General features: G+C 72.5%; 338 protein-coding genes, 2 tRNA genes and 8 pseudogenes (2 of these 348 running past the window's edge). 162 read left to right on the top strand and 186 right to left on the bottom strand.

Annotated features, from left to right (window positions below):
- The 3 genes from coaBC to NAEX_RS02125 all read left to right on the top strand — a co-directional run.
- Positions 1 to 856 carry the 3' portion of a bifunctional phosphopantothenoylcysteine decarboxylase/phosphopantothenate--cysteine ligase CoaBC gene (gene coaBC, locus NAEX_RS02135; RefSeq protein WP_096325856.1) on the top strand. The gene continues 428 nt to the left of window position 1, outside the view, so only the last 856 of its 1,284 coding nucleotides appear in the window; the start codon falls outside the window, past its left edge; the stop codon is at positions 854 to 856.
- A 914-nt stretch (positions 857 to 1,770) separates the two neighbouring features.
- A complete protein-coding gene (locus NAEX_RS49455) occupies positions 1,771 to 2,472 on the top strand; it encodes a uracil-DNA glycosylase (RefSeq protein ID WP_170135384.1) in 702 nt (233 codons plus the stop codon).
- A gap of 213 nt (positions 2,473 to 2,685) precedes the next feature.
- On the top strand, positions 2,686 to 3,333 hold the full coding sequence (locus NAEX_RS02125; RefSeq protein ID WP_096325855.1) for an HU family DNA-binding protein: 648 nt from the start codon (positions 2,686 to 2,688) through the stop codon (positions 3,331 to 3,333).
- Positions 3,334 to 3,470: 137 nt separating this feature from the next.
- Here NAEX_RS02125 and NAEX_RS49450 read toward each other — a convergent pair whose 3' ends face one another.
- Complete coding sequence (locus NAEX_RS49450; RefSeq protein ID WP_096325854.1) at positions 3,471 to 4,061, bottom strand: hypothetical protein; 591 nt, start codon at positions 4,059 to 4,061, stop codon at positions 3,471 to 3,473.
- A 324-nt stretch (positions 4,062 to 4,385) separates the two neighbouring features.
- On the opposite strand from NAEX_RS49450, the gene NAEX_RS02115 reads away from it, so the two are divergent.
- The gene (locus tag NAEX_RS02115; RefSeq protein ID WP_096325853.1) at positions 4,386 to 4,979 is read left to right on the top strand and encodes a TetR/AcrR family transcriptional regulator; all 594 of its coding nucleotides are present in this window, start codon (positions 4,386 to 4,388) and stop codon (positions 4,977 to 4,979) included.
- On the opposite strand, the gene amrB is transcribed toward NAEX_RS02115, so the two are convergent.
- The 3 genes from amrB to NAEX_RS02100 form a co-directional block, all read right to left on the bottom strand.
- Positions 4,951 to 6,231: an AmmeMemoRadiSam system protein B gene (amrB, locus tag NAEX_RS02110; protein WP_096325852.1), complete on the bottom strand. Its 1,281-nt coding sequence runs from the start codon at positions 6,229 to 6,231 to the stop codon at positions 4,951 to 4,953. The two genes, NAEX_RS02115 and amrB, sit on opposite strands and share 29 nt — an antisense overlap.
- Positions 6,228 to 7,667: a hypothetical protein gene (locus NAEX_RS02105; protein ID WP_096325851.1), complete on the bottom strand. Its 1,440-nt coding sequence runs from the start codon at positions 7,665 to 7,667 to the stop codon at positions 6,228 to 6,230. The genes amrB and NAEX_RS02105 overlap by 4 nt, the downstream gene beginning before the upstream one ends.
- A gap of 282 nt (positions 7,668 to 7,949) precedes the next feature.
- Positions 7,950 to 9,314 (bottom strand): hypothetical protein, encoded by a 1,365-nt coding sequence (locus tag NAEX_RS02100; protein ID WP_096325850.1) that lies wholly within the window; start codon positions 9,312 to 9,314, stop codon positions 7,950 to 7,952.
- Between the two features lie 79 nt (positions 9,315 to 9,393).
- On the opposite strand from NAEX_RS02100, the gene queA reads away from it, so the two are divergent.
- A complete protein-coding gene (gene queA / locus NAEX_RS02095) occupies positions 9,394 to 10,437 on the top strand; it encodes a tRNA preQ1(34) S-adenosylmethionine ribosyltransferase-isomerase QueA (RefSeq protein ID WP_096333487.1) in 1,044 nt (347 codons plus the stop codon).
- A gap of 79 nt (positions 10,438 to 10,516) precedes the next feature.
- Here the strand turns inward: queA and NAEX_RS02090 are convergent, their stop codons facing one another.
- From NAEX_RS02090 to NAEX_RS02060, 6 genes and pseudogenes are all read right to left on the bottom strand, one after another.
- Positions 10,517 to 11,416 carry an undecaprenyl-diphosphate phosphatase gene (locus NAEX_RS02090; protein ID WP_096325849.1) on the bottom strand — a complete coding sequence of 300 codons (900 nt, stop codon included), beginning with the start codon at positions 11,414 to 11,416 and terminating at the stop codon, positions 10,517 to 10,519.
- A gap of 403 nt (positions 11,417 to 11,819) precedes the next feature.
- Positions 11,820 to 13,565: a GTPase HflX gene (gene hflX / locus NAEX_RS02080; protein ID WP_096325847.1), complete on the bottom strand. Its 1,746-nt coding sequence runs from the start codon at positions 13,563 to 13,565 to the stop codon at positions 11,820 to 11,822.
- Positions 13,566 to 13,599: 34 nt separating this feature from the next.
- The gene (locus NAEX_RS02075) at positions 13,600 to 14,736 is read right to left on the bottom strand and encodes a coiled-coil domain-containing protein (RefSeq protein ID WP_143825499.1); all 1,137 of its coding nucleotides are present in this window, start codon (positions 14,734 to 14,736) and stop codon (positions 13,600 to 13,602) included.
- Positions 14,737 to 15,067: 331 nt separating this feature from the next.
- Positions 15,068 to 15,361 (bottom strand): annotated as a pseudogene (locus NAEX_RS54325) (response regulator); the annotation flags it as partial.
- A 156-nt stretch (positions 15,362 to 15,517) separates the two neighbouring features.
- Positions 15,518 to 15,895 (bottom strand): response regulator, encoded by a 378-nt coding sequence (locus tag NAEX_RS49445; RefSeq protein ID WP_170135383.1) that lies wholly within the window; start codon positions 15,893 to 15,895, stop codon positions 15,518 to 15,520.
- A gap of 86 nt (positions 15,896 to 15,981) precedes the next feature.
- Positions 15,982 to 18,642, bottom strand: coding sequence for an AAA family ATPase (locus NAEX_RS02060; protein ID WP_143141200.1), 2,661 nt, complete (start codon positions 18,640 to 18,642; stop codon positions 15,982 to 15,984).
- A gap of 96 nt (positions 18,643 to 18,738) precedes the next feature.
- Between NAEX_RS02060 and NAEX_RS02055 the strand changes: the two genes are divergently transcribed.
- Positions 18,739 to 19,074 carry a (2Fe-2S) ferredoxin domain-containing protein gene (locus tag NAEX_RS02055; protein ID WP_096325843.1) on the top strand — a complete coding sequence of 112 codons (336 nt, stop codon included), beginning with the start codon at positions 18,739 to 18,741 and terminating at the stop codon, positions 19,072 to 19,074.
- A gap of 263 nt (positions 19,075 to 19,337) precedes the next feature.
- Here the strand turns inward: NAEX_RS02055 and NAEX_RS02050 are convergent, their stop codons facing one another.
- From NAEX_RS02050 to NAEX_RS02005, 10 genes are all read right to left on the bottom strand, one after another.
- On the bottom strand, positions 19,338 to 19,850 hold the full coding sequence (locus tag NAEX_RS02050; protein ID WP_170135382.1) for a biopolymer transporter ExbD: 513 nt from the start codon (positions 19,848 to 19,850) through the stop codon (positions 19,338 to 19,340).
- Positions 19,851 to 20,021: 171 nt separating this feature from the next.
- On the bottom strand, positions 20,022 to 20,501 hold the full coding sequence (locus NAEX_RS02045) for a cupin domain-containing protein (RefSeq protein ID WP_096325841.1): 480 nt from the start codon (positions 20,499 to 20,501) through the stop codon (positions 20,022 to 20,024).
- 179 nt (positions 20,502 to 20,680) lie between these two features.
- On the bottom strand, positions 20,681 to 22,918 hold the full coding sequence (locus tag NAEX_RS02040; RefSeq protein WP_096325840.1) for a chloride channel protein: 2,238 nt from the start codon (positions 22,916 to 22,918) through the stop codon (positions 20,681 to 20,683).
- Between the two features lie 541 nt (positions 22,919 to 23,459).
- Complete coding sequence (locus NAEX_RS02035; protein WP_096325839.1) at positions 23,460 to 25,565, bottom strand: S9 family peptidase; 2,106 nt, start codon at positions 25,563 to 25,565, stop codon at positions 23,460 to 23,462.
- A gap of 243 nt (positions 25,566 to 25,808) precedes the next feature.
- On the bottom strand, positions 25,809 to 26,687 hold the full coding sequence (locus tag NAEX_RS02030; protein ID WP_096325838.1) for a sugar ABC transporter permease: 879 nt from the start codon (positions 26,685 to 26,687) through the stop codon (positions 25,809 to 25,811).
- Positions 26,684 to 28,939 (bottom strand): extracellular solute-binding protein, encoded by a 2,256-nt coding sequence (locus NAEX_RS02025; protein ID WP_096325837.1) that lies wholly within the window; start codon positions 28,937 to 28,939, stop codon positions 26,684 to 26,686. The genes NAEX_RS02030 and NAEX_RS02025 overlap by 4 nt, the downstream gene beginning before the upstream one ends.
- 16 nt (positions 28,940 to 28,955) lie before the next feature.
- On the bottom strand, positions 28,956 to 30,029 hold the full coding sequence (locus NAEX_RS02020; protein ID WP_096325836.1) for an ABC transporter ATP-binding protein: 1,074 nt from the start codon (positions 30,027 to 30,029) through the stop codon (positions 28,956 to 28,958).
- A gap of 7 nt (positions 30,030 to 30,036) precedes the next feature.
- The gene (locus NAEX_RS02015; RefSeq protein WP_096325835.1) at positions 30,037 to 31,998 is read right to left on the bottom strand and encodes an alpha-amylase family glycosyl hydrolase; all 1,962 of its coding nucleotides are present in this window, start codon (positions 31,996 to 31,998) and stop codon (positions 30,037 to 30,039) included.
- Positions 31,999 to 32,019: 21 nt separating this feature from the next.
- Positions 32,020 to 33,672: a carbohydrate porin gene (locus NAEX_RS02010; protein ID WP_096325834.1), complete on the bottom strand. Its 1,653-nt coding sequence runs from the start codon at positions 33,670 to 33,672 to the stop codon at positions 32,020 to 32,022.
- Positions 33,673 to 33,730: 58 nt separating this feature from the next.
- Positions 33,731 to 34,039, bottom strand: a complete 309-nt coding sequence (locus NAEX_RS02005) for a hypothetical protein (RefSeq protein ID WP_143141199.1) — start codon at positions 34,037 to 34,039, stop codon at positions 33,731 to 33,733.
- A gap of 96 nt (positions 34,040 to 34,135) precedes the next feature.
- Here NAEX_RS02005 and NAEX_RS02000 point away from each other — a divergent pair, with 96 nt between their 5' ends.
- The 3 genes from NAEX_RS02000 to NAEX_RS01990 all read left to right on the top strand — a co-directional run bounded on the left by NAEX_RS02000 (position 34,136) and on the right by NAEX_RS01990 (position 38,606).
- Positions 34,136 to 36,274 carry an alpha-amylase family glycosyl hydrolase gene (locus NAEX_RS02000; RefSeq protein WP_096325832.1) on the top strand — a complete coding sequence of 713 codons (2,139 nt, stop codon included), beginning with the start codon at positions 34,136 to 34,138 and terminating at the stop codon, positions 36,272 to 36,274.
- Positions 36,275 to 36,588: 314 nt separating this feature from the next.
- Complete coding sequence (locus NAEX_RS01995) at positions 36,589 to 37,968, top strand: cytochrome P450 (RefSeq protein WP_170135381.1); 1,380 nt, start codon at positions 36,589 to 36,591, stop codon at positions 37,966 to 37,968.
- Positions 37,969 to 38,000: 32 nt separating this feature from the next.
- Positions 38,001 to 38,606: a TetR/AcrR family transcriptional regulator gene (locus tag NAEX_RS01990; protein WP_096325830.1), complete on the top strand. Its 606-nt coding sequence runs from the start codon at positions 38,001 to 38,003 to the stop codon at positions 38,604 to 38,606.
- Positions 38,607 to 38,991: 385 nt separating this feature from the next.
- Here NAEX_RS01990 and NAEX_RS01985 read toward each other — a convergent pair whose 3' ends face one another.
- Positions 38,992 to 39,876, bottom strand: a complete 885-nt coding sequence (locus NAEX_RS01985) for a LysR family transcriptional regulator (protein WP_245913574.1) — start codon at positions 39,874 to 39,876, stop codon at positions 38,992 to 38,994.
- Between the two features lie 91 nt (positions 39,877 to 39,967).
- On the opposite strand from NAEX_RS01985, the gene NAEX_RS01980 reads away from it, so the two are divergent.
- The 3 genes from NAEX_RS01980 to NAEX_RS01970 all read left to right on the top strand — a co-directional run bounded on the left by NAEX_RS01980 (position 39,968) and on the right by NAEX_RS01970 (position 45,472).
- The gene (locus NAEX_RS01980; protein ID WP_096325829.1) at positions 39,968 to 40,885 is read left to right on the top strand and encodes an NAD-dependent epimerase/dehydratase family protein; all 918 of its coding nucleotides are present in this window, start codon (positions 39,968 to 39,970) and stop codon (positions 40,883 to 40,885) included.
- Between the two features lie 210 nt (positions 40,886 to 41,095).
- Entirely contained in the window at positions 41,096 to 43,138 is a 2,043-nt protein-coding gene (locus NAEX_RS01975; protein ID WP_170135380.1) for an alpha-amylase family glycosyl hydrolase, read from the top strand.
- Positions 43,139 to 43,471: 333 nt separating this feature from the next.
- The gene (locus NAEX_RS01970; RefSeq protein WP_096325827.1) at positions 43,472 to 45,472 is read left to right on the top strand and encodes an alkyl/aryl-sulfatase; all 2,001 of its coding nucleotides are present in this window, start codon (positions 43,472 to 43,474) and stop codon (positions 45,470 to 45,472) included.
- A 64-nt stretch (positions 45,473 to 45,536) separates the two neighbouring features.
- On the opposite strand, the gene NAEX_RS01965 is transcribed toward NAEX_RS01970, so the two are convergent.
- From NAEX_RS01965 to NAEX_RS49440, 5 genes are all read right to left on the bottom strand, one after another.
- Complete coding sequence (locus NAEX_RS01965) at positions 45,537 to 46,514, bottom strand: lysylphosphatidylglycerol synthase transmembrane domain-containing protein (RefSeq protein WP_170135379.1); 978 nt, start codon at positions 46,512 to 46,514, stop codon at positions 45,537 to 45,539.
- 75 nt (positions 46,515 to 46,589) lie between these two features.
- On the bottom strand, positions 46,590 to 47,645 hold the full coding sequence (locus NAEX_RS01960; protein WP_170135378.1) for a lysylphosphatidylglycerol synthase transmembrane domain-containing protein: 1,056 nt from the start codon (positions 47,643 to 47,645) through the stop codon (positions 46,590 to 46,592).
- Positions 47,646 to 47,943: 298 nt separating this feature from the next.
- Positions 47,944 to 48,258, bottom strand: a complete 315-nt coding sequence (locus NAEX_RS01955) for a YfhL family 4Fe-4S dicluster ferredoxin (RefSeq protein WP_096325824.1) — start codon at positions 48,256 to 48,258, stop codon at positions 47,944 to 47,946.
- Between the two features lie 138 nt (positions 48,259 to 48,396).
- The gene (locus NAEX_RS01950; RefSeq protein WP_096325823.1) at positions 48,397 to 48,813 is read right to left on the bottom strand and encodes a hypothetical protein; all 417 of its coding nucleotides are present in this window, start codon (positions 48,811 to 48,813) and stop codon (positions 48,397 to 48,399) included.
- A 28-nt stretch (positions 48,814 to 48,841) separates the two neighbouring features.
- Positions 48,842 to 50,101 (bottom strand): hypothetical protein, encoded by a 1,260-nt coding sequence (locus tag NAEX_RS49440; RefSeq protein ID WP_096325822.1) that lies wholly within the window; start codon positions 50,099 to 50,101, stop codon positions 48,842 to 48,844.
- Positions 50,102 to 50,247: 146 nt separating this feature from the next.
- Between NAEX_RS49440 and NAEX_RS01940 the strand changes: the two genes are divergently transcribed.
- The 8 genes from NAEX_RS01940 to NAEX_RS01905 all read left to right on the top strand — a co-directional run bounded on the left by NAEX_RS01940 (position 50,248) and on the right by NAEX_RS01905 (position 60,431).
- Positions 50,248 to 51,423, top strand: coding sequence for a hypothetical protein (locus tag NAEX_RS01940; protein ID WP_143141198.1), 1,176 nt, complete (start codon positions 50,248 to 50,250; stop codon positions 51,421 to 51,423).
- Positions 51,424 to 51,429: 6 nt separating this feature from the next.
- Positions 51,430 to 53,919 carry a TonB-dependent receptor family protein gene (locus NAEX_RS01935; protein ID WP_096325820.1) on the top strand — a complete coding sequence of 830 codons (2,490 nt, stop codon included), beginning with the start codon at positions 51,430 to 51,432 and terminating at the stop codon, positions 53,917 to 53,919.
- A 40-nt stretch (positions 53,920 to 53,959) separates the two neighbouring features.
- Positions 53,960 to 54,442: a PepSY domain-containing protein gene (locus tag NAEX_RS01930; RefSeq protein ID WP_096325819.1), complete on the top strand. Its 483-nt coding sequence runs from the start codon at positions 53,960 to 53,962 to the stop codon at positions 54,440 to 54,442.
- Between the two features lie 18 nt (positions 54,443 to 54,460).
- On the top strand, positions 54,461 to 55,381 hold the full coding sequence (locus NAEX_RS01925; RefSeq protein ID WP_096325818.1) for a spermine/spermidine synthase domain-containing protein: 921 nt from the start codon (positions 54,461 to 54,463) through the stop codon (positions 55,379 to 55,381).
- A gap of 25 nt (positions 55,382 to 55,406) precedes the next feature.
- Positions 55,407 to 56,429 (top strand): hypothetical protein, encoded by a 1,023-nt coding sequence (locus tag NAEX_RS01920; RefSeq protein ID WP_096325817.1) that lies wholly within the window; start codon positions 55,407 to 55,409, stop codon positions 56,427 to 56,429.
- 127 nt (positions 56,430 to 56,556) lie between these two features.
- A complete protein-coding gene (locus tag NAEX_RS01915; protein WP_096325816.1) occupies positions 56,557 to 57,432 on the top strand; it encodes a hypothetical protein in 876 nt (291 codons plus the stop codon).
- A 661-nt stretch (positions 57,433 to 58,093) separates the two neighbouring features.
- Positions 58,094 to 58,735: a hypothetical protein gene (locus tag NAEX_RS01910; RefSeq protein ID WP_143141197.1), complete on the top strand. Its 642-nt coding sequence runs from the start codon at positions 58,094 to 58,096 to the stop codon at positions 58,733 to 58,735.
- A gap of 457 nt (positions 58,736 to 59,192) precedes the next feature.
- Positions 59,193 to 60,431 carry an aminotransferase class V-fold PLP-dependent enzyme gene (locus NAEX_RS01905; protein ID WP_096325814.1) on the top strand — a complete coding sequence of 413 codons (1,239 nt, stop codon included), beginning with the start codon at positions 59,193 to 59,195 and terminating at the stop codon, positions 60,429 to 60,431.
- 258 nt (positions 60,432 to 60,689) lie between these two features.
- Here the strand turns inward: NAEX_RS01905 and NAEX_RS01895 are convergent, their stop codons facing one another.
- Together NAEX_RS01895 and NAEX_RS49435 are read right to left on the bottom strand one after the other, a co-directional pair.
- Positions 60,690 to 61,283 carry a hypothetical protein gene (locus NAEX_RS01895; RefSeq protein ID WP_096325812.1) on the bottom strand — a complete coding sequence of 198 codons (594 nt, stop codon included), beginning with the start codon at positions 61,281 to 61,283 and terminating at the stop codon, positions 60,690 to 60,692.
- Between the two features lie 97 nt (positions 61,284 to 61,380).
- Complete coding sequence (locus tag NAEX_RS49435) at positions 61,381 to 61,737, bottom strand: arsenate reductase family protein (protein ID WP_170135377.1); 357 nt, start codon at positions 61,735 to 61,737, stop codon at positions 61,381 to 61,383.
- Positions 61,738 to 61,939: 202 nt separating this feature from the next.
- Here NAEX_RS49435 and NAEX_RS54215 point away from each other — a divergent pair, with 202 nt between their 5' ends.
- From NAEX_RS54215 to NAEX_RS01875, 3 genes are all read left to right on the top strand, one after another.
- Positions 61,940 to 63,403: an OmpA family protein gene (locus NAEX_RS54215; RefSeq protein ID WP_170135376.1), complete on the top strand. Its 1,464-nt coding sequence runs from the start codon at positions 61,940 to 61,942 to the stop codon at positions 63,401 to 63,403.
- Positions 63,404 to 63,483: 80 nt separating this feature from the next.
- Positions 63,484 to 66,375: an AMP-binding protein gene (locus NAEX_RS01880; RefSeq protein ID WP_096325809.1), complete on the top strand. Its 2,892-nt coding sequence runs from the start codon at positions 63,484 to 63,486 to the stop codon at positions 66,373 to 66,375.
- Between the two features lie 668 nt (positions 66,376 to 67,043).
- Positions 67,044 to 67,988, top strand: coding sequence for a pirin family protein (locus NAEX_RS01875; RefSeq protein ID WP_211302339.1), 945 nt, complete (start codon positions 67,044 to 67,046; stop codon positions 67,986 to 67,988).
- 194 nt (positions 67,989 to 68,182) lie between these two features.
- On the opposite strand, the gene NAEX_RS01870 is transcribed toward NAEX_RS01875, so the two are convergent.
- Together NAEX_RS01870 and NAEX_RS01865 are read right to left on the bottom strand one after the other, a co-directional pair.
- Positions 68,183 to 70,135, bottom strand: coding sequence for an ATP-binding protein (locus NAEX_RS01870; protein WP_096325808.1), 1,953 nt, complete (start codon positions 70,133 to 70,135; stop codon positions 68,183 to 68,185).
- 104 nt (positions 70,136 to 70,239) lie between these two features.
- Positions 70,240 to 71,193 carry a serine/threonine-protein kinase gene (locus NAEX_RS01865; RefSeq protein ID WP_096325807.1) on the bottom strand — a complete coding sequence of 318 codons (954 nt, stop codon included), beginning with the start codon at positions 71,191 to 71,193 and terminating at the stop codon, positions 70,240 to 70,242.
- Between the two features lie 367 nt (positions 71,194 to 71,560).
- On the opposite strand from NAEX_RS01865, the gene NAEX_RS01860 reads away from it, so the two are divergent.
- Complete coding sequence (locus NAEX_RS01860) at positions 71,561 to 75,742, top strand: serine/threonine-protein kinase (protein WP_096325806.1); 4,182 nt, start codon at positions 71,561 to 71,563, stop codon at positions 75,740 to 75,742.
- 600 nt (positions 75,743 to 76,342) lie between these two features.
- On the opposite strand, the gene NAEX_RS01855 is transcribed toward NAEX_RS01860, so the two are convergent.
- Positions 76,343 to 76,416, bottom strand: a tRNA-Met gene (locus NAEX_RS01855).
- Positions 76,417 to 76,691: 275 nt separating this feature from the next.
- Here NAEX_RS01855 and NAEX_RS01850 point away from each other — a divergent pair.
- The 10 genes from NAEX_RS01850 (at position 76,692) to NAEX_RS01805 (ending at position 86,625) form a co-directional block, all read left to right on the top strand.
- Complete coding sequence (locus tag NAEX_RS01850) at positions 76,692 to 77,870, top strand: thiolase family protein (protein ID WP_096325805.1); 1,179 nt, start codon at positions 76,692 to 76,694, stop codon at positions 77,868 to 77,870.
- Between the two features lie 38 nt (positions 77,871 to 77,908).
- Positions 77,909 to 78,805 carry a 3-hydroxybutyryl-CoA dehydrogenase gene (locus tag NAEX_RS01845; RefSeq protein WP_096325804.1) on the top strand — a complete coding sequence of 299 codons (897 nt, stop codon included), beginning with the start codon at positions 77,909 to 77,911 and terminating at the stop codon, positions 78,803 to 78,805.
- 4 nt (positions 78,806 to 78,809) lie between these two features.
- On the top strand, positions 78,810 to 79,604 hold the full coding sequence (locus tag NAEX_RS01840; protein WP_096325803.1) for an enoyl-CoA hydratase/isomerase family protein: 795 nt from the start codon (positions 78,810 to 78,812) through the stop codon (positions 79,602 to 79,604).
- Positions 79,605 to 79,623: 19 nt separating this feature from the next.
- On the top strand, positions 79,624 to 80,769 hold the full coding sequence (locus tag NAEX_RS01835) for an acyl-CoA dehydrogenase family protein (protein ID WP_096325802.1): 1,146 nt from the start codon (positions 79,624 to 79,626) through the stop codon (positions 80,767 to 80,769).
- An 85-nt stretch (positions 80,770 to 80,854) separates the two neighbouring features.
- Positions 80,855 to 81,400 carry a hypothetical protein gene (locus NAEX_RS01830; RefSeq protein WP_096325801.1) on the top strand — a complete coding sequence of 182 codons (546 nt, stop codon included), beginning with the start codon at positions 80,855 to 80,857 and terminating at the stop codon, positions 81,398 to 81,400.
- Between the two features lie 93 nt (positions 81,401 to 81,493).
- The gene (locus NAEX_RS01825) at positions 81,494 to 82,660 is read left to right on the top strand and encodes an acyl-CoA dehydrogenase family protein (protein WP_096325800.1); all 1,167 of its coding nucleotides are present in this window, start codon (positions 81,494 to 81,496) and stop codon (positions 82,658 to 82,660) included.
- A gap of 82 nt (positions 82,661 to 82,742) precedes the next feature.
- A complete protein-coding gene (locus tag NAEX_RS01820; protein WP_143141195.1) occupies positions 82,743 to 83,336 on the top strand; it encodes a hypothetical protein in 594 nt (197 codons plus the stop codon).
- On the top strand, positions 83,336 to 84,709 hold the full coding sequence (locus tag NAEX_RS01815; protein ID WP_096325798.1) for a class I SAM-dependent RNA methyltransferase: 1,374 nt from the start codon (positions 83,336 to 83,338) through the stop codon (positions 84,707 to 84,709). Before NAEX_RS01820 ends, NAEX_RS01815 begins: the two co-directional genes overlap by 1 nt.
- A 49-nt stretch (positions 84,710 to 84,758) precedes the next feature.
- Positions 84,759 to 85,835 (top strand): DNA polymerase III subunit delta, encoded by a 1,077-nt coding sequence (holA, locus tag NAEX_RS01810; protein WP_096325797.1) that lies wholly within the window; start codon positions 84,759 to 84,761, stop codon positions 85,833 to 85,835.
- A 169-nt stretch (positions 85,836 to 86,004) separates the two neighbouring features.
- Positions 86,005 to 86,625, top strand: coding sequence for a hypothetical protein (locus tag NAEX_RS01805; protein WP_096325796.1), 621 nt, complete (start codon positions 86,005 to 86,007; stop codon positions 86,623 to 86,625).
- 122 nt (positions 86,626 to 86,747) lie between these two features.
- On the opposite strand, the gene NAEX_RS01800 is transcribed toward NAEX_RS01805, so the two are convergent.
- Entirely contained in the window at positions 86,748 to 87,257 is a 510-nt protein-coding gene (locus NAEX_RS01800; protein WP_143141194.1) for a hypothetical protein, read from the bottom strand.
- Positions 87,258 to 87,506: 249 nt separating this feature from the next.
- On the opposite strand from NAEX_RS01800, the gene NAEX_RS01795 reads away from it, so the two are divergent.
- The 6 genes from NAEX_RS01795 (at position 87,507) to NAEX_RS01770 (ending at position 94,000) form a co-directional block, all read left to right on the top strand.
- Complete coding sequence (locus tag NAEX_RS01795) at positions 87,507 to 87,827, top strand: PilZ domain-containing protein (RefSeq protein ID WP_170135375.1); 321 nt, start codon at positions 87,507 to 87,509, stop codon at positions 87,825 to 87,827.
- Between the two features lie 51 nt (positions 87,828 to 87,878).
- Positions 87,879 to 88,580 carry a sigma-70 family RNA polymerase sigma factor gene (locus tag NAEX_RS01790; protein ID WP_170135374.1) on the top strand — a complete coding sequence of 234 codons (702 nt, stop codon included), beginning with the start codon at positions 87,879 to 87,881 and terminating at the stop codon, positions 88,578 to 88,580.
- Positions 88,581 to 88,893: 313 nt separating this feature from the next.
- Positions 88,894 to 89,376, top strand: a complete 483-nt coding sequence (locus NAEX_RS01785) for a hypothetical protein (RefSeq protein ID WP_096325792.1) — start codon at positions 88,894 to 88,896, stop codon at positions 89,374 to 89,376.
- A gap of 25 nt (positions 89,377 to 89,401) precedes the next feature.
- Positions 89,402 to 91,861, top strand: a complete 2,460-nt coding sequence (locus tag NAEX_RS01780) for an Hsp70 family protein (protein ID WP_096325791.1) — start codon at positions 89,402 to 89,404, stop codon at positions 91,859 to 91,861.
- Positions 91,862 to 91,907: 46 nt separating this feature from the next.
- Complete coding sequence (locus NAEX_RS01775) at positions 91,908 to 92,276, top strand: hypothetical protein (RefSeq protein ID WP_096325790.1); 369 nt, start codon at positions 91,908 to 91,910, stop codon at positions 92,274 to 92,276.
- A 239-nt stretch (positions 92,277 to 92,515) separates the two neighbouring features.
- Positions 92,516 to 94,000, top strand: coding sequence for a hypothetical protein (locus NAEX_RS01770; protein ID WP_143141193.1), 1,485 nt, complete (start codon positions 92,516 to 92,518; stop codon positions 93,998 to 94,000).
- A 146-nt stretch (positions 94,001 to 94,146) separates the two neighbouring features.
- On the opposite strand, the gene NAEX_RS01765 is transcribed toward NAEX_RS01770, so the two are convergent.
- The 3 genes from NAEX_RS01765 to NAEX_RS01755 form a co-directional block, all read right to left on the bottom strand.
- Positions 94,147 to 95,124 (bottom strand): terpene synthase family protein, encoded by a 978-nt coding sequence (locus NAEX_RS01765; protein ID WP_143141192.1) that lies wholly within the window; start codon positions 95,122 to 95,124, stop codon positions 94,147 to 94,149.
- A 491-nt stretch (positions 95,125 to 95,615) separates the two neighbouring features.
- Positions 95,616 to 96,752 (bottom strand): mechanosensitive ion channel family protein, encoded by a 1,137-nt coding sequence (locus NAEX_RS01760; RefSeq protein WP_211302338.1) that lies wholly within the window; start codon positions 96,750 to 96,752, stop codon positions 95,616 to 95,618.
- The gene (locus tag NAEX_RS01755) at positions 96,749 to 97,714 is read right to left on the bottom strand and encodes a prepilin peptidase (RefSeq protein ID WP_096325786.1); all 966 of its coding nucleotides are present in this window, start codon (positions 97,712 to 97,714) and stop codon (positions 96,749 to 96,751) included. Before NAEX_RS01755 ends, NAEX_RS01760 begins: the two co-directional genes overlap by 4 nt.
- A gap of 57 nt (positions 97,715 to 97,771) precedes the next feature.
- Between NAEX_RS01755 and NAEX_RS01750 the strand changes: the two genes are divergently transcribed.
- The 6 genes from NAEX_RS01750 to NAEX_RS01725 all read left to right on the top strand — a co-directional run bounded on the left by NAEX_RS01750 (position 97,772) and on the right by NAEX_RS01725 (position 103,567).
- Positions 97,772 to 98,755: a hypothetical protein gene (locus NAEX_RS01750; protein ID WP_143141190.1), complete on the top strand. Its 984-nt coding sequence runs from the start codon at positions 97,772 to 97,774 to the stop codon at positions 98,753 to 98,755.
- 237 nt (positions 98,756 to 98,992) lie between these two features.
- Entirely contained in the window at positions 98,993 to 99,712 is a 720-nt protein-coding gene (rsfS, locus tag NAEX_RS01745; RefSeq protein WP_096325784.1) for a ribosome silencing factor, read from the top strand.
- A gap of 10 nt (positions 99,713 to 99,722) precedes the next feature.
- Positions 99,723 to 100,148: a 23S rRNA (pseudouridine(1915)-N(3))-methyltransferase RlmH gene (locus NAEX_RS01740; protein WP_096325783.1), complete on the top strand. Its 426-nt coding sequence runs from the start codon at positions 99,723 to 99,725 to the stop codon at positions 100,146 to 100,148.
- Positions 100,149 to 100,305: 157 nt separating this feature from the next.
- Entirely contained in the window at positions 100,306 to 101,229 is a 924-nt protein-coding gene (locus NAEX_RS01735) for an AraC family transcriptional regulator (RefSeq protein ID WP_170135373.1), read from the top strand.
- Positions 101,230 to 101,330: 101 nt separating this feature from the next.
- Positions 101,331 to 102,317, top strand: coding sequence for an aldo/keto reductase (locus NAEX_RS01730; protein WP_096325781.1), 987 nt, complete (start codon positions 101,331 to 101,333; stop codon positions 102,315 to 102,317).
- A gap of 368 nt (positions 102,318 to 102,685) precedes the next feature.
- Positions 102,686 to 103,567, top strand: a complete 882-nt coding sequence (locus NAEX_RS01725) for a nuclease A inhibitor family protein (RefSeq protein WP_143141189.1) — start codon at positions 102,686 to 102,688, stop codon at positions 103,565 to 103,567.
- Between the two features lie 387 nt (positions 103,568 to 103,954).
- Here the strand turns inward: NAEX_RS01725 and NAEX_RS01720 are convergent, their stop codons facing one another.
- The 5 genes from NAEX_RS01720 to NAEX_RS01695 all read right to left on the bottom strand — a co-directional run bounded on the left by NAEX_RS01720 (position 103,955) and on the right by NAEX_RS01695 (position 108,327).
- A complete protein-coding gene (locus NAEX_RS01720) occupies positions 103,955 to 104,395 on the bottom strand; it encodes a hypothetical protein (protein WP_096325779.1) in 441 nt (146 codons plus the stop codon).
- Positions 104,396 to 104,430: 35 nt separating this feature from the next.
- The gene (locus tag NAEX_RS01715; RefSeq protein ID WP_096325778.1) at positions 104,431 to 105,027 is read right to left on the bottom strand and encodes a hypothetical protein; all 597 of its coding nucleotides are present in this window, start codon (positions 105,025 to 105,027) and stop codon (positions 104,431 to 104,433) included.
- A gap of 582 nt (positions 105,028 to 105,609) precedes the next feature.
- Positions 105,610 to 106,389, bottom strand: a complete 780-nt coding sequence (locus NAEX_RS01705; protein WP_143141188.1) for a hypothetical protein — start codon at positions 106,387 to 106,389, stop codon at positions 105,610 to 105,612.
- Between the two features lie 191 nt (positions 106,390 to 106,580).
- The gene (locus tag NAEX_RS01700) at positions 106,581 to 107,684 is read right to left on the bottom strand and encodes a hypothetical protein (protein ID WP_096325775.1); all 1,104 of its coding nucleotides are present in this window, start codon (positions 107,682 to 107,684) and stop codon (positions 106,581 to 106,583) included.
- A complete protein-coding gene (locus NAEX_RS01695; protein WP_170135372.1) occupies positions 107,671 to 108,327 on the bottom strand; it encodes an RNA polymerase sigma factor in 657 nt (218 codons plus the stop codon). Before NAEX_RS01695 ends, NAEX_RS01700 begins: the two co-directional genes overlap by 14 nt.
- A 144-nt stretch (positions 108,328 to 108,471) precedes the next feature.
- Between NAEX_RS01695 and NAEX_RS49430 the strand changes: the two genes are divergently transcribed.
- The gene (locus NAEX_RS49430; RefSeq protein ID WP_170135371.1) at positions 108,472 to 109,224 is read left to right on the top strand and encodes a hypothetical protein; all 753 of its coding nucleotides are present in this window, start codon (positions 108,472 to 108,474) and stop codon (positions 109,222 to 109,224) included.
- A gap of 316 nt (positions 109,225 to 109,540) precedes the next feature.
- Here the strand turns inward: NAEX_RS49430 and NAEX_RS01685 are convergent, their stop codons facing one another.
- The 3 genes from NAEX_RS01685 to NAEX_RS47185 form a co-directional block, all read right to left on the bottom strand.
- A complete protein-coding gene (locus NAEX_RS01685; RefSeq protein ID WP_096325773.1) occupies positions 109,541 to 109,792 on the bottom strand; it encodes a hypothetical protein in 252 nt (83 codons plus the stop codon).
- Between the two features lie 294 nt (positions 109,793 to 110,086).
- Complete coding sequence (locus tag NAEX_RS01680) at positions 110,087 to 110,944, bottom strand: MBOAT family protein (protein ID WP_096325772.1); 858 nt, start codon at positions 110,942 to 110,944, stop codon at positions 110,087 to 110,089.
- Positions 110,945 to 111,352: 408 nt separating this feature from the next.
- Positions 111,353 to 112,438: a M23 family metallopeptidase gene (locus NAEX_RS47185; RefSeq protein WP_100793382.1), complete on the bottom strand. Its 1,086-nt coding sequence runs from the start codon at positions 112,436 to 112,438 to the stop codon at positions 111,353 to 111,355.
- Between the two features lie 27 nt (positions 112,439 to 112,465).
- On the opposite strand from NAEX_RS47185, the gene NAEX_RS49425 reads away from it, so the two are divergent.
- The 3 genes from NAEX_RS49425 (at position 112,466) to NAEX_RS54320 (ending at position 115,985) form a co-directional block, all read left to right on the top strand.
- On the top strand, positions 112,466 to 112,612 hold the full coding sequence (locus NAEX_RS49425) for a hypothetical protein (RefSeq protein WP_170135370.1): 147 nt from the start codon (positions 112,466 to 112,468) through the stop codon (positions 112,610 to 112,612).
- Positions 112,613 to 112,763: 151 nt separating this feature from the next.
- Positions 112,764 to 114,122, top strand: a complete 1,359-nt coding sequence (locus tag NAEX_RS01670) for a choice-of-anchor L domain-containing protein (RefSeq protein ID WP_100793383.1) — start codon at positions 112,764 to 112,766, stop codon at positions 114,120 to 114,122.
- A gap of 447 nt (positions 114,123 to 114,569) precedes the next feature.
- Entirely contained in the window at positions 114,570 to 115,985 is a 1,416-nt protein-coding gene (locus NAEX_RS54320) for a thrombospondin type 3 repeat-containing protein (protein ID WP_096325769.1), read from the top strand.
- Here NAEX_RS54320 and NAEX_RS01660 read toward each other — a convergent pair.
- The 10 genes from NAEX_RS01660 to NAEX_RS01615 all read right to left on the bottom strand — a co-directional run bounded on the left by NAEX_RS01660 (position 115,942) and on the right by NAEX_RS01615 (position 132,290).
- Positions 115,942 to 116,295 carry an MYXO-CTERM sorting domain-containing protein gene (locus NAEX_RS01660; RefSeq protein WP_096325768.1) on the bottom strand — a complete coding sequence of 118 codons (354 nt, stop codon included), beginning with the start codon at positions 116,293 to 116,295 and terminating at the stop codon, positions 115,942 to 115,944. The genes NAEX_RS54320 and NAEX_RS01660 overlap by 44 nt on opposite strands.
- Before the next feature lie 220 nt (positions 116,296 to 116,515).
- On the bottom strand, positions 116,516 to 117,448 hold the full coding sequence (locus NAEX_RS49420; RefSeq protein WP_170135369.1) for a hypothetical protein: 933 nt from the start codon (positions 117,446 to 117,448) through the stop codon (positions 116,516 to 116,518).
- 181 nt (positions 117,449 to 117,629) lie between these two features.
- Positions 117,630 to 118,553 (bottom strand): DUF1684 domain-containing protein, encoded by a 924-nt coding sequence (locus NAEX_RS01650; RefSeq protein ID WP_096325766.1) that lies wholly within the window; start codon positions 118,551 to 118,553, stop codon positions 117,630 to 117,632.
- A gap of 236 nt (positions 118,554 to 118,789) precedes the next feature.
- Positions 118,790 to 122,881 (bottom strand): BamA/TamA family outer membrane protein, encoded by a 4,092-nt coding sequence (locus tag NAEX_RS01645; protein WP_096325765.1) that lies wholly within the window; start codon positions 122,879 to 122,881, stop codon positions 118,790 to 118,792.
- Positions 122,853 to 128,759, bottom strand: a complete 5,907-nt coding sequence (locus tag NAEX_RS01640; protein WP_143141180.1) for a translocation/assembly module TamB domain-containing protein — start codon at positions 128,757 to 128,759, stop codon at positions 122,853 to 122,855. The genes NAEX_RS01645 and NAEX_RS01640 overlap by 29 nt, the downstream gene beginning before the upstream one ends.
- Before the next feature lie 3 nt (positions 128,760 to 128,762).
- Positions 128,763 to 129,287 carry a 2Fe-2S iron-sulfur cluster binding domain-containing protein gene (locus tag NAEX_RS54315; protein ID WP_096325763.1) on the bottom strand — a complete coding sequence of 175 codons (525 nt, stop codon included), beginning with the start codon at positions 129,285 to 129,287 and terminating at the stop codon, positions 128,763 to 128,765.
- A gap of 267 nt (positions 129,288 to 129,554) precedes the next feature.
- A tRNA-Met gene (locus tag NAEX_RS01630) sits at positions 129,555 to 129,628 on the bottom strand.
- 143 nt (positions 129,629 to 129,771) lie between these two features.
- Positions 129,772 to 130,335, bottom strand: a complete 564-nt coding sequence (locus tag NAEX_RS01625) for a YkgJ family cysteine cluster protein (RefSeq protein ID WP_096325762.1) — start codon at positions 130,333 to 130,335, stop codon at positions 129,772 to 129,774.
- Between the two features lie 30 nt (positions 130,336 to 130,365).
- Positions 130,366 to 131,370, bottom strand: coding sequence for a DHH family phosphoesterase (locus tag NAEX_RS01620; RefSeq protein ID WP_096325761.1), 1,005 nt, complete (start codon positions 131,368 to 131,370; stop codon positions 130,366 to 130,368).
- Positions 131,371 to 131,417: 47 nt separating this feature from the next.
- The gene (locus tag NAEX_RS01615) at positions 131,418 to 132,290 is read right to left on the bottom strand and encodes a hypothetical protein (protein ID WP_143141181.1); all 873 of its coding nucleotides are present in this window, start codon (positions 132,288 to 132,290) and stop codon (positions 131,418 to 131,420) included.
- A 415-nt stretch (positions 132,291 to 132,705) separates the two neighbouring features.
- Here NAEX_RS01615 and NAEX_RS49415 point away from each other — a divergent pair, with 415 nt between their 5' ends.
- From NAEX_RS49415 to NAEX_RS01585, 6 genes are all read left to right on the top strand, one after another.
- A complete protein-coding gene (locus tag NAEX_RS49415) occupies positions 132,706 to 133,386 on the top strand; it encodes a helix-turn-helix domain-containing protein (RefSeq protein WP_170135367.1) in 681 nt (226 codons plus the stop codon).
- A gap of 195 nt (positions 133,387 to 133,581) precedes the next feature.
- Positions 133,582 to 134,940: a magnesium transporter gene (mgtE, locus tag NAEX_RS01605; protein ID WP_096325758.1), complete on the top strand. Its 1,359-nt coding sequence runs from the start codon at positions 133,582 to 133,584 to the stop codon at positions 134,938 to 134,940.
- Positions 134,941 to 134,971: 31 nt separating this feature from the next.
- Positions 134,972 to 135,733 carry a DNA repair protein RecO gene (gene recO / locus NAEX_RS01600; RefSeq protein ID WP_096325757.1) on the top strand — a complete coding sequence of 254 codons (762 nt, stop codon included), beginning with the start codon at positions 134,972 to 134,974 and terminating at the stop codon, positions 135,731 to 135,733.
- A 30-nt stretch (positions 135,734 to 135,763) separates the two neighbouring features.
- Entirely contained in the window at positions 135,764 to 137,725 is a 1,962-nt protein-coding gene (locus NAEX_RS49410; RefSeq protein WP_170135366.1) for a YncE family protein, read from the top strand.
- A 4-nt stretch (positions 137,726 to 137,729) separates the two neighbouring features.
- Positions 137,730 to 141,314, top strand: coding sequence for a hypothetical protein (locus NAEX_RS01590; protein ID WP_096325756.1), 3,585 nt, complete (start codon positions 137,730 to 137,732; stop codon positions 141,312 to 141,314).
- 123 nt (positions 141,315 to 141,437) lie between these two features.
- Entirely contained in the window at positions 141,438 to 142,217 is a 780-nt protein-coding gene (locus NAEX_RS01585; RefSeq protein ID WP_096325755.1) for an FHA domain-containing protein, read from the top strand.
- An 834-nt stretch (positions 142,218 to 143,051) separates the two neighbouring features.
- Here the strand turns inward: NAEX_RS01585 and NAEX_RS47170 are convergent.
- The gene (locus tag NAEX_RS47170) at positions 143,052 to 144,527 is read right to left on the bottom strand and encodes a tetratricopeptide repeat protein (RefSeq protein ID WP_100793385.1); all 1,476 of its coding nucleotides are present in this window, start codon (positions 144,525 to 144,527) and stop codon (positions 143,052 to 143,054) included.
- Positions 144,528 to 144,647: 120 nt separating this feature from the next.
- Here NAEX_RS47170 and NAEX_RS01575 point away from each other — a divergent pair, with 120 nt between their 5' ends.
- The 7 genes from NAEX_RS01575 to NAEX_RS01545 all read left to right on the top strand — a co-directional run bounded on the left by NAEX_RS01575 (position 144,648) and on the right by NAEX_RS01545 (position 166,004).
- Positions 144,648 to 146,468: an ABC transporter substrate-binding protein gene (locus NAEX_RS01575; RefSeq protein ID WP_143141182.1), complete on the top strand. Its 1,821-nt coding sequence runs from the start codon at positions 144,648 to 144,650 to the stop codon at positions 146,466 to 146,468.
- Positions 146,469 to 146,904: 436 nt separating this feature from the next.
- Complete coding sequence (gene rlmB, locus NAEX_RS49405; RefSeq protein WP_170135365.1) at positions 146,905 to 147,537, top strand: 23S rRNA (guanosine(2251)-2'-O)-methyltransferase RlmB; 633 nt, start codon at positions 146,905 to 146,907, stop codon at positions 147,535 to 147,537.
- A 151-nt stretch (positions 147,538 to 147,688) separates the two neighbouring features.
- Complete coding sequence (locus NAEX_RS49400; RefSeq protein WP_096325752.1) at positions 147,689 to 158,380, top strand: tetratricopeptide repeat protein; 10,692 nt, start codon at positions 147,689 to 147,691, stop codon at positions 158,378 to 158,380.
- Positions 158,381 to 158,457: 77 nt separating this feature from the next.
- Entirely contained in the window at positions 158,458 to 159,693 is a 1,236-nt protein-coding gene (locus NAEX_RS01560) for a YcaO-like family protein (RefSeq protein ID WP_096325751.1), read from the top strand.
- A 373-nt stretch (positions 159,694 to 160,066) separates the two neighbouring features.
- Positions 160,067 to 160,699, top strand: coding sequence for an RNA polymerase sigma factor (locus NAEX_RS01555; RefSeq protein WP_096325750.1), 633 nt, complete (start codon positions 160,067 to 160,069; stop codon positions 160,697 to 160,699).
- 61 nt (positions 160,700 to 160,760) lie between these two features.
- Positions 160,761 to 164,165 carry a serine/threonine-protein kinase gene (locus NAEX_RS53620; RefSeq protein WP_096325749.1) on the top strand — a complete coding sequence of 1,135 codons (3,405 nt, stop codon included), beginning with the start codon at positions 160,761 to 160,763 and terminating at the stop codon, positions 164,163 to 164,165.
- A gap of 531 nt (positions 164,166 to 164,696) precedes the next feature.
- On the top strand, positions 164,697 to 166,004 hold the full coding sequence (locus NAEX_RS01545; RefSeq protein WP_170135363.1) for a TfuA-like protein: 1,308 nt from the start codon (positions 164,697 to 164,699) through the stop codon (positions 166,002 to 166,004).
- Between the two features lie 694 nt (positions 166,005 to 166,698).
- Here the strand turns inward: NAEX_RS01545 and NAEX_RS01540 are convergent.
- From NAEX_RS01540 to NAEX_RS49395, 3 genes are all read right to left on the bottom strand, one after another.
- On the bottom strand, positions 166,699 to 167,157 hold the full coding sequence (locus NAEX_RS01540) for a GatB/YqeY domain-containing protein (protein ID WP_096325747.1): 459 nt from the start codon (positions 167,155 to 167,157) through the stop codon (positions 166,699 to 166,701).
- 39 nt (positions 167,158 to 167,196) lie between these two features.
- Positions 167,197 to 167,982: an enoyl-CoA hydratase/isomerase family protein gene (locus NAEX_RS01535; protein WP_096325746.1), complete on the bottom strand. Its 786-nt coding sequence runs from the start codon at positions 167,980 to 167,982 to the stop codon at positions 167,197 to 167,199.
- Positions 167,983 to 168,148: 166 nt separating this feature from the next.
- The gene (locus tag NAEX_RS49395) at positions 168,149 to 168,319 is read right to left on the bottom strand and encodes a hypothetical protein (protein WP_170135362.1); all 171 of its coding nucleotides are present in this window, start codon (positions 168,317 to 168,319) and stop codon (positions 168,149 to 168,151) included.
- Between the two features lie 605 nt (positions 168,320 to 168,924).
- Here NAEX_RS49395 and NAEX_RS01530 point away from each other — a divergent pair.
- Positions 168,925 to 169,890 (top strand): ABC transporter ATP-binding protein, encoded by a 966-nt coding sequence (locus tag NAEX_RS01530; RefSeq protein WP_096325745.1) that lies wholly within the window; start codon positions 168,925 to 168,927, stop codon positions 169,888 to 169,890.
- A 13-nt stretch (positions 169,891 to 169,903) separates the two neighbouring features.
- Positions 169,904 to 171,748, top strand: coding sequence for a hypothetical protein (locus NAEX_RS01525; protein WP_096325744.1), 1,845 nt, complete (start codon positions 169,904 to 169,906; stop codon positions 171,746 to 171,748).
- A 226-nt stretch (positions 171,749 to 171,974) separates the two neighbouring features.
- Here NAEX_RS01525 and NAEX_RS01520 read toward each other — a convergent pair whose 3' ends face one another.
- Both NAEX_RS01520 and NAEX_RS01515 read right to left on the bottom strand, forming a co-directional pair.
- Positions 171,975 to 172,913, bottom strand: coding sequence for a ferredoxin reductase domain-containing protein (locus NAEX_RS01520; protein WP_096325743.1), 939 nt, complete (start codon positions 172,911 to 172,913; stop codon positions 171,975 to 171,977).
- 105 nt (positions 172,914 to 173,018) lie between these two features.
- Positions 173,019 to 174,464 (bottom strand): DUF4215 domain-containing protein, encoded by a 1,446-nt coding sequence (locus tag NAEX_RS01515; protein ID WP_170135361.1) that lies wholly within the window; start codon positions 174,462 to 174,464, stop codon positions 173,019 to 173,021.
- A gap of 376 nt (positions 174,465 to 174,840) precedes the next feature.
- Between NAEX_RS01515 and NAEX_RS01510 the strand changes: the two genes are divergently transcribed.
- Positions 174,841 to 176,976 (top strand): OmpA family protein, encoded by a 2,136-nt coding sequence (locus NAEX_RS01510; RefSeq protein WP_170135360.1) that lies wholly within the window; start codon positions 174,841 to 174,843, stop codon positions 176,974 to 176,976.
- A gap of 91 nt (positions 176,977 to 177,067) precedes the next feature.
- Here the strand turns inward: NAEX_RS01510 and NAEX_RS01505 are convergent, their stop codons facing one another.
- From NAEX_RS01505 to NAEX_RS01460, 10 genes are all read right to left on the bottom strand, one after another.
- Entirely contained in the window at positions 177,068 to 177,622 is a 555-nt protein-coding gene (locus NAEX_RS01505; RefSeq protein ID WP_096325740.1) for a hypothetical protein, read from the bottom strand.
- Positions 177,623 to 177,726: 104 nt separating this feature from the next.
- A complete protein-coding gene (locus tag NAEX_RS01500; RefSeq protein WP_096325739.1) occupies positions 177,727 to 178,305 on the bottom strand; it encodes a hypothetical protein in 579 nt (192 codons plus the stop codon).
- 54 nt (positions 178,306 to 178,359) lie between these two features.
- Entirely contained in the window at positions 178,360 to 179,052 is a 693-nt protein-coding gene (locus NAEX_RS54310) for an HPP family protein (protein WP_420814107.1), read from the bottom strand.
- A gap of 218 nt (positions 179,053 to 179,270) precedes the next feature.
- The gene (locus NAEX_RS01490; protein WP_096325737.1) at positions 179,271 to 180,086 is read right to left on the bottom strand and encodes a hypothetical protein; all 816 of its coding nucleotides are present in this window, start codon (positions 180,084 to 180,086) and stop codon (positions 179,271 to 179,273) included.
- Complete coding sequence (locus NAEX_RS01485; RefSeq protein ID WP_096325736.1) at positions 180,083 to 180,757, bottom strand: winged helix-turn-helix transcriptional regulator; 675 nt, start codon at positions 180,755 to 180,757, stop codon at positions 180,083 to 180,085. The genes NAEX_RS01490 and NAEX_RS01485 overlap by 4 nt, the downstream gene beginning before the upstream one ends.
- Before the next feature lie 300 nt (positions 180,758 to 181,057).
- Positions 181,058 to 181,789, bottom strand: coding sequence for a hypothetical protein (locus NAEX_RS01480; RefSeq protein WP_096325735.1), 732 nt, complete (start codon positions 181,787 to 181,789; stop codon positions 181,058 to 181,060).
- 117 nt (positions 181,790 to 181,906) lie between these two features.
- Positions 181,907 to 183,241 carry an HTTM domain-containing protein gene (locus tag NAEX_RS01475; RefSeq protein WP_275937591.1) on the bottom strand — a complete coding sequence of 445 codons (1,335 nt, stop codon included), beginning with the start codon at positions 183,239 to 183,241 and terminating at the stop codon, positions 181,907 to 181,909.
- A 229-nt stretch (positions 183,242 to 183,470) separates the two neighbouring features.
- Positions 183,471 to 184,538, bottom strand: coding sequence for an imelysin family protein (locus NAEX_RS01470; protein WP_096325734.1), 1,068 nt, complete (start codon positions 184,536 to 184,538; stop codon positions 183,471 to 183,473).
- Between the two features lie 29 nt (positions 184,539 to 184,567).
- On the bottom strand, positions 184,568 to 185,944 hold the full coding sequence (locus NAEX_RS01465) for a di-heme oxidoreductase family protein (RefSeq protein ID WP_096325733.1): 1,377 nt from the start codon (positions 185,942 to 185,944) through the stop codon (positions 184,568 to 184,570).
- Between the two features lie 8 nt (positions 185,945 to 185,952).
- Complete coding sequence (locus NAEX_RS01460; protein ID WP_096325732.1) at positions 185,953 to 187,116, bottom strand: imelysin family protein; 1,164 nt, start codon at positions 187,114 to 187,116, stop codon at positions 185,953 to 185,955.
- Between the two features lie 139 nt (positions 187,117 to 187,255).
- Between NAEX_RS01460 and NAEX_RS01455 the strand changes: the two genes are divergently transcribed.
- The 4 genes from NAEX_RS01455 (at position 187,256) to NAEX_RS01440 (ending at position 191,950) form a co-directional block, all read left to right on the top strand.
- Positions 187,256 to 187,981, top strand: coding sequence for a class I SAM-dependent methyltransferase (locus NAEX_RS01455; protein ID WP_096333484.1), 726 nt, complete (start codon positions 187,256 to 187,258; stop codon positions 187,979 to 187,981).
- Positions 187,978 to 189,066: a glycosyltransferase gene (locus tag NAEX_RS01450; RefSeq protein WP_096325731.1), complete on the top strand. Its 1,089-nt coding sequence runs from the start codon at positions 187,978 to 187,980 to the stop codon at positions 189,064 to 189,066. Before NAEX_RS01455 ends, NAEX_RS01450 begins: the two co-directional genes overlap by 4 nt.
- Before the next feature lie 203 nt (positions 189,067 to 189,269).
- On the top strand, positions 189,270 to 190,565 hold the full coding sequence (locus NAEX_RS01445) for a hypothetical protein (RefSeq protein ID WP_096325730.1): 1,296 nt from the start codon (positions 189,270 to 189,272) through the stop codon (positions 190,563 to 190,565).
- A 278-nt stretch (positions 190,566 to 190,843) separates the two neighbouring features.
- Entirely contained in the window at positions 190,844 to 191,950 is a 1,107-nt protein-coding gene (locus NAEX_RS01440; protein WP_096325729.1) for a DUF3089 domain-containing protein, read from the top strand.
- A 113-nt stretch (positions 191,951 to 192,063) separates the two neighbouring features.
- Here the strand turns inward: NAEX_RS01440 and lspA are convergent, their stop codons facing one another.
- The gene (lspA, locus tag NAEX_RS01435; protein ID WP_096325728.1) at positions 192,064 to 192,591 is read right to left on the bottom strand and encodes a signal peptidase II; all 528 of its coding nucleotides are present in this window, start codon (positions 192,589 to 192,591) and stop codon (positions 192,064 to 192,066) included.
- Between the two features lie 24 nt (positions 192,592 to 192,615).
- Between lspA and NAEX_RS01430 the strand changes: the two genes are divergently transcribed.
- From NAEX_RS01430 to NAEX_RS01420, 3 genes are all read left to right on the top strand, one after another.
- A complete protein-coding gene (locus NAEX_RS01430) occupies positions 192,616 to 193,011 on the top strand; it encodes a BlaI/MecI/CopY family transcriptional regulator (protein WP_096325727.1) in 396 nt (131 codons plus the stop codon).
- A 1-nt stretch (position 193,012) separates the two neighbouring features.
- Entirely contained in the window at positions 193,013 to 193,957 is a 945-nt protein-coding gene (locus NAEX_RS01425; protein WP_096325726.1) for a M56 family metallopeptidase, read from the top strand.
- A 344-nt stretch (positions 193,958 to 194,301) separates the two neighbouring features.
- Positions 194,302 to 194,880, top strand: a complete 579-nt coding sequence (locus NAEX_RS01420) for a hypothetical protein (RefSeq protein WP_143141184.1) — start codon at positions 194,302 to 194,304, stop codon at positions 194,878 to 194,880.
- Positions 194,881 to 195,064: 184 nt separating this feature from the next.
- Here NAEX_RS01420 and NAEX_RS01415 read toward each other — a convergent pair whose 3' ends face one another.
- From NAEX_RS01415 to NAEX_RS01390, 6 genes are all read right to left on the bottom strand, one after another.
- The gene (locus NAEX_RS01415) at positions 195,065 to 196,078 is read right to left on the bottom strand and encodes a WD40 repeat domain-containing protein (protein ID WP_143141185.1); all 1,014 of its coding nucleotides are present in this window, start codon (positions 196,076 to 196,078) and stop codon (positions 195,065 to 195,067) included.
- A 489-nt stretch (positions 196,079 to 196,567) separates the two neighbouring features.
- Positions 196,568 to 197,545 (bottom strand): zinc-dependent alcohol dehydrogenase family protein, encoded by a 978-nt coding sequence (locus NAEX_RS01410; protein WP_096325723.1) that lies wholly within the window; start codon positions 197,543 to 197,545, stop codon positions 196,568 to 196,570.
- Positions 197,546 to 197,715: 170 nt separating this feature from the next.
- Positions 197,716 to 198,555: a hypothetical protein gene (locus NAEX_RS01405; protein WP_096325722.1), complete on the bottom strand. Its 840-nt coding sequence runs from the start codon at positions 198,553 to 198,555 to the stop codon at positions 197,716 to 197,718.
- A 256-nt stretch (positions 198,556 to 198,811) separates the two neighbouring features.
- Positions 198,812 to 200,038, bottom strand: coding sequence for an aminotransferase family protein (locus NAEX_RS01400; protein ID WP_096325721.1), 1,227 nt, complete (start codon positions 200,036 to 200,038; stop codon positions 198,812 to 198,814).
- Positions 200,035 to 201,198, bottom strand: a complete 1,164-nt coding sequence (locus tag NAEX_RS01395; RefSeq protein ID WP_096325720.1) for a C45 family autoproteolytic acyltransferase/hydrolase — start codon at positions 201,196 to 201,198, stop codon at positions 200,035 to 200,037. Before NAEX_RS01395 ends, NAEX_RS01400 begins: the two co-directional genes overlap by 4 nt.
- Positions 201,195 to 204,215, bottom strand: a complete 3,021-nt coding sequence (locus NAEX_RS01390; protein WP_096325719.1) for an aminotransferase class III-fold pyridoxal phosphate-dependent enzyme — start codon at positions 204,213 to 204,215, stop codon at positions 201,195 to 201,197. Before NAEX_RS01390 ends, NAEX_RS01395 begins: the two co-directional genes overlap by 4 nt.
- A gap of 155 nt (positions 204,216 to 204,370) precedes the next feature.
- Between NAEX_RS01390 and NAEX_RS01385 the strand changes: the two genes are divergently transcribed.
- Entirely contained in the window at positions 204,371 to 205,228 is an 858-nt protein-coding gene (locus NAEX_RS01385; RefSeq protein WP_096325718.1) for an AraC family transcriptional regulator, read from the top strand.
- Here NAEX_RS01385 and NAEX_RS47150 read toward each other — a convergent pair.
- Positions 205,113 to 206,471 carry a tetratricopeptide repeat protein gene (locus tag NAEX_RS47150; protein ID WP_143141186.1) on the bottom strand — a complete coding sequence of 453 codons (1,359 nt, stop codon included), beginning with the start codon at positions 206,469 to 206,471 and terminating at the stop codon, positions 205,113 to 205,115. The two genes, NAEX_RS01385 and NAEX_RS47150, sit on opposite strands and share 116 nt — an antisense overlap.
- A 388-nt stretch (positions 206,472 to 206,859) precedes the next feature.
- Here NAEX_RS47150 and NAEX_RS01380 point away from each other — a divergent pair, with 388 nt between their 5' ends.
- Entirely contained in the window at positions 206,860 to 207,933 is a 1,074-nt protein-coding gene (locus tag NAEX_RS01380; protein ID WP_170135358.1) for an alpha/beta hydrolase family protein, read from the top strand.
- A 175-nt stretch (positions 207,934 to 208,108) separates the two neighbouring features.
- Here NAEX_RS01380 and NAEX_RS01375 read toward each other — a convergent pair whose 3' ends face one another.
- The 4 genes from NAEX_RS01375 to NAEX_RS01360 form a co-directional block, all read right to left on the bottom strand.
- The gene (locus NAEX_RS01375) at positions 208,109 to 209,452 is read right to left on the bottom strand and encodes a hypothetical protein (RefSeq protein ID WP_096325716.1); all 1,344 of its coding nucleotides are present in this window, start codon (positions 209,450 to 209,452) and stop codon (positions 208,109 to 208,111) included.
- Entirely contained in the window at positions 209,449 to 210,474 is a 1,026-nt protein-coding gene (locus NAEX_RS01370) for a multiheme c-type cytochrome (RefSeq protein ID WP_096325715.1), read from the bottom strand. The genes NAEX_RS01375 and NAEX_RS01370 overlap by 4 nt, the downstream gene beginning before the upstream one ends.
- Before the next feature lie 370 nt (positions 210,475 to 210,844).
- Positions 210,845 to 211,684, bottom strand: a complete 840-nt coding sequence (locus NAEX_RS01365) for a DUF429 domain-containing protein (RefSeq protein ID WP_096325714.1) — start codon at positions 211,682 to 211,684, stop codon at positions 210,845 to 210,847.
- A 33-nt stretch (positions 211,685 to 211,717) separates the two neighbouring features.
- Positions 211,718 to 212,689 carry a CE1 family esterase gene (locus NAEX_RS01360; protein WP_096325713.1) on the bottom strand — a complete coding sequence of 324 codons (972 nt, stop codon included), beginning with the start codon at positions 212,687 to 212,689 and terminating at the stop codon, positions 211,718 to 211,720.
- 507 nt (positions 212,690 to 213,196) lie between these two features.
- Between NAEX_RS01360 and NAEX_RS01355 the strand changes: the two genes are divergently transcribed.
- The 3 genes from NAEX_RS01355 (at position 213,197) to NAEX_RS01345 (ending at position 215,567) form a co-directional block, all read left to right on the top strand.
- A complete protein-coding gene (locus NAEX_RS01355) occupies positions 213,197 to 213,907 on the top strand; it encodes a siderophore-interacting protein (protein ID WP_096325712.1) in 711 nt (236 codons plus the stop codon).
- A 31-nt stretch (positions 213,908 to 213,938) separates the two neighbouring features.
- A complete protein-coding gene (locus tag NAEX_RS01350; RefSeq protein WP_096333483.1) occupies positions 213,939 to 215,180 on the top strand; it encodes a cytochrome P450 family protein in 1,242 nt (413 codons plus the stop codon).
- Positions 215,181 to 215,354: 174 nt separating this feature from the next.
- Positions 215,355 to 215,567: an amphi-Trp domain-containing protein gene (locus NAEX_RS01345; RefSeq protein WP_096333482.1), complete on the top strand. Its 213-nt coding sequence runs from the start codon at positions 215,355 to 215,357 to the stop codon at positions 215,565 to 215,567.
- A gap of 96 nt (positions 215,568 to 215,663) precedes the next feature.
- Here NAEX_RS01345 and NAEX_RS01340 read toward each other — a convergent pair whose 3' ends face one another.
- The 3 genes from NAEX_RS01340 to NAEX_RS01330 all read right to left on the bottom strand — a co-directional run bounded on the left by NAEX_RS01340 (position 215,664) and on the right by NAEX_RS01330 (position 217,962).
- On the bottom strand, positions 215,664 to 216,395 hold the full coding sequence (locus NAEX_RS01340; RefSeq protein ID WP_211302336.1) for a TylF/MycF/NovP-related O-methyltransferase: 732 nt from the start codon (positions 216,393 to 216,395) through the stop codon (positions 215,664 to 215,666).
- A 230-nt stretch (positions 216,396 to 216,625) separates the two neighbouring features.
- A complete protein-coding gene (locus tag NAEX_RS01335) occupies positions 216,626 to 217,039 on the bottom strand; it encodes a hypothetical protein (RefSeq protein WP_096325711.1) in 414 nt (137 codons plus the stop codon).
- An 83-nt stretch (positions 217,040 to 217,122) separates the two neighbouring features.
- Positions 217,123 to 217,962: a metallophosphoesterase family protein gene (locus NAEX_RS01330; RefSeq protein WP_096325710.1), complete on the bottom strand. Its 840-nt coding sequence runs from the start codon at positions 217,960 to 217,962 to the stop codon at positions 217,123 to 217,125.
- Between the two features lie 198 nt (positions 217,963 to 218,160).
- On the opposite strand from NAEX_RS01330, the gene NAEX_RS01325 reads away from it, so the two are divergent.
- A complete protein-coding gene (locus NAEX_RS01325; protein WP_096325709.1) occupies positions 218,161 to 219,831 on the top strand; it encodes an FAD-dependent oxidoreductase in 1,671 nt (556 codons plus the stop codon).
- A gap of 20 nt (positions 219,832 to 219,851) precedes the next feature.
- On the top strand, positions 219,852 to 220,121 hold the full coding sequence (locus tag NAEX_RS01320) for a UBP-type zinc finger domain-containing protein (protein ID WP_096325708.1): 270 nt from the start codon (positions 219,852 to 219,854) through the stop codon (positions 220,119 to 220,121).
- 290 nt (positions 220,122 to 220,411) lie between these two features.
- Here the strand turns inward: NAEX_RS01320 and NAEX_RS01315 are convergent, their stop codons facing one another.
- The 3 genes from NAEX_RS01315 to NAEX_RS01305 form a co-directional block, all read right to left on the bottom strand.
- A complete protein-coding gene (locus tag NAEX_RS01315) occupies positions 220,412 to 221,041 on the bottom strand; it encodes a DUF6250 domain-containing protein (protein WP_096325707.1) in 630 nt (209 codons plus the stop codon).
- A gap of 57 nt (positions 221,042 to 221,098) precedes the next feature.
- Positions 221,099 to 222,448: a serine/threonine-protein kinase gene (locus NAEX_RS01310; protein ID WP_170135357.1), complete on the bottom strand. Its 1,350-nt coding sequence runs from the start codon at positions 222,446 to 222,448 to the stop codon at positions 221,099 to 221,101.
- Between the two features lie 252 nt (positions 222,449 to 222,700).
- Positions 222,701 to 224,041, bottom strand: coding sequence for an FHA domain-containing protein (locus NAEX_RS01305; protein ID WP_096325705.1), 1,341 nt, complete (start codon positions 224,039 to 224,041; stop codon positions 222,701 to 222,703).
- Positions 224,042 to 224,517: 476 nt separating this feature from the next.
- Between NAEX_RS01305 and NAEX_RS01300 the strand changes: the two genes are divergently transcribed.
- The 6 genes from NAEX_RS01300 to NAEX_RS01275 all read left to right on the top strand — a co-directional run bounded on the left by NAEX_RS01300 (position 224,518) and on the right by NAEX_RS01275 (position 232,941).
- Entirely contained in the window at positions 224,518 to 226,125 is a 1,608-nt protein-coding gene (locus tag NAEX_RS01300) for a hypothetical protein (RefSeq protein WP_096325704.1), read from the top strand.
- Positions 226,122 to 227,318 carry a hypothetical protein gene (locus NAEX_RS01295; protein ID WP_096325703.1) on the top strand — a complete coding sequence of 399 codons (1,197 nt, stop codon included), beginning with the start codon at positions 226,122 to 226,124 and terminating at the stop codon, positions 227,316 to 227,318. Before NAEX_RS01300 ends, NAEX_RS01295 begins: the two co-directional genes overlap by 4 nt.
- 2 nt (positions 227,319 to 227,320) lie before the next feature.
- Complete coding sequence (locus NAEX_RS01290; protein WP_096325702.1) at positions 227,321 to 228,508, top strand: AAA family ATPase; 1,188 nt, start codon at positions 227,321 to 227,323, stop codon at positions 228,506 to 228,508.
- A 16-nt stretch (positions 228,509 to 228,524) separates the two neighbouring features.
- Positions 228,525 to 230,126 (top strand): hypothetical protein, encoded by a 1,602-nt coding sequence (locus NAEX_RS01285; RefSeq protein WP_096325480.1) that lies wholly within the window; start codon positions 228,525 to 228,527, stop codon positions 230,124 to 230,126.
- A complete protein-coding gene (locus tag NAEX_RS01280; RefSeq protein WP_096325479.1) occupies positions 230,123 to 231,955 on the top strand; it encodes a HEAT repeat domain-containing protein in 1,833 nt (610 codons plus the stop codon). Before NAEX_RS01285 ends, NAEX_RS01280 begins: the two co-directional genes overlap by 4 nt.
- 389 nt (positions 231,956 to 232,344) lie before the next feature.
- Positions 232,345 to 232,941 (top strand): hypothetical protein, encoded by a 597-nt coding sequence (locus NAEX_RS01275; RefSeq protein ID WP_096325701.1) that lies wholly within the window; start codon positions 232,345 to 232,347, stop codon positions 232,939 to 232,941.
- Positions 232,942 to 232,983: 42 nt separating this feature from the next.
- On the opposite strand, the gene NAEX_RS01270 is transcribed toward NAEX_RS01275, so the two are convergent.
- Positions 232,984 to 233,841, bottom strand: a complete 858-nt coding sequence (locus NAEX_RS01270; RefSeq protein ID WP_096325700.1) for a class I SAM-dependent methyltransferase — start codon at positions 233,839 to 233,841, stop codon at positions 232,984 to 232,986.
- Positions 233,838 to 235,943 (bottom strand): S9 family peptidase, encoded by a 2,106-nt coding sequence (locus NAEX_RS01265; protein ID WP_211302335.1) that lies wholly within the window; start codon positions 235,941 to 235,943, stop codon positions 233,838 to 233,840. The genes NAEX_RS01270 and NAEX_RS01265 overlap by 4 nt, the downstream gene beginning before the upstream one ends.
- A 511-nt stretch (positions 235,944 to 236,454) precedes the next feature.
- Here NAEX_RS01265 and NAEX_RS01260 point away from each other — a divergent pair.
- Entirely contained in the window at positions 236,455 to 237,042 is a 588-nt protein-coding gene (locus NAEX_RS01260; RefSeq protein ID WP_143825498.1) for a hypothetical protein, read from the top strand.
- Positions 237,043 to 237,634: 592 nt separating this feature from the next.
- Positions 237,635 to 239,080, top strand: coding sequence for a phospholipase D-like domain-containing protein (locus NAEX_RS01250; RefSeq protein ID WP_245913571.1), 1,446 nt, complete (start codon positions 237,635 to 237,637; stop codon positions 239,078 to 239,080).
- Positions 239,081 to 239,193: 113 nt separating this feature from the next.
- Here NAEX_RS01250 and NAEX_RS01245 read toward each other — a convergent pair whose 3' ends face one another.
- On the bottom strand, positions 239,194 to 239,898 hold the full coding sequence (locus NAEX_RS01245; protein ID WP_143825497.1) for an IS66 family transposase: 705 nt from the start codon (positions 239,896 to 239,898) through the stop codon (positions 239,194 to 239,196).
- Positions 239,899 to 240,425: 527 nt separating this feature from the next.
- Between NAEX_RS01245 and ltrA the strand changes: the two genes are divergently transcribed.
- Positions 240,426 to 241,778, top strand: a complete 1,353-nt coding sequence (ltrA, locus tag NAEX_RS01240; protein WP_245913570.1) for a group II intron reverse transcriptase/maturase — start codon at positions 240,426 to 240,428, stop codon at positions 241,776 to 241,778.
- Here ltrA and NAEX_RS01235 read toward each other — a convergent pair.
- The 7 genes from NAEX_RS01235 to NAEX_RS01200 form a co-directional block, all read right to left on the bottom strand.
- Positions 241,703 to 242,902 carry an IS66 family transposase gene (locus tag NAEX_RS01235; protein ID WP_096325696.1) on the bottom strand — a complete coding sequence of 400 codons (1,200 nt, stop codon included), beginning with the start codon at positions 242,900 to 242,902 and terminating at the stop codon, positions 241,703 to 241,705. The two genes, ltrA and NAEX_RS01235, sit on opposite strands and share 76 nt — an antisense overlap.
- Positions 242,899 to 243,273, bottom strand: a complete 375-nt coding sequence (tnpB, locus tag NAEX_RS01230; RefSeq protein WP_096325695.1) for an IS66 family insertion sequence element accessory protein TnpB — start codon at positions 243,271 to 243,273, stop codon at positions 242,899 to 242,901. The genes NAEX_RS01235 and tnpB (NAEX_RS01230) overlap by 4 nt, the downstream gene beginning before the upstream one ends.
- Positions 243,270 to 243,629 carry an IS66 family insertion sequence element accessory protein TnpA gene (gene tnpA, locus NAEX_RS01225; RefSeq protein ID WP_096325694.1) on the bottom strand — a complete coding sequence of 120 codons (360 nt, stop codon included), beginning with the start codon at positions 243,627 to 243,629 and terminating at the stop codon, positions 243,270 to 243,272. Before tnpA ends, tnpB (NAEX_RS01230) begins: the two co-directional genes overlap by 4 nt.
- The gene (locus NAEX_RS49385; protein WP_096325693.1) at positions 243,626 to 243,832 is read right to left on the bottom strand and encodes a hypothetical protein; all 207 of its coding nucleotides are present in this window, start codon (positions 243,830 to 243,832) and stop codon (positions 243,626 to 243,628) included. The genes tnpA and NAEX_RS49385 overlap by 4 nt, the downstream gene beginning before the upstream one ends.
- A 210-nt stretch (positions 243,833 to 244,042) precedes the next feature.
- Positions 244,043 to 248,395, bottom strand: a complete 4,353-nt coding sequence (locus tag NAEX_RS01215; protein WP_143825495.1) for a chemotaxis protein CheB — start codon at positions 248,393 to 248,395, stop codon at positions 244,043 to 244,045.
- Positions 248,396 to 248,537: 142 nt separating this feature from the next.
- Positions 248,538 to 250,634, bottom strand: a complete 2,097-nt coding sequence (locus NAEX_RS01205; protein WP_096325690.1) for a cation:proton antiporter domain-containing protein — start codon at positions 250,632 to 250,634, stop codon at positions 248,538 to 248,540.
- A gap of 178 nt (positions 250,635 to 250,812) precedes the next feature.
- Positions 250,813 to 251,892, bottom strand: coding sequence for an AI-2E family transporter (locus NAEX_RS01200; protein WP_256254134.1), 1,080 nt, complete (start codon positions 251,890 to 251,892; stop codon positions 250,813 to 250,815).
- A gap of 103 nt (positions 251,893 to 251,995) precedes the next feature.
- Between NAEX_RS01200 and NAEX_RS01195 the strand changes: the two genes are divergently transcribed.
- Positions 251,996 to 253,933, top strand: a complete 1,938-nt coding sequence (locus tag NAEX_RS01195; RefSeq protein ID WP_245913569.1) for a B12-binding domain-containing radical SAM protein — start codon at positions 251,996 to 251,998, stop codon at positions 253,931 to 253,933.
- A gap of 56 nt (positions 253,934 to 253,989) precedes the next feature.
- Here the strand turns inward: NAEX_RS01195 and NAEX_RS01190 are convergent, their stop codons facing one another.
- On the bottom strand, positions 253,990 to 254,514 hold the full coding sequence (locus tag NAEX_RS01190) for a hemerythrin domain-containing protein (protein WP_170135355.1): 525 nt from the start codon (positions 254,512 to 254,514) through the stop codon (positions 253,990 to 253,992).
- A 1,195-nt stretch (positions 254,515 to 255,709) separates the two neighbouring features.
- Here NAEX_RS01190 and NAEX_RS49380 point away from each other — a divergent pair.
- The gene (locus NAEX_RS49380; RefSeq protein ID WP_170135354.1) at positions 255,710 to 256,297 is read left to right on the top strand and encodes a hypothetical protein; all 588 of its coding nucleotides are present in this window, start codon (positions 255,710 to 255,712) and stop codon (positions 256,295 to 256,297) included.
- A 244-nt stretch (positions 256,298 to 256,541) separates the two neighbouring features.
- On the opposite strand, the pseudogene NAEX_RS01180 reads toward NAEX_RS49380, so the two are convergent.
- A pseudogene (locus tag NAEX_RS01180) lies at positions 256,542 to 257,054 on the bottom strand (transposase); the annotation flags it as partial.
- A 64-nt stretch (positions 257,055 to 257,118) separates the two neighbouring features.
- Between NAEX_RS01180 and NAEX_RS01175 the strand changes: the two are divergent.
- A complete protein-coding gene (locus NAEX_RS01175) occupies positions 257,119 to 258,360 on the top strand; it encodes an ISL3 family transposase (protein WP_096325684.1) in 1,242 nt (413 codons plus the stop codon).
- On the opposite strand, the gene NAEX_RS01170 is transcribed toward NAEX_RS01175, so the two are convergent.
- From NAEX_RS01170 to NAEX_RS01160, 3 genes and pseudogenes are all read right to left on the bottom strand, one after another.
- Positions 258,336 to 259,343 (bottom strand): IS1380 family transposase, encoded by a 1,008-nt coding sequence (locus tag NAEX_RS01170; protein ID WP_096325683.1) that lies wholly within the window; start codon positions 259,341 to 259,343, stop codon positions 258,336 to 258,338. The genes NAEX_RS01175 and NAEX_RS01170 overlap by 25 nt on opposite strands.
- 306 nt (positions 259,344 to 259,649) lie before the next feature.
- Positions 259,650 to 261,092 (bottom strand): IS1380 family transposase, encoded by a 1,443-nt coding sequence (locus NAEX_RS01165; protein WP_143825749.1) that lies wholly within the window; start codon positions 261,090 to 261,092, stop codon positions 259,650 to 259,652.
- Between the two features lie 431 nt (positions 261,093 to 261,523).
- Positions 261,524 to 261,865 (bottom strand): annotated as a pseudogene (locus NAEX_RS01160) (ATP-binding protein); the annotation flags it as partial.
- A 47-nt stretch (positions 261,866 to 261,912) separates the two neighbouring features.
- Between NAEX_RS01160 and NAEX_RS01155 the strand changes: the two are divergent.
- Both NAEX_RS01155 and NAEX_RS01150 read left to right on the top strand, forming a co-directional pair.
- On the top strand, positions 261,913 to 262,236 hold the full coding sequence (locus NAEX_RS01155) for a transposase (RefSeq protein WP_096325681.1): 324 nt from the start codon (positions 261,913 to 261,915) through the stop codon (positions 262,234 to 262,236).
- An 11-nt stretch (positions 262,237 to 262,247) separates the two neighbouring features.
- On the top strand, positions 262,248 to 263,243 hold the full coding sequence (locus NAEX_RS01150; RefSeq protein WP_211302334.1) for an IS3 family transposase: 996 nt from the start codon (positions 262,248 to 262,250) through the stop codon (positions 263,241 to 263,243).
- Between the two features lie 273 nt (positions 263,244 to 263,516).
- Here the strand turns inward: NAEX_RS01150 and NAEX_RS01145 are convergent, their stop codons facing one another.
- Positions 263,517 to 263,966 carry an IS5 family transposase gene (locus tag NAEX_RS01145; RefSeq protein WP_143825494.1) on the bottom strand — a complete coding sequence of 150 codons (450 nt, stop codon included), beginning with the start codon at positions 263,964 to 263,966 and terminating at the stop codon, positions 263,517 to 263,519.
- Between the two features lie 141 nt (positions 263,967 to 264,107).
- Here NAEX_RS01145 and NAEX_RS01140 point away from each other — a divergent pair, with 141 nt between their 5' ends.
- Positions 264,108 to 265,550 (top strand): IS1380 family transposase, encoded by a 1,443-nt coding sequence (locus NAEX_RS01140; protein ID WP_143825748.1) that lies wholly within the window; start codon positions 264,108 to 264,110, stop codon positions 265,548 to 265,550.
- A 1,151-nt stretch (positions 265,551 to 266,701) separates the two neighbouring features.
- Here NAEX_RS01140 and NAEX_RS01135 read toward each other — a convergent pair.
- Complete coding sequence (locus NAEX_RS01135; protein ID WP_100793588.1) at positions 266,702 to 266,938, bottom strand: hypothetical protein; 237 nt, start codon at positions 266,936 to 266,938, stop codon at positions 266,702 to 266,704.
- 182 nt (positions 266,939 to 267,120) lie between these two features.
- Here NAEX_RS01135 and NAEX_RS01130 point away from each other — a divergent pair, with 182 nt between their 5' ends.
- The gene (locus tag NAEX_RS01130; protein WP_096325678.1) at positions 267,121 to 268,233 is read left to right on the top strand and encodes a spore photoproduct lyase family protein; all 1,113 of its coding nucleotides are present in this window, start codon (positions 267,121 to 267,123) and stop codon (positions 268,231 to 268,233) included.
- Positions 268,234 to 268,839: 606 nt separating this feature from the next.
- Here the strand turns inward: NAEX_RS01130 and NAEX_RS01125 are convergent.
- Both NAEX_RS01125 and NAEX_RS49375 read right to left on the bottom strand, forming a co-directional pair.
- Positions 268,840 to 270,585: a DUF1554 domain-containing protein gene (locus NAEX_RS01125; RefSeq protein WP_096325677.1), complete on the bottom strand. Its 1,746-nt coding sequence runs from the start codon at positions 270,583 to 270,585 to the stop codon at positions 268,840 to 268,842.
- A gap of 1,250 nt (positions 270,586 to 271,835) precedes the next feature.
- Positions 271,836 to 272,306: a hypothetical protein gene (locus tag NAEX_RS49375; RefSeq protein ID WP_170135353.1), complete on the bottom strand. Its 471-nt coding sequence runs from the start codon at positions 272,304 to 272,306 to the stop codon at positions 271,836 to 271,838.
- A gap of 634 nt (positions 272,307 to 272,940) precedes the next feature.
- Between NAEX_RS49375 and NAEX_RS01115 the strand changes: the two genes are divergently transcribed.
- Complete coding sequence (locus NAEX_RS01115; protein ID WP_170135352.1) at positions 272,941 to 273,447, top strand: ATP-binding protein; 507 nt, start codon at positions 272,941 to 272,943, stop codon at positions 273,445 to 273,447.
- A 969-nt stretch (positions 273,448 to 274,416) separates the two neighbouring features.
- On the opposite strand, the gene NAEX_RS53615 is transcribed toward NAEX_RS01115, so the two are convergent.
- Together NAEX_RS53615 and NAEX_RS01110 are read right to left on the bottom strand one after the other, a co-directional pair.
- Positions 274,417 to 274,548, bottom strand: a complete 132-nt coding sequence (locus NAEX_RS53615; RefSeq protein ID WP_256254133.1) for a hypothetical protein — start codon at positions 274,546 to 274,548, stop codon at positions 274,417 to 274,419.
- Positions 274,549 to 274,805: 257 nt separating this feature from the next.
- Positions 274,806 to 275,636: an alpha/beta fold hydrolase gene (locus NAEX_RS01110; RefSeq protein WP_096325675.1), complete on the bottom strand. Its 831-nt coding sequence runs from the start codon at positions 275,634 to 275,636 to the stop codon at positions 274,806 to 274,808.
- A 443-nt stretch (positions 275,637 to 276,079) separates the two neighbouring features.
- Here NAEX_RS01110 and NAEX_RS01105 point away from each other — a divergent pair, with 443 nt between their 5' ends.
- Complete coding sequence (locus tag NAEX_RS01105) at positions 276,080 to 277,462, top strand: transposase (protein WP_096325674.1); 1,383 nt, start codon at positions 276,080 to 276,082, stop codon at positions 277,460 to 277,462.
- A gap of 416 nt (positions 277,463 to 277,878) precedes the next feature.
- Here NAEX_RS01105 and NAEX_RS47140 read toward each other — a convergent pair whose 3' ends face one another.
- On the bottom strand, positions 277,879 to 278,322 hold the full coding sequence (locus NAEX_RS47140) for an NAD(P)-binding domain-containing protein (protein ID WP_143825493.1): 444 nt from the start codon (positions 278,320 to 278,322) through the stop codon (positions 277,879 to 277,881).
- Positions 278,323 to 278,911: 589 nt separating this feature from the next.
- Between NAEX_RS47140 and NAEX_RS01095 the strand changes: the two genes are divergently transcribed.
- Genes NAEX_RS01095 through istB form a run of 3 tightly spaced genes read left to right on the top strand, consistent with a single transcriptional unit; the run spans position 278,912 to position 281,518 of the window.
- Positions 278,912 to 279,286 (top strand): hypothetical protein, encoded by a 375-nt coding sequence (locus NAEX_RS01095; protein ID WP_096327535.1) that lies wholly within the window; start codon positions 278,912 to 278,914, stop codon positions 279,284 to 279,286.
- A complete protein-coding gene (gene istA, locus NAEX_RS01090) occupies positions 279,283 to 280,773 on the top strand; it encodes an IS21 family transposase (RefSeq protein ID WP_096325671.1) in 1,491 nt (496 codons plus the stop codon). Before NAEX_RS01095 ends, istA begins: the two co-directional genes overlap by 4 nt.
- Positions 280,754 to 281,518 (top strand): IS21-like element helper ATPase IstB, encoded by a 765-nt coding sequence (istB, locus tag NAEX_RS01085; protein WP_096325670.1) that lies wholly within the window; start codon positions 280,754 to 280,756, stop codon positions 281,516 to 281,518. Before istA ends, istB begins: the two co-directional genes overlap by 20 nt.
- A gap of 116 nt (positions 281,519 to 281,634) precedes the next feature.
- Here the strand turns inward: istB and NAEX_RS01080 are convergent.
- The 3 genes and pseudogenes from NAEX_RS01080 to NAEX_RS01070 form a co-directional block, all read right to left on the bottom strand.
- Positions 281,635 to 282,078, bottom strand: a pseudogene (locus NAEX_RS01080) (NADPH-dependent F420 reductase); the annotation flags it as partial.
- 42 nt (positions 282,079 to 282,120) lie between these two features.
- A complete protein-coding gene (locus NAEX_RS01075) occupies positions 282,121 to 282,867 on the bottom strand; it encodes an NADPH-dependent F420 reductase (protein WP_096325668.1) in 747 nt (248 codons plus the stop codon).
- A gap of 292 nt (positions 282,868 to 283,159) precedes the next feature.
- Entirely contained in the window at positions 283,160 to 283,849 is a 690-nt protein-coding gene (locus NAEX_RS01070) for a nitroreductase (protein WP_245913566.1), read from the bottom strand.
- A 202-nt stretch (positions 283,850 to 284,051) separates the two neighbouring features.
- On the opposite strand from NAEX_RS01070, the gene NAEX_RS01065 reads away from it, so the two are divergent.
- From NAEX_RS01065 to NAEX_RS01055, 4 genes are all read left to right on the top strand, one after another.
- Positions 284,052 to 284,957 carry a LysR family transcriptional regulator gene (locus tag NAEX_RS01065; RefSeq protein WP_096325667.1) on the top strand — a complete coding sequence of 302 codons (906 nt, stop codon included), beginning with the start codon at positions 284,052 to 284,054 and terminating at the stop codon, positions 284,955 to 284,957.
- 652 nt (positions 284,958 to 285,609) lie between these two features.
- A complete protein-coding gene (locus tag NAEX_RS01060) occupies positions 285,610 to 287,091 on the top strand; it encodes a PQQ-binding-like beta-propeller repeat protein (protein ID WP_143141580.1) in 1,482 nt (493 codons plus the stop codon).
- A gap of 48 nt (positions 287,092 to 287,139) precedes the next feature.
- Complete coding sequence (locus NAEX_RS47130) at positions 287,140 to 287,466, top strand: hypothetical protein (protein WP_143141579.1); 327 nt, start codon at positions 287,140 to 287,142, stop codon at positions 287,464 to 287,466.
- Between the two features lie 257 nt (positions 287,467 to 287,723).
- Entirely contained in the window at positions 287,724 to 290,690 is a 2,967-nt protein-coding gene (locus NAEX_RS01055; RefSeq protein ID WP_096325665.1) for an AgmX/PglI C-terminal domain-containing protein, read from the top strand.
- 549 nt (positions 290,691 to 291,239) lie between these two features.
- On the opposite strand, the gene NAEX_RS01050 is transcribed toward NAEX_RS01055, so the two are convergent.
- The 3 genes from NAEX_RS01050 to NAEX_RS51910 all read right to left on the bottom strand — a co-directional run bounded on the left by NAEX_RS01050 (position 291,240) and on the right by NAEX_RS51910 (position 298,430).
- Complete coding sequence (locus tag NAEX_RS01050; protein ID WP_143141578.1) at positions 291,240 to 293,498, bottom strand: TlpA disulfide reductase family protein; 2,259 nt, start codon at positions 293,496 to 293,498, stop codon at positions 291,240 to 291,242.
- A 493-nt stretch (positions 293,499 to 293,991) separates the two neighbouring features.
- Entirely contained in the window at positions 293,992 to 296,046 is a 2,055-nt protein-coding gene (locus tag NAEX_RS01045; RefSeq protein WP_096325663.1) for a tetratricopeptide repeat protein, read from the bottom strand.
- 68 nt (positions 296,047 to 296,114) lie between these two features.
- Positions 296,115 to 298,430, bottom strand: a complete 2,316-nt coding sequence (locus NAEX_RS51910; RefSeq protein ID WP_211302332.1) for a radical SAM protein — start codon at positions 298,428 to 298,430, stop codon at positions 296,115 to 296,117.
- A gap of 59 nt (positions 298,431 to 298,489) precedes the next feature.
- Here NAEX_RS51910 and NAEX_RS01035 point away from each other — a divergent pair, with 59 nt between their 5' ends.
- From NAEX_RS01035 to NAEX_RS47110, 7 genes are all read left to right on the top strand, one after another.
- Positions 298,490 to 300,943 carry a radical SAM protein gene (locus NAEX_RS01035; protein WP_245913564.1) on the top strand — a complete coding sequence of 818 codons (2,454 nt, stop codon included), beginning with the start codon at positions 298,490 to 298,492 and terminating at the stop codon, positions 300,941 to 300,943.
- Between the two features lie 109 nt (positions 300,944 to 301,052).
- Positions 301,053 to 301,253, top strand: a complete 201-nt coding sequence (locus tag NAEX_RS01030; RefSeq protein WP_096325662.1) for a hypothetical protein — start codon at positions 301,053 to 301,055, stop codon at positions 301,251 to 301,253.
- Positions 301,254 to 301,683: 430 nt separating this feature from the next.
- Entirely contained in the window at positions 301,684 to 303,549 is a 1,866-nt protein-coding gene (locus NAEX_RS01025; RefSeq protein WP_096325661.1) for an outer membrane protein assembly factor BamB family protein, read from the top strand.
- Between the two features lie 662 nt (positions 303,550 to 304,211).
- Positions 304,212 to 304,457: a hypothetical protein gene (locus NAEX_RS47120; protein ID WP_143141593.1), complete on the top strand. Its 246-nt coding sequence runs from the start codon at positions 304,212 to 304,214 to the stop codon at positions 304,455 to 304,457.
- Positions 304,458 to 304,621: 164 nt separating this feature from the next.
- Positions 304,622 to 305,881: a hypothetical protein gene (locus NAEX_RS52680; protein WP_245913563.1), complete on the top strand. Its 1,260-nt coding sequence runs from the start codon at positions 304,622 to 304,624 to the stop codon at positions 305,879 to 305,881.
- A 606-nt stretch (positions 305,882 to 306,487) separates the two neighbouring features.
- Positions 306,488 to 307,747 (top strand): hypothetical protein, encoded by a 1,260-nt coding sequence (locus NAEX_RS01015; RefSeq protein ID WP_096325659.1) that lies wholly within the window; start codon positions 306,488 to 306,490, stop codon positions 307,745 to 307,747.
- A gap of 365 nt (positions 307,748 to 308,112) precedes the next feature.
- Positions 308,113 to 309,237 carry a hypothetical protein gene (locus NAEX_RS47110; RefSeq protein ID WP_143141487.1) on the top strand — a complete coding sequence of 375 codons (1,125 nt, stop codon included), beginning with the start codon at positions 308,113 to 308,115 and terminating at the stop codon, positions 309,235 to 309,237.
- 282 nt (positions 309,238 to 309,519) lie between these two features.
- Here NAEX_RS47110 and NAEX_RS01000 read toward each other — a convergent pair whose 3' ends face one another.
- Positions 309,520 to 309,939, bottom strand: a complete 420-nt coding sequence (locus NAEX_RS01000) for a hypothetical protein (RefSeq protein ID WP_143141486.1) — start codon at positions 309,937 to 309,939, stop codon at positions 309,520 to 309,522.
- Between the two features lie 173 nt (positions 309,940 to 310,112).
- On the opposite strand from NAEX_RS01000, the gene NAEX_RS00995 reads away from it, so the two are divergent.
- Positions 310,113 to 310,757 (top strand): class I SAM-dependent methyltransferase, encoded by a 645-nt coding sequence (locus tag NAEX_RS00995; protein WP_096325655.1) that lies wholly within the window; start codon positions 310,113 to 310,115, stop codon positions 310,755 to 310,757.
- Positions 310,758 to 310,904: 147 nt separating this feature from the next.
- Here the strand turns inward: NAEX_RS00995 and NAEX_RS00990 are convergent, their stop codons facing one another.
- Complete coding sequence (locus NAEX_RS00990) at positions 310,905 to 311,579, bottom strand: TetR/AcrR family transcriptional regulator (RefSeq protein WP_096325654.1); 675 nt, start codon at positions 311,577 to 311,579, stop codon at positions 310,905 to 310,907.
- 134 nt (positions 311,580 to 311,713) lie between these two features.
- Between NAEX_RS00990 and NAEX_RS00985 the strand changes: the two genes are divergently transcribed.
- Positions 311,714 to 312,391 (top strand): Coq4 family protein, encoded by a 678-nt coding sequence (locus tag NAEX_RS00985; protein WP_096325653.1) that lies wholly within the window; start codon positions 311,714 to 311,716, stop codon positions 312,389 to 312,391.
- Between the two features lie 180 nt (positions 312,392 to 312,571).
- On the opposite strand, the gene NAEX_RS00980 is transcribed toward NAEX_RS00985, so the two are convergent.
- Positions 312,572 to 313,261, bottom strand: a complete 690-nt coding sequence (locus NAEX_RS00980) for a Dph6-related ATP pyrophosphatase (protein ID WP_096325652.1) — start codon at positions 313,259 to 313,261, stop codon at positions 312,572 to 312,574.
- Between the two features lie 170 nt (positions 313,262 to 313,431).
- Here NAEX_RS00980 and NAEX_RS00975 point away from each other — a divergent pair, with 170 nt between their 5' ends.
- Positions 313,432 to 316,041, top strand: coding sequence for an MXAN_6230/SCO0854 family RING domain-containing protein (locus tag NAEX_RS00975; RefSeq protein ID WP_096325651.1), 2,610 nt, complete (start codon positions 313,432 to 313,434; stop codon positions 316,039 to 316,041).
- 74 nt (positions 316,042 to 316,115) lie between these two features.
- Positions 316,116 to 316,829: a hypothetical protein gene (locus tag NAEX_RS00970; protein WP_096325650.1), complete on the top strand. Its 714-nt coding sequence runs from the start codon at positions 316,116 to 316,118 to the stop codon at positions 316,827 to 316,829.
- On the opposite strand, the gene NAEX_RS00965 is transcribed toward NAEX_RS00970, so the two are convergent.
- Positions 316,777 to 317,868, bottom strand: coding sequence for an NAD-dependent epimerase/dehydratase family protein (locus NAEX_RS00965; protein WP_170135350.1), 1,092 nt, complete (start codon positions 317,866 to 317,868; stop codon positions 316,777 to 316,779). The two genes, NAEX_RS00970 and NAEX_RS00965, sit on opposite strands and share 53 nt — an antisense overlap.
- Positions 317,869 to 318,148: 280 nt before the next feature.
- Here NAEX_RS00965 and NAEX_RS47105 point away from each other — a divergent pair, with 280 nt between their 5' ends.
- Together NAEX_RS47105 and NAEX_RS00955 are read left to right on the top strand one after the other, a co-directional pair.
- Complete coding sequence (locus NAEX_RS47105; RefSeq protein ID WP_143141484.1) at positions 318,149 to 318,883, top strand: hypothetical protein; 735 nt, start codon at positions 318,149 to 318,151, stop codon at positions 318,881 to 318,883.
- Between the two features lie 221 nt (positions 318,884 to 319,104).
- Entirely contained in the window at positions 319,105 to 320,556 is a 1,452-nt protein-coding gene (locus NAEX_RS00955) for a hypothetical protein (RefSeq protein WP_143141483.1), read from the top strand.
- Positions 320,557 to 320,605: 49 nt separating this feature from the next.
- Here NAEX_RS00955 and NAEX_RS00950 read toward each other — a convergent pair whose 3' ends face one another.
- Together NAEX_RS00950 and NAEX_RS00945 are read right to left on the bottom strand one after the other, a co-directional pair.
- Positions 320,606 to 321,352: a glutathione S-transferase gene (locus NAEX_RS00950; RefSeq protein WP_096325646.1), complete on the bottom strand. Its 747-nt coding sequence runs from the start codon at positions 321,350 to 321,352 to the stop codon at positions 320,606 to 320,608.
- 5 nt (positions 321,353 to 321,357) lie between these two features.
- Positions 321,358 to 322,362, bottom strand: a complete 1,005-nt coding sequence (locus NAEX_RS00945; RefSeq protein WP_096325645.1) for an LLM class flavin-dependent oxidoreductase — start codon at positions 322,360 to 322,362, stop codon at positions 321,358 to 321,360.
- A gap of 111 nt (positions 322,363 to 322,473) precedes the next feature.
- Here NAEX_RS00945 and NAEX_RS00940 point away from each other — a divergent pair, with 111 nt between their 5' ends.
- The 3 genes from NAEX_RS00940 (at position 322,474) to NAEX_RS00930 (ending at position 325,457) form a co-directional block, all read left to right on the top strand.
- Positions 322,474 to 323,514, top strand: a complete 1,041-nt coding sequence (locus tag NAEX_RS00940) for an NAD(P)H-dependent flavin oxidoreductase (RefSeq protein ID WP_096325644.1) — start codon at positions 322,474 to 322,476, stop codon at positions 323,512 to 323,514.
- A gap of 523 nt (positions 323,515 to 324,037) precedes the next feature.
- On the top strand, positions 324,038 to 324,556 hold the full coding sequence (locus NAEX_RS00935; RefSeq protein WP_096325643.1) for a hypothetical protein: 519 nt from the start codon (positions 324,038 to 324,040) through the stop codon (positions 324,554 to 324,556).
- A 19-nt stretch (positions 324,557 to 324,575) separates the two neighbouring features.
- A complete protein-coding gene (locus NAEX_RS00930) occupies positions 324,576 to 325,457 on the top strand; it encodes an STAS domain-containing protein (protein WP_096325642.1) in 882 nt (293 codons plus the stop codon).
- 42 nt (positions 325,458 to 325,499) lie between these two features.
- Here NAEX_RS00930 and NAEX_RS00925 read toward each other — a convergent pair whose 3' ends face one another.
- The 3 genes from NAEX_RS00925 to NAEX_RS47100 all read right to left on the bottom strand — a co-directional run bounded on the left by NAEX_RS00925 (position 325,500) and on the right by NAEX_RS47100 (position 328,083).
- Positions 325,500 to 326,780, bottom strand: coding sequence for an RNA polymerase sigma factor (locus NAEX_RS00925; protein ID WP_096325641.1), 1,281 nt, complete (start codon positions 326,778 to 326,780; stop codon positions 325,500 to 325,502).
- A gap of 163 nt (positions 326,781 to 326,943) precedes the next feature.
- Complete coding sequence (locus NAEX_RS00920) at positions 326,944 to 327,873, bottom strand: hypothetical protein (protein ID WP_096325640.1); 930 nt, start codon at positions 327,871 to 327,873, stop codon at positions 326,944 to 326,946.
- Between the two features lie 30 nt (positions 327,874 to 327,903).
- A complete protein-coding gene (locus NAEX_RS47100) occupies positions 327,904 to 328,083 on the bottom strand; it encodes a hypothetical protein (protein ID WP_143141482.1) in 180 nt (59 codons plus the stop codon).
- A gap of 196 nt (positions 328,084 to 328,279) precedes the next feature.
- Between NAEX_RS47100 and NAEX_RS00915 the strand changes: the two genes are divergently transcribed.
- From NAEX_RS00915 to NAEX_RS00895, 5 genes are all read left to right on the top strand, one after another.
- A complete protein-coding gene (locus tag NAEX_RS00915) occupies positions 328,280 to 329,386 on the top strand; it encodes a M20/M25/M40 family metallo-hydrolase (protein WP_100793549.1) in 1,107 nt (368 codons plus the stop codon).
- Positions 329,387 to 329,783: 397 nt separating this feature from the next.
- A complete protein-coding gene (locus tag NAEX_RS00910) occupies positions 329,784 to 331,295 on the top strand; it encodes a hypothetical protein (protein WP_143825492.1) in 1,512 nt (503 codons plus the stop codon).
- A gap of 273 nt (positions 331,296 to 331,568) precedes the next feature.
- The gene (locus tag NAEX_RS00905; protein ID WP_096325637.1) at positions 331,569 to 332,411 is read left to right on the top strand and encodes a dienelactone hydrolase family protein; all 843 of its coding nucleotides are present in this window, start codon (positions 331,569 to 331,571) and stop codon (positions 332,409 to 332,411) included.
- Positions 332,412 to 332,904: 493 nt separating this feature from the next.
- A complete protein-coding gene (locus tag NAEX_RS00900; RefSeq protein ID WP_143141568.1) occupies positions 332,905 to 333,441 on the top strand; it encodes a hypothetical protein in 537 nt (178 codons plus the stop codon).
- Between the two features lie 64 nt (positions 333,442 to 333,505).
- Positions 333,506 to 334,807: an amidohydrolase family protein gene (locus NAEX_RS00895; protein ID WP_096325635.1), complete on the top strand. Its 1,302-nt coding sequence runs from the start codon at positions 333,506 to 333,508 to the stop codon at positions 334,805 to 334,807.
- Positions 334,808 to 334,949: 142 nt separating this feature from the next.
- Here the strand turns inward: NAEX_RS00895 and NAEX_RS49370 are convergent, their stop codons facing one another.
- Positions 334,950 to 336,800 carry an NHL repeat-containing protein gene (locus NAEX_RS49370; protein ID WP_170135349.1) on the bottom strand — a complete coding sequence of 617 codons (1,851 nt, stop codon included), beginning with the start codon at positions 336,798 to 336,800 and terminating at the stop codon, positions 334,950 to 334,952.
- Between the two features lie 136 nt (positions 336,801 to 336,936).
- Between NAEX_RS49370 and NAEX_RS00885 the strand changes: the two genes are divergently transcribed.
- Positions 336,937 to 337,269, top strand: coding sequence for a hypothetical protein (locus NAEX_RS00885; RefSeq protein WP_096325634.1), 333 nt, complete (start codon positions 336,937 to 336,939; stop codon positions 337,267 to 337,269).
- 181 nt (positions 337,270 to 337,450) lie between these two features.
- On the opposite strand, the gene NAEX_RS00880 is transcribed toward NAEX_RS00885, so the two are convergent.
- The 4 genes from NAEX_RS00880 to NAEX_RS00865 all read right to left on the bottom strand — a co-directional run bounded on the left by NAEX_RS00880 (position 337,451) and on the right by NAEX_RS00865 (position 340,636).
- Positions 337,451 to 337,966, bottom strand: a complete 516-nt coding sequence (locus tag NAEX_RS00880; RefSeq protein ID WP_096325633.1) for a hemerythrin domain-containing protein — start codon at positions 337,964 to 337,966, stop codon at positions 337,451 to 337,453.
- Between the two features lie 27 nt (positions 337,967 to 337,993).
- Positions 337,994 to 338,500, bottom strand: coding sequence for a hemerythrin domain-containing protein (locus tag NAEX_RS00875; RefSeq protein WP_096325632.1), 507 nt, complete (start codon positions 338,498 to 338,500; stop codon positions 337,994 to 337,996).
- Positions 338,501 to 339,432: 932 nt separating this feature from the next.
- Positions 339,433 to 339,837 carry a hypothetical protein gene (locus NAEX_RS00870; protein WP_096325631.1) on the bottom strand — a complete coding sequence of 135 codons (405 nt, stop codon included), beginning with the start codon at positions 339,835 to 339,837 and terminating at the stop codon, positions 339,433 to 339,435.
- Complete coding sequence (locus tag NAEX_RS00865) at positions 339,824 to 340,636, bottom strand: sigma factor (RefSeq protein WP_096325630.1); 813 nt, start codon at positions 340,634 to 340,636, stop codon at positions 339,824 to 339,826. Before NAEX_RS00865 ends, NAEX_RS00870 begins: the two co-directional genes overlap by 14 nt.
- 1,200 nt (positions 340,637 to 341,836) lie before the next feature.
- On the opposite strand from NAEX_RS00865, the gene NAEX_RS49365 reads away from it, so the two are divergent.
- The 3 genes from NAEX_RS49365 (at position 341,837) to NAEX_RS00850 (ending at position 343,861) form a co-directional block, all read left to right on the top strand.
- A complete protein-coding gene (locus NAEX_RS49365) occupies positions 341,837 to 342,364 on the top strand; it encodes a superoxide dismutase family protein (RefSeq protein ID WP_096325629.1) in 528 nt (175 codons plus the stop codon).
- 82 nt (positions 342,365 to 342,446) lie between these two features.
- Positions 342,447 to 343,136, top strand: coding sequence for a response regulator (locus tag NAEX_RS00855; protein WP_211302331.1), 690 nt, complete (start codon positions 342,447 to 342,449; stop codon positions 343,134 to 343,136).
- A gap of 83 nt (positions 343,137 to 343,219) precedes the next feature.
- Positions 343,220 to 343,861, top strand: a complete 642-nt coding sequence (locus NAEX_RS00850; protein ID WP_096325628.1) for a response regulator — start codon at positions 343,220 to 343,222, stop codon at positions 343,859 to 343,861.
- A gap of 551 nt (positions 343,862 to 344,412) precedes the next feature.
- On the opposite strand, the gene NAEX_RS00845 is transcribed toward NAEX_RS00850, so the two are convergent.
- The 5 genes from NAEX_RS00845 to NAEX_RS00825 all read right to left on the bottom strand — a co-directional run bounded on the left by NAEX_RS00845 (position 344,413) and on the right by NAEX_RS00825 (position 352,357).
- Positions 344,413 to 346,011: a PAS domain-containing sensor histidine kinase gene (locus NAEX_RS00845; protein ID WP_143141566.1), complete on the bottom strand. Its 1,599-nt coding sequence runs from the start codon at positions 346,009 to 346,011 to the stop codon at positions 344,413 to 344,415.
- Positions 346,008 to 349,028 (bottom strand): CheR family methyltransferase, encoded by a 3,021-nt coding sequence (locus NAEX_RS00840; RefSeq protein ID WP_096325626.1) that lies wholly within the window; start codon positions 349,026 to 349,028, stop codon positions 346,008 to 346,010. The genes NAEX_RS00845 and NAEX_RS00840 overlap by 4 nt, the downstream gene beginning before the upstream one ends.
- Positions 349,029 to 349,077: 49 nt before the next feature.
- Positions 349,078 to 350,094, bottom strand: coding sequence for a chemotaxis protein CheB (locus NAEX_RS00835; RefSeq protein WP_143141565.1), 1,017 nt, complete (start codon positions 350,092 to 350,094; stop codon positions 349,078 to 349,080).
- 236 nt (positions 350,095 to 350,330) lie between these two features.
- A complete protein-coding gene (locus NAEX_RS00830) occupies positions 350,331 to 350,852 on the bottom strand; it encodes a hypothetical protein (protein WP_096325624.1) in 522 nt (173 codons plus the stop codon).
- 368 nt (positions 350,853 to 351,220) lie between these two features.
- A complete protein-coding gene (locus NAEX_RS00825) occupies positions 351,221 to 352,357 on the bottom strand; it encodes a glycosyltransferase (RefSeq protein ID WP_170135347.1) in 1,137 nt (378 codons plus the stop codon).
- A gap of 391 nt (positions 352,358 to 352,748) precedes the next feature.
- Between NAEX_RS00825 and NAEX_RS00820 the strand changes: the two genes are divergently transcribed.
- The 3 genes from NAEX_RS00820 to NAEX_RS00810 all read left to right on the top strand — a co-directional run bounded on the left by NAEX_RS00820 (position 352,749) and on the right by NAEX_RS00810 (position 354,841).
- Positions 352,749 to 353,045 carry a KGG domain-containing protein gene (locus tag NAEX_RS00820; protein WP_211302574.1) on the top strand — a complete coding sequence of 99 codons (297 nt, stop codon included), beginning with the start codon at positions 352,749 to 352,751 and terminating at the stop codon, positions 353,043 to 353,045.
- 655 nt (positions 353,046 to 353,700) lie between these two features.
- Positions 353,701 to 354,273, top strand: a complete 573-nt coding sequence (locus NAEX_RS54300; RefSeq protein ID WP_096325622.1) for a helix-turn-helix domain-containing protein — start codon at positions 353,701 to 353,703, stop codon at positions 354,271 to 354,273.
- Positions 354,164 to 354,841 carry an IS630 family transposase gene (locus NAEX_RS00810; RefSeq protein ID WP_096325621.1) on the top strand — a complete coding sequence of 226 codons (678 nt, stop codon included), beginning with the start codon at positions 354,164 to 354,166 and terminating at the stop codon, positions 354,839 to 354,841. Before NAEX_RS54300 ends, NAEX_RS00810 begins: the two co-directional genes overlap by 110 nt.
- Here NAEX_RS00810 and NAEX_RS00805 read toward each other — a convergent pair.
- Positions 354,838 to 355,023, bottom strand: coding sequence for a hypothetical protein (locus tag NAEX_RS00805; protein WP_096325620.1), 186 nt, complete (start codon positions 355,021 to 355,023; stop codon positions 354,838 to 354,840). The two genes, NAEX_RS00810 and NAEX_RS00805, sit on opposite strands and share 4 nt — an antisense overlap.
- 1,085 nt (positions 355,024 to 356,108) lie before the next feature.
- Here NAEX_RS00805 and NAEX_RS00800 point away from each other — a divergent pair.
- Together NAEX_RS00800 and NAEX_RS00795 are read left to right on the top strand one after the other, a co-directional pair.
- Positions 356,109 to 357,938 (top strand): ABC transporter ATP-binding protein, encoded by a 1,830-nt coding sequence (locus tag NAEX_RS00800; protein ID WP_143141469.1) that lies wholly within the window; start codon positions 356,109 to 356,111, stop codon positions 357,936 to 357,938.
- A gap of 99 nt (positions 357,939 to 358,037) precedes the next feature.
- Entirely contained in the window at positions 358,038 to 358,622 is a 585-nt protein-coding gene (locus NAEX_RS00795) for a hypothetical protein (protein WP_143141468.1), read from the top strand.
- A 138-nt stretch (positions 358,623 to 358,760) separates the two neighbouring features.
- Here the strand turns inward: NAEX_RS00795 and NAEX_RS47095 are convergent, their stop codons facing one another.
- The 14 genes from NAEX_RS47095 to NAEX_RS00725 form a co-directional block, all read right to left on the bottom strand.
- A complete protein-coding gene (locus NAEX_RS47095; protein ID WP_143141467.1) occupies positions 358,761 to 358,943 on the bottom strand; it encodes a hypothetical protein in 183 nt (60 codons plus the stop codon).
- Between the two features lie 335 nt (positions 358,944 to 359,278).
- Entirely contained in the window at positions 359,279 to 360,433 is a 1,155-nt protein-coding gene (locus NAEX_RS00785; protein WP_096325616.1) for a glycosyltransferase family 9 protein, read from the bottom strand.
- A 166-nt stretch (positions 360,434 to 360,599) separates the two neighbouring features.
- Complete coding sequence (locus NAEX_RS00780) at positions 360,600 to 361,706, bottom strand: glycosyltransferase family 9 protein (RefSeq protein ID WP_096325615.1); 1,107 nt, start codon at positions 361,704 to 361,706, stop codon at positions 360,600 to 360,602.
- Positions 361,703 to 363,169 (bottom strand): D-glycero-beta-D-manno-heptose 1-phosphate adenylyltransferase, encoded by a 1,467-nt coding sequence (gene rfaE2, locus NAEX_RS00775; protein WP_096325614.1) that lies wholly within the window; start codon positions 363,167 to 363,169, stop codon positions 361,703 to 361,705. The genes NAEX_RS00780 and rfaE2 overlap by 4 nt, the downstream gene beginning before the upstream one ends.
- A gap of 406 nt (positions 363,170 to 363,575) precedes the next feature.
- Positions 363,576 to 364,163, bottom strand: a complete 588-nt coding sequence (locus tag NAEX_RS00770; protein WP_096325613.1) for a D-glycero-alpha-D-manno-heptose-1,7-bisphosphate 7-phosphatase — start codon at positions 364,161 to 364,163, stop codon at positions 363,576 to 363,578.
- The gene (locus NAEX_RS00765) at positions 364,160 to 364,900 is read right to left on the bottom strand and encodes an SDR family oxidoreductase (RefSeq protein WP_096325612.1); all 741 of its coding nucleotides are present in this window, start codon (positions 364,898 to 364,900) and stop codon (positions 364,160 to 364,162) included. The genes NAEX_RS00770 and NAEX_RS00765 overlap by 4 nt, the downstream gene beginning before the upstream one ends.
- Positions 364,901 to 364,921: 21 nt before the next feature.
- Positions 364,922 to 366,793 (bottom strand): glycosyltransferase, encoded by a 1,872-nt coding sequence (locus tag NAEX_RS00760; protein WP_211302330.1) that lies wholly within the window; start codon positions 366,791 to 366,793, stop codon positions 364,922 to 364,924.
- Positions 366,790 to 367,776, bottom strand: a complete 987-nt coding sequence (locus tag NAEX_RS00755; RefSeq protein WP_096325610.1) for a glycosyltransferase — start codon at positions 367,774 to 367,776, stop codon at positions 366,790 to 366,792. Before NAEX_RS00755 ends, NAEX_RS00760 begins: the two co-directional genes overlap by 4 nt.
- Positions 367,755 to 368,276 carry a glycosyltransferase family 9 protein gene (locus NAEX_RS49360; protein ID WP_096325609.1) on the bottom strand — a complete coding sequence of 174 codons (522 nt, stop codon included), beginning with the start codon at positions 368,274 to 368,276 and terminating at the stop codon, positions 367,755 to 367,757. Before NAEX_RS49360 ends, NAEX_RS00755 begins: the two co-directional genes overlap by 22 nt.
- Positions 368,269 to 369,354, bottom strand: coding sequence for a glycosyltransferase family 9 protein (locus NAEX_RS00745; RefSeq protein WP_096325608.1), 1,086 nt, complete (start codon positions 369,352 to 369,354; stop codon positions 368,269 to 368,271). Before NAEX_RS00745 ends, NAEX_RS49360 begins: the two co-directional genes overlap by 8 nt.
- 51 nt (positions 369,355 to 369,405) lie before the next feature.
- The gene (locus NAEX_RS00740; protein WP_096325607.1) at positions 369,406 to 369,876 is read right to left on the bottom strand and encodes a hemerythrin domain-containing protein; all 471 of its coding nucleotides are present in this window, start codon (positions 369,874 to 369,876) and stop codon (positions 369,406 to 369,408) included.
- A gap of 103 nt (positions 369,877 to 369,979) precedes the next feature.
- A complete protein-coding gene (locus tag NAEX_RS00735) occupies positions 369,980 to 370,783 on the bottom strand; it encodes an endonuclease/exonuclease/phosphatase family protein (RefSeq protein ID WP_096325606.1) in 804 nt (267 codons plus the stop codon).
- Positions 370,784 to 370,801: 18 nt separating this feature from the next.
- The gene (locus NAEX_RS00730; protein WP_096325605.1) at positions 370,802 to 372,226 is read right to left on the bottom strand and encodes a phytoene desaturase family protein; all 1,425 of its coding nucleotides are present in this window, start codon (positions 372,224 to 372,226) and stop codon (positions 370,802 to 370,804) included.
- A complete protein-coding gene (locus tag NAEX_RS00725; RefSeq protein WP_170135344.1) occupies positions 372,199 to 373,182 on the bottom strand; it encodes an SDR family NAD(P)-dependent oxidoreductase in 984 nt (327 codons plus the stop codon). The genes NAEX_RS00730 and NAEX_RS00725 overlap by 28 nt, the downstream gene beginning before the upstream one ends.
- 326 nt (positions 373,183 to 373,508) lie before the next feature.
- On the opposite strand from NAEX_RS00725, the gene NAEX_RS00720 reads away from it, so the two are divergent.
- Positions 373,509 to 374,849: a sensor histidine kinase gene (locus NAEX_RS00720; protein ID WP_170135343.1), complete on the top strand. Its 1,341-nt coding sequence runs from the start codon at positions 373,509 to 373,511 to the stop codon at positions 374,847 to 374,849.
- A 67-nt stretch (positions 374,850 to 374,916) separates the two neighbouring features.
- Here the strand turns inward: NAEX_RS00720 and NAEX_RS00715 are convergent, their stop codons facing one another.
- Positions 374,917 to 376,086 (bottom strand): zinc-dependent alcohol dehydrogenase, encoded by a 1,170-nt coding sequence (locus tag NAEX_RS00715; RefSeq protein WP_096325602.1) that lies wholly within the window; start codon positions 376,084 to 376,086, stop codon positions 374,917 to 374,919.
- Between the two features lie 142 nt (positions 376,087 to 376,228).
- Here NAEX_RS00715 and NAEX_RS00710 point away from each other — a divergent pair, with 142 nt between their 5' ends.
- On the top strand, positions 376,229 to 376,750 hold the full coding sequence (locus NAEX_RS00710) for an inorganic diphosphatase (RefSeq protein WP_170135342.1): 522 nt from the start codon (positions 376,229 to 376,231) through the stop codon (positions 376,748 to 376,750).
- Between the two features lie 9 nt (positions 376,751 to 376,759).
- Here the strand turns inward: NAEX_RS00710 and NAEX_RS00705 are convergent, their stop codons facing one another.
- From NAEX_RS00705 to NAEX_RS53610, 3 genes and pseudogenes are all read right to left on the bottom strand, one after another.
- Entirely contained in the window at positions 376,760 to 378,025 is a 1,266-nt protein-coding gene (locus NAEX_RS00705; RefSeq protein ID WP_170135341.1) for a lipase family protein, read from the bottom strand.
- A 164-nt stretch (positions 378,026 to 378,189) separates the two neighbouring features.
- Entirely contained in the window at positions 378,190 to 379,659 is a 1,470-nt protein-coding gene (locus tag NAEX_RS00700) for a hybrid sensor histidine kinase/response regulator (RefSeq protein WP_170135340.1), read from the bottom strand.
- A 170-nt stretch (positions 379,660 to 379,829) separates the two neighbouring features.
- Positions 379,830 to 381,108, bottom strand: a pseudogene (locus NAEX_RS53610) (ATP-binding response regulator); the annotation flags it as partial.
- A gap of 388 nt (positions 381,109 to 381,496) precedes the next feature.
- Between NAEX_RS53610 and NAEX_RS00690 the strand changes: the two are divergent.
- On the top strand, positions 381,497 to 381,703 hold the full coding sequence (locus NAEX_RS00690) for a CsbD family protein (protein WP_096325599.1): 207 nt from the start codon (positions 381,497 to 381,499) through the stop codon (positions 381,701 to 381,703).
- Between the two features lie 108 nt (positions 381,704 to 381,811).
- Here the strand turns inward: NAEX_RS00690 and NAEX_RS00685 are convergent, their stop codons facing one another.
- Positions 381,812 to 383,287 (bottom strand): thrombospondin type 3 repeat-containing protein, encoded by a 1,476-nt coding sequence (locus NAEX_RS00685; RefSeq protein WP_096325598.1) that lies wholly within the window; start codon positions 383,285 to 383,287, stop codon positions 381,812 to 381,814.
- A gap of 544 nt (positions 383,288 to 383,831) precedes the next feature.
- On the opposite strand from NAEX_RS00685, the gene NAEX_RS49355 reads away from it, so the two are divergent.
- Positions 383,832 to 384,392, top strand: coding sequence for a hypothetical protein (locus tag NAEX_RS49355; protein WP_096325597.1), 561 nt, complete (start codon positions 383,832 to 383,834; stop codon positions 384,390 to 384,392).
- Positions 384,393 to 384,510: 118 nt separating this feature from the next.
- Here the strand turns inward: NAEX_RS49355 and NAEX_RS00675 are convergent, their stop codons facing one another.
- Positions 384,511 to 385,377 (bottom strand): oxidoreductase, encoded by an 867-nt coding sequence (locus tag NAEX_RS00675; protein WP_096325596.1) that lies wholly within the window; start codon positions 385,375 to 385,377, stop codon positions 384,511 to 384,513.
- 97 nt (positions 385,378 to 385,474) lie between these two features.
- On the opposite strand from NAEX_RS00675, the gene NAEX_RS00670 reads away from it, so the two are divergent.
- From NAEX_RS00670 to NAEX_RS52665, 3 genes and pseudogenes are all read left to right on the top strand, one after another.
- A complete protein-coding gene (locus tag NAEX_RS00670; RefSeq protein WP_096333471.1) occupies positions 385,475 to 386,377 on the top strand; it encodes a LysR family transcriptional regulator in 903 nt (300 codons plus the stop codon).
- A 198-nt stretch (positions 386,378 to 386,575) separates the two neighbouring features.
- Positions 386,576 to 387,049, top strand: a pseudogene (locus NAEX_RS54295) (SRPBCC family protein); the annotation flags it as partial.
- Between the two features lie 167 nt (positions 387,050 to 387,216).
- Positions 387,217 to 387,942 carry a DUF2071 domain-containing protein gene (locus NAEX_RS52665; protein ID WP_245913561.1) on the top strand — a complete coding sequence of 242 codons (726 nt, stop codon included), beginning with the start codon at positions 387,217 to 387,219 and terminating at the stop codon, positions 387,940 to 387,942.
- A 71-nt stretch (positions 387,943 to 388,013) separates the two neighbouring features.
- Here NAEX_RS52665 and NAEX_RS00655 read toward each other — a convergent pair whose 3' ends face one another.
- Both NAEX_RS00655 and NAEX_RS00650 read right to left on the bottom strand, forming a co-directional pair.
- Positions 388,014 to 389,492 (bottom strand): NHL repeat-containing protein, encoded by a 1,479-nt coding sequence (locus NAEX_RS00655; protein WP_211302329.1) that lies wholly within the window; start codon positions 389,490 to 389,492, stop codon positions 388,014 to 388,016.
- A 194-nt stretch (positions 389,493 to 389,686) separates the two neighbouring features.
- Positions 389,687 to 390,658, bottom strand: a complete 972-nt coding sequence (locus NAEX_RS00650; protein ID WP_096325592.1) for a LysR family transcriptional regulator — start codon at positions 390,656 to 390,658, stop codon at positions 389,687 to 389,689.
- Between the two features lie 102 nt (positions 390,659 to 390,760).
- Between NAEX_RS00650 and NAEX_RS00645 the strand changes: the two genes are divergently transcribed.
- Together NAEX_RS00645 and NAEX_RS00640 are read left to right on the top strand one after the other, a co-directional pair.
- Entirely contained in the window at positions 390,761 to 391,492 is a 732-nt protein-coding gene (locus NAEX_RS00645) for an SDR family NAD(P)-dependent oxidoreductase (RefSeq protein ID WP_096325591.1), read from the top strand.
- Between the two features lie 16 nt (positions 391,493 to 391,508).
- A complete protein-coding gene (locus NAEX_RS00640) occupies positions 391,509 to 391,808 on the top strand; it encodes a DUF1330 domain-containing protein (protein WP_245913560.1) in 300 nt (99 codons plus the stop codon).
- Positions 391,809 to 391,889: 81 nt separating this feature from the next.
- Here NAEX_RS00640 and NAEX_RS00635 read toward each other — a convergent pair whose 3' ends face one another.
- Entirely contained in the window at positions 391,890 to 392,822 is a 933-nt protein-coding gene (locus NAEX_RS00635; protein ID WP_096325589.1) for a DUF808 domain-containing protein, read from the bottom strand.
- Between the two features lie 956 nt (positions 392,823 to 393,778).
- On the opposite strand from NAEX_RS00635, the gene NAEX_RS00630 reads away from it, so the two are divergent.
- Positions 393,779 to 395,059, top strand: a complete 1,281-nt coding sequence (locus tag NAEX_RS00630; protein WP_143141544.1) for a pectate lyase family protein — start codon at positions 393,779 to 393,781, stop codon at positions 395,057 to 395,059.
- On the opposite strand, the gene tnpB (NAEX_RS54290) is transcribed toward NAEX_RS00630, so the two are convergent.
- Positions 394,984 to 395,223, bottom strand: a complete 240-nt coding sequence (gene tnpB, locus NAEX_RS54290) for an IS66 family insertion sequence element accessory protein TnpB (RefSeq protein ID WP_170135339.1) — start codon at positions 395,221 to 395,223, stop codon at positions 394,984 to 394,986. The two genes, NAEX_RS00630 and tnpB (NAEX_RS54290), sit on opposite strands and share 76 nt — an antisense overlap.
- A gap of 291 nt (positions 395,224 to 395,514) precedes the next feature.
- On the opposite strand from tnpB (NAEX_RS54290), the pseudogene NAEX_RS49345 reads away from it, so the two are divergent.
- Positions 395,515 to 395,631: pseudogene (locus NAEX_RS49345) on the top strand (choline/carnitine O-acyltransferase); the annotation flags it as partial.
- Positions 395,632 to 395,795: 164 nt separating this feature from the next.
- On the opposite strand, the gene NAEX_RS00620 reads toward NAEX_RS49345, so the two are convergent.
- Together NAEX_RS00620 and NAEX_RS00615 are read right to left on the bottom strand one after the other, a co-directional pair.
- The gene (locus NAEX_RS00620) at positions 395,796 to 397,223 is read right to left on the bottom strand and encodes an OmpA family protein (protein ID WP_170135338.1); all 1,428 of its coding nucleotides are present in this window, start codon (positions 397,221 to 397,223) and stop codon (positions 395,796 to 395,798) included.
- Positions 397,224 to 397,377: 154 nt separating this feature from the next.
- Positions 397,378 to 398,931 carry an NHL repeat-containing protein gene (locus NAEX_RS00615; protein ID WP_143825489.1) on the bottom strand — a complete coding sequence of 518 codons (1,554 nt, stop codon included), beginning with the start codon at positions 398,929 to 398,931 and terminating at the stop codon, positions 397,378 to 397,380.
- 921 nt (positions 398,932 to 399,852) lie between these two features.
- Between NAEX_RS00615 and NAEX_RS00610 the strand changes: the two genes are divergently transcribed.
- Positions 399,853 to 404,313 carry a protein kinase domain-containing protein gene (locus NAEX_RS00610; protein ID WP_170135337.1) on the top strand — a complete coding sequence of 1,487 codons (4,461 nt, stop codon included), beginning with the start codon at positions 399,853 to 399,855 and terminating at the stop codon, positions 404,311 to 404,313.
- A 536-nt stretch (positions 404,314 to 404,849) separates the two neighbouring features.
- Here the strand turns inward: NAEX_RS00610 and NAEX_RS00605 are convergent.
- Positions 404,850 to 405,485, bottom strand: coding sequence for an IS630 family transposase (locus NAEX_RS00605; RefSeq protein ID WP_170135336.1), 636 nt, complete (start codon positions 405,483 to 405,485; stop codon positions 404,850 to 404,852).
- A complete protein-coding gene (locus NAEX_RS00600; protein WP_096325583.1) occupies positions 405,418 to 405,990 on the bottom strand; it encodes a helix-turn-helix domain-containing protein in 573 nt (190 codons plus the stop codon). Before NAEX_RS00600 ends, NAEX_RS00605 begins: the two co-directional genes overlap by 68 nt.
- A 150-nt stretch (positions 405,991 to 406,140) precedes the next feature.
- Between NAEX_RS00600 and NAEX_RS00595 the strand changes: the two genes are divergently transcribed.
- A complete protein-coding gene (locus NAEX_RS00595; protein ID WP_143825747.1) occupies positions 406,141 to 407,583 on the top strand; it encodes an IS1380 family transposase in 1,443 nt (480 codons plus the stop codon).
- A gap of 244 nt (positions 407,584 to 407,827) precedes the next feature.
- On the opposite strand, the gene NAEX_RS00590 is transcribed toward NAEX_RS00595, so the two are convergent.
- From NAEX_RS00590 to NAEX_RS54285, 4 genes and pseudogenes are all read right to left on the bottom strand, one after another.
- Positions 407,828 to 408,391 (bottom strand): TetR/AcrR family transcriptional regulator, encoded by a 564-nt coding sequence (locus tag NAEX_RS00590; RefSeq protein ID WP_096325582.1) that lies wholly within the window; start codon positions 408,389 to 408,391, stop codon positions 407,828 to 407,830.
- Positions 408,388 to 409,359 (bottom strand): SDR family NAD(P)-dependent oxidoreductase, encoded by a 972-nt coding sequence (locus tag NAEX_RS00585; protein ID WP_170135335.1) that lies wholly within the window; start codon positions 409,357 to 409,359, stop codon positions 408,388 to 408,390. The genes NAEX_RS00590 and NAEX_RS00585 overlap by 4 nt, the downstream gene beginning before the upstream one ends.
- A 647-nt stretch (positions 409,360 to 410,006) precedes the next feature.
- Positions 410,007 to 411,005 (bottom strand): glycoside hydrolase family 16 protein, encoded by a 999-nt coding sequence (locus tag NAEX_RS52660; RefSeq protein ID WP_245913559.1) that lies wholly within the window; start codon positions 411,003 to 411,005, stop codon positions 410,007 to 410,009.
- 625 nt (positions 411,006 to 411,630) lie between these two features.
- Positions 411,631 to 411,960, bottom strand: a pseudogene (locus NAEX_RS54285) (sigma factor-like helix-turn-helix DNA-binding protein); the annotation flags it as partial.
- A gap of 1 nt (position 411,961) precedes the next feature.
- On the opposite strand from NAEX_RS54285, the gene NAEX_RS00570 reads away from it, so the two are divergent.
- From NAEX_RS00570 to NAEX_RS00560, 3 genes are all read left to right on the top strand, one after another.
- The gene (locus NAEX_RS00570) at positions 411,962 to 412,369 is read left to right on the top strand and encodes a serine hydrolase domain-containing protein (RefSeq protein ID WP_211302328.1); all 408 of its coding nucleotides are present in this window, start codon (positions 411,962 to 411,964) and stop codon (positions 412,367 to 412,369) included.
- Between the two features lie 370 nt (positions 412,370 to 412,739).
- Entirely contained in the window at positions 412,740 to 412,955 is a 216-nt protein-coding gene (locus NAEX_RS00565) for a hypothetical protein (RefSeq protein ID WP_096325578.1), read from the top strand.
- Positions 412,956 to 414,499: 1,544 nt separating this feature from the next.
- Positions 414,500 to 415,756 (top strand): hypothetical protein, encoded by a 1,257-nt coding sequence (locus NAEX_RS00560; protein ID WP_096325577.1) that lies wholly within the window; start codon positions 414,500 to 414,502, stop codon positions 415,754 to 415,756.
- A 1,059-nt stretch (positions 415,757 to 416,815) separates the two neighbouring features.
- Here NAEX_RS00560 and NAEX_RS00555 read toward each other — a convergent pair.
- From NAEX_RS00555 to NAEX_RS49340, 10 genes are all read right to left on the bottom strand, one after another.
- The gene (locus NAEX_RS00555; protein WP_096325576.1) at positions 416,816 to 418,738 is read right to left on the bottom strand and encodes a DUF4215 domain-containing protein; all 1,923 of its coding nucleotides are present in this window, start codon (positions 418,736 to 418,738) and stop codon (positions 416,816 to 416,818) included.
- A gap of 478 nt (positions 418,739 to 419,216) precedes the next feature.
- On the bottom strand, positions 419,217 to 419,462 hold the full coding sequence (locus NAEX_RS00550; RefSeq protein ID WP_096325575.1) for a galactosyldiacylglycerol synthase: 246 nt from the start codon (positions 419,460 to 419,462) through the stop codon (positions 419,217 to 419,219).
- 159 nt (positions 419,463 to 419,621) lie between these two features.
- Positions 419,622 to 420,698 carry a hypothetical protein gene (locus NAEX_RS00545; protein ID WP_143825488.1) on the bottom strand — a complete coding sequence of 359 codons (1,077 nt, stop codon included), beginning with the start codon at positions 420,696 to 420,698 and terminating at the stop codon, positions 419,622 to 419,624.
- Between the two features lie 555 nt (positions 420,699 to 421,253).
- Positions 421,254 to 422,120, bottom strand: a complete 867-nt coding sequence (locus NAEX_RS51905) for a hypothetical protein (RefSeq protein ID WP_096325573.1) — start codon at positions 422,118 to 422,120, stop codon at positions 421,254 to 421,256.
- Positions 422,121 to 422,152: 32 nt separating this feature from the next.
- Positions 422,153 to 423,361, bottom strand: a complete 1,209-nt coding sequence (locus tag NAEX_RS00535) for a fibrinogen-like YCDxxxxGGGW domain-containing protein (protein WP_096325572.1) — start codon at positions 423,359 to 423,361, stop codon at positions 422,153 to 422,155.
- Positions 423,362 to 423,662: 301 nt separating this feature from the next.
- Positions 423,663 to 433,283: a tetratricopeptide repeat protein gene (locus NAEX_RS00530; RefSeq protein ID WP_096325571.1), complete on the bottom strand. Its 9,621-nt coding sequence runs from the start codon at positions 433,281 to 433,283 to the stop codon at positions 423,663 to 423,665.
- A 594-nt stretch (positions 433,284 to 433,877) separates the two neighbouring features.
- Positions 433,878 to 435,335 (bottom strand): hypothetical protein, encoded by a 1,458-nt coding sequence (locus tag NAEX_RS00525; RefSeq protein ID WP_143141278.1) that lies wholly within the window; start codon positions 435,333 to 435,335, stop codon positions 433,878 to 433,880.
- Positions 435,336 to 435,770: 435 nt separating this feature from the next.
- Entirely contained in the window at positions 435,771 to 436,844 is a 1,074-nt protein-coding gene (locus tag NAEX_RS00520; RefSeq protein WP_096325569.1) for a ferritin-like domain-containing protein, read from the bottom strand.
- 174 nt (positions 436,845 to 437,018) lie between these two features.
- Positions 437,019 to 437,984, bottom strand: a complete 966-nt coding sequence (locus NAEX_RS52655; protein ID WP_100793436.1) for a myxococcus cysteine-rich repeat containing protein — start codon at positions 437,982 to 437,984, stop codon at positions 437,019 to 437,021.
- A 181-nt stretch (positions 437,985 to 438,165) separates the two neighbouring features.
- A complete protein-coding gene (locus NAEX_RS49340) occupies positions 438,166 to 439,416 on the bottom strand; it encodes a phosphatase PAP2 family protein (RefSeq protein ID WP_170135333.1) in 1,251 nt (416 codons plus the stop codon).
- Positions 439,417 to 439,988: 572 nt separating this feature from the next.
- Between NAEX_RS49340 and NAEX_RS49335 the strand changes: the two genes are divergently transcribed.
- Both NAEX_RS49335 and NAEX_RS00500 read left to right on the top strand, forming a co-directional pair.
- Positions 439,989 to 440,978 (top strand): TetR/AcrR family transcriptional regulator, encoded by a 990-nt coding sequence (locus NAEX_RS49335; RefSeq protein WP_170135332.1) that lies wholly within the window; start codon positions 439,989 to 439,991, stop codon positions 440,976 to 440,978.
- Between the two features lie 2 nt (positions 440,979 to 440,980).
- Entirely contained in the window at positions 440,981 to 442,114 is a 1,134-nt protein-coding gene (locus tag NAEX_RS00500; protein WP_170135331.1) for a S41 family peptidase, read from the top strand.
- A gap of 183 nt (positions 442,115 to 442,297) precedes the next feature.
- Here the strand turns inward: NAEX_RS00500 and NAEX_RS00495 are convergent, their stop codons facing one another.
- From NAEX_RS00495 to NAEX_RS00485, 3 genes are all read right to left on the bottom strand, one after another.
- Positions 442,298 to 443,062 carry an SDR family NAD(P)-dependent oxidoreductase gene (locus NAEX_RS00495; RefSeq protein ID WP_096325565.1) on the bottom strand — a complete coding sequence of 255 codons (765 nt, stop codon included), beginning with the start codon at positions 443,060 to 443,062 and terminating at the stop codon, positions 442,298 to 442,300.
- A gap of 251 nt (positions 443,063 to 443,313) precedes the next feature.
- Positions 443,314 to 443,679, bottom strand: coding sequence for a hypothetical protein (locus NAEX_RS00490; RefSeq protein WP_096325564.1), 366 nt, complete (start codon positions 443,677 to 443,679; stop codon positions 443,314 to 443,316).
- Between the two features lie 65 nt (positions 443,680 to 443,744).
- Positions 443,745 to 445,616, bottom strand: coding sequence for a hypothetical protein (locus tag NAEX_RS00485; RefSeq protein WP_096325563.1), 1,872 nt, complete (start codon positions 445,614 to 445,616; stop codon positions 443,745 to 443,747).
- A 363-nt stretch (positions 445,617 to 445,979) separates the two neighbouring features.
- On the opposite strand from NAEX_RS00485, the gene NAEX_RS00480 reads away from it, so the two are divergent.
- A complete protein-coding gene (locus NAEX_RS00480; RefSeq protein WP_096325562.1) occupies positions 445,980 to 448,691 on the top strand; it encodes a M16 family metallopeptidase in 2,712 nt (903 codons plus the stop codon).
- 133 nt (positions 448,692 to 448,824) lie between these two features.
- Here NAEX_RS00480 and NAEX_RS47070 read toward each other — a convergent pair whose 3' ends face one another.
- From NAEX_RS47070 to NAEX_RS00460, 4 genes are all read right to left on the bottom strand, one after another.
- Positions 448,825 to 449,412 (bottom strand): hypothetical protein, encoded by a 588-nt coding sequence (locus tag NAEX_RS47070; protein WP_143141277.1) that lies wholly within the window; start codon positions 449,410 to 449,412, stop codon positions 448,825 to 448,827.
- An 82-nt stretch (positions 449,413 to 449,494) separates the two neighbouring features.
- The gene (locus tag NAEX_RS49330) at positions 449,495 to 449,671 is read right to left on the bottom strand and encodes a hypothetical protein (RefSeq protein ID WP_170135330.1); all 177 of its coding nucleotides are present in this window, start codon (positions 449,669 to 449,671) and stop codon (positions 449,495 to 449,497) included.
- Positions 449,671 to 449,925 (bottom strand): hypothetical protein, encoded by a 255-nt coding sequence (locus tag NAEX_RS00465; RefSeq protein WP_096325559.1) that lies wholly within the window; start codon positions 449,923 to 449,925, stop codon positions 449,671 to 449,673. The genes NAEX_RS49330 and NAEX_RS00465 overlap by 1 nt, the downstream gene beginning before the upstream one ends.
- Before the next feature lie 355 nt (positions 449,926 to 450,280).
- On the bottom strand, positions 450,281 to 450,496 hold the full coding sequence (locus NAEX_RS00460; protein ID WP_096325558.1) for a hypothetical protein: 216 nt from the start codon (positions 450,494 to 450,496) through the stop codon (positions 450,281 to 450,283).
- Between the two features lie 56 nt (positions 450,497 to 450,552).
- Between NAEX_RS00460 and NAEX_RS00455 the strand changes: the two genes are divergently transcribed.
- Entirely contained in the window at positions 450,553 to 451,179 is a 627-nt protein-coding gene (locus NAEX_RS00455; protein WP_143141276.1) for a hypothetical protein, read from the top strand.
- Positions 451,180 to 451,780: 601 nt separating this feature from the next.
- On the opposite strand, the gene NAEX_RS00450 is transcribed toward NAEX_RS00455, so the two are convergent.
- Positions 451,781 to 453,556 carry a hypothetical protein gene (locus NAEX_RS00450; protein WP_096325556.1) on the bottom strand — a complete coding sequence of 592 codons (1,776 nt, stop codon included), beginning with the start codon at positions 453,554 to 453,556 and terminating at the stop codon, positions 451,781 to 451,783.
- Positions 453,557 to 453,737: 181 nt separating this feature from the next.
- Entirely contained in the window at positions 453,738 to 454,517 is a 780-nt protein-coding gene (gene fabG, locus NAEX_RS00445) for a 3-oxoacyl-ACP reductase FabG (protein ID WP_096325555.1), read from the bottom strand.
- Between the two features lie 168 nt (positions 454,518 to 454,685).
- Here fabG and NAEX_RS00440 point away from each other — a divergent pair, with 168 nt between their 5' ends.
- The 7 genes from NAEX_RS00440 to NAEX_RS00410 all read left to right on the top strand — a co-directional run.
- Complete coding sequence (locus tag NAEX_RS00440) at positions 454,686 to 454,973, top strand: phosphopantetheine-binding protein (protein WP_096325554.1); 288 nt, start codon at positions 454,686 to 454,688, stop codon at positions 454,971 to 454,973.
- Positions 454,974 to 454,996: 23 nt separating this feature from the next.
- Entirely contained in the window at positions 454,997 to 455,647 is a 651-nt protein-coding gene (locus NAEX_RS00435) for a COG4648 family protein (RefSeq protein ID WP_177326041.1), read from the top strand.
- Positions 455,644 to 457,671 carry an AMP-binding protein gene (locus NAEX_RS00430; RefSeq protein WP_096325553.1) on the top strand — a complete coding sequence of 676 codons (2,028 nt, stop codon included), beginning with the start codon at positions 455,644 to 455,646 and terminating at the stop codon, positions 457,669 to 457,671. Before NAEX_RS00435 ends, NAEX_RS00430 begins: the two co-directional genes overlap by 4 nt.
- Complete coding sequence (locus NAEX_RS00425) at positions 457,664 to 458,506, top strand: glycosyltransferase family 2 protein (protein WP_211302327.1); 843 nt, start codon at positions 457,664 to 457,666, stop codon at positions 458,504 to 458,506. Before NAEX_RS00430 ends, NAEX_RS00425 begins: the two co-directional genes overlap by 8 nt.
- Positions 458,507 to 458,792: 286 nt before the next feature.
- Positions 458,793 to 459,671 (top strand): LpxL/LpxP family acyltransferase, encoded by an 879-nt coding sequence (locus NAEX_RS00420; protein WP_096325551.1) that lies wholly within the window; start codon positions 458,793 to 458,795, stop codon positions 459,669 to 459,671.
- A complete protein-coding gene (locus NAEX_RS00415) occupies positions 459,668 to 461,197 on the top strand; it encodes an HAL/PAL/TAL family ammonia-lyase (RefSeq protein ID WP_211302326.1) in 1,530 nt (509 codons plus the stop codon). The genes NAEX_RS00420 and NAEX_RS00415 overlap by 4 nt, the downstream gene beginning before the upstream one ends.
- On the top strand, positions 461,194 to 461,373 hold the 5' portion of the coding sequence (locus tag NAEX_RS00410) for an acyl-CoA thioesterase (RefSeq protein ID WP_100793433.1). 225 nt of this gene lie beyond the right edge of the window; only the first 180 of its 405 coding nucleotides appear in the window; its start codon is at positions 461,194 to 461,196; its stop codon lies off the right edge, out of view. The genes NAEX_RS00415 and NAEX_RS00410 overlap by 4 nt, the downstream gene beginning before the upstream one ends.

Below are 461,373 nucleotides of genomic sequence, written 5' to 3'. Positions count from 1 at the left end.
GACGCTGCGCACCCGCGGGGCCGAGTTCGTCGGGCCCGACCGCGGGCAGCTGGCGTGCGGGTGGATCGGCGAGGGCCGCATGATCGACCCGCCGCTGATCGTCGCGGCCGCGCTGGCGAAGCTCGAGGCGCGCGGCCCGTGGGCCGGCAAGCGGGTGCTGGTGTCGGCCGGGCCGACGCGCACGTACATCGACCCGGTCCGCTTCGTCACCAACGCGTCCACCGGGGCGATGGGGTTCGCGCTGGCCGAGGCGGCCCGGCGCGCCGGCGCCGAGGTGACGCTGGTCGCGGGCCCGGTCGAGCTGGCGACGCCGCAGGGCGTGCGCCGCGTCGACGTCGAGACCGCGGAGCAGATGTTCGCGGCGCTGGAGGGCGAGCTGTCCCAAAGGCCATATGATTGGGTGGCCATGGTCGCGGCGGTGCAGGACCTCGAGATCGACGGCGGGGCCGGGCACAAGCTCGAGAAGGCCGAGCTGCTGACGAAGCTGCCGACGCTCGGCTGGCGAGCGGCGCGCGACATCCTCGCCGCGTTGACGGCCCGCTTCGGCCGCGGCGCGCCGGCCGGGGCCCCGCGCTCGCGCTTCCTCGGGTTCGCCGCGCAGACGGTCGAAGATGGCCCCGAGGACAGGTTGCAGCAGGAGCTGATCCGCCTCGGCGAGGCCAAGCTGCGGGCCAAGGGCGCCGACGCGATCTTCGTCAACCGCGTCGGCGCGCCCGGGGTCGGCTTCGCCTCGGCGACCAACGCCGGCCTGTTGCTCGCGCGCGACGGCGACGCGATCGCCGTGCGCGCCTCGGGGCCGCCGATCGCCAAGGCGGCGCTGGCGACCTGGTTGCTCGACGCGCTGGCGACGACGTGAGACCGGAGGATCTCGTGGAGGGCGATCGACGCGACGCGACGCGACGGCTGGCGGTCCAGTTCGCCGCGCACCTGCGCCACCTCCGGGAGTTCCGGGGTCTGGCGTACGTGTCGGCCGCGCCGTCGCCACGTCGCGCGCCCGAGCCCGCGACGCAGGCGCCCGCCGAGGCCGCCTGGCCGCACGGACAGGTGACCGCCGAACGCCCCGCGGGCGCGCGCGCACCGACCTGGCCCGAAGGCCAGGCCGGATCCGCCCCGGCGCCGCGCGGACCGCAAGAGCCGTCGTCACCGCGCACGCAGCCGAGCCCGCCGGCGCGCGAAGGGGCCCAGCCGCGCGCGGGGAGCCGCGAGGGGGCGCCCGGGGCAGAGAGGTCGCGCGAGTCGCAGCCGCGCGCGGCCAGTCGCGACGAGTGGCCGCGCGAGTCGCAGCCGCGCGCCGCGAGCCGCGACGAGGGGCCGCGCGAGTCGCAGCCGCGCGCGGCCAGTAGCGACGAGTGGTCGCGCGAGTCGCAGCCGCGCGCCGCGAGCCGCGACGAGGGGCCGCGCGAGTCGCAGCCCCGCGCGACGAACAGCGACGGCGCAGCGGAGTGGTCGCGCGAGTCGCAGCCGCGCGTTGCGAGCCGCGACGGCGCGCCGGAGCGCTCGCGCGAGGCGCAGCCGCGCGCGGCGAGCCGCGACGGCGCGCCGGAGTGGTCGCGGGAGTCGCAGCGGCGTGCCGCGAGCGCGCCGGAGGACGACGAGCCGCCGCCGATCGAGTGGGGGGACGAGACGCCGTCGTCGCGGGCCGCGAGTGCGTCGCAGCGTCCGCTCGCCGACCGCCCGCAGGCTCGCCCGCCGAGCGCGCCTGCACCGGCGCGCATCGGCAGCCCGCCCTCGGAAGGTCCGCCGCGCCCGCGTGGCGCCAGCCTGCCGCTGGTGGATCCGTCAGGGCCGCCGCGCGCGGCCGAGGTTGGGAGTCCGCCGCGCGCGGCCGCCGACCCGGGGCTGCGCGCGCAGGCTCAGGCGTGGACGCCGGCGCAGAAGCTCGAGTACCTGCGGAGCCGCAACATCGGCGACTGCACCCGCTGCAAGCTCGCCAAGACCCGCACGAACATTGTATTCGGGGTCGGCGACCCGAACGCCCGCGTGATGTTCATCGGCGAGGCGCCCGGCGCGGACGAAGATCGGCGCGGCGAGCCGTTCGTCGGCGCGGCCGGTCGGCGGCTCACGCAGTGGATCGAGCGCCTCGGCATGAAGCGGGAGCAGGTTTACATCGCCAACGTGCTCAAGTGCCGCCCGCCCGGCAACCGCGACCCGGCCGCCGACGAGATCGAGAAGTGCTCGCCGTTCCTGCGGGCCCAGGTGCGGGCGATCCGTCCGGCGGTGATCGTTGCGCTCGGCAGGTACGCAGGGATGTTGCTGATCGGCACCGATCAGGATCTGAAGTTGGCACAGATGCGCAACCGTCGTTGGACCTACGATGACGCCGGTGCGGGCCTGCAGATCCCACTTCACGTCACGTATCATCCATCGTACGTGATCCGACGCGAGGGTGAACTTCCTCCGGGTCAGCGAAACCCGGCCGACGACACGGTGATGGCGGACCTCGAGCGAGCGCTGCGCGTGCTGCGAAGTTGATCTCCTCATGCACATGCAATGCCCGGATGAACGACGATATTTTCCGTGCGAAGCGCTGTGGAGAAGTACGTCACACGCCGCTCGTGGTGCCGCGCCGCGAAATTCCCGGCGTCCAAATTTTCGGCGCGCGTCGTGTCAGCGGCTGATGCTGTTCGGCAGTACAGTTGACGGGTCGCGTCCCCACTTCTACAGTCACGGTTCTGTGGCGACGCGATGACGAAGGCTGAACTCATCGAAAAAATCGCACGTAATCGTGACCTGCCGCCCGACATCACGAAGAAGTGTGTGCAGCAGATCCTCGAGATCGCCTTCGGGGAACTCTCCGCGTACTTCGTCAAGGCGCGGGTCACCCGGGCCCAGAGCCCGCGCTTCACGTTCCCCGGCTTCGGCACCTTCACCAAGAAGAAGCGCTCGGCTCGCAAGGGCGTCAACCCGCGGACGCTCGAGCCGATGACGATCGACGCCGCGTTCACGATCGACTTCCGCCCGGGCGTCGAGCTGCGCGCCAGCCTCAACGCCCCGGCCGGCAAGGCCCCCGCGGCTCGCAAGCGGCGCGCGATCCCGGCGCAGCTCGAGCTGCAGCCGCCGAGCGTCGATCCGACCGAGCTCGACGAGGTCGACGAGGACGAGGTCGGCGACGAGGCCGACGAGGCCGACGAGGCGCTGATCCTCCGCCGCCGCTTCACGGCGCGCGAGGACCTCGAGGAGGACGACGCCGACGACGAGTTCGACGAGGTCTCGCTCGAGGTGCTGCGCCGCCAGGAGCCGGCCGACCCCCGGCTCGAGCTGCCGCCCGCGCCGATGCAGCGCGCCGACCCGCCCGGCCGCCGCGCTCACGTGCGCACCGGCTCGCGCTCGTAACGCATGTCCCTGCGGACATGCCGGAAGGGCCATGGCCTTCGGGTCATGGCCCTTCGGGCTTGTCGTCCCGGACATGAAAGAAGGGCCATGACCTCGCGGTCATGGCCCTGGTTTTCACTGCGGGACGGACGGAGGGATCACTGCGGCGCCGCCAGCTTGGTGTCGTTCTTCGGCGGCTCGGTGGTCTTCGGGGCGGCGGTCAGCCCGGCGGGGCTGGTCTTGCCCTTGGGCTTGCTGGTGCCGCTGGAGATGGTGCCGGGGCCGGTCTTGGGCTTGCCGTCGCCGGCGCTGATCGTGCCGACGCCGGGCTTCGGCGCCTCGCCCTCGCGGGTGCTCACGAACGACGCGGTCTTCGGCTCGGTCGGCTGGCTGCCCGGCGCGGCGAGCCGCGCCGAGGTGGTGACGTTGGTCGGGGTGCCGTCGTCGCGACCGGTGCGGGTCGGCTTCGGATCTTCCGTGTCGGCGCGCGGCGTGGCGGGCTCGGGCGTGGCAGCGGGCTCGGGCGTGGCGGCGGGGGCCGGAGCGGGTGCGGGGGCAGGCTCAGCCGCGGGCTTCGGAGCAGGTGTGCTCGACGACTCGACCGCGGCCTGGCGCGCCGGCTTGCCCTTGCCCTTCTGCGTCCCGGTGGAGGTTCCCGGCGCCCCTGAGCCGCGAGACGACGAATACGAGAAGGAGCAGGCGGGCAGGGTGAAGGCGAGGGCCATGAAGACCGGAAGCAGCTTGCGCATAAAACCTCGGCGTCCAGGACGCGCGACTTAGTGTCTTATTCAGGAGGGGGTCGGGCCAAGGGGTAGCGCCGCGCAGGGCGGCATCGCCCTCCGGCAGCGAGCTCACGACGGCGGAGATCGACGCGTGCGAGGGCCGATACCGCCCGCCGCGCGCGACCTGGCCGATCCGCGGGCCTGGCAGCGCCTGCGCGGCCATCCGCGGCGAGAGGGCCGATATCACCCGTCGCCCGTGAGGCTGCGAGGCGGCTTTACAGACCGGTGGGGGTCTCCGTTAGCGTGGAGACCAGGGGGCGCCGCCAGGCGCCGGGAGGGTGGGGAGCAGCGATGACACGGCAGAAGATCGACGACCAGCGCAAGCAGCAGATCCGGGCTGCGGCGACGCGGTGCTTCGTGCGCCGCGGCTACTCCTCGACGCGGCTCCTGGACATCGCCCGCGACGCCGGTCTGAGCAAGGGCGGCGTTTATTTCCACTACAAGGCCAAGGAGTCGCTGTTCCACGACATCCTCGACGCGCAGCTGCTGGCCTTGCAGGAGCGCTGGGCGGCCGACGTGCCGCCGGACCTGCCGGCCGACCGGGCGCTGGCGCAGGTGGCGACGAACCACCTCCGCCTGTTCGTCGAGCACGGCGACGAGGCCAAGCTGTGCAACCTGCTGGTGACGATGTCGGGCCAGATCCAGGAGTACCGCGAGAAGCTCGAGCGCACCTTCACCGAGATGCGGACCGCCTACGCCGAGATCGTCCGCCGCGGGGTCGAGCAGGGCGTGCTGAGCGGCGACCCGCAGGTGGTGGCCCGCGGCATCATCGCCGTGATCTACGGGCTCGCGGCCCAGGCCTCGGTCGACCCGCAGGGCCGGATCCCGCTGACGGTCGAGCAGGCCGTCGAGCAGATCATGCGACTCGCAGGCTCGAAGGCGTGAAGTCGTCGTCGGCGTCGCCGAGCGGCCGGGTGAAGCGGACGCCGCCGAGGCCGATCCAGCCCTCGTCGGCGCCGACCGGTCGGCCGGCCGCGTAGGTGACGAGGTCGGCCCCGTAGCCGACAGGGAACAGCCGCGCGGCGGTCAGCAGCGCCGCGGTGCCGCTCGGCGGATCGAGGCCCGGGACGTCCTTGCAGCAGCGGCCGAGCTGGTCGGGCCGGCCGTCGGCCAGGGCGGCGAGGGCGGCCCGGTCGCGGGCCATCAGCGCCGCGACCCGCTCCTTCGTCAGCGCCGGCCGGCCGTACGCCGGGCCCTCGTGTCCGAGCTCGGCGGTCACCCACCACAGCACGCGCCTGTCCTCGAGGACATGTTCCATGGTGGCGAGGAAGGCCTCGACCGGGCCGCCCTCGTCGAGCTCGATCGCCCCCGGGCCGCACAGCACCGGGAGTACCGGAGGACATGCCCCATCGTACAGGTGCTGAAGGACAGCCGCGGCGAGCTCGAGGCTCATCGCCTCGCGGTGGCGGATCTCCTCGCGGCGGATCCACGGCAGCCGGCGGTCGAGCGCCCGCACCAGCGCGGGGTCGGACGGCAGCTCGCCGCGCGGGGTGGCGTAGCGCTTGTCGGTGACGACGAACGGCTGCAGGCCGGGGTGGTAGTCGGTGCCGAGGACGACGACGAGGTCGATGTCGCGGGCGCGGGGGAGCTTGCGCAGGACCTCGTCGCACAGGCCGGCGGCGGCGCGGGTGGCCGCGCCGACCGCGGCGCCCGCGGCGGGCAGCGGCTGGTGCGGCAGCAGCACGCCGAGCGCGGCGTCGGCGTCGGTGAACCTGGTCGAAGGGTCAGGTATGCTGGCGGCGAGCAGCTCGGCGAGCGCGGCCGGGTCGTCGGGGTAGAGCAGGCCGGCCCAGCGCGGGCGGCGGACCGGGCTGGCCAGGAATTCGCGGTGGATGGCCTCCCAGCGGGCGCGGAAGGCGGCGTCGTCGAGGTAGCCGGCGGCCTCGAGGTCGCGCACCAGCGCCTCGAGGTCGGCGAGCTCGATGTCGAGGATCCCGCGCATCGCCAGCGACTGGCGGATCTGCGGGACCGTGCGCTGGCCGTCGAGCGCGTCGAGCACGACCGAGGCCTCCTGCGGAAAGGCGACCTGTTCGCTGAGGCCGGTCGGATCGCGCAGGACGATCAGGGCCTCGTCGCCGCGCTGCAGCGTGAGGCGCTCGACCTTGCGGAGCCTGGGCTTGTCGCGGCCGGTGCTCATCGTCCGTCGCTCGCGCAGGGGTCGTCGAGATCGGGGAACAGGCCGCGGAGGGCCCGCTGGGCGCTGGTGGCCAGCTCCTGGCGCTTGCCCGCGGCGCACAGGGCCTGGCGGACGTCGTCGGTGCCGGGGCCCTCGAGCCGCTGCAGCGCGCGCACCAGGCGGAGCGCGACCGCGAGCTCGTCGGCGCTGCGCAGCACCGCGGCGACGACGTCGGCGCCGGCAGAGCCGTGGCGATCGACGAGCTGACGCGCGGCCTCGGCCCGGCGGTCGACGTGCTGCGCGGCGTCGACGACCACGGCCTGCAGGGCCGTGAACGCGTCGGGTCCGCCGCAGCGGCCGAGCGCGGCCAGGACCTCGCGGGCCACGGTGGCGTCGGCCTCGAAGGTGGCGCCACCGGTGGCGGTGCCGTCACGCAGGCGGCGGAGGATCGCGGTGGAGCACGGGCCGTCGACGCGCGCGAGCGCGGCGGCGCGGACCTCGGGCCAGGCGTGGCGCTGGCTGGCGTCGAGCCAGGCGCCGTCCTGGGGCAGCGCGGCGACGGCGAAGGCCGCGGTGGCGACGCGCGGGGCCTCGGCGGTGAGGAGCTGCAGGCGCTCGACCAGCGCGGCGGCGCGGGTCGCGTCGAGGCCGGCGAGGGCGAGGCTGCCGAGGATCTCGTTGCGCAGCGCGAGGCGCTTGTCGGCCGGGAGGTGCTGCTCGGCGAGTCGCGCGAGCACGTCCTGGGCGGCGGGGTCGCTGCGGCGGGCGGCGAGCACGCGGATCGCGGCGACGCGGGCGGCGAACTCGCTCGCGGCGTCCTCGGCGAGGGCGGCGGCGCGGGTCGTGAAGGCGCTGTCGCCGGCGTCGCCGAGGGCGGCGCGCAGGAGCACGAGGCCGGGCAGGCGCGCGGGATCGCGGGCGTCGAGCGCGGCGTCGACGACCTGAATCAGCTGCGCCCGCTCGCCGGCGGAGGTGTGCGCGCGGCGGGCGATCGCCTGGCGCAGCGCGGCGCGCAGCGTGGGCGCGCCGAGGCCGACCAGCGCGACCAGCTCGGGCAGCTTGTCGGCCGGGGTGACGGCGACGAGGTCGGCGATCAAGAGGCCGCGCAGCTCCTCGCTGAACGTCTTCTCGGCCACGAGCCCCGTCAGCGCGGGCGCGGCCGCGGGCCCCTGCGCGCGCAAGATCTCGCGCCAAGGTTCGGCCGCGGGCAGCTCGATGCCCTGCTCCTGCGATTGCTTGACCGCGGCGGCGACGTCGCGGCGCATGGCGTCGGCGAACAGCGGGATGTCCTCGGGGCGGGCGATGCCGCCGAGCAGGGCGAGCAGGCGGCGCTGCTCGGCGGGGGTCGGCGCGGGCGTGGCGGCCATGCGCGCGGTGACCAGCGGCGCGGCGACGGCAGGGTTCTGCTCGAGCCGCGCGCGGGCCTGCAGGTAGTCCTTGCCGCGGCCGGTCAGCACCAGCTCGATGTCGGCGGCGGCCTGCTCGGGGCCGTAGGCCGGCGCGGCGGCGACCGGCTCGGGGGCGGGGCCGCGGGCTTGGCCTTGCCGCCGCGGGCGGGCGCGAGGGCGGCGAGCACGACGGATCGATCGGACATGTCCGAACGGACCGGGCCCTCGGGACCTGCGCTCAGGGACATGCTCGAAGCACCAGACGCCTCGCCGGCGAGCGCGAGCCAGGCGAGGAGCGGGACGGCGGACAGGGGGGTCGCCACGGGGGACAAGACTGCCACGCCTCGGCGCTCAGCGCAGCACGATCGTCTCGATCTGCCGGCGCGACAGGACGTACGAGAGGAGCAGCGCGCGCTTGTCCGTGGCTTGAGTCACGTCGAGCAGGCGCAGGAACTCCGCGCTGTCGGAGTCGGCCTCGGCTTGGTTGGCGATCATCCGCTGGACCACCTCGACCAGCGCGCCGGCCTTGAGCGGGGTGTCGGTCGGCATGCGGAGGAAGAAGCCGAAGTACTCGTGGGCGACGCCGGCCATCTGCAGGCCCTCGGGGCGCGGCAAGAGCAGCTGGAGCAGGCCGCGGCGGCCCTTCGACATGTTGCCGAAGCCGAGCTCCTGCACCGCGGCCTCGGTGGCGACGGCGAAGAAGCCGGCGTCGACCGGCGTGCCGACGACGAGGCGGTCGACCTCGCGGGGCAGCGTGCGCTTGCCGCGGGCGAAGTTGGCGGCGATCTCCGTCATCACCGCGGGCGGGGCGACGACCAGGTCGTCGCCGTCGAGCACGCGCACCAGCACCTCCTGGCCCTGGTAGCGCAGCGGGGTGAGCGCCCAGGTGTCGTCGCCGCGGGCGACGAGCCGGCCGGCGGCGGCCGCGGCGGCGAGCTTGGCGGCGAGGTCGGGGATCTCGAGGATCGCGGCCGAGCGGCGGAAGTCGCGGTGCGCGAGGGCGAACGCGCCGCGGGTCCAGGCCGCCGCGGTGTCGTCGCCGAGGGCGCGGGCGACCTGGCAGGTGGCGTCGGCGAACACCGGCTCGTGGCGGCGCGGGCGGCCCTCGGCCTCGGCCTGGGCGCGCCGCTTGCGGTACGCCTCGGCCCGCTTCTTCTCCTCGGCGACGATGTCCGACATGGCCTTTTGGACAGTCACACCTGTCTCTTTGGCCTTGCGCTGGGCCTTGCGGAGGAGCCGCAGGTCGTCGAGCTGGGCCCGCGCGTGCGGGTCGCAGGTCAGGACGTACTCGGCGATCTCGTCGAGCTGCTTGGCCAGCGGCGAGGCCATGAGCCGCTGGATGTGGGCGTGGAAGACGACGTCGAAGTCCTTGGGCAGAAACCGGGCGGTGTAGGGCAGGTGGCCGCGGCGGGTGTCGGTCTTGCCGGCGTCCCAGAAGCGGCGCAGGGCGGCCTTGAGGTCCTCGGGGCGGTCCTCCTTCTCGTACAGCTTGACCAGGCGGAGCAGGCCGTCGGTGACGAGCTCGCGGCGATCGGTGCGCTCCTCGAGCAGCGCCTCGAAGTGCTCGATCGCGCAGTCGCGGCGCTCGATCTCCTCCATGCAGTGGACGCCCTTGCGGTGCAGGCGCTCGGCGCCCGACTCGCCGCCGCGGGCGGGCGCGGGCGCCAGGGCGAGCAGGGCGAGGGATGCGGCGGCGACGAGCGTGCGGGGAGACACTGCGGCGAGCATGCACGCTCGCCGCGGCCCGGACCACTTGTGCGCCGCGGCGCGGGTGTGTCAAAACCCGCGCGTCTTCATGGGTCCCGACGCCTACGACTACGTGTTGCCGCCGGAGCAGATCGCCCAGACGCCGGCGGCGCGGCGCGGCGACGCCCGGCTGCTGGTGCAGCGCGACGCGGGGCCGCCGGTCCACGCCCGCGCGCGTGAGCTGCCGCGCTTCCTCGACCCGCGGGCGCTGGTGGTCGTCAACGACTCGCGCGTGGTGCCGGCGCGGCTGCGGGTGCTGCACGGCGCGCGCGAGCTGGAACTGCTGGTGTGTGACCCGCGGCCCGGGCTCGGGCCGGGGCAGACGTTCCGCGCGTGGGTCCGCGGGGCCAAGCGGCTGCGGCCCGGCGACATCGTGTCGTGCGGCGACCAGATCGCGCGGTACCTCGAGCCCGACGTGATCGATCCGCGGGCGCGCGTGTTCGTGGTCGAGGCCGGCGAGTGGATGGGCGCGCTGCAGCGCCGCGGCGAGGTCCCGCTGCCGCCGTACATCCGCCGGCCCGAGGGGCCCACCGCCGACGACGCGAGCCGGTATCAGACGATCTACGCCGCGCAGCCGGGCTCGGTCGCCGCGCCGACGGCCGGGCTGCACTGGGAGCCCGAGGTGCTGGCGCAGCTCGACGTCGTGCGCGTCACCCTGCACGTCGGGCCGGGCACGTTCTTGCCGCTCGAGGCCGAGGACGTGCGCGAGCACAAGGTCGGCGCCGAGCGGATCGAGGTCGACGCCGCGGCGGCCGGCCGGATCGCGGCGGCCAAGGCGGAGGGGCGGCCGGTGGTCGCCATCGGCACCACGGCCACGCGCGCGCTCGAGGCGGTGGCCCGCGCCGGCGGCGGGACGGTGGTGCCGTTCTCCGGCTCGACCGACCTGGTGATCGCGCCCGGCTTCGAGTTCCGGGTCGTCGACGCGATCGTCACCAACTTCCACCTGCCGCGCAGCTCGCTGCTGATGCTGGTCTGCTGCCTCGGCGGGCGTGAGCGGGTGCTGGCGGCCTACGCCGAGGCGGTCGCGGCCGGCTACCGCTTCTACTCGTACGGCGACTGCATGCTGCTGACGCGCATGGACGGGGCGCGGTGAGGCCTGTCCGAACGGCATGCGTTGAAGGGCATGTCCTTTGACGCATGCCCTTCCGGCCATGTTCTTTCAGCTCTCGACGCTAGCCGAGGGCGAGGACGGCCAGGCCGAGGACGACCAGGTAGGGCACGAAGGGCAGCACGCCGACGCGGACGAGCAGGACCAGCAGGACGCGCAGGGTGGCGACGCCGACGACGAAGCTGACGAGGAAGCCGACGAGGAAGGCGAGCGGGTCGGCGGCGGGGAGGCCGTGCTTCATCAGGCCGATGGCCTCCTTGAGCGAGGCGCCGAGGATGGCGGGGATCGCCAGCAGGAAGGAGAACCGGGCGGCGGGCAGGCGCCCGAGGCCGAGGGCCATGGCGGCGGCGATGGTCGAGCCGCTGCGCGAGATGCCGGGCAGGATGGCGAGGAGCTGCGCGAGGCCGATCAGCAGCGCCTGCAGCGGCCGCGGCACCTCCTGCGGCCGGTGCTGCCGCCGCGTGCGCCACTCGGCGAAGCCGAGCATGGCCGCGGTGACGAGGAAGCAGACGCCGATCGCCCTCGGGTGGTGCTCGGCGGCGATGACGAGGTCCTCGACCGGCGGCGCCAGGGCGGCCGCCAGCGGCAAGGTGCCGAGCACGAGCGCGAACAGCAGGGCCCGCGCGTCGGTCGGGGCGCTGCCGGAGACGGCGTGGCCCTGGCTGTCCGATCGAGCATGCCCGCTGAGGCCTGTCGCATCGGGCATGCTCTTGGGAACATGTCCCGGGCGCAGGACGCCGCGGGCGATCGCCAGCAGGTCGTCGCGGTAATGGATCAGGACGGCCAGCAGGGTGCCGGCGTGGACGACGATGTTGAAGGAGTGGCCGCCCGCGCCCGCTTCGAGGCCGGCGACGCGCTCGGCCAGGGCGAGGTGGCCGGACGAGGAGATCGGCAGGAATTCGGCGACGCCCTGGAGGGCGCCGAGGAGGGCGGCGAGGCCGAGGCTGAGGTCAGGGGCGGACATGGCGATCAGGCGACCCGCGCGGCCACCGGGGCTGCGGCTGGAGCGGGTACGTCGCGCGGCGCTTCGACATTCCCGGCGCGCCGAGACGACGGGCGGGATGCAGCGAACGGCGAACGCTTCGGCGCTGGCTCGGCGCTCCGCTCGCAGCGAGGTTCGAGCGACGCCGCGAACGGGAAGCGCTTCGGCGTCGGCTCGGGGCTCCGCTCGCAGCGAGGTTCGCGCGACGCCGCGAACGGGAAGCGCTTCGGGGTCGGCTCGGCGCTCCGCTCACAGCGAGGCTCGCGCGACGCCGCGAACGGGAAGCGCTTCGGGGTCGGCTCGACGCTCCGCTCGCAGCGAGGCTCGAGCGACGCGACGAACGGGGAGCGCTCGCCGCCGGAGGACTCGCGGTGCAGGGCGCGCGTCACGACTCGTCGTCGTCCGGGAGCGCGGGGGGCCGCTCGATCATGCCGCGCTCCCACAGGTGATTTTCGATCGCCTGCATCAAGGGGAAGGTGCTGCGGCGGTCGAGCGCGGTGATGAAGAAGGTGTCGGGGCCGGCCTCGGCGCGGCGCACCGCCAGCTCCTCGGGCTCGAGGAGGTCGCACTTGTTGAAGACGAGCAGGCGCGGGACCTTGCCGGCGCCGAGGTCGCCGAGGATCGCCTCGACGGCGGCGCGCTGCTGGTCGCGGTCGGGGTCGCTGGCGTCGACCACGAGCAGCAGGAGGTCGGCGTCGGCGACCTCCTCGAGGGTGGCGCTGAACGCCTGCAGCAGCGCGGGGGGGAGGTCGCGGATGAAGCCGACGGTGTCGAGCAGGACGACCTCGCGGTCCTCGGGGAAGCGGATCCGCCGGACCGTGGGGTCGAGGGTGGCGAACAGCTTGTTCTCGGCCAGGACCTCGCTCTGGGTGACGGTGTTGAGCAGGCTCGACTTGCCGGCGTTGGTGTAGCCGACGATCGCGACCACCGGGACGTTGGTGCTGCGGCGCAGCGCGCGGCGCTGGTCGCGACGCTGGCGCAGCTCGTCGAGCCGGCGCGTGAGGGCGCCAATCCGCTCCTTGGCGCGGCGGCGATCGATCTCGAGCTTGGTCTCGCCGGGGCCGCGCCCGCCGATCCCGCCGGCCAGCCGCGACATCGCGGTGCCCTTGCCGACCATGCGCGGCAGCATGTAGCGCAGCTGGGCCAGCTCGACCTGCAGCTTGCCGTCGGCGCTGCGGGCGTGCTGGGCGAAGATGTCGAGGATCAGGGTGGTGCGGTCGATGACCTTGAGCTCGGTCTCCTCGGCGATCGCGTGCGCCTGCGACGGGGTGAGGTCGGGGTCGCAGATCAGGAGCTCGCAGTCCTGCTCGAGCGCGCGGACGATGACCTCGCGCAGCTTGCCCTGGCCGAAGAAGGTCCGCGGGTCGGGCTGCGGGCGCCGCTGGGTCACGAGGTCCATGAGCTGGATGCCGGCGGTGCGGCACAGCTCGCGCAGCTCGGCGATCCGCGCCGGGACCTCGGGGCCGCCGCCGTGGACCACCAGCGCGGTGGCCTTGGTGCCGCGCGCCTCGGCCCGCGCGTCGGTGGTAGCGGCGACCAGCCGGGCCTCGAGCTCGCGGATGAAGCCGGTAAAGTCGATCGGGAGGTCGGGCGCGCCGGGGGGCGGCGGGGTCTGCTCGTCCGGTCGCGTCGAGAGGTCGGGGCTGAGCGTCGAGACCGGGACGCGCGGCCAGGTCCGGATCGTGAACACCTCGGCGGCAGCGGGCGGGGCCGGGGTGAGGCTGGCGAGGTCGAGCTGGATGCCGGCGGGGCCGCGGTGGACGGCGGCGACGAGGTCGAGGCGCAGCTTGGCGAGGTCGGCCAGCTCTTCGCGCGAGAGCGGGTCGGGCACCAGGTGGGTGACGATCAGGCGGATGCCGCGGAGGCGGCCGAGCGCGCCGCGGACGCGGGCGAACTCCGGCAGGCTGAGGCTGTGCGCGTCGCCGAGGATGACGGCCTCGACCTGGCCGCGGCGGTCGATGAAGAGGCCGAGCTGGCGGTTCAGCTGGTGCGAGAGGTCGAGCAGGTCGCGGGCGAGCGCGGCCGAGACGACGCGATCGGCAGGCACGCGGCGCTCGCCGAGGCGTTGGAGCGCGCGCGACTGGCTGCTCTTGAGGTTGGCGGTGTCGCCGTGGAGACGGTCGGCGCTCAAGCGGTCGTTCCTCGAAGATGGCCCTCAGAACAGGTCATGTCGGGTCGTCGTCCTCGAGCAACTTGAGGCCGACGGCGAGGGCCTGCTGGGCCCGCTGGGCGGCGTCGCGGCGGCGGGCGAGCAGGCTCTCGGCGCGGTCGAGCTGGGCGCCGAGCTCGTCGACCTGGTGCTCGAGGCCGGCGATCCGGCGGGCGTTGTCGGCGGCGGCGTCGTCGGCCTGCGACCGGGTCTCGGCCAGCGCCGCCTGCAGCGAGGCGATCTCGCCGCGGGCGGTCTCCTCGGCCTGCGCGAGCGTCTGTTGCAGCTGCTGGATCTCCCGCCGCGCAGCCTCCTCGGTGGCGGCCAGCGTCTGGGTCAGCTGGCTGACCTGCAGGCGGGCGTTCTCCTCGGCCTCGATCAGCGCCTGCGACATGCGCTCGCGCTCCTGCTGGGCCTGGTCGCGCAGGCTGTTGAGCTGGCTCTGCAGCTGGGCGACGGCGGCGCGGTGGTCCTGCTCGCGCTCGTCGAGCTCGGCCTGGTGCTGGCGCGCGAGCGACTCGAGCGCGGCGACCCGCTCGGTCTCGGCGTCGGCGAGGGCGCGCTCCATCTCCTGGCGGTGGTGCTCGAGCTGCGACTCGAGGCCGGCGACGCTCTTGCGCGCGCCCTCGAAGCCGTCGACGAGGCTCGAGACCTGGCCGTTCGACTCGATGAGCTGGGCGGTGAGCCGGTCGCGCTCGCTCTCGAGCTCGGTGATCACGCCGGCCTGTATCTCGAGGCGCTGCTGAACCTCGGCGAGGGCGATGGCGGACTTGTCGCGGTCCTGCGCGGTCTGGGCGCGGAAAGCGGCGAACTCGGTCTCGGTCTCCTTGAGCTTCTTCTGCAGGACCTCGAGGCGGGTCTTGACGCCCTCCTCGCGCTTGAGCGCGGTCTGCTTGTCGCGCACCGCGGCCTCGATGTTCTCGCGCGACGACAGGATCTGCTCCTGGGCGGCGAGGACCTGGTTCTCGAGCTCGCTGATCTGGGCCTGCAGCTCGCGCTGGAGCTTCTTGGCGTCGACGATGGTGCGCTCGCGCGACTCGAGCTCGTCCTTGAGCGTGAGGATCTCGCGGCTGCGCGCGTTGAGCTGGCTCTTCAGCTGCAAGACCTCGCGCTGGGCCTTGAAGCCGCCGACGGCCATGGAGGCGTCGGACATCTCCCCGTCGGGCGGCGGCACGGCGCCGGAGCCCTCGCGCGGGATGGCCGAGGAGGGCTCGTCCTGGAGGGCGTTGAAGCCGTCGGCGAACTCCTGCTCGAAGGCCTGGCGGTTGTCGCCGGCGCGCGCGGGCGCGTCGCGCAGCTCGATCTCGAGGCGCTCTTTCGACCGGCCCGAGCGGGCCGGCTTGGCCGCCGGGGCCCGCCCCGCCGGCGCTGGGGGCCGCCTCGCCGCCCGGGGCGGCCTTGGCCTCGCCGATCGGCAGGACGGGGCGGATGGCGGCGACCAGGCGGCCCTCGTCGAGCGGCAGGCGCAGGTAGTCGTCGGCGTGGGTCTTGAGGTTGCGGTGCTGCTCGAACACGTCCTCGCTGACGTTCGAGGAGTACATGATGAGCGGGATCCGCTTGGTGTCCTCGTGGCGCCGCAGGCGGTTGCACACCGAGAAGCCGGAGGTCAGCGGCAGCTCGGCGCGCAAAAAGATGATGTCCGGCGCGGCCTGACGCGCGACGTTGACAGCCTCGGGCCCGTTCTCCGTGATCGTGAACTCGAAGCCGTAGGGGGCCAGGATGTTCTTGAGGGTTGCCGGGGTCTTGCCGTCCGCGTCGATGATCAGCGCTGAGTGCACGTGGGCCAAAATATCCGGCCTTGCTCGCTTCCACCAGGGGCGACGGGCCGGTCGCTGGCGGCCCGCATAACAATGTTCTACGGGGCGTCGCGGGATCCGCGGCGGACGCTTTCCGCGGCCTCGTCGCGCGGTCACCGCGAGCGCCGCGCGGCCGCTTCACGCGCTCGCAGGCAGGCAGGCGGCCACGGCGGCCAGGACGCGGGCGGGGTCGAAGGGCACGTGCAAGTAGGCGCTGGCGCGGGTCCGCAGCTTGCTGTGACCATCGAACACTTCGGGCGCGACGTCGCTGGCGTAGAGAATCAGGGGGATCGCGCGGGTGTCGTCGTCGCGTCGCAGGCGGTTGCACACCGCGAAGCCGGAGGTGCCCGGCAGCTCGACGCGCAGCAGCACCAGCGCCGGCGGCTCGGCCCGCACGCGCGCGACGGCCCGCTCGGGGTCGGCGAGCACGGCCGCCGGCAGCGAGCGGGCGGCGAGGATGGTCGCCAGCCGGATCGCCAGCCGCGGGTCGGCCTCGATGATCAGCGCGGACGACACCGCGCCGCACGGTAGCACGCGCCCCGGGGCGCCGACGAGGTCCGCGGGCGCTCGCTCGCCGGCGCCGCGGGGCCCGGCCGGCGCGCTCAGCCGCGCGAGGCCAGCAGCACCAGCGCGCCGGCGTGGTCGAGATCGACCTCGACCTGCATGCCGGCGCGGATCTGGCCGCGCAGGATCGCGTCGGCGAGCAGCGCCTCGACGCTGCGCGTAAGGACATGTCGCAAGGGACGTGCCCCAAGGGACATGTCTTTTCCGCACAGGCCGACGACGTGGCAAGTGGCGGCGTCGGTGAGGCGGTAGCGGATGCCGCGCTCGCGCAGCAGGCGGTCGGACGAGGCGCGGACCAGGCGGGCGCAGATCCGGGCCAGCTGGGCCTCGCCGAGCGGGTGGAGCACCAGCGGGGCCTCGATGCGGTTCCACAGCTCGACCGGGAAGGCGGCGCGGGCGGCCTCGAGCACGCGGGCCTCGTCGAGGCGGGCGTCGCCGGTGGCGTCGAGGCAGGTGGCGCCGAGGTTCGAGGTCATGACGATCGCGGCGTGGCGGAAGTCGATCGTGCGGCCGCGGCCGTCGGTCAGCCGGCCCTCGTCGAACACCTGCAGCAGCAGCTGGTGGACGTCGCGGTGGGCCTTCTCGATCTCGTCGAGCAGGACGACGCAGTGCGGCTGCTTGAGCAGCGGGTCGGTCAGCGCGCCGCCCTGCTCGTGGCCGACGTAGCCGGGCGGGGCGCCGACGATCCGCGCGACCGCGTGGGCCTCGGCGTACTCGCTCATGTCGAGGCGGACGAACGCGTCGGGGCGGTCGAACAGGGCCCCGCACAGGGCCTTGGCGATCTCGGTCTTGCCGACGCCGCTGGGGCCGAGCAGGAGGACGGTGGCGATCGGCCGCTGCGAGCCGAAGCCGGCGCGGTTCCTGCGGATCAGCTGGGAGATGGCCGACAGCGCGTGCTCGTGGCCGACGACCTTGCGCGCGAGCTCGGCCTCGAGCTCGAGCATGTCCTGGTGGCCCTGGCCCTCGAGGCGCTCGCGCGGGACGCCGCTGCGCTCGCAGACGATGTCGATCCAGGTGTCGCGCTGGACGGCGCCGCGGCCCTCGCGGGCGGTGCGGGCGCAGGCGAGGTCGAGCAGGTCGAGGCTGCGGCCGGGCTGGGCCAGGCCGGCGAGGAAGCGGTCGGCCAGGCGCACGAGCTCGGCCAGGCGGCTGCCTGACCCGAGAGACAGGCCGTGCTGGGCCAGCACCGCGGGCGCGCCGGCGGCCACGGCGGCGCGCAGGTCGTCGCCCTCGAGCGGGGCGAGGGTGACGAGGTCGAGCGCGGCGGTCAGGCCGGGCGCCCAGGCGCCGAGGCGGGCCTGACCCTCGGGCGAGGCGACGGCGACGATCGGCGGCTGTCCCGAAGACCAGGCCTTGGCGAGGGCGCCGAGCAGCGCCGGCGGGCCGTCGCCGCCGAGGCGATCGAGGTCGTCGAGGATGGCGACGCCGCCCTGCTTGGCGACGGCGGCGAGGTCGGCGCGCAGGCCGTCCTCGTCCTCGTAGCGGGTCGCGGACAGGTAGAAGACCGGCTGGTGCAGCAGGCCGGCCAGGTGCTTGGCGACCAGCGTGCGGCCGCTGCCGGCCGGGCCGACGAGCAGCGGCGGGCGCGGGGAGCGGCGCAGGACGGCGTCGGCCAGGCGCGCCAGCTCGCCCTCGCGGCCGTGCAGCGGCGGCAGGGCGGACGGATCGATCGGGACCAGGCGGTGATTGCGAGCCTCGGGCTGCGGGGCCGGAGCCGGGCGCGGCTCGGGTTCGACGGCGGTGGCGGCCTGCGGGCTCGTACCTGTCCGCGGGGACAGGGCCGCGGCGCGCCCGGGCCGCGGCTCCGGGCGCGCCAGCAGGCGCGGCTGCTCGCGCGTCGGCCGAAGGGCGCCGCGGGCGTCGGGCTGGTCTTCGGGCCAGGTGCGAGCGCGGGCGGGCTGGTCTTCGGGCCAGGTGCGGGCGCGGGCGGGCTGGTCTTCGGGCCAGGTGCGGTCGGCCGGGCGGGCGCGGGCGTCGTCGCCGGCGGGGCGGGCGGCGTCGAGGCGCAGCCGGGCGGGGTGGTCTTCGGGCCAGGTGCGGACGTCGGTCGGGCGGGCGGGCTCGAGGCGGACCCGCGGCTGGTCTTCGGGCCAGGGGCGAGCGCCGCCGCGGGTCGGCCGCGGGGCGTCGTCGGCGCGGGCGTTCGGGGTACGGACGGCCGGCTCGGTGGGCCGGCCGTCGGCGAGCGAGCGGCGCAGCGGGCGCTCGCCGCGGGCGGTCGACATGCGCTGCACGACCGGGCGGCGCGGTGTGGCTGTCTCTCCGGCCATGGCCGATGAGACATGGCGCACGGGACCTGTCCCGTTGAGCGCGGCCGCCTCGAGCGCGCGCAGGCGGTCGATCAGGAGCTTGCGCAGGGCGCCGCAGGCGGCGCCGGCCCGCTCGAGCAGCTGGTAGGCGTGCGAGTCGGCGGAGCGGACGAGGGCGAGCAGGAGATCGAGGTCGGGGTCGGCCGCGCGGCCGCCGCGCTGGGTGATCCGCAGACGCCAGTCGGCGGGCTCGGTCTCGACCTCGGCGTGCAGCTCGTCGACGAGGGCGCGCAGGCGGGCGACGTCGAGCCCGTGCGCGGCCAGGACGCCCTGGACGGACTCGGCGGCGCACAGCGAGAGCAGGAGCTCGCACGAGCAGCCGGCCCGCGGCCCGGCAGGCGAGGTTCGGCGCGAGCTGGTGCGCACGCCAGGCTCCGGGGGTCCGATCATGGAGCGACGCTACTCGCCGGGCGCCGGACCGCCAAAAAACCGGCAGACGGTCGACTTGCGAGGGCTGGCCGTTGTTCGCTACAAGGCCCGGGCGCCATGCGTAGGTTTCAGATCCTCGTCTGCGACGGGCCGAGCTGCGGCATCACCCACGAGAGCGACCGCCTGGTGACGCTGCTCAAGGCGGGGATCGCGGCCGACCCGGAGCTCAAGACCCGCTGCCACGTGGCGGCCTTCAACTGCTTCGGGCGCTGCAGCGAGGGCCCCAACGTGTTCGTGCGGCCGCTGGCCCCCAACGAGAAGGGCGAAGACGAGCCGCGTGAGGTGAGCGGGCTCGGCTTTTATCCGGGTATGACCGAGGAGAAGGTCGCGACGATCCTCGAGCGCCACGCCGGCGAGGGCACGCCGGTCGCCGAGTGGGTCGAGGAGTACTGAGGCGGGCGGCGCGGTCGCCGGTCTTCATGTCGCCGGCGCCGGGGGCGTCGCGGTGCAGGCGCGCCCGCTGCTCAGGCCCGGGCCCGCGGGCGCGGCTGCCTCGTACCGCTCGGCTGCGCACTCACCTGTCCTCGGGGACATGCTCAGGCATCCCGAGGCGGGATGCCCTCGGGGACATGTGATGCGCGCGGGCCCGCGGGCCCATGGAGGGCGCCCGCGCGAGCGGACAGAGCTGCCCTGACGCGCGGGCGCGGAGGCGGCGATCAGCCGACGCTCTCGATCACCGGCGACCAGAACAGGCACTCGTCGCCGGGCTGCTCGCCGCGGGCGTACGCGCCGAGCTTGCAGCGGTCGCCGCGCAGGACGTCGATGGTGCGGACCAGGACGTCCATCGGCACGTCGCCCTCGGCGGTGATCGTCACGGTCGACTCGGCCGGGAACAGGTGCTTGAGATCGCGGGCGGCGGCGGCGAGGGCGGCGTAGTCGTAGTCGCCGCCGTTCAGGGGGATCGCGCCGGGGCCGGCGTCGGCGCCGCCGGAGCGGGTGCGGAAGCCGTCGCGGCCGATGGCGACCTTGAAGCCGAGCTCGGGCTGGGTCGGGTTCTGCGGCTGCGAGACGGGGTGGCTGACGGTGCGGGGCACGGCGACCGTGATCTGGGCCATGCTGGCGAACTCCATCGCCAGGAGCAGGGCGGGGATCAGCAAGAACATCACGTTCATGACGGGCAGGAGGTCGGCGTTGACGGTCTCTTCCTCGGTCGGCTTGCGGGTGGGCACGGCGGGATCCTCCACGGACATGCGGCTGTCGAATAGGACATGTCGCGACGGACAGCGCGGCCGCACACCGACCGCACGCGTCGCTTCGGACAGGCAGACAGCGCCGCCCCGAAGAGGTTCCCGAGGAATATTCACCGGCCCTCGCGCGTGACCGCGATCTTCGGCTGCAGGTCAGGTGAGGCGGGTGACGACGTCGGCGTGGGCCGGGAAGGCGCGGACGAGCGCGTCGCGGTCGGCGAACTCGAGGTCGGCGAATTCGAAGCCCGGCGCGACGGTGCAGCTGACCAGCGCCCACCCGCCCGGTCGCTCGACCTCGGCGCCGAACCACGCGCCCGCGGCGACCCACTGCTGCGGAGCTTCGCCCGCCGCCAGGTCGAGCCCCAGGCGCAGGACGCTGTGCCCGCCTGCGGCGAAGACGTGGACCTGGAGCCCGTCGCCGGCGTGGAAGTGCCACAGCTCGTCGCTGCGGATCCGGTGCAGGCGCGAGCGCTCGCCGTGGCGCAGCAAGTAGTAGATCGCCGTCGAGGCCGACCGCGATGCGCCCTCGCGCGTGACGGCGAGCGCGGCCCGGTAGGTCTCGCGGTAGTGCCCGCCCTCCGGGTGCGGGACGAGGTGAAGCGCGTCGATCCAGCCCTGAGCGTCGTGCGGCACGCCGGGAGCGTAGCGCGTCCGCGCGCCGAGCGGGGCCTCCTTTCCAGGCGAAGGACGCGAGCAAGACCCGATGTTTTGCGCTGGCCGCTGGTCTCCGCGAAAACGCGACCATCCCAAGGATGTCTCGAAGGACAGCCCCGCGCCGAGCCCCCGAGATCCAAGTGTCCCGAAGGACAGATTCAAAGCTGCGGCGCAGCCACCCCGGGTCGCGTCGGGCCCATGCGGCGGGCCGCGAGGATCTGCTCGCGCGTGCCGACCACCGCGAGGACGTCGTTGTGCTGCAGCGGCGCGTTGGGATCGATCGCCAGCGGCGCCTCGCCGCGCAGCCACTCGACCACCGTCGCGCCGGTCTGCGAGCGCAGCGCCAGGTCGGCGAGCGTGCGGCCGGCCCAGCGGCGGCCGACGACGATGTGGTCCAGGATCATGCCCTTGCCGAGCCCGACCTCGTGGCCGTGGACCGCGCCGCCGGTCGTGTGCATGTGGACCGCCTCTTCCTGCTGGCCGAGCACCTTGTCGCTGTAGTGGGCGAGCAGGTCGCCGCGCCGGAGCACGCCGACGAGGCGGCGCTCGTGATCGACGACCGGCAGGACCTCCGCGCTCGAGCGGGCCGAGGCCAGCATCGCGCCGGCGAGGGTGTCGGTCGGGTAGAGCAGCGCGAGCTGGACGTCGGTCATCAGGTCGCGAGCCGCGGCGTCGGCCGGGACGTCGCCGTGCAGGACCCGCTTGGCCAGCAGGTCGGCGTCGATCCAGCCGACCACCGCGCCGGTGTCGTCGACCACGAACGGCGAGCGGCCCTCGTCGAGGGCGACGCGCCGGACCTCGGCGGCGCCTGTCCCTTCAGACAGGGTGCGCGGCGGCGGTTGCATGAGGTCGGCGACGTGGCCGCGCTTCATGACCTCGACCTCGGCCTCGTGGCCGAGCACCACGCCCTGCTGGTGGAGGATCTCCTGGAACAGGCTGCGCGGCGACATCCGGCGGGCGACGAACACCGCGAGGATGCAGCCGAGCATCAGCGGGAGGATGAGCTCGTAGTCCCGGGTGAGCTCGAAGATCATCACGATCGGCGTCAGCGGGGCCTGCATGGTGGCGGCGAAGATCGCCCCCATGCCGACGAGCGCGTAGGCGGCGGTCGACTCGGCGCCCGGGCCGAGCGCGAAGTGGGCGACCGCGCCGACCACGGTGCCGAGGCAGGCGCCGATGTACAGGGAGGGCGTGAACACGCCGCCGAAGCCGCCGCTGCCGACGGTCAGCGCGGTGGCGACGAGCTTGAGGCCGAGCAGCGCCAGCGCGAGCTGCCAGCCGAGGCGGCCCTGCAGCGCCTCGTTGATGGTGGGGAGACCGCCGCCGAGGACGTCGTTGGAGACGACGGCGGCGAGCAGGCCGACGCCGAAGGCGCCGAGCGCCGGCTTGAGCAGGACGGGGGCCTTCAGGTTCTGAAACCACTTGGTGGTGCCGATCACCGCGCGGCCCATCAGCGTGCCGAGCACGCCGGCCAGCGCGGCGAGGGCGATGAACAGGCCCATCTCGACGAGCATGGCGTCGCCGTGCTGGACTGTCGTAAAGGTCAGGTGCTCGCCGCGGATCGCGTGCGAGGTGAAGGTGCCCGCCACCGCGGCGACGATCAGCGGCACGAACACCGACATGGTGCCGATGTTGCCGCCGATGGCGCCGCCGAACACGATCTCGACGGTGAACACGACGCCCGCCAGCGGGGCGTTGAAGGCCGCCGCGAGGCCGCCGGCGCACCCGGCCCCGACCATCGCCAGGTGCCAGCGCATGCGCAGGCCGAAGAAGCGGGCGAGGACGCTGCCGACGGCCGCGCCGATCGCCACGCTCGGACCCTCGTGCCCGCACGAGCCGCCGCTGCCGATCGTGATGCCGGTGCCGACGCCGGCGATCACGGCCTGGCGCCCGCGGATCGTGCCCTGCCGGCGCGTGATGGCCTCGATGACGGCGGGGATGCCCATCACCAGCGGCTGCTGGATGATCCGCCGCAGCACGAAGTGCAGGCCGCCGGCCGCGAGCCCGCCGAGCACCGGGACGCCGATGACCGCGGCCCAGCGGACGAGGGCGCTGCTCTCCTCCGGCCGCGGGAACAGGCGGAAGGCGTACTCGATCCACGCCAGCAAGGCGCCGGCCGCGACGCCGCTGGTGGTGCCGACCACCGCGGCCATGACGATGAGGAAGACGTGGTCGTCGCGGACCACCCGCGCGAGCTGCTGGCCCATGAGCAGGCCGAGGCGGGCCCACAGGCGCATCAGCACGGTGCCGTGCGGCAGCGCGTCGAAGAAGCCGGTCGTCTCGGCGCTGGCGAGCCGGTGCGCGCCGGTGAGGCGCGTCGCGTTCGCATGGCCGGGGGCCGCGGCGGGGTCGGGGGGCGAACCTCGCGCGGGCGCTGGGGGCTCCGTCTCGGGCACGGGGATCCGACAATAACAAAATCGCCGCGGCGGGCGCGAGCCGGCGCAAGCTGTCCTGCAGGACAGGTGCAATGGACGGATGGTCTTGGGGACAGGTCGAGACCGCGCGGCCGCGCTCGGACGGCTGGCAACGGCCGTGTGGCTCGCCGGCGACGCGGAGGTCGCTTGGCAAGGAGCCGCTTAACACCCGGAGGGAGGACACCTGCCAGGCCGCAGGCAGCGCAGGATCTCGCGCGACCGTCGCCCGGCGGACACCCGGCGTGACGACGTCCCGCGAACGGTCGCAGCCAGAGGAGGATCGATCGCAGCGGCGGGCTCAGGCCCGGCGAGCGGCGCTCGCGGCGGTGCGGAGCTCATGCAGGCGCGGCGAACGGGCGCAGCGCTCATGGCGAGGCGGAGCCGATGCCGGCAGCAGCGGCTCAGGCGCGGCGAGCGGCCCACGCGGCCGCCGCCCCGGCTTCGGCCGCGAGTCGAGCGTTGCGACGGCAGTCGAAGCGCGACGCGACGATCGCGGCGGTCTCGCGATCGTCGCGTCGCCGCGCTAGTTCTTGATCGCCTGGGTGTGCGAGGCGAGCGCCTCGGCGAGGCCGGGGACGATGTCGGCGCCGACCGGGACGGTGATGCTCGAGCCGGTCAGGTCCTTGCCGATCGGCTCGACGCGGCCGCCGAGGCAGGTGCCGAGGAAGCCCTCGGCCGCGGCGGTGTAGGCCTTGCTGTTCTCCGAGCGGGCGAAGCCGTGGCCCTCGTCGGGGAACAGCAGGTAGGTGACGGGGATCTTCTTGGTCTTCATGGCCTCGACGATCTGGTCGCTCTCGGCCTGCTTCACCCGCGGGTCGTTGGCGCCCTGGGCGATGAGCAGCGGCTTCTTGATCTTGTCGACGTGGGTGATCGGCGAGCGGTCGAGCAGCTTCTGCTTGCCCTCCTCGGTGCGCGGGTCGCCGACGCGGAGGTACCACTGCTGCATGAAGCTGGCCCAGTAGGCGGGGAAGGTGTTGAACAGGGTGATCAGGTTGGAGGGGCCGACGACGTCGACGCCGCACTTGAACGTGTCGGGCGTGAAGGTCAGGCCGACCAGGGTCGCGTAGCCGCCGTAGCTGCCGCCCATGATCGCGACCTGGTCGGCGGTGGTGACGCCCTGCTTGACCGCCCAGTTCACGGCGTCGACCAGGTCCTCGTGCATCTTGCCGGCCCACTCGAAGTTGGACTTGTTGACGAATTCCTTGCCGAAGCCGGTCGAGCCGCGATAGTTGACCTGCAGCACCGCGTAGCCGCGGTTGGCCAGCCATTGCGGCGTGGACGAGTAGCCGTAGGTGTCGCGCGCCCACGGGCCGCCGTGGACGTAGAGGACCAGCGGCGCGGGCTTGTTCGGCTTGCCGTCCTGCTCGGGGTCGGACTGGTGCGGCAGGGTCAGGTAGCTGACGAGCGTGAGGCCGTCGCGCGCGGGGACCTCCTGCGGCCACTGCTTGACCAGCGGCTTGCCGTCGAGCGCCGGGCGGGCCGAGAACAGCTTCGTCAGCTCGCCGCTGCCGCGGGCGTAGCGGTAGTAGACCGCCGGCGCCTCGGCGGCCGAGTAGGCGACGATCCAGGTCTGGTCGTCGAGGGTGCTGGAGGTGACGCCGATGACGCCGGGCCCGATCGCCTTGAGCTTCTCGAGGTCGCGGGTGATGCCGTCGTCGAGCGCCTTCCACTCCTCGCGCAGGTAGTTGGTGGCGACCGCCCGCACCGCGCCGGTGCGCGGGTCGGTCAGCGCCCCGCTGATGTCGGCGCGCGGGTCCTCGAGCAGCAGCTTCTTCTCGCCGCTCGCGAGGTCGACGGCGTACAGGGCGACGGTGTCGCGGTTGCGAGAGTCTCGCAGGTGCAGGGTCTTGCCGTCGGTCGTGATGTTGCCGAAATGGGTGCTCAGCGCGTCGTCGAACGGGATCTGCTCGAACGGCTTCCAGCCGCCCTTGCCGTCGGGTTGCAGGACGTCGATGCCGCCGTCGTCGCGCGCGCGCGTGGCCAGGCGCACCTTGAGCTCGGGGTCGGTGATGTAGCCGGCGATCTTCTGATCGTTGCGCTCGACCAGGGTCCGCTTGCCGGTCGCCAGGTCGACGCGGTAGAGGTCGTGCCACTGTTGATCGCGGTCGTTCATGCCGACGAGCACGACGTCGGGATGGAGGTGGCTGACGCCGTTGACGCTGGCGCGCGTCTTCGGGTAGGGCGTGAGGTCGCGGCTCTCGCCGGTCTTGAGGTCGAGCGCGTGGAGATGGAAGTCCTCGTCGCCGCCGGTGTCGCGCAGGTAGAGCAGCGTGTCGGGGCGGTAGGACCAGAAGTACTGGGTGATGCCGCGCGCCTTGTCGGCGGTGACGGCCCGACCCTTGGCCGCGTCGTCGGCCGGCGCGACGTGGACGTTGAGCACGCCGTCGACCGGCGCGACCCAGCTGAGGTGCTTGCCGTCGGGGCTGATCTGGACGTTGACGCGCTCGGGGTTGCCGAACAGAAGCTCGCGCGGGATGAGCTCGGGCTCCGGGGCCGCGGGCGCGCTGGTCGGCGGCGGCGTGGCGGCCTTGGGCGCCGGCGGAGCGGCCTTCCCGTGGTCGGAGGGCCCGGGCGGGCTACAGGCGGGAGCGACGGCGAGGCCGAGGGACAGGAGCAGGAATCGACGCATTCGGGTCCTCCAAAAGGGTTCGTTCGGGCGACGCTTTGGAATCCCATCGTCGCAGGTTGGATTCACGGCCTGGATGAAATGTGACGGAATCGGAGGGGCGGAAACGCGCGCGAATGGGGCGGGTCCGGCGACCTCAGCCGCTCCGATGCGACGATCGCCGCTGCCCCGCCGCGAATGCGCATTGTGTTTCGTCGGCCGGCGATCGCCCGCGGTCGATCACACTGTCGACAATCGCCGTCCGCCTCAGCCCTTCACGCCGCCGGCGGTGAGGCCGGCGATGAGGTGGCGCTGGGCGATGTAGAAGAGGATCATCACCGGGATCGAGACGATCAGCGAGCCGGCGGCGAACTTGGGCCAGTCGGCGCTGAACTCGGAGATGTAGCGCTGCAGGACCACGGGGACGGTGTACATCTCCTCGCGCCCGAGCATGGTGTGCGCCAGCACGAACTCGTTGTAGGCGCTCATGAAGGCGAACAGGGCGGTGACGGCGATCGCCGGGCGAGCGGCAGGCAGGACGACCTTGCGGAAGGCCTCGAAGCGGGTGGCGCCGTCGACCATGGCGGCCTCCTCGAGGTCGCGCGGGATGGTCTCGAAGGCGCCGCGCAATTGGAAGATGGCGAACGGCACGGCGGTGGTGGCGTAGCAGAGGACCAGGCCCGAGCGGGTGCCGAGCAGACCGAGGCCGTCGAGGATGATGTAGAGGGGGATCGCGCTGGCGACCGCCGGGAACATCTGCGTGGCCAAAAGGGCCCGCACGCCGCCCTCCTTGCCGACGAAGTCGAAGCGGGCCAGGGCGTAGGCGGTCGGCACGGCGATGACGACGCCGACCAGGGCGGTGGCGAGGCTGATGACGATCGAGTTGGCGAGCTGCAGGCCGAACAGCCAGCGGTCGGGCTCGCCCGGGACCTCGAGGGTCGAGAAGGCGACGCCGCGCAGGTGCTCGAGGGTCGGCTCGAGCGGGACCGGCAAGACCCGCGGGGTCGGCTCGACCGCGCCGGAGAAGGCCAGCGAGACGACCCACAGCAGCGGATAGAGCGCGAACGCGACGGCGACGACGAGCAGCAGGTGGGCGCCGATCGACTCGGCGAGGCTGACCTTTCGACCCTGTCCCGAAGGACTCATCGCCCGGCCTCCTTGCGCGCCAGCCAGGCGGGCAGGCGGGTGGTGACGAGCAGGAGCAGGAAGATCAGGACGGCGTAGGCGGCGGCGTAGCCGTACTGGGCCTCGCGGGTGAAGGCCCAGCGGTACGCCTCGCTGACGAGGATGTCGGTCGAGCCGTCGGGGTCGCCGCCCGAGACGAGGAAGACGACGTTGAACATGTTGAAGGTCCAGATCGCGCCGAGCGTGACGGCCGGGGCGAGGGCCGGGCGGATCATCGGCAGGGTGACGCGCGTCAGCCGTTGCCAGCGGGTGGCGCCGTCGACCTCGGCGGCCTCGAGCACGTCGGCGGGCACGGCCGTGAGCGCGCCGAGCGTGACGACCATCATGAAGGGGAAGCCGAGCCACACGTTGGTGGCGACGTTGGCGGCGAAGGCGGTGGCGAAGCGCGAGAACCAGGCGATCGGCTCGATGCTGGTGCCGAACCAGTCGTTGACCGCGTGGATCAGGCCGGTGACGGCGCCGAACTGCTGGTGGAACATGCCCTTCCACGCCAGGGCGGTGACGTAGCTCGGCACGGCCCAGGGGAGGATCAGGAGCACGCGGTAGAGCGCGCGCAGGCGCAGGGTCGGGCGCGACAGGACGAGGCCGAGCGCGAGGCCGATGCCGAGGTGGAGGACGACGTTGACGGCCGTCCACAGGAAGGTGACGAGGAGGACGAACCAGAACGAGCCGGTGGCGAGCAGCGGGCCGCCGCGGGCGGTGAGGATCTCGACGAAGTTGGCGAGGCCGACGTAGTAGCCCTCGCCCGGGCGGCCGGCGAACAGCGAGGTGGCGGCGCCGACGATCAGCGGGACGAACACCAAAAGGCCGACGACGACGACGCTGTGCGCGACGTAGCGGTAGGCCGGCAACGAGGCGCGGAGGGCCCGGCGGGCCTCGGGGTCGCGGGCGCGGCGGACCAGGTGGAAGGCGACGAGCAGCATGCCGAGGCCGAGCACCAGCAGGGCGGGGGTCGGCGAGGCGGCGGCGGGCGGCGGGCGGCGGACGTCGGCGAAGCGACGGGCGGCCTCGGCGAGCGCGTCGTCGGGCCCCGCCTGGCCGCGCAGGACCTTGCGGATCGCGCGGAAGGCCGGCTCCCAGGTCGAGCGCATGGCCGGGTCGGCGGACATCGGCTCGGCCAGCTCGGCCTGGGCGCGGAAGCCGGCGAGGACCGGGTTGTCCTCGGGGACAGGTACGTCTGTCCTGACGGACAGGGTGCCGGCGAGGCGCTGGCGCAGCGCGGCCGCCTCGGCGCTGCCGAGCGCGCGGGCCAGCGCGAGCGCGGCCGGGGAGGCGGCCCCCTGCGGCGACAGCATGGCGGCCTCGACGGTCAGCGGCGGGCGCATCGGCAGGCCGGTCTCGCCGACTTTCGGCAGCGGCACGACGCGCCAGGGGAACTCGACGCCGGCGAGCTGACCGACGAGCCACGGGCCGCTGATGGCGAAGGCGGCGCGACCGGAGCGGAACAGGTCGCTGACGAGGGCGCCGTCGGCGTCGCGCGGGACGGCGCCGCGATCGACGAGCTCTTTCGCGAACGCGAGCGAGCGCGCGGCGGCGGGGCCGACGAAGCCGAAGCGGGCGTCGCCTTCGAGCATGCGCCCGCCGAAGGCGGCCAGCAGCGGCATGTGGCCGTAGGCGCTCTGGGCCTCGTAGGCCAGCGGGTAGACGCCGGCGGGCAGCTTCAGGGCGGCGATGTCCTCGAGGGTGCCCGGGACGCGGTCGACGAGGCTGGCGTTGACGAACAGCGCGACCGACTTGGCGCTCAGCGGGACGCCCCAGCGCGCGCCGTCCTGGGTGACCGCGGCCAGCGACTGCGCGGTGTAGACGGCGTCGGGCTCGAGCGCGGGCCCGGCGTCGCCGACGAGGGCGCGCTGGCGGTAGTCGCCGAGGCGCTCGTGCGAGTCGATGAAGACGTGCGGGCCCTGACCGCGCGGGATGGTGGCCGCGAGCTTGCTGCCGAAGCTCTCGTGGGCGACCGCCAGCAGCTCGACGCGGTGGCCGGTGCGGGCGGAGAATTCTTCGACGATCGCCACCAGCGCGGCCGCCTCGGCGTCGCGGTAGGCGTGCCACAGCCGCAGCTCGCCGGCCCGCGCGAGCGCGGGCGCGAGGGCGGCGAGGAGCGCGAACAGGGCGCCGAAGACCCGCGCGCCGGCGCGAGCCGACAGGCGAGCCGCAGCGCGCCTCAGCACGCGGACCTCACGGACATGTCGCTTGAGACATGTGCGAGTGGACATGCCTTTGAGAACATGCTCATGCGCGCAGGCTCAGGCCGGTGGCGGGGTCGAACAGGTGGAGGGCGCGGACGGCCAGGGGGAGGCGGTCGCCGCGGGCGACGCCGCTCTGGCTGTCGAGGCAGACGGTCAGCGGGGCGCCGCCGAGGCGGGCGTGGATCTGCAGCTCCGGGCCGAGCAGCTCGACCAGCTCGACGTCGACCACGAGGTCGGGGGCGTCGGCGCGGACCACGAAGTCGTGCGGGCGCACGCCGAGGCTGACCGGTCGGCCAGGTTGGAAGGCGGGCCCGAACGGGGCCGGGTCGCGCACGGCCAGCGTCTGGCCGCCGGGCAGCGCGAGGCCGCCGGCCTCGACCCGGACGCCGTCGAGGAAGTTCATGGCCGGGCTGCCGAGGAAGCCGGCGACGAAGCGGGTCCGCGGGTGCTCGTAGACCTCGCGCGGCGGGCCGACCTGCTCGACGACGCCGCGGTTGAGGACGAAGATCTGGTCGGCCAGCGTCATCGCCTCGACCTGGTCGTGGGTGACGTACACGCTGGTCGCGCCGAGCTGGTCGTGGAGCTTGCGGATCTCGACGCGCACCTGGGCCCGCAGCGCGGCGTCGAGGTTGGACAGCGGCTCGTCGAACAGGAACAGCTGCGGGCGGCGGACGATCGCGCGGCCCATGGCGACGCGCTGGCGCTGGCCGCCGGACAGCGCCCGCGGCAGGCGATCGAGCAGGTGATCGAGGCCGAGCATCGCGCTGACCTCGGCGACGCGGCCGGCGATCGTGGCCGCGTCGGTCTTGCGCAGGTTGAGGCCGAACGCGAGGTTGTCGCGCACCGTGAGGTGCGGGTAGAGGGCGTACGACTGGAACACCATGGCGATGTCGCGGTCGCGCGGGGCGAGCCGGGTGACGTCGCGCTCGCCGAAGCGGATCTCGCCGGAGGTGACCTCCTCGAGGCCGGCCAGGAGGCGCAGCAGCGTGCTCTTGCCGCAGCCGCTGGGGCCGACGAGGACGGCGAAGCCGCCGTCAGGGACGTGGACGTCGACGCCGCGCAGGACCTCGGTGGCCCCGAACCGCTTGACGATCGTGCGCGCAGTGACGGCGACCATCGAGGCGTCAGACGTCCTGCTGCGGGACCAGGAGCATGCCGGAGACCGGCGGGAGGGTGAGGTCGAGGGAACCGCCGGCGCCGACGGTGTACTTCTTGTTGCCGCCGAGGACGTCGACCAGCACCGCGCCCGCGGGCGCCGAGACGGTCATGGTGGTGCCCTCGAACTGGGTGCGGCTGTCGTGGTTCTGGTTGGTGTTGAACACGACCAGCACGTAGTTGTTGCCGGCCTCGCCGCCGGCGCGCTCGAAGGCGAAGATGCCGGCGTCCGACTCGTCGCCGGTGCGCGCGGTCGACCACACGACCTTGGTGTCGCCGCGGCGCAGCGCCGCGAGCTTCTTGCGGTACTCGATCAGCTTCTTGGTGAAGACGAAGGTCGGCCCGGTGGTGTCGAACGCCGGCGGCGCGACGGTGTCACCGAGGTAGGGGTAGGGCCGCCACATGTCCTCGCGGTTGCTCGGGTCGTTGCCGCCGCGGTACTCGAGCTCGGTGCCGTAGTAGAGGCAGGGCACGCCCTCGGCGGTCATGAGCATGAGCAGGGCGTTCTGCAGCATGGCGCGCAGCCGCAGCTCCTTGTCGCGCACCGACTTGCCGGCGAACGCGGGGTGCGCGTCGACGCGCTCGCGGGCGAAGTAGAGGAAGCGCGCGACGTCGTGGTTGTCGATGAAGTTGACGAGGACCTTGTGCGGCGGGATGCCGGCGCTGTCCTTGGGCGCGACGGTGCCGTAGTTGACGGTCTTGTTGGCCCACAGGTTGGCGATCCGGTCGGTCGAGGCGCCGTCCTGGAACACGTCGCGGAACACCTGGTAGTGCTGCGGGAAGTAGAAGGCGCTGTCGAGCTGGTCGCCGGTGATCTTCGGGCCGTCGTCGCACGAGTTCTCGCGCGCGAGCTCCTCGTCGCTCGGCAGGTCGTTCTTGGTGAACGAGCCGACCAGCTCGTCGCGGCCGTCGAAGGCCTCGCCGAACATGAAGAACTTGGTCTTGCCCTGGGCCGCCAGCCGCTGGCGCACCCGCTGGCTGAAGTAGCGCCAGAACTCGCGCTCGACGTGCTTGACCGTGTCGATGCGGAAGCCGTCGGCGTCGGTCAGCTCGATCCACCGCGCGTACGAGTCGACGAACGCCTGCTTGACGTCGCAGCGGGTGGTGTTGACGTCCTTGAGGCCGCCGGGGAAGTCGCCGGTGAGGAGCTGCTGCGGGTCGTCGTAATTGAAGGTGCGGCCCTTGCGGTTGTAGACCTCGGGGTTCTGGAAGATCGGCGGCATCGGCGTGACGTGGCCGCTCTTCGGGTCGAACGGGAACACGATCGGCGCCGGGCCGGCCGGGCCCAGCGAGGTGAAGGCCTGGATCCCCAGCGGGTTGAAGTCGGGGTCGTACTCGGTGATGTGGGTGAAGCCCGACTGGTCGAAGCCGCCCGGCACCGGGGTGCCCTGCGGCCGCGTGCCCGTGCCCTGCAGCAGGATGTCGGGCACGCCGTTGAGGTTCATGTCGTAGAAGAAGAGCTGGCCCATGTGGTTGGCGACGATGTCGATCACCACCAGCATGTCGCGCTCGTGCGCGGCCTGGACGAGGCTGCGCAGGTCGTCGAGGTTGCCGAAGTGGGCGTTCGGCTGGGTCAGGTCGACGGCCCAGTAGCCGTGATAACCGTCGACGTTGGCGTCGGTCTCGATGTTCTTGATGACCGGCGAGATCCACAGGGTGTTGACGCCGAGCTCCTGAATGTAGTCGAGCCGGTTCTCGAGCCCGATCCAGTCGCCGCCGTGGTAGCGGGCCATGTTCTCGCGGTCGAGCAGGTAGTTGTTGCCGTCGTCGCCGTCGTCGAAGCGGTCGATCAGCACCTGGTAGATGACGGCCTCGCGCCAGTCCTCGGCGTGGGTCGAGATCTTGACCGGCTCTTCGAGGGTGTCGAAGTGCAGGCAGCCGGCGGCGGCCAGCAGGGTCGGGGCGAGGGCGAGGAGGCGGCGAGCGGGCATGGTCAGGTCTCCGAGACCGCGTCAGCGGAAGTAGCTGGTGCTCCCGAACCACCACTCGGCGCCGACGCCGATGAAGTGGTCGATGCCTCGCCGGGCGAACACGTCCTCGGCGGGGTAGAACGAGCGCGCGGCGGCGTCGCGCACGGTGAGGAGGTAGATCAGGCGGATGTGCGGGCGCTGGAACGCTCCCGGGCCGCCGGGCGTGATGAACGGGATCAGGCCGAAGCGGCCCATCTGCGCGAACACGGGCTTGAACAGGTTGGGCTCGGCCTCGGTGGCGACGCCGCGCTGCTGGGCCTGATACGAGGCCTCGAGCGCGACGCCGGCGATCTTGGCGAACCACACCTGCGGGCGGGCGATGACGATGCCCTCGTTGAGGTCGTCCCAATCGAGCGAGCGGCTGGCGTTGCGGAACTGGCGATAATAGGAGCCCATCAGCAGGCCGAACGGGCCGCGCTCCCAGTTGCCGCTGAGGGTGACGAGCAACTCGTAGGCGCCGGTGGTCAGGCGATCGGGCCGGAGCTGCCGCGGCGCGTTGAGCTCGCCGTAGGCCGCGAGGCCGCTGGCGAACCGCGCGGTGAGGTTGACGTAGGTGCTGCGCTTGCCGGTGAAGGCGCCGACCTGGGCGCCGCCGACGAAGCCCTTGTCCTTGGGGACGTTCTCGTAGACCTTGCTCTCGACCTCGCGCTGGCCCTCGGGCACGTAGTGCAGCTCGCCGTAGAGGATGCCCTTGACGCCGCCGCTCTCGCCGACCGGCCACACGTGCGTCAGCTTGACGCTGCTGACCAGCTTCTGGCGATCGAGGATCGCGACCTCGGCGGCGCCGAATTGATTGTAGGCCGGCGGGCGCAGGATGGTCTGGCGATAGTACGGATCGGTCGGCTGATTGAGGCCGGCGTGGAACTTGAGCTCGGTGCCGGTCTTGAAGGTGTAGCCGACGCCGCCGCCGATGGTGTTGAGGTTGTCGAGCGGCCAGAAGTCGAGCAGGTAGATGTCGTCGCCGCGGTACATGCGAGAACCTGCCCAAAAGGACAGGCCCTTGACGCCGGCGTTGCGGACCTCGAGGTAGAGGTTGCGGATCGCCAGCGAGGCGGCAAACTGGCCGTTATAGTGGAAGATCGGGTTGGCGAACGCGGTGGTGGCGACGATCCGCGTGTAGGCGCCGGTCGACTTCCAGTAGTCCTCGCGCCGCAGCTCGAGCTCGGCGTAGTTGGCCTCGTCGAGCCGCGAGCCGCGAGCGACGATGTCGCCGTTGCGCCCGGCCCGACCGCCGGCGTCGCCGCCGGCGATGACGCGGCCGTACGAGCCGAAGTGGAAGCCGTCGGCGAGGCCGGGCGGGCTGTTCGGATCGTGCGGGTGCGGGCCGCGGGACGACGGCTTGGCCGGCTTGGGCTCGGGCACCGGCGCCTCCGGCGGCTTCTCGGCGGTGGGCGCCGGCCCGGCGGCGGTCGCCGGGACCGACTCGGGCCGCGGCTCGACGGGGACCGAGCTGTCCTCAGGGCCAGGTTCGGTAGGGCCGGGCTCGGCCGGGGCCGGGGTCACCGGCGGCGTCGAGGCCGTGGGCTGCGAGGTGGTGGGCGGGGCGGCCGGGCTCTGGGCGGCCGCCGCCGGCGAGACGGCGACGCCGAGGAACGCGACGGCGAGGGGCAGGAGAGGACGTAGATCGCGGCGCACGGCGTCGTCGCATTGGTACTCCGAAGCGACGACGGTTGTCGAGCGTGGATCGCGGGCGTCAGCCGAGGCGCTGCTTCAGGGTCTTCAGCAGCTCGCGGTCGCCGGGATCGTCGCTCTCGGCGATCAGGGCCTGCAGCGGCCCGACCGCGGCGTCGTGGGCGACCCGCATGGTCCGGGTCAACTCGGTCGGGGCCCCCTGAGTGTGGACGAACTGCCGCAGCGCATGTCGCCGAGCCTCGGCGCTGCCCTGGGCGAACGCAGGGTTGCTGAACAGGTCGCGATAGCCCTGGTAGGCGGCGTCGAGGTCGCCGCGGCGAAAGTCCGAGGTGATCTGCGCGAGGGCCTGGATCATCTGTTGTGACTGCATGAGTGGCTCCGTGAAACCCGTAGCACCACAAGGCAGACGCGCACGGGGCTGCACGGAGCGGCCGGCCGCGGGTCGCGTCGTGATACGCTGGCGCCGATGCGGAGCCGAGGCACGTCCGCCCGAGTCGCCGCCGCGGCGATCGCGGCCGGGCTCGCTGCATGCGAGGACGCGGCGCCTCCGCGGCGCGACTGCGCGGCGACGGTGTGGGCCCAGCCGCAGCGCCCGGGGGCGACGCTCGAGCTCGTGGGCTCGTGGAACTCGTGGTACGTGCCCGGGATCCCGCTGCGCGCGAGCCGGGAGGACCCGGAGTGGCAGGTGGCCCGCGTGGAGCTGCCGCCGGGCGAATACGGCTACCTGATCGTCGAGGACGGGGTCGACCGCGTCGACGCCCACAACCCGCTGACGACCTTCTGGCAGGAGCAGGACGACCTCGAGGTGTCGCTGCTGCGGATCGCCGACTGTGCGCAGCCGGAGCTGGTGGTCGACGGGGTGACGGCGACGCCGACGGGCGATCTCACGGCGTCGGCGCGGCTGCTGGCGGCCAGCGACGGATCGCCGCTGCAGCGCGCGGAGGCCCGCACGAGCGATGGGTCGGTGGTGCCGGCGACGATCGACGCGGCGAGCGGGGCGATCACGATCGCCCGCGCCGGGCTGCCGCGGGGCAAGCACTCGCTCGAGCTGGTGGCGGTCGACGAGGCCGGCCGCGAGGCGCGGGCGCGGGCGGTCGGATGGGTCGAGCCGGCGGCGGAGCGGCCGCACGAGGGGCTGCTGTATCAGATCATGATCGATCGCTTCCGCGGGCCGGGCGGGGCGCCGCTCGCTCCGCCGGCGAGCCCGGGCGGGCGCGCGGGCGGGACCTTGGCGGGGATCGAGGCGGAGCTCGACGCGATCGAGGCGCTCGGGGCGACGGCGCTGTGGCTGTCGCCGGTGTACGTCAACCCGGTCGAGGCCCGCGAGGGCCGCGGCGACGGGCATCTTTACGAGGGGTACCACGGCTACTGGCCGCTCGACTCGCGCGGGGTGGAGCCGCGGATCGGCGGCGAGGCGGCGCTGCGATCGCTGGTGACGGCCGCGCACGCGCGGGGGCTGCGGGTGCTGCTCGACCTGGTGCCCAACCACGTGTACGAGGACAACCCGCGCTACCGCGAGTCGCAGGCGCAGGACCTCTGGAACATGTCCGATCCGCCATGCGTGTGCGGGCTCGGCGGCTGCGACTGGGGGCGCTACATCCAGACCTGCTGGTTCACGCCGTACCTACCCGATCTGCGGCTCGAGCGGCCGGATGCCCTGCGCTGGGCCTACGAGGACGCGGTGTGGTGGACGGAGACGTTCGACCTCGACGGGCTGCGGGTCGACGCGGTGCCGATGATGCCGCGGGCGGCGACCCGGCGGATCGCGGCGGAGGTGCGCGAGCGGCTGGCGCCGCGCGAGGCGAGCTTCTTCGTCGGCGAGGTGTTCACGGGGCCGGGCGCGTGGGGGATCGAGGTGATCCGCTACTACCTCGGGCCGGACGGGCTCGACAGCGTGTTCGACTTCCCGCTGATGTGGGCGCTGCGCGACGCGATCGCCCACGAGTCGGCCGGGTTCGCGGCGGTCGAGGCGTCGCTCGCGGAGGTCGAGGCCAAGACGGCCGGCAGCGGCGGGACGCTGGCGCGGATGATCGGCAACCACGACGTCACGCGGTTCTTGTCGGAGGCGGCGGGGGGGACGGCATCGGACCCCTGGGCCAGCCCGGAGCCGCAGCCGGAGGCGGCGCTGCCGTTCGAGCGGCAGGCGCTGGCGCTCGGGCTGGTGCTGACGCTGCCCGGGCTGCCGGTGGTGTATTACGGCGACGAGGTCGGGCTGGCCGGCGGGCAGGATCCCGACTGCCGCCGGGTGATGCCGGCGTGGGACGAGCTGTCGCCGCCGCAGGCGAAGCTGCTGGCGACCGCGCGCAAGCTCGGGACGCTGCGGCGCTGCTCGCCGGCGCTGCTCCGCGGGTCGCGGCGGGCGGTGACGGTGACCGCCGACGCGTACGCGTTCGAGCGGGCGACGCCGGCGGGCGAGCGCGCGCTGGTGCTGGTGTCGCGGGCGGGGGAGGGGCGAGCGGTGGCGCTGGCGGACTTCTCCCTCGAGCCAGGCGAGTACGTCGATGCGCTCAGCGGGGAGGCCTTCGCGCTCGGCCCCGGCGCGGCGGTGCCGATGGCGCCGCGCTCGCAGCGGGTGCTGCTGCCCGCCGGCGACCCGTGCCTGTGACGGTGGGCGGAAGGACCTGCTCGGACGGGCATGTTCTCCTGAGCATGGATGAAGGGACATGCTCGCTCGGACATGTCTTCACAGACATGTTCGCACGAGCATCCGCCGCTCGGAGGGGCCCGAACGAGCGGTCGACGTTGCGCGGCGCGAATGCGCGCGGCGAGACGAGGGGGCCTGCGGGATTGCCGATCACCGCCAGCGCGGCAGATTCGGCTCCCTGTGCGAGAATGCGCGGAGTCGCGCGGAGGCGGCGCTTGCGGCGAAATGAAACGTGTTCTAGTGATGTGGAACGCGTTTCAAAGAGGACGACCTCCGTGCTGCAAGCCTTGCTCGACCGTGTCTCGCCGCCCATCGACTCGATCCCGACGCCGCCGCGTTGGCCGGTGTTCGGCCACTTGCCGATGCTGACGCGGCACGGGCTGCTCCCGCTGGTCGAGGAGGCGCGGAAGAAGCACGGCGACTTCTTTCGTCTGGTCGTCGGCAAGCACTCGCTGTTCGTGGCGCTGCACCCCGACGCGGTCGAGCAGATCCTGCTCACCGACAAGGACTCGTACGGCAAGCGCGACACGTATGATTCGATCCGCATGCTGGTGGGCGACGGGATCCTGACCAGCGAGGGCGAGCGGTGGCGGCGCGAGCGGCGGATCGCCCAGCCGTCGTTCAACAAGGGCAGCGTGGCGGCGCTGGCCGGCAAGATGACGCGGCTGACCGAGCGCACGCTCGAGGAGTGGTCCCGGCGCTACCGCGTCGGCGACGAGTTCGACGTGTACTCGGAGCTGCTCGCGCTGGCGATGGAGATCATCGGCGAGACGCTCTTCAGCCTCGACCTGCGCGCCCGGGTGGGCGAGTCGGCGGCGGCGTTCACGGTGGCGCTCGAGCAGGTGTCGGGGCGCGGCAACCAGATGTTGCAGCTGCCGCTGCACTGGCCGACGCCGGGCAACCTGCGCCTGCGCAAGGCGCTGAAGACGCTCGACGAGGTGACGTTCGACATCATCGCGCGCCGGCGGGCGGCCGGCGCGCTCGGCGACGATCTGCTGGCGGCGTACCTCAACGCGCGCGACGAGAACGGCGCGCCGCTCGACCCGCGGCTCGTACGCGACGAGATCGCCACGTTCTTCCTGGCCGGCCACGAGACCACCGCGATCGCGCTGGCGTGGACGTTCTACCTGCTCGGCACGCACCCGGCGGTGTGGGACAAGCTGATCGAGGAGGTCGACCAGCTCGCGGGGCGCGTGCCGACCGCCGAGGACGTGCAGTCGACGCTCGTCTACACCAGGGCGGTGCTGCAGGAGTCGCTGCGGCTGTATCCGCCCACCTGGAGCGGGGGGCGCGACATCGTCGCCGAGACCGAGCTGGCCGGCCACCGGGTGTACCCGGGCGATCGCGTGCTCTACCTGCCGTACCTGATGCACCGCGACGCGCGCTTCTGGGACGACCCGGAGCGGTTCGAGCCGGCGCGGTTCATGCCCGGCCAGCAGCAAGGCCGGCACAAGCTGGCGTACATCCCGTTCAGCGCCGGGCCGCGGATGTGCATCGGCAACCACTTCACGCTGCTCGAGGGCACGCTGGTGCTGGCGATGATCGCCCAGCGGTTCCGCCTGACGCTGAGCGCGCGGGCCCGAATCGCGCAGGAGTTCCAGATCACGATGCGCCCGCGCCACGGGGTCCTCGTTCGCGTCGAGGCCAAGCGTTGACGCCGTCCGCGGGGTTACGTACACCCAGGGGGATGACCGCAGTCCCGCTCCCCGGTGAGCTCACCCTGGTCGACGACCGCGCCCGGAGGATCCTCGACGCCGCGGTCCGTCTCGCCGAGACCGGCGGGTTCTCGGCGGTGCGCCTGCGCGACGTGGCCCAGGCGTCCGGCGTGGCCCTCGGCACGGTCTACAAGCGCTTCCGCAGCAAGGAGGACCTGCTCGTCGGGGTCCTGTCGCTCGAGCTGGTGGGGCTGCGCGAGCGCTTCGCCAGCGAGCCGCTGCAGGGCGAGACCCGGCTCGAGCGGCTGGTCCAGTGCTTCGCCGCGCTGACCGAGACGCTGTGCGCCCGGCCGCACCTCGGCCGCGCGGTGATCCGCTCGGCCGCGACCGGCGAGAACGCGCTGGCCGAGCGGCTGCAGCGGTTCCACACCGCGCTGATGGAGCTGATCGTCGGCGCCATCCGCGGGCGCGACGACGGCCCGGTCAGCGCGCTCGAGCTCGACCGCCTGGCCGTGCTCGAGGACGTGTGGTTCTCGCGCCTGGTCGGCTGGACCGGCGGGCTCCTCAGCCCGGAGATGGTGGTCGATCAGGTGGCCCGCGCGGCCCGGCTGCTGTACCGCGACGACGGCGACGCCTGAGGCCGCGGGCGGCGACCTCGGTCGGCCCTTCGAGCCGCGCGTGCGGGCCGAGCGCACGGACATGACCTTCCGGGCGTGTGCCGATGGACCTGTCCCGGCGAGCATGGGATTGGAGGCATGTCTGAAAGGTCATGTCCCGCGGGACATGCCCACGGTTGCGCGAGTCGGCGGCCTCGGCGAGGGCGCACAGGGCGGAGTCGCAGTGCTGGCCGGCGATCGGGCTGCGGTCGGCGGGCAGGCCGTCGACGCCGGGGAGCCGGGCCCGCTGGGCGGGCGAGCGCAGCAGGTAGACAGGAGCCCCGGCGGTCGCCGCTCGGCGTGCGCGGCGTGATTCAAGACATGCTCGAAAGGACCTTCTCGAAAGGGCATGCCCCTTTAAACATGTTCAGGCGGCCATGCTGGTGCGGGCGGCGTCGGCGAGGAAGTCGACCACCGCGCGCACGCGCGGGGCGAGCAGGCGGCCCTGCGGGAACACGAGGTGGATCGGCAGGCCGGGCTCGGGCTCGTCGGCGAACAGCAGGCGCAGGGCGCCGCGCTTGACGTCGGCGGCGATCGTGACGTCGGGCAGCCAGGCGATGCCCACGCCGGCGAGGGCGAGCTGGCGCAGGGCCTCGTTGCTGTCGGCGGCGAGGGGGCCCTGCGGGACCAGGCGGGCGCCGCCGGGCAGCTCCCACGGGACGCGCCGGCCGCCGCGGAGGATGGCGAGGAGGACGTGGCGGGTCAGCGCCTCGGGCGTGCGCGGGACCCCGTGCGACTTGAGGTAGCCCGGCGTGGCGCAGACGCAGCGGCGCAGGCGGCCGATCCGCCGCTGGACCAGGCGGCCGTCGCCCTCGCCGCCGACGCGCAGGGCGAGGTCGAATTGCTCGGCCTGCAGGTCGACGAAGCGGTCGGCGAGGCCGAGCTCGACGGCGATCTGCGGGTGGGCGCGGTGCAGCGCGGGCAGCCGCGGGACCAGCCAGGCGTGGCCGAGCTCGACCGGCGCGCTGATCCGCACGACCCCGCGCGGCCCGGTCGCGCGCGAGGCCTCCTCGCAGGCGTCGGTGATGTCGTCGAGCGCCCGCTGGACCCGCTCGAACAGGGCCTCGCCCTCGGGCGTGGGCTGCAGGCCCTGACCCGTGCGCACCACCAGCGGCACGCCGAGCTTCTGCTCGAGCCGCGCGACCTGCTTGCTGAAGGCCGAGGGGGTGGTGCCGGCCTCGCGCGCCGCGGCGCTGAAGCTGCCGGCCCGGACGCTGCGCACGAACGCCTGGAGTTGCGGGGTCAGATCCACGAGCTTTGCCTCGAAGGCACAGGGCGTGTGCCAGGAATCGTCCTACCATGCTGCGACGGAACAGACCAGACTCGCGGCACGAGGAGTCGAGATGAAGCGTGCATTCGTGACAGGTGTTTCCGGTTATATCGGCGGCTCGGTGGCGCGGCGGCTGGCGCAGGACGGCTTCGCGGTGGTCGGCCTGGTCCGCGATCCGGCCGCGGCGGCGCGGATCGAGGCGACCGGCGTGCGGCCGGTGCTCGGCGGGCTCGACGACGCGGCGCTGCTGCAGCGGCTGGCCGGCGAGGCCGACGTGGTGATCAACACGGCGGACTCCGATCACCGGCCGGCGATCGAGGCGCTCGTCGCCGGGCTGCGCGGGACCGGCAAGACGCTGATCCACACCAGCGGGTCGTCGATCGTGGCCGACGAGGGCACGGGCGAGTTCTCGGCACGGGTGTTCACCGACGACACGCCGAACACGCCGATCCCCGCCAAGGTCGCGCGCGTGGCGATCGACCGCCGCGTGCGCGAGGCGGCGGGCGAGGGGCTGCGCACCGCGGTGATCTGCCCGACGATGATCTACGGCCGCGGCACCGGCATCAAGCGCGACTCGATCCAGGTGCCGATGCTGATCCGCGCGGCCAAGGAGCGCGGCGCCGGGGTCCACATCGGGCCGGGTCGCAACATTTGGTCGAATGTCCACATCGACGACCTGGTCGACCTGTACGCGCTGGTGCTCGAGAAGGCCGAGCCGGGCAGCTTCTTCTTCGCCGAGAACGGCGAGGCGGCGCTGGCCGACGTCGCGCGATCGATCGGGCGCATGCTCGGGTTCGGCGACCGCACGGTCGAGTGGCCGCTGGTGGACGCGATCGCCGCGCTCGGCGTCGAGGCGGCGAGCCTCGGCCTGGCCTCGAACAGCCGCGTGCGGGCCACCCACGCGCGCGCGCTCGGCTGGCAGCCGCGCCGGATCGGGCTGCTCGAGGACATCGAGCGCGGGAGCTATCGCCAGGACTTCGGGCCGCAGTGAGGCGCGTCGCCTCGGGCCCGGCGGCGCCGGCTGTCCGATCGGCCATGTCCTGAAATGCAGATGATGACGGACGCGCGGGAGGACCCGGGGGTCGCAGCGAGCCCGGCCTTGACGCTCGGGCCGCGATCGGGCCTGCCGGGCCTGCGAGGGCGGGTAGGAGGGGGCCGGAGGCTTGACCCCGGGCGGGCAACGGCGCCATCCTGGGCCCGCGTGGCCCGCTCGCTCCGGATCTTACCTGTCCTTTCGACCCTGTTCGTCGGCTGCACCGATCCGCCGCTGGAGTCGGAGACGACCGCGACGGCGACGATGCCGCCGAGCACGATGCCGTACGACCCGTCGATGGGCGGCGGCGTGACCGGCTACGCGACCGGCGGACAGGAGGAGCCGACCACCGGCCCCGATCCGACGACCGGCGAGCCGCCGCCGCCGATGTGCGACGACGCCCTCAAGCGCTGCGCCTACGAGTTCACGTACCCCGACATGGGCGAGACTTCGGTCGAGGTGATGGGGAGCTTCGCGCCCGACGGCTGGACGAAGGGCGCGGCGATGACGAGCGACGGCAACACCTGGCGGGTGACGGTGCCGATCCCGTGGGACACCGCGGTGCAGTACAAGCTGCGCATCGACGGGTCGATGACGTGGATCCCCGACCCGAACAACCCCGACCAGGTCGACGACGGCTTCGGCGGCTACAACTCGGTGCTGCAGCCGATGACCTGCGAGGAGTTCACCTGCGAGGCGGGCTCGTGCGCGGTCGACCAGGAGGGCGCGTTCGACTGGCGCGACGCGATCATCTACTTCGTGTTCGTCGACCGCTTCAACAACGGCGACCCGGGCAACGACGCGCTGACGGGGGTCGAGACGGCGGCCGACTGGCAGGGCGGCGACTGGGCCGGGGTGACGGCGAAGATCGAGGAGGGCTACTTCAACGAGCTCGGCGTCAACACGCTGTGGCTGACGGTGCCGATGAACAACACGTCGGACGACGGCCTCGGCACCGACGGGCACCTGTACAGCGCGTACCACGGCTACTGGCCGACCGACCTGACGCAGACCGAGGAGCACTTCGGCACGCTGGCCGAGCTGCAGGCGCTGGTGGCGGCGGCCCACGCGGCCGACCTCAAGGTGATCCTCGACTACGCGATGAACCACGTCCACGTCACCGCGCCGGTCTACGCCGACAACCCCGACTGGTTCAACCCGAACGACAACGGCAACGGCGGCGACTGCGTGTGCGGGGCCGGCTGCTCGTGGGACGGGGCCGACGGCGAGCGCTGCTGGTTCACCGACTACCTGCCCGACTTCAACTTCAGCAACCAGGCGGCCCGCGACTACTCGGTGAACAACGCGATCCAGTGGATCAAGGACACCGGCGCCGACGGGTTCCGCCTCGACGCGGTCAAGCACATCAAGATCGAGTGGCTGACCGACCTGCGCGCGCGCGTGAAGGCCGACATCGAGCCGATGTCGGGCCAGCACTTCTACATGGTCGGCGAGACGTTCACGGGCGACAAGCCGACGATCAACAAGTACGTCGGCTGCGACAAGCTCGACGGCCAGTTCGACTTCCCGCTGCGCATGCAGATGGCCTACAACGTGCTGATGCGCCAGGGCACGATGACGGAGCTGGCCGACTTCTTCGACGGCAACAACAACTATTACAACGGCGGCGCGGCGGTGATGAGCACGTTCATCGGCAATCACGACATCCCGCGCGCGATCCACCTGGCCGAGGACACGCCGGTGTGGAACAACCAGTGGGCCGACGGCAAGGACAAGGCGTGGAACGACAAGCCCGGCCTGCCCGGCGGCGCGGCGGCGTTCGAGCGGCTCGGCCTGTCGTTCACGATCCTGTACACGACCCTCGGCGCGCCGCTCGTCTACTACGGCGACGAGGTCGGGATGCCCGGCGCCGGCGACCCCGACAACCGCCGCTTCATGCAATGGACCAATTACTCGAGCGGGCAGAGCTGGCTCCTGGGCCATATCCAGGATCTCGGGGCCAGCCGCGCCGCTCACCCGGCGCTCCGCCGCGGCTCGTACACCCGCCTCGGCGCCGACGCCGACACGATGGCCTACTCGATGGCCGGCGAGGGCGAGACGGTGTGGGTCGCCCTCAACCGCAGCGACGCCGCCAAGTCGGTCGGCGGGCTGCCGGCGATGGCGCTCAAGGACGAGCTCTCCGGCGAGACGATCGACGGGCCGACGGTGATGGTGCCGGCCCGCTCGGCGCGGATCCTCGTCGCCCCGTGATGATGGGACATGTCCCTCGGGACATGTCTCGAAGTGCCGCCCGGTCTCGAGCGGCGCGCGAAGATCGTCGGCGTCGCGGCCGCCGCCCGCGGCGAGCCTGGCGCCGCGCGGCGGCGCGAGCGAGGCTCCACGCCGCTCGCCGTGCGTGATCGCAGCGACGCGTCGCGGGCCCGCACGGGCAGGCGGCGGGGAGCGCGGCCGGGTTTGCAATAGCTGGCTCGAAGGACAGGTATCGACATTGCCGGGCCGCCGGCCGCAGCGGGGTCCGGCGGGCGCAGACGGGCGGGCGGGCGGTCACTGGCGCGGGCGCGGTCCTCGGCCATACGCCTTACCATGCCGCTCCGCCGACCCCGAATCCTGCTGATCTCGCTGGGCGCCCTGGCCCTGCTGCTGGCCGGGGCCAAGGTCGCGGTGTTGGCCGCAGGGCCTTCGGGGCCGAAGCCCGCGACGGAGGCGACGCGGCGGGTCCATGCGGCGCTGCTGCAGCAATTGCCGTTCGCCGACCGCTCGGACTTCGAGGACGCCGAGCGCGGGCTGATCGCGCGCCCGCACACGCTGACGATCACCGACGCCGACGGCAACGTGGTGTGGGACCTCGAGCCCTTCAAGAAGTTCATCCGCCGCGACGCGCCGGCGCCCGAGACGGTCAACCCGAGCCTGTGGCGGCAGGCCCAGCTCAACCTGATCTACGGGCTGTTCAAGGTGACGGAGCGGATCTACCAGGTCCGCGGGTTCGACCTGGCGAACATCACGTACATCAAGGGCGACCGCGGGTGGATCGTGCTCGACCCACTGCTGACGATCGAGTCGGCGAAGGCCGCGCACGCGCTGGTGAAGCAGCACCTCGGCGACCGGCCGATCGTCGCTGTGATCTACAGCCATTCGCACCCCGATCACTACGGCGGGGTGCGCGGGCTGGTCGACGAGGCCGACGTGCGCTCCGGTCGGGTGCGGATCATCGCCCCGGAGGGCTTCATGGCCCACGCGGTCAGCGAAATGGTGCTCGCCGGCGCGGCGATGAGCCGGCGCGCGGCGTACATGTACGGGATGTTCCTCCCGCGTGACGCCCAGGGCAACGTGGGCAGCGGCCTCGGGATCGCCAACGCGTCGGGGACGGTGTCGCTCCTCGCGCCGACGCAGACGATCGACAAGACCGGCCAGGAGCTGACGATCGACGGGGTGAAGATGGTGTTCCAGCTGACGCCCGGCACCGAGGCGCCGGCCGAGATGAACACCTACTTCCCGCAGTTCAAGGCGATGTGGATGGCGGAGAACGCGACCCACACCCTGCACAACATCCAGACGCTGCGCGGGGCGCCGGTCCGCGACGCGCTGGCGTGGTCCAAGTACCTCCAGCAGACGATCGAGCTGTACGGCGACGGGATCGAGGTCAAGTTCCAGTCCCACCACTGGCCGATGTGGGGCCAGAAGAAGGTGCGCGACTACCTCGAGCGGCAGCGCGACCTCTACAAGTACATCCACGATCAATCGCTGCACATGCTCAACTTCGGCTACATCGGCACCGAGATCGCCGAGTACCTGCAATTGCCGCCGGCGCTGGCGCAGTACTGGCCGAACCGCGGCTATTACGGGACGGTCCGCCACAACGCGCGGGCGGTGTACGACCGCTACATGGGTTTTTACACGGGCAACCCGTCGGACCTCGACGAGCTGCCGCAGGAGCCGGCGGCCCGCCGGTACGTCGAGTACATGGGCGGCGAGGCGGCGGTGATCGAGCGCGCCCGCGCCGACTTCGCGCGCGGCGAGTACCGCTGGGTGGCGCAGGTGCTGCGGCACGTGGTGTTCGCCAACCCCGACAGCGCGGCCGGCAAGGAGCTGCTGGCGGACGCGTACGAGCAGCTCGGCTACCAGGCCGAGTCGGGGCCGTGGCGCTCGGAGTACCTGCAGGGCGCCTACGAGCTGCGCCACGGCGTGCCCGAGGCCCAGCCGCCCGACCCGAGCGGCCGCGACACGCTGCGCGCGCTGCCGCCGTCGCTGCTGTTCGACTACCTGGCGGTCCGCCTCAACGGGGCGCGCGCGGCCGCGAAGACGCTGAAGCTCGACGTCGAGCTCACGGACGTGAAGGAGCGCTACGAGCTGACGATCGACCGCGGGGTGATGAACTACGCCCGCCGCGCGGCCGAGGTCCCGGGCGCCGACGCGGCCCTGACCCTGCAGAAGCTGACCCTGATCGAGCTGCAGCTCGGGCAGACGACGATCGAGCAGGCGATCGCGGCCCGGTCGCTCAAGCTGCGCGGCGACCGGGCGGCCGTCGAGGAGTTCTTCGGCCTGCTCGACCGCTTCCCGCCGACGTTCAACATCGTCACGCCGTGAGGGACATGTCGTCCAGGGCATGACCTTGAGGACATGCTCGCCGGGGCATGTTCGTGCGGCCAGGTCACGCCTGCGCGGCCCGGCTGCGCCGCAGCAGCGGCCAGCTGACGAGCACGAGCACGGCGAACGAGGCGGTCATGACGAGGCGCGAGCTGAGGACGAACAGCGCGATCGCGGCGTCGTCGGCCCCGACCCACTTGAAGCCGCCGACCCATCCGGCCTCCTGGATCCCCAGCGCCCCCGGCGTGAAGCCGAGCATGCCCGCGAGCTGCCCGACCGGGGTGGCGGCGGCGATCTGGAAGAAGCTGAAGTCGACGCCGATCCCGGCCGCGGTCGACCAAAACAGCAGCATGGCCGAGAGGTAGCGCAGCAGGCTGTAGACGCCGATCTGCACGGCCAGGCGGCGGTCCACCACGGGCGGGTCGAGCTCGGGGTCGTCGACGGCGACGCGGCGCAGGCGGGCCCGCAGGGCGCGGGCGGCCGCGTAGGTCCGCAGGGCCAGGCGCGTCAGCGGGGCCAGGCACACCGCGGCGAGCGCGGCGAACACCAGGCACACGCCGGCGAACGAGCCGGCCGCCTCGGCGGGCGTGAAGCCGCCGCGCCAGGCGACCAGGGCCCAGGCGAGCAGCATGACCGGCAGCACGAGGTCGAACACGCGCTCGAGCACGGCCTGGGTGATCGCGTGGCCGAGGCCGCGCTGCGAGCCGGCGGCCCGCAGGGCGACGCCGCGGCCGACGATGTCCATGACGAACGCGGAGCTGACCTGGCCGAGGATCTTGGTCAGCGCGAGGCTGTGGAAGTAGGCGACGAGCGGCAGGCGGTTGCCGCCCATCGCCTCGGCCATCAGCCGCCAGCGCGCGCTGGTGACGAGGGTGGCGGCGAAGGTCGCCAGCAGGCACACGCCGAGCCAGCCCGGCCGCAGCTCGGCCCGCGCGAACGCGGCCCGCAGCTCGTCGCCGCCCGGCACCAGCCACCACACCAGCCCGGCGAGCAGGCCGAGGCCGAGCAGCAGCTTGAGCGCGGCGCGCACCCGCGGGCTCACGCGCGGCCTCTCCTCGGGGACATGTCCGAATGGACCTGGTGGAACGGGCAGAGAGGAAGGGACATGTGCGAAGGGCTAGACGCCGGCGGGGCCGGCCGCGGGCGGGCGGAGGTCGAGGGCGGCGCGCCAGCCGAGGCGCAGGCGCAGGCTGGCGGCGATGCCGAGCGCGGCGATCATGGCGAGCTGGCAGGTGTAGAGGAAGAAGGCGTAGGTCGAGCCGCCGGCGCGGACGACGTCGGGCGGGAGGAACAGGCCGAGGCCGGCGGCGACGCCGAGCTGGAAGGTGCCGACGTGCGCGGGGGGGCCCGGCACGAGCAGGGTGAGGTTGAGGACGGCGAGCACGGCGAGCGCCTCGAGCAGGCCGAGGTCGAGGCCGCAGGCGCGCGCGAGCAGGGCCATGCCGAACACGTTGGTGGCCCAGTAGGCGAGGGTGCCGATCAGGAACAGCAGCAGCGGCCGCAGGGAGGGCAGGGCGCGCAGACCGTCGGCGAGGCCGCGGGCGACGTCGGCGAGGACGGCGGCCGGCCGCGCGGCGATCCGCCCGAGCCCGCGGCGCAGCAGCAGCTCGAGCGCGGCCGGCCAGCGGGCGAGCACGACGAGGACGGCGAGGGCGGTCGCAAACAGGGCGAAGGCGCCGGTGCAGGCGGCGTAGAGGCCGGTCAGGGCCGGGACGTCGGGGGCGCCGGCGGCGGCGACGAAGAAGGCCGCGCACACGCACAGGCCGTCGACGACGCGCTCGATGGCGACGGTGCCGAGCAGCTGACTGGCCGGGATGCCGCTGCGCCGCGCGAGCAGGGCCGGGCGCACCAGCTCGCCGAGCCGCCACGGCAAGGCGACGATCCACAGCGCGCCCGCGAGCCCGACGAGCATGACGTCGCCGAAGCGAACCTGTCCCAAAGGTCTGACGAGGAACCACCACCGGGCCGAGCGCAAGAAGGCGTACAGCAGCAGGGTGGCGAGGTAGGCCGGCAAGCCCCAGGCGGCGATCTCGAGCTCGTCCGGCACGGGGTCGAGCTGTCGCTGGACCAGCCACAGCGCGAGGCCGGTGATCACCAGCGACAGGCCGACGCGCAGCCACGCGCGCGCGGGCGCAGGCGCGGCGGTCGGCGCTGGGGCGGGCGAGGCGGTCACGCCGGCGAGAGTGCCCCGGGCGGCCGCGAATGTCAGGACCCTGGTTCGGACCCGCCGACGATCGCCGGCCGGCGCCGTGGAGACGGCTCACGCGGCGCGCCGGGGCGGCGATCCGGCTCGCTTCGGCCGGGCCGCACCCACGCGGCGGCACGAGGGAGGCGCCGCGCTCGCCGGCGAGGTGATGCACTCGCCCGGGCCGGTCGTGGAACGTCGGCCGACCCAACGCGAAGAGCGGCGCAGGGCGCCGCTCCGGAGTGATGCAGGTTGTCGATACCGGGCGGCCGGCGGCCGCGACGGCTCACTTCTTCTTCGCGCTGCGGAAGCGGCTCAGGTCGCTGGGCAGATCGGCGACCGAGGGGAAGCTCTTCTCGGGGTGCAGCTTGCGGGCGCGCTCGAGCAGGGTCTCCTCGCTCTCGCGGCGCTCGGGGTCGGGGACGCAGCACTCGACCGGGCACACGGCCTGGCAGGCCTCGTAATCGTGGAACCCGACGCACTCGGTGCAGAGGTTGGGGTCGATGACATACCGGTCGTCGCCCTCCGAGATCGCCTCGTTGGGGCACTCCGGCTCGCACGCGCCGCAGTTGATGCACTCTTCAGTGATGTGGGTCGCCATGGGTAAAATTGGGCTCCTTCCGGGCCGGGGCCACGCGCCCGCAGTGTGCCACGCCTGGACGGCGGCGGCGCAGGGGGTGTGGGGCGCGACATGTGACCTTGCGTCAAGATCGCGCGCGGCCCCGCGGGGCCGCCGCCGTCAGGCCTGAAGGAGCGCCTCGATGTCACGGCGCAGGTCCCGGAAGCCCGCGAGCACGCGTTCGGCCTCGGCGGTGCGGGCCTCGTCGTCCCCCTGCGCGGGCTCGGAGACGACCGCCAGCACGTAGGCGCCGCCGACGAACGCGCAGCAGAGGCGCCCGTGACTTGCCTCAATCAAGATCTCACAGGGCCCCCGGCTGCGATCTTGGAACCAAGAACTCAGCCGCTCGGCGGCCCGGTCGAGCTGGGCGCCGAGGATCTGGACCTCCAGGGCGGTGGTGCGGGCCTCGTCGAAGGCGAGGTCGACGGCGTCGCCCTGGTCGTCGCTGAGCACCGCCCCGCGCGCGGCGGCCTCTCGCGTGATGTAGTCGGCCAACACGCGGCCGAACTCGCTGAACCCGGAAAAAATCTCGGCCATGCAGGTGCGGCCATATTGCGCTGACGGGCTACATCTCGTCATCGCTGCCGGTGCAGGCGGCGATTCCGAGCGCGGTCTGGTACGCGCAGGTGGCGTCGACCAGGCGCTGGCTGACCTCCATGGCGGCCGCCTCGTCCTCGCCGGTGCGCACCAGCTCGGCGTACTCCTCCCAGTCGGAGAGGTAGGCCTCGGTGTTCATCATCGCCGAACCCATCCCGGCGACGATGAGCTTGGCATAGGTGCGCCCCTCGACGGCGCCCTTGTAGCTGGCGGGGATCCCGAGGCCCTCCATGAAGGCCTGGTCGGCGTAGTTGCGGGTCCGCTTGGCGAACGCCTTGTCCATCTCGATGGCGATCAGCGTGCCGCTGATCATCGCCGGGTCGCCGGCCAGCATGCCCTCGATGACGGCGATGCCGGGGGTGTTGCGGCCCTCCAGGCGGTCGCGCACGATCCCGAACACGCCGAGCGCGCGCGCGGCCGGGGTGGCGTCCATCGCCATCGAGGCGCCGATCGCCTGGCCGACGATGTCGCGGTGGGCCGCCCGGTACAGCGTTTTCTCGATGATCTGCTTCGACGGGGGGATCCGCCAGTCGTCGATCGCGGTGGCGGGGGCCTCGCCGCTGATGCCGTCGTGGCCGGCGGCGAAGGCGGCGTCGATGTCGGCGGCCATCGGGTCGCCGGCGCCCTCCCAGCCCTGGGCCTGGGCCCGCTCGACGAGGCTCCGCAGGCCGCCGTCCCACACGCAGTGGGCCTCGTCCCAGGCGGCGTACTTGTCCTCGGCGCCGGTCTCGACGGCCGAGAGGTTGGCCCGCAGGTGGAACATCAGGCTGGTGTACAGGTGGCCCTCGGCGAGCGCGGCTCCGGGGCCGTCGGCGTCGGCGAGCGCGGCCGTGATGGCGCTGTCGTCGTCGCGCATGTTCGCGGTGTCGAGCGACTGCACGTAGACCTTGAGCGCGTCGGTGTAGGCGGCCGTGGCGCCGGCGGCGTCGGCGTCGGCGGTGGCGGCGAAGAACGCCGCGGCGCCCGCCATCGCGTCCTGGCAGGCCTGGCTGGCGTGGTCGCCGAGGGTGTGCGGGTTCAGGTCCCCGCCGGGCTCACCGGTGGTGCCGGCGGTCGGCTCGTCCTCGGTGGTCGTCGGCCCCGCCGTCTCGGTGCCCTCGGTCGCCGGCTCGTCGGTGGTCGGCCCGGCCGTCGAGGCGTCGGTGGTGCTGTCGGTCTCCGCTTCGTTGCCGGGACAGGCGGCGAGACCGAGCGAGAGGGCGAGGAGGGGAAGGCTGCGCAGACGCATGAAAGTCTCCTGATGGGCCGCTTTGGGCCGAACGGCGCCGGTCATAATGAAAAGGAAAATCATTTGCAAGGTCATTTCTTTCCTGTCTCTTGGGGAGAGTTCCTCGCTTGACCCCCGGGGGACTGCGGTGCTACAGAACCCGCAAAATGAAAACGATTTTCAATATTGCCCTCGCCGGCATGGCGACGGTCGCGTGGGGCTGCGTGGGCTTCGAGCCGATGCAGCCGGACACGTTCGAGGGCGACGGGCTGCCGCCGGAGGTCGACCTCTGCGAGGGCTGTCCCGAAGACCAGCCGCTCCGCGGCGAGCTGATGCTGATCGTCAATACCAAGCCGACCGACGGCGGGGCGAACTTCCAGTCCAACTTCCCGCTCGACGACAAGGGCCGGTTCGTCGGCAACGCGCTGTACCTGTACGACCCGTCGAAGCGCTGCGACGGCGAGGGCGGCTGCCTGGCCAAGCTCGGCAACCTGTGGCTCGACGAGAAGATGGGCCCGATCTCGATGGCCGACACGTCGCTGATGCGGTTCACCGTGCGCGACCTGGCCTGGCACGCCGACCAGGGGCTGTGGGGCCTCAGCTACGACCCGCTCAACGACGAGTGGGGCCTGATGACCCTCGGCGTGCCCGACTGGACCCGCGCCGACAACCGCATCGAGAGCGTCCGCTACGCCTTTAAGTACGGCGACGTGCAGGACCCGGCGACCGACGCCTGCTACTGGCGCCAGAGCATGACCGGGCTCGAGTTCGTCGGCGACTCGCTGTTCGCCGCCTCGGCCGGCAAGCCCGGCAACGGCCTCGACGCCCGCGGGGCGCTGTTCCTGCTCGACCCCGGGTTCCTGGCCGCGCCCAAGCACTGCGTGCTGCCGAGCGACATCAGCCAGGACCCGGCCTACTACGCCTGCGACCCGATCTGCTCGGTCCACGCCCAGTTCGACGAGAAGGTGGGTGTCTCCGGGGACATGGCCCCCGGGCCAGACGGTGACGTGCTCGCGCTGGTCCGCGGCGAGATGTCCGAGACGTTCCCCGAGGGGCGTCACGAGCTGCTGCGGGTCGCGGCGACCGGCGAGCTGCCGGAGCCGCGCGCGTACGGGCCGTTCATCGACGACATCCCGGCCGGCTTCGAGATCGAGGGGCTGGCGCGGGTCCAGGGCGCGCTCTACGGCGTCGGCATCGGCGGCACGGTCTACAAGATCACCGAGCCGACGGCCGAGGCGCCCGGGTCGTGGAAGTTCGCGGTCCACGACGAGCTCGGGCCGCTGTTCACCGATCCCGATCGCAGCCTGCGGATCCGCGGGGCCACGGCCGTCGTCGTGCCCTGAGCCGTCGTGTCGTCGCTCGCGCTCCACCTCGCCCTGCTGCTGGCGGCCGACCCGCGCGCGTACGACGGGCCGGACGCGGCGCCGGACGTAGCTGCCCCGGAGGACAGGCCCGATTGGACATTCTCCAAGGGACCTGTCCCGAAGAGCATGCCCGAAGAGCCAGGCGCGGCGGGCGACGGCGCCGGCGAGCAGGCGAGCCCGGGGGCGCCGGTCGCGAGCGCGCCCGCGAGCGCGCCCGCGAGCGCGCCCGCGGCGACCGGCGGCGAGCTGCTGCCGGGCGAGTCGCGCGACATCGAGGTGACGACCGACCTGCTCGGCCGCTCGACCCGGGTCGACGCCCACCGCCACGCGGGCGGGCGGCAGGTGGTCGACGTCGACCAGTCGAAGGCCCAGGGCGCGAGCGGGGTGGCGGAGCTGCTCGACAAGGTCCCGGGCGTGCGCGCGGTCGAGGGCGCGTCGGGGCTCGGGACGTCGGCGACCAAGCTGAACCTGGCGGTCCGCGGCGCCGACCCGCGGCTGTCGGAGCAGGCGACGGTGCTGCTCGACGAGGTGCCGGTGGCGCCGGCGCCGTACGGCGCGCCGTCGATGGTGCTGTTCCCGCTGTCGCTGTTCCAGATCGCCCGCGTCGACACGGTGCGCGGCGGCTCGTCGGTGCGCTTCGGGCCGTGGACGTCCGGCGGCGTGTTCAACATGGTCTCGCACCCGATCCCGAAGAACCCGACGGTGGCGGTGTTCGCCCAGTCGGACCAGTTCGGCGACGCCGGCGCGGCGGCCTCGTACGGCGGCACGCACAGGGGCATCGGCGTCTACGTCGAGTACGCGCCGCGGTTCGGCAAGACGTACCGCGAGCACAGCGAGTTCCAGAGCCACGGCGGGATCCTCAAGTTCGCGGTGCCGGTGACGAAGCGGCTCGAGCTGCTGTCGAGCACGCACCTGTTCTGGGAGAAGACCAACCTCCCCGGCGGCGTCGACTCCGAGACCTACGAGAAGGACCGGTTCGCCAGCATCCGCCCGTACGACAGCTTCAACGGCCACCGCGAGGGCACGAGCCTCAAGCTGCACTGGCGGCCCAGGGCCGAGCACGAGCTGCAGGTGATCGCGTTCTACAGCCACACGCTGCGGCGCGTGGTCCAGGCGACCAACGAGGACCGCAACCTCGGCGCGGCGCCGACGTTCCTGCTCGTGCAACCGCGGGCGTTCGACGTGGTCGGCATCGAGCCGCGCTACGCGTTCCGCGTGCGCCACCGCGGCGGCTTCCACGACCTCTCGATCGGCACCCGCGGGGTGTTCGAGACGGCGCGGATCCGCGGCTTCCGCGTCGAGTTCCCCGAGCGCCCGGGCGACAAGCTCGAGGCCGACGGCGACTCGCGCGTGTGCCCGCGCGGGACGATCCTGCCGGAGGGCTCGCCCAACGCGCTGCGCTGCTTCGACGGCCGGATCGGCGGCTACTCGCTGTACCTCGAGGACAAGATCTACCTGCTCGACACCAAGCTCGTGCTGACCGGCGGCGTGCGCCTCGAGCTGACCAAGCAGAGCTTTTACAACGTGCTCGAGGGCCTGAGCTACCCGCGGCCGCTGTACGGCGGGCCGCTGCCGGCCGCGTCGCTGTGGTACGGCGGCGACCACGTCGGGCTCTACCTCGGCTACGGGCGCTCGTTCGGGGCCCCGAGCTACCTGTCGGGGGCGATCCAGCCGATCAACCCCGGGGAGGCGATGGGCCGGGCGCTGCGCTTCATCAAGCCCGAGCTGGCCGACACCGTCGAGGCCGGCGTGAAGCTGATGGAGCTCGGCGGGGTGTACGCGACCGTCGACGGCTGGTACCGCTACTTCAACAACCTGCGCGACGAGGGCGAGAACGCGATCGACATCATCCCGGCGGCCCACACCTACGGCGCCGAGGTCGACCTCGAGTGGCTGCCCGGCGAGGTGTGGGAGAAGGTCGACGGGCTCGAGCTCAACGTCGGCTACGCGTACAACGGCAGCCGCGTGCTGCGCGACCTCTACACCGGCAACCGCATGCCGTGGTACCCGGCGCACGAGGTGTGGGGCTCGGCCAGCTACGAGGCGCCGTTCGGCCTGCGCGTCGGCACCAAGGTCGAGTTCGTCGACAAGCAGTACACCGACTACGCCAACTGGGACGCCCCGCGCGCGACCGGCGAGGTCGGGACGATGCCGGCCTACACGCTGATGGGCGCGTGGCTCGGCTACCGCGCCGGCCTGCCCGCAGGCTGGCGGCTCGAGGCGACCGTCGGCGTCAAGAACCTGCTGAACGAGCAGTGGTTCACCCGCTCCGACGACATCAACGGCGGCATCCTGGCCATGCGCCCGCGGACGTTCTACTTCAACCTGGGCTTCGCCCACGAGTGGATCCGCGGCAAGGCCGGCGAGCAGGCCCGCGCGAGCTGGAGGCGCGGCAAGGTCGACCGCCGGGTCTGGACCGCCGGGGTGCGCCGGATCGAGCGGTGGTTCTGGCGCACGTGGGGGGCCATGCTTTGAGGACATGCTTTGAAGAGCATGTCCGGAGGGACATGCCCCTATGAGCACGCGGAGAAGGCTGTTCAAGCTGCACCAGGCGGTCGGCGCGACGCTGTCGGCGGTGTTCGCGGTGATCGCGTTGACGGGGGCGATCCTGGTGTTCCGCGGCTGCATGAAGACGCCGCCACCGTCGGCCCCGGTGATCGAGCAGCCTCTGCCGCTGATGGAGCTGCTGGCGCGCGCCCAGCGCGAGGCCGGCGACGAGGTGATCACCGACATCGGCCTGGCCACCGAGCCCGACGAGCCGTGGGTGTTCTGGGTCGACGACGACGACGAGACGGTGCTCTACTTCGCCGGCGACGGGGCGCTGATCGAGCGCCGGCGCACCGCGGGCGGGCTGACGCAGCTGCTGTTCAAGCTGCACACCGGCGAGATCGTCGGTCTGCCGGGGCAGGCCGCCGCGCTGGCCGCGGGCCTCGGGATGCTCGCGCTGGTCGTCACCGGCCTCGGTATGATCGTCAGCCGCCGCCGCTCGCGCGGCTGAGCGAAAGGACAGACGCGAATGCACCTGGTGCTGCAAGAGCCCGAGATCGAGGGCGTGTCGATCCTCTACAGCGTCGAGCGCCTGGTCGCGCACATCAAGACGCGGTACCAGGAGGCGATCGTCGCCGACACGAGCGCGTACGGGCGGATCTTGTTCCTCGACGGGCTGGTCCAGTCGGCCGAGGCCGACGAGGCGCTCTACCACGAGGCGCTGGTCCACCCGGCGCTGGTGCTGCACGGCCGGCCGCGGCGGGTGCTGGTCGGCGGGACGGGCGAGGGCGCGGCGCTGCGGGAGATCCTCCGTCACCGCTCGGTCGAAAAGGTCGTGTCGGTCGACCTCGACGCGGAGGTGGTGGCGCTGTGCAAGGAGCACCTGCCGTCGTGGCACGCCGGCAGCCTCGACGACCCGCGGGTCGAGCTGCGCACCGAGGACATCTTCGACACGCTGCGTCGGGCCGAGCCGGGCAGCTTCGACGCGATCGTCCTCGACGTCACCGACCCGACCGACGAGGGGCCGTCGGCGGCGCTGTTCTCGACCCGGTTCTTCGAGCTGGTGCTGCGCGCGCTGGCCGGGGACGGGGTGTGCGTGCTGCAGGCCGGCGAGCTCGACCCGCTCGACCTCAAGCTGGCCCGCACGGTCCGCAGCACGCTGCAGGCGGTGTTCCCCCACGTCCGCTTCGCCCACGGCTTCGTGCCGTCGTTCCACTGCCTGTGGGGCTTCGCCCTGATGTCGCGCCGGCCGCTCGAGGCCGAACCGCCCGACCTCGCCGCCCGGATCGCCGCGCTCGGCGAGCTGCAGTGGTACACGCCGGTCAGCCACCGCGCCGCGCTCGAGCTGCCGCCGATCCTGCGCCGCCGCATCGAGCAGCCGGGCGCGGTGATCACCGGCGACGGCGAGCTGCTGTCCTATACGACAGGTCCCCGAGGACAGGGCGATTAGGCCAGGTTTAAAGGGACATGTCCGTATGGTCTGGAGCAGGACGAACCAGCTGATCGTCGCGGCGGCGGAGGGCCTCGGGGCCCGCGCCGAGCCGCTCGGGCGCGAGCACACCGACTACTTCATGCGCCTGTCGCTCGGCGAGCGGCGGGCGATCGTCAGCAAGACGCGCTCGCCGTTCCTGACGCAGGTGGCCCAGGGCCTGGCGAACAACAAGCACCTGAGCCGCGAGCTGCTGCGGGCGCGCGGGCTGCCGTGCGCCGAGGGGGTGCTGGTCGACGAGGCCGGCGACATCCACGGGCCGGCGGTGCGCGATCTGCTGGCGCGCCACGGGCGGCTGGTCGTAAAGCCCAACTGGGGGAACCGCGGGGTCGGGGTGGCGACCGACGTGCGCGACCTGGCGACGCTGGCGCGCGCGCGCGACCGAGCCCGCGCGATCGACCTCGACGAGGAGGTGCTGGTCGAGCCGTTCATCGCCGGGACGAACCTGCGGGTGGCGGTGATCGGCGGGCAGGCGATCGCGGCGGCCGAAGTGGTGCGGCCGAGGCTCGAGGCCGGCCGCAGCGCCGAGGCGCAGGTGGCGGCGCTGAACCGCGACCCGCGGCGCGGCACGTGGGCGGCGCCGAGCCTCTGTCCCATGGACCAGATCGAGGCGGAGGAGGATCTCGAGGGCCACCTCGAGGTCTACGGGCTGGAGCTCGACGCGCCGATTCCGGCCGGGCGCGAGGTCGAGATCACGGGCGAGGAGCTGGCGGTGATCGATCGAACCGACGAGGTCCACCCCGAGTGGCTGGCGGTCGCGGCGTCGGCGTGTGATCTGCTGGGGGTCGACGTCGGCGGGGTCGACCTTCGCGGGCCGATGGTTGCGTTCACGCGCCCGCCCGCCGAGGCCGCCGGCGCGGCGCTGTTGCTCGAGGTCAACGTGGTGCCTGCGCTGCACCTGCACGCGCTGCCGACCGAGGGGCGCGCGCGGCCGGTGTTCGCGGCGTTCGTCGCCTATTGCCTGCAGCTGCCGGGCGCGCCGCCGCCCTGCGCCGTGGTGCGGGTGTAGACCCGCCGGATGCGCCCGCGTGGGCCCGGGGCTGCAGGACGGCGGCGATGCGGTGAGAGGCGCCGTGCGTCGCTTGTCGGGTCCGGCGGGGTCGGCTATGCCGGCGATGAAGGAGTTTAAATTAGCGATGACGAGCAAGCACGATGGATGGGCGCGCGCAGCGAGCTGTGCAGCGCTGTGGCTGGGGCTCGGCTGCGGCCAGAGCGGCGGCACCACCGAGGCCGGCGAGACCGGCGAGACCGCCGCGAGCACGGCGGCGACCGCCGACACGAGCTCGGGCAGCGCCGCGACGACGACCGGGTCGGGCGGGCCGACGGAGGGCGGGAACACCGGCGGGGAGACCGAGGGGACGACCACGAGCGGCGGCCCGCAGACCACGGGCGAGACGACGACGACCAGCACGACGACCACCGGCGAGACGACCACCGGTGAGACGACGACCACGAGCACGACCGGCGAGACGACGGCGGAGACGACCACGACCGGCGAGACGACGTCGACGACGGGGGAGACGAGCACCGGCGGCAACGTGTGCGACGGGTTCGAGCAGCCGGGGTGCATCGACAAGGGCTGTCCCGAAGGACAGGAGTGCAACTTCGAGGTCGATTGCGTGCCGTCGGCGTGCATCTGCGACGAGGAGACGCAGCAGATCACCTGCACGGCCGACTGCGGCGGCGGCACCTGCGTCGACGCGGCGTTGTGCGACCCGGTGGCGTGCGACCTGTTCTGCGAGTTCGGGTTCAAGAAGGACGAGATGGGTTGCGAGATCTGCGCCTGCAACGAGCCGCCGGCCTGCGGCTGCCAGAGCGACGCCGACTGCGTCAAGGCCAGCCCGGGCTGCTGCTCGTGCAACATGGGCGGCACCGAGGTCGCCGTCGCCGCGGCCTGCGTCGACCAGCTCGAGCCGTGCCCGCTGCCGCCCGACCAGGTGCTGTGCCCGGCGGTCTACCTCTGCACCGACGCGCAGGCGGTGTGCGTGCAGGGGCAGTGCGCGCTGCAGTAGGGCGGGGCCGAGGGGGCGTCGCCGGGGGCGCCGGCGGGTGGTGCGTCGCTGAAGCTGTCGTGCCCGGGGTCCACCTCTGCACTGCCGTCGCGGCGATGTGCGTGCGGAGGCAAGCCTGCTTTTTCGTCGCGATGCCTCAGCGCTGGCCGGGTCCGGTGGTGCCGCTCGCGGAGGCGGCCACCCGACACCGGCGACGACCTCACCGGCACGGGCAACGCCGGAACCGAGCTCCGTCGCCCGACCATGGCGGCCGCCCGGCTCGAGCAGGCGGCCGCGCGATTCGAGCGCCGCCGCGCGACGCACGCGAGCCGGTGCCGCGGCGAGCGGGGGCTGGCTGGCGAGTGAGAATTCGGGAGGGCCGCATTGGGGTGCGGGTGGACAGCTGCGCCGCGCGCGACGCCTCTGCCCGGGCCGCGCGCGTACAGTCGATGCTCCTGGACATGCCTTGAAGAGCATGTCTTCCCAGACATGGTGTCATAGACATGCCCTGGAGGACGAGCGGCTCGGGCCGCGGGGCGGGCGGGCCGCCGCGGCTCGGGCGCTGGGAGGGGCAGCGGGCCGAGCGGAGGCTCGCGGGCGCCGGGCGGGCGGCGGACGGCGGGCGGCTCGCGGGTTTGCGCGCGCGGGCGGCCGGGCCACGCTGCGTCGAAGGAGTTCGATCATGCGATCTCTGCTCTTGTCGGCGGTCCTGTCGGTGGCGGCGCTGGCGTGCGACATCCTGCCGCCCGGCGTGGCGGTGCGGGCGGCCCGGGCGGTGCCGGTGGCGGCGGAGGTGACGGCGGAGACGACCGGGGCCGACACGGCGACCACGGGAGGGTTGTGCGAGGGGTTCAGGCAGCCGGGGTGCGTGCAGTCCGGGTGTCCCGAAGGACAGGTGTGCCAGAAGGGCCCGCAGTGCGTGCCGTCGCTGTGCACCTGCGACCCGCAGACGGGGCAGACGATCTGCAGCCTCGACTGCGGCGGCGGGGTCTGCGTCGACGCGGCCGCGCAGTGCCAGCCGGTGGTGTGCAAGCTGCTGTGCCCGTTCGGGTTCGAGGTCGACGAACGCGGCTGCGAGGTGTGCCGGTGCAAGCAGGAGCCGCGCTGCGGCTGCGTCAGCGACGAGGACTGCACCAAGGTGGTCGGCGGTTGCTGTCCCTGCGAGCTCGGGGGGCGCGAGCTGGCGATCGCGGGCGACTGCCTCGAGGCGCTGGCGCAGTGCCCGGTGCCGCCCGACGAGGTGCCGTGCGTGGCGATCGACCAGTGTACGGCCAAGGTCGCGCGCTGCGTCGCGGGCGAGTGCGTGCTGCAAAACTCGCTGTGAAGGCTGCCGGCCGTGCGAGGCGCTCGTTCCGGCCGCTCGCCGGCGGAATACAAGGCGGCGAGGCTCGGCGTGAGGGCAGGCCGGGCTCGGCGCTCGGCCCGGTCGGTCGCTGACGGTGACAGGAGCGGTGAGGCTCGGTGTGCGGGCAGGTCGGGCGTCCGGCGTCAAGGCGCGCGGGTCGTCGGCTCCTGGGGGCGGCGCGACCCTCTCTTCCGCGGACGGCTCGCCCGGCGCGGCCGAAGCGGCGGGGACCAGAATCGGGGCCGCGGGTGACCATTTCGTAATGTCCGAAAGGGCATGTTTGAAAAGACATGTTCCGGGCAGCTCGATCGGGGGCTGATTCGCGGGCGCGAGGGCGCGCAGGTGCGCGGAGCCGGAGGCGCGGTTCGGCGCGGCGGATCGAGCCCCCGCGGGCGCGCGCGGCGGTCTACTCTGCGGGCGTGGCGGAGGGCGTCCGGTGACGGAGGCGAGCGCGCGGCGGTCGGCCGGCGAGTCGGTGCTCGGCGCGCTGCGTGAGCGGCCCGAAGACCAGGACCTCTGGGACAGGTTGCGGGTGCGCCAATTCCCCGGGGCGCGCATCAACCTCGACCCCGGGTCGATCGCCACTCCGGCGCAGGCGGTGCGCGCGGCGATGCAGGGGTTCTGGGACGACGAGCTGTTCGCCTATCCCGAAGGACAGGTGCAGCGCGGGCGGGCGGAGCGTCGGCGGGCCCGCGCGCTGGCGGCCGCGCTGTGGGGCGGAGACCCGCCGGCGCTGACGGCCGGCACCAGCGAGGCGCTGCGGACGATCGGTCACGCGCTGCGCGAGCGGCTCGGCGGCGGAGAGGCGCCGCTGGTGCTGACGAGCGAGCACGAGCACCCGTCGGCGACGGCGGCGTTCGAGGCGGGGTTTCGCGCCGCGACGCTGCCCGATTCGGCGCTGCGCGACCCGGCGGCCGCGGGCGCGATCGCGGCGGTGCAGCGGCCGGCGATCGTGTTGCTGTCGCAGGTGACCTGTACGATCGGGCAGGTCGTGCCGGTGCGGGAGATCGCGGCGGCGGTGCGGGCGGCGGCGCCCGAGGTGTTCGTCATCGTCGACGCGGCGCAGGCGCTCGGGCTGGTGCCGCCGGCGCTGCCGGGGGCCGACTTCGTGGTCGCCAGCGGGCACAAGTGGCTGTTCGGGCCGCCCGGCACGGGCTTCGCCTGGACTTCCCCGCGGGCGCGGGCCGAACTGCCGCTGCTGGCCCCAGGCGGCGAGGAGAGCGGCGCGGCGGGGCTCGAGCGGCGTGGGACGCACGACTTCTCGATCTACGCGGGCCTGGCCGCGGCGCTGGATCTGCACGCGGCGCTCGGGCACGTCGCGCTCAAGCGGAGCCGCACCCTCGCGGCCTGGTCGGCGCGCGAGCTCCACGAGCGACTGGTCGCGGCCGGCGTGGCGCACCGGTTCTTCGACCCGATCACGGGCGAGGAGCGCGAGGCGCCGCCGACGGCCGAGCAACTGCTGGCGACGGTCAGCGTGGCGCTGCCGGGGGTCGACGTCGAGGCGGTGTGCACGGCGCTGCATCGGGCGGGGATCCACCTGCGCTGCGTGGTCGATCGCCGAGCGGGCAAGCGCACGCCGCTGCTGCGGCTGGGCGCCCCCTGCTACGAGAGCACGGCGCGGGTGCGGCGAGCGATCGAGGCGCTGGCGACCGCGGTGGTGGCGAGCCGGACGTGACGCGGCTGCGCGAGCGAGTTGCGAGCGATCGAGGCGATGAGGGACCACGGGGTAGCGAGGCGGACGTGATGCGTGGGGCCGCGGCTCGAGTTGCCGGAGGCGCGGGCGATCGAGCTGAAGCATCGCCAGCGGGAGACCATCCACGTTGCGCGGCGCGGGTGAGCGAGGATGCGGGAGCGCGGGGTCGCGGAGGGACGGGCCATGACTCGCGGCTGCGAGCGAACGTGATGGCTCCGCGGCCGGTCGACGAACGCGGCCTCAGCCGAACATGAAGGAGAGGCCGAGGACGAGGATGCCCCGGCGGCGCTTGTCGGGGAGGATCCGCAGGTCGTAGTCGGCGCCGAGAGCGAGCGCGGCGCCGGGGCCCTTGCCCTTGTCCTTGCCGAGGCGGAAGGCGTAGCCGAGGCCGACTTGACCGCCGTAGCCGGGGGTGCGCGTCGTGATCTCGCGGGCGACCGGGACGTGGCTGATCGCGCCGGCGCCGGCGCGGAGATAAAAGCCGCGGGTGACGTTGACCTGGATCATCGCGTCGAGGCCGGCGCCGACCTTCTGGTCCTTGTCGAAATAGATCGTCATGTGGGCCATGGTGCCGAGCGCGATTGCGGGGGACAGGCGGGCGCCCAGGGTCATGTGGGTGCGCGCGGCCGGCATGGCGTCGTTGCGCAGCGGCACGAGGGCGGGGCGCCAGGCGAACTCGGCGAACACGCCGCGCTTGAAGTCGGTCGCGACCTCGCCCTCGCTCGCGCGCGCGGGCCGGGGGGCGATCACGGCGAGGGCGGCGAGGAGGGCGAGGAGGACGAGCTTGGCGGAGGCCGGCAGGCGGACGGGGCGGGGATAGGCGAGGGCGGTCATGGCGTACCTGTGGACCCGGCGAACCGCGAACCGATTTCCTCGCGGTGCGTGCCGGCGGTCCCCCAACGACCGGCCTGCGCGGGCTCTTACAGGCCGCTCAGGCGAGCGCGCGCGCGTAGGCGTCCGCAGAGAAGCCGACCAGGGCGAGCGCGCCGCGGGTGAAGATCGGGCGCTTGACGAGCAGACCGTCGGCCGCCAGCGCGGCGATCATGGCGTCGTCGTCCATGGCCTTGAGCCGCTCGCCGAAGCCGCCGGCGCGGTAGGCCTGGCCGGAGGTGTTGAACAGCTTGCGCGCGGGCAGACCGGAGTTCTGCTGGATCGCGCGCAGCTCGGCGGAGGTCGGGGCGCGGACGGTGAGGTCGACGACGTCGTAGGCGACGTGGTGCGCGTCGAGCCAGCGCCGCGCGTTGCGGCAGGTGTCGCAGCGAGGATGGGCGAAGAGGACGGCCGTCATGGCGCGCGGGACCGTACCACAGGGGCGCTGGCGCGCGCGGTCGCGAGGGTCGTCTGCACCTGTCCGTAGAACCATGCGCGGCGGCCCGGGCCGGGTCTTCGCGGCCGCACGGGGGCTGGCGCTGCCTAGGCAACGCCGACGAACGCATGTACAAGGGTTTGCCGCGCATCGCCGGCGCGGCGCCTCCCCACGAGTCCGCGCCATGTCCAAGCTCTCGCTCCCCGTCGCTGCTGCTGTGGTCCTCTCGTCACTCTCGCTGCCGGCGGCGGCGCAGGAGCCGGAGGGCGCGAAGGCGGAGGGGTCGATCTCGCTGGCGCCGGCCGGCGCCGAGGCCAAGGGCGACGCCAAGGCCGGCAAGAAGAAGCGCGAGAAGAAGGCGAAGGATCGCAGCGGGGTGCCGTGGATCAAGCGCTACCGGCCGACGGCGATGTCGGGCGAGTTCGGGATCTTCGCCGGCCTGATGTTCCCGGCCCGCGACCACGAGCTGTACCTGCCGCCGCAGCCGGGCGAGCCGCCCAACTGGCAGCCGTACAAGACGGTCGCGCCCGACATCGGCCTGCGCGCGGGCTTCTATCCGCTGTCGTTCCTCGGGCTCGAGCTCGAGGGCGCGATCATGCCGACGAAGACCGAGAACGACGGCAAGGGCGCGGTGCTCGGCGGCTTCCGCGGTTACGCGCTGGCGCAGCTGCCGTACCGGATCTCGCCGTTCGTGCTGATCGGCGCCGGGCTGCTCGGCACGTCGGGGCTCGGCGGCGACGTCGACCCGGCGATCCACTTCGGCGGCGGCGTGAAGTTCTACATCAACGACTACCTGGCGCTGCGCCTCGACGTCCGCGACAACGCGACCGCCCAGTACGCGATCGACGGCGGCCGCACGCACCACCTCGAGGTGCTGCTCGGCCTGTCGTTCGTGCTGCGCAAGAAGCAGCCGGCCGCGAAGGACGATCCGGACAGCGACGGCGACGGGTTCAAGGACTCGGTCGACAAGTGCCCGACGACCCCGGGCGTGGCGCCCGACGGCTGCCCGGTGGCGGTCGAGGGCGACGCCGACGGCGACGGCTTCCTCGACTCGGTCGACGCCTGCCCGCAGGAGCCGGGCATCGCGCCCGACGGCTGCCCGGAGAAGGACCGCGACGGCGACGGCTTCGTCGACAGCAAGGACAAGTGCCCCGACGACAAGGGCATCGCGCCCGACGGCTGCCCGCTGCCCGACAAGGACAAGGACGGGATCCCCGACCGCGACGACAAGTGCCCGGCGATCCCGGAGACCCGCAACAACTACCAGGACGACGACGGCTGCGCCGACGAGGTCCCGCGCGCGGTCACCAAGTTCACCGGCGTCATCAAGGGCATCTACTTCGACGTCGACAAGGACACGATCAAGAAGACGTCGCGCGGGACGCTCGACAACGCGGTCAGGGTGCTGAAGGACTTCCCGTCGGTGAAGGTCGAGATCAGCGGCCACACCGACAGCTCGGGCGACCGCGACCACAACGTCGACCTGTCGAAGCGGCGCGCCGACGCGGTCAAGAAGTACCTGACCGACAAGGGGATCGACTCCGCGCGGATCACGACCCGCGGCGCCGGCCCCGACGAGCCGATCGCCGACAACAACACCAAGGCCGGCAAGGCCAAGAACCGCCGCATCGAGTTCAAGCTGCAGTGAGCCGCGGCCGCCGGCGCGCGCGCCTGGGCCCGCCGCGCCGGTGACGGCGAGGGCGGCGCGGATCGGGTATCGTGCCCGCCATGTCAGCCACGCCCTCCGCCCCGGGCCCGATCGAGGAGGCCACGGTCCTCGCCGTCGTCGGCGAGCTCATCTTTGCCGTCGGCGACGGACGCGGCCTCGGCCACCTCAACCTCGACGCGTCGCTCGAGCGCGAGCTCGGCCTCGGCAGCCTCGAGCGCGTCGAGCTGCTCGGCCGCCTCGAAGCCCGCCTCGGCGTGGTGTTCCCCGAGGAGGCGCTCAGCGTCGCCGACACGCCGCGCCAGCTGGTCGCGCTGGCCCGCAAGGCGCGCGGGGATGGCGCCTCGGACATGCCCGAGAGCACAGGTCCGAAAGCGCATGTCCCCGAGGACCTGTCCCTTCCGACCGAGCCGCCGGCGCCGGCGCCCGCCGCCGCGCAGACGCTGATCGAGGCGCTCGAGCACCACGTGGCGCACGCGCCGGGGCGGGTCCACATCATGCTCCTGCGCGAGGACGGGCGCGAGGAGGCGATCACCTACGCGGCGCTGCGGCGCGACGCGGGCCGGGTGGCGGCGGCGCTGCGGCGGCGCGGGCTGAGGCCGGGGGGCAAGGTGGCGATCATGCTGCCGACGTCGCGCGGGTACTTCGCGGCGTTCATGGGCGCGCTGCTGGCCGGCGGGGTGCCGGTGCCGCTGTACCCGCCGTTCCGCCTCGACCGGATCGCCGAGTACATCCAGCGCGAGGCGAAGATCCTGGCCAACGCCGAGGCCGAGGTGCTGATCACGTTCGCCCGCGCGGCCAGGGTCGCCGAGCTGGTGCGTGACCAGGTGCCGGCGCTCGGGCAGGTGGTCGACGTCGACGAGGCGCTGGCCGACGCCAGCCTCGACACCGCGGTGGCGGCCGACCTGCGCGGGGACGACACGGCGCTGCTGCAGTACACGTCGGGCAGCACCGGCGACCCCAAGGGCGTCGAGCTGACGCACGCCAACGTGCTCGCCAACATCCGCGCGGCGGCCGAGGGCTGCGCGCTGCGGGCCGGCGACGTGATGGTCAGCTGGCTGCCGCTCTACCACGACATGGGGCTGGTCGGCGGGTGGCTGATGAACCTGTACTTCGGGACACCCACGGTGATCCTGTCGCCGGTGACGTTCCTGGCCCGGCCGGAGCGGTGGCTGCAGGCGTTCTCGCGCTACAAGGGCACGATCGCCTGCGCGCCGAACTTCGCGTTCGACCTGTGCGTCAAGCGGGTGCCGCCCGAGACGATCGCGCCGCTGCAGCTCGGCCAGATCCGGGCGCTGCTCAACGGCTCCGAGCCGATCCTGCCGGCCACGCTCGATCGCTTCGCCGACCACCTCGCGCCCGCGGGCTTCCGCCGCGAGGCGCTGTTCTGCGCCTACGGCCTGGCCGAGAACATGGTCGCGGTGACGTTCCCGCCGCCGGGCCGCGGGCCGCTCGTCGACCGGGTCGAGCGCGCGACGTTCGAGGCGACGGGCGAGGCGCGACCGGCCGCCGGAGGCGCGCCCGAGAGCGAGGTGCTGCACTTCGTCGGCTGCGGCTCGGCGGTGCCGAACCACGAGGTGCGGATCGCCGACGAGGCCGGCGCGACGCTGCCCGACCGCCGCCAGGGCCGGATCCTGTTCCGCGGGCCGTCGGCGTTCAAGGGCTACTACCGCAACCCGGAGGCGACCGCGAAGGTCAAGCTGGAGGGCGGCTGGGTCGACTCGGGCGACCTCGGCTACCTCGTCGACGGCGAGCTGTTCATCTCCGGCCGCGTGAAGGACCTGATCATCAAGGGCGGCCGCAACTACTACCCGCACGAGCTCGAGGCCGCGGCCGGGGCGGTGCCCGGGGTGCGCCAGGGCTGCGTGGCGGCGTTCGCCGTGCGCGACGACGGCAGCGGCACCGAGTCGATCGTGGTGGTCGCGGAGACGAAGGAGGAGCGACCCGAGGCCCGCGCGGCGCTGCAGCAGAAGATCGGCGAGGCGATCGCGGGCACGGTCGGGATCCCGCCCGACCGCGTGGTGCTGACGGGGCCCGGCGCGGTGCCGAAGACGTCGAGCGGGAAGATCCGCCGCGGCGACACGCGCCGGCTGTACCTCGCCGGCGAGCTCGGCCGCGGGCACGGGTCGTTCGCCCGCCAGGCCGCGGGGCTGTACCTGCGCGGGCTGCCGCGCCGCGCGAGGGCGCTGGCCGGCCGCGCCGGCGAGGTCGCGTACGGCAGCTTCGCCCTCGGCACGTTCGGCGGCATGCTGGCGGCCTCGACCGCGGCCGGGCGCCTGATCCCGTCCGGCGCGCCGCTGCGCAAGTTCTCGCGCAACGTGGCGCGCGCGACGCTGACGACGATCGGCCTGCGCCCGAACGTGACTGGCCTCGAGAACATGCCCGAAGGGCCATGTATCCTGGCGCCCAACCACTGCAGCTACCTCGACCCGTTCGTGCTGCTGGCGGCGCTGCCCGACACGATCCGCTTCGTGGTCAAGGGCGAGTGCCGCGACAACCGGGCCTTCGGGCCGCTGATCCGCCGGGCCGGCCACGTGCTGATCGAGCGCCTGCAGGCGGAGCGCGCGCTGGCCGGGCTCGAGGCGGTGGCGGAGGTGCTGCGCGCGGGCGCGCCGGTGGTCGTGTTCCCGGAGGGCACGTTCAGCCGCGAGGCCGGGCTGCGTCCGTTCAAGCTCGGGGCGTTCCGCCTGGCCAGCGAGCTCGGCGTGCCGGTGGTGCCGATCGCGCTGCGCGGCACTCGCAGCGCCCTGCACGATGGGACATGGCTCCCGCGACATGTCCCGATCGACGTGCAGGTGCTGCCGGCCCTCGCGCCCGAGGGCAAGACGCTGGTCGACATCGTACGCCTGCGCGACCGCACCGCCGACGCGATCGCGGCGCACATCGACGAGCCTCGCCTGCACGCGGTGATGGTGGCGGGGATCCAGGGGCTCGATCCGAGCGAGCGCAGCTGAGGCCGACGAGGTCGCTCGACTCGCTCCGGTGACGGCGCAGGCGAACAAGCCTGGCGTCGGGCATCCGCGCCGCAGCGTCCGGTTCACGCGAGCGGGAGCTCGCGAAGTCGTGATGAGCGGCCCGGCGCTCGAGCGGGCAGAAGAGCGGCCGACGCAGCGGTTAGGGCCCGAGGCGAGGCGCGCGGGGGGGATCGATCCGCGATCCGCGGGCTGGGAGCGAAGGATCGGCGGCCAGGGGGTGCGCGGGGATCGGACCGGCTGCCGCGGTCGCCGGGCCGCGACGGAGCGGACAGTTCGCCGCCGGCGTCCCGTGAGCCTCGCTTGCGCAGGCCCTTTCACGCGACGAAGAGCGTCGCCGGCGCTGTCGACTCCGCAAGCGAGCGAGCCGAACTCGGCCGCCTCCGACGTCCGCTGCGCCGACGCGAAATGCACGGAGGAGCGCATGTCCTTGTGGTCGAACGGCGCTGGCTCGCCTCTTGCTGTTGCAGTGATCACGGTGCCGGGCACCCTCGGCTCGGGCCACGGGGCTGGCGGGTGGATCCACGGACGACGCGTCCGGCGGCCTCGCCGCCGGCGGACACATGACCGTTCGGCCATGCCGCGGCACGTGACATGAGGCGCATCGCCGGGTTGTTGAAACGCTGTGCGGGCGGGCTTAGCGTGAGGGCGTGTCCGTCACGACGCGCCGCTCGCTCTTGAAGGCCGCTCCCGCGCTGCTGTTCACCGGCTGTACACCGCCGGCCATCACCACGCCGCTGGTGAAGAAGAGCGCGACGGTGCGGGACGTGACGGCGGTGCACGAGTTTCAGCCGTCGCGCGACGGGGCCGGAGTGACGATCCGGCGCGCGCTCGGGCACCGCGGGTTGCCGGCGCTGGACCCGTTCCTGTTGCTCGACGAGATCCGCAGCGATCGGCCCGACGAGTACCAGGCCGGCTTCCCCGAGCACCCGCACCGCGGGTTCGAGACCGTGTCGTACGTGCTCGCGGGGGCGTTCGAGCACCGCGACAGCGTCGGCAACCACGGGCGGATCGGGGCCGGGGCGGCGCAGTGGATGACGGCGGGCCGCGGGATCGTCCACGAGGAGATGCCGCGCCAGCAGGGCGACGGGCAGCTGTGGGCCTTCCAGCTGTGGGTCAACTTGCCGGCGGCGGAGAAGATGACGAAGCCCCGCTACCAGGAGCTCGGGCCGGAGACGATCCCGACGCTGACCGTCGACGACGCGCAGGTGCGGCTGGTCGCCGGTGAGCTGGCCGGCAAGCGCGGGCCGGTCGACGGGGTGACGGTGCGGCCGCTGCTGATGGACGTGAGCCTCGCGGCCGGGGCGGCCCTGCGCCAGCACATCGCCTGCGACCTGACCTCGTCGTTCGCCTACGTGCTCGAGGGCGCGGCGCGGCTCGGCAGCGACGGCCGCAAATTGCTCAAGGGACAGGTCGGCGTGCTCGGCCACGGCGACACGCTGGCGGTCTCGAGCGACGAGGGGGCGCGCCTCTTGCTGCTCGCCGGCCGGCCGCTGGGCGAGCCGGTGGCCCGCCGCGGGCCGTTCGTGATGAACACCGACGAGGAGCTGCGGCAGGCGTTCGCCGACTACCGCGCCGGCCGCCTCATCGGCTGAGGCGGCCGGGCGCGCGCGGATGCGGGGGCCGACGTGCGGGGAGCCCGGCGCCCTCGCGGTGCAATGTCTTCAAGACGAGGCCGGCAGGCCGTCGTCGCGGCGAGCGACGAGCATGGCGCGGAGGACATGCGCCGAGGTACATGTCTTCATGCCCATGCCTTTAGGGACATGCCTCGAGGGGCATGTCCTCGGGTTCACTCGGCGGCCTCGACGCTGTGGACGGCGATCGGCAGGGTCACGGTGAAGGTCGAGCCCTGGCCGGGGGCGCTGCGGGCCTCGATGCGCCCGTGCATCATCTCGGCGTAGTGGCGGCTGATCGACAGGCCGAGGCCGGTGCCGCCGTACTTGCGGGTGGTCGACTCGTCGGCCTGGCGGAACGGCTGGAACAGCTCCTCGAGGCGGGCGGGGTCGATGCCGATGCCGGTGTCCTGGACGGCGACGACGAGCTGCTCGCCGCGCGGCCCGGCCTCGCGCGAGACCCGGAGGCCGACGACGCCGCGGTGGGTGAACTTGCAGGCGTTGCTGAGCAGGTTGATGATGATCTGCTTGACCTTGGTGCGGTCGAGGGCGACGGCGCCGAGGCCGGGGCAGGCGGCGATCTCGAGCCGGTTGTCGTTCTTGCGGGCGAGCGGCTCGATGGTGGCGACGACCTCCTCGACCAGCTCGTCGACCGCGAAGTCCTCGACGAACAGGTCCATCTTGCCGGCCTCGATCTTGGAGACGTCGAGGATGTCGTTGATCAGGTCGAGGAGGTGGCGGGCGGCGCCGCGGATCTTGCCGAGATCGCCGAGGTCGAGCCGGCGCCCGCCGTCGCTGCTCTCGTCCTCGAGCAGCTCGCTGTAGCCGATGATGGCGTTGAGCGGGGTCCGCAGCTCGTGGCTCATGTTGGCCAAAAAGGCGCTCTTGGCCCGACTGGCGTCGATCGCCGAGTCGCGCGCCGAGACGAGCTGCTTGTTCAGGAGGTGGAGCTGCTGGTTCAGCCGCTCGAGCTCGGCGGTGCGCTCGCGGACCCGCTGCTCGAGCTCGTCGTGGGCCTGGCGCAGCGCGAGCTGGGCCCGCTTCTGCTCGGTGATGTCGGTGAGGACGGCCAGCAGATGGTCGCGGTTCTGCAGGCGGAAGCGGGCGCCCCGCAGCTCGACGATGTAGGTCCGGCCGTCGTGCGTCACGGCTGTCCCTTCGGATAGGAAGTGACCGTGGTCGTGGACGGCCGCCCGCATGCGGGCGAACAGGTCGGCGCCGCCCGAGGCCGCCAGCAGGTCGGCGAAGCGCCGGCCGGCGAGGTCGTCGCGCGAGCAGCGGAACAGCCGCGAGGCGGCCGGGTTGGCCTGCACGACCACGCCGGCGTCGTCGAGGATCAGCAGCGCGTTGGTGCCGGCCTCGAAGATCCCGCGGTACTGCTCCTCGCGGCTGCGCAGCTCGTCCTCCTGCTGCTTGCGGGAGAAGAAGCCGGGGATCTCGTAGCGCGTGACGTGCCGGGCGAGGTGCGGCTGGCCGTGGAGATAGGCGTCGATGTAGCCCTCGATCCGCGAGGGATGAGCCATGATGAAGCGGCAGTGCTCGTCACCCTTGGCCCGGCAGAGGATCTCCGTCGCCACCAGCGGGACGCCGAAGCTGGCCTCGCACCAGCCCGAGGAGTAGCCCGCGTTCATCACGCACACCGGAAAATCGGTGCGCTTGCCGGCGTCGATCCACGAGTCCGACTCGAACGAGTAGGGGTGATCGTAGAGGAGGTAGAAGCTCTCGTCCGGGGCCGGACGACTGTCTGGCGAGATGTCCACGAAGGCCCAGCCGGAGTGCGAGAAGTGGATCGGCCCCGCGGACAGCCGGGCGATCGGATCTTGCAACTGCATGCGCTCCGCAAAATCGTTGGCGTCGGCCAGGCCCATGGCGTGAGCGATGTCGAACAAGAGGCTACGGGCGACCCCCAGGGCCTCGTCCTGGCCCTTGTCGCGGTACAGCCGCTGGACCATCTCGAAGAACTCGACCGACATGGCCCGCGCCCGCACCAGCATGTAGCGCTGGCCGAACACCTCGATGGTCGCCCTGTCAGGGACGTCACGCCGCTCGGCGAAGATCCGGCCCACGTACTCCTGCGCCTGCTCGAACAGCGGCTCGAAGCGAGGCGGGACGCGAACGGTCTTCAGCACGCTGCGCGATCATACGCATCGGCGATCGACGTCGGCAAGCGAGGCTCCCAGGCCGCACCGGATCTGCGATCGGGGGCAATGAACCGCGAGCAGGGTTCGCCCGATCACTCGGCGTTCAGCGCAGCCTGCATCGCCCGCGCGCTCGGATAGCGGCGCGCAGGATCCTTCGCGCAGGCGCGGCTGAAGATCCAGTCGAGCCTGTCCGCGAGTTCAGGCGGCGTGCCGGCCGGCAAGCGCGAGCTCGGCGGCGGGGGCGTCCGGTCGCGCTGGGCCAGCAGCAGCTCGTGCAGCGGGGCGCTCGTCAGCTCCTCGAACGGGAGCACGCCGGTGGCCAGCTCGTAGAGGCTGACGCCGACGGCGTAGATGTCGGTGCGCGGATCGATGACGCCGCCGTGCATGGTCTGCTCGGGGGCGATGTAGTTGGGGTCGCCACAGAGCGGCTCGGTCGGCCCGGGCCGCGGGCCGTCGAGGTCGTAGGCGATGCCGAGGTCGAGCAGCTTGGTCGTAAGGAAGCGCGTGTTCGGATCGCGGGTCACGAACATGTTGGCCGGCTTCACATCGCAGTGAACCACCCGGCAGTCGTGCAGGTACTGCAGGCCCATCAGCACCTGCGTCAGGCCCCGCACCAGGGCCGGCCACGGCAGGGCCCGGCCGCGCGCGCGGGTGGCGTCGAGCAGCCGCAGCATGTCGGTGCCCGGCAGGTACTCCATCGCCATCCACTCGGTCTGGCCGCGCTCGTCGACGCCCATGTCGTAGACCCGCACGAGGCAGGGGTGCAGGAGGCGCGCGCCGAGGATGGCCTCGCGGCGGAAGCGTCGCTGCTCGCGCGGCGGGATGTCGGCGTGCATGACCTTGAGCGCCACGTTGCGCTCGAGCAGGCGGTCGTAGGCCTGGTAGATCTTGCCCATCCCGCCGGCGCCGATCAGGCGCATCACGGTGTAGCGCTCGAGGTGCTCGAGCGGGCTCTCGATCTCGACCGGCAGCTCGATGACCTCGCCCCCCGGCAAGTGGTCGCCGAGATCGGAGAGGGTCGGGCGCTGCGCGGTTGCGAGTTCCACGGTGTGGGAGCGTAGACCGGTCGCGGAGGCCGACCAAAAAACCGACGAAAGCGCGCCGCGGGCCGGGTGCGGTCCTTGGCCGCAGGGCGCCCCGCATGGTCCTGCGGGCAGGGTCCGCTGCGATCGCTGCGGGCTCGGGCGGAACCGCCCGGTGCGCAGCGCAGGTGGCAGGCGAGCGTCGTTCGGCCGCGCATGAGGCCGGTGGCGCGGGCCGGACGCGGCGGCGAACGCGGCTCGGCGGCGGACAGCGGCCGAACTGCGGCGCGTACACCCCAGCGTGCTTGACACCTCACGCCCTCAGTCGTGATCCTGGGCCCGCTTGGTCGGGGGCAGCAGCACGAGATTCTTGTCGGAGGCCCAAAGTCGTGTGGGCCGGTGGCTGCGAAACAAGTGGCACCTGGACAACCTGATCGCCATCGGCGGGATGGCGTCGGTGTACGCGGCCACGCATCGCAACGGCAACCGCGCCGCGCTCAAGGTGCTGCACACGCTCTTCCTCCGCAACGAGCAGGCGCGCCGCCGCTTCCTGCGCGAAGGTTACGCGGCCAACAGCGTCGGCCACCGCAACGCGGTCCACGTCCTCGACGACGACATCACCGAAGAGGGCGACGTGTACCTGGTGATGGAGCTGCTCGACGGCGAGTCGCTCGAGGCGCGCCTGGAGCGATTGGGCCAGCTGCCCCCGGTCGCCGTGCTCGAGATGACGGACGCGCTGCTCGAGGTGCTCGCGGCCGCCCACTCGAAGGGCATCCTCCACCGCGACATCAAGCCGGCCAACATCTTCCTGTGCCGCGACGGCAGCGTGAAGCTGCTGGACTTCGGCCTCGCTCGCGTGCGCGAGCTGTCGGCCGAGGCGCTCGACCAGAGCGACGGCATCGTGTTCGGCACGGTCTCGTACATCGCGCCCGAGCAGGCCCGCGCCGACAACGACAACCTCGACGCGCGCAGCGACCTGTGGTCGATCGCGGCGACGATGTTCCGGGCGATGTCGGGCGAGACGGTCTTCCCGGCCACGGGCCCCGTGATCGAGCGCCTGCTCGCGGTGGCCCGCACGCCGGCGCGCTCGCTGGGGACGCTGCGGCCGGACCTGCCGCGCCCGCTGATCGAGCTGGTCGACCGGGCGCTGGCGTTCGAGCCGATGGCGCGCTGGCCGAGCGCCAACGTGATGCGCGTGGTGGTCCAGGATGTCCTCAACCAGCTGTGCGAGGAGGACGACTGGGAGGAGCCGCAGCGTCCGCCGCAGCGCCCGGCGGCGCCGGCGGCGGTGCCCACCGGCGGCGTCGGGCCGCGGCCGAAGACCGACCCGATGGCCGGCTCGATCCGCCCGCGCAGCCTGCCGGCCGCGCCGGCGCCGCAGAAGCCGCCGCCGCGGGTCAGCGGGCCGTTCGCCAACCTGTCCGATGGGCCAGCCGCGGAGGACTTCGAGATCAACGTCGACGAGACGCTGCGGACGCAGGCGCTCGCGGCCGGCAGCGGCGCCGGGGCGAGCGTCGGCGAGGCGCCCAAGGCGCGCTCGCGCACGCTTTTGACCCGCGAGGGGCGGGCCGAGCTGCGCCGGATCCTGGAGGAGCGGCGCGCTTCGCTCGGGATCCCGGCGCGCCTCGACGGGCGCCCGGACTCGAAGCCGGTCAAGGCCGCCGGGCCGAGTTCGCAGTCGGTGGAGATCGCCGTCGACGCCGACGAGCCCGCCGCGAGCGCGCCGGCGCCCGAGGCCGAGCTCGACGAGGCGGCCCAGGCCGAGCAGGACGCGACCGCGGCGGAGACGATCGCCGCGGCGGCGGCCGAGGAAGAGCCGCTGAGCGAGAGCGGGGCGTACGAGGGCCGCTACGGCGAGGGCGAGTACGGCGAGGGCGAGGCGGGCGCGAGCGACGGCGAGGGCGAGCAGGGCTACGCGGACGCCGGCGACGAGGAGGTCGCCGAGGTCGACGCCGACGAGGTCGACGAGCTCGAGGACGGCGAGCCCGATCCCAACGAAGACACGGTCCAGATGATGATGCCGGCCGAGCTGCCGGTGCCGGAGAGCGTGCGCGCGGCCCAGGCGCAAGGGACAGGCGCGCCGGGACAGGTCGCGGGGGACATGTCGCAAGGGGCAGGCGCTTCGGGACCTGTCGCTTCGAGCATGCGCCCGGGGACAGGCGTGTCGGGGCCGGTGCCGGCCGCCGGCAAGTCGCAGACGGTCGTCGGGCCCGCGCCGACGCGGCCGGCCTCGCTCGCGGCGGCGCCGCCGGCCGGGCCGCCGGTGTTCGGCGGCCGGCCGACGCCCGTGCTGGGGCAGCCTGCGGTGGCGCCGCCGCCGGGGCTGGTGAGCCGGCCGACGCCGATCCTGGGGCAGCCCGCGGTGGCGCCTCCGCCCGGCCTGACGGGGCTGGGCAGCAAGCCCGGGGCGCCGGCGCAAGCGCAGCCGGGGGTGGGGACAGGTGCCTCGGGACCTGTGCCTGCGGCCAGGCCGGCGCAAGGGCAGGGGGCCGCGCCCCCGCCGAGCGGGGGGCTGCCGAGCCGGCCGACGCCCGTGTTCGGGCAGCCTGCGGCGACGCCGGGGGTAGGTTTGTCGGGACCTGTCCCGACGAGCAGGCCGGCGACGCCGGCGCTCGGGCAGCCTGCGGCGACGCCGGGGGTAGGTTTGTCGGGACCTGTCCCGACGAGCAGGCCGGCGACGCCGGCGCACGGGCAGCCGGCGGTGTCTCCGGGGACAGGTGCTTCGGGACCTGTCCCGACGAGCAGGCCGGCGACGCCGGCGCACGGGCAGCCGGCGGTGTCCCCGGGGACAGGTGCTTCGGGACCTGTCCCGACGAGCAGGCCGGCGACGCCGGCGCACGGGCAGCCGGCGGTGTCCCCGGGGGCAGGTGCTTCGGGACCTGTCCCGACGAGCAGTCCGGCGACGCCGGCGCACGGGCAGCCGGCGGTGACTCCAGGGGCAGGTGCTTTGGGGCCTGTCCCGACGAGCAGGCCGGCGACGCCGGCGCTCGGGCAGCCGGCGGTGACTCCCGCGGCTGCGTCGGGCCCCGCGGCGGGGCGGACGTTCGCGCCGCCGGGCGGGGCGCTGCCGACGCGACCGGCCACGACCTCGGAGACGAGCGTGGGCAAGGCGCCCGAGGCTCCGCGGTGGTCGTCGCCCTCGCCGGGGCGCGCGCCCGCGGGGGTCGGCGCGACGGTGTCGGCCGCGACGGGTCGCGCGGGCTCCGGGCCCGCGCCGGCCGCGACGAGCGAGCCGAACGCCGCCAGCGGGGCCGGGGCGCCGCCGGCCGCTGCCGCGACGATGTCGGCGGGTCTCGCCAGCGGACCGGCGAAGGCCGCCGCCGCCGTGACGGGCCCCGCGAGCGCGAGCGGGGCCGTGAAGGCGAGCAGCGTCGAGCCGGGGAAGCCGGCTGCCGGGGTCGGGAAGATCGGCGGGGCGAGCGAGCCGGCCAAGGCGGCGAGCAGCCCGGCCGCGCCCGCCTTGAGCGGCCCGGCGAAGGCGGCGGGTGGTGCGACGAGCGCGACGCAGAGTCGACCGGCGAGTGGTCCGGCGAAGGCGGCGAGCGCCGCGACGCCCGGAACTGGCGCGCCGGCGAAGCCCTCGGTCTCGCCGAGCCTGAGCGGGCCGGCCACGGCCGCGAGCGCGACGAGCGGTCGCCCGGCCAGCGGCCCGGCGAAGGCGGCGAGCGCCGTGACGCCCGGAACGAGCGCGCCGGCGAAGTCCGCGACCACGCCGGGCCCGAGCGCGCCGGCCGCGGCCGCGAGCGCGACGAGCGGCGCCAAGACCTCGGGCGACACCGGCGCAGCGGCGAGGAGCGGGAGCACGACGGGGCCCGCGGGGACGGTCAGGACGGGCGCGGCCGAGGGGCTGGCGACCGGGCCGGCGAAGGCTGCAAGCGCGACGCCGGCCGCGACGTCGCCGGGTCTGGCTGGCGGATCGGACAGGACTGTCGGGACAGCTGCGGCGACGCCCTCCGGCGCCGCGACGAGCGGCGTAGCGAAGGCCGCGACGGACGCGGCCAAGTCGGCGGGCGGGGCCTCCGCGGCTGCGACCCCGGCGAAGCCGGCGAGCAGCCCGGGCGCGGCGAGCGGGGCCAAGCCGGCGGCGGCGGAGACCGCGAAGCCGGCGGAGACGGCCGCGAAGCCCGCCGCCGCGGCCAACCCGGGCGAGCCGGCGCGTCCGGGCGCGACGACGGCTGGCGCCACGAGCATGTCCCCGGGGTCAGGTGCGAAGGCGGCCCAGCCGGCGGGGCCGGGAGCGGCTGGCACTTCGGCCATGTCCCCTGGAGCAGGTTCGAAGCCGGCCGGCGAGCAGCCGGCCGCCGCGGAGCCGGCACCGACGCCCGCGGCGCAGGAGCCCCCGGCGCCCGCGGCCGCAGAGCCGACGCCCGCGCCGAAGCCGTTCCAACCGCTCGGCGGGGTCGGCCTCGGCAGCTCGCGGTCGCAGGGCAAGTCGGGCCTGTTCGACATCCCGGGGCCGGGCGGCGGCCTGGGCGGCCTGCTGCCCCGCGCGCCCCTCGGCCCGAAGAGCGCCGAACCCGACGAGGCCGCAAAGCCCGGCGCCAAGCCCGATCCGCGCGACAAGAAGGCGTGAGCTGTCCAACTGGTCGCCTCGTGAGCGGGGCGACCGGGGGCGGCCTGGGTGACCCGACGCATCCGGGCGAAGCTGGCGAGCGGGCGCCGCCGGCCGCTCGCTTGCGACCTGTCCGCATGGACATGTCGGCGCCGGCGCTCGCCAGGGAGGGACATGCCCGGGCGTCACGCGGGGCCGCGCTTGCGACCTGTCCCAACAGACAGATTGGCGCCGGGGCCTCGCGCAGGGAGTGACATGTCCGGAAGGACATGTCCGCTTCCGGTCGCCGGAGCAGACCCTCGCCTGGTCATCCGGACAGCGCGCGCGAGCAACCTGTCCGAATGGACATGTGGCCGCAGGCGCTCGCGGAGGAGCCTCTGGCACGCTCCGAAGGACTCGTCCCGGGCTCCAGACTCGGCGCAGGCCCCTGGATCGGCGCGGTTACGGCGCGGGCCGGCACGAGCACTGCGGAGCCCCGCACCGCGATCGAGCGGCGGCGCCTCGGTCGTCGCGGGTCGCGGCGCGTGACGCAGTCGGCGGCAGCGAGCTGTCCCTCGGGCCAGGCCGCGGGGAGCCCCCGTGTTTTAAAAGAAACAAGCCCGCCGGTGGGGCGGGCTTGGGTGCCGAAGGGCGGAATCGAACCGCCGACCTAGGGGTTATGAATCCCTCGCTCTAACCATCTGAGCTACCCCGGCATCGAGGGCGCACGTGGGTACCCGATCTGTGCGGTCATCGTCAACCGTAAACCTCGAGCCCCCCGCGCCGCTGCCGAAATTTCCCCGAACTGTCGCGGATGCGCCAGCGCAGTGAGTCAGCGCAAAGGTCGCGTCGCGGGCGCGGCCGGCTCCAGGGCTTCAGATCTTGCGTCCCCGCGTGCTAAGCCGACCTGGCGAACCATCGGGCGCCGCGACGACGAACCTGCCGCCGCGCGCCCCGCCAGGTTCACAGGCTGCGCAAAAGGAGTTTCGTGATGGCCCGGGAAGTCGTGATCGCCAGCGCTGCTCGCACCCCCATCGGCGCGTTTCAGGGGGCGCTCGCGCCGCTCGCCGCCCACCAGCTCGGCAGCGTCGCCGTCCGCGCGGCGCTCCAGCGGGCCGGCGTCGACGGCAAGGACGTCGAGGACGTGATCCTCGGTTGCGTGCTGCCGGCCGGCCAGGGCCAGGCGCCCGCCCGCCAGGCCAGCCGCGGCGCCGGGGTGCCCGACCACGTCGGCTGCCTCACCATCAACAAGGTCTGCGGCTCCGGCCTCAAGGCCGTCATGCTCGCGGCCCAGGCGATCCGCGCCGGCGACGCCGAGATCGTGGTCGCCGGCGGCATCGAGAGCATGTCCAACGTGCCGTACCTGTTGCCGCAGGCGCGCGCCGGCTACCGCATGGGCAACGGCACGCTCGTCGACGGCATGATCCACGACGGCCTGTGGGACCCGTACAAGAACTTCCACATGGGCATGGCCGGCGAGCTGTGCGCCCGCGAGTGCGGGATCCCGCGCGAGCGCCAGGACGGCTACGCCGCCGAGAGCTTCCGCCGGGCCCAGGCGGCCGTGAAGGCCGGCCTGTTCCGCGAGGAGATCGCGCCGGTCGAGGTGCCCGGCAAGAAGGGCTCCGTCACCGTCAGCGAGGACGAGCAGCCGTTCAAGGGCGACATCGAGAAGCTGCCCGGCCTGCGCCCCGCGTTCGACAAGAGCGGCACGATCACGGCCGGCAACGCCTCGACGATCAACGACGGCGCGGCCGCCCTGGTCGTCATGTCGCGCGCCGAGGCCGACAAGCGCGGCATCACCCCGCTCGCCACCATCGTCGGCGACGCCGGCTTCGCCCAGGCGCCCGAGTGGTTCACCACGGCCCCCGCCGGCGCCATCGAGCGGCTGCTCGCCCGCACCGGCAAGACCGTCGGCGACGTTGACCTGTGGGAGATCAACGAGGCCTTCGCGGTGGTCGCCCTCGCCAACGGCGACAAGCTCGGCATCCCGCACGACCGCCTCAACGTCCGCGGCGGCGCCATCGCCCTCGGCCACCCGATCGGCTGCTCCGGCGCCCGCGTGCTCGTCACCCTGGTCCACGCCCTCAAGCAGGAGGGCAAGCGCCGCGGCGTCGCGTCGCTGTGCCTCGGCGGCGGCGAGGCGGTGGCGCTGATGGTGGAGCGCGCCTGAACTTTCGTACTTGAACCAAGGCACACCGGAGATCGGACATGACCCAAGGGACTAGCGCAGACGAGATCCTCGCGAGCGTCCGCACGATCGGCGTGCTGGGCGCGGGGCAGATGGGGGCCGGGATCGCCCAGGTGGCGGCCCAGGCCGGCTACCGGGTGCTCCTGGCCGACGTCGACCAGGCCCGCGCCGACGCCGGCAAGGCCGGGATCGCCAAGCAGCTCGGGCGCCTGGTCGAGAAGGGCAAGCTGGCCGAGGCCGAGCGGGCGGCGATCGTCGAGCGGATCACCGCGGTGGTCGGCGCGGCCGGCCTCGGCCCGGCCGAGTTCGCGGTCGAGGCGGCGACCGAGAACATCGAGCTCAAGAAGAAGCTGTTCCGCGAGCTCGACGCGGCGCTCGGCGACGGCGCGGTGCTGGCGACCAATACCAGCTCGATCAGCATCACCCTGCTGGCGGCGCAGACGAAGCGGCCCGACCGCGTGGTCGGCATGCACTTCATGAACCCGGTCCCGCTGATGAAGCTGGTCGAGATCATCCGCGGCCTGCAGACCGCCGACGCCGTCTACGGCGCGACGGTGGCGCTGGCGCAGAAGCTCGGCAAGACGACGATCACCAGCAAGGACTGCCCGGGCTTCCTCGTCAACCGCGTGCTGATCCCGCTGATCAACGAGGCCTGCTTCGCCCTGCAGGAAGGCCTCGGCACGCCGGAGGACATCGACACCGGCGCCAAGCTCGGCCTCAACCACCCGATGGGCCCGCTCGAGCTGGCCGACCTGATCGGCCTCGACACCTGCCTGGCGATCGCCGACGTGCTCCACCGCGAGCTCGGCGACGACAAGTACCGCGCGGCCAACATCCTGCGCATGCACGTGGCGGCGGGCTGGCACGGGCGCAAGACCGGGCGCGGCTTCTACGACTACGCGAACAAGGGGAAGTAGGCCGATGCTCGGCACCGACACGCTGCTCGTCAGCGACGACGCCCGCGTCCGCGTCGTCACCATCAGCCGGCCCAAGGCGCTCAACGCCCTCAACCCCGAGGTCATCGCCGGGCTTTCGCAGGTGCTCGACGACACCGCCGCGGCCGCCCGCGCGGGCGACGTGCGGGCGCTGGTGCTGACCGGCGCCGGCGAGAAGTCGTTCGTCGCCGGGGCGGACATCGCGGCGATGGCCGACATGTCCGTCGGGACAGCCCGCGAGTTCGCCCGCGCCGGCCACGGCGTCGGCGAGGCGCTGGCGGGCCTGCCGATCCCGACGATCGCGGCCGTCCACGGCTTCGCGCTCGGCGGCGGCTGCGAGCTGGCGCTCGCCTGCGACTTCATCTACGCGGCCGAGAACGCCAAGTTCGGCCAGCCCGAGGTCAAGCTCGGCGTGATCCCGGGCTTCGGCGGGACCCAGCGGCTGGCGCGGCGCGTCGGCCTGGCCCGCGCGCTCGAGCTGTGCCTCACCGGCGACACCATCGACGCCGCCGAGGCGGCCCGGATCGGCCTCGTCAACCGCGTGCTGCCGGCCGCCGAGCTGCTGCCTGCCGCGCTCGCCACCGCCAGGAAGATCGCCGAGATGGGCCCCGTGGCGGTCGCCGAGGCCAAGCGGGTGCTGCACGCCGGCGCCGGCCTGCCGCTCGCGCAGGCCAACGCGCTCGAGATCGAGGCGTTCGCCGGCCTGTTCGACACCGCCGACCAGAAGGAGGGCATGGCGGCCTTCCTCGGCAAGCGCAAGCCCGAGTTCAGGGGCCAGTGAGAAGCAAGCGGAGACCGCGATGGACCTGTCGTTGACCGAAGACCAAGAAGCGCTGCAGAAGATGGTCCGCGAGTTCGCGGCCCGCGAGGTGAAGCCGCTGGCCGCCGAGCTCGACCGCGAGGCCCGGTTCCCCAAGGAGCTGGTGCGGCGCATGGCCGAGCTCGGGCTGCTCGGCATCGAGGTCCCCGAGGCCTACGGCGGCTCCGGCCTCGACCCGATCTCGTACGTGATCGCGATGGAGGAGGTCTCGGCCGCCTGCGCGTCGACCGGCGTGATCATGAGCGTCAACAACTCGCTCGTGTGCGACCCGCTGCTCAAGTTCGCGACCGAGGCGCAGAAGCAGCGGTGGCTCGTGCCGCTGGCGCGCGGCGACAAGCTCGGCTGCTTCATGCTGTCCGAGCCGAACGCCGGCAGCGACGCCGCGGCGCAGAAGACCACCGCGGTGCGCGACGGCGACGGCTGGGTGATAAGCGGCGTGAAGAACTGGATCACCAACGGCCCGCAGGCCGACACCGGGATCCTGTTCACCATGACCGATCCGGAGCGCGGCAACGGGGGCATCACCGCGTTCGTGGTCGACATGCACGGCGAGGGCGTGTCGCGCGGGCCGAAGGACGACAAGCTCGGGATCCGGGCCAGCCACTCGTGCCAGATCTTCTTCACCGACCACCGCGTGTCCGACGACCAGATCCTCGGCCAGGTCGGCGGCGGCTTCAAGGTGGCGATGGCCACCCTCGACTGCGGGCGGATCGGCATCGCCGCCCAGGCCCTCGGGATCGCCCGCGCCGCCTTCGAGGCCGCGGCCGAGTACGCGCTCGACCGCAAGACCTTCGGCCGCCGGATCATCGACCACCAGGCGATCGCGTTCATGCTCGCGGACATGCAGGTCGGCATCGACGCCGCCCGCCTGCTGACCTATCGGGCGGCGAGCCTCAAGGCGCGGGGGCAGCGGCACTCGGTCGAGAGCTCGATGGCCAAGCTGTTCGCCTCCGAGACCGCCAACAAGGTCGCCAAGGACGCCATTCAGGTGTTCGGCGGCAACGGCTACGTGACCGAGTACCCGGTCGAGCGCCACTTCCGCGACGCCAAGATCACCGAGATTTACGAGGGGACGAGCGAGATCCAGCGCGTCGTCATCTCCGCCGGCCTGCTCCGCCGCAAGTGACCGCCGGCCGCGGGGGCGGTATCATGCCCCGGATGCCCAGGCTGGCCGGGCGCAGCGCCGGCGCCAGCCTCCACGAGGAACCATCATGCGAACCACGACCGTGATCCTGCTCGCCGCCGCCCTCGCCGGCCCGGGGTGCGCCAAGCGCCACCTCAACAAGATGGACAACAACGAGGACGCCATGTACGCGGAGTACACCAAGACGGAGTACGACAAGGACATGGTGAAGTCCGAGGAGGGCCTCGACGAGTACGACCGCAGCGCGCAGGCGTCGGTCTCGCCGAAGACCCTGGCGTCGATCCAGGACACCATGGAGAGCGTGTACGAGCGCGACTTCGGCCGCTGCCTGCAGAAGGACATGGAGGCCTACGAGAACCGCTGGATCGCCGGCACCTTCTCGGTCGAGGTCACCATCGCCACCAGCGGCAAGGTCACCAAGGTCGACATCCCGGCGATCGACATCAAGGAGCGCCGGCCGCCCAAGGGCGTGCCGAAGGACAAGTTCCAGCCGCGCGAGGCCAAGCTGTTCGCCTCCTGCGTCGAGGAATCGGCCTTCAAGTGGGAGTTCGACCCGGCGCCCGAGGTCGAGTACGTCTACACGTACACCGGCAAGGTCGGCGAGGCCTACTGATCGCGTCTGCCTGAAGGGGCAGGCCCGCCGGGACATGTACGATCAGCAATGTCCTCCAGGCCATGCCCCTGGGGACATGTTCTTTCCGACACCATGTACGACTTCACCCCGACCGAGAACCAGGAGCTCATCGTCAGCACCGCGCGGCAGTTCGCGGCGCGCACGCTGGCGCCGCGGGCGGCCGAGCTCGACGTCGCCGGCGGGTTCCCGCGCGAGAGCCTGGCCGAGGCGGCGGAGCTGGGCCTCTTGGGCATCAACGTGCCGGAGCGGCTGGGCGGGGTCGAGGCCGGGGCGGTGGCCTACGCGCTGGCGGTGATCGAGCTGGCCAAGGCGTGCGCCGGCACGACGGTGGCGATGACCGTCAGCAACATGGTCGCCGAGGTCGTCACCAAGTTCGGCACCCCGGAGCAGCAGCAGGAGCACGTGCCGCGGCTGTGCTCCGGCGAGTACGTGGTCGGCGGCTTCGCCCTGTCGGAGGCGGGCGCCGGCAGCGACCCGGCCGGCATGCGCACGCGGGCGACGCCGAACGGCCGCGGCGGGTGGGTCCTCTCCGGGCAGAAGCTGTGGATCACGAGCGGCACCGACGCCGGGCTGTTCGTGGTGTGGGCCCGCACCAGCGACGCCCCGGGCTCGCAGGGCATCTCGGCGTTCCTGGTCCGCGGCGACGCGCCGGGCCTCGTGCGCGGCAAGCCGGAGCACAAGACCGGGCAGCACGCGAGCACCACCACGCCGCTCGAGTTCAACGACATCGAGCTCGGCCCCGAGGCGCTGCTCGGCGAGGAGGGCAAGGGCTTCCGCGTGGCGATGATGGCGCTCGACGGCGGGCGGATCGGCATCGCCGGCCTGGCGCTCGGCTGCGGTCTGGCCGCCACCGAGTTCGCCCGCGGCTACGCGCTCGAGCGCCAGCAGTTCGGCCACGCGATCGCCGACTACCAGGCGATCCAGTGGATGCTCGCCGACAGCGCCACCGAGCTCGAGGCGGCCCGGCTGCTCACCCTGCGGGCCGCCTGGCTCAAAGAGCAGGGCAAGCCGTTCACGCAGGAGGCGTCGATGGCCAAGCTGGCGGCCAGCGAGCGCGGCTGGGCCGCGTGCGACCGGGCCGTCCAGGTGCTCGGCGGGTTCGGCTACACCCGCGAGTTCCCGGTCGAGCGCTACCTCCGCGACGTCCGGGTGACCCGCATCTTCGAGGGCACCAGCGAGATCCAGCGCATCGTCATCAGCCGTGAGATCGCTCGCCGCTTCGCTCGCGCCACCGGCTAGCGCTGCTAGGCTGAGGACGCAGCCCGAAGGCCGCCGCAACCCGCCGCCGTGAGCGGCCGCCGCAACCCCCCCGCACACGACCATGGCTCAAGTCCCGCCCCAGATGCCCTTCGACCTCAGCAAGCTCCCGCCCGACGCGATGAGCCTGATGAAGAAGGAGATGCAGCGGCGCTTCTCGCTGTTCCTCGTCGGCGCGGTGGTCACCATCGTCGGCCTGTTCCTGAACGGCCCGCCGCCGTACCTGCCGACGCTGGTGATGGTCGGCGGCGGCGCGGTGGCGATCCTCGGCCTGTTCGGCCTGGCCCGCGGGTCCGGCTGCTTCGCCATCGTGCTGTTCTTCTTCTGGCTCGGCGCGGTCGCCTGCGGCGTGTCCCGCGGGTCCGACCCGACGGTCTACATCCTCGGCCTCGGGGCCCTCGGCTTCGCGCTGCTGGCCCAGTTCGCGCCCAAGCCGAAAGCGACCGGACCGCTCGCGAACCTGCAGGCGGCGATGCAGGCGATGCAGCAGGCGCAGCAGGCGGCGCAGCAGCAGGGCCGCGGCGGCCCGGGCGGGCCGGCCGGCGGGAGCCCGGGCTTCGGCAGCTTCCCGTTCGCGCAGGTGAGCGACGGCAAGCAGCGACCGGCGCGCGACCGCGTCATCGACGTCAACGCCGAAGAGACCAAGAAGAAGAAGTGATGAAGACGGGAGCCACCGAGGCCACGGAGGCCGCGGCCGGCGAGCGCGTCGAGGTCCGCGGGATCGCCCACGGCGGCGAGGGCGTCGGCCGGGCCGTCGGCGACGGCGCCGACACGCGCACCTGGCTGGTCGAAGGGGCATTGCCCGGAGAACAGGTCCTCGCGGTCAGGTCGGAGGAGCGCCGGCGGATGATCCGCGGGCGGACCTTGCAGGTGCTGACCGCCAGCGCCGACCGCGTCGCCCCGCCGTGCCCGGTCGAGGGCGTGTGCGGCGGCTGCGGCCTGCAGCACGCGCGGGCGGGCGCGCAGGCCGAGCTGAAGCGTCAGATCGCCGAGGGTGCGCTGCGCCGGCTCGGGATCGCCGTGCCGGACGCGCTGGCCAGCCCGCGCGCGCTCGGCTACCGCCGGCGGGCCCGCCTGCACGTCGAGCGGGTCGGCGACGCGCTGCGGCTCGGGCTGCACCGCCGGCAGTCGCACGAGGTGCTGGCGCTGACGCACTGCCCGGTGTTCGACGCCCCGCTGAACCACGCGCTGGCGCGGCTGTCCGCGCTGGCGGCCGGGGGCGGGGGGTTCTCGCAGGTGCTGCGGCAGCTGCGGCGCGGCGAGGTCCACCTGCTGTCCGACGGGGCCGCGGTGGTGGTCGGGATCCCCGGGCTCGCGCCGCGCGAGGGCGACGCCGACGAGGCCGGCCTGCGCGCGGCGCTCGGCGAGGTGCTCGACAACGTGGTCGTCGGCGTGGTCGCGCGCGGCGGCCGGCGCGAGCTGGTGATCGGGCGCGGGCGCCTGGCCCTGGCCGATGCTGGCCCGGAGGACATGGCCATTGCGACAGGTCCCTTCGAGTTCGCGCAGGCCCAGGCGGCCCAGAACCGGGCCCTGGTCGAGCGCGTGGTCGCGCTGGCCGACGCGCGCGGCGGCCAGGTGCTCGAGCTGTTCGCCGGCGGCGGCAACTTCACCCGCGCGCTGGCCCGCGAGGCCGCCGAGGTGGTCGCGGTCGAGGAGGACCGCGGCTCGGCGGCGGCGCTGCTGCGCCTGGCCAAGAAGACCGCGGCGAGCCGGCAGGCCCGCATCGAGGTGCGCCGGTTCGACGCCACGCGGGCGCTGACCCGCTACGCCGCCGAGGGCCGCAGCTTCGACCGGGTGGTGCTCGACCCGCCGCGCGCCGGCCTCGGCCTGCACGGGGCGCGGGCGCTGGCGCGGGTGGCCAGCGGGCGCACGGTGTTCGTCGCCTGCGACCCGGCCACGCTGGCCCGCGACCTCGAGCCGATGCTCGAGGCGGGCCACCGCGCCGCCTCGGCGCTGGCGATCGACATGATGCCGATGACCCCGGAGGTCGAGGTGATCGTCGCGCTGGACGCCCCGCGGGAGCGGTCATGAGCCGGATGTCCGCAGGGACAGGTCACGCTGTCCGAAAGGGCAGGTCGGCGTGAGCGACGAGGTCCGCGCGCTCGAGCGGGCGATCGCCGCCGGCAAGCTCGACCCGGTGTACGTGCTCTACGGCGACGAGCCGGCGGCGATCCGGGCCGTCATCACGGCGCTGCGCAAGGTCGTGGTCCCGCCCGACGACCCCACCGCGCAGGCGATGGCGGCCTTCAACCACGAGCGCTTCGACGGCGTCGACCTCAGCGGGGCCGGGCCGGTGCTGTCGGCCTGCGCGCAGATCCCGATGATGAGCAAGTGGCGGCTGGTCGAGCTCGCCAACCCCGACGACCTCGGCAAGGGGCCCGAGGCCGAGAGCACCAATGCGGCGGCCATGGACGCGCTCGCGGCCTACATCAAGGCGCCGAGCCCGACGACCGTGCTGGTGATCAGCGGCGGCGGCATCGACGGCCGCTCGAAGCTCGTCACCGCCTGCAAGGCGGGCGGCTGGGCCCACAAGTTCGAGGCCTACAAGCGCGACGACGACGCCGTCGGGTTCGTCGTCGGCGAGGCGCAGGCGCAGGGCCGCAAGATCTCCCGCGACGCCGCCGCGGCGCTGGTCGCCAGCGTCGGCACCGGGCGCAGCGAGCTGCTCGGCGCGCTCGACCAGGCGCTGCTGCACGCCGGCGACGGTCCGGTCGGGCTCGCCGACGTCGAGGCGATCGTCGCCCACACCCGCGAGGCCAAGATCTTCGACCTCACCGACGCCGTCGGCCGCGGCGAGGCCGACACCGCCCTCGCCGTGCTCGCGCGCATGTTCGCCGCCGGCGAGAAGGACGCCGGCGTGTCGATGCAGGTGCTGGCGATGCTGACCCGCCAGATCCGCCTGATCTTCACCGCCAAGGTCAACCCGGGCCGCGTCGCCGAGGCGACCAAGTTGCCGCCGTTCCTCGTGCGCGGGCTCGAGGCGCAGGCGCGTGGGTTCAGCGAGTCGCGCCTGCGCTCGGCCTACGCCGCGCTGGTCCGCCTCGATCAGGACCTCAAGGGCGGCTCGCACGTCGCCTACGCGTCGCCGTACCTGGCGCTGCAGCGGTGGATCCTCGACACCTGCCGCGCGCTGCCGGGCGTCGACGCGCGCACCTGACTTGCGGGCGGACGTCACGCTGCGGTCCAGGGTGCTCGCGGATCTGCGCTCGGGGAAGCGGAGCGCCGCGGTCGAGCCCGCTGCGACGAGCTGTCCCGAGGGGCAGGAAGCTCGTCACCCGCGAGCCCTGCGGCCGACGTGCTACGGTCGCGCGCCAGGAGAGCTCGTGATGCGCGCATTTTCGTTCCTCGCCGCGATCGCGGCGGTGTCCTCGATCGGCTGCACCTCGAAGCCCGCCGCCCAGCCCGAGCAGAAGGCGGCGGCGCCGGCCACCGCGCCGGCGACCGACGTGTCCGTCAAGACAGGTGCGGGCGGGGTCGAGGTCAAGGCCGGGCCGGTCGGCGTCGAGGTCAAGCCCGGCGAGGTCAAGGTCAGCGGCACCGAGGTCGGCGACGTCCAGGTGTCGGCCGCGGGGGTGAAGGCGGGGGAGGTCGAGGTCGGCGCCGACGGGAAGATCAAGCTGCCCGGCGGCGGGGTGATCGTCGCCCCGAGCAACCTCGGCGACGACGCCGAGCCCGCGGCGGCCGGCGGCAAGGACTGCGACGACGGCGGCTGCCGCCAGACCTGCAGCAGCGGCGCCTGCGAGTACACCTGCGGCGGCGGCGGCTGCACGCAGGCCTGCGAGGAGGGCGCGACCTGCAAGTTCACCTGCAGCGGCGGCAGCTGCACGCAGACCTGCAAGGCCGGCTCCGACTGCGACCTGACCTGCTCGGGTGGCACGTGCGCGCGCGGCTGCGAGGGCGACGCGAAGTGCAAGAAGAGCTGCTCGGGCGGCAGCTGCAGCGGCTGACGGCAGGCGCCCGTCGCGGGGGCGTCAACGACGGGTCGTCACGGCCTGTCCTTCAGGGCAGGCCCCTTCGAGCATGCGCGAGCGGGCAGGTCCCGAAGGACCTGCCCGAGAGGCCAGCCGGCTCAGATGCCCTTGGTGATCAGCCAGGAGTCGCCCTCGCGGATCAGCTCGAACTTGGCGTAGTCCTGCTTGGGGACGACGCGCGGGGGGAAGCGCGGCATGCCGTCGTCGCCGAGGATCGGCTTGAGGCGGAAGGTCGCGTCGATCCACACGTTCACGGTGGCGCGGTCGCGGCGCATGTAGACGTCGAGGTACTCGATCGTGAAGCGGACCGACTCGAGCTGGGCGATCCGGCGGCGGAGGATCGGGCCGAGCTCCTCGTAGACGATGTCGTCGCTGGGGTCGTCGGTGCCCGACTCGTCGTAGTAGGTCGGGTGCGCGGTGGCGAGGATGCCGGCCGGGTCCTGGCGGACGAAGCTGGTCCGGAAGCGCTCGATGACCTGCAGGATCTCGCGGTTGTCGGGGGTGTCCGGGATCTCGGTCCCGGGGATGATCGCGGTGTTCTTGCAGCCGGCGACGGAGGGCGCGGCGAGCACCGCAGCGAGTGCGAGGGCGAGGGAACGTCCGGGCATGGGTCGAGCGAGGTCGCATTGTGCAAGCACGCGGCCACGGGCGCCAGTTCGTAAACTCGCTTCTTTGAACAAGGACTTAGCGCACGCGTCGGGGGCGCGGCCGGGGGGCCTCCAGTGCCAATTTGGCAAAGGGCGCCGGACCGGCGTGCCAGCGCGTCGCGTGGCGGTGACGGGCCGCCTTCGCGGCGTGTCGGCGTGTCCCGGCGCGCCGCGAGGTGGCTCGCGCGAGCGCGCGGCTATCATCGCAGGGTGACCGATGCCCGCTTCCACCCCCGCCTGCGGATCCACGCCCACGCCGACATCATCGGCTCCGAGGTCGTGCTGGCCCGCCCCCTCGACGACCTCAGCCTCGGCGGCTGCAAGTTCGTCGGCCCGGCGTGGGAGGAGGCGGGGCAGCAGGTCGCGCTGGTGCTGAGCTTCCCGGCCCTCTCGGCCAGCCTGCCGCTCACCGGCATGGTCGTGCGCGGCGGCGACGAGGACATGGCGATCCGCTTCGTCCACATCACCGACGAGCAGAAGGGCGCGCTGCGCAAGCACATCCTCGACAGCCAGGAGGCCGCCGGCGCCTGAGCCGGCCCCTGTCCGCGAGGACATGTCATAAACCAGCCTCACGACGAGGTCTTGCACGTCACGGACGACGGCGAGCCGGCCGCCCGCGAGCCCGCGCGCGGGCCCGGGCTGACCCCTGAGCAGCGGGCGCGGGTGGAGGCGTTCGCGCCGCGGGTGCCCGGCATCGCGCGCAGCCTGCGGCGGGTCGTCGGGATCGCGCCCGACGAGTGCGAGAGCGCCGGCTACGAGGCGCTGGCGCGCGCGGCCCTGCGCTACGACCCGGCCTCGGGCGTGCCGTTCGCGGCGTTCGCGTTCTACCGGGTCCGCGGGGCGATGATCGACGCCGCCCGCAACGCCTTCCCCGACCACAAGCGGGCGCGGCGGATCCTCAACACGCTCGAGGTGACGCAGGAGCTGGCGGAGATCCGCCTGCGCCCCGGCGACGACCCGCGGCGGATCGGCGAGCGCTTCGGCGACGCCGCCGAGCTGGTCCGCGAGGTCACCGCCGCCGCGGTGCTGTCGCGCCTGTTCGCCGGCGACGACGACGCGTTCGGCCTCGAGGTCCGGCTGTCGCTGCGCGCGCTGGTCGAGCGCTGCGACGCCGACGAGCAGGCGCTGATCGACGCGGTCTACGTGCGCGGGCTGACCCTCACCGAGGTCGCGGCCGATCTCGCCACCAGCGTCAGCACGATCTCCCGCCGCCACCAGCGGCTGCTGCGGCGCCTCGCCGACCTGCTGGCCGCCGAGGCGCGGCCGCCGGAGGCGGGGCCGTGAGCGGGCGGGACGGGCAAGCGCTGCGGCGCGGGCGAGCCGTCGAAGGCGGTGCTCGGGTTCGGCGTGACGCGCCTGAATGGCAGAGGAGGCGGGTCGTGAGCGGACGGGGCGACGGGGCTGGGCGGCGGCAGGCGCGAGCGGTCGGCGCTCGACGCCGTGCATTGGTGCGGCACGAGGCGCGGCGGCCGGAGGCGGGGCCGTGAGCGGGGGCGAGCGGGAGATCGCCCGCGAGCGCGTCGCCAGGCGGCGCAACAGACATGGCCTCGCAGGCATGTGGAAAAGGACAGGTCTTTCGAGACATGTCGTTTGGAGCATGCTCTTCGGGGCGGCCCTGGCCGCGTGCGAGCCGGCGCGGGCGCCCGAGGTCCGCGGGGTCCGCGGCAAGCGCGAGCTGTTCGGCGATCCGGCGCTCGTGCCCACGCGCGCGGGCGAGCGCGCGCGCGAGGAGCTGGCGCTGTCGGACGCGGTGGTCGCGGCCCTGCGGGCGCTCGGGGCCGAGGGGCTGGCCGTCGAGGTGCGTTTGCCGCGGGCCGACGATCCGGGCGCGGTGGTCGTGACCGGGCTCGGCCCTCCGGGCTGGGACGAGCCGGCCGCCGCGGCGCTGGTCGGCGAGCTCTGCGGGCCGTGGAGCGCCGGGCGGGTGCGCGTGGCCTGGCGCGGCGCGGCCCCGAGCCGGCCGGAGGGGGGGCCGGGCGATCTGCCGCTGCTGTTCGCGCTGGTCGGGCTGGGCGCAGCCGGCGGCGTGACGGTCGACCGAGCCCTGCGCCGGCGCGCTCGCTCGCCGCTGCGAGGCTGAGAGCGCCCGGGTACACTTGCCCGCGATGACCAGCGCGCCCCTCTACGTCGGGATCGATCTCGGGACCACGAACTCCACCGCGGCCGTGTTCGACGGCGAGAAGGTGACGCTGGTCCGCAACGCCCAGGGCTCGCCGATCACCCCCTCGGTGGTCCGCATCGACGCCCGCGGCAACGTGACCGTCGGCGCCCGCGCGCGCCGCTTCCTCGACACCGACGCCGACAACACCCGCAGCGAGTTCAAGCGGTTGATGGGCACGGCGCAGGGGATCCGCTTCCAGGCGGCGGGCGTCGAGCGGCGGCCGGAGGAGCTGGCGGCCGAGGTGCTGCGCTCGCTGCGGGCCGACGTGCGCGACCAGATCGGCGTGCTGCCGGCGCGGGCGGTGATCTCGGTGCCGGCGCTGTTCGAGCTGCCGCAGACCAGCGCGACCTCGGAGGCGGCGCGGCTGGCCGGGTTCGAGCGGGTCGAGCTGCTGCAGGAGCCGATCGCGTCGGCGCTGGCGGCCGGCTGGACGGTCGAGGACCAGGGCGGCGCGTGGCTGGTCTACGACCTCGGCGGCGGCACCTTCGACGTGTCGCTGCTCGAGACCCGCGACGGCCTCTTGCGGGTGGTCGGCCACGACGGCGACAACTTCCTCGGCGGCCGCGACTTCGACTGGGCGATCGTCGACTGGGCGATCGCCCAGGCCGCGCGCGACGGCGTCGTCATCCGCCGCGGCGACCCGGCCCACGCGGCCGCGGTGCGCAAGATCAAGCTCGCGGCCGAGGAGGCGAAGATCGAGCTGTCGCGGGTCGAGTCGGCCAGCATCACCGTGCCCGGGCTCGACCTCGGGGGCAGCAGCCACGATATCGACGTCACGCTCGACCGCGACACGCTCGAGCGCCTGTGCGCGCCGGCGATCGACCGCTCGATCGCGGTGTGCCGGAGGCTGCTGCAGGCCCACGGCGTGGCCGAGGGCGGGCTGACGCGGGTGGTGCTGGTCGGCGGCCCGTCGGTGATGCCGGTGGTGCGGCGCCTGGTCAGCCAGCAGCTCGCGGTGCCGCCGGCGGAGGGCCTCGACCCGATGACGCTGGTCGCCCAGGGCGCGGCGATCTTCGCCGCGACGGCCGGGCTCGAGGCGCGGCCGAGCGCGATCGAGCCGGTCCGCGGGGCCAAGGTGTGGCTGCAGTACCCGGCGATGTCGTCCGACCTGACGCCGCACGTGGTCGGCCGCCTGGTCGAACGGACAGGTCCGGTCAATTCGGTGCCGACCGAGGTCCAGCTCGGCCGCTCGGACGGCCTGTGGGACAGCCCGTGGACGCCGCTCGACGAGGAGGGGGCGTTCGTGCTGCCGGTCTCGCTGGTGCCGCGCAAGCCCAACGTGTTCCGCCTGACCGGCAAGAACATCCAGGGCAACACGGTGACGATCGACCCGCCGACGCTGACGATCGTCCAGGGCCTGACGATCAGCGACCCGCCGCTGTCGCGCACGATCGGGGTGGCGCTGGCGAGCAACGACGTCCGCGTCTACTTCGAGCGCGGGGCGCCGCTGCCGGCCCGGCGCACGTTCACGCTGCACACCGTCGACAGCGTGGCCCGCGGGGCCGAGAAGGCGGTGATCAAGATCCCGATCGTGCAGGGCGAGTACGAGCAGGCCCACCTGTGCCGCCTGGTCGGCGCGCTCGAGATCGGCGGCAAGGAGCTCAAGCAGACGCTGGCGTCCGGGGCCGAGGTCGAGCTGACGATCGAGCTCGACCGCGGCGGGCGGATGTCGGCGCGCGCGCTGATCCCGGCGATCGGCCAGGTGTTCGAGCACGTGGCGCACCTGCTCGTGCCGGAGGCCGACCCCGAGGTGCTCGCGTCGACGGTGACGGCGACGCGGGCGCGGCTCGGCGAGCTGCGCACCGACGCGTTCCGCCGCCAGGCCCGCGACTCGATCGAGCGCCTGGCCAAGGTGGAGAGCGCGCTCGACGACGTCGGCCGCGACATCGAGGCGGCCCGCGGCGGCGACACCGACGCGGCGCAGAAGGCCCGGCGCACGCTGATCGAGGTCGACGCGCAGATCGAGGCGGTCGAGCTCGACCGCCGCTGGCCGGAGCTCGACCGCGAGGCCCGCGAGGCGCTGATCTGGACCACCGGGTGGGTCCAGGACTACGGCCAGCCGCACGAGCAGACGCTGTACCAGGAGACCGCCAAGGCGGTCGACAAGGCCCGCCAGGCCCGCGACCCGCTCGAGCTGCAGCGCCAGCTGCGGCTGCTCCGCCGCCTCGGCTCGTCGGCCTACGGCCGCCACCCCGACGCGTGGAAGCACCGCTTCGAGGACGCGGCCGCCGACGCCGGCAACGCGACCGACGTCGCCCGCGCCCAGGCGCTGGTCAAGGAGGGCCGCGAGGCCCTGGCCAAGGGCGACAACGAGGCGCTGCGGCGGGTGACGCAGAAGCTGTGGCAGCTGCTGCCGAGCGCGGCCGAGGACCGGCGCAAGGGCCACGAGTCGGGGGTGCGCTGAGCACCTGGCCTGTCGACCCTGTCTTGAAGGACCTGTCGGGATCACCATGTCGCAAAAGCCAGACGACTTCCAGGCCTTGGCCGACAACCCGTTCTACGTGCTCGGGCTGCGGCCCGACTGCAGCCGGGTCGACGTCGAGCGCGAGGGCCAGAAGCTGCTCGGGATGCTCGGGCTCAAGCTGAAGTCGGCCGCGACCTACATGAGCCCGCTCGGGCCGCGCCCGCGCACCGAGGACAAGGTCCGCGCGGCCATGGCGGCCCTGCGCGACCACGAGAAGCGGCTGGCGCACGAGTTCTGGGCCAGCCTGCCGCCGCCCGCGGCGCCGCCGAGACCGCCGCCCGCCCCCGAGACGAAGGGCCCCGGGCCGGCCCCGTTCGCCGAGGCGTTCGCGGCGCTCGGGTGGAGGCGGTCATGAGGACGCGCGCGACGAGAGAGCCGGGGGCGCGGCGCGACGCCGCGACGGTGCGCGACCGGTCGCGCCGCGAGCACGCGAACGGCGAGGCGGGAGCCGAGCGACCGCGCGACCCGCTGCTGGCTGGCGGGCCGGATCCTCGGCGCGGGGCGCTCGCGCGGGGCAGCGCCGGCGGACCGCGGGGTCGCGACGGTCGTGGCGCCGGCGCTCGGTTCGTGTGCCGGCGGCTCGGGCCGTGGCCGGTGTTCGCTCTGCTCGGGCTGTGGGTCGTGCTCGGCGGCCCCGACTTCGTCGCCCAGGCCTACGCGATCGGCAGCGTGCTCGGCGCCCTCATCCTCCTGATCGCGCTCGGCGGCTGGCTCATGGCGCTGCTCGATCTGGTCGGCGGCCTGGTGTGGCCGGTCCTGCGGCGCACCGTGATCGCCGCGGGCCTCGTGCGGACCAGCTACTGGCTGGCGCTGCTGGCCCGCTCGAGCTGGGAGCGCGAGCGCGAGGGCGGGCAGGTCGTCGCCGCCGCGCTGGCGCTGCTGCACCGCTCGCACGACGCCGCGCTGGCGACCTGGCTCGAAGGCAAGATCCAGGCGCGGGCCCGATCGGGGCTCGGCGGCATCGTCGCGACCGGGCTGCTCGCGGCCAGCCGCGGCGATCGCGACGGCGCGCGCGACATCCTCGCCGGCGTCGACGGCTTCGACCCCGACTTCGCGCCCAGGGCCGCGCGACGGGCCGCCAACGACTGGCTGGTGGCCGATGCGGCCGCCCGCGGCGACTGGATCAGCGTCATGCGTCGCGGCGTGCAGCCGGGCCAGGCGACCGCGTACACCCGCTTCCTCGCCCGCGCGGCCGCGCGGATCCGCGGCGAGGCGCTGGCCGGCGAGCCCAACCCGACCGACGTCGGCCTGTGGGTGTCGTGGCTGCTCGCGCCTGGCCGAAAGGCCATGCGACCGCTGCTCGACCAGGCCCGCGCGGCGCCGCGGGTGCTGCACCAGCGCAAGCCGCCGCCGCCCGCGCCGCCGCCGGCGACGGTGCCGCTCATCGATCCCGCCGTCCACGCCGACGACCCCGTGGCCCACGCGCAGGCGCTGCACGCCACCTGGCTGGCGCTGCGGCCGAAGACCGCCGGGCAGCCGGCGACGGAGCTCGAGCAGCGGCTGTCGGCCACGCGCATGCAGGAGCTCTGCCGCGCGTGGGAGGCCGCGTGGGCGCCCGCCGAGCGGCGCATGCGGCAGCGGGCCGCCGTGTTGACCGCCCAGACGCGCGCCGAGGAGGCGCTGGCGGCGATCCGCCGCGTGGTCGCGCGCGAGCTGGCCGAGCTGGCGCGGGCGGCCAAGCTGCCGCTCGACAGCTTCGAGATGGACGTGCCGACGGCGGCCCAGGCCGCGGCCGAGCTGCGCGCCGAGCTGCTCGGCGGGGTCGAAGAGGGCTCCGAGGAGCTGCGCGCGCGCACGGCCGCCGACCGCCGCCTGCCGCCGGCCGAGGAGTCGCGCGCGTGGAACCAGTTCCGCCGCCGCTACGAGGAGGCGGTCCTGCTCGGCGGCATGGCGCTGCGCTACCTGATGTTCCCGCAGGTCCATCGCGACGTGTGCGGCTACGCGGTGTGGCTGTGGAACGACCGCAAGGAGTACGGCCTGTCGGGGCCGATGTTCCAGTGGCTGCTGGCCGAGGCCGAGGCCGTCGGCGACGTCGAGGCGATCGAGCTCCAGCGCAAGAACGTCGGCGCGAAGAAGTGAGCGGGCTGTCTCTCGGGACAGCTCGCGGCTGGCGTTGCGGCCGTCCCCGCGGCTGCGCCGCGGTGTGGGACATGCTCCGAAAGACATGCTCGTTCGAACATGCCCTGATGAGCATGTTCGAGCGGCCCTGCCCGAAAGCCCAGGCTCTACACGTACTCGATCTCGATCGCCAGCCCTGGCCCCGAGGGCAGGCGGGTCGTGCGGTGGTCGTGCGGGGTCGTCGAGTGCCAGCGGGCGAACCCGTGGCAGAGGGTCTGGACCGCGCGCAGCCAGCGGGTCACGGCCTCGACGCGGGGGAACTCGGCGCGCAACAATTGCGAGGCGCCGGTCAGACCGCACAGGCTCTCGTCGTGCAGCGCCTCGACCTCGGCGGCGGCGGCGGCGGGGCTGAGGCCCTCGTTGCGCAGCATGCAGCCGAGCAGGTTGGGGCGGTGCGAGACGAGGTCCTCGGCCACGCCGACGAGGTCGTCCTGGACGGCGACCAGGCGGGCGGCGTAGCGGCGGACCGCGGCGTGGGCAGGGTGGCTGCGCACGGCCAGCGGCAGCGGACAGTCGCCGACGTACTCGAGGAAGTCGATCGCCGGGGCCACGCCGACGCTGGCGACGCGGATCGGCAGCAAGTCTTGCCGCGCGGGGTAGGGCGCCTCGGCCTCGATCTTGGCGCGCCAGTGCGCCTCGCAGCGGTTGGCGTCGAGCCAGTCGGCGAAGTCCTCGGCCAGGCGGCCGCACCAGGCCGGGCCCATCGCCGCGCGACAGCGCCGGGCCACCTCCCACCACGCGCGCAGGGCCGGAGGGACGTTCTCCGGCAGGCCGTCGCTGCCGCGTACGGCCGCCAGCAGCTCGGCCTCGGGGAAGCCGCCGTCTTCGCCCAGCAGCGCCCAGAACGTCAGAAATCGCAGGGCCGTGGCGGCGCGCTGCGGGTCGGCTGCGAGCGTGGGCCAGCCGCCGAGGCGGGCCACCGCCAGGCCGCGGAAACCAGCGCCCCCGAGCAGGCGCGGGCCCGGGCTCAGGACCTCCTGCAGCCCGAGGTCTCCCGGTGAGAACCAGGGCAGCGGATAACGCAGCGTCACCTCGATCGCCAGCTCGGCCGTCATCCGTGATCGATCGTCGCGTGGGAACTTCATGCGAGGAGGAGGGAGGAGAGAGGTCCGCCCCGGGCGTCGGACCGGCGGTCTACGGCCCGACGCCCGAGACCGGCGACTCCGGGCCCGGAGTACCGGCGACTTGTCTACGGTTGGTCGATGGCCAGGAGGCGTCGATCCCGTGACCGAGCTGGGGTCTCGGCACGCGCAATCCTCCCGGTCGTCCAGTGAGCGGCGCCACTGGGTCGATCGGATCATGACGATCATGCGTCCGCGACACAAAGAAGTGGACGAACGAAAATGTCGCTCCACGCCCCCATTCAGGTGCAGAGGGGCTGTGCGTCCCATTGTGACTCGAAGGTGTAGCGACGCAAGTTGGGCCGCCACCCGCCGTGTCGCAGATCAGAGTCGAGTCCCCGAGCAGCGGCTCGCCGCACCGGCGCACCCGGGCGCCTTCGACGGGTGCGAATCGGCTGTGCTGCAGCGGACGGCTGTCCCCCGTCCGAGGCCGACGGGCGGCCCTGCGCCGGCGCTCAGGGGGCCGGCGGCTGAGCTCTCGTAGACGCGGCGGAGGTGTCGGCGCTCGCGGAGGGGGCGTGGATCACCCGCTGCGGCAGCGGGATCACCAGGCCTTCACGACGCAGGCGGATCAGCAGGCGCTTCAGCATCGCCGTGGTCAGGGGATTGCGGTCGACGAAGTTCTGGATCTGCACGAACACGCGGACCTCGAGCGCCCACTCGCCGACGCGCATGCGCACCGCGGGGGCCGTGTCACGCACGCCGGGCAGGGTCTCGCGCGCCCGCCGGACCTCGTCGACGAGGATCGCCTCGAGCGCCTCGGGGTCGACGTCGAGGCTGACGCGGATCGGGACCTCGATCCACATGGTCGGGTCGGGCCGGCTGAAGTTGGTCATGATCGCCTCGCCGAGGCGCTTGTTCGGGATGTAGATCAGGAGGTCGTCGAGCGTGCGCAGAGTGGTGGTGCGCCAGCCGATGTCGGTGACGAAGCCCTCGAGCTTGGTGTCGACGTTGACGAAGTCGCCGACGCGGATCTGCCGTGACGCGCTGAGGTTGACGCCGGCGAACACGTTGGCCAGCGTGTCCTGGAAGGCGAGGGCGACCGCGAGGCCGCCGACGCCGAGGGCGGTCAGGGCCGGGAACACCGACACCCCGAACAGGCCGAGGATCGCGCCGACCCCGAGCAGCAGCAGCAGCCCGTTGATGATGTACTTGATGAGGGTCGTGCCGCCGCCCGCCGGCGACTGGTTGCGGCCGACGATCTCCGACACGATCCGCATCAGCGTCAGCGTCACCGACAGCGCCAGCACCGAGGCCGAGACCTTCTCGGCGACGCCGATCGAACGGGCCTTCCACGGCAAATCCGAAACCGCCGCGACCACGCCGGCGAGCACCGCCCAGAGCAGGGCCCGGTCGCGCAGGCGGGCGGTGATGATGTCGTCGATCACCCAGTCGTTGCGGGCGCTGGCGCGGACCATCAGCGGCAAGACCACGAACCGCAGCAAGAGCCCGAGCAGCAGCGCGAACACCAGCTCGGCGGCCACGTCGGCGTAGCCGCGCGCGGCGCGGGGCAAGATCTCGAGCGCCAACCATTGCAGCTGCGGCAACGGGAAGACGGCGTCGTCCATCGGGGCTGACAGGATCTCGATCACGGCGAAACGAGCGCGGCCCACAGGGCCTCGATGTGCTCGCGCAGGAACATATACTCGAAGGCCGCGAGCGCCAGGAAGGGCCCGAACGGGACGCGGGCTCCCATCACGCCGGCGTCCGGGTCTTCCTCGCCGAGCTCCGGGTCGTCGCCGTGGACCTCCGCGAGCGCGGTGTTGGCGACGCGGCGGCCGAGGAGCAGCATCGGCACCGCGACGAGCAGGCCCTGGATCGCGCCGGCCGCGAGGGTCCACATCAGGCCGCGCGCGCCGCCGAAGGCGCCGATCATGCACAGCAACTTGCCGTCGCCGAGGCCGAGCGCCTCGATGCCGCGGTAGCGCAGGTAGACCCAGCGCAGCCCGGCGATCAGCAAGTAACCGCACGCGGCCGCGAGCGCCGCCTCGACCACGCCGACGCCGAGCGTCGCCGGGCTGACCGCCGCGACCACGAGCCCGAGGCCCGCGATCGGCAGCACGACCTCGTCGGGGATCAGCCACAGATCGAGGTCGGTGTAGGTCGCGATCAAGAGGCCGAGGCCGAAGCAGAACCACAGCAACCACTCGACCAGGCCGGGCGGCCCGCCCTGGACCATCGGCCGCAGCACGAACTGCAGGTAGAGCGTGAAGCTCAGCACGCCGCCGAGCAGCTCGACGACGAGGTAGCGCAGGGCGAACGGCTCGCCGCAGCGGCGGCAACGGCCGCGCAGCAGCAGGTACGAGAGGACCGGGATGTTGTCGTACCAGGCGATCGGCGTCTCGCACGCGGGGCACGCCGAGCCCGGACGGACGACCGACAGCCCGCGCGGCAGGCGCCAGATGGCGACGTTGGCGAAGCTGCCCCACAGCGTGCCGAAGAGGAAGGCCAGCCAGGGGGCCCAGGGGGCCATCAGGGCCTTCACCAGGACCGGATTGGTCTCGACCAATTCGAGGGCCTCGGGGCCCTGGAGCGTCAGCAGCGGCTCGAGCATCGGGTCGCGGAGATCCTACGCGATCCGGCCCGCGCTTGTTCCTGTTATCCTCCGCGCGTGCCAGCGCCCCCGATCCGGCCGGTCCGACTGCAGGTAGGCGGCCTCGCCCTCGCGCTCGTGCTCGCGGGCGGACCCGCCTGCGGCGGCGACGACGACGCCAACCTGCCGGTCGCCGAGGCGGCCAGCCTGCCGCCGCGCCCCGGGGCCGCGCGCCAGAGCCAGGAGGAGCTGGCGCGCGCCGCCGTCGACGCGCTGCTCGCGTCGCCGAGCCCCGCGACCTTGCTGGCGGTGCTCGGCCAGAGCCACCTCGTCGCCCGCGCGCTGCTCGGCCGCCACACCCTCAAGTACACCGCCGAGTTCAGCCTCACGCCGGTCGAGCCGGTGCGGCCGGCGGTCGACACGCCGGTGCTCTTGACGCAGAAGGTGGTCGACGAGCTCGAGCTGCAGTGGGCCGCCGGTCCCGAAGAACCTGTCCGTTTCTACCTGTCTCAACGTACCGATCAGCACCGCGGCCGCGAGGTGATGGTCCTCGACGAGAAGGCCTACACGCGGATGCTCCACCGCGGCTGGCACGTGCGCCCGCTCGACGCCGACCTCCACCAGCGCTGGCTCGACGAGGCCCAGCGCAGCGTCCACGACGTGGTCGAGCTGGCCGCCCCGGCGCTGGCGGTGGCCGCCGCAGAGGAGGGCGACACGGTGCGCGTGACGCTGTCGCTGGCCGAGCCCGGGGCGCGCGTGCCGGTGCCCCGGAGCGCGGCCCCGGGGCGAGAGTGGCGCGAGAAGGCCGAGATCACGGCCGTCGAGGGCACGCTGACCCTGGAGCGCGCCACGGGCCTGTGGCAGACCGCGGAGATCCGCATCGGCTACGGCCTGCGCGACGAGCTCGAGCGAGCGCTGGTCGGCGAGACCCACCTCACCGGCACGGCCGCGCGGACCCCCGATCTCCAGATCCACGCGCCGGAGCACGTGCAGCCGCTGCCCGAGCGGGTCCGCTACGAGAGCGAGCGGCGGCGCCTGCTCGACGGCCTCGCGGGCACCTGAGCCGGACGCCGCGGCGAGGTCCAGTCCTTCGGGCCCCCCGGCGATCGCAGCCCGGCGAGGCCCACGGCGCGGCCCCTCGCGGGTGGGCGAGCGGACTCAGGCGGTCGCGCGGGCGCGTGCGCGGGCGTCCTCTTCGGGTCCGGGAGCGGGCGTACGGGCGCCTCCGCGTGAGCTGACGCGCCCTGGCGGGGCCCGGGGGCCTTTGCGTCGCCGCTCGCCCGCGCTAAAAGGCCACGCGTGACGAAGCCTGCCCTTACGCGCGCGGCCCTGCCGCCCGCCCTCCAGCGCGCCCTCGACCTCGCGGTCGACGCCAAGGCCGCTGCGCCCGTCGTCCTCCAGCTCACCGACGTGGCCGGTTACACCGACTGGGCGCTGGTCGTGTCCGGCCGCTCCGACCGCCACGTCGGCGGCATCACCGAGGCGATCATGGCTGGTCTGAAGGACATGCAGACCACCCCGATCGGCACCGACGGCCTCGAGGAGCACCTGTGGGACCTCCTCGATTACGACGACTTCCTGATCCACGTGTTCTACCACCCGGTGCGCAAGCACTACGATCTCGAGAGCATGTGGCGCGACGCCCCGCGCGCGGAGCTCGGGCTGCCGCCCGAGGTCATGGACACCTCGACGCTCGAGGGCCTGGCCCCGCCGGTCGACATGCCCCCGTTCCGCGGCGGCAGCTTCGGCGCCTTCCCCGGCGAGCTCGAGGACGAGGAGGAGCTCGCGGGCGCGCCGGGTGAGCTGCCCGAGGGCGGCGACGACGAGGGCGAGGACCTCGACGAGGGCGAGGAGGGCGACGTCGCCGAGTACGACGAGCCGGACGACTTCGCCGACGACGAGGAGGGCGACTACGCCTACGGCGACGAGGACGACGAGGACGACGAGGACCTCGCGGCCGACGACGACGCCGGCGAGGCGGTCCCCGCCGAGGCGCCGCCGCCCGCGCGGCGCAAGTGAGCCTTCGCCCGTGAAGATCAGCGTCGTCGCCGCCGGCAAGCTCAAGGACACCGCGCTCGTCGCGTTGTGCGCCGACTATTTGCGGCGCGTCCAGCCGTTCGTCACCGTCGAGATGCTCGAGGTGCGCGACCTCGCGGCGATCCGCGCCCACTGGACCCGCCACGAGGGCGCCCGCGTGCTCCTCGACGAGCGCGGCGAACAGCTCGCCACCCGCGAGCTCGCGCAGTGGATCGACCGCTGGCGCCGCGACGCCCGCGACGTCGCGCTCTACATCGGCGACGCCGACGGCTTCACCGTCACCGACCGCACCCAGGCCGACCGCCTGCTGGCCGTGTCCCGCCTGACCCTGCCGCACCGCCTGGTCCGCCTGATCCTGCTCGAGCAGCTCTACCGCGCCGGCAGCCTGCTCGCCGGGCACCCGTATCACCACGGGTGAGCCTGTCCGAGCGGGCATGTCCGAGCGGGCATGTCCGTTCGGGCATGTCCGAGCGAGCGCATCTCCGGCGAGGCGGCTCGCCGGCCGCCTCGGCCCGCCGGTTCTCCGTCCGCGGACCGTCGTCCGGACCGCCCGCGGCTGGGTTATCCTCGGCCCCGTGGACCAGCCGCCGCGCGGACACGCCGACCTGCTCGCCCTCGTCGCCCGGTACGCGACGGCCGAGGGTCAGACGTACTCGCCGTACCCGGGCGTGTGGTTCTGGCGGGCCGATCGGCCGACGACGAAGCGCAAGTCGCAGGCGTTGACGCTGTCGCTGGTGACGGTGGTGCAGGGGCGCAAGGAGGCGAGCTTCGGCGCGCACGCGCTGACCTACGATCCGCTCCACTACCTCTTGCTGACCGGCGAGTCCGAGTTCGAGAGCACCGTGCTCGAGGCCAGCCCCGAGCGGCCCTACCTCTCGGTGTGCGTCGCCATGCCGCCCGACGTGGTCGCCCGCACCCTGATCGCGCTGGCCGACAGCGACGCGGGTCCGGTCGACGAGCCGGTGCCCGCGTTCGTCTCGCGGCTCGACCCGGCGATCCTCGGCGCGCTGTGCCGCCTGCTCGACACGGTCGGCGATCCGGCCGAGCGGGCCGTGCTGGCGCCGCTGATCGTCGAGGAGATCGTGTTCCGCCTGCTGCGTTCGGAGGCCGCGGCGGTGCTGCGCCGCGCGGTCCGTCGCGGCGACGAGGCGCGGATCCAGGAGGCGATGGCGTTCATCCGCACCCACGCCGCCGCCCGCCTGACGGTCGAGGGCCTGGCGCGGCGGGTCGCGATGAGCCCCTCGCACTTCGCCCACCGCTTCCGCGCGGTCGCCCGCGTCAGCCCGATGCGCTACGTCAAGCACGTCCGCCTGCACGAGGCGCGCACCCTGCTGCTCCGCGGCGCGCGAGCCAGCGAGGTCGCGGGCCAGGTCGGCTACGCCAGCGCGTCGCACTTCACCCGCGACTTCAAGAGTTACTTCGGCGTCCCGCCGGCCGAGTACGCCCGCCGCCTGGCCGCCGCCGGCGACGGGCCGCGCGAGCTGCAGCGGACGGCCTGACGGGCCCGCAGGGCGGGCGTTCGGCGGTCTCGCAGGATCGGGCAAGAGAAGCGCAGCGCCCGGCGTGGCGCGCGCGCGCGGCCTCGCTTACAGATGAGGGCATGAAGACACGCAAGCTTGGCACCTCCGGCATCGACCTGTCCGCCATCGGCCTCGGCTGCATGGGCATGTCCGACTTCTACGGCCCCGCCGACGAGCAGCGCTCGATCGCCGTCCTCCACCGCGCGCTCGCCGAGGGCGTCAACTTCCTCGACACCGCCGACATGTACGGCACCGGCCGCAACGAGGAGTTGGTCGGCAGGGCGATCCGCGACCGCCGCGACGCCGTCGTCCTGGCCACCAAGTTCGCCATCCGCCGCGGCCCGAACGGCGAGTTCCTCGGCGTCTCCGGCAAGCCCGAGTACGTCAAGCAGGCCTGCGACGCCAGCCTCAAGCGCCTCGGCGTCGACGTCATCGACCTCTACTACCAGCACCGCGTCGACCCCGAGGTCCCGATCGAGGACACCGTCGGGGCGATGGCCGACCTGGTCAAGGCGGGCAAGGTGCGTCACCTCGGCCTCAGCGAGGCCGCGCCGGCGACGATCCGCCGCGCCTCCAAGGTCCACCCGATCGCCGCGCTGCAGACCGAGTACTCGCTGTGGAGCCGCGACCCCGAGGACGAGCTGCTCGGCCTGTGCGCCGAGCTCGGGATCACCTTCGTCGCCTACAGCCCGCTCGGGCGCGGCTTCCTCACCGGCCAGATCAAGTCGATCGACGACCTCGCGGCCGACGACTACCGCCGCCACTCGCCGCGGTTCCAGGGCGAGAACTTCCAGCGCAACCTCGACCTCGTCCGCCAGGTCGAGCAGCTCGCCGCCGCCCGCAACGTCACCGCGGCCCAGCTCGCGCTGGCCTGGCTGCTGGCCCGCGCGCCCCACATCGTCCCGATCCCCGGCACCCGCAGCGAGGCGCGCCTGGCCGAGAACATCGCCGCCGTCGACCTCGTGCTGACCGCCGAGGAGCTGCAGGCGATCGACGCCGTGGCGCCCCGCGGCGCCGCGGCCGGCGAGCGCTACCCGGAGGCCAGCATGCGCCAGATCAACGGCTGAGCGGCTCGCTCGCGGGCGGCCCGGCGGCGCTGCCGTGACGGGTCTTCGAGACATGTCCAGGAGACCATGATCAAGCGGGCATGTCCGATGGAGCATGTCTCGAAGCATCTACGGCGCTCCTCGGGCTTGAGCTCCTCCGGACCCGGACGGCGAGCGGCGCGGCGCTCCCGCAGAGTGACGGCAGCGTCACGGCGCCGCGGCCCGAGCGACGGAGCGTGCGCGAGCGACTCGAGCGTCGCGCGCACGCGCTCGAGCGAACGGGCGGACGCGACCGGCGCGTGATCGAAGGGGCGCGAGGCGGGCGCGCGTGGCTGCGGCAAATGCGACGCGGCCTTCCCGGGCGACGACGGACGCGCTAGACGACGCCCATGTCCGCAGGTCTTCGCTCTCCCGCGCACCTCCTGATGTCCTTCGCCGTCCTCCTCGCCTGCAGTCCCAGCGACCCCGGCACCACCGACGGCGCGACGGACGGCACGAGCACCGGCGAGACCGACGCGACGACGACGACCACGAGCGAGCCGACCACCGGCGAGGCGCCCACGGGCAGCACCGGCGACGCGACCACGAGCGACCCGACGACGGGCGACCCGACCACCGACGCGACGACGACCGACGACACCACGACCGACTCGACCACCTCGCCGGTCGACACGACGACGGGCGACGAGACGACGACGACGGGCGACGAGACGACGACGACGACGGGTGACGAGACGACGACGACGACGGGCGACGAGACGACCGGCGACACGACCACCGGCTCGACCACCGACGAGACGACGGGCGGGGAGGGCCTCGGCCCCGACGCGCAGGCGGCGATCGACGCGCTGGAGCCGGTCGTCGACGGCGTGTGGTGGCCCAGCGAGTCGGACTACCCGTGGACCGTGTTCGGCCTGCCCGGCGCGGCCCCGGTCACGGTCGACAACCTCAAGGAGCTGGTCGGCCCGCTGATCGTGGTCGACGACGGCGAGGCGCCGCTCGCGGAGCAGGCGATCGAGGAGAAGCCGTGGGAGGAGATCTTCCTCGACATGACGACGCCGCAGGACTGGTGGACCGACTACGAGATCATGCGCGCGGAGCAGTACCAGGCGATCCGCGACACCCTCGACGCCCACCTCGTCAACCTCAAGATGTTCCGGATCGGCGAGAAGCCGGGCAACTGGCTGTCGGGGGCGATCGACATGTTCGTGATCGGCGAGACCGCCGACGGCGACCTGGTCGGGATCCAGACCGTCTCCGTCGAGACCTGAAGCGCGAGCGCATCGGCGCTCGCGTCTCGCGGCGGGACCGACGGGCCCGCACTCGCGGAGCCTCGCGTCGAGGGCGGTCCGACCGCGGCCGGGTGGGCCCGCCACCCGGAACGCGCTGCTCTTGCCGGCCTCCACGCTCCGGGGGCGCCGTCCGGCCAAGCCCTCGCATGCGCGAGAGCCCGGCACCGGAGGCCCCTCGCCCGAACGGCCTCGCCGGAGCGAGGCCTCATTCCAGCGATGCACCGGTGCGTGCATCGGGCCGCCCGCTCCGATCGGGGCCCGCGGGAGCAGGCGAGCCCGAGGGCATGTCCGACAGGGCATGTCTTTTCACGCATGGCATCAAGGACATGCCACTCAGGACATGCTTGAAACATCATGTCACGCGGCTCACTGCTTGTGGACCACGCCCTGGTCGTCGACGGTGAACGTCAGCTCCTCGCGCAGCAGCTGGTTGCTGTCTTGCGAGCGCGACAGCATCACGGTGGCGGTGGCCTCGTCGAAGCCCTCGGCGACCGACAGCAGCACGCGGAAGGTCTGGGGCGTGCGGGGCGGGACGAAGCCGTCCCAGCGGGTCGCGCCGCCCTCGACGTTGAAGCCCTTGATGTAGACCTCGGCGACCAGCTTGTTGGTCTCGACGATGCCGGCGACGCGCATCTTGAGCACGATCTCGACCTGGCGCGGGCCCTTGGGCTCGTAGGTGAGGTCGAGCTGGAGGTCGGCGGCGTCTTCCTTGACCGACTCGCTGCGCAGCGAGATCGGGCCGCCGGCGGGTTTGTGGGCGCAACCGAGGAGGACCGCCGCGAGGGCCACGGAGACGAGGGGGCGCATGGCACCGCCGGTTTTACACCCGCGCCGCCGCGGCGTCAGCGGGACGGCAGCCCGAACTGCAGCGCCAGCTCCACCCCGAGCGACAGCTCGAGGCCGCCGACGCGGAAGCGCGGGGTGCCGGTCGTGTCGGCCAGGCCGATCACCCGCGCGCCGTCGTCGTGGTCGATCGCGAAGCCGCCTCCGAGCTCGATCCGCGGGCCCACGCGCAGGCCGAGCCGCGGCGACGGCTGGGCTCGCCAGCCGGGCGACAGCCGGAGGAAGCCGCCCAGCAGCGGCGGGCGGGTCAGGACGTCGTCGTCGCCGGCGGCCAGGAGCGGGGCCTGCTCGCCCGCGCGCGTGATCCACCACGGCTCGATCGCCAGGCCGACCAGGATCGGCAGCTCGAAGCTCTTGCGGCGCAGGGCATAGCCGGCCGCGATCGCCACGCGCAGGCGCCCGAGGCCGGCGCCCGCCTCGCTCTGGCCGATCGCGCGGGTCTCGAGCGCCGCGGCGAAGCCCCGGGGGCTGCGCACCTCGACGCCCAGCCCGCCGCCGCCGCCCGCCAGCGGCCCGCCGTAGGTCGGCGGGCCGAGGCCGAGGACGGTCGCCGCGTGCAGGCCGAGGCCGAGCTCCCAGCGTGGTTTTTGAGACATGTCCTCGCGGACCGGCTCTTTGAGACCTGTCGTTTCGGACCGGGTGGGCGGCGACTCGACGTGCGGGGGCGCGGGCTCGGGCGCGGGGGGCCCGGCTCGGGGGCGGTCGCGGCCGCGGGCGGCGGGATCGCCACGTCCTCCGCGTCGGGGGTGACCGCGCCCTGCTCGACGGCGAAGATCAGGTTCGCGGCGGTGCTGGCGGCGACGCGGACCTCTTGCCCGATCTCGATGATGAAGCTGCGCTCGTAGGCGCGGCCGTCGGAGGTGATCACGCGGATCGTCCCGCGGTCGTCGGCGGCCCGGGACAGCTGGAGATAGAGGTGGGGCGACGCGGTCGGGGCCGCGCCGCCGTGGCGCTCGATCGGCAGCCGCGGCAGGCGCAGGCGCAGGGCCGCCAGCACGGCGGCCTCGTCGAAGCCGGTGATGTCGGCGCGCGCGGCCCGGAACTCCTGCGGCTCGTCGGCGGGGTCGCCTGTCCCTGGGGACATGCCCGAAGCGACACCCGGCGCGGCCGCGGGGGCGACCAGCAGGGCGACGAGCGCGCATGTCGAGGCGAGGAGCACGGGGCCAGCCTAGCGCGTTTCAATCGCAGCCGTTGTCGACGCACACCGCCGCGCCGAGGTAGGCCGAGTCGCAGCAGACGGCGAGGTCGCCGGTGCAGGCCGACGGGCAGGGGCAGGTCAGGCACTCGCCGGCGTAGGTGTAGGGGCGGCAGTCGCCGGCCAGGCACACCTCGTCGCCGGCGCAGGGGCTGCCGCAGGCGTCGCAGTGCAGCGGGTCGTCGCCGAGCACCACGCAGGCGCCGTCGCAGTCGGTGCGGCCGTCGCCGCAGCCCTCGACGCACTTGCTGTTGTTGCACAGGCCCTGGTCGCCGCAGTCTTGATCGCACTCGCCGCAGTGGTTCGGGTCGCTGCGGGTGTCGGCGCAGGCGCCGCCGCAGCGGACCAGGCCGTCGCGGCAGCGGCATTCGCCGGCGTCGCAGCGCTCCCGCACCGGGTCGCAGGCGGGGTCGCAGCAGGCTTCCGGAGCGACGCAGTCGCTGCCGCACGGGACCTGGCCATCGGGACATGTCGGGTCGCCGCACGCGGTGGCGCAGGTGGTGCCGCTGTCACAGCTTTCCTGTCCCTCCGGACATGTCTCCGAGTCGTGGGAGGTGTCTTCGCTGGCGTGGCTGTCCTCGCTGGCGTGGCTGTCCTCGCTGGCGTGGCTGTCCTCGCTGGCGTGCGAGCTGTCGCCGCTGTCGCTGCTGCCGTCGTCGGTCGAGCCCGCGCCGCCGATCGTGTACTCCTTCAAGCAGGCGGAGGCGCTCGCCAGCGCCAGCGCGGCGGCCAGGCCGAGCAGGCGCGCGAGAGGCCGACCCATCGAAGAGGACCGCCCGGCGAGGGCCGCAGGTGCGACTTCGGCGGCCGCGAGCTCGGCGGCTGTAAAGCGGTTGGACCGCCGCGCGGCCGTCGTCGAGCCGGCGCCGCCCGCGGCCATGGGAGCGCCCGGGCGCACTGCGAGGGCAGGACCGACCCACCTGCCCAGCCGCACGCGAGTCGCCGCCGCGCGCGTCACGGCGCCTCTCCGCCGGCGGCCCCGGCGAGGGCAGCCTCGGCTTGCTTGCGATGGGCGCCCGCCGGGTGGTGCTCGAGGTAGTCCTGCCAGCAGGCCGCGCGGCTGACGGCCGGGCTGCGGCGGCACAGGCCGGCGCGGGCGTCGTCGGCGAAGCGGCCGCTCGGGAAGCGCCGCAGGTACTCGCGCCACACGGCCGCCTGGCCGTCGCCGCCGCGGAGCTGGCGGGCCAGCGCGAACAGGTCGCCGTAGGCCAGCTCGGCGCGCGCGCCGGCGCCGGGGAGGGCGAGGATCTCCCGGTACTTGCGCTCGGCGGCCGCGAGCTCGCCCTTCTGCCACAAGAGCTGCGCCTCGTCCTCGAGCGAGGGGCCGGCCGGCGCGGGCGCGAGGTCCTCGACCGGCTTGCGCCGGCGCGGGCCGTCCTTGGCGACCGGCTTGCGCGGCTTCTCGTCGGTCGGGTCGTCGGCCGCGGGGCTCGCCGGGACTGGCGAGGATGACTTTTCAGGCATGTCCTCGAGGACATCCTCCGAGGATGTCTTCCAGGGCATGTCCTCGGGGACAGCCGCACGCGGCTCGGCGACGCCGTCGACGTGGACCTCGGTGGTGCCGCCGACCCGCGTCTCGCCGTGGCGGCCGCCTGCGCCCTCGAGGGCCGCCGCGGTGCCGCGCTGGTCGGCTCGCCGGGCGACGAGGTCGGGGCCGACGACCGCCAGCAAGACGGCCGCGGCGAGGGCCGCGGCCACGCCGAGGGCGACGCCGATCCGGCGGCGCCGGGACACCTGCGGCGGCGGGATGCTGGCCAGGCGGCGCTCGGCGAGCTTGCCGTCGAGCTCGGCCTTCAGCGCGCCGGTGAACGGGGCCAGCGCCTCGGCGTCGCCCTTGCCCTCGCCGGGCGCGAGCGGGACCACCGGCGGCAGGGCCTCGGCGCGCGCGACCGCGTCGGCCGACACGGCGGCGGGGTCGAGCTCGCGGGCGCGAGCCAACATGGCCGCAAAGTCAGGTGTGGGCCGGGCCCGGGCGACCAGGCGATCGAGGTGATCGGCGGTGTCGCGGGTGAACGGCGCGAGCTCGGGCGGGAGGCGGTCGTCCTCATGCGTCGCCATGGTCGCGCTCCTTGTCGTGAGAGTCTTCGGCGAGCCACCCGAGCCGCACGAGCTCGCTGCGGATCCGGGCGCGGGCCCGGGTGGCGCGCACGCGCAGGTTGCCGGGCGAAATGCCGAGCTCGGCCGCGGCCGCGGGCACCGGCATGTCCTGCAGGTCGCACAGCACGAAGGCCTCGCGCAGATGCGGAGGCAGGGTCTCGAGCACCGCCATCAAGACCTCGGCGCGGCGCTGGCGGAGGTGCGCGCTCTCGGGGTCGGCGTCGGTGCCGACGCTGCGCTGGGCGCTGACGACCTCGAGACGATCCATGGCCTGGTCACCACGGTAGCGCGAGCGCCAGTGCTTGCGCACGATGTTGACGGCGATCCCCCGCAGCCACCCGGCGAACGAGCCCCGACCCTCGAACTGCGCCAGGCCGACGAAGGCCCGCGCGAACGTCTCCTGGACCAGATCCTCGGCCGCGGCGGTGTCGCCGGTGAGATAGGCGATGTGCCGGAACACGCGGTCGAAGTGCTCTTGATAGAGGCGCGACCAGGCCTCGATGTCGCCGCCGCGCGCGCGATGAAGGAGCTCGGCCTCGCGGTCCTCCGCTTCGGAGGCGCTCGGCGTCGAGCCCGGACGTAGTAGCTGCAGGAGCGAACCCACTCGACCCCCAGGTACCCGATCGCGCCGCGGTGTTACAGGCATTCACGTCGCGCGAAAACGCGCGACGCAGACGGCGAAGAAATTTTCCCCACACCCTGTAACAACCTCGCAGGTCCGGGGACTCGGGGGCGGAGACCAAGACTCATGCGCATCTTCGGCACCTCGATCTTTTCCCTGTCCACGACCCTGTTCCTGTTCGGCTGTGACATCGAGCTCAACGGCAAGAACGCCGACGACCAGGCCGACAACGAGAAGGACGGCGAGGGCGACGGCGGCGGCGACTCGCAAGGGGACGGCGACGGCGGCGGCGAGGGCGACGGCGAATCGCAAGGCGAGGGCGACGGCGAGAGCCAGGGCGACGGCGGCGAGGGCGACACGCAGGGCGACACGCAAGGCGACGGCGGCGAGGGCGACACGCAAGGCGACACGCAAGGCGACGGCGGCGAGGGCGACACGCAAGGCGACACGCAAGGCGACGGCGGCGAGGGCGACACGCAGGGCGACACGCAAGGCGACGGCGGCGAGGGCGACACGCAGGGCGACACGCAAGGCGACGGCGGCGAGGGCGACACGCAAGGCGACGGCGGCGAGGGCGACACGCAAGGCGACGGCGGCGAGGGCGACACGCAAGGCGACGGCGGCGAGGGCGACACGCAAGGCGACGGCGGCGAGGGCGACACACAAGGCGACGGCGGCGAGGGCGACACGCAAGGCGACGGCGGCGAAGGCGACACGCAAGGCGACGGCGGCGAGGGCGACACGCAGGGCGACGGCGGCGAGGGCGATACGCAGGGTGACACGCAGGGCGACGGCGGCGGCGAGGGCGACACGCAGGGCGACACGGGCGAGGGCGACACGCAGGGCGACACGGGCGAGGGCGAGGGCGACACGCTCTGATCGAGCCTCACTGGTGGCCACCTGGATGCCGATGCCGATGCGTGCGTCTCGTGCCCGCTGACGGCATGGCGAGGCCATCGTCCGCGAGGGCGATGGCCGTGGAAAATTCGAGCGACTGCGAGCGCGAGGAGCGTCCCCGATCGACGATCGGTGCGGAGTCATGCGCGCTCTGCCGGGTGCCCGGTGTGCTCCGGGCGTCGAGAATCACTCGTGCGTCGGACGGGCGCGCCGAGCCGCGCCGGCGATCGCGAAGAAGCGCCGCGGCCGACCTCGCAGAGGTCGACGCGGCGCGAGCACCGTCACGCGACTGCAGGGCTCAGCGGTTCTGCTGGCCCTTGTCGGTCTCGACGTCCGTGCCGACGTCGGTGCGATTGCGCTGCTGGTTGTCCTGCTGCTGGACATCACGGTCGGTGCGCGGCGTGCTGGCCGGCATGTCGGTCTGTTGACGGCCGCCCTGCTGCTGCTGCTGCTGCTGCTGCGGGTTGCGCTGACGCTCGTCCTGGGTCTGGCCGGTGCCGCGGTCGAGACGTGTGCCCTGCTGCTGGTTCTTCTGATTGGGGGTGGTCATGACTGTGTCTCCTGATCTGGTCTTCGGGACAGGGCGGTCATCCGCCCCGTCCGAAGCTCGGCGTCGGGAGCATGTTCGGCGCAGCGGGTCGGGCAAGTGACAAGTACGATCGCCGAGTCGACGCGACGAAGCGGCGGCGCGACGTCACAGCGGTTCGCTCGCACGACTCGTGCGTGAGACTGGCAGGGCTCGCTCGTCGATTTCACCGGTGACCCGCGACGTCGACGTCGTGCGGCGCCGCGGCAGCGTGCGGCCGCGCGGGCCGCGTGGCGTGCTCGACGGAGACGAGCGGGCTCAAGTCACCAGCTCGGCGAACATCCGCAGCATCGGCTCGGTGAACAGCGGCGACGGCAGGATCGTGCCGCCGAGCGCCCACGCGCGCGCCAGCGGCAGCGGCCAGCGACGCACGCGCAGCGGGCCCTCGACCGCGAGCAGGACGCCCTGCAGCGAGAAGAACGCGGCTGTCCGCAAGACCATGTCGAGGTCGAGCGAGGCGGCGACGATCCAGGTGTGCAGGGCGACGCTGACGGCGAACGCCAGCGCGAGGCCGGCGCCGGCGTGGCCGCGGCGGGCCAGCGGGACGAAGCAGTGCTGCCGCAACCACCGGTTGACGACCAGGTTCCAGCGCTCGCCCCAGAAGTCGCGCAGGCTGCGGGCGAGGATCGGGTGGCGCTGGACCGGCGGCACGCGGGCGCCGAGCAGCCGGCCGATGCCCTCGAGCAGGCCGGCGGCGGTCTCGGCGAAGGCGTAGACGAAGGCGCAGCCGGCCAGCCAGCGCAGCGGGAGCCCGCCGTAGTGCGGCGCCAGGACCACACCTGTCCACAAGGACATGTACATGCAGGCAGCCGCGACGAGGGTCCGCGACCACACCCCGACGTCGAAGCGCGGGGGGACCCACTCGCAGCGGCGGCTGTCGACGATCGCCAGCACGTGGATGACCCGGCGCAGGGGCCCGAACTCGCGCGGCTCGCGGGCGAGATCGATCAGGCGGGCGAAGCCCCAGAACGCCGCGGCGGCCAGGACCGCGCGCAGGAACGGGGAGCCGGCGTCGAACGGGACGAGGAACGCCGGCAGGGCGACGACCAGCCCGAGCGCGCGCCGCAGCGGGGAGCCGGCGGTCACGAGGGCGGCGAGGACGAGGAGCGCGAGCATCGTCGCGCGCAGTGTACCCGGCCGGCGCCGCGCTCGACCAGCTGGCTCGTGGGACAGGTCACAAGTCGGGCGCGACGCCGCGCCGCGGCGACGATCCCGCGGCGCGCAGGGGCGAGCGCACCCTGCGGACGGCAGGTCGCGTGCTCGTCGGGCTCATGGATGGGAGAGCGCAGCGCCCTGCGACCGCGAGGCTCGGGGCAGGGCGCAGCGGACATCTGCCGACGTGGTGCGACGCGATGGGGGGGGGCGGCCTGAAGTGGCTCCGCGAGACGAGACGCCTCGCCGACGTGGTGCGACGCGATGATCGTGGCGAGCTGAAGCGGCTCGCGGGACCCGACGACTCGGCCGCGACGCGATGTTCGTGACGCTCGTGAACCTCGAGCGCCGCGCGGAGAACGAGGCCCGCGCTCACGGGCAGAAGTCGCCGGCCGGGTTCTCGGAGCTGCAGGTGTTGAGGCTCGCGTTCTGGCCCTTGGGCACGCTGACCGTCTCGAGGTGGATGTGCGGCCCCGACGAGCAGCCGGAGTTGCCGCTGTGGGCGACGAGCTGGCCCTGGTCGACGTGGCTGCCGTTCTCGATCCCGGGGCCCAGGCCGTCGATGTGGAGGTAGTAGACGAACAGGTCGTTGGCCGGGTTGTTCGGGTCGCCGCAGTCGGACTTCAGCTCGACGTAGTTGAACGCGTTCCAGCACTGCATGCTGCAGCCGTTGCCGTAGCAGTTGGGCAGGCCGGTCTGCTGGCCGACCACGGTGCCGGCGATGCCGGCGTAGATCGGGGTGCCGAGCGCGACGCCGTAGTCGATGCCGTAGTGCGAGCCGCCGTTGCCGCAGGCGGAGAACGCCTGCGTCACCACGCCCGGCGGGACGTGCAGGCAGCACTCGCCGCCGTTCGGCACCGCCTTGCACGCGTCGGGCTCGCCCGGCGGATGGACCTGGCAGCCTTCGGGGCACACCGTCTTGCCACCTGTACAATCGTACAGGTCGTTCGGGTCACCTGCGGGCAGGCTCTGGCCGCAGTAGAGACCGTCGCCGCTCATCGCTCCCTGGCACGGATCGCCCGCGGGGTTGCAGGCGTCGGCGACCCCGGGCGGATTGACCTCGCAGCCGGCGATGCACACCGTCTGGCCCGCGGTCGCGCCGTTCTGACAATTGTAGAGGACCATCGCGTCGCCGCCCATCCGCGTGCCGCCGCAGTAGAGGCCGTTGCCGCTCATCGCCGACGGGCACGAATCCTGCGCGATCGGCTTGCACGCGCCGGCCTCGCAGCCGGCCGGGCACGGCGTGGCCGACTGCGTCAGGCCGCCGCCGCATTGGTAGAGGCTGCCGTGGTCGGCGAGACCGCCGAGCTCGCTGCCGCAGTGCGGACCGTCGCCGATGCCGTCGCACGGATCGGCAGGGGTGTTCGGATCCGTGGTGCTCGTGGTCAGCGGTCCCTGCGTCGTGCTCTCGCCGGTGCTCGGCTCGTCGGTAGGTCGGGCGCGGTCGTCGTCGGACACAGCGTGAGCTGCTCGCACGGCGCAGCGGTGCTCGCGCTGTCGCTGCCGGTGGGACCGCCCGTGCTGCCGGAATCGCTCGCGTCGGTGGCGGTTCCGGCGGTCACCGCGGACGCGCTCGTGATCGTCCCCGCCGACAGCCCGACGGTCCTGCGGACTCGCCGCAAGCCTGCGTGATCGCGACAGCGACGACAGCGGACAGGAGCGCGTGCGAGCGAGCCATCGCCCTCGACGATACTCGCGCGCTGCGCCGGGCGAAAGCAGGGCTGGGCGAGCCTCGGTGAATTCGCGAAGCTTGGCCATGCGCCTAACGTTATCGCTCGCTCGCATGTTCGCCGTCTCGCTCGTCGCCGCCGGGTCGGGTGCGTGCGGCGACGACGAGAAAGACAGCGCCTCGGGGTTCGCGACGGGCAGCGGCGCGACGATGACGACGACCGACGACTCGACGACGGCGCCGACGACCGGCGAGCCGCCGACGTCGACCTCGACCACGTCGACCACGACGTCGACGTCGACGTCGACCACGACGCCGACGACGACCGAGCCGGTGCTGCCGACCGACGGCACGAGCACCAGCACGTCGACCACCGACGCGACCACCGACGAGACGACGTCGACCACGACGGCGACCACCGACGACAGCACGGGCACGACCGGGATCGAGGAGTGCGGGGCGCCGGGGATCCTGCTGGTGTGCGACAAGGACGACGACACCGATCCGTTCCACGCGATCGGGGTCGGCTGTCTGGGGGCCAAGGAGAACACGATCCCGATCGCCGACCCGGTGTTCATGTCGCAGCCGATCGCGTGGCGGGCCGCGCGGGGCTTCGGCACCGCCGAAGATCCGAACGCGCCCGGCGAGCTGCTGTTCCGCCCGCGCGAGGGCGAGAAGTTCCTGGTCCTCAGTACAGGTCGCGTCGCCAACCTCGACGGCGAGGGCGTCCTGGTCGAGACGATGTCGCAGTTCGAGAACGACAACAACTTCAACCCGGACATGCCCGACGCCCTGCCGGCGCCGATGAGCCCGCTGATCGGGTCGAACGGGGGCCAGGGCGGGACGCCGTTCGCGGGGTGCGACGGGGTCAACGACTGCTCGGACAGCATCGAGCCCAACTGGACGCTCGGCAACGGCGACCCGAACGATTTGCTGTTCGGCTCGTTCACCGTCGAGGTCCCGCCCGGGGTCGACGGCTTTTTGTTCGACGCGGTGTTCTTCTCGTCGGAGTACCCCGACTTCGTCGGCGACACCTACAACGACATGTTCATCGGCTGGTCGACCAGCGAGGCGTACACCGGCAACGTGACCTTCATCGCCGGTCAGCCGTTCACCGTCACGTCGCTGGCCGAGGCGATGATGAACGCCGGCTACGTCGACGACGCGCCCGAGCTGGCCGGGACCGGGTTCGAGTCGCACGGCACCACCGGCTGGGTGACGATCCAGGCCCAGGTCGTCCCCGGCGAGACGTTCACGTTCGCGTTCGCGTTGATGGACATGGGCGACAGCAGCAAGGCCACGGTGACCCTGGTCGACCACTGGCGCTGGGACTGCAAGGGCTGCGTGCCGCTCGAGGTCGACCCGCAGTGCGGCACCGAGGGGCACCCGAAGTGCTGCGGCCTGTGCGTCGACCCGCTCGACGATCCGATGTGCGGGACCGAGGGCCACCCGGCCTGCTGCACGGCGGGCTGAGCGTCGAGATCGTCGTCGGCGTCGCCGGGCGGCACCCGGACCGCGACTGCCCAGGACTGCGACGGCGCGGGCGAGGACGGCGGCCCGGGCGGCGACCCGCGACGGGTGGCGAAGGCCGAGCGGCTCGCGGTCGGCCCGTTGCCGCGGGCGCCCGGGCCGGACGCGCCGGGCGAATCACCCGGGTCGCCGTCTCGCTCGGCCGGACTCCCCGCCCGCGAGGCTCGTGGCTCGCCCTAGCTTCGAGAGACATGTCTTTCAGGACATGTCATCAGGCAGCCGGTCCCGGCGGCCGGCGAGCGCGGGCGTCGGGACGCGGAGATCTACCCAGTCGCCGGGGACGGGCCCGAGGGCGGGTCTCGGCCGGGAGCGCGCCCGCGCGGAGGTCTTCACGGTCCGGCGAGCGCGGCGACAGTGGTTCTCACGCGCGCGATGGGATAGGGTGGCGCCATGGCGCTTCGTTCTGGCTTTCGTCACGTGTCTCTTGGTACATGTTCCATCGTGTTCGCGCTGGCCGGCTGTTCGACGGCCGCGAGCGGCACCGGCGGGTCGACCGACGGCCTCACCGACAACGGTTCGACGGGCGTGGGCTCGACGGGCCTGCCCAGCTCCGACACCGAGGCCCAGCCGACGACGCCGGGCACCAACGAGACGTTCCCGGACACGTCGACGGGCGACGGCACCACGTTCACCAGCGGCGAGCCGACGACCACGATGGGCGTGGACACGACCACCGGCTCCAACGAGACCACCGGGCCGGGGATGACCACGAACGACTCGCTCGACACCACCGCCGGCCCCGATACGGGCACCGACACCGTCGACGGGACGACCGAGGGGGAGACCAGCGAGGGGACGTCGACGACCGACCCGGTCGACGACGACGACGACGACAACGACCTGGTGCTCGACCCGGACGACAACTGCCCGGCCGACGCCAACCCGATGCAGGAGGACACCGACGGCGACGGCCAGGGCGACGCCTGCGACGAGGACGACGACGACGACACGATCCCGGACGACATGGACAACTGCCCGCTCGTCCCCAACCAGGATCAGAAGAACACCGACGGCGACGTGCTCGGCGACGTCTGCGACGACGACCTCGACGGCGACGGGATCCCGAACGGCGACGACCCGTTCGCCAACGACGGCAACCTGCCCGGCGTGACGACGCCGTTCAAGATCTACGCCCACTCGTCCGGCAACCTCTACACCGTCGACGTCACCGACCCGTACGCGGTGTCGATGGTCAGCAACTTCAAGTTCTCCAACGACGGCTGCGACCACTCGGTGACCGACGTGGCGATCGACCGCTGGGGCGTGCTGTACGCGATCACGTTCGGCTGCGGCTACGTGGTCAACCCGCAGACCGCCCAGGCGTACAAGCTCGGCACGCTGCCGCAGAGCTTCAACGGCCTGACGCTGGTCCCGAAGGGCGTCCTCGACCCGAACAAGGACTCGCTGGTCGGCATCGCCAACTCGGGCCAGTGGTACAAGCTGACGCTGCAGAACGGGATGTTCAACATCCAGCAGATCGGCCAGTACGGCGCGGGCTACACGTCGGCCGGCGACGCGTTCTCGATCGAGGGCGTCGGCACCTACGGCGCGGTCAACAAGCAGGGCGTCGGCGGCACGGTGATCGTGCAGGTCGACCCGGCCACCGGCGCGGTCCAGAGCGAGCTGGCGACGCTGGGTCAGTACCCGAACGTCTACGGCCTGGCCGGCTGGGAGGGCCTGATCCTGGCGTTCGACTCGAGCGGGGAGATGATCCGCATCGACCCGCAGACCAAGGTCGTCACGGCGCTGGGCGACAAGAACGTCACGTGGTGGGGCGCCGGCGTCGGCACCGTGATCCCGCAGTGAGCAGCAGGGCGAGGGCGGCCCACCCGCCGGCCTCGCCCCCGCTGCTGCAGCCGCACGGCTCGTAGACCGGCGGCATCGTGGCGGTGTCGCCGGTGTCGCCGGCGGTGTCGTTCGCGGTGTCGTTCGCGGTGGCGCCGGCGGTGGTGCCGGCCGTGGTGCCGGCGTCCGTCGTGCTCGACGGGACGGTGTCACTCACCGGGCCCATCGTCGGCGAGGTGCCCCAGGCCGGCTCGTCCTCGGCCTGAAAGGCCCCGGTGGTGGTGGCGGCGGGGGCGAGGAGGGCGAGGACGAGGGCGAGCGCGTGGACCATGCCGGGAGGATAGGCGGGCCCGCGCCCGCCTGTCCACTCGTAGGCGCGCGCAAGCGGGCCCCTGCGCGCCGGCCTGAATGTCCTTCAGGACATGTGGCGCCGGGGCGAGCGAATCGCGGCCGGGGAGCTGGTGCGAGGCGGAGCGACGAGGCGATGGAATGTCTCCTGAGACATGTCTGCGAGGGAATGTCCGGAAGGAAATGTCCTCGAGGACAGGTCGTCAGGCGGGCTTGCGGATCGCCCAGTGGACGTCGAGCGGGGCGTCGCACAGGCCGATGTGGTGCGACTCGAAGTTGATGGCGTTGCGCGGGCCGAGCGGGGCGCTCTCGCCCTCGCCGAGGGTGACGTCGGCGCCGTCGAGGCTGAACTGCAGGTCCCACCGCTCGGCGGGCTGGCAGCAGCCCATGCAGTCGCAGGTCTCGACGCTGTGCGGGGTGATCGTGAGCTCGGCGGCGCCGGCCTGGGTCGGGGCGAGGCCGTGGCCGGCGTGGTAGACGGCGGGCTCGCCGGGCGCCTGGAGGTCCCACACCGAGATGGCGGCGAACTGACAGCCATTGAAGCCCTCGACGCGGTCGACGACGATCCGCGGGCAGGCCGGGAGCAGCGGCAACCAGGCGGCCGGGGCCGAGACGCTGAGGGTCCAGGGGTCGGGGATCAGGCAGCTGTCGCCGCAGGCGCAGCCGTCGAGCTGCCACACGGGGCCCTTCTGGTCGCTGATCCGCGTGCCGGTGAACTCGAGCGGGCCGCACGGGGCGGGCTTGCCCATGTGCGCCAGGTCGGCGCTGATCATGTCGCCCTCGACGCCGCACAGGCCGCCGCCGGTGGTGGTCTCGGGGTCGGTGGTGCCGACGGTCGCCGGCTCGGTGGTGCTCGCGGTGGTCGGATCGGTGGTGGTGGCCGTGTCCGTCGTGGTGACGGGGCCGGTGGTGCTGTCGGTCGCGGTCGTGGTGGTGACGCCGGTGATCGTGCTCGGGCCGGTCGGCTCGGACGTGGTGGTCTGCGCGTCGGCGGTGGTGGGCCCGGTGGTGGTGTCGGGACCGGTGGTGGGGGCCGTGGTGGAGGCTTCGCTGCCGGTCGTCACGGCGGTGGTGTCGTCGGCGCAGGCCACCGCCGCCGCGGCGAAGATGGATAGGGCGAGTTCAAGGCGAGGCATGCCCCAAGGGTAGCGAGTCCGGACGAAGATCGCCCGTGACGTCCGCGGCCTGCCCGGCGCGCAGCAGAGGCCGGCGAGGACGTCGCACGGCCGCGAGCTCCGCGTTCGCGCCGCGATGGCCAGCGCATTGCGGTTCCGTCGCGGCGATCGCCGTGAACTCGAGCGAGGCGCGGCCGAGTCGCTAGGGCGTCTTCTCGCCGGCCGGGATGGCGAAGGGCAGGCGGTTCTCGGCCAGCGGGACGGGGCAGGTCGCGTAGGCCGTGAAGGCGCAGGGGGGGTTGTGGGCGCGGTTGAAGTCGAGCAGGACGGTGCCGTCCTGCGGCAGCTCGGCGAGCAGGAAGCGGCCGCCGTGGTAGGTCTCGCGGCCGCTGGTGCGATCGCTGAAGACGAACAGCAAGGCGTCGCCGGCGGGGCCGTGCTCGAGGATCGGGGTCAGGCGGTGCTCCTGGCCGTCGACGGTGAAGACGGCGGTGCCAGGCACCCGGGCCGGCTGGACGGTGCCGAGCACGGTGGGATGGTCGATGGTCCGCGGGGTCGGCAGCGGCTCGAAGCGGGCGCGGATCACCCACGCCGGATCGAGGGGGAAGGTGGCGATGCCGGCGAACTCGCGCCGCTCCTCGGAGCGAGCGTCGTAGAGGCGCAGGCCGAGGCGCTCGCCGCGGGCGATGACGAGGAAGGTGAAGCGGTCGCCGAGCTCGACGCGATCGGCCGGCTGCGCGGGGTCGACGTCGGAGCGCAGCTCGACGTCCTGGATCGCTTCGCCGCGGATCTTCGCGTCCACGCCGGGCGCGAGGCGCAGGCGGACGCGCCCGTCCGCGAGCGCGAGCACGCCGACGTCGGCCGGCGCGCCCGCGGGGAAGACGATGTCGGCGCCCGAGCCGGCGCCGAGCCGGTACTCGCCCTCCTGCAGCCAGTAGAGCCCGGCGAGCGCGAGCCAGCCCTGCGGGGCCTTCAGCGCCTCAATCCGCGTCGCGTGCCAGCGGGCGTGATCGGCGGCGTAGGCCGGATCGACGGCCGGGGGCGGCGGCGCTTGGGGGTGGCAGGCGGGCAAGGTCGCGGCGAGCAGGAGCGCGGCTCCGAAGGCCTCGGGAAGCAGGTGACGCATGGGGCAGGGGAAGGGCGCGGACCGGGCGGAACGTGGCGCGCGTGTCCCGGGGGGACAGGTGAAAGATCGTGCCGGATGTCCCGTGGGACAGGTGAAAGATCGTGCCGGATGTACCGGAGGACAGGTGGCGAGAGGTCGCGGCAAATGTCCCGAGGGACAGGTGAGAGGTCGCGGCGGATGTCCCGAGAGACAGATGAGAGGTCGCGGCGGATGTCCCGTGGGACAGGTCGTTCCGCTCAGAAGGTGATGCCGACGTCGAAGATGAAGCGGCCGTTGCGGTCGTCGATCGGCTTGACGTTGCCGGGGGCGATCGAGTTGGGCAGCAGGATCGCGTAGCCGAGGGCGAGGGTGACCAGCTTGATGTCCCACTTGATGAAGTTGATGCCGACGCTGCGGCGGAAGTCGCGGGCGAGCTGCACCTGCGACCAGCGCTGGGTCAGGATCCCGAGGTCGAAGAACAACGAGTGGTGGATCTTGCCGCCGAGGAAGTCGTTGAGCGAGGTGACCTGGAGGGCGATGCTGGCGAGGGCGCGGATATGGCCGCCCTGGGCGGTGTAGTGCAGGCGCTTGAAGCCGTCGCCGGTGTCGATCTCCTCGATGTCGACGAGCATCGTCTCGGGGAAGATGCCGCGCAGGCCGAGGTCGGCCGTGCCGCCGCCCCAGTAGCGCCAGATCTCCGGCACGCCGGCCGCGCCCGAGCTGCCCGGGAGGTTGGGCAGCGGGATCGCGTGGCCGTAGCGCAGGGCGTAGCGGAAGTTGAGGCGGTTGTTCGTGCGCGGGATCGGGATGAAGTGCTGGAAGGCGAGGTCGGTGCGGACGAACCAGTCCTGGCCGCCGAGGTAGGGCGAGGCGAAGCGCAGGTCGCCCTGGACGATGATGCCCTTCTCCGGGTTCGAGGGGTTCTCGGTGTTGTTGTAGGTGAAGCCGGCCGTGAGCGCGCCGGTGCGGTCGGAGACGATGGCGTCGCGCCGGTTGACGACCGCGGCCTGGCCGAGCCCGGTGTCGGGGGTGAAGGCCGGCTTGGCGACGTCCTGCGAGATGTTGCTCTTCTGGATCAGGTAGCCGACGTAGAGCTGGAGCGCGCGGCTGCGGCTGTAGCTGAGGGTGATGTTGCCGACGGCGAGCTCGATCGGGCCGCGCGCCGGGGTGACGCGCCGCTGGTACTGGCCGTTGATCTCGAGCGTCAGCGGGGTGGCGAAGATCCGCGGGCGGGCCAGGCGGCCGCGGACGCTGCGCTCGTAGCAGGGCTGGCCGGCGCAGTCGCCGAGGAACGGCACGTTTCTCGAGAACTGGCGGGTGTTGAAGCCGTAGTGGCCGAGGACGTCGAGGTCCCAGGCGGTGCCGAACAGGTTGGGGAAGATCGGGTGGAGGAACACGTAGAACGGGTCGAGCGTGGCCAGGCCGACGCCGCCCTGCAGCTTGACCGAGACGTCCTTCGACTCGCGCATCTCGAGCACCTGGTGGACGGTGCAGCGCTCCTTGGGGTCGTCCTCGAGGTCGCAGCCGGTCGGGTAGGCGGTGAGCTCGGTGCTCTCGGCGACGTCGAGGCCGTCGACGTTGGCGCGCGACTCGTCGGCCTTGGCCCGCGAGTAGACGCCGCCCGGCTTGTGGGCGAACTGCCGCCGCAAGATCCAGCTGCGGGTCTTGAAGTTGCCGCGGATGACGGTGTCGCCGAACACGCCCGGGCGACCCTCGTAGACGCTGACCTCGGTGTCGACCTCGACGGCGCTGCCGCTCTTGTAGGCCTGGCACAGGCCGATCTCGGGGTCGACGAGGCGCCTGGCGTTCGGGACAGGTTTGACCTCCTTGGTGCGCGGGTCGGTGTACAGCCAGCGCAGCTCGGCGTCGGCGACCGGGAAGCCGTCGTTGCGGTAGTTGTCGACGATGCCCTGCTCGGCGTCGCGGTCGAGCGAGGTGGTCAGCGGGATGTTGCCGGGGCGGTCGTCGCCCTTGTGGCGCAGGGCGGTGCCGCGCAGCATGCGGGTCGCGCCCCACTCGCCGCGCTCGTGGTGCGGCTGGCCCTCGATCTCGCGGTCGCCGGGGACCGGGCCGTCGAGGTAGCGGATGACCTCGGGCTTGCGCGAGGTGAACACGCGCGGGCCCGGCTCGACGGTGACGCGGACGTAGAGCTCGGCCCGCGACTGCTTGCGCAGGGCGGCGAGGCCCCGCGGGTCGAGGTCGCGGACGGCCCAGGCCGGGAAGGAGTCGCGGCGCAGGATGGTGTCGACGTCGACGTCGGCGTACTCGCCCTTCTTGTCGAGGCCGTCGGGCCAGAAGGCGACGCGCACGCCGGCCTGGGCGCACAGGTAGCCGGCGTCGGCGAACTTGGCGAGGAGGGCCGAGAGGTGGTCGACGACGGCGGCCTCGGTGAAGGTGCCGGGGGCCCGCAGCACGCGCTCGTCGGCGAAGTCGCGCTCGAGCCGCTCGCGCACGCCGCGAGGGACGCCGCGGCCGACCACGAGGTCGAGCTTCTTCATGCGCACGACCGGGCCCTCCTTGATCTGGAAGGTGAGGGCGCCGGGGGCGTTGCCGTAGTCGTCGTAGCGGCCGTCGACCTGCGCCAGCAAGAAGCCCTTGCTCTGGTAGAACGAGCGCAGGTTGGCGGCCTCGCGCTGGGCGGTCTGCTCGCTCGGGGCCTCGCGGCGCGAGAACAGCTGCAGCTCGTTGCGCAGGCGCTGCTCGGAGTAGCTGCGGCGGCCGATGAAGGCGGTCTTGACGCCCGGGCCGAGGTCGACGTTGACGGTCAGCGGGAGCTTGCCGGTCTTCGGGATGTCCTCGGGCTTGAGGTCGTCGTAGCTGGTCTCGACCCGGACCTGCGGGTAGGGCAGGGCGAGCCGCGAGGTGGCGGTGCGGCGGATGAGGGCGTCGCGCGGCTCGGCGAACTGCCGCTCGACGCGCTCGCGGCTCTCCTCGACGCGCTCGCGGGTGATCCGCGCCGGGAACGGGGTGGCCTTGACGCGCGGCCAGAAGGCGCGCCGGATCCACCCCTTGTCGTCCTCGGAGACCTTGCCGACGACCTTCACCTGCCGCATCGGCACGCGGTACGCGGGGCCCTTGTCGAGGAACACCCACAGGTCGACCTCGTCGCCGGCGCGGCCGCAGGTGAGCCCGAGCGAGGCGGTGCCGCGCAGGTAGCCCTTGTCGTAGAGGTAGCGCTTGAGGCGATCGACCTCGTCGGCCTCCCACTTGGTGCAGGCGGCGTCGCCGGGCTCGCACACCGGCGGTCGCTCCTTGCGCAGCTTCCTCGGCGAGACGCACACGCCCCGCGACAGCGAGCCGGGGCGCGAGTTGATGCTGAGCTCGCGCTGGACCTCGGTCTTCGACAGCGGCAGGTGGCCGCGGATCCGCACCCGGCGGATGCTCTGGCCGGGCTCGACGCGGATCGTCAATTCGTTGGCGCCGGCGGGCTCGAACTGGGCGCGGTAGCCGAGCTGCTGCAGCTGGGCGGAGATGGCGGCCGGGATCAGGTAGCCGGTGCCGAGGTTCAGGATCTTGCGCAGGCGGACGCCGTCGTCGCCGGGCAGGAACTTGTCGCCGACGACGCGGGCGCGCTCGATGCGGGCGAACACGACGCCGGGGTCCTCGCCCTCGAGCACGGGGCGCACGCTGAGCTCGACCTCGCCGGCGCCCTTGGGCTCGAGGGCGATGACGTAGCCGCCCTCCTCGGCGGTGAGGTCGAGCTGGTAGTAGAGGAGGGCGTAGTCCTTGCCGCTGAGGCTGACGACGCAGGCGGTGCCGCGCAGGGTGGTGCCGCGCTCGCGCGCGCCCACCTGGAAGCCGCCGCGGTCGCGCAGGCTGTCGAGCGCGCGGTCGATGAGGCCGAACGGGTCGGCCCCGGCGTCGACGCGGGCGCAGGTCGGGCCGCTGGTGACGGCGCTCGGCGGCGGGACGTCCGGGCCCTGGTCGGTGGTGGTCGGGGCGGCCAGCTCGCTGCCCTCGCCCGGCGGCGCTTCGGTCGGGGGGTCGGCCTCCGCGGCGGGCACGTCGGTGATGCCGGCGGGCGCGGGCGGCGGGGCCGGCTGGTCGGGCTTCGCCGGCGGCCCCGCGCCCGGCTCGGGCGGCTTGCCGGCCGGGGTCTGGATGTCCGTCGGGGCAGGTTCCTTGCGACCTGGCGCTTCATTACTGGTCTGAGGGGCAGGTTCTTCGGGACCTGTCCCCTGGGCGCTGCCCTTCGAGGTCGGTTGAACGGGGAGCGGCGCCTGCGACCCGGGCGGCGGCCCGGGCGGGGCGGCGGCCCACGCCGGCGCGGCGCTCGCCCACGCGAGCGCGACGACGGCGAGCAGCCGCGCGAGGCGGCGATCAGCGCAGGCTGGGAAGCTGGTATTCAAGGCGCAGCTCGAGCGAACGCTGGCGGAGAGGGTCGAAGATGATGCGCTCGTTGAAGTAAGAGCGGCGGTTGTCGCGGAACTCGAGGACGGCGGAGTCGAGCAGGCGGAAGCGGACGCGCCAGTCGTAGCTGTTGCGGAGGAGCAGGCCGGGGTAGCCGCGGGTGTAGCCGGCGCCGATGGTCAGGTTGCCCCAGTCGGTGCGGAACCACGGGCGCGGGGTCTCGGCGTTGACCTCGACGCCGAGCTGGCCGAGCTGGGCGCCGACCTGCGGCAGGTAGGGGGCGAGCCGCGGGACCGACTTCTCGACGTAGCGGTTGAGGTTGATCTCGGTGAGGTTGCCGACCAGGCCGAGCGGGCGCCCGAGCAGGCCGCCGGAGCCGTAGCGGCGCACGTTGGCGTCGGCGACCTCGCGGTTGCCGCTGCCGAGGATGGCGTAGTCGACGCACTCGCGCTGGGTCCGGCTGCGCGCGCGCGTGTCGCCGAGGACGCTGCAGCGGAAGGTGATGGCGTCGAGGGTGCCGCCGAGGATCAGCGACATCTGCCGCGGCTGGTTGTCGATGTAGACCGGCTCCTGCCGCTGGGCGCGGACGTCGACCTTGCTCGACGACAGGTTGTTCTCGAGCAGGACGCGGCCGTAGGTGATGTCGTAGGCGCCGTTGAGGATCGCGACGTCGAGCACGCCGGCGGTGACGTCGACGCGGCCCGACATCTCGAGGTCGGCGATCGTGCCGCCGATCGCCAGCGAGACCGAACCCTCGACGCCCTTCATGATGTTGTTGTCGACCCGGAAGGGCGTGGTCGTGCGGAGCCGGAGGTCGAGGTTCATGTCGCGCAAGATCTCGGGCGGCGGGGCGGACGGCGCGGAGGTCGGATCGGCGAAGGATAGCACCTTGACGCCCTGCTGCGCGTCGCGCACCCAGCGGCCGCGCGCGACCTGCACGTCGCCGCGCAGGGTCTGGACGTCGCGGCCCTCGAGGACGATGCCCTTGCCCGAGATCGCGGCGTAGAGCTGCGGCCGGCCCGAGTTGTCGAACATCTTGTACTGCACGTCGTCGACGTCGACCCGCAGGTTGCTGCTCTCGAAGCGCGAGAAGTCGGGCGCGAGCACGACGTTGCCCCACAGCGCGAGCGAGCCGCGGTCGCCGACGCGAGCCCGCAGGCTGCCCTCGGGCGCGGCGAGGTCGCTGATCGCGGCCGCGCGGCCGCCGACGAACACGCCGAAGCCCTCTTTGTTGGCGGGGCACGGGTCGGCCTCGCTGCAGCGCTGGATCTCGATGACGCCCTGGTCGACGTCGATCGCCTCGAGGCCGAGGCCGTCGAGCTCGACCATCAGGCCGCCGGGCGCGGGCGTGACGCGGGCGCGCACGGTCTTGAGCTCGAGGCTGTCGCCCATGCGCCCGGCGACGTGAGCGTCGGCGATCTGCAGGCCGCCCGAGCTGGCGGAGAAGGTGTCGGGCAAGAACTCGCGGAACAGCCGGCCGTCGAGGCGGCCGCGCGCGGCGGCGGAGAAGCTGCCGCCGCACTCGCCCCCGAGCACGTAGAAGGTGCGGTGGCCGTTGAGGTCGCCGAACTGGACGGTCTGGCCGCGCACCGACAGCTCGCCGGAGGCGAGGAGGGCGTCCTGGGCCCACTGCAGCGACAGCTTGGGCACGGCGAAGCTGGTGCCCGCGGCCCTGGCGGTGGCGGGCTGGCGCGGGTCGGGGACGCTGAAGGTGCCGGTGATGATCGGGTCGCCGACGTGGCCGTCGAGCTTGACGTCGAGGCCGATCTTGCCGGCGATGCCGGACACCGCGGTGCCGGCGACGAACGGGTGCAGGCCGGCGAGATCGAGCTCGCCGGCGACGCGGGCGCTGGCGCCGGTGGGCGGGGGCGTGCGCGCGGCGGACGGTGGCTCGCTGCAGTCGCGGGTGGTGTCCTTCTTCGGCGCCTCGGGCGAGCTCGACAGCTCGACGTCGCCGGACACGCTGAGGGTCTTGCCGGTGGCGGTGCCGCCCGAGCGCAGGTCCCAGCCGTCGCGCAGGCTGAGGCGCGTGCCCTGCAAGGTGGCGACCAGGCGGTTGGCGGTGCACAGCGAGTCGGACTCGCGGCACGGGTCGCCCGGCAGGTTGCTGCCGGCGGCGACGCCCGAGCTGGGGGCCCGCCCGGCGGCCCACAGGCGATCGAGCTCGACGAGGATCTTGAGGTCGCGGTCGCCCTGGCCGTCGCGCCACAGGCAGGAGGTGCTCATCGGCTGTCCCGGAGGACAGGTGCGCGCGCTGACGGTGAGGCCCTCGGCCTGGCCGTGCAGGCCCTCGCCCGGCTCGATGCCGGCGGCGCCGAGGAGGTTGCGCAGCGGGAGGTTGGCGAAGCGGACCGCGAGGTCGGCGGCGTACGACGGGCTCTTGCTGCCGCGCGGCTTCTCGCCGATGGCGACGATGGCGTCGACGTCCCACTCGTAGGGGGCGCGGCGCCGGCGGCCGCCGTCGTCGCCGAAGCGGCCCTTGATGACGATCTCGCGCCGCGCGGCCAAACCGTCACCCGCGGGGCGGTCGGTGCTGTCGAGCTGGAGCTCGCCGGAGCCGAGCGGGATCCCGACGGCGTTGATGGCGGTCAGCTCGACGGTGCCGTGGACGCTCGGGCGCGCCAGCGTGCCGGTGATCTTGAGGTCGGTGCCGCGATCGATCTGGGCGCCGGCGGGCAAGTCGGTGAAGCCGGCGATCGCGGCGAAGGTGCTGATCGGCAGGCGCCGGCCGGTGATCTGCAGGTCGAGCTGCGGGTCGCTGTCGAAGCTGACCGAGCCCTTGCCGCTGATGTCGCCGACCGGGACGCTGAGGTCGGGCGCGGACGAGGGGCTGGGGCGGCGGTGCTGGCGGACGACGAGCTCGTCGAGGGTGATGCCGTCACGGGTGAGGCTGAACCGGGCCTCGGTGTCGCGCAGCTCCCCGTGGCCGACCTTGAGCTCGGGCACCGAGACGGCGCCGCGGGCCTGGAACTGCGACAGCGGGACCGGGCGCTTGGCGTCGTCGCCGATCTCGAGCCGGACGTCCGCCTTGCCGCCGATGGTGTCGCCGGCGAGCCGGTCGAGCTCGACGCCGGTGAGGTCGACGGTGGCGCGCAGGGTCGGATCGCTGCTGACGCCCTTGCCGTCGAACAGGCCGACGTCGACGTCGAGCGCCCCGGCGCCGCCGAGCACGGTGGCCCGCTGACTCTTCAGGCTGAGCACGCCGTCGTGCAGGCCGAGCGAGACGTCGCGGATGTTCTGCACCGCGAACTGGCCCTGGCCGACGTCCGAGAGCTGCAGCGAGCCGTTGCGGCCGCTCGGGCGACCGATCGGGCCGTAGACGGTGAGGCCGGCCTGCAGCCGCTCGACGAACGGGCTCTGGCCGATGCTGGCGAAGAACGCCTTGCCGTCGCTGATCTTGAGCTTGATGTCGGTCGGCTTGAGGGTGGCGAACCTGGCGTCGAGGCCGCCGTCGACGCTGAGGGTGGCGCCGTCGACGGTGACGAGCAGGTCGGCGAGGTCGAGGCCGTCGTCGCGGTCGAGGACGACGCCGCCGTCGAGGCGGATCCGCCGCGGCAGGCCGTCGTTGCCGCGCCGCCGCTCGATCTTGAGGCCGCCGATCTCGAGCACGATGCGGTCGAGCGGCGACTTCTCCTCGGCCGGCGGGACGCTCTCGGCGGCGCCCGCGAGGACGTCGGCGACCGGCTCGGCGCCCTCGCCCCGCGTCTTCGGCCGGGTCTTGCCGGTCTTCTTGCTCGGCGGCGCCTCGGGCGCGTCGGCGCCGGTGACGTCGGCCGGGGTGGCCTGGGGGACAGGTCCTTCTTCGCTGGTGGTGGGCGCGGGGGCGCCGAGGTCGAGCGCGAACTCCCGGACGTCGAGCTTGCCCGAGGCGGTGCCGGCGAGCATGGCCCGGGTGCCGCCGGCGGCGACGAGCTCGCCGGGGTCGATGTCCTGCAGCTGGGTCTGCGCGGCCAGCAGCATGCGCCGCTCGGGGCCGACGCCGAGGACGAGGTGGTTGCGCGCCTCGTGCTCGCGCAGGTGGAACCTGCCTCCGAGGACATGTCCTTCGAAGCGGGCGATGTCGAGGATCCACCGCTCCTCGCCGGCCGGGATGTACTGCGTCCAGGTGTCGGGGACGGGGTCGCGGGCCAGGGTGGCGTCGATGGCGGCGTCCTTGATCGCCCAGTCGACGTTCGGGTCGGTAAAGAAGTTGAGGTTCACGCCGGAGGCGGCGAGGCCGATCCGGATGTCGTTGAAGGGGCCGCGGAAGGCCAGCTGCGCCGGCGCGCCGAAGGCGTCGATCATCGGGTCGGCGAGGCCGTGGACGCGGGTGATCAGGCGACCGATCGGGCCGGCGTCCGAGAACAGGGCGGTGACGTCGACGCTGCGCTTGCCGGCGGTGAAGATGTCGCGGAGCCACCCGCGCAAGATGCCGTGCGAGCCGCCGATCTCGCCCTCGGCGCGGATCCGGATGTCGCCCAGCGGGCCGTCGCCGCCCGACGCGAACTCCTCGAGCTTGAGGTTCTCGATCGGCAGCTCGTAGCCGAGCGCGGTGATCCGGGCGACGCCGGTGGTGGCGAGCGCGTTGAGGTCGAACTGCAGCGGCTTCTTGATCGGCGGCGGCTTCTTGGGGTGCAGGCCCTCGAACACGAGGACGGCGCCGACGTCCGCGAGCGCGAGCTCGGTCTGCCAGCCGGTCTGACCGCGGAAGTCGAGGTCGAGCGCGAGCTCGGCGAGGTCGGTGTGGTCGATGCGGATGCTCAGCGCGCGGGTGTTGAGCACCGGGTAAGGGCCGACGCCGGGCCCGAAGGCCTCGACGAGGTCGACGATCCAGGCCTCGGTGCCGTCGGCGTAGTGGGTCTTGATCTCGGACACGTCGAGCCGCATCGGCGCGTCGGTCCAGATGTCGGTGAAGTGGAGGACCCACGGGACCTCGAGCACCGCCGGCACGAGGAAGCGGTTCCACGGGATGATCTCGTGCAGGATGAGCTCGGCGTCGACCGGCCCGTCGCACTCGGCGATGACGGTGTCCGGCTCCGGCATGTCCTGCTTCATGTAGCCGCGCCACAGCTTGATGCCGGTGACGGTGGCGTGGTGCGGCTGACCGGTGATGAGGTCGATGATGAGGTCGGGCCGCCAGTGGACGCTGCCGAGCTCGAGCCGGCCGTTGATCTGCTTGTCGATGACGACGGTGAGGATCCGGCCCAGGGTGGCGTCGTTGACGAAGAAGTAAGCGACGACGTAGATGACGCTGAAGAGGCCGAGGAAGCCGAGGACGAACGAGATCGGCAGCTTGATGAAGAGGAACCGCAGCAGCGGGTTCTGCCGCCGGACCGGCTGCGGCGAGGCGGCGAAGCGCAGGACCTGAGGGTGCAGCGCGCCGATCTCGTCGGGGTGCGCGAGCGCGTGGAAGACGAGGGCCTCGCGCAGCTGGCCGAAGCCGTGGTGAAGCCGCGGGTCGACGTCGGGACCCGGGACATCGCCGTCGACCTGCCCGAGGACGTGCTCGCGGACCCGCGGCTCGACGTCGTCGTCGACCGCCTCGAGCGCCTTCTCGACGATCGGCGGGAGGTCGGCCCGAAACGGCCGCGGCCGGGCGAGGGGGATCCGATAGGCGAGCCGCAAGGAGCGCTCGACGGCCTCCTCCCGCACCCGCCGCCGCAGCTGCTTGCGAAGGTGGCGGCGCGCTCCGCGCAAATCGCCGGGGGCGATCCGCCCGACCAGGCGCTGGCGCTGCAGGTCCTGGTAGGCGTCGAGCAGGAGGGCGAGGTTCGGTCCGCCAGGGAAGAGGTGACGGAAGCGACGGCTGTTGCACAGCCGTTCGAGGCGCACCCGGCCGTCAGCGAGGAGATCGGCCTCCCGCTGCCATGCGCTGCCCGTTCCGCCGGCTCTGGCCACGATTCAGGGCTCTAGCCTATCATCCACGGCCCCACCAGGGCCGGACAACGGCGCAGAAGTTGAGCCCCCGGACGACGCGGGCGGACGGCCCCAGGCGGAATGATGGAGCCGGACGAGCTCCTGCGCCGCAGGGAGCGCGACCTGACACGCGAGCCGGCGCGCGCCGGTGAAACCGAATCGCACCTCGAGGGCGCTCGGCTGCGGGAGCGCCGCGAGCCCGACCTCGACGTCGACGGCGCAACTGCGACAGACCCCCTCGCCGCGGCAGCTCTGTCCGAGCGGCAACCGGGCCGCCCGCACGGCGTCGAGCAGCGTCGGCGGCCGATCGCCGTCGTCCGCGACGATGTCGGCGACGTCGAGGACGATCCGCCGCGCCGCGGTGAGAAACTCGATCGCCACGCCCGAACCAGTGTGGCCCAATCTCGCTACGCGAGCGGGTGAAAATCGCGGGCGGCCCCGGGCGCGAGCGGAGCGAGGCGCGAGAGGCGGGCGCGAGGGCTCGCGAGGGCTCGCTCGAGGAAGGCCCATTCTCGCCGCGCGAGCGGGTGAAAATCACGGGCGGCCTGGGCCCTCGCGGGTGAGGCGCGAAGCCCGAGATCGTGCCGTCGACGCGTCACTCGGGCCGCGCAGTTCCCGACCCCCTCCGCTCTGCCGCGGAGTGCACTGCGCTCCGTCAGCGCTCGCCGCGGTCACGAGCGACGGCTGCTCGGCTCGCTGTCGATGCAGGCGCGTCGGCGCGGCTGGAGGCGTAAAAAAACGAAGGGCCCGTTCTTGCGAACGGGCCCTTCTTAAGAGTAGCGGGGACGGGATTTGAACCCATGACCTCCGGGTTATGAGCCCGGCGAGCTACCTGGCTGCTCCACCCCGCAGCGAGGGACTTGCTTTTACTTCTCTGCCGGACGCGCGTCAACGACTTTTTGCAGGGCCGCGCACGATTGTCGACGGGCGAAGGGGCGAGGCCCGGGCGGCGCGCGGGGCGGCCGGGCGCTGAAGAGGGGTTCCGGCCGCCGGATCAGGGGTTTGTCGGCGGATCGGGCTCGCGGGCGAGGTCGGCCAGGTCGACGCGAACGGGGGAGCGATCTCCCTGGCCCTCGGCGCGGTCCCAGAGCGTGGCCAGCACGGCGAGCGGCTGGTTGACGGCGTCGAGGCGCAGGACGCTCTCGCGGGGCGGCGGCCCGGAAGTGAAGTTCAGGGGGCAGTGGTCGACGCGCGGCGCGGGGTCGGCGACGGCGATCGGCAGGCCGTGCGAGCGGCAGATCATCGGCCGTTCGGCGTAGACGGCGCAGGCGCCGTCGACGAGGAGAGCGCAGTGGTGCCGATGAGCCGGATCGTCGGCTTGCTCTCGGATCCTGTTGCGAAGGACAGGTGTCCGGACGGCCAGGTCGGCCAGCGCCCTCCGGATCGGCTCGGCCTCGGCGGCGTACACGCCGAAGCGCTGGTGGCAGCAGCTGTCGCAGCCCGCCCGGCAGGCGAACGCCTCGGGCATGCGCGCCTGGGCGGCGGCGAAGTGGGCGTCGACGCGGCCGCGGAGCTGGACGAGGATGGCCGCGAGGGCAGGTCGGTCGGGGTCGCTCACGCAGGCGACGGGATACCAGAGGCCGCGGGCTCAGGCGTCGGAATGCGTGCGACGGGCTGCGGAGGGTCCGGGTGCCCGGCTGCCGCGGAGGACGGCGGTAATTGCGCGCTGGACGGCGACGGCGCGGTCCTCGTCGTCGGCGGCGAAGCTGCAACCGGCGACGTACGGGTGACCGCCGCCGCCGTGCGGCTCGAGCAGCGCGGCCATGCTGTGCTCGCGACCTTCACGCGGGAGCCAGGGGTTGTAACCGGCGGTCAGCTTGATCCGGCGATCGGCGCCGCGGGTGAGCGCGACGACGTAGCGGATCCGCGGGTGGTGATAGTAGGGGATGAACTTGTTGTAAGCGCGGACCGGCTGGTCGAGCAGGCTGTAATGAAGGACGTCGCCGTCGACCACCGCGGTCTCGCCGATCAGGCGGATGTCGTGGCGGTTCTGCTCGAGGCGCGGCCGCAGGAGCCGCTGGACGTACTCGGCGGCGGCCAGCTCGGCGAGCGAGCAGGCGAGGAGGTCGTGGATGAAGCGCTCGCCGAGCTCGAGGTCGTGGTTGTTCTCGACGAAGGTCATGAGCAGCAGCGCCGGTTCGGTGAGCTCGACCGGCATGCGCGGGTCGGGGAAGGCGGCGCTGTCGATGATCTCGGCCCAGCGGATCAGCTCCCCGTGGGCCGAGAGGTCGCAGGCGAACCGCTCGCGCAAGATCCGGGCGAGGTACCCGGCGCAGCTGCTCGCGGTCGGGTCGTGGAACTTCTGGCCGCTGCCGTCGGCGAGGAAATGTTCGCGGTCGCCGGGGAGCTGGAAGGCGCTGGCGTGGTGGTCGAAGTACCAGGCGAGCCGCGGGTGCTGGCTGTAGCGGAAGTCGACGCTGGCCACCTCGTCGGCGTCGAAGTCCTCGGGGTCGTAGGGATCGCCGGGGCGGTGATCCTTGGGGATCAGGCGGCATGGCCGGGGGCCGTGTCGCTGCCGGTCGAAGGCGGCGAACAGGGCGGCCGAGGCGGCGCCGTCGAAGCACCAGCCGTGATGGAGGATATGAACCGCCATGCGGACGCTCCTTATACCGGGGGCGTCCGGCGCCGTCTCCAAAGCGGCTATTCGTCGCGCTCGACCTGACCAGGCTGGCGCGCGTGGAGCGTGAAGATCCCCTCGGGCAGGCGGCGCAGCTCGGCGCCCTCCGGCGCGGGCGGCAGGTCCGCCGGGCCGTCGTCGTGGATCAGCAAGGAGGCCTGGACCCGCGACTCGGGGCCGTGAGCCATGGCCCGGCGCGCGCCGGACGGGACGGGGGCGTCGACGAGGAGCAGGCGGCCGCCGCGGTGGATGACGCCGAGAGTCCGGCCGTCGCAGACGAACAAATTGAGCCGGGCCGGGTGGCCGAGCAGCTCGTCGAGGCCGGCGAGGGCGCGGCGGATTTGCGGCGGGGCGACGTAGGGCTTGTTCAGGTCGCCGCTCGCGTGGAGGGCGGCGAGGAAGCCGAAGACGACCAATTCGCGGTCGCCCGAGTGGCTGAGGGCGCGCTGCAGGAAGTCGGGCAGGCTCGCCTTGAGGCGGTCGCGGACGGCGTCGTCGCGCTCGTCCGCGGTCAGGGCGCCCTCGGCCCGCACGCCGAGCCAGCGCTGGAACCGAGCCAGGCCGAGGCGCGGGACGGGGATGTCCTCCGCGCCATGTCCCGAAGACGCGACGGCGTGGGCGGCGAGGGTGGTCTGGCTCGGGGCGCGCAAGAAATCGGCGATGAAGTCGGCGCGCAGCTCGCGGACCACGGGTCGCGACTGCACGAGGGTCTCGCTGCCCTGCACGCCGCCGACGCTCCAGGCCCGGACGAGCGCGGGGTCGGCTGCGGCCCCGTCGTCGGCCATGAAGCCGTGGCCTTCGCAGCAGCGCGACAGCACTCCGGCCAGCCAATTCGCCGTGACTCCACGACCATCCGGATTGCCGTGCACAAGCGCAAACAGGGCTACGTTATCCACGTTCTGATCATAGCGAGGGGGGCGAGGGGGGACCAGTGCGACGGCGATGTGTCCGCGTCACAACGGGACCACGAGCACATCGGCGGGCGCGGAGTTGAATCGGCGCAGAGGCCGATCGTGGCGCACGGGCGATCGTGCGGGGGTTTTGCAGAGGTCGCCGCGGGTTCCCTCGCAGCGTCGGCTCGGTCGCTGCCGGGGTGACGCACGCCAAGGGCGAGATCGCCTGTCGCGGACAGGAAAAACACCGTGTAGGGCCGCGAGAATTGCCCGGCTCGGCCGCGTACAGGCACGAATTCGCCTGTTGGGGCCGTTGGCGACGGTTGCGCCGGAATCTCGCGTGGAGGTAGGCCTCGGTGTGAAAATGCTTGCCCGGGGGGTTGCCGCCGAACGCGGCTTGATCTCAGAATGTGCGCGCATGCGAGTTCCCACGGGCCGCCTCCGGATCGTCAGCACCCAACCCACCGAGGGCGCCGAGGTGCATGAGGGACCGCCGTCGCCGGGCCGTTACATCCGGGAAGCGCGACAGCGCCGCGGAATAAGCGTCGAGCAACTGGCGCTCGAGACCAAGATCCCTCGCCCCAGCCTCGAAGCGCTCGAAGAAGATCGGTTCAGCGCGTTGCCCGGTCCGGTGTTCGTCCGCGGGTTCTTCCGCTGCTGCGCGCGCTCGCTGAGCCTCGACCCGGACACCGTCGCCGGGTTGCTCCAAGACCACCTGCAGGCCCAGAAGGCGTCCGCGCAGCGGACGACGCGTCGCCCGCCGCACGCGGCTCAGCGGGCCTCCGCGCCGGTCCAGGCCGTCAACGGGCCGCGCAAGCCGGCTCGCGCCGAGGGAGCGAAGTCGAAGCCGGCCACCGAGTCCGCCAACCGTCCGGCGGCGCTGGCGGCGGCCCCAGCGGCGGCCGCGGAGCCCAACCCCAACGCGGCGTTGCAGGCGGTCTATCGCGTCGGCGCCCAGTCGCTCGACATGCTGCGCGCGCTCAACCGGATCCCGCAGAGCCGCACGCTGATGTGGATCGCGGTGTGCCTGGTGATCGCGGTCATCGCCGTGACGGCCTTCGCGCTGTCCGGCGGACAGGTGACCCCGCCGCACTCTTGAAGCTCGCGGCTGCCTTCCGCGTCGTCGGCCTCCCTCGCGATCGGCCCTCCTTATTAAAGGAAGGGACGAGAGATCGCTCGAGGGGGTCGCGCGAACTCCGGCGCATGACGGTGGAATCGACGCGAGGGGCCGTGGCGGGCTGTTTGGGCACGGATTGGCGCCTGCTCGCGGTCGGGCGCGTATAGTGGCGCCCGCATGACGCCGGCGCTCAACCAAAACGATCTGGCGCGGCTGGTCCACGCGGGCGATCCGCGGCGGGTCGCACGGGCGCTCGCGCGGCTCGATGCAGTGCAAGTCGCGGCGTACCTCGACAACTTCGAGCCGCACGAACAGGACCTGGTGTTCCAGGCGCTGCCCGCCGAGCGACGGCCGCAAGTGCTGGCGGCGATGCGTTACGAGGTGGCGGCGGAGCTGATCAACCGACGGGCGCCGGAAGAGGCGGCGGGGCTGCTCGAGGACCTCCAGGAGGATGACGCGGCCGACATCCTGGGCCGCGTCGACGAGGCCAAGCTGCGCGAGATCCTGGCGCACTACGACGTCGAGGACGCGCACGCGCTCGAAGAGCTGCTGGCGTACGGGGAGCGCACGGCCGGCGGCATCATGTCGCCCGACGTCTTCTCGATCCACCACGACGTGACGATCGCGGAGGCCACCCGGATGGTGCAGACGGCGGACGACCTGCCGCAGCACGTCCACTACCTCTATGTCGTCGACGAGCACGATCGCCTGGTGGGGGTGATCGGGCTGCGGCAGCTGGTGCGCAGCAAGCCGGACATGCCGATCCACGCGGTGATGACCACCGAGTTGGTGTCGGTGACGGCCGAGACGGATCAGGAGAAAGTGGCGGAGCTGGCGAGTCGCTACGACCTGGTCGCCATCCCGGTGGTCGACGATCAACGGCGCCTGCTCGGGGTGGTCACGATCGACGACATCCTCGACGTCGTCCGCGAGGAGGCGACGGAGGACATCCTGAAGATGGCGGGCGCCGGACAGATGCTCGTCGACACCCGCAGCTTCGCGGCCAGCTTCCGCGCGCGCATGCCCTGGCTGCTGGCGGCGGCGGCGGGCGGGCTGCTGGTCGCGGCCTCGCTGCAGGGGTTCGAGGGGGCGTTGCAGGCGGTGCCGGCGCTGGCGCTGTTCATGCCGGTGGTCGCCGGGATGGGCGGCAACGTCGGCACCCAGAGCTCGACGATCGTCGTTCGCGGCCTGGCAGTCGGCTACGTCGAGACCAATCGCCTCGGCCGCCTGGTGCTCCGCGAGGTGGCTCTCGGCGCGTCGCTCGGCGCGCTCTACGGGGCCGGGATCGCGGTCGCGGCGCCGTTCCTCGGCGCGACCAGCAGCGACCCGATCCACCTCGGCGCGGTCATCACCCTCGGGATGATGGGCAGCATGATGATCGCCGCGGCGGTCGGCACCAGCGTGCCCCTGCTCATGAACCGGCTCAACATCGACCCGGCGGTGGCGACCGGGCCGTTCGTGACCACGTCCGTCGACATCCTGGGGCTCCTCTTCTACTTCTGGCTGGCGACCGTGTTGCTCGGAATCTCCGGCTAGGCGAGGTGGTAGTCACCGGTCCCCCGCGCGCATGCAGTCGCAGTCCACGCCCGCCGTCATCCTCCGTACGCGCCCGCTCGGCGAGGCGGACCTGCTCGCGATCGTGCTGACGCCGGAGCAAGGCAAGCTCGAGACGGCGGCGGCGCGGGCCCGCAACTCGAAGAAGCGGTTCGCCGGCGGGCTGTCGCCAGGGATGCGCGGGGTAGCGGCGATCGCCCGCGGGCGCGGGGCGCTGCTGCGGCTCGAGAGCTTCGACGCGACCGCCGCGCACGCGCCGGTCGGCGCCGACCTGACCCGCTTCGCCTACGTCGCCTATCTGTGCGAGCTCACCGACGAATTGGTGCTCGCGCGGCACCCCGACCCGGAGCTGTTCGCGGCCCTGTGCCTCGCGCTCGAGCAGGTCATCGGCGGGGCGCCCCAGGCGCTGCACCTGCGGCAGTACGAGCTGGCGCTGCTGCGCTGCCTCGGGCTGTCGCCGGCCCTGACGAGCTGCTGCGTGTGCGGCTCGGAGGTCGGGGGCGACGGCAGCGCGGCGTTCGACGGGCCGCGCGGCGGGGTGCTGTGCCTGGAGCACGAGCGCGGGGCGCCGCGGCTGCCGACGGCCGCGCTCGCGGCGATCCAGCACCTCGAGTCGGGCGGCGAGCCGGCCGACCTGGCCTCCGCCCCGGCCGCGCTGCGCCGGGCGGTGCGCGACGCGATCCAGTCGATCGTCCGCTCACACTTGCGGCGTCCGCTGCACGCGCAGGCGTTCTTCGCGGCGCTGCCGCGCGACGCCGGCGCGGAGGGGGTGTAGGTGCCGCGCGGCTGTGTTAGGGTCCCGCCGATGTCGCGCCCCAAGTCTGCGTTCGCGTGTGCGCTGGCGGTGCTCGCCGCGCTGAGCGCTTGTGAGCGGCGCAATCAGGGCATCTCGGCCGAGAACGCCGGGATCTACTTCCCGGCGGCGCTGACGCTCGACCCGCGGATCCCCGAGGACGACCCGGCGCGGTGGTTGTTCGTCGCCAACGCCAACAGCAACCTGGCCTACAACGCCGGCTCGCTGGTGGCCGTCGATCTCGACAGGTTCTTCCACGCGTGGATGAACTGCCCGCAGCTCTGCCTGCACAAGATCGACGACAACACCTGCAGCGCCGCCGCCAAGGCGGATCCTTGCGGGATCCGGGAGACCGTCCAGGACATCGGCGCGCCGCTCGACGCCGAGACGCCGTGTCGCCACGCCGCCTTCCGCCCGCAGGTGATCGAGTGCGAGGACACGCAGGTCATCGCCCGCATCGGCGACAGCGACGAGGACGGCGTCGCCGACAAGCCGCTGTCGGTGCGCATGGGCAGCTTCATCACGGCGCTGGCCGGGTGGAGCCGCAGCGCCGAGGAGGCGCTGCTGCTGGCGACGGTGAAGGCCGACCCGAGCGTGACGTGGGTCGAGCTCTCGGGCGGCATGAAGCCGTTCGACCCGAAGAAGCCGCTGGCGCCGACCGACTTGAAGTTCGAGTGCGGGCAGGGCACCACCGACCTGTTCGACGAAGGCCGCTGCGCCCGCTCCGGCAAGGACGCGCACGCGCTGCGCTACCCGTTCGACGACAACAACAACGCCCGCATCGGGCCCGAGCCGTCGAACATCCTGGTGTCGAAGCTGCGCAACTGGGCGCTCGTGACGTTCGCGACCACGCCCGAGGTGGTGCTGATCGACCTGGCGTTCCCGGTCGGCGGGCAGCTCCCGGCCAACCCGGACGAGACGACCGGTGAGCCCGACACGACGTCGAGCACGACGGACGCGACGAGCACGACGGACGCGACGAGCACGACGGACGCGACGAGCACGACGGACGCGACGAGCACGACGGATGCGACGAGCACGACGAGCACGACGGACGCGACGTCGACGACGACCGGCGCGGCGCCCGAGCCCGAGCCGGTGCCGCCGGGGACGAAGCCGATGATCGTCGACGCGCGGTCGGTGTTCCTGATCGGCGACTCGCTCGGCGGCGGCGGGTGGGGCATGGCCGAAAGGCCATGTGTGCCCGGCAGCTCCGAGGTGCCGAACGTGACGAAGGTGCCGACCGACGCCGAGGGCGAGCCGGTCGACTGCGGGCGCCCCCTGATCTACAGCAGCTTCCGCACCGGCCTGTTCTTCGCGCGGCTGACCCCGGACGAGGCGCTGCCGACGGCGGACCAGGTGTGCATCGGCGACCCGCGGCTCGACGACGAGGGCAACCCGATCGACCAGGAGGGCAACCGCATCGACGCGCCCGAGCCGGTGCAGGCGGGCGAGCCGGGGGCGTTGCTGTGCACGCCGCAGATCTTCTCGGCCGGGTTCACGTCGGCGGTCGGCTTCACGGTGCCGCAAGGGTCGGGGCAGATGGGCGACGTCGCCTTCTCGCGCGACGGTCGGCGCCTGTTCGCGGTGCAGAGCAGCCCGGGCGCGCTGCTGTTCGTCGACACCAGCGTCGACGAGCGCGGCGAGACGCGCGACGAGTCGGCCGGGCTGGTCGAGCTGTGCAGCGGGCCGAGCCGGATGGCGCTGTTCGAGGACGGCGCCAACGAGTACGCGGCGGTGTCGTGCCCGACGCCCGGCGAGGTGTTCATCATCGACCTGTCCGGCTTCCGCGTGGTCGCCAACGTGGCCACCGGCGCCGGCCCGCACCCGATCGTGGTCGATCGGGCGCGCGAGCTGCTCTACGTCGGCAACACCCTCGACGCGACCGTCAGCGTCATCGACATCGCCCGCGACCGCCCGACGCGCTTCGCCGAGATCGCCCGCGTCGGCCTGCAAACGCCCTACAAGCGCTAGCCCGATGACCCGCCGCCCCGTCACCACGCGTGAGAACCTCTCGGCCCTCGCCGCGCTCGTCGTGCTCGCCGCGGGCGCGACGAGCTGCCAGAACCGCCAGAACCAGGTCATCCCCAACCGCGTGCTCGACCGCCCGCTGGACGTCGCGCTCGCGTGCGTACGACGGGAGACGAACGGAGACCTCGTGCCGCAGTCGCTCGAGCTGTGCTCCGACGCGGTGTCCGAGTCGGTGTGCGGCGACCTGCGGCTCGTCGGCTTCGTCGCCAACTCGGAGCGCAACGACATCGCGATGTTCAGCCGCTGCGCCGGCTCGGTCATCGACATGAACATCAGCGCGCCCGGGCCCCAGCTGATCAGCGCCGGCGAGGTGCCCTCGAGCATGACGGTCACGACCGGCCTGCAGGCGGGCTGCTTCGCGGTGTCCGGCAACCTCGGGAGTTGCGACCTCAGCGTGCTCGACGTCTCCGGCCTGGCGTCGTACGCCTTCGAGGAGCCGCCCGAGGAAGATCCGGCGGCGTACGTGTCGACGGTGGTGCCGCGGCGGGCCGACGGCACGCCCCTCGGCGCGCGGCCGGGGCAGGTGCTGGCGGTGCCGCCGGACCTGAGCAACACCGGCGATCCGCGGCTGGGCTGCGACCCGGCCAACCCGGGCAGCGTGTACGTCACGTTCCCGTCGTGCCAGCTGATCGCGGAGGTCGACCTGCGGACGCAGCGGATCCTCCAGAGCCGTCAGTTCGTGCGCGACCCGAACAACGGCGCGATCACGGTGGTCGACACCGGCGCCGACCCGCTGTGCCCGATCGACTGCGCCGAGCAGTTCGAGGATCCCGACTACGCCGAGGCGCTGGCCAGCGCGCCGCCCGGCGACCCCGACGGCATGTACCCGCTGGCGATGGCGCTCGTGACCCCGCCGGCGGATAAGACCGGCTGCGTCGACTTGGCCGACCTCGCGGTCGAGGACACGTCGCTGTACGTCGGCGGGCTCGGGTCCGACAACATCTACGAGCTCCGCTACGACGGCAAGACGTGGACCGACGATCCGCTCGAGTTCGAGTTGACGGCGGCGCAGGGCATCTCGGCGATCCGACCGACGCCGCCGATGTTGATGGCGAGCGGCCCCGACCCCGATCCGGAGCCCTACCAGTTCCTCTACGTGATCGCCGGCGACGGCTCGACCCGCGTGGTGCGGCGCGAGTTCAGCGCCAACCGCACCGAGCTCGGGAGCGAGTGCGACACGCAGGTCGACCCCACGGTGGTGACGGCGGCGGCCTGCCACCCGGCCGAGTTCCCGGGCGAAAATCCGCCCGACCGCAAGCCGTTCGCGCGCGGGCCGGGGATCCGCGGGCCCAACGGCTCGCTCATCACCGACTGGACGTTCCAGAAGTGGTACAGCCCGACGGAGGTGTCGGCCGCCGACGGTAGCTTCGACCGCTGCCCGTCGGCCAGCGCCGACACTGCCGAGGCCTCGGCCGAGGGCCGCGCGATCTCGTCGCCGTTCACCGGGCCGGGCGTGGTCGGCGTGGCCTCGACCAGCTTCGGTCGCCTGGTCTTCGGCGTGTTCGACCAGTTTCAGGACGATCGCCGGATCAGCACCGCGTACGACTACCTCGGGATCATGGACGCCCAGATCCCGCCGCACTCGCTGTGGCCGAACGTCGACCCGACGCTGCCGACCACCACGATCGAGGCGCTGCCCCGGATGGAGGACAAGGTCCCCGAGCGCCTGCTGCCCAACGGGATCGCCGAGCCCACGGTGACGCGCACGCTGGCGCCGAGCCTGCGGCGGATCGACCGCGCCTATCAGACGCGCGTGGCCTGCGAGGACGACAACGACTGCGACGACGTCCGCTGCCTCAAGGCCGAGGGGGAGGCGTCGGGATACTGCGAGCAGATCGGGCCGGCCCTGTCGCCGCCGGTGTCGGAGCGCGAGCAGGACCGCCTGGCCAAGACCGAGGAAGAGGACGACGTCATGGCGTCCGGCCTCTACGAGAACGACGTCGTCCGCGCCGTGGTGCGCGACTACTCGGCGTGGGCGAGCGGGACGTGGAACCTGTTCTGGGAGGGCGAGATCCCCGGCACCACGAGCTCGAGCGGCCAGCTGATGTGCGAGGAGCCGGGCTGGGCCGGCGGCACCTGCCTCAGCACCACCGCGGGTGACACTCGCCTGGTCGACAAGACGGCTCAGTTCTGCGAGCGCGGCGTGCTCGGCGGCGACAAGCTGTTCATCCTCGGCTGCAACCAGGACCCCGACTGCGGCGCCGGGCAGTACTGCCTGCTCGACCCGCAAGCGCCGGCGGGCTCGCCCGGCCTGTGCGTGTCGGAGGTGTCGTACGGGGCCTCGCGCGAGGAGCTGCTGCAGATGTGCCGGCCGTTTTTGCGCGACGACTGCGGGGCGGCGCGGCGCGAGTGGGCGATCACCCGCGCGTTCCAGCAGGAGCTGTGGCTGCAGGTGCTCGACCGGCCGGTCGACTCGTACGTGATGATGCGGCCGGAGGGGACCGTCGCGTCGACGCCGGTCACCGACGACGAGCGCGCGGCGCTGTGCCGCGGCGACCACGTCGTCGGTCGCACCGTCGACGGCGAGCCGACCTGTGCCCGCGCCAGCGACGAGCCGAACTGCGGCCAGGACGGAGCCCTCCCGTGCTGCTCGCCGGACTACGAGTTCATCGGCGACCCCGGCTTCATCGAGTGCGAAGAGCGCCTGTCCTGCGCGCCGGAGCAGCCCGACAACGGCTGCAACACCCACGCCGACTGCGCCGCGCAGAACCCCGAGTATCCGCTGTGCCTCGACGGCCTGTGCAAGCGCCCGTGCGGCCCCGACGAGGACTGCGCCCTGACGCCGCTCCCGGGCCCCGAGTGCTTCCGCGAGCTCATCCGCTACCAGGTGCTCGCGCGCAACAGCTTCATCGTCCGCGGGCCGTACGACTTCCTGCCGCAGAAGGTGAAGGCCGACCCGGAGTCGAGCGAGTGCTACGAGGATCCCGAGGTCTCGAACCTGCTGACCAGCCGGATCCGCCTCGGCGCGGACGAGGCCGACACGCGGCAGAACGCGCTGTGGCCGATCCCCAGCTGCCCGGCGGGCGACGAGCGGCCGGACGGGGGGGCGCCGAACCCCTGCTTCATCGATGTCGAGCGACCGGCGGCGCTGGACGGCAACACGCCGAACGCGATCTACCACTTCTTCAAGTACGGCCCGGCCGACGACGGTCAGCGCCCGGTCCCGGCGATCCGCTACAGCAACCCGATGATGAGCATCGTGCTCGACCTGACGAGCCTGCTCGACCTCGCTGCGCCGATCCCGGGCACCGACGACGCGCTTTGGCCGGCCGAGTTCGCCGAGTTCAAGCGCTCGCGGATCCCCGGCCGCGCCCGCGAGGCGTTCGGGACAAAAGCGGGGTATGCGCCCTATGACGCGAACGTGGTCACGGCCAGCGTAACGCTGACCGGCCCGACCCGGATCGTTAACGCGCCCGAGCTGTCGACCGTGTTCGTGGTCGACAGCGCAGGTGGGACGACGCGCGGCCAGGTCGTCCGCGTGACCCTCGCCGGCGGCCAGGTTCAACCCGACGTCAGGTTCTTGGTCCGCTAGGAACGCCGGCCTCGGCGGCTCCCGCGAGCAGGGGAGGGCGGGACTCCCGCCGATCCCGCAGCGGGGCCTGGGGGCACGGAGCAGCGCGGTGAGGCTTGGGGGCGCCCCGGCACTTGCGTTACCATGGGCGCCGCGGTGCCGCAGTTCAAGATCAAGTTCGGGGGGCGCACCTTGTCCCTCCCCACTGGGTCCCACCTGGTCGGGCGCATGAGCGATTGCTTCTTCACGCTCGACGACGACCTGACCTCGCGCTACCACGCGCGCCTGCACGTGTCCGCGAGCGAGCTGCAGGTCGAGGACCTCGACAGCAGCAACGGCACGTTCCTCAACGGTCAGCGCCTGCCGGGCCGCGTCAAGACGCAGCTCGTCCACGGCGACAACCTGAAGATCGGCCGCGAGATCATCGCCATCATCAGCGACGCCAGCCAGGCCCCCGTCGACGATCCGATGGACAGCCTGCGCAAGACCATCGGCCCGCACGAGGAGACCCAGTTCCCCTCGCTGATCAGCCAGTTGGTCCAGAAGAGCCTCAACATGGGCAAGATCAAGGAGGCCGAGCGCTACGCGCTCGCGCTGACCAATCAGCTCATGGGCTCGAGCGTGCCGGTCGACCACCCCACCGCCAAGTCGTGCGTGGTGTGCCTGATCGCCCTGGCCCAAAAGTCATCCTCGGGCGTGTGGCTCGACCGTGTGTTCCGCCTGCACGCCGTCCACGGCTGGCTCATGCCCGACGAGATCATCGAGCAGCTCCGCGGCGCGCTCGACCGGATCACCCGGATCCCCGGCACCGGCCTCGAAGACTACGAGCGCACGCTGCGAGAGATGGCCCGCGACGGCGTCGACGTGCCCCGCGGGCTGATGTCGACCATCGCCGAGTTCTCCGACGCGTTCGGCGGCCCCTGAACTCTCGGGGAAGCCCACGCTGGCGAGCGGGTGAGCAGAGCGGCGTGAGAGCGAGGGGCCGCGCCGCGATCCGGCGGTATGCGACGCGGAAGGCGAGTCGTCGGCGCGGCGTCGCTCGGGGGCTCGCGGTCGCGAGTGTGACGAGGGCCCTCGTGAGGTGGGCGTGGCGTTCGAGGCGGCGAGCGAGTCGTCGAGCACGCGTGGTGCTCGAGCGCGATCGATGGGTCAGCTCTGACGCAGCGACGAGGGCGTGGCATGCGATGCGGAGAACGAGCTCCGACGGCGACGCGCTGACACGTCGACGACGATGCACGGGCAGGTCGTCGTCGGCGCGGCGACGGGCACCTGGCGAGCCGATACGGAGAACGACGAAGACGCACGGACAGGTCGTCGTCGGCGCGGCGACGGGCACCTGGCGAGCCGATGCGGCGCGAGCCGATGCGGAGAACGACGAAGACCACGGGCAGGTCGTCGTCGGTGCGGCGACGGACACGGGGCGATCCGATGCGGCGCGAGCCGATGCGGAGAACGACGACGCACGGACAGGTCATCGTCGACGCAACGACGAAGGCGTGGCATGCGAGGCGGAGAACGAGCGCCGACGGACGCGTCCTCTTCAGCGCAACGACGAGGGGATGACGTGCGATGCGGAGGAGGACGACGCACTCGCTACCTCGTCCGCGCGTCGACGCGGGCGTGGCGGGTGAAGCGGAGGACGAGCGCCGACGACGACGCACGGCGTCCTTTCCGACGCAAGGACGTGTGCCGTGCGACGCGGAGGACGAGCGCCGACGCGCGTCGTCACGGACGCAGCGGGCCTGCGGCCGACGAGCGTCAGGAGTGCATGCGCTTCTTCTTGCGCCGGCGCCGGCGCGGCGCCGCGGGCTCGTCTTCCTCGACCGCGGGCGGGGGCGGGGGCGCCGGCTCGTCGTCGATGTAGTCGAGGTCGCCGGCGAGCGGCGGCAGGCCGAGGCGTTCGCGGCGGGCGTCGCTGAGTTGGAAGAAGTTGGCCAGCTCTTCGAGCACGGCGAAGCGGAGCTCGTGATCGAACTGCTCCGCCGAGCGGGCCAGCCGCACGAGGTTGCGGCGGTAGATCGCCAGGCCCGTGAGCTCGGGCGGCTCGTCGTCGGTGCCGCCGCGGGTCGCCAAGCTCAGGGCGCTGATCCGGGGGTCGACCCCCTCGAGCACCAGCTCGAGCGACGGCACCTCGTGGACCAGCAGCACCAGCGCGGCGCGGCGCTGGCCCAGCTCGCGCAACGTCTCGTCGGGGCAGCCGCTCAGGATCTGCACCACCTTGCGGTGCAGCTGCGCGGGGCTCGGCAACCACTTCGGCGGCGCGTGCTGTTGGTCGAGGCGGTACACCCGCAAGGCCGCGTGGCAGGCGGCGCGCGCGTCGCCACGGGCGTACTCGGCCTCGCTCAGGAGGTGCCAGGCGTCGCCGTTGTTGGGGAAGCGCTCGGCGGCGGCGCGCAGGGCCGGCAGCGCCGACTCGGGCGCGCCGAGGTCGAGCCACAGCCGGCACATGCGCAGGATGAACTGCAGCACGCGCTGGACCTGGGCGCTGCGCTCCTCCTCGTCGAGGGGCTCGCCGTCCTCGTCTTCGTCGAGCTCGGCGACGGCGGCCTCGGCGGCCTCGGCGGCCTCGGCCGCGTCCTCGGCGTCCTCGTCCTCGTCCTGCTCCTCGGCGTCCTCGCGGGCGATCGGGCGGCGGCGGCGGCGCTTGACCGAGCCGTCGAGCTCGATGTCCTCCTGCGAGGAGGATGACCTCAGGGACATGTCCTCTTCGCCCTGCTCGGCGTCGCCGGCCTCGATCGAGGCGCGCAGGATCGCGGAGAACAACGGGTGCTCGCGCAGCGCGTCGAGGCGGGCGCGGGCCTCCTCGTCGCGGCCGAGCGACACCAGGCACTCGGCCCCGAGCAGCTCGAGATCGAGGGCGTCGATGGCGCTGACCGACTCGACGCCGAGGCCGTCGTCGCAGAACTGCAGGGCGCGGGCGGCGTCGCCGAGGTCGAACAGGGCGATCTGCGCGGCCGCGGCGTACGGCTCGAAGTAGTCGGGATCGAGCTCGATCGCCTGGTCGTACCAGCGCAGGCTCTCGACGGGGTCGCCCTCCGCGAGTGCGATCGCGCCGAGCAGCACCGCGGCGTCGGGCGCGTCGGGGCGGATCCGCTGGGCCTGCAGGGCCGACTGCCGCGCCGCCTCGTAGTCGGCGCGATCGAGCAGGGACCACCCCCGATCGAGGTGGGCCGCGTAACGGCTGGTCTCGCCGAAGCCGGAGTCGTCGAGGTCTTCCCCGTCGCCGATCGACATGGTCCGCTTCGTATAGCACGGTGTGCCAGGGTTCGGACGGCGCTCGCGCGGACGAGGTCGCCGCGGACGCATGGCCGATTGCTTGGGCCCGTCGACGCGGCCGGCGTATGCTCGCCAGCCATGAGCCGATTGCCCGCACGATTGCGACCGGGAGCGCCGGGCCCCCACAAGTTGCTCGCAGGCCCGCTCGGGCGAGCGCTCCTTCACACCGCGGTGGTGGTGGCCGTGCTCGGCGCCTGTCGAGGATCGCAGGCCGTCGGTCCGGCGGGAGAGGCGACGCGCACCGTCGATCCCGGCCGCGTCGACCCGGCCTTCCAGGGCGAGTGGGACGCCGTGCAGGCCGCTCACGAGAAGGACCCGTCCGGCCCCGCCGTCGTCGAAGCCGCCGATCGTCTGCTCGCCCGCGATCCGCCGCTCAACCTCCGCCTGGCCGCGCAACAGTTGAAAGCAGGCGCCAACCTCGATCGCGGTGACTACGCCGCGGCGCTGGCGTCGGCGCGCGCCGGCCTCGAAGACGTGTCGAAGGTCCGCGCGCAGGGGATCGATCTCGCCCCGGCGGAGCGCGAGCTGGCCGAGGACCTCGGTCGCACGCGTGCGCTCGCCGAAGCCGAGGTCGGGGATCCACAAGCAGCCCTGCAGGCCATCGCCGCGGCCACGAAGGGCGACCGCGGTCCAGATCTCCTCGCCGCGACCGCGCGAGCGCGCGAGCGACTCGGCGATCGAGCGGGCGCGGCGCTGGCCTACGCGCAGTGGCGCGAGGTCCTGGCCGACGGTAGCGCCGCCGCCGCGCTCGCCGAGGCTCGCATGCGCGAGCAGTGGCGGGGCCTCGACGCGACGGCGCTCGAGGAGGCCGCGCGCAAGGCCGCCGGGACCCCGGCCGCGCAGTGCCTGCTCGTGCGCGCGGGTCGGAGCGCGCCGGCGGGCGCTCCGGCGTGGGTCAGCGGCTGTCAGGTAGCGAGCACGAGCGGGCCGCCGCGGATCGGGCTGCTCCTGCCGCGCTCCGGCAAGTTCGCTGGGCTCGCCGACGTGCAGCTCGCGGCCGCCACCGCGGCGGTTCGCGTGCTCGCCGGACCGGCCGGCAGCAGCCTGCAGGTCGCCTGGGAGGACGCCGGGTCGAGCCCCGCCGAGGCCAAGAAAGCCGCAGCAGTGCTGCTTGCGTCGGGCGCGTCGGTGCTGGTCGGCCCGGTCGGCCCCGGCAACGTCGAGGCCGCGGCGGAGGTCGCCGCCGCCAACGGCGGCCGGGCCCGGCTGGTCGTCCCGGGCGAGGGCGCAGGTCAGGTCGTCGGCGTCGCGCCCACGATCGAGGCCCGCGCCGCCGCGCTGGCTCAAGCGGTCGGCCGCGCGAACCGCACCACGGCGGTCATCCTCGCGCCCGACAACGCGTACGGCAAACGCGCCGTGTCCGCCTTCGAGAAGTCACTTCCAAAGATGGGAGTGAAGTCTTTGAAAACAATCTATTATCCGCCGAACACCACGAGCTTCAGCAAGGTCCTCGACCCGATCCGCTCGAGCCTCAAGTCGGCGGCGGTGCTGATCCCCGACCAGCTCGCACGGGTGGAGCTGGTAGTGCGCCAGCTCGTCCGCGACGGCGTGGTCATCGAGCGGCCCAAGCAGCCCGGCGTGCCCGTGCTGACGACCGCGGAGGGCTGCTCGCCCGAGGCGATCGGCGCCGGTCACGAGGTGCTGGAGGGCGTCCTGGTCGCGCCGGTGGGCTGGGAGACGCCCGAGGCGGCCGGCTTCACCGAAACGTACACGGCGATGGAGGGGGAGGGCCCGCCGGACCAGGCGTGGCTGGTCTATCGCGCCGTGGCCCAGGCGTGGGGCGGCGCCGAGGCTGCGCCCCCTCCCGCGGCGGCCGTCCTCAGGGTAGAAAGCGGTCGCTTTGTCGCGACCGAATCGGCCGTCTCGCTCACTCCCGCGGAGCGCCCCCAGGGCCGCTGACGCGCCGTCTTCAGGCCGCTACGGGGCTCCGCGGCCCGACGATCCACGCGGTCGTCGCGGCGCGCCGGCCGAGCCCGGCCGGGGCCCGCGCTCCGACGAGGCTCGGGGTCGTCGCGGTGCCCCGGACGAGCCTGCTCGCGGCTCCCACGGCGCCCGTCCTCCGGCGACCCAGGGCCGCGGTCCGCGTCCCGACGGGGCCGGCGCGCGGCCGGGGAAGCCACAGGCAGCCGGAGCGCGGGCCCAGAGCCCGTCGGCTCCAGGCCCGGGACCGCGGTCGGAGGCCGACCGGCGAGGTCCGCAGGTCGGTCGCGACGACTACCTCGTCCCGGGCGAGCGGGCCGTGGTCGAGCTGCTGCGCGGCGCGCCGGGGCGCGTGCGACGGATCCTCGCGCTGCCGGGGCACGAGCTCGAGCTGCGGCGTCACGCCCCGCCCGGGGTGGCGATCGATGTCTGTACACCGGACGCGATCGCCGCGGTGATCTCGCCGGAGCTGGCGCGCGGGGTGGTGGCGATCGCCCGTCCGCCGCGCGCCTGGGACCTTGAAGAATTACTTGAAGCCGAGCCGCCTAAAGGTCGGAAACATCTACTGGTTGCGCTCGACGGCGTGCAGGACCCGCACAACCTCGGGGCGATCGTGCGGAGCGCCGAATTCTTCGGGGCGAGCGGGGTGTTCTGGGCGCGCGACCGGTCGGTGGCGGTGACGCCGACGGTGGTGCGTGCGTCGGCGGGGGCGACCGAGAGGTTGCCGCTGTGTCAGGTGACCAACCTGGCGCGCGCGCTGGCGCGGGCGAAGGAGGTCGGCTTCTGGGTGGTCGGCACGGTTGCCGAGGCCGGCGCGGACCTGCGCCGGCTCGCCGCGGACGGCATGCCGGACACGCTGGTGCTCGTGCTCGGCAGCGAGGGGTCGGGCCTGCGCCGGTTGACTCGCGACTCCTGTGATTTTCTTGCGACCATCCCGGGTGCGGGCGGAGTCGCGTCGCTCAACGTCTCGGCTGCGGCCGCGGTGGCGCTCGCTACCCTCTGCACGCCGGCTCCGGCCGAGACCCCGATCGAGCGGGACGGCGGGTGAATCCGGGAGCGTCCGAGTCGCGCCGCGATTTCGCGGCGGGGCTTTGATTAGGACCTAGCGGAGGCCGCAAATCTTCGCCACCCTATGGCAGCCTTCGCATGCCGCTCGCACGGCGGACGCCCCCCCGGGGCGTCGCCCCTTGAGGCTTTCTATGTCCGAACTCCGCTCCGTCCTGTTTCAGTTCCTGACCCATCCGTCTGACCCGGCACGGCGCAGTGAACTCGCCGCGTCGCTGGCATCGGTCGACCTGGCGGCGGCGCGCGCCGAGGCCAAGCAGGACCCCGGCTCCGGGGACGCCGCCGCGAAGGTCGTCGGCCGCATGATCCTCGACGGCGCCAGCAACGAGGAGGTCGTCGAGTTCGCCAAGCTGGCGGCGCAGAAGGCCCCGCGCGAGGGCGCGGGCAACGACGTGGCCCTGCTGGCGGGCGTGGTGGTGTGGCGGCTGTCGGGCCAGTCGACCCAGGCCGAACCTTACTTCCGCCGGGTCCGCCGCAACGAGCCCGCCAATCCTCAGATCCTCGCCTTTTATCGCGAGATGTTCTCGGCCGGCGCCGACGCGAGCCAGCTCATGCAGGTGCTGGTGCAGGCGCGGCGCTCTCTGAAGAAGGAAGACACCGATCAGCGCTTCGCCCTCGCCCACGAGATGGCCGACCTCGCCGAGAAGAAGCTCGGCAGCATCGACCGGGCGATCGAGGTCTGGCGCTCGGTGCTGCGTGAGGACGGCTACGACCCGCGGGCCGCCAAGGCGCTCGAGCGGCTGTACCGCGAGGGGCAGAAGTGGACGGCGCTGGTCGAGCTGCTGAAGGAAGAGTTCGACCGCGTCGCCGACCGGCCCGAGAACCGCGAGGAGCGGATCGCACGTCTGCTCGAGATCGCCGAGCTGTACCGCGACCAGCTGCGCCTCGACGCGATGGCGCTGGCGACCCTGCAGCGGATCCTCGACATCAACCCCCGCCACGCCGCCACCATCAAGGCGCTGGCCGACACCTACGGCGCGTCGGGCCGCTGGAACGACCTGCTCACCGTCTATAACCGCCTGCTGGACGCCGCGCGGGCCGAGAAGGACGTCCCGCGCCAGGTCGACATGCTGCGCCGGATCTCGAGCATCTGGGTCGACCAGCTCGACAACGCCAGCAAGGGGATGGAGTCGCTGCACGAGGCGCTGCGGCTTCAGCCCGACGACCGCGAGACCCGCGACGCGCTGGCCCGGATCCACGAGCTGCGCAAGGACTGGCGCGCGCTCATCGACCTGCGCAAGGACGAGCTGGCCGGCGCCAGCGGCGAGCGGGCCTGCGAGCTCCGGATCGCGCTGGCCCGGATCGCCGAGGAGAAGCTGAACGACCGCGCAGAGGCGATCGCAGGCTGGCGCGAGGTGCTCGCGCAGCACGGCGACGTCGAGGAAGCCTTCGTCGCCCTGATCGCCCTCTACGAGCGCGACGGCCGGTGGGCCGAGGCGGCCGAGATCCTGCGCCGCCAGATCGACGCCGCCGAGGCGCCGGTGCGCAAGGTCGAGCTGCTCGGCCGTCTGGCTCATCTCCAGGCCGATCGGCTCGCGCAGCCCGACGCCGCGATCGAGACCTGGGCCGCGGTCGCTCGCCTCGACCCGACCCACCACGAGGCCAGCAACGCCCTGCGCGAGGCCTACGTCGCCGCCGGCCGCTGGGACGATCTGGTGGCCCTCTACGAGGCGCAGGGTCGCCTCGGCGACGTGCTCGACGTGCTCTACGCCGCGGCCGAGCAGATGCCCGACGAGGAGCGGCGGATCGCGCTGTACCAGCGGATCGCCGGCCTCGCGCGCGACCGCTTGAACGCGCCCGAGCGCGGGCTCACGGCGCTCGAGCGGGTGCTGGCGCTGCGTCCGAACGACCTGGCGGTGGCCCGCGAGCTGCTGCCGATCTACCGCGAGCAGGGCGCCTGGACCCGCATGGTGGCGACCTACGAGGTGCTGCTGGCCGGCGCGGCCGACGACGACGACCGCCTCGAGCTGATCGCGGTGATGCGCGACATCGCCCTGCAGAAGCTGAACGACCCGAAGCAGGCGATGCAGTGGGCGGCGCGGGCTTACGAGCTGCGGCCGACCGACGGGGTGCTGCGCGCCAACCTCGAGGCGGCGGCCGGGCGGGCCGACGGCTGGGCCGAGCTGAGCGCGATCTACGAGCGCCGGATCGCCGCGGCCGACTGCGACAACGCCGAGCGGCTCGAGCTGCTCGACAAGCTGGCGACGATCGCCCGCGAGCGGCTCGGCGAGCCGCTCGAGGCGCAGCGGTTCTTCCGCCAGATCCTCGACCTCGACCCGGCCAACAAGGTGGCCCACGCGGCGCTCGAGGAGATCTACACCGCGACGTCGCGCTGGGCCGACCTCGCCGGCGTGTTCCTCACGCGGCTGTCGGTCACCAAGGAGAACAACGTGCGCCTGCCGCTGCTGCGCCGCGTCGGCGCGCTGCAGGAGCACAAGGTCGGCGACCTCGACGCCGCGATCGAGACCTACCGCGAGATCCTGACCCTCGCGCCCGGCGACCACGAGGCCCTCGACGCGCTGACCCGGCTCTACCGCGCCCGCGCTCGCTGGGCCGAGCTGGCCGAGGTGCTGCAGCGCCGGCTCGACTCGGGCGACCTCGGCAACGACCGGATCCCGGTGTTGTTCGAGCTGTCGCAGCTGCACGCGACCCGCCTGCTCAACTCGCAGAAGGCGATCGCCGGCTTCCTGCAGATCCTCGACGTCGAGCCCGATCACCTGCCGACGATCGACGCGCTCGAGGTGCTGCGCCGCTTCGACCCGTCGAGCGCGCTCGCCATTATGCGCGGCCTCTTGCCGTACTACCGCAGCATCCACGACCACGGCCGCGAGGCCGAGGCGATGGAGGTCATCACCATGGCCGAGCCGGACGTCGCCACGCGGGCGGCCGGGCTGGCCAGCCTCGCCGCGCTGTACAGCCAGATGGAGGGCCGCCGCGCCGACGCGCTCCGCGTCCGCCGCGAGCTGTTCGTGATGAACCCCGAGGACGCCGCGCTGCGCAGCGAGGTCGAGCGGACCGGCCGCGAGCTGCAGCGCATGGACCTGGTCGCCGGCGCGTACGGGCAGATCCTGCAGAACATGCGCAGGGCCGAGGAGGCCGCCGAGGCCGAGGGGCGGCCGGTGTCGAAGGAGCACCAGGCGCTCTACAAGGACCTGCTGCTGGCCCGCGCCGTCGCGCTGCGCGACGACCTCCAGCAGTACGACGAGGCCGAGGCGGCGTTCGCCGAGCTGCTCGACCGCGACGAGACCCACGAGGTCGCCTACCACGCGCTCGACGAGCTGCTGACCCGCCGCGGCGCGCACGAGGAGCTGATGAAGCTCTACCGTCGGCGCGCCGACATCATCTTCGACGCCGGCGAGCAGAAGCGCCTGCTCGAGAAGATCATCGCCATCGCCCGCGACGTCCTGAATCACCGCGAGGTCGCGACCCGCACCGCCGAGGAGCTGCTCGACCTCGTGCCCGAGGACCTCGGCGCGATGGCCACGCTGGCCGGCATGTACGAGTTCAGCGAGCGTCAGGACGACCACTACGCGCTCGAGGAGCTGCTCGGTCGCTGGGCCGAGCGCGTCGACAACGACGCCGAGCGCCACGATCTGGCCAGCCGCCGCGCCGGCCTGCGCATGGACAAGCTGAGCGACGCCTACGGCGCCGTCGACCTGCTGCAGGGGGTCATCGCCGCCGACCCGAACCACGAGCACGCGCGCAAGCTGCTCGAGCGGCTGCTCGACCACCCCGACGTCCAGCTCCAGGTCGCCAACCTGCTCGAGCCGATCTACGACGCGCTCAAGGACTACGGCGCGCAGGTGAGGGTGCTGCGCGTCCGCCGGGCCCAGGCCGAGGCGCTCGGCTCGACCGACGCCGCGACCACGCACCTCCTCGAGATCGCCCGCATCCAGGAGAGCGAGCTCGGCGACGCCGAGTCCGCGTTCGCGGCGGTGCGCGAGGCCTACCTGCTCGACCCGCGCCGCGCCGACGCCCGCACCGAGCTGCAGCGCCTCGGCGTCGAGCTCGAGAAGCAGCGCGAGCTGGTCGAGGTGTGGCAGCAGGCGCTCGCCAAGCTCCCGGACAACAACTCGAAGATCGAGCTGCTGTCGCGGATCGCGGTCGTGCTCGACGCCCACCTCGACGACCGCGACGGCGCGCGCAAGGCCTACGCCGATCTGCTCGCGCTCGAGCCGTCCGACGCCGACCTGGCCAAGCGGGCCACGCTGGCGCTGACGCGGCTGCACCGCGCCGCCGGCGACGCCAGGGCGCTGGTCGACGGCCTGCGCGGCCTGCTGCGCTACGTCGACAAGGACGCCGAGCAGGTCCGGATCCTGCTCGAGATCGCCGAGCTGCACGCCGACAAGCTCGAGGACTCGAAGGGCGCCGCGGCGACCTACGTCGAGGTCCTCGACATCGACCCGGGCAACTTCCAGGCGCTCGACGCCCTCGAGCGGATCTACGTCGAAGGCGGCGAGTGGGAGGCGCTGTGTCGCGTGCTCCGCCAGCGGGTGATGAGCACCGACGACCCGTTCGAGCAGGCCCGCCTGTGGCGCAAGGTCGGCGAGATCCAGCGCGACCACCTCGGCGATCCGCACCAGGCGATCGAGGCGTTCCAGTGGATCGTCGACCTCGCCGTCGCGCCGAAGGAGACGCAGGCCGCGCTCGACGCGATCGTCCGCCTCAACATCGACCTCGAGCGCTGGCCCGACGCCGAGGAGGGCCTGCGCCGCCTGATCGCCCTCGCCACCGACGACGAGCGCAAGGCCGAGCTGCTCGGCCGCGCCGCCGAGGTCGTCGGCGACAAGCTCGGCCGCTACGCCGACGCCACCGAGCTGCTCGAGGAGGTGCTGCGCCTCGACCCGCGCGACCAGCGGGCCCGCGCGACCTTGACCGAGTACCTCTCGCGCGACGAGATCCGCGATCGGGTGATCGCGGTGCTGTACCCGCTCTACGAGTCGGAGCAGAACTGGCGCGCGCTGCTCGACCTCGAGGAGCGGCAGGCCCGGCACCAGCCGGCCGGGCGCAACCGCATGCTCGCGCTGCTGCAGGTCGCGCGCATCCACGAGGAGCGGCTCAGCGATCCGGGGCGATCGTTCGAGGTGCTGGTCGAGACGCTGGCCGAGGCCGGCGAGCAGGAGGAGATCGTCGAGGTGCTCGACCGCATCGATCGCCTCGGCAACGAGCTCGGCCGCCACGAGGCGGTCCACGACGCGTACCTGCAGCACGTCGACAATGTCAGCAGCTCGGCGGTCGCCCACCGCATGCTCGGCTCGATCGGCCGCATCGCGCGCCTGCTCGGCCGCAACGACTCGGCCCGCCGCGCCTACGAGCGCCTGTTCGAGGCCAGCCCCGCCGACATCCACGCCGCGGAGGCGCTGGAGCAGGTGCTGGTCGAGGAGAACGACTACACCGCGCTGGCCGAGCTGTTGGTCCGCCGGGCCCAGCGCAGCGACAGCGACCTGGTGCGCGACGCGTTCCTGATCCGCGCCGCCGAGCTGTACCGCACCAAGCTCGACCGCCTCGAGGACGCGATCGACCTGTACCAAAAGACATCCGCGTCGGCGCAGCGCAGCGACGAGGTGCAGGCGGTGCTCGGGCCGCTGTACGAGAAGACCGAGCGCTGGGGCGACCTGGCCGAGTTCCTGCGCCGGCGGCTCGAGGGCCTGTCGGGGCGCGAGCTCGTCGACACCCACCTGCGCCTGGCCCAGCTCTACCGCGAGCAGCTCGGCGACCTCAGCGAGGGCCTGCGGCAGTTCGCCGAGGCGCTCAAGGCCGACCCCGAGTACGTCGTCGGCACCGAGCAGCTCGAGCGCTACCTGACCGACGAGGACCTGCGGCCGCAGGTCATCGCCCAGCTCGAGCCGGTGTTCACCGCGGTCGGCGATTGGCCGCGCCTGGTCCACATCCAGGAGCTGCGCCTGCTCGAGGCCGGCGACGACACCCGGGCCCGGATCCCGATCCTCCTGAAGATCGCCCGGATCTACGAGGACCAGATCGAGAACCTCGAGGGCGCCTTCAACACGGCCGTCCGCGCGTTCGCCGAGGACCCGACCGACCGCAGCGTGCGCGAGCTGCTGAACCGCCTGGCCCACGCGCTCAACCGCGTCGAGGACCTGGCGCAGCTCTACACCAAGTACGCCGACGACAACGCCGGCGACGAGGGCGACGACACGCTGGCGATCGTGCGCGAGGCCGCCGAGCTGTGGTCGGTCGCGCTCGGCCAGCCGCGCCGCGCGGTGCCGCTGTACCAGCGGCTCATCGAGGCCCGCCCCGACGACCGCACGGTGTTCCCGGCGCTCGAGGTGGCGCTGACGCAGGCCGAGATGTACCCCGAGCTGGCGGTCGCGTACTGGCACGAGGCCGACACCTCGCTCGACGAGGGCCGGCAGCTCGAGGTGCTGCAGCGCCTGGCCGAGCTGTCGCTCGGGATCCTCGACGACGCGGACCAGGCGATCCGCGCCTACCGCCGCGTGCTCGAGGCGCAGCCCGATCACGAGGCGGCGCGCTCGCGGCTCGAGCAGGTCTACGCCCAGCGCGAGCGCTGGGACGACCTCATCGAGCTGCTGCGCGAGCGCCTGGTCCGCACCGAGTCGCCCGGCGAGCGCGAGGTGGTGCTGCTCAACATCGCCGACCTGCAGGAGGAGCGGCTCGGCAGCGTCGACGCGGCGCTCGACACCGTCGAGCTGCTGCTCACCGAGCAGCCGGGCAACGCCGGCGCGGTCGGGACGCTCGAGCGGATGGCCGAGTCCCACGAGGCCCAGCGCGTGCGGATCTTCGGGGTGCTGCGGCCGATCTACGAGGCCACCGGCAACGTCATGCGCCTGATCGCGGTCGACGAGTGGCAGCTGACGCAGACGGAGGACCCGGCGCAGCGCCACCAGATCTACCGCGAGATCGCGGCTTACTACGCCGGCCTCGATCAGGGCCAGGCGTACGCGTTCCGCACGCTGGCGCGCGCGCTGGCGGAGCCCGGTCCGGCCGGGGTGCTCGAGTCGCTCGACGCCGAGATCCAGCAGATCGCCCGCACCCACGGCTGGCTCGACGAGCTGCGCCAGGCGCTGTTGATGGCCGCCGAGGCCGAGACGCTGCAGTCCGACGCCGACCGCCGGGTCGCGCTCGAGCTGCAGGCCGCGCAGATCGCCATCGACATCGGCGACAACGACGGCGCCGCCCGTACCTTGCGACATGCCCTCGAGGTCATGCCCGATCAGCCAGAGGTGCTGGCGCTCCTCGACGAGGCGCTGGCCGGGCTGGCCGACTTCGAAGGCCTGCGCGGGGTGCTCGAGCGGCGGGTCGCCGTCGCCGAGGACGACGAGGACCGGATCGTCCTGCTGCGCCGCCTGGCCCGCCTGGTCGAGGAGGGCCTCGGCCAGCCGGAGGCGGCCGAGGGCGTGTGGCAGCGGATCCTCGACATCGAGCCGAACAGCACCGACGCGATGAACCGCCTGCGCCGGCTGTACGCCGCCCGCGGCGCGTACGACCTGCTGATCGCGGTCATCGGCCGTCAGATCGACGCCGCCGACGATCCGGCGGTCCGCACCTCCCTGCGCAAGGAGCTGGCCAGGATCCACCGCGAGGCCCGCTCCGACCGCGAGGCGGAGATCGAGACGCTGCGGCAGCTGCTGCTCGACGCGCCCGAGGACGACGAGGCGCTGGCGATGCTGGCCCAGGCGCTGCTGGCCCAGGACCGCCACCGCGAGGCCGGCGACGTGATGCTCGAGCGCGCCGCGATCGCGCCGAGCCGCGAGCGGCGGGTCGGCCTGCTGCTCGAGGTGGCGCGGCTGCACATCGGTCCGCTCGGCGACGCCGTCGGGGCGATGGCGCACTACGAGTCGGTGTTCCAGGTGACGCCGGGCCAGCCGGAGGCGATCGCCGACCTGATGCGGCTGGTCCGCGACAAGACCAGCTCGGACGCCGCGTCGACGCTGGTCATCCCGCAGCTCGAGCAGATCGGGCGCTGGGCCGACCTCGCCGAGGTCTACAAGGCCCGCTCCGAGCTGACCGAGGACCCGGCCGAGGCCGCCGAGGCGCTGCGCCAGCTGGCGCGGATCCGCTACGAGCGGCTCAACGATCCGCGGGGCAGCCTCGAGGCCTCCAACCTGCTGCTCGACCGCGTCGCCGCCGACGAGATGCGACCTGTCCTCGAGTACACGGCCCGCCTGTCTGTCCTTTTGGACAGGGCCGAGGAGCACGTCGAGTCGCTGGCGCGGCGGGCCGCGGTCGAGACGCTCGACCCGGCGGCGCGCCTGCTCATCGCCCAGGCCGCGGCCGGGGTGGCCGAGGAGATCCTCGGCGACCGCGCTCGCGCGCTCGGGCTGCTGGCGACGATGCTCGACGCCGGGATCGCCGACGAGGCGACCGCGCGCCACATCGAGCGCCTGGCCCGCGCCGGCGGCGAGAAGCGCCTCCTGGCCCGGGCCCTGCGCGAGTCGGCCAAGCTGGCGCTCGGCCAGGCCGGGCGCGCCGACATCCTGGTGCGGCTCGGCGACGCCGAGTTCGACACCGGCGAGCTCACCGGCGCGACCGAGGCCTACCGCGACGCGCTCGACGAGCGACCCGGCTTCGCCGGCGCGGTGGCCGGGCTCGAGCGGGTGCTCGACCGCCTGCAGAAGACCGGCGGCGAGATCGGGCCGACGCTCATCGAGCCGCTCGAGAACTCGTACCACCTGGCCGGCAACCGGCCGGGCCTGGCCAAGCTGGCGCGGCTGCGCCTGCAGAGCGCGACCGGGGCCGACCGCGCCGCCGCGCTCGAGAACCTCGGCCGCCTGGTCGACGAGGGCGGCGGGTCGCCGGACGAGGCGCTCGAGGCGTGGGGCAACCTGCTGCAGCTCGACGCGGCGCACCCGCTGGCGATCGAGCGGGTGGTCGCGCTGGCCGCCAACAAGCAGCTGCTGATCAAGGCGGTGCAGTTCATGGCCGGGGCGATCGACGCCGCCCGCGAGGAGTCGCGCTCGTGCAGCCAGCTCTGCATCGAGACGACCAAGATCCTGCTCCGCGACCTGCGCCAGTACACCGCGGCCCTGCGGGCGCTGGCGCCGGTGCTGGCCGAGAACCCCGACAACCTCGAGGCGCTCGAGCTGCAGATCATGGCCTCGCGCGCGGCCGGCGAGCTGCCGACGCTGCACGACGCGCTGGTCCGCTACGCGCGGCTGGCGAGCAACCCCGACCTGTCGATCCCGCTGCTGCAGGAGGCGGCCAACGTCGCCGAGGCGCAGGCCGAGCCGATCACGGCGATCGCCGACCTGCGCGCGCTGCTCGAGTTCGATCAGAGCCACGAGCAGGCCTGGACGCGGCTGTTGCAGCTGCTCGAGGTGACGCAGGACACGGGCGGCCTGATCAGCGCCCTCGATCAGCGGATCACGATCACCGCCGACGAGAACGAGCGCCGCAACCTGCGGCTCAAGCTGGCCCACCTGCAGGTCGAGGTCGGCAAGGTCGACGACGCGGTCACCATCTACAACGACATGCTCGGGGCCCGGCCCGACGACCTGCAGGCGATGCAGGAGCTCGAGAACCTGCAGCGCCGGCTCGGCAACTGGCGCGAGGTCCGCGACGTGCTCGAGCGCAAGCTCGACCTGCTGCAGGCGGGTCAGCGCGTGCCGGTGCTCGAGGAGATGGCGGTGCTGTCGGAGGAGAAGCTCGGCGACGTCGACGAGGCGATCGAGCGTCACCGCCGGCTGCTGCTGGAAGCGCCGCGGCACACGCCGAGCCTGGTCGCGCTGTGGCGGCTCTACGAGGGCGCCGAGAAGTGGGAGGACCTGTCGGAGCTGCTCGAGCAGTTCCTCGCGGTCCTGCGCGAGGTCGGCGGCGTCGACCAGCGGCGCGAGGTCGGCCTGCGGCTGGCCGAGCTGTACTCGGAGCGCCTCGGCGAGGCCGAGAAGGCGCGCGAGCTGCTGAACGAGCTGCTGCAGACCGACCCGAACTCGGTGCCGGCGCTGATGGCCCTGGCCGCGGTCGAGGAGCAGCAGGGCAACGACGAGGCGATGCAGGAGCTGCTGCAGCGCGCGGCGGCCCTGCAGCCCCAAGGCACCGTCGGCGCCGACCTGCAGCTGCGGCTGGCGCGGCTGGCCGAGACGCCCGAGAAGCAGCGCGAGCACCTCGAGATGGCGCTCCACCTCCACCCGGCCAACATCGAGGCGGCCCGCACGCTGCTCGAGCTCAGCCGCAAGGAGGGCTACTGGGAGCAGGTCGCCTACCTGCTGGCGCTGCTGGCCAGCTATGCGACCGGCGAGGAGCAGCGCAAGCTGATCCTCGAGCGCGTCGACCTGCTGGTCGAGAAGGTCGGCGACGTCGAGGAGGCCCTGCGCGCGCTGGCCCCGGTCTACGAGGTCGTCCAGGACGACGTCGAGATCAACCGCCGGATCGCCGACGCGCTGTTCGTCAGCGGCCGCTTCGAGGACGCCGGCGGCATGTACGCCTGGCTGGTGCAGGTCGCCTCGGCCCAGCCGAAGAAGACCAAGCTGCTCGCGCACTACCTGACGCGCATGGCCCGGATCGCCCTCGCCAGCGAGACCCCGGACATGAAGGCGGCCCTCGACAAGCTCAAGGACGCCTACAAGATCGACACCACCAACGCCGAGACGATGGTGCTCCTCACCGACGTCTACGCCCACCAGAACGCGTGGGACGACTCGCTCAAGCTGGCCCGCGCGATGCTGCTGCAGAACGTCGACCAGTCGGGCATGGTCCGCCGCGGCGACATCTACCTCCGCCTCGCCAACGCGCACCTGGGGCTGAAGGAGACGTCGAAGGCGCTGTCGATGCTGCGCCGCGGCCTCGAGGAGGACCCGGAGCACCCGGAGCTCGGCAACAAGATCCGGGAGATCCAGGCGTCCGCCTGAGCCCCGCCGGGCGACGGGCCGCGCGCCCGTCGCCCGTGTCTTTTTAAACAGGGCCCGAAGGACAGGAACCAGGGGACATGCCCGTACGGATCGGCGACCACGACCTCGCCGCGCCCAAGGGCCACACGGCCGGGACGCACCGCACGCGCAGTCCGGCCGCGACCCTGGCGGCCTACCGCCCATTGATGCCGCGCCTCGGCATCACCCGCCTCGCCGACGTCACCGGCCTCGACGTCGTCGGGGTGCCGGTGGTCCAGGCGGTGCGCCCGAACGCGCGCTCGGTCAGCGTGTCGCAGGGCAAGGGCGCCGATCGCGAGGCCGCGGCCGCGTCGGCGCTGATGGAGGCGATCGAGGGCTGGCACGGCGAGCGCGTGGCGGTGCCGCTGCGGTGGGAGCGGGCGGCGGCGCTGCGGCGCGAGGGCCAGGCGGTCGTCGACCTGCACGCGCTGCCGCGCCGCGCAGGCGCCGAGGTGCGCGAGGACCTGCCGCTCTTGTGGTGCCTCGGCTGGGACCTGCTGGCGGGGCGGCCGACGTGGGTGCCGCACGCGTGCGTGAGCGTCGACTTCGTCCGTGACCCCCGCGAGCCGCTGCCGCCGTTCATCGAGAGCACCAGCGGGCTGGCCTCCGGCAACCACCTGCTCGAGGCGATCGTGCATGCGCTGTGCGAGCTGATCGAGCGCGACGCGACCGCGCTCGCGCCGCTCGAGATCGACGACGCACGGCGCGTCGACCTCGCCGCGGTGACCGACCCGAGCTGCCGCGAGGTGCTCACCCGCCTGCACGCGGCGGCGCTCGCGGTCGGCGCGGTCGACATCACCTCCGACCTCGGCGTGCCGACCTACGCCTGCCGGATCGTCGACCGCCCGGGCGCGCCGCGCTGGGCCGCCCGCGGGGCCTGCGGCGGCTACGGGGCCCACCTCGATTCGGCGGTGGCGCTGCTGCGCGCGCTGACCGAGGCGGTGCAGAGCCGGCTGACGCTGATCGCCGGCAGCCGCGACGACCTGTCCCCGAAGACATACGAGGCGTTCACCGACCCGCAGGCCGGCGCCGAGGAGGCCGCGGCGCTGGCCGCCGCGCGCCCGCAGCGGGCGCTCGGCCCCACCCTGGCGACCGACAGCTTCGACGGCGACCTCGAGCTGCTGCTCGCCCGCGTGCGCGCGGCCGGGTGTACCAGCGCGGTGGTGGTCGACCTGACGCGCGCGGAGATCGGGGTGCCGGTGGCCCGGGTGGTCGTGCCTGGCCTCGAGGGCAGGTTCGCCGGGATGGCCCCCGGGCCGCGCGCGCGGGCCCGCGGAGCTCGCCGAGCGCGCTGAGCCTGTGGTCGAAGGGACATGTGCGAAGGGACATGGGCGTCGCGCGGCGAGGCGGGGCCGGACGACGACCACGACGAACTTCGCGCGATCGGACCGGGGCGCGCCGCATGGCCGAGGACGGCGCGGCCCGTGCGTCAGGCGGGCGGCGATGCAGCGGTCCCGGGAGACATGTTCCCATGGACAGAAGTTCGCCGGCGGCGGACTCATCGCGTGACCGCGGACCGCTCCACTCGAGCGGCCCGGGTGGCTGCCCCTGATCGGGGTCGTCCGTGGTCCGGTGCTCGCGGCGGTGCTCCGGTCGCCGGGGTCGCTGCGGCGGCGACGTGCCTCGGGGGGCGTGCGCGCGGGCGGCGGAGCGGGTACCTTGTGGAGCGTGACCGCGACCCGCAGCGACGAGCAGCTGCTGGCGGCCTGGCGCGCGGGCGAGCGCCGGGCCGGGGAGCAGCTGTTCGAGCGCTACTACGAGCCGGTGGCGCGCTTCTTCTTCAACAAGACCGACGCCGGGGCGGAGCTGATCCAGCAGACGTTCTTGGCCTGCGTCGAGGGGGCGGCGAAGTTCCGCGGCGAGGGCAGCTTCCGCAGCTTCGTGTTCGCCATCGCCTACCGCCAGCTGTGCCGCCACTACCGCGACCGCAAGGGCGACCGCCTCGACTTCACCGAGGTCTCGATCGCGGCGATGGAGCCGTCGCCGAGCCAGGCGATGGTCGAGGGCGAGGAGCTCAAGCTGCTGCTCGCCGGGTTGCGACGGATCCCCGTCGACTGCCAGGTCGCGCTCGAGCTGCTCTACTGGGAGCAGCTGACGACCGCCGAGATGGCGGCGGTGCTCGAGATCCCCGAGGGCACGGTGAAGTCGCGGCTGCGACGCGGGCGCGCGCTGCTGCGCGAGGCGATCGAGGCGCTGGCCAAAAGCCCCGACCTGGCGGCCAGCACGCTGCTGGGGATCGACACGTGGGCGGGGGCGCTGCGGGCCCGGGCGGGCCTCGCGGAGGGCCCGCGCGGGGAGTGACGATTTCAGTGATCCGGACCGGACCGGTTGGAACCACTGCGGGCAGGAGCGAGGCCCCCGCATGGTTCAGGCGCAAGTCCAGGAGTCCGTCATGAAGATCGTCGACGTCGACGAGACGTCCCCCGACCGCAGCGAGGTCGACGTGTCGGCCGACGCCGACACCCTGGCGACGCCGCGGCTGCGCCCCGAGGTGCTCGGCGACGCGGCGCAGCGGCGCACCAAGGCGATGGTCCACGCGTCGCTGTTCAAGGGCGCGGGCGAGGCGCCGACGATCGGGCCGTACCAGGTGCTGAAGTGGCTCGGCGAGGGCGGGATGGGGGTCGTGTACGCGGCCTACGACGACAAGCTCGAGCGCAAGGTGGCGCTCAAGCTGATCCGCGGGGCGGCGCTGCAGCGCCCGCAGGGGCGGGCCCGGACGCTGCGCGAGGCGCGGGCGCTGGCCCGGCTGTCGCACCCCAACGTGGTCCACGTGTACCAGGTCGGCGAGGTCGACGACGAGGTGTTCGTGGCGATGGAGTTCCTCACCGGGCCGACGCTGCGCGAGTGGCTGGCGGCCGAGCCTCGGTCGTGGCGCGAGGTGCTGGCGGTGTTCCGCCAGGCGGGCGAGGGCCTGGCGGCGGCGCACCGGCAGGGCGTGGTGCACCGCGACTTCAAGCCGGCCAACGTGATCCTCGGCGACGACGGGCGCGTGCGCGTGGTCGACTTCGGGCTGGCGTACCTCGGCGACGGCGAGGCCGCGCCGGAGCTGCCGGCCGCGGGCGAGCCGACCGACGTGCTGCTGACGCAGACCGGCGCGGTGCTGGGGACGCCGGCGTACATGGCGGCCGAGCAGTTCGCCGGCGCACGCGGCGACGCGAAGACCGATCAGTTCAGCTTCTGCGCGGCCCTCTACGAGGCGCTGTACGGGCAGCGGCCGTTCGCCGGCGCCGACGTGCAGGCGCTGGCGACGGCGGTGGCCGAGGGCCGGGTGCGGGCGCCGAAGACGGGCCAGGAGGTGCCCGCGTGGTTGCAACGCGTGGTGCTGCGCGGCCTGCAGCCCGATCCCGCCGCGCGCTGGCCGTCGATGGACGCGCTGCTGTCGGCGCTGCAGCCGGCCGAGGCGCGGCTGCGCGGGCGGCTCGCGTGGGCCGTCGGCTCGACGGCCGCGCTGCTGGCCGGCGCCCTCATGTACGTGTCGACCACCGGAACGCCTGCCGCGTCGGCCCAGCAAGAGGACGTGGCCGCGGCGCGGGCCGAGTTGACGCGCACGCAGGACGCGAAGCGCCTGGCCGAGGCGCGCGCCGCGTTGACGCGCGACCCGGTGGAGACGATCCGCGCGCTGGCGCAGCTCGCCGGCGACGATCCGGGGCAGTGGAACGAGGCGCGCTTCCTCGCCGCGGCCGCGACGGCGCGCGGGCTGCCGGCCCAGGTGCTGCGGGCCGAGCGTCCGCTGGCCGAGGCGCTGCCGCTGGCGGGCGGGGAGGTCGTCGGGCGCGACGAGCTCGGGGCGGTGTGGCGGTGGAACATGTCCGATGGGACAGGTGAGCAGGTGCTCGCGCCCGGCGCGGCCAAGTCGCTGCTGGTCGCCCGCGGCGCGCCGGTGTGGGCGGTCGTCGGCGAAGCGTCGGTGCAGGTGTTCGGCGAGGGCGTGGCGCAGACGATCGACCTCCGCGCGGAGCGTGCGGGGAGCCTCGACGCCTGGGAGCTGGCGGCGGACGGGCGCTCGCTGGTGGCCTTCGCGTGGCCGCGCGCGGGCGATCCGGGCGGTCGCCTCGCGTTGCGGCTATGGGAGCTGTCGCGCCCCGACGCATCGCCGCGAGCGACCTCGCTGCCGCGCGGGGTGTGGCCGGCGATCGCGGCCGATGCCTCGACGGTAGCCTTCGCGGAGGACGGCGGGACACGGGTGATCCGGCCGCGCGACGGCAACGAGACGCGGCTCGAGTACGCGGGCCGACCGTTCGCCCTGACGGGGGACGCGCGGTTCGCCATCGCCCACCCGAAGGACGACGACGACGGGAGGATCGACGTGGTCGACCTCGAGACGGGCGCGTCGCGCCGGGTCAAGGCCGACTGGGGGAAGCCGGTCGGGGAGGGCGACGCGCTGTTCATGCGGCCGGAGTACGGACACCACGCGCTGTGGCGCGAGTCGCTGGCCACCGGCGCGGTCGTGTGGCGGATGCAGGTGCCGTCGCACGGCCGGCGGGTCGAAGAGCGCGTGCTCGTCGACCCGGCCGGCGACCACTTCCTGGTGGCGATCGGCGAGGACTGGGGCGTCGGCGACCTGCGCGCGGGCGGGCTGCGCTCGTTCGTGACTGTCCCGAGGGACAGGTTGCCGCGGTGGGGGGCCGACGGGGCGCTGATGGTGGTGCATCGCCACGAGGTGCGGATCCACCGGCCGGCGCCGGCGGCGGTGACGGTGCACAAGCGCGGGCCCGACTGCGCGCTGGCGCCGGCGGCTCGCTGGGCCGCGGCGACGCCGTGGGACCGGACGCGCGGCGAGTTCACGCGGATCGAGCTGGCGACGAACAAGACGGCGACGTTCCGCTGCCCGAGCCCTCCGTCCGCGGGGCCGGATCTGGGGGCCTACGGCCTGAACGCGTTCGTCGACGACGCGGGGCAGGTCACCGTGATCGGGGAGGGTGGCTACAACTGCTGGTGGGACGAGCAGCACGGCGCGCGCGTCGGCTCGCAGCCGTTGACGGGCTGGATCTTCGAGCTCCCGCGCGGGGTGGCGCGAGCGGTCGAGGCCGAGGTCGAGGTGTGGACCGGGCCGGACCAGCGGGCGCAGCGCTTCACCGCCGCGAGCAAGGTGGTCGACCTGCAGGCGAGCCCGTCGGGGGCGCGGCTGGCGGTGCGCAGCGAGAAGGGCGTCGAGCTGCTGGCGATCGACAGCGGCGCGGTGACGCCGGTGATCGCCGAGGCGAGCGCGGTCGAGCGCGGCGAGCTGATGGCGGGCGCGCTGGCGTGGAGCCCGGACAGCGCCCAGCTGGCGGTGCTGAGGCCGGTCGCGGGCTCGCTCGAGCTGACGCGCTGGGACGTGACGGGCTCGCCGCGCGAGCTCGAACGACATGTCCTGAAGGACAGCCCGGGACGGCCGCGCAACCGGGTGGCGTTCACGCCGTCGGGCAAGACGCTGGCGCTGACAAACCGCCACGAATCGTTGATGCTGGTCGTTCCGGGCGCGACGATGGAGGTCGCGACGCCCGAGCTGGCGTCGTTCGCCATGCGCGGCGAGACGGAGGCGCTCGGCATCGACTTTCGGGGCGGCGCGATCATGATCGACGTCGCGGCGGGGGAGGTGTCGCCGCTGGCGCCGAACCCGGACCTCGGATCGTCGACGAACCCGCCGATCCGCCGCGCCGCCGACGGCACGATGTGGGCCTGCGATGCGCTCGGACCGGGGACGCTGCTCGGAGCGCAGGAGTTCGCCGGCGAGTCGCCGCAGGCGGTGCGCTCGCGGATCGCGGCGCTCGTCGCGGCGCTGTGAGCGACGCCGGGCCGCTGCCGACAGCAGCGGCAGCGCCGGCGAACGAACGGCGCCGGGCCGTACGCTGTCGCTGGGGCGGCCCACGGCCGCGACAGCGCAGCGCCGGCGAACGAACGGCGCCGGGCCGTACGCTATCGCTGGGGCGGCCCATGGCTGGGACAGCGCGGCGCCGTTGGACCGACAGCGCTGGGACGGGCGAGGTGTCAGCCGCAGCCCCGCGCCGGCGAATGCTCTCTCGGCCGTGGCGTCAGCGGCGAGATGTCCGTCTCGCGCCCCGCTCCTGGAGGTTTTGCGGTAGTTTGCGGGCGTGACGGAGATGCTGCCAGCGCCGCTCCCGAGGGGCCTCGGCGAGGGCGCGCGTGGGCGCCAGGGGGCCTCTGCCGGACCGGCGCGGTCGCCCGCCGACGCTCGCGCGCGCGGTCGAGACGCAGGGTCGCGACCGGGTGAGTGGATGGTCTTGGGTACATGCCCTTGGGGACATGTATTCACGGCCATGTTTGAATGCGGCTCGTCGCGGGTGCGAGGTGCGGCATGAGCGGCCTCGTGGTGTTCCTCGGGCCGACGCTGCCCAGCGCGGAGGCGTCGCTGCACACGACGGCCAACATCCTGCCGCCGGCGCGGCTCGGCGACGTGTACGACGCGGTCACGCGGCAGGGGGCGCGGGCGATCGGCCTGATCGACGGGCTGTTCAACTCGGTGCCGGCGGTGTGGCACAAGGAGATCCTGTTCGCCCTGTCGCGCGGAGTGCGGGTGTTCGGGGCGGCCAGCATGGGCGCGCTGCGGGCGGCCGAGCTGCACGCGTTCGGCATGGAGGGCGTCGGCGCGGTGTTCGAGGCGTTCGCGCGCGGCGAGCTGACCGACGACGACGAGGTGACCGTGGCCCACGCGCCGGCCGAGGCGGGTTTCAGGCCGCTGTCGGAGGCGCTGGTCAACCTGCGCCACGGGCTCGACATGGCCGAGAAGGCAGGCTCGATCTCGGCGGCGGCGGCCGGGCGCCTGCTGGCCCACGCGAAGGCGACCTTCTACGCCGACCGCTCATGGCCGGCGCTGTTCCGGGCCGCGCCGGGGCTCGGCGTCGGCGAGGACGAGCTCGCGGGGCTGCGGGCGTTCGTCGGCCGGGTGCGACCGAACCGCAAGCGCGACGACGCGATCGCGCTGCTGCGGGCGATGACCGACGCGGGCGGCGAGGCGATGCCGCCGCACGTGGCGAGCTTCGAGTTCGAGGCGACGAGCTTCTGGGAGGCGATGATCGCCACGACCTCGCGCACCGAGGCGACGGCGCCGCGCGACGAGGCGCTGGCGCTGCACGCCCTGCTGTCGCCGGGCGGCGAGGAGCGCGGGCGCGGGGCGCTGCTGCTGGCGCTGGCGCTGGCCGAGGCCGAGCGGCGGGGGATCGAGGTCGACGGTGCGGCGATGAGCGCGGCGGCCGAGCGGATCCGCCGGGCGCTCGGCCTGCGCGACAAGCTGGCCATGAGTACATGGCTCAAAGAACAGGGCCTCGACCTGCCCGGTTCGCAGGCGCTGCTGCGGGCGGAGGCGATTGTCGACGCGCTCGGGCGGGAGCAGGCGCTGGCGGTGCGCAGCCTGGTGACGCTCGAGCTGCAGCGCCGCGGCGAGCTCGGGCGGGCGCGGGCGGAGCTGGCCGCGGCGGGGGATGTGGCGTGGTCGGACAGCGGGCTGTCGCGCGAGGCGCTGCTGCAGTGGTACGAGCGCGAGGTCCGCTGGCTCGGCGCCGACCTGCCGGCCGCGCTGCGCACGTTGGGGCTGGGGACGCTCGATCAGCTGCTCACGGCCATCGCGCGGGTCAAGGCGGCGATGGCGACCCCGCGCGGGCGCTGAGCGGGTGCTCCGCGCGGATGCTTCGCGGCCTGTGTCTCGCGCTCGTGCGCGGGGCGGATGCTTCGCGCTTCGACTCGAAGGTGGCTTGGATGCTTCGCGCTCCGAGCGTGGCGCCGATGCGTCGCGCTGCGAAAATCGCACGCGGGCCTTCGGGGCGCTCGAGCTTCGCGCTCATGCCTGGCGCGCCGTGTTTGGCGCTCGTGCGGGCGCTGTTGCTTCGCGCTCCGAGGTCCGCGCGCGAGCGCAGTGCTGGTGCTTCGCGGTCCGGGCTCGCAATGGAGCATGGCGCTGGTGCTTCGCGCTCCGGGCTTCGCAATGGAGCATGGCGCTGATGCTTCGCGCTCCGGGCTCGCAATGGAGCATGGCGCTGATGCTTCGCGCTCCGGGCTTCGCAAGGGAGCATGGCGCTGGTGCTTCGCCTCCGGGCTTCGCAATGGAGCGTGGCGGCTGGTGCTTCGCGCTCCGGGCTCGCGATGGAGCATGGCGCTGATGCTTCGCGCTCCGGGCTCGCAATGGAGCATGGCGCTGGTGCTTCGCGCCGTGCTTCCCACTCGTGGGTGGTGATCATGCTCGCGCGTCGCGCTCGAGCGTCGCGCCGGTGCGTGGCGCTCATGCTTCTCGCTCGTGCGAAGAGCGGCGCCCAGCGCGAGGGCTCGCGGGGCGGGCTCGGCGAGGCCCGCACCGCGGCAGTGACTCACCCGCCCGACAGCACGCGGGTGGCGACTTGCTTGAGCAGGTCGGAGTCGACCTGGTCCTTGTGCGTCTTCATGACCGCGCCGACGAGCTTGCCGACCTGCTTGGGGTCGGTGATGTTGTTGGCGGCGGCGGCCTCGCGGACGAGCGCCTCGGTCGCGGCCTCGTCGAGGCGGGTCGGCAGGAACTGCTCGCAGAAGCGGAGCTCGAACTGGGCCTCGGAGAGCAGCTGCTGGCCGCGGTCGCCCAGCTTCTCGTACTCGCCGATCGTCTTCTTGAGCTGCTTGACGTACGACTTGATGGTGTCGAGCCACAGCGCGTCGTTGTCCTCGGCGCCGGAGCCCGACTTGAGCTCGAGCAGGACCTTGCTCTTGAGCATGCCGATGACGTTCTTGGTCGCCTCGTCGCGGGCGAGGCGGGCCTCGCGCAGCTTGGCTTCGATCTGGTCTTTGACGGACATGAGGCCGCGGAAGATAACAAACAATTGGCCGAAGGCGCTTCAGCCGCCGCGAAAGCGCGGAGAACGGCGCTCCCGCGCCGCCGCCCGGCCCTCGCGGAAGTCCTCGCTGGTGTAGGCGACGCGGCGGGCCTGCTCGTGCGCGGCGAGCTCTTCGCCGGACGGACCGCCGCGGTCGAGCGCGCGCAGCAGGTCGCGGTGGGCACGGAGGCTCTGCGGCGCGCCCTGGCGCAGGCGGGCCGCGAAGGCCTCGCCGGCGCGGGCGAGCTCGTCGGGCGGGTGCAGGCTGACGAGGGCGCCGGCGCGGTGGGCCTCCTCGGCGCCGATCGCCTCGGCCGCGAGCAGCAGCCGCCGCGTCAGCGCCGGGCCGAACACGCGGTGCAGCAGGGCCACGCCGGCGGCGTGATAGACGACGCCGAGGCGCGCGGCCGGGACGGTGAAGCGGACGCCGTGGGCGGCGAGGCGCAGGTCGCAGGCCGCGAGCAGCTCGACGCCGGCGCCGAACACCTCGCCGTGGACGACGGCGACCAGAAGCCCGTCGCAGGCCTGCAGCGCGGCGGAGGCGGTGATCAAGGGCGAGTCGGGGGCGCTGGCGGCCGGGGCGTCGGCCTGTCCTTCGGGCAAGGCGTCGAGGTCGAAGCCGGCGCAGAAGCAGGGGCCGGGGGCCGCGTCGAGCAGCACGACGTCGCCGCGGAGCGCCCGCGCGCCGGCCTCGAGGGTCGCCAGCATGGCGGGGGTGAGGGCGTTGCGCTTGCGCGGGTGGCTGATCGTCCAGCGGCGCAGGCCCGGCGCCAGGACGGTCTCGATCACGCGGGCTTCGTCGCTCATCGTCCGCCTCCGGGGATGCGAGCGGGGCGGCCTGCGCGGACGAGCGCGCGCGGAGGTGCCTGGTCGAACGGACAGGTTTTCTCGGGCCGTCCGAGCGGCGACCGGGTGTGGAGCCGCATGGTCGAAAGGACAGGCTCGGGCGGAGCGTCTGTCGCCGGACGGTCGTTCACGGCGCGGGGGCGGGCGCGGGGTTGCTGGGGCCGGGGGCGTGGAGGGTGAGGCCCTTGCCGGCGGAGTCGGCGGACTTGGGCGGGAGCTCCGGCTTGAGCACGCCGGCCTCGACGTCGCGGCGGATCTTCTCGAGCTGCTGGGCCTGCGGGCTGTCGGGGTTCTGCAAGATCTTGCGGCGGAGCGCGTGGGCCCGCGCGCGCCGCTGCTCGGGCGTGAGGGTCTTCGGGTCGGACTCGATCAGCGCGATCTCTTCGGGCGTGAGCGGCGGCTCCTTCGGGATCTCGAGCTTCTCGCCGGCGGGCGCGGGCGTGGCGGCGGCGGCGGGGTGGGCGCGGGTGCGGCCGCCGGGCTCGGCGTGGGGGCCTTGGCGGCCTCGGCAGGGGCGCTCTTGGCGACCTCGGTGGGCGCAGGGGCCGTGGGGCCGCAGGCGGCGAGGAGGAGCGCGGCGATAAGCGAACGTCGCATGCGGCGCAGCATACCAGGCCGTCTGCAGGCCGCAGCAGCGTGTGATGCAAGTCCGCGCGGCGGGCGGGCGAGCGGGTCGCGGTGGGCACGGGCGGGGACGCAGCCGCCGATCCGGCCGGACGCCGGTTCGGGCCCACGGACGCGCCGGCCCGCGACGAAGGCGCGAGGGCGAGGCGCCAGCCGCAGGCCGCGGCCTGGAGAGAAGATGCTCCGAAGGACAGGTGGCTCCGGCCGCGGGCGCTCGACGATCGCGGGCGGATGCGGTGAAATATCCGCGGGCGCGGCGGCGTTCGTCGCGCGGACGGCATGCGGATCGACCTGCGGAACCTCGGCAAGACCTACGACGGCGACCGCTGGGCGATCCGCGGGCTCGACCTGACGGTCCCGAGCGGGTCGATCTGCGGGCTCATCGGCCCCAACGGCGCCGGCAAGTCGACCACGCTGCGGATGCTGGCGACGGTGATGCAGCCGACCGAGGGCGAGATCCGCTTCGACGGCCGGGCCCCGGAGATCGACGACGCCGAGCTGCGGCGCTCGATCGGCTTCCTCGGCGACGGCAACCCGCTCTACAAGCACATGAGCCCGGCCGAGTACCTGCGCTTCTTCGGCGAGTGCTTCCGCGTCCCCGACAAGGAGCTGGACGCGGCGGTCGAGGACATGCTGGTGACGTTCGACCTGGTCGACAAGCGCGACGCGCCGGCGGGCGCGCTGTCGAAGGGCATGCGCCAGCGGCTGCTCATCGCCCGCTGCTTGCTGCACAAGCCGAAGCTCCTCATCCTCGACGAGCCGGCCGACGGGCTCGACCCGCGCGGGCGCAGCGACCTGCGGGCGATCCTGCAGCGCACGCGCGAGCGCGGGACGACGGTGCTGATCTCGTCGCACATCCTCCGCGAGCTCGACGACCTGTGCGATCAGCTGGCGATCCTGCAGCAGGGCAAGCTGGTGGTCGCGGGCGACGTCGCCGACATCATCGAGCGCTACGAGGTCCGCCGGTTCGTCTACGAGCTGCGGCTGCTGCCGCCGACGAGCGAGGGCGGGGCCGGCAGCGAGCGCGCGCGCGAGGTGCTGGTGCAGCACCGGGCGCTGATCGAGGCCAGCGGGTTCGAAGACGGCTGCGAGACCATCACCGCCCAGATCCCCGGCGGCGAGGACCGCATGGCCGACGCCCTCGCCGCGCTGGTGGCCGCCGGGGTCCGCGTGGTCACCTGCAGCCGCGTCCGCAGCCGCCTCGAAGACGTCTATCACCGCCTGTCCGAAGACCGCGTCAACTAGCCAGGAGCCCGCCATGCCTCGCGTCCTCTCGATCCGCTCCGCCGCCCGGCCGTTCGTCGCCCGGGCCCTCCGCGGCCCCCGCGGCCGCCGCCTGCTCGGGCTGTCCGTGCTGCTCGCCGCGCTGTCGGCGGTGCTCGGCACGTGGCTGGCCCTGGGGACAGGTGAATTCGAGCGCGAGCTGCGGGTCGCGCTCGAGCTCGAGGAGAGCCGCCACGTCCAGGAGCAGGACCGCTTCGCCCTGATCGCCGACTCGGAGGAGGAAGCCGCGGCGCTGCGCGCCGAGGTGGCGCGCCGGTTCGCCGGGCACCCGATGGCGTACGACGACGCCGGCTACCGGGTCAGCAACGCGCTCGAGACCGCCGAGTCGCGGCTGCGGCGGGCCGCCTACGGCGAGGTGCCGCGGGCCCATCGCGCGCTCCAGCGCGACGCGCGTCTGGCCCTCGAGGCATGGTCGAAGGTTCATGTCGATGCGGGCAGCGTCTACGGCGTGCCCGACTACAACTGGTACGACCCCGGCGAGGTCGTGGCGCTGCAGACGGTGGTCGAGCGCGCGATGTCCCCGGCGATCGAGGTGTACGCCTCGCCGCTGGCGCCGCTCGACGCGCTGCGGATGACGGGCGTGCTGGCCGGCGGCGCCCTGCTGCTCCTGCTGCTGCTGGCGGCGCCGGTGCTGGCGGGCACGCAGATGGCCCAGGAGACCCACGAGAACACGCTGCAGCCGCTGGCCGGCAGCGCGCTGCGGGCCCAGGAGCTGGCGCTCGGGCTGACCGCGGGCCCGCTGGCGGTCATCGGCGTGCTGGCGGCGCCGCAGCTGGCGCTGCTGCTGGCGGCGGCGGCGGCGGTCGGGCACTTCGGGGCCGCGCTGGCGCTGGTCGCCGTGGTGCTGGCCGGCGGGGCGTTCCTCGTCATGCTCGGGCAGCTGGCCGGGCTGGCGCTCGGCAAGGTGCGCTCGCCGGGGCTGGTCGGCGGCGGGCTGGCGGCGATCCTCGGGGTGCTCGGCGGGGTCGGCGTGGCGCTCGCGGCCGAGCTGTCCCATCGGACAGCCGGCACCCTGGCCCTGCTGCCGCAGGCGGCCGCCAGCCACTCGCTGGCGCAGGCGTTCGGCCTCGGCGACCCCGCGCAGGGCTTCGGCGCCGCGCTCGACACCACGGTGCCGGTGGTGGTCGGGGCGGTCGGCATGCTGACGCTGGCGCTCCTCGGGCTGCGCGCGCTGGCCCGCCGGGTCGGCAACACCTCGCTGGTGTCGCTGCGCCGCGGCGAGGCGCTGGTCGGCGCGCTCGTGGCGATGGTGCTCGTCAGCACCGCCAACCCGCCGCACGAGTGGCGCGCGGAGGAGTTCTACCTGCTCAACCTCGGCTTGTTGTCGATCCCGCTGGCGATCCTGCTGATGATGCGGGCCCCGACCGGAGATGTCCCTCCGGCCATGCGGCGCACGCCGGTCGGCTCGCTGGTCGGCGAGTTCGTCGGCTGGGCCGGGCTGTACCTGCTGCTGGCCGCGGTCCTGGTCGGCGACGAGACGATGTGGCTGTTCCGGCACCCGCTGGCGCTGCTGCACGCGGCGTGGTTCCTGGTGGTCGCCGCGCTGCTGGCCCTGCGCGTGGCCGTCGCGCCGATGACGTTCGCGTCGCGCCTGTGGGCCGGCGTGTGCGCGGCGATGCTGGCGGTCGCGTTCGGCCAGACGGTCGTGTGGGCCCGCCCCGCCGAGGAGCTGTTCTTCCGCAACCCGCACGTGTTCGTGTTCACCGGGCTGAGCCCGCTGCTCGGGCTGGTCCAGGCCGTCCTCACCGTCGCCGTGCCGTGGACGCTGCTGCGCGCGCTCCGGCGCCCGGCCTCGGTCGCGCCCGTGACCCTCGAATAGACGATCGCGGCGGCGTCCATCCAATGGCCCGGAGGACATGTCCTTCGGGCCATTGAGCGTTCGGCGGGAGCATCGCGTGGTTGTCTGGACGTCCGCTGCAGGGTCTCGCCCGCGCGCGGCCCGCTGGGGCCACGGACGGCGAGTGCGGCGAGCCTCACCTGTCTGCGGCCGCAGACGAGGAGCCCGAAGGAACCTGTCCTTCGGGCCATTGCGGGCACCCGCGCGCTCAGCCCCGGCCGGACCCGTGGAAGATCTTCTTGAGCTCGGCGACGCGCGCGGCGTCGTTGAGGTCGATCGGCGGGACGGTGTCGTACGCCTCGTAGAAGGTGTGGGCGGCCGCGTCCTCGGGGATCTCGAGGGCGCGGCGGATCTTGCGGTTGTCGGGCACGAAGCCGCGGTGCAAAAGGCGCTCGATGGTGGCGCCGATCGTGCCCTGGAGCCCGCAGATCAGGATGCCGACGCGGTCGGGGCGGAAGGTGTTGCGGTCGAGGCCGAGGCTGTCCTCGAGGCCAGGCAGGCGGTCGGGCAGGAAGAAGTCCTCGGCCCGGCCGACGTGGCCGGTCCAGTGGGCCTCCTCGCGCGGACGACTGACCGTCGGCAGGTAGCGCAGGCCGTGCTTCTTCGCCAGGTGCTCGAGCTCGTCGCGGTAGCCGAGGTCCTTGCTGTAGCTGGCGCCGTGGATGATCGCCCAGTCGTCGAGCCGGGTGCTCGGGTCGCGATTGACCTTGCTGCGCACCATCGACAAAAACGGCGCCAATCCGGTGCCGGCGGCCACGCACACCTTGAGCCGGTGATCGTGGCCCATGGTGTCCTCGACCGTGAACTTGCCGACCGGCTGCGAGCGCAAGAACATGCGGTCGCCGACGCGGGTCTTCCACAAGAGGTGCGTCAGCGGGTTGTCCGACTCGGGCTTGTCGACGAAGCGGATGTAGAACTCGACGAGGTCGCGCCGCTCGGGGGCCGAGGCGATCGACATCGGGCGCCGCACGCTGCCCAGCTCAGGCTTCTCGGTGTTATTGAGGCCGATCGTGAGATATTGCCCGGGCACGAACCACGAACCCTCACCGGGCAGCGCTTCGTCGGGGCGGATCCGGAACACCGCGAGGGCGGGGGTGAGGTCCTCGCGTTCGGCGAGGGTGGCGTTGTACACGAGCTCTTTGGCCATGGTGTGACTTTACCCGGGCAATGGCCGGCGGAACAAGCGCCGGTGGGCGAATCGGAAATTCGGCCCACCGGACGGATTCCCGAGATTATACGGCAGGTAGCGAGGTCAGTCCGCCTTGAAGGCGCGGACCCAGACGTTGCCGTCCTCGCCGAGGACCACCGACTGACCGCTGAGGATCAGGAAATCGGGGCCCCAGGCAGCGTCGGCGCCCTCGTCGTAGAGGTCGATGTCGTCGTTGTTGTAGGTGTGCGTCCACAGCCGAGTGCCGTCGCCGGCGTAGAGGGCGCCGAACACGTCGTCGAACTGCCCCGGCGCGACGTGGAAGCCGGAGGCGAAGATCCGCTCGTCCGGGCCGACGGCGACGCCGTTGCTGGTGCCGTAGAGGAATTCGTAGTCGTAGATGTCGGTCCATTGCTCCGACAGATCGGAGCCGACGCGCCGCACCGCGAAGTCGTAGCCGGTGACGCCCTCCGGCCTCCGGCGACCGGCGAGCGCGATGTCGCCGCTGGCGCCGATCGCTTCCACGTCGAACCACGCGCCGCCGGGGTGATCCTCGACCTCGGTGCTGACGATCGTGCCCTCGTCGTCGACGACGACGATCAGCGGCCGGCTCAGGTAGTCCTCGTCCTGGACGATCCCGGCGACGAGCACGCCGTCGTCCGCCTTGACGATGCCGTTGCCGTTCGCGTACGCGAAGTCGGCCTGCGTCACCGCCTTCCACTCGGCCTCGCCGGTGGCGGGGTCGTGGCGGCGCACGACCAACTGCGTCGACTTGTCGGTCAGGTCCTCGGAGCCGGCGGAGTAGAGCTTGCCATCGGCGAGCAGGAGGGCGGAGATCGAGGCGCCGACCATGTCGACGGGCGGCTCGATGAACGTCCAGCCCTCGTTGCCGTCGGGGTCGAACGAGCGCACCACGGGCGTCGGCACGTCCTTCACCTGCTCCTCGACGCCGGCGGCGTAGATGGTGCCGTCGTCGCCGAGCGCAACCGTGCTGAAGTAGTTGGGCAGCCCGTTCATGTCCGGGTAGGTCTTCTTCCACAGCTCGGTGCCGTCGGGGCCCAGGGCGATCAGCAACATGTCGCTGTCGGCCGGCGTGATGCCCTCGCGGCCGGCGATGATGATCTTGCCTGTCGGGTCGATGGCGACCGCGGAGCCGGCGTCGAACTCGCCGGCGGCGCCGCTGTGGGTGTAAGTCCAGAGCACGGCGCCGGTCTTCTCGCAGTTCTTGTTGCAGCCGTCGTCGGGCTCGTCGTTGCCGTCGTCGCAGACTTCGCTGTCGGCGACGACGCCGTCGCCGCAGACGGCGGGGGCAGGTTCGGTGGTCGACGAGGTCGGCTCGCCGGTGGTCGGCCCGGTGGTCGTCGGCGTGCCCGTGGTCGTCGTGGCGTCCGGCTCGCTCGTACCCGAGGTGCCGGTCGTCGTGGTCGGATCGGGGTCCGTGCCGGAATCGGTCGTCGCTGTCCCATCCGAGGGGCAGGCGATCAGGAGCCAGGGTCCAAGAGACAGGGCCGTGAGCCGCGTTGCGCGGCCGGGGAGATATGCGTTCGACATGACAGCATGATCGCACGCCGAGGGGCCTCGGTCTGCGATCGCCGCGTTTGTCGCTTTCCGTCGCAGTCTGGCGGGGTGGTCGAAAAATAGTTGGTGGTGCACCGGCCAAACTGCCGTGCTCGCGTCCGCACGCCCGGGGGCGGATCGCCACAAAGGTTTGACAGGTGTGCCGCGTTTGGAGGACGCTTCTCGCATGCGACGCGCCTCGCTGTTAGCGCTCTCGGGGATCTTCCTGGGCTTGCCCCTCCGCGCCGCCGCGGCGGAGCCGCCTCCGCTCCCCGCGGACGCGACGACGCCACCTGCCAGCGAGACCCCGCCCGCGGCCCCCGCGACCGGAGACGCGCCGCCGACGTTGCCCAGCGGCGATCCGGGCGCCGTGGCTCCCCCCGCAGGCGCGGAGGGGACCGCCGGCGGCGAGGTGAGCGGAGCTGTCTCCGGGGACCTGTCCGGAAGTACCAATACGACGACGAACGAGGCGCCGGCGCCGGGGCCCGAGGTCGAGGTGCCGGCCCCGGCCGCGACCCCGCCGACGCCGAGCACGGACAAGCAGCCCGGGATGGTCCAGGGCCGGCGCGAGCCGGCGGTCAACAGCCTGCGCGGCGGCCTCGGCCTCTATCACACGACGCTGGCCGACGTCGGCGGGCGCCACACGGTCCGCGTCCGCCTGCACACCGACTTCTTCCGCAAGGAAGGTTTCATCTACAACAGCGACGAGCACGGGGCCGACCAGCAGGGCCGCGTGCGCGGCACGGTCAACATCGGCTACAGCCCGTTCAAGTGGGGCGAGCTGTTCCTGGCGGTGCACAGCCAGGCGTCGCGCAACGCCCGCGCGCAGCCGGGCCGCCAGGACCAGGTCAACCAGTTCGCGCTCGGCGACCTCGACTTCGGCATCAAGGGCGCGCACCGGTTCGTCAAGGGCGGCGCGATCGGCCTCGGCGGTCAGCTCGGCATCGGCCTGCTGTCGGGCACGAGCCGCCTCCTGACCGACAAGGTCAACTTCAACATCGACTTCCTGTTCACCCTCGACGTCCGCTACCTGACGAAGAAGCAGGTGCCGGTGCGGTTCACCACCAACATCGGCTGGATCCTCGACAACTCGAGCAAGCTGATCGACTTCGAGAAGTTCACCGACCCGACCAGCCGCGAGGTGTCCCGCTTCGCTCTCGGCGTGGCGCCGAGCCGCGTGCGCATGCGCTACGGCCTCGACTTCCCGGTCCGCCTCGGCAAGGAGGGCAAGTTCGGCCTCGACCCGATCGTCGAGCTCGCGTGGGACGTCGCCACCGCCGAGATGCCGGTGTTCCGCCAGGAGGGCGCGACGCCGTCGCCGCTGCCGCGCTCGAGCCTGTGGGGCACCGTCGGCCTGCGCGCCAACGTGATCGCCGGCCTGCACCTCGACGCGGCGGTCGACATCGGCATGGTGTCGCCGAACTTCGAGTACGGCCCGCCGGTGGCGCCGTGGCAGGTGATCCTCGGCCTCGGCTGGTCGATCGACCCCAACCCGGTGATCAAGGAGGTGCCGGCGCCGGTGACGAACGAACCGCCGCCCGCGCCGGCGGTGGTCGAGGGCCGCGTGGTCGGCCAGGTGCTCGACAGCACCGGCGCGCCGGTCGCGGGGGCCAAGGTGCGGTTCCCCGGCGCGGCGAGCAACGCGATCCTCACCGACGACCAGGGCAACTTCACCAGCTACCGGTTCCCCGAGGGCCAGGTGGCGATCCAGGTCGAGCTGGCCAACAAGGCGACCAAGGACGCGACCGCCGACATCAAGGCCGGCGAGGACACGCAGATCACGATCACGATGGACGTGGCGAACACGCCGCCGGTCGGGATCCTCGACGGCGCGTTCACCGACGAGTCCGGCGCGCCGGTGCTGGTCACGCTGTCGGTCTCCGGCAACGGCGTCGACGAGCCGTTCACCAGCACCGAGGGCGGCCTCATCCGCCTCGAGCTGCCGGCCGGCGATTACTTCGCGATCGCCCGCGCGCCCGGCTTCGAGGACAAGTCGCTGCGCTTCACCGTGACCCCGGGCGAGCAGTTCACGACGGTCAAGGAGTCGCTGCGCCGGGCGACGCCGGTCGAGACGCCGCTCGTCAGCGGCAAGGGCAAGAAGCTGCGGCTCAAGAGGGCGATCAAGTACACGTCGGCCAACGGGGTCGACGACAAGAGCGCGCCGCTGATCGAGCAGCTGGCGGCGTTCCTCAACGCGCACCCCGAGTACGAGGAGATCGAGATCGGGGTCCACACCGACGACCGCGGCAACCCCAAGCAGCGCAGCAGCGAGCGCGCCGACGCGGTCCGCAGCGCGCTGCTGGCCAAGGGCGTCAGCCCCGAGCGCGTGACCGCCAACGGCTACGGCGACAACAGCCCGGTCGCGGTCAACCTGACCGCCGCCGGCCGGGCCAAGAACAACCGCACGGTGATCAAGGTGACCCGCTACAAGGGCGAGCCGACCGCGCCGGCCAAGCCGGCGAAGGCCGGGAAGAAGGCGGCCGAGCCGGCCGCGCCGCCGCCCTGAGCGCAGGCCGGGCACCGCGGGCGCCCGGGCGCGAAGGACATGTCGGCTGCGACATGTCCTTTTGTATATGTGACGGGCGGGCCGGCGGCGGTCAGGAGCAGGCGCAGCTGCACTCGGGCGGCGGGTCGTCGCCGGCGCACAGCGACCAGCCCGCCGGCGTGCCGCACAGGCCCTCGCTCGGGCCGGCCATGATCAGCTCGACGGCGCCGTCGCAGCCGCGGCGGCCGAACACGCCGAGGCCGATCTGGTCGCACGAGGTCGGGACCGGGCACTCCGCTTCGTCGGGCACGAACACGCAGGTGCGGAACAGCTGGGTGACGTCGCAGGTGCCGGGGTAGACCGGGACGACGTCGAGCCAGCGGCACACGCCGCCGCCGTGGACGACGCCGTCGCAGGCGGGCTCGGAGGTCAGGGCGGCGCAGAAGGCTTCGCCTTCGGACATGTCCTCGGGGGCCTGTCCGGAAGTGCCGGTCGGCTCGGCGCCGGTCGAGCCGGTGGCGCCGTCGGTGGTGCCCTCGCACTCGGGCGGGTCGCCGAACTCGGTCGGCGAGGTGTCCGAGACGACCACGAGCCCGCCCGTGTCGGCGCCCGTGGGCTCCTTGCAGGCGCACAGGACGAGGCCGAGGACGAGCGCGGCGCGGGTCATCGCCCGAAGGTGTAGACAAGCCCGCGGCCGCGCGGCAAGCGGCGAGGCGAGCGCTTGCGCACGCGCGCGGCGGAGGGCCCTGGGCTGCGCGCGGTTCGCCGGGCTCAGGGGGAGCAGCCCTGGACGATCCACTGGGCGATGGTGTCGATATCGTCGGCCGACAGCGGGTCGGCGGGCGCCGGCGGCATGGCGACACCGGTGCCGCCGACCTCGAGGTGGGCGCCGTTGATCTTGTGCCAGAGGTAGCTGCCGTCGAGGTCGCCGGGCGCGACGAGCATGAGCGTGGGGAGCTCGAGCGACGGCCGCTCGACGAGCGACGCGAAGGCGTCCTCCGAGAGGTCGATCCACGCGTCGCTGGTGCCTCCGTGCGTGTGGCAGCCGACGACGCAGTTGGCGTCCCAGATCGGCTGGATGTGGGCGGCGTGGCTGAGCTCCGGCTGGCCCGGGCCGGTGGTCGCGGGCGCGGTGGTCGGGGCGGTCGGGTCGCCGGGGACCGAGCCGGTGGGCGGCTCGGCGGTGGTCGTCGGCGGTGCGGTCGTGACGTCGCCCGCGCTCGTCTCTGTCCCTTCGGACATGCTGCCCGAGGCGGAGTCGGAGGCGGTGTCGGAGTCGAGCGGGTCGCGCTCGGTGCAGGCGGCGAGGGCGGCGAGGACGACGATGAAGCGGACCGATAAGCCAATCATCCCGCTTCAGTATGCGCCGGCCGGGCGGCGCTCGCCAAGCAGCTCCAGGATGACCTATGGGACATGTTCCGGAGGACGGGTCGGAGCGGGCGGGCGCTGACCGAGGCCGAAGCGGCGCAGGGCCGCGCACACGAGCACGAGCACGAGCACGGCGGCCTCGACGAGGGCGAGGTCGCGCGGGTCGCGGATCAGGCCGAGCGCGACGATCAGGGTGGTGGCGCCCGCAGGGGCGTGCTCGGCGTCGAGGAGGACGGTGAGGCCGCCGGTGGCCGCGAGGGCGAAGGTGACGGCGCCGAGGTGGGCGAGGTCGAGGCGCGTGAGCACGGCCGGGACGTCGGCGACGCCGAACAGATGCACCCCCGCGGCGCCGCACAGGACGGCGACGCCGTGGCCGACGAGCACGCGGCGCGGATGGTTGGCCGGGGCCGCAGGGGCGACGAACGCGAGGAAGGCGGTCGGGCCGAGCGAGGGGAACACCCAGGGCAGGGCTGTCCAAAAGGCCATGGCCGAACAGACAGCGATGGCCACGCCGGCGCCGAGGCTCACGCGGGCGGCGCGGGCGAGGCGCGAAGCGAGCGGGTCGGGCACGAGGGGAGGATGGCCCGTCGCCGCCGGCAGCGGAAGTGGGCGGGGAGGCCGACGAGGGGGGGCCCGGTTCGGCGCAGGCGCGCGTGTCGTCTGCGCAGGACAGCCCCGCGGAGCGGGCCCGCGAGCGTCGCGGCGGGCGAGGACGCGAGGGGTGAACATGGCCTCCTCCGCAGCGGGTCGCGGCCTCGTCGGCGCTGTAGCGAGCCCAGTGTTTGGGGGCGCTCGGTGCGGTCGTCGTGAGGGTCGGAGCACGGGCCGCATCGCGGCGCGGGCCCCGGGCGCGGCGCCGGGCTCACCTGCCGCGGCGGACCGGGTGCTTCGCCGGCTCGAGGCGGTCGCCGCTCAAGGAGATGCACGAGGCGGCCTGACGGCGCGGGTCACTCGCACATGGCCTCGTCGGTCTTGTCGTCGCAGTCGGGGTTGCCGTCGCAGACCCAGTTCTTCGGGATCTCCAGGCCCTCGTCGCACGAGAAGTAGCACAGGGCCGGGGCCTCGTCGGACATGTCGTCGCAGTCGGGGGCGCCGTCGCACTTGTTGAACACGAGGATCTGCTGGCCGTCGGCGCACACGAAGGTGCAGGTCGCCTCGGCCTCGTCGGACATGTCCTTGCAGTCATGTTCGCCGTCGCACAGGTACTGGGCCGAGATCACGCCGCCGGCGCTGCAGCTGAAGGCGGGCGTGCCCTTGCACTGGACCGACACGGCGCCGACGCTGGCCTTGGCGCCGTCGTCGCAGGCGGCGACTGCGTCGACGTAGCGGCCGTTGCAGTCGAGGTAGGCGGCTTCGTCGCTGCACTTCAGCGGGCCGAGGCAGCTCTGGTGCTGGACCGCGGCGTCGGCCAGGCAGGCGACGTAGGCCGCGTGCGCGGGGTCGGCCTCGAGGTCGCACAGGCACGAGTCGTCGGCGGCGGCGACGTAGTCGGCGATGCAGCCGTCGACGCTCGCGTAGTCGCCGAGCGCGACGTCGCAGGGGCAGCGCAGGCCGGCGGTCGCCTGGGTGGCGACGGCCTTCTTCTCGCAGGCGGTGAGGGTCGCGCTGCCCGAGGTGGTCGCGCTGGTGGTCGGCACGTCGGGGACGTTCGCGTCGGTGGTGGTGGTCGCGTCGGTCGCCGAGACCGTCGCGCCCCCGCTCGTCGGTGCGTTCGGACAGGCGCACAGCAGGAGCGCGCCCGCGAGGAGCGTTCGAGGGGTCATCCCTCGAAGGTAGCGCCGGGGCTCGCAGGCTCGATCCGGAACACGGCGGCGAACGTGGCCAGCAGCGCCGGGTCGCCGTGGATCCGGATCGCCCCGCCGGCAATCGCGTCGGCGGGGGCCAGCGCACCGGCCATCAGCGCGCGCAGGGCTCGCTCTGTCTCGAGGACCAGGTCGGCGCCGGCGAGCGGGCCCGCGGCGGCCGCGAGCGCGCCGTCGTCGATGCGGGCGTGGACCACGAGGTCGCCCACGCGCAGCTCGTAGCCGAGGTGCAGGCCTCGCGCGGCCTCGGGGTGGAAGGTGGTGCGGATCGCCATCACCAGCGAGTCGGCGGTGACGATCTCGTCGGCGCCGGGCTCGCCCAGGAGCGGCGCGCCCCAGCGACCGAGGGCCAGCACCGCCGGCTCGAGCGCGCGACCGCGATCGGTGAGCTCGTAGACGATCGCGCCGCCCGGCCGCGGCAGGAGGCGCCGCCGCACGACGTCGGCCTGCTCGAGCTCCTTGAGCCGGGTGGACAGGACGTTGGTCGGGATCCGCGGGAGGCCGCGCTGGAGGTCGGTGAAGCGCCGCGGGCCGACGAGGAGGTCGCGGACGATCAGCAGGGCCCAGCGCTCGCCGACGAGCTCGAGCGCGCGGGCGACCCCGCAGTAACTCCCGTAGCTCCGGGTGGCCATGCAGGGGCGAAAATAGCCGAAATTTGTCGTTACGCACCGGACTTGCTGGTTGCAAGTCCGAATGTGCGTTTTCGCGCAGCGGGCATGCCGGGGCTCGCAGGAGGCCGTGCTCGTCGAATTGCCGCGGACGCCCGGCGGGCGGACGAGGGTGCGCGGGCGGCGGCGCCAGGTCCCGGAGGGAGAGCCCGGCGGCCGGAGCTGTCCTCGGAGACAGGTGATGCGCGTCCGAAAGCGGCGTCCGGCGGGTGGCTGAACTTCAGGGCATGCGTGTCGCGGCATGTCCCGCAGGACATGTCCGGATCACGGGGTCGGGGCGGTGGTGCAGGCCAGGGTGCGATCGCGGAGGTCGACGGTGTTGACGATCGTCGGCTGGCCGCGGACGACGTCGACGATGACGCCGTCGTACTGGTTGGTGCACTGGGCCTGGCTGCGCTTGGTGATCACGCGGTAGCCGCCGTCGATGCTGCGCACGCTGTCGTCGCCGCACAGCGGCTGGACGCCGAGGGTGGCGGCGAGCAGGCGGGCCTCGCCGGGGGTGTCGATGGCGCCGAGGAGGGTGAGCAGCTGGGACCGCGTGGCGATCGGGCGCACGTTGGCGCCGGACTGCAGGACCAGGTAGCGGACCTGCAGCGGGTTCGAGCCGGCGAACAGCGAGGTGGTGGCGACGGTGCTGGCCAGCAGGCGGGCGCAGGCGGGCACGTCGGTGACGGTCTGACAGGCGAGGCCGACGCTGGCGAGGGTCTGCGACTGCTGGGGGCGCACGCCGGTGTCGGTCTGCTTCAGCACGGTCTCGCGCAGGAGGGCGTGCTCGAAGCGGGTGTTGGTGTGGGTCGGCTCGAGGCCGCCGAGGAGCTGGTCGTGGCTGCACAGCGGGGCGCTGTAGGCGGGGCTTCCGGGCGGCAGCGCGGGGTCGTTCGCGTCGGGCGCGGGGTCGCTCGTGACCGGCGCCGGGGGCGAAGACCGGTGACACGCGAACCCGGACCCGGCGGCGACGGCGACGGTGAGGACGGCGCGGAGACGAACGGCTGGCACGGCGCCGAGGATACTACGCGGGCCGAAGGCTGCGGAAGAAGAGCTCGAATCGACCGGGTCCGACGTGCGGAGCGCCGGTCCGGGTTCGGTGGTGGGGGGGGAGGCGAGGTTCGGCGTTCACGGTCGCGGCGGTGCGGGCAAGATCCACGGCTTCGGCCGCAGGCCGTCGCGTTCGCGCGCGAGATCGACGTCGGGGTCGACGAGGCGGGCCGCGGGGCGGCCGTTGTAGGTGACGAAGACGTCGGCCCGGACCTCGGCGCCGGGGGTGCGGGCGGCGAGGTGGTGGGCGTACTCGAGGATCATGTCGGGCTGAAAGGCCATCTGCTTGGCCTGCTGGGCCGTCAGCGCCGGCTCGGGGTCGACCAGGCGCTCGCGGCCGCTGCCCGGGTCGCGCACGCGGTAGACGACGCTGCCGACCTTCTCGACCAGCATGACCTGCCAGGCGAACCGGAAGCCCTCCTCGGTCCAGGCGGTGTCGCCGGGGTAGGCGAAGCGGCGCAGCGGCAGCGCGAGCTGGACGGCGAAGTGGACGGCGAGGGCGCCGAGCAGCAGCGGGCGGGCCGAGAATGACATGGCCGAAAGGTCGGGTCCCCGGGGGCATGTCCTCGGGGACAGTCGATGCGACAGCCGTCGCGGCCAGTCGGGCGGGAAGAACACCAGGGCGGCGGCGGCCATCAGCCACGGGAACATGCCGATCGCGGGGAACAGGGCGCCGGTGAGGCCGTGGAACACGAGCACGCCGGCGTAGGCGAACGGGCGCGTGCGCGGGTGCAGCAGCAGGAACGGGGCCGAGAGGTCGAAGGCGGCGCCGGCCCAGCTCATGAGGTGGGCGGTCTCGGGCCGGCGCAACAGGCCGCCGATCAGCGGGAAGTCGGCGCGCGCGGCCAGCCACAGCTTGAGCGGCTGGGCGTGCAGCAGCCAGTCGGGGCGCAGCTTGGCCAGGCCGGCGAAGAAGTAGACCAGGCCGACCTGCAGCCGCACGGCCCACAGCGCCCAGGACGGGGCGACGGCGACGCGCCGGTCCAGCGGCAGGGCGATCATCAGCAGGGCGACGACGCTGACGAAGTAGTAGTGGTTGAGGTAGGTCGCCTTGTCGAGCAGCTCGACGTAGGTGAAGAGGACGAAGAACAGGGCGATCGCCGGCCGGTAGCACACGCCCGCGGCGACCAGCAGCGCGAGGGCGCCCTGGGCGACGAACACGGCGATCATGCCGGCCTCGGGCAGGGGCGCGAGCCACTCGAAGCCCCAGTAGTGGAAGTGGTAGCTCGGATCGACGTAGAGCTGGTGGATCCACCCGCGCGCGGCGAAGCGGACGGTGCCGGCGAACATCAGCAGGCCGAAGCCGATCCGGAACGCGTGCAGGCCGGCCGCGTCGACCGGGGCGAGCAGGGCGCGGAGCAGGGGCGAAGAGGCGGCGGGGGGCGGGGTCGGTGCGCCTGCCCGGGAGGACATGTCGCTCGGGACCGCGGGCGAGGGCGCTTCGGTGGCCTCCGGCGCGGGTGCCCGGGAGGACATGTCGCTCGGGGCGGGTGGGGCCGAGGGACTCGGAGCCGCGGCGGACGGGCCGCCGAGGCGGGGCGAGCGGGCGGATGTCCCGGAGGACATGTCGCTCGGGGCATGGGAGGCCGGCCCCGGGACCGGAGCGGGCGAGCTGCGGTCGCGGTCGGACATGTCCTTCGGGTCAGTCGCCGTCGTTGTCGCTGAGCGCGAGGGTGACGCCGAGGGTGCTGGCGACGTCGAGCTTGAGCAGGCGGCGGAAGGTGTCGAGCTCGTCGCGCGCGAGCTGGACGGCGGTGCGGTCGGCGACGAGGGCGGCGGTCATCGGCTCGGGGACGGCGGCCAGGACCTCGCCGGCGCGGGCGTACTGCGTCCGCACGCGGTCGTCGAGCGCGGGGTCGAGCTCGCGGACGAGGACCGAGATGCCGGCCGCGGGCGCCTCCGGATCGGCGCCGTGGTAGACGGCCCACACGCCGGCGAGGTTGGCCTGCAGGTCGGCGCGGGTGCGGCCGGAGAAGCGCGACTCCATCAGGCTCGGGTCCTCGGCGGCGCCGGTGAGGTTGCCGAGCGGGTTGTCGAGCTTGCCCTTGACCATCGTCAGGCAGGCGTCGATCGACTTGTTGACGACCTCGTCGAGGCCGGCCTTGAGCGAGTCGTAGACGGCGCTGCCGCTGCCCGCCGAGGCGAGGGCGTCGGCGTACTCGCCCGACCACGCGGCGGCCACGGCGTCGGTGCGGGCGGCGATGTCGGCCGCCAGGGCGCGCGCGTAGCCGCAGCGGCGGGCGCCGCCTTCGGCCTGCAGGGCGGCGAGGGCGGCCCCCTCCGCCTCGCCCCACAGCAGGTACTCGAGCGCGGGCATGCCCTTGGCGCTGACGCCGAGGGTGCCGAGGTAGGCGGCGTCGGCCGCGTCGGGGGCGCCGGCGACCGCCTCCTCGACGGTGTCGACGCGCACGGGCCAGAAGTCGAGGGCGTTGAGCTCGGGCGGCAGCGGGCCGAAGCCGAACGGGAGCACGCGGGCCCAGGCGTCGCGCCCTTCCGACCAGGCGTCCTGGGCGGCGGCGAGGGTGGTGGCGTCGGGGCCGGCGCAGAGGGCGTCGATGGCGGCGACCGTCGCCTCGGCCCGCTCGTGCAGGGCGGCGAAGGCCGGCACCGCGACCTCGCGGGCGACGTGCTCGAGCACGGCCGGGCGCGAGTCGTCGCCGCCGCCGCAGGCGAAGCCGACGAGCGTGCCGGCACCTGCCCCGAAGAGCATGGTCAAAAGGACATGGCGAGAGAGACCGGTCACAGCGACTCCAGGAAGGCGACGAGGGCCGCGCGCTCGTCCGCGGGGAGGGCGCGGACGGCCTCGCGGGCCGCCTCGGCCTCGCCGCCGTGCCACAGGACGGCCTCCATCAGCGAGCGGGCGCGCCCGTCGTGGAGGAAGGTGGTGTGGCCGTTGACGGTCTCGACCAGGCCGATGCCCCACAGCGGCGGGGTGCGCCACTCGTTGCCGCTGGCGAGGTAGTCGCGGCGGCCGTCGCCGAGCGCGTCGCCCATGTCGTGCAGGAGGAGGTCGGTGTACGGCCAGATCGTCTGGCCGCGGACCTCCTCGAGCGCCGCGTCGTCGGCGGTGCGGTGGCGCGGGACGTGGCAGTCGGCGCAGCCGGCGGCGAGGAACACCTGCTTGCCGCGCAGGACCTCGGGGGCGCCGGCGTCGCGGCGGGCCGGCACGGCCAGCGTGGCGCTGTAAAAGATGACGTCGTCGAGCAGGTCGGCGGAGACCTCGGGGGCGCCGCCGTGCGGGGCGGCGGCGCACTCGGCCTGGCCTTCGGGACAGTTCTCGAGCGGGAACATGTCGGTCGTCAGGCCCATGTCGCCGAGGAAGGCCCCGGCCGTCTGCTGGGCGACGGTCGGCTGGTTGGCCTTCCAGCCGAAGCGGCCGAGCACGGCGGCCTCGGCGGCCAGGTCCCACACGTAGTTGGCGCGGCCGGAGATGCCGTCGCCGTCGGCGTCGTCGGGGTCCTCGCGGGCGACGATGTCGGCCGCGGGGATGGCCTCGAGCAGGCCCATGCCGATCATCACCGGGGCGACCCGCGGCGAGATCAGGAGGTCGGGCGGGAGCGGGCCGTAGGCCGGGTCCTCGAGGCTGTAGGTCGGGACGCGCAGGCTGTACGGCTCGCCGTCGGCGAAGGCGCCCGGCTGCTCGACCCACGTGACCTTCGGGACAGCCTCGCCGGCGACCCCCTCGATGCCGTTCGGCTGCAGCTGGTCGCCGTAGCCGGGGACGTCGCGCGGGCCGCCGTGGAGGCCCTCGCCGGGGACGGCCAGGCGCAGGAGCATGCTGGCGAACGCCTCGTCGCCCTCGGGCGGGCGGCCGCGGCCGTCCTTGAAGTGGCAGGCCGAGCACGAGCGGGCGTTGAAGGTCGGGCCGAGGCCGTCGCGCCCGGCGGTCGAGGCCGGGGCGACGACCCAGTTCTTGTTGAAGAACGAGTTGCCGACGACGAACCGCTGGCGCCGCTCGAAGCTCATGTTGCGGGCGCTGTACGAGAAGGCGTTCGGGCTCTCGTCGCGGATCGTGGTGTCGCCGCCGGCCAGCTCCTCGCCCGGCTCGAGCGCCGGGGCGGGGTCGTCACAGGATGCCCCGAAGAACAGGGCCAAAAGGACAGGCAGGCGGCGCACGTCCGAGTCTACTCCAGGTTGAGCTCGATCTCGAGCGCGTCCGCGACCGCGACCAGGGCGTCGGTCGCCTCCTTGAGGCTGTCGATGGCGGCCTTGACGGCGGCGCGCTCCGGGCTGCCGTCGGCGGCCTGGATCGCGTTGTCGAACGGGGCGGGGATCGCCTTCACCGCGGCGACGGCGGCCTGCAGCTTGGCGGTGGCGACGGCGTCGACGTCGGCGTCGATGCGGGCGACGAGGCTCGACAAACTGGCGCCGGCCTGGCCGTCGATGCGGCCGAGGTAGACGTCCTCGATGCCCTGGATGTTGGCCAGCAGGTCCTTGTGGGTGTTGTCGCTGAAGCAGGAGTGCTCGTCCTCCTGCTCGCGCGTGTCGTAGGCGACGGTCATGCGCTCGCCGGCGAGCTCGGCGCCGCTGAGGCTGGCCATGCCGAGGAGGATCTTGGTGATCGCCTCCTTGGGGTCCTGGGCGACGAAGTCGGCGCGGTAGTTGGCCTGGCCTTCGGACCAGGCGTCGGCGACGCGCGCGAGGTCGTCGAGCAGCAGCTCGCTCGCCAGGGTGAGGTACTGGCGCCGGCGGTCCTGGTTCTCGGCGGTGGCCTCGGCCCCGTCGACGTAGTCGGTCCACGGGCGCGCGCCCGGGCCGTCGGCGCTCAGGTCCTGGCCCCACAGCAGGAACTCGATCGCGTGCCAGCCGGTCGAGATGCTGTCCTCGCCCTTGGCGCCGTTGCGCTCGATCAGCACGTCGCGCGTGAGCTCCGGGTAGCCGGCGAGGTCGTTGATCAGGCCGACGTCGGGCATGCCCTCGACGTAGTCGATGTACGCCTCGTCCATCGGCCAGGCGTTGATCCGGCCCTCGAGCTCGTCCGGCGCGGCGTCGATCGGGCCGTTGTAGAAGCGGAACACCTCGGTCAGGCCGTAGTCGTCGCGCGCGCCGAGCCAGGCGGTCTTGGTGGCCTCGAGCGTGTCGGCCGAGGGCGCGGCGACGAACGCCTGCAGCGCGCTGTCCATCTGCTCGGCCCCGCGGCTCGACTTCTCGTAGGCGGCCGAGACGAGCTCGGCGTAGCGGTCGACCACGTTCTGCGCCTCGGCCCGGAACGACTCGTCGTCCCAGCCGGTGGCGGATGTGTTGGTGCAGGCGGGGAGGAGGCAGAGGGCGAGGAGCGAGCGGCGCATGCGTGGGGCTTCCGGTCCGTGAGGCGCGCCAGCGCGAGGCGCGTTGGCGATGGGGCTGGGATACTGAAAGTCGTTTTCAATGTCAACGTCGCCGGGCGGTGCCTGGACGCACGCCAGGGCCGCGGCTATGGTGCCGGCCATGGCGGCGACCGCCGATACTTCACAGAACCGTAACTATTACGACGCTTTCTCGGCCGGCTACGACCACGGCCGCGATCGCGGGTACCACAAGCTCATCGACGACCAGGCGGCTGCCATCGTCAGCCGCTACGCCGCCGGCAAGGACGCGCTGGAGGTCGGCTGCGGGACGGGGCTCATCCTCCAGCGGGTGGCCACGGTCGCCCGCTCGGCCAAGGGGGTCGACCTGTCGCCCGGGATGCTGGAGCACGCCAGGAGCCGCGGGCTCGACGTGCAGGAGGGCAGCGCGACCGACCTGCCGTTCCCCGACGCCAGCTTCGACGTGACCTACTCTTTCAAGGTGCTGGCCCACGTGCCGGGCTGGGAGCGCTGCCTGCAGGAGATGGCGCGGGTGACCCGGCCGGGCGGCCACATCATCTTCGACATCTACAACCGCAACTCGCTGCGCTACCTCATCAAGCGGCTGTGGGGCCCGCGCAAGACGTCGCGGAGCTACGACGAGGCGGCGATCTCGACCCGCTTCCTCAGCCCGGCCGAGGCCGCGAGCGTGCTGCCGCCCGACACCCGCGTGGTCGCCCGCGCCGGCATCCGCATCACGACGCCGCACCCGGTGGTCTGCCGCTTGCCCGTGATCGGCAAGGTCCACGACCGCGTCGAGTGGGCGCTGATGGAGAGCCCGCTGGCCGCGCTGGCCGGGTTCTACGTGTTCGTGGCGGAGAAGCTGTGAGGGTCCTGGTCGTCACGACGACCTTCCCGCAGTGGTCCGGCGACCCGCGCGGTCGCTTCATCCTCCGCCACTGGGAGGCGCGCGCCACCGCCGGCGATACGGTGCGGTTCCTGGTCCCGCGGACCGCGTGGGTCCGCGGGGCGCTGCCGTCGCCGTGCGAGGTGGTCCGCTTCGCCTACGCGCCGACCGGGCTGTCGTCGCTGACGGGGCAGTTCGGGATCCTCGAGAACATCCGCGACAAGCCGTGGCGGGCGCTGCTGGTGCTGCCGTTCGTGGCGGCGCTGCAGCGGGCGCTGCAGCGGGAGATCCGGGCGTTTTGTCCCGACAAGATCGCGGCCCACATGCTGCTGCCGTGCGGCTGGCTGGCGGCCGAGGCCGCGCGGGCGGCCCGCGTGCCGTGCGAGCTGTACGGCCACGGGACGGACGTCGACCTGCTGCTGCGCTTGCCGGGGCCGCTGCGCGAGGCGGCCCTGACCGCGCTGGCCCAGGCCGAGAGCGTGGCGCTGCCGTCGGCCGAGAAGCTGGCCCGCGTGGCGGCGGCCTGGCCGGGCCCGCCGCCGCTGCGGGTCGAGACGATGGTCGGCAGCGTGGCCGAGGGGCCAGGTCCCGAAGAGCATGTCGTGGCGGACATGTCTGAACGAGCAGGCAACGAGGTGCTGTTCCTCGGGCGCCTGATCAAGCAGAAGGGGGTCGACGACCTGCTGCGCGCGGCGGCGCTGATGCCCCAGAGGCCGCGCCTGGCGATCGCCGGCGACGGGCCCGAGCGGCGCCGCCTGCAGGGGATGGCGGAGGGCCTGCGGCTCGACGCGCGCTTCCACGGGTTCGTCGAGGGGGCGGAGAAAGAGGCGCTGTACCGCCGCGCGACGCTGCTGTGCGTGCCGTCGCGCGAGATCGGCGGGCTGTCCGAGGGCGCGCCGCTGGTGATCGCGGAGGCGAAGCGGTACGGGCTGCCGGTGGTGGCCACCGCGGTCGGGGGGATCCCGGAGCTGATGCGCGACCTGTACCCGGAGACGGCGCTGGTGCGGCCCGGCGCGCCGCAGGCGTTGGCGCAGGCGCTGTCGCAGGCGCTGGCGCAGGGAGCCTGAGCGGCGAAGGTCGGGCGCCGGCGAGCCGGGGGCGCCGCGGGGGAGGGGCGGCAGGCCGAGCGACGGGGTTTTTTTGGGGCCGCTCGCGGGGCGCGGGCCGCCCGTTGCGTGAGCCGGCGGGCCGCGGAGATGCCGCCGTCCGCGGATCGAACGGCGCGTGAACCAGAGCGGCGGTCGGGTCACTACCGGCAGCAGAACCTGCCATGTCATCGACCTACCCGATTCCGCTCTCCCTCCTCGCCTCGCTCGCCGCGTCGCTCCTCGCCTGCAGCTACGAGCCGCCGCCGCCGACGTGGGACGGCTACATCATCGATTGCGACCCCGAGCGCAGCGACGACCCGCTGCTCTGCGTCCACAAGAGCACCTTCGACTGTCCGCAGCGCAGCTACTACCTGCGCAACGCGCTGTGCGCGAGGGGGCTCGGCGGGACCCCGTGGGACTACCCCGACCCGCGGAACGTCCCGACGATGATCGACCTCGACTCCGACGGCGGGCTCGAGGAGGTCGGGGTCTGCGATCCCTCCACCGACTACGACGGCATCGTCGAAGTCGATTGGGCCAACGTCGCTTGCAGCGATTGCGGCATGTGCGGGTCCCAGATCTCGGGGTGGAACGAGTGGTTCCCCAAGCAGGGCTACGGCTGGGACGAGCTGAGCTGGTGCCCGGACAATTTCGACGCGCTCTGGGCCCCGGGCGGCCTGTGCGACGGCGGCTCCGCGGACACGCTGTCGGACATCTGGAAGTGCCTCGGCTCCGATCAGATCAGCGGCGTGATGACCGACGACGGCGATCTGTCGACCTACTGGATATCGTACGACGATCCCACCTGCGTGTACGCGACCGACCAGGCGGCGGCGAGGACCAAGTGCGAGGCGGTGTGCAACACGATGAACGCCGTCTACAACACGGAGGCCGCCAACAGCGGCGGCGAGAAGGACTGGAACCCGGAGTTCCTGTGCAGCGCCTTCGCCACCTCGACCCCGGAGATCGCCGCCAACCCCGGCACCGAGTGCTTCTTCGGCGGGCCGATGGCGCTGGTCAACGCGACGCCGTTCGGCGCCGTCGGCGAGCTCGAGGTCGGCACCGACCGCGCCCAGAGCGAGGCGTTCGCCGGGGTGGTCGACTACGACGTCGGGGCCTGCGTCAACCACGACTGCGAGCTGACGATCCGCGAGCTCGTCGTCGGCCCGCGCGAGCTCACGGGCGAGTTCAATACGAGCGGCTTCATCGTCGAAGATCTGCGGGTCCGGTTGGCGCAGCCGGCCCGGGCGACGCTCGATCAGTCGACCGGCGAGGTCCGGTTCCCCTACGGCGAACTGAAGCTGAAGGTGTCGACCGGCAGCGTCCGCGCCGGCACCACGCCGATCTCCTCGGGGATCGCCGAGCAGCTCGTGTTCGTCGACGACGCGTACGGGCTGTACGTCGCCGGCGAGCTGTGGCTCGACCTCAACGAGGTCCTCGGTGACGCGGTGTTCTCGCTGACGCTGACGACGAACTGAGCGCGTCGGCGGGTCGGGGCCGCGGGCGAAGCCAGCTTGCCGGTGTGTCGGTGGCGTGCTAAAAAAACAGCACCCCCCATGACGCGACCCGGGCTCGACTTCGATCCGCAGGAACGGCGCGCGGCCGGGGTGCCGCGCGCGCTCCAGGGCGCCGGCCGGGGCCTCGCATCGGTGGGCGCGGGGCAGGGCTGGTGGTGTGAGTTCGGGGTGAGGTGCGACCTGTCCCCGGAGACAGCTCCACTGCCCGCCGGGACGCCGCAGCAGCACGGAGCGCGGCGATGATCCGGCGCGGGCGATGGATCCTGCTCTCCGTCGCGGCGCTGCTGCCGGTGGGGCTGGTGATCGGGTGGGTGTACCTCGGCGACATCGTGCTGGCGATGGCGGCGCCGGGGGTGCCGTTCGACCCGGCCGATACGCCGCCTCCGCCGGATTACGGGCAGCCGGCGTCGTGGAGCGCGCGGCCGGAGACGGCGGACGCGGCCGACGCGGAGGTCGAGGGCGTGGCGATCGCGGCGGACCCCGCGGTCGACGTGTTCTACCTCCACCCGACGTCGTTCCTCGGCGCCGCGTGGAACGCTCGCGTCGACGACGCGACCGTCAACGAGGCGACCGACGCCGGGTCGACGCGGATCCAGGCGAGCGCGTTCAACGGCTGCTGTCGGGTGTTCGCGCCGCGCTACCGCCAGGCCAACATGACGGCCTTCACGACGGCCAGCGCCGACGGGGCGGCGGCGATCGGGCTGGCCGGCGACGACGCGATCGCGGCGTTTCGGCACTACCTCGAGCACGACAACCACGGGCGGCCGTTCATCCTCGCGGCCCACAGCCAGGGCGCGTTCGTCGGGCTCCGGCTGCTGCGCGAGGTGATCGCGCCGGGGCCGCTGCGAGGTCAGCTGGTGGCGGCGTACCTGATCGGCGGGCCGATCACGCACGAGGCGCTGGGCGACCTGCCGGTGTGCGCGTCGGCGGAGCAGACCGGCTGCGTGGTGGCCTTCAACGCGCGCGGGCCGGACTACGTCGGGGGCATCGAGTTCGTCGAGAACCCGCCGCCGCCGCCCGACGCGCCGCCGCACCGCCGGGTGTGCGTCAATCCGCTGACGTGGCGCGCCGACGAGGCGCCGGCGCGCGGCGGGCTCGGGGCTGTCTTTTGGGACAGCAGCGGCGCGAAGCCGCGGCCGCGGCCCGAATTCGTCGGCGCGCGCTGCGAGGCGGGGACGCTGCGGGTGGAGCTGTCCGGGACGGTGCCGCGCGACTTCATGAGCCGCCTGCTCGACCACGCGCTCGGGGCCGGCAACTACCACGCGATCGAGTACGGGCTGTTCTGGCTCGACCTGCGCGCGAACGCGGCGGCGCGGGCGAAGGCGTTCCTGGCGAGCCAGGGCTGAGGAGAGGACGAGGCTGGTCGAAAGGACAGGCGAACCGAACGGCCGGACGGCGCTGCGTCGCAGGCTGGTCGAAGGGACAGGCTGGCGGGCGGACCGCGGCTGCTCGCCGATGCTCAGGCGTCGGCCGCGGGCTTGCGGGCGCGCAGGTCCCAGACGAGCAGGACGACGCCGATCACGAGGGCGGCGTCGGCGAGGTTGAAGCTCGGCCAGCTGCCGCCCCAGGGGTAGTTGACCTTGATGAAGTCGACGACGCCGCGGTGGCCGAGGGCGTCGACGCGGAACAGGCGGTCGTGGAGGTTGCCGAGCGCGCCGCCGGCGATGAGGCCGCCGGCGACGAAGCGCAGGCGCGTGCCGTGGGGGGCGCGGGCGGTGAGAACGATCCAGCCGATCATCAAGACGGTGACGGCGAGCAGGACGTAGGGGTAGTCGAGCCGCCGCACCAGGCCGAAGGCGCTGCCGCGGTTGTAGGCGAAGGCGAGCTCGAGCAGCGGATCGATGACGACGAGGGCCCGACCGCTCGGCCGCAGGTGGTCCCACACCCATTGCTTGGTCCACAGGTCGAGCGCGAGCGCGCCGGCGCCGGAGAGGGCGAGCAGGGCCCATCGACGCGGACTGGCAGGGACTTGCTGGTTTTTTAGCATCGTGCTAGAAAAACAGCACACGGGATGACGCGACGCAAGCCCGACCTCGATCCGCTGAGCCGGCGTGAGCGGCAGATCATGGACATCGTCTACCGGCGCGGGCAGGCGACCATCCGCGAGGTGCTCGACGAGCTGCCCGATCCGCCGACGTACTCGGCGGTGCGAGCGCTGGTGAAGGTGCTCGAGGACAAGGGCCACCTGCGGCACACGCAGGACGGCCCGACGTACGTGTACGCGCCGACGCGCCCGCGCGATCGCGTGGCCACGTCGGCGCTGGCCCACGTGGTCGATACGTTCTTCGGCGGCTCCGCCAGCGACGCGGTGGCGGCCCTGCTCGACCTCGACGGCCGCGAGCTGTCGCGCGAGGAGCTCGACGAGCTCGGGGCGATGATCGAGCAGGCGCGCAAGGAGGGCCGCTGAGGTGACGGACGCGTCGGCGGCGGCGCTGTGGCTCGGCTCGCTCGAGCTGGTGGGGGCGCTGGTGTTCGCCTCGGCTGGCCTTCTGGACATGTGCGCGCGCCGGCGCAGCGCGGCGGTGCGGCGGCAGATCTGGGCGCTGGCGATCGCGGTGGCGCTGGTGCTGCCGCTGCCGCGACTGGCGCTGGCGGCGTCGGGGCTGCGGCTGCCGGACGGGCTGGCGGCGGGGCTGCTGGCGGTGTGGGCGATCGGGGCGACGTCGTTGCTGGTGCGGCTGGTCCGCGGGCACGCGCTGGCGCGCCGGCGAGCGCTGGAGGGCGCGCCGATGGTGGCGGGTCCGTGGCACGAGACGGCGCTCGAGTTCGCCGGAGGACCGCGGGTGGAGCTGCGCGCGTGCGCTTCGGCGCGCACGCCGATGGTGGTGGGGATCTGGCAGCCGATCGTGGTGGTGCCGGCGGCGATGCTGGAAGCGCCGCCGGCCGAGCGACGGGCGCTGCTGGCCCACGAGCTGGCCCACGTGGCCCGCGGCGATTGTCTGATGGCGCTGGCGGGCGGGCTGGCGCGGGCGATCTACTGGCCCGATCCCCTGGCCTGGTGGGCGCTGCGGCGGCTGCGGGCCCACGCCGAGGACGCGGCCGACGATGCGGCGCTGCGCACCGGGATCCCGTCGTCGAGCTACGCGGCGCAATTGGTGGCGGTGGCTCGCGCGCAGCTCGAGCGGGCCGGACGGGTCGCCGCCGACGGGCTGCGCGCGCGCGTGCGAGGGGTGCTCGATGTCCGGCGGATCCGCAGCCGGGAGCCCGGCGAGCTGCGCTGGGGCGTGCCGCGGCTGATCGGGGCGGCGCTGGTGCTGGCGACGATGGTGACGGCCTGCGAGGCGCGCTCGGCCGAGGAGCCGGGGGCGGGCGGCGCGTCGCGGCGGGCGAGCGAGCGGCGGGTTGCGGAATGATGGTAGATGTCTGAAGAGACAGGTGGGGCGGGTCGGTGGCCTGAAGCGATGGGTGAAGGGCTGATGGGTTGTGGAGCTCGGGCTGATCGAGGGAGGACGGGCGAGGCGGGTTGCGAGCCGGATGCCTGAAGAGACAGGCGGTCATGAGGGCCGGGTCGATTGCGTCGAGCTGGCCGGAGGGACAGGCGGAGGGGGCGCCCGGGCGAGCGGTGAGCGGCAGGACGGTGCCGCGGGTCACAGGGGGCGCGCGGGGAACGGCGTGAAACCGGGCGCAGGGCCGGCGTTCGCGGCGCGGACGAGGTCGGTGGGCTGCAGCGCGGTGGATCGGGCAACTTCTCGCGCCCATGAACCGACGAGAACTCCGCCGCGCCGTGACCCCGCGCGTGCCACGATGGCTGCTGCTGCTCCTGATGTCCGCCTGCTCCCGCGGGAGCTTCGGCGGCGAGGTGACGAACCCCGACACGGCCGCGCCCGAGACCGGCGGCAAGACGACCGGGGGGGCGGCGGCGCCGGTGGTGAAGCACGAGCGGGTGGTGTTCACCTGGACGTCCGGCGACGATTCGCTGTCGGGCCGGATCAAGACGCAGCTGCCCGACGGGGAGTCGTTCGAGGGCCGCTACCGCGAGATCACGCGGACGACGGCGGTGGCCGAGTACGGCGATGTTTACAACGAGTGGTACGCCGATCCGTGGGTGGGGCCGCGCTGGTACTGGGGCGGCACCTGGCCTTACTACGATACGGTCGAGGAGTTCGTCACCCGCAACACCGGCAAGGTGGTGGCGACCCTCGACGGCGACCGCGGCGACAAGATGCGCTGCCACTTCACGCTCGACGACCCGGACCGCGGGATCAAGGGCGGCGGCGCCGGCGAGTGCCAGATCTCCAACGGCGAGCGCATCACGTCGCGCTTCGAGCCGCAGTGAGCGCGGCGACGGTCCGCGCCAGGGCGATCGTGCGCGGGCGGTCGTGCCGTGTTGTGCCGGCCTGTCCCGGGGGGACACGCGCGGTCATGCGGTCTGTCCTGGGCGCCTCGCGCCGGTCGCAGTGCTGGACATGGCGGAAAGGACATGTCCTGGAGAACCTGGCCTGCGCGAGCGCGCGCGCGGGTCACGAGCCGAAGCGGACGATCGCGTAGAGGATGACGACGGCGACGGCGACGAGGCCGAGGATCGAGCCGATCGAGCGGCTCGGTTTGGCGGCGGGCTGGGCGTCGGCGGCGGGCTGGGGCCGCGCGGGCGCGGCGGTCGGCGCTGCGGCGGGCTCGGGCGGGTGGACGGAGACCTGGACCATCCAGTGCCGGTGCTCGCGGCCGGGGTGGGTGTCGGTGCGGTGGAGGTTGCCGTTGCTGAGGTCGAACTTGTTGCCGTCGCCGCCGTCGAGGCCGACCGCCAGCCACGGCTCGGGCCCGAACTGCACGCCGTCGACGAGGCGGTCGAGGTAGCGGAGCTGGCCGATGTTGTCGCGCCCGGGCCACGAGAGCACGAGGGCGAGGCTGTTGCCGAGGACCATGGCGATCGCGTCGCCGCTGAGCGAGCAGGCGACGGCGCGGATCGGCATGTCGGCCGGGCCGCCGGTGAGGTGGTGGACGGCGCCGCCCTCGAGGCGCAGGAGCTTGCGGGCGGTGGCGACGACCCAAAAGCCGCGCGGGTTCCAGGCGGCGGCCACCGGGGGCGCTTCGATCTGGTGCTCCTGCACGAGGCCGCCGGGGCCGAACACGCCGACTTTGCCCCGCTCGTCGGCGACGAGGAGCTGACCGCCCACGCCCCAGGCGACGACGGTCGCGTCCGGCCAGGCGTGCCGCCGGCCCGGGCCGCTCGGGGTCAGCTCGACGGCGCCCTCGGACGTGGCCACAAGGACATGTCCCGCAGGCGAGATCGCGGCGGCGCGGGCGAGGTCGCCGGCCTCGGCGGTGGCCCGCTGGACGTCGCGCAGCGGGTCGTGCCACACGGCCTGGCCGTCCTCGTCGACGCTGATGACGGCGTCGGGGGTGGCCCCGACCGCGATCAGGGGCGACTTGCAGTCCCTCCGCCAGCGCGGACCCTCGCTCGGACCGTCGTGGACGAGGAGCTCGGCGTCGTCGGCGAGCACGAGGTTGCGACCGGTACTATCGAAGGCGATCATGCGCATGCCGCGTAACACGAGGCGCGACGGCGCGCAACGGGGCTGGAGGCGGCGCTGCAGCGGTGTCAGAAGGGGCCTGAAAGGGCAGGGTCGATGTCCGACCGCCGCCGAGCCGTGACGGCGAGAGGTCCCGGGAGGCCGGCGATCGAGCAGAGAGGCGCATTCGGGGCGAGGGGCCGCAGCGACGCGGCGAGTCGATCCTCGCATCGACGCGGCGAGGGGCGGCGCCTCGGCGAACCCAGCGAACGCTCGCCCTCGCCGTTCGTCGGCGCGTATCTGGCCTGGCGGCGACCCTCGGTCCATGGCGCTCGGTGTCGGGAGCGACGTACCAGCCGCTGCTGCCGAGCGAGCAGCGCCGCGGCGGCGTGTGGCGGGCTGCAGCGCGCTCCGGCCGACATGTCCTAAAGATCATGCTCGAACCGGAATGTCCACATGAACATGCCTGAAAAGGCATGTCCATGCGGACATGTGCGTCAAGGCCGGGTCCGGTCAGGGCTTGGCGACGAGCAGGACCTTGCCGTCGCGCGCGGGCTTCTCGGCGTGGCGCAGGGCGTCGCGCACGTGCTCGAGCGGGTAGGTGGCCTCGATCGGGGTGGTCAGCTCGCCGGCGGCGAGCAGGTCGATCAGCTCGGCGAAGGCCTTGACGACGCCCTCGCGCGGGGTCTGCTGGAACCAGGTGGCCAGCCAGAAGCCGCGCAGGACGACGCCGCGGAACACCAGGTCGACGCCGGAGAGGTGGCACGGCTCGCCCGACAACAGGCCGTAGTTGACGACGACGCCGCCGGGGCTGACGGCGGCGCCCAGGCGGGCGGTGGCGCTGCCGCCGACGGCGTCGACGGCGTAGGGCAGGCTGCCGTCGCCGACGACGGCCTTGACCCGCTCGGCCAGGTCGGGGCCGTCGACGAGCACGACCTCGGCGCCCCAGCCCTTCAACGTGTCCTCGAGGCCAGGTCGGCGCACGACGGCGATCCCGCGCGCGCCGGCCTTCTTGGCCAGCGTGAAGAAGGCCCGGCCGACGCCCGAGTTGGCGGCGTTCTTGATCACCCACTGGCCCGGCTGCAGCTGGGCGTCGTGGATCAGCGCGCGGGCGGTCAGCGGGTTGACGGTGAGCATCGCCAGCTGCTCGTTCGGCAGGCCGGGCGGGAGGGCGAACAGGCCGGCGGCCGAGAGGAGGTGGCGCTGGCGCCAGGTGCCGCCGCCGAGCAGGACGCGGTCGCCGACGCGGACGTGATCGACGCCGGGACCCGTCGCGGTGACGACCCCGACGCCCTCGATGCCGGCGATCGCCGGCAAGGTGGGGACGATGCCGTACTGACCGCGCAGGTTGAGCAGGTCGGCCGGGTTGATCGGCGCGGCCAGGAACTCGACGGCGGCCTGCCCGGGCCCGGGCGGAGAGAGTTCGGGGAGGTCGACGACCTCGGCGACCTCGTCGGGGGCGCCGAAGCGGGAGAACTGAACGGCTCGCATGGCCGGAAAGTAGCACCACGGCCGCCTGGATCTCTCGGGCCGAGCGGCGGGTGGGGACCGCGACGGTGAGCGCGGGCCGAGTGCGACGTCCTCGCGGCGGGAGGTCGAAATGCCGCGCTCGCAAGCCGTCGCGCGGGCCTGCGGGCGTCGCGGTCGCGGCGGTGACCGGCTCAGAAGCGGCCGGACAAGCTGAGGCCGGCGTAGCCCCAGCTCAGGTTCGGTTGCAGGCGGAGCTGGTTGCGGGTGATGTAGCGCATCAGCTTGAGGTTTCTGTTGTAGCTGGCGCCGTGGGTCAAGAGGCCGACGCCGACGACGCCCAACGTCTGGCCGATGCCGATGCCCGCGAGGTAGCCGCTCATGCGCCGGCCCATGCACTGGCGGAAGCCGGGGACGTTGCCCTCGACGACCTCGGGGCCGCCGAGGTCGCCGCCGGTCATGTCGACGATCGGGTTGCGCTCGTTGCAGGTGGCGAAGCCGAGGGCGTCGGCGAACGAGGCGATCCGGACGCCGAGGTAGGTGAGGATGCCGGCGGTCATGAGGCCGGCGCCGAGGCCGATCTGCAGGCCGGCGTTCTGCTTGCGATCGCCGGAGAAGGCGGTGCGGTGGGCCGCCCAGCGGCCGTGCATCGAGCCGCCGCCGGCGGCGAAGGCGAAGGCGGCGGTGTTGGAGAACAGGCCGATCGGGGCGAGGACGCCGAGGGCGGTGCTGCCGAAGATGCACTGGTCGATGCCCGAGACGCTCTGGGTCTCGTTGTCGTAGCCGAGGTCGCGGCACAGGCGGCTGGCGGCGATCACCCGTCCGAGGTTGGCGCCGAACCCGATGCCGCCGAGGACGCCGGCGGTGGCGAGCAGACCGGTGCCGCGCCAGCGGGGCTCGGGCGGACGGGCCGAGGTCGGAGCGGAGGTGGTGTCGGCGGCGGGCGCAGGCGCGGGCCCCTCGGGCTGCGAAGCGGGCGCCGCGGGCTGGGCGGCGAGGAGGACGGAGAGGGCGAGGGAGACGGTGGCGGCCATGGTGGTGGTTCCGATCAGAATGTCCGAAAGGACATGTGTTGCGATTCGCCACGGCGAGGCGCGAACACGTCGCGTCGGGGCCGGGGGGAGTCGCGGGGCGGTCACCGCGGCGCGGGCGCGAGTTCGGCGCGCCGCGCGGTCCGTGGGGTGACCACGATCGGGTAGCTGCAGTTCGGGCGCGACGGATCAGTGCGACCGATCCGGCGAGCTCACCCCGTTTTGACGCTGTTCGGCGAGACCGGGTCCCGGGCGGGCCTCAGGCGCGCGCCGCGTTGATGTTTTCTGCAACAGCGTCGGCGAGCAGGTCGGCGACGATGTGGGCCTCTTCCGCCGTGAGGCACAGCGGCGGGCAGATGAATAAGAGGTTGTCGCGGTACGGGACGTAGGCGCCGCGCTCGAGCAGGCGGGCGGCGATCGGGGCGGCCGGGCGGTCGAGCTCGAGGCAGCGCATCAGGCCGAGGCCGCGGGCGTCGCGGACGGCGCCGTGGAGACATGGCCTTTGGGACATGTCCTGAAAGCGCTGGGCGAGGACGGCGCCGACCTGGTCGGCGCGCTCGGGCAGGCGCTCTTCGGCGTAGACCTCGAGGGCGCCGAGCGCGGCGGCGCAGCCGACCGGGTGGGCGTAGTGGGTGACGCCGCACCACAGCTTGTGGTCGTCGAAGTGGGCGGCGACGGCGGCCGAGACCATGACGGCCGACAGCGGGGCGTAGCCGCTGGTGAGGCCCTTGCCGAGGACCATCAGGTCGGGCTTTACGCCCCAGTGCTCGCGCGCGAACCACCGACCGGTGCGGCCGAAGCCGCTGAAGATCTCGTCGTCGACCAGCAGGATGCCGTGGCGGTCGCACACGGCCCGCACCGCCGGCCAGAAGTCGGGCGGCGGGTGCTGCATGCCGTTGGTGCCGGTGAAGCCCTCGAGCACGATCGCGGCGATGGTCTCGGGGCCCTCGCGCTCGACGACCTCGTGCAGGCTCCGGACCCACGCCGAGGGCTCGCCGGCGGGCACGGGGTACGGGTCGTCGATGTGGATCGCGGGCGGGAGGTCGGCGGCGAACGGGGCCCGGCGCGGGTCGCCCCCGATCCCGAGGGTCGCCAGGGTGGCGCCGTGGTAGCTGCGGCGGCGGGTGACGATCTTGCTGCGGCCGGTGTAGAGGCGGGCGATCTTGATCGCGTTCTCGACCGCCTCGGCGCCGCCGGAGGCGAGGAAGGCCCGACAGAGCCCGGTGCGCTCGGCCAGCGCGGCGGTGAGCTGCTCGCGGACGTCGAGGCGCATGTTGGGCCCGGCGACCGGGAGCTCGCGGATCTGGGCGATCATCCGCTCCTGGATGTGCTTGTTGCCGTGGCCGGCGTTGACGTTGTAGGTCTGGCTCTCGAGGTCCCACAGCCAGCCGTGCTCGCGCGTGCGGAAGCGGGCGCCCTCGGCGGCGTCGACGGTCAGCGGGTGGGCGTGGCGCTGGGCGGTCCAGGTGTAAAAGATGTGGCTCATGGGACATGTCCTCCGCGCCAGCGATCGAGCTTGACGACGGTGGGCGGCTCGAGCTGGCCGCAGCCGCGGCCGACCAGGACCTCGCCGCGGGTGAGGTCGACGATCATGCGGCCGCAGGTCTTCGAGGCCGAGGGGTCGCCGCCGGCGTCGTCGATGTGCGAGCAGACCGAGCGCGGCCAGCCGTCGTGGCTCGACAGCATGGTCCACAGCGCGCGGGCGTCCTGCGGGCGCTGCTGGACGTAGAGGGTGGTGGCCAGCTCCATGCGGCGGAACGAGGTGCTGGCCTTCGGGACAGCTTCGTGGCGGCGCAGGACCGGGTCGAAGCAGTGGTTGGTGTGGAGGTGGGCGGCGCGGGCGCCGGTCTGGGTGACGACCTTGAGCTTGCCGGAGGTCTCGACGCCGTAGAACTCGCGGCCGTCGGCGATCATGTAGTGGTGGCCTGAGGAGAGGCGGGTGCGCAGCAAAAGGTCGCGGGCCTCGCGGGCGCTGCCGCAGGCGAGCATGGCCCGCACCAGCGCCGGCCAGACGACGCCGACCTGGCCGTCGGTGCTCGTCAGGTTGTTGATGGTGACGGCGAGGCCGCGCGCGCTGACGCCGGTCATGCCGAGGCAGCCGGTCAGCGTGAAGCAGACGACCTCGTCGTCGCCGCTCCTCGGCTTGATGCGGATCGCCCGCACGAACGGCTCGGCGGTGCCGTGCATGTCCCACGTCTGGCCGAGCACAGGCGCGTCCTGGCCGGGCAGGTAGACGGCGGTGCAGCCGCCCGGATCGTCGCCGTCGCCGTTGGTGTTGAGGGCGTGAAAGCTGTCCGAAACGACAGGGTCTTCCGGACATGGCCCTTCGAGCACGCTCGGCGGGACGTCGCGCAGGTCGGTGTAGTGGTTGAGGACGACGACCGCCTCGGGGGCGACGTCGGCGCCGCGGGCGATGCCCCGCAGCTCGGCGGACAGCGGCGCCGAGAAGTTGTCGAGCAGCGGCAGGTGCAGCCGGGCGACGGCGTCGAGCTGGGCGCGATCGCGGAACGAGCCCTTCTTGAGCGCGAGCGCGGCCCGGATCTCGGCGAGCTCGCGGATCTCGGCCCGCCACTGCTCGCCGTGGGCCTCGCCGCGGCGGGCAGGGTCGTCTTGATCGAACAGGAACGGTGCGAAGGAGTCGGTCACGCGGGGCTCCGGGCCTCGTCGATCGCGGCCAGCACGCGCCGGCGCAGGTCGCCGGTGATGGTCGCGGGCGAGATGGTGAGCGGCGGGGCGAACACGAGGGTGTCGGGCAGGCCGTTGCCGAGGTAGAGGCCGCGGTGCAGGCAGGCCTGGTCGACGGCCTCGGCGAGTTCGACGCTGGGGAAGGTGATCGTGCGGTAGAGGCCGACCCCGCCGAGCCGCGCGCCGGGGCAGGCGGGCAGGACGTCGCGCTGCAGCAGGTCGTCGAGGGCGGCGATCGACTCGCTCAGGTCGAGGCGCCGCGCGGCCCGCAGGTGCTCGTGGGCGCGGATCGCCGACAGCTCGTCGCCGTCCCAGGTCGAGATCAGGACCAGCGGCTTCTTGATGAAGTAGCGGTCGCCGACGAAGATGTGGCCGATCTGGGCCCCGGGGTACCAGAGCACCATGTCGGGCACGACGTCGGCCGGGAGGGCGTCGACGCCCCAGGCCCCGGCGCCGCCGCGGTAGCAGCCGCTGGCGGTCTCGACCAGCACGAGCGGGATGTCGTGGGCGCGGCAGGCGGCGGCGAGGAGCCGCGCCGGCTCGCCGGCGAGGACCCGGCCCGAGCGCTCGCCGACGACCTCGACGAACAGGCCGAGGATCTTGTCGGCACCTTGCTTTTCGACCAGGTCCTTGAGGCCAGCTTCGAAGCCGGCGGCGTCGGCCTCGGGGTGCGGCAGGCGCGGGAACTCGAACAGCGCCAGGTCGTCGCCGAAGCCGGCCGGGTCGGACAGGCTGCGGGCGGCGGCGGTGACGTGGCCGAGGTAGCCGCCCTCCAGGCCGACGGCGAGCTGGCCCTGCGGACGGCTGAGGCGGAGGCAGCGGAGCGCCTTGTCGACGGTCTCGTCGCGCGACGAGGTGAAGTACATGTGGCTCGTGCCGCGCGGGGCGAGCAGGCGCAGGTGCTCGGTGTAGTGGACGGTGTCGACGGTGGCGTAGTTGCTGAGGTTGATCTTGCTGGCGGTCGGGCCGACGAGCTCGTGGCCGGCCATGAACGCCGGCGCGGGCCCGAACGGCTGCTGCAGGCCGCTGGCGAGGTCGAGGATGCCCTCGTCCGGCGGGGTGCGCGGGGCCGGCGGCGGGACCAGCGGGATCCGGTAGTAGTCGGCGAGCGCGTTGCCCTCGTACTGGTGCGTCAGGCGGACGACCGGGAAGGCGCCGTACGAGCGGTTGAGGGCGGCCATCGCATCGGTGGCGCCGACGCGGTTGCGGCCGGAGATGTACGAGAAGCCGTGGACCTTGGCCCACTGCACCTGGGCGCGCTTGAGCAGGCGGCCGACGCCGCGGGCCCGCGCGGCCTCGGCGACGGTGACGTCGGCCGAGAAGAAGGTGTCGCCGAGGCCGAGGCGCTCGTCCTGGCTGGCGCCGGAGACGCCGCGGAAGCCCTCGAGCGGGCCGCCGAAGCAGAACCCGAGGATCGCGCCGGTGGCGGTGTCGACGGCGCACAGGCCGAGGCCGGTGGCGGCGGCGCGGCGCAGGTAGGCCTCGCTGTCGCGCCGCGCGGGCTCGTAGCTGGCGTTCTCGATGACCATGATCTGCGGCCAGTCGCGCTCCTCGATCGGCCGCACGATCACGGCCGGGTCGCTGTCGGCCGACTGACCCTCGGGGACCCAATCCTTGGCTGTCTTGTCGGACAGGCGCGCGAGCGACTCGTGGATCCGCTTGAACAAATCGTCGAGGACGCGCTCGTCCCAGCCGGCGCTGAAGCGGAACCGGATCGTGCGCTCGCCGGCCGGGTAGGTCATCAGGCCCCGCTGGTAGCGCTGGTCGATGAAGGCGGTCTGGGCGGCGTTGTCGGGCAGGTCGAAGGCGAGGGCGGTGCCGGCCAGGCGGACGTCGCTGACGAGGCCGGGGAAGGCCTCGGCGAGCGCCTCGGCGCGCGGGCGCAGCAGGTGCTCGAGGTTGGCCTGGTCGCGCGAGGTCTCGAGCTGGATGAGGCCGCGCAGCGCCGAGGCGACGTGGACCTGGTTGCTCTCGGGGTCGGGCCAGCGCGACAGGACGACGCCGAGGCAGGCCTTCTTGGCGCAGGTCAGGATGTCGGGCGCGGTGGCCTCGTCGCCGCCGAGGCCGAGCCGCGTCCACCAGAAGAACGGGCCGCCGGTGGCGAAGCCGGTCTGCACCTCGTCGACGACGAGCGGCAGCTTGCGCGCGCGGGCCAGCTTGCACAGGCCGAGCAGGAACTCGCGGCGCAGGTAGACGTCGCCGCCCTCGGCCTGCATCGGCTCGACGACGATGGCGTAGATCTCGTGGCCGCGCGCGTCGAGCAGGCGCTCGACCTCGCCGAGCTCGGCGCGGCTGAACACGGCCTCGTAGCCGGCGAACTCGAAGGGCGCGCGCTTCTCCGGGTTCCAGGTGGCGGCGAGGGTGGCGAGCGTGCGGCCGTGGAAGCCGTCGCGGAAGGCGAGCACGCGCCGCCGCGGGCCGTTCACCGGCGGCGGGGCGTGCAGGCGGGCGATCCGCAGCGCCTTCTCGTTGGCCTCGGCGCCGCCGGCGCAGACGAAGCTGACGTGGTCGAGCGCGGGCGGGGCCAGCCGCTCGAGCGCCTCCTCGTAGGCGGCGAGCTCGGGGACGTGATGCACCGTGGTGTCCGGGTTGCTCCACAGGCAGTGCTCGAAGCGGCCGGTGTAGAGCGCCTTGACGATGCCCGGGTGATAAAAGCCGTGCGTCTGGGTGGCGATCTGTGAGCAGGCGTCGAGCAAGGTGAGCGGCCGGGCGTCGACCGAGACCATGTAGGGGCCCGAGCTGCGGCGGGTGTCGACGACCATCGGCTTCTTCTCGCGGACGGTGAAGCCGCCGCCGTAGAAGCGCTCCAAGAGGGCCGCCGACTCCGGCAGCTCGCCGCCCGGCGGGATCCGTACGCGCCTCGTCTCGCGCTCGAAGAGCGCCCGCGGGCGCGGCGCCTCGGCCCGTTGACTGGCCTCGAGGGCGTCGAGCCGGGCGTTGAGATCGGGATCACGGCCTGAATCCGGTTCAATAGACACGTCTCGAAGTGTATCGCCGAGGTCGCAGGAGCGCTGTGCTGTCCGTGCGGTGGGCGGGGAGGCCGCGCACACGCGTGGGCCGATGCACGCGCGCGCGGCGGACGGCGGGGTCCCGGGTGGTAGACCGCACGCGGCCGCAGGGGTAGGCTCGCTCCATGGCCCGGGCCGATCTTCACACGGCGTTCTTCGGCGGGCGGGGCTTCACGCTCTACCACGCCACCGGCGCTCACGGCAGTCGCCCGCTCACGCCGCACTTCCACGACGAGTACCTGATCTGCGCCCAGCTGGCCGGGCACGAGGAGTGCCACGTGGCCGGGCGGCTGTTCAGCTTCGAGCCCGGCGACGTGGTGCTGATGAACCCGCAGCAGGTCCACACCGGCAACGCGCGCGGCAGCAGCGACGTCGATTACATCACGCTCTACGTCGACCGCCGGCTGGCGCTCGGGCTGGTCGAGGACGCGGCCGGGCCCCGCTGTGCGCCCGAGTTCACCAGCGTGCGCGTGACCGGCCGCGTCGAGCTGGTGTCGGCGATCACGGCGCTGCACGACCTGGTCCGCAGCGACAACGCGCCGGGCCGCACGCTCGAGGTCGAGGCCGCGCTGCACAACGTGGTCAGCCACGCGTTCACCGAGTTCTCCAACCTGCGCGAGCCGCTGCGCCGCTCGACCAACCGGATCGCCCACCGCAAGATCGCCCGCGTGGTCGATTACATCCGCAGCCTCGACCCGCGCATCGACCCGACCACGCTGTCGCTCGACGAGCTGGCGAGCGTCGCCGAGCTGTCGAAGTACCACTTCCTGCGCCAGTTCGCCCAGGTGGTCGGGATGACGCCCGGGGCCTATCTGCGCACGCTCCGGCTGTGCCAGGCGGCCCGCGAGCTGCGGTCGTCGCGGCGCTCTATCCTCGAGATCGCCCTGGGCGCCGGCTTCGCCGACCACCCGAGCTTCTCGCGGGCGTTCGCCCGCCATATGGGGATGACGCCGAGCCAGTATCAGGCGCTGGGGCCGCTTTAGGCTCCGGCTCCGGCTTCGCGCGGGCGGCCACCCGCTCGGCCTCGTCCTCGAGCAGGGCGGGGTCCATGCCGGCGTCCGGGTCGTCCTCGTCCTCGACCTCGTCGCCCTCGCTCTCCGCGACGCGGGCCTTCAGCTCCGCGAGCGCCGGGCGCAGGCTGAGCAGGCCGAGGTGGCCGGGCACGACGGCGAGGCCGAGCGCGAGCTGCTCGTCGGCCGCGGCCGGGTCCTCCCGCTCCAGGGCGTCGCGCACGGCGGCCTCCTGGGCGGCGGCGAACATCGGGTTGGCGGCCAGGGCGGCGGCGGCCAGAGCGGCCCGCTCGGCGCCGGCCTTGTCGGCCTGGGCGGCAGCGCCTGTCTTTTTAGACATGGCCTTCGCGCCCTGTGCGGAAGGACCTGTTTTCTCGGGCATGTCCGCAGGGACCTGCGCGGCAGGACCTGGTCTTTCGGGCATGTCCGAGAGGGCGAGGCAGGCCAGCGCGAGGCAGTGGGCGCGCAGGCCGGGGTCGGCGGCCAGCTCGGCGGCCTTGCGGAAGGCGGCGACGGCGTCGCCCGGCTTGCCCTCGCCGAGACGGACGCGGCCGAGCTCGAGGTGGCCCCACACGAACTCGGGGGCGCGGCGCAGCAGCTGGCGCAGCTCCTGGGCCGCGCCGCGCAGCTCGCCGGCGCGGCGCAGCGACTGGGCCAGGCGGAAGCGGGCCAGCGGGGCGTCGGGGTCGAGGTCGAGGTGGCGCCGCAGCATCCGCCGCTCGGCCGCGGGGGTGAGCTCGCCGTCGTCGCCGAACAGGTCGGCCTGGTACTCGCCGTCCTCGTCGAACAGGACCGAGAACTCGCCGAGCAGGGCCAGGACCATGCGGTCGACCGAGGAGGCGCAGGGCAGGCGCTCGCCGTCCTCCTCGACGAGGACGACGTCGGCGCCCTCGGCGTGGGGGTCGGCGGCGAGGACGAGGAGGTCGCGCCCGCGCTCGCCGATCACGCGGTCGCCGGGGCGCAGCCGGCCCTCGGCCGCGGCGGCCTCGGTGGCCGGGGCGTGCTCCGCCAAAGGATAGATCCGCGCCTCGCCGCCGCCGAGGTCGATGCCGTCGTAGGCGCCCCACAGCAAGGCGACGTCGGGATCGAGGCCGGAGGCCGCGAGGGCGCGCTCGCTGGCCGGGGCGCCGGCGTCGTGCAGGCCTTCGGGGGCGTCGCGCAGGCGGTCCTCGATCCGGTCGAGGTTGTTCAGGACGCGCCGGCGCTCCTCGCTCATGCGGGGGCCTCCTAGCACGCCGGGCGGGCGCGCGCCAGATACGGCCAGGCGGGGCGCAAACGGCGATGCAGGCGGTTCGCGGGGTTTAGCGGGGGTGATGGCCGGGGCGCGCCGATGTGTGAACCGACACGCCCGGGCGGGCTCGGACGAGCGGCAGCGGGGCGACCCGCGAGCGCCGCGCGACGAGGGTGCGATGCCGGCGCCGCTCGTCGAGGGCGACGTGGGTCGCGAGCGCCGCGAGACCCCGTCCCCCACGGCGACCGCGATCGTCCGCGAGGACGCGGAGAGAGCCGAAGGTCGGGGTGGACGAGGGCCCGAGCTCGGCAGGGAGCCGCGAGGTCGAATGGTTCGCAACTCGAGGCGAGTGATGCGGCCACGGACGGGTCGCGTGATTTGCAGGCTGCGCCGTCGGGCTACCGCTTCCGCTTGCCGTTTGCGGGTAGACGACGAAAATGGCGCTCTTATGAGGGACATTCCCTTCGTCTTCTCGGGCCCCGTCGGGCGCCTGGCCGGGACGCTCTCGACACCCGAGGACGATGGCCCGTGGCCGGCGGTCATCCTCGCCTCCGGCTCGGGTGCGCACGATCGCGACGAGAGTGTCTGCGGCCACAAGCCGTTCCTCGTCCTCAGCGAGCACCTCACGCGCCGCGGGTCCGCGGTCCTTCGATTCGACGACAGGGGGGTCGGCGAGTCTGCGGGCGATCCCGCGGCCACGACCTTCGACGACGCGGTGGAAGACCTGAGCAGCGCGTTCGACGCGCTCGTGCGACACGCAGGGGTGGACCCCAAGCGCATCACGCTCTGCGGCCACAGCGAGGGCGGGCTGACGGCGCTCGCGGTCGCGGCGAGGCGAGCGGTCCACGCGGTGGTGATGCTCGCCACGCCGATCGAGCCCATCGAGGGGCTCTTGCACGGACAGGCGCGGCGCATCTCGCTCGAGATGGGCGCGACGGAGGCCCAGATCGCGCACGAGCGAGCGATGAACGAGAGGGTCTTCTCGCTCGCCCGCGCGGGCGCCGACGATGCGCTCATCCAGGCCGAGATCGCGCGCGCGCTCGAGCGCTGGCCGGGGTTGCCTGCCGCGAGTCCGGGAGCGATCGCGGAGAATGCAGCGGCGATGACCTCGGTGGTCGCGTCGCCTGCGTACCGTTCGCTGCTGCGCCAACGGCCCGAGCGCCTGCTCGCCGCCGTGACCTGCCCCGTCCTCGCGCTGTTCGGCGGGCTCGATTCCCAGGTGCCGGCGCCGGCGAACACCGCGGCCTTCCTCGCCTCCAAGGCCCCGCATGCGTGCTCCGAGGCGCGAGTCTTCGACCGCCTCAATCACCTGTTCCAGGCGGCTCGGACCGGGTCCATCGAAGAATACGAGCGCCTCGACCCCGGTCCGGCGGTCGAGGTCGTCGACGCTCTCTGCGCGTGGCTCGGCAGGCTCGAGGCCGCCGGGCGTCCCTGTCCCGCAGGCTGAGTTCGCGGACGGGTCGCCGAAACGATCGCGGCCGCGATTCGAGCAGGTGTGCGTGGATGACAGCCTGTCGATCGGCGACCTCAAGGCGCGCGTCGCCGAGGCCGCGGACGAGGGCCGGGAGGTGGTGATGGAGGAGCGCGCGCCTGAGCGACCCGACGCGGGCCGCGGCCGCCGATCAGCCGGCGACCTGCGCCTTGGCGGCGGTGGCGAGGACGACCTGGCCGCCGTCGCGGGCGCCGACGATCACGAGCTCGCTCATGTTGCCGGTCATGGCCGCGAACACCGAACCGCTGGGCTGCACATCGGCGGGGAGGGCGACGCTGCGCCACGCGCCGGCAGGATCGCGGTGCAGCAGGCCCGTCTCGGTCTGGGCCCACATGCCGCCGTCGCTGGTCGGCCAGATCGCAGCGAGGCGGGCGCCCGCGGGCAGCACCTCGAGCTTCCAGCCGCCGGTCTCGTAATGCAGCACGTGGTTGGGGAGCTTGTTGGCGGCGTCGCGCAGGGCGATCGAGACGCTGTGCTTCTGCCGCGGGATGGTCTGCTCCCACTCCCAGCCGCCCGGCGGCAGAGGGATGGCGTTGGCTCGCACGCAGGCCTGGTCGGCGCAGGCGATCTGGACGTAATCGCCGCCGTCGTCGTGCGAGAAGACATAGAGGTCGCCGGCCTTGCTCTCGACGAAATCGGAGATCCATCCGCGGGCGACGGGCAGGTCGGGATCGGGGGCGCCGTTGCCGCCGACGCGCACGAGGCTGCCGTCGAGCTCGGCGAGGAAGCCGACGTTCCAGCTCTTGCGCACGGAGCCGAGGTGGCCGGTCTCGACCCATTGATCGAGGCCGATCGCCTGCGGGACCCACCGGCTCTGACCGCGCAATCGATGCAGTCGCAGCCGCGTGATCTGGGCCCGATCGCGGGTGTTGCCGATCTCGACCGCCCACGCCTCGTCGGGCCAATGACCGCTGAGCGACCCGGGCGGGGCGGCGACGCCGACCGGCTTCCAGCCGCCTGCCGCGTCGAGGGTGAAGAAATTCGGGGCCTCGCCGGCGAGCACGCCGGTGGCGAAGTACTGGAAGCCCTTGGGGACGGTGTCGGCGGCGAGCGTGACGACGTCGCGCCACTGGACGGCGTGCTCGGTCGGGGTGATCGGCGCGGCGACGAGGGCGATCGGGCCAGCAGGGGGAGCGGACGGATCGGCGGCCGGATCGGCGGCCGGGACGGCCGGGACGGCCGGGTCGGGATCGGCGAGGGACGGTAATGCGGGCGGATCCGGCGGGGTCGGCTCGGTCGCGGGAGTCGGGGGCGTCGCCGGCGTGGGCGGCGTCGCCGGGGGCGTGGGCTGGGCCGCGACGGGGGCCGCGGGCGGGGTCGGGGCTGCGGGGGCCGCGGGCGGAACGGCGGGCGTGGGGGCGGCCTCGACGGTCGGGCGCGCGTCCCGAGGCGGCGGATTGGCGGTACAGGCGGCGCCGAGACACCCGATGGCGATCGACGCGAAGAGGGAGGTTGCACGATCGGTCGTCGTCATGGCGAGCTCGCAGGCGTGATTGGTGGCAGGCGCCCCTCGGCGAGGCGGATGGTACCAGCAATCGTCGAGGTTTCGGGCCGGTCGGGATCGCGCGCGTCGACGCGTTCGAGATCGATCTGCCACACCAGCTCGGCGCGGTCGGCCGGCCCGGCGGGGCGCAATTCGAGGCGCACCTGAGCGGCCCCGTGGATCCGGTCGTCGACGACCGGGACGGTGGCGGCGTGGCGCAGGCGGCCGTCCGGATGGTGCCGCGGGACGAAGTGGCGCGCGAGGTAGCGGACGTCGCGGGCGAGCTCGCGGCCGTCGGCGTCGACGAGCGCGGCGTGGACGGCGAGGCGACGAAAGAGGTCGCCGGTGGGGAAGGCGTGGCCGACGTCGCGGGTGCGCAGCTCGAGCTCGAGAGCGTCGCCGTCGCGCCGGGCGGTGACGGCGAGCGCGCGCTGCATGGCCGCGGGATCGCGCGTGGAGGCGAAGTCGTGGCGCGCGCCCGGCATGTGACAGTCGGCGCAGCTGCGATCGGCGTGGGCCGAGGCGGCGTGCTCGCGCATGGTGGTCTGCATCATGGTGCCGCGCGCCTGGGCGCCGCCTTCGGGGAAGTCGAACTCGTGGCAGCGGGCGCAGGTCCGGGTGGCGAAGGCGGGATCGCGGCGCAGCGCGTGCGGGGCGTCGCTGCCGCTGCGCGTCGCCGCGGTGACGACGGTCCCGAGGCCGCCGTGACAGGCGAGGCAGCCGACGCCGAGCGCGTCGGCCTCGGCGGCGGGCAAGCGCGCGTGCTCGGGGGCGTGACACTCGCGGCAGAACGGGGTCGGCTCGCGGGCGTAGGCGCGCTGGAATTCGTCGTTGGTGAACGCGGCGTGGTGCCGCGAGCGGGCCCAGGCGTCGGCGATGTCGGCGTGACAGGCGGCGCACTCGTCCTCGCGCGGGAGCCAGGTGACCGCAGGCTCGCGCGCGGCCGGGGCCCGGCGCTCGTCGCACGCCTGCAGCAGCGCGACGAGCAGGACGAGGGGGGCGCGGGGGTCCACGGCGGCGACGATAGCGGGGCCGCCGGTGGGCGTTCAAGGCGTTCGCGGGGCGAACGGAAGCGAGCACCGGAGTTGCTGCGGCGCCCGGTGGCGACGGGAGGGATCGGCCGGTGATACGCGAATGCGACCGCGGCGCAGCGGGCGGGTGCGCGGATGGACAAACCCTATGGAGAGGCGCGGAGGTATCGATATGCGCAGGGGATGATCAATGATGATCGCGCAGTCGCCGTCGGGGCGTCGGGCGTGGCGGTTGCGAACGTGATCGAGCCGAGGGGCGTTTCTCGTCGTCGACCAACGTCGGCGGGACGTCGGCTCGAGCGGCACGACCTGCGAGGCTGCGGTCTCGGCCCGGGTCGGGTCCCGTTCGCGTTCATCGACCGCGCGATGGCGGAGTCCAGGTCCGGCGAGATCGAGATGGTTCAATTCGCCGGCTCGGGTGACCACGGTCGGCCGGGTCACAGGGCGGCGAAGCGGCTGCGTCGGCGAGCAGGCGGTCCAGCGAGCCGGGCCGCGGCAGGGCGATCCAGCCCTCCTCGCGGGCCTGCGGCAGGTCCTCGTCGCGCGGGCGGGCGGTCAGGCCGAGGGCGGCGGCGCGGGCGACGAGGGCGGCGAGCAGGGCGTCGAGGCAGTCGTCGCTGGCCTCGCAGCGGTCGCGCAGCGGGGGCGAGAGGTCGAGCCATGGCGCGGCGCGCGTGAGCGCGGCCAGCAGGACGAGGCGGGTCGGGCGGCGGTCGCCCTTGTAGCTGTCGACCGGCAGGCCCCAGCCCGGCAGCGCCGCGGCCGGGTAGACCTCGAACACGCGGCCGTCCCCGGCGCGGTCGCGAACGCCGAGGCGGGTCAGCAGCGCGGCGCAACGCATGGCCGGGACACCGATCAAGTCCGACGAGACCGACAGCGGCCAGCGCCCGGTGTGGACTCGCACGTGGTGGTCGGTGAGGCGGAAGCGCAGGGCGTCGCGGTGCGGGTCGGACCACCGAGTGGGCGGCACGCCGCTGCCGTGATGGGCGGCCACGAACTCGAGGAAGCGGCGCGGCCAACCGAACGGCGCGTCGATGCCGATCGCGCCGGCTTCCGCCGCGAGCGCGACGATCTGATCGTCGTCGGCGCCGCGGCGCACCTCGGTGACGACGGCCTTGCCAGCGTCCCAGACGATCCGCGCGAGGCCGGTCTTGGGTGGCTGACTGGCGAGGTCGACGCCGACGGTGATCACTGCGGAAGGTTACCACCCTGCGCTGCGTGGCGATCAGAGCGCGGTGAAGAAGCTCCAGATCGCGGGGCCGGCCCAGGCGGGCCAGCCGTGACCGCCGAGGTCCGGCTCGTCGTGCTGGCACCAATGCACGGGGAAGCCGGACGCGCAATCGTCGTAGGCGACGCACGGGGCGGGCTCGACGGGGGTGGTGGTGTCGCCGCACGAATTGGTGGACAGCCAGTGGTCGCGCGCGCCCTCGCCTTGCGAGAGGGGGACGGTGGTGTCGCCGGTGCCGTGGACGATCCAGGCGGCGACCTGGCCGGTGCAGGCGCCGAACGGGCCGCCGCCGGCGACGGGGGCGATCGCGCGGACGGTGCCGCCGCGGGCGCAGCCGAGGGTGTTCGACATGTAGCCGCCGAAGCTGTGGCCGGTGCTGAAGACGCGCGCGGGGTCGATGCACAGGCGAGCGCCGACGTCGGCGAGGATGGCGTCGAACAGGGCGACGTCGCCGCCGTCACCGGCGAGGTCCCAGCCGGTCTGATTGTCCATGTCGGGCAGCGGCAGGCCGTCGGGATAGACGAAGATGGCCTGACCGGCGCTGGCCTCCTCGACCTTGAAGTACAGGCGCGCGAGCTCGCCGTTGCCGCCTCGGCCGTGCCAGGCGAACACGAGCGGGTAGGCGGTGTCGGGGTCGTAGCTCTCGGGGATGACGAGGTCGTAGTCGCGCTCGACGCCGGCGGCCTCGATCGTCTGCGCCATGACGCCGGTGAACGGCGGGGGCTGGCCGCAGGGACCGGCGGGCGGGCCGGAGGTGGCGGGCGGCTCGTCGGTGGTGGTGCCGGTGGTGAGCGGCTCGTCGGTCGTGGTCGGGATGTCGGTGGTGCCGGTCGTCGGGTCTTTCGGACCTGTGCTGGAGGACATGTCCCCGGAGACATCCGTGGGGCTGCCGTCGGTGAGGGCGCTGTCGTCGGCGGCGGTGGAGCAGGCGAAGAGGGGCAGGACGACGAGCGCGAGGCGGCGGCGCATGGCGGCCCACGGTAACGCGGGTGCGAGGGCGGGCGCCACCCGGCCCGCAGGTCCGCGGACGCGGTCGATGGGCCGCAGGCAAGGGGGGCAGGGGCCGATGCGCGGCGATCGGCGGGCGCTGCAGCGGCGCCGCGAGGCCGCCGCGCGAGGGTGCTCCGGGCCCGGACGAGGGCAGGCGCGGTGAACCTGTCGCGGGCGCGGCCCGGAGGGGAGAGTATCGCCGAGATGGCCCAAAGGTCAGGTGCTGGGGGCGGGTCGCGAGCGCCGCAATCGAGCGGTATCGCCCGGCGTGCGGAAAGTCGATTGCGCCGGCGGAGGCGGTCTCCCATAGTGCGACTCGCCGTTGCACGCTGCCGTGATGTCGCCCGCCGCCCAATCACCGGACCGTCCGCGCGAGGCAGCGAGAGTGCGGGCGGCGGCCGGTTGCGGAGCGGTCCATTCGTGGCGGACGCCCGGCTCGGCGTCGTTGCGGGTCCATGCTCCACGAGGCGGCGAAGGACGGGAATCATGGCATCGGTGAAGGCGATCCTCGGCGACGCGATCGCCAAGTTTTTCCCCGAATGGACGATCGCCGCGGTGCGCCAGGTGTCGCCGCATTTTCGCCGGATCGACCTGACCGGCGACAACCTGCGCGCGCCGCACGACGCCGGCGACAAGGTGCAGGTGTGGATCCCGGGCGCCGGGGCGCGCACGTACACGCCGTTTTCGCACCGGCCCGAGCGCGGGGCGGTGTCGCTGCTGGTGTATCTGCACGGCGAGGAGCCGGGGGCGCAGTGGGGCCGCGCGGCGGCGGTCGGCGAGCGGGTGCGCGTGTTCGGGCCGCGCGGCTCGCTGCCTTTCGCGACGCTGGGGCCGGCGGTGGTGCTGTTCGGCGACGAGACGTCGTTCGCGGCCGCGCGCGCGCTCCGGGAGCTGCGCGGTCCGGCGGCGCCGCTGTCGTTCGTGTTCGAGGTGACGCACGCGGACGAGTCGGAGGCGGTGCTGGCGGAGCTCGACGTCGGGCCGCGGACGCTGGTGCCGCGCGGGGAGGGCCACCTGGTCGAGGTCGAGCGCCGGCTGCGGGCCGCGCTGGACCGCCACGCCGGCGCCGATCTGGTGCTATGCGGGAATGCCCGGTCGATCCAGACGCTGCGCGCGGCGCTCAAGGCCGCCCCCGCGCCGCACGGCCGCCAGAAGGTCAAGGCATACTGGGCGCCCGGCAAGCGCGGGCTCGATTGAGGCGAGGGCAACTGCGAGGAGTGTGTTCGTCATGCGCCTGTCGTGGAGAGCGAAGTCCTCCGAGATCGATGTCGACCTGACGTCGCCGGCGATCCGCGCCGACCCGTACCCGACGTACGCGCGGCTGCGCCGCGAGGCGCCGCTGGCCCTGGCGGTCGACTCGTTCGGCGGCGAGGTGTGGGCGGTGTCGCGTTACGCGGACGTGAGCGAGGCGCTCCGCGACCCGCGGCTCGGCTGCAATCAACGCAGCGCGACCGGGAAGTCGGACATGGACCGCTGGTACGTGCCCAAGATCATGCGCGCGTTCGGCGAGACGATGCTGAGCCAGGACGACGAGGGTCACCGCCGCCTGCGCGGGCTGGTCCACAAGGCGTTCACGCCGCGGATGGTCGAGAACCTGACGCGGCGGGTCGAGCAATTGGTGGACGAGCTGCTGACCCGCGCGGCTGCCCGCGGGCAGTTCGACCTGATCGCCGACTTCGCGCTGCCGCTGCCGCTGACGATCATCTCGGAGATGATGGGGGTGCCCGACGACCGCGACCGGCTGCGCTTCCACGGGTGGATCGCGGGGATCATCGAGGGCGGCGATCCGTCGCCGCTCAACGTGCTCAAGCAGCTGCCGGAGATGGTCCAGCTGGCGCGGTTTTTCACCAAGCTGGTGGCGATGCACAAGCTGGCGCCGCGCGACGATCTGACGACGGCGCTGATCCAGGCGCGCGAGCAGGACGACCAGCTCAGCGACGCCGAGCTGACGGCGATGCTGTTCGTGCTGCTGCTGGCCGGGCACGAGACGACGGTGAACCTGATCGGCAACGGGACGCTGGCGCTGCTCGAACATCCGGACCAACTGGCGCTGCTGCGCGCGCGGCCCGAGCTGGGGCCGTCGGCGGTCGAGGAGCTGCTCCGCTTCACCAACCCGGTGCAGATGCCGAGCCCGCGGTTCGCCCGCGAAGACATCACGCTGTACGGCCGCACGATCCCCCGCGGGGCCCGCGTGACGGCGCTGATCGGCTCGGCCAACCGCGACGAGGAGGCGTTCCCCCGCGCGGACGAGCTCGACCTGCAGCGCACGCCCAACCGCCACGTGGCGTTCGGACACGGGGTCCACTACTGCGTGGGGGCGCCGCTGGCCCGGCTGGAGGGGCGGATCGCGCTCGGCGCGTTGCTCGAGCGGTTCCCGCGGCTGCGCCTGGCGGTGCCGCGCGAGCAGCTCCGGTGGCGCAAGACGTCGGTGCTGCGCGGGCTCGAGGCGCTGCCGGTCCGCGTCGATTGAGCGCGGCGCGGCGGGCCGGCAGGGCCGGGGCGTGCGGGCCGAGCGGGGAGCGTTCCGGTCGACGCCCGGGGGTGGGCCGCGGAGGACGAAGCATCGCGGCTGGACGCGGGCGGTCGTGAACGAGGCGCGGGGTTGCGGGGACCGCGTCGCGCGAGATGGTCTATGGTGGCGGGGATGCCCGACCGCGACGTCGAACGCAACTGCAGCCCCGAGTCCTTCGTCGAGACCCTGCGCCGCCTGGCCGACGCCATCGAGCGCGGCGAGTCGTTCCGGATCCAGGTGGCGGGGGCCCGCTTCAACGTGCCGCGCGACGCGGCGCTGTCGATCGAGCACGAGGTGTCCGGCGAGGAGGAAGAGCTCGAGCTGCAGCTGCGCTGGCGGCGGTGAGTCTCATTCGGGACATGTCGAGAGAGACATGTCACAAGCGCCCTGGGCCTGGCGACATGTCCCCTCGAGCATGTCGCACGAGGCAGCCTCGCGGCCCTAAGGCTTGACGGCGATCCGGCCGGTGTAGTCGATGCGGTGGAGCAGCGGGGCGCCGCCGTGCTCGGCGAAGTAGCCGTCGACGGCCTCGCGGGCGCCGCGCCAGTGGCCGTAGTCGTCGACGATGAGGACGCCGCCGCGGGCCAGGCGGGGGTAGAGGTGGACGAGCTCGTGGCGGGTGGACTCGAACCAGTCGGTGTCGAGGCGGAGGATGGCGATCGCGTCGGGCAGGGTGGCGGGGATGGTGTCCTCGACCTTGCCCTTGACGAAGTGGACGCGCTCGCGCGGGTAGCCGGTGCTGCCGAGGCTGGCGGTGGCGTCGGCGAGGCTGTTGGCGCAGAAGACCTTGTGGTCGGTGCCCTTGATCTTGTCCCACTCGCCGAGCGGGGCCTGGTCCTTGTACGAGACGTCGCGGGCGGTCGGCTCGCTCATGCCCTCGTAGGTGTCGTAGAGGTAGAGGTCGCGCGCGCGGTCGCCGAGCTCCTGGAAGGTGAGGGCGGCGACCATGGCGCTGCCGCCCTTCCACACGCCGCACTCGACGAAGGCGCCGGGGATGCCGGCGCGGTGGACGTGACGCACGGCCTGGTAGAGCGCGTACATCCGCTCGGTCGAGGTCATGGTGTACGGCCGGGCGCGATCGTGGATGGCCCGAAAGCCAGGTTCGAAGTCGGGGTACTGCCGGCGCCAGCGGCGGTCGTCGCCGAGGCGGCGGAGGCGGTCGAGGAGCGTCACGGGTGGCGCCGAGGGTAGCAGGACGCCGGGCGGCGCGCGCGAGGGCACGAAGGCGGCGAGGCCAGGCGAGGGCGGTCGAGGACGCGGGGCGACGGACCTCGCGGCGCTCGCGGGCGAGGCGGCGCGCGGGAGCCTCGTGGAGCGGTGCGAGCGGCCTCGGCGGGGCGGTGGCTCGCGCGGCGCTCGCTCGCTCACGGCGCTGCCGAGGCCGTCGCGCGCGGGCGGATGCGTTATGTCTCTTCGACCAGGCGCAGCCTCGGGCCGCGCTCCATCAGCTCGCAGAAGCGGCGGACTGCGCCCTGGAGGGCGGCGATGCAGCGCTCGAACACGAGGCGGAAGTCGCCCTCGGCGGCGAGGAACAGCTCGGTGGCGGCCTGCATGTCGTCGTGCTGCGGGTAGAGCTTGACGACCTTGAACTCTGCCGTGACCTCGGCGGCGGCGATCCGCGCCCAGTGGCGCTCCGCCTCGCTCTCGAGGCCCCAGAAGTTGGGGAACACGAGGCGGAAGTACAGCGGGTCGTCGTCGTCGACGGTGACGCAGTAGTAGCGGCCCTCGCACTTGAACACGAGGTCGCCGGCGTCGTCGACGACCGGCCGGAAGCCCTCGGCGCGCAGGAACTCGGCGTACAACTCCGCCTGGCTCATGCGCGCAGGATACCCCGCGCCCCGCGGCCGCGGCAACGCTCGCAGGGGCGCGGCGAATTGCGGGCGCTCATACGCGTGGCGGCTCAGCGCCGCTCGGTAGTGCAAGCCGTCGGCTCCGGCAGGATCTGGCGCAGATAGGCGTCGGCGATCATGCCGGGCCGTTGCTCGCGCGGATAACCGAGCGAGACCTCCTCGAAGCGCACGCCGTCGATCCAGTCGGTGCGCCGCGTGTGAAGGTGCCCGCTGACGACCACCCGCGCGCCGAAGCGGCGGTGCCAGTCGTGCGTCGCTCGCGTGCCGCACCACGGGCGGTACCGCGGCACGCGCGGGATGAAGATCAGGTCGTCGCGCAGCGGCCAGTGGTTGACGAGGACGGTCGGGTGCGCCCGCGCGAGGTCGAGGCGGGCGGCGGCGGCGGACACGCGCGCGGCGGACCAGGCGACGATGTCGGCGAACGGGCGCGGATCGAGGCGCGCCTCGTCGGCGGCGAGCACGCCGTCGTCGGCGGCCCAGGCGATCGCGGCGGCGCGGTCCATGCCGGCGGGCGCGAAGGTGTAGTCGTAGAGGAGGGCGAGCAGCGCGAGGGTGTGCGGGCCTCCGTCGCCCGGCCACACCGGCCACGGGTCGTCGACGCTGACGACGCCGCGGCCGCGGCACAGCTCGCACAGGGCGGCGAGCTTGTCGGCGCCGCCGAGGCGGACGCCTCGCTCCTCGGAGGTCCACAGCTCGTGGTTGCCGGGGACCCAGAGCAGCCGGGCGAAGCGCGGCTGCAGCAGGTCGAAGGCCCACTGCAAGTGATCGCCGGTCTCGCCGACGTCGCCGCCGACGATCAGCCAGTCACCTGGCCGCGGGGACAGGTCGGCGAGCAGCTCGCGGTTGCGGCGGTGACCGACGTGGAGATCGCTGAGGGCCCAGAGCTTCATGCGGGCGTCGGCAGGCTAGTGCGGGGACCGCGGGCTTTCAACCTCGCGCCGCTCCTGCGCGGCCCGGAGCGGAGAAACAGCGCGGGGCCAGGTCGCGAGCCGGGCCGGCGACCCGACCAGAGGCGGGTCCGGCGTGCGCGTGCAACGATCCTGCGCGGCGCGGGCGAGCCCGCGCGTTCGCGGTAGACTCCGCGGCGCATGACGACCCTCCCGAACGACCCGTCGGCCCAGCGACGCGAGGCGACCTTCCCGCGGCTCACGCCGGCGCAGAAGAGCCGGCTGTGCCGCTACGGCCGCCGCCGCCCGACGCGCGCCGGCGAGATCGTGTTCGAGCACGGCGAGACGGGCGCGAACTTCTTCGTGGTCCTCTCGGGCACGCTCGAGGTGGTGCAGCCGGGCTTCGACGGCGTCGAGCACCCGGTGGTGATCCACGAGCCGGGTCAGTTCACCGGCGAGATCAACATGCTGAACGGCCGCCCGAGCCTGGTGCGCGGGCGGGTCGGCGAGCCCGGCGAGCTGCTGGAGATCGACCGCGAGGGGCTGCGCCACATCGTCCAGGTCGAGGCCGAGGTCGGCGAGCTGCTGATGCGCGCGTTCATCCTCCGCCGCGTCAGCCTGATCGCCCACAACGCCAGCGACGCGGTCCTGGTCGGCTCGGTCCACTCGCCGGCGACGCTGCGGCTGAAGGAGTTTTTGACCCGCAACGGCCACCCGTTCTCGTACATCGACGTCGAGCGCGACGCCGACGTCGCCGGGATGCTCGATCAATTCCAGGTCGGGGTCGACGCGGTGCCGGTGATCATCTGCCGCGGCAACGTGGTGCTGCGCAACCCGAGCACCGAGGAGGTGGCCCGCTGCCTCGGCTTCAACGCCGACGTCGACCGCAGCGTGGTGCGCGACGTGGTGGTCATCGGCGCCGGCCCGGCCGGGCTGGCGGCGGCCGTCTACGCGGCGTCGGAGGGGCTCGACGTGCTGGTGATCGAGCGCAACGCGCCGGGCGGGCAGGCCGGGTCGTCGTCGAAGATCGAGAACTACCTGGGCTTTCCGACAGGTATCTCGGGACAGGCGCTCGCGGGCCGCGCGCTGACGCAGGCGCAGAAGTTCGGGGCCCACGTGGCGGTGGCGATGTCGGCGGTGCGGCTCGACTGCTCGCGCACGCCGTACGTGATCGAGCTCGGCGGCGCGCAGGGCTCGGTGCGGGCGCGCTCGATCATCCTCGCCACCGGGGCGGAGTACCGCCGGCTCGGGGTGCCCGACCTGCACCGCTTCGAGGGCGACGGGGTCTACTACGGGGCGACGCAGATGGAGGCGCAGCTGTGCTCCGGCGAGGAGGTGATCGTGGTCGGCGGCGGCAACTCGGCCGGGCAAGCGGCGGTGTTCCTGGCCGAGTCGGTGCGCCACGTCCACGTGCTGGTCCGCTCGAGCGGGCTGGCCGACACCATGTCGCGCTACCTGATCCGCCGGATCGAGGAGCACCCGAAGATCACGCTGCGCCCGTTCACGGAGATCGTGGAGATGTTCGGCGAGTCGAGCCTCGAGCGGGTCCGGTGGGTCAACCGCAAGGACGGCACGAGCGAGACGCGGCCGATCCGCCACGTGTTCTCGATGGCAGGCGCGCGCCCCAACACGGCGTGGCTCGAGGGCTGCGTGGCGCTCGACCCGGCCGGGTTCGTCAAGACGGGCCCCGACCTGACGCCCGACGAGCTGGCCCAGCGGCCGTGGCGACGCGCGCCGTACCTGCTCGAGACGAGCCTGCCCAACGTGTTCGCGGCCGGCGACGTCCGCTCGGGCAACGTCAAGCGCGTGGCCTCGGCGGTCGGCGAGGGCTCGATCTGCGTGCAGATGGTCCACCGCGCGCTGGCCGAATGAGGGCAAGAGGAGCTCGAGCCATGGCGAAAGAGATCTGTTCCCACCTCGACCCGATCCACGACGTCCGCCCGCACACCCGCGGCTGCGAGGCGTGCCTCGAGCTCGGCGACGCATGGGTCCACCTGCGCCTGTGCATGACCTGCGGGAAGGTCGGCTGCTGCGACTCGTCGAAGCACAAGCACGCGACGGCCCACTTCCACGCGACGCAGCACGCGATCATGCGCTCGCTCGAGCCGGGCGAGCGGTGGTTCTGGTGCTACGTCGACGAGGTCGGCTTCGAGCCGGGGTGAAGCCGCGTGATTTCCTGCTCGTCGGCGCTCGACAGGCGAGCGCTGCGCCGGCAGGTTTTCTATAGCCCGAGGTGCGAGCGCACACGGGCGATGCACGGGGCGATCCGGAGGCGCACGTCGTCGAACATCGGCTCGATGTTCGGGCAGTCGCTGGAGCACGAAGCGGTGGTAGACCTGGTCTTCCCACTCTCCCATCCCGTCGGGGTCGTTCCAGTCGAGGTCGTCGGGGTAGGGCTCGGCGAAGTGGCCGCCCCTCGGCCAGGATCTCGCTGTAGGTGAAAGGTAATTCCTCACAGCGCGAACACCTCGAGGTTGTCGAAGGCGACGCGGGCCTCCCAGCCGCCGAAGGCGAAGTGGCGCTGCGCCGGGCCGGTCAGCGGCTCGGGGTCGTCGTAGGCGAGGACCTCCTGGCCGTCGAGCTCCCACCGGATCGCGCCGTCGCGGCGGGTGATGGCGAAGTGGTAGCGCTTATTGGCCTCGACCTTGAGCGACTGCGTGGTCTTGCGATCGCCGCCGTGCTCGTCGCGGCGGACGATCGCGCTGGTGGTGTTGTTCCAGCCGCCGAAGATGATGACGTAGCCGGTGGCGGTGTAGCTGGCGCTGCGCGCGAAGCTCTTGCCGTCGCCCGCGAGCTCGACCTTGATGTCGCCCTCGTCAGTGGCGGCGCGGGCGTCGAACTCGACGCGCACGTTGTCCGGCAGCGGCAGGGTCAGCCACAGCGGGTGGTTGCGCAGGCCCTCGGTCACGAGCTCGCCGTTCTCGAGGCGCGCGCCGGGGCCGGTCGATTTCCACGCCGGGCCGAGCTCGGGGCCGTCGAAGCGGTCGGCGAACAGCAGCTGGGCCGGGCCGGCGCTGCTGTAGGTGCGCGGCAGCTCCTCGCAGGCGAGGACGAGCGTGAGGAGCGGGGCGAGGCGGCGCATGGCGGAAGGAACAGGTCCGAAGGGAAAGGTCGGAGAGGACATGTGCGGAGGGCCACGTCAGCCGGCGCGGGCGGCGAGGTCGGGGCCGAGCATGCGGACGAGGCGGTCGGTCCAGCCGTCGGGCAGGTCCTTCGGGACATGTTCTTCGGGGTCGAAGGCGGCGGCGCCGATCTGGTCGAACACGGCGGGGAGCGGCTGGGGGTGGAGGGCGAGCTCGAGCAGGACGACGCCGGCGCTGAACAGGTCGGAGGCCGGGGTGGCGCGGGCGGCCGGGCCGGGGCTGCGCAGCTCGGGGGCGAGGTAGCGCAGGGTGCCGGCGTGGCCGCTGCCCGAGCGCGGGTCGGCGAGGGCGAGGCCGAAGTCGGCGAGGGCCACCGGCGAGCCCTCGCGGGCCTCGCGGACGAGGATGTTGGCCGGCTTGATGTCGCGGTGGACGGCGCCGGCGGCGTGCACGGCCCGCAGGGCGCTGACGATCTGGGCGCCGACCCGCGGCAGATCGGCGGGGCCGAGCAGGCGCTTGCGCACGGCGACCCGCAGGTTGCCGCCGCGGCACAGGCTGAGGGCGACGAAGCGGTGCGCGGGCTGGACGTCGAGCAGGGCGACGACGTGCGGGCTGCGGACGCGGGCGAGGGTGCGCGCCTCGGCGAAGAAGCGGGCGCTGACGAGGCGGCCGTCGCTGCCCTCGGCGACCAGGCGCTTGATGGCGACGTCGCGGCCGACGCGGCGGTCGAAGGCCTGGTAGACGACGGCGTGGCGGCCGCGGCCGAGCGGGCGGCCGAGCTCGTAGCGGTCGACGCCGAGGCCGGCGACCAGCTCGGTGGCGTCGAGGCCCTCGAGCAGGGCGAGGCCGCGGCTGGCGTGGGCGCCCCCGCGGCCGAGCCGGCGCTGGGCGGTGCTCCAGCCGCGCAGGGCGCGGGCGTGGTCGATGTCGACGGCGAGCAACGCCTCGAAGTGACGCAGGGCGCCGAGCGGGTCGCCGCGGTCGAGCAAGGTGTCCCCGAGCAGGAGGTTGGCGGCCGCGTAGGCGCCGGTCGGCTGCCAGCGGCTGTCCTCGACCTCGGGCAGGGCGAGGGCGGCGCGCGCGAGCTCGACGCCGAGGTCGGGCGCGAGGGCGTCGCAGAGCTCGCGCGCGAGGACGAGGACGAGGTCCGGGCGCGGGCGCAGGCGCAGGTGCGCGGCGAGGCTGACGAGCGCGCCGCGGACGTAGCCGGCGTGGCTGAGGTCGCGGATCTGGCGATCGATCTCCGAAGCCGGGGCGCCCTCGACCAGCCGACGCGCGAGCGCGGCGATCCCCGGCAGCTCGCGCGGCAGCTCGGCGCCCTCGGACAGGCGCGCGAGCACGGCCCGCAGCTGGTGGTCGAGGGCTGGATCGGCGCGGATGTCGCCGCGGAGGGGCTCGATCGGCATGGGCGGGTCGAAGGGACAGGTGAGGGGCGGCGCGAGAGGCCGGCGCGAGCGGAGCGAGAGCGCTGGCGCGGGCGGGGACTGAGCGAGACAGCCGGCGGGCGGAGCGAGAGGGGGGCGCGAGAGTGGGTGGGAGCGAGCGCGCCGGCGCGGGGCCGGGTATCCGATGGGACAGGTTCGAAAGGACAGGCGCGAAGGGACAAGGTTGAAGGGACAGGCGCCAGAGGGCATGTCCCCAGAGGCAGGCGCGAAAGGTCAGGTCATCGAGATCTCGAGCGTCAGGCGGCCGTCGGGCAGGTCGAGGTGGAGGCGGTCGCCGTGGAGGAGCTCGATGCTGGCGCCGGGGCCGAGCGGCTCCTGGCCGAGCTGGGCGCGCACGCCGGCGGCGATCCGCACGGCGATGAAGGGCGGGCGCAGCTCGAGGACGGCGGGGATCGGTCGGTCGGGGGCGAGCCACAGCGGGCCGCCGCCGGGCAGGTAAAGGGTCCACGGGGCGGCGGCGCCCTGGCCGAGCGGGCGCAGGAGGGCGCCCAGCTCGCCGCGCTCGCGCGGGAGCGGGTGGACCTCGAGGCGGGCGGCGGACAGGCCGAGAGCGAGCTCGCCGGGGCCCTCGAGGGCGACGGGCTCGCCCGGCGCGAGCGCCTCGCCGCGCCAGAAGGTGCCGGCGCGCGAGCCGAGGTCGACGAGGGCGACGGCCAGCTCGACCTCGTGGGGGCCGGCGCTGCCGGGCGCGGCGATGGCCTCGAGCCGCAAGGCGGCGTGCTCGCGCGAGAGGCTGGCGCCGCCGAGGCTGAGCTCGACGTCGGGCGAGCGCCCGAGCCGCAGGTCGGCCCGCAGGACGACGCGGGTGACCTGACCTGTCCCCCAGCGCAGGTCGACCCGCTGGCCGCGCGGGAGGGCGACGCCGAGGTCGGCCTGGACACGGGCGAGGGCGGCGCGCAGCAGCGGGGCGCCGCTGTGCGCGAGCGGGCCGCGGGTGGTCCGCGCGTCCTGCAGGTGCTCCTGCAACAGGCCGTGGGCGAAGAACCGCCGACCCTCGCGCAGGGCGGCGTCGATCTCGTCGCTGGCCCGCTGGAGCTCCGCCTCGGCGTGCTCGATGCGGTCGATGAGGCCGAGCACGTACTCGAGCTGAGTGACGGCGCCGGCCCGCTCGTAGGCGACGGCGGCGCGGCGCAGCATGTGGAGGCGCTCGTAGATCTCGCCGGCGATGGCGCCCTGGTCGGCCTCCTCGAGCGCGCGCGCGGCCTCCATGAGGATGGCCCGCCGCGGGGCGCCGTCTTCCATGAATTCGGCGTGGCGCAGCAGGGTCTCGGCGAGCGCCTGGTGGAGGCTGCGGCCCTCCTCCGTGGCGCCGGAGTGACGCGCGGCGCCCTCGCGCAGGAGGGCGATCCGCTGGGCCGTGCCGCACAGGGTGTGGGCGTATTCGAGGCGCAGCGCGGCGGCGCGGGCGTGGTCGCCGGTGTGCTCGAGGGCCCGCGCGCGGGCGAGGCCGTCGCCGTGGCCGGGGCGGGCCGGCGTGTCGAGCGCGGCCGCGGGCGGACGCAGGGCAGGCGGAGGCGGCGGCGGCGGCGGACGCGGCTTGCTCGGGCGGGACAAGCAACGCCGATGCTAACACGCCGGGACCCGGACGCCGCGCGACGGCTCCGGCGGCCCGTCAGGCGCCGATGCGAAGCGAGCGCTCGGTGAGGTCGGCTGGCGAGGCGCGTCACCGCGGCAGGCGATGCGTCGGGGCGCGCAGGGAAATCGGTCGAGGTCGAGAGCTGCAGGCTCGCCCGATGCGGCGGCGCGGGAGCCGGGGCTTCGCGGATCGGGATGCGAGTCGGGCGAGAGATGTCGGGTGAGCAGCGGGAATCGCGGCCCGCGAGGCCGGTGTCGTCACGCGAGGGGCTGCGGACGCCGGCTCGGCTCGGGTCGTGGTCGTGGGTTGCGCGCGGCGGGCGAGGGGCGTGGCGATCGCGTCCCGGCTGTCGTCGCCGTCGCGGCGGGGAGCGCGATCCCGCTGCACGCGGGGGCTGGCGGCCGAAACGACGCCGTAGATGGTCCGCAGGGGAGCGGCTACACTCCCGGTCCCGATGCCCGCCCTGCTCGAGCCGATCGCCGCCGGCCAGACGCGCTTTCATCTCCAGGGTCTGGCGCCGGACGCCCGCGGGGTCGCGTGCGGGCGCGAGACGCTGGTGGCGTTCCCGTCCCTCGACCGCCTGGTGGCGTTCCTCGGGGCGTACAGCGAGGAGTGCAGCCTCGACGAGCTGATCCCGACGATGACGATCGAGCGGGCCCGCCGTGACGGGGGCGGCCATGCGCTGCTGATGCGCTGCGCCGGGGCCGACAGCTACGCGCTCGACCGCCTGGCCCGGCTGTCGCTGGCGGTCCACGGGCAGCTGTTCACCGGCAGCGGCACGGTGTTCGTCCGCTACCGCGACCGCATGGCCCCGTTCGGCTACGACCTCGCCGGCGGGACGACCACCGCCGCCAGCCCCGAGGAGGTCGTGGTGGTCGACCACGACGTCACGGCGCGCTACCGCGCCCTCGACCGCCTCGACCCGGTCGAGCTGATTCAGCGGCTGTCGCTGCGCCAGATCCCGCTGCCGCTCGCGGGCATCGCCTCCGACCCGCAGCTGTGCGGGCTGCACGAGATCGCCCTGGTGCTGGTGGCACCTGGCCTTTCGGACAGGATTCTGAGCTACTTGTGGGGCAACCAGGTGCCGCTCGCGGGGGTCCGCGTGGCGCTGGCCGGCGAGCGCCGGGCCAGCCTGCTGCTGCGGCTGCGCCAGCCGAGCGGGCAGGTGCTCGACGTGCTGCACGGGATCCCGGGGGTCGAGCTGCTGGCGCCGGTGTCGCAGCGGGCGGCGGTCGAGATCGGGTACCGCCACCCGATCCACCTGGCGTCGGCGTCGTCGTGCCTGCCGGGCGACGAGATGTACCTGTTCCGCGGCCGCGTCGGCCGGGTCGAGCGGCTCGACGGGGCGCCGCAGTTCATCGACGGGGCCCACCTCGTGCGCAGCGACGTGGCCGCCCGCGCGCACGAGCCGGGCGACGCCCGCGGCACCGCGGTGCAGGCGCTGAAGGTCGAGCTGCGGCTGCGGCCGACAGCGTCGATCCGCGAGCCCCGCGGGGCGCTGATCCGCTGGGAGCAGGCGGGCCTGCTGCGGCGATTGATTTATCTGATCCCGCCGATGGCGCTGGCGGCGGCCCGGCTGGCGGTGCTGCCGCAAGGGATGCTGGTGCTGACCGGGTCGTCGCTGGGGGGCGCGGCCGGGCTGGCCGCGGGCGTCGGCGCGGCGGCGATCATCCCGCTGGGGATGCGCATCGTCGAGGTCGCGCCGGGGGTGCTGGTGCCCGACGGGTTCGAGCTGTGGCCGCACGTGCGCCCGCAGCTGGTGCGCGAGCTGCTCGGGCTCGAGGCGGCCGACCACGCCCTGTTCCTCGGGACAGATCAGAGCCCGCTGCGCCTGCGGCCCGACCACCTGGCGCCGCTGGACGCGGCGATGATGAGCCGGCTCGAGCTGGCGGTGATCGAGGCGAGCCCGTCGGAGATGCCGTCGTCGGGGCCGGCGACGCTGCTCAACGAGCGGCTCGGCCGCTTCGCGCTGTGGGGCTTCGGCGAGGCGGCGCGCGCGGGGCGGCCGGCGGTCGAGGAGGCGAGCGGGACGCCGGAGCTGCCGCCGGGGCGAGAGTCGTGACCCGGGACCTCGGCGAGTTCTGCGCGCGCTTCGTGGCGCCCCTGCTCGGGGGCGGGACGGTCCACGTGGCCGCACCGGTGCGGCCGGCCGACTTCCGGGCGATGGCCGGAGAGCTGGCGACGCTGCGCGCCAGCGAGGTGGCGGCGCTCCGCCTGCAGCGCGCGCAACAGCTGGTGGCCGAGCCCGACTTGCACGAGCCGGGGGCCGAGGAGCTGGCGCTGTGGGTGGCGCTCTACAACCTGCTCGTGCTCGACCACCCCGACCGCGGCCGCGTGTGGGCGCGCCAGGCGACCTGGCGGCGCGTCGAGTCGGCCGCTCGCTACTGGCTGCTGTTCAGCCGGCCCGAAGGCTTCTCGGCGGCGCTGGCCAACCACGCGGCGGTGGGGGCGTTCCTGGAGCTGTCGCGCCGGGACCAGATCCTGAGCGGCGCCGAGGGCGAGCTGCGCTTCGTCGGCCAGGAGATCCCGCGCAGGCGCCTGCGCTGGACGGTGCCGGGCGCGCTGTCGGTCCGCGAGGAGACGATCAACTGGTGGTCGACCGCGCACGCGCCCGAGGTGTCGGCGCTGCAACAAGATGTCCTTTGGGCCAGCCCGGTGACCTGCCTCCTGCGCCCGCTGATGGCCCCGCCGGGCTACAGCCCGCTCGAGGGCGCGGGCTTTTTGCGCCACCGCGCGTTCGCCCGCGCGGTCTGCCACGCGTGGGCGTCGTCGCGGCACTGGATCGAGATCGGCGGCACGGTCCTCGGCTCGCTCCTGTTCTCGCTGACCGGCCGCCCGCTGTCCGGGCCGACGCCGACCGCCGGAGCGACGGGCGCGCAGTCCGCCGGCGCCCGGCCGATGCTGGCCCTGCCGGCCCCCGCCGACAGCGCCGGGCCCGAGGACGTCGCGGCCCTGGTCGCCGCCCTCATCCACGTCCACTTCCTCCGCGTGCTCGAGCTCGGCGCCCGGCTCGGCGTCGCGCCCACCAGCCGCGACCGGCCGGTGCAGATGTTCCTGGCGCTGCCGCTCCTCTTGCCCGCGCTGGGGGAGGTGCTGGGCTCGCCGCTCGGCGGGCCCGCGAGCGTCGGCTTCGACGCGCAAGTGGAGCGGCGCTGGATCGAGTATATCGATCACCTCGGCGAGCTCATCCCGCGCTCGGTCGTCGAAAATCTCCTGGCGACGCTCGTCCCGCGCGTCGTAAAAGCCGAAAAATAGCCATGAGCACCACCCCGGCCACCTTCTCGATCAGCGACCTCGCCCGCCGCCTGCAGGACGGGGCGCGCCAGCTCGAGCAGCAGTTCCTCGGCAAAGAGGAGATCATCCGCCTCCTCTTCATCTCGGCCCTGGCCGGCGAACACATGGTGATGGTCGGTCCGCCCGGCACCGCCAAGAGCGCGATCGTCCGCGCGTTCGCGCAGGTGATCGACGCCAGGTTCTTCGACTATTTGCTGACCCGCTTCACCGAGCCGAACGAGATCTTCGGCCCGGTCGACATCCAGGCGTTCCGCCAGGGCACGTACCGCCGGCGCATCGAGAAGATGCTGCCCGAGGCCGAGGTCGTGTTCCTCGACGAGATCTTCAAGGCCAACAGCGCCATCTTGAACAGCCTGCTCACGCTGGTCAACGCGCGCCGCTTCACCCACGGCACCAACACGGTGCGGGTGCCGCTCATCAGCCTCTTCGCGGCGAGCAACGAGGTGCCGACCGACGAGGCGCTGTCGGCCATCTTCGACCGCTTCCTCCTGCGCGTCCGCTGCGACTACCTCGACAGCTATCACTTCCGCGGCCTGCTGCAGAAGGGCATCCAGCTCGAGGTGCAGCAGATGGCCGACCAGCAGGTCGGCCGCAAGGTGGCGACCGCCGCCGAGCTGCTGTCGGTGCAGCGAGAGTTCGGCCAGCACGTGAAGATGAGCGAGGAGTTCCTCACCACCTTCAAGGGCATGGTGTTCCAGATCCGCTCGGAGGGCATCGGCCTGTCCGACCGCCGCGTGGTCAAGCTGCTCAAGCTGTTCGCCAGCTCGGCGCTGTTCGACGGCCGCGACCACGTGACCGACGCCGACCTGTTCATCCTCCGCCACGTGTGGAACACGCCGGAGCAGGAGGAGATTCTCCAGGAGATCGTCGGCCCGGTGCTCGATCGCTGGTACGAGTCGCACCCGGACCACGGCCGGATCGGCGCGACGCCGACGAGCCTGCAGGACCTGCTCGAGGAGCTGCGGGTGATCCGCGAGACGCTCACCGGCAGCCAGGTGCTGTCGGACATGCAGCTGTTCAGCCAGCTGCGCAACCTCGGCGACATCAAGGCGGCGCTGCTGCGCATGCAGGACAGCCCCACGGCCCAGCGCATGGTCGGCGAGGTCGACAAGCTGCTCGAGACGATGTTCGCGTCGAGCCGCTTCGCGTGAGAGGGGCCCGCCTTTTATGGCCGACGTCCGCAAGCCCCCGGTCCCGCCGCGCGCCGCCCCGCCTCAGGCCCCGGCGCCGCGGTCGACGCGACCGTCGGCCGGCGCGCCGGCCCAGGCGCCGCGGGTGACGCCGAACGTGGCCGAGCTCGAGCGCCAGGTCGGCAGCCTGGCGCTGTCGCAGATCGACGGCGCCGGCGCGCTGGCGATGATGCGCGCGCTGGTGTGGCAGGGGATCCTCGCGCGCCTCGGCGTGGCCGCGCCGCTGGTGGTGCTGCACGACCTCGGCTGCCTCATCACGGGGCTCGGCGGCCCGGGTCCGGTGGTCAAGGGCATCGCCGAGTCGGAGCTGTGCGAGGCCTGGCGCGGGCTGCTCGTCGAGCTCGGCGAGAGCGACCTGGTGCGCGCGCAGGCCGGCTGGAAGCACCGCGACCAGATGATCGGCGTGGTCCTGGCGCGGGTGTTCGCGCCGGTGGTCCCGCAGCTGCCCGACGACGTGCGGGTGCTGCGGCCGATCGAGCTGCCGGTCGACGCGATCCACTACGCGAAGGTCGAGCCGAGCTCGGCGTACACCCGCTACGACCAGCGGCAGACGATCGCGTGGCTGCAGACGCTGACGACGCACCGGCTCTTGCCGCTGCTGGCGGTCGAGCAGATCGACGTCGACGCGCTGCGCCTGTTCGGCCTGTTCCGCGGCGGGCCCGGCGAGGCGGCCGCGGGCGTCGACCTGGCCGACCTCTACAACGTGATGGTCAGCCCGGCCCTGGCCGACGTGATCGACTTCTCGATGGAGCTGCTGCCGTCGATCCTCGAGGTCAAGCGCGAGGCCGGCCAGCAGGTGTTCTCGATCGACGGCTACGCGTCGATCGAGCGCTTCGGCGGGGTCGACGACCTCGAGCTGTCGCAGCTCGCCTACGACGAAGACATCTTCGAGCAGAAGTTCATCGACGACGAGCTGTTCTACTTCACCCACGAGAAGCAGGTCGAGAACGAGCACCGCACCCACTACGTGCTGGTCGACGGCTCGGCGTCGATGCGCGGGGTGCGGGAGGTGTTCGCCCGCGGGCTGGCGCTGGCGCTGTGCAAGCGGCTGGCGCTGCTCGGCGAGCACGTGATCCTCCGCTTCTTCGACAGCCGCCTGTACGAGGGCGTCAAGGTCGGCGCGCAGGGCCACGCCGAGGTGCCCTACGTGCTGCAGTTCCGCGCCGAGCACGGCCGCAACTACGCCCGCGTGATCCGCCAGATCAACGCCGAGCTGTCGGCCCCGCGCCGCTCGGGCGGCGGCGGCGGCAAGGTGCTGGTCTACCTGCTGACCCACGGCGAGTGCCAGCTGCCGCCCGACGACGTCGCCGCCCTGGCCGCGCGCGCGCCGATCTACGGGGTGTTCATCCTGCCGAGCTCGGGCGTGCTCGACCTCGGCTACCTCGACCTGTTCTACCGCGTCCACGTGATCGACGACCAGGCGATCAGCCACGGCCGAAGGGCCCAGCGCGCCCGCCAGATCATCAGCGACGTCGAGGCCGGCCAGCGCCAGGCCCAGCCGATCCGGCGCAAGACGGGTGGCCCGAAGACCATGTCCGCCGGGACAGGTCTGAAAGGCCAGGGACGGAGGCGGCGGTGATCGACACCAACGTGCTGTGGATCCGCGCCGAGGGGGCGCTGCGGGCCGGCCGCCACGCCGACGCCCAGATCTACCTGCGCCAGCTGGTCCAGGTCGTCGACCGCATCGACTTCGAGTACGAGGAGTGGCTGCGCGCCTACGTCGACTCGCTGCGCGCGACCGGCAACTGGGGCGAGGGCATGGCCTGCCTGTCGTACCTCGGCGCGCGCGAGATGCCGGGGCCCGACATCATGCGGCTGTACGCGCAGCGGGCCCAGGCCGGCGACGCCGACGCGATCCGCACGGTGCGGCTGTACGCGATCTATCTGTCGCGCGCGGGCCAGCACCGCCCGGCGGCCTCGTGGTTCGAGCTCGGCGGGATGCCGGTGCACCGGGCGATCGCGCTCGAGCGCGCCGGCGACGACGCGGCCGCGTCGCAGCTGTGGGCCCGCATGCTCGCCGGCGACGCGCTGGTCGACCGCGACTACGAGCGCGCGCTGATGAAGATCAACTACGCGCTGTGCCTGCGCCGCCTCGGCCACGAGCGCGCCCGGCAAGCGATCGCCGACGCGACGACGAGCGTCGAGGAGGTCGCCGACGCGTTCGAGAGCGAGGGCCTGCGCGAGCGCGCGTTCGACTGCTACCAGCTGATCGCCCGCCTCGGCTCGGAGACGCGGGCGTTCGAGAACGTCGCCGAGGGCTACCTCAACAGCGTCCGGATCCTCCGCGACGACGGGCTCAAGCTCGACGCGCTGCGCCTGTACGAGACGTTCATCGCCATGGCCCGCGAGGCCGGCGAGTTCCACGCGGTGGCGTCGATCCTGCGCGAGGCGGCCGACTACTGCACCCGCTCGGGGCTGCCCTACGCCGACGACCTGCGCTGGCGCAGCGCCGAGGCGTGGATCAAGGCGGCGACCGAGGCGCTGGCGGCCGGCCACCCGCCGCAGATCATCGAGAACGCGTGCCTGGCCGCGGCCGAGGCGTTCGCGTCGGTGCGGGCGTTCCGCCAGGTCGCCGAGGCCTACCGCAAGATCACCACGCTCGACCTGCCGGCCAAGAACCGCGAGCGGGCGCTGCGGCTGATCCGTCGCCTCGGCGACCAGCCGCAGGACGCGCCACGGCCGATGCCGGTGCCCGAGTTCCTGCGCCAGCTGCCCGACTACGAGGAGGTCTGGTACGTCGACCTGGCCGAGTGGGAGCTCGGCGGCGATCCGGCGCTGGTCGCCGCCGGGGTGATGGCCGACCGCCGCTTCCCCGACTACGTGCGCCGCCACGCGCTGCTGCTGGTGCTCGAGCTCGAGCGCCGCGGCCAGGCGGTGCCGCCGCTCGAGATCGTCAAGAGCCTGGCGACGGTCCGCGCCTACCCGGTGATCGCCGGCCTCGAGGCGATGTACCGCCACGGCGACGCGTCGCTGCGCGAGTCGGTGGCCGCGGCGATGGGCGCGCTCCGCTTCAAGCGCAGCTTCGGCCTGGTGTCGCAGGCGCTGCGCGACCCGAGCGCGCCGGTCCGCAAGGCCGCGGCGGCCTCGGTCGAGCGGCTGGTGTTCCCCCACGCGTTCGAGCCGCTGCGCCGGATCTTCGAGGCCCGCGACCTGCCCGACCCGGAGGCGGCCCGCAAGGCCGCGCTGACGGCCATCGGCAAGATCGGCAGCGTCGAGGCGCTCGACTTCCTGTGCGACCGCCTCCGCGAGGGCGAGCAGCCGTTCGTCAAGGTCGCCAGCACGGCGATCAGCGAGCTGCCCAACTCGGAGCTCCTGCCGTACCTGCGCCGCCAGATCGAGTTCGTGCCGGCCGAGCACCGGGCTGTCCTCGAGGACACGGCCCAGCGGCTCGAGCACCGGCTGCGCTGAGCGAGCGGCGGCTGTCGGGCGAGTGAGGACCGCGGTCGCCTCGCGCGCCGCCGCGACTGCAGCGGCGATCCCCGCGAGCCGTGCCGGAGCACCTGCGAGTCGACGACGTCGCGCGCTCGTCGGACGGGCCGGCGCGCGCCGGTGCGCGCGGGAAATGGGGTCGCCCGCTGCGGGCCTGCGCCGGCGGCGGGTTCACGCATTCGCGAGGAATGTGGGCAGCGTCGGTGGCCGCGATCACGGCGCGCCGCCGCTCGCGGGCCCGGCCGATTTTTCCCGAAATCACGCGCCGATGGCCTCGCCGCGGGGCCGGCCGGGCGAACGTCGTTCGAGTCACATCAATGGATTTTGAGGTGCCGCTCGCCCGACCGTCGCCATCTTTCCGAGAGATCATGCGTCCCAACGTCGTCCTGTACCTCGCCGTGGCGCTCACGGCGTCCTGCGGTGAGAAGGAGAAGCAAGGTGTGGCCGCCAGCGACGGCGACACCGAGCCCGGACCGATGGTGCCGGTCATGGAGACGACCGGCACGACGACCGGCACGACCACGTCCACGACCACGGGCCCGGGGACCACGGGCACGGCGCCGACGACGTCGACGACGACCGGCGACGCGGGCACGACCGGGCCGGCGACGACCACCGGCGAGACGACCGGCGCCCCGCCCGCGGACAGCGAGGGGCAGATGTGCCAGTTCAACGAGGACTGCCCCGACACCGCGCAATTCTGCGTGTTCGGCGAGTGCCGCGACGGCACCGAGGGCGACCCGTGCGAGTTCCACGAGGAGTGCAGCGCCGCGGCGCCGCGCTGCATCATGATGGTCTGCTACGACGGCAGCGAGGGCGACCCGTGCAAGACCGACACCGACTGCGCCGAGGGCTCGAAGCACTGCGTGTACGGCAAGTGCTACGACGGCAGCGAGTTCGACCCGTGCGAGTTCGCCAAGGACTGCATGGACCTGATGAGCTGCGAGAACAACCTGTGTGTGTGAGCATTGTGGGCACATGTCCGCCGGGACATGTGCCCACCATGGTCAGACCTGGGCCGTGACGATCCACGCGGCGCCGCGGATGATCACCCCGGTCGGCCCGGCGCGCTCGGCGAAGGCGGCGCGCACGGCCGCGAGCCCGCGCGCGCGCACGTCGTCCGGCTGGCCCGCGAGCAGGCGCGAGACGGGGCCGACGTCGAGGGCCTGCGCGACGGCGTCGTCGACCGCGGCCTCGGGCGTGTCGCCGCGGCCGAACCGCAGGGGGGCGTCGAACGGGGCGATCGTGACGGCGCGGAAGCCGGCGGCGTCGAGGATGCCCTGCACGCGCTCGCGCGCGCCGAACGAGAACGGGCCGGGGGCCGAGGGCTCGGGCGGCGGCTGCGGCGGCACGATGCCCTGCAGCGCCCGCTGCGGCAGCACGACCCAGTCGTTCTCGGCGGCGGCGCGCCAGCACACGAACACGAGCCGGCCGCCGGGGCGCGCGGCGGCCCGCAGGTGGCGGAAGGCGGCGACCGGGTCGGCGAAGAACATCACGCCGAAGCGCGAGCACAGCAGGTCGTAACCGCCGGGGCCGAGGTCGTCGACGCTGGCGTCGGCGCGGCGGAACTCGAGGTCGAGGCCGGCCGCGGCGGCCCGCTCGCGGGCGCGCTCGAGCAAGGGCACGGACACGTCGACGCCGACGACCGCGCCGCCGGGCTGCACCGCGCGCGCGAGCGCCAGCGAGGTGGCCCCGGCGCCGCAGCCGACGTCGAGCACGCGCTCGCCGGGACGCGCGGCCGCGGCCTGCAGCACGGCCTCGCCGTAGGCGGCCATCATGTCGTCGAGCCGCTCCTGGTGGACGCGCCAGCCCTCGCCGACGCGGCCGTTCCAGTCGGCGATCATCTGCGAATTGTCGCCGCTCATTCGCTCATCCCGTCGAGCAGGAACTTCTTCATGAACAGGATCGTGGCGTACATCTGGTAGTCCTGGTTGCGCTTCTTCTGGAAGCCGTGGCCCTCGTCCTTGCCCTCGAGGTACCACACCGGTGTGCCGCCCTGCTTGAGGGTGGCGACGATCTGGTGCGCCTCGCTGGCCGGCACGCGCGGGTCGTTCTTGCCCTGGATGACGAACAGCGGCTTCTTGATCTCGGCGGCGCGGGTGAGCGGCGAGATCTCGAGCAGCTTCTTGCGCAGCTCCGGGTCGCGCTCGTCGCCGTACTCGGCCCGCCGCAGGTCGCGGCGGTAGGCCTCGGTGTTCTCGAGGAAGGTGACGAAGTTGCTGATCCCGACGATGTCGACGGCGCAGCGGATCCGGTCGGCGAAGTGGACCGAGGCCGCCAGAGTCATGTAGCCGCCGTACGAGCCGCCCATGATCATGACGCGCTCGGCGTCGAGGTCGGGCCGGCTGGCGATCCAGTCGAGCGCGGCGCCGAGATCCTTGACCGAGTCCTCGCGCTGGGCGCCGTTGTCGAGGCGCACGTAGGTCTTGCCGTAGCCGGTCGAGCCGCGCACGTTGGGGTAGAGCAGGGCGACGCCGAGCTCGTTGAGGTAGTAGTTGTTGCGGCCGATGAAGCCGGTCTGCGACTGACCCTCGGGCCCGCCGTGGACGATGACGACGACCGGGCGCTTGCCGGTGAACCGCGCCGGGGGCTTGTAGTAAAAGCCGGGGATCTCGCGGCCGTCGAAGCTCTTCCAGGTGACGAGCTCGGGCTCGCTGAAGGTGGCAGGGTTGAGCGTGCCGACCTCGCTCTCGGTCCAGCGCTCGATGACGCCGGACTGGACGTCGAGCACGTAGGTGTCGGCGGGCGAGCGCGCCGACGACAGGGTGAAGGCCAGCAGCTTGCCGTCGGGGTGGAAGTTGAGGCCGCCGATCGTGCCGGCCGGCAGGCGGGTCTTGATCGGCCGCTCGCGCCCGCTCGGCAGGTCGTGCAGCCGCAGCCGATCGATGCCGCCCTCGTTGACCACCGAGGCCAGCTTCTTGCGGTCGTGGCTGACCGCGAAGCTGTCGACGTCCCACTGCACCGGCGGGCCGAGCGGGCTGGTCTGCTTGCTGGCGAGGTCGAGGGTGACGAGCTCGCGGAACTCACCCTTGCCGTCGGTGGTGGTGATGACGCCCTTGCCGTCGGCGGTGAAGCTGGCGCCCGACCAGGCGACCGGGACGTCTCCTGTCTTTTCAGTCAGCTTGGTGCGCTCGCCGGTGGCGAGGTCGAACAGCCACAAATAGCTCTCGTTGACCGAGACGTACTCGAGCGCGAGGAGCTGGTTGCCGTCGGCCGAGAAGTCCTGCGGCGACCAGCCGCCGCCCTCGACCTCGGCGACGAGCTTGTCGCTGCTCGGGTCGCGCGGGTCGACGACGTAGAAGTCGGTGTCCTTCTTGTTGCGCCGGGTCGAGGTGTACGCGAACCGGTCGCCGGCGCGGGTCCACGGGCCGAGGCTGTTCTTCGAGGCGCCGTCGGTGAGGAGGGTCAGCTTGCCGTCGGCGCGATCGAAGCGCCAGTTCTGCGCGAACTCGTTGCCGCCGATGTCCTTCGAGAGGACGAAGAAGCCGCCGTCGCCGACCGGCGGATAGGTGGCCCCGCCGACGCGGTCGCTGAAGAAGGTGAGCTGCCGCCGATCGCCGCCGGCCATCTTGACCTCGTGGACCTGATCGGTGTCGGCGAAGCGGGTGCGGATCAGCAGCGAGTGATCCTTCGGGTGCCACTCGAGCGCGAGGGCCGAGCGCGCCTCGGAGTAGGTGCCGACGCCGTCCGCGATCGCCCGCGGGATCGGCGGGATGTTCTCCGCGGTCAAGCTGTCGGGCATGCTGACGACGCTGTCTTCGGCAGGTCCGCCCGGAACGATGACGGGTGGGACGTCGGACTTGCTGTCGGGCGGCCTGCCGGTGTCGGCGGGCGGGGCGTCGGCCGTGCCGGCCGGCTCGACGCGCTTGGCCTGGATCGTGGCGACCTTGGGCGCGTCCTTGGCCGGCGGGGCGTCGCAGGCAGCAACAGCGAGGAGGAGGAGACAGACGCGGGTCGAGGTCGGCATGGTGACGCGCGCGACTATAACCGACGGCGGCCCGCTCGCGGGCGGCCGGGCAGCGGATCGCCCAAGCTGCCGCGAGGGTGGTCTCAGGGCGAGGATTCACGAGATCTTGCGCGGCGGGGCGGACGCTCCGCCGAACGCGACGGCGGCTGATGTGCCGCCGTGCATCAAGGCTCCGTCGGGGGAGGGTCTGAGCCGCAGGCGAGAGGGGGAGGCGGCCAGATGTCTCGAAACAATCGACGCGCCGGTCCGTGGGAGGTCATTCGATATGTCTTTCGGGAATGTCCGATGTGACAAGTTCGACCGAAGGCCGCGGACGCTCACGTTCTTCCCTTCGCAATGGAGATCGTGCGTAATATTCAATGTTTCCCTGAGAATTGGAGCATCTTTCACTCTCGTCTGTTGCAATCGATGGCGATTGAACCACGCACCACTCGTGAACGCCGGCAGGAATTCATTCGACACAGGCGCCCGACAGGCCATGTCCCCGCGGGTCGTCCGATCGCGCGGCGGCATGCGGCTGGACGAGTTCGCGCTTGCGGAGCTCGCCCATGCTCGCGTGGAGCCGCCCGCAGACGCGCCGCCGCGCTGCGCGCGGGCGAGCCTGCAGGCGGTCGCCGGCCGCCCTGAACGTGGTGTACGATGGCCGGCGATGTCGCCCCGCACGCCCGTCGCTCACGCCCTCGCCACCTCGCTCGTCGAGTCCGCGTACGCCAATCAGCTGGAGTCTCCCTCGGACGCCGTCGTCGACGCGCCCTCGGACGCCGTCGTCGACGCGCCGATGGGCCCGGACGCTCCGCAGACCGGGAGCGCCGCCTCGCTCGTCGAGTCCGCGTACGCCAATCAGCTGGAGTCTCCCTCGGACGCCGTCGGCGACGCGCCGATGAGCCCGGACGCTCCGCAGACCGGGAGCGTCGAGTCCGCGTACGCCAATCAGCTGGAGTCTCCCTCGGACGCCGTCGTCGACGCGCCGATGGGCCCGGACGCTCCGCAGACCGGGAGCGTCGCCTCGCTCGTCGAGTCCGCGTACGCAAATCAGCTGGAGTCTCCCTCGGACTCCGTCGTCGACGCACCGATGGGCCCGGACGATCCGCAAAATTAGTGTCCTGAGTCTTAAATCCGCTCTTTATGCCGTCGCGTCCAAGGTGCGAAGGCAGTACCGCCCGATCGAGGCGAGGATCTCCTCGGCGGACTCGGTCCAGGCGAACAGCCTGGGCTCGTCGTTGCTGGCGGCGATGTACGCCTCGATATCGTTCTCGAGGCGAGGGTCGAACGGTGTGACGAGCGCTTGATCTTGCGCTCGGAGAGGAGCCCGCACCATCGTTCGACCTCGGGGGTGAAGTGTCGGCGCTCTTGCTTCTTCATGCGGGCCTCCTGGCCACGCCTCTCCTCTACCAAACTCAGGCCCGTTGCGGGCCAGCCGAGGCAGTACACCAATACAGTCCGCTGACCGCCGCCGTCGTGGTCGAACTGGATCAGGATTTCCAGCGCGCCCAAGTCCGTCGAGGGGCGCTCGCTGAGCTCAGCGACGGCGGGGCCTCCGCGACACCGGGTGAATCCAGGTTGAGCTGGCTGGATCGCAGCGCGGCCGACGCGAGGCGAGCGCAGCGCTCCCCCTCGTGGCGTCCGCTGCACGCCTCGCTGCGGGCGCGAGCCGCTCACCGGGCGCGTTCCGCCGGTTCTCCCTCATAATCATGACGATGCCTGCCGACCGACCCGTGGCGCCTGCCTCCCGCGAAGAGGCGGCAGTTCGCCTCCTCGCGCAACAGACCTTCAGCCGGGTCGCCGGTGCGCCCTTGATCGAGGGCAACGCAGTCGAGTTGCTGATCGACGGCCGGGCCAACTTCGACGCCTGGTTGGCGGCCATTCGCGCGGCCCGCACGTCGATCCTCCTGGAGAATTACATCTTCGACGACGACGCGTTGTGCCTCGAGTTCCGCGATGCGCTGGCCGAACGCGCGGCGGCGGGCGTCCGAGTGTGCGTGATCCGCGACTGGCTGGGATGCCTGGGCAAATCACGGGATCACATCTGGAGGGCGCTGCGCATGGTCGGCGGCGAGGTCCGCACGTACAACCCGTTCAGCGTCACCAGTCCGTTCGGATGGGTGTCGCGTGATCATCGCAAGCTGCTGGTCGTCGACGCCGAGGTCGGCTTCGTCTCGGGGGTGTGCATCAGCAAGGAGTGGCTCGGCGATCCGGCACGCGGCATGGCGGCATGGCGGGACACCGGGATCGCCCTGCGCGGGCCGGCGGTCCGCGATCTCGCGGTGGCCTTCGCCGACAACTGGGCGAGCCTCGGCGACGCGCTGCCCGCCCAGTTGTCGATCCTCTGCCACACGCCGCCGGTCGCGGGCGATACCGCCGTGCGCGTGGTGGCGACATTACCGAGCACGGCCGGGCTCTATCGCCTCGATCAGATGCTCACTGCCCTGGCCCAGCGGACGCTGTGGCTGACGGACGCATACTTCATCGGCACTTCACCGTACGTGCAGGGGCTCGCGGCCGCCGCACGCGACGGAGTGGACGTGCGCCTGCTCGTGCCGGGCTCGAGCGACCTGCCTGTCGTCGGCGCGCTGTCACGCACGGGCTTTCGCTCGCTGCTCGCGGCCGGGGTCCGCGTCTACGAGTGGAATGGGACGATGCTTCACGCGAAGTCGGCGGTGGTCGACGGCCGCTGGGCGCGGGTCGGCTCGAGCAACCTCAACATCGCCAGCTGGATGGGGAACTGCGAGCTCGACGTGGCGTTCGAGGACGAGGCGTTCGCGCGGCGCATGGAGGCGCAGTACGAGGAGGACCTTCGCGGGGCGACCGAGGTCGTGCTCCGTTCGCGCCGCCGCGGCCACGCCAAGGGATCCGGACCCAGTGCGGGGTCTGGAGGCGCCGCGGCGGGTGCCTTGCGCCTGGCGAATACTGTGGGCGCCGCGATCACGAATCGTCGGGTCCTCGGGAGCTCGGAGGCGGGGATCTTGCTCGGGGGGGCGTTGGTGCTGTTGGCCACCGCAGGGGTCGCCCTTTATTGGCCGAGGGCGCTGGCGTGGCCGCTCGCCGCACTCGCGCTGTGGTCGGCATTCGGCGTGATCGTCAGATACATCGGCGTCGTCCGCAGGGCGAGATCCCGGCGGCGCGCGGCGCCGTCGTGAGCCTCGCGCAGTTGGGCCCGACGCGGCGGACCCGCGGAGGGCCGCCGCGGCGCGGCGCCGGCAACCGGTAATCGTCCGACAGACTGCGTCTGGCTCGGCCTCGAGCACCTGGGCTACATCGCGGTCGGATGCTCGCCGAGGGCGATACGGCGGAAGACGTTGGCGGCGAGGAGCTGCTGAGCCTCTGGCTGCTTGAGCGTTTCCTGCCAGGAGGCGGGGGCGAGCTCGAGGACGCGGGGGCGCGGCCAGGAGGGCAGCAGGCACAGGAGGTCGCGGAGGTAGCCGAGGGGCTCGATGCCGTGCATCTGGCAGCTGGCCAGCAGGGACACGAAGAGCGTGTTGGCCCGCGCCCCGTCGTCGCTGCCGACGAAGAGCCAGTTTTTGCGACCGACGGCCTCGCGCCGCAGCGCGCGCTCGGAGATGTTGTTGTGGAGGGGGAGACGGCCGTCGTCGAGGAAGCGCCGCAGCGCGGCCTTCTGGTTGGTGGCGTAGGTCAGGGCTGCGGCGAGCGGCGAGCCGTCGAGGGCGACCTCGCATTGGTGGGCGCACCACGCGAAGAATTCGTCGACGATCGGCGCGGACAGCTTCCGGCGGACCGACTCGCGCCGCTTGCGGCTCTCGTCGGCCAGCTTCTCTTCGACCTTGAAGAGCTTGCGGATCAGCCCGAGCGCGTGCCTGGCGAGCTCCGGCTCAGTGCCCAGCGCCTTGAAGAAGTAGCGCCTGCAGTGAGCCCAGCTTGCGCCAGGCCAAGCCTGGGGAAGGAGAAAGAGGAAAATCAGAAACCTTCCAAAGCGATCCAGGGGGTTCGACTCCCCCACGGTAAAGGCGAGCAGCCAGCCGGAAGCGAGTCTTGCACGGCGTACGGTAACGTGCGTCGTGAAGCGTAGACAGCGGGTGCTGAAGCCCTGCTATGGAGCCTCGACATCATGTGCTGCTGAGGTCCTCGTTTTGTTGGAAACGGGGACAGCATTTTCCGGTCCGTTATGCGAGGACCGGGAGGCTCGGCCGGGGTCTGAGAACAGGGCAAAGGCACAGGATGGATCGCCCAGGAACCTGGGAGATCCCGTCGTCGCCACATGTGAGATGCCGCTTTGGTCCACGGCACCCGAACGGACCTGGCTCGTGCAGCGCGCTCCTGCTGCACGGGAGCGAACCTGGGAGCAGCATGTGGAGCCCGGAAGCGAATACATAAGTGTACGGGTATCGGCGGCGGGAAGTCGTAGCGCTCTCGTAGTACCGCGGAGGCTGGGGAACTCGGCTCATGGGGACCCAGCGGAGGGAAGGGGGGCGCCGTGCCGGCAGAACCGCGTCTGAGAAACACGAGGGTCCTATGAGGCCCGAAAGCGTGTCCACGAAACAGACGCGGATAGCCACGCTGGCGAGGAACAATCCCAAGTTGGTGATCACCTCGCTCAATCACCACCTCGACATCGAATGGCTCCGACACGCGTACAACCTGACGCGGAAGGATGGCGCCATGGGCATCGACGGGCAGACCGCGGCAGATTATGAGAAGGACCTGGAGGCGAACCTTCAAAGCCTCCTGGACCGGATCAAGTCCGGCCGTTACAAAGCCCCGCCGGTGAGACGAGCGCACATTCCCAAGGCGGACGGCTCGACGCGACCGCTCGGGATCCCGACGTTCGAGGACAAGGTGGCGCAGCGAGCGATCGCGTTGCTGTTGGAGCCGATCTACGAGGTGGATTTCCAGCCATGCTCGTATGGGTTCCGGCGCGGAAGGTCGGCGCACATGGCACTCCGGGAGATCCGCAACCAGATCATGGATTGCACGATCCGATGGGTCCTGGATGTCGACATCCGGCAATACTTCGACACGATCGATCACCGTCGGCTGAGGGAGTTTCTCGACCGGAGAGTCGTGGACGGCGTAGTCCGCAAGATGATCGATAAATGGCTCAAGGCTGGCGTACTTGAGGGTGGACAGGTGAGCCACCCCGAGACGGGTACGCCGCAGGGGGGAGTGATCTCGCCGCTGCTCGCCAACATCTTCCTGCACCATGTGCTGGATGAGTGGTACCAGCGGGACGTTCGGCCTCGGATGAAGAGGCGCTGCTTTCTTGTGCGATTTGCTGACGACCTCGTCATGGGGTTTGAAGACTTCCTCGACTGCATCCGCGTCCGCGAGGTGCTCGGCAAGCGGCTGTCTGCGTACGGCCTCAGCCTGCACCCCGAAAAGACCAAGATGGTCGACTTCCGCTTCAAGCGCCCTGACGGAGGGCGGCACCCTGCCACGCAGGCGACCACGTTCAACTTCCTCGGCTTCACCCATGTGTGGGGGAAATCGAGGCGAGGTAAGAACGTGGTGCATCAGCGGACGGCGAAGGACCGTTATGCGCGTGCGCTCAAGGCCATCCGCGACTGGTGCCGGGTGAACCGTCACCAGCCGATGGCGGCCCAGCACAAGCGACTGTCCCAGATGATGACCGGGCACTACTCGTACTACGGCATCAGTGGGAATGGCCGACGCATCCGTTGGTTCGCGCACCAGGTGCAGCGCGTCTGGCACTACTGGCTCGACCGTCGTTCGAGAGGCTCTCAAGGCAGATGGAAGCAGTTCGATCGGCTCTTGTCTGCCTATCCCCTCCCTGCGCCACACATCGTTCACAAGTACGCCGAAGCGAGCGAATCTGCCGCACGAGGAACCGGATGCGGGAAACCTGCACGTCCGGGTCTGTGAGGGGCGGGGGCGGCGACGCCCCCGCCTACTCGGCACGCGACCTCGACGACGGCGCCGTCGCGGAAGAGGTGGTCGTAGACGGTCGCGGCGTCGGAGACGAGATAGCCCTTGTAACCGGCGAGCAGGCGATCGACGGCCTCGCTGTCGTGCCTCGGCGAGAATCGATACAGCACATGCCGGCCCGGGGCGACGAGCACCCAGAAGTGGGCGCGCTGACACTGCTCGGGCGCCTGCACGAGCACCCCGGTCGCGTCGACGCAGACGTACGGCGACAGGAAGGCGTCGGCCATCATCGCGTCGACGAGCGGCTCGACCAGGTCGGCGAGCTGCTGGTGCCAGCTGCAGATCGTCTGACGCGACAGCGGCAGGCCCTCGCGGGCGTGGATCGCCTCCTGGCGGTGGGCGGGATTGTGATCGCCCCAGCGCAGCACGATCGTGTGGGCCAGGAGCCCGGGTCCGGCCAGCCCGCGCTCGATCGGCTTGTCCGGCGGCGGCGCGATCACCACGGGAGGGGTTTCGGGTGTCTCATCGGCCAGCTGGGTCTCGATCGACTCGCTCGCCGGAGCATTCTTGCGGACAAACTTCGGCCGCACGATTCGCGCGACCACCATCGCGCCCGGCCGGCGCTCGACGGTCTCGCTGACGACCTCGCCGATCCGCTCGAAGTTCTCGAGGCCCTCCAGCAGCACCTCCGGCGGCAGGACCTCGACCTCGACGCGCGGCAGCGCCTCCGGCAGCTTGCGCCGCCCGCGACGGCGCCGCCGCGGCTCACACGCATCCGTGGGGCGGGTCGTGCTCGCCTCGTCGTCCTCGTCTCCGTCGAGCTCCTCGGCCAGCGCGTCGTCGAGGTTATCCTCGTCCGCGCTCGCCTCGGCTTCGTCCGGGCCGAGCAGCATGCCCAGGAGGCGCATCGACAGCTGCGCCTCCTCGTCGCCCTGGAAGCGCTCGGCCTTCTTCCCGACGACGATCCCCTTCTCGAGCAGCCGACAGCGCTCGAGCAATTGCATGTAGAGCGCCCGGTACTGCTCGCGGTCCGAGGACGCCTTCGACAGCGCCTCGCGCAGCGCGAGCAGTTCGCCCTCCTTGCTCTCGAGTTCGCTGCGCAGGAGCTCGATCTCGCTCACGCGTCCTTACTACTCGTTCGCGCGCCCACGTCAAGAGCGTTTTCACGCCCGCGTCCTGGATGCCGCGGGACGCCCCGCAGCAGCGCACCGAGGCTCTTTTCGTCGATCTCGATCGAGCGCTGCGACGGGCTCGCGGCCTTCGGCGCCGTCGTCGTCGCGCGGTGCAGTCGCTTGTACAGCACCGCGAAGCCGTTGTGGTCCCACCACAGCAGCTTGAGCCTATCGGCGCGCCGGCCCAGGAACACGAAGACCGCGCCGCTCCGCGGATCGTCGCCCATCTCCGCCCGCACCGCCAGCGCCAGCCGATCGAATCCTCTCCGCATGTCCTGCGGCTCGGTGCACACGAAGACGCGGACGTTCTTCGGGATCATCCGCGCCGTCCTCCCACCGCGCCGAGCACCCGCGCGAGCATCTCGCCGTCGACCTCGCCGAGGACCCGCACCACCGCACCGCCGAGCTCGACCTCGATGACTCCGGTCTCCGCCACCAACGCCGCTGCCACCTGTTTCGTCACCTCCACGAAGTCGCGCTCGCCCGCCGCTGCGCGGGGCCTCGCCGGCGTCGCTCCCGTCCGAGCTCGCTGCCGCAGCTTCCACCGCCAGCCCGCCAGCGTGTGCGGGTTGACGCCGATCTGCTTCGCATACTCCCGGCAGCTCCGCCCGCTCGCCTCGAGGGCCTCGACCCGCTTCTCCCAGATCGCCGGATCCGCCACCTTGCTCGCCGTCACAGCTGCCTCCACTCCCGGAGCCGACGCGCCCGCTCCTGCGGTGTCATCGGCCGGAAGTCGATCCGGTAGCCGCCGCTCACGCCTCGAACCTCCCACTTCATGTCGTCCGGTACCAGCAACGCGAAGCTACCCCGCTTCACCGGCTGCGGCGCCAGCACGACCGCGCCGCGCTCTTCCTTCAAGTCGTTACGCTTCCTCGACATCGATCCTCCTCGAGGGGCCTTGTAGCTGCTCGAGGATCTCGATTCACGACGCAGTCTTCCGGACGGATACGGCAACCGCCTCGAGTTCCTCCCACTTGTACTCGTCTCCGAGACCAGCCTCGTCATCGCGGCCAACCCAGGACGACGCTGAGCGCTTGGGGGTAATGCTCGAGTAGGTGATTCATCCATCGGCGCCGCGCCACGCCGACATTAGCGGGGCGCATGCACGAGCTGCGAGTTATGGATGATTCGCGCGAGCGCTTCGGGGTCGACCGGCTTGATCAAATGCAGATCGAAGCCGGCATTCTTGACATTCTCCGTGTCCGATGCGAGGCCGTGGCCGGTCATGGCGATGATGAGGGCGCCTGCTGTCGACGAGGCCGCGCGGAGGGCCCGGCACACCTCGTAGCCGTCCATGGAGCCGGAGAGGCTGAGGTCGCACAGGACCACGTCGGGTGGATCTGCGAGCGCCGCCTCCACCCCTGCTGCGCCCGAGTCAGCGATCGCGGCCGCATGACCCCACATGTCGAGCAACATGCCGAGGCTCTGGGCTGCGTCCTCGTTGTCCTCGATCACGAGCACGTGCCGCCGATCGTCGGGGCCGCCCGAGAGCTCGGGCGAGTCCGCTTCTGTGTCGGGCGGGGCTGTAGCCACGAGGGGCAAACGAATCGAGACCTCCGTACCACGTCCCTGGCCCGCACTCGTCGCCTTGACCGTGCCCCCGTGCAACTCGACCAGCGCCTTGACGAGCGAGAGGCCGAGGCCGAGGCCACCCCGCCCTCGTGCGAGGTGAACGTCGGACTGCGCGAAGGGCTCGAAGGCTCTGGCCAGAGTCTCGGGGTCCATGCCGACGCCGTTGTCGCTCACCCGCACGACCGCGGTATCGCCTCGTCGCTCGAGCACGACCGAGATCCGACCGCCGGGGTCGGTGAATTTGAACGCGTTGCCGAGGATATTGCTGATGCATTGCGACAGCCGCGCCGCGTCTCCGTTCACCGGGAGAGGCTCCCGGGCGGAGAACTGCACGGAGACACCCGCGCGGGCCGCCTCGGCGCGGTGATCCTCGACGACGGTACGGACCACGCCGACGAGGTCTTCGGGCCGCTTCTTGAGGAGGATCTTCCCGCTGGAGATCCGGGAGACGTCCAGCAGATCATCGATCAGCCGGGCCATGTGCGTAGCCTGGCGATCGACCATTTCCACGGCCCGCTGGATCTCGGGGGTGGGGGCCGGCACGGCCCGCCGCAAGTAATGAATCGCGTTGCGGATCGGCGCGAGCGGGTTTCGCAGCTCGTGGCCCAGCAGCGCGAGGAACTCGGTCTTCTTCCGATCCGCCGCGTTGACCTCGTGGAAGCGCTCCTGGCTCTCGCGAAGAGCCTGTCGGTCGCGCTCGTGCTGGGTGATATCGCGCGCGATCCACGAGACCGCGGCCCGGCTGCCCTGGGTGTCGGTGATGGGCGACAGACTCGCCAGCACCTGCACCCGCGAGCCGTCTTTTCGCCGCAAGAACGCCTCGATCGGCGGACTGCGCTCACCGCGGAGGGCCGCGGCGAAGGCCGAGGCGAACGGCGACGATTCGCCGGGGGCGAGGAAGTCGATCGTTCGCCCGGCGGCTTCCTTCGCAGTGTGACCGAACATCAGCTCGGCGCCGTGGTTCCAGGTCACGATCGCAGCGCGGTCATCGAGCGCCAGGATGGCATCGTGGGACGACTCCACAATCGCCGCGAGCCGGCGCGCCGAGTCCCTGGCGGACTTCAAGTCGGTGATGTCGACGAATGTGATGACCACGCCGACGACCACGTCGTCGGTCGTTCGGTAGGGCTGGATCCGCTGCAGGTACCAGACATCCGCATCCAGCAGGTGGACCTCGCGTTGCAACGGGGCCTGGGTCTGCAGCACTCGCTCGGCGTCCGCGACGAGGTCACCGCCGGCGAACTTCGGGACGATGTCGGTGATGTCGCGCCCGACGTCGCTGTCGATCAGCCGGAACAGTTGGCTCGCCTCGGGCGAGAAGCGCTTGATGGTGAGGTCGCCGGCCAAGAACACGGTGGCGATCCGGCTGCTGGCGAACAGGTTTTGCAGGTCGCTGTTGGCCTTGTCGAGCTCCTGGAGCTTGCGGCTCAGCTCGGCGTTGACGGTATGGAGCTCCTCGTTGATCGATTGCAGCTCCTCCTTCGATGTCTGGAGCTCTTCGTTGGCCGATTGGAGCTCCTCGTTGGACGATTGAAGCTCCTCGTTGGACGACTTCAGCTCCTCGTTCGCGACCTCAAGCTCCTCGACCGCCGTCTGCAGGTTCTCCCGCGTGCTGCGCAGCTCGGTCTCGAGCGCCGCGGCGTGGGCGTCGCCGATTGCGGGGGCGCGGCCCTCGGCCTCCGCCTGTTCCGGGCTCAGGGAGGTGCCTGCCTCGTAAAAGATCACGGCGTACAGATCGGAGTCCGCGCCGAGCTCGAGGAGCGGCCGCACGACGATGTCGACCGGCTGAATGTGGCCGTCGACGGGGAGCGAGACTCCGCGCTGGATCCGCTCCTGGCGCTTGCTGGTGGCCTCGCGCAGCAGCACGTGCAAGTACGGCCGGAGCTCCTTGCTGGCCATCTCGAGCACGTTGATGCCCGCCGCGCCCGGCGCGAGCTCGAGGAACTTCCGCGTCTGCCCCGAGACGAACACAATCTCGCCGTTGCCGCGGACGATGACGGCGGGGGGCGCATAGACGGCGAGGATGAGGCGCTCGAGCGTCCGGGTGAGGTTCTGATCCCGGGCCGCCGGCTCATGGCCGTGCGGCGCCGCGGCGATCCGACGACCGGACAGGCCGAGCCCCCCGACCGGAAACCTGACGGAGACCTTCGCCTCCCGCCGCTGGAAGATCCGTTGCTTCGCATCGACGGCGGTGAACAGTTTGGGGTGGGCCGTGACGCTCTCGGACGGTCCGAGCAAAAGGAAGCCGCCGGGACGGAGACCGTAGTGGAACAACGGAAAGACGGTCCGCTGGAGATCGCTCTCGAGGTAGATCAGCACGTTCCGGCACGAGATCAGGTCGAGCCGTGAAAACGGTGGATCGCTGATGATGCTGTGCGTCGAGAAGACGCACATGTCCCGGATCTGCTTGCGGATCTGCCACCCTCCGTTCGGTCGGGGCGCGAAGAAGCGTTCGAGCCGCTCCGGGCAGACTCGGTCCGCGATCGTCTCCGGGTATCGCCCGGCCCGCGCCACCTCCAGCGCTTCGTCGTCGATGTCGGTGGCGAAGATCTTGGCGCCGAGGGCCGCCGTCTGCGGCGCCTCCGCCAGGAGCATGGCGATCGAGTAGGCTTCCTCGCCCGTGGCGCAGCCGGGGACCCACACCCGCACGGGGTCGTCGGGCGCCCTGTCCGCGAGGAGCCGCGGCAAGACGTCCCGAGCCAGCGCCTCGAACAGCTCGGGATCGCGGAAGAATTGGGTCACGCTGATCAGCAGGTCCTGAAACAGCCGATCGACCTCCGCGGGCGTGTTCTGCAACAGGTCGACGTAATCTTCCAGCGAGCGCTGCTGGAGCACGTGGATTCGCCGCTGCACCCGTCGTTCCATCGTCGAACGCTTGTAGCGGCTGAAGTCGCGCCCGGTCCTGCGGTGAATGAGCGCGCACAGCTGATTCATCAGCACGTCGTGCTCGCGCGCCCTGGTCGGTTCGTGCGCGCCGTCGGCCGGACGTGCGCTGGTGCTCTGGATGCGTGCGACGTACTCCATCACCTTGGCGGGCATCGCCTCGACCGGGAGGATCCAGTCGACTTGGCCGGCGTCGATCGCGGTGCGGGGCATCGTGTTGTACTTCGCGGAAGCGAGGTCCTGTGCCATCGCCACCCCGCCGTGCTCCTTGATCGCCTTGAGGCCGAGGCTGCCGTCGCTGCCGGTCCCGGAGAGGATGACGCCGATCGCCCGCTCCCCGCGCTCCTCCGCCAGGGAGCGGAGAAACGTGTCGATGAGGTTGGTGCGGTCGTCTCGCGCTTCGAGTCGAAGCGCGCCGTGCTCGAGGGTGAGGGCCGCGTTCGGAGGGATCACGTACACGTGGTCGGGCTCGACGGGCGCTCCGTCCTCTGCCGCGCTCACCGGCAGCGCCGTCTGCTTGGCGAGCAGTTCGGGCATGAGGCTCGGGAGGTGCGGGGCGAGGTGCGAGACGACGACGAAGGCCACGCCAGGCTCGGGCGGCACGTGGGCGAACAATTGCTCCAAGGCTTCGAGGCCGCCGGCGGAGGCGCCGATACCGACGATGGGGAAGAGAGCCGAGCGTTCCTCCGAACTGCCGAGGCGAATAGGAGTCGGCACGTGCATTCCTCGAGTGGTCAGTCGTCCGCGCGCAGCAGAGCAACCCGATCGCTTAGCACGCGGATGTCCCCGGACGCAATCGAAAGCGCTGGCGCAGGGCCCAGGCCGCTCCCGCCTGCAAGAGCTTTTTTCGCCTGGGGCGTGTGAGCCCCGCCTTCTCGCGCGGTCAGCTTGACGAGCTCCACCGACGCCACCGGCGCCAGCGAGCAGACGAGCACCAGCGCCTGTTCGACGCCCTGGAGCCCCAGCCGCAAACGGAACCAGCAGCACGGTCAGCTCGTGGAAGTCGACGCCGAGAACTCGGCAGCACGCGCAGGAAGCGGCGAAGGTCTGCGGCGCGCCGGGAGCAGGTCCGAATGGCAGGTTCTCGGGCAGGAGCCGGCCGCGGCCCGCGGCACGTCAAGCAGGCTCATCATGGCCCTGGCGCCTCGGCAGCTTCCCTGGACTTCGGGGCCGCTCGAAGCAGGTCTTGTGCCGTCGCCAGCGCGGTCTCGGGGCCGAGCAGGACGAGGATGTCGCCGAGCTCGAGCGGCTCTCGCGGCGACGGGAGGAGCGCGCCGGTCCCCTGACGCTCGATCGCGACGACCTCGGCGCCGCTGCGCGACTTCAGGTCGAGTCCGGTGAGCGAATTCCAGGCTGCGAGGCTGCCCGCTTCGAGGCGGATCCGTCTCAGGCTGGAGCACCCGGGAAGCAGATCGTGCGCCGGTGGGAGCGGCTCGGCGGGCTCCGCCGTGTCGCGTCCCTGGCGCGCCAGCACCTGGACGATCAATTCGGCGCCGGCGTGCGTGTGTGCTTCCAGCATGGTGATGCTCTGCCAGGCCTTGTGGGCGAGGACGGCGAGCACGAACGTCAGGACGAGCAGGCCCGAACGGACGGGGACGAAGGGCTGCGAGAGGAGCACCAGCGGCAGGCCGATGACGATGAAGAGGGCCAGCTCGATCACGACAGTCAGCACGGGCCACGGCGCTTGCCCGACCTCCCCGGTGTCGATCTTGTGAGGCGGCAGGGTCGCCTCGGCGAGGGTACGGGCGAGGGCCGCACTGCGCCGGAGTACACCGACGAAAAAGAGGCCGGCGAACAGCAGCGTCACTGCGGTCCAGACGCCGCCCACCAGCGCTGCGGGCAGCGCGAAGCGGTGAGAGATGACGGCGACGATCTCGTCCCGGACCTCGCTCGACGCGGCGAGCACGGCGACCAGCGACACCGCGTCGACCGCGAGATAGAGCGCGCCCCGGCGGAGCCGGCTCGACGCCGAAGCCGGGGGCGCGGACCAGAGGCGCTTGATCCACGCTTCGTAGATCGCCACGAGGAGGCGCAGTTTTGCGGGCAGGCGCGCCTCGAAGCCGGCGGCAGCGCCGTGCGAGCGCCGGACCATCCACGGCGTGATCACCGACGTCAGCAAGGAGACGCCCACGACGACCGGGAAGATGAATTCGCCGGTGACCCCGGACGCGACGCCGAGCCCGGCGATGATGAACGAGAACTCGCCAATCTGAGCGAGGCTCATCCCTGCACGTACGGAAGTCTGCACCCCCTGGCCGAACAGGAACGCGCCGAGCGAGACGCCCGCGACCTTCCCGACGAGCACGAGGGCGGTGAACGCGAGCACAGGAAGCCAGTGCGCGGCGATCTGTGACGGATCGATCGATATCCCGACCGAGATGAAGAACAGCGCGCCGAAGATGTCGCGCAGCGGTCGGATGACGTGCTCGACGCTCGTGCCCTCCCCGGATTCGGCGACGAGGAGGCCCGCGAGGAATGCGCCGAGGGCGACCGAGTAACCCGCGGAAGCCGTCAGGGCCGTCGTGATGAAGCAGATGGCGATCCCGGCGATCAGCGTCGACTCGGCACGATGCTGTCCGACGACGCGGCGGAGGAAGCGCGGCACGACCAGCAAGCCCGCGGTGAGCAAGACGATGAGAAAACCGAGCAGCTTGCCGAGAGTCAGTGCGAACTCGCGGGCGGACAGGCCGCTCCCCGAGGCGATCGCCGTCAGCACGGCGAGGAGCAGGATTGCGATCAGGTCCTCGAACACGAGGATGGCGGTCGTGACCGCGGTGAACTCGCCGCGGAGGTGCTGATCCTCGAACGCCTTGGCGACGAACATCGTCGAGGAGATGGCGACGCACGCGCCGACGAACAGGCTCTCGACCCTGGTCCACGCGAACGCTCGACCGAGCAGGTAGCCGGCCGACACCATCAGCCCGACGACGAACAGAGCCGTCATCCCGGTCGAGGGGCCGATGCGGGCGATCTTTCGCAGGTTGAATTCGATGCCGATGCTGAACATCAGGAGGATGACGCCGAATTCGGACATCACGTGTGTCAAGGCGGCGCCGCCGGGGCCGGCGATCATCTTCCAGGGCACGTGCGGCCCCAACAGCATACCTGCGAGCAAATGGCCGAAGATGGGCGGTTGCTTGAAACGCTGCGAGACCAGGCTCGTCATCGCGGCCGTGCCCAAGACGACGCTGAGCGCCTGGAGGTAATATGGGAGGCTCGCCGCCATGGTCCCGCTAAGGTACCCCAGCCGGTCATTCCTGCAGCGGCGTGGGCAGCGCCGCCCTTGAGGCCGAGGAGCCGCTCTGGGGCGCCGAGCTCTCACTGCGGACAAAGCAAGGGGCGCAGCGACATGAGCCTCTACTCGGCCATTTTCGAGGAGAGCGGCCCAACCGGGCCGAGCTCGCTCATTCCACCACGGCCGAGTTCGGTATTGTGGGCTCTCCGGGGTGGCGAAAAGCTTCGAAGAGCGAGAGGGCGATCGCCAACACCACCGGCCCGAGCACCAGACCGATGAGCCCGAACACCTGCAAGCCGCCGAGCACCGCGAAGAAGATGAAGAGTTCGTGCAGCTTGGCCCGCTTGCCCACGAGCCGGGGCCGCAGGAAGTTGTCGACCAGGCTGATGACGAAGACTCCCCATAGAGCGAGGAGGATGCCCTTGATCCACGCACCCGTCACGATGAGGTAGATGGCGGCCGGGATCCACACCACGAACGCGCCGGCGAGCGGGATAAGCGACAGGAAGATCATCGCCACGCCCCAGATGATGGCCGAGGGCACACCGAGCACCGCGAACGCCACGCCGCCGAGGACGCCCTGAAGGGTGGCGATGACGAGCACGCCGTTGACGCTGGCGCCGACGACCTCGCCTATCCTCCGCAGGATCTCCCGGGTCTGACGGTCCTGCAGCGGGATCGCGCCTGCCAACGCGTCCCGCACCATCCGCCCGTCGCGGAACAGGTAGAACATCACGAACACGACGAATAACGCCCGAACGAACAGGCCGAGCACGTCGCCGAGGACGCCGAGGGTCCTGTTGGCCAGCTGCATGCCGAACGTCCGCAGCTGTTCGCTGATCTGCTGACGGATCTGCTCGAGGTCGACGTGTCGCCCCAACCACCGCATCGCCGGCCCGGTGAGCTCGGACTCGGGGTCGAGGAGCTGGCCAAAGCCTGTCTGCAACAGCCCGACCGCCGGCGTGATCTCGCGGACGATCGCCCACATCACGAGACCCATCGGCGCGCCGATCGCGACGATCACGAACAGGGTCGTCAACCCCGCGCTGAGGTTGGGCCGTTTCGTGCGCGCGAGGATCCGCCGATGCACAGGATTGAAGGTGAGGATCAAGACACCTGCCCAAAGGAGCACGTCGACGAAGGGCAGGAGCATCAACCAGCAGAGATAGAACGCGCCGACCACCGCGGCGAGCAGGATGAGTCTGCGGGCCTGTTCTCGCCGATCCGGGTTCGTTTCCGTGTCGTTCATGAGACGCCAGACATGGATCGGATCCTGGCGTGTGGGGCCGGGCTGCGTCGGCCGTGGCGGCGGCCGCTGCGCTGACCGGGGTCTGCCGCGACCCCCGCTGCGCGTGACGCCGCGCGAGACACCGGAACCTCCTGGCTTGGTGGCGAGCGGCTTGCGCTCCTCGAATGCGACCTCGAGCCTCTCGCCCAATCCGCCCATCCGCGCCGGATTCTTCTGTTCTCGTGACCTCGCGCCGCTTGAAATGTGCGCCGCGTCACTCATCACGCTTGCTGGCTTTTCTCGTAGAGCCAGGAAGGGTGCCAGGAGCCGCAGCGGCCTCGCCGTCCGTGGCCCTCGGGGCCGTGACGGGCTGGGCCAAGCTCACCGGCCTCTGCAGTACCACGATCTCTCCTCACCGAATTACGCCTCAGAACACTTCCACGTGCCCAGGAGCTGCATGCGCATCCTCCTCGTCTATGCAGAGTTTCCGCGGACTTACTGGGGCTTCCAGTACACCCTACATATCGTCGGCAAGCGCGCCTCGCTGCCGCCGCTCGGGCTCGTCACGGTCGCGAGCCATCTGCCGGCGGAGTGGGAGCTCAGACTCGTCGACATGAACGTCGAGCGGCTGGACGACGAGGCGCTGCTGTGGGCGGATGCCGTGCTGGTGGGTGGCATGCTGATCCAGGCGCCGTCGATGCGCGCGGTGGTGCGGCGGGCCCGCGCCCTGGGCCGTCGCACTGTGGTCGGCGGTCCGGCAGCGAGCACGTCACCGGGCGAGTTCGCCGAGGCCGACGTCGTGTTCGGCGGCGAGGTCGAGGGCCGCGAGGCCGAACTGATTGCCCTGATCGCGCCCCGCGCGGCGCGGCGACCGGTCGTCGGGGCGAGGCAGATCCTGGTGCCCCTCCGCAAGGACGCGCGTCCGTCCGTCACTTCGTCGCCGGTGCCGCGATTCGACCTCCTCGAGCTTTCGGCCTACTCCGGGATGTGCGTGCAGTACTCGCGCGGGTGCCCGTTCCGCTGCGAGTTCTGCGATATCATCGAGATCTTCGGCCGGGTCCCGCGGACGAAGACGCCCGCCCAGGTCGTGGCCGAGCTCGAGACGCTGCGCAAGCTCGGCTGGACCGGGGCGGTGTTCGTGGTCGACGACAACTTCATCGGCAACATCAAACAGGTCCGCCAGCTCCTCCCCGAGCTGGGCGCGTGGCAGGAGGCTCACGGCCACCCGTTCGAGCTGTACACGGAGGCGAGCCTGAACCTCGCCCGCGATGCTGCCCTGGTCAGCGCGATGATCGCCGCCGGCTTCACCTCGGTGTTCCTCGGCATCGAGACGCCGTCGGCCGAGGCGCTGGCCGAGACGCAGAAGACCCAGAACCTCCGCGTCGATCTGGTCGCCGCGGTCGAGGCGCTCACCCGCGCCGGCCTCGAGGTCATGGGCGGCTTCATCGTCGGGTTCGACAGCGACAAGCCGTCGGCCTTCGAGGTGCAGCGGCGGTTCCTGGCCGACGCACCGATCCCGCTGGCGATGGTCGGCCTGCTCACCGCGCTGCCCGACACCCAACTGTGGCGACGCCTCGAGGCCGAGGGCCGGCTGCGCCACGAGTCCGGGGGCGATCAGATGACCCGCCCGAACTTCGTGCCGGTGATGGACGAGGAGGCGCTCCTCGCCGGCTACGCCGACCTCCTGCGCGAGCTCTACTCGGTCGACGGCTACCTGCGCCGCTGCCGGGCCGCACTGGCGATGCTGCCGGAGCCGCCGGTCCTCTACAAACAGCGCAGCTGGATCCCGATCCTCGCCCGCGTGCTCACGACTCTGGGCGTCGCCAGCCCACGCCGCCGGATGTTCTGGTCGCTCGTCGCCGAGGCCCTCCGGCGATCGCCGCGATTCGTGCCGTGGGCGATCGGCAAGGCGATCCAGGGCGAGCACCTGATTCGCTTCACCGAGGCGGACCTGCTGCCGCGGATCGAGCGTGCCCTCGCCGAGGTCCGTCAGTCCCGGCCGGAGTCGGCTGTGCGAGGGCGCGACTCTCGCCGGACCACGGCGGACGCGGGCGCGTGGTGAGCGAGGTCAACCTGCGCCGGGCGCACGCCAGCGCCGCGATGGGCCGAGCGCTGCGCTCAACGTCCCGCTGCCGCCGCGCGAGCGGCGGGCCCGCCCAGGGCGCCGACGTCGCGGCGCAAACGGGCCCGTTCGACGACGAATCGGGCGCCGAGCTCCGCGGCCTCGCGGTCGCTGAGGGCGCTGCGCGCGAGCGAGAACAGGTTCCGCTCCTCGTCGCGCAGATGCTGCTCGATCGCCTCGCACAGCGAGACCAGGATAGTGTTCCAGCGCGGGTCGTCGCGCGGGATCCGCTCGATCTCTCGCAGCAGCGACTCGAGACGCAGGTGATCCTCGATCCCTCGAAGAGCCCGCTGCTGCAAGCTCTTCGCGTGGATCATGTAGCTGTAGAAAACTTGCTCTTCGGCCCGCGCATGGGCGGTGTACTGGCGCAGGAGCCGGTGCAGGTGCTCCTGCGGATCGCCGCCGGGCACCACGGCGCGGAGCTGGGCCAGCGTCTGCCGGATCCTCTGATGATCCCCGAGCAGGTATTCAAAGATCGATGCCATGACAGGAGCCTCCAGTTCAGTGCGCCGCCGGGCCACGAAGCACCCGGCTCGGCCGCCCCACCACGGATCAAAGGGCGCGCCCAAGGTCCGCCGTGGCGGTCTCGCGGCCGCCCTGGTGCGAAGGAGGGCGATCTTCGCAAGGGACTGCAGGGAGCATGGGCGCAGTCGCATCGCGCCGGCAAGCGCGACTGGGACGCCGCGAGCGGCCGGTCGCGAGCCGCCGCTCGCGCGCCGGAGACTTCGCCACGACGGGCGTGATTCGGTACAGGCTGTGGGACGGCCGACCTCGATAATCGAGGCGACCTGTCGCGGTCGCAGGGACCGTGCGCGGGGGGCGGCCCGGAGATTGATAACGGCTGTCCCTTGGGATAGCTCCACGGCCGTCGAAGGCAGGCGCAGAGCGCGGCGCGGCCGACGAGCTTGCCGTCCGTCGCGCTGCCGCCCACGGAAACCTCATGCTGCCCGTGCTGGGAGATGCAGCGCCTGCGGCGCCCTTCGCGTGGCCGTCGAACCGAACGGCCGACTCGCCGCTCGACGGCGGCTTGCTCGCGCGCGCCGCCGCGACCAGCGAGCTGCCTGCGCGCTGTATCACCCTCTGCGCGACTCGTCCGACGGTGCGCTGCGGACCGCGACGACCGTCTCGCTCCCGCCACGCGCGGTTCGCCGCATCTCCGGCAGACGGTGACGTCGACGGCGAACACGCGGGCGAGGAGGTTGGCCCAGCCGATGCGGCGCGGGGGCCCTGTCCCGTGGCCGCGGTGTCCGAAGTCATTTCCTGGCTCCTGGGGCCGCTCAGTGCCGGCTCGCACGACGCGCTCCGTCGCGCGCGCCACAACACTGCGTGGCCGGCCCCGGCCGCGAGCCCGGCGACCCGGTGCTGCTCGAGGCGACCTCGCTCGCGGAGCTGATCGCCGCGCTGCGGACGAGCGCGGGCGCGAGGCGGTGGTGGAGCCGCCGGACGGTCTCGACGATCGCCGGCGGCGGGCCGTGTCGTCGCCGCGTCCGGCGAGGACCGCCGCGACGACAGCGCTGTCGCCGTCGGTGTGGCTATCTCGCAAGCGCGGGTTGTGGCACGCCAGCGCGTCCTGGCACGGAGAGGCTTCGCAAGCCTTCAGGCCCGGAGGGGCCGTGAAGCCTTGCCCCCTGGCACGACCAAGAGTCGCAGGCCCCGCAGCCTCGCGGGTCTACATCCGGAGTTGTCAGCTTCCCACGAAGCTGTCACTTTCGGGCGATGAAGTTAACTCGCTTGTTCGTGACGACTTGCATCCTCGCCTGCGGCCCCGAGGGCAACAAGTCCTCGACCGAGACCTCGACATCGACCGAGACCTCGACATCGACCGAGACCTCGATCTCGACGTCCGAACCCACCTCGACCACGGCGGTGACTCCCGCCTGTGAGTGCCCGGCCGAGGACTGTGGCGCGCTTATCTGCGGCGCGCTCGAGCTGGAGGAGACCGCTCCGCTCCTCGGCACCTTCGAGGAGCTCAACGACGCCGAGGCGCTGACCTGCGCGCTCGAGGCCCTGCGCGACCGCACGCCCGGCGGGCTGCAGTGGTATCACAGTCAGATCAATGGCGTGATCGTCGACACCGGGAAGTTGTGGGTCCAAACCGACGGCACGGTGTACGTCGCGCGCGCGGGGTCTCACGATCTCAGCGAGTATGTCGGGCCCGACGGGTATTACGCGCTGAAGGAGTCGGCCTTCTTCTCGGCTTGCCTGGCGGAGACCGACGTCGTCGCGCGATTCGAGTGTCTGAGCGCGGGAGTGGGCGAGGTGTTGCAGGGGTGCGCGCCGTACCAGGAGTGGGGGGACGACTAGTCCGGATTTCTCACCACGGATGGGTGGGGGCCCGCCAAGCACCTGTCAGGGGGCTTGGTGGAAGGGTGTTGGACGCCGTCGACGTGAGCCGGGAGGCGCGCTCGTTACGCCCACTGCTGGCGCGAGATCGAGCTGTTAGATGGATTACAAAGCCGGCTGCGCGTTTGGGGTGACCTGCGCATAAGGACAGACGAGCCCCGGCGCGCAGCGCGGCGCGCCCTTTGAGTGACGGAAGTCGAGGCCGTCAGCGTCTCATGACGTGATGACGGTAAAGGTTCTCGAGGACGCGCCACCACACGTGCTGGAGCGGGAAGACCGAGCTTAGGGAGACGCGGAGCCTGCGGACCGAGGCGGTGACGATGGCGCCGATCTTGAGCAGCCGCGTGCGGATCGTGGAGACCTGGGCGTGGGCGAGCTCGGTGCCGGCGAGGGCGATCCGGCGGAGCTCGTTGAGAATCATGTAGGCGACGGACGACAGCCACAGGCGGAGCTGGTTGGCGCGCAGCGTGTGGGCGCTGGTGCGGTCGGCGAAGAGGCCGAGCTGCTGCTCCTTGATCCGGTTCTCCATGTCCCCACGAGCGCAGTAGAGGTCCTCGTAGAGCGAGCGCGCGTCGTACTCGTCCTGCGAGAGGTTGGTGGCGACGAAGCGCGGATTCTCCTTGTCCGTCGTGTACTCGGCCTTGCCGACCACCCGGCGCTCTCGCGACCACGTCCGGTTGGTCTCGTAGCGAAAGTCCTTGAAGACGCGTGCTTTCTTGGCTCTTCAGGGTTGAGGGTGGCGTAGGTTGCGCGCGAAATCGCGCCGTGATATCGTGCGCGAAATGGCAGAGACCGAACTCTACGCCCGAATTCTCGGTATCGAGGCTCCCTGGAGAGTTGCTGCGGTGAAGCTGCAGCTCGGGCAGGGGCAGATCGTCATCGAGGTCGAGCACGACCCCGATGTGCCGACGACGTGCCCGGAGTGTGGCCAGGCTGTTCCCCGTCACGATACGCGGACTCGCCGATGGCGGCACCTCGATACGTGTCAGTATCGGACGATCATCGAAGCCGGCGTACCGCGGACGTCGTGCCCGAAGCACGGTACGCTCACGATGCGCGTCTCGTGGGCGGACGGTAGCGCTCGGCTCACCGCGCTGTTCGAGGCGCTGGTGATCGACTGGCTCCGCGATGCGCCGATTGCAGTGGTCGCGGAGCGCCTCGGGCTCTCGTGGGATCAGGTCGCCGGCGTCCAGGAGCGTGCAGTACAACGCGGACTCGAGCGCCGCGAGGTCGCGCTGCCGGAGATGCTCGCCGTCGACGAGACCTCCTTCCAGCGGCGCCACGAGTACGTCACGATCGTGCATGACCCGAAGTCCGCCAGCAAGCGGGTCATCCACGTCGCCGACGGACGCGGCAAGGGGGCCCTCAAGGGCTTCCTGAGCGGCTTTTCGCGCCCAGAGAGGGCTGCGGTCTCCGTGGTCGTCATGGACATGCACGAGCCCTACATTCAAGCTGTCCGCGAGGCCATCCCCGATGGCGACGCGAAGATCGCCTTCGACAAGTACCACGTCGCCGCGCGCCCCGGTCAAGCCGTCGACCACGTGCGACGCGAGGAACACCGCGCTCTCCACGGCCTCGGCGACAACCGGCTCAAGGGCACCAAGTACCTCTGGCTGCGCAACCCCGAACGGATGAGCAAGGAGGTCTGGGACGACTTCGAGGCGCTGCGGACGAGCTCGCTGCGGACGGCCCGCGCGTGGGCGCTCAAGGAGGCGGCGATGGAGGTCTGGGAGCACACCTCGCCGAGCAACATGCGGGACCAATGGGGCATGTGGTACGATTGGGCTATCCGCTCTCGCCTGGAGCCGATGAAGGCCGCCGCGCGCATGGTCAAAAATCACCTCGGCGGCATCATCCATGCAGCCACCGAACGGATCACCAACGCCTCTGCCGAGGGCCTCAACTCGGTCATCCAGAAGCTCAAGTACGTCGCCCGCGGCTTCCGTAACCGCGACCGCTTCCGAGCTGCGATCTACTTCCACCTCGGCGGCCTCGACCTCTATCCTGCCGGGATCACACGCTGAGTCAGCGGTATCCACCACAAACCCTGAAGAGCCGCTTTCTTGCCGGTCTGCTCGGAGGTGGTGCGGGCCTGCGTCATCTCGTCCTCGATCTCGGCGATCAGGCGCGAGTTCTTCTGCAGGCCGAGGACGAAGAAGAGACCGTTGTCCTCGCACCAGCGCATGACCTCGTCGCGGCAGAAGCCGGAATCTCCGCGCACGATGATCCGGACGGCCGGCCAGCGAGCGAGGATCTGACTGACGATCCTCTCGAGCTCCTCGACCGCGCCGCTGACTGGCTGCTTGTCGGCGGTGTTCAGCGCGGCGCCGAGGAGGAAGTCGCCGCAGAAGACGTACAGCGGCAGGTAGCAGTAGCTGTCGTAGAAGCCGTGGAAGAAGCGACCCTCCTGCTTGCCGTGTACGGGGTCGTCCGTCGCGTCGAGATCGAGGACGATCTCGGCGGGCGGCCGATCGTGCGCGGCCAGGAAGGTGTCGACGAAGAGGCGCTGGATGCCGTGGTCGTCGTAACTGATCTTCTTGTAGCGCTCGTCGCCGGCCACCGTGGGCTTCGCCAGCTCCAGGCGGTTCAGCGTGCTCTTGCCCGCCAGCGCATGGCCCCGGTCGCGCACCCGCTTGCGCTGCTCGCCGGTCGGATCGGCCTTGCCTATCGCCAGCGCGAGCAAGGCATCGTCGCGGAGCACGTCGTGGTCGTTCAGGTCCTCGTAACCACACAGCAGGCCCAGCACGCGCTGCGCGAGCAATTCCTCGACAGTGTGCTCGATGCGGCTCGGGTCGCGGTGGTCCCGGAAGCAGGCCGCGAAGTCCCGAAACACACCTGAACTCTCGGTCAGCTCCCGCAGCAACAGCAGGTCCCCGTCCGAGCTGACCCGTCCGCCGTCAAAGGCGGCCTCGACACGCCTCCGCCCGGCCGGTTGAAAATCGAACTCGGTGCGGATACACCTTGTCGTGTTCCGGCCGTACCCCTGGGTGGTCAGCAATCGTTTCACACCCGCTCGAACTCGGGAAGTACGGCCGGAATTCCTTCCCGTGGTGAGAAATCCGGACTAGTCCGGATTTCTCACCACGGATGGGTGGGGGCCCGCCAAGCGCCTGTCAGGGGGCTTGGTGGAAGGGTGTTGGACGCCGTCGACGTGAGCCGGGAGGTGCGCTCGTTACGCCCCACTGCTGGCGCGAGATCGAGCTGTTAGATGGATTACAAAGCCGGCTGCGTGTTTGGGGTGACCTGCGCATAAGGACAGACGAGCCCCGGCGCGCAGCGCGGCGCGCCCTTTGAGTGACGGATGTCGAGGCCGTCAGCGTCTCATGACGTGATGGCGGTGGAGGTTCTCGAGGACGCGCCACCACACGTGCTGGAGCGGGAAGACCGAGCTTAGGGAGACGCGGAGCCTGCGGACCGAGGCGGTGACGATGGCGCCGATCTTGAGCAGCCGCGTGCGGATCGTGGAGACCTGGGCGTGGGCGAGCTCGGTGCCGGCGAGGGCGATCCGGCGGAGCTCGTTGAGGATCATGTAGGCGACGGACGACAGCCACAGGCGGAGCTGGTTGGCGCGCAGCGTGTGGGCGCTGGTGCGGTCGGCGAAGAGGCCGAGCTGCTGCTCCTTGATCCGGTTCTCCATGTCCCCACGAGCGCAGTAGAGGTCCTCGTAGAGCGAGCGCGCGTCGTACTCGTCCTGCGAGAGGTTGGTGGCGACGAAGCGCGGATTCTCCTTGTCCGTCGTGTACTCGGCCTTGCCGACCACCCGGCGCTCTCGCGACCACGTCCGGTTGGTCTCGTAGCGAAAGTCCTTGAAGACGCGTGCTTCCTTGCCGGTCTGCTCGGAGGTGGTGCGGGCCTGCGTCATCTCGTCCTCGATCTCGGCGATCAGGCGCGAGTTCTTCTGCAGGCCGAGGACGAAGAAGAGGCCGTTGTCCTCGCACCAGCGCATGACCTCGTCGCGGCAGAAGCCGGAATCGCCGCGCACGATGATCCGGACGGCCGGCCAGCGAGCGAGGATCTGACTGACGATCCTCTCGAGCTCCTCGACCGCGCCGCTGACTGGCTGCTTGTCGGCGGTGTTCAGCGCGGCGCCAAGGATGAAGTCGCCGCAGAAGACGTACAGCGGCAGGTAGCAGTAGCTGTCGTAGAAGCCGTGGAAGAAGCGACCCTCCTGCTTGCCGTGTACGGGGTCGTCCGTCGCGTCGAGATCGAGGACGATCTCGGCGGGCGGCCGATCGTGCGCGGCCAGGAAGGTGTCGACGAAGAGGCGCTGGATGCCGTGGTCGTCGTAGCTGATCTTCTTGTAGCGCTCGTCGCCGGCCACCGTGGGCTTCGCCAGCTCCAGGCGGTTCAGCGTGCTCTTGCCCGCCAGCGCATGGCCCCGGTCGCGCACCCGCTTGCGCTGCTCGCCGGTCGGATCGGCCTTGCCTATCGCCAGCGCGAGCAAGGCATCGTCGCGGAGCACGTCGTGGTCGTTCAGGTCCTCGTAACCACACAGCAGGCCCAGCACGCGCTGCGCGAGCAGTTCCTCGACGGTGTGCTCGATGCGGCTCGGGTCGCGGTGGTCCCGGAAGCAGGCCGCGAAGTCCCGAAACACACCTGAACTCTCGGTCAGCTCCCGCAGCAACAGCAGGCCCCCGTCCGAGCTGACCCGTCCGCCGTCAAAGGCGGCCTCGACACGCCTCCGCCCGGCCGGTTGAAAATCGAACTCGGTGCGGATACACCTTGTCGTGTTCCGGCCGTACCCCTGGGTGGTCAGCAATCGTTTCACACCCGCTCGAACTCGGGAAGTGCGGCCGGAATTCCTTCCCGTGGTGAGAAATCCGGACTAGTGCTCCGACCGTAGCGTAGCGATCAAAAACCTTGCGCGAATTTGCGCTCTGTCCGAGATTCTGATCTACGGGTGCCATGAGGCGGAAGAAGCCACGACCCCGGTTCCCCGGACTCAAGCTCAAGGACGAGGATCGAGAGCTCCTGCGGCGAAAGGCTCGGGAGCGGCAAACGGAGCGGACCTGGAAGCGAATACGCATGCTGCAGATGTTGGACGAGGGGAAGTTGTTGTCGCCGGCCACGATCCGCAGCGTAGCGCCGGTGTCCGGCGCCGGTGGGTAGCGCCGGTGTCGGACGCCGACGCAAATCGCCGGCGCACAGCGCCGGCGTGGACGTGATGCGGGAGCTGGCTGCGGGCGGTCAGCCTGGGGGTTTTGGCGGACGGCTACGGCGACGGGAGGTGCGTTCGTTGGCTTCCTTGAGGCGCCAGGATTCGCCGGCGATCTCGACGATCTCGACCTTGTGGCAGAGGCGATCGAGGAGGGTGCCGACGCAGGAGGCGCTGTGGAAGACGGCGGCCCACTCGCTGAAGGGCCGATTGGTGGTGATCACGACCGGCGCCTTGGTGTATCGCTGGGAGACGACCTCGAAGAGCAGGTCGGCGTAGCGGTTGCTGTAGGGCAGGTAGCCGAGCTCGTCGACGACGAGCAGCGCGGGCTTGACGTAGCGGTGCAGGCGACTGTACTGCCTCGGCTGGCCCGCAACGGGCCTGAGTTTTGGTAGAGGAGAGGCGTGGCCAGGAGGCCCGCATGAAGAAGCAAGAACGCCGACACTTCACCCCCGAGCAGAAATCCAAGATCCTGCGAGAGCACCACCTCGACAAGGTGCCCGTGTCGGACCTGTGCGAGAAGTACAAGCTGCAGCCCAGCGTGTTCTACGGCTGGCAGCGGGCGCTATTTGAGCGCGCGCCGCAGGTGTTCGTCGAATCTCGCACGACGCCGGCGGAGACGGTCAAGCGCGAGCTCGGCGAGAAGGTGGAGCACCTCGAGGCGAAGCTGGTCAAGAAGGACGCGGTGATCGCCGAGCTGTCGGAGGCGCTGGTTGACCTAAAAAAAGAGCTTGGGGAGCTCTGAACGGCCGCTGGGTGCCCCATGAGACGCGGGACGAGGTGATCGACTTCGTCACCGACTGGTCGGAGAAGACCGAGCTGGCGCCGGCCCGCTTCGCGGGGTGGCTGGGGATCCAGCGGTCGCAGCTGACGCGCTGGCGCGAGCGGTACGGCAAGGCCAACGAGCACAACGGGAAGATCCCGCGCGACCACTGGATCCTCGACGCCGAGCGCCAGGCGATCCTCGACTTCTTCGACAAGCACCCACTCGAGGGCTACCGACGGCTGACCTACATGATGCTCGACCAGGACATCGTCGCCGTCAGCCCGGCGACCGTCTACCGAGTCCTGAGCGCCGCTGGCCGCCTCGATCGCTGGCAGCGCGGTCCTTCGAAGAAGGGCACTGGCTTCCAGCAGCCTGACGGCCCGCACCGCCACTGGCACGTCGACATCGCCTACATCAACCTCGCCGGCACGTTCTACTACCTGTGCAGCGTGCTCGACGGCTACAGCCGTTACATCGTCCACTGGGATCTCCGCGAGTCGATGACCGAACGAGACGTCGAGTGCATCCTGCAGCGCGCCCGGGAGCTGTTCCCCGGGGCGCGGCCCCGCATCGTCACCGACAACGGCCCCCAGTTCATCGCCCGCGATTTCAAGGAGTTCATCCGCGTCGCCGGCATGACCCACGTCCGGATCTCACCCGGCTACCCGCAGTCCAACGGCAAGCTCGAACGCTGGCACAAAACCTTCAAGTCCACGGCCTTACGGCCCGCAGCGCCATCGACGATCGACGAGGCCCGTCGCGTCACCGCCGACTTCGTCGAGCACTACAACGCCCGCCGCCTCCACAGTGCCATCGGCTACATTGCGCCGGTCGACAAGCTCGCCGGCCGCGAAGCTGCGATCTTCGTCGAACGCGACCGCAAACTCGAGGCCGCTCGAGAGCTCCGCCGTCAACGCCGAGAACTTGCTCGCCGACACCAAACCCACCATCATCCCAACCAGACCTGCCCACCCGCAAGTCCGTAAGCCGCACCTCCCTCGGTTGCATTCACGCTGAGCCAATACAGCTGGCTCTCGTCCTCGATCGACCACGTGCCCGGCCACGCACTCCGCTGGACTTCCCCGAGCCCTCGCCGTACCCTCCTGCCGTCGCTTCTTTGTTGGCTGTCCTTTGGGGTACGGCCGGCTACGACACCGAGCGCTGAGAGTCGCTACCTCTCAGCGCTCACCTTTTGGCGGCCGCGCTCCCTCTACCCGACCCGCCAGCGTTCGCCGAAAACTTGACGCGCTGCTTGATCCTCATCCGCTGACCGTTGACGCCTCATCGGCGCTGCGCCTCGGATTTCGGCCGGCGTCGACACGTGATCCTTCGGTTCTTCTGGGTCCGTCGATTTTCCCCCCGCCGCTGCTGCAGCGAGCCGCGCGGATCGACGTGCCGTCGATGCACCAGAGCTCGGCGGGTGGGTCGCCATGCGATACCACGCAGCTGCGGAGTCGTCGCAGCACCTCGTCGAACGTCCCGTCTTGGTTCCACTTGTTGAAGAAGTCCCACGCAGTCGACCATGGACCGAACTCGATCGGAAGATCACGCCACGGCGCCCCTGTGCGGAGCACCCAAAAGATGGCGTTCAGGATCGTCCGGCGATCTCTCGCGCGCCGTCCCGTCTTGCAGTTGCGAGTCGGGAACAGGTCCGCGATCAGGTTCCACTGGTCGTCCGTGAGCTGGTGGCGGGGAACGCGGGGCGTCATGTCCCCGACCAGATCAAAAAACCCCGATATCTCCAAGAAACTGGCGTTTTCGAGATCTCGGACATGGCCTAGTCCGGATTTCTCACCACGGGAAGGAATTCCGGCCGTACTTCCCGAGTTCGAGCGGGTGTGAAACGATTGCTGACCACCCAGGGGTACGGCCGGAACACGACAAGGTGTATCCGCACCGAGTTCGATTTTCAACCGGCCGGGCGGAGGCGTGTCGAGGCCGCCTTTGACGGCGGACGGGTCAGCTCGGACGGGGGCCTGCTGTTGCTGCGGGAGCTGACCGAGAGTTCAGGTGTGTTTCGGGACTTCGCGGCCTGCTTCCGGGACCACCGCGACCCGAGCCGCATCGAGCACACTGTCGAGGAATTGCTCGCGCAGCGCGTGCTGGGCCTGCTGTGTGGTTACGAGGACCTGAACGACCACGACGTGCTCCGCGACGATGCCTTGCTCGCGCTGGCGATAGGCAAGGCCGATCCGACCGGCGAGCAGCGCAAGCGGGTGCGCGACCGGGGCCATGCGCTGGCGGGCAAGAGCACGCTGAACCGCCTGGAGCTGGCGAAGCCCACGGTGGCCGGCGACGAGCGCTACAAGAAGATCAGTTACGACGACCACGGCATCCAGCGCCTCTTCGTCGACACCTTCCTGGCCGCGCACGATCGGCCGCCCGCCGAGATCGTCCTCGATCTCGACGCGACGGACGACCCCGTACACGGCAAGCAGGAGGGTCGCTTCTTCCACGGCTTCTACGACAGCTACTGCTACCTGCCGCTGTACGTCTTCTGCGGCGACTTCCTCCTCGGCGCCGCGCTGAACACCGCCGACAAGCAGCCAGTCAGCGGCGCGGTCGAGGAGCTCGAGAGGATCGTCAGTCAGATCCTCGCTCGCTGGCCGGCCGTCCGGATCATCGTGCGCGGCGATTCCGGCTTCTGCCGAGACGAGGTCATGCGCTGGTGCGAGGACAACGGCCTCTTCTTCGTCCTCGGCCTGCAGAAGAACTCGCGCCTGATCGCCGAGATCGAGGACGAGATGACGCAGGCCCGCACCACCTCCGAGCAGACCGGCAAGGAAGCACGCGTCTTCAAGGACTTTCGCTACGAGACCAACCGGACGTGGTCGCGAGAGCGCCGGGTGGTCGGCAAGGCCGAGTACACGACGGACAAGGAGAACCCGCGCTTCGTCGCCACCAACCTCTCGCATGACGAGTACGACGCGCGCTCGCTCTACGAGGACCTCTACTGCGCTCGTGGGGACATGGAGAACCGGATCAAGGAGCAGCAGCTCGGCCTCTTCGCCGACCGCATCAGCGCCCACACGCTGCGCGCCAACCAGCTCCGCCTGTGGCTGTCGTCCGTCGCCTACATGATTCTCAACGAGCTCCGCCGGATCGCCCTCGCCGGCACCGAGCTCGCCCACGCCCAGGTCTCCACGATCCGCACGCGGCTGCTCAAGATCGGCGCCATCGTCACCGCCTCGGTCCGCAGGCTCCGCGTCTCCCTAAGCTCGGTCTTCCCGCTCCAGCACGTGTGGTGGCGCGTCCTCGAGAACCTTTACCGTCATCACGTCATGAGACGCTGACGGCCTCGACATCCGTCACTCAAAGGGCGCGCCGCGCTGCGCGCCGGGGCTCGTCTGTCCTTATGCGCAGGTCACCCCAAACGCGCAGCCGGCTTTGTAATCCATCTAACAGCTCGATCTCGCGCCAGCCGTGGGGCGTAACGAGCGCGCCTCCCGGCTCACGTCGACGGCGTCCAACACCCTTCCACCAAGCCCCCTGACAGGCGCTTGGCGGGCCCCCACCCATCCGTGGTGAGAAATCCGGACTAGCCCATCGAGCACGTCGCCGACATGGGCCGCACCGCCGCGCGCGCATGCCCGCGCCGCTGAGGTCGACCACCGAACGGAGCTGTGCCGTCCTGCGTGCCTCGAGGTCGAAGTGTCCTCTGGATGTAGATCGGCGCCTCGAACACGAGGGTCGAGATCTGGAGGTGCTCGCGCGCCATCTGCCGGCGGTGCCGAGCGAGGGAGAGGTGATTGCGGGTCCTTGTCGAGCGCCTGCTGCACGAGCGCGCTCAGCCCCTCGAAGCCCTTGCGCAGGTCGACCGGCCGCCATACGCGAACACCGGCACACGGCCCTGCGCGCCGATCACGACAGCCTCTGCACCAGCTCGGCGACCTCCGCGACCTGAGCCCCTCGACCCGTACGCCGTCGGCGAACACGACGACGAGCGTCCGCCGCTCCGCGACATCGCCGGCGACCTGCACCGGCACCAGCAGCGACGCCCCGTCCTCCACACCTCGCGACCACGCGCGCAGCTCGACCGCCGTCACGCCGATCTCCAGCGCGCCCTGCTCGAGCGACATCCCGCTCGCCGCCAACAGCCGCCACCGCGCCAGGGCCTCCCGCTTGAACCTCTCGCTCCGCCGCTTCTGCTTCGTCTCCATCTATCTCGTCTGCATGCCGAGACCTCACGGCACTCCGCTCCTCCCGTCACGACGGGCACAGCGAGTGTGTACGGTCGAGTTGGGCAGGGTCCGGCACCGCTCGTGGTCGTGGTCGAGCCTGATCTCGGGGCGAGTGTCACGCAGGTTGGCGCCCATCCCGCCACTGCCGGCTCGGCGACGGGCAGGCTGCACAGGAAGGTGACGCGGCCCTCTCCCGTGGTGAGGCGGTGCGGCGCTCGCCGGGCGGTACTCGACCTGCCGACAAACATCCCGCCTGGAACTTCTCAACCCCGGGAGATGGTCGAGGACGTCCCACCGCACGGCGGCGTACCCGCGTCGATGCGGTCGCGATGGACGCGTACAGAGCGGCGCCGACGGAGCCGGACGACGACCAGCACCGTGGCAGCGAGCAGCAGCGCCAGCACCGACCAACGGATCGCCCTGTTGGACATTTTGGGCGTCCAGGCGACGAAGTAGACGAGCCCGCCGCCGACCGCGATCGCCAGCGCGAACATCGCCACGACAGGATTCGAGGGTCTGCCGGTCCCGGTCCTCCTTGTTGCGCATGTGCCCGATGTGCCCTCGCCTTAGCCGTGCTGTCGCGCGGTCCGCGGCCGCGCCGGCCGGGTCGTCGGCCGGCGGCCCGCCCCGGCGTCGGCGGCGTTTCGCGGAATGCCGGATGTCAGAATCAGGTTATTCCTGCATGCCCCCTTCTTCGGACCCCGACGCGCCTCCCTGTCAAGTCGCCCCGGCCCTCGTTGACCGGTTGCTCGACATCCGGCGGATCTACCACGAGCGCGACATCGAGAGGTTCCCGCGTGCCCGGCAGGTCCTGGACCGGTTTCCGGACGCCGAGCGGATCGAGGTCCTTTCGCACCAGGTCATCCCCGGCCTCTACGGCAACGAGGGGAACGTGGGGGACTGGGTGCGCAACAAGCGGGAGGTGCTCGTGCTCGGCGAGAAGAAGTCGCTGGCTGCACGGCGCAACGAGCGCTCCAGCGACTGGATCGCGCCGTCGACGGCCAACGGCTGCGCCATGGCCTGCTCCTACTGCTACGTCCCTCGCCGTAAGGGCTATGCCAACCCGATCACCGTGTTCACCAACATCGAGAAGATTATTGCCTACCTCGAGCGCCATGCCCTTCGCCAGGGACGCAAGCCTGAGCCCAACCAGTGCGACCCGGTGGACTGGGTCTACGACATCGGCGAAAATAGCGACTGCTCGGTGGACGCCATGGTTTCCGACAACGTGCGCGATCTCGTGGACCTGTTCGCGCGGCTCCCGAACGCCAAGGCCAGCTTCGCCACGAAGCTGGTCAACCGGGACCTCCTCGGCTACGACCCGCGCGGCGGCACCCGCGTGCGCTTCAGCCTGATGCCGGAAAAGACGTCCAGGCTGGTGGACATCCGCACGTCGAAGGTGGCGGATCGGATCGCTGCGCTCGACGACTTCGTCGAAGCCGGTTACGAGGTGCACCTCAACCTGAGCCCGGTGATCGTGCATGAGGGCTGGCTCGACGACTGGGCTCAACTGCTCGACCAAGTCGCCGACGCCACCAGCGAACGCACCAAGGCCCAGCTGGCCGCCGAGATCATCTTCCTGACCCACAACGAGGACCTCCACGCGGTCAATCTCGGCTGGCACCCGCGCGGGGAGGACCTGCTGTGGAGGCCTGACCTCCAGCAGGCCAAACGCAGCCAAAGCGGTCAGTGCAACGTGCGTTACAAGAGCCCGTGGAAGGGTCGTTGGGTCCAGCAGCTCACCGCCCTGCTGGCCGACCGGCTGCCGTCATGTCGGGTCCGGTACGCGTTCTGACTTCCGCTCGCGGCGCCGTTTGGCGCTTCTACCCGCGTTTGCAAAAAGAGGAGGGTCGAGCGATGGGACGAGCGGGACGAGCGTGAAAAGAAGGCGGTCTGCGGCTGCCACTTCAGCGGGCTGCCCGGCCGCTGTCTGAGGCCGATGCCCCCTGGAGGAGAATTGTGCCCGTATTGTGACGACGCGCCGCTCCACCGTCATTGCGCCGGGTGCGGGACGAACGCGGTGCCGTTCACGCTCGAGCCGATCGAGCTGTATTGCTCGGCGTGCCTGGCCGGTGACGTCCGACGACGCGGAGCGGAGTGAGCGTGGCATCGCCGGTCAGGCGCTGCGGTGCTCGCTCGACATTTCGCTTCAGGATGGCGCTGGTCGGCGAACCTGACGGCGCGGCACGTCGGCTGTGCGGTCGCCGAGATCGCCACGGGACGCACGAGTGGGCGGCCTCGCGCGGGACTTGGAGCGTCTCCAGTATCTCTCCACGAGACAGGTCTAAGCCCGTGAGTCCTGGGGACTCACGGGCTCTCAGGCTCTAGCAGAATTCCTGTGCCAGGACGCGGACTTCGGGCGAAAGGCGAGCGCGATCAGGTGGTTGGCAAAGTCCAGGTCCTACTGCTCGAAGCAATAGAGCCGCAGCCCGAAGGAGCAGTCGGTGCTCGTCTGATTGGTCCAGCCGCCGTTCGTGTAGTCCAGGCGGCCGGCGAAGCCGTAGACCGAGTTGCTGGTCCAGTTCTGGCACGTCGAGGATTGGGCGGTGCCGTCGGCCTTGACGCCCGTCCAGGCATAGCCCGACGCGACCGACTGGCCGAATTCGTTGACCCTGATCGCCGCCGTCAGGGTGCCGGTGAAGAGGTCTGCCGTCGACGTGGCGACCTCGACGCCGTCGAGGCGGACGTAGCGCTCGCTCACCAGCGGGAACCGATCGAGGGGCGTGCTCGACGCGGTGCCGATCCACGCGTCCCAGGTGCCGCCGAGGTCGGCCGCGTCGGCGCGGGCCTGGCACTTCGCCTGTGCGCCGGCGAGGCCGCCGAGGTTGCCGTTGTAGGTCGTGCTGGTGACGAACACTCGATGGGGCCAGGTACAGTCGGCGTTGCAGAGGCCGTTCTGCTCGGTGTCGCCGTCGTCGCAGTCCTCGCCGGGGGCGACGACGCCGTCACCGCAGACCGCCCCGGTGCAGTCGACGTCGCACGGCTGGCCGGGGCCGTTGTCGGGGCCGAGGTCGCACTCCTCGAAACCCGGGCGGACGAAGCCGTCGCCGCAGAAGAACTCCTTGCAGGCGAGCGTGCAATAACCACTGTTGTCATTGGCCCACGAGCCCTGGTCACACTCCTCGCCGAGGCTCGGCTGGACGAAGCCGTCGCCGCAGGTCGGGAACATGCAGACCTGGTTGCAGCCGTCGTCGGCGCCCTCGGTGAGGCCGTCGTCGCACTCCTCGCCGACGTCGACGACCTCGTTGCCGCACCACTCGGCGGTGCAGGTGGCGCTGCAGCCGTCACCGCCCATCGTGTCGTAATCGTCGCACTCCTCGAAGTAGGCCTGATAGCCGTCGCCGCACACGTTGAGCATGCAGTGCCCGAGGCAGGCCTGGTCATCGCCGTTGAGCGGGCCGTCGTCGCAGGTCTCCCAGCCGCTCTCGCCCTCGTCGTGGACGAGCCCGTCCCCGCACGTGGCGACCATGCAGGTCAGCGTACAGTCGCCGTGGTCGCTGTTGGCCGGCCCGTCGTCGCACGCCTCGCCGGCCTGGACGAAGCCGTCGCCGCAGGCGGCCACGGTACAGCTCGACGTGCACGCGTCGGTGTCGCTCGCGTTGCCGTCGTCGCACGCCTCGCCGACCTGCACCACCCCGTCGCCGCAGCTGGCCGGGACGCACTCGTTGCTGCACTCGTCGAGGTCGTCGTCGTCGCCGTCGTCGCAGCCCTCCATCGCGCCGACGAAGCCGTCGCCGCACACCTGCAGCGTGCACTCGGGGGTGCACGCCGCGGCCTCGCCGTTGTCGTCGCCCTCGTCGCACTCCTCGTCCGCGCCGAGGTCGCCGTCGCCGCACACCTGCAGCGTACAGTCGACCTTGCACGCCGCGCCTGCGGCGTTGTCGGGCCCGTCGTCGCACTCCTCGTCGGGTCCGTGGTCGCCGTCACCGCAGGTATTGACCGCACAGTTGCTGCGACACGCCGCGTCGGGCCCGTTGGCCTCGCCGTCGTCGCATTGCTCGCCGGGCCCGAGGATCCCGTCGCCACAACCGCCCGCCAGGCCGTTGACGTTCACCGTGATGTCGACCGTCGAATCACAGCCGGCCGCCAGCGCGCTCGCGAACAGCCACGGAACTACACATGGAAGCTTCTTCGTGTTCATCATCATGTCATCGCTCCTCGATCGTGCTCGAGTCGACGAGGTATAGCCGCGAGGATCGCCGCACGCATTCTTGCGACCGACGGAGCCGGCGCCCGAACCTCACGGTTCGCCGCACGTGCACGCGCGCGACGACCCTGCTATCGCGCGAGGGCCGGGCGGGTTCGCCCGCGGCAGTCTGCGAACCCGCGGGAATAGTCGCAGCGCGCGGCAGGTTGCTCTTCTCGGACCTCGCTCCGCGACTCTGCAGACGGGGAAGATCGAGATGAGACCGACGATGTCGCGAATCCGTCTAGTGAAGGAGGTTCCTGGTGGGGGAACAAATGGCGGGTCGACAGGTGCCCCAGGGCGGACGAAATCGCCGCCAACTCGCGCGGCCGACGTCGAACCATTACGGGATGTGCCCGACGTACGGACAATCGCCAGAGCCGCCGGTGCAGGATTCGGAAGGCGCGATCAGCTGCATCAGCAGGCCGTCGATCGCCGCCTGCGGCAGATCCGGCCCGCACCTGGCGCCCGCGGCCGAGCTCGGGGCTCCTCTGCCGTTGACTGTGTCGGCTTTCGGGATGCACCTGCACGCCGCCACGATCATCGATGGCCGCGACCGCCCGGGACATGGCCCCGACAAGACTCGGTTGTTCCGCTTCGGCAAACATGCCGCGGCGAACCATCGGGAACGCGGGGAAGGAAAACCGGAGACCTTCGACTTCCTCGGCTTCACGCACATCTGCGGGAAGTCGAGGCTTCTCGCGCCGCGGACGCTCGACTGCGAGGGGGCCGGCGGGGGGCTCGCGTCCAGGAACGCGGCGACTACGGGGCGGCCGTCGCGCGCTACGTCGGAATGGTTCACGCGCAGACGCGGCGCACGCTCACTCGCACATCGACGGCTCGATGTCCGGGAAGCAGAGGTCGCCGGGGCCGCAGGGGTTGTCGCACAGCTCCACCTGCTTGGTGCACTCGCTGCAGGCCTCGAGGTTGGCGAACGTGCAGTCCAGGTCGCCGATAAAACGGTCGACGCCGTTGATCGTGCAGCTCGGGCGAGGACTCGGCCGCGGCCAGCTCCACCAGCTCGGCGGGCGGGATCCCGGACGGCGGCACCCCGCCGGACGGCGGCGACAAGCCGCCGCTCGGCTGCATGGGCAAGGTCGCGGACTTCGACTATCACATCGTCTCCGCGAACACGTCCTCGCTGTGGGGCCGTGTGGTGGCCAAACCCGGAGGATCTTGGTTCACGCCGGTTGCTTCGCCACACTCAACACTCACGAGGTGCTGCCGCAGAGCGCACTGCACTCCGTGATGTCCCGGTAACTCGGAGCGCACTCAACCTCGTTCGACGGGAAGATTTGGCGCAGGCACTCTTCCTTGGCCATGCCCACGCCGTTATTGTTGCTCACCGGACACGACCCCTTCGGGCCCTCGATGACACAGCCCCCGTCCTCGCACACGAGGTGCTGCCCATAGATGTCGATGTACGGCGCCTCAAAGGAGGCCTTCTCGAGCTGGCAGGATCCGCACGAAGTCGATACGTCGGCGACGCGCATGGCGCAGTCTCGTTCGCACTGTTCCACGCTGGCGGGGCTGCAGACGTCGAACTGGCCAAAAGAGACGGCCGGTTCCTGCACCGTGCAGAGCGTCTTGCAGCGCGGATCGACGCTGTCTTCGGCGGGGTCTTCGTCGTCCTTGCACGCGAAGCAGAGCAGGGCCAAGAGGGCGGCGGCGCGCAACTTCATGATTCGACCATATCGTCGCCCTTCGCGGCCATCAAGCTCGACACCCCATCCGCTCTCGGTCGGGCGCCGCAGCGCGGCAACTCGCCAGCCGTCGCCGTCCAACGCTGCGGACGGACCCGCGCTCAGGAGAGGCGTTGACGACCTCGCCATCAGCCCCAACAGCCTCGCACCCAAACGGACCCGCGGCGGTCGGCTTGTCTCGACGGCCGGGCGGCCACCGGCCGCGAAGCTTGGTCCGATGCGCGGTGTAGGCCGGCGCCGGAACTCGATGCGCGATAGCGCGATCTCCGGCCGGCTCGAAGAGCGGTCTCAATTTGTCGGGATCCGGGCGGTTTTATTCGAGCTCGCCCGACGAGGCGCGCGTCACCAGCGGCTAACCCGCGGTGGCGCCCTGAGTGACCCCGCACGAGGCGGTCGAGCGAGCCACACCAGCAAAGAACGGCGAGACCATCACTCAGGCGATCGTTGAGCCGAGTCGTGTCGGGCCTCCCAGCGGTGGATCCGTTTCCACGGAGTTTCCAAACCCACCCGATTCCTGCGGTCAGATAGGGCTCAGGCGGGCTCAAGCGGGCATGACTCAACCCCTCGCAGAACACCGAATTGGGCCAGGAAACGCGGGGGCCGGGGTTCGGGGGTGTTCTGCGAGGGGCTTAGGAGATTCCCGCTTCGAACTTCTCAAGCGCCGTTCACGCCCGCGCCGGGACCGTGCAAAACCCCCCAGCCGCCTCCGCTCCCTCGACCCTCCCGTACCTGCCGCCAGGGCCATCAGGTCCTCTACGTCGCCGCCCACGACATGCTCGCCCAGCTCCGCATGGCCCGCGCCGATCCGACCTACGATCGGCGCCTGCTCCGCTTCACCGCCCCTGATCTGCTGAGCATCGACGACCTTGGGCTGCGCCCGCTGCAGCACGACGAGCCGCTCGACCTCTACGAAGCCATCCGCCAGCGCTACGAGCGCGGCGCCCTGATCATCACCTCGAATCGGGCGGTCGAGGAATGGGGCCCGCTCTTCAAAGACGATCTGCTCGCCAGCGCCGCCGTCGACCGCCTCCTGCACCACTCGCACGTGCTCGTCATGGACGGTGAGACCTACCGCAACCCGCGGGCCCGCCGCCGCGCGCAAGAGCCGACCACGCACTGACGACGACCGATCCGATTGCCCGTCCCGATCCCTTATGCGCCCCGCCCGCCCGACCAGGTGATCCGCTTGCCCGTCCCGACCTCGCTCAGGTCGACGAGTCGGATCAGGCCCTCGGCCACCGCGCCTGCCGCCCCATCAGGTCCTCTACGTCGCCGTGCCCTGAGGCAAGCCGTCTCGCTAGAACATGCATGGCGTCGCGGTCGGCGGCACAGCATGAGTGCGGCGGCGTCTGCGGGCGTCGACCCGGGCGGGGCGGCCGGCACCGAACACGGCGGCCCCACTCGGGCGGCGCAGAAGGGCAAGGGCGCGCTCTGCCGCAGGCATGGACCAGACGAAGTTGGTGTCGTGGACGCGCCGAGCGCGAGGGCGGCGCGGTCGCGCTCGTTCGACCCCAGCGGACTCGGATCGGGGGGTCGGGCGCTTTCGGGCCGCCGACGAAGGTCGAGAAATAGGCGGCCTCGGGACAACCACGTGGACCAGTCGGGGCGGTGCTCGCAGCTCGCGACCAGCCAGCGCAGGTGTCGGCGGTAGGCCGGTTCGGAGCAGGCGCGAGATCTCCGTAAGATAGGCTCGCCAAGGTCGGCGAGGACGAGGACGGCCGCGCGGGAAGCCTCCGGGGCGATCGGGGCGCAGCACCGGGGGAACTCTCGAGTCAGTCGGGTCGAGAGGAAGGAGGCGAGCCGCCAGGAGTTTGAGTGTGTCGGTCGACGGGGCGGGCGGGGTGGTGAGGAACGCGCGGCAGGGTTCCGTCTCGCCGGTCAGCCGGCGCAGCCGGAGGCCGGCCCCGAGCGCGGCGGACCAGCCCTTCTGTCTTTCGGGTCAGCTTCACGAGCCTTCACGGCGGTGCCAGTCTGGTGCCAGATGGCGGAGCCCGAACAGCCGGAGATCGGGGCCGAAAGCTAGTTTTGGGGCTGTTCGTGGCATGCCGGCGATCTTTCTCATCGCCTCGGAACGACCTAATTCAGGTCTTTACGCGTGTTCCGGTGCCCGGTGCCAGCCGGTGCCAGTTTCCTCCTCGATGAGGAGGTCAAGGATCGCCGCCGCGCGGCGGCTCCCGGTCTTTTTGCAGATGTGCGAGATGTAAATATCGGTGGTCGACATGTGCTTGTGCCGCAGCAAGTCTTGCGCGTCGCTGAGGCTTGCCTTCGGCTGGTGAGCGACCCGGCTGGCAGCGCAGGCGTCCGGGGCCCTGAAAGGGTCTGGACACCCCCCGGACCAAGCCTCGGGGCCGGGGGTCGCAGGGCCGTCGCGACATCTCAACTGGCCGCCCGAACGCCGCTCCATCCGCCGGCACCGACTTGAGGTCGGTCGCTGGCGGACGCGGAGGTCGGTCCTCTGCGATGCATATCACGCCGCGGTCAACGGGACGGATCCAACGGCTTCGGCCTTGCCGACGATCCGAACGTCGCCACGACCTCGTCGACGATCCACCCCGCGTCGGGGATCAGCGAGAAGTGATCGGCCGCGGCTCGCTCGAGGTAGCGCGCGCCGGCAATTCGTCGGCTCGCTGCGACGACGGACTGGCGCGCGAAGCAGTGCTCGGCCGCATAGAGGAGGCCGGACACGCGCAGCCCGTCGACGATGCTCTCGAAGCTGCCCCAGCCCGCCTCGGCCTCGCGCAGCGCCAGCAAGGCCGCCGTATCGCAGGCCTCGAGCCGGGCGAGCATCGGCGCCGGGAACGCGGCCATGCGGTCCCACAGCTCGCGCCATGCGGCCCCGCCTCGACGCAGCGTGTGCGTGACGATGTCGTCCTCGAGGTTCACTTCGCTCGCCGTCTCGAAGCCGCCGAGCACGAGCCCCGCGACGCGCTCCGGCGCCTGCGCGGCCAGGGCCAGCGCGAACTTCGCCCCGAGTGAATAGCCCCACACGACTGCCCGCGGGACGGCGAGGGCGTCGAGCACGGCGACGAGGTCTCCGGCGATCGCCGCGAGCGAGTAGTCCGACGCTTCGTGCGGCTTGCTGCTCCGCCCGTGCCCGCGCGGCGAGACCGCGATCGCCTGGAAATGCCGCGCGAGCAGGCCGACGTAACCGAGCGCGGCCCAGTCTTCCTGGCTCATGCCGAAGCCGAACACCAGGAGCAGCGGCGCGCCTTCGCCGGACACGGAGTACTCGATCGCCACGCCGTCACGCTCGACGTATCGCGGCCGTAGGGACACGAAGTCGAGTTCGGCGTCCTGGGCAGTGCGCATCGGAGCGGCGAAGAGACCACACAACCTTCGCCCGCGCCAGGCTCTTCGGTGATCAAGAGAGGAGCGAGCTGCTCGAGCTCATGTCCTCGCCGAGTTCGCGCGGTGCCTCGACGCATCTTATCGACCGAGACCAAGAAGTCGACCGGTTCGAGCAGAAACGGCACTGCCTGCGTGAGTACGGCATCCCCGGGATGCCTCCACGCACCGCATCGCAGAAAATCCAGGAGAAGCTGCGGGAGTGGAAGACCCCTGATCGAGATGGGCTCCATGGCGCACTCTTGCGCGTGAGCGTAGCACGCAGCCGAGCGCGGAATCCGCCATACCTAGATCGCCTAGCAGCCCGTGGTGAAAGTCGCGGCAACCACGCCGCGAGGAACCTCGCGAGCAGCGGAGCGGCGCGCGGTATCGCGCTCTGCGATGAAAGCTGATAAAGTGGCTTTGCCATGGCCATGGGGCACGACAACGGGGAGCAGCCGACGCTGTTCATCACGTATGACAAGTTGCAGGGGCTCGGGCACCCGTTCTACGAGGCGCTCGACAAGCTGCTCCGGAAGCACGGCTTCGACCGTTTCGCGGAGAAGCAGTGCGAGCCGTTCTACGCCGAGGTGATGGGACGACCGGGCCTCGCGCCGGGGGTGTACTTCCGCTGCTTGCTGATCGGCTACTTCGAGGGGATCGGCAGCGAGCGGGGCATCGCCTGGCGGGTCGCCGACTCGCTGAGTCTGCGGCGGTTTTTGGGGCTCGGCCTGGAGAAGCAGCCGCCGGATCACTCGACGATCTCGCGGACGCGGCGTCGGCTGAGCACCGACGTGCACGAGCGGGTGTTCACGCGGGTGCTGGAGCTGGTCGCCGAGCATGGCCTGTTGCGCGGCAAGACGCTCGGGATCGACGCAACGACACTTGAGGCGAACGCGGCGCTGCGATCGATCGTGCGCCGCGACGACGGACGCGCGTACAAGGAGTACTTGACCGACCTGGCGAAGGCCGAGGGGATCGAGGAACCGACGCGCGAGGACCTGGCGCGGCTGGACCGCAAGCGGCCGAAGAAGGGCTCGAACGACGAGTGGGTACACCCGCACGATCCCGAGGCGCAGATCATGAAGATGAAGGACGGCAGCACCCACCTCGCGCACAAGCACGAGCAGGCGGTCGACCTCGAGACCGGCGCCATCGTCGGCGTGACGGTGCACGGCGGCGCTGCGGGCGACACGAAGACCATCGAGAAGACGCTGGAGGTCGCCGACGCCAATCTCGCGGAGGTGCGCCAAGAGGGCTCGGAGAAGGCCAGGGAGCAGATCGCCGAGCGCGTCGAGGAGGTCGTCGCCGACAAGGGCTACCACAGCAACGACGTGCTCACGAGCCTCGAGGAGGTCGACGTACGCAGCTACATCCCGGAGCCCGCGCGTGGTCGCCGGCGGTGGAAGGACAAGCAGGCCGAGCGTGAGGCGGTGCACCGGAACCGCCGCCGCGTGAAGCGAGGCAAGAGCAAGGAACTGCAGAAGAAGCGCAGCGAGCTGGTCGAACGGCCCTTCGCGCACATGCTCGACTCCGGCGGAATGCGCAGGGTCCACGTCCGCGGTCACGACAATATCCTCAAGCGGCTGGTCATCCACGCCGCCGGATTCAACCTGAGCTTGATCATGCGAAAGGTCCACGGAATCGGGAAACCGAGGGCCCTCCAGGGCCTTCGGGCCGCGCTTTCTGCCGTGCTCGTGGCTGTCCTCACGCTTCTGCGGTGGCTCGGAGCGCTTCTTGACCGCCATTCGCGGCACTCCCTACCGGGAGCTCGACTTCCAGAGCACGTCGCTCACTCGAGATACGCATGAGCGATTTCGTCTCACCGACTTCTACCTCGGGCTGCTAGGTCGTCCCGTGGTTTCGAGCCATGCGCGAGCGACCGCAGGCCGTTAGCGCATACGCTGCAGCTACAACGGTTCCACTTGAGACCGCCCAGCACCCTCTCACGAGTGGCTGCAACGCGATGTCGCGCGAGATTTTGGTGATGTGGTGCACAGGAGGCGCTAGACCCCCCCTACAGACCCGTATGCGACGGGTTGTCTTGAAAACTGCCCGAATCGCCACAAAATCGAGACGAAATTCCGAGACAACCAGGGAGATCGCGCTCCCGCGCATCAGGGCGTCCACGTCGACTTACACCACCCGTCGGGCCAAGCCTTCGGGCCGCCCGGTCGCCGGTCCGTCGAGACGCGTGGAGAAGGGCCTACGCGGCCGACGTCACACTTTACATGAACAACGCGCGATGCACTCGGATGACGAAATCGGCAGCCGGAACCTCCTTGCCCATCTCGTAGCGTTCGGAGAACACCGCATTCGCCAGCTCGCGCCGCTTCGCCAGCCGATCCCGCTCGGCCCTGGCCAGCGCGGCCGGCAACTCGCTGCGGGTGAGGTCCGTGCAATAGGCAGGTGAGCCCGGCTGATGTCGCCACGACTCGGCGAGCGTGCCGGAATCGAACGCGTCGAACCCCGTCGCTTCGACCAGCGTCATCCCGACCTTCCGATCCGATTCGCGGTCGGCCGCGACGGGAAGCGCGACGCGGCCCGGAGCCCCCGCCGGCTGGCCCTTGTTGATGTCAGCGACGATCTCGATCTGCGTAAATCCAGCGGCGAGGCGACGAAATGGTTTTGGTAGAAACTCGACGGGCCGCAGGCTTGTAGGCCAGATCACAAGAATTTCTGGTCGAGCGTAGCCGGGCCGGAGGCGTGTCCGGAGATTGGCGCCGCGTGGCGAGGCCGGGTAGCGGGGAGGCGCCGGAAAAAAAAACGGGGACGCCGGGATCAAGAGTTGGCGCTCTCCGGCGTCCCCCAACAACCTCCCCCAGCGACATTGTCGAAGAGACAGGTCGCGTGAAGGCTGCCACAGGACGGTGGGATCCGCAACGGGGACCGGCACGGAGGTGTCGTCGATCGAGAGCCGAACGAGCCGCGGGAGCCGAGGGGGATCCCGCTGCGCTGTGGAGCGTGCGGGAGCGCGACGTGGGTGTGCGACGCGTGCTGGTGCGGGCGGCGCTACTGCGGGCCGGGCTGCGCCAGGCAGGGGCGGCTGCGGAGGCAACGGGCGTCGAATCGACGGTATCAGCAGTCGAGGAAGGGTCGGCGCAAGCACGCTCAGCGACAGGCGAAGTATCGAACGGCGCAGCGGGCGAAGAAAGTGACGGAGCAGTGTCTCCCGCAGGACGGCGGAGACGGCGATGACTACCGGGACGCGGGATCGATCAGCGTGGAGCTGGTGACCGCGTCAGAAGGAGATTCATCGCATGAACATCGGGACATGGTCGATGAGGCTGAGGCCGCGACCGACGACGATCGAGCTGAGGCTGCAAGCGCGGGGGCAGGAGCTGCTGCGGGCGATCCTGCCGCGGCCCTCCCATCCGCGGGCGCTGGTGGCGCTGCTCGAGGGCCTCGCGCTGTGGCAGGGGGATGCGCTGCGCGTTGCTGTGTGTGTGGACGGCAGCTGCGATTCGTCTGGGCTCACGGGTCTGGGACTCTTCGGCGCGACTCTGGATGATCCCGGGAGCCCGCTGGTGCACGCTTACGAGCTCGCTCCCTTGCGTCTTGTCCTCCGTCTCCGACGACCACGGCCGCCGTCGACCGTGCAGTGGGATCTCGATCTGACCGGAGGTGAGAAGTGACGACGTCGGCCTTGACTCGGGCGAATGTCCTGCGGCTGTTTCACGCCGAGGGCTGGCGGATCGGCACGATCGCCGCGCAGCTCGGCCTGCACCACGGCACGGTGCGCAGGATCCTCCAGCACAACGGCGTGAAGCTGCCGGCGCCGAAGCGGCGGACGAAGGTGGATCCGTACCGCGCCTTCATCCGCGAGACGCTCGAGAAGTACCCGAAGCTGCGCGCGACGCGGATCCTGCAGATGGTCCGCACGCGCGGCTACACCGGCCAGATCTCGCGGCTGCGCGAGGTGGTCCGCGAGCTGCGACCCCGCCGGGCCGAGGCGTACCTGCGCCTTGCGACCTTGCCCGGAGAACAGGCCCAAGTGGACTGGGCCGACTTCGGCAAGGTCCAGGTCGGCCGGGCGACGCGCAAGCTGATGGCCTTCGTCATGGTGCTGAGCTGGTCGCGCGCGCTGTTCGTGCGCTTCTTCTACGACGCGCGGATGCCGAGCTTCCTCGCTGGCCATGTGCATGCATTCGCGTACTTCGGCGGCGCCGCGCGGGTCGTGCTCTACGACAACCTGAAGAGCGCGGTGCTCGAGCGACAGGGCGACGCGATCCGCCTCCACCCGACGCTCGTCGAGTTCGCGGGGCACTACCGCTATGAACCCAGGCCGGTCGCGCCGAGGAGGGGAAACGAGAAGGGTCGTGTCGAACGCGCGATTCGCTACCTGCGCGACGCATTCTTCGCCGGCCGCACTTTCGTCGGCCTCGACGACCTCAACGCGCAGGTGCTCGCATTCTGCCAGACCCTCGCCATGCAAAGACTGTGGCCCGACGACCGCGCCCGCACGGTCGAAAGCGCCTTCGCCGAGGAGCGCCCCTTGCTGCTGGTGGCGTCCGGCGAGCCGTTTCCGTGCGCCGAGCAGCAGCCCGTGCGCGCCGGCAAGACCCCGTACGTGCGCTTCGATCGCAACGACTACTCGATCCCGCACACCCACGTCTGCAAGGAGCTCGTCGTCGTCGCCGACGCCGAGCGCGTGCGCGTCGTCGACGGGACGCACGTGATCGCCGAGCACGCCCGCTGCTACGGCGCCGGCGAGGTCCTCGAGGACAGGTCGCACATCGACGCGCTGTGGTCCGAAAAGACCGGCGCCCGGACACATCGGGAGCTCGATCGCCTGCGGCGCGCGGTCCCGCGGAGCCAGGACTTCCTGCGCGCCCTCGCCGAGCGCGGCGAGCCGCTCGCCCGCGCCACCCGTCAGCTCGAGGAGCTCCTCGACGCCCACGGCGCCTGTCTCTTGGAGCAGGCCATCGACGACGCGCTCGCACGCGAGTTGCTATACATCCCGGCGCTGCGCAAGGCGATTGAGCAGCTCGCCCCGCCAGGACACCGGGAGGCGCCGGAGCTCCCGACGCGCCTGCGCGCGATCGTCGTGCGCCCGCACGACCTCCGCACCTACGACGCGCTCACCGCCGAGGAGAACGACGATGGCGACGAAGACACCTGACGCGACGCTGCGCGAGCGCGCCGCCGCGCTCGGGCTCTACGGCCTGCTCGCCCGCTGGCACGCCATCGAGGCCGAGCCGTGGCTGCGCCCGCTCATCGAGGCCGAAGAGGACGAACGCTGTCGACGCAGCCTCGCGCGTCGCCTCGAGGGCGCCAAGATCGGCGCCTTTAAGCCGATCGCCGACTTCGATTGGACGCACCCGCGGAAGATCGACCGCGAGGCGATCGAGGCTCTCTTCGAGCTCGACTTCCTCCGCGAGCACACCAACGTCGTCCTGATCGGCTCGGGCGGCGTCGGTAAGACGATGATCGCCCGCAACCTCGCCCACCGCGCGATCCGGGCCGGCCACACCGTCCGCGTCGTCGAGGCCGCCCAGATGCTCGGCGATCTCGCGGCCCAGCCCGACACCACGCGCCTGCGGAAGCGCCTCCGCCGCTACACCTCTCCCGCGCTCCTCGTCGTGGACGAGGTCGGCTACATGTCCTATGGGCAAGGCTACGCCGATCTGCTCTTCCAGGTGGTCAGCCAGCGATACCAACGACTCTCGACAATCGTAACCACCAACCGGATCTTCAGCGAGTGGCAGGAGGTGTTTCCGAGCGCGACCAGCATCGTCGCCGTCATCGACCGCCTGTGCCACAACGCCGAGGTCCTCACCATCGACGCCGAATCCTACCGGAACAAGGAGACCGTCGAACGCAACACGACCCGCAGAGCCGCCAGGCGCTCTCGTCGCAAATCCTGAGCCGCCACGGTCACCCTCGCTCGACGCCGGCCTCGCCGGCGTTTTCTGCCGCCGATTTTCGCCGCTGATTTCTGCCGCTGGATTTACGCGGATCTACGCCGTCGTCAACAGTTGACGAAGGAGTCCGCGATGATCGAGTTCCACGCCTTTTCGATCGGCCGGCCCAACTGCTCGGCCACCCACAGGCTCTCGACCTGACCAGCCTCGAGCGCCGCGATCTCCCCGTCGCGATGGGGGAAGTAGTTCGACGTGTCGATGACGACCGTTGCGGCGGGCAGGTTCGCGACCAGCGGCGCGATCGCGGGCAGGCGGTTGAGCGGGATCGAGATGATCGCCACGTCCACGTCGTGCAAGGCCTCGGTGGTCGTGACCGCCCGTGCGCCCGTCGCCAAGGTCTCGGCGTCGATCGTTTCCGGACCGCGTGAGTTGGCGACCTTCACGTCATGGCCGGCCGCCGCCAGCTTCCTCGTCAACGGCTTGCCGATGTGGCCCGTGCCGAGGATCCCGATCTTCATCTTCCTCGTGTCGTTCATGGTAGGTCCTCGGGAAGCCTCGCGTATGTGTTGCCTCGCTACTAAACGTAGGAGTAATTGCGCGAGGGCTCACATGAACAGCGCACGAGTCAGGCGGACGCCGTATTCCGCGTCTGGGTTCGTGGTGCTGTCCCCAACCCTTTCGATGATAGCCGCAACAGCCAGGTCGCGCCGCCTCGGCAATCGCGCCCGATCTGCGGCAGCAAGGGCGGCCGCCATCTCCTCGCGGGTGAGGTCCGTGCAGTAGCACGGAGCGCCAGGCTGCTGCCGCCAAGACTCCGCAAGCGTCCCAGCGTCGAATGCGTCGAGCCCGGTGTCCTCGACGAGTGCCATTCCCACCTTGCGGTCCCTTTCACTATCGGCTGCAACAGGCAGAGCGATGCGGTCCGCGCTCCCCGCAGGCTTGCCCTTCTTCGCAAAAGAGTCGGAACCGATCGCGTTCCATGCCTTGACGATGGGACGGCCCAACTGCTCGGCCACCCACAGACTCTCGACCTGACCGGCTTCGATCGCGTCGATCCTGCCGTCCCGTCCCGGATAGTAGTTCGACGTATCGATGACGACCGTCTCGGCTGGAACGCTGGTGATGAGCGGCGCGACCTCGGGAAGGCGATTGAGGGGGATCGACAGGATCACGACGTCAACGTCGGCCACGGCTTCCGGCGCCGTGACTGCGTGCGCGCCAGTGGACAGCACGTCCGCTGCGATCGTGTCCGGGCCGCGGGAGTTGGCCACCTTCACGTCATGTCCGGCCGCGCTCAGCTTTCGGACCAAGGTCTTACCGATGTGGCCAGTCCCCAAAATACCGATTTTCATGATTGAAGCTCCTTGTGGTTCTTGAGATTTCATTCGCTCGCCGGGCGGGCGAGCGCTTCGAGCGTGCGACGGAGGTCGTCCAGGCCCTGGTCGGTGAGCTGGCATGCGCGCAGGTGCTCGCTCGGCGCGCGCAGCGGTCCCGACGCCTGACGCCGTTCGGGTAGTAGTGACACCGGCGCTGCCCATGGACGACGACAGCGAGGCCGACGTCATGAGCCCACCGTCCTCACGGCAGGGCGGTGGTCCGACAGGGCTCGAGAGGGCGCCACGCGTGGCATGGGGCGCGACGGGGTCAGGTGTGGAAGGTGACGCTTTGCTCGATCGGCACCTTGCCGATCCGGTAGCGGTTGGCCGCGGCGGACCTGTCGGGATAGCCGAAGGAGATGCCGAACAGCATCTTCGAGGACGGGTCGATGCCGAGCACCTCGCGGATGGTATCGGCGTACATCCCGAGCATCGTCTGCGGGATCCCGCCGAGTCCGTGAGCGGTGAGGGCTAGCAGGAACGTCTGCGCGTACATGCCGATGTCCGCCGCCACCCGCACGCTGTCGCCGACCTTGGGCATGAACAGGAGGGCGACGTGCGGCGCGCCGAAGAACTCGAGGTTGTACCGCGCGGCCGTCCGGCGCTCCTGAGTCGCCTCACGCGCGACCCCGATCGCTTGATAGTAGGCCGCTCCCTGGTCCCTGGCGCGTTGCCGGTAGACGCCGTCGAAGTCCTCAAGGTCGAAGCTGAAGTCGAGCGTGAACCGCCCGGCCTCGTCGGCCGCGAGGATGGCCTGGCTGAGCGCATCACGCTTCGCACCCGACACGATGTGAACCTGCCAGGGTTGCGTGTTGCAGTTTGACGGCGACCGCTGCGCGTCCTCGAGCACCGAGCGGAGCAACGCAGCGGGCACCGGAGCGGGAAGGAAGCTGCGCACGGAGTGACGATCGCGAACGACGTCGTGGAACAGGGCTTCGGACATGTCTTGGGCCTTCATGTCATGCTGCGACATCGATCAAGTGGTGAGGGGCCTCGAGGCATGGCGCACCGCCGTGACGGGTGAGGCACCCGATCACTGGCCAAGGGCCAGGCGAGGTTTGTCCTGGTTGAGGACAAGTCGTATCCAGGGACAGGTATAACCTCTTGACTGGCGAACGGATTTCGCCAGTCTGTTGACCCTTGCTCTCCAGCGAGGACCCATGGATGACCTGAACGTTCTGCGCATCTTTGTGGCGGCCGCCGAGGCCGGGAGCTTCGCCACCGCGGGGACGAAGCTCGGACTGACCCGCTCGGCCGTGGCCAAGGCGGTCGCGCGTCTCGAGCAGCGGACCAACACCCGGCTCTTCCACCGGACGACGCGGGTCGTGTCGCTGACTGACGAGGGGCGGGCGCTGGTCGAGCGATGCAGGCAGACGCTCGCCGAGCTGGAGTGCGCCCTCGATGACCTCGCCGGACGGCGCGGGGAGCCGCGCGGCGTCCTGCGGATGACCGTGCCCGACGCCTACGGGCGGCTGCGCGTCTTGCCCGTGCTGACGCGTTTTCTGACGGAGTGGCCCGGGCTCGAGGCCGACGTCAGCTTCACCGACCGGAGCGTCGATGTGATCGCCGAGGGCTTCGATCTGGCCATCCACGTCGGCAGCATGGCCCGGAGCGAGGAGCTCATCTCGCGGGTCGTGGCGCACGTCCGTGGGAACCTATGCGCCTCACCCGAGTATCTGTCGCGCCACGGCGAACCCCGGAGCGTCGCAGAGCTACGGCGCCACACGTGTCTCCAGTTCCTCCAGCGCGGCCGCCGCCTGCCGTGGCTGCTGCGCGCCGACAACGGCGAGATGATGGAGGTAGACATTGAGGCCCGGATTCGCTTCGACAGTTCCGAGGCGCTGCGAGACGCCGCGGTCAGGGGCCTGGGGATCGCTCAACTGCCCGACTTCCTGACCGAGGGGTACCTGGCCGACGGACGGCTGCGGCGTGTGCTCGCAGGCAGCGAGCACGATTCGGTGCCCATCGTGGCCGTCTACCCGACCCGCAAGCACCTGGCGCCCAAGGTCCGTCTCTTCATCGATCGCCTCGTGCAGGCGTATCGAGACGCCCCCGTGAGCACGTGAAGGCCCCTGGCCACGAGCCCGGGCGCTCCAACGGGCTTTTCATGTCCGGTGCGCGAGCGCCCACACTTCGCCGGGGTGGATCCAGGTCACCTACGAGTTCGTCCACGCCGGCGCCACCCACCGCGGCGTCGATACCATCATCCCGGCGGTGGCCGGGCGCTGGCAACCCTGCGACGCGATCGAACTGCTGGTGCTCCCCAAGCGCAACCACGACAGCATCGTCATCACCAGCACCTGACCTCCGGGCCGCCGCTCTCCGGCGCCCTCGCATCCCCGACACGGCTGGCGCTTGACCGCCGGCGCGGTCCGCGGGGACGCATGGGGAGTGGAACCGATTCCTCTTGGAGCAGCCCCAGTGGCTGCCCATGCGGTGTTTCGGCGATAGAAAGACCAAATATTGGTGAAATCGTGTACAGGCGACGCTAGGCCTACTTACGGAACGGTTTAAGGCGGGAAGTCGCGAAACCGGCCAAATTCGCGACGAAATCGAGACGAATTTTCGAGACAGTCGGGAGATCGCACCGCCGCGCATGAGGGCTCCAGTGCCACGCTGGCCACCTCTCCGGGCCAAGCCCTGCGGCCGGTAGCCGCCCGGCCGTCGAGACAAGCCAACCGGCCTGTAATCGGCCGCGGGTTCGGGCACGATCGTAGCGTGAACCTGCGCCGCCTGCTGCTTGGTCTCGCCGCGTGTACGCCCTCACTGCCGCCCAAGCCGGCGGCGCAGCCGGGCACCTCGTCCGTCGAGTCTGGCCCGCAGGACATAACCGCGGCGACAGCATCGCGTCCGGCTGCCCCAGCGCCACTGCGGCCGGCCGGAGGCGTGCGGCTGGTGTTCGAGGCGCGCGCCGCAGATGTCGTCGCGTTGCCCGGCTCACTCGTCGCACTCGACGGGGACCTCATACACCTCCGCGGCCTCGACCCGGCGACAGGTGCCGAGTTGTGGCGTACGCGACGACACGAGCGGCCGGGCGGAGTGCATACGCTGTATCCGCTCGGAGAGCGCGTGCTGCTGCACGCCGGGGAGGTGCTGGCCATCGTTGACGCCCGCGACGGCGCGTTACTCGAGCACCGAGAGATGTGGGAGTACGGCGACTGCGAGCTGCAGATCTTCCGCGGGATGTACGGGCCGCGAGGGCGCGAGCATGTCCCCTGGGGCAGAGACGACGTCGCCTGCGGGTTCGCGTGCGGGTGCGAGATCCAGCCGTTCGACTGCACGCTCGGGACACGTCAGCGGCCCTTCAGCGGAGCGTCGGCGCGGGTGTATCACTCAAAGGCCGCACCGCATGACGACGTCTGCTTGAACCCGCCGCGGCTGCTCGGGCGGGTCAAGGGCCGCACGCTGGCGATGCTCCCAGTCGACTTCGGCCACCGGCTGGCCGCGCTCGACGGCGACGAAATCGTCTGGAGAGAATCGGAGCAGCGCCCCGTGGTCAACCGCTTCTCGACGATCGCTGGCGACACCGCGCGCGATGTCTGCTGGGCGCTCGACCACGCCGAGATGGCTGTGTGGACATGTTCGACCGGCAGGCTGCTGTGGCGGGCGAGCCAACCAGACGGAGCGCTGCTCCGCGAGCGGGTGACGCTGGCCGGTGACCGCCTGCTGGTCGAGCGCCGCACGGCGGGACGCAACACCGTCGAGGCGCTCGCGGTGATGAGCGGCACCCGGATATGGAAGCGCGAACTCGCCGCCGACCGTGTCCTGCTGGTGGACGCGGGGCTGCCCGACCCGCCACGCTCGGACGGCGTCGTCTACCTGCGGCTCGACCCTGCGACTGGGAGGACGCTCGCCGAGTTCAGGCTGGCTCCGAAGGAATCCCTGTGGCGCGACCCGGCGGGCGGTTACATCCGCGCCGGCGGGGCGGCCTACGTCGAGTTCGATCCCGAAGGGCGCGAGCGACGGCAAATCGTTCGGGACATGTCCGATACGACTTGGCTCGACGAGCACTTCATTGTCCAGACCGCGCCCGACCGCTTAACCGTGCTCCGGCGGTCGACGCTCGACGTCGTGCTCTCGGCCGAGGGGCAGTTCGCGGTCGTCGAGTCGACGGCTGCGCTCGGTCCTGGCGTACTGCTGCTGCGCGAACACCGGAAGAATGAGCCCCTGCGCATCGCCCTGCTGCGGGCAGAGCCATAAGCGCAGCGCCGCTGGTCCGGCTGGCGGGATTCGAGACCCAGGTGCCGATTGTATTACGGCCTGTTCGCCAGCGAGGCCCGGTTACCGGGGTACGTCACCGTGCTCGAGGCGTTCGCCGAGCGTGGCGCCGAGCGGGTGCCGGTGCTCGCGCTCGAGACGGTCAACGTCCCCGACGGCGCGCTCGATTACGGCTCGCTCTCCTCCGGCAAGGCCAGCAACTTCCGTCACGAACCTGTTGACACCCTGCCTGCCACCGGGCTGCGTGGATCATACGCAGCGCCGCTCGATCGCCGGCGTCATGCCCTTCTTGTTCCGCGGTCACACCGAGCACGGCAGCAAGTTCACCCGCGGTGGCCTTCGCCGGCCGAGCCGTAGCGACCCAATCGGCGCGGGACCGGATCGACGCAGTCGATGCCCGTGACGCGGCACGGCGGTGGGACTTCGGCACCCAACGCAGCTTCGCGCGCCGTGATCGGTATCGGCCGCTTCGGCGGCGCGGCAGCCGACCGCCGCGCGCTCGCGCGCCCAGACCGCGCGGGTTGGAGCGTCCGGAAGTCACTCCGTGCCGCGGGCGCCGACCTGCAGGCCTCGTCGGCCACGTGCGACGATCCGGATGATGGCAAGCTCGACGGATGTCCCGCGTCCGCTCGTCCGTGGTGCTGGCCGCTCTGCTCACCGGAGCCTGTGAGCGGGCCGCTGCGCCCGTCGTGGAGGTGCCGACAGTGGCGCCGGTCGACGACCCGTGGACCGCGCGGGCGCTGGCCTCGATGGGTGAGCGCGCGGCGTTCGTGGCGGTGGTGCATCCGCGGCGCTGGGCCGCGTTGCAGCCGCGCCTGCGGAGCCTGCTGCCCGAGCCGCTGGCGACGTACTTGAAGGGCTCGGAGGATCCCGCGCGCTGGCCGGAGCTCGTGCTCGCTGCGCTCGACGTCGCGACCACGGCGCCTGCGCTCGCGTCGTGGGACCGGACGCGTCCGCTGGTGCTCGCGCTCGCCGAGGTCCCGCACGACGGTCCGCCCGGCACGATCGCTGCAGGATTCCCGCTGCACCTGCGCGCGCTGCCGGGTCTGCGCCACCAGATCCTCGTGCCGGCGACCGACCCGGCGGCCCTCGCTGCCGAGCTCGGGCAGCAGTTCGGCGCCCTCGGTCCCACCGTGGCGACCCGCTTCGCCGGTCGTGCCGTCGGGGTTTGGGCGCTCGGTGAGGGTGACTGGCTCGCCGTCGTCCTCGAGGCCGACGCCGTGCGCCTCGTCGTGGTCCGCGGCACGCTGGCCCCCGAGGGCTTCTTCGCCGATCCCGCCCACGCGGCGCTGCGCGGCGGCTTGCCGGATCCCGGCGCAGCCCGGGCGACGGCGGGGACCACCGTGCTCGCCGGTGAAGCCCACGCCGGCGTGCTCGTCCGGCCGCAGCGCTTGCCGACGCTGTGGACCTGGATGATGGCCCGCGAGGGCGTCCTCGCCACGCAAACCGTCGTGACGTCGCAGCGCGCCGAGGTCGTCCGTTGGACGGTGGCGATGCTCGCCGCCTGCGAGACGCTGCACGGCAACGAGGCGCCGGAGGTCGAGGACTACGCGCTGGTGCTGACCGCCGACGACGTGGCGCTGCGCCTGCGCACGATCGTCAGCCTGACCGCGCGCGGGGCCGCGGCGGTCGACGCCGGGACCGCCCACGCGGTCGGGCCGCTCTCGCTGCTGCGCGCGGACCTGCCGGCGCACGGGTGGCTGCGCTTCGATACCACCGCCGCGCAGCAGTCGCTCGGGCCCCCGGGTCCACCGCTCCCGGGCGATGACTTCGCGACGATCGTGCAGGAATGTGGCGGGATGTTCTCGATCTTCGGGACGCCCGCCGCACCGCTCGGCGGCGCGCGGCGGATGTGGAACGCGATCGTCGCGCAGGCGCCCGCGGATGCGGTGACCCCCACGACCCCGGCGAAGACGATCGTGCAGGTTGCGCTGACCGATCTGGCCGCCGCGAAGGTGCGCGGCGCGGTCGCAGTGCACGACCTCGAGACCGCCGAGCACGAGCCGGCGGTGAACGTCGGTCCCCTCGGCGCGGACGTCGAGGTCACGCTCCAGACGCGCGTGGAGTCCGGCGGCACCCGCAGCTTGCTCGGCTTCGGGGTCGACCCGGCGACCATCTTCGGCGTCGCTGCGCCCGATCGTGCGTTCGCGGCGATGCAGGTCGACCTCGCCGCCGCCGTCCCCGCATTGCAGCCGTACCTCCCCGAGGTCGCCGCGCTGCAGCCGTTTCGCCGGGCGGAGCTCCGCGCACTGCGCTCGGGCCAGGCGCTGGACGTCGAGCTGGTGCTCGCCAGCGGCGACGCGCCGCTTCAGGCGCTCGACCTGTCGGCCGTGCGCTGGCCCGAGCCGCCCGCGCCCGTCGATCCCACGTGCAGCGCGGACTATGCGATCGCGCTGCGCCGGACGCTCGAGCCGTCGATCGCCGCTCGACCCATCGAGGCGGTGCTCGCCGGACTCACCGGCCTCGACCAGGCGCTCGCCTGCCCGACGCTCGCGGACCAGGCGGCCGCGCTGCGCCGCGCCGCGACCATGATCGTGGCCGACGCCCTCATCGAGCGCTGGCGGACCGCCGACGCGCTGCGTGTGCTCGAGGGTCCGTGCAGCGCCGGTGATGCCGAGCTGTGTGCGCAACGCGACCGGCTCCGCGCCGACGTTGCGCCGCAACTGCCGCGTGTGACGAGCGCCTGCGAGGGGGTCGCTCGGGGGCGGGTCATCGCCGTCAACGCCGCGGGGATCACCCTCGACGGCGTGCGCGTGGCCGATCCCCCGGCGCTTCGCGCTGCGATCGCCGGCCTCGTCCGTGAGGGGGAGCCGCCGCTCGAGCTCGCCCTCGCGTTCGACGAGCGCATGACCCTCGCACAGCTGCGCCCGATCTTCGCCGCCCTCGCGGGGCCGCCGCGGCCGAGCCTGTCGCTCGTCGTCTTCGCTGGCGAACCGGGGGCGGTGCGGCAGCTCGTGTTCGAATCTCTGGCGCAGGAGGCCGGCGTCGAGGACCTCGACCTCGCGCCCTATCTCGACATGTTCCTCGCGCGGGTCGACGGCGAGCAGGTGACGCTGTCGCAGGTCCGCTCGCCGCAGGTCCCCGAACCGGCCGACACCGCGGTCGGCGACCGGCGGCTGCTGGTGGCCGCCGGCGACGACAGCTCCTGGCGTGCAGTCGCCGGCGCCATCGCCCGCGGCTGTGGCTCCGTGCGCCTGATCGATTCGGCCCGCCTGGGACCGGGCGCTGGTTCGGCGAGCGCGTCGGACGGGCGGCCCGTGAAGGCCGGCGTGGGCACCGGCACCGTCGGTCGGCTGGACAAGGACATCATCCGCCGCATCGTCCAGGCGCACGTCGCCGAGGTCCGCCTCTGCTACAACCAGGGCCTCGCGCGCCACCCAAACCTCAAGGGGCGCGTCGTGATCGACTTCACCGTGGGGGGCGACGGCAAGGTCGCCGACGCGGCGAGCAGAGAGAGCAGCGTCGCCGACGGCGCCGTGCCCGAATGCATCACCGCCGCGGTGCGCCGCTGGGTGTTTCCCAGGCCCGAGGGCGGCGGCAGCGTCAAGGTGACCTACCCCTTCGTGCTCGAGCCCGGATGAGCCCTCACGACCGCCGGGTCCCCACGACGAGACGACGACCGGCACACCGACGACCGGCACAACGATGTCGGCCCATTGCCGGGCCACGGTAACGCTATTCAGTCTGGATATTGGTGAAATCATGCACAGGCAGCGCCAGACCCCTCTACGGGCACGTTTACGGCGGGTGGTCTCGAAAAGAGCCAAGATCGCGACGAAATCGAGACGAATTTTCGAGACGTCCGGGAGATCGCGGCGTCGCGCATCCGGCTCTTGGCGCCGACCTGGACCCCTCGCCGGGCCAAGCCCCGAGGCCGCAGGCCGACGGGCCATCGTGCCACGGTCCGCCCCGGCCCAGAGGAACGACCTGCGCCATGAGCCAGCAGGAAGACGTCGCGGCGCACATCCCCTACCGCATGGCCAAGACCAACCATCCCGCGACCGCGTACGCCGTCGAGCGCGTGGACCAAGGCAGCGACCGCACGCACTCGCCGCGCCTCGCCACCGTGTCGTCTCGCTGCCTTTCGCAAGCAGGCGGTACAGGGTCCGAATGCTGCAGTGGAGCCGACTCTACCGCTCGCGCCTCAGCGCCTCGATAAGCGCCGGGTAAGTAAAGTGCATCTCGTTGGAGTCGCCGAACTCACGGAAGACCTCGCGGCCGCCGGCATCGATGAACAGGTGGGTCGGATAGCGGTTGATGCCGACCGTACGCCGCCAGCCATCGTCCTTTGCGATCGTCGTGTGGAATCCCGCGCCCTCGTGCAGCGCCGCGATCCCGTCGGGATCGTCGGTCACGACCAGGAACTGCACGTCCTTGCGTCCGCGGTAGCGTCGCTGCAGCTTCGCCAGCTCAGGCGCCTCGAGCTTGCATCCGGTGCACCACGGTTCGGTCGCTATCACCACGGTGACGCGCCCACGCAGCGAGTCGCTCGTGAGCCGGCCGCCGCTGCGCAGGTCGAGCTCAAACGGCGCGAGGGGCGTCGGCGCAGCGGTCCGCGTGGCGAGCACCTCTGTGATCCGTTCGTCCTTCCACTCGCGGTCGAGCCGCGCGATCGTGCGATCGAGATCGACCTCTTTCCCGCCGCGTGCGCGCATGAGCTCGAGCAACCGGTCCTGGCACGCCTGCGCCCACGCGCCCTCCCTTACGATCGCGCGCGCGAGGATCTGCTCGGCGCGGCGGAGGTCGCCGTCGCGCTCGGCCAGCTCGGCCGCGAGCAGCGCGACGTCCGGCTGCGTCGGCCGCAGCTCGTGTGCACGCGAGATGTCGGCCCGCGCCTCCTCCAGCCGTGCCGCGCGCAGGTGCACGAGCCCGCGGGCATAGTGGGCGTACGCCTGCGCGGCCCGTCGGTTTTGCTCGTGCTCGTCGGGTGTAAGAACAATCTCGAACTCAAATGGCGTCTCGCGTGCGAGCGCGACCGCGCGCTCGGCGAGTGCACGCGCGAGCTCAAGGTCGCCACCACGGTTCGCCACGAGCACCGACGCCATGGCGTCGACCCGCACGAAGGGCGCCTCGAGCACGGCGCGCGCCACCGCCTCGACCCGCTGCAGCGGCGCTTCCGGCTCACACTGCAGAAACTCGACGAGCGCTGCCGCCGTCGCCGCGCGCAGCGACGAGTCGCGGATCCCCGGCCGATCGAAGAAGGCGTCGACGGGGGCGCGCGCCAGCGCCAGCTTGTCCGCCGCGGGCAGCGTGCCCTTCGCCTTCGCCAGCCTGCAGTCCCCCACGGCGCCGAACACCGACGCCGCGTCGAAGTCCCAGCGCTCGACTACACGCGCACCGGGGACGCGCCGGCGTTCGACCACACGCGCACCGGGGACGCGCCGGCGCACGTCGTCCTGGATGGCTCGCGCGACCTCGGCCGCCTCGAGCGACAACAGGCCGGCGACGAGCCGCCCGAGCGCATCCGGATCGGCGCGGTACACGTCGGCGAGCGCCGTGAGGTCGCCGACCACCGCGTCGCGCAGCGAGGCGTCCTGCCGCACGCGAGCCTGCGCGCGCAGAACGGTGAAGGCCAGCGCGTCGGGACGCCGCGCTTGCGCCCGCTCGACGAGCTCGACCGCCAGATCGACCCGGCCAAGGCCTAGCCATCCCTCGGCCGCTGTGGCGACGGCGAGCGTGCCCGAGGGCGCGGTCCCCTCGGCGCGGGCCACGAGCTCCTGCAACTGCTCGAGGCTCGGTCGCATCGGCGGCGGCGCGGCCTGGAAGCGGAAGAACGCGAGTCCGACGTGCTTCGCGTGCACGAAGTCCCGCACGCTGTCCGGCAGACCGGGGATCGCCGCGAGCGCAGCGAGCCCGCTCTCGTCGCTCTGCATCGCCAGCACCTGCGCATGCAGCCAAACTGCGTCGGGGTGATCGCCGAGCTGTCTGCGGGCGTCCGCGATCAGCGCGGCCGTCTCTTGCCGCGGGAGCATGCCCGAGCGCTCCTGCGCGCGCAGCAGGAGCGCCCACCCGGATCCGTCGGGGAGCGCCGCGCGGTGCACCGCGAGCGCCTGAAGGTCGCTGTCCGCGAGCGCGGCCACGGCCGCGAGCCAGCGCAGCCGGACGTCGTCGGGAAAGGCCGCGACGTGCACGTCCACGCGAGCTCGCGCGGCCTCGATGCGCTCCTCCAGCAGCAGGTCGCGGATCTCGTCGGCCGCACGCGTGCTCGCCTGCGGGTCGAGCGCCTCCGCACGATCAGCCTCGTCTGGTCGCTCCTCTGCCGACAGCGCCGGACGCTGACACGCGAGCAAGACAGCGCTGAGCGCAGCCGTCACCCCGAGGATACGCCGCGACTGGGTCCGCGGCACGCTCGCTCTATCGATGCCTTCGGTGCTGGAGTGGAGTCCCACGCCGACATGTTGCCGCGGAGCTCGCCGATCTCAAAGCACCACGGAGCAACCGCGCGCAGCGTCGACGAGTTCCTTCAGCGGAGGGACCGTCGCTCGACGCTCTCGGCGGACGGCGGAACTGTCCTCGGCCTCGGAGCGGTCCCGCCGCGGGTGCTGGCTGCTGCGACCGATGCCCGGGCTCGGCGCGGGGCTCCTGACTACCCGGACGGCCCGGGGCGCCGATGCAGCGCGCGCCTGAACGCGTCCACAAGCTCGGCGGGCCGTTAGCGGTGGATCCGGCTGTCGGATCTGGAATGTCGTTTCAGTCAGAACGTTGATTTCCCAGGGCTAGCTCTCGATTAAAATGGCGACCAGACGCGATTTTTGGTGATGTGGTAGGCGCGCTGGTTCCAGATTCGCGGCCAAGACCGCCGGCCCTCGCGTCGCGCACGACCGTTCGAGACGACGACGAGCTCGACCGAGCCGTCCGTCGTCGTCGGCGACGACCGGGTCCTCAGCTCGCGCCGAGCGAGCGGAGCAGCAGGGCGCGGATGCCGGTCAGGTCGGCGTCGATGCGGCTCGTCGGGTGGGCCGCGGCGGGGCCGTGGGGGACCGTGCGGAGCTGGCCGGCGCGGGTGATGTAGGTGACGCAGGTCGAGGAGCGGTTGCCGCGGAGCATCGCCAGGGCCTCGGCGAGGATCGCCGTCTGGTCCTCCGGGCATGGCATAAAGGACATGTCTCCCCAGGCAGGTCGCTGCACGGCGGCGGCGGCGTCGGAGACGAGGCCGGGGGCGTGGGCGCGGAGGTGGTCGAAGGCGCGGGCGAGGCCGGGCAGGTCGCCGGCGGCCGCGTAGGTCAGGCCGAGCTCGACCCATGCGCCGATCCGGGCCGGATGGCTGGAGACGGCGTGCTCGAGGTCCGCGAGCGCGCCCGCGAGGTCGCCGGTGGCCGCGCGCGCGCCGGCGCGGTGGGCGTAGACGGCCGGGCCGACGGTGCCGCGCATCCGGGCGATGCCGGCGGCGGAGACGGCGAGGGCGCCGGCGGAGTCGCCTGCCCGATGGGCCAGGAGGGTGAGGCCGACGTAGGCCCAGCGGGTGCGCGGGTTGATCGCCAGGGAGGCCTCGAGGTCGGCGCGGGCGCCGGCGTCGTCGCCGAGCCACATCCGCAGCTCGCCGCGGTGGGCCAGCGGCAGCGAGGAGCGCGGCCAGCGGGCGCAGGCGGCGTCGAGCAGGGCCAGGGCGCGGGCCGGGTCGGCGCTGCGGATCGTCTGCAGCGCCTGGCGCGAGGCGTGGCGCACACCTGTCCTCGTGGACAGGCGCCGGAGGACATGTCCGTCGTGATAGGTGGCGAAGGCGGAGCGGTTGCAGCCCATGCGCGCGAGTGCGTCGCGGGTGGCGGCGACCAGCGGGCCCTGGCGATCGTCGGCGAGCGCGGCGGGGCCGAGGGGGGAGACCTCGGCGAGGGCCTCGGCGAACTCCTCGATCTGGCGCGGGTTCACGGGCGCGTCGGGGGCCGGGCGCTCGCCGGCGGCGGCGAGGAAGCGCAGCATCCAGGCGGCGAACAGGTAGCCGTCGCCGATCGCGGTCGCGCGGGTGAGCGCGGCGTGGGCGGGGTCCCAGGCGCCGAGGCGGATCAGGGCCTCGGCGCGCGACAGCTCGGCGGCCGGGTCGGGCCGCGAACAGGCGAGCTCGAGCTCGCGGAGGGCGGCCTCGACGTCGCCGCCGGCGAGCAGGAGCTGGCCGCGGATCCGCCGGGCGCCGGCGCGGCCCCGCGGGCCGGGGACGGCCTCCGCGCGGGCCTGCGCGGCCCGGTGATCGCCTGCCCAGAGGGACATGTCCGCGAGGGCGAGGGCGACGGGCGGGTCGTCGGGGGCGAGGCGCAGCGCGGCCTCGCCGTGGCGGGCGGCGCCGGCGAGGTCGCCGGCCTCGAGCAGGGCGAACAGGGCGGCGCGGTGGTAGAAGGCGGCGTCGCCGGCGGGGGCGAGGCGGACCGCCGCGGCGACCTCGACGGCGCAGTCGTGATCGTGACCGGCGCGGGCCAGCGCGGCCGCCAGCTCCATGCGCAGCTTGGCCGATTCGGGGGCGCGCTGCAGGCCGCGGCGGGCGGCGGCGATGGCGAGCTCGAGGTCGCCGCCGCGCAGGTGCATCTGCGCCTCGAAGGCGTCCCACGTCGCGGCGGTGGGGTCGGCGGCCCGACCGAGGGCGAGCGCGGCCGCGACCTCGCGCTCCCAGCCGAGCGCGCTGGCGTAGCCGACGGCGCGGGTGGCTGCGGCGCGGGTGGCCGCGGGGGCGGCCCGGGCGGCGGCGGCGAGGGCGTCGAGGCTGCGCTGATAGTCGTGGGTGGCGCGCAGGACGGCGGCGGCGGCGAGGGCGACCGCGGCGTCGTCGGGCCTGTCCTTCAGGGCAGCTTCGGCCGCGGCGCGGGCCTGGGCCAGGCGGCCGTGGCGGGCCAGGGCGACGGCGCGCAGCAGGGAGCCGCGGGCGCCGAGGCGGGGGTCGTGCGCGTCGAGGTCGCCGGCGTCGAGGGCGGCCTGCAGGCGCCGCGCGGGCAGCGGACCGGGGCGCGTCACGAGGCGGGTCTCCTGCGGCCCGTGCGGGCGAGCCGAACGGCGAGCGTGGCGGCGGGCGAGCGCATGGCTCAAGGGACAGGTCGCATGGCCGAGAAGCCGTGGGCGCGCACGTAGTTGATGTGCATGCCCTTGCAGCCATGGTCGTACGAACATGTCTTGCAGCGCAGGCTCTTGACGTGGAAGCCGTCGTCGATGAAGCGGCGGGCGTAGCGGAAGATCTCGAGGCCGCCGTCGGGCCCGAGCTGGGCGGCGTCGAACACCCGGGGGCGCTCGCGCGGGGGCCGGCCGAGGACGCAGGCGGGCACGGCCTCGACCGGGACGGGGTGGCGGAAGGCGGCGAAGAAGGCGACGAGGTCGAGGTCGAGCTCGGCCGACTCGGTCAGGCGCTCGCGCGCGGGCTGGCGCAGGACCAGGCGCGGCGGGGCGCGATCGAGGGCGAGCAGCCAGGGCTCGGCGGCGCGCGAGAGCAGGAGGACGACGTCGAGATCGAGGTGGAGGCCGAGGAGGGCGGCGGCCGCGGCCGGATCGGCGACGACGACGCGGGTGAGGCGCTTGCCGGCGAGCGTGACGGGCTGGCCTTCGGGACCTGGCGCCGCGGACATGTCCGAAAGGCGGGCGAGGAGGGCGGCGGGATCGGCGAGCTCGAGCTCGAGCTCGGGGACGCCGGGGAATTCGGCGGCGAGGGCCTCGGCGGCGGCGAGGTCGGGCGCGACCAGCCACAGCGCGCGCGGCTCGGCGGCGGCCGCGAGGGCGCGGGCGTCGAGGCGCGGGCGCGCGGGACTGGCGGGGAGCGAGGGGCCGGCGCCGAGCAGCGGCAGGCGGAGGCGGCGCGGGCCGGCGGGAGCGGTCGGCTGCGCCGCGGCCTCGGGGTGGCCGGGCGAGTTGGCGTGAGGGACATGTCCCGAGGGACCGGCGGACGAGTTCGGCGGCAGGAGGGCGGGGCGGCCGGGCGAGGTGTCGTGAGGGACATGTCCCGAAAGACCGGCAGAGGGGGTCGGCGGCAGGACGTCGGGGCGGCCGGGCGAGGTGGCGTGAGGGACATGTCCCGAGGGACCGGCGGAGGGGGTGGGCGGCAGGACGTCGGGGCGGCCGGGCGAGGTGGCGGGAGGGACATGTCCCGAGGGACCGGCAGCCGCCTGCGCGGCGCTTTCGCGCGAGCTCGGCGAGGTGTCTGCGAGGACATGCCCCGACGCGTCGGCTGCAGGCTCGGCCGTGAGGTCGGCTCGGTCGCGCGCGCGGGCGGCGCGGGCCTCGGCCATGCCGGCGGCGGCCTCGTCGGCGGTGCCGCCCCAGGCCTCGGGGCTGTCCTCGGGGGCATGTCCCGAGAGACCTGCGGCCAGGGCCCGCTCGGCGAGGACGCGGCGCAGGCGGGCGGCCGCGTGCTGGCGGCTGGCCGGGTCGCCGCCGTAGGCGACGGGGGCGTGGCGCTCGGCGGCGGCGTCGACGCGCAGGACCTCGAAGGCTCGCCCGGCGAGGTCGGCCCGGACGTCGTCGAGGCGGTCGCACAGCGGCTGGAGGTAGCAGTGCTTGCACCGCTCGGGGGCACGGCAGTCGAGCGGGATGTCGTGCTCGAGCAGCAGCGCGTACTCCTCCTTGCGGCCGCGGACCTCCTCGATCAGCTTGTGCGGGTCCTGGATCAGATCCTCGAAGCCCTCGAGGTGCTGCGGCGGGAACCGGTTGAGCCAGACATGGATCCCGGGCCTCCGCGCGTAGGCGAAGGCCTCGAGCAGGTAGGGCCGCATGGCCTCGAGGTCGTAGAAGAGGACCTCGCGGCCCTCGCTGTAGGCGCGCCCGAACGGGATGACGTGCAGCAGGTCGAACTCGCGCACGCCCATGGCGGTGAAGGTGGCCATGAGCTCGGGCAACTGCTTGACGTTGCCGCGGTTGACGCAGACGTCGATGTTGACGACCGGCCGGCCGTCGGCGAGCGCGCCCCGCAGGCCCTTGACCTCCTCGTCGAAGGCGCCCCTGGTGCCGACGAGGGCGTCGTGGATCCGGGCGTTGGGGCCGTGGATCGAGAACGTGATCTCGCTGAGGCCGGCGTCGAGGGCGGCCCGCAGGAAGGCCGGATAGGCGAACATGCGGCCGTTGGTGACGGTCTGGATCTTGCGATACCCGGCCCGCCTGCCGAGGCGCACGAAGTCGACGAAGTTGGGGTGGATGGTGGGCTCGCCGCCGGAGAGGATCAGGCGCGTGGCGCCGCGCCGGCGGCCGTCGAGGATCTGGGCCTTGATCTCCTCGCGGTCGCGGTTCGTGCCGTTGTGCGTGTGCGCGTCGAGGCAGAACACGCAGCGGTCGTTGCAGTCGAACGTCAGCCGGACCCAGTTGCGCCGCTCGTGCGCGGCCTCTTCGTGCTGCACCGCGGTGGCGGGGAGAGCGTCCATTCCGGGCCAATCGTACCCGGCGCCCCGCGCAGGCCGCAAGCGTGCTAACGTCGCCGGCCGTGCGCCCCGGCCGCGTCCTCGTCGTCCATCCGCCCGTGTCGGTGGCGCGGGACTTCATCGATTACCCGTACTTCGTCGACCTCGGGGCGGTCCAGCTGGCAGCGGTGCTCGAGGCGCGAGGGATCGAGTGCGACCTGGTCGACGCGTACGCGCTGCCGGCGAGGCAGGAGACGCTGCGCGGCGCGGAGGACGTGCGGTCCGCGACAGGCGAGCGGCGAGGCGACGACGCGGGCGAGGTCCGCCACGCGGCGTCGGGGCTGCGCTGGCGCGACGACGGGCGGGCGCACCTGGGGGCGACGGTCGCGGCGACGCTGGCCGCGTGCCCGCCGACGACGGCGGCGATCGTGGTCGCGGTCACGCCGTTCCACCGGCCGCCGGCGCGCGACGACCTCCTCGGCGACCTCCTCGCCGGGCTGCGGGGGCGTTACGGCGAGGCGGCGCCGATCGTGCTGGCCGACTGCTACCAGTCAGGGCAGCACTACGTGGCGGCGCCGCAGCTGCTCGCCAGCTACCCGGAGGCCGCGGCGTACGTGCAGTTCGAGGCCGAGGTGACGGTGCCGGCGCTGCTGCAGGCGTACCTCGCGGGCGGGCCGGCGCCGCGCGGGCTGCACCGCGGGGAACAACCTGTCCTCGAGGACCTGCCCGTTCCGGCATGGTCGAAGGTCGACCTCGCGGCGTACCACGAGTTCCACGCGGCGGTGGTCCGCGGGCTCGGCCGCGGCGGGTGGGCGTTCCCGATCGACGGGCGCACGCTGCCGGCGGTGACGAGCCGCGGGTGCCCGTTCCAGTGCGCGCACTGCAGCTCGAACCCGGACGTGGCGGCGGGCCGGCCGAAGACGCAGCGCCGCCACTCGCGGGCGTCGCTGCATCGGCTGTTGACGGCGCTGGCGCGCGAGCACGCGGCCGAGCGGGTGTTCGTGCTCGACGAGCTGATCAACGTCCACCCGGCGCACTTCGATCATGTCCTCGAGGACATCCAGGCGCTCGACCTGCGCTTCGAGCTGCCCAACGGGCTGCGCGCCGACTACCTCGAGCCGCGCCACCTGCAGGCGATGCGCGGGCGGATCACGACCCTCAGCGTCAGCGCGGAGAGCGGGGTGCAGCGGGTGGTCGACGAGGTGGTCGGCAAGCGGCTCGACCTGGCGGCGATCGTGCGCGCGGCCGAGGCGGCGGCGGCGGCGGGGGTGCCGCTGATGATCCACTACATCATCGGCCAGCCGGGCGAGTCGGCGGCGGAGATCAACCAGACGCTGAGCTTCGCGCTGGATCTGTGGGACAGGTTCAAGGCGTGGCCGGCGGTGCAGTTCGCGACGCCGCTGCCGGGCACGCGCCTGGCTCGCTCGCTGCCGCTGGCGCCGCCGCCCGAGGACGGCGACTGGGGGCCGCGGTTCCAGCGGGCGCCGACCGGGGCGACGGTGCCGGCCGCGCTGCTGGAGAAGTTCCGCTGGACGTTCGAGCAGCGGCTGCGGGCGTCGCAGGGGCCGCGCAAGCTGGTGATGAACGCGACCTACGCGTGCAACAACCACTGCAGCTTCTGCGCGGTCGGCACGCGCACGCAGCTCCACGGCGACGGCGAGCGCCTGCGCGAGCAGCTGGCCCACTACCGCAAGCAAGGGGTCGAGCTGCTCGACATCGACGGGGGCGAGCCGACGCTGCACCCCGACCTGCTGGGCCTCATCCGCCACGCGCGCGCGCTCGGCTACCGGGCGATCAACGTGACGACCAACGGCCGGCTGTGCGCGTACGAGGCGTTCGCGGCCCGCCTGGTCAACTCGGGGCTGTCGTCGCTGCTGTTCAGCGTCCACGGGGCGGACGCCCGCACGCACGCGCAGAACGTCGGGGTCGCCGAGGCCTTCGAGCAGACGCTCGCAGGGGTGCGCAACGCGGTCCGCCTGGCCCCGCGCGGGGTCGAGCTCGGCCTCAACGTGACGATCACCAAGCACAACGAGGCGCAGCTCGAGGGCATCACGGCGCTGGCGTGGTCGCTCGGGCTGCGCTGGGTGAACTATCAATTCCTGACGCCGTTCGGGCGGGCGACGGCGATGCTGGCCCCCGACACGGCCCGCGCGGCAGCGGCCCTGAGCGCGGTGATCGAGGCGTGGCAGGCGCGGATGAAGCTGCAGATCATCAACCTGCCGTTCTGCTTCATGCCGGGCCACGAGGCGCGGATGCAGGGCGACCTCGGCAAGCTCGAGCGCCACATGGCGTTCGTCAACAACGAGACGGTCAACCTGGCGCAGTACCTCGCCGAGCGCCGGATCCGCAAGCCGGTGTGCGCGTCGTGCCCGCACGCGTGCTTCTGCGGCGGCTTCTACGAGCTCGACGAGGTGCCCGAGCCGCCGTGGCTGATCGCGCCGGAGGACCTGGTGCGCCCGCTGGCCGATCCGCGCCGCCACGAGTCGGTGCCGGCCGAGCTCCGCGAGCGCCTGCGCAAGCGCGCGGGGTCGCCGTGAGCCAGGCGCCGGCGCGCCCGCGCTGCGGCTGTCCCGAAGTGCAGGTGGTCGCGGGGCGGGCGAGCGCGTGCGCGCCGATGGCGGGGGTGCTGGGCCGCGGGGGGTCGCCGTGAACGCGGCGCCGGCGTGCCCGCGCTGCGGCTGTCCCGAAGTGCAGGTGGTCGCGGGGCGGGCGAGCGCGTGCGCGCCGATGCCCGTGCCCGAGGCGCTGCGTTGTCCGCGGTGCGAGAACACGGGGACGCGGCTGCCGCTGCACGGGCGGCCGATCGTGCGCTGGGAGCACGAGGGGCCGAGCGAGGGGGAAGGCTGACCGAAGGGTCAGGTGATTTCGATCCTCGGGCCGAGGGACGCCGGCCGCCATACCCGCATGCGGGCGGTCGACGAGCGGGCGGTGCATCGCGTCCGGCGGCTCGCCGCGTCTGCGAGTCCTCGCGGTCGTGCGTCACGGGACCGATCGTGAGTGCTGCGAGACGAGGCAATGATCGGCGGCTGCCCTGCCATGAATCATGCGTCATCGGGCCGGTGGCCCGAGCTGCTCCGGGCGTGATGTCGATACTGCCGATCCGTGTCTCGGGGGCAACTCCGGCGCGCCTGTGCAGGATGTAGGTCCGAGTTCGTGAGGCCGCGCGGCGGCCGGCGCGCGCGACAGGTGCCGCGAAAAGGTTGTAACAGCGACGAGGCCACGGGGACTGAGGGGGGAGCGCGGCCCCGGCGGCCGCGCGCTCTTTCGAGGTTCTTCGATGCGTCTCGTGTTGCAGTTCTCCACCCTCTGCGCGGTGCTTGCGATCGCGCCGTCCGTGCTGGCCGCGCCGCCGCACATCACCTCGCTCTCGTCGGCCTCCGTGACGCAAAACGGGCGCGTGCGGATCGCCGGCGCCGACTTCGGCAAGGCGCCCGGGCTGGTCCAGGGCGCGCGCGTGGAGATCGGGGGCGTGCCGGTGGCGACCGCGCGCTGGGAGGACACGGCGATCAGCGCCTACGTCACGCAGGACGTGCCGCTCGGGGACACGACGCTGCGCGTGATCACCAGCGAGGGCGCGAGCGAGGCGGTGCCGCTGACGATCGAGCCGCTGCCGCCGCCGGACGGGCGGATCGCGTGGCGGTTCCAGGTCGACGGGATGTCGATCGGCCACCGCAGCGGGATCGGCCCGGACGGGACGGTGATCGCCGTCGACGCGCTCGGGTTCGTGTACGCGCTCGCGCCCGACGGCCTCCTGAAATGGATCCACGACGGGCCGCGGCAGGCCGGTCACGAGCACGGCAGCGGCAGCGAGGGACCGGTGGCGGTCGGCGCCGACGGGTCGAGCTACGTGGGGATCGACCCGCTCGGCCCGGACCTGCAATTGCACGCGCTGGCGCCCGACGGGACGCTGAAGTGGATCCTGAACGAGTCGTGGGCCAACACCGTGTCGGGGCCGGCGGTCGGACCGGAGGGCGACGTGTACTGGGCGGTGACGGCGCCCGGCGGCGGGCTGCAGCGGATCAAGCCCTCCGGGGAATTGGTGTGGAGCAGCGCCGGGGAGCCGTCGCTGAGCGGCGGGTACTACGAGCGCTCGCACGAGCTGCTGTTCGGGCCGTCGCGCGCGAACGGGCCGAACGACCAGGCGTACTTCGCGGTGACGCTCGGCGACATTTATCATGGGATGCCGACGCCGCCGTTCCTGTTCGGCTTCGGCCTCGACGGACAGCAGCGATTCGCGACGTACGTGCAATCGATGTCGGGCTCGTTCTCTCCTCGCGGGCAGGTGGCGGTGGGGCCGGACGGTCGCGTGTATCTGTCGAGCTGGGGGCTCCCCGACGGCTGGGGGCTGCACGCGTACGAGCCCGGCGGCGGCGAGCGGGTGTGGTCGTATCATCCGGACCCCGGCAACGTGGTGTCGACGCCCGAGTTCGACGCCGACGGCAACCTGTACGTGATGCACGACGGGGCGTACTTGACGTCGCTCGACGCCCAGGGCTCGCTGCGCTGGGAGAGCTGGATGGACCCGGGCTCGCGGCTGGGACCGTCGCTGAGCCCCGACGGCGACACGATCCTGATCGACGGGATGAACATCGCGCCCGACGGGGAGCTCGTCGCCTACGAGGCGGCGACGGGGGCGCAATTGTGGAAGATCATGTTCCCGATCGAGAACGGGACCTATCAGATGCCGAGCGCGCGGGCGCGGTTCACGGCCGACGGCTCGCGGGCGTACGTCAGCACCGCAATCGGCGGGCAGCCCGACGAGGACGTGTACGGCTGGCTGTACGCGGTCGAGATCGAGGCGGCGACGGATCCGGGGGAGGAGACGGAGGGCGAGGGCGGCACCACCGGTGAGCCGGATCCGGGGGGCAGCTCCGACGCGACCGGCGAGCCGGGCACGAGCACCGGCGAGACGGGCGCGAGCTCCGGCGCGGCGCCGACGACGGCGCCAGAGGAGACGTCGACGGGCGCGGAGACGGGCGAGGACGAGGGCGGCGACGGAGGGTCCTCGGCCGGCGAGACCGGCGGGCAGGACGACCCGGGCGCGGAGGGCTGCGGCTGCCGCAGCGCGAACGCGGGCGGCGCCGGGTGGCTGCTGGCGCTGCCATGGCTCGTGCGAGGGCGACGCCGGCGTCACCGGCGGTAGCGCGAGGACGAGCCGGGCTCACGCGGCCGGTCCGCGGATGTGCGGAAGGACATGCCCACAGAGACATGGCGAAAGAGTCATGTTCGTTTCGACATGTCCGGGCAGGCTTCATGACGACGTTGGACGAGCGCGAATAGAGCGAGTGAATGGACATGCTCGACGGTTAGGTCTCGTCGAGCATGTTCAAGGTGACAGCGACGGAGCGAGGCGCGCCTGCAGGGCGGGTGGTTGCCGGGTTGGCGGTGACGAGGGGATTGTCGCCCGTCGACGCGACGGCGGCGGGAGGGGCGGGCAGGTCGGCGCGGCGGCGCTGGATGGGCCCGCGTCATCGCGCTGTCCGGGCGTTCGCCGCGGGCGGGGCCTCGCTGTTCGAGCGTACCGCCGAGGCGCCGCGGAGGTCGGCTGCCGCGCACCGGGAGTCGCCGGCGGCTGCCCGTCGGGGGCCCTGAGGCGGGCCGCCGACGGGACGCGTGCGGGCGGCGGAGGAGGGCCGCACGCGGCGGGACGACGGGCGGCCGCGGCGATCCGGCCCGCGCGGCGGCCGACGTGCGGGGGCGGCGAGCGGCTCTTGGTGAGGGCGTCGACGCGGCCGCGGCGAGCGCCGCGAAGGCGACGAGCATTGCCACGCGCTCGCCGGTGGCTCGCTCCTATAGAAGGAATCGATGCACTGGCAGATTGATCGCGGCGGCGATGTGCTGGCATATTCGCGCGATCGATCGGCGAACGACATTCGATATCGCGCAGGCGCGGACGACTCCGGCGCGACCGACGATCGCGCCAGGCGGACGACATTGATAGCAGTCGGCGAGGCGGTCGCAGCGGCGGAAATAAAGCCCGTTCGTGCGGTTCTCCGCGCGCCCCGCCGCCGCGGCGAGGCCCCGGCAATTCCCTGGAATTCGCGGCTGTAATAGCACGGAGAGGGGGTTATCTCAATGATGGTCGTTGTCGTCGTTTGCGCTCCACCACACCGTAGCTTTGCCTACCCGGGACTACCAACCAATAGTTCGTCCGGAAGAGCTCAGGCGGGATTGACCCGCCGGCTGCTTTCGAGACAGAGAAAGGAAACCCTCCCATGTTGCGTACCATTCTTGTATTGTTCCCCGCGCTCGCGTTCTCGATGCCTGTCACGGCGACGGCCTCGGACGAAGCTCGGTGGGGTGGTAGCCATCAGGGCTACGGTCAAAACGAACTGCTGCAGCTCGAGACCTGCCTGGCCGAGGTGGAGCAGCTGACCCAGAACCGCTCGTGCACGATCCTCGACGCCGAGGAGTGCCTGGCGGCGTGCGACGTGGCGGCGGACTCCGAAGACGCCAGCCGCTGCCGCAGCGCGTGCGACGACTCGGGCGTGGCGGTCTGTGAGCGCTGGAGCGGCGGCCAGGGCTTCGATCAAGACGTCGGCCAGGGCCTCGGCAAAGACGTCCACCCGCCGGTCCTCCCGGGGGTGATGCCGGATATCGACCAGAACATCGGCAAGGGCGACATCGGCCAGGGCTTCGGCAAGGGCGACATCGGCCAGGGCTTCGGCAAGGGCGACATGGGCCAGGGCTTCGGCAAGCACGAGATGGACCAGAACATCGGCAAGCTCGAGGAGGAGTTTGAGCAGGAGCTGGTGCAGGACCTCGACCAGAACATCGGCAAGGATCTGGACCAGGAGCTCGGTCAGGATCTCGACCAGACGATCGGCAAGAACGTCGGCAAGGTCGAGCAGGAGCTGCTCCAGGACCTCGACCAGAACATCGGCCCGAACATCGACCAGAACATCGGCAAGATGGTCGAGGACGAGCTCGGCCAGGATCTGGACCAGACGATCGGCCAGGATCTGGATCAGACGATCGGCAAGGATCTGGACCAGACGATCGGCAAGGATCTGGACCAGACGATCGGCAAGGATCTGGACCAGACGATCGGCAAGGATCTGGACCAGACGATCGGCAAGCCGGGCTTCGGCAAGCGCTGGGGCCAGGGCTACGGCCAGCAGGGCTACGGCCAGCAGGGCTACGGCAAGGACGTCGACCAGGGCTTCGGCAAGGACGTCGACCAGGGCTTCGGCAAGGACGTCGACCAGGGCTTCGGCAAGGACGTCGACCAGGGCTTCGGCAAGGACGTCGACCAGGGCTTCGGCAAGGACGTCGACCAGGGCTTCGGCAAGGACCAGACCATCGGCAAGCCGGGGTACGGTCAGCGCTGGGGTAAGCCGGGCTACACCCAGGGCTTCGGCAAGGAGCCGAATCCGGTCACCCCGGGCCAGTTCGACCAGGATCTGGTGTACGTCACCGGCTCGGAGTGCGTGATGCTGGTGACGCAGGGCGTCGGCAAGCACGTCGGCAAGTGAGCCGACCGCGGCGGGTCGGCCCGACGATCGCCTGACGATCGCGCCGGCCCGCCAGCAGCGGAGCGCTCGAGCCCGCTCGGGCGCTCCGCTTCGAGCGGCGAGGACCTCGCCTCGTCGCTGATCCGCTGACCCATTCCCCCGAGTCTCGGCGCCACCCGGCGCAGCGCCCGAACGGCAGATCGAGCGCACCTCCCCGACTCGGCGACGAACCCCCGCGGCGGCCTCGCCCCCGCGGCTCGTCGTAAACCCTACCGGCGACCGTCACGCTGACCTCGACTGGATGGATCTCCCGCCGGTCTCCTCCGTGCGACCCATGCCGCGCCGCGCTCGCCTGTCGTCTCGGTGAGCCGACTCCGACACCGTCGCACTGCCGTCATTGTCCGGATCGATCCGTCGATCCTGTGAATCGCGCTCACGCAGGGGACCGCTTCGGCGGGGCCTCACCGGCGCTGCGAGACGAGAGGAGAATCATGCGAGGCTGTCGCTCGACGCTGCGTGACGACCGCTCCGCCTCGATGTCGCTCCCGAGGACCCGGCGGCGATGCTGCCGCTGACGACGACGGAGAACGTGCGAATCGGTCAGACCATTTTTTTTCGAGGTGTCTCATGTCATTCACGATTCCATCCTCATCCTCCGCGAGCCGTCTCGCGGGCCGTCTCACCTTCCGCGCCGCGCTGGCGCTCGGCATGCTCTGCTCGGGGCTGTCCGCCTGTGACGAGCCGCTCGACGAGACCGACGAGCTCGCCGCCGACGAGGAAGACGAGCCGGCGCTCACCGAGGAGCAGGAGGAGGCGCTGCTTTACCGCGAGGGTTGGACGAAGGCGGACGACCCCCGCCTCCTGAGCAAGGACTTCAATTACGAGCTCGACGATCTGCCGCGCGAGGGCTGGGCGGAGCGCGCGCCGTGGCCGGGCTACTACTGGCCGACCTACAACGACAGCATCAACTACCGCTGGGCGGGCTCGAAGATCCGCTCGCCGGCCGAGAAGTACGGGGCGGCGTTCGGCCGCGCGGGGGTCGGCGCGGTGATCTCCAGCCGGTTCGGCATCGGCAGCATCGAAGGCACCAAGTCGTGCCGCTACGACTCCGACTGCGCGAACGTGAAGGGGCGCGTGTGCGGGCGCCGGCGCGGCGAGTCGCGCGGCCGCTGCATCGAGACGTGGATGGGCCTGTGCCACGCGTGGGCGCCCGCCGCGATCATGGAGCGCGAGCCCGAGCACGGCGTCACCTACAACGGGGTCCACTTCGAGATCTCCGACCTCAAGGCGCTCATCAGCCTGACCTACACCGAGGGCCTGTCGGTCCGCTTCATGTCGCTGCGCTGCAACACGAAGGGCAGCATCAAGAGCCAGGCGTGCCAGGACACCAACGCCGGCAGCTTCCACGTCGCGCTGACCAACATGCTCGGAATCCAGGGCGACTCGTTCGTGTTCGACCGCACCTACGACCGCGAGGTCTGGAACCACCCGGTGGTCGGCTACAAGGTGACCCGCGACGAGCAGGTCTCGGCCGCGACCGCGAACGACATGCTCGGCCGGGGCGGCTCGGAGTACCGCTTCAACCCCAACGCCGCGGAGCTGCGGCGCGTCCGCACGGAGGTCTACTGGATCAACGAGGCGGGCCCGGGCTATAACCAACAGCTGGTCGAAAACATCGCGACGTTCACGTTCACCGAGCGCTACGACTACATCCTCGAGCTCGACGGCGTCGGTCGGATCATCGGCGGCGAGTGGGTCGGCGGGTCGAAGCGCCGCCACCCGGACTTCGTGTGGCGGCCGATGACGAAGAAGGACACGACGGTGGCCGGGGTGGTCTCGTACAGCGAGGTCGAGCAGCTCATGCAGCTGGCCGGCGGCGGGCGCTGAGCGCGGCCGGTGAGACCGCGGAGCGGCGCGCGAGCGGCGAGCGCAGGGGAGTCCTCGCCGGTCCGCGCGACGCTCCGCGGTCCGATCGATGCGCGCGGCGGCCCCGCGCGTGACGCGTCGGATCGATTCGCGCTACCGCGAATCGGTCCTTCGCGCTTTGCGGGCCCGGGACCGGCCCGCGCGATCGCGTCGGTAGACCGGTGGATGTCCCCGCGACGAGCGCCGGCGGCCCGGCGGACGACGGCCCCGGGGGACGCCCGAATCGGGGCGGCACGGAGGCGGTCGGCCCGGGCGCCGGTCGGCGCGATCGTGACCGCGACGCCGATCGATCGCCGCCGTTTCGCGCGATCGGGTAACGTGGCGTCATGTTGAGAGACTGTTTTTTGCAAGTTGCTCAATCGTCGCGCTCGATCGCCGTGTTGTCGCTGCTGGCGAGCGGCTGCCCGGACTCCGGCGATACCAGCGCCGGGACGGCGAGCGAGGCGTCGACGACGACCGGCACCGCGACCGAGCCGACGACGGGCAACGTGAACCCGACGACGACCACGCAGACGACCGACGACCCGACCGGCGGGACCAGCACGGTCGGCACCGAGGGCACCGGCGTGTCGACCACCGACGAGACGACGACGACCACGCAGGGCGTCGACACGACGACCTCGGACACGACGACGACCGGCACCAGCGAGCCGGGGACGACGACGAGCACCACCACGGACGGGACGACGACGACGACGGGTGAGACGACGACGACGACGACGACCGGCGAGACGACGGAGACGACCGGCGAGCCGGCCAGCGACATCGAGATCGTGATCACCGCCGACAACGCCTACGGGTTCGCGTACGGCACCGACGACAACATCTCGATGTACTGGGGCGGGATCGAGAACACGACGGCGGGGCAGATCTTCAACTGCGGCGAGGGACCGGAGAAGTACGTGGTGCCCTACGAGGAGGCCGACAACGCCAGCTTCCTCTACATCATCGCCTGGGCCGACTCGTCGGTGACGCAGGGCGTGCTGGCCCGCTTCCGCCGCAAGGACGGCGGCGGCAACTTCGGCGAGGACGTGTTCACCGGCACCGAGGGCTGGGAGGTGTGCGCGACCGGGGTCGACTACCAGCCGGGCAGCGGCGGGCCGTCGCTTCAGGTGATCAACGACCACATCGTCAAGTGCAACCAGGGCGCGCTCGACCCGAACACGACCAGCGTCGGCTGGGTCGACGAGGTCGGCACGCAGTACGGCGCGGTCGCGTTCGGCGAGGACAACACGACGCCGTACAACGGCGGGCCGATGGCCGGCAACGAGTTCCCGCTGGTGTGCCCGATGGACATGCCGGCCGAGGCGAAGTGGATGTGGTTCAACTGGGACCCGGCCAACGTGAAGCCGCCGCAGAGCCCGTTCATGTGGCCGGGCGGCGGCGGCAACCCCGACCACCAGTTCCTCATCTTCCGCTTCGCGGCCGAGCTGGTGCCGATCCCGATGTGAGCCCGACGGGCGGCGCGGTCGCGGACGGCTGGCCGAAGAGACATGTTCGTGCGGAACGACCGCGCGGCCGTCGCCCGCGGGTCCGGTGGGCTGGCCGAAGAGACGTGTTCATCGACGTCGAGCCGCGCGCGGGCCGGTCGTCCGCGGGTCCGACGGGCTGGTCGAAGAGACATGTCGGAGCCGACCCGCACCACGGGTCGTCCGCGCGCCTCCCGGGGGCTGCGCACGGCCCCGATCACGCCGGGGCGCGGCAGCGCGGTCCAGGGTCGAGCTCGGACGGCCTCAGGCGCCGTCGCGGGTGCCGTCGAGCCAGTCGCAGGCGCCGGCCGCGGCTTCCGCCAGGTCCGGGTCGGGGGCCGAGGCGAGCGCGCGAAGGTCGGGGAGCAGCGCGTCGAGCCCCTCCGCGCCGTAGGACTTCGCCTGCACGACGACGCCGATCGTGCGCGACGGGTCCTCCGCGAGTCTCGCCCGCAGGAATGCGACGCTGCCCGCGCCCCACGTCACCACGAGCGTGGCGATCTGCCAGAAGACGTCGCGGTACTCCGCGGCCGCCCACACGCGCCGCAGCAATTCGGCCCCGCGCTCGGGCCCGAGGCCCTGGGCCACTCGCGCGAGGTGCGCGAGGCGCTCCTGGTGCGCGAGCCATGCTTCCCCGGGACGGCGCCGGGTGCTCTCCGCCGGGTCGTCGGGGGGGTCCGCCACGGCGGAGAGTCTAGCCGAGTGCGGCGCCGATGGACGCGACGCACGGCCAGCGCGCCGCCGGCCCGCGGCGGGTTGCCAGGACGGGGCGGATTGACTATACCGCGGGCACGTCTGGCGGACGCAAAGTGCCCCCAATCGCGTGACGCGACCGGGTAATCCCGCAGGGAGGACACATGAGGACCACCGACGTCGTTCAAGGCTATGATTTGTGGGCGTCCACGTACGACCGCATCGACAACCCGCTGGTGGCGATGACGGCCGTGGCGATGCGGCGCTGGCACCCGGAGGGGCGGCGCGTGCTCGAGCTCGGGTGCGGGACGGGGCGCAACGCGCCGTTCCTGCTGGCGCGCGGGTTCGAGGAGTACGTCGGCGTCGACGTGTCGCCGGGGATGCTGGCGGCTGCCGCCCGCAACGTGCCCGACCCGCGGGCCCGCTTCGTCCACCGCGACGCCGCCGAGGCGCTGGAGCTGCACGGGTTCGACGGCGCGCTGCTGAGCCTCGTGCTCGAGCACGCGGAGGACGTGGCGCCGCTGCTGGCCGCGGCGGCCCGGGCGGTGCGACCGGGCGGCTGGCTGCACGTCTTCGAGATCCACCCGCGCTGGCGCGCCGACGGCGGGCGCGCCCACTTCCACCACGAGGGCGAGGACCTGTACCTGCCGAGCTACCTGCACGACGTGGCGGAGCTCCACGCGGCGATGGGCGCTGCGTGGACGCTGGTGTCGGCGACCGACTGGTACGCCGATCCGTCGGCCAGCGCCAAGCTGGCGCGCCGCCGCGGCCAGCCGGTGCTGCTCGAGGTGGCGGCGGTGCGGACGTAGCCCGCGTCGGGAGATGTCCCGAGGGACAGGTAATCCCGGCGCGGTGCGCACGCAGGCCCGCGTCGAGAGATGTCCCGAGAGACAGCCCGGTCGTCGTCGCGGTGAGCGGCGGCCCGGCTCGCGGCGGGCCGCGGCGCCGCGCGAGCCTCAGGCGCGCGCGCGGTCGGGGACGCGCATGCCGTCGACGAACACGTCGGCGAGGGTCTCGGCGAATTGCTCGATGCTCAGGCCCTGGCGCAGCGGGTCGTCGCGCACGAGCGGGGCGAAGCGGGTCAGCGCCTGGAGGACGACGGAGCGGGCGTGCCGCTCCTCGTCGGTCCACTGCGCCGGCGCGACGGCGGCGTCGAGGAGGTGACCCATGAAGCTGTTGGCGTCGGCCATGGCCTGGCCGACGCGCTCGGGCATGGCCTCGACCAGCGCGGCCAGCATGTCGGGGTCGCCGGCGGAGGCGCGGGTGAGCAGCGGCGAGGCGGCGACCATGAGGATCGAGGCGCGCACCCACTGCCGCAGGCGCTCCCGCGCGTCGAGGGTGGGGGCCTCGAAGCCGTCGAGCAGGGCGAACAGCCGCAGCTTCTCGTAGGCGCAGGCGACGTAGAGGACGTCGAGCTTGGTGGTGAAGTAGAGGTAGACCGTGCCCTTGGCGATGCCGGCGGCGCGGGCGATGTCGTCGATGCTGGTCTTGCGGTAGCCGTGGGCGACGAACAGGCCGACCGCGGCCTCGATGATCTTCAGCCGCTTCTTGCCCTTGCTGCTCTCGGGGTCGATGTCACCCACCGCGTCCTCGAGGACGGCGCGCATCTCGGCGAGGCTCTCGAAATTCATTGCTGACCAATTTGACAGAACCAGTCAGTTAGTCAATACTGCTCGAGAGCCCGTCGGAGAGCCGTTTGGAGCCGCAACCGGCGCGAAACCGCGCGCCCGCTCCGCCGCCCGCGCGGGCCTCAGGAGACAAGAAGATGAAATGGAGTGAAATGCGCGAGCTCAGCCGCATGCAGCGCGAGGGCCGGCCGCTCGGCGACATCGCGGCGCTGAAGTTCGCTTACCTGGCCGGACCGAAGCACACCGGCAACGACCGCCTGCACACGCTGCCGGCGCCGTGCCTCGAGGTCGACCTGGCCGCGCTGCGGGCGCTGCCCGAGGGCACGGTCGGCCGCGCGTTCGCCCACCAGCTCGACCGCAACAACCTCGAGCCGCTGGTGATCAGCGACGAGATGAAGCGGCGCCTGGCCGACAACCCGCTGGCGCTGCGCTACACGACCACGCACGACCTGGTCCACGTGCTGACCGGCTTCCCGACCACGCCGGCCGGCGAGATCGGGGTGTTCGCGTTCATGATCGGGCAGGGCTTCGGCTCGTCGTCGGCGATGCTGTGGCTGAGCACCGTGATCTACTCGCTGCTGATGCCGCTGCACATCCCCGGGGTGTGGCACAACGTCCGCGTCGGGCTGCGCATGGCCAAGGAGGCCGAGCCGATGCTCGAGGCGCGGCTCGAGGACCTGCTGCCGGTCCCGCTGACGGAGGCGCGCCGGCGGCTCGGGGTGCGCCCCGAGACGGTCGCCGCGATCGCGCCAGGGCACGAGAGCTGGCTGGCCAACCGGCTCCTCGCCAAGCCGCCGGCCAAGGCGATGGCCTGAGCGCCCGCCGGGGGCGCGACATGTCCCGGAGGACATGTCGAGGAGGCAGGTGGACGTGTCCGGCGGACAGGTGCGTCGGCGCGAGCTTGGGTGTTGGACAGGACATGTCCATGAGGACATGTGCGTGGGCGCGAGCGCGGTAGTATCGATCGAACATGTCCCGGAGGGCATGCGCGTGGACTAGCCGTGCGGGTCGGCGTCGAGGGCGACGTCGAGGAAGGCGTGGCCGTCGCGCTCGAACACGGCGCCGTGGCGGAGCGCGAGCGGGTGGGCGAAGCCCGGCAGGTCGGTGACGAGGGTGTGGAACTCGCCGCGCTCGCCGCACGGGTCGACGTCGGGCGGCAGCGCGGCCAACAGCTCGCGATCGAAGCTCCGGCCGAGCCAGGCGGCGGACAGGCGGGCGAGGTCGACGGCGACCACGGTGGCCCGCAGTCCGCCGGCGATCATCGCCCGCGCGAGGGCGCCGGTGTCCTCGCCCCACAGCGGGAAGACGGCGCGCAGACCTGTCCCTCGGAGCATGTCCTCGCGGTAAGCCCGGATGTCGGCCAGGAACAGGTCGCCGAACGCGATCGCCTCGACCTGCTCGGCGCGGGCGCGGGCGATCACGGCCGTCATCTTCGCCTCGTAGGTCGCGTTGGGGCACGGGTCGGGCAGGGCGACCTCCCACAGCGGCAGGCCGAGCGCGTCGGCCTGGGCCAGCAGGGCGGCCCGCGGGGTGCGGTGCATGACGACGCGCTCGTCGTCCGCGCGCGTGGTGGTGAGCAGGCCGACGAGCTCGACGGCCGGGTCGCGGGCGAGCGCGACGCCGGCCCACGCGGAGTCCTTGCCGCCGCTCCAGGCGAGGATCGTTCGGGCGCGCTCTCGCGGCATCGCGCTCGTTCGTAGCAGAAGATCGCGCGAGCCCGCGAGCGGCCGCGCGGCTTGACGCCGGCGCCGAGCTCGCTCTACGCTGGCCATGGAGGCTCAGTCCGGGCTTCCTTCTCATTCATTTTAAGAAAAACAGCTCGGACGCTTACCTCCACCTTTCTCCGCCCGTCGCCATGGGAGCCACCTTCACCGCCACCCGCGAGGCGCTGCTGCGCCGCCAGGGGCTGGTGTTCGTGGCCCCGGGCCGGGCGACGGCGAGCGAGCGGCACCTGCAGGCGATCGAGCTCGAGCTGGCGCAGCTCGGCTACGTGGCGTCGCGGCGGCTGCGGCAGCGGCTGGCGACCCTGGCGCCCGACGAGCTCGCGCTGCAGCCGCGCCTCGTCGCCGCCGCGCTGGCGGCCCAGGTCGGGGCGAACGTCCGCTACACGCCGCTGTTCCGCCGGTTCCCCGAGGATGTCCCGAGGGACACGTCGGAGCTGTACCTGCGCAAGCTGCTGAGCCACTTCCTGCAGGCCGAGGGCCAGCCGTGCGTGTTCTGCCGCCGGGTCGGCACGACGCACGTGCTGAGCCCGTGCATGCACGTGGTCTGCGACCACTGCTTCGACGGCGCCAACTACAGCGCGTGCCCGGTGTGCGAGCACCACGTCGACCGCGACTCGCCGTTCTTCAAGCCGGGGCGGCTGCTCCAGCGCAGCCTGCCGCGCGAGAAGGTCCGCTTCAAGCTGCTCGACCTCGGCGAGGACCTGCCGGCCGCGGCGCGGGCGCTGTTCGAGTCGTTCTGCGCGCGCACGCAGGTGATGTCGCCGGTCGACGCCGGCGACCTCGGGGCGATCGCGGACGAGTTCGGCGAGCAGGTGCTGGCGTGGCTGCCGGACGAGATCGCGGTGCGCGAGAACGTGGCGCGGATCTTCGGCGCGCTGCTGCGCAAGTGCAACGCGCCGGCGACCTTCGCGGTGGCGCGGGCCCACCTGGCGACCGCGACCGACGTGCTGCGCACGCTCGCGGTGTTCTCCGGCGCCGACCCGTCGCTGCAGGGCGAGGTCGTGCGGCGTCGGGTCCAGCAACCCGCGCCGGAGCAGCCCGCCGCCGGCGGACTGCAGGCCCGGCTCAAGAAGGTGTTCGCCGGCCAGGAGCGGCTGCCGAAGGCGCGGACGGTGACGGTGGTGACGCACAAGTACCGCTTCAAGGTGGCGCCGCTGCCGCGGCCGCTGCGGCGAGCCGTGCTGGCCCACCTCGAGTCGATGCACCCCGACGGGCTCGTCGAGGACATGCTGCGCCACCGCTCGTACTGGCAGTGGCTGGGGCAGTTCCTCCACCCGCACGAGTTCGCCGGGCGGTTCCCGAAGGTCGCGCGGGCGTTCGCCACGGTCCGCAAGAAGGCGCCCGACGGCACGCCGGCGCCGCGGTTCGTCGGCTTCTACGCGGCGATCGAGGCGGCGGCGCGGGCCGGCGACGCGGCGGCGATGGTCGAGCGGCTGCAGGCGCGCCCCGGCGAGCTGGGCCGGCGCTTCGACCACGCGCTGCGGGTCGCGGGCGCCGACGCGGGCGCCCAGGACGTCGTGATCTCGGCGTTCGTCGCGGCGGCGCCGCGGCTGGCCAACCCCCTGCTGTTGACGCTGCACGGCCACCTGCCGGCGCGCGGGCGGCCGACGGCGCTGCGCGTGTTCTGGCCCAAGGGACAGGTCACGAAGGGCACGTCGGCGCCGGACCGGCGCGCGCCGCTGGCCCCGCGGGCGATCGCGGCGGCGGGCGCGGCGGTCGAGCGCGAGCTGCTGCGCCGCCTCGCCGACAAGCCGGGGTTCGAGACCTGCGTGCTCGACGAGGGGCTGCGCGACGTCGTCGTGCCGTTCAACGAGCGCACGGCGAGCCGCGCGGCGGTGTCGCTGCCGCGCGGCTCGCGGGTGGCGCTGCCGGCCGGCGAGGTGGTGCGGCTGTTCCTCCACTGGTGCCAGCCGGAGGCCGGCCAGACCACCGACATCGACCTGTCGGTCGCCTTCTACGACGAATCGTGGGAGTACGTCGGTGTGTGCTCCTATTATCAATTGCGGTTCGACGGGCCCGACGGCCAGCCGATCGCGCAGAGCTCCGGCGACCTGCGCAGCGCGCCGTTCCCCGACGGCGCCGCCGAATTCGTCGACGTCCACCGCGAGCGCGCCAAAGCCCGCGGGATCCGCTACGCGGTGACGGTCGTCAACAACTACGCCGGCCTGGCGTTCTCGCGGCTCGAGCGGGCGTGGGCCGGGATGATGCTGCGCAGCGACCTCGGCGGGCAGCACTTCGACGCGCGCAAGGTCGAGCTCAAGTTCGACCTGCAGGGCGACAACGGCGTGTTCATGCCGCTGGTGCTCGACGTCGCCGAATCGACGATGCACTGGCTCGACGTCTATTCGACCGGGCAATTCGAGATGAACAACGTGGCGACGTCGAACAAGGCGATCACGAAGATCTGCCCGGAGATGATCGGCTACTTCGCCAGCGGGGTCCGGATCTCGATGTTCGAGCTGGCGCTGCTGCACGCGGCGGCGCGCGGCCGGCAGGTGATCGTGCGCGGGGCGGGCAGAGTGCGCGGCTTCGCGCGTATGGCCAATGAATCGGCGGAGCAGTTCTTGCGGCGGATCCGCGCCGGCGAGGGCGCGACCCCGTCGTCGCCCGCGGCCTCGGGCGCGCCGGTGTTCGCGGCGCTGGTCCACGGCGACCTCGAGCTGCCGCCGGGCAGCGTGTGTTACGCGCTGTTCCGCGACCGGGTGATCGCACCGATCGCGGCCAGCGACCTGTTGTCGTGATCGCCGGCGCCGGCGCACCTCGCTGCGGCGCGCGTGCGCGGCCGCGGGGCGGCTGCTAGCCTTGGCTCGGCTCGATGCGTGCGCTCGAAGGACAGCCCCCCGTCGCCCGCGAGCCGTATCGCAGCTTCGTCGAGACGGCGCTCGAGCGGGCGCTGCGGGAGGGGCTGCCGGCCTGGTCCGAGCCCGGGCCGCCGCACGAGCTCTGGGGCGCCGCGCGCGTGGCGGCTGTGTTCACCGCGGCGGTGTTCGGCGTGGCGATGGTGCCGCAGCTGTTCGCGGCGTTCCTGCTGTGGAACGTGTTCGCCCTGGCCCGCAGCGCGGTCGACCCCGAGGTCCCGGCCGACGGCTGGCTGCGGCGACGGATCGCCCGCTACCCGCTGCCGGTCGGCGATCTGCGGTCGTGGCTGCTGCACGGCGCGGTGTGGTTCGGCAAGCTCGAGCTGGTGCTGCGCCAGGGGAGCGAGCTCGCGGTCGCCGCGGTGCGGCTGGTCGAGCCCGATGCGCGGCTGGCGTGGACCGGGCCGGCGACGCTGCGGGTCGACGTGCCGTGGGCGCGGCAGGGCGGCGATCACCGCCGCTTCGACCGCCTGGTCCGCTTCCTCGCCGCCCACCGCGGCGAGCTGCAGCTGGTCCGGATCGCGCTGGTGCCGCGGGATGAACCTGGCCTCAAGGTCATGTCTCAGGCGCCACGTCGGCGGCCGACCTGGAACCCCGAGGCCGAGGCGCCGCGCGCGATCAGCCCCGGGCGCGCCAGTCGGCCAGCGCCTGCGCCTCCTGCTCCGCGGTGAGGGCGAATTTCGGCGCGTCGCGCCGCTCGGTGGGGACGGTGGGCCACCACTCGAGGGTGTCGCGCACGGTCTCGGCCAGCGGGCGGAACCGCAGGCCGGCGGCCACGGCCTTGGCGTTGCGGGTCGACATGTGGCCGAGGTCGTTGCCCTTCAACATGACCCAAGGGACAGCATCGGAGATGCCGTGGGCCTCGAGGAAGGCGTAGTCGTCGACCCACACGAGGCGAGCCTCGGGGTTGGCGGCGGCCCGCGCGGCCTCGAGGAATTGCGGCATGGTGATCGGCTCGCGCGGGCCGACGGCGTTGTAGATCCCGCTGCGCCCGTCCTCGAGCAGGCGCAGCATGAACTCGGCGAGGTCGCGCACGTCGATGAGCTGGACCGGGTCGTCGCGGCGCCCGGGCGCGAGCACGTCGCCGCCGCGCTGCAGGCGGACGGGCCAGTAGGGGAAGCGATCGGTGGTGTCGCCGGGGCCGACGATGTAGGTCGGCCGGACGACGAGGCCGCGCTCGCCGAAGGCCTGCAGGACCTCGCGCTCGCAGCGGGCCTTGGCCACGCCGTAGGCCTCGGAGCCGTCCTCGGGATCGGTGACCTCGGTGCGCACGGGCCAGGTCTCGTCGGCGCCGGGCTGCAAATAGGGGTAGTAGACGCCGGTCGAGGAGGTGAAGAGATAGCGGCCGACCTGGTCCTTGAGCAATTGCGTCGACTGCCGGACCCATTCGGGGCGGGTGGCGGAGTCGTCGACGACGATGTCCCAGCGCCGACCGGCGAGGATGCCGAGCTGGCCGTCGCGGTCGCCGAGCAGCCGCTCCACGCTGTCCGGCAGGTCGGCCTTGCGCCGCCCGCGGGTGAAGATGGATACGCGATGACCGCGGGCGACGGCGTGCCGCACGAGGTGCGGGCCGATGAAGCCGGTGCCGCCGAGGACCAGCAGGTCGAGCGCGCGCGGCGGGGGCTCGGGCGGGGCGACGGGCCGCCGCGGACCGCAGGCGGCGGCGGGGAGGGCGGCGGTGAGCGCGAGGAAGCGGCGGCGGGTGGGCATGACGATCGACGGAAAAGGATACGAGGCGGGTCGGGTCCGATAAAGCCGCGCGCAGCGGGCGGTTCGTCGGCGAAGCAGGTGCGGGCGGCCGACAGGCGGGCGTTCGGCCGCGCGGTGGCGCCGGAGGCGACAGAATCGCCGAGCTGCGGCCATTGTGAAGGGGAAAGGACGCAGGCAGGGCCGACCGACGTCGATCCGACTCCGGTGGAATGCCCCTCCGGGGCGCGCGGTTCCGGAGGCCCGCGCCGGAGTGCCAGGCCGCGGGCCAGCGAGAACCGACATGATCATCGACCGAATTGCCATCATCCTCACGGCCCTGCTGATCGGGGCCTGTCCCGGCGAGAAGAACGACACCGACGCGACCGCGGGACCGACGACCGGCGGCGACGAGACGGGGACCGCGAGCGAATCGGCGTCGTCGACCGACGGGGCGTCGACCGACGGGACGTCGGAGCCGACCACGACGGGGTCGCCGACGACGCCGGCGACCAGCGGCGAGTCGGACTCGACGAGCCCCGGCGAGACCAGCACCGGCGAACCACCGGACGCCACGGTCTGTCAGAAGTACTGCGTGATGCTGGCCAAGTGCGTCGGGCTCACGCCCGAGGAGGCGGCGAGCTGCCCGGAGGATTGCGAGGCGGAGCTGGCCGAGCTCGCGGGCGAGTGCCGGGCGGCCGCGACGGCGACGATGGCGTGTCACGCCGGGCTGACGTGCCAGCAGCTCGAGGACCTCGAGCAGGGTGAGGAAGGGCCGTGCACCGACGAGGCCATCGCCCAGGAGGACGTGTGCGGCTTCGGCAACACGTGCAGCATCGGCGGCGGCGGCGGCGACGGGATGTGCGAGTGGTCGCGCGAGTGCGCGGGCGAGCCGACGATGACGATGCGCTGCGACGAGGCGGCCTGCGAGTGCTTCGAGGACGAGGTCAAGTTCGGCGAGTGCGCGTCCGAGCCGGTCTGCGACGACCCCGACCTGCTCGAGGCCAAGGCGCTGTCGTGCTGCGGGATCGGGGCCTAGCCGCCGCGACGGTCTCGCTCGCCCGCGATCGCGCTCCCCGGGCCGCAGGCGTCGCCACGGCCGTCCGCCGCTCGCAGTCCGGCTCGATCGCTCGCAGGCGCCCTGTCTCCGAGAGCATGTCCTGAAGGCAATGTGTGGACGCGCGACCTCGCGGCGCGGTCAAGGCGGGCGCGCTCCGGCGCGTGGCGCGATCGCACGGCCCGTCGTGATAGCTTGGCGCGATGCGCTTCGCTTCGAGGTACGGGTGGATGATGCTGGTCGGCTGGGCTTCGGCCTGCGGTGGTGGTGGCGGCGGCAGCGGGAGCACCGACGACGGCGCCACGACCGGGCCGGCGAGCACGACGACGGGGACGGGCACGAGCGAGGCGAGCCTGTCGACGGGGACAGAGCCGACGACGGCGAGCACCGGCAGTGACACGGTCGGGCCGACGACGGGCGCGCCGCCGACGACGACGACGACGACGGGCGTCGGCGAGACGACCGACCCCGGCGAGACGACCGCGAACACGACCGGCGAGGCCGAGCCGCCGGATCTGTGCGCCGGGCTGGTGCAGGATCTGATGGACCGGCCGATGACGCCGCTCGCCAAACCGGGGCTCGGCGAGGCGGTGGTGGACGCGGAGTTCGGGACGACGATCCGGCGCATCACCAGCGTCGAGCCGGTGGGCGAAAATCCGGTGATCAAGCCGGCGTACAGCACGATCGCGGCGTGGAACACGGACGAGACGCGGCTCATCCTCTACGACGTCTCGAAGGGCCACCTGCTCTACGACGGCGAGACCTACGAGCCGCTGAAGAGCCTGCCGATCGCGCCGCCGGACCTCGAGCAGTTCTACTGGCACGGCTCGGAGCCGTCGATCGTGCTCTACGTGCATGGCAAGACGCTGGTGCGCTTCGACGTCGACACCGAGGTCGAGGAGCCGGTCCACACCTTCGATTTTTGCGGCGGCCCGGTCAGCGCCGGGAGCGACCCGCTGTTCTCGTCGTGGGACTCCGACCGCCTCGGTCTCGGCTGCGACGACCAGGTGTTCGTGTTCGACGTCGCCACGAACTCGGTGCTCGGCCAGCAGACGCTCGGCGAGAACCCGGCCCAGGTCGCGCCCAGCGGCGCGCTGGCGTACCTGAGCGACACCGGCCGGGTCACCGATCCGGCGTTGAACGTGCTGCGCACCCTCGACCTGGCCGAGCCGTGGGGCCACGCGTCGCTCGGGCGGCTCACCAACGGGCACGACACGTGGAACGGCGTGGTCTACGACGCGGGCCCGGGCGGCAACGACGACATCGGCATGCTCGTGACCTGGGACCTGACCGACGGGACCTCGAAGGTGATCGTCGGGCCGAAGACGGGCTACCCGTATCCGCCCGCGGGGCACATCTCGGCGCTGGCGATCCACCGACCCGGCTGGGTGGTGGTGTCGACGATCGGCGACCCCGCCGGGCAGGGGCTCCTCGACCTCGAGCTCCTGCTCGCCGACACGAACACCGGGCAGGTGTGCCGCGCGGGCCGTCATCGCAGCTGGGGGCACCACAACATGCAGATCGGCGAGCCGTACTGGGCCGCCCCGACGGCGGTGCCGAGCCCGAGCGGGACGCGGATCCTGTTCGGCAGCGACTGGGGCGGCGGCGGGACGGTCGACACGTACGTGGTCGAGCTGCCGAGTTACACGCCGTGACGACCTGTCCCCGCGGACAGGTACGAGGGGCGCCGCTCCGTCGCGGCGCTCAGGCGGCGTCGAGCTCGGGGTAGCGGCGGAAGATGCCGTGCTCGTTGAAGGCCTGCCGGCGCGGCGACGCGAGGTAGGCGGCGATCCGCGGCCGCTCGGCGACGCGGTCGCGCAGGCGCAGCAGCTCGGGCACGCGGCGCGCCTGGCGGGCGAACGCGCGCGGGAACGCGTACTCGAGGCCGAGCAGGGCCTGCAGCAGCGACAGGTCGGCGTGGCAGCAGGCGTCGCCGAGCAGCCACGGGCCGCCGCTACTTTGCAGCGCGCGGTCGAAGTAGCCGAGGAACTTGGGCATCCGCTGGTCGCGGAAGGCGGCGGCGCGCAGCTTCGCGGCGTCGCGCTGCTCCTCGTAGTACTGCGCGGTGGAGATCGGGTGGTGCGTGTCGTGGACCTCGGCGACGAGGTCGCTGATCGTGAGCTGCAGCTGCATGGCCTGGGCGCGGCCGCCTTCTGTCCCCGGGGACAGGTCGTGGCGATCGCCGAGGAAGCCGCAGATGTTGGCGGTCTGGGCGATCACCAGCGCTCCGACGCGGAGGATCGGCGGGGCGAAGGCGGGCAGGCCGGGCAGCGACTCGAGCGCGCGGACGACGGCCGCCTCGCCGCCGCCCTCGGAGGCGGGCCGGCGGGCGACGTCGAGGTAGGGCGCGCCGGCGTCCTCGCACACGAGGCGCACGAACTCGCCGCGCCCGGGGATCCCCGGCCAGTAGTACAGCTCGTAGTGATCGGCGGCGACGTTCGCGGTGGGCATGAGGATCAGCGGGCGGCGTGGTGGAGGCGGTCGCGGATGTCGGCGGCGATCTCGTAGGAGCGCAGGCGGGCGACCGGGTCGAAGATCTGCGAGGTGATGATGAGCTCATCGGCGCCCGTGCGCGCCAAAAACCCCTGCAGGCCGGCGTGGACGGTGTCCGGCGCGCCGATGAACGAGCACGACAGGACCTCGTCGAGGATCGCGCGCTCGTGCGGGGCGAGGCGGGCGTCGTAGCCCTCGATCGGCGGCGGCAACAGGCCCGGCCGGCCGGTCCGCAGCGACACGAACATCTGCTGCAGCGAGCTCAACAAGAGCCGCGCCTCGGCGTCGGTGTCGGCGGCGATGACGTTGGCGGCGACCATGAGGTGCGGTCGCTCGAGCCGCTCGCTCGGGCGGAAGTGGTGGCGGTAGACGTCGATCGCCCGCATCAGCGCGGCCGGGGCGAAGTGCGAGGCGAACGCGTACGGCAGGCCGAGCATGCCGGCGAGCTGGGCCCCGTAGAGGCTCGACCCGAGCAGCCACACCTCGATGTCGGCGCCGGCCCCCGGGACGGCCTGGACGGCCTGACCGGGCGCGGCCGGGCGGAAGTAGCCGAGCAGCTCGGCGACGTCGTCGGGGAAGTTGTCGACGTCGCCGGCGAGGTTGCGCCGCAAGGCGCGGGCCGTCCGCATGTCGGTGCCCGGGGCGCGGCCGAGGCCGAGGTCGATGCGGCCGGGGAACAGGGCGTCGAGGGTGCCGAACTGCTCGGCGATGACGAGCGGGGCGTGGTTGGGCAGCATGATGCCGCCGGCGCCGACGCGGATCTTGCTGGTGCCGCCGGCGACGTGGGCGATGACCACCGCGGTCGCGGCGCTGGCGATGCCGGGCATGTTGTGGTGCTCGGCCAGCCAGAAGCGGTGAAAGCCGAGCTTCTCGGCGTGCCGGGCGAGTTCGAGCGTGCTGCGCAGGGCGGCGCCGGCGTCGGTGCCCTGGGCGATCGGTGCGAGGTCGAGGACGGAGAACGGGACCACGCGCTCACCTTACGCGATGCGCCGGCCGCAGGCCCGAATCGCACCGGTCGCCGCGAAAGCGGAAGAGTTTGTCGTGGGCGTGCGCCCGAGGGTGATGCATCATCGTCGCCGATGACGCACGCACGAACGACCGCTTTGCCGACGAGATGGCCGATCGTACAGGCGCCGATGGCCGGCGGACCCGACACGCCCGAGCTCGCGGCCGCGGTGTCGAACGCCGGCGGGCTCGGCTCGCTCGGCTGCGCCTACATGACGCCGGCGGAGATCGAGGCCGCGGCGGCGAAGCTGCGGTCGCTGACGTCGCAGCCGTTCGCGCTCAACCTGTTCGTCCGCGCCGACGCGCCCGACGATCCGGCCGCGGCGGCGCGCGTGTCGCCGCTCCTGGCCGAGTTCCGCCGCGAGCTCGGGCTGCCCACGACGCCGCCGCCGGGCCGCGCGGCGCCGGAGTTCGCGGCGCAGCTCGAGGCGGTGCTGCGGATCCGGCCGGCGGTGTTCAGCTTCACGTTCGGGGCGCCGACGCGGGCCCAGATCGAGGCCCTGCACGCGCGGTCGATCGCGGTGATCGGGACGGCGACGACGGTCGAGGAGGCGGTGGTGCTGGCCTCGCTCGGGGTCGACGCCGTGTGCGCGCAAGGAGCCGAGGCCGGGGGTCATCGCGGGACCTTCCTCGGCTCGTTCGAGGACGGGCTGGTCGGCACGATCGCGCTGGTGCCCCAGATCGCGGGCCGCGTGCAGGTGCCGGTGATCGCGGCCGGCGGGATCATGGACGGTCGCGCGATCCGGGCGATGCTCGACCTCGGCGCGGCGGCGGTGCAGCTCGGCACCGCGTTCATGAATTGCCCCGAGGCCGGGACCCCCGAGGCCCACCGCGCCGCGCTGGCGACGGCGTGGCGCACGACGGTGACGCGGGCGTTCAGCGGCCGACCGGCGCGTGGCGTCCGCAACCGCTTCAGCGAGGCGTTCGCGGCCGTCGAGGCGGCCCCGTTCCCGCAGCAGCAGGGGTTGACGCGAGACATCCGCGCGGCCGCGGCGGCGCAGGGACGGGCGGACCTCATGCAGCTGTGGGCCGGGCAGGGCGCGCCCCTCTGTCGCGCGCTGCCGGCGGGCGAGCTGGTGGCGTCGCTGGTGCGCGAGGCGGGGCTGGCGGCGTGAGCGGGCGAATCATCGCACCCGCGGGGATTCGCGGCGCGCAAATGGTGGGACCCGCAATCATGCGTGTGGTGCGAATCGACGGGGCATTCGCTCACGGCGACCGCGAGGCGTCAGGACCGTCGCGCGAGCGATGCTGTGAATCGACGTTCATTCGCGGCGCGCTGTCCCACGCGCGCGCGGCGGCGGGTGCGGCGCTTCGGCACACGCGCCCACGCGGCCCCGGAGGCGGCGCTGGAACGCGTTCCGACGCGGGACGTCGCGCGATTGGGGAGGTCTCGCGGCGACGTCGTCACCGCGGATCATCGATGCATGGCGGCGGGGCCGCCCCCCCGCCGCCGCATCGGGGGACATCCTTGCGGTCGCATCCCGACTTCCGTCAGTCAATTGAAGAGGCCGACGAACGGCGTGGAGCCAGCGAGCTGGACAGTGGGGCGCGGTTCGCGGTACACGGTAGCGTCCTGCGCGCGCTCTCGGTGCTTCGAGACGTCCGGTCGCGCGGTGATGTCCATCAGGCGGAGGACTCATGCGAGCCAGCAAGTCGGGCGGAGAGTACAACGGCGCCGCGCTCTATTCCTTCTTGCTCGGCTTGGGCCATTCCCAGGCGCTCGTGCAGAAGGTGCTGCGCGACGCCGGCGTCGATCGCATCGATCCGACGCGCTGGTACGACATCAACTGGGCGATGGACATCTACTTCGCCATCTACGAGAAGATCGGCCGCGGGGCGATGATCGCGGTCGGCAAGAAGATGATCGAGGCGGCCCCGTTCCCGCCCGGCCTCGACGACGTGAAGAGCCTGCTGATGGGCCTCGACGCGGCGTATCGCATGAACGCCCGCGCCGCCGACATGGGCTGCATCACCTGCGAATTCGACGACGACAACAGCGCGACCCTGGTGTGGACCTCGCTCGGGCCGTGCCCGCTCAACATCGGCATCATCGAGGGCTGCTGCTCGCGCGTCGGCGCGCCGGCGCTGGTCGAGCACGGCGCGGGCGGCTGCATGGACGAGGGCGCCCTGTCCTGCACGTATCTGGTCAGCTTCTGATGCGGACGGCGGTTCGACGATGCATACGCCATTCGAGTGGATCGAGCGCGAGCGGGCGGGCCTGACCGCGGCGCTGGCGGAGGGCCTGGGTCGCCGCGCCGGGAGCGTGTTCCGCAGCGCCGGCAGGGCCGCTTGCGAGGCCGTGGCCGACGGCGTGATCGCGGCGCTCGCCGCCGATCTGGCGAGCGGCAAGGACACGGCCGGGCGCGAGGCGATGTCGGCGCTGGTCCGGCGATTCTCGGGGTCGCTCGGCTACGCCGACCTGCGCCACCTGACGACGACGCTGCGCGCCCTGGTGCTGGCCGCGGCGACCGAGGCCGCGCCGGCGGAGCGCCAGCGCGTCGAGGACTGGCTGTTCCAGCTGGTCCTGGTCGGGGCGATGCGGTTCGTGGCCCAGCGCGAGCAGACGTTCCAGGAGCAGGCGGCGCAGCTCGAGGTGCGTCAGCTCGAGTCGCAGCTCGAGGAGCTCAGGGCGGCCTTCGAGGAGAAGACGCGCCTGCTCGACGTCATCCGCCAGGCGTCGACCCCGGTCGCGCCGGTGTACGAAGGCATCGTGGTGGTGCCGCTGGTCGGGCTGTTCGACGCCCAGCGCGCGCAGCTGCTGACCGAGCGGCTGCTCCACGCGATCGGCGAGTCGCGCGCGAGCGTGGTGATCGTCGACATCTCGGGGGTGCCGCTGTTCGACAGCGAGGCGGCGCAGCTCGTCATCCGCACCAGTCAGGCGGTGCGGCTGCTCGGGGCGCAGCTGCTGCTGGTCGGGCTGTCGCCGGGGGTGGCGCAGACGATCGTCGGCCTCGGCGTCGAGCTGTCGAGCCTCAAGACCCTGAGCTCGCTGCAGGACGGGATCGCCCACGCCCTGGCGCTGCGCAAGCTGCGGATCGCGCCGATGGCGAGCCGCTGAGCGCGGTGCCACCATTCGCCGCGCGCCCTGCTGATTCGGCGATCAGGTCGATCCGCCGGCGAGGGCGCGGTCGCAGGCGGCGACGCGCTCGCGCAGGAGGTCGCGCTCGCGGGCGTTGCGGGTCAGCGAGGCGGCGCGCTCGAGCTCGACGCGGGCCTCGGCGAAGCGCCCGAGCTTGAACAAAAAGTCGCCGCGCACGCCGGGGAGCAGGTGGTAGCGGGCGAGGGCGGGCTCGTTCGTGAGGCGGTCGACGATCGCCAGGCCGGCCGCCGGACCCTCGGCCATGGCGACGGCGACGGCGCGGTTGAGCTCGATGACCGGCGAGGGCGAGAGCTGGTAGAGAGCGGCGTAGAGCGCCGCGATCGTGGTCCAGTCGGTGGCCTCGGGGGTGAGCGCGCGGGCGTGGCAGGCGGCGATCGCGGCCTGCAGGGCGTAGGGGCCGCGCGCGCCGCCGAGGGCGTCGACGCGCTCGAGCGCGGCCAGGCCGCGGCGGATGAGGAGCCGGTCCCACAGCGCACGGTTCTGCTCGTTGAGCAGGACCGGCTGGCCGCCGGGGCCGACGCGCGCGCGCGACCGCGAGGCCTGGAACTCCATCAGCGCGACCAGGCCGTGGACCTCGGGCTCGTTCGGCATCAGCTGGGCGAGGATCCGGCCGAGGCGCAGGGCCTCGTCGCACAGGGCCGGCCGCATCCAGTCGTCGCCGGAGGTGGCCGAGTAGCCCTCGTTGAAGATCAGATAGATGACCTCGAGCACCGAGGCCAGGCGGTCGGCCAGCTCGGGGCCGCGCGGGACCTCGAAGGGCACGTTCTCCTCGGCGAGGGTCCGCTTGGCCCGCACGATCCGCTGGGCGATCGTCGGCTCGGGCACGAGGTAGGCGCGCGCGATCTCCTGCGTCGTGAGGCCGCCGAGCAGGCGCAGCGTCAGCGCGACGCGGGCCTCGCTCGACAGCGCCGGGTGACACGAGGTGAACACGAGGCGCAGGAGGTCGTCGCCGACGTCGTCGTCGAGCGCCGCGTCGAGCACGGCCGCGGGCGAGTCCTGGCGGGCGTCGATGGCGTGGCCGAGCTCGATGTGCTTGCGGTCGTGCCGCTCGACCCGCCGCAGGTGGTCGATGGCGCGGTGCTTGGCGGTGGTCATGAGCCACGCGCCCGGGTTCTTCGGCACCCCCGAGGTCGGCCACTGCTCGAGCGCGGCGACCAGGGCGTCCTGGGCCAGCTCCTCGGCGATGCCGATGTCGCGGACGAACCGCGTGAGCCCGGCGATCAGCCTGGCCGACTCGAGCCGCCAGACGGCGTGAATGGCGCGATGGGTGTCGGGGGTCACGCGACAGGGACTAGACCAACTCTGCGGGCCGGCGCAAGGGCGGGGCCGCCGGTCGGTCACTTCGCGGCCGGCATTCGACTGCAACTTTGCAAGTTACACCGCGCGGCGAATGATAGGAGTCGGGGCGGGCCCCGCGAGATACCATGGCGCCGCCGCGCGACGGCTACGCGGAGGGCGGGAGGTCGTCGACGACCCATTGGGCCAGGCGGTTCTCGACGCGGAAGTAGAGGTCGCGGCGGTCGAGCGGGGCTTCGAGCACGTGGCGCTTGAAGTAGACGTAGAACAGGTTGCCGGGGACGCCGACCAGGGCGCGGTGACGGAGCGCCGGCGGGGCGTCGCCCGCGAGGTCGTAGAACGTGCGCAGATCGATGCCCGGCTCGAGGGCGGCGCTGCGGAACACGCTGGCGCGGACGGCCGGGCGCCGCGGGGCGGCGGCGAGGCGGGCGAGGCGGGCGCGCAGGTCGGCGAGGCCGGCATCGTCGCCGGGGAAGGCGAGGATCAGCTCGTCGTGCGAGATCATGGCGATCGCGCGATCCTCGAGGCCGTCGCGGCGGAGGTCGTCGGCCAGGGCGGCGGTCAGGCCGAGCTGCACGCGCTGGACCTTCTTCGGCTCGAGGTAGCCGAACAGCGCCTGGCGGAAGGCCTTGGACTCGGCGAGCACGGGGTCGACCCCGCGGGCGGCGCAGAACTCGACCCACGGGCCCGAGCCGAGCGCGCCCTCGTCGTCGTGCAGCGCGAGGACGCTGAAGTTGGCCTCGCGCAGGTCGAGCGAGACGAACCATGCACCTGTCTGTTCGGACAGGCGGTTACGGGTCGCCGGGGCCGGGCCGACCGCGGCGGCGCACAGGCGGCGAAACGCGGCGGTGGCGGCGAGCTCGTCGCGCAGGGCGAGGAGCTGCTGCTGGCGGTAGTCGGCGACGCTCAGGCCCTGCGCGGCCAGGCGCGCCTCGAAGGCGGCGAAGCGCCCGGCGAGCGCCGGCAGATCGGCGTACCGGGGCGAGCGCGCGAGGGTCTCGAGGTAGTACGCGGCGTGCTCGGGCGTGGGGATGTGGAGGCGGTACAGCCGACGAAATTCTTCGAGGTCGCGGACCACGGCGGCGAGGGTAGCACGCGGCCGGCGGCGTCAGAACGAGCGGAAGAACGCCATGGTCGCGGCGGCGAAGGGAGCGCCGGGATCGGGTGGCCGTGCCGGGCGCCGTGGAGGCCAAGAGCGGGTGGTGGCCCAGCGGCCCTGGTACTCGGCGCACGCGTCGGGGGTGTCGCCGAGGTCGCGCGATTCATAGCAGCGCGGGATGACGGGCACGGAGGACGCGGACGATCGGTTGACTGCGAGCGAGACGGCCTACGCCGCGGGGCGGCTGTCACTCCCGTCGCAAGCGAGGGCCGTGAACCACTCGCGACGAGCGGCGCGGCGCAGTCGCGGAGCACCGGCCTGCGCGATCGCGCGGCGTCAGGTCACGCGCTGGCCTCGCGGGCGGCGTGGTAGGATCCGCGCCGCGATGACGAACGACCTGCGGCGGCTCTCCTGGCTCGTGCTCGTGTGTGGCCTCGGTTGCGGGCAGACGGGCGGGGACGTTACGCTGACCGAGATCACGACCAGCGGCGAGGCGACGACGACCACGACCCCCACCACGGGCACGACGGTCGCGCCGACCAGCAGCAGCACGACCGCGGAGCCGACCACCGGCGAGCCCGACCCGTGCGCTGCCTCGCCGCAGGCGCTGGCGGATTGCATCGACCCGGCGGCGTACGCCGAGGACCTGCAGTTCATCGCCGACGTGCGCACGCCCGGGACGCCGCACTGGCAGGCGGTGCAGGACCTGTGCGCCGATCGGCTGAGCGAGCTCGGGTACGAGGTCGTGCTGATGGACTACGGCAGCGGGGTGAACGTGGTCGGGCGACGGCTCGGCAAGACGAGCCCGGAGCAGATCGTGCTGGTCGCGGCCCACTACGATCACATCTCCGATTGCCGCGGGGCCGACGACAACGCCAGCGGGGTGGCGGCGACCCTCGAGATCGCGCGGCTCCTGGCGCGGGCGGAGTTCGACCGCACGGTCCACGTCGCCTGCTGGGACGAGGAGGAGGACGGGCTCATCGGCTCCGAGGCGTACGTGGCGGCGGCCAAGGCGGCCGGCGACGACATCGTCGTCGACTTCAACTTCGACATGATCGCCTTCACCTCCGACGCGGAGGACAGCCAGACGGTGCCGACCGGGTTCGAGCTGGTGTTCTCCGAGGCCTACGCCGAGCTCGAGGCCAACCAGTTCCGCGGCGACTTCATCGCCATCGTCAGCAGCGCCAAGGCGAACGCGCACGCGACCGCCTACGCGGCGGCGGCCGACCGCATCGGCCTGCGCCGGGCGCTGATCGAGCTGCCCGGGGGCCAGGAGACGTCGGAGCTGTTCGCCGACCTGCGGCGCTCGGATCACGCGCCGTTCTGGGACGCGGGCTATCCCGCGGTGTTCCTGACGGACACCAGCGAATTCCGCTACGCCAACTATCATTGCATGGCTGGCCCCGACGAGGTCGCCAACCTGAACCTCGAGTTCGCGGCCCTCGTCACGCGCGCGACGGTCGAGGCCAGCGCGGTGGCCCTCGGGATGTGACCCGGCCGAGCCGCGCGGGGGCATCGAGCGCGCGATCCCGCGGTGACTCGCCGCATTGCGCCGGAATACGCATGAGACCGGCGCGCGTATGTGCGGGAACTCCGGCCAATGGCGGGGCAGCGCCGCAACGCCGGCGCAGCGCCGCCACGGCGAGGGCGCACGCCCATGCTCGTGATCGGGGAATCGCCCTGTCGCCCGCCGGGCCGGGCGGTGGACGCAATCGGGATTGCGTCGCCCGGCGCGCGCGGGCGGGCAGGGCGGCCCCGCGCAAAGGCGACGATTCGGCCGGCGGTCGGCCCAAAGCACGGGTGCTTGCATTCGCGCGCCCGCCTGCTCGCGAAATTCTCGGGGGCCGCCATTGCCAATTTGGGGCGCTTGGCGGATACGGGTCGCCCACATGATTAAAGCCATCTCCACATACGCCCTGCCGCGCCTCTCGGCCGGCGTCCTGTTTACATTGAGCGGTTCGCTGCTGTCGACGGGTTGTCCCGCGGACTCCGGCGATACGGCCGCGACCGGGACCGAGACCGAGACCGACAGCGAGACCGGCACCGACACGGCCGGCCCGACCACCGCGGACGTCGACCCGACCGAGACCGGCGGCGAGACGACGACCACCACCTCGACGACCGTCGAGCCCGAGACCACCCTCATGCCGACGAGCACGACGACGTCCGAGACGACGACGACGACGAACGGCGAGACGACGACCGAGACCGGCGGCGAGACGACGACCGACACGACCGCCGGCGAGACGACGACCACCACCGGCGTGGTCGAGGAGACCACCACCTCCACGGGGACCGAGACGACCGGCGACACCGAGACGACCGGCGACACCGAGACGACCGGCGACACCGAGACGACCGGCGGGCCGATCAAGCCCGAGGACTGCGAAGAGCTGCCGATCCTCGGCGTCGAGCTGCTCAGCCAGCAGGAGCACCAGCTCGAGAGCGCCGCGCCGGTGCCGCTGGTCCGCACGCCGTCGACGCAGACGAGCATCACCGCCGACCCGGCGCTGTTCGACCTGCTGCGGATCATGTTCGACGGCGACATCGCCGTCGGCGTCCACCCGCTGGACCCGGACCCGAACCACGCGATCCCGAACTTCGTCAACCAGTACGTGACCGTCAGCAGCGCGACGGTCACGTACCAGGAGGACCTCGAGGCGGACGTGTACAAGAGGACGTTCGTCGCCGTGGCCGGCCAGCTCGAGGTGTTCGACCTGCTGTCGCCGCACCAGACCCACGGCCGCGTGCGCCACGTCGAGCTGCGCGAGATGGTGAAGAACGGCGACGTCCTCGAGCCGGCGGTCGACGGGACCTGCTACTGGATCGAGGAGGCCGAGTACGACGTGCGGCGGCCGAACGGCTGCGCGCCGTTCACGGCCGACGCCTGCCCCGAAGACCAGTTCTGCATGCCGGTCAACGCGATCGGCACCGACGGCGTGTGCGTCACCGGCGGCGCGAAGCAGGAGGGCGAGGGCTGCACGCTGGCCGACCCGAACGGCTGGGACTCGGACTGCGCGCTCGGGCTGCGCTGCGTCGACTTCGGCGACGGGCACGAGTGCGGCAAGGTCTGCGACGTGCTGTCCGACGCGCCCGGCTGCGCCGCGGGCACGCACTGCGGCGGCGGCTACAACCTGTGCCTGCCGCACGAGCTGCTGCAGCAGAGCGGCGTCGACCCGGCGCCGGTCGGTGAGCCGTGCGTCGACACGCCGACCGCGCTCTACTGCGGCGGCGAGGGCCGGCCGGGCCACTGCTACGACGACGACGGCGCGGGGCCGCTGGCGTCGACGTGCCTGCCGTGGGTGTCGGCGCCGTCGCACTGCGAAGCGCCGCAGACGAGCGGCTACGTCGCCTACAAGGGCGGCATCGACCGCTCGACGCTGTGGTGCTTCACGCCCTGAGCGTGAGGCGCGGGTGAGCGGCCGGCGGCGCGCGTCGCCGGCAGCCGCCTCGATCGCGCGCCCGGGTCGATGCATTCGGGCGCCGGTTCGGCCGGCGGATCTCCTCGCCCGGCCGCGGGCGGCCGGGGGCACCGGTCGGCGGGCGGCGGCCGCGGGGGCACGGCGAACAGGGGCGGTCGCGGGCGAACGCGGGCGGAGCGACGTGTCTGAAGGGACAGGTGGATTCGGCGCTCCGCCGCGCCTGCCCGTCCCGCCGGCGGGCATCATGACGGCATGGCCAAGCCGAAGGCTCCCGAGGGCGACCTGACCACGTACGCCTGCGAGGCGTTCACCCACGCGGGTGTGACGCACCCGGTGTACCGCAAGGGCGCGGGGCCGGCGGTCCTCGTGATCACCGAGATGCCGGGCATCTCGCCGCAGGTGCTCGGCTTCGCCGATCGGCTGGTGGCGATCGGGCTGTCGGTGGCGCTGCCGCAATTGTTCGGGACCCCGGGCTTCGACGCCGCCGCGGCGAGGCCGCTGGCGCGGCTGCGCGGCGCGGTCAAGGTGCTGACGGAGGTGTGCGTCCGCCGCGAGTTCACGATGCTGGCGGTCGGGCGCAGCTCGCCGGTGGTCGACTGGCTGCGGGCGCTGGCGGTCCACGAGCACGCGCGCTGCGGCGGGCCGGGCGTCGGCGCGGTCGGGATGTGCTTCACGGGGGGCTTCGCCCTGGCGATGGCGACCGAGCCGCGGGTGCTGGTGCCGGTGCTGTCGCAGCCGTCGCTGCCGCTGGGGCTGACGGCGCGACAGCGGCGCAGCATCGACTGCGGGCCGGACGAGCTGGCCACGGTCGCGGGCCGGTGCGCGCGCGAGGGGCTGCAGGTGCTCGGCCTGCGCTTCCACGGCGACCCGCTGGTGCCGCCGGAGCGGTTCGCGTTCCTGCGCGAGCGCCTGGGCGACGGCTTCGTCGCGGTCGAGCTCGACCAGCGCGACGGCCACCCGGAGGAGCTGCTGCGGAAGCACCACTCGGTGCTGACCGGCGGCCTGGTCGACGCGCCGGGCGAGCCGACGCACGCGGCGCTGCAGCAGGTGCTGGGGCTGCTGCGGCGCAAGCTGCTGCCGCCGGCGGCCGCGTGACAGGGTGGCCCGAAGGGCATGTCCGAGAGGGCAGGCTCCGCCGGTCATGCCTTGAAGGACATGCTCGGACGGGCATGCCCAGAAGGGCAGATCAGCGCAGGTCGGCGACCTGCAGCGGCCAGCCGCGGCCGACGGCCACCATCGACCCGGTGGCGGCCAGCGCGGACGGTTCGGCGAGCGGGGTCGGCTCGCGGCCTCGGTGACGCCGTGCCCGCGGAGGCGCTGTGGGTCGCCCGGACCGCGCCGACGGGGGAGGTGGTCGCGGACGGCGAGGGCGGCACGTTCGTGATCGGCGAGTGACCGGGCGGATCGGCCTGCGCCTCGTTCGGCAGCATTCACGACATCGGAGGCGGCAGCGATCCGTCGCCCCGGGCGGGTTCGCCCGGCAGGGCCCCGGGGGACGGCCGCCCCTGGTCGCGCGGCGAGGGGCGAAGTTGTGGTTCCCCTGCGCGTCGAGGTGCGCGCGGCGGTCGGTCGCGCTATCTTCGCCCGCATGAAGTACTTAACTTGTTTGATCCTCTGCCTGGCCCTGCCGGCGTGTAGCGACAAGGGCAGCGGCACCGAGAGCGAGACCTCGGAGACCTCGGAGACCTCGGAGACCTCCGGCACCACCGAGCCGGAGAGCTCGACGAGCACCGGCGACGAGACGACGACGACGACGAGCGCGACGGAGCCGACCTCCACCGGCGAGCCCGACGACTCCACCGGGACCGACAGCAGCGGCAGCACGACGGCCCCGATCGACGAGGACTGCGCGTTCGTGATCGGCAAGGTGTTCGCGTCGAAGAAGCAGTTCCCGTGCGGACCGCCGCCCGACCCCGACGTGCCGGTCGAGAGCTGCCCCGACCGCGTGCGCTTCATGTCGGCCGACGAGTTCATGTACGAGAGCGGCGACTACGGGATCGGCGGCGAGTACACCTGCGAGGGCGGGGCGATCGCGGCCGAAGCCGAGGGCGAGACGTTCCAGGGCACGATCGACGCGGCCAAGGGCGAGCTGGTGTGGGACGGGGAGATCTTCGAGGTCGAGTGAGGGGCTGAGCTGTCTCTCGGGACATGGACGGCGGGCGCCACCCGTTCTACGATCGCGGGCCGTCATGCGCCGCCTCGCCGTCCTCGCCGCCTTCGCGCTCGCCGTCACATGTCTCTGGGGACAGCCCGGGGTCGCGGCGGCCGGACCGCCGCCGGGCCCGGGCAAGGCCTACCTGCTCCGCCCGGCGCGCGTGTTCGAGGGCGCGAGCGACACGCCGCGCGAGGGCTGGGTGGTGCTGGTCCGCGGCGACCGGATCGCGGCGGTCGGGCCGGCGGCGCAGGTCGGCGCGCCGGCCGACGCCGAGGTCGTGGAGCTGCCGAACACGACGCTGCTGCCCGGGCTGATCGAGGGGCACTCGCACCTGCTGTTGCACCCGTACAACGAGACGTCGTGGAACGACCAGGTGCTGCGCGAGCCGCTGACGGTGCGCGTGGCCCGGGCGACGAATCACGCCCGCGAGACGCTGCTGGCCGGGTTCACGACGGTGCGCGACCTCGGCACGGAGGGCGCGGCCGAGGCCGACGTCGGCCTCAAGCAGGCGATCCAGCAGGGCATCATCCCGGGGCCGCGGGTGCTGACGACGACGCGGGCGATCGTCGCCACCGGGACGTACGCGCCGAAGGGCTTCGCGCCGGCGTGGCACGTGCCGCAGGGCGCGGAGGAGGCCGACGGCGAGGACCTGGCCCGGGTGGTGCGCGGCCAGATCGCCCGCGGGGCCGACTGGATCAAGGTGTACGGCGATTACTTTTGGGGCCCGAAGGGCGAGCCGCTGCCGACGTTCTCGCAGGCGGAGATCGAGCGGATCGTGGCGACCGCGCGCGACGGCAAGCGGCCGGTGGTGATCCACGCGAGCACGCCCGAGGGCATGCGGCGGGCGGTGCTGGCCGGGGCGGAGACGATCGAGCACGGCGATCACGGGACAGCCGAAGTTTTTAAATTGATGGCGAAGCGCGGGGTGTATCTCTGCCCGACGCTGGCGGCCACCGACGCGGTCCAGCAGTACGCCGGGTGGAAGAAGGGGGTGGCCCCGGAGCCGCAGGCGATCCGCGACAAGCGGGCCAGCTTCCGCGCGGCCCTGAAGGCAGGGGTGCCGATCTGCAACGGCAGCGACGTCGGGGTGTTCAGCCACGGCGACAACGTCCGCGAGCTCGAGCTGATGGTCGACTACGGGATGAAGCCGGTCCAGGCGCTGCGCGCGGCCACGTCGGTCAACGCGAAGATGCTGCACATGGCCGACAGCATCGGCCAGGTCAAGGTCGGGCTGCTCGCCGACCTGGTGGCCGTCGAGGGCGACCCGACCCGCTCGATCGGCGCGCTGCGACAGGTCCGCTTCGTCATGAAGGGCGGGACGATCCACCGCCGGTGAGGGCGGGGCTCGCTGCGGACTGTTTCAAAGGTCATGTCCTCGGAGACATGCTGCGGGTGGCGATCGGCTCGCGCGCGAGCCGTGCTCGGGGGTGGTGTTTGTCCTCGAGGACATGTCCTTGGCGGCAAATCCCTGCCGGCGGTCACGGGGCGAAGACGGCGATGAAGCCGTCGCGGCCGCCCTGGCTGGTTTTGGCGCCGGCGCCGAGGTCGATCGCGCTGTAAAAGTCGCCGACGGCGGCGACGGGGCCGGCGGCGGAGGCGGCGACGTGGCCGGCGTGCTGCTCCTGCGGGCCGCCGAGGCGCTTGCCCCACACGGGCAGGCCCGTGGGGCTGAACTTGGCGACGAACACGTCGCGGCTTTCGATCGCCGTCATGGGGCCGCTGCCGAGGTCGCAGGTGCCATGGAAGATGCCGGCGGCGACGAGGTTGTCGAGGCCGTCGACGGCCACCTGCTCGGCGAGCGAGCCGCCCTCGCACAGTTCGCGGCTCCACAGGTGGGCGCCGCTGCCGTCGAACTGGGCCAGCCAGCTGACGACGTTGACGCCCTCGATCGGGCCGCCGCCGAAGTCGAGGACGCCGCTGGTCGCGCCGGTGAGGGTCACGCGACCCTTGCTGTCGACCGCCAGGCCGCCGACGCCCTGGCTGCCGGCGTCGCCCCAGCGCTTGCCCCACAGGGCGAGGCCGTCCGGGTCGAGCTTGAGGAGGAAGATGTCCTCGATGCCGGCGCTGGTCAGCGGGCCCGTGCCGGGGTCGAAGCTGCCGCGCAGGCCGCCGGTGACGTAGATGTCGCCGGCGGGGTCGGGCGCGATGCCGAGGCCGACCTGCCAGTCGGGGCCGCCGAAGCCGCGGCTCCACACGTGCTCGCCGGCGCCGGTGAACCGGGCGACGAACAGGTCGTAGCCGCCGGCGGAGACGAGCGGGGCGCCGCCCAGGTCGAGCGATGGGGTGAAGACGCCGGTGAGCAGGATGTCGCCGCCGGGATCGAGCGCGAGGTCGATGGTCGCGGCGTCCTCGCCGGAAGGGAACGACTCGCTCCACACGTGCCCGCCGTCGCCGTCGAGGCGGGCGAGGAAGAGGGCGGTCTGCGGGGTGGGGTTGCTCAGCGGGCCGCCGCCGAAGTCGAGGTCGCCGTGGAAGACGCCGCTGAGCACGATGTCGCCGTCGTCGGCGATCGCCAGGCCGAACTCCGGGCCGCCCTGGAATTCGCCGTCGCCGAAGCGCTCGCTCCACAGCAGAGCGCCGTCGGGCGCGAACTTGGCGAGGAAGATGTCGTAGCCGGCGTGGACGAGCAGGCCGCCGCCGAAGTCGATGTCGCCGTTGCCGAAGGCCGCGACCACGACGTTGCCGGCGCCGTCGAAGGCGACCCGCTCGCCATGGTCGTCGCCGGTCTTGCCGAAGGTGAGCCCCCAGGCGTACTCGCCGTCGCCCTGGCACGGGTCGAGGCCGTCGCAGCTCTCGTCGCCGGGCTGGTCGCAGGTGTCCGGCGCCGGCACGACCTCGCCGACGCACGGGCCCCAGAGCTCGTCCCGGCCGCACTCCTGCTGCCCGGCCACGCACTCGCCGACGTCGAGGGTGCCGTCCGGCCCGCCGTAACAGCTCTGGATGTCCCCGGGGACACATTCGCCGACGACGCCGGTGTCGGTGGTGGACGTGGCGTCGGTGGTCGAGGTGGTGGTAGTCGAGGAGGAGGTGGTCGTGGAGGAGGTGGTGGTCGTGGTGTCGAGCGTGGTGGGATCGACGGTGGTGGGCTCGACCGTGGGATCGCCGGGGGTGGGATCGACCGCGGTGGTATGTTCGCCCGTCGTCGAGGTGGTGGGAGCGGGGCCGGTCTCGGTGCCCGGGCCGGTGGTCGTGGGCGCGGTCTCGGTGGCGACCATCGTGGTCGTCGAGCCGCGGGTGGTCGATGGATCGGTGTCGGTCGACGCCATCGGCTCGCCAGGACAGCCGGCGAGCACGACAGGGGAGAGGAGCAGCAGGGGAGTCCAGTTCATGGCAAGCGTATACCCCGCCCCAATCGACGATGTTGCTAGGGTAAAGGTGCGAGGCGATCGATTCGTCGCCTGCCCGTACGCGCCCCGCAGTCCAATCTAGACTGGCAGCCGATGGCTCGCCCTCGCGCGCAGGCTCGTGATCGCAGTCGCCCTCGCGCTCGCGGCGGCGGTGTACTTCCTTCATCCGTACGCGGTGGTGGCTTACCTGGCGCGATCGATCGCGGCGGCCACCACGGCGAGCGGCGAGACGGAGGCGCTGTGCCGGGCCGATCGCTGGGTGCGTCCCGGCCGGGCGCCGACGTATCCGGTGGGCACGCGCGACCGCGCGGCGCTACGGCCGTGGCAGGACGGCTCGTACGAGCGCGTGGCCGCGGTCACGCTGACCTGGACGACCGGGCAATCGGTGACCCGCGAGCTGCCGACGCGCGACGGACTGTCGTGCGTGCGCCGGAGCGCCGCCGGCGAATGATGGCAGATGGCCTTCGGGACAGGTCAACCGCCGATCGAGCTCTTGCGCGGGCCGGTCTTGCGCCTGGGGGTCGTTGGTGGCGAACCCCTTTGAGGCGCGGGTGCTCCTCGGAGGGGTTCGCGTCACGCGGGCGGTTCGCGGAGCGAACGCTCGGCGCGAGCCTCGTCGCGCAGGGGGGCGGTCATTCGGCGGCGCCGCGCTCCTCTTCCTCTTCTTCCTCCACTTCCTCCTCTCCCTCCTCCACGGTCATGGATTGCGCGGCCTCGTCGCGGGCCCGCTCGTATTCCTCGGTGATCTGGGCGGCCTCGCGGTCGGAGAGCGCGGCGCGAGCCAGGGGGAACAGCTCGCCCTCCTCCTCGTCGACGTGGTGGCCGACCATGTCGGCGAGCACGTGGACCTTCGCGGTCCACTCGTCGTCGCGCGGGGACATGCCGGCCAGCTCCTCGAGCAGGACGTCGACCTGACGGTGCTCCTCGAGGCTGACGCGGGTCTTCTCCGAGGCGTTCTTCGCGGCGAGCAGCCGCGGGTAGACCGCGGTCTCCTCGCCGCGCGAGTGCGGCACGAGCTTGAGGCGGACCTCGGCGAACAGCTTCTGCGCGCCGTTGCCCTTGGCTTCCTTGAGCTGATGCAGGAGCTCGTCGACCTCCTCGTGTTCGCGCTTCAGGATGTCGTAGATCTGGGGCTTGGATTTGGTCATGGTGGTGTTCCTCGTGGTGAATCGGTTTCAGGGGATCGACATGCGTCGGGTCCCGACCGCCGGGGGCTCGGGGGGATTGCCGGTGAGGTTGCTGAGATCGCCGTGCAGGCGGGCGCGCTCGGCCGCGAAGCAGGCGCCGAGGCCGGTGGCCTCGCGGTCGCTGAGCGCGACCCTCGCCGTGGAGAACAACCCGCGCTCCTCGTCGCGCAGGTGCCGGACCAGCTCCTCGCACAGCGAGGCGATCGTCGGCCGCCAGTGACGATCGTCGGTCAGGACGCGCTCGGCCTCGAGGAGGTGCTCTTCGAGCCGCTTGTGCTCCTCGAGGCCCTGGAGGGCCCGCTGCTGGGTGGTCTTGACGTGGATCAGGTAGCTGTAAAGGACGCCGGCGGCGGCGCGAGCATAGGCGACGTACTGGCGGCGCAGCTGGTTGAATGGTTGCACCCGGTCGGCGCCGGGCTCGACGCCGCGGAGACGGACGATCGAGCGCTGGAGCCGCTCGTGCTCCTCGCGCAGGTGCTGGAAGATCGAGGCCATGATGACGCTCCTCCGGCCTCCGCGGGCTCGGCGATACCGATGCGGCGGGGCTCCTGCCGAGGGTGCGCGGATTTGTTGCATGGGCAAGAGGCGGCAGCCGACCGACGACGCGGTCGGCCGTGGCGGCGGTCGATCGCTCGACGGGGCGATACGGCGGCAGAAGGAGGCGGAAGAGTCCGCCGCAGCGCTCGCGCGGACGAAGGTCACCGCGCCGGCGGCCCGGCTTCGCGCGCAGGACGCGGCCTCGGACGATCCACGGGTCGACGTAAACTGCTGCCGCGTCGGCTGCAGCTCGCAGGGATGGCAGCGAGGCGAGCGCTCGCTGCCGCGATCGCGAACGGGGCCTCGGCGCGCGCGGCGAGCGAGCGAGCGAATGCGAGGCGTCGATGCGGCAGCGTCGAGCTTCGCGGAGCGAAGATGGGGGATGGCCCGCTGCGCAGGGGCGAGTTGCAGCTCGTCGGTGGAACGAGGCGAGCGCTCGCAGGGGGAGGGGACTCGTCGCGCGCCGCGGGTGATGTGATCGGGCCCGCAGCGGAGGAGTGACGGGGCGAGTTGCAGCTCGTCGGTGGAACGAGGCGAGCGCTCGCAGGGGTGATGGGACTCGTCGCGCGCCGCGGGTGATGTGGATCGGGGCCCGCAGCGGAGGGGTGACGGGGCGAGTTGCAGCTCGTCGGTGGAACGAGGCGAGCGCTCGCGCAGGGGATCGGGGGCACGGCTCGTCGCGCTGCGGGCGACGAGCGACGCAGGAATCATTGCACGGCGTCGAGCGGCGGACGGCGGGACATTGCCGGCGCAGCCACTGCTGCATGTGCATGATCCGTAGCCCTGCGGAATGAGCAGGGCTTTTGCGTCGGGGGGCGGTGAATGGGCCGACCGTCCGTCGGCGACGTCGCGAATGGAGCGGCGGGCCGTGCGGACGCGAGGGCCTGCCGCTAATTCGCCTGGCCCTTGGCGGGCGGGGGCTCGCCGGCCGATGTGCGTTTCTCGGCGTCGGGCGAGGCGTGGCCGGCGGCTCCGCCCGGAGGCTCCTGGCCCGGCTTGGGGGTGATCTGGGTGTCCGGATTGGCGGCACCGGCGACGGACCCCGGGGTGGGGCTGTTCGCGGGCTGGCCCTCGGGCCGGGGGTTCGTGCGGGTGTCTTGCGGGGCGGGAGCTCCGGACGCGCCTTGATTGTGGGTGGCCGGCGGAGGCTCTTTCGTGCGGGCGCCGCAGGCCGCGAGCGCGAGCAGGCAGGCGAGGCCGAGCCGGCGGATGGTGGCGCCGTGTCGGTGCGTCGTCAGGGGCTGCCCGGGCGCGTTGTGCGGGCGCTGGCGGGTGGAGGCGTCATGCGGGGGCATCGTCGGTTCCTTTCTCGCGGGTCTCGCGTGCGTAGCGATGGCGCGTATCGAGGCCGCGGGCAAGGCGGACCTGCTCCAGCGGCTCGCCCGTCAATGCCATCAGCTCCTCCTCGGTCGGCGGCCGCCCGTGGAGTGTGATGAATTGCCCGTGGGTGCTGCGCAGCTCGGTGCGCGGGCGAGGGCCGGGCGCCGACGGCGGCGCGAGGAGCCGACGAATCATGTGCCGGATCCACCACTCGGCGAACCGGTCGAAGCGGACGCCGCGGCGCGGATCGTAGCGCCCCACGGCCCATTGCAGACCCTGGCTGGCGACCGCGACCAGCTCGGCGCAGCTGCGCCCCGGGGGTCGCAGGGCCCGGACGAGCCGGCCGATCTGCTCGTCGCGGGCGCGCAGGAGGTTGAGGGCGGCGTCCAGCGCCGCCTGGCGCCGCTGCACGACGGTGGACCAGCGGAGGATGGCCGGCTCGACGAGGAGCGCGGAGCGATGGGCGAGGATGTCGGCGACGAGCCGGCGAGCGAGACAGCGGTCGGGATCGGCGGGCCCGAGCGCGTCGGCGGCGGCCCGACGCGCCGCCTCGTAGGCCGCGCGCGCGCCGAGGCCGTCGCTGCCGGCCAGGGCCTCGGCGGCGGCCTCGAGGCGCTGCAGGGGGCCCTCCGGGCGCAGTTCGGGGTGCAGGAGGCGACGCGCGAGCTCGGCGACCCAGGCGAGCGCCGCCGGCTGGCCGAGCAGCGCGCGCCACAGCTCGGCGCGCAGCTCGAAGCAGCGGACGGCCACGCTGGTGGGTTCGTGGCGCCACATCTGCGGAGCATCGAGGGGACGAGCTCGTCCCGCCGAAGGCTGCGCGCGCGGAGAAGGGGCCGAGGAGTGGGCGGGCGTCATGGTGGGATCACGATAAACCTACCATGTTCAATTTCGCACGGGGCGGCAAGTCGCGGGTGTGGCCAATCGCGCTTTGACGAGTGCAGCGCCCGCTGCGGGCCGCAGCGGCGAATCTTCGCGAGCTGGCCCGACGGTCGCGGTCCTCCGCGGGGGCGCGACACGCGGCCGCGGTCGATCCGGGGCCGCCGTATTCGCCGGTACGGCGGGCGTCGGGAGCTGGTCCCGGGGACATTCGTGTGATTCGATCGGTGATGGCGCCGCGTTTTCGGGTCGGCCGCCTGTGCTTCGGGACAGCCGCCACGCGAGGCCGATCGGCGGCTCGATGGACCCGGGGTTTTTTTGCGGGAGGACGAGAACGGGCTGGGCGCGCCGGGCGTCGCTCGGGCGGGCTGTTCTTTCGGACAGGGCGCTCGATCGGCATGGGTTTTTTCCGCGGTTGGGAGGGCGGGGGACGGGCGCGGTCTCGCCCGGCCCTTCGAGCAGGAGGTGAAGGGCCAGGCGCGGCGGCGGACGAGGGCGCTGCTCGCAGGCCGGTGAGCCGTCGCGGCCGCAGCGGGACCGGCGGCCCTCGCTGTCACCAGGCGGCGCGGCCGGCCTGCGCCGGGCGCTACGAAACTGCAGTCGTCGGTCTGCGTATGCTCGCTCCGCAGCGGGTGCGCATAAAACCCCAGGAGCACCGAGGCCGACGACTGCGGGGCGAATCTTGGGAGATGGCGACCGGAGCGCAAGGGGGGCCCGCTGTCGACGGCCGACGGCCGGTCGCGGTGGGCGCAATCGTTCCATGCGGGCTCGAGCGGCGAGCGGCGTTGCGCTCACCTCGCCGGACGCGAATTGCGCAATGGCTGGGAAGAACCCCGGCGCAGCGACGCTGTGATCAATTCCTGATCGTCGCGCCCAGCCGGTGAAACTGCCACGCGTAGTGCGTTTTCGCGGGGCGCAGAGGTGTTGCCGCCGGCGACGACCCGGCCAAGGTTGGCCCGCGGCCGAGGCGCGAAATCGCCACGCCGGTTCGGCCCGCGAGCCCGTGAGGACGGGGCGCGGGGCGAGAAGTCGGCGCAAAGCCCGCTCGGGGGTCGCGTCGTGAATGTTGAATCCAGTCGCCTCCCGCGGCAGTACACCATGTCGAGTCTTCGAAGCATTGACCTCCCCGCAATTTCGCGCGCCGGCGCCTGCAGGTCCGGCGAATCGGGCGCCCCCGTGGCGGCCGAGGCGAGGCCGCCGGGCGCGAGCGGGGTCGACGGCGAGGTCGCGTGGATGCCGACCCGCGATCGGGTCCGCAGCCTGACGCCGGGCGCTCATGGGATTGACGTGCACGAGTTCGGCGACGGCGCGGCGTCGGCCGGCGAGCACGACCCCCTCGACGAGCGCGCCGAGCACGGCGCCCCCGACGCTGACGAGCACCAGGCCGGCGACCTCGGGAACGGGGTGAGAGCCGGCGCCGATGTGCAGACCGAGGTCGGCGCGAGGTCGACGGGCGTCACCCGCGGCACCGGTCGACGGGCGATCCTCGGGCGATCGAGGGTCGTGATGCGCGCCGGGCCCGACGTCGACGTGTCGCGGCCGGCGGGGAACTCGGGCGCCCGGATCGCTCGCGGGATGATCCGCGCGGTGAGCGGCGCGAACGAGCCGGTGCTGCCGGCGACGTGATTTCGAGGTCAGGGGTTTTTCCGTGCTGGACCACGTCGAGGCCTTTGTTACGGTGCGGGGACGGGACGACGTCGGAGTCGGTTTGAACGAGGACGCAGCCCCTCAGGCGGCCGTCGGCGCCGGTGCGAATTCGCAGCCGGCCCGCGTGCGCCCGCGAGCGCTGCTGGCGGACGATCACACGCTGGTCCGTGAGGGGCTCGTGCGGCTGCTTGCGGCCGAACTCGAGATCGTGGGGGCGGTGGCCGACGGGCGGGCGCTCGTCACCGCGGCCGAACAATGTCAACCCGACGTGGTGCTCGTCGACGTGACGATGCCGCTGCTCAACGGCTTCGACGCGGCGCGTCAGCTGCAGCGGGCGTGCCCGCGCGGGCGGATCATCTTCGTCACGGTCCACGCCGAGCCTGACTACGTGCACGAGGCGTTCCGCGCCGGGGCGCACGGCTACGTGGTGAAGACGGCCGCCTCGTCCCAGCTGCTGCTGGCGGTCCGCGAGGTGCTGGCCGGAGGCACGTTCGTGTCGCCGGGGCTGGTCTACGAGCCGCGGCCGCGCCAACCCGAGGAGGGGCTGGCCGACGAGCTGTCGTCGCGCCAACGCGAGGTGCTGCAGCTCGTCGCCGAGGGCCGGCCGGCCCGCGAGATCGGCGACATCCTCGGCATCTCGCGCAAGACCGTCGAGTTCCACAAGGCCCGACTCATGCGAGTGCTCGGCCTGCGGACCGTCGCCGAACTGACCCGCTATGCCGTCGAGCACGGGCTGCTCCCGGGTCGCTGAACACCCAACGCAGCGAGGTCACCGTGAACGCGCACGCGCTTGAACTTCACTCTCGATCGAGTACGGTGTCCCTGGGTACGTGCATGCAACCGCGAGTGATCCTCGTCGACGACCAGGTGATGGTGCTCGAGTGCCTGAGCGTGCTGCTCGGCGCCGAGTTCGAGGTCGTGGGGGCGTTCACCGACGGGGCCACGGCGCTGGCGGCCGCGCGGGAGCTGCAGCCCGACGTGGTGGCGCTCGAGCTCGAGTTGCCGTCGCTGGGCGGGCTCGATCTGGTGCGCGCGCTGCAGGCGAGCTCGTCGAGCCGCTCGGTGGTCGTCACTCGCCACGCCGACCCGCAGCGGGCCCACTCGGCGCTGGCCGCCGGCGCCCGCGGGTACGTGCTCAAGGACGCGTCGCCCGAGGAGCTGGTCGCCGGCGTCCACACGGTGGCGGCGGGCGGCTGCCACGTCAGCCCGGCGATCGAGGCGCTGCTCAAGTCGACCAGCGAGACGGCGCCGCGGCGGCGCGGCGGCAACCTGCTGACGGCCCGGCAGCGCGAGATCCTGGTCCGCGTCGCCGCCGGCATGGCGGGCAAGGAGATCGCCGGCGACCTGGGCATCGCGCTCAAGACGGTCGAGTTCCACAAGGCGCGGATCTCCCAGCAGCTCGGGCTGCGCACGCGGGCGGCGATGACTCGCTATGCGCTCGAGCACGGGCTGGCGCCGCTGCGCAAGCGCGATTGACTCGCGCCGTCGGCCCCGCGGGCGACGCTCGGGTCGCGAGCACGAGCTGCAGGGCTGCGCAGGCGCGATGGACTCGGCGCTCGGCCGGTCACGCGGGCGGCAATGACTCGCCATGCGCTCGAGCACGGACTGGCGCCGCTGCGCAAGCGCGATGGCTCCCGGCCCTCTGCCGGTCGTGCGGGCGGCACTGCAGCGCAAGCGCGGTGGACTCCGGTCCGCGACCGTCGCGCGGGCGGCACTGCTGCGCAAGCGCGGTGGACTCCGGTCCGCGACCGGTCGCGCGGGCGGCACTGCTGCGCAAGCGCGGTGGACTCCGGTCCGCGACCGGTCGCGCGGGCGGCACTGCTGCGCAAGCGCGGTGGACTCCGGTCCGCGACCGGTCGCGCGGGCGGCACTGCTGCGCAAGCGCGGTGGACTCCGGTCCGCGACCGGTCGCGCGGGCGGCACTGCACGGTCTGGCGCCGCTTCGCCTCAGTTTCGGCCTCGCGGGCGGTGATGATTCGCGTCGCGCGCGAGCACGGGCTGGCGCGGCTGCGCGAGCGCGACCGACGTCAGCTCTCGGCGAGCGGGACGTGCAGCTCGACGCGCGTGCCGCAGCCCGGGGTGCTGTCGATCCGCACGTGCCCGCCGAGGCCGAGGATCCGCTCGCGCACGCTGAGGAGGCCGAAGCTGCGGCTGACCTGGCGGTCGGCGGCGACGCGGGCGGGGTCGAAGCCCTTGCCGTCGTCGCTGACGCGGATCACGAGGATGTCCTCCTCGTCGCCGCCGACCTCGACGCGGACCGCGGTGGCCTCGGCGTGCTTGACGACGTTGAGCAGCAGCTCGCGGACGCAACGGAACAGCAGGTACTCGGGATCGCCGGCGAGGCGCGGCAGGGTGTCCTCGGCGATCACGGCGATCGGCAGCTTGAACTGATTCGAGGTCTCGCGCGCCAGCCAGCGCAGGCCGGGCACCAGCCCGAGGTCCTGCAAGATCGGCGGGCGCAGCTGGAAGGTGACCGAGCGGACCTCTTGCTGGGCGTCGTCGAGGAGGGCGAGGACGTCGCGGACGACGTCGGCGTCGCGCCCCGTCGGCTTCAGCGCGCCGAGCTGCAGGCGGGCGGCGACCAGCTGCTGGCCGAGGACGTCGTGCAGCAGGGTGGCGAGCTCGCGCCGCTCGTTCTCCTCGACGCGGAACAGCGCCGCCGACAGGTCGCGGAGCAGCGCGGTCTGCTGGGCGGCGGCCTCGATGCGCTGCTTCTCGGCGGTGATGTCCATCAGCACGCCGACGACGTGGCGGGCGTGGCCCTGAGCGCTGGTCTCGGCGGCGCGGCTCAGCTCGCGCAGCCACACCGTGGCGCCGTCGCTGCGCAGGAGGCGGAACTCGGCGGCGAAGGCGTTCGATTCGCCGGCGACGAAGCGGGCGTGGGCGGCGTCACGGGTCGCGCGATCGGCGGGGACGATCTGCCGCTGGAACCACTGCCACAGCGCGGCGCCCTGCGGCGGCTCGCCGGGCGGGCGGCCGACGAGCTGCCACCAGCGCTCGCTCGGAGTCAGCTCGGCGGCGGGCCACGAGTAGTCGTAGAGGCCGGCGCCGCTGGCGGTGAGGGCCAGGCTGAGGCGCTCGTGCTCGAGCCGCAGGGCCGACTCGGCGTGCCGGCGCTCGGTCAAGTCGAACACGGCGGTGCGGAAGTAGGTGCCGGCCTCGCCGGCCACGGTCGAGCGGCGGCTGATCAGCTGGACCGGGACGACGCGGCGCTCGGCGACCTCGATGTCGAGCTCGGTGACGACGGGCCCGGCGGCTCGCCGGCAGCGCAACATGTGGTCGAGGAACTTCCGGCGGTCGCGCAGGACGACGTGCAGCCGCAGCGGCCGGCCGATCAGGCGCAGGCGCTCGACGCCGAGCAAGGCGGCGCCGGTGAGGTTGACCTCGCGGACCACGCCGTTGCCGTCGAGCGCGAGGTAGGGGATCGGCGCGTGCTCGTAGAGGTCGGCGTACCAGTCCAGCAGGGCCTCCAGCGCGTGGACGTGGCCCTCGAGCGTCTCGCTGCGGACGATCAGCGCGTCGCGCAGGCGGTGATGGTGCTCGTTGGTGTCGACGAGCAGCGCGTTCAGACGCGCGAGCTCGGCGCGGAGGTCGGCGGCGTCGTGGGGGCGGTCGCGGTCGATCACGAGGGGCTGTCGGCGGGGGGCGCCGTCCCGGCGTCGAACCGGGTGGCGTCGTGGATGGCGAGCACGACGATCGTCGTGCCCGGGTCGCCGCCGTCGACGCGAGAGGCGTCGATGCCGAGCTGCATCGGCTGCCCGCGCACGAACTCGTGCTCGAGGCGGAAGTCGACGCAGCGGCCCTGGCGGGGCAGGAGGTCGTCGAGGAGCCGGTGCAGCGGCGGGACGTCCCAGGCGCCGCCGCCGAGGTCGTAGACCAGGCGGTGCAGCGCGTTGTCGGCGGTGAAACCGAACAGGTCGGTGAAGGCGCGATTGATCGCCTGGACGCGCAGGTGGCCGTCGAGCATGACGACCGGCTGGCGCACGATCTCGACGAGCGCGCGGGTGCCGTCGCGGGCCTGGCGGAGCCAGGGCTCGTGGCGGCGGCTGGCGATGTCGAACAGGGCCAGGACGGCGCCGTCGATCCGGTTCTCGACGTTCTTGGAGGGGCGGATCCGCAGCGAGTACCAGTTGCCCTCGCTGTCGCGGACGTTCATCTCCTGGATCGTCACGGTGTCGATGACGCGGGCGATCATCTTCTCGAGGCCGGGGCACTCGATGTTGGGCTTGATCTGGCTGATCGGGCGGCCGATGTCGGTCGGGATCAGGTTGAGCACCTTCTCGGCCATCGGCGTGAAGCGGCGGATGCTGAGGTCGGAGCCGACGATGACGATGGCGATCTCGACGCAGCCGAGCAGGTTGACGAGGTCGCTGTTGACGCGCGACAGCTCCTCGTTGCGGCCGTGGAGCTCCTCGTTGACGGTGTTGAGCTCCTCGTTGGTGCTCTGCAGCTCCTCCTTGGCGGTGTCGAGCTCCTCGTGGGTGCTCTGCAGCTCCTCGTTGCTCGACAGGATCTCCTCGTTGGCCGACTGCAGCTCCTCGTTGGCGGCCTCGAGGTCCTGGATGATCGACTGCAGGTGCTCGCGGCTGGCGGCCAGCTCTTTTTGCAGCTGCTTGACCCGCTCGTCGTCGGACGACGGCGGCTGCGGCGGGGGCGGGCCGGCCTCTTGCGGGGGGTCGCCCGCGGCGCCCGCCTCCTCGAACAGGACGAGGAAGTGGCGCTCCTCGCCGGGGACCGACAGCGGGATGACGTGGAGGTCGAGGTCGTGGCCGGCGCCGTTGAACGCGACCCGCAGGCCCCGCTTGCGCACCGGCTTGTCGGACTTGCGGGCGCCGTACAGGGCGGTCTGCAGGCCGTGCAGCAGGCCCTCGCGGGCCGTCTTGAGCAGGTTCAGGCTCTGCACGGCGTCGCCGGGGGCGGGCTCGAGGTAGAGGCCGGTCTTGCCGCGGAACTGGACGATCTGGAAGTTCTCGTCGACGATCACGCCCGGCGGTCCGTAGCGATCGAGGACGAGGCGGTTGGCCTCGCACTGGAAGGAGTGCGGCGTGTGCATCTCGGCGGGCAGGCGCGGGCCGCGGTGCGGCGAGCGGCTGGGGTTGTACTCGACCGGGATCTGGAAGTTGGACGGGGTCTCGATCGGACGCTTGACGAAGATCCGGTGCTTCTTGTCGAGGACCGCGAACAGGTCGGCCTGGGCGCCGACGGTCTCGGCGCCGCCGAGCATGAGGAAGCCCGACGGCTTGAGCGCGTAGTGGAAGACGGTCATCAGCTTGCGCTGCAGGACCGCGCCCATGTAGATGAGCACGTTGCGGCAGAGGATGAGGTCGAGCTTGGAGAACGGCGGGTCGCGGGTGACGTCCTGGCGGGCGAACACGCACAGGTCGCGCACGACCTTGGCGATCCGATACTTGCCGTCGGTCTTGGTGAAGAACCGGCGCAGCCGCTCGGGCGACAGGTCGGAGACGATGTTCTCGGAGTAGAGGCCGTTGCGCGCGTGCTCGATCGCGGTCTCGCTGACGTCGGTGGCGAAGATCTGCACCGGCACCGCGCTCGCCTCCTCGCCGAGGACCTCGAGCAGGGCGATCGCCACCGAGTAGGCCTCCTCGCCGGTCGAGCAGCCCGGGAGCCACAGGCGGATCGGCGACAGGCCGCGCCGCTGCTGCATGATCTGCGGGAAGACCTCGGCGGCGAGGGCCTTGAACGACTCCGGGTCGCGGAAGAACCGGGTCACGTGGATCAGGAGGTCCTGGTACAGCTTCGAGACCTCCTCCGGGTTCTCGCGCATGTACTTGATGTACTGCTCGACGCTGTCGAGCTTGTGCAGGACCATGCGCCGCTGCAGGCGGCGGCGGATGGTCGGCGGCTTGTCATGAGTGAAGTCGACGCCGCTTGCGTTGCGCAACATGGTGAAGATGCAGTGGCGCTGCTCCTGATGGATGACGAGCTCGTGGCCGGGGCGTCGCGCGTAGGACGAGCGCACGTACGGGTGGCGGCCGATCCGCTGCAGCTCCTCGGCGATCCGCGGCGGGTTCAGCACGAGGTCGACGCTGCCGGTGGCGATCGCGGCGCGGGGCATGCTGTCGTAGCGGGCGGTCTCCGGGTCCTGGACGATGGTGATGCCGCCGACGCCCTTGATCTCGCGCAGGCCGGAGGAGCCGTCGGCGCCCGAGCCCGAGAGGATCACGCCGACGGCGCAGGTCTCGAGCTCCTTGGCGAGCGAGGCCATGAACACGTCGATCGGGGTGTATTGCGTGCCGTCGTCGGGGCGCGCGCTGGGCACCAGCCCCAGCTCGGCGACGGTCAGCTGGACGCCAGGCGGCGCGAGGTAGACGTGGTTGGGCTCGAGCGCGACCTCCTCCTTGACGAGGACGATCGGCATCGCCGTGTGCATGTGCAAGATGTCGGCCAGGGCGCTGTCGCGGCCGCTGGCCTGATGGGCGACGTAGACGAAGGCGACGCCGAGGTCGGCGGGGAGCGCGTCCAGGATGTCGGTGAACGGCTCGAGCCCGCCCGCGGACGCGCCGACGCCGACGACCAGCAAGAGCCCGGAGGGCCGGCGGGTGGTCTCCGCGGGCGTGTCTTCTTCGCCGTCTTCGGCCTCGCTGTCGGGCTGGGGGGGCGGCGGTGCAGGGGTAATGGGCATGATGACGGGAGCAGCGTGAGCGAGCGACCGAGCCGGCGACCGCGGGCGGTCAGTCCTCGGTTCCTTCCGCCGATTCGGGGGGCGGCGCGGCCGGAACCGGGGGGGTCCACTGCACCGAGGCCCGGTGCAGCAGCGGCCGCAGGGTGTTGGCGTACTCCTCGATCTCGGCGGCGCTCCGCTCGTACTGCCGGGACAGCGCGAGGTATCCGGCCGAGCGGGTGCGCGCGGCTTGCTGGCGGTACAGCGCGGCGTTCTCCTCGAGGGCCCGCAGGGCGCCCCACAGCGCGCCCTCGAGCTTCGAGCCCTGCTCGGCCAGCAGCGCCTCGGCGGTGAAGCCGTGGCCGACGTGGCAGCGGAAGCGCAGCAGCTTGCCGTGCTCCGGCGCCTCCCACAGCGCGCCGTTGCATTCGGGGCAGGTGTACGGCGCCGGGACGCCGCTCGGCTTGTCGTGCTGCAGCGCGAGGCCGGCCTCGGCGCTGTCCGGGACCTCGGGCGCGCCGGGGGTGCAGGTGTCGACCACGGGCTGCCGGACGAGCTCGATCAGCACCTGGGGGATCGCCGCGGCCCGCAGCACGCTGTGGACCTCGACGTTCTGGATGGCGGACAGCGGCATGCTGGGGATGGTGGCCTCGGTCGGGTCCTGGGCGAGCGCCAGACCGCCGGCCTCGGTGATTCGCAGCAGGCCCTCGGTGCCGTCGTTGAGGCCGCCCGAGAGGACGACGCCGATCACCCGCGGGCCGTAAGCGGCGGCGGCGCTGCAGAACAGCGGGTCGATCGCCGGGCGGAAGCCGTTCTCCTTGGGCCCGCGGGTGACTCGCACGTGGGCCCGCTTGACCAGCAGGTGATGGTCAGGGCGGGCGACGTAGATCCGGCCGCGCTCGATCGCCTGGCGGTCCTCGGCCAGCGCGGTCGGCAGCGCCGCGACCCGTCCCAGCAGGTTCGACAACACGCCGGGGTTGTCGGGCGACATGTGCATCGCCACGAACACCGCCGCCGGGAACTCCGGCGGCAGGCCCCGCACGATGTCGAACAACGCGGTGAGGCCCCCGGCGGATGCCCCGATCACGATGATGTCACGCGGGGCGGTAGCGTCGGCTTTCGGCAAGGTGCCCGCTTTTGTTTCATCCCCGGCCGGCGCGAGCAAGCCAAATCGTGGGCGACGAATGCAGAATCCGAGGTTTTGTAATCCGGTTCACGCTTTCGTCAGTCATTGTCGCGTCTGCCGAGTACAGGGAGCGCGCCGCGCGCTCGGGCCGCGCCCGTGAATGCATGCACGCGGCCCGGTCCGCCGATCGCGAATCACTACCGCGGGTTCCGCTGCTGGCCGCGTCGCTCGCTCGACTCGCCCTGCATCGACTCGCGCCGGTTCTCACCCTCGCTCATGCCGCTCTGGCTGCTGGTCTGGCCCATGCGGTTCTGGCCGCCCTCGCCCTGGCCCATGCCGCCCATGCCGCCCTGGCTGGCGGCCCGGCTGGTGCCCCCGCCGCCCATCTCGCCCTGGCTCATGCCGGCGCCGCCTGCCTGGCCGCTGGTCTGGCCCATGCGGCCGCCCTCGCCCTGGCTGGTCTGACCCTCGCCCTGGCTGCGACCCATCCGGCCGCTGCGCAGGACCTCGATCATGTGGCGGGTGGCCTGCTCGACGTGGCGGGCGTCCTGCTCGTAGATCTGGCGCATCAGCTCGACGCACTCGGGCGAGTTCGCCTGCTGGGCGTCCTGGATGTACTTGTCGTAGGCGCGAAGGGCCTCCGACTTGTGCTGAATGATGGTCACCCAATCGTAGGCGAGGTCGCTGAGCGGCTCTGGATTGCGCTTGTTCTCGTTCATGATGAAATCCTCCGGACGCGCAGGTCTTTGATCGAATCGCCCGGGCCGGCCACCATTCGTGCGACTCGAGTCCGACCGGCGGCGCGCGAGCCGGGGGCGGGTGTGCATGGCCTCGCTGGCCGCGATCGCGACGGCGTAGGCGGCGCACGAACCGGGCTCCGGATTCGTCATGGATGGCCGCGCAGCGGCGCGGACAATCCGTCGAGCGAACGCCCGTGGCGCGCTGGTCCGGGTCGCGGGCGCTGCTACGTTGGGCGATCGCGACGAGCAACGGCCGCGCCCGACGACGGGGCGGCGCCCGGCGAGCACGCGTCGGCCCCGGCTCGCCCGCAGGGAGGCGAGGCCGGGGCCGGCGAGGCGAACGGCGCTCACGGGTGGGCGACGGCGGGCTGGGCGACGAGGCGGGCCAGGACGGCCTCCATGACGCCCCAGGTGTCGTCCCACGAGCTGCCGCGCAGGCAGGTGTCGACCCGCTGCAGCCAGCGGCGGCGGTCGGCGCGGTGGAGCTCGCATTCGACGGCGATCACGAAGTCCTCGGGCTCGTCGGCGATCGACACGAGGCCCTGGATCGCGTACGGATTGATGAGGTCGCGCAGGGGGGTGGCGACCACCGGCTTGCCGGCGGCCAGACATTCGAGGGTCTGCGAGGGTTTGACCCCGTGGGCCGCGGCCTCGCGCGAGAAGGGCAAGAGGGCCACGTCCCAGCCCGCCAGGTAGGCCGGCAGCTCGGCGTAGGGCTTGGGCCCGAGCTCGTGGATGTTGGGCCGGGCGGGCAGGCGCGGCCGATCGGGGCCGCTCTCGTGATCGATCAAGACGATGTGAAAATCGGTCCGCAGATCGGCGATGGCGACGAGGAGGTCGAGGTCGACGTCGCGGTCGAGGGCGCCGTAAAAGCCGAGGCGAGGGTGCGGTATCTCGCGCTGATCGGCCGGGTCGAGGCCGCCGGCGCGGGCGCGAGTGAAGTGGGCCGCGTCGACCCCGCCGGGCAAAAAGTGGGTGCTCGGGCCGAGGTCGGCGCCGGCGAGGTCGTGGCCGCCGTCGATGAACACGACGTCGGCCCGCCGCAGCGCCTCCTCCCGCAGCAGCTCGTCGCCCTCGTGAGGCGACCGCGGCCCGCCGGGGCAATCGTAGTAGATGGTGGCGGCCGGCTTGAGGCGGCAGGCGGCCAGGGCTCGCGGCGAATCGTGGCAGAGCACGAATCCCCCGAGGCCGAGCTCGCGGACCGCGCCGTCGAGCAGGCCGCGGAACAGGGCGGTGGCCTCGTCGCCCGTCAGCCCGCGCGGCACGTAGGGGGTGGCGACCACCAGGCCGGCGCGATGATCGTAGGCCATCCGCGGGGGACCAGCGGTCGGGGCCACCGCCTCGACGAACACGACGCGCCGTTGCCGCGCACAGCAGGACAGGAGGTGCCGCAGACGGCGAGGGATGGCGTCCCACGCGAGCTGCGAGACCCACAGGACAGGGTGGCCCGCGACGCTGGTCTGCCCCGGCAGAGGCCGACCCATTTCGTTCAACATGCCTTCGAGACCGGCTCTCATGCCCGAGGTATGGTCGGGCTCGCACGCTCGGCAACCCTCGGATTTTCCCTGGGCTCGGAGCCCCCTGCCGACGCCAGGGCCTGCGGGGTTCAGCCCACGGTTCGCCGTACATTGGGCGGGCTGGGGAGTACTATCATTCGTCGCGGCCGGCAAATCGTCATCGTCGAGCTTGTCGACGCGCGGTAGCGCGCCATACTCCACCTCGCAATGCGGTCGCGTCGGGTCCTCGATGGCCGGGGACCGGCGCGCCCGCGCGACGAAATACGAGGACGTCATGCCTACCAGGGACGACAACCGCAACGAGAACAAGGGCGAGAGCAAGGGCCAGCGCCGCGGCGGTGGGCGCGGCTTCGCCGGCATGGACGAGGAGAAGCAACGCGAGATCGCCAGCAAGGGCGGTCACGCCGCCCACGAGAAGGGCACGGCCCACGAGTTCACGTCGGAGGAGGCGCGCGAGGCCGGCCGCAAGGGCGGGGAGGCGGTCAGCCAGGATCGCGAGCACATGGCCCAGATCGGCGCGAAGGGCGGGCACGCGTCGCACGGCGGCCGCCGCAGCGAGAACCGGGGCGAGGAGAGCCGCAGCTCGGACGAGGACCGCGAGCGCCGCTCGCAGTCGTCGCAGCGCGGCGGCCAGGGCGGCCACCGCCAGCGCTGATCGCGAACGCAGCCCGCAATCATCACAGTCGCAGCGCGGCGGCCCGGGCGGCCACGGACGTCGATTGTCGCAGCGCGGCCGCTTGGGCGGCCACGACGGCGTCGATTGTTGTCGCAGGGCGGCCGCCACGGACGGCGTCGATGGTCGCAGGGCGGCCGCCACGGACGGCGTCGATGGTCGCAGGGCGGCGGCCCGGGCGGCCACGGACGGCGTCGAGCCCCCGGCGGGCTTTTCATCGCGCGAGATTGGCTTCTCCTCGCGCCATGAGGGGCCCGCCGCTTTCGTCCGCGCTCGAAGCCCGCGCCCGGGCTGCTCGCGGATCGCACGAATCGACCCGCCCGCCCTGAGACGGCGAGACGCGGACCGATGAGGGCGGTACGGCGAATGGCGAAGAGGCGTCCATCGATCGCGCCGGGGCGGGGTGTATCGGCGTTTGCGGCCGGTGTAGTGAATCGAGGCGAGCCGTTCGCTGCGTCCGCGTGGCGGGCGGCGCCTCGTCCGCGGGGCTCCGAGGACGCCGGCCTCGGTGCGCGGATTCCCCTCGCAGCCGGCCACGGACGGTACGCAAGCTGCGGCTAGTGCTCCGACCGTAGCGTAGCGATCAAAAACCTTGCGCGAATTTGCGCTCTGTCCGAGATTCTGATCTACGGGTGCCATGAGGCGGAAGAAGCCACGACCCCGGTTCCCCGGACTCAAGCTCAAGGACGAGGATCGAGAGCTCCTGCGGCGAAAGGCTCGGGAGCGGCAAACGGAGCGGACCTGGAAGCGAATACGCATGCTGCAGATGTTGGACGAGGGGAAGTCGCTGGCGGCGACGGCGGCAGCGGTTGGATCGGCGGTCCCATCCGTTCGGCGGGTTGGAGAGCGGTATCTCGCCGCGGGCGTCGAAGTCGCGCTCAAGGACGCGAAGCGGCCGATCCCGCCGCGGAAGCTCGACGCTCGGCAAGAAGCGGCGATCGTCGCCATGGTCTGCGGGCCACCTCCCGAAGGACGCGCTCGGTGGACAATCATGCTCATCGTCGAGGAGTGCATGAAACGCAAGCTCGTCGAGCAAGTCGGCCGGGAGACGATCCGGGTGTTGTTGAAGAACCACGCGCTCAAGCCGTGGCGGGAAAAAAATGTGGTGCGTTCCACAGATCGACGAGGAGTACGTCGCACGGATGGACGACGTCCTCGACACCCTGGCGCAACCAGCCGACGCGTCGGAGCCGGTCGTCGCCCTGGATGAACGACCGGTCGTACTTCGAGACCCCGCTCGACCTGGCCGGCCAGCCTCACCTGGCCGCATGGCTCGCCAGGACTATGAATACGTGCGGCGCGGAACCGCAAATGTCTTCTGCATCGTCGAGCCCAAGGCAGGACGCCACCTGACCTACGCGACGCCCAACCGCACGGCGAAGCAGTTCGCTCGGGCTCTCCGCAAGATAGCCCAACGATATCGTTCGGCGCGGACGATTCACCTCGTCATGGACAACCTCAATACCCACCGCCAGAACTCGTTGTGCATGGCCTTCGGCGATGATGCGGGGCGCGAGCTATGGAGCCGCTTTACCGTGCACTATACTCCCAAGCACGGGAGTTGGCTCAACCCTGCTGAGAACGAGGCGAGCTTGTGGTCACGTGAATGCCTTGGACGTCTCCGGATCGGCTCTCTCACCGAATTGCGCCGTCGCACGTCCTTGTGGAACAAGGACGCCCACCGGCGACGGCGGAAGATCACTTGGCGGTTCACCAAGGAGCAAGCCCGAGCGGTGTTCAAACTCGACCAGATCTCTACGTCGCGGTCGGAGCACTAGCGCGAAGGGGGCTCGGGGTGGTCCGACAGCGCGTGCGGGGCCGGGGCGGTGTGCGCCGGCGCGGCGGTGCCGGCGGCGAAGTTGGACAGGATGCAGGCGGCGAGCTCCAGGGGGTCGCGCGGGGTCCGCTCGGCGGCGGCCTGGAAGCGGGCGGGGGCGGCGGCGCTGGGGAAGCGGACCACGAGCCGGGACGGATCGGGCCGCGGCGAGACCGGCCAGAGGTGCTCGCAATTCCCGCCGTCGGGGCCGAGGCGAGCGATGAACGTGTCGCCGAGCCAGGTGCATTCGCGGTAGCGCCGCTTCGGCTTGAGCAGCGGGTGGGGCCCCAGCCGCGCCTCGGCCTCGGCGAAGGTGATGTCGTGACCGTCGCGCAGCGCCGGCTCGAGCGCCGTCTGCCCCAGCGCCTCGAACCTCGCCTCGATCTGCGAGCGCGGCGGTTGCAGCCGGATCGCCGGCCGCGAGGGCGAAATTGCCGCGGAGCACGAAGTATCGCCGGGCTTGATATTGCAAGCTGCAGATCAGGACCCAGGAGGAGCGGCTCTGCCGGCCTTGCTCGTGGCGGATGGACATTGTCCCGGGCTAAATCCTCGCGGGGATAGCGGTCGACCTGGCAAATACCCCCGCCGCGGAGATCGCCGGTCGGGTTCGTAGGAGCGAATACGACGCGGTTCGTCGGGTTCGGGCCAGCGAGCGCTTCGGGGCGGGTCGGCGCCCGGGGCGGCTGCCGCGGCGAATCGCGGGCGAATGCAGGCGCCAGGCCGCAGCGGGGAGCGGCGAGCCCGTGCGCGGGAGATCGCAGGGATGAGGGGCGGATCCACGGTCCGCGGGCGCGGATACGGCGAGGATGGCGGTCGCTCGCGGCAGCGACAGCGATGGGCGGCCTGCTGCGGACGAGCGGCGATTCGCGCGGTCTCGCTATGATCATTGTCGATGGGCGGCGCGGCGCTCGCTCCGCCGGCGGCGCGCCCGCCGTGGCGATTCGCGGGTGGCAGCGGCGGGCGGCCGTCTGTTATAGTCAGCCGGCTCAGCCATGGCGCGGCGAATCGTCGGCGGACGTCCCCGCTCGCCGAGGCACCTCTACACATTCGTATCGACGCACTGACAACGACGTTCATCCCTCATGATCACGCCGACGCGCCGTCCCAGCCCGAGAACCTCCATCCTCGCACGAGCGCTCGCTGCGACGACGCACGGCCCGCGGGCGCTCGCGGAGCCGCGGGGCTAGGCCGCCCCCCTCGACCCGGTCCGCCGGCGCCGATTGGTGATCATGCACGCACTCGCTCGTCTCCTCTCGCCGTCGTCGTGCGCCGGCGCCGGTGCCCGCGACGAGGCCGGGCTCCCGCGTCCGCCGGGACGCGGGCTGGCGCCGCTGCTGCGGGCCGCCTGGGCGGCCGTCGCCCCCAGCCGCCCGCGGTTCTGGGCGTTCGTGGTCCTGTTCATCGCCGCGAACACGGCCGAGCTGCTGGTGCCGTGGGCCATCGGCTACACGGTCGGGGTGTTCGTCGAGCACGGCTTCACGCAGGTGGCCTACGAGGGGGCGATGCTCGGGATCGCCGCCTACCTCGGGCTGCGGTTCGCCAACATTTTGCTGCACCACCTCGGGCGCTACCTGCAGAGCGGCGTGGCCTACCAGGCGCGCATGACGACGATGACGCGGGTGTTCCAGGCGCTGCTCGGTTATGGGCTGCACTGGCACGTCGAGCGCCACACCGGCGAGAACCTGGCCAAGCTCAATCGCTCGGCCCTCGCCGTCGGCAACGTGGTCGGCCAGTATTCGTGGCAGGTGCTGGAGGGCAGCGTCAAGGTGGTGCTCGCCAGCGTGGCCCTGTGGGCGTTCGACGTCCGCGTGGCCGCGAACGTGGTGGTGATGGGCGCGATCACCATCGCGGCGATGATGTACTTCAACCGCCGCATGGTCGAAAACATCCGCCTGGTCAATCAATTCGACAACAAGATCGGGCGGGTGTGCGTCGATTACCTGACCAACATGGTCACGGTGAAGACGCTGAGCCTCGAGGCGCTGGCCTGCGCCGACCTCGGGCGCCAGCGGGCCGAGGGCGGCGAGCTGGTGCGCCGGGTGTCGCGCTTCGCCGAGCTCAAGTGGGCGGCGGTGAGCTGCGGCTACGCGCTGGTGATGGCGACGTCGCTGTTGTGGTACTTCCACGGCGCCGGCCTGCACGGCACCGCGCTCGACGTGGCGCAGGTCTACGTGCTGATCAACTACCTCGACAAGATCTTCGGCGCGATCAGCTCCTTTTCGGCCTACTACGGCAACATCGTCGAGGCCTGCACGGCCTACGAGGACGCGAGCGAATTGCTGCACGGGTCGCCGGAGGCGACCCCGCGGCAGGCGACGGGGCCGCGCTGGCACGAGCTGGGGCTCGGCGAGCTGGCGTTCAGCTACTCGGGCGACGTGCGGGCGCTCCGCTGCGGGGCGCTGACGATCCGCCGCGGGGAGAAGATCGCGGTGGTCGGCACGAGCGGCGGCGGCAAGTCGACGCTGCTCAAACTGCTGGCCGGGATGCTCCGCCCGGAGACCGGCGAGGTGTCGTTCGACGGCCGCCGCAGCTCGTTCGAGGCGCTGTCCCAGCGCACGCTGCTGATCCCGCAAGAGCCGCAGATCTTCTCGGAGACGCTGCGCTACAACGTGACGCTCGGCGAGGCCGTGCCGGAAGAGGTGCTGGCGCAGGTGATCCGCCTGGCCAGGCTGGCCCCGGTGATCGCCAAGCTGCCCGCAGGCTGGGACACACACCTGGCCCAGAGCGGACTCAACCTGTCGGGCGGCGAGCGCCAGCGGATCGCGCTGGCCCGCGGGCTGCTCCGCGCGCACTCGCGTGATTTGTTGCTGCTCGACGAGCCGACCGCGGCGCTCGATCCGCCGACCGAGCGCGAGGTGCTGGCTGCCATCTTCCAGACGTTGCCCGACGCGACAGTGCTGGCGGCGTGCCACCGCTGGAGCCTGCTGTCGCTGTTCGACCGGGTGCTGTTCGTCGAGGAAGGGGCGGTGCACGAGCTGGCGCCGTCGCAGGTGCCGCGCGAGCGGCCGCTGTTCGCGGTGCCGGACGAGCGACCGCACGTGGCCTGCGAGCGGGTGTGAGGCGGCGGTCGATTCGCTTGCGACGACGACCCGGAGACTCCAGGGTCATCCTGCGCCGCGCCGCCGCTCCTGCGGTATACCGGCCTGATGAGCACCTGGGTGGGCGCCCTCCTCGAGACGCAGGGACGCAGCGACTTCTGGGACCTGGCACGCAAGCAGGGCGTGGAGCCGCTCGCCACGGACGTCCCGGCGTGGGTGCTCATCGATTTCGCGCTGCGAGGCGGGCCCGAGGCCGCGGTGCAAATCGCCCAGGCGCTCTCGGGCGCGCTGTCCGCGAGTGGCCTGGCGTTCGCGGCGCAGACGAACGCGGACGTGTACGAGCTTCACGCGTTCGAGCGGGGCGTCCGTGCTCGCCGGCTGGTCTACTCGCGAGACGAGGGCGGTTGGCTTCACGTCGAGGGAGCGGTGCAGCCGTGGGAGCGGGCCTTCTTCTTCGACGAGGCATCGACCTCCCCCGACAGCGACACCTGGCCCGACATGCTCCTCGACGAGATTTCCGCCGAGGACGTAACCCGCTTCGAGGCAGCGAGGCGCGCGGGGGACCCCAGCGCGGTGCTGGACCTGCTGCACCCGTCGTCCACGTGGCCGCTGTGGCGGCTGTGCGAGGCGCTCGGCGTCGCTCCCGACGCGCCGCGGGGACGCTGGAGGAAGCCGAGCTTGTGGGCGCGCCTTCGGGGCCGGTAGGAATCGACGGCCGTGGTCGCTGCTCCCGGAGGCGCGCTGCTCTCGACGCCATCGATGGGATCGACCGCGACGAAGCGTGCAGGCCCGACTGTCCAATGCAAAAGCCTCGTACTGCCGGGCGCGCCGGGTTCGCTCGGCCTAGTGCTCGAGCGCTTCGATGTCGTCCGAAGACAGCTCTTCTTCCTCCTCTTCCTCCTCGCACAGCGCTTCGAGGCTGGCTTCGGCGGCGAGGAGAAAGTCTTCGTCGCTGAGGTTGCTCCACGGCGCTTCGGCCTGGCCGTCGTGCCGTTCCGATCGGGCTTCGACTCGTTGAGGATGCATTCGAGTGTTCCCTCCCGTGAAAGAGTGTATTGGCAGTTGCCTGCGCCGCGGTTCCCACTAATCGCCGCAGACGCGGCGTAGCGGGTCGTGCGGGCCGCTCTGCTCGAGGTCCCGTTTGCGCCCGCAATGGCGGCGCAGGCGATCGCGCACGTTGCGCTGCGATTTGCGGCGGCGCGGAGCGATCGCGGTGCCTTCGCAGGGCGGACGGTCTCAGCCGCAAATTCGGTGCTTCGTGCGCTGCACGCGGACGGACTCCGGCGATTCGGCGCGAGGGTGCTCGCAGTCGGTCGGGCCTGCTCGGCCGGTGAACTCGCCGGAAGCGCGGCGGACTCGCGTCAGCCGTGCGCTGCGGTCTCGGCGAGCAGCGAGAGGCCGGCGGCGAGCACCTCGGCGGGGGCCAGGGCCAGACACTCGTGCTCGGTCGGGCAGGCGAAGCGATAGCAGGGGGTGCAGGCGGTGGGGCGGCGGAGGAGGCGGTGGGGCGAGGCGCGGGGCATCCACTGGCTGTCGCGGTCGGTGCCGGCGTAGGTGACGAGCTGGGGCACGGCGAGGGCGTCGGCGAGGTGGAGGGCGGCGGTGTTGTTGGTGAGCACGAGGCGGGCGCCGGCGAGGAGGGCGGCGAACTCGGGCAGGTCTGTCTCTCCGACCAGGTCGAGGGCGCGCGGGCCGAGCAGGGGGACGAGCTCGCGGGCGCGGTCGCGGTCGCGGGCGGCCCCGCAGACGAGCAGGCGCAGGTCGGCGTACTCGGCCAGGGCACGGGCGGCGAGGGCGTGGCGCAAGGGGTCGTAGGTGCGCGCGGCGCAGCTGGCGAACGGGTTCCACACGAGGTAGTCGCCGCGGACGCGGTGCGCGGCCAGGCGGGCCTCGGCGGCGCTCCAGGCGGCGCGCGGGAGGCGGATCTCGAGCCGGCGATCGACGACCGGCACGCCGAGGCGCTCGACGAGCTGCAGGTTGCGCTCGCACTGGTGCAGGCCGTCGTCGGCGTGCGGCAGGGCGACGGTGAGGGCCCGACCGCGCTCGCGCGACTCGCCGATCCGCGCCGGGATCCCGGCCAGCGCGCACGCGAGGGCGGCCGGGTGCGGGGTCTGGCTGAAGCTGGTGAGGATGAGGGCGAGGTCGTACGCGCCGCGCCGCAGGCTGGCGATGAGCTCGCGCTCCCGCGCGGGATCGAAGGCGAGGCGGCCCAGATCCTGCCACAAGGCGCGGCACGGCGCGACGTCGTCGACCCACGGCAGCAGCGCGGCCGCCGGGGCGCCGCCGGGGCTGGCGAGCAGGGTGAGGTGGAGGTGCGGGAGATGGGCCTTGAGCGCGCGCAGGGCCGGGCCGGTGAGGATGACGTCGCCGAGGTTGTCGAGCCGGACGACGAGGACCCGTCGGACCCGCGACCAGTCGACGGTGCAGGCGCGATCGCGGGCCGACTCGCGGGTGGCGGGCGGCGCGTGGCCGCGATCGGAGCGCGTGCGAACGATGGGGACGTCGGCGAGGGTCATGTCATTGCGTGGGGCTCGGGCAGGTGGGGTCATGAGATTGCGAGGGGCGGGGCCCGAGGAGGACGCTCAAACGAGCGGGGTCATGACATTGCGAGAGGAGCATCTCGCCGCGGCCGTCGGGAGGCTCGCTCGGACCGGTGGGGATGAGGCTGCGAGGACGACGACGTCACGAGAGGGCGAGGGGGCACGGGCCGGCGGTGGTGGCGGCCTCGCGGGCGCCGGGTTGCAGCAGCTCGAGGGCGGCGGCGACCACGGCGGCGGGGGGGACGCCGCGCAGGCACAGGTGATGGCCTTCGGGGCAGATCGATCGGTAGCAGGGGGCGCACGGGACCGGGTGGTTCAAGACCCGCGAGGGGACGGCCCAGGGGGTGTGCTGCGGGTTGGTGAGGGCGTAGAGGTCGACGACGGGGGTGCCCATGGCGGCGGCGACGTGGGCGGGGCCGGTGTTGTTGCTGATCAGCAGGCCGGCCCGGCCGATCACGGCCGCGAGCGCGCCGAGCGAGAGGCGGCCGGCGAGGCTGTGGGTGCGGACGCCGGCGGCGTCGCGGATCTGCTCGACCAGCGCGGCCTCGTCGGCGGCGCCGGTGAACACGAGGTCGACGCCGTGGTCGCGCACGAGGGCGCGGGCGACCACGGCGAAGGCGGCCGGGGAGTAGCGGCGCGAGCTGGCGGTGGCGCCGGCGTGGACGACGGCCCAGCGCCGACCGAGGCGCAGGCGGCGGAGCTCGGCCTCGGCGGTGAGGTGGTCTTCGGGACATGGCTGGAGAGACAGCCGATCGTGCGAGGGCCGGAGGCCGACGGCGGCGGCGAGATCGAGCTGACGGGTGACCTCGTGCCGCACGCCGCGCTCGGGCTCGGTCTCGGGCACCCAGTGGGTGAGGAGCTGATAGGGGTTCTCGCGGCAGTGGGCCAGGCGCAGCGGGATGTCGGCGAAGTAGGCGAGGAGCGCGGCGGGGAGCGGGTTCTGGCTGTAGACGGTGAACACGACGGCGGCGTCGAAGCAGCCGGCGCGGAGGCGGTCGACGACGGCGCGATCGAGGCTGGCGTCGCCGCGCGCGGGGCTGGCCTTGAGCCACGGGGCGTCGTAGGTCCAGACGTCGTCGACCTCGGGCACGAGGCGGCCGACGACCGCGCCGGGGCTCGAGGTGAGCAGGGTGACGTGCCGCTGCGGGTGGCCCTCCTTGATCGCGCGCAGGGCCGGGGTGGTCATGAGCACGTCGCCGAGGGTGTCGAGGCGGACGCACAGGACGCGGCGGGCGGACGACCAGCTCATCCGTGGCCCCGTTCGGCGCCGATCCGCGCGAGGATCCCGGTGGTGCTGAAGTCGTCGAGGTAAGGCATGAAGCAGACCTCGCCGCCGAGGCTGGACACGAGCGGGGCCTCGGGCAGCTTGTCGAGGCTGTAGTCGCCGCCCTTGACGTAGACGTCGGGCCGCGCGAGCTCGATGAGGCGGGTCGGGGTGTCCTCGGCGAACTCGACGATGTGATCGACGCACGACAGGGCGGCGAGCACCTGGGCCCGATCGGCGGCGCAGTGGATCGGGCGGGTGGCGCCCTTGAGCCGGCGGACGCTGGCGTCGGAATTGAGGCCGACGATCAGGACGTCGCCCAGCGCCTTGGCCCGGCTGAGGCAGGTGATGTGACCGCGGTGGAGGATGTCGAAGCAGCCGTTGGTGAACACCAGCCGCTTGCCGGCCCGGTGCAGGCAGTCGGCGAGCAGGGCGAGGTTGTCGTCGCCGAGCAGCTTGTCCTGCGAGGCGAGGTGGACCCGCAGCTCGGCGGCGGTGCAGGCGGTGGTGCCGTCGCGCGCGACGACCAGGGTGGCGGCGGCCGAGGCCAGGTCGGCGCAGGCGTGGGTCGGGGCGCCGGCGGCGAGGGCGAGGGCGAGGGCGCCGACGAAGGTGTCGCCGGCGCCGGTGGCGTTGGCGTCGGAGGAGGGGCGGGCGTAGGTGCGGTAGGCGGGCTGACCTGTCTCGAAGACCAGGGCGCCGGCGCTGTCGAGGGTGACCGCGGCCACGCGCGCGCCGGTGATCTGCAGGAGCTCGGCCTCGTGGGCGGCGATCTGCTCGACGCGGCCGTCGCCGTGGCCGTTGGTGAGGCCGAGCAGGCGCGCGGCCTCGACGTAGTTGGGCTTGACGGCGGTCGGGCGGGCGCGCGCGAGCCGGCGCAGGTCCTTGGCGTCGGCGACCAGCACGCGCTCGTCCGCGGCCTGGAGGGCGGCGATCTCGTCGATCACGCCGTCGGTGAGGACGCCGTAGCCGTAGTCGGAGACGATGACGGCGTCGACGTCGCACCAGGCGGCCCGCAGGCGCTCGCGCAGGCGCTGCTCCGTGGCGGGGTCGAGGTCGTCGCGGCTGCCGGCGTCGAGGCGCAGGAGGATCTGGCCGCCGGCGAGGACGCGCTGCTTGACGAGGGTGCGGCGGCCCTCGGCGCGCACGAGGCCGTGATCGGCGACGCCGAGGCCGACCAGCGCGCGCGCGAGGCGGTCGGCCTCGTCGTCGGCGCCCACGACCGAGAGGAAGGTGACCCGGGCCCCCAGCGCGGCGACGTTGACGGCCGTGTTGGCGCCGCCCCCGGGGACGTCGCGGCGCGCGTCGACGTCGACGACGGGCACCGGCGCCTCGCGGCACAGCCGCTCGCTGTGGCCGTCGAGGTAGGCGTCGAGCATGGCCTCGCCGACCACGAGGGTCCGCAGGTCGGCGAAGGCGTCGAGCCAGGGGAGCAAGACGTGGGTCATCGCGGTCGCTCCGGGTCGAGGTGAACTTCACGACATGATGAAAAAGCCATGTCCGAAGGGGCATCCCACGGCGCTGCGGACGCGCGCGGAGGGGCGGGCCCGACGGTGAGAGGGGCTTCAGGACATGGGGAAACGGACATGTCCGGGTGGCTGGATGCCGACGCGCCCGGGCGAGGGCCGCGGGCGGCGAGCCGCGGGGCGGATCCCGCCGACGGCGCGCGGATCGGGGCCGCTTCCGAGCATGTCGAAAGGAACATGTCCGAACGAACATGCTCGGACGCGCCCGGGTGAGCGGAGCACGCGGGGGGATCGCCGGTCGGGGGCGCGCCGGAGCATGTCGAGAGGAACATGTCCGAGCAGACATGCATGGCGGAGCGGGGGGTGGGGCGCGGGGCGGGCATCGGGGTCAGGCGAAGGGGGCGGGCTGCTCGTCGCGCTCGATGCGGAAGGTGTCGCCGACGATCCGGCGCGCGGCCTCGGCGAGGTCGGCGGCGACCAGAGTCGGCGCGAGGCGGGTCGCGAGGGCGGGCGGCGGGGCGGCGATCAGGGCGGTGCGGCAGCCGGCGCGGCGGCCGGCCTCGACGTCGCTGGCGATGTCGCCGATCATCCACGAGCGCGCGAGGTCGAGGCCGAGCTCGGCGGCGGCGCGGGTCAGCAGGCCGGGCTCGGGCTTGCGGCAGCCGCAGACGATCGCGTACTCGGCGACCGCCCCGGCGGGCAGGTGCGGGCACCAGTAGAAGCCGTCGAGCTCGAGGCCGAGCAGGTCCTCGATGCGGGCCTGCACGCCGAGGAGGTCGTGCGGGCCGAACAGGCCGCGGGCGACGCCGGACTGGTTGGTGACGACGACCAGGGCGTAGCCGGCGGCCCGCAGCGACCAGGCGCCGTCGCGGGCGCCGCGGGTGAGGCGGACGTGGGCGGGGTCGACGTTGTAGGGGACGTCGTCGATGAGGGTGCCGTCCTTGTCGAGGAAGGCGGCGGGGCGGAGGCGCGTCATGGCCAGCTCGTCTCGCGCATCGGGACGACCATCAGCTCGGGGACGACCGACTCGCCGGGCATGGCGATGAGGAAGCGGATCGTCTCGGCGACGTGGCGCGGGTCCTGAAGGTTGGTGATCGGGGTGTCGGGGAAGCGGTCGAGGATGAAGGGGGTGCGCATGCCGCCGGCCAGCAGCGCGGTGACCTTGATGCCGAACGGCCGGCCCTCGACGTGCAAGGCGTGGCTGAGGCCGAGGAGGCCCCACTTGCTGGCGTGGTAGGCGCTGGCGTTCTGCCAGGCCCGCTTGGCCGCGGTCGAGACGATGTTGACGATGTAGCCGCCGCCCTGGGCGCGCAGCCGCGGGAAGGCGGCCCGACTGAGGACGAACGGGCCGCGCAGGTTGACGGCGAGGACGCGGTCGATGTCGTCGACGCTGAGCTCGTCGACGGCCAATGTCTTGTCGGTGCCGGCGTTGTTGACGAGGACGTCGAGCCGGCCGTGGCGGGCGACGATGCCGTCGATCAGGGCCTCGCCGGCGTCGGCGTCGCGGACGTCGAGCGGCGCGGCCTCGATGCGGCCGCCGGCGTCGCGCACCTCGGCGACGAGGCGGGCGAGCGGGCCGGTCTGGATGTCGGCGGCGATCACGTGCGCGCCGGCGGCCGCGAGGGTGCGGCCGATCTCGGCGCCGAGGCCCGAGCCGCCGCCGGTGACGAGCACGATCTTGTCCGCGAGGGGTGATTCGATCACGAGGGTCATCGGTCCTCCGAGTGCGATGATTCAGGACAATGGGGTGACCCGCGCCTCGACCAATTCGCAGATCAGGTGCAGGGCCAGGGTGTGGACCTCCTGAATGCGCTGAGTGTCGGGCGAGGGGACGATGAGGGCGCAGTCGGCGAGGTCGCCGGCCTCGCCGCCGGTGCCGCCGAGCAGGGCGAAGGTGTGCAGGCCGCAGTCGCGCGCGGCCTTGAGGGCGGCGACGACGTTGGCCGAGCGGCCGCTGGTCGAGATCCCGAACACCACGTCGCCCGGGCGGCCGTAGGCGCGGACCTGGCGGGCGAACACGTCGGCGTAGCCGACGTCGTTGGCCCACGCGGTCAGCACGGCGGTGTCGGCGTTGAGGGCGATGACCGGCAAGGCGGCGCGGTCGGGGGCGAGGAAGCGGCCGACCAGCTCGGCGGCGAAGTGCTGGGCGTCGGTGGCGCTGCCGCCGTTGCCGCACACGAGCACCTTGCCGCCGCGCGCGAAGGCGGCGCTGACGAGGTCGGCGGCGCGGACGATGTCGTCGCGCAGGCAGGTCTTGGCGCGCGAGAGGACGGCGAGCAGGTCGTCGAAGCCGCGATCGACGGTGGCGACGGCGGCGGTGGGGGCGGCGGCCGGGCGGCGACCCGTGGCCGCGGTGAAGGCGACGGCCAGGCGAGCGGCAACCTTCTCCCAGGTGAACATGGCGTGCACGCGCTGCAGGCCGAGCTGGGCCAGGCGCCGGGCCAGGCGCGGCTGCGACAGCACGAGCGCGAGCTTCTCGGCGAGGGCGTCGGGGTCGTTGGGCGGGACGAGGTAGCCGGTCTCGCCGTGGGCGACGGTGTGGGCGATCCCGCCGACGTTGGCGCCGATGACCGGGACGCCGCAGGCCATCGCCTCGAGCGGGGTGATGCCGAACGGCTCGTACCACGGGGTGCTGACGAACACGTCGGCGGCGACGTAGTAGTCGCGCAGCTCGCCGCGGGCGCGGCTGCCGACGAAGGTGACGCGATCGGCGACGCCCTCGTCGCGGGCGACGGCCATGAGGCGGCCGATCTCGGGGGTGAGCGCGGGGTCGGGCCGCCGCGACTCGCCGCCGACGACGACGAGCCGGGCCCGCATGTCGCCGGGCAGCCGCGCGAGCGCGCGGACGACGTTGTCGACGCCCTTGCGCGGGACCATGCGCCCGAGCTGCAAGATGACCCGATCGCCGTCGCCGAGGCCGAGCGCGGCGCGGGCCTCGGCGCGGCCGCCCGGCCAGAACTCGCCGGGGTCGAAGCCGCACGGGACCATGACCAACTTCTCGGGGTCGGCCGAGTAGAGCGTCATCAGGTCGAGCTCGTCCTGCGGGCACTCGGCGACGATCACGTCGGCCTCGCGGACGATCCGCTCCTCGATGGCGAAGCGCTCGTCGGGGAAGCCGTCGGCCTGGCCCTGGTGCTGCCGCCGGACCTTGCCGAGCGCGTGGAAGGTGACGGCGAACGGGACCCCGAGCTCGCGCTTGAGCTCGGCGGCGACGAGGCCGCTCATGAAGAAGTTGGCGTGGGCGAGGTCGTAGCGCTCGCGCACGGCGTGGGCCGCGACCACGCGGGTGAAGGCCGGCATCAGCGGCAAGAGCGACTCCTTGGCCAGCGGCGCGGGCGGGCCGGCGTCGACCGGGATCACGCGCACGCCGTCGGCCAGCTCGACGACCCTCGGCAAGGTCGGGCTGTCGCGGCGGGTGAACACGTCGACGCGGTGGCCGAGGCGGCCGAGGTGACGCGCGACCTGGGCGACGTAGACGTTCTGCCCGCCGCTGTCGCGCCCGCCGAGCGGGGCCAGCGGCGAGGCGTGCTCGCTGATCATGGCGATCCGCAGCGGGCTCCCGGGCGCGCCGACGGCCGCGCCGGCCTCGAACGGCAGGGGTTTCACGCGGTCCTCCGGGCCGGCTCGGCGACCTGTCCTGGGGGACATCCGGTGACCTCGCCGAGGACCCGCGACCAGTCGGCGGCGAAGCGGCCGATGCCGAACCGCTCGCGGGCGATCCGCCGCGCGCCGGCGGACAGCGCGGCGGCCTCGGCCGGGTCGGCGAGCAGGCGCCGCATGTGCCCGAGCAGGCGGCCGAGGTCGGTCTCGACGTAGCCGTTGACGCCGCGCTGCACGGCGGTGCTCATCTCGGTGGTGGCGAGGCCGAGGATCGGCAGGCCGAGCATCATCGCCTCGCACACGGCGAGGCCGAGGCTGGTGTAGCGGATCGGGTTGAAGAAGAAGCGGTAGCGGCCGAGCCGGGCGTGGAGCTCGCGCAGCGGGAGGTCGCCGAGGCCGCCGAGCGCGGCCGAGTCCATGCCGGCGAGGTCGAGCGGGACGTGGGCGCGGACGGTGTCGAACACGTCGCGCCCGAGCCGACGACCGCGCCGCGCGAGGTCGTTGACGACGACGATCCCGCGCTCCAGCTCGCCGGTGTAGGCCAGGCCGTCGGGGACGAGCACGCCGTGCTCGACGACCCGCACCGGGGTGCGCCCGGCGTCCCACATCAGCGCGTTGAACGGGGTGACGTGGACGAGCAAGACGTCGGGATCGTCGACCGGGTGGCGGGTGTCGGTCGGCGACTCGCGCGGCGGATCGTGCTCGAGGTAGACCCGCGGCAGCCGCCGCTGGGCGGCGCTCAGGACCTCGAATTGATCGCACTCGTAATTGCGGCGCGACTGGAACAGCACGACGTCGAATTGCTGCTCCGGCAAGGCCTCGACGGGGACCTCGTGGACGTTGGCGCCCCAGGGGAGGCTGCCGCTGCGCCCGCCGTAGCCCTCGGGACGACCTGGCTTGACGGGCAGGTAGAACTCGTGCGGCGCCTGGGTGAGGTAGTAGAGGTAGCTGCCGTGAACGTGCCAGGTCAGAACGCGGAGTCGTCGCACGATGGCCTCGCTTTCGCGCCCGCAGGGGCGAGCGTCGCGCTCAGGTCGAGCGCGTCGAGCAGGGAGAGGTGACGCCCCGGACCGATGACGCCGGCCGGCGGGGGCGGGACGGCCGGCGAGAGCACGCCGCCGCCGAACTCGCCGGCGAAGCCGGCGCGCACCGGGATGCCGGCGAGGTAGGCGAGGTAGGCCAGCTCGAACGCGGTCTCGCCGGCGGCCGTGAACACCAGCGCGGCGTCGAGGCGGGCGGCGACCAGCCGCTCGACCAGGGCCGACAGCCCGGGCGCGTCGAACCGCGCCAGCGCGCCGGCGGGCACGACCTGGTCGACGAACGCGGCGACGCGCCCGGCCGCGCGCGCGTCGGCCAGCAGGACCACCATCGCCCGCGGCAGGGCGACGCGCAGGCGCACCAGCGCCGGCCCCAGCTCGTCGCAGCCGGCCGCGGGCGGGACCACGAGCAGCCGCCGGGCCCGGCGGAGGGCGACCCGCGGGTCAGTCACGATCCACCCCCGCGAGGAACAGCGCGGCGTCGGCCTCGGCGAGGATCACCGCGGCCGCCGGCGGGCTCGTGCGCGCGTCGACGACGCGGTGGCGCACGCGGTCGAGCGGGGCCCAGCGGGCCGGCGCGGTGGTGCGGAAGACGACGACGCTCGGGGTCCGCCGCGCGCTCGCCAGGTGCGAGACGCCGGTGTCGCCGGCGACGAGCAGGCGGGCGCGATCGACGAGGGCGCCGAGCGAGCCGAGCGTGGTGCGACCGACGAGATCGACGAGGGCACGCGTCGCGTGGCGGCGCACGGCGGCGGCGAGGTCGGCCTCGTCGGCGGCGCCGGTCAGGACCACGGCGAGGCCGCGCGTCGCCAGGCCGTCGGCCACCTGCGCGAGCACGCCGGGGTCGACGCGCCGGTGCGGCTCGGCGGCGCCGGGGTGGACGACGGCGAAGGCGGCGTCGGGCGCCACGCCGGCGGCCCGCAGCAGGGCGTCGCATTGCTGCGAGTCGCCCGGCGCGAGCGGGAACTCGAGCCACTCGCCGCGCGGCTCGATGCCGAGGAAGCCGAGCAGGGCGAGGAAGATCCGCGGCTCGGGCAGATCGTCCGGGTAGCGCAGGAAGGTCGACGGATCGGGGCACGGCTGCGGCGGGGCGTAGCAGCCGGCGCTGGTGCGCGCGCCGAGCAGCTGGACGAAGATGTTGCTGACGAGGCCGTCGCCGTGCATCTGCACGGCGAGGTCGAAGCGGCCCTGGACGGTGCGCAGGAAGTCGGGCAAGGCGCGCACGTCGGCGGGCGTCTCGGGCAGGCCGGGGAAGCCGGGGAACTCGAGCAGGCCGTCGACGAGGTGCGGGTAGCGGGCGACCAGCTCGCGGGCCCGCGCGAGGCCCAGCAGGGTGATCCTGGCCCGCGGCAGCGCGGCTCGCAGGGCCCGCAGCGCCGGGGTGACGCACAGGAAGTCGCCGAGGCCCGGGAGCGCGCGCAGGACCACGACCTCGCGGGCGGGGCGGACCTGCCCGCCGATCCGCGCGCGCAGGTCCGGCTCCTTCGCCGGCGAACCGAGCGCGACCTCCGGTGTTGCGACTCCACTCATGGGCAACCTCTGCTGCGCCGGCCCCGACCGCGAATCATCGCAGTCGGGCGATCACGCCGCGGCCTCGGGTTCGACCCGCGATTGGAGCGCCTCGAAGGTCTCGGCCAGGGTGCGCGCCTGGTCGTCGTCGAGGAGCTCCTCGACCGCGGCGAAGAGCTTGTCCTCCTCGAATTCGACGTGCTCGGTGACGCTGCGGGTGAGCGCCTCGATCTTCGCGCCCCACTCGGCGTCGTCGGCCCGCATCGCCTCGAGCTCCGCGAGCTGCTGACGGACCTGCGAATGGTCGCGCTCGGCGTCCTTGGCCAGCGCCTTGCCCTCGGCGTCGCCCCGGGCGAAAATGTCGTAGAACACCGCCTCCTCGGCCCGCGCGTGGCGCTCGAGCGCGTCGCGGACCTCGGCGAACAGCTGCTGCCCGCGGGCGACGTCCTGCTCGCGCGACAGCGCGTCGAGCTGCTCCGCGATGGCGCGGTGCTGGTCGCGGATCACCTGGTAGATGGTGGGGTCTTGAGCGGATTCGATCATCGGGCCCGTTCATGACACGGGCGATCGGATGGGGCCAGTCGAATCACGCCCGTCCGCCGAACATCGTCCGCTCCTGTGATTCCGCCGACTGCGCCGATTGTGGTCAGCGGGGCGCGGACTGGCGAAAACCCTGGTCTGTTGATTCCGCGACGTCCGCCCGCTCGTCGCCGCCGGCGAGCCGCGCGAGCACGCCGGCGTGGTCCGAGGCCCGCCGCTCGCCGGGGCCGTCGAGGACCCGCGAGACGTCGCAAAGCCGCGAGGCGAGCCCGCGATCGAGCAGCACATAATCGATGCGTTTGCGCAGCGCGCCGCGCTCGTAAAAGGTGTGACCCGCGGCGTCGGGGCGCAGCGCGGCCCAGGCGTCGACGAGGCCGGCGTCCAGCAGGCGGGCGAGCGCGTCGCTGGTCGGGGTCTGGTTGAAGTCGCCGACGACGAGCTTCGGGCCGGCGAGCGCGGCGAGGTACGCGAGCAGCTCGTCGACGTTGTCGCGCGCCTGATCCTCGATCCACGACAGGTGCGCGCACACCACGTGCAGCGGCCCGCGGGGCCAGGCGAACTGGCCGTGCAGCAGCACGCGGTCGAACGGGTCGTCGTCGCCGCGGCGCGACAGCGGGCGGACGCGGACGGTGAGCGCGGGCACCTTCGACAGGAACGCGAGGCCCTGCTCGCGTCCGTCCGCGTCTCGCGCCGCCGGGCGGTACGCGACGACGTAGCCGCCGACGTCGCGCGCGAGCTGGGTCGCCTGATCGTCGCCGGCCTCGATCGCCGGGTCGCGCGCGACCGCCTGCAGGGCGACGAGGTCGGGCCGCTGGTCGGCGAGCATGGCGGCGACGAGGGGCCGGCGAGCGCTCCACGGGCCGTGCGCGTCGCCGTAGCCGCCCAGGTTGAAGGACAGGATCCGCGTCATGGCCGACAAGGTGACCGATCACGCGAGCACGCGCGCGAGCACGCTGCGCGCGCAGGCGTGGCCGCACATCCCGTGGACCCCGCCGCCCGGCGGCGTCGACGACGAGCAGAGGAAGATGTCGGGCGCGGGGGTGGTGTACGGATCGGCGCGGACGAGCGGGCGAAAGAACAGCTGCTGCAGATCGGCGAGGCCCCCGTTGATGTCGCCGCCGACGTAGTTGGGGTTGTAGCGGGCGATGTCGACGGCGTTACGGGCCGAGCGGGCGAGGACGACGTCGCGGAAGCCGGGGGCGAAGCGCTCGATGTGCGCTTCGATCCGTGAGCCGACGTCGATCGCCGAGCCGTGCGGCACGTGGCAGTAGGCCCAGGCGGTGTGCATGCCCGGCGGCGCGCGGCCGGCGTCGAACAGGCTCGGCTGGGCGAGCAAGACGAACGGCTCGGCCGCGACCTCGCCGCGGTGGACGCGGACGATGGCGTCGCTCACGGTCGCGAGGGAGCCCGAGAGGTGGACGGTGCCGGCGCGCGCACAGGCCGGGTCGCGCCAGGGGATCGGCGCGCGCAGGGCCCAGTCGAGCTTGTAGACGCCGGGGCCGTAGCGGAACCGGCCGAGCCGGCGCAGGTACGACGGCGGCAGGCGGCCGGCGGCGATCGTCGCCAGGCGCCGCGGCGAGACGTCGAACAGGTAGGCGCGGGCCGGCGGCAGCTCGGAGATGTGGGCGACGTCGTGGTTCAGCTCGAGCTCGCCGCCGAGCTCGCGCAGGTGAGCGACCAGCGCGTCGATGATCGCCTGCGAGCCGCCGCGGGCGAGCGGCCACCCGACCGCGTGCGCGGCGAGCGTCAGCACCAGGGCGAACGCGGCCGTGCCGGGGGCGTCCAGCGGGACCATCGCGTGGCCGGCGATCCCCGCCAGCAGCGCGCGCGCGGGCTCGTCGGCGAAGCGCCGCGCGAGGCCCTGCATCGACCGCAGGCCGTGGAGCCCGAAGCGCGCCAGCAGCAGCGGTTCGGCGGGCCAGCGCAGCGGGCCGAGGATCATCGGCAAGAGCGCGTCGAAGCGCTCGACGAACGGCTCGACGAGGTCGCGGTACGCCTCCGCGTCGGCGCCGAACTGCGCCGCGGTCTCGGCGATCGACCGCTCGAGCCGCACCGCGCGGCCGTCGTCCAGCAGGTGCACGAGCGGGGTCGGCGGATCGATCCACGCCAGACCGTGACGCGCGAGCGGCAGGGTGCGGAAGTACGGCGAGGCGACGCCGAGCGGGTGGATCGCCGCGCAGGGATCGTGGACGAAGCCGGGCAGCGTCAGCTCGGCCGAGCGGCAGCCGCCGCCCGGGGTCGCCCGCGCCTCGACGACGAGCGCCCGGCGACCGGCGCTGGCGAGAGTGATCGCCGCGGCCAGGCCGTTGGGCCCGGCGCCGACGATCACGGCGTCGTACGCGTCACGTGCCATTGCTTCAGGCGGTGGCGGGCGGCGTCGACCTCGATGCGCAGCAGCTCGCGCGCGGCCCAGGCGAGGAACGCGGGGGTGCCGAGCCGCGGCGGGCGGCGGCCGTGGATCGCGGACGCTTCGGCGGGCGGGCGGAACAGGTTGCCCGCGGCCGGCGGTTCGTCGACCCCGAGGTGAAACCGCCCGAGCGCGCGGTAGAGCAGCCGCTCCATGGTGCGCGGGAAGACGCGGTGGAGCACCAGCCCGAGCTCGGCGATCCGCGGCACGAAGCGCTGGCGCCGGGGGTGGTCGACGAGGTCGGCGACCGCGCGCGCGACCTTGTCCGGCGACTGCACCGGCGGCATGGCGTTGACGTGGCGGCCGAGGTCGTTGGCCGCGACCTGGAAGTGCGGGGTGTCGATCGCGTAGGGGAAGACGGTACACACGTGGATGTCGGGGTACTCGGCCAGCTCGACGCGCAGCGCCTCGGACAGCCCGTGCAGCGCGAACTTGCTGATCACGTACGAGGGCACGAAGGCGTGGCCGATCTTGCTGAGCACCGAGCCGATGTTGATCAGCGTGCCGTGTCGCTGGCGGCGGAACACCGGGACCACCGCGCGCACGCCGTGCAGCGCGCCGTGGAGGTTGGTCTCGATCACCTGCCGGTGGTCCGCCAGCGACCCGCCCTCGAGCGGGGCGAACAGGGTGACGCCGGCGTTGTTGATCCACGCGTCGATGCGGCCCCACTCCGCCAGCGTCTCCTCGGCCAGCCGCATCACCGCGTCCTCGCGGGTGACGTCGGTCGGGACCACCAGCGCCTCGCCGCCGCGCTCGCGGCAGCCCGCGGCGGTGCGCTCGAGCTCGTGCTCGCGGCGCGCCGCGACGGCGACCCGCCAGCCGCGCGCGGCCAGCTGATACGCGGTGGCCCGCCCGAGCCCGCTCGACGCGCCGGTGACGACCGCGACCCTCGATTCGCCCACGCGTCTCATGATCGGCAGTATGCGGGCGATTCGCCGGCGCGCCAGCGCGGGGCGGCGGGGTCAGCCAACCACGATATGCTCCTGAGGACATGTCCGATCGGCAATCACAGCACGCCGGCGGCACGACGAGCCGGGCGGCGTCGGGGCGGCCTCGGCCGGCGGCACCGGGCTCTCCGGGGTTTTTCCGGGGCAGAGTGCGGCCGGCGTCTCCCGCGCTGCTCCCGGCTCGCGTGGCCCATGGATCCCCTCGGCGCGGCCTCCGGGCGGTCGCCGTGGAGCGCGGGGGGAGCGCGTTCGGCAATTGTGGCGGATTGACCACACTCTCGATGACACGATTTGCCGTGCGCACCATGGTCGAGGAGCCCGACACCGGCGGAGAGCGCCCGCCCGACCCGCCGCTGTTCGTGGCGCTGACGCGGCTGCTCGCGCTGCCGGTGACGTCGGTGCGGGAGACGCTCACGGCGGCCTGCGAGGTGCTGTCGACGGTGCTCGAGACCGACAAGATCGACGCGTTCCTGCACGACGCCGGCAGCGATTCGCTGGTGGCCGTCGGGACCAGCGACTCGCCGATGTCCCGCCACCAGCGCGCCATCGGCCTCGACCGCCTGCCGCTGGCCAACGGCGGGCGCTCCGTCGAGGTGTTCCAGACCGGCAAGCACTACTTCTGCGACGACGTGCTGGCCGACGGCGGGGAGCTGCCGGGGATCCGCCTCGGCCTGAAGGTGCAGTCGGCGATGGGCGTGCCGATCGAGATCCAGGGCAAGCGCCGCGGGGCGCTGTCAATCGCGTCCGGGGCCCGGAACAAGTACCGGTGGAGCGACCTCGAGTTCCTGGCCGCGGTCGCCCACTGGGTCGGGGTCGTGACGCACCGCGCCGAGTTGGTCGAGGAGGCCACCCGCGCGGCTGCCGAGCGCGCGCGCCAGCGGACGGCGGAGGAGCTGGTGTCGGTCGTGGCCCACGACCTGCGCAACCTGGTGACGCCGCTGGCGGCGCGGCTGCACGTGCTGACCGCGCGCGCGAAGCGTGAGGCGCGGGCGGCGGACATCGCCGAGCTGAGCAAGGCGACCCACGCGGTCGAGCGGCTGGAGCGGGTGCTGAGCAACCTCCTCACCGTCGAGCGGATCGAGCGCGGCCTGTTCGATTTGAAGCTGGAGGTCGTCGACCTGGTCGAGCTCGTCCGCGCCTCGGCGGGGCTGTTCGCCACCGGCGGCGTGACGATCGAGATCGAGGCGCCGCCGCAAGTGCTCGTGCGCGCCGACCCCGACACGTTGCGCCAGGCGCTCGAGAACCTGCTGCACAACGCCACCTCCCACTCGCCGGAGGGGACGCCGCTGGCGCTGACGGTCCGCAGCGAACGGTTGGACGGGGCCGACCGGACCGTGGTCCGCGTCCGCGACTTCGGCCCCGGCATCCCGGCCGAGCTCCGGCCGACCCTGTTCGACCGCTTCGCCGTCGGCCCGCAGTCCCTCGGGCTCGGCCTCGGCCTCTACCTGGCGCGCAGCCTCGTGCAGGCGCACGGCGGCTCGCTGGAGATCGAGGACCCCGACGGACCCGGCGCCTGCTTCCGCCTGGCGCTGCCGCTGTACGAGCCCCCGACTCGCGAGGCGGACGAGGCGGGCGAGGCGGCGGACGAGGCGGGCGAGGGCCCGCGGAGAGCACAGGAATGAAAGGGCATGTCGCGGAGGACATGCCCTGAAAACCATGTTTGAGAGGACATGCCCGGACGGGCGCTGCTCACGGCTTCAGCACGACCTTGATGCAGCCTTCCTTCTTGTGCTGGAAGATGTCGTAGCCCCTCGGCGCCTCCTCGAGGTGGAGCCGGTGGGTGATGATGAAGGACGGGTCGATCTCGCCGGCGCCGATCCGCTCGAGCAGGGCCGGGGCGTAGCGGTGCGTGTGCGTCTGGCCCATCTTCAGCGTCAGCCCCTTGTTGAAGGCGGCGCCGAACGGGAAGTGGTCGATGGGGCCGCCGTAGACGCCGGGGACCGAGACGGTGCCGCCCTTGCGGCAGGCCATCACGGCCTGGCGCAGCGCGGTCGGGCGGTCCGGCTGCAGCCCGACGGCCTGCTTGACCCGGTCGTACCAGAACTCGAGCCCGTGGCCGTGCGCCTCCATGCCGACGGCGTCGATGCAGATGTCCGGTCCGCGCCCGCCGGTGAGCTCCTTGAGGACCTCGATGACGTCGGACTTCTCGTAGTCGATCGCGGTGGCGTCGCACTTCGTCCGCGCCAGCTCGAGCCGCTCGGGGAAGCGGTCGATCGCGATCACCCGCTCGGCGCCGAGCATCTTCGCGCTCTTGAGCGCGAACAGCCCGACCGGCCCGCAGCCCCACACCGCGACCACGTCGCCCGGCTGGACCCCGCAGACGTCGACGGCCATGAAGCCGGTGGAGAAGATGTCGCCGATGAACAGCACCTGCTCGTCGCTGAGGTCGCTCTCGACCTTGACGTGGTTGACGTCGGCGAACGGCACCCGCACGTACTCGGCCTGGCCGCCGGGGTAGCCGCCGAACATGTGCGAATAGCCGAACAGCCCGGCCGGGGCGGCGCCGAATTGCTTGATCGCCAGGGCGGCGTTGGGGTTGCTGCGGTCGCACAGCGACCACAGCTGCCGCTTGCAGAAGAAGCAATCGCCGCAGCTGATGTTGAACGGGACGACCACGCGGTCGCCCTTCTTGACGTCGCGGACCTCGCGGCCGACCTCGACGACCTCGCCCATGAACTCGTGGCCGAGGACGTCACCCTTCTGCAGGGTCGGAATGAGCCCGTCGTAGAGGTGGAGGTCTGAGCCGCAGATCGCGCAAGCCGTGACCTTGACGATCATGTCCTTGGCGTCCGCAAGCTGGGGATCGGGGACGGTCTCGACCCGCACGTCGCGGGCCCCATGGTAGCGCAGTGCTTTCATGGCGGAGGCATGACTCGAGTGCCGCCTGGACGGTAGGCCGAGGGGGAATTATGTCGACTGCGGCCTCATCCGTATGCGCATTGCCGCCGTACGGATGAGTCCGGCGATTCGACGGCGACACGGCGGGTGCTATGAGTCGAGCATGGCGCGGGACAGGTTCGCACGGATCCCGGCGTTCGTCGCCGACGACGTCCACGTCGTCATCGAGTCGCCGGCCGGCAGTCGCAGCAAGTACAAGTGGGACCCCGCGCTGGACGCGTTCACCCTGCACAAGGTGCTGCCGGCCGGCATGGCGTTCCCGCTCGAGTTCGGGTTCGTCCCCGGCACGAAGGGCGCCGACGGCGACCCGCTCGACGCGCTGGTCCTCACCGACGAACCGACGTTCGCCGGCTGCCTGGTGCGGGCCCGGCTCCTCGGGGTGATGACGGCCGAACAGACGGCTCAAGGCGAGGAGCCGGTCCGCAACGACCGCTTCCTCGCCGTCAGCGCGGCCTCGCGGACCTACGAGCGATTGCAGGGGGTGCAGGACATCAGCCCGCGCGCCCGGACGGAGCTCGAGCAGTTCTTCGTCCACTACAACGAGCTCTTCGGCCGGCGATTCCGGGTGCTCGGCATGCTCGGCCCCGAGGCGGCTCGCTCGCTCCTCGAGGCGGGGCAGAAGTAGCACCGCCGCTCAGCTCGCGGCCGACACGCCGGCCTGCTTGGCGAAGGCGGCCTCGACCATGGCCGCGACCTTGTCGGCCTGCGGATCGCCAGGGCCGTTCGGCGCGTCGACGACGGCGTCGCCGACCTGGATCTTCCGCGGCGTGCGGCTCTGCAGCGCCCGCACGAAGTCGTCGGCGCTGGCGGACTTCTGCGCGATCGCCATGAGCTCGGGGGAGAGGTTGACGGGCCGCTGCGGATCCGCCGGCATCCACTCCTTCTTGTATTGGAACCAATCGTAGTAGGCCGGGATATGCTGGTGCCCGAGCTGCTGCAGGTACTGGGTGAAGGTGTCGAGGTTCGACCCGGTGTAGCACGACGGGTCGTACTTGCCCGCGCGCGCCTCGAGGTTGGGCAGCGGCGCATAACCTTGGCCCAGGGCCAGCAGCCGGAACACGTCGAGGAGCAGCTTCAGCAGGATGTAGGAGGCGTCGGCCTTGGGCGGCGCGAGGTCGGGCGCGTAGAGCTTGGCGAGCTCGGAGAGCGAGGGCTCGCCCAGCTCCTGCCACGCGTGCGGGACGACGTCCATGGTGTTGTAGCAGGGCCGGAGCTGCGCGCCGAGCTTGACGCCCGAGTAGACCGCGAACTCGAGGTTGCCGGCGGTGGGACCGGCGTACGCCTGCGCGCCGATCACCGCGTTCTTCTTGGGATCCCAGGGGAACAGCAGGCCCTGGGCGGTATCCGCGAGCCACAGCGCGACCGTGGGGGCGAGGGCGCCGCCGAGGCTGTGGCCGGCGACGGTGATCTGCACGTTCTGGCCGACGATGGTCCGCAGGAATTCGACCAGCGTGGTGCCCGCGCCCGGCAGCCGGGGGGCAGGCTTCACGGACTGGAGGTTGAGCAGGCCGATCGCGGAGCCGAGCGAGATCTTGGCGCCCACCGCCGCGAGGTTGTAGAGCCAGGGCACCTGCTTGAAGACGAAGCAGTCCTCGATCAGCGAGTCGGCCGTCGACTTGAAGTTGGTGCCGGCGATGGCGATGACGTACTGCGCCGGCTGGTCGACGTTCTGCACGACGTACATGAGGTTCTCGCTGTACGCCTGGTTCCCCGGCTGCACGACGACGCCGGGGCCCCACACGATCCGCCACTGACCGATGATGCCGGCAGCGTTGGTGAGGGCCTGGCCGATCTGCTTGGCTGCTTGCAGGCCGAGGTCCTGGCCGGCCGAGCTCTGGACGGCGTTGGCGAACATCGAGAGGGCGAAGGTCTGAACTTGAGAGGGAAAGTCGGTGGTCATGATGGTGCCTCGGAGCGGTGATGAGCGACCGGCGCGGCCTTGATGCCGCCGCCAGCCGCTCGACGCCGGTAGAGAGCGCCGACCCCCGGTCCGCGATCCAAAAAGTTTTCGAGCTTCTCGCGCCGGTCGTCTTCGCGCCCCGAGTCGCTCGCGCGCGGCGAACATCAGGGCGAGCGGATCAAGCGCGCGGCGGTCGCGAGCAGGCGGCCGAGCTTGACCGGCTTGGGGATCAGGATCGTGCCCGCGGGCGCGCGCGTCGGGTCGGAGGTCGACACGATCACGGGGATCCGCGCCAGCTCGGGGGCGGCCCGCATCGCCTGATAGACCTGCCCGCCCTCGAGCAGCGGCATCACCAAATCGAGGATCACGAGGTCGGGCTTGACGCGGGCGTGGAGCAGTACATCGAGCGCCTCGCGCCCGTCGGCCGCGGTGATCGTCGCGTAACCCTCGCCCTCGAAGGCCTCGCGCAGGCTCTCGCGCGTAACCTCGTCGTCGTCCGCGATCAGCACGGTGTGGCCGCGCGGCGCGAGCTCGGCGTGGACCGGCTCGGGCGAGACGCGCGGCAGACGGAGCGTGAACACGGTGTGGGTGTCCTCGCCCGAGACGACCGCCACCGTGCCGCCGTGGGCCTGGGCGATCTGCTGGGCGATGTAGAGGCCGAGCCCGAGGCCGCGGGCGCCGCTGCGCGACGCATGGTGGCGCCCGCGGAACGGATCGAACAGCACCGGCAAGAGCTCGGACGGGATGAGGCCGCGGTTGTGGATCTCGACCGCGACCTGGTGACCGTCCTCGAACGCGCGGATCCCGACCGGCGCGTCCGGCAGGCCGTGCTGGAGCGCGTTGCCGATCAGGTTCGACAGCGCCTGGACCAGGCGGTCGGGGTCGCCGGCGGTGACGGTGTCGCCGTGGAGCTCGACCCGGACCTCGCGCTGCGAATGCGTGGTGCGCAGCTCGTCGACGGCGCGCTGCACCAATTCGACGACGTCGATCCGCTTGCGCGCGCGCGCGAAGCCGAGGCCGCCGGCCAGCCGCGCCCGCGTCCGGTCGAGCAGCTGCTCGATCATCTCGTTCATGCGGAGGCCCGATACGAACATCCGCCGCAAGATCCCGCGCTGGTCCTCGTCGCTCACCAATTGCTCGAGGATCTCGGTGCCGGTCTGGATCGCCGACAGCGGCGTGCGCAGGTCGTGGCCGAGGATCCCGACGAACATCTCGTTGAGGCGCAGCGCGTGGGTGCAGTCGCGCCGCTGCTTCGACAGCTCGAAGAACACGTCGGCCTTGCTCCGCAGCACCCGCGGGTCGATCGGCTTGTGCAGGAAGTCGACCGCGCCGGACTCGTAGCCCTGGAACACCCGCTCGCTGTCGCGCGCCCCGGCGGTGACGAAGATGATCGGCACGTTCTTGGTGCGCTCGGTGCCTCGCATCAATTCGGCCAGCTCGAAGCCGTCCATCCCCGGCATCTGCACGTCGAGGAACGCCAGCGCGACGTCGTGGACGAGCAGCAGCTCGAGCGCCTCGAAGCCGCTGCGCGCGGTCAAGATGTTGAGCCCGTCGCGCCGCAGCAGCGCCTCGAGGGCGATGAGGTTCTGCTCGGTGTCGTCGACGAGGAGGAAGTTGATGGGCTCGAGGTTCATGTCGCCTCCCCGGAACGCGTGGGCGCGGCGAGCCGCGCGAGCAAGACGCCGATGACGGCCGCCGGCGCCGCGTGGTCGATGGCGGCCCGCTGCAGCGCGGCCGCCGGCATGGTCGGGACCCCGGCCGTGGCCGGCGACTCGGCGAGGCAGCTCGCGCCGTCTTCGGCCATGGCCTTGGCGGTGAGGGCGATGCGCTGCCGCTCCGGCGGGAGGTTGGTCTCGACCTGATGGAGGAACAGGGTGACCTCGTCGAGCAGCCGCTCCGGCGAGCGCGCGCCCTTGATGATGATGGACTGCGAGTACCGCCCGAGCTCCTGCTCCTCGGCGCGGCTGATCGCCCGCCCGGTGTAGACGATGACCGGCGGGAACCCGTACTGCTGGCCCTGGGCCATCTCCTGCAGCAGCTGGAAACCTGGCCGATCGGGCAGGCTGAGGTCGAGGACCATGCAGTCGAAGGTGGTGGTGCGCAAGGCGCGGAGAGCGTCGGCCGCGGTGCCCACCGGCACGGTCTCCACGTCGTCGGCCGCGAGCAGCTTGCAGGTGCTCTCGCGGTGGACGACGTCGTCCTCGACCACGAGCACGCGCCGCAGCCACTGGGTGGCCTTCGACGCGAGCCGCCGCAAGGCCTCGACGAGCTGCTCGCGGACGACGGGCTTGATCGCGTAGGCGACGGCGCCCATCTCGAGCGCGGTGCGGGTGTGATCGGTGGCGGAGATGACGTGCACCGGGATGTGCCGGGTCGCGGGGTCGTGCTTGAGCGCGTCGAGGACGCTGAGGCCGGAGCGGTCGGGCAGGGAGACGTCGAGGACGATCGCGCTGGGCCGCTGCTGACGCGCCAGCGCGAGGCCCTCCTCGGCGGTGTTGGCGATGAAGGGGTGGAAGTCGAGCTCGCGGGCGAGGCCGGCGAGGATCCCGGCGAACGCGGGGTCGTCCTCGACGACGAGGATCGATCGCGCCGGGGCCGGCGCGGGCGGCGGCGGAGGCGACGCGAGGGCACGGGCGCCGGGGCAGGCGGCGGCGCGAGGGTCGGGGCCGGCGCGGGCGCGCGGCCGGGGAGCTGCGCCGGAATGGTGAGGGTGAAGGTGCTGCCGCGACCGACGACGCTGGCGACGGTGAGCTCGCCGCCGAGCAGGCGCGCCAGGTCGCGCGAGATCGACAGGCCGAGGCCGGTGCCGCCGTACTTGCGGACAGTCGTGCCGTCGGCCTGGCGGAAGGCCTCGAAGATCAGCTCCTGCTGATCGGGCGGGATGCCGATGCCGGTGTCGGTGACGGCGAAGGCGACCGCGCCGGCCCCGGCGGCGCGCACCGTCAGGCTGACGCCGCCGTGCCCGGTGAACTTGAGCGCGTTCGAAGGAGGTTGCGCAGGATTGGGGCCAGCCGCGTCGGATCGGTGTGGATCGTGGTCGGCGCGCCGCGCTGCACGTCGAGGTCGAGCGCGAGCCGCCGGTCCATCCGTCGCACGAAGCATGATTCGGGCGGGTCATGCAGCGCCGCGGAGCGCCGCGGCGCGGGTGATGTTTCGCATGACGACGAATCAAGGTTGCGGCGACGATGGGTGGCTCGCTTGCGGGCCAGGCGTTACCCCCGCCTCCACGCCCGTACTCCCCGCGCAAGGACGCCGGCGCCGCCGCCGACGAGGATGGCACGGCCGAGCCCGCTGTGGCGGCATTCGTACGTGTGGGCTGCGTCATGCGCGCGAACGGAGGGAGGGCCGACGAGCGGCCCAATTCGACGCGCCGAAGAAGCCCGTCGGCGAGCGTCTGGCGGGGCTCGCCGACGCTAGTCGGGCGGGCGCCCGGCGCAACCGCGATCAGACTGCTGGGCGGAGAAACCGACCATGAACCGCGATCAGATTCAGGGCAAGTGGGAGCAGCTCAAGGGCAAGGCGAAGCAGTTCTGGGGGGACCTGACCGACGACGATTTCCTCAAGGCCGAGGGCAACGCCGACAAGCTGTGCGGGATCATTCAGGAGCGCTCGGGTGAGCGCCGCGAAGAGATCGAGCGCAAGCTCGGCTACAAGGCCGACAACAACAGCAACCTGTGACGATCGGCGCTCCGCGCCGCTCTGCGATGATTCGGCGCGCCTGCAGGTCCAAGGGGCCTGCAGGCGCGCCGCGTCGTCATGGGCGCTGCGATGATTCGCGGCCGGCGTTCAGGTGCCCGGGAGGCACATCAGCGCCGGGTCCCGCTGATCGGGGGCATACTCGCCGCTGCAGTACTCGCCATAGTTGTCCCACTGCATGTTCTGGTCGTCGACGTAGAGGGTGTTGTCGGGGTCGAACGAGAAGGGGCAGAGGTCGACGGGGTCGCCGATGCCGTCGAAGTCCTGGTCCCATTGCGGCATCAGGCAGAAGCTGGCCCACAAGGTCGCGAGGTCGACGGTGCCGTTCAACGGCTGGCCCTCCTGGGCGCAGCCGGGCGGGAGGGCGCCGACGCCGGGCTGCGCGAGGACCTTGGCGGGCAGCGGCACGGGGTTGCCGTCAGGGTCGAGGGTCGTGCCGGTCGCGCTCAGGCGGACGCAGCAATAGCCGTTGGCGCTGAGGTCGTAGAAGCCGAACGGGCGCGGGTCGGGCGTCTCGTCGCCATCGGAGTGGGTCTCGCAGTTCATGCCGACGAAGTCGCCGTCAAAGTCGTTCTCCTGCGACTGGCCTTGTTGGACCTGCTGCGGGTTCTGGGCGAACGGGCAGGTGTCGCAGATGTCGCCGACGTCGTCGGCGTCGGTGTCGACGTGACCGCACTGGCCGTGGATGCAGGTGCTGCCGGCGGGGCAGTCGGCGGCGTCGTCGCAGGCCTGTAGCGGCACGGGCTGGCGCGGGCAGCTGTCGTCCCCGTTGGCGAGGCCGTCCTGGTCGAAGTCGTCGTCCAGGCCGAAGCCGACCGGGCCGGCGGCGCCGGGCAGGATGGTGCCGGCGCAGGCGTCGCCGACGAGGTCGAAGTCGGCGTCGACCTGGCAGTCGGGGGAGTTGGAGATGACCGGATCGCCCAGCTCGAACGGGTCGAGGCCCTCGCCGTAATCGCCGCAGTTGGGGGTGCGCACGCAGTTGTCGCAGACGTCGCCGATGCCGTCGCGATCGCTGTCGACGGGGCTCGGGATGTTGCGAACCTTCATGCGCTCGGGGATGGGGACGCCGGGGATGTGGTAATGGGCGGCCGCTTGCGCGCACAGGTCGCAGTCGTTGCCGATGCCGTCCTTGTCGCTGTCGGCCTTGGGATGGCCGACCGGGAGGGTCGGGCACAGGTCGGCGACGTCGCCGAACCCGTCGCCGTCGACGTCCGACTGGTCGGGATTGAAATAGTCGGGGGCGTTGTCGCAGTGGAACATCCGGCCGTCGCCGTCGATGTCCAGCTCGCAGTCGGTGACCGGACCCTCGCAGCTCGGCAGCGGCTCGTCGCCGGTGGTGTCGGTGGTGGCCGGGTCGGCGGTCGTGCTCGGGCTCGAGGTCTGTTCGCCGGGGCCGGTGTCGCCGCCGGTGCTGCCGGGATCGACGGTGCCGCCGGGGTCGGTGCCGCCGGGGTCGGTGCCGCCGTCGGTCTCGAAGGGATCGAGCGCGACCGGCTTGCAGGCCCCGAGGGCGAGCAGCACGCAGCCGAGCAGGCGGTGCGGAGGACGAGCGAGGAGATGGGTCATGATGCTGCAGTCGCGCGAGCCGATCGCCGCGGCTCACGAATCGGCGGCTCGCGCCGGCGAACGAGCGGACCGGCGTCGGACCCGGGAGCCGGCGCCGCCCGGGCGAGCGACGGTGCGCGCGTCGCCGGTGATGACGCCGAGGGTCATGAGGCAGTCGGCGGCGCTCGTGACCGCGTGGCCGAGGTCGATGCGGCAGCCTGCCGCGGGGCGAGCCGGCGTCGAGGTCGACGAGTGGTCGGCGTGCCGGGTGCCGGGCGCTCGGAGATCGCACGAGCCGCTCGATCGAGGACGGGACGACGGATGGCCGGAAACTCACGCCCTGCAGGCGACAGGTGGGCGCTTCGGCGCGACGAAACGACGGCGTTCGCGGGGGGCCCCGAGCCGAACGAGCGTGATTGATAGGACCTGCCTGAACGGACATGTCAAAACTGGCGGGGTCGGGAGCGTTCGCCCGGGTGACCCCGCGCGGACGGTCGATGTAAGATCCGCCGCCCTCGCGGCCGGGGACACCCTGCGCACCCGAGGCCCCGGAGCAGACACGTCCATGCAACGCTCGCATCTCCTCGTCGCCCTCCTCTCTCTCTCCTCGCTCGTCGCCTGCGACGGCGACAAGTCCAAGGCCGAGCCGACGAAGGCGGCGGAGCCGGCGAAAACGGCGGAGCCGGCGAAAGCGGCGGAGCCGGCGAAGGCGGCGGAGCCGGCGACCGAGGCGCCCAAGGCGGCGCCGGGCGACGCGGCGGTCAGCAAGAACGACCGCAGCAAGGATCCCGCGTTCGCGCTCAAGCAGGAGGGCCACAACTACGTCGGCCTCGTGCTCGATCGCTGCCCCGAGGGCTTCCGGATCGCCGACCGCCTGCGCGAGGGCGAGCCCAAGCTCGAGGGCGACAAGCTGCTGCTCAAGCTGCAGTACGGCGGGTGCCCGAGGTGGGCCGGGTTCGCGGTGGTCCCGGGGCAGGGCTCGCCGTTGCCGTTCCATCTCTGCGAAGACGTCACCCACGACCCGTGCGAGCTGTACGGCCACAAGACGTGGGTGTTCGCCATCGGCGAGGCGCTCAAGAAGAACGGCGCCACCGCGGTCAAGTACGAGGTTCCGCCGGCGCAGTGAGGCGGGCGCTCGGGCGGAGCCCCTCGCGCCGCGCTCGTGGGCGCCGGGGTGAGGGCGCGGCGCGGCCGCGGTCGGCGAAGGCGGCCGAGGGCTGCTGCGGCACGCAGCCGCCGGTGGCTCAGGCCTGCGGATCGAGGTCGGTCGAGCGCGCCAGCGCTTCGGTGCGGTCGACGTCGGCGGCGATGAAGGCCAGCTTGGCGCGGATCTGGTCGACCGCGTCGCCGCCGAGCGGGAGGCGCAGCGGGACCTCGGGGCGGGCGACGACGTCGGCGATCACGCGCGCGGCCCTGGCCGGATCGCCGACCTGCTGGCCGTCGGTCTGCGACACCCACGAGCGCATCGCCCCGACGGTGCCGGCGTAGGCGTCCATCGCCGGCATGTGGCGGAAGGCGGGGCCGAACAGGGCGGTGCGGAAGGCCCCCGGCTCGACGACGAGGACGCGGACGCCGTGGGGCCGGACCTCGGCGGCGAGGCTCTCGGACACGGCCTCGAGCGCGTGCTTGGCGGCGCAGTAGGCCCCGAAGCCCGGCGCGGTGGTGATCCCGCCGACGCTGGTGATCTGCACGATGGTGCCGCTCCGGCGCGCGCGCATGTGCGGCAGGACCTCGCGGGTGGTCGCCACGGGGGCGAAGAACATCAGCTCCATCGTCGCCCGCACCGCGTCGTCGTCGGTCTCCTCGACGGCGCCGAGGATGCTAAAGCCGGCGTTGTTGACGAGGACGTCGATGCGGCCGAAGCGGGCCAGCGCGGCGGCCACGGCGGCGCGCACCTGCTCGGGGCGGGTGACGTCGAGCTCGGCGAGGTGGACGCGATCGGGGGCGCGGGCCGCCAGGTCGGCGAGCGCGTCGGGCTTGCGCGCGGTGGCGACGACGCGCTCGCCGCGGGCGATGACCTCCTCGACGAGGGCGCGGCCGAAGCCGGAGGACGAGCCGGTGACGAACCAGACCTTGGCGGGCTCGAGGGTGTTGTCGGAGTGGGTGCTCATGGCGGTCTCCTGCGGCCGGAAAGCTAGGCGGCCGGGCCGGGGAGGGGAAGCGCGGGAATTGCCGCTCGCTTTTCAGTTCTGCTAAAAAGTGGCGGCGATGCACGATCTGTCGGGTCTGACGGCGCTCCTGGTGGTGGCCGACAAGCGCAGCTTCACCGCCGCGGCGGCGGAGCTGCGGGTGACGCCGTCGGCGGTGAGCCAGAGCGTCCGTGCGCTCGAGGAGCGGGTCGGGGTGCGGCTCTTGCAGCGGACGACCCGGAGCGTCGGGCTGACCGAGGCGGGGACGCGCTTCGTCGCCCAGCTGCGGCCGGCGATGGCCGGGGTCGAGGCGGCGTTCGAGGCGCTCGACGAGGTGCGCGGGCGGCCGGCCGGGACGCTGCGCCTCAACGTGCCGCGCGTGGCCAGCCGCTGGGTGCTGGAGCCGATCCTGGCCCCGTTCCTGGCGGCGCACCCGGAGATCCGGCTCGACATCACGACCGACGACGGGTTCGCCGACATCGTCGCGCAGGGCTACGACGCGGGCGTCCGGATCGGCGAGATGCTCGACAAGGACGTGGTCGCGGTCCGCTTGACCGAGGACATGCGCCCGGCCGTGGTCGGCTCGCCGGGGTACTTCGCGACCCACCCGAAGCCGAGGCACCCGCGCGAGCTGCTCGCGCACGAGTGCATCAACTACCGCCGGATCACCAGCGGGGCGGTGTATCGCTGGGAGTTCACCGACAAGGGCCGCGAGATCAGCCTGGCGGTCGAGGGCCGGCTGGTCACGAACGAGTACGACGTGATGATGCGAGGGGCGCTCGACGGCGTCGGGCTGGCGTACCTGCTCGAGCCGTCGGTGACGGAGGCGCTGGCCGAAAAACGCCTGGTCCGGGTGCTCACGGCCTACTGTCCGCCGTTTCCGGGGCTCTTTTTGTACTACCCGAGCCGCACGCAGGTGCCGCCCAAGCTGCGCGCGCTGGTGGACTTCTTGCGGGCGCGGCGACGCGGGCCGGGGCGGTGAGGCGCCCGGCATCGGAGCGGGCGGCGCGGATCGATGATGTCTCTCGGGGCATGTCTCTTTAGGCATGTTTTTGAAGACATGGGTGAATGGACATGAACGCGAGGAGCGCGGCCGGAGGCGCGGCCGGAGGTGCAGCGCGGCCGGGGCCGTCGCGGGCCGCCGGCTGGCGCGCTGGGCTATGATGGCGCCGAGGGACCGATGCGAGAGACGGGGATCGGGGGGCGCCTGCGCTCGCTGGGCGCGTCCGCGGCGGCGCGGGGGAGAGGCGCGAGCGAGGCGCGCTCGGCGTACGTGTTCTGCAGCGAGTGGGAGCTGGCGAGCCCCGTCGAGCGGGTGCGCGCGGTGCTCGACGAGCCGACGGTGTGGCCGCTGTTCTGGCCGTCGCTGGTCGACGTCGAGCGCGTGGGGCCGCGCTCGGAGGCGGTCGTCGGCCGTCGCTTCGTCCTGCGCTGGCGCGCCCCGGGCGGCTACGTGCTGGTCCACGAGGTCGTCGTCACGGCGGTCGACGAGCGGGCGATCGAGACCGTCAGCCACGGACAGCTCGAGGGGGCAGGGCGCTGGGAGCTCGAGCCGATCGCGGGGGGGACGCGGGTGCGTTACCACTGGCACGTCGACGCCAATCGGCCGTGGATGGTGGCGCTGCGCCCGGTGCTCGCGGGCTGGTTCGCGCACAACCATGACGCGCTGATGCGCGAGGGCGGCGAGGGGTTCGCGGCGTACCTCGGGGTCCGGCTGCTCGGGGTGCGGCACGAGGCGGGCGAGCAGGCGCGGCGGCGGTGGGCGCGGCTGCCCGCTCCCGTCGCCGGCCGCGATCGCTCGCCGGCGGGGCTCGGGCCGAGGTGCTGGCGTCGTTCGCGGGGGCCCGCCCGGCGCAGCCGTGGGCGACGCTGCAGCGCTGGCGGGACCTCGTGTTCCTGCACTGGCGCGTCGAGGCCGGCGCGCTGGCGCCGCTGCTCGGGGGGCTGGCGCCGGAGCGCATCGACGGCAGCGCGTGGGTGTCGGCGGTGTGCATGCGGACGCCGTGGATCGTGACGCCGGGCGGGCTGCCGCTCAGCGCCGGCGAGTACGCGCAGGTCAACCTGCGGACGTACGTGCGGCACGCGGGGCGGCCCGCGGTCTCGTTTCTTCACGTGTGCTGCGGCAGCCGCATGGTGGCGGCGATGGTGCGGCGGCTGGGGCGATTGCCGTATCACGCGGCACAGGTGACGGCGCGCAGGGAGGGCCTGGCGCACTCGTACCGGTGCCGCGGCCCGGGGATCCTGGCGGTCGAGTTCCGGCCGCGCCTCGGCGGGGACAGGCGAGAGCCCGCGGCTCTCGAGGAGAGCCTGCTCGAGCGCTACGCGTCGGTGAGCGCGGCGGGCGGACGGGTGCGCGTCGGCGAGCTCGCCCACGCGCCGTGGGAGCTGTGCGAGGCGGACGTCGCGGTACGCACGAACACGCTGCTCGGCGCGCTCGGGATGGACGTCGTCGATCCGCTGCGACCCGAGCTGGTGGCGTTCGCGCCGGCGGCGACGGCGGTGACGTGGGCGCCGACGGAGGAGGCCCGGAGCGCGGGGTCCCGGTAGGCGCGCCGCGGCAGGGCGCGACGGCCCGGCCGCGGTCGCGAAGGACATGTCTTCTTGGACATGTCCTTCGATCACATCGAGAACATGCGGATGAGCATCAGGAACGCCTCGCCGCCGTCGAACACGCTGTCGTGCGCGCCGGCGGTGGCGATGCCGGGGCCGCCGGCGGCCCCGGCGACGGCCGCGTGGGCGAACGTCCCGGCGACGCCCCAACCGCGGTCGTCCGCGTCCTCGCCGGTCCCGGCGATGTACGTGGCGAAGAACTCGTCGCCGTTGGTGCTGTCGAGGGCGACGAACATGCCGTCGACCTCGCCGCCGAAGTCGGTCCAGAACGCGTCGGACGTCGAGATGTTGTCCGCCGCGGAGGTGTTGCCGCTGAGCAGCACCGCGTTGCCCTCGATCTCGAGGTCGTGGAACCCCTCGGTCGCCCACAACGCCTCCGTGCCGCCGTAATAGCGGCCCCACACGCGCGACAGGGTGGTGTCGAACATGACGACGAAGCCGTCCTGGTCGCCCTCCAGTGAGGTGCCGATCGTGTCGATCAGGTCGAGGCTGGTGTCCGGCGAGGTCGTCGCGCCGGCGATGTAGACGTTGTTGCTCGCGTCGAGGTCGACGGCGTTGGCGACGTCGTCGCCCGTGCCGCCGTAGTAGGTCGCCTCGAGCAGGACCCCGTTGGTGTTGAACTTGGCGAGGAAGGCGTCCCGCGAGCCCGTGTGGGTGTTGTCCCAGCCGTTCAGCGCGATGCCGTTGCTCGCGTAGGTCGCGCCGACGACGTAGATGTTGTTGAAGCGGTCGACCACGCAGTCCTGCGCCGCCGTCTCGCCGTCGTCCCCGCCGTAGTAGGTGATCCACACCAGGTCCCCGGCGCTCGTGATCTTGGCGATGAACGCGTCCTCGTCCCCGGCCTTGTCCGGCTGGTGCGACCCGGAGTTGGTCTCCAGATTGGTCGAGGTCGTCGCGCCGACGACGTAGACCGTGCCGGACGAGGCGGCGCACACGCCCTGGCCGCGCTCGATGCCGTTGCCGCCGAGGTAGCGCCCCCACTGCCGCGAGCCGGTCGCGCTGAACTTGACGAGCATCGCGTCCTGGGCGCCGTCGAGGGTGGTGTCGCCGAGGGTGGCGATCACGTTGTTCGTGTTCGGCGACGCGGTGTTGCCGACCGCGAAGACGAAATCGCCCGGCGCAGCCGTGACCTTGTTGAACCAGTCGTTGCCGCTGCCGCCGTAGTAGGTGCCCCACAGCCGGGTCCCGGCCGAGTCGAACTTGGTGATGTAGGCGTCGTGGAGGCTGGACAGCGTCGCGTCGTGGGTGAAGTTCCCGGCGGTGCTGCCGGCGATCCCCGTCGACGAGGCGGTGATGCCGGCGCTGATCAGCGCCGCGTTGCCGTCGAAGCAGACGTCGTAGCTGGTGCTCCCGTCGACCCCGCCGATGTACGTGCTCCACAACAAGGTCGGGTCGGCGTGCGCCTCGGCGGCCGCGCCCGCGACCAGGATCCCGGCCGAGAGCGCGAGACAGCGCCCCCAATTCAAAGTTACGTGCTTCATGATCATCGCTATTTCTCCGAGCCTGTCGGCAGGGCGCGGGCGTCAGCAACCGATGTGCCGCGAGTTTGTCGAGGAGTTCCGCGAGCCGACCGGCGGTGCGCCGAGGCGCGGCCGCAGGGCAGCCCCCGAGGCGCCCCATGGGGCCGTGCCGGCACTGCGGAGGTGCACGGCCGGTAGAGGGCGCGGCGCATCCGGCGTCGCTACGCGCGTCGCCGATCGTGCGTCCGGGCGCCCGCGTCCCGGCGTCGCGCCGGCGCGCGTCGAGTCTTGCCCGCCGCGCTCGCCGGCGCCGCCGCGGCCCAGCGCTTCAGCTCGTCCCACAGCGCGCTCGCCACGACGCCGTGCGGGCGGTCGCGTCGCCGCATGACGAACAGCTCCATCCGGTCGACCTCGAACTCGGGCACCGCGAGCACGACGAGCTCGCCCGTGGCGAGCTCGCTGGCGACGAGGTGCTCGGGCAGCCCGCCCCAGCCCATGCCGGCGAGGATGATGTCCTTCTTCGCCGCGACGTCGGTGACGCTCCAGCGCAGCCCCCCCTCGAGCACGTTCAGCGACGGCGAGTCGGGGCCCTGGGCGCTGTCACGCAGGACGATCTGCGCGTGCGTCCGCAGCAGCGCCGGGGGGATGGGAGCGCCGCAGGTCGCGAGCGGGTGGTCGCGGCGGGCGACCGGCACGATGCGCACGCTCTGAAGGTATGCGCGCTCGACCCGGGCCGAGGCGACGCCGAGGCGCGTGGCGATGACGAGGTCGGCGCGCTCCTCTTGCAGCGCGGCGGCGGCGCCGGTGAGGCGCTCGGTCGCCAGCTCGATGCGCACGGCCGGGAAGCGGGCCCCCACCGCGCGCAGGATCGTCATCAGCGAGGCGAGCGGCGTGATCGCCTCGACGGCGAGGCGGACGATCGGCTCGACGTCGCCGGCGAGCTCCCTGGCGAAGCTCTTCAGCCCCTCGACCTGCTCGATCACCGCGGCCGCGCGCTCGCGGAACAGGCGGCCGGCGTCGCTGAGGGTGGCGCGGTAGCTCCCGCGATCGAACAGCTCGATGCCCAGCTCGTCCTCGAGGTTGCGCACCAGCTTGCTCACCGCCGGCTGCGACTTGTGCAGCGTCAAGGCCGCGGCCGTGAACGCGCCGGCGTCGGCGACGGCGAGGAAGGCGAGGAGTTGGTCGTACGTCACGCGGCGAAGCTCCAGAACCAAGAGTAATCGAGTTCATCGAAACATACCGTTTTCTTGGAATGGAGAACTCGCCTAGACCTGTCGCCACGGAGGCAGGATTTCATGTCGAATCGAATGGACCGGGTCATCATCACGGGCGCCAGCAGCGGCATCGGCCTCGACCTGGCCCGCCGTTTCCTCGCCGAGGGCTCCCGGCTGGTCCTCAACGCCCGCGATCCGGACAAGCTGGAGCGCGTCCGGCGGGAGCTCGACCGCAGCGGGTCGCGGGTGTTCGCGGTCGCGGGCGAGGTCGGTGACCCCGGCACCGCGCGCGCCCTGGCCGCGGCGGCGCGCGAGCACCTCGGCGGCGCGGACGTGCTGGTCAACAACGCCGGCATCTTCGGCGCCAAGCCGTTCCTCGACAGCACGGCCGACGAGCTCGAGCACTTCTTCACGACCAATGTGAAGGGGACGTACCTGGTGACCCAGGCGGTGGTGCCGCTGATGATCGCGGCCGGCGGCGGCTCGATCATCAACGTCGGCGCCGCGCTCGTGCAGCAGGCGATGACCGCGCTGCCGGCGTCGGCGGCGATGACGAGCAAGGGCGGCGTCCATGCGCTCACGGTCTCGCTCGCCGCCGAGCTGGCCAAACACAACATTCGGGTCAACACGCTCGCGCCGATGATCGTCCGCACGCCGCTGATCGCGGACGCCGACGCGCTGGCGGCGATCCACCCGCTCGGGCGCGTCGGCGAGGTGCGCGACACGTCGGACGCGGTGCTGTTCCTGGCGAGGGCGGGGTTCGTGTCCGGCATCACCCTCGAGGTCGACGGGGGCTACTCGCATGGCCGCTGAGGGCGGAGGACACGCGATGCTGGTGGCGCTCGTGGTCGCGGACCCGGCCGCGTACGCGCGCTACCGGGAGGCGATGGCGCCGATCCTCGCGGCGCACGGCGGCTGCTTCCGCCACGACTTCGTGGTGGCGGAGGTGCTGCGCGGCGCCGACAAGCGCAGCAACCGCGTGTTCACGATCGGGTTCCCCGATCGTCCGGCGAAGGAGCGCTTCTTCGCCGACGAGCGCTACCGGGCGGTGCGCGCGGCCCACTTCGAGTCGGCCGTGGTGCACACCGAGATCCTGGCGGAATTCACGCTCCCGCCGGAGGCCAGGTGACTCGACAGGCCGAGGAGGATCGCGGCTGCGCTACATGTCCTGAAGGACAGGTCTTCGCGCGGGCCCGGCGGATCGTGCGGCTCACGCCGGCGGCGGTCCGCCGGCGGCCTCGGGCGAGCCGCGGACGAGCCGCTGGACGCCGGTGACGACGGCGAGCAGGAGCGCACCGACGAGCAGGCCGACGAGGCCGCCCCACAGGCTGGGCACGACGAACCCCCCGCCCGGGACGGCGGCGGCGAGTCGCTCGCCGAGCGCCTCGGCGCCGGGGATCCCGTGCACGAGGATGCCGCCGCCGACCAGGAACATGGCCACGGTGCCGGCGATCGACAGGCCCTTCATCAGGTAGGGCGCGCCGCGCAGGATCAGCTCGCCGAAGCGGCGCGCCGGACCGGTCCGCTTGCTGAGGTGCAGGCCGGCGTCGTCCAGCTTGACGATGCCCGCGACCAGGCCGTAGACGCCGATGGTCATCAGCAGGGCGACCGCGACGAGCGTCAGCACGCGGGTGGCGAACGGCGCCGAGGCGACCGCGCCGAGCGAGATCACGATGACCTCGGCCGACAGGATGAAGTCGGTGCGCACGGCCCCGCGGATCTTGGCCCGCTCGAACGCGACCATGTCGACGGCCGGGTCGGCGATCGCCCGCACCAGCGCAGCCTCGCGTCGCGCGTCCGCGGCCGGCGCGAGGTAGCGGTGGGCGAGCTTCTCGCAGCCCTCGTAGCACAGGAAGGCGCCGCCCAGCATCAGCAGCGGGGTGATCGCCCAGCTCGCCACGGCGCTGATCAGCAGGGCGAGCGGCACGAGGATCACCTTGTTGACGGTGGAACCCTTCGCCACCGCCCACACGACCGGCAGCTCCCGTTCGGGGATGACGCCGGCCACCTGCTCGGCGTTGAGGGCCAGGTCGTCGCCGAGCACCCCGGCGGTCTTCTTGGTCGCCACCTTCGTCAGTACGGCGACGTCGTCGAGCAGCGCGGCCAGGTCGTCGAGGAGGGTGAAGAGCGTGGTGCCTGCCATGCGGGTCGGCTCGGGCGAGCCGGACGACGGTACTATGCGCGCCGGGGCCCTGTCGTGGGTGTGGGTTTTGCGCGTCGGAAATCGTGAATTTTGGAGCACGCACTGAAGCGCGTGCTTGGGGAATGTGGCGCGCACGGCGGCGGCGGTCGTGACGGCGGGGCGGCGGACCCGAAGCGCGGGGCGCGGACCTTCCAGCACGCCCGCGACGCGGGCAGCGCCGCCGCGGGCAGCGACCTCGCGGCGGTCCGTCCCCGCGCGTGAGCGGTACGGCGGTCGACCCGGACAGACTCGACCGCTGGCCGAGAGGGCCTGCGAGCTCGGGGACGCGAAGGGCTGCAGCATGGTGCAGCGGCACCGCGGACCGGGAGGCGAGGCTCGCGGCGCGAAGGTGTGCTACCGACCGCCGTGCTCGACTGATATCGATCCTGTCGAGCTCGCCTGGCCGAGCGCGAGGCCGCGCCGGATCGTTCAAGCGCTGGCGCGCCCGCTCGACGTCCATTCGCATGAGACCTGCCGGGCGTGCTCGAAGTCCTCACGGTGAGATGAATTGCCGCTACTGCCCGAAGCAGTACGACGCACAATTCCTCGACCCTTCGATCGCGCTCGCAATTTCGCCGACATCCGTCTATCTGCTCACGAAATCGCTCGTCGGAGTCGTGTTCCATCCCGAGCCTCAGTCGCGGGCGCTCGGGGGGTTCACCGATGCGAGGGACCGACCTCCTGGAACCGGGCGACGCCGAGGCGACGCCGAGGCGAGGGCTGTCGGCGGCAGTTCGAGGTTGCGCGCGGCGGTGGGGGCTGCGGGCTGCGAGGAGTGGAATCCTCGCAGCGTTCGGGCGGGGTGGTGACCGGCCGGTCGGCCACGGGACGATCGCGCGAATGACTCGTCCGCGGGCGGGCGGCGACGGGCGTCGCTGCGCCTTGCGGCGCCCGTCGAGGGGACGGTATGGAAGCGAATGCGAAACGCTGTCTTGCTGGTTGCTGCATTCGCGCTGCTCGGCTGCCCCCAACCCCATTCCGACGGGCACTCGCCGGAGACGACGACGACCGGGAGCGGGGCGTCGACCGGAACGACCGCGGGGACGGACCCCACGGGCGCCGGGGAACCGACGACGGGCACCGAGGAGCCGACGACGGGCACCGAGGAGCCGATGACGAGTACGGGGGCGATGACGACGGGCACCGGCGGCGACAGCACGTCGACGACCAGCGCGGGCGAGACCGAGACCGCGACCGACACGGGAGACCCGGCCGAGCCGATCGCGGAGGAGCCGATCGGGTACGCGGCGCTCGAGGGCGGGACCTACGGCGGTGCGGGCGGGCCGACGGTCGTCGTGGCGACGTACGACGAGCTGCGGAGCGCGGCCGAGGATTCGGACGACCCGCTGATCATCAAAGTCTCGGGGACGATCGTCGGCGAGGAGCAGATCTACGTCCGCTCCAACAAGACGATCCTCGGGCTGCCGGGCTCGCGGCTGCAGGGCGTCGGGCTGCGGCTGTCCGAGGTGCATAACGTGATCCTGCGCAACCTGACGATCGAGGGGGTCGTCGCCGACCTCGGGAGCGGCGACCAGGACGCGATCACGCTGAAGTTCGGCACGCACCACGTGTGGATCGACCACTGCGACCTGCGCGCTCAGCCGCCCGGCGAGCCGTTCGTGGTCGACGACAACGACGAGTACTACGACGGGCTGATCGACATCACGCGCGGCTGCGACTTCGTCACGGTGTCGTGGACGAAGTTCACCGACAGCTGGAAGGCGATGCTGGTCGGGGGCGGCTCGGGAGAGGTCGAGAACATCGGCAAGCAGCGCCTGACGATGTATAATAATTATTTCCTCGACTGCCTCGAGCGCGGACCGTACGTCGGGCAGAGCGAGGCGCACGTGTTCAACAACTACACGCGGGTGACCCGGCTGACCGGGCACACCGGCAACGGGGTGTCGCTCCGCGACAACGCGCGGGTCCGGGTCGACAACTGCTACTTCGATCACACGCTCGTCGACGACGACGGGATGAGCCCGTCGGTGCCGATCATCACCGGCTACTCGACCTCGGTCGGCGGGCCGGGACGCGTCACCAACGCGGATAGCAATATCTTCGTCAACACGGTCGAGCCGCAGATCGACGGGCCGCCGGACGACTTCGTGCCGCCGTACGACTATTCACCGATCCCGGCGGAGGAGGTGCCCGCGACGGTGCTGGCCGGGGCGGGCGCGACGCTGCCGATCGAATAGCGGCAGGCGCTCGGCTTCTCGTCGATCTCGGTCGAGCGCTGCGACGGGTTCGCGGCCTTCGGCGCCGTCGTCGTCGCGCGGTGCAATCGCTTGTACAGGACCGCGAAGCTGCTGTGGTCCCACCGCAGCAGCTTGAGTCGATCGGCGCGCCGGCCCAGGAACACGAAGCGTGGGCTGTCGGTTCTCGCCAGTCGAGTGAGTGCGGCGCCATGATGACCCGGTGCGCGGGCCGACGAAGAAGAATGCCAGGTGGCGTGATCGCTTGGTACGGCGCGAGCCCTGGGCGCGTCACCTCGTGGTCGCCGTGCACGGCGCGTTCTGGGCGGTGGACGCCTTCGGGGGAAGTGCGCCCGCGACGGCCGCCGAGCTCGCGCGCGCCTTCGAGAAAATCGTCCTGGACGCGAAGGCAACGGCAGACACTCGTGTAGGGCCCGGGCCGGCGCCGCTCGCTCCGGCTCGGCAGCGACGCCCCCGTGCAGCTCGCCATCCAGCTCGCGGCGCACGCGATCTTCGGCGAGCTCCCGGCGGTCAACGAGTCGGTGCAGATGCGCAGATTTCGTCACGGCCGCTAGACACGGTCTACACGGTGACGCCCGAGTCGCTCGCGTGCGTGCGGGAGGCGGGACGGGACACCGCGGAGGCGCACCTCGGTGCGGCGGCCGACGCCCCACCGGCGCCTCGTCGACGCCTGCAAGCGCGCTCACCGTGGCTGACGAGCGCCCATCCCCTCGCCCGATCAATCGATCAGCTTGAATTCGATGCGGCGATTCTTGGCCTTGCCCTTGGCGGTCGCGTTGGTGTCGATCGGCTGGTCGGGGCCGAAGCCCTGGGGCACCAGGCGTTGAGCGTCGATCCCGTGCTCGACGAGGTAGTTGCGGACCGCCTCGGCGCGGCGCTGCGACAGGTCCATGTTGTGCTCGCGATCGCCGTCCGAGTCGGTGTGGCCCTCGATCCGCCAGCGCGTCTCGGAGTACTCCTTGAGGACCTTGACCGCCTTGTCGAGGATGGGCTTCGACCTGGGCTTGATCGTGTCCTTGTCGACGTCGAAGTAGATCCCCTCGAGGACGCCGGAGATCTTTTTGACCTCCTTCGGAATCTCGTCGGGACAACCGTCGCTGTCGGCGATCTGGTTGTAGACCTCCGGCTGATCCGGGCACTTGTCGTTCTGGTCGATGATTTTGTCCTGATCCCGGTCGGGGCAGCCCTTGAGCTCACGCGGGCCCGGCTCGTTCGGGCAAAGATCGATCTGCTCGGCCGGCACCGGCTGATTGGGATCGAAGAGCCCGTCCTTGTCGCTGTCGATCAGCGGGCAGCCCCGGTTCTCGCGCGGCCCCGGCTCCTGCGGGCACGCGTCCTCGTCGGCCGGCGCGACGCCGGCCTGGCCCGGATCGTACAGGCCGTCGCCGTCGGTGTCGCGCAGCGGGCAGCCCCGGTTCTCGCGCGGCCCCGGCTCTTGCGGGCACGCGTCCTCGTCGGCCGGCGCGACGCCGACCTGGCCCGGATCATACAGACCGTCGCCGTCGGTGTCCCTCAGACTCTGCGCCGGCGCTTCCTTCTGCTTGCCGAGTCGGAGCGACAGACCGAGCAGGATCTCGAGGTTGTTCGAGCGCGCGTTGCCGACGCCGCGGGCGGTGGCGACGTTGTTGACGATGTCGAGGCGCAGCGCCAGCAGGCGATTGATGTAGAACTTCACGCCGCCGCCGACATTCAGCGTGGGATCGATGTCCTTGCCGAGCGACGGCGAGGAGATCCCGAGGAGGCCGAAGCCGACCCGGATGAACGGCGCGATCCGGTACGGGAGCTGGGCCAGGACGACCGGGCGGAACGTGTAGAGAGTCGCGGGTCGGCCGTCAGCCACCTTCATCGGCATGACGCCGCCCTCGAGCTCGAGGCCGAGGAAGCTCAGCGGGTAGTAACCGACGCGCAGGCCGAGGTCGGCGCCGGCGCGTGCGAGCCGTTGATACCCGAACCCCTCGACCCCGAGGTCCGGCTCGTAGAACTCGTGCCGCGTCGACGGGAGGAACACGCCGCCGTAGATCCCGAGCTCCCACGAGTTGCGGACGGGCCGGTGCCGCTTGATCCACGGGGTCCGCTCCTCCGCGGAGCGCGGCTGCGTCGTGCCGGCGGTCGAGGTAGCCGACGCCGCGGGCGGCGGGGCGGTCACGGTCGCCGAGCCGGAGGCGGCGTCCTGCGCCGACGCCTGAGCAGGTCCGGAAGCGAGCGCCGTCGACAGGAGCGCTGTCAGAGTGGTAGTGCGAACGATTGCGGTGGTCGTCATGATGGGGGCCACGTCGATGAAGGGAGGGAGGAAGAGCCCGCTAGTCGCACGTGGGGCCGAACATGAGGTCGTCGACCGGCGCCGCGAGATCCGCGAGCTTGGTGAAATCGTTGGACCCGTCGAGCGCGACCGAGATCAACGAGTTCTGATCGCACGAGAGCGCGAGCTTGGTCGTCGGATCGTACTCGAGGCCGCTGCCGTGGGCCTCTTGCGAGACATCGGCGACCCGCGTGGCGGCGCCGTCGGCGATGCTGACGCTGTAGATCCCGCCCGAGGCGGAGTCGGAGACGAGCAGCCGGTCCTCGTGGCAGTCGTAGCTCATGCCGCAGTCGCCGACGTTGAGCGTCTTGCCCTCGAACGTCAGGGGCTTGATGTTCTCGGGCGAGAGCGAGCCGTCGGGGTTGAAGATGAGGAGCTGGTCGACCTGGCCGTCGATCCCGTAGAGGTTCCCGTCGCGGTCGAAGGTGATGCCGCAGACGTTCTTCTTGTGCGCCGCGGGCAGGGCGGTCGGCGTGCCCGCGCCGCAATAGTTCATCGTCACGAGGCTGTCGCGGAAGGCCAGCGCCGCGTAGACCGAGCCGTCCATCGGGTTGACGGCGAGGCTCGTCGGGATCCACGGGTTGAGGAGCAACACGTCGACCGTGGCGTACGGGGTGAGGGACCCATCGTCAGGGTGAACCTCGAGGATCTCGCCGGTGGCGAGCGGCGCGGTGACGAGGACGTTGTTGCTCGGGTTGAGGTTCGGGTTGGCGTCGAAGCAGTCGCTCCCGGGCGTGACGCCGGGCCCCGGCCGCGCGTCGCCGTGGTCGTCGTCGTCCTCGTCCTTCATGCAAGCGTTCGCGTCGTCGTTGGGCGCCGCGCCGGGGAAGGTGCCCGCGCCGAGGTCGTCGCAGTCGGTGCCCGGGGTGACGCCGGGGGTGGTCGGCATGTCGTCACCCCAGTCGTCGCCGTCCTCGTCCTTCATGCAAGCGTTCGCGTCGTCGTTCGGCGCCGCGCCGGGGAAGGTGTCGGCGTCGCCGTCGTCACAGTCCGGCCCAGGGTACTCGGGCGGATAGGCGTCGCACATCGACAGCCAGCCGTCGCTGTCCTCGTCGCTGCACCCGCCGCAGCTCGCCCAGGCGTTCATGTTCGCGTCGTCGCAGTCCGTGCCCGGGACGACCTCGTCCATGCCCCCCTCGCCCGGAGGATCGTTGTCGCCCCAGTCGTCTTCGTCCTCGTCTTTCATGCAGGCGTTCGGGTCGTCGTTGGGCGCCGCGCCCGGGAAGGTCTTGCCGCTGCTGTCGTCGCAGTCGCTCCCGGGGACGATCCCGTCGCCGCCGCCGCCGTCGGGAGTGTTATCGCCCCAGTCGTCGTCGTCCGCGTCGCGCATGCAGGCGTTCGGGTCGTCGTTGGGCGCCGCGCCGGGAAAGGTCTTGTCGCTGCCGTCGTCGCAGTCGTCGTCGTTGTCGACAGTTCCAGGCGGCGGGGGGTCTCCCGGCGGCACGTCGGTGCAGGACGCCGGGTCGCCGAAGCCGTCCATGTCCGCGTCGACGCACCACTGGCCCCCGTTTCCTCCGGTGGTCGGGGTCGTCATCGACTCAGACGGGTCGGTCATGCTTTCCGACCCCGCGGTCTCCGTCGCCGACAACGCGGCGACGCAGCTCGCATCCTGCTGCCAGGCGAAGCCGTCATCGCTGCAGACCTTCTGGCACCCCGCGACAAGCGAGAGTTCGAGGAGCAGACCGGCGGCGAGGACAGACGCTCGCGGGCCGCTGATGTGGAAGCACGGGCGACGGAGAAGCTCGGAGCGCAGCGCGATCATGCTAAATCCTGGGATCGTGGGAGGTCCGAATCGTAGGGACATTTCGCCCCGTATGGCAAGCCCGTTGTCGATGGGCGGGATGAGCGCCGATCGCCAGCAGTGGGCGCCCAGTGGGCGCCCACTGGGCGCCCTTGATTGTCAAGTGAGTCATGCACGCACCTCGACGAGGGCCGCAAGCCAAGCCTGCAAAGGCCGAGCTCAACCCGCAGATCGGCAGCCTCCTGATGGAACATGAGGAGGGCGGGTCGTCTTTGGCTCTATGAATATTCGCACGACAATACATGCTGGCCGACAATTTTTATGGGTATTCGGCGGCTCTTGCTCAATTGCCAATGATTCGTGTGCGCCTGCACGTCGGCCTGGCGAATGCTGACAACAGTCCGGCAGCCGGCCTCATATCGGTCGTCGGCTCGGAAGAGGTCGACTCGCATGCCGTACCGCGAGCGCCAGGACAGCGCGCCTGCTCAGCGCGCCTCCGCGAGGTCGTCGAACTGCTGTGCCGGGCCGTGACGACCAGCACCGCCGAGGTACCGGTCGCATCGCGCGGGCGGGGTCGGCGAGGCCGGCCGCGAGCCGCGGCTGCTGAAACCGCACGTGGCGCGCGCACGAACGGGCGTGGCGGGCGCCGAAGCTGTGTCGCCGCGATCGGCATCAATGGCCGATGCAGAAGTAGGAAATCCTTTGAGAAGCCCCGGACGCTGGCATACTGCCGGCGTGTCGGCCGACGAGACACCGATCGCCCGGGCGATCACCGCCGGACCGAGCGGCGCAGGGACGCGGCTCGCCGTGTCCGCGTCGGCGGTGACGCGCGAGTCGATGAGCGACGATCCGGCCCGCACCCCGCCGGAGCCCTCCCAAGTCGCCGCGTTTGACGAGACGGCGGGGGACCGGCTCGGGCGCTACACGCTGCTGCGTGTGCTCGGCCAGGGCGGCATGGGCGTCGTCCACGTCGCCTACGACGACTTGCTCGACCGCCGCGTGGCGATCAAGCGCGTCCACGCCGGCAGCACCAACGCTTACGGGCGGATCCTGCAGGAGGCCAAGGCGCTGGCCCAGCTGTCGCACCCCAACGTCGTGCAGATCTTCGAGGTCAGCGCGTCGGCCGGGCGGATTTTCATCGCCATGGAGTATGTCCCCGGCAGCACTCTGCGCGTGTGGACGCAGCGGTGGCGCGCCGCAGGCGGCTCGCAGCGCGAACTATTGGCCATGTTCGTGCAGGCCGGCCACGGCCTCGCCGCCGCGCACGCGCAGGGCCTGGTCCACCGCGACTTCAAGCCCGAGAACGTGCTCGTCGGCGAGGACGGCCGCGCGCGGGTGGTCGACTTCGGCCTCGTCACCTGGGGCGATCTCGCTGACGAGCCCGCGCAGCCCGGCGACGGCGAGATGCGCGGGACCCAGGTCCGTCTGACCGCTGCGGGCGTGCTCCTCGGGACCCCGGCGTACATGTCCCCAGAGCAGTTCGCCGGCCGCCCCGCCGACGCCCGCTCCGACCAGTTCAGCTTCTGCGCCGCGCTGTACGAGGCGCTGTGCGCCGCGCGGCCGTTCGCCGGCGAGACGTTCGCCGAGCTGCGCGACGCGGTCGTCGCCGGCGACCCGCGCGACCCCGGCGAAGGCGTGCCCGCGTGGCTGTGGGCCGTGCTGCGCCGCGGCCTCGCGCGCCGGCCCGAGGACCGCTTCCCGGCGATGGGCGAGCTGCTCGACCGCCTCGCCAGCGACCCGCTGGCAGCGCGACGCCAGCGGCTGCGGGTCGCCGCGCTCGCGCTCGCCAGCGCGCTCGCGGCCGTCTTGCTGGTGCTGCTGGCGGTCGCTGTGCGCGCCGAGTGGCTGCGCCGCGGGGTCGAGCAGGCCGCCGAGCACTCGCTGGCGTCGGCCGAGGCGCGGATCGGCGAGGCGCGGGCCGCCGGCGACCCGGCCACGGCGGCGCGGGTGTTCGCGGCGTTCGTCGACAACCCGCTGCACGACGGCACGCGGGCGCTCGCGCGCGCGTGGCTCGGCGAGGCGGCGCGCCGGCGTGACGACGGCGACACCGACGCGGCGCGGGCCGCCTTCGCGGCCGCCTACGTGCGCGCCGTGGCGCCCGACGAGCAGCGCGAGGCGCTCGTCGGGCTCGCCCGGCTGTTCCGCGCCGGCCTCGAGTGGGACGCCCTCGCCAGCGTGTTCGACCTGCTGGGCCGCGAGCACCCGGACGCGGCGCCGGAGCTCGCCGGGCTGCGGCGCGACGTCGCGTTCGGCCGGCGCGACTTCGCGGCCGCGCGCGTCGAGCTGGCCCAAGGCGGGCCGGCGAGCGTGCGCGCGCTCGCCGACGCGCTCGTCGGCGCGAGCGCGACGAGCTACCGCGACGTCGACCGGGTCTTCGTCGACGCCGACCGCGTGGTGCTGACGTCGACGCGCGACGACCCGCGGGTGCTGCACGTCGCCGCGCGCGCGCCGGGGCTGCCGCCGGTGCGCGCGCTGCCGGCCCCCACGGGTACGAAGCTCTTGCTGGTGGCCCCGGGCGAGCCGCTGTACGCCGTCGGCCGCGGCCTGGCGAGCGCGCTGCCGATCACCCTCTACCGCGCCGACGCCGACAGCCTCGCCCCGCTGTTGACCTGGGACGACGCGCTCCCGACCGCGATGACCTCCGCCGACCTCGACGGCGACGGCGTCCGCGAGCTGTACGTCGGGACAGGCACTGGGTACCAGGTCAACTCGCTGATCCCGCGGAACGACGGCGGGTGGGAGCGTCGGGTCGTCTACAGCATGACCGAGACGCTGCATTCGATCCCGAGCGGGCTCGCGCCGGTCGACCTCGACGGCGACGGCCGCGACGAGCTCGCCGCGAGCTTCATGGGCTGGCGCGCCTACGACGTCCGCCTGCTGCGGCTCGACCTGGCGACGCGGACGCTGCGGACCGTCGCGCGCGACAAGCTCGGCATGCTCCTCGGCATCGCGCCGCTTCGCGGGCCGGGAGGGGCGCCGCTGCTGATCGCCCACAACGTCAACGTCGACGCGAGCTCGCTCGTGTTCCCGCCCGACAGGCCCCACGGCGACCCCGAGGGCCTGTACGTGTTCGGCCACGACGGCGAGCGCCTGGTCCGGCGCGACTACCTCGCGTACCCCCAGCCGGCCGGCGCCCTCAAGTTCGACTCGTGGCCGCTGCTGGTCGGCGACGCCAACGGCGACGGCCGCGACGACATCGCGGTCGAGTACGGGCACGGCGGCCGCGCGCACTCCCTGCTGTACCTGCAGGAGGACGACGGCGAGTTCTCGCCGGTGATCCTGGGCGACCTGCAGGTCCTCGCGTTCGCCCAGCTCGACGACGACGCTGCCGACGAGCTGATCGTCAACATCCCCGAGGCCGACCGTGGGACTCGGACGTGGGTGCTCGGTGCCGGCGGGGACGAGGTCGTGTCGACCCCGTCCGCGCCGGAGCCCCCGACGCCGCCGGAGCTCGACGACCCGGCCTGGAACCGCACGTGGCAGCACGCCAAGTCGCTGCAAAGCCTCGGCCTAGTCGACGAGGCGGCGAGCGAGTTCGCCGACCTCGGCCGCCGCGCCTCGCGGCCCAACTCGCGCGCTCTCGCCTTCTACACGGCCGGCGTGCTGCGCGAGCGCTCCGGCCGCGACCGCGAGGCCGAGGGGCTGTTCCGCGACGCCGCGCAGGCACCCGAGTTCGCCGTCGACGCGCTGCAGGGCGCGATGCGGGCCCAGCTCCGCCTCGGCGACTACGAGGCCGCGCTGCAGACGATCGCGGCGCTGCAGGCCTCGCCCGGGCTCGACGTCGACGTCCGCGAGGCGCTCGAGCACCGCTGGGCGCCACTGGTCGCAGTCGCCCGCGAGCGCGTCGACGTCGGCTTCGACCGCCCGCTCGCGCCGGCGTGGACGATCGACAAGCCGCTCGGGCTGCGCCACCCGCCCGGCGCGCGCAGCCTGGCGATCGCCGCCGACCGCGAGGGCCCGCTCGCCTCGCTGCCCGTCGAGTGGTCGGGCGAACTGCTCGAGCTCGCCGCCGACTTCACCGTCGCCGAGACCGAGTGGGGCAGCGGCCTCGAGGTGGTCCTCGTCCCCGAGGGCGAGGGCCCGAAGGCCCCGCCGACGGTCTGGCTCGGCGCGCACACCCTCGGCACCAGCCGCGGCGGCGTCGAGGTCGCGCGGGTGTTCATGTGCGGCCTGGCCGACCGACGGCTGTCCGACCTCCGGCCGCCGACGATCGGGCCGCGGCGCACCGACGTCGCCACCCGCTTGACCATGCGTGTGTCGGTGCTCCCGGCGCTCGGCGAGGTCGCGTGCGAGCTGACCGCGCCCGACGGCACCTCGCGGACGCTCCGCGAGCCGCTGACGGACGAACTCCCGCCGGCCGGCCGCTACCGCCTCGTCGTCCGCACCGTCCACGACAGGCCGTCGTGGATTACCGCCGAGCTGCACCGCGTGACGATGCGCGGCGGCCGGCCCGTCGACGCGCCGCCGACCGACTCCGCGCGCGCGAGCCTGACGAGCGCGCTCGTCCGCAACGACCCGGTGGCCGCGCTGGCGGCCTTCGACCGCGTCGGCCCGCTCGCGCCCGACGAGCAGGTGTGGCGGGCCCACGCGCTGTGGCAGGTCGGCCGCGTCGCCGAGGCGCGCGCGCTGTGGGCCGCGCTGCTCGCCACCCCCGGACCGCTCGAGCCGGCGCTGCTGACCGCCCTGCGCGCGCGGCCCGACGTCATGAGCCCGCTGCTGCGCGAACTCGACCCCGAGCGCTTCCTCGACGCCAACCACGCGCTGTGGCGCAACACCGCCGTCAACCACCTCGGCGACCCGCGGGCCCGCGACGCGCTGCTGAGCGTGCTCGGGACCCTCGACGCCGCGCAGTTGTCGGCCGCCGCGCAGACGCCGGACGCCCGCGCCCGCGCCTGCGACCTGCTGACGTGGCGCGCCCGCGCATACCTCCGCGCCGGCGAGCCGGACCGCGCCCGCGCCGACCTCGAACGCGCGATCGAGCTCGCGGCGGACCTCGCTGCCGACACGCCGCAAGCGGCGGAGCGCTGGCTGCTCTGGCTCGATCTCGCGTCGCTGGCCGCCGCCGACGGCGACATCGCGCTCGCTCGCGAGGCGATCGCCAAGGCGCGCACCAACAGCGCGGTCCCGCTGCTCGTCGGCGACGTCATCCGCGCGCGCCCCGAATTGGCGGCTCTCGCTCACCTGAAACCCAATTAGCTGGGCCCTCGGTTCGTCGCTCATGACGATCGAACGCGCGGGCGCAGGCAGACATCGAGGCCGTGGGCGACCCTGGGCGCCCCGCCACTGTACCGCGATGACGCCCCCGACCCGACGGCACAGCAACGCCGGCCGTCACCCACACCCACGGTCGTCGGCTCCGTCCGTTGGCAACACCGGCGAGCGATGTAACGCTTGTCGGCGGGCACTTCGCGCGACGGGCAAGCTCCTGCCCGGCTCCGGCAGCAATTCACGTGCTCGGCGGCCTCCCGAGGAGGCGCCGGCGTGGGCTTTCCTGCTCGATGCCGAGTGTCTTGGTTCGTCGCCGCAGGGCGTGGCGGTCGAGGAGTTCGGCGGCGCCGGCGAGGTCGCCCGCGGCCGTCGGCGCTTCGCAGCGCAGGCGTCGTTCGGCGGTTTTCCGTGTGAATGCGATCGAGGGAAGGGGCGCTCGGAAAGGTGGGCGCCCATGGGCGCCCGCCGTGGTTGCCGGAGCCACTATTTTTTGTAATCGCCGTCCGGCGAGCTCGGCGCACCACCTAGTGCTCCGACCGCGACGTAGTGATCTGGCTGATTCTGAACACCGCTCGGGCTTGCTCCTTGGTGAACCGCCAAGTGATCTTCCGCCGCCGGCGGTGGGCGTCCTTGTTCCACAGAGACGTTCGACGGCGCAGTTCGGAGAGAGAGCCGATCCGAAGCCGTCCAAGGCATTCACGTGACCATAAGCTCGCCTCGTTCTCGGCAGGGTTGAGCCAACTCCCGTGCTTGGGAGTATAGTGCACGGTAAACCGGCTCCAAAGCTCGCGCCCCGCGTCATCGCCGAAAGCGGTGCATAACGAGTTCTGGCGGTGGGTGTTAAGATTGTCCATGACGAGGTGAATTGTCCGCGCCGAACGATATCGTTGAGCTATCTTGCGGAGAGCCCGAGCGAACTGCTTCGCCGTGCGGTTCGGCGTCGCATAGGTCAGGTGGCGCCCTGCCTTGGGTTCGACGATGCAGAAGACATTTGCGGTTCCGCGCCGCACGTATTCATAGTCTTGACGGGCCATGCGGCCAGGTGAGGCTGGCCGGCCAGGTCGAGCGGGGTCTCGAAGCACGACCGGTCGTTCATCCAGAGCGACGACCGGCTCCGACGCGTCGGCTGGTCGCGCCAGGGTGTCGAGGACGTCGTCCATCCGCGCGACGTACTCCTCGTCGATCTGAGGAACGCACCACATTTTTTTCCCGCCACGGTTTGAGCGCGTGGTTTTTCAGCAACACCCGGATCGTCTCCCGGCCGACTTGGTCGACGAGCTTGCGTTTCATGCACTCCTCGACGATGAGCATGATTGTCCACCGAGCGCGTCCTTCAGGAGGTGGCCCGCAAACCATGGCGACGATCGCGGCTTCTTGCCGAGCATCGAGCTTCCGCGGTGGGACCGGTCGCTTCGCGTCCTTGAGCGCGACCTCGACGCCCGCAGCGAGATACCGCTCTCCAACCCGCCGAACCGAGGGGACCGCCGATCCAACCGCTGCCGCCGTCGCCGCCAGCGTCTTCCCCTCGTCCAGCAACTGCAGCATGCGAATTCGCTTCCAGGTCCGCACCGTGAGCCGCTCCCGGGCTTTTCGGCGCAGGAGTTCTCGATCCTCGTCCTTGAGCTTGAGTCCGGGGAACCGGGGCCGCGGCTTCTTCTGCCTCATGGCACCCGTAGATCACGTTCCAGGTCAGAGCGCAAATTCGCGCATCGTTTTCGGATCGCTACCTTACGGTCGCAGCACTAGTCCGGATTTCTCACCACGGGAAGGAATTCCGGCCGCACTTCCCGAGTTCGAGCGGGTGTGAAACGATTGCTGACCACCCAGGGGTACGGCCGGAACACGACAAGGTGTATCCGCACCGAGTTCGATTTTCAACCGGCCGGGCGGAGGCGTGTCGAGGCCGCCTTCGACGCCGGGCGGGTCAGCTCGGACGGCGGCCTGCTGTTGCTGCGCGAGCTGACCAAGAGTTCAGGTGTGTTTCGGGACTTCGCGGCCTGCTTTCGGGACCACCGCGACCCGAGCCGGGTCGAGCACACCGTCGAGGAACTGCTCGCGCAGCGCGTGCTGGGCCTGCTGTGTGGTTACGAGGACCTGAACGACCACGACGTGCTCCGCGACGATGCCTTGCTCGCGCTGGCGATAGGCAAGGCCGATCCGACCGGCGAGCAGCGCAAGCGGGTGCGCGACCGGGGCCATGCGCTGGCGGGCAAGAGCACGCTGAACCGCCTGGAGCTGGCGAAGCCCACGGTGGCCGGCGACGAGCGCTACAAGAAGATCAGCTACGACGACCACGGGATTCAGCGCCTCTTCGTCGACACCTTCCTGGCCGCGCACGATCGGCCGCCCGCCGAGATCGTCCTCGATCTCGACGCGACGGACGACCCCGTACACGGCAAGCAGGAGGGTCGCTTCTTCCATGGCTTCTACGACAGCTACTGCTACCTGCCGCTGTACGTCTTCTGCGGCGACTTCATCCTTGGCGCCGCGCTGAACACCGCCGACAAGCAGCCAGTCAGCGGCGCGGTCGAGGAGCTCGAGAGGATCGTCAGTCAGATCCTCGCTCGCTGGCCGGCCGTCCGGATCATCGTGCGCGGCGATTCCGGCTTCTGCCGCGACGAGGTCATGCGCTGGTGCGAGGACAACGGCCTCTTCTTCGTCCTCGGCCTGCAGAAGAACTCGCGCCTGATCGCCGAGATCGAGGACGAGATGACGCAGGCCCGCACCACCTCCGAGCAGACCGGCAAGGAAGCACGCGTCTTCAAGGACTTTCGCTACGAGACCAACCGGACGTGGTCGCGAGAGCGCCGGGTGGTCGGCAAGGCCGAGTACACGACGGACAAGGAGAATCCGCGCTTCGTCGCCACCAACCTCTCGCATGACGAGTACGACGCGCGCTCGCTCTACGAGGACCTCTACTGCGCTCGCGGAGACATGGAGAACAGGATCAAGGAGCAGCAACTCGGCCTCTTCGCCGACCGCACCAGCGCCCACACGCTGCGCGCCAACCAGCTCCGCCTGTGGCTCTCGTCCGTCGCCTACATGATCCTCAACGAGCTCCGCCGACTCGCCCTCGCCGGCACCGAGCTCGCCCACGCCCAGGTCTCCACGATCCGCACGCGGCTGCTCAAGATCGGCGCCATCGTCACCGCCTCGGTCCGCAGGATCCGCGTCTCCCTAAGCTCAGTCTTCCCACTCCAGCACGTGTGGTGGCGCGTCCTCGAGAACCTCCACCGTCATCACGTCATGAGACGCTGACGGCCCTCGCCGTCCGTCACACAATGGTGCGCTGCGCTGCGCGCCGGGATTCGTCTGTCCTTATGCGCAGGTCACCCAAAACGCGTAGCCGGCTTTGTAATCCCTCTTACAGCTCGATCTCGCGCCAGCCCCGGGCGTAACGAGCGCGGCCTCGCGGCTCACGTCGACGGCGTCCAACAACCTCCCGCCAAGCCGCTTGACAGCCGCTTGCCGGGCCCCACCTATCCGTGGTGAGAAATCCGGACTAGCGTGACACTAGGCTGACCATCAGGGCGATGTTCTCCTCAACGGTCGGCAGCCCTTTTTCCCGCTGCAGCAGGCCGTTGGCTTCCATGGTAACGAGGCCATGCATTGTCGCCAGGAACAGGCTCGCTAGGCTCTTGGTGGGGGCCTCAGGCAGCTCGTTCGCGCTTTTACAGTCCTCGACCATGGCCATGATCTCAGCCAGGCAGGCGGTACTTTGCGCCTGCAGCTCGACATGGTATTGGGCTAGAGTCGGTGTGCTGAAGACAAGCCGATAGCGCGCTGGCCGCTCCCGGCTGAACGTCACTAGGGCGCCGATGGCCTCCAGCAGCTTGTCCCTGGGTGCTCGTGCCGAGCCGCGTAGTTCCGCGAACGTTGTGGCCAGGGCTTCAAGGTCCGCTGTGGCGACGGCCGCGAGCAGAGCGTCGCGGTTTCGGAAATGCTTGTAAGGGGCATTGTGAGAGAGCCCCGCCGCATGACCGACCGCGCGCAGGGTAACGGCCTGTTCGCCACCCGTGTCCAGCAATGTCGCTGCGGCCTGAACCAGTTTGTCGTGCGTCGTCATTTGAGCCTTTCGGGTTCCTCCTCGGGGCTCAGTTGCACGAGCGTCCTAGAGTCCCGCCACAGCGCTTCAGCCAGCATCTGATCGTAGGTCAGATCGGCCGAACGCCTTTCGTGGAGGGCGCCGTCCTTCCACTGATAATAGCGCCCCGACAAGACATCGCTCGAGACCGCGAGATGGGCAAGGGCGCGGCCGGACTGGACCAGATCGCCGAGGGTCAGGCCGACCCGTTTCATCAGCCAGCGGACCGGTCGCGACCCGATCATCGCCCTTGCCGGTCCTGGCACGTCCCTGAGCAAGCCGGTTGCCGCTATGGCGCCAGGGTCATAGGCGATGGATGAGATGCGGAGTCCGGCCGCCTTCAGCCGGCGGTCGAGCTCGTAGGCATGCAGCACCACGCAGAGCTTCGAGGTCGTGTAGCGCTTGCCGCCGGGCAGACGCTTGTTCCCGTCCAGCCCGGTCTTCGCCAGGGCGAATGCGTCCGGTTTCACCGCGCGACCGATGAACTTGCCGTCAGTGGTGTCGGGGTCGTGGGTGCCGCTGGCGGTAAACACCACCCGGCCATCTTCTTCGAGGCTGTCGATCAGGAGCTGGACTAGAAGGAAGTGGCCCAGGTAGTTCGTGGCGAAGGTCAGCTCATAGCCATCCTTGGTGTAGGAAGGCTCGCCGCGGAAGGTCGCCCCCGCATTACACAGGATCGCCTGAAGCCGGCCGATCTCGCCGCTTTCGATCATCCGGCGGCATTGCGCGGCAGCCTCGCGGATCGAGCCCAGGCACGAGACGTCCATACCGAGTGTGGTCACCTTGACGCCGCAACGCAGCCGAAGGGCTGCGGCCGTCTCGTCGAGGCGCGCAAGGTCCCTACCGGCCAGGACGATGTCGACCCCCCGCGCGGCGAGTTCCTTGACGCACTCCAACCCGATGCCGCTGTGGCCGCCGGTGATAAGAATGGTGGGCATGAGGAGTTCCATGGTTGACGATGTCAACCTACTCGAACAGGTTGACATCGTCAACGGGTCCGTCCGCCCGACCGCACCGGCTCGCCCGGGTTGACGGGGAGCCGCGGCTATGGGCGCTGCGCTGAGCGGCGCGGCGATCAGTTCGACGCGGCGGCCTGGTCGCGCGCGCTCGCGGCGTCGCGCGCCGCCTTCCCCGCTGCGGGCAGTAGTTGCGGCACGTCGCGTTGAAGAGGTTCCGAAGTCGGAATTCCGAGGAGGGGTTGGGTAGGAAGAGGCCGAGGACGTCTGCGAAAGAGAGGCCGAGGGTACAGGGTCGGGGCTCGAAGGCGAACGGCAGTTCGTGACGAACGGCACGAACCCTCGGGGAGTCGGGTCCGGTAGGGTCACGAGGCCGCACGAGGCCGAGCGCGTGCCTCTGCGAGGACGGGGCGCTGACACGCGAGAGTCGGCAGCTCTTCCGCCGGCTCGATGCCCGCCTCGATCCGGGCGATGTGGGGACCAGCGAGCTCATCGCGCACCTCGACGCCTTCACCGGCGGCTCAGCGTTCGACCGCAACCGGAGGGGTGCGGTGCGCCCTCGGAGAGGGCACCGGGGGTTCTGGGCGGCGGCCCAGCAGGACCGGCGTCCTCGATGTCCTGGCGTCAGAGTGCTCTCATTGTCACTCCTTCTTGTAGATGCGCACGTAATCGACGTCCATGTACGCTGGATACGGCGTCGTATCGTCGGGGCAGCCCGCCCAATCGATGTCGCAGGGGGCGGCCCAGTCGCCCATGGCGAACAGGAGCGGCGCGTCGTCGAAGTGCTGCGTCATCTGATGCAGCTGCTCGCCGTCGACGAGCCAGGTCAGCGTCCCGGGCTCCCAGATCAGGGTGTATTCGTGGAAATCGGCGGTCGAGTCGGTCCCGGACCACGTGTACTGCTCCGACTCGCCGTCGCCCCAGTGCTGGGTGAAGCTGTTCTCCAGCGGCGACTTGCCGGCGACCTCGCCGAAATCGACCTCGGTCGTGGTCTCGCCGAACAGGCCGATGTACCCGACGTTTCCCTTGCCCGGGGGGAACCGCACGCGCGCGACCCAGCGGCCGTAGGTCTGGACCGTGCCGAGATCGGGTTCGACGCCGCCGCATGCGTAGGGGCGCCCGTTCACCTCGCGCTTCTCGATCTTCAGGTGGAGGGCCCCGTCGGAGACACTCACCTGGGCGGGGTCGAAGTGCGAGAAGTCGGGCGCGTTGCCCTGCGGCCCGCCGTAGACCAGCCAGCCCTTGGCCGGATCGAGCGCGTCGCCCTCGAACTCGTCGTGGAAGGTCAGCGTCCAGCCCGGGATGTCGATCGGCGACCCGGAGCTCTCGCTGCCCGGGCCGCTCGAGTCCGAGGACCCGCTGCTGTCATCGTCCCCTTCGGTCGGCGCGCTCGAGCCCGAAGAGCCGGTGCTGTCGCCGCCCGTCTCGCTCGCGCTCGCCGGTCCGCCGCCCGCCTCGCTCGTGCTCGACGGTCCGCCGGTGGTCACGACCCCGGTCGCCGAGCTCGTCGAGGCGTGCCCCCCGGACGAGCCGGTGTGGTTCGAGTCCGTCGAATCGTTCGTCGATGCGCCGCACCCCGAAGCCCCGGGGCCGACGAGCGAGATCCAGCAGAGAATGGCACACACGGTTCGAGGGTTCATATTGGTCAATCGATCGTGAAGCAGCGGAGGGGTGCAGGAGGGCCGACAGATGGAGCCAGCAGGCCGATGTTGGCACAGGCCCACACGTGTGGGCGATGACCCATTCGTTCGACGCATGAGGAGGCACACGCATTGCGGCCTGCGCAGTGTGTGCAGTGCCCGGAGCAGGAGCGTATCGCCTTTCGCACGGGTGGCGACATTCGCCGTCTGGGGACGCGAGGCCCGGGCCGACGCCCCCCACCACATCGTGCGCGGCAGGCGACGGCCCGTCGATCTCTGCCCGCATTTCGCAGCACAACGAGCGCATGCCTCGACATGGAAGCTCGCTGGCTCCGCTCCTCGCCTTCGTCACCCTGGGCCTCGTCGCGGCGCCGGCAGGCGCCGTCGAGGTCACCGTGAGCGGCGAGGATTCGCCGTACCCGGGCGTGCGCGTAGAGACCCTGAAGCTCACCGGCCCGACCGCGCGCGCGTGGGCCGTGTTCGTCGACCTCTGCACCGAGCAGGTCCGTGTCGGCGCGACCGCCGCGCCCAGTCGCTGCGCACCGCAGGCTCGTGGGCCGACTCGGTCGGGGCCCAGGTCGCCGTCAACGGCGACTTCTACAAGACCGGGACGGTCGCGCGCCTGCCTCAGCTCCCACCGGACTGTGCCGACCGTTCGGCCCACGACCGCGGCGATCTCGTCGGTGGTCAGGCCGTTCCCGTCGTAGAATTCCAGCGAGGTCTGAAGCCTCGGCGGTAAGCGCTTGAGCGCGGCGCATAGCCCCGCGACGGCACGGGCCGACCCGCCGGATTGAGCGCTCGTCTTTCGTTGTCCCCGCCGATCGTCGACCCGCAGCCGAGATCGTGGCGATCGTCGTCCGCGAACATCGCAGCTCCTCGACGAAGCCGACGCGCCGACCGAGCTGCTCCCGGGCCATCCGCTGACGTGGACGGAGATCGCCGCGCGGACCGACACATTGCTGGCCAAGCTGGTCGAGGCGGACGCGTTCTCCGGCACCGTCACGCTCGCCAGGCACGGTCAGCCGTTCTATCGCCACGCCAGCGGCCTGGCGAGCCGCAGGTGGAACGTGCCCAAGCGGCACGACACCCGGTTCAACCTGGCGTCGGTCACCAAGATGTTCACCGCCGTCGCCGTCGCCCAGCTCGTCGAGCAGGGCAAGATCGCCTACGACGACACCGTCGGCGAAATCTTGCCGGACGATCCCAACGAGCAGGTCGCGCGCACGGTCACCGTTCATCACCTGCTCTCGCACACCTCCGGCATCATCGGCGCACGCGCGCTGCTCGCGAAGGCGCCCGAACCGCGGTCGGCCCGGACCATCGCCGAGCGTCGTAACCGTTCGGTGGACCGCGTCGTGACGTGAACCCTCCGAGGTGGTACGTGGGACCCCGCCCGTTGCCCTGGTTACCCTCGGCCCCGGCCGCCGCCGCCGTCCGCGAGCGCGATACCCGAGACGCTGCGGCGTGCCGCGCAGGCCGGCGTCGAGGATGCTGTCAACACCCTCTCGCTGGTCCGAGACGACCTCGTCCTGCACTCGGTGACGCCGGCGCACGGGACCAGGCTGAGCTCGTGCTGCCCGAAGCGGCGCGCTCCGGCATCCTGCGAGAGTGTGAGGGGATACCCAGACGGATCAGGGGGGGTTCAGTCGCTCTGTCTGTGCTGATTTGAGTCGTGAAGAAGATCACCCGCTACGGATGCCTTCGCGCACGCTGCAACGTGCTACTCACCGAGCCATGTCCGCCGATGTCTCGTACTTGCTGCTTGGGTTCACCACGTTGATGCTGCTGGGTTTTGGCTTGCAGATCGCCATCGTGCGCAAGCGTCGCGGCGAGTACATCGTCTACAAGCCGCTGCTGCTGCTGGCGCTGGTCGTGCTCTGGGGCCTCAGCCTGGTCTCCGTCGTGACCGGCAAGAGCATCTCGGAGCTCACCGGCGGCGTGATCGGGTAGCTCTTCCCAGCCGAACAAGGCCACCAGGACGTTGACCATGGCCTCGACCCCTGAACAGCAAATCCAGCTCGACAGGCTCGCGCTCTGGACTGTGCGGCCGACGTCGATACTGGGCCAAACCGTAGCTCCGGGTCGGTGACGGGCGCTCATGAGTGCGAAGGGCACCAGAAGGCGCTGCATCTCCCAATCGTTCCAGAACCACATCGTCGGCAGGAACCCCAATTTCTGGGGGCGAGCGAGCAGGGAGCGTCTAGCGGATACCTCGAGTTCGCGGGCCATGTTGGTTCTCCGCGCTTAGACATGACACACAGCGTGGAGGAGGGCGCCAGGGTGGCAACGTCGGTCAGGCGGCGGCCGCATCGCCCCACAGCTAACTCAGCGTATCGGGCGGGCTCAGCGCGGCCGGGCGAGCAGTCGACGGTGCTGTTTACTGGGGCGCTATCAGCGACGTCAACCGCGTGGGTCCCACCGCCTCGCCGAACGGTCGGAGCCCCGACGTGCATCGTCCCACCGCACGGGCAGAACGCGCTGAAGGCGACTGGCATTGACCCGACGGGCGCGTCGGGGAAGCGGGTACGAGCCATAATCGTCGGCGGATCGAGCGCCTGGTCGGCACCGCAGCGGTTGCACGGCTGGATCGACCAGCCGCTGCGCTCGCAGACGTACGCCTCCGTCACCCGTACCGGGTGCGGGATCCCCGGGCTCGTCACGAACAGCAGCGTGTCGCCCTTGTGCGCCGTCGTAAGCTGATGCGGCTCTTGAGGAGGATCCCCTCGTACACGGGTCGCTCCCCCCATCGGACCGCGTCGGCCCGCAGCGGGGGGCTGGTGCCCTCCGGCGCGATCGGGATCCGCAGTGTCTGCCGCACGCCTCGCACGGTCACCCAGCAACCCTCGGGCGTGCGTCCGCAGCGGCGCGGCTCGCCGTCATGCACGAGCACCTGGAGGTCGTCCGGGTGGTCAGGGTGGAATCGGTCGCGGACGGCGGGATCGCTGTGCCAGGGCGCGCTCGACATCGGTCGCATGATACTGCGTCGACGGTCGTGCAGGCTCGAACGACCGATCTGCGGCGCCGAGCGTCAGCCAGGGCGTCGATGCTGGCTCGACTACGATCGCCCCGTGCGATTTGATCGGGGCGTCACGCTCAAGAGCTTTTGCGCAGGTATCGACACGTCGTCGGCTGCCTCCTGGCGCAGATGTGGACGTGGACCAACGCGAGTTTCGGCGACTACATCGGCCTGGAGACCGACTGTTCGCGCTTCGACGGCTCGAATGGATATTTCGGCGAGCGGTCCCCTGCAGGACTCGGGTCGACGTTTTCCATTGCTCGCAGCGGCGGTTCCGGTCGCACCTTGGACCGGGGGCGTGCGGACCTGTCGTGGAGAGGCCGCGGCAGGTGCGGACGTCGGCGGGTGCGTTGCGCTGGCGCATCTGTCCTTCGACGCAGGTCGGGAATTCGGCGAAGCAGGACGAAGACAGCGCGCCCGCGGAGCCGATCGCGAGGACCGCTTGGAATGATGACCAGGCGAGCTGTCTCTCGAGCACATGCGTCCCTCGATCTTTGCGAACCTCCACGCCGCGTGGTTCGGGTCCGTGTATGTCCTCGTCGCCGCGGGCCAGCTCGGCGGCTGCGCAGCGCCCTGCGTCGACGACGGCGCCGTCTGGAACCAGAACAAGGCCGGGTGCCCGGCGCTCGTCACCGACAGCGCGAGCGAGAGCGGCACCGGCAGCGGCGCGACGAGCGAGGCCACGGCGCCCACCGGCAGCGGCGCGACGAGCGAAGCCACGGCGTCCACCGGCGGCGGCGGGTCCGGCTGCGACGATGGGGTCCAGAGCGGCGACGAGACCGACGTCGACTGCGGCGGCTCGTGCACGAACACCTGTGAGGACGGCGGCCACTGCCTGGTCGGCGACGACTGCACCTCCCACTATTGCATCGACGAGACCTGCGCCCCCGATCCTGCGTGCGTCGACGGGATCCTCGACGGCAGCGAGACCGACGTCGATTGCGGCGGTTCGTGCGGGCCGAGCTGCGAGATCGGCGAGGTGTGCGTGTTCGCCAGCGACTGCGCGAGCGATTATTGCGAGGCGGCCAGCGACACCTGCCAGGAGCCGACCTGCAGCGACGGCGTGCAGAACGGCGACGAGACCGACATCGACTGCGGCGGCGCGTGCGGCCCGCTGTGCGGCACCGGCGAGGGCTGCGTGATCGACGACGATTGTGCGAGCGGGTTGTGCGAGACAGGCGGCTGCGGCAGTGATCCGCTGTGCCAAAACGGCGCGCTCGATCCTGGCGAGACCGACGTCGACTGCGGGGGCCCGTGCGGGCCCACCTGCGAGGACGGCGAGGGCTGCGGCAACGGCAGCGACTGCGTCCACGGTTACTGCGAGGCGACGATGACCTGCGCGACGCCTGATTGCGGCGACGGCGTGCAGAACGGCGACGAGACCGACGTCGACTGCGGCGGCGCGTGCGGGCCCACCTGCGAGGACGGCGAGCACTGCCTCGTGCCGGGCGACTGCGTCGACGACAACTGCAACCCCCTCGAGGTGTGCGCCGCCCCCGAATGCGCGATCACCGGCGACGACAACGCCTGTCAGGCGTGCATCAAGGGCAGCTGCTGCGACACGGTCACCGAGTGCCTCGCCGATCCCAAGTGCGCCTGCTGGCTCGAATGCATCAAGATGAACAACGACTTCGATCCCTGCAAGACGCAGTGCCAGATCAACGGCAACCCGGGGCCGATCACCGCGTGCGCCAACAGCAAGTGCAACGCGCCCGCGGCCTGCGGCGTGCAGTGAGCCGCCGCAGGGCGAGCGGTGCCTGGCAGGGCCGGCGTCATCACGGCGGAGCGCGGCCCGCTCGCGTCGAGGGCGAAACTGCTGCGGTGTTCGGCCGTAGCGCTCCTTGAGGCGACGGCGAAACTCCCACGGTGGCAGCTCGATGCGACGTGCGACTTCGCCAACGCCCGCGATGGCGTCGGCCACGGCATCAGCGCCTTGGTTCACCTCGCTCGAGACCGACCATCCCGGTCGGGCTTCCCGAGGCCACGGCCACGGTGCGGCAGCAGACAGCGGCCGCAACCTCAGCTTGAGGGAGAGTCCCCATTCAAGCGCGAGGAGATGAATGTGTCGCGCAAGGGCTTGCGTGGACGATGACGCGCAAGCCGCGCCCGGCCACGGCCCGCCCTTCGCTTTCGACGCCGGCCGGACGACGGACGGGCCCGTCAGCACCACCGACCAGTAAGTCGCACCGGCATGGGAAATCCTGGTCGCACACCGCGGGTTGGGATCGAACACATGGCCGCGGAGACGCAGCCGATCCACCACGCTCGCAGGCGCCTGCTCGCGGGGTGCTGGCGCACGACAGCCTCGCCGTCGCGGGCGCAGCCGAAGGCGTCGTCGGCGGTGAGGCGGGCCCGCAGCCCGTCCCCGGCCGCGTCCGCGGGATCGACGACGGTGGGGGCGAGCTGCGCGTGAGATTGAGAGGGAGCGGCGCGAGAACAACCGACCGACGTCAGCGCGAGCGCGAGGCACATGGTCGCTCGGACAGCTCGGGAACGGGGCATCATCGGCTGGTACGCGTGCGCACGTCGGTGATCTGCGCTTCGAAATACCACCGACGCGCGCGAGCCCAGGCGCCGCCGGCCCATTGGGCACGGTCCCGAGCCTCGCCGCCGGAGGCCCGAGTGGCGGCCTCGCGCGGGACCTGGAGCGTCTCCAGTATCTCTCCACGAGACAGGTCGAAGCCCGTGAGTCCTGGGGACTCACGGGCTCTCAGCCTCTAACAGAATTCCTGTGCCAGGACGCGGACTTGGGGCGAAAGGCGAGCGCGATCGAGTGGTTGTCGAAGTCCGGGTCCTACTGCATGAAACAATAGATCGGCTTCTTCCACGCGCACGATTGCTGGCAGACGAATTGCGTCCATAGCCCGTCGGCCTTGTTCCACTGGCCGCCGCCGGTGAAGCCGGGGGCGTTGCTGGTCCAGTTCTGGCAATCGGTGAAGTCGGTGAACATGGTGCCGCTGACGATGGTGTTGGTGAAGGTGAGCTGGGAGGTCCCGCCGCAGACGTTGGCGTCGGCGCCGGGCGGGGTCTTGAGCTCGGAGAGGTTGATGGGGGCGGCGAGGGTGCCGTCGATGAGGTCGGCCCAGTTGTTGGCGATGAGGACGCCGTCGCGCCGGGCGTAGGGGATCGTCGACTTGGTGAAGCGGCTGACGGGGCTGCCGGTGTCGTCGCTGAGCCAGGCGCGGTAGGTGCCGGGGAGGCCGGCGGCCTGGGCCGCAACCTGGCACTTCATGTCGGCGCCGACGAGGCCGCCGAGGTTGCCGTCGAAGCCCTGGCTGGTGGCGAACACGACCTTGTGCGCCTTGCACTTCGAGCTGCAGCCGTCACCCTCGGCGAGGTTGCCGTCCTCGCAGCTCTCGCCGGCGGCGCTGTTGATGACGCCGTCGTTGCAGGCGGCGAAGGTGCAGTCGAGGTCGCAGGTCGGCGACGGGCCGCCGTGGTCGCACACCTCGCCGGCGCTCTCGTTGACGACCTCGTCGCCGCAGGCGACGGCCGTGCAGTCGTCGTCGCAGGTGGCGGTCTCGGTGCCGCTGTCGCAGGTCTCGCCGGCGGCGCCGTTGACGGTCTGGTCGCCGCACTGCGCGAGGGTGCAGTCGCTGTCGCACGCCGGGCTGTCGCCGCCGTCGTCGCACGCCTCGCCGCTGGCGAGGTTGGGGTGGGCGTCGCCGCACTGCGCGAGGGTGCAGTCGCTGTCGCAGGTGGGGCTGTCGCCGGCGTCGTCGCACGCCTCGGTGCCGGCGAGGACGAAGCCGTCGCCGCACACGGCGAGCTTGCACAGGGTGGTGCAGGCGTCGTCGTCGAGGCCGTTGCCGTCGTCGCACTCCTCGTCCATCTGCAGGATGCCGTCGCCGCAGGTGGCGAGGGCGCACGCGTTGGTGCAGGCGTCGTCGTGGATGTCGTTGCCGTCGTCGCAGGCCTCGAGCAGCTCGTGGACGATGCCGTCACCGCACTCGGCCAGGACGCAGCCGACGAGGCAGTCGTCGGTGTCGAGGTCGTTGCCGTCGTCGCAGGCCTCGACGCCGACCTGGACGACGCCGTCGCCGCAGACGGCGATCGTGCAGGCGTTGGTGCAGTCGTCGCCGTCGTCGAGGTCGCCGTCGTCACACTCCTCGGGGATCTGGACGACGCCGTCGCCGCAGATCGGGAGGCGACAGCCGGTCGAACAGCCGTCCTCCTCGATGTCGTTGCCGTCGTCGCACTCCTCGCCCAAAAGCTCGTGGAGGACGCCGTCGCCGCACTCGGCGGCGATGCAGGCGTTGGAGCAGGCGTTGAGGTCGACGAGGTCGCCGTCGTCGCACTCCTCGCCCGCATCGACCTGCCCGTCGCCGCAGATCGGCGGCGGGCCGGTGGTGCTGTCGGTGTCGCCGGTGGTGGTGGTGGTGGTCGAGGTCGAGGTGGAAGTGGCGGTGGCGGTGCCGTCGGTGAGGGTGCCGTCGGTGCCGTCGGTGCTCGTGACCGCGGTGTCGGTGCCCGGTCCGGTGGTCGAGTCGGTGGTGGCGCCGGTCTCGGTGCCGCCGATCGTGCCGGTGGAGCTGGTCGGGGCGGTGGTGGTCGGCAGGTCAGGTCCGGTGGTGCTGGCGGCCGTGGTGGTGCCGTCGGTGTCGGTGGTGCCGGTGCCCGTGTCGGTGAGCACTGCCGTGTCGGTGCGGCCACACGCGAGGGCCGAGGTGAACATCAGCATCGGCAGCGAACGACAAGCGAAGCGGTAAGCGAGCATGCTCGCCAGGGTACGAGAGTCGAGCGAACGCCGGCAACTCGCGCAGCCGATGCCGACTCCCGCAAGCAGGTGGGCAGGAGGCTTACCTGGCGGACCGAAGCCGCGCTCGCCGGTCGGTCGGCGAGCGAGGCTGCAGCGCGCCCGGGCGCGGACCGTGACGCGGCCGTCAGGTCGGACCAGGCGGTGGCGCGATCGCGACGCGAAGACGAAAGGCGCGGCGGTTCCTCGCGCCCGCCGACGCGAGGAGCGCGGCGATCACTCCCGCGGCGAACGTCAGGCCGAGACGGCGCGACGGAGGGCTCGGGGGCCGACGCCCCGTTGAAGGACGGCGCGGCGGACGGCGCTGTCGTGAAAAAAGACGCCGCCGGACACGGCGGCGGCCGAGGCCACACGGAAGGAGCGCGCCGGACACGTGGCGGCTGCCGTCGCGCTGGTGGGGCGCCGCGGCGTCACCCGCGAGGCGAGCCGCGCGAGCGCGTCAGGCGGGCTCGTCGCGCCACTCGATGTCGATGCCCTCGCCCTCCTCGGGTACGTGCTTGCGCAGCAGGGCGAGCAGCTCGGCGTCGACCTGGTTCTCCTCCAGGTAATCGAGGGTGTCGCGGTCGACGTAGTAGTCGCGGTCGTCGGCGCTCTCCTCGACGAGGAGGTCGATGAGGTCGCGCAGCTGGTCGTCGGTGATAGGTCCGATCAGGGCGCCGGTCTGCTTGTTGTAGAGGCGAGTCACGCGGCGATGGTAGCCGGTCCGACCCGGCGGCGCGACGCCGGCCGGAGCGGCGGGCGAGCGGCCGCCGCTCCGGCCGCGCGAGCGCGGCTCTGCTCGGCGCGAGGCGGGGTCTGTCCCGGGGGACATGTCGTCGCGTCGGCGCGTGCGGCAGGGCGGCGCTCACGGGGGGAGGGCGCACAGGCCGAGGTCGTCGTGGCCCGGCGGGGCCTCGCCCGTCTCGTAGGCCGGCACGCAGCTCAGGTCGGGGGGGCAGGTCGGCTGGGTGAGATCGCAGTACGGGGTGCAGCAGGTGTAGTCGGCGGGATCGCAGGCGGGGATGAACTCGGCGGTGGCGCAGAGGAGCCCGGGATCGCAGTCGTTCGTCCACTCGCAGGTGTCGCCGTAGGCGCCGAGGTCGCCGGAGACGTCGGGGGCGCAGTGGGGCACGCGGCCGACGCAGACCTGTCCCATCGGACAGGCGCCAGGGCCTGCGAGCGGGTCGCAGGTCGGCTCGCAGAGGTGGATCTCCGAGTCGCCCGCGGCCCAGGCGACGCAGGTGGTCGCCGGGTCGCCGCAGACGGGCTCGTCGGGGGTGCCGGCGCAGCGGGGGGTACAGATGCCCTGCTGGGTGTCCGGGTCGATGCGGCTGCACAGGGCTCCGTCCTCGCAGTCGCCCCACGACCAGCGGCCGTCGGAGACGAGGGTGCAGGGCTCGCCGACGGGGACACCCGGCGCGGGCGCAGGGACGCAGGCCCACAGCTCGGCGGCGAGGTCGTCGTCGTTCGAGACGGGGAGGCAGGCGGCGCCCTCGGTGCCGCAGGGGTGCGGGTCCCAGGGGTCGCAGTCGTGGCGCCCAGGGCACTGGAAAGCGCTGCCGAAGTCGCACGGATCGCCGAACCCGCCGGCATAGACGCCGCAGATCGCGTGGACGCAGGCGAGGCTCTCGAGCTCGTCGAATGCGCAGCCGGCAGGCAGCGGCTCGCACGCGTACTGGGGGAAGTTGTGGCAGAGGTCGTCGGACCCGACCCACCGACAGAACTCGCCCGGGACACATGCGGCGCACGGGTGATCACCGGGCATGGTCGGGTCGCTCGCGGTGGCGTCGGTCGCCGCCGACGAGCCGGTGCTGTCCGGCGCGTCCGGGCCGCTCCCGGTCGTCGTCCATAAGGCCTCGGTCGTGGTCGCGGTGTCGGGCTGGCCGGCCTCGGGGGCCGCGGGGCAGGCCGCCAGGGCGAGCAGCGCCAAGGCGCTCCCCAAGGCGCAGGGACAGGAGAAGCGGCGCATTTTGTAGATAAAGCAGGCTTTAATGACTCATTCAATTGCTAAATTTCCGCGCGATGGCGCGGGGCCAGGGGCTTGCGACGCGGCTGGGCCCTCGCGGGCGGTCGCGGGAGATGGCCGATGGGACAGGTCCAAGGGGAGCGGTCGGGCCCGCGCGGCTCGCGGCACCGCAGACCGCGGCGGGCGGTCGCGGGAGATGGCCGATGGGACAGGTCCGAGGGGACAGTCGGGCCCGCGCGGCTCGCGGCACGGCGGACCGCGGCGGACGGTCCCCGAGGTGTCCGATCGAACAGGTTCGAAGAGACGGCCGAGCCTGCTCGGGGCCGCGGCGGGCGGTCCCGGAGAGGCCGATGGGGCAGGTCCGGAGAGACAGCCGAGCCCGCTCGGGACCGCGGCGGGCGGTGGTGGCCGATCGGACAGGTCCGAAGGGGCAGACGCGCAGCCCGGGCCGCGGCGGGCGGTCCGGGAGAGGGTCGATGGGACAGGTCCGAGGGGGCAGCCGGACCGCCCGGATCGGGTCGCGGGGACAGCTCAGACCGGGCAGCCGGGCTCGCCCATGTCGCAGCAGAGGCAGGCCGAGGTGCCCATGTCGTCGCCGCAGAAGCCGTGGTCGTAGAGGGTCATCATGGCGTCGCCGACCTCGGTACACTGGACGAAGCAGTCGAACTGCGACAGCTTGCCGTAGATGCAGGTGTTGAGGTTGGTGTCGTCCTCGCAGGTGGCGGGGTCGGAGTTCTCGCAGGGGGTGCCGGGGCCGTCGCCGCAGATGAACTCGACGGTCTTGCCGGTGTCGACGCAGCCGTAGGCGAAGTCGTAGCCGTCGAAGCTGCAGCTGTCCTTGGCGAGGTTGGGCTCGAGCACCCAGGTGTCGCCGTCGCAGCGGTAGACCTGGCTGCCCTCGGGGCCGCAGGCCTCGGTCATCGTGCACCAGAACTGGCCGTTCTGGCAGCGCTCGGGCGGCGGCTGCTCGCCCATGCACTCGACCCCGCCGGTGGTGGTCTCGCCGGTCTCGGAGGTCTCGGCGGTGGTGCTCGCGGTCGACTCGGTGGTGGTCGTGGTGGAGCTGGTCTCCGGGAGCGTGGTCGCGTCGGTGCCGGGGCCGGTGGTGGTGGTCGGCTCGCTGGTCGAGGTCGGCTCGATCGTGGTGGTGCCGACGCTCGAGGCGGAGGTGGTGTCCTCGACCGGACAGCAGGACAGGTCGTCGGGGTCGTCGGTGCAGTACTCGAAGCCGTCGTTGCAGTAGCAGGTCTCGCCGTCGAGGTACGAGTTGGGGTCGTCGCACACGAACTCGCCGGTGTCGGAGTCGGTGGTGTTCGTGGTGCTGCCGCCGCCGATGATGCAGGCCGGCGCGAGCCCCAGGAGGGCCAGGAGCGCGATTTTGCGAGGTAAGCGAGCCATGCGAAAAAAATGACACAAACCCGCCGCGCGCGTCAGGGCAATTTATCGCCCGTGTCGCACAGGAAGCGGAAGCTGTAGCCGCCGGGCGCGGGCAGGGCCTTGTAGCTCTTCACGCTGCCGTCCTGGTTCCACTGGTAGAGCATCGAGCAGCCCTCGCACGCCCCAAGCTCGTCGGGCTCGCCGCTGCCGACGGCGACGTCGCTGACGAACCAGACCGCGTCGTCGCTTGCGCGCCACTCGGGGCAGTCGAGCCCGTTGAGCGGCGCGTCGACGCAGCTCTCGCCCGGGGTGACCGGATAGATCCCCAGGATCTGCAGGTAATCGGGGCCGCTCTTCACGGTGCCGCCGCCGACCGGCTCGAGGTTGTCGCCGGTGGCGACCTCGTAGGCGGCGGCGAGGTGCGCCGGGCTGCGCGGGATGAACAGCTGCATGCCCCAGTCGGCGCAGACGGTCTCGGCGTTGGCGGCGGTGGCCGGGCTCGGGTTCATGCCGGCGGCGACGTCGACCTTGAGGAAGGTGTAGCCGCCGCCGTCGGTGGCGGGGTCGAGGGCGCAGAAGACGTCGATCGGGTCCATGATGCCGTCGCGGCGGATGGTGTACGGGCCGCTGGCGGCGTCGGGGACGGCCTCGAGCCACTCCCGGCAGCTGTGGGCGTACTTGCAGGTGGGCAGGCAGGCGGGGCCGTCCTCGCAGTCCTCGAGCTCGGGGTCGACCTGGCCGTCGCCGCAGCCGGGGGCGGCGGCGCTGCAGTCGGCGAGGCAGCTGCCGTAGCTGCCGTCGTTGACGCCGTCGTCGCAGACCTCGTCGCCGTTGAGCACGCCGTCGCCGCAGGCGGGGAGGCGACAGGCGGTGGTGCAGTCGCCGTCGTCGGCGTTGTCGGGGCCGGCGTCGCACTCCTCGGCGCCCTTGTTGACGAGGCCGTCGCCGCAGACGGCGTTGCGGCACTCGCTGGTGCAGGCGCCGTCGTCGGCGTTGGCGGGCCCGAGGTCGCACTGCTCGTCGGCGTCGACGAAGCCGTCGCCGCACACGGGCTCGGCGGTGGTGACGGGCGGGCTCTCGGTCGGGTCGGCGGTGGTGGTCGTGTCGCTCGGGGTGCCGGTGGGGTCGGCCTCGGTGGTGGTGCCGGGGCCGGCGGTCGTCGACTCGGTCTCGGTGTTGGCGTTGGGGTCGAGGCAGGCCTGCAGGGCCAGGGCCGTGACGCTCAGTTGCAGCGAGATCCGGAGGCGCGGCGCGGTGGGCATGTCGGTGGGAAATTTTGCCTCCGATGCAGCCGGGGCCGCAAGAGGGGCGGCGCGCGTCGAGGGCGGGGCGCTGCATCCAAAGCCGGGGACGGCGGCGCGAGGTCGCGGGAGAGGTCGGCGCGTCGACCTACAGGCGGCGACACGGAGGCCGTGCATGGCGACGAGGGCGTGGGGCGAGCTCGGTGTCGACGCGCGTCGACACCGAGAGGACCGGAGAGCCGGGGTCGAGGCGGTCGTGGGATGCGACGCGGCCGCGGGCCCTGGACGGGCTCGCAATCGCGAAGCGCGACCTCGGCGGGCGTCAGCGCGACTTGACCTCGAAGCCGAGGGCGCGGCGGGCTCCGACGTAGGCGGGGCTGACGGCGAACACCAGCAGGTCGCGCAGATCGGCGTCGTGGGCGGCGCGGGCCTTGAGGGCGGCGCTGCGCTCGCCTGGCTCTTGGGGCAGGCCGAGGATGTCGAGGGCGGCGCCGAGGTTGCGCGACAGGCACAGGCCGACGCGGTCGCCGGAGCGCTGGACCCACGCGCGCCAGTCGCGGCTGTCGAAGCCCTCCTGCTCGCGCTCCTTGAACTGGGTGCTGAGCTGGCGCGCGAGCCGGATCGGCAGCTTGCGCGCGAGGGTCTGGCCGAGCCGCGCGGCCAGGTCGGCCTCGTCGCGGGCGCGCACCCGCCGGGTGTGGCGCGGGTGGAACGCCTGCAGCGCGGCCGCGAGGACCCCGGCGAACAGCGGCTTCGGCAGGCCGGCGACGAGGATCGCGGCCGGGCGGGTGAAGAACAGCGCGCGCCCGAGGGCGAAGCGCAGGCGCGGGGCGGTGGTCTCGGCGCGGGCGGCCGGGCCGACGAGGATCACCGGCGGGTGGACGCACGAGACGCTGGTCCAGCCGCCGTCGACGCGGCCGTCGGGGATCAGCTCGACGTCGGCGAGGCGCACGCCCTGGACCGGCATCTGCGTGCCGAGCTCGGTCCAGACCTTCCACAGGAGGGTGTCCTTGTCGGTCTCGGCCTCGATCCAGGCGGCCTCGCTGAACTGCGGGCGCGGCAGCTCCTCGGCCAGCAGCTCGGCGGCGCCCTCCCACAGCGCGGTCATGGCCGGGACGACGCCGGCGTCGGCCGGGGCCGGCTCGACGACGGCGGCGGGGTCGAGCTTGCCGCTGCGCACCGACAGGAGCTCGTGGCTGGTGAGGAAGGCGCCGGCCTCGGGGTGGCCGGGGCTGACGATCCGCAGGAGCTGGTGGATGGCGTGGGCGCGGCCCTCCTCGCCGTTCTCGGCGCAGTGGCGGGCGAGCGCGGCCAAGCTGGCCTCGTCGAGCGGGTCGAGGTGGAGCAGCGCGTCGGAGTTGCTGCGCACCTGCGGGCCCTGGATCTTCTCGTCGGCGTAGAGCTTGGCGAGCTGCCGCCGCGGGGCCAGGCCGAGGCCGGCCGGGTCGAGCTCGGCGGCCCGCTCGAGCAGCCGGATCGCCTGCGCGGGCCGGCTGTCCTTCGGGTCCGCCGGGGGATCGGCCTGGACCACGAGGTCGGCCAGGCGGACCAGCAGGCGCTGGCGATCGCGGGCCTCGCGTGGGTCATCAGGCGGCTTCTGAACGCGCTCGCGGGCCAGGTAGGCGCGCACCGCCGGCTCGATCTCGTCGAGCTCGCCGGCGGCCCGCAGGGCGTCGACGAGGGCGTGGATCGGGGCGGCGGCGTCGGGCAGCAGCGGGGCGGCGGCGCGGGCGTAGGCGAGCGCGCGCTCGGGGTCGCCGGGGTCGCCGCGCTGGAGGGCGATCTTGACGCCCTCGAGCAGGAAGGCGGCCCGCTTGGCGTCGCGCAGGTCGGGGTGGTGCAGCAGGCGGTCGAGGCAGCCGAGGGCGATGCCGGCGTTGCGCGAGACGGCGGTCCAGAAGGCGGCCTCGAGCTGGCGGCGGTCGAGGACCGGGTGCGGGATGTGCTGGATCAGGGCGAGGCCGGCCTGGACGGCGTCGAAGGCGGCGCCGAGGATCTTCTGCGCCGAGGCGCTGACGACGGTCTCTTCGCCGGCCTCGGCGGCGGCGCCGGCCGCCTCGTGGAACAGCATGCCGGCGGCGAGCAGGGCCCGGCCGCGGGCCTCGGGGTCTTGCTCGAGGTCGGCGAGGGCGAGGGTGTGCTCGGCCGCATCGACCAGCCTGCCCGACTCCTGGGCCAGCTGGGCGAGCGCGGCCCGGGCCTTGCGGTGGCGCGGGGCCAGCTCGAGCGCGCGGGCGTAGCGGGCGGCCAGGCGCTCGGCGGGGGCGTTCTGCTTGGCGTCGCACTCGGCGGCGAGGATCAGCAGGTCGGCGACCACGGCGGCGCGCTCGGGCGGGACCGGGGTGCCGGCGGCGAGGCGCTGCTCGACCGGCTCGAGCGCGGCGACGGCGTCGCGGTGGCGGCCGGCGGCGGCGCGGTTGTGGGCCATGGCGGCGCGGATCTCGAGGTCGTCGGGGACGTGACGCAGGGCCATCGACAGGCGGCGGTAGGCCTCGTTGGCGCGATCGGTCTGCTCGAACAGGTGCGCCAGCATCAAGAGGCCCTCGACCAGGCGCGGCTGGTCGCGGGTGAGGCCGAACGCCTCGACCGCGGCCTCGAGGATGGCCTCGGCCTCGGCGTGCAGGCCGGCGTCGATCAGGGCCGCGCCGAGGGCCAGGCGCGCGGGGGCGTAGTCGGGGTCGGCGGCGAGGGCGGCCTCGAAGCGCTGGCGGGCGCGGGCGAACTCCTGGCCGCCGCGCAGCAGGGCGCGGCCGCTCTCGGTGAGGATCCGGGCGCGGATCTCGGGGTCGTCGATCTGGGCGAGCTGGGCGTCGAGCAGGGCGTCGGCGCCGTCGAGGTCGCCGGCGGCGAGGCGCAGGCCGACCAGGCCCTCGATCGCCTGCGACAGCCGGCGGCTGCGCTGCGGGGCGCCGGGGGCCAGCTCGGCGAGGACGCGGGTGAACAGCTGGGCGGCCAGCTCGGGCTCGCGCAGGCGGTCGCGGGCGATCGCGGCGGCCTCGAGCAGGCCGTCGGGCTCGCCCACGGCGGCGAGGCTCACCGTGAGGGCCCGGTCGTCGCCGAGGGTCCGCGCGAGGGCGACGCGGCGCTGCTGCAGGCCGTGGGCGGCCTCCGGCGGGGCGGCGGCGAGCGCCTCGTCGAGGGTCTCGAGCGCGCCGCGGGGGTCACCTGCCTCTTCGGCCAGAGCAGTCGCCAGCGCCTCGGCGATCCGCACGCGGCGGGCGGCCAGCGCCGGCGAGACCGGCTCGGGGATGTCGAACGGCAGCGGCTCCTCGTCGAGGGGCTCGGTGCGGGCCTCCATGTCGCTGACGATCTCGGCCAGGCGCCGGCGCAGCATCTCGATGCCGTCGTCCATGCGGCCGCCCTTGCGGTAGAGGCGGGACAGGCCGAGCACGACGTCGTCGTTCTCGGGCGCCTCGGCGGCGAGGGTCTCGAGGGTCTCGAGCGCGGCCGCCTCGTCGCCCTGGCCCTCTTGCAGGGCGCGGGCCTTGACGACGAGGAGGGCGATGCGGGCGTCGCGGTCGCCGGGCGCGACCTGGGCCAGGCGGCGGTCGAGGATCGGCAAGAGCTTGGCGTACTGCTCGGTGCGCAGGTAGAGGTTCTGCAGGCGCGCCAGGGCGTCGGGGTCGCCGGGGTTGTGGACCAGCACCTCGGACCAGCCGGCGATCGCGGCGTCGGGCTGGCCGAGGCGCTCCTCGGTGAGGGTGGCGGCGCGGGCCAGGCAGCGCACGCGCGCGTCGGGGTTGGGCACGACCTCGGCGGCCGAGCGCAGGGCCTCGACGGCGCGGACCCACAGGCCCTCGCGCTGGAGGATCTCGATCAGCTCGGCGTGGACGTCGGCGGTCTCGGGGGTCTCCTTGACCAGGGCCTCGAGCCGGCGGATGGCCTCGAGCGAGCGGTCGGCGCGGTAGGCGAGGTCGCGCGCGAGCTGGAGGACGCGGGGGATCCGCTCCGCGAGCGGGAGGCCGTCGGCCTCGACGTCGTAGAGGCGCGCCGAGGCCTCGGCGGCCTCCCGCTCGCGGCCGGTCTTGGCGTGCAGCGCGGCCAGGCTGCGCAGGGCGCCGAGGTGCTTCGGCGAGACGGCGAGCACGCCGCGGTACTGCTCCTCGGCGCGCTCGGGCTGACCTGTCTGTTCGTACAGGTCGGCGAGCCGCAGGTGATAGGCGACGATGTGCTCGGGCAGGGTGAGGTCGGACAGCAGGCGCGAGAGCGCGGCGATCAGGCGCTCGGGGTCGCCTGTCCGTTCGGCCATGTTGACGAGGCCCGAGAGCGCGGCCGCGTCGTCGGGCACCAGCGCGAGGGCCTCCTCGTAGCGCTCGAGCGCGGCGTCGGGCATGCCGGCGCCCTCGTCCCACAGGCGGGCGAGCAGGCGCTGCAGGCCGGCGCGCTCCGACTTGCTGGCGGGGACGACCGAGGCGTAGGCGTGGGCCAGCTCGTGCCAGGCGGAGCCGGCCGAGGGGCGGGCCGGCAGGACCGGGGCGTCGAGCTCGGGCAGGGCCGGCAGGCCGGCGGTGACGGCGTCGATCAGCTCGCGGCTGGCGACCGGGGGCGGCGGCGGCACGCTGGCCGCGGGGACCGGCTCGGGCGGGCGCGAGGGCGGCGGCGGGGCGGCGGGCCGGCGGGTCGGCGGCGGGGCCTTGGCGACCGGCTTGCCGCCCGGCGGGCGCGGCGGGGTCGGCTTCAGCGGCTTGGCGGCGGGCCGCGGCAGCGAGCGCTTGTGCGTCACCGGCCGCGGGGCGTCGTCGTCGAGCTCGAGCATCTCGTCGAGGTCGAGCACGCCGGACACCTCGGCGCTGGGGCGCTTCGGCGCCGGGCCGACCAGGCTGTCCTCGATCGGCTCGAGGTCGGCGAGGTCGAACACGCCGCTCTCCTGGCGCGGCAGGCCGGCCGCGCGCACGCTGACCGAGCCGGACGCCTCGACGGGCTCGAGCTCGGCGATGTCGACGATGTCGGTCTCGCCGCGGGCCGGCCGCGGGGCGCGGATCTTGACGGCGGTGGCCGACAGCTCGACGGGCTCGAGCTCGGCGATGTCGACGATGTTGGTGTGCGTCTCGGTGCGGACCGTCTTGCCCGGGCGGGCGACGACCTCCTTGCCGCCGCCGCGCCGCAGCTCCTCGAGCGGCTCGAGCTCGGACAGCAGGATCTCGGCGGTCGGGCGCGAGACCTCCTCGAGGTCGTCGAGCTCCATCACGCTCGACTCCTCTTTCTTGGCGCGCGCCTTGACGCCGACGCGCGGGGCCAGCGTGTCGGGGTCGAGGCCGAGCTTGCGCCACTGGTCGCGGTCGGCCAGCTCGGGCGGGACGATCTGCGGCCACAGCAGCGGGTCGCGGGCCGGCGGCGGCGTGGTGTAGGTGCCGGTCAGGCCGGCGAGGTGCCACATCTTGCTGTGGACGGGCCCGAGCTCACCTGTCTCGGGGGGCAGGTCGCCCTGCAGCTTCCAGGCGGCGATCCGGGCCCGCAGCGCGTACTCGGGCCGGCCGAGGCAGTTCTCGTAGAGCTCGGCGATCTGGGTCAGGAGCTTGCCCTGCTGGGCCTTGCCTGTCCCGAAGTGCAGCTCGCTCGCGGGCGCGAGCAGGAGCAGGTGCCACAGGTTGTCGCGCTCGGCCAGGCGGTCGAGCTCGAAGCGGGCCTCCTCGCTGCCGGGGTGGAGCGAGAGGGCGCGCAGCCACTCGGCGATCGCGCCGGCGGTGTCGCCGAGGCCGGCGCGCAGCTCGGCCCGGCGCTTGAGCAGCTGCAGCTTGACCTGGGGGTCGACGGTCTGGCCGATGATCTGCTGGGTGACCGAGAGCAGGGTGAGGGCGCCGGTCGGCGGGGTGTCGGGGCTGCGCTTCTCGTCGACCTTGGCGGCCATCGCCTCGATCGCGGGCATCAGCGCGGCGCCGTCGCGGTCGTAGGCGACGCCGAGCCGGAGGGTGCGCAGGGCCGCGAGCGGGTCCTGGCGCTTCTCGTAGTCGATGCGGGCCGAGTCCTTGAGCTGGTTGAGGCCGCCGCGCTCGTTGCGCTGCAGCTTGGCGAGCGCGAGGCCGCGGTGGTGGTCGGCGAGCTCGGGCCACAATTGATGGCGCTGGGCCAGCTCGGTCATCAGGCCGGCGGCCTCCTCGGCCAGCGACGGATCGGTGGGGCGCAGGTCGGTCTCGGCCCGCCGCAACCACTGGAAGGCGCGCGCCGGATCGCCGAGGTGGCGCTCGTAGATCTTGGCGATCGCGATGCAGGCCTCGAAGCGGCCGAGGCCGGTCCTGGCGCGGGCGAGCTTGGCCTCCTGCAGGTCGATCAGCGCCGGCCACATCTGGTGGGCCTCGCCGAGCGCCTCGATCTGGCGCCCGAGGTCCTCGTCGTCGGGGCGCAGCTTGTAGGCGCGCTGCAGGTAGCCGATCGCGCGCGCGGGGTCGCCGAGGCGCTCGCGGGCGATCTCGGCGGCCGACATCAGGAGGGCGATGGTGCCGAAGTCGCCGTAGTTGGGGGTCTTCTCCTGGAAGGCGAGCTCCTGCTCGCTGACCTCGAGCATCTGCGGCCACAGGCCGTGGGCCTGGGCCAGGCTCTCGAGGCGGCCCTGCACCGGGCCGGCGTCGAGGCCGGCGCGCAGGGCCACGAAGTAGGCCTTGCGCGCCCAGGCGAAGGCGAGGTCGGCGTCGCCGATCTTCTTCTCGGCGGTGGCCGAGGCGCCGAGGCAGAGGTCGATCTGGCCGCGGCTCTCGGCCCGCCCGCTCATCTCGGTGAAGCGCTCGCCGTAGACGACGAGCAGGTCCTTGTACATGCCGTGGCGCTCGGCGAACGCCTCGATCTTCTGCTTGAGATCGCGGCTGCCGGGGGCGATGCCGAGGGCCCGCCCGAGCAGCGCGAGCGCCCGCTTGGCGTGGCCGAGCCCGAACTCGCACACCTCGGCCATCTGCTCGAGGGTGACGACCTGCTGGGCCGGATCGGTGAGGCTCTCGAGCCGCTTGCCGAGGGTGTCGAGGGTGCCCTGGTGGTCGCCGGAGAGGTTCTGCAGCTCGCCGAGGATCTTGAGGCCCTCGGCGTCGTCGGGCTCCTCGCGCATGAACCGCTGGAAGGCGGCGATCGCCTTCTGCGGGGCGCCGAGGTTGACGACGTAGGTGCGGGCGATCAGCGAGAACAGCTCGCGCCGCTCGTCGGTCTCGAGCGCCGAGAGCAGGAGGATCTCGGCGTGGCGGATCAGGCGGTCGAACTGGCCGGCGCGCTCGTACAGCTCGAGCAGCTTGAGGGCGACGTCGCGGTTGCCGACGGCGGTGGTCGCGGCGAGCTGCTCGAGCACGCGGATGGCGGCGGCCGGGTTGTCGAGCCGGTCGGCCAGCACCTCGGCGCGCTCCCAGCCGATGCCGAGCGCCTCCTCGTCGCTGTCGGCCATCTCCTGCAGGGTGCCGAGCGAGGCGGCGAGGCCGTGCCAGCTGCCGAGGTTGCGGTAGAGGCGGGTCAGCGCCTCGGTCGCGCCGCGGTGGTCGCGGTGGATCCGCAGCGCCCGCTCGAAGGCCGAGCAGGCCAGGTCGACGTCGCCCAGCGACGACTCGGCGAGGTGGCCCAGGCGCATGAGGTAGTCGAGCTGGCGGATCGGCGGGGTGCGGGCCGAGCTGGCGGCCTTGCCGAGCAGGTTGGCGAGCTCCTCGCGGTTGCCGAGCGCCTCGTAGGCGGCGATCAGCTTGTCCGTGACCTCGAGGTTGTGCGGGTCGCCGGCCTGCAGCTGCGTCCACGCCTGGGCCGAGCGCTGCGGGTCCTGCAGCTTGCGGTCGGCGACGTCGGCCATGCGGCGGATGATGCGGGTGCGCTGGGCCGGGTCGCCGACCAGGCCGAGCTCGCGCGACAGCGCCTCGTACTCGCCGCCGGCGTCGCCGAGCTCGGCGCACAGGCCCTGCATGCGGTGCACGGCGTCCATGTCCGAGGGGCTGTAGCCGAGGATCTGCTCGCACGCCCACAGCGCCTCGCGCGGGCTGTGCAGCTCGTACTGCCACAGCTCGGCCATGCGCCGCAGCAGGACCACCCGCTGCGAGATGCTGCGGGTGACGTCGTGCTGGCGCCGCAGCAGGTCGATGACCTGGTCGTACGCACCTGTCCGTTCGTACATCTCCGCGAGCGCGCGCAGGGCCCCCTCGTGGCCGGGGGCCAGCGCCAGCATCTCCTGCAGGAGGACGATGGTGCGCTGCGGGTCGGTCATGCGCTCGCGGTGGGCCTGCGACAGCCGGCGTAGCACCTCGAAGCGCCGCTGCGGATCGACGGTGCGCTGCAGCTCGGCCTCGAGGGTGGCGAGGTTGGCGTCGAGCATGCGCGCGCGCTTGTCGATGCGGGCGATCTGGTCGCGCGGGCGCCAGTCGTTGGGGTAGGCGAGGGCGAGCCGGTTCCAGGCGTCGAGGGCGCCGGCGAGGTCGCCGAGGCGTCGCTCGTAGATCTCGGCCAGCTCGACGAAGTGCTCGGCGAACTCGGCCCGCGCCAGCGGGCTGTCAGGGCCGCCGCCCATCTGCAGCGCCTGGTCGACCTGGTAGAGGATGAGGCCGGCCAGGTGCGACCAGTTGTTCTTGCGCCGCCAGTGCTCCTTGTAGCCCTCGAACGCCTCGTGGTTGAACGGCTCGCGCTCGAGCACGCGGTAGAAGCTGACGGCGGCCCGCTCCTCGTCGCCGAGGTCCTCGCGCGCGACGCGGGCGGCCCACAGCAGCTTGTCGGTCGGCAGGCCGCCGGGGTCCTGCTCCGACCAGCGCTCGTACAGGCTGACGAGGCCGTGGTTGTCGCCGAGCTCGACCAGCAAGGCCTCGAGCCGCAGCCAGGCGTCGCCGCCGGGCCGCTCGAGCCGCGAGGCCTGCTCGTAGCAGGCGCGCGCCTCCTCGCGCCGGGCCAGGCGGGTCTCGAGGAGCTCGCCGCGCGACAGCCACAGGCCGTAGCTGTCGGCCTCGGTGACGTAGCCGATCCACGCCCCGTAGAGGTCGTCGAGCTCCATCCACTTCTCCTGCGCCATCAACAGCTCGGCCAGCGCGTTGCCGGCCTCGTGGTGATCGGGGCGCAGGCTCATGGCCCGGCGCAGCAGGCTGTAGGCGATCTTGTCGTCGCCCTGGCTGCGCGCGAGCTTGGCTGCCCGAAAGAACACGTCGGCGGCCTTCTGCAGGCCCTCGTCGCTGGCCTTGCCGCTGCCGAGGTAGAGCGCGCCGAAGGCCCGCAGGGCGGAGACGTCGTCGGGGTTGGCCTTGAGCGCGGCCTGCAGGTGGAGCGCGGCCGAGGGGATGTTCTCGAGCTGCTCGGCCTCGATCCGCGCGAGCCGCAGGTGCAGCGCCGCGAAGCGGTCGCGCTCGCGGACGCTGTCGGTGCGCGCGAGCTCGGCGTTGATCAGATCGATGACGCGCAGCCAGGCGCCGGCCTGGAGGTGGAGCCGGATCAGCTGGTCGCTGGCGTCGCGCTCCTGCGGGTTGATCTCGAGGGCGGCCCTGTAGCAAGCGATCGCCTCGTCGACCTGGCAGCGCTGCTCGTCGACCTTGCCGAGCTCGACCAGCGCGCCCGGGACCGCCCCCCGATCGTGCCGCCGCAGGTAATCGAGCCGGAACTTGAGCAGGGTGGCGAGCTCGTCGAGCGCCCCGATCTCGCCGTAGACCTTGCGCAGCTGCTCGAAGGCGCGGCTGTTGTGCGGCTCGGCCTGGAGCGCGCGCACGAGGGCGTAGGCGGCCTGGGGCTTGTCCTTGACCCGGTCGTACCAGAGCTCGTACGCCTGCACGCACAGCTCGGCGACCTTCGGCGGGCCGCTGATCGCGGCGGCGTGCACGACGAGCAAGGTGGCCAGCGCGCTCCAGTTCTCGGCCTCGCGGAAGGCCCGCCGCAATCTCAAAAAGGCGTCGTCGCTGGGCTTGGCGCGAAACGCCGCCAGCTCGGGCGGCTCTCCAGGAGCCACGGGCGGCAGCGGGCAGGGCAGGTCGTGGGGCGAGGGCTGGCGCTTGGGCGCGACGGCAGTTTCGGGCATGGGCGTGGTGCCGCGAGCGGGGCCGCCCAAGGTACCACGGCCGCCCTGGCGTGTGGGTGGGGGGGCGGACAGGTGACCGTGGGCGAGAGCGCTCGCGGGGGCGCCTCGTCAGTCGGCGATTGGGGAGCAAGAGCCCCGATCGGCGGGCGCTTTCGCGCTCGTCGGCTGACAGGACGCGCGAAAGTTCGTGCGTCGCGGAGGGCCGGGGTGGGGCGGTTCGCATGGAGCCGACCGTGAATCCGGCGACCGGATCAACCCTGACACTTTTGCCTCGATCATTTGCGGGTGGCGTGATCATGACATCCGACTCCGAGTGCAGGGCCAATGGCCAGATCGCTACGGACGGCAAGAAGTGCTGCTATCGCCTGACACTGGCCTCCCCGACGACGACGACCCGGGTCGGGCGAGCGACGAGGTCCTCATGTTTGGGGGGAGTTCGTGTGACCGCTGCCGGCGGGCCAGGGGACCACTTCCAAGCGATCGGCGAATCGCTGCTGTCGACGGACAACAGAACTCTTGTCGCCCGGGTGAGAATGGGACCATGGCGAGGGCCTGCTCGTGGGCGGCCGTGTCACGCTCCGATCGCGCCGCCGATCACGCGGGGGCCTGGTCCACGAGGTCCCGCGGCAGGTAGTACCGCGTGGGATCCTCCTCCATCCGCTCCAGAAGCTCGTACCACCTGGCCTGCGCGGCGTCGATCTCGTCGAGCGTGGGATCGACGTGCTGGACCAGCCTCGGGTAGCCCGTGAGCACCGGATCGGCGTGAAGCGACATCGAGGGCCCCCGCTTCGAGATCCACTCGCTCCAGCGCGCCCCCGAGAGACGCTCGCCGGTCTCGCGAATTCGGACATGCTCGAGCATCGGTTCGAGCAAGACCCTGGCTCTCTCCGGCGACACGCCGAGCAAAGCCCCCAGCTCCGCGGACATCTTTCGAACCACGGCGCTGACCCCCAGGATACGCAGCTCGTCATCGAGGGCAGCCTCGCCGGCTGTGAGCGGTTGGCCCGCCACGACAATGTCCCCCTCGCGAACGAGCACCTCGAGGTCGGTCAGCTTGTATCGCACGGGATGTTCCGGAAAGGCGGCGTTGTGGAGGGTCAAGAGGTCTTGCTTTCGCCCGATCACACCGTCGAATTCGGCGAGCACCGCCCGGGTCGGCGGAGGCGGGGCGGAGAGCAACCGCATCACGCGGTCTCGGTCGGTGGCGGCGGCGATCGCGGCGACGAGCGCCTCTCGCTCGTCCCGCGGGACACCTCGCGCGTCGAGGACGCGGGCGACCATCGCGGGCTCGAAGGGCGCGGCCGGAGGCTCGACGGGGGGAGATTCGACCTGACGCCGGGCGTCGAGCGCTTCCATGTCCTTGCGGTGCCAGCGGGTGAGCAGCCTGCGAAGCACCGGATCGCGCCCGTAGGCCTCGCGGGCGAAGCGATCGAAGTGCTCGGCGTAGTGCTGCTGAGCATCGCTCAGGTCGATCGGCCTGAGCCCGCCGTGGCGATCGGCCCAGCGAAGCACGCGGCCGAAGCGCGCCAGCACATCGACGGTCTCCGGGGGCAGCGGGCCAAAGGCGTCGAGCAGCGGGAGGCGCGGAGGCTCCGCCGCGAGCAGGTCCGGCGAGGCATCGGCCTCGATCTCCGCGGCAACATCCTCGCGATACATACACGGAAAAACGAGGGCTCCATCGATGCGGACCTCGTGACCCTGGTAGGCGGTCTCGGCGATATGAGCCAGGAGAGGCCCAGCCCCGTCGCCGAAGCGTCCGCCGACCATCAGCCTTGCGAGGGAGGCTGGCGCGTTGGTGCGCAGGATGCCCGTCTCCCAGAGCAGCTTCAAGGCTGCGCCTGCCCACGCGGCGTGGGCGGCCTGGGCGTCGTCATCGCCCCACAGCTCGATGCGGCCGTAGCGGTCGTAATGCCCGCCCACCGGAGGGAAGATCGGGGCAAAGCGGCCGCCCACGTCTTCAAGGAGCACGATCGCGCTCCGGAAGCGCTGCGGGTTCATCGCCCCGCACAGTGACAGACCGCTCAGCGCGCAGCGCAGATCGAAGAAACCCATGGACAGGCGATACCAGCCCGTCCACCCGTCGCACAAGCCGTCGCCGAGCACGCCGCGTCAGCCCGGAGGCAGGCGCCGGTTGGACGCTCGTGCCGGCGGGAGCGGCTCTTTCCGGCCTGCCCGCGCGCAGCGGCCTGGGGGTCGGGCCCACGTGCCGGCGGAAGGGGCTCGGCGAGCCGTAGCCGAGGCGCTCGGCGGCTTCGGCGAGGGTGCCGTCGTGGCGGCGGAGCAGTTGCCCGATGAGGCGCAGGTGGATCGCTCGTCGCAGTGAACGGCGGGGCGAGGGCGCCCCGGGACGGCGTGCGGGCCCGGCGGGCCGTTCGGCTCGATCGAGGAGGCTGCGGCGGATCGTCCGCGCCTGTCCGAGGGGACAGGCCGGCCCGATCGATGGAGGGCCTCTCCGCGACCTGCCGGCCTCCTCGTTCGTGAGCCGGTTCAGGCTTCTGCGCACCAGAGCTCGCGGTCGAGGGCTCGCCAGAGGCGGCGAGCGCGGTCGGGTGGGGGCAGCCCGGCGCGCCGCTCGAGGGCTTCGTCGAGCGGGGGCGGATCGCGGAGGGCGAGGGCCGCACGCGACCGGGCCGCGAGGACGCGGGCGCGCTCGTCCGCGCTCAGGCGGGGGGCGATCCAGGCGTCGATCGCCCAGGCGAGGGCGGCGTGGGCGGCCTCGTCGACGGCGATCTCGGCCATGCAGGCCCGGAGCTCGGGGTCCTCGGCGGCGCGGGCCTGGTGGGCGGCGAGCAGCGCGCCCCAGGTCTCGCCGACGCAGCCCTCGACGGCGTTCTCGATGGCCAGATCGGCGAGCGAGCGGCCGCCGACGCACGCGAGCTCGACCGGCGCCGGGCGGCCGCCGAGGCGGGTCGCGACGGCGCCGAGGAGGTCGGCGTGGCGGGCCTCGTCGACGGCGGCGCGGAGGGCCGCGGCGATCAGGTCGGCGGGAGCGCCGTGCCCGCGGAGTTCGGCCGCGAGCCGCTCGAAGGCGGGGACGCTGGCGGCCTCGAGGTGCGCGACCTCGGCGAACCACTGCGCGATGAGATCGGCGCCGCTGCTGCGACCCTCGGAGCAGAGTCCGGTGGGTCGCCGGCCGCCCTTGCAGGAGGTCGACCCGTACTGGCAGCGGATGTCGATCGTGTTGCCGGGGATCGGCGAGCAGCCGACGACCGCGGCGGCGCGAGCGTCGACGACGCCGGCGGTCGCAGCGGTCGTCGAGGTGTCGGTGGTGGTCGAGCCGGTGGTCGCAGCGGTCGTCGAGGTGTCGCCGGGGGCCGGGCCGGCAGACGAAGCGCTCGAGTGATTCGCCTCCTCGGGGGGACCCGGCGGCGGTTCACCGGGACACAGCGCCTGGCACTCGGCCGGGGTGAGCTTGCCGTCTTCGAGGAATGGCGTGAGCCGGGCGGTGCCGATGGCGGTGACTCGTTCGGACAGGCAATCGTCGCCGCCTCCGCAGCCGGCCGTCGCGACCTCGGTGAGGAGCGAGGCGAACAGGAGGGTGAGTCGTCGCGCGCCCGGCATGAACGAGGATCCTAGCACGCGACGACGCGGCGGCGCGGGCCGGCGAGCGGCCGGGGAGGCGACCGAAGCCATGGGGAGGCGATTCGGAGCGCGTCGACGGGCGACACAGCGGCCTTGACCCGAATGTGGGCAGTGGAGCGCGGCGGACCTGCGGTCGGTCGAAGCGATCGCGGGTCAAACGCCGGTCTCGATGCAATAGAGGTGGTGGAGCTTGCTGCAATCGCTCACGCCGCAGTCGGTCCACTTGTCGTTGGAGCTGCCGTAGGCGCCATAGAGGGCGACGCCGCCGGTGTCGACCCAGCCGGCGCAGGTCTGCTCCGCGGCGCGCAGGCCGTTGGCGAAGGTGCCGGTCCACACGCCGACGTCCGGATCGTCGATACACTTCGACTTCTCGGACGGGGCCTTTTCGCCGTTGTCCTGGACGTCGATGGCGGCCAGCAACCCGGCGGTCGAAAATGCCGTGGTGCCGGTGGCGACGACGGTGCCGTCGGGCAAGCGGTAGTCGCCGTCGAACGGGGTGAGGCGCGAGGTGGCGTCGACGGTCTCGCTGCTGAGCCAGGCCTTGAAGGCCCGCCCTTTCAGCGCCGGGGCCGACGTGGGCAAACTCGCCTGCTGGTTGCACAGCGCGTCGGCGCCCGGGAGGGTGTCGAAGGCGCCGACGGGGTAGGTCGCGCTGGTGAGGAAGACGTAGCGGACCGGGATCTCGCTCGTGCAGGTCGCGCTGCAGCCGTCGCCGTCCTGGACGTTGCCGTCGTCGCACTCCTCGTCGCTCTCCTTGACCCCGTCGCCGCACCGCGCCGGCTGCCCGGTGGTGCTCGGATCGGCCGACGTCGCGGGGTCGGTCGAGGTCACGGCGCCGGTGATGGACGGGTCGGTCGATTCGGTGGTGTCGGCGGCGGTGGTGACGGGGTCGCTGGTGGTGGTGTCGGTGCTCGTGACGGGCGTGACGCTCGTGCTGGTCGGGCCCGGATCGGGGGTCGGGCCGGCGCCGGTGGTCGAGGTGCTGCCAGGAGTGCCCGTGGTGCCGGCGGTGACGGGGCCGCTGCCCTCGGGCGAGAAACAGGCGGTGAGCGAGCCCGCGATCGCAAGGCCGACGAGGCCCGCGCGCGCATGGGCCCGAGCGACGGCGAGGAGGCGCATCGGTCGGTTGTACTCCGAATCGCAGGGGCGGCAAAAGCCGCGCAGGCGCGCGCGAGGCCGCTCGTGGCGTCGGGGGCGGCAGTCGTTTCGTGTCGGCGCAAGCCCCCACCGCGCTTGCAATGGGGACAGTCGATCGCGCGAGTGTGGTGATTGGCTGCAGAGCCCGCCGGGGCAGGCGCGATCAGAAGCGGCCGGTGAGGCTGACGAGGGCGCCGCGCGGGGTGGGGCTCATGCCGGCGGAGACACGGCGGCCGCGATCGTTGCGGTGAAGCAGGGGGACGAGGACGCCGACGGCGGTGCCGGCGAGCGAGCCGAAGAGCACGTCGGTCCAGAAGTGCTTGCCGGCCTCGACGCGCAGGACGCCGGTGGCGGCGGCGAGGCCGACGGCGACCAGCCAGGCCGGGACCGCGGTACGGGCCCGCGGGTGTCGGAGGGTGAAGAGGGTGGCCCAGGCGCTCATCATGGCGAAGGCGGTCGAGGTGTGACCTGAATAAAAGGACAGGCGCGCCTCCTCGGCCTGGACGTCGCCGAGGTCGCTCGCGGGCTCGTAGCTGTACGGCCGCGGGCGGCGGACGGCGTACTTGACGAGGTTGTTGAGGCCGACGTTGACGGCCAACACCTCGAAAAGGACGACGACGTCGCGGGCCCAGCCGCCGGCGGCGTGGCGGTAGGAGCCGGGGGCGCGGCGGCCGGTGACGAGGGTGTCGGCGAGGTCGGCCACCAGCGGGGCGGCGATCGCGGTGTAGAGCAGGGCGTCGGAGGCGTGGGCGGCGGCGAGGCTCTCGTTGCCGAGGACGCGACGATCGAGGCCGTTGATGTGGCTGCGATCGCAGGCCTGACAGCCGGACCAGCCCATGTCGCGGGCGGCCAGATCGGTGCCCAGCCACAGGACGAGGCCGAGGGTGATGACCGGGACGTCGACGGCCGGCCGCAAGCGCATGAGGTGCGGCGGGAGCGGCGGCGGCGCGGGCGGGAGCGGCGGGTCGCCGGCGGGGACGGGGCGGGCGACGGGGTCGGGAGCCGGGGGAGATGTCCCGGAGGACAGGTCCTCGGGAGCGGGCGGCGGCGCGGGCGGGGAGGGCTGCCAGGCGTCGAGGTCAGCGGCGCTCGCGGGCGGGTCGGACGCGGCCCGGGCGCGCGCGAGGAGCGGGGGCGCGAATGTTCTCGGGGACATGTCTCCCGGGGCAGCCTCGGAGGAGGCTGGCGGCTGCCGGGCGTCGGGGTTCGCGGCGGGGTCGGGCGGGTCGGACGAGGCCGGGGCGCGGGCCAGGAGCCGGGTCGTGGATGTTCCCGGGGACATGTCGTCGAAGACATGTCCTGAGGGGCCGGCCGGTTGCCGGCCGCTCGACTTCGCTGCGCGCGCCAGCGGGTGGGCGGCCGCGGGCGGGGCGGCGAGGGCGAGGATCAGGGCCAGGGACAGGCAGCGCGGCATTTCCGGCGAGTATGCCAATCGCGGGCCGCCGACGCTCGAGAGATGGCTTTGGGGACGGCGAGGTCGTCGATGGTGTCGCGCCGGGCGACGAAGCGCTCGGGTGCGGCCGCGAGCAGGGTGGGTGCCGTCAACGGGGAGGCGCCCTCGTCCCCGGCGGCGGGCGGCGGCTCCTCGCCGCGGGCGAAGAGGGCGAGGAGGAGGAGTGCGGCTGGCCGGAGAGACATGAGAGGAGGCGGGCGCGCGAGGGCAGCGCGTCACGACGCCAGCACGCGCAGGCGGGGGGCGCGGGCGAGAGCCGGCGCCGGGCGGGCCCGGGTCGACCCGCGCGGCAGCGATGGCGCCCCGGCCCGCTGCGTGACGCAGGGGTCCAGGACGGAGGTGAAGGACGGCTCGCGGCCGGGTGGGGCGAGGTCGCAGCGGCGGCGCGTGTACGAGCGCGCAGGGGCCGTCGTCGGTCGGCGAGGCGCGGAGTCTGGGCGAAGGTGGGTCGTGACAGTTCGCTGCACAAACCCGGGCGAGTGTGCAATGGTGGCTTGCACAAAGTCGCCGGCTTGTGCAATGCTGCGTGGGCGGTGAACGGGCCCAGGGGCAACGGCGAGACGCGCGAGGCGATCCTCGACGCCACCGATCGGCTGCTGACGACTCGCGGGTTCCGCAGCGTGACGATGGACGACATCGCCGGCGAGGCGGGGGTCAGCCGGCGGACGATCTACATGTACTTCCCGAGCAAGGAAGAGGTCGGGCTGTCGTCGATCGACCGGGTGGTGGCGCAGACGTACGCGCGGCTGGTGGCGCTGGCGAACGCGGGCGGCGATCCGGCGGAGGTCCTGCGCGCGGTGCTGATCGAGCGGGTGCTCCGGCGGCTCGACAGCGTCAGCGCGTACCGCCAGAGCCTCGACGAGCTGTTCGAGGCGGTGCGGCCGGCGTACATGGCCCGGAGGACAGCCCACATGGCGCGCGAGGTGGGGCTGGTCGCCGCGGTGCTGGCGGCCGGCGCGGCGTGCGGGCGGTTCGCGCTCGACGACGAGGCGGCCGCGACGGCGTCGACGCTGGTAAAGGCGACCAACGCGTTCTTGCCGTACAGCCTGAGCGTCCACGAGCTCGGCGAGCGGGCGAAGGTCGAGGTCGAGGTGCGGCGCATGGCGGACCTGCTGCTGAAGAGCCTGGTCGTGCCGGCGGTCGCGCGTGAACGGGCGGCCAGCGGCAGGTCGGCGGGGCGGGGGGCGGCGGCGCCGACGAAGCAGTCCGCGGGGATGCAGGCGGCGGAGCTCGTGACGAAGCGGCGCGCGGCGAAGCAGGCGGCGGAGCTTGCGACGAAGCGTGGGGCGAAGCGAACCGCGGCGAAGCAGGCGGCGGAGCTCACGACGAAGGGCGCGGCGAAGCGAACCGCGGCGAGGCAGCCGGCGGCCTTCATGACGAAGGCCGCGGTGAAGCAGGCCGCGGCCTCCTTGACAGGGTCACCGGCGAAGCCGCGGGCGGCGACGAAGCGGCCGCGCGCGACGGGGACGACGCGCGCCCGGACGCGACGGGCGCGACAAAGCGCGAATCTCAAGAGAGGATGACGATGCGACTGTCCACAGTGATGTTCGGTTGGTTGGCGATGTCCACCGTGTACGCGATCGGCTGCGCGCCGGCGGCGGTCGCCAGGCCGGCCGCGGCGGCGCCGACGTCCGGCGAGCCGCAGATGGCCGTGCCGGAGGCGCCGGCGCCGCGAGGGCCGGACGGGGCGATCACGGCGGCCGAGCGCGACGAGGCGATCGAGGCGCTGGCGCGCGAGCTGACGGCGAAGTACGTGTTCCCGGCCAAGGGGACCGAGGTGGCGAAGGCGATCCGCGCCCGCCGGAAGCGCGGCGAGTACGACAAGATCACGACGGGCCACGCGCTGGCGACGACGCTGACGAATCACATCAACGAGGTGCTGCGCGACGCGCACTTCCACGTCCGCTTCAGCAAGGAGACGCTGCCGCCGCGCCCGGCCGAGGGGAAGCCGTCGGCGGAGGAGCTGGCCCGCTTCGAGGAGTTCTCCAGGCACGCGAACGGCGGGTTCGAGAAGGTCGAGCGGCTGCCCGGCAACATCGGCTACCTCGAGGTGCGCGGCTTCGCCTTCCCCGGCCGCGGGTTCGAGGCGGCGACGGCGGCGATGGCGTTCCTGTCGGAGACCGACGCGCTGATCATCGACCTCCGGCGCAACGGCGGCGGGTCGCCGGAGATGGTGGCGTACCTGTGCAGCTACTTGTTCGACGAGCGGGTCCACCTGAACGACCTGTACTTCCGGCCTGGCGACGAGACGCGCCAGTTCTGGACGGCGCCGGTGCCGGGCAAGCCCTACGTCGACCGCGAGGTCTACGTGCTGACGAGCAAGCGGACCGGCTCGGCGGCGGAGGAGTTCGCCTACAACCTGAAGAACCTGAAGCGGGCGACGATCGTCGGCGAGGTGACGTGGGGCGGGGCCAACCCCGGCGACATGGTCCGCCTCGGAGACCACTTCGCGGCGTTCGTGCCGACGGGCCGGGCGATAAGCCCGATCACGAAGACGAACTGGGAGGGCGTGGGCGTGCAGCCCGACATCCCGGTGCCCGCCGACGACGCGCTGCGCGTGGTCCAGGTCAAGCTGCTCGAGCAGCAGATCGCCAAGGCGAAGGACCCGGGGCTGAAGGCGGAGCTCGAGGAGCGGCTCCGCGAGCTGCAGCCGAAGTGAGGCGAGCGGGCGCCGCAAGGCGATGCAGGCCGGCGGCGCGCGACGGGCTCGACGCGCGACGAAGCGTGTCTGCTCGGGCATGTTCAAAAGGATATGTCCGAGAGACAAGGTTCGATGGGGCATGCCCTTCAGGACATGCATGAGGGCGCAGGTGACCGCTGCCGGCTGCGCGCCGCCGGCGGTTCAGGCGGCGACCTGGGCGCCGTCGATCGCCAGCGAGTGGCCGGAGATGAAGGCGGCGTCGTCGCTGCTGAGCCAGGCGATCGCGCGGCCGACCTCGTCGGCGCGGCCGGGCCGGCCCATGGGGATGGCGGCGATGACGGGCTCCATCACGGCAGGGAAGTTGGCCAGGGCGTGGTCGACCATCGGCGTGCCGGTGATGGCGGTCGGCGCGACGCAATTGACGCGGATGCCCTGCTTGGCGTGGCCGAGGGCGGCCGAGCGGGTGATGCCGAGCACGGCGTGCTTGGTGGCGACGTAGGCCGAACCGGTGGGCGTGCCGACGTGGGAGAGGATCGAGGCGACGTTGACGACGCTGCCGCCGCCGCCCTGCGCGACCATCTGCCGCAGCTGGTGCTTCATGCCGAGCAGGGTGCCGCGGACGTTGACGGCCATCATGCGATCGAAGGCGGCGCCGTCGACGTCGGTGACGGGGCCGAAGTCCTCGCAGATGCCGGCGGAGTTGACGGCGCAGTCGAGCCGGCCGAACTCGGCGACGGTGGCCGCGACGCCGGCGATGATGTCGTCCTCGACGGTGACGTCGAGGGCGACGAAGATCGCCGCGGCCCCGCGGGCGCGCAGCTGCTCGACGACGTCGAGCCCCTCGGGCCGCCGACGCGCGGCGACGACGACCCTGGCCCCGGCGTCGGCGAAGGCGAAGGCGGTCGCCTTGCCGATGCCCGAATTGCCGCCGACGATCAGCGCGACCTTGTCTCGCAACGAAACCATGCAGCGATGTCCTCGCGGCCCAGAATATCGAAAAGGCGAGGGCGAGGCGGCGGGCGGCGACGCCCCGGTCCGAGCGGGGAGGGTGGTACGGAGGCGTACGGGTCGTCGCGGTCGCACGGGCGAGGAGGTCCGCACGCGCGGCGCGGGACTGCGACTCCGAACGGGCCGGGGAACGGCGAGGCGACGCCGCTGCGCGACGAGGTGGAGGTCGCGGGCGCGAGCGTCGGGAGGTCGGGGCGAAGAGCGAGGCGTCAGCGCGGGCCGGCGGTCGACTCGACGCGGACGCAGGTGCCCTCGGCGCCTTCGCGGACGAACCGGGCCAGCAGCGCCTCCATCTCGACGCGGGTGCCGTGGGCGAGGTTGTCGAGGCGGCCCCGCGCGACGACCGGCGACAGGCCCAGCAGGTCGCGGAGGGTCCGCAGGACGCGGATCGGTCGCGGGCCGAGGCCGGTGAGGCGGACGATCCACGCGCCGTTGGCGGCCAGCACGGCGGCGCGCGCGGCCGAGTCGCCGGCGTTGCTGTCGGTCTCGACCTCGTGGTCGCAGGCGAGGCAGCGGACGGCGGTGGACCAGCGGACCTCGTCGCCGTGACGGGCGACGGTGTGACGCACGATCACGCCGGCGCGGCACCGAGGGCACCGGGCGGAGGTGGTCGCGTGCTCGCGCGTGACGGACACGGCCGCTACGGCGCAGGGACGGGTTCGGCCCCGAGATCGCGGGCGAGGTCGGCGAGCTCGCCGATCGGGACCTGCAGCGCCGGGAGACGGGTGATGTCGGCCCGGACGGCCTGGGCGATCGACTCGCTGGCGCGCATGACCAGGCCGCCGTTGGCGTCGGCGACGACGGTGTAGCCGGCCTTGCGCAGGCGCGCGAGCCGGGCCTGGGCGGCGGGCGAGAGGTCGGCGGCGGTGGGCCGCAGCGAGGGCACGCGGCCGGGCCAGATCGCGGCCAGGTAGGCGGTGATCCGCGGCGGGTAGACGACGCCACCGGCTGTCTTTTCGTTCAGGTGGACGTCGACCAGCGCAGGGTAGCCGTGGACGTCGCAGCGGACGGCCCCGTGCAAGTGGCTGGTCCACATCGCCTCGGGGCTGACGGGGGCGGGCCACAGGCGGTCGAACCACGCGGCGATGGCGTCGTAGCTGGGCAGGCGCTGGCCGCCGAGGGCGTCGCCGAGGCGCTGGACCTCGGCGCCGAACCGCTCGCCGCGCTCCTCCCGGCGCAGGCGCAGGAGGACGGCGAGCACGGCGATCGGGGCGGCGACGTACCACAGGCCGAACAGCAGCAGGCCGACGCAGACGACCGCGGCGAACAGGAGGCCGAGGCTGCCGTCGCGGACCTGCTGCTGGCGCCGCTCGTCGGCGTGGCGGGCGAGCAGGGCGCGGCGGGCGACGGCGAGGGCGCTGGCGGGGATCCGCCCCTCGGGCTCGGGCCCGGCGGGATCGGGACGATCGGGGAGGAAGGACCGGACGGCGGCGACGAGCTCGTGGGTCGAGGGCGACGGCGGGCTGCCTTCGGGGTCGCGCACGGCAGCGACGACGAGCGGCGCCTCGGCCAGGCCGCCGGGCGGGGCCGCGAGCCCTGCGGTCGAGGAGGGCGTGCTGAGGCTGGCGCCGGAGCGGTTGTAGAGGATCGCCAGGAGCGAGGAGTTGGCGGGGCTCACCGCGCCGCCCGGCACGGTGTCGCCGGCGGCCATCCGCGCGGCGGGGTGGCGGGCGAGGCTGGCCCCGAGGCCAGGTGCCGGCTCGGGCGGGGCGGGCAAGGGGCCGGACAGCGCGGCAGGATCGAAGCCGGGGCCGGTGAGCGGGGCGTCGGGCGCGGCGGGGCTGTCCGCAGGGACAGGTGGATGCGAGCGGCGGAGGCCGGCCGGGGCGGTCTGGTGCGCGAGGAGGCTGTCCGTCGGGACAGATGAGGTGTCCTGGGGGACAGGTGGGGCGTGGCTGGCCGCGAGGACAGGTTGGAACCGGCTGTCGGCGTGGACGGGCGAATCGACGGGCAGGGACAGCTGGGCGAACAGCGGGGCCGGCTCGTCGTCGTGCCCGTGGGCGGCGAGGCCGGCCGCCAGCTCGGCCGACAGCGAGCCGGGGCGCGGGCTGGTCGAACGGCCAGGTCGATGGCCGGGCGCGGCGGCGGCAGGGCCCTGCAGGGTGTCGCCGGGCTGAGGGGCGTCGGCCGGGAGGCTGTCCTTCAGGACAGGTCGCACGGGGGCGGGGACGGCGGGCGCCGGGGCGGGGCCGATCGAGAGCAGGGTGGTCGGCGGGACGGGGGCGGCGAGCAGTCTGGCGGCGGGGCCCGGCTGGTGGCGCGGTCGGTCGGGCGGCCCGGGCGGCGCGATCTCCGCGACGGCGGCGCTGGCCGTCGGGACAGGTGCGCTGCGGACCAGGTCGCTGACGGCTTGCTGGATCGCCCGCTCGTAGAGGGCCAGCGCGTCGGCGACGGCAGGCGGCAAACCGTGGAGCACCCCGCACGCGGGGCAGGCGGCGGCGTCACGGAGGTCGGCGAGCGAGAGCGCGTGCTGACAATGCGGGCAGCGCAACGCGAGCGTCGGAGAGAGCACGGCGGGACCATACCGCAGAACTCGCGGGCTGCACCGGCCTGCGGGCGCGGGCGCGGGCGCGCAGGCGGAGCGAGCGGACGGGTTCGTGGGCCCACGCCGCGAGGGCCGGCCGAGATCGACCCGGGATGCAGCGGGCTCGTCGGTGACGGCGCCGGGCGAGACGACGGGGATCGCGGTCGGCGGCGCGTGTCGGGATCGACGGGTGGGGCCCGGTGTGGCGACGATGCGCGCGTGGAGGACGGCGCGCGTCCGCTTCCGGGGCGCAAGTGAGGGGGCGGCGCCGGGCGCGGGCGAGGATGCGCGCGGCGGCGACTCGCGGTATGAGGAGGCGCCGCGCGCGACCGGCGGGCGGCGAGCTTCACCGTGCCCGATCTGCCCGTCTCGCCTCCTTCGCCCCGCGGCCTCGACCTCCCCGGCGCCGCCCCTCAATTCGCGCCGCTCGTCGACGAGCGGCTGGCCAACGGCGCCCGCCTGCTGATCCTGCCGGGGCGACCGACCGGCGCGGGGCCGGCGGCGGTGCAGCTATGGGTCGGCTCCGGCACGGCGGCCGAGCGCCCTGACGAGCACGGCTGCGCCCACCTGCTCGAGCACATGCTCTTCAAGCCATGTGTCTTGGGACATGGCCCGAAGAGCAACCGCGCCCGCCTGGCGGCGGCCGGGGTGCGGCGGACCGAGGAGGCGTTCGACCTGGCCGGGGCGATCGAGGCGCTCGGCGGCGACATCAACGCGTTCACCAGCCACGACGAGACGGTGGTCCACGTGACGGCGCCGGCGCCCCGCGCGGCCGAGGCGGCGGCGCTGATCGCCACGGCGACGCTGTTCCCGACGCTGGACCCGGCCACGCTGGCGCAGGAGCGCGAGGTGGTGATCGAGGAGATCAAGCAGTACGACGACGACCCCGGGCAGCGGGTGACGCAGGCGGCGCTGGCCCGGGTGTACGGGGCCCACCCGTACGCGCGGCCGGTGCTCGGGCTGGCCGAGGAGGTCGCGGGCCACACGGCGGCGCGGCTGCGGGGCTACCACCGGCGCGCCTACGCCGGCGAGCGGCTGACGCTGGTGGCCGTCGGCGCGGTCGACGTGGCGGCGCTGCGGAAGGTGGCGCGGGCGATCGTCGGCGCGACACCGGCGACCCGGGGGCGCGCGACGGCCAGCGAGCCGGCGCCGCGGCCGGGGGTGACGCTGCGCCGCGCCGAGGTCCAGGAGACCTACGCGCTGCTGGCCTGGCCGGCCCCGGCGGCCGGGGCGGCCGAGGCGGCGGCGATCGACGCGGCGGCGGTGGTGCTCGGCAACGGCGAGTCGTCGCGCCTGGTCGCCGAGACACGTCGCAAAGAACAGGTCGTTTCGGACATCCAGGCCCACTGCGACACGCTGCGGCACGGCGGGACGGTGATGGTGTCGGCGCGCACGACCGCGGGCCAGACGGCGGCGGCGGTGGCGGCGGTGCTGGCCCAGGTGCGGCGGCTGGCGGACGCGCCGGTGTCGGCCGAAGAGCTGGCGCGGGCCAAGGCGATCCTCGAGAGCGACCTGGTGTACCGGCGCGAGACGGTCCAGGGCCAGGCCCACGCGCTCGGGGCCTGCGCGACGCTGTTCGGCGACCTGGCCCGCGAGCGCGAGTACTACGCGGCCCTGGCCGCGCTGACGCCCGAGGCGGTCCGCTCGGCCTGCGCGCGCTGGCTCGACCCGGCGCGCGCGAGCGTCAGCCTCGAGCTGCCGCGCGCGGAGGTGGATGTCCAAACGGCCAGGTCCCTCAAGACCGCCGTGACCGCGGCGCTGAAGCCGGCGCCGACCCCGGCGCGGAACGGGGCGACGCCGCGGAAGGCCAGCGACGGCATCGACACGGTGACGCTGCCGTGCGGGCTGCGCCTCCTGGCCCGGGTCGAGCCGGCGGTGCCGGTGGCGGCGGGCTGGCTGATCTGGCCCGGAGGACAGCGACGCGAGCCGGCCGCGCTGGCCGGGGCCAACTCGGTGATCGCGGCGCTGCTCACCCGCGGCAACGCCCGCACCGGCGGCGAGGCGCTGAGCCGGGCGATCGACGGCATGGCCGCCGGGCTCGACGGGTTCGCCGGCCGCAACAGCCTGGGCCTGCACTTCGAGTGCCTGGCCCGCCACTTCCCGGCGGTGCTCGGGCACGCGCTCGACTGCGCGACGACGCCGAAGTTCGCCGCCGACGAGCTCGAGGAGGAGCGGCGGGTGGCGCTGCAAGACCTGGCGGCGGAGGTCGACGATCCGGGCGCGGTGGCCACCCGCGGGCTGCACGCGCTGCTGTACGGCGAGCACCCGTTCAGCCGCCCGGGCCGCGGCACGCCGGCGGGGCTGCGGGCGCTGACGCCGGCCAAGCTGCGCGCGCTGTGGCGCCGCGACTACCCGATCGGGCAGGCGGTGCTGGCCCTGGCCGGCGACATCGACGTCGCGGCCGCCGCGGCCCAGGTCGAGGCGGCGCTGCGCGAGGCTGGCCTCGGGGACAGGCTGTTCTCGAGGCCTGCTGCGCCGAAGCCGTTCCCGGCGCCGACCGGGCCGCGCGAGCGCGAGATCTTCCAGGACCGCGAGCAGGCCCACATCGCCCTCGGCTGGCCAGGGATCGCCGTCGGCGACGAGCGCGAGCCGACCCTCGACGTGCTCAGCGCGGTGCTCGGCGGCCAGACCGGGCGGCTGTTCACGGCGCTGCGCGAGGTCCAGGGGCTGGTCTACGAGGTGTCGATGAGCAGCGTCGAGGGGGTCGACGCCGGCCACGTGGCGATCCACGCCTCGACCAGCCAGGACAAGCTGCCGCGGGCGCTGGCCGCGATCGCGGCGGAGGTCGAGCGCGCGGTGCGGGAGCCGCCGTCGGCCGCGGAGGTCGAGCGCGCCAAGGCGTGGCTGGTCGGCCAGTTCGAGCTCGGTCAGCAGCGCCGCAGCCGGATGGCGTCGCTGCTGGCGCTGTCCGAGGTCTACGGGCTGCCGCGCGCGCGCGCGTTCGCCTACCCGCAGCGGGTCGCGGCGGTGACGGCCGAAGGCGTGTGGGCGCTGGCGAAGACGCTGTTCCGCCCGCATCGCGCGGCGCGCTGCGTGGTCCGGGCCCGCCGGCGCAAGGAGTGAGCTGGCGCTTCGAACATGGGCGAAGAGACAGGTGCGCCGGCGTGAGGAGCTGGCGCTTCGGACATGGGCGAAGGGACAGGCGGCGCGTCGGTGGCCGGCGCGGCACGGACGGGGCCGCAGGTCGCGCGTCGGGTCACTTGCAGTTGAAGAGGACGCAGCTCCCGCTGCAGCACTGGCCGCCGTTGCTGCAGCCCTGGCCGGCCAGCTTGCAACAGCCCGCGAGGTCGTAGGCCTGGCAGTTCGGGTTGCACTGGAGGATCCCGCCGCCGAAGTTGGGGAAGTCGGTGCATTTCTTGCCCCCGAGGTCGGTGCCGTCGCAGGTCTCTCCGGCCTCGGCCAGGCCGTCGCCGCACACGGGCTCGGGCATCGCGGTCGTCCCGGGATCCGGCTCTCCGCTGCTGGTCGAGCTCGTCGCGTCGGTGGCGGTCGTCGTCGTGCCCGGGTCGCCCGTGGTGGTCGTGGTGGAGGTGGTACCGGTGGTGGTCGTGCTCGTCGCGTCCGTCGCGGTCTCGGTCGCCGAGGTGGTCGACGTGGACGAGGTGCTCGTCGAGGTCGGCGCGCCGGTCGTCGTCGTCGTCGTCGTCGCGGGCGGCTCCGTGCTCCCGGCGGGCAAAGTGGTCCCGGTGGTCGAGGAGCCTGCGGTGGAGCCGGAGCTCCCCGAAGGCTGGTAGAAGCAGGCCGACGTCAGGCCGAACAGGAGCCCCAGGACACGTCGCGTCACGGGCCCTCTGTAACACGGAAGGACGGACGGAACGGCGCGGATGCGCCCTTGCCGGCCGGCTTGCGAGGGAGGGGGCCGCGGCTCAGTCCTCGTCGTCCGGATCGACGTCGGGCTCGGCGACCGAGCGCGCGCCGGCGACGGTGAGGTAGCGGTCGCGATCGCGCAGGCGGTCGACTCGCAGGTCGCCGCCGACGTAGAACTCGGTCTCGAAGATGGCGAGCTCGCGGGCCACGAGGTCGCCGAGGACGACGGCGCACATCAACCGATCGGACACGCGAAGGTCGCCGCGCACGTGAGGTCGCCGGTGACGACGATGGTGCCGATGTCGTCGGGGGCGGCGGCGAGCTGCAGCCGCGACCAGTGCTCGTCGCTCAGCCAGCCGTCGCCGTCGACGGTGACGCTGTCCTCGTAGACGGCGCAGGCGCAGCCGTAGCGGCCGCCCGAGGCGAGGCGGGCGGAGGTGCCGTAGCGGCGGTCGAGCTCGGCTTCGCTGAGGACGATGGGCTGCACCACGGGCGGAGTCTGGCACGGCGCGGCGGCACTGTCACGATGCGCTCCGCGGGGGAGGCGGCGGCGCTCGGGTGGCGGCCGCCGAGCCCGGATCGTCCGCGGCGCTCACTGGCCGCGCACGAGACCAGGAGGTCCGGCGAGCGGGGTCGTCGCAGCAGTCCGGGGCCCGGCGTGAGATGGCCGAAGGAGCATGCTCGAACGGTCATAGCCTTCGGGATATGTCTGCAGGGGCATGTACGATCGGGCATGCGGTTCGGGACATGGCTGCGCCGGAGCGCGAGCGCCGGCCGGGCGGGCCGTGGCGGGGGCTCCTGCGAGGGACGGCGGTGCGGCCCAGAGCGCTTCCACCGACCTGTCCTCAGGGCCAGTCGTCGAGGTCGAGGCCGCGGGCCAGCTCGGGGTCGGCGGCCAGCAGGTCGCGGAGGGTGGCCTCGCGCAGGCCGAGGGCGCGGGCGCCGGCGCTCACGTTGCCGTGAGCGGTGAGGACGGCCCGCACCTCGCGGCGGAAGGCGAGCGGGTCGGCGCGGCGGAGGGCCAGGAGCAGGGGCTCGCGGGGCTCGGCGGGCAGGGTCACGCGCGGAGACTGTAGCGCTTGTGGGGGGCGCGGCGAAGTGCTGAACTCGGCGGTCGATGCCGGGGCGACGAGTCGAGGCGTGGGTGCTGCTGGGGCTGCTGCTGGGCGGGTGCGACCCCGCGAAGGAGCGGGAGCTGGCGGCGGTGCGGGCCGAACTGACAGCGGCGTCGGCGCTGATCGAGGAACGCGGGCAGCAGATCGAGTCGCTGACGGCCGAGCTGGCGCAGGCGCGGGCCGATCGGGCGGCGTGCGAGCTCTACCGAGCGCCGCCCCCGGTGACCGGCGACCCGCCGGCGCTGCGGCGCGGGGCCATGCCGGCGCCGGGGAGCGAGGCGACGCCGACGCTGACGCCGACGTGCGCCGACGGGACGTGCGCGCTGAGGCGCAGCGAGGTCGAGGCGTTCATGGCGGCGCCGGAGGCGATGGCCCGGCTGGCGCGCGTGCTCCCGGCGGTGGAGGACGGCAAGCCGGTCGGCTTCAAGCTGTTCGCGATCCGCTCGCAGTCGCCGCTGGCGCTGCTGGGGTTCAAGAACGGCGACCTGGTGCGCACGGTGGCCGGGACCGAGGTGCACGACATGGACGCGGTGCTGCGCGCCTACTCGCAGCTGGGCACGCTCGACCGCTGGACGATCACGGGCACGCGCAAGGGGGCGCCGTTCGAGGTGACGATCGTGGTGCAGTGAGCGAGACCCGGGCGGTCGGGAGAGCTGTCCGAAGGGTCAGGTCGCGGCGCGCCGGTGAGGCGGGCGAGCGGGGATGTCCGAAGGGACATGTCGGGTCGTGCCGCCGCCTTGGGCCGAACGAGCGCCGACGGGACAGCCGGCGCGGGCCCGGTGGGGCGGGCGATCGGGGCTGGTCGAAAGGACAGGCCGGGGGCGGCGCCGCCGTGGGCCGAGGGGACAGAAGTGTCCGGAGGGACAGGTCGCGCGGAGGGGGCGCGGATCTGTCCGGAGGGACGGGTGTTCCGCTGGGGTGAGCGGAGCTGGGCGAAGAGTCAGGCCGAGGTGCGACGGCGACGTGGTCCGGGAGAACGACGTGTCCGAAGGGACAGCCGGGCGCGCGCGTGGACGGACGGGGCGGCGAGGCGAAGCAGGACAAGTGTCCGCAGGAGGACGGGCGGCGCGGGCGATCGCGGGCCGCCCGGCCTACCGGTGCTGGCCTCGGGCCGCGGCGGCGCAGGCGAGCGGCGCGATGCTGCGCGGCGCTCCACGCGATGTGGTGCGGACCACATGGATCTGCTCCAGGTCGCGCGGCGCGACGCTGGAGCGGACGGCGGCCGACGGCTCAGGCGGCGGAGGCGACGCCGAGGCTGCGGGCGAGGGCGCGAGCGACGGCGAGGGGGCGGCCCTTGAACACGCGGACGTACGGGATGGCGCTGGCCCGGGCGGCGCGGGCGAGGATCCCGTCGATGTTGTGGGCCTGGAAGCCGGTGGCGATCAGCACGTAGTCGTAGCTGTGGCGCGAGATGCTCTCGCACTGGGCCTGGACCTTGCGGGCGTTGCCGTCGCACCAGGTGATGTCGAGGCCGAGCGACTCCTCGAGCTTGGACTTGAGGTCCGGATCTTCGCGGTTGCTGACGAACAGGACCCGCTTGCCCTCGACCCTGGGCCGGACCTGGGCGACCAGGTGCGCGCCCGGATCGTCGACGTCGTCGGTCTCCTCCTCGAGGTCGCCGTCGCTGTCGGACGGCAGCACGCCGAGCTCGCCGCGCTTGATGACGTCCTGCAGGCCGGTGAGGCGGCGACGCATGCGGCGGTCCTCGAACAGGTCGGGCCGCAGGGCGTCGATGCGCGGGCGGATCGGCTGGACCAGCGAGGCCACCTCGGGCGTGTTGTGGGCGTCGAAGGCCCGGCCGAGGAAGGCCAGCAGGGCCTCGTCGTCGAAGCTGTCGGCGGCGACCAGCGCGTCGCGTTCGGCCCGCACCGCGGCCTGTTGCTGGCGCACCTGATCGGCCGAGGGCCCGGTCTTGGCGCGCTCGGGCGGCGGGATGAACTCGGGGTCGAGCCAGCGGCGCAGCTGCGGCAGGCGCTCGCCGAGGCGACCCGCGAGCCAGCGCAGGCGGCCCATCACGGCGCCCCAGGTCTCCGGATCCTCGGCGGCGATGAAGCGGCGGACGTCGCGCAGCGCCTGCGCGTGCTTGACGAGGGCGTCGAGCTGGTCGTTCGGCAGCTCCTCCGGCGGCGTGGTGAGGTGCCGCGGCGGCGGGTCGGTGACGTTGCCGGCGATGGCCTCGACGGCCCGCTGAGCCTCGCGCAGGACGGCGCGCGGCGGGCCCGGCGGGGCCTTGCGCGGGCGATCGGCCCAGCCGTAGTCGTCGACCGGGACCTCGCTGGTCATCGCCCGGTCGCGATGGTTCTGCACGAACTCGTGGGCCTCGGCCCAGGTCTTCGGCGCGTGCAGCGTCTTGAGGCCGAGCTCGGTGACCACGCACGCGGGCACCGCGTTCATCTGCAGCGCCTGGACCGAGCCGGGCCACAAGGTCTTGCTGAGGTTGGTCAGCTCGTGGGCGATCCGCCGCACCAGCACGGTGATCTTGTGCTCGCCCTGGAACTGCTCGTCGAAGCTGCGCGCGCGCGAGATCCAGGCCAGCATGTAGACCTTCTGATAGCGCGGGGACATCAGCGCGAAGTCGGGCCGCATGTCCTGGATGTCCTTGAGGATCTCCTCGAGGGTCTCGCGCGCTTCGGCGACCGCGGCGGCCGGATAGGTGGGGAGCTGGATCCGGCCGACGATCGGGCTGCGCGGTAGCTCGGGCTCGGGCGCGGGGGGCGGGGCGGGGATAACCTCGGCAGATACTGCGGCGGTGGGCGGCGCCGCCTGCGGACGGGCTGGCTCCTGGAGGCCGTCGCGGAAGCGATCGAACAGCTGGCGGGCCGCCGCCGACGGGAACATCTGCGTCAGCGCATCTTCGAGGGCGCTGTCGCGGTCGGGCCCGCGGCCGAGCCAGCGCTCCGCGTCGCGCCAGATCAGCACCTCGGTCCACTGATGGGTATACATCGCGTGGCGATAGCCGCTGTCCGCGAGAAACTTGGGTAGCCAGCGCGCGCCGTCGTCGTGCATCGCTCGTTACGCTAGTCTTTTCGCGCTGCTGCTGCAACGAAGGGGCAAAATGCCGCGCGCGGCCCGAGGTCCGCGCGGGCAGGGTGAGGGCCTGCCGTGGCGGAGGCTGTTCAGCGCCGCGCGCGCCGTCACGGACGCCGTTCGCCGCCCGTGAGGCCCGATCAGAACCGCGTGCGGCGGTTCAGGTGCCGATCACCGAGCCGCCGTCGACGCTCAAGATGGCGCCGTTGATGAAGCTCGACTTGTCGTCGGCCAGGAAGAGATAGGCGCGAGCGATGTCGTCGGGTTGACCGGCGCGGCCGACCGGGGTGTGCTCGATCAGCGCGTTATAAACCTTCTCGGGGATGCTCTTGACCATGTCGGTGGCGATGAACCCCGGGGCGACGGCGTTCGCGGTGATGCCGTAGCGGCCGAGCTCGCGCGCCCACACGCGCGTCATGCCGATCACGCCCGCCTTCGCGGCGACGTAGTTGGTCTGGCCGAAGTTGCCGTACAGCGCGACGACCGAGCTGGTGCTGACGATGCGGCCGTACTTCTGGGCGATCATGGTCGGCACGACGGCCTGGGTGCAGTTGAACACGCCCTTGAGGCAGACATCGAGGACGAACTGGAACTGGTCGGCGCTCATCTGGCCGACCACCTGTCCGTCCTTGACCTTGACCAGCTGGCCGTCGCGGACGACGCCGGCGTTGTTGATGAGGACGTCGATCCGGCCGAACCGCTCGACCACGGCCGCGACCCCGGCGACGCAGTCCTCGGGCTTGCTGACGTCGACCTTGCGGGCGATGGCGACGCCGCCGGCGGCGGTGATCGCCGACACGACCTCCTCGGCTGCCTGTTCGGCCAGGTCCCACACGGCCACGGCGTAGCCGGCCTCGGCGAACTTGAGAGCGGTGGCGCGGCCGATGCCGTTGCCGCCGCCGGTGACGATGGCGATCCGCGGTTGCTGGGTGCTTGTCATGCGGCGGCGAGCGTACCGAGACCGCAGACGCCGCCTGCACCAAGAGCCAGGACGAAGATGTGAGCTTGCGCCGTGTCGGTGGCCGGAGTACGCGGCGCGGGCGTCCACGGAGGATGATGGGCGCCGCTTGTGGTCTCCAGGGCGATCCCCGTAGGATGCGCCGACCCCATGACAGACGCCGCCCCGCCCGACGCGCTGGTCCGCGAGATCAAGGAGCTCATCATCGAGGCCCTGATGCTGCAGGACATGACCCCCGAGGACATCGACCCCGAGGCGCCGCTGCTGGTCGAGGGGCTGGGCCTCGACTCGATCGACGTGCTCGAGCTGGCGATGGCGATCGGCAAGAAGTACGGCGTCAAGACGCGGGCCGACGACGCCCAGAACCGCCACATCTTCGCCAGCGTGACCAACCTGGCCCGCTTCGTCGCCGAGCAGCGCGCGTCGGCGGCGAGCTGAGGCCCGCCGACCGGAGCCCGATCATGGCGGACCCGAACGGCGAGCCGCGGCGAGCCGCGGGGGTCCCGAGGTGGGTGCCCGCGGCGCTGCGGTCGGTGCTGATCGGCGGCTATCCGCTGGTGGTGTACCTCGGCATGACGCGCTGGAGCCCGCGCACGCTGGCGCTGGTGCTGGCCGCGGCGCTGCTGCCGGGGCTCGTCCTGCGCCTGCGCGAGGCCCGGCGCGAGGACCTGTGGCCGGTGCTGCGGGTGCCGCTGTCGCTCCTCGGGCTGTTCGCCGCGGCGGCGCTGTCCGGCGAGCAGCGCCTGTTCATGGCCCTGCCGGTGCTGGTCAACCTCGGGCTCTTGGCCAACTTCGCCGCAAGCCTGCGCGGGCCGGTGTCGCTGGTCGAACGGTTCGCGCGCCTGCAGGAGCCCGAATTGCCGCCCGGCGGGCCCGAGTACTGCCGCAAGGTCACGAAGGTGTGGTGCGGGTTCTTCGTCGCCAACGCGGCCGTGAGCGCCGCCCTGGCGCTGTGGGCCCCGGTGGCCTGGTGGACCCTCTACACCGGGCTTTTGGCCTACCTGCTGATCGGGGTAATGTTCACCGTCGAGTACGTCGTCCGCAAGGCGACCTTCCGTCGCTTCGGCGACGCGCTGCCCGACCGCCTGCTCCGCCGGCTGCTCCGCGCATGAAGTCGTTCGTCCCGCTCGTCCACACCGATCCCGCGGCGCCCGTCGCCGTGGGCGAGGCCGGCGCGCGCACGGCCGGCGAGCTCATGCGTGACGCGAGGGCGGTGGCGCGGCGGTTGCCGGCCGCGGCGCCCGGCAGCGAGGTGCTGGTGGTGTGCGGCGATCGCTATCACCTGGCGGTGACGACCCTGGCGGCGTGGCTGCGCGGCCACGCCGTCGCGCTGCCGCCCAACGCCCAGCCGGCGGCGGTGCGCGAGCTGGCCGGGCGGCCCTCCGTGGTCGCGCTGCTGCACGACTCCGACCTGACCGACGCGCAGGACGTCCGCGAGTGGCTGGACGGACATGTTTTGGAGGACATGACCGATCCGACATGGCCCGAAGCGCTGGCCGCCGAACGCCGGCTGGCGGTCGTGTACACCTCGGGCAGCACCGGCGACCACCAGCCGTGCGCCAAGACGGCGGCGCAATTGCTCGGCGAGGCGCAGGCGCTGGCGGCCACGTTCGCGCTGCAGGCCGGCGAGGTGGCGCTGGCGACGGTGCCGCCGTACCACCTCTACGGGCTGCTGTTCGGGATCCTGGCGCCGCTGGCCGCGGGGGCGGCGTTCGCCCGCGAGACGCCGCTGCACGCCGAGACGGTCGCCCGGGCGGCGCGGCAGGTCGGGGCGACGGTGCTGGTCAGCACGCCGGCGCACCTGCGCGGGCTGACGGTGCTGGAGCGCGGCGACCTGCCGCCGCTCTCGCGGGTGTTCTCGTCGGGCGCGCCGCTGCCGCGGGCGACCGCGGACGAGCTGCTGGCGCGGCTCGGCCTGCAAGTGACCGAGGTGTACGGCTCGTCGGAGACCGGGGGGATCGGCTGGCGGCGGCACGAACATGTCTTGGGGGACATGTCCACGGAGCCAGCCTGGACGCCGCTGCCCGGGGTGACGGTCGAGGTCGCCGGCGAGGGCCGGCTGCTGCTGCGCTCGCCGTTCTTGGCCCCGGACGCGCCGGTGCCGTACCCGTGCGAGGACCGGGTCGAGGTCGACGCGCGCGGCGGGTTCCACCTGCGCGGGCGGCTCGACGGGGTGGTGAAGATCGCCGGCAAGCGGGTGGCGGTGGCCGAGGTCGAGCAGCGGCTGCTGGCGTTGCCGGCGGTCGCCGACGCGGCGGTGGTGGCGGTCGAGTCGCCGGGCGCGCGTGGGCACGAGCTGGTGGCCGCGGTGGTCCCCCGCGAGGCCGGGCGCGAGGCCGGCGAGCTGGTCGCCGAGCTGCGGCGGGCGCTCTTGCCATGGTTCGATCCGGTCGTGGTGCCGCGGCGGATCAAGCTGGTGCCGGCGCTGCCGCGCGAGCCGAGCGGCAAGCTGACGCGGCGCAAGCTGCACGCGCTGCTCGGGCTGGCGGTCGAGGCGGACAGCCCGGCGAGTGAGGCGGCGAGCGGCGGTCGGGCGGAGGCGCAAGCGGGTGCCGCGGCGGGTGACTCGCGGGACATGTCTGCCGGGACAGATGGTGCTGCGGCCGGAGCGGCGGCCGCGGCGAGCGGCTCGCGAGACATGTCCGTGAGGACAGGCCATGAGGCGCAGGCATCGAGTGGCTCTCGGGCCATGTCCGCAGGGACAGGATCCGAGCGCGACGGTGCCCGGGCGGGCGCTCCGTCGAACATGTCCGAAGGGGCAGCTGCGGGGGGCGGCGCGACCGCGTTCGCGCTGGGCGGGCACGTGCGGCGCGACGAGGGCGGGGTGTCGGTGCACGAGGTCGAGGTGGGGGTGCCGGTCGACCTGGCGTTCTTCCGCGGGCACTTCGACGCGCTGCCGGTGCTGCCGGGGGTGGCCCAGCTGACGGCGCTGGTGGTGCCGCAGGTGGCGGCGCTGCGGCCGGAGCTGGGGCCGCTGCGGCGGGCGGCGCGGCTCAAGTTCACCCGGCCGGTCGCGCCGGGCGACGCGCTGGTGTTGCGGCTCGAGGTGCGCGGGACGAGCGTGCGCTTCTCGCTGGCGCGCGCCGGCGAGGTGGTCACGGCGGGCGCGCTCGAGTACGAGGCGCGCGGTGGGTGAGGGGGCGCATATGTCCGGAGGGACAGGTCGTTGCAGCGCGGTCGAGGTGACAGGTGACGCGTCCGGGGGGACGGCGGCGTTCCGGCCGTGCGCGTTGATCCCGACCTACGACAACCCGCGGACGGTGCGGGACGTGGTGCTGCGGGTCAAGGCGCACCTGCCGGACGTGGTGGTCATCGACGACGGCTCGGGCCCGGAGGGGCGCGCGGCGGTCGAGGCGATCGGGGCGGAGGGGCTGGCGCACGTGCGGCGGCGGCCGCAAAACGGCGGCAAGGGGGCGGCGGTCAAGACCGGGTTCCAGTTCGCCCGCGAGCTCGGCTACACCCACGCGCTGCAGGTCGACGCCGACGGGCAACATGACCTCGGGGACATCCCGCAATTCCTGGCGACGGCGCGCGCGCGGCCGGACGCGCTGATCCTCGGGGCGCCGGTGTACGACGCCTCGGCGCCGAAGGGGCGGCTCATCGCCCGCAAGATCACGCTGTTTTGGACCGACTTCGAGGCCGGGCGCGGGGTCATCACCGATCCGATGTGCGGCTTCCGCGTGTACCCGCTGGCGCCCGCGCTGGCGCTCGGGCGCACCGGCGACCGCATGGACTTCGACATCGAGGTGGCGGTCCGCCTGGTGTGGGCCGGAGTGCCGGTGATCAACCTGCCGACGAAGGTCCGCTACATCGGCCGCGACGAGGGCGGGGTGTCGCACTTCCGCGTGTTCGGCGACAACGTCAAGATCTCGTGGCTGCACACCCGGCTGTCGTTCCAGCGGGTGATGGTGCGCCCGTGGATCAACCTCTACCGCCGCCTGCGCCGCCCGGCGCTGCCGGCCGGGCGCTGAAACGGGCTGCGCGAGAGGACAGGTTCGATCGGCCATGGCTCAGCAGGCAGGCGCGGAGGGACATGTCCCGGGGGACATGTCATCGAGAGGCCGGGGCGACCCAGCTCGGCCCGCGGCGGGCGCGGGCGTCGGTCGGGAAGGCGAGGCCGGGGCGGTCGCGGGCGGGCCCGCGAAGGGCGCGGACGCGGGTCGTGCGCCCGCCCCCGAGCTCGCGGCGCGCGCTCCCGTGAATGGAGGCGAGGCCGGGCCTGCAGCGGTCACGGCGGGCGACGGCGACCGGGCGTGGATGACCCGGCCCGAGCGCGGGACGGTGCTCGGGATCAAGGCGACGCTGCTGTTCTGCCGGGTGTTCGGCCGCCGCGGGGCCGGGGTGCTGCTGGCGGTGATCACGTTCTACTACGCGCTGTTCGCCGGCCCGGCGCGGCGGGCCTCGCAGGACTACCTGCGGCGGATCGGCCAGCCGCATGGCTTTTGGGCCAGCTGGCGCCACATCTACACGTTCGCCCGCTGCGCGCTCGACCGGGTGTTCCTGGTCCGGGGGGAGACGTCGCGGTTCCGCATCACGCACACGGGGATCGAGCACCTGCGGGCGCTGCAGCAGCAGGGCAAGGGAGCGCTGCTGCTCGGGGCGCACCTCGGCTCGTTCGAGGCGATGCGGGCCAGCAGCGTCGACAAGCGGCTGCCGATCCACATCCTCGCGTACTGGCAGAACGCGAAGATGATCAATGACTTCCTGCGCACGGTGCGGGCCGACTTCGACGTGCGCGTGATCCCGATCGACCCGCGCGACACCAGCTACATCCTGACCGCCAAGGAGGCGATCGAGCGCGGCGAGCTGGTGGCGGTGCTCGGCGACCGGGTCGGGGTCAACGAGAAGACCTGCACGGCGCAGTTCCTCGGCGCTCCGGCGCGCTTCCCGACCGGGCCGTACACCCTGGCGGCGCTGCTAAAGTGCCCGATTTACTTGACTTTCGGGCTCTATCACGGACCTGACCGCTACGATCTGTATTGCGAGCCCTTCGCCGAACAATTAGAACTCCCCAGAGGCCGCCGCGAGGCCGCCACCGCCGCCCATGTCCAGCGCTACGCCGAACGCCTCGAGCACTACTGCCGCCTCGCGCCGCTCAACTGGTTCAACTTCTACGAGTTCTGGAGGGCGGAGTGAGTAGCGCGCGCGTCCTCATCGTGGGGCCCGGCGGGATCGGCCTCGACGACGTGGTTCAGCTGGCCGAAGGGACAGCTTTCCCGGCGCTCGACGACGCCCCGGAGTACCGGGCGCTGCTGGCCCGCGGCGCCGACCACCTGGCGCGCCGGCTGGCCGCCGGCGAGGTCGTCTACGGGGTCACGACCGGCTTCGGCGACTCGTGCGAGACGTCGGTGCCGGCCGAGCACGTGGCGGCGATGCCGATCAACTTGATGCGCTTCCACGGCTGCGGCACCGGGCGAATCCTCGACGAGGTCGAGGCCGCGGCGGTGGTGGCGGTGCGGCTGGTCGCGCTGGCGCGCGGCTGGTCGGGCGTGCGCGTCGAGGTGCTCGAGCGGCTGTGCGACTTGCTGCGGCACCGGCTCTTGCCGCGGATCCCGGCGGAGGGTTCGGTCGGGGCCAGCGGCGACCTGACGCCGCTGTCGTACGTGGTCGCGGCGCTGGTCGGCGAGCGCGAGGTCTGGTTCAAGGGACAGGTCGTGCCCGCGGCCGAGGCGCTGCGCGAGGCCGGGATCCCGCCGCTGACGCTGCAGCCCAAGGAGAGCCTGGCGCTGATGAACGGGACCAGCGTCATGGTCGGGCTCGGTTGCCTGGCGGTCGCGCGCGCGCAGCGGCTGGCGCGCCTGTGCGCGGCGCTGACGGCGATGGGCAGCGACGTCCTCGGCGGCAACCCCGCTCACTTCGACGACCGGCTCTTCGCCGCCAAGCCGCACCCGGGCCAGCGGACCTGCGCGCGGTGGATCCGCGAGGACATCGAGTTCCCGCGGCCCGCAGCCCCCGCCCGCATCCAGGACCGCTACTCGATCCGCTGCGCCCCGCACGTGATCGGCGTCCTCGTCGACGCGCTACCCTGGGTCCGGCAGTGGCTCGAGGTCGAGATCGTCGGCGCCAACGACAACCCGCTGGTCGACCCGGAGACCGGCGAGGTGCTGCACGGCGGAAATTTCTACGGGGGCCACGCCTGCTTCGCGCTCGACGCCTTGAAGACGGCGGTGGCCAACCTCGCCGACCTGGTCGACCGCCAGATCGCGCTGGTCTGCAACCCCGACACGAACGCGGGCCTGCCGGCCAACCTGGTCGGGCGCGAGGGGCCCGATCGTGCGGCGCACCACGGCTTCAAGGCGATGCAGATCTCGGCCTCGGCGCTGGCGGCCGAGGCGTTGAAGCTGACGATGCCGGCCAGCGTCTTCAGCCGAAGCACCGAATGCCACAACCAGGACAAGGTGAGCATGGGCACGATCGCGGCGCGCGACTGCCTGCGGATCGTCGAGCTGACCGAGACGGTCGCCGCGATCGGGCTGCTCACCATGTGCCAGGCGGTCGACCTGCGCTCGGGCCACAACATCCACGCGCGCGCGCGCACGCTGCACGCGGCGGTGCGCGGCGTCATCCCGAAGGTCGACGCCGACCGCCGTCAGGACCGCGACATCGCCGCCGTGCTGACGCTGCTGCGCGCGAACGCGTTGCCGATCGGAGCGCTGTCGTGAGCCGGCTGCACGAGGTCTCGGTCGAGTTCGAGGTCCCGTTCCACGACGTCGACATCCTCCACATCGTCTGGCACGGGCATTACTACAAGTACATGGAGTACGGCCGGACCGCGCTGATGCGCTCGCGCGGGCTCGACGTGCCCGACCTGCAGCGGCTCGGCTACGCCTCGCTGCTG

The organism is Nannocystis exedens, assembly GCF_002343915.1.
GTDB lineage: Bacteria > Myxococcota_A > Polyangia > Nannocystales > Nannocystaceae > Nannocystis > Nannocystis exedens.
The sequence above is the reverse complement of the archived record's forward strand: the minus strand, read 5'-3'. Positions and strand labels throughout refer to the sequence as shown.

Excerpts from the sequence above, each read along its gene's own strand:
- NAEX_RS01460 (WP_096325732.1), bottom strand. The coding sequence starts at position 187,116 with ATGCGCCGCTCGCTCCTCGCCCTCTGCCTCCTCCCCGCCTGCACCAAC.
- NAEX_RS01355 (WP_096325712.1), top strand. The coding sequence starts at position 213,197 with ATGGCATCGGTGAAGGCGATCCTCGGCGACGCGATCGCCAAGTTTTTC.
- NAEX_RS02075 (WP_143825499.1), bottom strand. The coding sequence starts at position 14,736 with ATGTCCGACGCCTCCATGGCCGTCGGCGGCTTCAAGGCCCAGCGCGAG.
- NAEX_RS47110 (WP_143141487.1), top strand. The coding sequence starts at position 308,113 with ATGTTGAGAGACTGTTTTTTGCAAGTTGCTCAATCGTCGCGCTCGATC.
- NAEX_RS51910 (WP_211302332.1), bottom strand. The coding sequence starts at position 298,430 with ATGGACGCTCTCCCCGCCACCGCGGTGCAGCACGAAGAGGCCGCGCAC.
- NAEX_RS01950 (WP_096325823.1), bottom strand. The coding sequence starts at position 48,813 with ATGGCCGAGATTTTTTCCGGGTTCAGCGAGTTCGGCCGCGTGTTGGCC.
- NAEX_RS49355 (WP_096325597.1), top strand. The coding sequence starts at position 383,832 with ATGCAACGCTCGCATCTCCTCGTCGCCCTCCTCTCTCTCTCCTCGCTC.
- NAEX_RS01330 (WP_096325710.1), bottom strand. The coding sequence starts at position 217,962 with ATGAAGCTCTGGGCCCTCAGCGATCTCCACGTCGGTCACCGCCGCAAC.
- NAEX_RS47170 (WP_100793385.1), bottom strand. The coding sequence starts at position 144,527 with ATGTCGATCGGCGACGGGGAAGACCTCGACGACTCCGGCTTCGGCGAG.
- NAEX_RS00495 (WP_096325565.1), bottom strand. The coding sequence starts at position 443,062 with ATGGTTTCGTTGCGAGACAAGGTCGCGCTGATCGTCGGCGGCAATTCG.
- NAEX_RS02090 (WP_096325849.1), bottom strand. The coding sequence starts at position 11,416 with ATGTCCGCCCCTGACCTCAGCCTCGGCCTCGCCGCCCTCCTCGGCGCC.
- NAEX_RS01910 (WP_143141197.1), top strand. The coding sequence starts at position 58,094 with ATGCGATCTCTGCTCTTGTCGGCGGTCCTGTCGGTGGCGGCGCTGGCG.
- NAEX_RS00830 (WP_096325624.1), bottom strand. The coding sequence starts at position 350,852 with ATGAACGAGAACAAGCGCAATCCAGAGCCGCTCAGCGACCTCGCCTAC.
- NAEX_RS01175 (WP_096325684.1), top strand. The coding sequence starts at position 257,119 with ATGGCAGAGACCGAACTCTACGCCCGAATTCTCGGTATCGAGGCTCCC.
- NAEX_RS01285 (WP_096325480.1), top strand. The coding sequence starts at position 228,525 with ATGGCCGACGTCCGCAAGCCCCCGGTCCCGCCGCGCGCCGCCCCGCCT.
- NAEX_RS01065 (WP_096325667.1), top strand. The coding sequence starts at position 284,052 with ATGGATGACCTGAACGTTCTGCGCATCTTTGTGGCGGCCGCCGAGGCC.
- NAEX_RS00525 (WP_143141278.1), bottom strand. The coding sequence starts at position 435,335 with ATGGGTTTCTTCGATCTGCGCTGCGCGCTGAGCGGTCTGTCACTGTGC.
- tnpB (WP_096325695.1), bottom strand. The coding sequence starts at position 243,273 with ATGATCCCGAAGAACGTCCGCGTCTTCGTGTGCACCGAGCCGCAGGAC.
- NAEX_RS01545 (WP_170135363.1), top strand. The coding sequence starts at position 164,697 with ATGAGCGGCCTCGTGGTGTTCCTCGGGCCGACGCTGCCCAGCGCGGAG.
- NAEX_RS01200 (WP_256254134.1), bottom strand. The coding sequence starts at position 251,892 with ATGAACGACACGGAAACGAACCCGGATCGGCGAGAACAGGCCCGCAGA.
- NAEX_RS00970 (WP_096325650.1), top strand. The coding sequence starts at position 316,116 with ATGCGTGCGCTCGAAGGACAGCCCCCCGTCGCCCGCGAGCCGTATCGC.
- NAEX_RS01515 (WP_170135361.1), bottom strand. The coding sequence starts at position 174,464 with ATGTCGAACGCATATCTCCCCGGCCGCGCAACGCGGCTCACGGCCCTG.
- NAEX_RS01440 (WP_096325729.1), top strand. The coding sequence starts at position 190,844 with ATGATCCGGCGCGGGCGATGGATCCTGCTCTCCGTCGCGGCGCTGCTG.
- NAEX_RS49400 (WP_096325752.1), top strand. The coding sequence starts at position 147,689 with ATGTCCGAACTCCGCTCCGTCCTGTTTCAGTTCCTGACCCATCCGTCT.
- NAEX_RS01405 (WP_096325722.1), bottom strand. The coding sequence starts at position 198,555 with ATGGCCGCCACCGTCTCCCTCGCCCTCTCCGTCCTCCTCGCCGCCCAG.
- NAEX_RS01360 (WP_096325713.1), bottom strand. The coding sequence starts at position 212,689 with ATGCGCCGCCGCCTCGCGCTCGTCGTCCTGCCCCTCTTCGCCTGCTCC.
- NAEX_RS01895 (WP_096325812.1), bottom strand. The coding sequence starts at position 61,283 with ATGACCGCCCTCGCCTATCCCCGCCCCGTCCGCCTGCCGGCCTCCGCC.
- NAEX_RS00985 (WP_096325653.1), top strand. The coding sequence starts at position 311,714 with ATGAAATGGAGTGAAATGCGCGAGCTCAGCCGCATGCAGCGCGAGGGC.
- NAEX_RS00560 (WP_096325577.1), top strand. The coding sequence starts at position 414,500 with ATGCGTCCCTCGATCTTTGCGAACCTCCACGCCGCGTGGTTCGGGTCC.
- NAEX_RS01700 (WP_096325775.1), bottom strand. The coding sequence starts at position 107,684 with ATGGCGACGCATGAGGACGACCGCCTCCCGCCCGAGCTCGCGCCGTTC.
- NAEX_RS49365 (WP_096325629.1), top strand. The coding sequence starts at position 341,837 with ATGTCGAGTCTTCGAAGCATTGACCTCCCCGCAATTTCGCGCGCCGGC.
- NAEX_RS00905 (WP_096325637.1), top strand. The coding sequence starts at position 331,569 with ATGGCCAAGCCGAAGGCTCCCGAGGGCGACCTGACCACGTACGCCTGC.
- NAEX_RS01575 (WP_143141182.1), top strand. The coding sequence starts at position 144,648 with ATGAGCCGATTGCCCGCACGATTGCGACCGGGAGCGCCGGGCCCCCAC.
- NAEX_RS01095 (WP_096327535.1), top strand. The coding sequence starts at position 278,912 with ATGAACATCGGGACATGGTCGATGAGGCTGAGGCCGCGACCGACGACG.
- NAEX_RS00780 (WP_096325615.1), bottom strand. The coding sequence starts at position 361,706 with ATGAGCTGGTCGTCCGCCCGCCGCGTCCTGTGCGTCCGCCTCGACACC.
- NAEX_RS00730 (WP_096325605.1), bottom strand. The coding sequence starts at position 372,226 with ATGGCACGTGACGCGTACGACGCCGTGATCGTCGGCGCCGGGCCCAAC.
- NAEX_RS01725 (WP_143141189.1), top strand. The coding sequence starts at position 102,686 with ATGTCCGCAGGTCTTCGCTCTCCCGCGCACCTCCTGATGTCCTTCGCC.
- NAEX_RS54315 (WP_096325763.1), bottom strand. The coding sequence starts at position 129,287 with ATGGGCCTTCCTCGAGCGAGCCCTCGCGAGCCCTCGCGCCCGCCTCTC.
- NAEX_RS01015 (WP_096325659.1), top strand. The coding sequence starts at position 306,488 with ATGTCATTCACGATTCCATCCTCATCCTCCGCGAGCCGTCTCGCGGGC.
- NAEX_RS00455 (WP_143141276.1), top strand. The coding sequence starts at position 450,553 with ATGCCGGGGCGACGAGTCGAGGCGTGGGTGCTGCTGGGGCTGCTGCTG.
- NAEX_RS00535 (WP_096325572.1), bottom strand. The coding sequence starts at position 423,361 with ATGCCCACCGCGCCGCGCCTCCGGATCTCGCTGCAACTGAGCGTCACG.
- NAEX_RS00840 (WP_096325626.1), bottom strand. The coding sequence starts at position 349,028 with ATGCCCATTACCCCTGCACCGCCGCCCCCCCAGCCCGACAGCGAGGCC.
- NAEX_RS01145 (WP_143825494.1), bottom strand. The coding sequence starts at position 263,966 with ATGACGCCCCGCGTTCCCCGCCACCAGCTCACGGACGACCAGTGGAAC.
- NAEX_RS01535 (WP_096325746.1), bottom strand. The coding sequence starts at position 167,982 with ATGAGCGACGAAGCCCGCGTGATCGAGACCGTCCTGGCGCCGGGCCTG.
- NAEX_RS01970 (WP_096325827.1), top strand. The coding sequence starts at position 43,472 with ATGCCGCTCCGCCGACCCCGAATCCTGCTGATCTCGCTGGGCGCCCTG.
- NAEX_RS00635 (WP_096325589.1), bottom strand. The coding sequence starts at position 392,822 with ATGGCAGGCACCACGCTCTTCACCCTCCTCGACGACCTGGCCGCGCTG.
- NAEX_RS02060 (WP_143141200.1), bottom strand. The coding sequence starts at position 18,642 with ATGATCGGACCCCCGGAGCCTGGCGTGCGCACCAGCTCGCGCCGAACC.
- NAEX_RS01805 (WP_096325796.1), top strand. The coding sequence starts at position 86,005 with ATGCGCGCATTTTCGTTCCTCGCCGCGATCGCGGCGGTGTCCTCGATC.
- NAEX_RS01720 (WP_096325779.1), bottom strand. The coding sequence starts at position 104,395 with ATGCGCCCCCTCGTCTCCGTGGCCCTCGCGGCGGTCCTCCTCGGTTGC.
- NAEX_RS00735 (WP_096325606.1), bottom strand. The coding sequence starts at position 370,783 with ATGACGCGGATCCTGTCCTTCAACCTGGGCGGCTACGGCGACGCGCAC.
- NAEX_RS00980 (WP_096325652.1), bottom strand. The coding sequence starts at position 313,261 with ATGCCGCGAGAGCGCGCCCGAACGATCCTCGCCTGGAGCGGCGGCAAG.
- NAEX_RS00935 (WP_096325643.1), top strand. The coding sequence starts at position 324,038 with ATGCGAGCCAGCAAGTCGGGCGGAGAGTACAACGGCGCCGCGCTCTAT.
- NAEX_RS01815 (WP_096325798.1), top strand. The coding sequence starts at position 83,336 with ATGAAGACGGGAGCCACCGAGGCCACGGAGGCCGCGGCCGGCGAGCGC.
- NAEX_RS01560 (WP_096325751.1), top strand. The coding sequence starts at position 158,458 with ATGCCCGTACGGATCGGCGACCACGACCTCGCCGCGCCCAAGGGCCAC.
- NAEX_RS00955 (WP_143141483.1), top strand. The coding sequence starts at position 319,105 with ATGCGCTTCGCTTCGAGGTACGGGTGGATGATGCTGGTCGGCTGGGCT.
- NAEX_RS01300 (WP_096325704.1), top strand. The coding sequence starts at position 224,518 with ATGCCCGCCCTGCTCGAGCCGATCGCCGCCGGCCAGACGCGCTTTCAT.
- NAEX_RS00900 (WP_143141568.1), top strand. The coding sequence starts at position 332,905 with ATGAAGTACTTAACTTGTTTGATCCTCTGCCTGGCCCTGCCGGCGTGT.
- NAEX_RS00880 (WP_096325633.1), bottom strand. The coding sequence starts at position 337,966 with ATGACCAAATCCAAGCCCCAGATCTACGACATCCTGAAGCGCGAACAC.
- NAEX_RS00930 (WP_096325642.1), top strand. The coding sequence starts at position 324,576 with ATGCATACGCCATTCGAGTGGATCGAGCGCGAGCGGGCGGGCCTGACC.
- NAEX_RS01785 (WP_096325792.1), top strand. The coding sequence starts at position 88,894 with ATGCTCTTCGGGGCGGCCCTGGCCGCGTGCGAGCCGGCGCGGGCGCCC.
- NAEX_RS01925 (WP_096325818.1), top strand. The coding sequence starts at position 54,461 with ATGCACCTGGTGCTGCAAGAGCCCGAGATCGAGGGCGTGTCGATCCTC.
- NAEX_RS47105 (WP_143141484.1), top strand. The coding sequence starts at position 318,149 with ATGATCATCGACCGAATTGCCATCATCCTCACGGCCCTGCTGATCGGG.
- NAEX_RS01835 (WP_096325802.1), top strand. The coding sequence starts at position 79,624 with ATGGACCTGTCGTTGACCGAAGACCAAGAAGCGCTGCAGAAGATGGTC.
- NAEX_RS01940 (WP_143141198.1), top strand. The coding sequence starts at position 50,248 with ATGAAAACGATTTTCAATATTGCCCTCGCCGGCATGGCGACGGTCGCG.
- NAEX_RS49430 (WP_170135371.1), top strand. The coding sequence starts at position 108,472 with ATGCGCATCTTCGGCACCTCGATCTTTTCCCTGTCCACGACCCTGTTC.
- NAEX_RS00720 (WP_170135343.1), top strand. The coding sequence starts at position 373,509 with ATGACACGATTTGCCGTGCGCACCATGGTCGAGGAGCCCGACACCGGC.
- NAEX_RS01755 (WP_096325786.1), bottom strand. The coding sequence starts at position 97,714 with ATGCTCGAGCCGCTGCTGACGCTCCAGGGCCCCGAGGCCCTCGAATTG.
- NAEX_RS01375 (WP_096325716.1), bottom strand. The coding sequence starts at position 209,452 with ATGACGACGACCGATCGTGCAACCTCCCTCTTCGCGTCGATCGCCATC.
- NAEX_RS00675 (WP_096325596.1), bottom strand. The coding sequence starts at position 385,377 with ATGAGCACCCACTCCGACAACACCCTCGAGCCCGCCAAGGTCTGGTTC.
- NAEX_RS00915 (WP_100793549.1), top strand. The coding sequence starts at position 328,280 with ATGACGAACGACCTGCGGCGGCTCTCCTGGCTCGTGCTCGTGTGTGGC.
- NAEX_RS00820 (WP_211302574.1), top strand. The coding sequence starts at position 352,749 with ATGGACGAGGAGAAGCAACGCGAGATCGCCAGCAAGGGCGGTCACGCC.
- NAEX_RS00710 (WP_170135342.1), top strand. The coding sequence starts at position 376,229 with ATGGCGCGGGACAGGTTCGCACGGATCCCGGCGTTCGTCGCCGACGAC.
- NAEX_RS01400 (WP_096325721.1), bottom strand. The coding sequence starts at position 200,038 with ATGAGCCACATCTTTTACACCTGGACCGCCCAGCGCCACGCCCACCCG.
- NAEX_RS01980 (WP_096325829.1), top strand. The coding sequence starts at position 39,968 with ATGAAGCGTGCATTCGTGACAGGTGTTTCCGGTTATATCGGCGGCTCG.
- NAEX_RS49375 (WP_170135353.1), bottom strand. The coding sequence starts at position 272,306 with ATGAAGTTGCGCGCCGCCGCCCTCTTGGCCCTGCTCTGCTTCGCGTGC.
- NAEX_RS00715 (WP_096325602.1), bottom strand. The coding sequence starts at position 376,086 with ATGAAAGCACTGCGCTACCATGGGGCCCGCGACGTGCGGGTCGAGACC.
- NAEX_RS02005 (WP_143141199.1), bottom strand. The coding sequence starts at position 34,039 with ATGCAGTCACAACAGATGATCCAGGCCCTCGCGCAGATCACCTCGGAC.
- NAEX_RS01475 (WP_275937591.1), bottom strand. The coding sequence starts at position 183,241 with ATGTCCTCCCGGGCAGGCGCACCGACCCCGCCCCCCGCCGCCTCTTCG.
- NAEX_RS01920 (WP_096325817.1), top strand. The coding sequence starts at position 55,407 with ATGGTCTGGAGCAGGACGAACCAGCTGATCGTCGCGGCGGCGGAGGGC.
- NAEX_RS53620 (WP_096325749.1), top strand. The coding sequence starts at position 160,761 with ATGGTTCAGGCGCAAGTCCAGGAGTCCGTCATGAAGATCGTCGACGTC.
- NAEX_RS00765 (WP_096325612.1), bottom strand. The coding sequence starts at position 364,900 with ATGACCCTCGTGATCGAATCACCCCTCGCGGACAAGATCGTGCTCGTC.
- NAEX_RS01315 (WP_096325707.1), bottom strand. The coding sequence starts at position 221,041 with ATGCGCCGCCTCGCCCCGCTCCTCACGCTCGTCCTCGCCTGCGAGGAG.
- NAEX_RS01540 (WP_096325747.1), bottom strand. The coding sequence starts at position 167,157 with ATGTCCGTCAAAGACCAGATCGAAGCCAAGCTGCGCGAGGCCCGCCTC.
- NAEX_RS01520 (WP_096325743.1), bottom strand. The coding sequence starts at position 172,913 with ATGGCCAAAGAGCTCGTGTACAACGCCACCCTCGCCGAACGCGAGGAC.
- NAEX_RS00995 (WP_096325655.1), top strand. The coding sequence starts at position 310,113 with ATGAGGACCACCGACGTCGTTCAAGGCTATGATTTGTGGGCGTCCACG.
- NAEX_RS01730 (WP_096325781.1), top strand. The coding sequence starts at position 101,331 with ATGAAGACACGCAAGCTTGGCACCTCCGGCATCGACCTGTCCGCCATC.
- NAEX_RS01500 (WP_096325739.1), bottom strand. The coding sequence starts at position 178,305 with ATGATTGGCTTATCGGTCCGCTTCATCGTCGTCCTCGCCGCCCTCGCC.
- NAEX_RS01320 (WP_096325708.1), top strand. The coding sequence starts at position 219,852 with ATGGCGAAAGAGATCTGTTCCCACCTCGACCCGATCCACGACGTCCGC.
- NAEX_RS01445 (WP_096325730.1), top strand. The coding sequence starts at position 189,270 with ATGTCATCGACCTACCCGATTCCGCTCTCCCTCCTCGCCTCGCTCGCC.
- NAEX_RS01930 (WP_096325819.1), top strand. The coding sequence starts at position 53,960 with ATGAGCACGCGGAGAAGGCTGTTCAAGCTGCACCAGGCGGTCGGCGCG.
- NAEX_RS00670 (WP_096333471.1), top strand. The coding sequence starts at position 385,475 with ATGCACGATCTGTCGGGTCTGACGGCGCTCCTGGTGGTGGCCGACAAG.
- NAEX_RS00450 (WP_096325556.1), bottom strand. The coding sequence starts at position 453,556 with ATGCACGACGACGGCGCGCGCTGGCTACCCAAGTTTCTCGCGGACAGC.
- NAEX_RS01275 (WP_096325701.1), top strand. The coding sequence starts at position 232,345 with ATGCGTCCCAACGTCGTCCTGTACCTCGCCGTGGCGCTCACGGCGTCC.
- NAEX_RS00950 (WP_096325646.1), bottom strand. The coding sequence starts at position 321,352 with ATGCCCACCGCGAACGTCGCCGCCGATCACTACGAGCTGTACTACTGG.
- NAEX_RS01105 (WP_096325674.1), top strand. The coding sequence starts at position 276,080 with ATGGCCATGGGGCACGACAACGGGGAGCAGCCGACGCTGTTCATCACG.
- NAEX_RS01125 (WP_096325677.1), bottom strand. The coding sequence starts at position 270,585 with ATGATGATGAACACGAAGAAGCTTCCATGTGTAGTTCCGTGGCTGTTC.
- NAEX_RS49385 (WP_096325693.1), bottom strand. The coding sequence starts at position 243,832 with ATGTCGAGGAAGCGTAACGACTTGAAGGAAGAGCGCGGCGCGGTCGTG.
- NAEX_RS54215 (WP_170135376.1), top strand. The coding sequence starts at position 61,940 with ATGTCCAAGCTCTCGCTCCCCGTCGCTGCTGCTGTGGTCCTCTCGTCA.
- NAEX_RS00705 (WP_170135341.1), bottom strand. The coding sequence starts at position 378,025 with ATGACCACCGACTTTCCCTCTCAAGTTCAGACCTTCGCCCTCTCGATG.
- NAEX_RS01620 (WP_096325761.1), bottom strand. The coding sequence starts at position 131,370 with ATGGCGGTTCATATCCTCCATCACGGCTGGTGCTTCGACGGCGCCGCC.
- NAEX_RS00690 (WP_096325599.1), top strand. The coding sequence starts at position 381,497 with ATGAACCGCGATCAGATTCAGGGCAAGTGGGAGCAGCTCAAGGGCAAG.
- NAEX_RS01840 (WP_096325803.1), top strand. The coding sequence starts at position 78,810 with ATGCTCGGCACCGACACGCTGCTCGTCAGCGACGACGCCCGCGTCCGC.
- NAEX_RS01290 (WP_096325702.1), top strand. The coding sequence starts at position 227,321 with ATGAGCACCACCCCGGCCACCTTCTCGATCAGCGACCTCGCCCGCCGC.
- NAEX_RS00870 (WP_096325631.1), bottom strand. The coding sequence starts at position 339,837 with ATGCCCCCGCATGACGCCTCCACCCGCCAGCGCCCGCACAACGCGCCC.
- NAEX_RS01075 (WP_096325668.1), bottom strand. The coding sequence starts at position 282,867 with ATGAAAATCGGTATTTTGGGGACTGGCCACATCGGTAAGACCTTGGTC.
- NAEX_RS00965 (WP_170135350.1), bottom strand. The coding sequence starts at position 317,868 with ATGCCCACCCGCCGCCGCTTCCTCGCGCTCACCGCCGCCCTCCCCGCC.
- mgtE (WP_096325758.1), top strand. The coding sequence starts at position 133,582 with ATGACGCCGGCGCTCAACCAAAACGATCTGGCGCGGCTGGTCCACGCG.
- fabG (WP_096325555.1), bottom strand. The coding sequence starts at position 454,517 with ATGACAAGCACCCAGCAACCGCGGATCGCCATCGTCACCGGCGGCGGC.
- NAEX_RS01800 (WP_143141194.1), bottom strand. The coding sequence starts at position 87,257 with ATGCCCGGACGTTCCCTCGCCCTCGCACTCGCTGCGGTGCTCGCCGCG.
- NAEX_RS01660 (WP_096325768.1), bottom strand. The coding sequence starts at position 116,295 with ATGGTCCACGCGCTCGCCCTCGTCCTCGCCCTCCTCGCCCCCGCCGCC.
- NAEX_RS00420 (WP_096325551.1), top strand. The coding sequence starts at position 458,793 with ATGACCCGGCCCGAGCGCGGGACGGTGCTCGGGATCAAGGCGACGCTG.
- NAEX_RS52655 (WP_100793436.1), bottom strand. The coding sequence starts at position 437,984 with ATGCGCCTCCTCGCCGTCGCTCGGGCCCATGCGCGCGCGGGCCTCGTC.
- NAEX_RS00940 (WP_096325644.1), top strand. The coding sequence starts at position 322,474 with ATGACGCACGCACGAACGACCGCTTTGCCGACGAGATGGCCGATCGTA.
- NAEX_RS01955 (WP_096325824.1), bottom strand. The coding sequence starts at position 48,258 with ATGGCGACCCACATCACTGAAGAGTGCATCAACTGCGGCGCGTGCGAG.
- NAEX_RS01685 (WP_096325773.1), bottom strand. The coding sequence starts at position 109,792 with ATGACCACCCCCAATCAGAAGAACCAGCAGCAGGGCACACGTCTCGAC.
- NAEX_RS01845 (WP_096325804.1), top strand. The coding sequence starts at position 77,909 with ATGACCCAAGGGACTAGCGCAGACGAGATCCTCGCGAGCGTCCGCACG.
- NAEX_RS00565 (WP_096325578.1), top strand. The coding sequence starts at position 412,740 with ATGTCCGCCGATGTCTCGTACTTGCTGCTTGGGTTCACCACGTTGATG.
- NAEX_RS00785 (WP_096325616.1), bottom strand. The coding sequence starts at position 360,433 with ATGACCCTCGCCGACGTCCCCATCGTTCGCACGCGCTCCGATCGCGGC.
- NAEX_RS01110 (WP_096325675.1), bottom strand. The coding sequence starts at position 275,636 with ATGCGCACTGCCCAGGACGCCGAACTCGACTTCGTGTCCCTACGGCCG.
- NAEX_RS54310 (WP_420814107.1), bottom strand. The coding sequence starts at position 179,052 with ATGTTCACCCCTCGCGTCCTCGCCCGCCGCGACGCTCGCGGGCCCGCT.
- NAEX_RS01915 (WP_096325816.1), top strand. The coding sequence starts at position 56,557 with ATGACGAGCAAGCACGATGGATGGGCGCGCGCAGCGAGCTGTGCAGCG.
- NAEX_RS49440 (WP_096325822.1), bottom strand. The coding sequence starts at position 50,101 with ATGCGTCTGCGCAGCCTTCCCCTCCTCGCCCTCTCGCTCGGTCTCGCC.
- NAEX_RS54300 (WP_096325622.1), top strand. The coding sequence starts at position 353,701 with ATGAGGCGGAAGAAGCCACGACCCCGGTTCCCCGGACTCAAGCTCAAG.
- NAEX_RS00975 (WP_096325651.1), top strand. The coding sequence starts at position 313,432 with ATGGGAGCCACCTTCACCGCCACCCGCGAGGCGCTGCTGCGCCGCCAG.
- NAEX_RS00745 (WP_096325608.1), bottom strand. The coding sequence starts at position 369,354 with ATGAGTGGAGTCGCAACACCGGAGGTCGCGCTCGGTTCGCCGGCGAAG.
- NAEX_RS01585 (WP_096325755.1), top strand. The coding sequence starts at position 141,438 with ATGGGCGCCGCGGTGCCGCAGTTCAAGATCAAGTTCGGGGGGCGCACC.
- NAEX_RS52660 (WP_245913559.1), bottom strand. The coding sequence starts at position 411,005 with ATGAACCCTCGAACCGTGTGTGCCATTCTCTGCTGGATCTCGCTCGTC.
- NAEX_RS00500 (WP_170135331.1), top strand. The coding sequence starts at position 440,981 with ATGCGACTGTCCACAGTGATGTTCGGTTGGTTGGCGATGTCCACCGTG.
- NAEX_RS01420 (WP_143141184.1), top strand. The coding sequence starts at position 194,302 with ATGAACCGACGAGAACTCCGCCGCGCCGTGACCCCGCGCGTGCCACGA.
- NAEX_RS01325 (WP_096325709.1), top strand. The coding sequence starts at position 218,161 with ATGACGACCCTCCCGAACGACCCGTCGGCCCAGCGACGCGAGGCGACC.
- NAEX_RS49340 (WP_170135333.1), bottom strand. The coding sequence starts at position 439,416 with ATGCCGCGCTGCCTGTCCCTGGCCCTGATCCTCGCCCTCGCCGCCCCG.
- NAEX_RS00895 (WP_096325635.1), top strand. The coding sequence starts at position 333,506 with ATGCGCCGCCTCGCCGTCCTCGCCGCCTTCGCGCTCGCCGTCACATGT.
- NAEX_RS01260 (WP_143825498.1), top strand. The coding sequence starts at position 236,455 with ATGCGGCTGGACGAGTTCGCGCTTGCGGAGCTCGCCCATGCTCGCGTG.
- NAEX_RS01850 (WP_096325805.1), top strand. The coding sequence starts at position 76,692 with ATGGCCCGGGAAGTCGTGATCGCCAGCGCTGCTCGCACCCCCATCGGC.
- NAEX_RS01490 (WP_096325737.1), bottom strand. The coding sequence starts at position 180,086 with ATGACCCCTCGAACGCTCCTCGCGGGCGCGCTCCTGCTGTGCGCCTGT.
- NAEX_RS00810 (WP_096325621.1), top strand. The coding sequence starts at position 354,164 with ATGTGGTGCGTTCCACAGATCGACGAGGAGTACGTCGCACGGATGGAC.
- NAEX_RS01825 (WP_096325800.1), top strand. The coding sequence starts at position 81,494 with ATGTACGACTTCACCCCGACCGAGAACCAGGAGCTCATCGTCAGCACC.
- NAEX_RS47150 (WP_143141186.1), bottom strand. The coding sequence starts at position 206,471 with ATGAGCGAGGAGCGCCGGCGCGTCCTGAACAACCTCGACCGGATCGAG.
- NAEX_RS00630 (WP_143141544.1), top strand. The coding sequence starts at position 393,779 with ATGCGAAACGCTGTCTTGCTGGTTGCTGCATTCGCGCTGCTCGGCTGC.
- NAEX_RS01680 (WP_096325772.1), bottom strand. The coding sequence starts at position 110,944 with ATGCTCGCGCTCCTCGTCCTCGCCGCCCTCGTGACCGCCGGCTCCCCG.
- NAEX_RS00685 (WP_096325598.1), bottom strand. The coding sequence starts at position 383,287 with ATGACCCATCTCCTCGCTCGTCCTCCGCACCGCCTGCTCGGCTGCGTG.
- NAEX_RS01485 (WP_096325736.1), bottom strand. The coding sequence starts at position 180,757 with ATGGCCACCCGGAGCTACGGGAGTTACTGCGGGGTCGCCCGCGCGCTC.
- recO (WP_096325757.1), top strand. The coding sequence starts at position 134,972 with ATGCAGTCGCAGTCCACGCCCGCCGTCATCCTCCGTACGCGCCCGCTC.
- NAEX_RS01335 (WP_096325711.1), bottom strand. The coding sequence starts at position 217,039 with ATGAGCCAGGCGGAGTTGTACGCCGAGTTCCTGCGCGCCGAGGGCTTC.
- NAEX_RS02030 (WP_096325838.1), bottom strand. The coding sequence starts at position 26,687 with ATGAGTCCTTCGGGACAGGGTCGAAAGGTCAGCCTCGCCGAGTCGATC.
- NAEX_RS01265 (WP_211302335.1), bottom strand. The coding sequence starts at position 235,943 with ATGCCGACCTCGACCCGCGTCTGTCTCCTCCTCCTCGCTGTTGCTGCC.
- NAEX_RS47095 (WP_143141467.1), bottom strand. The coding sequence starts at position 358,943 with ATGCATCCTCAACGAGTCGAAGCCCGATCGGAACGGCACGACGGCCAG.
- NAEX_RS53615 (WP_256254133.1), bottom strand. The coding sequence starts at position 274,548 with ATGTCGACCACCGATATTTACATCTCGCACATCTGCAAAAAGACCGGG.
- NAEX_RS02000 (WP_096325832.1), top strand. The coding sequence starts at position 34,136 with ATGCGGAGCCGAGGCACGTCCGCCCGAGTCGCCGCCGCGGCGATCGCG.
- amrB (WP_096325852.1), bottom strand. The coding sequence starts at position 6,231 with ATGAGCACCGGCCGCGACAAGCCCAGGCTCCGCAAGGTCGAGCGCCTC.
- NAEX_RS01415 (WP_143141185.1), bottom strand. The coding sequence starts at position 196,078 with ATGATCGCCTTCGATAGTACCGGTCGCAACCTCGTGCTCGCCGACGAC.
- NAEX_RS02115 (WP_096325853.1), top strand. The coding sequence starts at position 4,386 with ATGACACGGCAGAAGATCGACGACCAGCGCAAGCAGCAGATCCGGGCT.
- NAEX_RS01525 (WP_096325744.1), top strand. The coding sequence starts at position 169,904 with ATGCCTCGCGTCCTCTCGATCCGCTCCGCCGCCCGGCCGTTCGTCGCC.
- NAEX_RS00430 (WP_096325553.1), top strand. The coding sequence starts at position 455,644 with ATGAAGTCGTTCGTCCCGCTCGTCCACACCGATCCCGCGGCGCCCGTC.
- NAEX_RS01270 (WP_096325700.1), bottom strand. The coding sequence starts at position 233,841 with ATGAGCGGCGACAATTCGCAGATGATCGCCGACTGGAACGGCCGCGTC.
- NAEX_RS01055 (WP_096325665.1), top strand. The coding sequence starts at position 287,724 with ATGTCCCGCGTCCGCTCGTCCGTGGTGCTGGCCGCTCTGCTCACCGGA.
- NAEX_RS47120 (WP_143141593.1), top strand. The coding sequence starts at position 304,212 with ATGCACTGGCAGATTGATCGCGGCGGCGATGTGCTGGCATATTCGCGC.
- NAEX_RS00825 (WP_170135347.1), bottom strand. The coding sequence starts at position 352,357 with ATGGGTCGGCCTCTGCCGGGGCAGACCAGCGTCGCGGGCCACCCTGTC.
- NAEX_RS00615 (WP_143825489.1), bottom strand. The coding sequence starts at position 398,931 with ATGACCGACCCGTCTGAGTCGATGACGACCCCGACCACCGGAGGAAAC.
- NAEX_RS01155 (WP_096325681.1), top strand. The coding sequence starts at position 261,913 with ATGAAGAAGCAAGAACGCCGACACTTCACCCCCGAGCAGAAATCCAAG.
- NAEX_RS02020 (WP_096325836.1), bottom strand. The coding sequence starts at position 30,029 with ATGGTCGCCGTCACTGCGCGCACGATCGTCAAGCGGTTCGGGGCCACC.
- NAEX_RS00600 (WP_096325583.1), bottom strand. The coding sequence starts at position 405,990 with ATGAGGCAGAAGAAGCCGCGGCCCCGGTTCCCCGGACTCAAGCTCAAG.
- NAEX_RS49450 (WP_096325854.1), bottom strand. The coding sequence starts at position 4,061 with ATGCGCAAGCTGCTTCCGGTCTTCATGGCCCTCGCCTTCACCCTGCCC.
- NAEX_RS01990 (WP_096325830.1), top strand. The coding sequence starts at position 38,001 with ATGACCGCAGTCCCGCTCCCCGGTGAGCTCACCCTGGTCGACGACCGC.
- NAEX_RS00770 (WP_096325613.1), bottom strand. The coding sequence starts at position 364,163 with ATGACGCGCCTCCGCCCCGCCGCCTTCCTCGACAAGGACGGCACCCTC.
- NAEX_RS00865 (WP_096325630.1), bottom strand. The coding sequence starts at position 340,636 with ATGTGGCGCCACGAACCCACCAGCGTGGCCGTCCGCTGCTTCGAGCTG.
- NAEX_RS49435 (WP_170135377.1), bottom strand. The coding sequence starts at position 61,737 with ATGACGGCCGTCCTCTTCGCCCATCCTCGCTGCGACACCTGCCGCAAC.
- NAEX_RS00655 (WP_211302329.1), bottom strand. The coding sequence starts at position 389,492 with ATGATCATGAAGCACGTAACTTTGAATTGGGGGCGCTGTCTCGCGCTC.
- NAEX_RS49380 (WP_170135354.1), top strand. The coding sequence starts at position 255,710 with ATGAAGTTAACTCGCTTGTTCGTGACGACTTGCATCCTCGCCTGCGGC.
- queA (WP_096333487.1), top strand. The coding sequence starts at position 9,394 with ATGGGTCCCGACGCCTACGACTACGTGTTGCCGCCGGAGCAGATCGCC.
- NAEX_RS01470 (WP_096325734.1), bottom strand. The coding sequence starts at position 184,538 with ATGCTCTTCGGGGCAGGTGCCGGCACGCTCGTCGGCTTCGCCTGCGGC.
- NAEX_RS00640 (WP_245913560.1), top strand. The coding sequence starts at position 391,509 with ATGCTGGTGGCGCTCGTGGTCGCGGACCCGGCCGCGTACGCGCGCTAC.
- NAEX_RS01530 (WP_096325745.1), top strand. The coding sequence starts at position 168,925 with ATGCGGATCGACCTGCGGAACCTCGGCAAGACCTACGACGGCGACCGC.
- NAEX_RS02055 (WP_096325843.1), top strand. The coding sequence starts at position 18,739 with ATGCGTAGGTTTCAGATCCTCGTCTGCGACGGGCCGAGCTGCGGCATC.
- NAEX_RS02125 (WP_096325855.1), top strand. The coding sequence starts at position 2,686 with ATGACGAAGGCTGAACTCATCGAAAAAATCGCACGTAATCGTGACCTG.
- NAEX_RS01385 (WP_096325718.1), top strand. The coding sequence starts at position 204,371 with ATGGCCCGGGCCGATCTTCACACGGCGTTCTTCGGCGGGCGGGGCTTC.
- NAEX_RS02015 (WP_096325835.1), bottom strand. The coding sequence starts at position 31,998 with ATGCCCGCTCGCCGCCTCCTCGCCCTCGCCCCGACCCTGCTGGCCGCC.
- lspA (WP_096325728.1), bottom strand. The coding sequence starts at position 192,591 with ATGCTAAAAAACCAGCAAGTCCCTGCCAGTCCGCGTCGATGGGCCCTG.
- NAEX_RS00645 (WP_096325591.1), top strand. The coding sequence starts at position 390,761 with ATGTCGAATCGAATGGACCGGGTCATCATCACGGGCGCCAGCAGCGGC.
- NAEX_RS00435 (WP_177326041.1), top strand. The coding sequence starts at position 454,997 with ATGGCGGACCCGAACGGCGAGCCGCGGCGAGCCGCGGGGGTCCCGAGG.
- NAEX_RS01670 (WP_100793383.1), top strand. The coding sequence starts at position 112,764 with ATGTTCGCCGTCTCGCTCGTCGCCGCCGGGTCGGGTGCGTGCGGCGAC.
- NAEX_RS01590 (WP_096325756.1), top strand. The coding sequence starts at position 137,730 with ATGACCCGCCGCCCCGTCACCACGCGTGAGAACCTCTCGGCCCTCGCC.
- NAEX_RS01410 (WP_096325723.1), bottom strand. The coding sequence starts at position 197,545 with ATGCGAGCCGTTCAGTTCTCCCGCTTCGGCGCCCCCGACGAGGTCGCC.
- NAEX_RS01715 (WP_096325778.1), bottom strand. The coding sequence starts at position 105,027 with ATGTCTCAAAAACCACGCTGGGAGCTCGGCCTCGGCCTGCACGCGGCG.
- NAEX_RS00590 (WP_096325582.1), bottom strand. The coding sequence starts at position 408,391 with ATGACGACGCACGACAAACTGGTTCAGGCCGCAGCGACATTGCTGGAC.
- NAEX_RS01350 (WP_096333483.1), top strand. The coding sequence starts at position 213,939 with ATGCGCCTGTCGTGGAGAGCGAAGTCCTCCGAGATCGATGTCGACCTG.
- NAEX_RS00555 (WP_096325576.1), bottom strand. The coding sequence starts at position 418,738 with ATGCTCGCTTACCGCTTCGCTTGTCGTTCGCTGCCGATGCTGATGTTC.
- NAEX_RS00850 (WP_096325628.1), top strand. The coding sequence starts at position 343,220 with ATGCAACCGCGAGTGATCCTCGTCGACGACCAGGTGATGGTGCTCGAG.
- NAEX_RS49420 (WP_170135369.1), bottom strand. The coding sequence starts at position 117,448 with ATGCCTCGCCTTGAACTCGCCCTATCCATCTTCGCCGCGGCGGCGGTG.
- NAEX_RS01880 (WP_096325809.1), top strand. The coding sequence starts at position 63,484 with ATGTCAGCCACGCCCTCCGCCCCGGGCCCGATCGAGGAGGCCACGGTC.
- NAEX_RS00990 (WP_096325654.1), bottom strand. The coding sequence starts at position 311,579 with ATGAATTTCGAGAGCCTCGCCGAGATGCGCGCCGTCCTCGAGGACGCG.
- NAEX_RS00700 (WP_170135340.1), bottom strand. The coding sequence starts at position 379,659 with ATGAACCTCGAGCCCATCAACTTCCTCCTCGTCGACGACACCGAGCAG.
- NAEX_RS00605 (WP_170135336.1), bottom strand. The coding sequence starts at position 405,485 with ATGGACGACGTCCTCGACACCCTGGCGCGACCAGCCGACGCGTCGGAG.
- NAEX_RS01775 (WP_096325790.1), top strand. The coding sequence starts at position 91,908 with ATGTCGCAAAAGCCAGACGACTTCCAGGCCTTGGCCGACAACCCGTTC.
- NAEX_RS49330 (WP_170135330.1), bottom strand. The coding sequence starts at position 449,671 with ATGTGCGCCGTCGTCCTCGGCGACCTCGTGGCCCGCGAGCTCGCCATC.
- NAEX_RS01130 (WP_096325678.1), top strand. The coding sequence starts at position 267,121 with ATGCCCCCTTCTTCGGACCCCGACGCGCCTCCCTGTCAAGTCGCCCCG.
- NAEX_RS00530 (WP_096325571.1), bottom strand. The coding sequence starts at position 433,283 with ATGCCCGAAACTGCCGTCGCGCCCAAGCGCCAGCCCTCGCCCCACGAC.
- NAEX_RS51905 (WP_096325573.1), bottom strand. The coding sequence starts at position 422,120 with ATGGCTCGCTTACCTCGCAAAATCGCGCTCCTGGCCCTCCTGGGGCTC.
- NAEX_RS00585 (WP_170135335.1), bottom strand. The coding sequence starts at position 409,359 with ATGGAACTCCTCATGCCCACCATTCTTATCACCGGCGGCCACAGCGGC.
- NAEX_RS00910 (WP_143825492.1), top strand. The coding sequence starts at position 329,784 with ATGATTAAAGCCATCTCCACATACGCCCTGCCGCGCCTCTCGGCCGGC.
- istB (WP_096325670.1), top strand. The coding sequence starts at position 280,754 with ATGGCGACGAAGACACCTGACGCGACGCTGCGCGAGCGCGCCGCCGCG.
- NAEX_RS52680 (WP_245913563.1), top strand. The coding sequence starts at position 304,622 with ATGTTGCGTACCATTCTTGTATTGTTCCCCGCGCTCGCGTTCTCGATG.
- NAEX_RS01310 (WP_170135357.1), bottom strand. The coding sequence starts at position 222,448 with ATGCCGATCGAGCCCCTCCGCGGCGACATCCGCGCCGATCCAGCCCTC.
- NAEX_RS01705 (WP_143141188.1), bottom strand. The coding sequence starts at position 106,389 with ATGGGTCGGCCTCTCGCGCGCCTGCTCGGCCTGGCCGCCGCGCTGGCG.
- NAEX_RS01250 (WP_245913571.1), top strand. The coding sequence starts at position 237,635 with ATGACGATGCCTGCCGACCGACCCGTGGCGCCTGCCTCCCGCGAAGAG.
- NAEX_RS00800 (WP_143141469.1), top strand. The coding sequence starts at position 356,109 with ATGCACGCACTCGCTCGTCTCCTCTCGCCGTCGTCGTGCGCCGGCGCC.
- NAEX_RS02025 (WP_096325837.1), bottom strand. The coding sequence starts at position 28,939 with ATGTCCACTCGCACATGTCTCAAGCGACATGTCCGTGAGGTCCGCGTG.
- NAEX_RS00440 (WP_096325554.1), top strand. The coding sequence starts at position 454,686 with ATGACAGACGCCGCCCCGCCCGACGCGCTGGTCCGCGAGATCAAGGAG.
- NAEX_RS01780 (WP_096325791.1), top strand. The coding sequence starts at position 89,402 with ATGACCAGCGCGCCCCTCTACGTCGGGATCGATCTCGGGACCACGAAC.
- NAEX_RS49415 (WP_170135367.1), top strand. The coding sequence starts at position 132,706 with ATGCGAGTTCCCACGGGCCGCCTCCGGATCGTCAGCACCCAACCCACC.
- NAEX_RS01650 (WP_096325766.1), bottom strand. The coding sequence starts at position 118,553 with ATGCGTCACCTGCTTCCCGAGGCCTTCGGAGCCGCGCTCCTGCTCGCC.
- NAEX_RS00520 (WP_096325569.1), bottom strand. The coding sequence starts at position 436,844 with ATGCCGGGCGCGCGACGACTCACCCTCCTGTTCGCCTCGCTCCTCACC.
- NAEX_RS01765 (WP_143141192.1), bottom strand. The coding sequence starts at position 95,124 with ATGAAGTTCCCACGCGACGATCGATCACGGATGACGGCCGAGCTGGCG.
- NAEX_RS01345 (WP_096333482.1), top strand. The coding sequence starts at position 215,355 with ATGCCCGACCGCGACGTCGAACGCAACTGCAGCCCCGAGTCCTTCGTC.
- NAEX_RS01505 (WP_096325740.1), bottom strand. The coding sequence starts at position 177,622 with ATGACCCGCGCCGCGCTCGTCCTCGGCCTCGTCCTGTGCGCCTGCAAG.
- rfaE2 (WP_096325614.1), bottom strand. The coding sequence starts at position 363,169 with ATGACCCACGTCTTGCTCCCCTGGCTCGACGCCTTCGCCGACCTGCGG.
- NAEX_RS00875 (WP_096325632.1), bottom strand. The coding sequence starts at position 338,500 with ATGGCCTCGATCTTCCAGCACCTGCGCGAGGAGCACGAGCGGCTCCAG.
- NAEX_RS01830 (WP_096325801.1), top strand. The coding sequence starts at position 80,855 with ATGCGAACCACGACCGTGATCCTGCTCGCCGCCGCCCTCGCCGGCCCG.
- NAEX_RS00740 (WP_096325607.1), bottom strand. The coding sequence starts at position 369,876 with ATGATCGAATCCGCTCAAGACCCCACCATCTACCAGGTGATCCGCGAC.
- NAEX_RS02035 (WP_096325839.1), bottom strand. The coding sequence starts at position 25,565 with ATGCGTCGATTCCTGCTCCTGTCCCTCGGCCTCGCCGTCGCTCCCGCC.
- NAEX_RS54320 (WP_096325769.1), top strand. The coding sequence starts at position 114,570 with ATGGCGCTTCGTTCTGGCTTTCGTCACGTGTCTCTTGGTACATGTTCC.
- NAEX_RS01025 (WP_096325661.1), top strand. The coding sequence starts at position 301,684 with ATGCGTCTCGTGTTGCAGTTCTCCACCCTCTGCGCGGTGCTTGCGATC.
- NAEX_RS49410 (WP_170135366.1), top strand. The coding sequence starts at position 135,764 with ATGTCGCGCCCCAAGTCTGCGTTCGCGTGTGCGCTGGCGGTGCTCGCC.
- NAEX_RS01455 (WP_096333484.1), top strand. The coding sequence starts at position 187,256 with ATGGCGGCGACCGCCGATACTTCACAGAACCGTAACTATTACGACGCT.
- NAEX_RS01430 (WP_096325727.1), top strand. The coding sequence starts at position 192,616 with ATGACGCGACGCAAGCCCGACCTCGATCCGCTGAGCCGGCGTGAGCGG.
- NAEX_RS49370 (WP_170135349.1), bottom strand. The coding sequence starts at position 336,800 with ATGAACTGGACTCCCCTGCTGCTCCTCTCCCCTGTCGTGCTCGCCGGC.
- NAEX_RS01205 (WP_096325690.1), bottom strand. The coding sequence starts at position 250,634 with ATGGCGGCGAGCCTCCCATATTACCTCCAGGCGCTCAGCGTCGTCTTG.
- NAEX_RS01820 (WP_143141195.1), top strand. The coding sequence starts at position 82,743 with ATGGCTCAAGTCCCGCCCCAGATGCCCTTCGACCTCAGCAAGCTCCCG.
- NAEX_RS01070 (WP_245913566.1), bottom strand. The coding sequence starts at position 283,849 with ATGAAGGCCCAAGACATGTCCGAAGCCCTGTTCCACGACGTCGTTCGC.